Genomic DNA, 452,904 nt, shown 5'->3' with positions numbered 1-452,904 from the left:
CCGCGAGGTGAAGGGCGCGCCCGTCTGCATCGTCGCCGAGACCGTCAAGGGCAAGGGCGTCTCGTTCATGGAGAACCAGGTGGACTGGCACGGCAAGGGACCCAACGACGAGCAGTACGAGCAGGCCATGGCCGAGCTCGCTAAGGAGGCGTAGGCGCATGGCTGACGTGAAGAAGATCGCCACCCGTGTGAGCTATGGCGAGACGCTCGTGGAGCTCGCCGCGGAGCACGATGACTTCGTGGTGCTCGACGCCGACCTCGCCGCGTCCACGCAGACCGGCAAGATGAAGGACGCGTACCCCGACCGCTTCTTCGACGTGGGCATCGCCGAGCAGAACCTCATGGGCGTCGCCGCGGGCATCGCGACCACCGGTCGCACCGCCTTCGTGAGCAGCTTCGCCATGTTCGCCGCCGGGCGCACCTACGACCAGGTGCGCAACTCCATCGCGTACCCGCACCTCAACGTCAAGATCTGCGCCTCGCACGCCGGCGTCTCCGTCGGGGAGGACGGGGCCACGCACCAGTGCAACGAGGACATCGCCCTCATGCGCGTCATCCCGGGCATGACCGTCGTCGTGCCCTGCGACGACGTCGAGGCCCGTGCCGCCGTGCGAGCCGCCTACGAGCTGGACGGCCCGGTCTACATGCGCCTGGGGCGCCTCGCGGTGCCGGTGGTGAACGACGAGAAGGACTTCTCGTTCACGCTGGGCAAGGGCATCGTCATGCGCGAGGGCACCGACGTGACGATCGTGGCCTGCGGCCTCATGGTCCAGGCGGCGCTCGAGGCGGCCGACGCGCTCGCCGAGAGGGGCGTGTCCGCCGAGGTCATCGACATGCACACGATCAAGCCGATCGACGCGGACCTGATCGTGGAGAGCGCGTCCAAGACCGGGCGCGTGGTGACCTGCGAGGAGCACTCCGTGATCGGCGGCCTGGGGAGCGCGGTGTGCGACGTCCTCGCCGAGCGCTGCCCCGTTCCCGTCCGCAAGGTGGGCGTGAACGACGTCTTTGGCGTCTCCGGCCCCGCGACCGACCTGCTGCACCTCTACGGCCTGGACGCCGAGGGCGTGATCGCCGCCGTCGACGGGCTGCTCGCCTAGGCCTTCTCGCCGGGTGCCCCCCGGTCGCACAGATCGCATGCCCGCCCTGTCTGCCTCATGTGCTTTGTGAGGTAGAACGGTTGAGGCCTGCTCCTTTTGCTAGACTACTCGCGTATCTGTCACTCCTAGCAGGATAAGGAGCTTCTGTGGCCAGTCACTTTCGCAGCACTGAGCGACAGGGGTCGGAGGGCGTGGAGCAGCCTCAGGACACCATGTCCGACATGGCTCCGCAGGTTGAGTCTGTGAGCGCAGACGACACCGGCGCCTTCCTGACGGCGAGCGTTCCGACCGATGACGTCATCCCCGTTCAGGATGAGTCCCGGGCGGACATCCCCGAGGAGGTCCACGTGGTCACCGCCTCGGAGCCCGAGGGCGCTCCCGTCGAGCAGCCGGCGTCCCAGAGCGTCTACTCGTCGCTTGCCAGCGACGATCCCGCTCCCGCGGTTCCGCGCACCGGCACCCCGACCGTGTCGTTCAAAAACGTCACACTCATCTACCCGGCCCAGCCCAACAAGCCCGCACTCGACGACGTCAGCCTCGACATCTACCCCGGCGAGTTCGTGTTCGTCGTCGGTCACTCGGGCTCCGGCAAGTCGTCGCTTCTGCGCCTCATCACGCGTGAGCTGAAGGCCAGCTCCGGCCAGGTCATCGTGGCCGGGCAGGACCTGACCAAGATGCGCAACAAGAAGATCCCGTATCTTCGTCGCCAGATCGGCACCGTCTACCAGGACTTCAAGCTCCTGCCGGACAAGACCGTCTACGAGAACGTCGCCTTTGCCCTCGAGTGCATCGGCAAGCCCAAGTCGGTCATCAAGGCCCAGGTGCCCGAGGTACTCCGCCTCGTCGGCCTCGCCGAGCGCATGAACCACTTCCCGGACCAGCTCTCCGGCGGCGAGCAGCAGCGCGTCTCCGTGGCCCGCGCCATGGTCAACCGCCCGCCCCTGCTCGTCTGCGACGAGCCCACGGGCAACCTCGACCCGGCGATCTCGCTGGGCATCATGAAGCTGCTCGACATGATCAACCGCGCCGGCACGACCGTCGTCATGGCGACCCACGACCGCGAGATGGTCGACTCCATGCGCAAGCGCGTCATCGCGCTCGAGGCCGGCCACATCGTCCGCGACCAGGAGAGGGGAGGCTACGGATACTATGGTGCCCTCTAACTTCGGCTACTCCCTCCGTGAGGCCGGTCACCACTTCCGCCGCAACTGGACGACGGTGCTCGGCGCCATCGTCACGATCTTCCTCTCGCTGTTCATCATCGGCCTCTTCGTCCTCGGCTCGGTCCTGATCTCCAGCGTGGTCGGCGGCGTCGAGGACAGCGTCACGATCCAGGCGTACCTCTCCGACGACGCCGACGCGTCCGCGATCGACAGCTTCCAGGCCAAGGTCGAGGGCTGGGACACCGTCGAGTCCGTGACGTACAAGTCCAAGGAGGAGGCGCTCCAGGACTACCGCACCTCCATGTCGAACCGCAACGCCAGCGACGCCGTCGCGGCGCTTGACGGCGAGAACCCCCTGCCCGCCTCGCTCGTGATCACCCTCACCGACCCGCAGGAGGTCGAGGCGACCGCCGAGCGCATCATGGAGGACCCCTCGTTCCTCCAGATCCGCGACGCCGCCGACGACCCCACGTCCTCCGCGGCTGACGACGTGATCTACGGCCAGGGCACGGTCGACCGCCTCTTCGAGGTCACGAGCTACATCCGCATCGGTGCCGTGGCGCTCGTCGTCATGCTGACGTTCGTGGCCTTCGTGTTCATCAACAACACCATCCGCCTGGCCATCACCGCGCGCCGTCGCGAGATCGCCATCATGCGTCTCGTTGGCGCCTCGAACGGCTTCATCCGCGGGCCCTTCGTGATGGAGGGCGTGCTGGAGTCGCTCATCGCGGCGGTCCTCGCCATCGCGGCGCTCGCCGTCGGCGCCAACGCGCTGCTCCCGGTGCTTCAGGCGAACCTGTCGTTCCTCGCGTTCGAGATCCCGACCACCGTCCTCTACGCGACGTTCGGCGGCCTTTTGCTGGTGGGCGTGCTCATCGGCCTGTTCGGCTCCGCCATCGCCATGAGGCGCTACCTCAAGGTGTAGATTCGCCGATCGTGCTTATGCGGTGCCGCAGGGCCCCGGCATTCCTCCGAGAAGTGCACTTCGTGGAACTTCTCTCCGGAATGCCGGGGCCCGCCGTATGCGCCCGTCGGCGGCCTGGAGAGGGATGGGCGGTGGCCGTCTCGTTGCGGTTGTGCAAGAGTTAGGGCGAGAATCGGCTGCTGTCGAGATTTGCCAACTGGGGAAATGTGGGTTGACCGGCACGTGACTCGTGCACAAATGCGCGAGCGCGCGGCTATGCGGTAAGCTGGACGCAACGACGAGAGCGCAAACGGCGAGAAGGGCGAAGGGGCATGGGACGCGGGCGCCCACATCGCGGCAACAGGAGACGCGGGCGCGGCGGCGGACCGCGCAGGAACGCGCGCACGCTCACGGGCACGCTCGTGGTCACTCGCCCCGGCGCCGCCTTCGTGGAGACGCCCGAGGGGGCGTTCGACCTCGTGCGCCACGGCCAGCGCGAGGCCATGAACGGCGACGAGGTCGAGGTCGCGCTCGTGGAGCAGCGCGGCAGGAAGCCGCGGGCGGTGGTGCGCTCCGTGGTCTCCCGCGCCGTGGAGACCTTCCTCGGTCGCTTCGCCCCCGCCGGCCCGCTCGGCGCGGTGGTCCCGCTCGACGCCCGCATCGGCCACGACTTCTTCGTGGTGCCCGAGGACCCCTCGCCCGCGCGCCTGGGCGTCTCCGACGGGGACGTCGTCGTGGCGCGCATCACCGAGTATCCCACGCGGCAGAGCGCGCCCGTCGTGACGCTCGAGCGTCGCCTGGGGACGGCGGTCGAGCTCGACCTCAACATCGAGACGGTCGTGGCCTCCTGCGGCCTCCCCGGCGACTTCCCAGCGTCGGTGCTGGAGCAGGCGGGTGCCATCGAGGCGTGCGTGGAGGACGAGCTCGCGAAGGACCCGTCCCGCCGCGACCTGCGCGCGACCCTGTGCGTGACCGTGGACCCCGTCGACGCGCGCGACTTCGACGATGCGGTCGGCGCGCGCCGCCTGGCCGACGGCGGCTTCGAGCTCTCCGTGCACATCGCCGACGTCTCCCACTACGTCGGCGCGGACACCCCGATCGACAACGAGGCCAAGCGGCGGACGTGCTCGGCCTACCTCGTCGACCGCGTGATCCCCATGCTTCCCGAGCGGCTCTCGAACGACGTCTGCTCGCTGCGGCCCGGCGAGGACCGCCTGGCCATGAGCGTCGTCATGAGGCTCGACGGGCGCGGGCGCGTGACGGGGGCCCGCATGGCGAGAAGCGCGATCCGCTCCGCCGCTCGCCTGGACTACGACACGGTCGACGAGGTCCTTCTCGGGCGGGCGGACGCGCCGAGCGAGGAGATCGCCGAGCTGCTGCACGCGCTCGACGAGATTCGCGCCCTGCGTGAGGGCGTGCGTCGCGAGCGGGGTGCCGTCGACTTCGAGACCGTGGAGGCTCACGTCGTCCTGGACGAGACGGGAGCCCCCACGGGCGTCTCGGTCCGGAGGCGCACGCGGGCGACCGGCCTCATCGAGGAGGCCATGCTGCTTGCCAACGAGTGCGTCGCCGCGCGGCTCGCCGAGCGTGACATGCCGGCCGCCTATCGCGTCCACGAGCGGCCCGCCCCCGAGGACCTCCGTGCGACGCTCCAGCCGCTGCGCGAGCTCGGCCTGCTCGACGTCGAGACGACGTCCGGCCTGCTCGCGGGCGACCCGTTCGCCACCCAGCGCATCCTCTCGCTGGCCCGTGGCACGGACGGCGAGGAGCTCGCGAGCGCGCTGCTGCTGCGCGCCCAGCGACGGGCGGTCTACCTGCCCGCGAACGAGGGGCACTACGCGCTCGGCGCCCCGGCGTACTGTCACTTCACCTCGCCGATCCGACGCTACCCGGACGTGCTGGTCCACCGCGCCCTGAAGGCGCTTCTCGACGGTCGCGTGGAGGGCCGGGAGATGCGCGCGCAGGCAACGGCCCTGCCACAGCTCTGCCGCACCTGCTCGGAGCGCGAGCGCGCGGCGGACGCAGCATCCCGCGCGTCACAGAAGATCAAGATGGCGGAGCTGTTCTCGGGCCGCGTGGGCGAGCGCTTCGGGGGCGTGGTCTCGGGATGCGAGCGCTTCGGCCTCTTCGTCACGCTCGACGAGACGTACGCCGAGGGCCTCGTCCCGGTGCGGGCCCTGGGAGGGGAGTGGTTCGCTTTCGACGAGGACCGCATGACGCTCACCGGCGAGTCGTCGGGGGAGACCTGGGGCCTCGGGCGACGCGTGGTCGTGGAGGTGACGGGCGTGAACGTGCCGCGCGGCCAGATCGACCTCGCGCTCGTCCGGATGGGGTGACGAAGTCCCCCGTCGGGCGTCATGCCTGGGCCATAATGGGAAGACTAGGAGTCATGAGACCGTTCGCGGCGCATCGCGCCGCTGGAGGAGGCTATGGAGCACACCGAACTGACCGACGAGCTCGAGCGCGCCGAGGGACTGCTGCTCCAGGACGAGGCGGGGCTCGCGCTCGACCTTCTCGCGCACCTCGCCGAGGACGCGGAGGCATACGTCGACGCCAACTGCCCGACGACCGACGAGCTGCAGTGGTTCGCCTTCCCCACGCTCTTCGAGCGGCTCGCGTACCGACGCGTCGAGAAGGACCCCCGCGAGCTGCGCGACGTGGGCGAGCCACTGGGCCGTCTCTACGCGGACCTGGCCCTCGCCTGCGCCCAGGCGGAGGACTACGAGGCGGCGGCCTCCGCGCTCAAGAGCGCCGTCCGCTGGAACCCCATGGACTGCGCGTCCCGCCTGAACCTCGCGGACCTCTGCCGCATGTCCGGCGACGCCCAGGAGTACCTCGCCCTCAGCTACAGCGTCTTCGAGCGCGCGAGCGACGCGGCGCACCTGGCGCGCGCCTTCGCGAACTTTGCCGGCTGGTTCCAGGCCACCGAGAAGCCCCGTGCCGCCGCCGCGGCCCTGCGCGCGGCGCGCAACCTCGACGTTCGCGACGGTTCGCTCGCCGCGGTCCTGGACCAGGCGGCCGGCACCGACCACGACCCCGACCTCGTGACGGATGCCGAGGCGACCGACCTTCTCGCCGCCGAGGGCCTGCCCGACGGCGCCAACGCCGAGATCGCCGTCTGCCTGCTCATGTGCGCCACGGACGCCGCCGCGGCGGGGGCGCGCGGCGAGGCGGCGACGCTCACGCTGCGGGCGCGCGACCTGGTGGGCGAGCCGGCGGCGAAGGCCCTGCTCGAGCTCATCCGCGAGAGCGACGCGGAGGGGGGCGCCGATGGCCAAGAGTAAGGTCGTGCGCCAGACCGCCGCGGCCAAGGCGGCCAAGCAGGCGGGTCCCGGCAAGCGGACCATCGCGAAGAACCGCTCCGCGCGCCACGAGTACTTCATCGAGGAGACCTTCGAGGCGGGCATCGAGCTCACGGGCACCGAGGTCAAGAGCCTGCGCGAGCGGGCGTGCCAGATCACGGACGCGTTCTGCCTCATCCGCGGGCGTGAGGCCTGGCTGCACGGCGTACACATCCACCCCTACTCCAACGGCGGCGTGTGGAACGTGGACCCCGACCGCAAGCGGCGTCTGCTGCTGCACCGCCGCCAGATCGACTACCTGGACGGGAAGCTCCGGCAGAAGGGCCTGGCCCTCGTGCCGCTCGAGATCTACTTCGACGAGCACAACCGCGTGAAGCTGGCCATCGGCCTCGCGCGCGGCAAGAAGCTCTACGACAAGCGCGACGACATGGCGCGGCGCGACTCCGACCGCGAGATCGCCCGCGCCCTCAAGGAGCGCAGCAGGTAGGCCAAAAGGGGACAGTCCCCTTTTGACCCGTAGGAAGGGAGCAGGACATGGACGCAAGCGCACTGTTCAAGTTCTCGTCGGGGCTCTACGTGGTCTCGGCGGACGATGGCGAGCGCACCGCCGCCTGCCTCGTCAACACCGGCCTCCAGGTGACGTCGAGCCCGCTGCAGGTCTCCGTCACCGTGAACAAGGAGAATTTCACCTGCGGCGCCATCGAGCGCGCCGGGCACTTCTCGCTCGCCGTGGTGGACGAGTCCGCGGACATGCTCTTCGTGGGGCGCTTCGGGTTCCGCACCTCGGCGGACTATGACAAGTACGACGGCATCGCGAGCGCCGTCGCCGCAACCGGCGACCCCTATCCCGCCGAGCACGCCTGCTCCTTCGTGGCATGCAACGTGGTCCAGACGCTCGACGTCGGCACGCACGTCACCTTCGTCGGCGAGGTCGTCGACGCCGGCAACCTCTCCGACGTGCCGCCCATGACGTACGCCTACTACCACGGGACCCTCAAGGGCAAGACGCCGCCGAAGGCTTCCTCCTACGTTGGGGGTATAAGGTAGGTCAGGGCGAGAGGCGCCCTTCGAATCCGAGAGGAGACACGCATGTCCGAGGAGAAGAAGTACACGTTCCGCTGCACCGTCTGCGGCTGGGAGGTGACCGTCGACACGCCCGAGCTGCCCGAGGACTTCGTCTGCGAGGTCTGCGGCGTCGGCCCCGACATGTTCGAGCTGGTCGAGGAGTAGCACGGACCACACGCGCGACCAGTGGGGCGGCCTCTCGCGGGGCCGCCCTCCGTCGTCTCGGCTAATAACGGACAAAATTCAATTAAACTATCTATATCCGCAGATAAGAAAAACGAGAATCTTGAATTTTGTCCGTTAATCGGGCGGGCGAGAAGAACGTCGCTCCGTGACTCGCACCGCACAAAACGGGTAGAATACCCCCACGGCCGCGCGAGCGGCCCGTACGTTGACAGCCGCATGGTGGCGGTCCTTCTCGCCATGCCCTGTAACCGGGGGTGACTGGTTTCGACAGGGTGGGCCTGAGATGGGCAGCAGGTCGTGGTCTCCTCGCCACGTTAAACAGGGGTACCGTCAAATTGAATTGACGAGAACAACTCTTTCGAGCCTCAGCTGGCTCTCGCTGCTTAGTCTTAACTAACCAGCGCGTCAAACCGGGGATCGCTCCCGTTCCCGGGGCGGCGTCATTCTAGGGAGATGCGCGTGCGGACGTGGTCGGTATGCCGCGCGCAAAGACCGAACCGGCTGGGACGCCAAGCGCGGGTGACCAGGTGCGCGGCGTCCGAGACTCAATTGGCCACTGAGCCTGGAGACACCTGTCAGGGGTTCGCTTTGGACCGGAGTTCGATTCTCCGCACCTCCACCATGCACGCTTCGCGGCCGCCGGCCCTCACCGGGCCCGCGGCCGCTGTCTTTTTTTTTTTCGTTGGGAGGTCTCATGTCTGACGAGAAGAACGGAACCGTCGCACCTGCGCTCGTGCTGGAGGGCGGTGGCTTCCGCGGGATGTTCACGGCCGGCGTGCTCGACGTTCTGCAGGAGCGCGGCATCTACGCCTTCTCCGGCATCTGGGGCGTCTCCGCCGGCGCGGTGAACGCGGCGAACTTCCGCTCGCGCCAGATCGGCCGCACCATGCGCGACATCCTCGCCTTCCGCGACGACCGCCGCTTCATGTCGCTGTGGTCGTTCGCCACGACCGGGGACATCGCCGGCGCCGACTTCATGTACGACGAGGTCCAGAACCGCCTGGACCCCTGCGACGTGGCGACGTTCAACGCGAGCGGGACGCCCCTGTGGGTCGTCGTCTCGGACGTGACGTTCGGCACGCCGGCCTACCTGCCGGTGCGGAGCTTCCCCGACGACATTGACCGCGTGCGCGCCTCGGCCTCGCTGCCCACGGTCTCGCGGACCGTGGAGCTTGACGGTCACCGCTACCTCGATGGCGGCACCACGGACTCGATTCCCTATGCGGCCGCGCTGGGCCTGCCGGGTGCGGCCGAGGTCGAGGGCCGGCCGGCCGCGGAGCGTGCGCTCGTGGTGCTCACGCAGGATCGGGGCTACGTCCGCGAGCAGACGGGCTCGAGCGAGCAGATCGCGCTGCGCTCGCACCGCTACGACCGCTACCCCTACTACCTGGAGGCGCTGCGCACCCGCGCCGAGCGCTACAACGCCCAGCGCGAGCGGCTCTGGGAGCTCGAGGAGGACGGCACCTGCCTCGTGATCGCCCCGGAGGAGCCGGTCGCCGTGGGGCCGTCCACGCGCGACGGCGAGGCGCTGCTGTCGCTCTACGTGGCGGGCCGTCGCCAGGCGACCGAGCGCCTGACCGAGATCGAGGCGTTTCTCGCCTAGGGCCCCGCTCGGCGGACGGGTCCTTGCGTCCCGGAATCGGGGGCGTTCCCCGCGGGCGAGCGAGCCGCGTCCGGGATCTGGCGACCTTCTCCGGGCGGCGGGGCTTCTCGTCCCGAAAAGCGGGATGTTCCCCTGTCCGAGGCACTCCTGCGTCGGGAAGGTCGCCCTTTCCCGGACGGGAGCCGCCCGCAGCCGGGGAACCCCGTCGATTCCCGGACGAGAAAACCGGTCGACCGGGGAACTCCGCCAAAAACGAGACGCCCCTCCCCGGGCGGTGGGGAAGGGCGCCAAAAGCGGGACGGATGGCAGGAAGGGCGCCTACGCCAGGCGCGTGACCTTGACCTGGTCGACGAGCCCGTCCACGACGGAGCGCTCGGCGGCCTGCGTGCCGGACTCCATGACGTTGGCCGCGCCCGTCGCCATGGCCAGACGCAGCGTGTCCTCGACGCCCATGCCCTGCGCGTCGGCGTAGACGAACGCTGCGACCACGGAGTCGCCGGCGCCCACCGTGGAGCCCACGGGGACCTTCACCGAGGAGGCGTGCCAGGTCTCGTCCGCGGTGGCGAGAAGCGCGCCCTCGCCGCCCATGGAGACCACGACGCGCTCGACGCCCTTCTCGACCAGCTCGTGCGCGGCCGCGGCGATCTCCTCGACGGTGGTGAGCTCGCGACCCACGAGCGCGGAGAGCTCGTGGTTGTTGGGCTTGGTGAAGAACGGCTTGCCCGACAGGCCCGCCTCGAGGGCGTCGCCGTCGGCGTCGAGGTAGACGTGGGCGCCCGCGTGGCGCAGCGTGCGGGTCCAGGCGCCGTAGGTCGAGCGGCTGACGCCGGCGGGAAGGCTGCCGGAGAGGACCACGTAGTCGCCCTCGCAGACCTCCTCGGCCAGGACGTCGAGCATCTCCTTGAGCATGTCGTCGGTGACCTCGGGGCCGGGCTCGTTGATGTCGGTGTGGGTGTCGTTCACCGGGTCGATGACCTTGAGGTTGGTGCGCGTCTCGCCGTTGGCCGGGAAGGCCTTCACGCGGATGCCGGCCTGCTTGAGGGCCCCGGCGATCCAGTTCCCCGTGTCGCCGGAGAGGATGGCCACGGCCTCGGAGGTGCCGCCGAGCTTCTGGATCACCTTGGAGACGTTGATGCCCTTGCCGCCCGCGTCGCGGCGCAGCTCGGTGATGCGGTTGACGACGTCGAGCGTGAAGTCGGGGATGTGGACGGTCTTGTCGAGGGCGGGATTGAGCGTGACGGTGTAGATCATCGGTTCCTCCTCGGGCGCGACGGCGGTGGTTGGGACAATTCTAGTCCGTGGCACCCTCGCCCGAGGCCGTCGTCGGCGGATGCGTCTGTACAGGTTGTGTACGGAAAAATCACAGGCGGGACGGGGCGTCGTTGCGCTATACTCTTACAGCTTTTCCACAGAGCCCCGTAATCTCTGACAAAAAGCACGGCGGTTTGTCCAGAAGCCGCCACCAAGCAGGTACGTAGGAGGAGTCAAGTGAAGAAGTCGACTCAGTTCGCCAAGAACGGCGAAGTCGAGCGCAAGTGGGTGCTCATCGACGCCGAGGGCGCGACGCTCGGCCGTCTGGCCACCACCGCCGCCATGATCCTGCGCGGCAAGAACAAGCCGCAGTACACCCCCAACGCCGACACCGGCGACTTCGTCGTCGTCATCAACGCCGACAAGGTCGTCCTCACGGGCGTCAAGGCCGATCACAAGCAGTACTGGCGCTACTCCGGCTATCTCGGCGGCCTCAAGCTCGAGAGCTTCCGCGAGGCCATGGAGAAGCACCCCGAGCGCGTCGTCGAGCACGCCATCAAGGGCATGCTCCCCAAGACCACCCTCGGCCGCAAGCAGGGCATGAAGCTCAAGGTCTACGCCGGCCCCGAGCACCCGCACACGGCCCAGAACCCCGTCAAGATTGATTGGAGGGCCTAACGATGGCTGAGAACACCGTTGTCTACACCGGCACCGGCCGCCGCAAGGAGGCCGTCGCCCGCGTCCGTCTCGTCCCCGGCACCGGCAAGGTCGTCGTGAACGGCCGCGAGGCCATCCAGTACTTCGGCCGCCAGCAGCTCGTCGACAACGCGCTCGCCCCGCTGCGCCTCACCGAGACCGCCGAGCGCTTTGACGTGCTCGCCAACCTCGATGGCGGCGGCATCAACGGCCAGTCCGGCGCCCTGCGCCTGGGCATCGCCCGCGCCCTCCTCGACGCCGGCGAGTACCGTGAGGACCTCAAGAAGGCCGGCTTCCTCACCCGTGACGCCCGCGCCGTCGAGCGCAAGAAGTACGGCCTCAAGAAGGCCCGCAAGCGCCCGCAGTTCTCCAAGCGCTAAGGCTTCTTCGCATATGCTCTTTCGGGCCCGTCGAGTTCTTCTCGGCGGGCCCTTCTCTATGTGGGGGAGGACTGTCCGGAAAAGTGGGGGATTCTCCGGTTGGGCGTGAGCGGCGTCCTGAAAACGGCGCCCTTCTCCGCCTGGGCGAGAAGGGCTTCTGGGAATCGGCGGGGTTCTCCGGCCAAACGTCCTTCTCGTCCCAGAATTGGCGGGGTTCCCCGTGACGCGGGCCATTCGAACGGAGAACCTCGCGCTTTCTGGGACGAGAAGTGCCGTCAGGCGGAGAAGGTCGGCGATTCCGGGACACGTTCTTCTCGCCAAGCGAGAAGCCCGGCGATTCCGGGACGTCGCCCGGGGGCGGACGCCGGCCCCAGGACTGTCGAGTTTCTGAGCACCCGGCCCAGATGTGCCACAATGGGTGGGTCTTTTTGAGTAGACCACTTGGAGGGCCCGACATGAAGTACTTCGGCACCGACGGATTCCGCGGCGAGGCCAACAACACCCTGACCGTGGACCACGCGTTCAAGATCGGTCGCTACGTGGGCTGGTACTACGGTGCGCGCCAGGAGCGCAAGGCGCGCGTGGTCGTGGGCAAGGACACGCGCCGCTCCAGCTACATGTTCGAGAACGCCCTGGTCGCCGGACTCGTCGCCTCCGGCGCCGACGCCTACCTCCTGCACGTCATCCCCACCCCGGGCGTGGCGTACGAGACCGTCGACGGCCGCTTCGACTGCGGCATCATCATCTCCGCGAGCCACAACCCCTACACCGACAACGGCATCAAGCTCGTCAACGGCGAGGGCTACAAGATGGACGAGGACGTCCTCGAGCTCATCGAGGCCTACATCGACGGCGAGGTCGAGGTCCCGCTGGCGACCGGTGACGCCATCGGCTGCACCGTGGACTACATGCAGGGCCGCAACCGCTACATCGCGCACCTCATCGCGAGCGCGAACTTCTCGCTCCAGGGCGTGAAGATCGGCCTGGACTGCGCCAACGGCGCCGCGTCCTCCGTCGCGAAGCCCGTCTTCGACGCCCTCGGCGCGGACGTGCGCGTGATCAACAACGCCCCCGACGGCTTCAACATCAACGTGGACTGCGGCTCCACCCACATCGACCGCCTGCGCCGCCACGTGGTCGAGCAGGGCCTGGACGTGGGCTTTGCCTACGACGGCGACGCCGACCGGTGCCTCGCCGTGGACGAGCGCGGTAACGTGGTCGACGGCGACCTGATCCTCTACGTCTGCGGCGTCTACCTGAACAAGCACGGCCGTCTCACCGCCGGCACCGTGGTCCCCACCGTCATGAGCAACTACGGCCTGTTCAAGGCCCTCGACGAGGCGCACCTCTCCTACGAGACCACCGCGGTGGGCGACCGCTTCGTCTACGCCTGCATGCGCGAGAAGGGCTACAGCCTGGGCGGCGAGCAGTCCGGCCACATCATCTTCGGCGACATCGAGTGCACCGGCGACGGCATCATGACGTCCCTGCGCCTCATGGAGGTCATCCGCGCCGAGCGCGAGACGCTCTCCCAGCTCTGCGCCCCGGTGAAGCTCTACCCGCAGGAGCTCGTGAACGTCCGCGTGAAGGACAAGGACGCCGCGATGGGGGACGCCGCCGTGCTGGGCTCCGTCAAGCGGGCCGAGGAGTTTCTCGCCGGCCAGGGCCGCGTGCTCGTGCGCGCCTCCGGCACCGAGCCGCTCGTGCGCGTGCTGGCCGAGGCGCCCACCGAGGAGCTCTGCAAGCAGGCGAACGGCATCGTGCTCGAGGCGCTGGAGTCCCATCGCGCGTAGGCGCGCGGGAGCCGGGCGCGGACCGAACCCACGGGCGGCGCTGCCGTCCCGTCCAGAGGAGGCACCATGTGCGGAATCGTAGGTTACACCGGCAGGGACCAGGCCGTGGGCTACCTGATCGAGGGCCTGCGGACGCTCGAGTACCGCGGCTATGACTCTGCCGGGGTCGAGGTCGTCGGCGCGGACGGAGAGCTGCATGGCGTGAAGTGCGCCGGGCGTGTTGCCGCGCTCGCCGAGCGCTGCGAGACGGCCAACCTCGTGGGCACCACGGGCATCGCGCACACGCGCTGGGCCACGCACGGTGCGCCCACCGACAAGAACTCCCACCCCCACCGGGACTGCTCGGGCCGCATCGCGATCGTCCACAACGGCATCATCGAGAACTTCCGCGAGCTTCGCGGCTACCTGCAGAAGAACGGGCACACGCTCGTCTCCGATACGGACTCTGAGGTCGTCGCCCACCTCATCGAGGACGCCTGGGCCGGCCCGTGCAGGGGCGACCTGGTGGCGGCCGTGCGCAACGCCGTGCGTCGGCTCGAGGGCTCCTGGGCCCTCGCCGTGGTCTGCGCCGACGCCCCGGGCGAGATCGTCTGCGCCCGCAACGGCTCGCCGCTCGTCGTGGCGGCGACCGAGGGCGGCGCCTATGCCGCCTCCGACGTCACGCCGCTCGCGAGCGTGACCTCGCACGTCATCCAGCTCGAGAACGGCCAGCTCGCGCGCCTGGAGGCCGCGGGCCGCGTCACGGTCTACGACGAGGAGGGGACGGTCGTCGAGTCCCCCTCGACGCTGGACATCGACTGGGACGCCTCCGCCGCCACCCTCGGCGGCTACTCGGACTTCATGGCCAAGGAGATCGCCGAGCAGCCCGAGGCCATCGAGCGCCTGCTCGCCGGGCGCCTGGGCGAGAAGGGCATCCATCTCGACGAGCTCTCCATGAGCGAGAAGGACCTCGCCTCGATCGACCTCGTCTACCTCATCGCCTGCGGCACGTCCTACCACGTGAGCCTCATCGCCCGCACGCTGATCCAGACCTGGGCGAAGGTGCCCGTCATCTGCGACTACGCCTCCGAGTTCAACTACGAGCAGGACGTCATCGTGACGCCCAACACGCTCTGCGTGATCATCACCCAGTCCGGAGAGACCGCCGACACGCTCACCGCTGCCCGCCGCATGAGGGGGATGGGCTGCAAGGTCTTCGCGATCACCAACGTGCTCGGCTCCACCGCCGCCCGCGAGTCGGACGGCACGCTCTACGTCCAGGCGGGCCCGGAGGTCTGCGTGGCCTCCACCAAGGCCTACACCGCGCAGATGGTGGCGAGCGCGCTTCTCGCCCTGCGGCTCGCGCAGGCGAGGGGCGAGATGGACGCCGCCGAGGTCGAGCGTCACTATCGCGACCTCTGCGCGATCCCGGACCTCATCCGCGAGGTCATCTCCCGCTCCTGGCAGGACAAGCGCGCCGCGGCGGTCTTCCGCCGTGCCCACTCGGCGCTCTTCCTCGGTCGCGGCGTCAACTCGACGACGGCCTACGAGGGCGCGCTCAAGCTCAAGGAGATCAGCTACCTGCATGCCGAGGCCTACCCGGCGGGCGAGATGAAGCACGGGCCGATCGCGCTTCTCGAGCCGGGCTTCCCGGTGGTGGCGATCGTCCCCGAGGACCGGGTGCACGACAAGACCGTCTCCAACATCCAGGAGGTCATCGCCCGCGGGGCCGTCTGCGTGGCCGTGGCGACCGATGGGGACGAGGCCGTGGCGTCGCTCGTCGAGCACGTGCTGTGGATCCCGCCCGTCTCCGACGAGCTGCTCGTGCCCATCGTGGCCGTCGTCCACCTGCAGATGCTGGCCCGCGCCGTGGCGCGCGCCCGCGGCTGCGACGTGGACAAGCCGCGCAACCTGGCCAAGTCCGTCACGGTGGAGTAGCCATGGCAACTGCTGGAATCGGCGTGGACATGCTGGAGATCGACCGCATGGAGCGCGTGCTCGCGCGGCGCCCCAACTTCGCGCGGCGCGTCTTCACCGACGAGGAGCGGGCCTACTGCGAGCGGACCGCGCGTCCGGCCGAGCACTACGCCGCCCGCTTCGCGGCGCGCGAGGCCGTGGTCAAGGCGCTGGGGACCGGCTTCGCGGACGGCGTCGGGTTCCGCGACGTGTCCGTCGGCCGCGACGAGTCGGGCCGGCCGCGCGCGCTGCTGAGCGGTCGCGCGGCGGAGGTCGCCCGCGAGAAGGGCATCCGCGAGATCGCCCTCTCCATATCGCACACCCACGACGTCGCGGTCGCAAACGCCATCGCGGTGACCGACGACGTCCGCCCCGCGCCCGACGCCCGCCGCGACGCGGAGCGCGCCCTCGCCAACTCGTTCAAGGAGGCGCGCGCCGTGCTCGACGAGCTCGAGCGCGTGCAGGATGCGGAGCTCGACGACCTTGAGGTCAGGGCGGCGGGGTCGCCCCGGCAGGACTCTTGAGTATGATGGGTGACGACTAGGTTCGCCGTCGCCCCCTGGAGGTGCGGATATGCAGCCAGTGCTGAACATTGACGACGTGAAGCGCGTCGAGGTGGCCCTGACCCGCGAGGGCGTGAGCGTTTCCGAGCTCATGCACCGGGCCGGGCTCGCCGCCGCCCAGGAGGTGCTCGAGCTGGGCGAGATGGACAACGTCGTCGTCCTCGCCGGCATGGGCAACAACGGTGGCGACGGATGGGTCGCCGCCGAGGCGCTGCGCGCCCAGGGCGCCAACGTGACCGTGGTGTCCCCCGTCGAGCCCGACGCGCTCCCCGGGGACCTCCCGCGCCAGGTGGCGCAGAGCGCGGTGCGCGCCGGAGCCTCGGTGCTGGTGGGGCCGTCCCGCGACGAGCTCGACGACCTTCTCGCCACGGCGGACGTCGCACTCGACTGCATGCTCGGCACCGGCTTCCACGGTGAGGTCAGGGCCCCGTTCGACATCTGGATCGAGTGCCTCAACGCGAGCACTGCCCGCGTGGTCTCCGTCGACGTGCCGAGCGGCCTGTCCGCCCAGACCGGCCTCGCCGCCGAGGCGTGCGTCGTCGCTGACATGACGGTGACGATGCTGGCGCTCAAGCCCGGCCTGCTGACCGACGACGGGCGGGACGTGTGCGGCGCCATCGTCGTGGCTCCGCTCGCCGAGCAGACCGACCGGCTCGTGGTCGACGAGGATCCCGTCGCCTGGAGGACGGACCTCGCGGACTACCTCGAGGCGCTGCTTCCGCGCACGTCTGCCGTCGACAAGTTCAGCCGCGGCTCCGTGCTCGTCGTGGGCGGCTCGCGGCGCTACCCGGGCGCCGCGATCATGGCCGCCCTCGCCGCCGCCCGCATGGGCGCCGGCTACGTGACGCTGGCGACCCCCGCCTCCGCGGCGGCGGTCGCCCAGGCGCACCTGCTGGAGATACCCGTGGTGCCGCTCCCGGAGGACGCCGACGGGACCCTGACCGCCGACGCGCGCGACGTGGTCTGCAAGCTCGCCGAGCGCTCCTCCGCGGTCCTGGTGGGCCCGGGGCTCCGCGTGAGCGGCGGCACCTGCGCCGTCGTCTCGGCACTTCTCGGCATGGACGTCCCGCTGGTGGTGGATGCCGACGGCCTCAACTGCCTCGCGCGCCTGACCAACGGCGCGCTCCCCCAGTACCCCGAGATCATCCGCCGATCCGCCCCGCTCGTCATCACCCCGCATCGGGGCGAGCTGGCGCGCCTGGTGGGCCGTCCGGCGGGCGGGGTCTCCTCCCTCTCGGACCAGCTCGACGCTGCGCGCGACATCGTCTGGGCGGACGGGGGCTCCGAGCTCGTCGTCGTGGGCAAGGGCACCGCGACCTGCTGCGTGAGCGTGGAGCGGGCCGTGCTCCCCAAGCCGGGTCCGGCCGCGCTCGCCACGGCGGGGTCGGGTGACGTGCTGGCGGGCATGATGGCGTCCGCGATAGCCCAGCGCTCCGAGGCCGACGTCGATCCCGCGCTGCTGGCCGCCTACGTCTGCGAGGTGCACGCCTACGCCGGAACGCTTGCCGCCGAGCGCCGGGGCTCGCGCGCGGTGATGGCGAGTGACATCATAGACGTGGTCGGCGTCGCCTCGGACGCCGTCGACGCGCACGTCGCCTATCCCGACGGACCGGCGGGGGAGTAACGCGGCCGCAGGCCGCAGGAAGGTGGAGTCGTGGAGAGGGTTCAGGGACCCGAGAGCCGCTGGGCGTGGGTCGAGGTCAACCTTGCGGCGCTGAGGAGGAACACGTCGGCGTTCAGGCGCCTCTTGGGCCGCGGCGTCGAGATGATGTGCGTGGTCAAGGCCGACGCCTACGGCCACGGTGCCGTTCCGTGCATCAAGACCATGCACGCCGCCGGGGCCAGCCAGTTCGCCGTCGCCACCGTGAGGGAGGGCGTCGCCCTGCGCGAGGCGGGGATCGAGTGGCCCATCCTCATCCTCTCCGAGCCCCCGGCGACCTGCGTCCAGACGCTCGTCGAGCACGACCTCATGCCCGCCGTGTACACCTCCGAGTTCGCGCTCGCCCTCGGCGAGGCCGCCGCCTCGGCCGGTCGCGTGGCGCGCTATCACCTCGCCGTGGACACGGGCATGACCAGGATCGGCGTCCGTCGCGCCGACGCCGTCGAGCTGCGCCGCACGATCGACTTCCACCGCGGCCTCGAGTGCGCGGGCACCTTCACGCACTTCGCGACCGCCGACGTGCCCGACGACTGGGACTTCGCCCTGCAGCTCAACCGCTTCCGCGAGACGGTCGAGGCGCTGCGCGGCGCCGGCCTGGACACGGGGCTCGTGCACTGCGACAACACCCCGGGCACCATCCTGCACCCCGAGTGCCACTTCGACATGTGCCGCGTCGGCGTGGGGCTCTACGGCCTGCACCCCGCCGACACCACGCACGGGTGCATCGACCTCGAGCCGGTCATGAGCGTGCGCGGTCGCGTGGTGCGCGTCATCTACCCCAACGTCGGGGACGGCGTGGGCTACGGCCTCACCTGGCGGGTCCCCCGCCGCAACATCCAGGTCGCCACGGTTCCCATCGGCTATGCGGACGGCCTTGCCCGCGAGCTCTCCAACCAGATGGACGTGCTGGTCGGTGGCGTGCGCTGCCGCCAGGTGGGCAACATCTGCATGGACCAGTTCATGTTCGCCGTGGACGTCAACGGCGCCCGCTCCTATCGTCCCACGCGCCCCGTCGAGTACGGCGACGTGGTGACCCTGATCGGTGCGGACGACGACGAGCGCATCACGGCCGAGGAGATGGCGGGGCTGAGAAACACCATCAACTACGAGGTAGTCTGCGACTTTGGGATGCGTCTTGAGAAGATCTACACCTAGCCGCGCCGGCGGCAGGACCGCCGCCGAGAGAAGGGGGCTCGACCTCATGTCCGTCATGCGCATTCCGGGCCACGAGCACCAGGGGCCGCGCGAGGTCTCGCTTCAGGAGATCCGCGACCTCATGGGCAACTGCCAGCTCTGCCCGCTGGGCGCCACGCGCACGAACCTGGTCTTCGGCGTGGGCAACCCCCACGCGCGGGTGATGTTCATCGGCGAGGGCCCCGGCCGCAACGAGGACCTGCAGGGCGAGCCCTTCGTCGGTGCTGCCGGACACAAGCTGGACGCACTTCTCGGCTGCGCCGGCCTCACGCGAGACGAGATCTACATCGCAAACGTGGTCAAGTGCCGACCGCCCGGAAACCGCAACCCCAAGCCCGAGGAGATCGAGGCGTGCGCCCCGTTCCTGCGTGAGCAGATCCGCTCCATCTGGCCCGACGTCATCGTGTGCCTGGGCAACTTCGCGTCGCAGTTCGTGTTGAGGACGAACGCGGGCGTGACGTCGCTGCGCGGCCGCCTTCATCAGACGGGCCACTTCGTGGTGTGCCCGACGTTCCACCCGGCCGCCTGCATCTACCACTCCGAGTGGCAGCCGCTGCTCGAGGACGACCTGAGGATGGTGGGCGCCTGGCTCGCCGAGCATCCGGCAGAGGAGGCGCGATGAGCGAGAAGAGCTTCCGGACCGCGTCGCGCGAGGAGACCATCGCGCTGGGCGAGCGCCTGGGGGAGGCCCTGCGCTCAGGCGACGTGCTCGTCCTGACCGGGGACCTCGGCGCCGGCAAGACCCAGCTCACCAAGGGCATCGCCGCGGGCATGGGCGTGGCGGGTGACGTCACGAGCCCCACGTTCACGATCGAGATGGTCTACGAGGGGGCGGAGATGCCGCTCTGCCACTTCGACCTCTACCGGCTCGACGACCCCGAGCAGCTGGAGGACACGGGCATCTTCGACGTGCTCGGCGCCGACGGCGTCTGCGTCATCGAGTGGGGCGAGCAGTTCGCCGACGAGATCGGCGACGCGCGCGTGGACGTCTTCGTGACGCGCCTGGATGACGAGGCCGAGCCTGGGGAGGAGCCCCCGCGCGAGGTCCGGCTGGTCGCGCACGACGCGCGCGGCGAGGAGCTGCTCTCTGCGCTGTGACGCGGCGGGCGGTGGTCCTTCTCGCCCCCTGGCGAGGCTCCGGCGCTGACGTTGCTGACGACTTTTGCGCCTTGTGGCCATGATTCGGCGCCAGCGGAACGCACAACCCGTTACCAAAGCCGTCGGGAATTATCTTTTTGAGATTTAGTCTCAATATGCTATCCTTCTCGTAGGCCGAGAAGGGAGGCGGGACATGCCGACGAGAAACACCGTCCAGCGCCAGATCATCGCAGAGGGGCTGCGGCGCCTCGCCAACCATCCCACCGCCGACGAGGTCTACGAGGCCGTCCGCGAGGAGCATCCCGGCATCGGCCGTGCGACCGTCTATCGCACGCTGAGCCTGCTCGCCGACGAGGGCCAGATCGGGCGCGTGCGCATCAACAACGGGGCGGACCGCTTCGACCACCGCGCGTTCGAGCACTACCACGTGCGCTGCACCCACTGCGGCCGCGTGGACGACGTCATGGTTCCCGTTCTCGACGGCGTCGACGAGGCGGCGGCCGGGGCGTCGGGCTATCGCATAACCGGTCACACGCTGCAGTTCGATGGCGTGTGTCCCGCGTGCCAGGCATGCGAGGCATCTTCGGCCTAGGCGGGAGCCTGGCCGTGTGCATAGGAGAGGGGCGGGGCCGCGGCTCCGCCACCGAAACAACAAGGAGGTTTCACGATGGACAAGTGGGTCTGCAAGGTCTGCGGTTACATCTACGAGGGCGCCGAGCCGCCGGCGGAGTGCCCGGTCTGCCACGCTCCGGCCAGCCAGTTCGAGAAGGTCGAGGGTGAGCTCAAGCTCGCCGCCGAGCACGAGTACGGCATCTACGCCAAGACCGTCAAGGACAACCCCGACATCTCCGACGAGGACAAGGCCTACATCCTCGAGCAGCTCAAGGCCAACTTCACCGGCGAGTGCTCCGAGGTCGGCATGTACCTCTGCATGGCCCGCATCGCCCACCGCGAGGGCTACCCCGAGATCGGCCTCTACTGGGAGAAGGCCGCCTACGAGGAGGCCGAGCACGCCTCCAAGTTCGCCGAGCTGCTCGGCGAGGAGCTCGAGCCCAACATGAAGGCTGACACCAAGTCCAACCTCGCCTGGCGCGTCGACTGCGAGTTCGGTGCCACGCAGGGCAAGGTCGAGCTCGCCACCTGCGCCAAGAAGAACAACCTCGACGCCATCCACGACACCGTCCACGAGATGGCGCGCGACGAGGCACGTCACGGCAAGGCTCTCAAGGGCCTGCTCGAGCGCTACTTCGGCTAATGGCTGGCAGGCCTAGGAAGAAGGCCGCTGGATCCGCCGGATCGAAGAAGGTCAAGCCCTCGGGGCCCGTGCCGTGCGCGGTGCTCTGGGGGCTTGACCCCTCTTCCGAGAAGGGCGCGGCGGTCCGGGCGGTGCTGAAGGATATGGGCGTGGTGGCGCGCACGGCCGGGTATGAGCGGCTGGGCGACGCCGCGGGCGCGTTCGCCCGGCTGCCGGGGTTCCGATCGGCGCCCGTGCCGTATGCGGGTCCGGAGCCGGCGGTGGGGGAGTTCGTGCTGCTCTGCGGTCTCTCCGATGCGCAGGTGAACGAGTTTCTCGCCCGCTCGCGCGAGGCCGGCTGCGTCGTGGGCCCCAAGGCCCTGCTCACCAAAACCAACCGCGCGTGGCCGCTCGTGCGGCTGATGGACGCTGTTGCCGCCGAGCACGCCCAGATGGGCGGCGGGGGCGACTCCGGGGCAGACTGAGGCGGCGCCCGGAAGGGCAAGAGGCAGAAATAACGCCCCGCTGTGTCACTATTTGCCTCATGTGAGTGGCATGAGCGCGAGCCTCTCCTTACCCTTGCCTTTGTGAGGTCGGTTTACCTGTGGGTTCTTGCTTTGCCGGTTGCCCTTGGGCCATTGCTTGCGATGCAGTCGCACTCACGCGAGGCAAATAGTGACACAGGGGAGGCGGAATTCTGCCTCGGGGCACCAATCCTCTCGGCACTCGCTCGACGAGGGTTCGCCCGTCGCCCGGCTGGGGGCGCCGGCAGCGCGATTTGACTACACTAGACGGGTTGAGAACCCGAGCGAGAAGAGCTGCGAATGGCCGAGAAGATCATCCTTGCGCTGGACACGTCCACGGACATGCTGGCCTGCGCCGTCGGGCGCGTGGGCGCGGACGGCGCCGTGACGGTGCTGGCAGCGCGCGACCACATGTGCCGACGCCAGGCCAACGTGGAGCTCGTGACCACGGCGCAGGGGACGCTCGCCGACGTCGGCCTTGCGATGGGCGACCTCGACGCCGTGCTCGTGGGGCGCGGCCCCGGCTCGTTCACGGGTGTGCGCATCGGCATCGCCACGGCCAAGGGCCTCGCGTGCGGCGCGGGGCTTCCGCTCTACGGCACCTCGGCGCTCGACGCGATGGCGTGGTCGGCGTATGCCGCCGGTGCGCGCGGCACGCTCGCGGTCGCCGGAGACGCCATGCGCGGCGAGGTCTACCCCGGCATCTACGAGCTCGACGAAGCCGGTGCGCACCGCACCTTCCCGGCCGAGACCGTTCTCAAGGCCGACGCCTGCGTGACCGAATGGGCGGGGCGCGCCGACGCGGCCGAGCTCACGCTTACGGGCAACGGCCTGGCTAAGTATCGTGCGCGCTTTGAGGCCGCGGGCCTCGCGTCCTTCTCGCCCGAGGAGGCGTGGTATCCCACCGGCGAGGGGCTGATTCGCGCGGCCGTGGAGGCCGGCGTTTTTGACGAGCAGCCCGGCGATCCGGCGCTGGTCCTGCCCATCTACACCCGCCTCTCGGACGCCGAGGAGGCCGAGCGCACGCGCCTTGGCCTCAAGAAGCCGGCGTCCGTGGAGCTCACCGGCGTGGACGACGCGCTCGCGGGCATCCACCTGCAGCTGCGCCCCATGACGGTGAACGACACCGCTGCCGTGGCCGCGCTCGAGGCGGCCGTCTATGAGGGCGCGGCGCACACGCCGTGGACCGAGAGGATGTTCTACGAGGAGCTCTCCCAGCCCGGCCGTAGCTGGTGGGTCGCGCACGACCAGGGGACCGTCATCGGATTTGCGGGCGGCGTGCTCGCGGGGGCGGACTTCGAGGTCGAGGAGGTCGTCGTGGACGCGGCGCGTCGGCGCGAGGGCATCGCTACGCGCCTCGTCGCCCGCGTTGCCTACGACGCGCAGATGCTCGGCGCCCAGACGATCTCCCTTGAGGTGGACGAGAAGAACGAGCCTGCCCGCGCCCTCTATGGGGCGCTCGGCCTCGCGGAGGAGGGCCGCCGACCGGGCTACTACGGCACCGGCCACGACGCCCTCATCCTGCGCGCCCCGCTGCCGCTCGCGGCGGACGCCGTGATCGCGACCGGCCGCCCGGAGCCCGCGCCCTCCATCCGCCCGTGGCCGATCGTGCCCGGCGAGCGCACGACCGAGGCGCGCGCCGCGCTGGCGGCCGCCGGCCCGCTCATCCTTACGATCGAGTCCTCCTGCGACGAGACCGCCATGGCCGTGACGGATAGCTGCGGTGTGGTCTGCGCGAGCGTCGTGGCCACGCAGATCGACTTCCACGCGCGCTTCGGCGGCGTGGTGCCCGAGATCGCCTCCCGCAAGCACACCGAGGCCATCGTCGGCGTCTTCGAGGAGACGCTCGCCCGCGCCGGCGAGCACTTCGGCGTGGACACGCTCGCGCCTGCGGATCTCGCGGCCGTGGGCGTCACGGCGGGGCCGGGTCTGGTGGGCGCGCTCGTGGTGGGCGTCGCCTTCGCGAAGGGCCTCTGCGCGGCCGCCGACCTGCCGCTCATTGCCGTGCATCACCTCGAGGGCCACCTCATGGCCAACCTCTTCGAGACCCCGGGCCTTGAGCCGCCCTTCGTGGCGAGCATCGTCTCCGGTGGCAACACCATGCTCGTCCACGTGCGCGCCTGGGGCGACTACGTCCTTCTCGGCGCCACGATCGACGACGCGGTGGGCGAGGCCTTTGACAAGGTGGCCAAGGCGCTCGGCCTGGGCTATCCCGGCGGCCCCGTGATCTCAAAGCTCTCGGCGCAGGGCAACCCCAAGGCCATCCACTTCCCGCGCGCGATGATGCACAGCGGGGACTACAGCTTCAGCCTCTCCGGCCTCAAGACGGCCGTCATCACCTACATCGAGGGCGAGAACCGTGCCGGGCGTCCCATCAACCTGCCCGACCTGGCGGCGAGCTTCGAGGCCGCGGTCATCGACGTGCAGGTGGCCAAGGCCGTGACCGCGGTGGAGGAGACCGGCGTCTCCGACTTCTGCGTCGGCGGCGGCGTGGCGGCCAACCCGGGCCTGCGCGCGGCGTACAAGAAGGCGCTCGAGAAGCGCAGCGTGCGCGTGACCGTGCCGCCCATGCGCGCCTGCGGCGACAACGCGGCGATGATCGGCATCGCGGCCCTGAGGAGCTACAACGCCGGGTCCTTCTCGCCCCTCACGCTGGACGCCGACCCCAACGCCGCCCTCGGCACCTGGGCCACCCCCAACGCCCCGGTTCCTCCCACCTGGGAGTGATTCAAAAGGGGACAGACCCCTTTTGAATCATTTTGCGGAGCGGCTGACAGAGGGACTGCTTTCTGTCAAGTTGGCGCACTCTCATAGTGCGATATAATTCAAATACCGCACTATGAGAGTGCAAAAAATGGGAGGTGCTCATGGACCAACTCTACGAGTACATGCTCCGACGGCTCGCTCAGACCCCGGGCTTATTCCATCGCTACGTCTACGACTCCATCAACTGGGATAACCGCATGTTCGGTCTGGTGGGTCCGCGCGGCGTGGGCAAGACGACGCTCTTCCTGCAGCGCATCAAGGAGGCGCACTCGGCGCAGGACGCACTTTACGTCTCTGCGGACCACCTGTACTTCTCCACCCATTCCCTCTATGAGGTGGCGGAGCGCCTCTATCGGGACGGCGGGACGCACCTCTTTATCGACGAGGTTCACAAGTATCCCGGTTGGTCGCGCGAGCTCAAGATGATGTATGACTCGCTGCCGGGTCTGCGCGTGTACTTTACGGGATCCTCCGTTCTGGACATCGAGCGGGGCGATGCCGACCTCAGCCGCCGAGCGCCAAAGTACGAGATGCAGGGGCTCTCGTTCAGGGAGTATCTTGCGATAAGCCATGGAATAGAGGTGGCCGCGCGTCCGCTTGACGACATCCTTGCTGGCGACACGGGGCTGCCGGGCGTCGAGCACCCGCTGCCGCTCTTCCGTGACTACTTGCGGTGCGGCTACTACCCCTTTGGCTCGGACGTTGACTTTGACCTCGAGCTCTCTCAGGTCATTACGAGGACGCTCGAGACGGACATCCCCCAGTACGCCAACATGACCGCGGCGACGGGCAGAAAGCTCAAGAAGCTCATGGCCGTCGTGAGCACGCTTGCCCCGTTCAAGCCCAACATGACGAGCCTGGGCAGTCAGATTCAGGCGAGTAGGAACAACGTGGAGGACTACCTGCTCTACATGGAGAAGGCTGGGATGGTGGCGCAGCTCCGCACGGGTGCCGGCGGTCTCGGCGCGCTCGGAAAGCCGGAGAAGGTCTATCTGGACAACACCAATATCCTCTACAACCTAAGCGATGGTCGCGAGGACATCGGCAGCGTGCGGGAGACCTTCTTCTTCAACCAGATGCGCGTCAATCATCTGGTCACGGCGTCAAAGATTTCTGACTTCCAGATTGGGGATCTCACGTTCGAGGTAGGTGGCAAATCAAAGACCGCCGATCAGCTCAGGGGAGCCGAGAAGGGTTATGTGGTAAAGGATGACATCGAGTTTGGTCATGGCAACGTCGTCCCGCTCTGGGCCTTTGGGTTGAACTATTAGGAGTCCGTATGCATGCCTGCGACTACGAATCCCCGCTGGGAAAGATGCTGCTCGCGGCCGACGACGGTGGCCTGATGGGCGCGTGGTTCTACGGGCAGCGCTACTTTGCGCGCGGGATGGAGGGCGCCGAGAAGGACACGGAGACGGGCGAGCCCGCCGACTCGCCCGTTCTTCTCGCCGCCCGTTGCTGGCTGGACGCGTACTTCGCAGGAGGGCGTCCGAGCGTGGCCGACGTCCCGCTGGCGCCGCGCGGCACCGCGTTCCAGCGTCGCGTGTGGGGTGCGCTTCTCGCCATCCCGTACGGGGAGACGCGCGCGTACGGCGAGCTCGCAGCTGAGCTGGGGTCGTCGCCGCGTGCCGTCGGCGCCGCCGTGGGCAGGAACCCCATCAGCGTGATCGTCCCGTGCCATCGCGTCCTGGGCGCGGGCGGCTCCCTCACCGGCTACGCCGGCGGCCTCGAGCGCAAGCGTGCACTGCTCGAGCTGGAGCAGACTGCCAGCCAAAACTCCATCCCAAGGCGCCGATAACGCCACCCGCGGTTTGCCAACAAGGTACGCCGCGAGTTCTTCTCCGCGTCAAAGACGCGGAGAAGCTGTCTGAGCGCCGGACCTTGTCGGCAAACCGCTCGTCGGAGGGTTAGCACGCGCCGGTGCCGCACATGAGCTCGATGATCGTGCGGTCCGTCTCGCGCATGCCCTGCGCCGCGAGCACGCCCACGTTGCGGATCGTGTTCTCCACGCCCTTGACCACGATGCCGTCGCCGCCGTAGAACTGCTTGCCCTGGCGCTGCATCTGCATGCCCAGAAGGCCGGCCTCAACCGCGCTCGCGATCTTGGCGGCGCAGCTCGCCTTGGCGCCGTCGCAGACCATGCCGGAGTCGATGGCGATGGCGTTGACCACGGTGTGCGAGATCTCGTCCGCGCGCCCGCCGTAGAGGTAGGTGATGCCGGCGGCCGCTCCCGCGCCCGCGCTCGTGGCGCCGCAGTAGGCGGAGAGCCGGCCGATGCCGGTCTTGAGGTGGATGGTCACCAGGTTGGAAACCACAAGCGCGCGGAGCAGCTCGTCATGGGAGACGCCCAGCTCCTGGGCGTAGACGATGACGGGAACGCTGGCCGTGAGGCCCTGGTTGCCGCTGCCGGAGTTGATGACCACGGGCAGCTCGCAGCCGCCCATGCGCGCGTCGGAGCCGGCGGCAGCCCACGCCTTTGCGCGGTTGGCCACGCCGTCGCCGTAGGCGGAGAGCAGCACGCTGCCGATGTTGGCGCCCCAGCTGCCGTGGAGACCCTCCTGCGCGATGGCGGTGTTGCAGGCGATTTGACGGCCCAGCACCTGCTTGACGTCCTCGAGGTTCACCTCGTCCGCAAAGGCGACGATCCTCTCGATGGAGAGGCAGCCGCGGTCCGTCCCGGCGTCCTTCTCGCCCGCCTCCTCCTCGAAGGGCATGTCGAGAAGGACCTCGCCGTCGCGCTCCACATGGATGACGTTGGTGTGCGCGCCGGCGATCTCGCAGAACGCCTCGTGGCCGTCGCCCGAGACGCGCACCTGGATGTCGAAGATCCACGGGCGCTCGCTCGGCGCCACGGTGACCTCGTGCGTGGCAAGGTAGTCGCGCATCTCGGAGATCTGCTCGCCGGTCACGGCGGCCAGGACCTCGAGCTTGGCGTCCGCGGCGCCCGCAACCACGCCCGCCGCCGCGGCGGCCTCGATGCCGCGCGCGCCGCCCGTGTTGGGCACGACGACGCTCTTCACGTTCTTGATGATGTTGGCGGAGGCGGCAACCTCCACGCGCTCGGGCAGCGCCCCGAGCGTCTGGCGCGCGAGCGCGGCGCAGTAGGCCACGGCGATGGGCTCGGTGCACCCCATCGCGCAGACGAGCTCCTCCTCGAGGATGGCGACGTAGGCGTCGTAGGTCTCCTGGTCCATGCGTTCTCCTTGCGGCGGTAGGTGAGACAAAGGGGACAGGTTCATTTGTCTCACCCGTTACGGCGGTGTTTCCCACGATGGTATCAGCTCGTGGTTCTTCTCGTCCCGGGGTATTCTGCCCACGTGCGCGTAACTTTCTCGCATTAGGTTGCAAGGGGGAGGGGAATGGGTCCCCTCCGGTTGCGTCGCGCGGAAGGGGATTACCACAAAGGGAAAGGAACCACCATGAAGGCCACCCCGCACGTTCTTGTATCTGACAGAGTCTCTCGCCGCGACTTCCTGAAGCTCTCGAGCCTCGTGGCGGGCATGGGGGGCGTGATGGTCCTTTCCGGCTGCGGTCCCGCCGCGCAGGAGAGCGCCGACGACGCCGCGGATGCGGCCGACGAGCCCGCGGCCGACGCCGCCGGGGCGACCCTCGGCGACGGCAAGACCCTGCGCGTCGGCATGGAGGCAGCCTACGCCCCGTACAACTGGCAGGTCTCCGAGGAGTCGGACACCACCATCCCCATCGAGAACGTCGAGGGTGCCTATGCCGACGGCTACGACGTGCAGGTCGCCAAGCGCATCGCCGAGGAGCTTGGCATGGAGCCCGTGGCCGTGAAGATGGAGTTCGGCGCGCTCGTCGACTCCCTGAGCAACGGTACCATCGACATCATCTGTGCCGGCATGTCCGTCACCCCGGAGCGCGCCGAGTCCGCCGACTTCACCGACTCCTACATCGACGACGAGGTCATCATCGTCGTGAAGAAGGACGGCCCCTACGCCGGCGCCACCAAGCTCTCCGACTTCTCCGGTGCCTCCGTCCTCGGCCAGAAGGACACCTTCTACGACGACCTCATCGAGGAGATCCCCGACGTCAACCACCTCACGCCCGTCGCCACGGTGCCGCTGGTGGTGGACGCCATCGAGAACGGCACCTGCGACGCCATCACGTTCTCCTCGATGTCGCTGCCCAACCTGCTCGAGAACTATCCCGATCTCATGAAGGTCGAGCTCGAGGAGGGCGAGGGCTTCTCCGACCCGAGCAACCCGGACAACGCGGCCATCGCCAAGGGCAACGACGAGATGCTCGACCGCCTGAACGAGATCATCGCCGGCATCTCCGAGGAGGAGCGCCTCGAGATGTGGCAGGACTGCATGGACCGTCAGCCGGCGTAATTCAAAAGGGGACAGTCCCCTTTTGAATCATTTTCGATTCGAGCGGGGCGGGGGCCATGGCCCCCGTCCCGTTCACGGCGAGAAGAACCGTGAGAACCGCAAGGAGTCCTGAATGTCAAAACTGCGTGACTTCGTGACGCGCGACCACCGCTACGTGCTGCTGGGCACGAGCGTCGTGGCGTTTCTCGGCATGCTGCTCTCGAGCTCGCCGCGCCCGGAGCTCTCCTTCCTGGCGCGCGCCTTCACCGTCGAGCTGGTGATGTACTACGTCCTGGCCGCGTGGCTCGTGCTCTCGGCCGTGGCGCTGCTCTTCAAGCTCACGCACTGGCAGAACTACGCGGAGACGGCGCCGTTCACCAAGCCGGCCGCGGCCCGTGCGCTGCGCGTGGGCTCCTACGTGATCTGGGCGATAGCCGCGGTCCTTCTCGTTGATCGCTGGGCCATGGGCCTGGCGAGTGCCTGGCAGGTGGCCGCCGCCGCGGACAAGATGCCCGACGACATGCTCGCCCAGGTGCTCTACATGTTCCAGCAGGGCCGCGACACCTACATCACCGGTATCGTCACCACCATCGAGCTGGCCGTCTTCGGCACGCTGATCGCGTTCTTCCTGGCGCTGCTGCTGGTCTTCGCGCGCATCATGCAGATCGACCGCTCCGACAACGACTGTGTGCGCTTCTTCAAGAAGATCGGCGTGTGGTTTGCCAAGCTCTACAGCACCGTGGTGCGCGGCACGCCGATGCTCGTGCAGGGCGTCATCATCTACTACGCCGGCTTCGCCGTGGTGAGCGGCTTCGGCCTCAGCGTCACCGAGACCAACGCCATCTGGTCGCGCTTCATCGCCGGCCTCGTGGTGGTCTCGCTCAACTCCACCGCCTACATGATGGAGGTGCTGCGCGGCGGCATCGAGTCGGTGGACAAGGGCCAGATGGAGGCGGCGCGCTCGCTCGGCCTCTCGCAGTGGCAGGCTATGGTGCGGGTCGTCTTCCCGCAGGGCATCAAGTTCGCCATCCCCGGTCTCTCCAACGAGCTCGTCATCAACATCAAGGACTCGTCGGTGCTCTCGGTCATCGGTGTGTTCGACCTGGCCTTCGCCGCTTCCACCGTGGCGGGCATCTACTACAAGCAGCTCAACGCCTATCTCGTGGCGGCCGTGTTCTACCTGATCATGACCGCGATCGCGTCGTGGCTGCTCGGCAAGTTCGCGCACCGCTTCAACGTCAAGGCCGAGACCATGGGCAGCACGTCCGACCAGCCCGTGAAGGTGGAGGAGTAATCCATGAGCGAGAAGAACGTCAGCTCCGCCGCCGAGCCGATGGTCCGCATCGAGGGCCTGCGCAAGAGCTTCGGCGACCTGGAGGTCCTGCGCGATATCAACCTCGACGTCATGCCCGGCCAGGTGGTCACGATCATCGGCGCCTCGGGCTCGGGCAAGTCGACGCTCTTGCGCTGCATCAACCTGCTCGAGACGCCCGACGCCGGGCACGTCTGGTTCCACGGCGCCGACCTCGCGGCAGAGCACGTGGACGTGAACCGAGTGCGCGAGAAAATCGGAATGGTGTTCCAGGGCTTCAACCTGTTCAACAACATGAACGTGCTCGACAACTGCACGCTCGCGCCCGTGACCCTCAAGAAGATGGGCAAGGCCGAGGCCGAGGAGGTCGCGCTGCGCCACCTCGAGTCGGTAGGCCTCGCCGACTTCGCCCGCGCGGACGTCAACAACCTCTCCGGCGGCCAGAAGCAGCGCGTCGCCATCGCCCGTGCCCTCTGCATGCAGCCCGACCTCATGCTCTTCGACGAGCCCACCTCCGCGCTCGACCCCGAGATCGTGGGCGAGGTCCTCGAGGTCATGCGGCGTCTCGCCGCCGATGGCATGACGATGGTCGTGGTCACGCACGAGATGGCCTTCGCGCGCAACGTCTCCGACGAGGTCGTCTTCATGGACAAGGGCGTCATCGCCGAGAAGGGCGCGCCCGAGAAGCTCTTCTCGTTACCCGAGCACCCCAGGACCCGCGAGTTCCTCTCCCGCTACCTCGAGGGGTAGCGTGCAAAGGGGACGGGCACTTTTGCACGCTGACCAGAGGCTTGAAGGGGTATAACATCTCTCATCAACAAGATGGGAGGAGAAGCTATGCCAAGATTGCCAAGACGTGTTGCAAAATCTGGCTTTTACCACGTAGTTCTCTACGCAAACGGTCGGCAGAACCTCTTCGAGGAAGATGCCGACCGTTTGGCGTTTCTTGACATGCTCGTGACAGTTTCGCGCAAGTTTGGCGTCAGCATAGTGGCATGGTGTCTCATGGCAAACCACGTCCATCTGCTTGTCGAAGAGCCGGGTGGCCGTCTGAGCGATCTAATGCACTCCCTTGCCACCCGTTATGCCCAGCGCTTCAACAGACGTGGGGGGTCATGTGGGACATGTGTTTCAGGGGCGGTTCTACAGCAGTCCCGTCGAGGGCGAACCCTATCTTCTTGAGGCTATGCGCTACATCCACAACAACCCGGCAAAGGCCGGCGTCTGTGCGGCAGAGGACTATCCGTGGAGCAGCTATCACGAGTACGTCGGCACGCCTGAGTACGCCGACACCGGACTGTTGCTCGAGATGCTCGGAAGTCGCGAGGCGTTCGTCAGGTTCTCGGGTTCTTCCGAGCGCGTCCGCTACCGTCCGCCGGCACGACCAAGGCTCGCCGACTCTGCGGCGGAGGAGGTCGCGCGCGAAGTTTTGGGACCGTTGCCGGTATCAGAGCTTAAGGGCCAAGAGAAGGCCCGGCGCAATGCGCTACTCTGTGAGTTGCGGGAGGCGGGGCTTTCCGTGAGGCAGATTGAGAGGCTCACGGGCATTGGCCGCGGCACCATCACGAGGGCAACGGTGTAGCGTGCAAAAGTGACTGTCCCTTTTGCACGCTTTGCACGGAGGAGGCAGAGATGAGGGACGGGTTCGTCAAGGTCGCGGCGGTGACGCCGGAGGTGCGCGTCGCGGACGTCGTCTTCAACGTGGACGCGTGCGTGGCGGCGGCGAGCCGCGCCTGCACCGAGGACGGCGCCTCGGTCGTGGTGCTGCCCGAGCTCGCCATCACGGGCTACACCTGCGAGGACCTCTTCTGGCAGGACGCCCTGCTCGACGCTGCCGAGCGCGGCCTGGCGGACTTTGCCGCGCGCACCGAGGACCTCGACGCGCTCCTGCTGGTGGGCGTGCCTGTGCGCGTGAACGCCAAGCTCTACAACTGCTGCGCCGCCGTCTCGTCCGGCACGATCCTCGGCGTGGTCCCCAAGCGCCACATCCCCACCTACAACGAGTTCTACGAGGGACGTCACTTCGTCCCCGGCACGGTCGACGTCGTGCCCATAGACGTGGCGGGCCAGCTCGACGTCCCCTTCGGCATGAGTCAGCTCTTCGCCTGCGAGGAGCTCCCCGAGCTCATGGTCGCCGCGGAGATCTGCGAGGACCTCTGGGTCCCGGAGCCCCCGTCGATCCGCCATGCGCAGGCCGGCGCCACGCTCGTCTGCAACCTCAGCGCCTCCAACGCCCTCGTCGGCAAGGCGGACTACCGCCGCGAGCTGGTGCGAGGCCAGAGCGCCCGCCTCGTCTGCGGCTACGTCTACGCCAGTGCCGGCACGGGCGAGTCAACGCAGGACCTCGTCTTCTCGGGTCACGACCTCGTGGCCGAGAACGGCCGTATGCTCGCGGAGGGCGTCCCCTTCGGCGATGGCCGAGCGCTCAGCGAGGTCGACGTGCGCCAGCTCGCCGCCGAGCGTCGCCGCATGTCCACGTTCCAGACCGTCGCCAACGCCGCGCAGCTTGACTACCACGTGAGCCGCTTCACGCTCGACGTGCACCATGTGCACCTCACGCGCTGGGTCGACCCGCACCCCTTCGTGCCGTCCGACGCCGCGCGCCGCGCGGAGCGCTGCGAGGACGTCTTCTCGATCCAGGCCCACGGCCTCGCCAAGCGCCTCGCGCACACGCACTCGAGCCGCGCGGTCATCGGCCTCTCGGGCGGCCTGGACTCCACGCTCGCCCTGCTCGTGACCGTGCGCGCCTTCGACCTGCTGGGGCTTCCGCGCGACGGCGTCATCGCGGTGACCATGCCCGGCTTCGGCACCACGGACCGTACCTACAACAACGCCTGCGAGCTCGCCCGCGCCGTGGGCGCCGAGCTGCGCGAGATCGGCATCGCCGCCTCCGTGCGCCAGCACTTCGCCGACATCGACCACGACGAGTCCGTCCACGACGTCACCTACGAGAACGCCCAGGCCCGCGAGCGCACGCAGATCCTCATGGACGTGGCCAACCAGGAGGGCGGCCTCGTCATCGGCACGGGCGACCTCTCCGAGCTGGCGCTGGGCTGGGCCACCTACAACGGCGACCACATGTCCATGTACGCCGTCAACGCGAGCGTGCCCAAGACGCTTGTGCGCCACCTCGTGCGCTACGTGGCCGACACCTGCGGAGACGCGGGCGAGAAGGACGTCCTTCTCGACGTCCTGGACACACCGGTCTCCCCGGAGCTCCTTCCCGCTACGGGCGACGGCCAGATCGCGCAGCGCACCGAGGACCTCGTCGGCCCCTACGAGCTGCATGACTTCTTCCTCTACGAGGTGCTGCGCCACGGCGCCGGCCCGCGCAAGGTCTTCCGACTGGCGCGCCACGCGCTGGGCGGGGCCTACGACGACGAGACGATCCTCTCCTGGCTCAAGGTCTTCTACCGCCGCTACTTCGCGCAGCAGTTCAAGCGCAGCTGCCTGCCCGACGGCCCCAAGGTGGGCTCGGCGGCGGTGAGCCCCCGTGGCGACCTGCGCATGCCCTCCGACGCCTGCTCGACCCTCTGGCTCGCCGAGCTGGAGGAGCTGTAGCTAGGCGGTGAAGGCGTAGGTGACCTCGCCGGCGTCGAAGGTGGCGAGAATCGCATAGCGATAGTCGGGCTCGGCGGTGAACGTGAGGCCTGCGACCTCGACCTTCTCGCCCTCGACGTCGAGCGCGTCCTCGCTCCAGCGCATGACCTCAATCCCCGTGGCCTCCACGTCAAAGCTCGTCGTGACCTCCGTGGGCCCCTCGAGCGTGGCGTCTGGGAGCTCGTCGGAGGCGTAGTCGGTCGGCGCGAGCGTGTCCACGGCAACGGTCCGCTCCTCGCCGTCCTGCTCGTACGTCCACATGTAGCCGCAGGTCGTCGGGCTGAGCGTGACGACGGCCAGCTCCGTCGTGTACTCGAGCGAGGCTAGCGGCGGCTCGGACGGGTCCTTGGGCTGCCAGATCTGCGCCACCAGCTCGTCGTACTTCTCGGCGTCCGCGGAGGTTCCCTCCTCGATCACCTCAACGCCCGTGATTCCCGGGTACTGCGCGGGGTAGCTCTCCAGCATGATGCCGTTGCCGGTCACGCGCACGATGTTGCCGGCCGCGAGCTCGGGTGCGTCTGATGGCAGGTTGGTGGGGTAGTAGGGGGCCCCGGTGTCCTGGTCCACGAAGAGGACCTCGCCGTCGCCGAACGTGACGACCATCGCCGTGCTCACGAACTCGTCCATCGCGGCCTCCTCCTCGGCGGCTGGCTCCTCCGGGACTTTCGCGACCTGCCCGGACGCGCACCCAGCAAAGGCGAGAAGTGCGATCAGGGCGAGAAGTGCGCCGCGCGCGAGCGTCGTTTGCTTCATGGGCTGCTCCTCTGTCGGTTGTGCCCATGCTATCAGAGTGCGCGCCAATCGCCGTGCGCGCCCGCGCCTCAGAAAATCTAAGTGCGAGTTGGAAGATTTTTTCTAGCGAGGTGGTATAAGTCCGCGTTGCTGGGTATTATTTTGAGCGTTGGCTATGGCGGCGCGGCACCCGCGTCGCAGACGTGCCCACGGGCACAAGAAGGAGGTACTTGACATGACTCTCAAGCCGCTTGGTGATCGCGTTCTCGTGAAGCCCGCCCCCAAGGAGGAGAAGACCTCGACCGGTCTCTACATCTCCAGCGGTGCGCAGGAGAAGCCCCAGCGCGGTCAGGTCGTCGCCGTGGGCGCCGGCAAGATGAACGACAAGGGCGAGCGCATCGCCATCGACGTGCATGTCGGCGACGAGGTCTACTACGGCAAGTTCGGCGGCAACGAGGTGAAGATCGACGGCGAGGACTTCCTGCTCCTGCGCGCCGACGACATCTACGCCGTCATCGAGGACTAACTGATTCAAAAGGGGACAGACCCCGTTTGAATCATTCGCAGAAACTTGGAGGAACAAGAAATGGCTAAGGACATTCTTTTCGGCACCGATGCTCGTGCCAAGCTCGCCAAGGGCGTCAACACCCTTGCTGACGCCGTGACCACCACCATGGGCCCCAAGGGCCGCTACGTGGCCCTGCAGCGTTCCTATGGCGCCCCCACCATCACCAACGACGGCGTCTCCGTGGCCAAGGAGATCGAGCTCAAGGACCCCATCGAGAACATGGGCGCCCAGCTCGTGAAGGAGGTCGCCACCAAGACCAACGACGCCGTGGGTGACGGCACCACCACCGCCACGCTCCTCGCCCAGGTCATCGTCAACGAGGGCCTGCGCAACGTGGCCGCCGGCGCCAATCCCATCGCCATCCGTCGCGGCGTCGACAAGGCCGTGAACGCCATCGTCGAGGAGATGCGCAAGAACGCGCAGGAGGTCTCCACCAAGAAGCAGATCGCCTCCGTCGGCACCATCTCCGCCTCCGACCCCGAGATCGGCGCCAAGATCTCCGACGCCATGGAGGTCGTGGGCAAGGACGGCGTCATCACCGTCGAGGAGTCCCAGACCTTCGGCATCGACATCGACACCGTCGAGGGCATGCAGTTCGACAAGGGCTACATCTCCCCGTACTTCTCGACCAACAACGAGACCATGACGGCCGAGCTCGACTCCCCGTACATCCTCATGACCGACCAGAAGGTCTCCAACATCCAGGACATCCTGCCCATCCTCGAGGCCGTCCAGAAGCAGGGCGCGCCGCTGCTCATCATCGCCGAGGACGTGGACGGCGAGGCTCTGGCCACGCTGATCCTCAACAAGCTCCGCGGCGTCCTCAACGTCTGCGCCGTCAAGGCCCCCGGCTACGGCGACCGCCGCAAGCGCATGCTCGAGGACATCGCCATCCTGACCGGCGGCCAGGTTGCCATGAAGGAGCTCGGCGTCCAGCTCACCGACGTCACCGCCGAGATGCTCGGCCGCGCCAAGTCCGTCAAGATCTCCAAGGACGACACCACCATCGTCGGCGGCGCCGGCTCCAAGCAGGCCATCGACGAGCGCATCGCCCAGATCAAGGCCGAGTACGACGTGACCACCTCCGACTTCGACAAGGAGAAGCTCCAGGAGCGTCTCGCCAAGCTCGCCGGCGGCGTGGCCGTCATCAAGGTCGGCGCTGCCACCGAGGTCGAGCTCAAGGAGATCAAGCACCGCATCGAGGACGCCCTGCAGGCGACCCGCGCGGCCGTGGAGGAGGGCATCGTCGCCGGCGGCGGCGTGGCGTTCCTCGAGGCCTCCAAGGTGCTCGACGGCGTCGAGACCGTCGACTCCGACGAGAAGATCGGCGTGGAGATCGTCCGCAAGGCGCTCGAGGCTCCCGTAAAGACCATCGCCAACAACGCCGGCTTCGAGGGCTCCGTCGTGGCCGAGAAGATCAAGGCGCTCCCGGCCGGCCAGGGCCTCGACTCCGCCACCGGCGAGTACGGCGACATGATCGAGATGGGCGTGCTCGACCCGGTCAAGGTCTGCCGCGTCACGCTGCAGAACGCCGCCTCCGTGGCGTCGCTGATCCTCATCACCGAGGCCACCGTCTCCGACGAGCCCAAGAACACCACCATCGAGGAGGCCATCTCCGCGGCGGCTGCCCAGGGCGGCCAGGGCGGCATGTACTAGGCCCATCGCCTGAGCTAGCCTGACTCGGCGAGCCCCCGGGTTTCCACGAGGAAGTGCGCTTCGCGGAACTTCCTCTTAGGAAACCCGGGGGCTCTTCTCGTTAGCTCAGGACGATGGAGGTCCTGCCTTGAAAGGGACGCAGAAGTGGCGATTGCCGGTAATGTGCGATGGTGCGGGCTGTAAGTGGGACGCGAGGATGCACGGGCGGCATTTTGTGGTTGTTTGCGGCCCGTTTGGACAGCAACGCGCGATTTTGCGTCCTCCCTAGCATGCATTAACGCGCATTACCGGTAATCGTCGCTTCTGCATGCCCCGGCCTGCCGGGCGAGAAGAACCGTGACACAGAAAGGCCCTCCCGGTTTCCCGGGAGGGCCGAGCCTTACGGCGTGAGGTTCTTCTCGCCAGATGCGCTTACCCGACGAGCGCCTTGGTGATACTCGCCGCGGCGGTCTTGCCGGCGCCCATGGCCAGGATGACCGTGGCCGCGCCGGTGACGATGTCACCGCCGGCCCAGATGCGCGGGTCGGAGGTGCGGCCGTCCTCGTCGGCGATGATGTAGCCCCACTTGTTGAGCTTGATGTCGCCGATCATCTTGGCGAACGGGTTGGCGTTGGTGCCGATGGCGGAGATGGCCACGTCGCAGGGAATCTCCTCGATGGCGCCCTCGATGGGCACCGGGCGACGGCGGCCGGACTCGTCGGGCTCGCCGAGCTCCATCTTCTGCACGCGCACGGCGCAGACGCAGCCGTCCTCGCCCTTCACGAACTCGAGCGGGGCCACGAGCGGCATGACCTCGACGCCCTCGGCCTTGGCGTGGTGGAGCTCCGCGCGACGGGCGGGCATCTCGTCCTCGGTGCGGCGGTAGGCGATGATCGCGCGCTCGGCGCCCAGGCGCTTGGCGGTGCGCACCGCGTCCATGGCGACGTTGCCGCCGCCGAAGACCACGACGTTCTTGCCGTGCTTGGTGGGCGTGTCGTACTCGGGGAAGCGGTTCGCCTTCATGAGGTTCACGCGGGTGAGGTACTCGTTGGCGAAGAAGACGTTGGGCAGGTTCTCGCCCGGGACGTTGAGGAACTTGGGCAGGCCCGCGCCCGTGGCGATGTAGATGGCGTCAAAGCCCTCGGCGAAGAGCTCGTCGGCGTCGGTGATGCGTCCCACGACGGAGTTGTACTCAAACTTGACGCCCATCTCCTCGAGGCCGTCGATCTCGCGCTTGACGACCGCCTTGGGCAGACGGAACTCGGGGATGCCGTAGACGAGCACGCCGCCGCCGGTGAAGAAGGCCTCGAAGACGGTGACGTCAAAGCCGTTGCGGGCGAGTTCGCCGGCGCAGGTGATGCCGGAGGGGCCGGAGCCCACGACGGCGACCTTCTTGCCGTTCTTGGGGGCCATCTTGGGCTTGGAGGCAAGCTCGGGCTGGTCGCCGAGGAAGCGCTCCAGCTGGCCGATGGCCACCGGGTCGCCCTTCTTGCCGCGGATGCACTTGCCCTCGCACTGGTTCTCCTGCGGGCACACGCGGCCGCAGATGGCGGGGAGCATGGAGTCCTCGCGGATGATGTCCAGCGCCTCGCCGAACTTCTCCTCGCGGATCTTCTCGATGAACTTGGGGATGTTGATGTTGACGGGGCAGCCGTCAACGCAGAACGGCTTCTTGCAGTCCATGCAGCGCTCGGCCTCGGCCAGCGCCATCTCCTTGGTGAAGCCCTTGTCGACGGGACGGAAGTCGCACGCGCGCTCGGCGGCCGGCTCCTCGTTGTCCGGCGTGCGCGGGGACTTCATGTCGGGGACAAAGCGACCGTTTACCTGTGGCATGCGCAGTTCGCCTCCTCATAGGCCTTGAGGGACTGGCCCTCCTCGGTAAGATACGCGGCCTGACGCGCGCGCAGGTCGTTCCAGTCGACCTTGGTGGCGTCGAAGTCGGGGCCGTCGACGCAGGCGAACTTCGTCTGGCCGTCGACCTCGACGCGGCAGCAGCCGCACATGCCGGTACCGTCGACCATGATCGGGTTGAGCGAGGCGGTGATCGGCGTGTTGTACTTCTCGGCCGTGAGGGCGGAGAACTTCATCATCGGCACGGGGCCGACGCAGAAGACCTGGGTGACGGCCTTCTCCTGGAGCAGGCGCTCGAGCGGCGCGGTGACCACGCCCTTCTCGCCGTAGGAGCCGTCGTCGGTGGTGATGTGGATGTGGTCATCCGGCAGGAGCTCGCGGAACTGGTCCTCGAGGAGCAGCAGGTCCTTGGTGCGGGCGCCCATGATGGCGTGGACCTCGTGGCCGGTCTCGACCAGGTGCTTGGCAACGGGGTAGGCGATGGCCAGGCCGACGCCGCCGCCGATGACCGCGCAGGGGCCCTCGGCCATCTCGGTGGGGACGCCCAGCGGGCCGGTGACGTCCTTGATGGAGTCGCCCTCGTTGTAGGTAGACAGCATCTCCGTGGTCTTGCCGATCACCATGAAGATGAACTCGACCCAGCCCTCCTCGGCGTTCCAGCCCGCGAGCGTGAACGGGACGCGCTCGCCCGTCTCGTTGGCGCGCACCATCAGGAACTGGCCGGCGTGAGCGTGCTTGGCCATCCGGGGCGCCTCGATGCGGAACTTGAACACCTTCTCCGAGAACTGCGTCTTTTCGAGGATCTTGTACATTAACCGCACTCCTCTCCTGCATTCCCTCTCAAGGTTTGGCGGCCCTGTGCTGGGCCTTTCCAACACCCCTCATTGTACCCGAGTGCCGACGCATTCCAACATCGGTGCGGCGAGCGGCGTGAGCGCCGGTCTCGCGCCTACAGCGTCTGCTCCACGAGGTCAGCGGCGCGCTCGACGGTGAGCTCGAAGTCCTCCAGGAAGGTGCCCTTGAGCTCGCGCAGCACGTAGTCGGCGACCTGCATGCGCCCGGGCGGGCGGCCGATGCCAAACTGCACGCGCGCGAAGTCGCGGCTGCCGAGCTTGTCGGCGATGGAGCGCAGGCCGTTGTGGGCGTTGAGACCGCCCCCCAGCTTGAGCTTGACCTCGCCCGCCGCTAGGTCGACCTCGTCGTGGACCACGAGGATCTCCTCCGGCCTCACGTGGTGGGCGCGTGCCAGCTTGGACAGCGGCCCGCCGGAGGTGTTCATGTAGCTCATCGGCTTGGCGAGAAGGACCTCGCGCTTCTCGCCGTCCTTGTCGCTCACCGTGATCGACGCCACCTGCGCGCCGGCCTCGGACTTCCAATAGCGCACGCCCCGGCGCGCGGCTACGGCGTCGATGGTGGCAAAGCCGGCGTTGTGCCGGGTCCGGGCGTACTCGGCGTCCGGGTTGCCGAGGCCGCAGACGATGCGGATGGCGGCGGGTTTTGCGGCTTGCGGCATGGCGGTCCTCTCTGCGGCCTGCGTGCGTCGGTTACGTACACTACCACGGTGCGCGAGCCGAACGGACCCAGCCGCCGAGAAAAGCGGGGGTGTGTACCGGTCCCACCGAGAAAAGCGGCCCCATGTACCGGTCTGGGCTGCGCGTGAGGGCAGAAACCGGTACACGGGGCAGGATTGTTCGGGCCGCGCGGCGAGACGATCGACGCCCCCATGCCCGTCACACAAAAGCGCGGGGCCGCCCGAAGACGACCCCGCACCACATCAAACATTTCTGTGAATTGGGGACTGTCCCCAATTCACGGACTAGATCTCGGCGCCCTGGCCGCCGAAGATCTCGGAGACGGACTTGCGCATGTAGACGCTGTTGATGGCCTCGGCCAGCTCGTTGGCGACCGAGACGGTCTTGATCTTGGAGCCCGGCTTGTCGGCGGCCTCGCAGGGGATGATGTCGGTAACCACGCACTCGACGAGCGGGGCGTCCTGCAGGCGCTCGATGGCGGCGCCGGAGAAGATGCCGTGGGTGGCGGAGACGTAGATGTCACCGGCGCCCATCTCCTTGAGCTTGCGCACCGAGCCGCAGAGCGTGCCGGCAGTGTCGATCATGTCGTCGTTGACGATGCAGGTCTTGCCCTTGATGTCGCCGATGATGCCCATGACCTCGGACGCGTTGTGCTTGGGACGGCTCTTGTGGGCGATGGCGACCTCGCAGCCCAGGTAGTCGGAGAGGCGCTTGGCGACCTTCGCGCGACCCATGTCGGGGGAGACCACGACGGTGTTCTCCCAGTCGAAGTCCTTGGCCTTGAAGTAGTCGCCGATGAGGTAGAGGGCGGTGAGGTGCGTCACGGGGATGTCGAAGAAGCCCTGGATCTGACCCTGGTGCAGGTCGACGGTGATGACCTGGTTGACGCCGGCGGCCTCGAGGAGGTTCGCCACGAGGCGCGCGGTGATCGGCTCGCGCGAGGACGCCTTGCGGTCCTGGCGGGCGTAGCAATAGTGCGGGATGACCGCGGTGAACTTGGAGGCGGAGGCGCGCTTGGCGGCGTCGGCCACCACGAGGGTCTCCATCAGCAGGTCGTTCACGTTGGCGCCGGAGAGGGACTGGATGAAGAAGACGTCGTCGCCGCGGACGGACTCGTCGAAGCGGGCGTAGATCTCGCCGTTGGCGAACTTCTCGATCTTGAGGCCCTGAAGCTCGAGGTGGAGGATGTCGGCGACCTTCTCCGCAAGGGCGGGGTTGCCGGTGCCGGAGTAGAGCTTGATCTCTTTCTTCAGCGACATGGGCTCGCTCAGGTTCTCGTACATCTAGGCCTCATCTCTCTTGAGTCTCTCGAGTCGCCGCGAGGCGAACCCCTCTACGATGCGCTGCTCGCTGCGCTCGATCGCGAGCGCGTCGGCAGGGACGTCCTTGGTGATGCAGGAGCTGGCTCCGGTTATGGCGCCGTCGCCGATGGTCACGGGCGCGACCATCATGGTGTCGGAGCCGATGAAGACGTTGTCGCCGATGACGGTGCGGCTCTTGTGCACACCGTCGTAGTTGCAGGTGATCGTGCCGCCGCCGATGTTGACGTGCGCGCCCATGGTGCAGTCGCCGATGTAGGAGAGGTGCGGCACCTTGGAGCCCTTGCCGATCACGGAGTTCTTGATCTCCACGTGCGTGCCCACGTGGGCGCCCGCCAGCACGTGCGCGCCGCCGCGCAGGTAGGCGCGCGGGCCGCAGGTGACGCCCTCGTCGATGGTGACGTCCACGCCCACGGTCTCCTCCAGCGTGACGTCGTCCGCCACGGTGCAGTCCGTGAGGCGCGTGTTGGGGCCGAGCACGCACTCCTCGCCCACGCTCGTCCTGCCCCAGAGCATCGTCATGGGGAGGAGCACGGTGTCGCGGCCCACGGTGACGTCCGGGCCCACCCAGGTGGTCGCCGGGTCGAGCATGGTGACGCCGCTCTCCATGAGGCGCACGTTGATGCGGTCGCGGGCCATGGCGGCGAGCTCGGCCAGCTGGACTCGGTTGTTGGCGCCGAGGCCCTCGCGGTAGTCGTCGCAGTGGAGCACGGTGGTGGCATGGCCGTGGCCGCGCAGGATCTCCACCATGTCGGGGAGGTAGTACTCGTGCTGGGCGTTGTCGTTGCCGATCTCGCCCACGTGGGCGGCGAGAAGGGCGCCGTCGAACGCATAGCAGCCGGCGTTGCACTCGACGAGCGTCGCGCTCTGCTCGGGCGTGCAGTCCTTCTGCTCCACGACGCGCGTCACGGTGCCGTCCGCGGCGAGCTCGACGCGGCCGTAGCCGAACGGGTCGGGCGGCGTCATCGTGAGGATCGCCGCGGCGTGGCTGCCGTCCGCCACCGCGTCGGCGAAGGCGCGGACGGTGGCCGGCTCGATGAGCGGCAGGTCGCCGTTCAGGATGACGACGGGGCCGGAGTCGACCCCTGTGGCCTCGAGCGCCACGCGCACGGCGTGGCCGGTGCCCAGGCGCTCGGCCTGCTCGACGCACTCGACGTCCTTCTCGGCGGCAAGATGGGCCCGCACCTCGTCAGCACCATGGCCCACGACCACGATGATGCGCTCGGCCCCGGCCTCGCGCGCGGCGCGCGTGACCCAGGAGACGAGCGGTCGGTCGAGGAGCTTGTGCAGAACCTTGGGGTGGCGGGACTTCATGCGCGTTCCCTCGCCGGCGGCGAGGACGATCGCGGTCATGGGCATGTGAGGCCTCCAAGCGATGCGTGAGTCCCAGAATCTTTACAGAAACATGATAGCGCGGGGCGGCGGTGGCAGGGGTAGTAGGATTCGAACCCACATTGATGGCACCAAAAACCACTGTCCTAACCATTGGACGATACCCCTGTGCCGCCGGCGCCATTGTATCAGGAAGGGCCGCGGCGGGCTCGCGCGCTCACGCCTCGTCGCGGCGCCGTCCGGTCGAGGTGCTGAGAAGCGCGTCAACGAGCGCCTCGTCGCGGGGGTCCTGCGAGCCCAGGGGAAGGCCGCACGCCTCGAAGAAGTGGCTCCCCGCGAACTGCCGGGCGCGGAACGAGTCGTGCGCGCCGTCGTCGAGGTAGCGAACGCGGCTGCGGCAGTCCGTGGTGCCGCACGAGAGCACGCCCTTCTCGGCAACGTAGTCCTGGTAGACGGGGGAGTCGCTCCAGAGGATGATGCCGGCCATGTTCTCCAGCTCGTAGGACACGGCGTACTCCTGCCAGGCGATGCCGCGCAGGCGCACGTAGCGGTCGAGCAGCGAGGCCATGCGCGAGACGCGGCGCAGCGTCGCGCAGGCGTCTATGAGGCGGCCCTCCTCGGCCGAGAAGAGCCCCAGCTCGCGCATGCGCGCCACGGCGCGCTCCCGTCGGGCGGCGTCGAGAAGGACGGCGGGGACCGTGAGCTTCATGGACTCGTCGCCGAAGAGCTCGATGGCCGAGTGGGCGTCCCCCGGGCCCGTGGGCAGGGTGGTGCGGAGGATGAGGGAGTCGTGCGCGTGGCTCACGTGGCAGGTGGCGCGCTGCTGCGCGAAGGCCGAGCGCATGGCCCGCACGTGCTCGGCGACCTCCTCGCGCGAGGCGGCGTCGCGGTCGCGCCCCATCCGGTAGAGGTAGAGGTCGAAGAGGGGCAGCGGCCGGCCGTAGGCGTCGGTCTCCGGGTAGAACACCGTCCGATGGCCGAACTCCGCGATCTCGCGACGCCTGCCCGTCGCCTTGCCGTAGAGCTCCACGAGGGCGGCGCCGGTCGCGGGCCCGGACGTGGAGCCCTCGCGGATCTCCACCACGCCGTCGGCGATGTAGGGAGGGAAGTCCCCCTCCTCGACCCGCACGACCACCACGCCGCGGGTGTCATCGGCCGGGTCGGCGACGAAGCGCACGTCGAAGGGTGGCGCGGGGGAGACGTGCCGGCGGCAGAGCTCGCCGATGATCTGGCCGAAGTCCGCCTGCTGGCGCGGGACCGGGCAGACGGCGTGGGTGTCGTCCGCGACGCCGATCACGAGCCAGCCCCCGCGGGAGTTCGCGAAGGAGGCCACGATCTTGGGGATCTTTCGCTGGACGGAGGCGTTGTACTCCCGCTTGAACTCGAGGACGAACCCCTCGTCGAGGTCGGCGAGCTGGGGGAGGTCGTCCCACGTCACGTCGGCGAGGCGCTTGGGCGCGCCGCTGGCATCGCGAAACGGGCTGAACATGGGCCCTCCTCACGTGTGTGGAAGCGTGGCGTGACGACGTCCGCCCGCCCCGGGGCCGCTACAGCTCCAGGCGGTCGAAGGCGGCGCAGATCGCGTCGAGGAGCAGGACGGCGAAGGTCTGGGCGTCGCTCATGGTGAAGGTGGCGGCGCCCACGGGGAGCTCGATGCGGATGACCCTCGGCGTGGTGTCGGAGCTCTGGATCGCCGTGCGCAGGCGAAGCGGCAGCGTGTCGAAGTCGTCGAGCGAGAGGTTGCCCACGCCCGCCGCGACGTTGTCCGGCAGGGGTTCGGTGGAGAGCACGATGAGCACGCGCGTCTCCGGGCTCGCGGACTCGGCGGCGTCCACGAGCTCGAGCGCGCAGTCGTCGACCGTGGCGTGGGCGAGGTTCCAGATGCGCCCGGCCACGTTGCGGGAGATCGGGTCGTCGGCGGTGATGGCGATCCCGGCGTCCTCGAGCACGCTCGCGGCACGAGCGAAGCCCATCATGCCCTGGGGGTGCGGCCCCGCGGCCGGCTTGCCCGCCCAGACGTGGCGCAGGCGTTCGATGGCGTCGAAGGTGTCGGGGAACGCCATGCCGTCCGCCAGCGCGCCGATGCTCTCCTGGAAGAGCTTCACTGCGGCCTCCGTGTGGACGCCGTAGACGCCGTCGGGCTCGCCGCAGGAGAACCCGAGCACGTTGAGGCGCTCTTGGAGCTGGCGCACGTCGTTGCCGTGGAAGTTGGGGAGACGCAGGTAGAGGGTCCTGTCGCCCAGCTGGTAGCCCTCGTCGACGAGGACGGACCAGGTGGCGGTGTCGACGGCGTCGCCGAGGGAGAGGCCGTGGTCCAGGCGGAAGCGCGCGACGGCGGTGGCAGTCGAGCGCCCGAAGAGCTGGGCCTTCCGCTCGTCCTCCTCGATCGCATAGCCGAGCGACGTGAGCCGCTCCTGGATGTCCTCGACGGCGACCCCGGTCGCCCCTTCGTGAATTGCTTCCATCGTCTCTCCCGGTCGGGTTGCGCGCCTAGCTCGCGCGTTCCACGAAAAAGTCTGCCATAGAGCATAGCAGCTCGGCCGCCTCGTCCGAGATGCCGCCGGTGCGCGCCAGGTCGCGCGCGCCGGCCTTCGCCTCCTCGGCGCGCCCGCGCGCGAGGGTGCGGCACCTTTCGAGGCCGCCGCCGAGCTCGATGAGCTCAACCGCTCGTTTCAGCTCGTCCGCGTCCGTTGTGTGCGCGTCGAGAAGGGCCACGAGCTCCGCGCGCTCCTCCGGGCCCAAGTGCGCGAGGGCCCAGACCACGGCGAGCGTGCGCTTGCCCTCCGTGACGTCCGTGCGGAGGTCCTTGCCCTGGGCGTCGCCGTCCCCCACGAGGTTGAGCAGGTCGTCCTGCAGCTGGAAGGCCACGCCCGCGGCGAGGCCCACGGCGAGCAGGCCGTCGGCCGCCTCGCGCGAGCCGCCGCCCGCCAGCGCGCCCACGTGCAGCGGCATCGCGGAGGAGTACCAGGCGGTCTTGCTCGTGACCATGTAGAGATAGTCGTCCGGCGTCACGTCCCAGCGGCCGTCGCGCACCCAGCCGAGGTCCAGCGCCTGGCCCTCCAGGGTGTGGCGCTCCATGAGCGCGAGGTCGGCGAGGACGCCCAGCTTCCGGGCGTCGTCCAGGAGACGGTCGCCGAGCACCACCTCGAAGACCTGGGTGAGCGCGAGGTCGCCGGCGTTTATCGCCAGCCCCGTGCCCTCCACCCGGTGGAGGCACGGCTCGCCGCGGCGCAGCTCGCCCTCGTCGGCGATGTCGTCGTGGACCAGGGCGGCGCTCTGGAAGAGCTCCACGGCGACGGCGCTGGAGAGCGCGTCCTCCGCGCTTCCGCCCACCGCCTCCGCGCCGAGAAGCGCGAGCACGGGACGCACGCGCTTCCCGCCGGACGCGGTGAAGCGCGCGAGCGGGTCGTAGAGGTAGCGGCTCAGATCGGCCGCCGCGGCGCCGTCCGTGAGCGGGGCTGCCGCGGCATCCGTCAGCGCCCGCTCCACGAGGGGCAGGCGTCGACCGAGGTAGTCAACGAAGGGGCTTGCCATGTTCTTCTCGTCCCGCCTAGCCCTCGTAGCCGTTGGGGTTGTGGGACTGCCAGTTCCAGGAGTCGCGGCACATGTCCTTGATGTCGAACTTGGCCTCCCAGCCCATGAGGTCGCGGGCCTTGGAGCAGTCGGCGTAGTTGGCCGTGACGTCGCCGGCGCGACGGGGCTCGATGACGTAGGGGATCTCGTGGCCGCAGGCGGCGGAGAACGCCTCGATGATCTGCAGCACCGAGGTGCCCGTGCCCGTGCCGAGGTTGAAGATCTCCACGCCGGTGCGACCGTTCATCCAACCGAGGGCCGCGACGTGGCCGGCGGCGAGGTCGACCACGTGGATGTAGTCGCGGACGCCCGTGCCGTCGGGGGTGTCGTAGTCGTTGCCGAAGACGTGGACGGCGTCGCGCTTGCCGATGGCGGTCTGCGCGACGTAGGGCACGAGGTTGTTGGGGATGCCCTTGGGGTCCTCGCCCATGAGGCCCGAGGGGTGCGCGCCGATGGGGTTGAAGTAGCGGAGCAGCACGACGTTCCACTCCGGGTCGGCCGTGTGGAGGTCGGTGAGGATCTGCTCGATCATCCACTTGGTCCAGCCGTAGGGGTTGGTCGCGGGCTTCTTGGGGCTCTCCTCGGTGAGCGGCAGGGAGTCCGGGTCGCCGTAGACGGTGGCAGAGCTGGAGAAGATGATGGACTTGCAGCCGTGCTCGCGCATGACGTCCACGAGCGTGAGCGTGTTGCCGATGTTGTTGGAGTAGTACTCGACGGGCTTGGTCACGGACTCGCCCACGGCCTTGTAGCCGGCGAAGTGGATCACGCGGCTGGGGTGGTGCACGTCGAAGATCTTGGCGAGCGTGGCGCGGTCGTTGACGTCGGCCTCGTAGAAGGTCATGCGCGCGGCGGCGTCGTCGCCCACGATCGTCTTGATGCGGTCGAGCACCTTTACGGAGGCGTTGGAGAGGTCGTCCACGATGACGACCTGGTAACCGGCCTGGAGCAGCTCGACGACGGTGTGGCTGCCGATGAAGCCGGCGCCTCCGGTCACGAGCACGCAGGTCTCGGCGGGCGCGATCTTCTCACTCATGGTGGGTCCTTTCCCCGTTGCGCATAGACGCTTTCGTCCACTTTTTAGTATACGTCGGCGAGGCACGGGCGCGCGCGGGCTCGCGGCGGGCGGTTGAGTCCGGGCGTTCTGGTACCGTCTTCGTGACGGAGGGAGCGCCATGGGCGAGAGGGACATGCGGTCGCGGGTGCTGGCGGCGCTGCGGGCGCGCGGGCTTCTCGCCGCCGACGGCGTGACCACGACCTTCGGGCACCCGGCCTGGCGCCCGGTTCCGGCGGGGCACGAGCCGCAGACGCTTCTCGGCGCCGGGGCGCTGCAGCGACGGCTGGTGGAGTGCGCGCTGGCCACGCCGGCCATGGGGGAGGACCTCTGCGCGGCGTGGGTCGAGCGCGCGTTCGCGCGGCTGGGCATGGGCTACGTGAACGCGGACGCGCGCGAGTTGTACGAGGGGTTCTGCTCGCGGACGGACGTCGGCGAGCTGCTGGTGGGCATGGTCGTGGCCGTGGGCCGGTGCCCGTATGGAGCCGGCGGCTGGGACCACGGGCACGTGGGGCTCTACGTGGGCGACGGGCGCGTGATGGACTGCGCGGGCGGTCGCGTCCGCACGACGCCGCTGGAGCCGTGGCTTTCCGCGTATGGCGCGGCGTGCGAGCCGCGCTGGGGATGGCTGGGCGGCATCGCGCTGGTGTAGGGGCGCGGGCCAGGTGGGCTTGGATGGGCCTGGATGGGTCCGCAAAACGAGGGGTTTCTCCGCTCGAGATCCACGGCTGTCCCGGAATAGGCGATGTTCCCCGAGCGCGCGTCCTTCTCGTCCCGGAAATGGCGACCTTCTCCGCGTCGGGTGTCGCCCAAGCGGAGAACCTCCCTTTTTTCGAGACGAGAAGACCCGTCAGGAGGAGAAGGTCGCCAATTCTCGGACGCCCCTTTCGCCAAGGTGGAGAACATCGCCGTTTCCGGGACGGCCGCAGCACCAAAGCGGTGAGCTCCGCCGATGCGGTCCGACCTGCGGCGGTGCGACCCGACCTGCGGCGGTAACTCCATCCAGTGTCAAAAGTCGAGAAATGCGTTCCGCTTCCGCCGGCGCGAGACTAAACTTGTGCGTGGTGTGAAAGGAGGCCGGCGGTCGCCGGCCCGCGAGATAGGAGCATCCATGGCCGAGGACGCCAAGCAGTACGCGCTGGACAAGCACAAGGAGTGGCAGGGCAAGATCGAGGTGATCACCCGCGCGCCGATCACCACGCCGGAGGAGCTGGCCGTGGCCTATACGCCTGGCGTCGCCGAGCCGTGTCTCAAGATCTCCGAGAACGTGGAGGACTCCTACACCTACACCCGTCGCGGCAACCTTGTGGCCGTCGTCACGGACGGCACCGCGGTGCTGGGTCTCGGCGACATCGGCCCCGAGGCGGGCATGCCCGTCATGGAGGGCAAGTGCGCCCTGTTCAAGACCTTCGCGGACGTCGACGCGTTCCCGCTGTGCGTGCGCTCCAAGGACGTGGACGAGATCGTGCGCACCGTCGAGCTCATCGCCGGCAGCTTCGGCGGCATCAACCTCGAGGACATCTCCGCGCCGCGCTGCTTCGAGATCGAGCGCCGCCTCAAGGAGTCCTGCGACATCCCCGTCTTCCACGATGACCAGCACGGCACCGCGGTCGTGACCTGCGCCGCGCTCATCAACGCCTGCCGTCTCACCGGCCGCGAGCTCTCCGACGTGCGCGTGGTCTTCTCCGGCGCCGGCGCCGCGGGCATCTCCATCGCCAAGCTCATGCAGCGCATGGGTGTCAAGGACGTCATCATCTGCGACCGTACGGGCGCCATCTACGAGGGCCGCGAGGGTCTGAACCCCGAGAAGGCCGAGATTGCCACCTGGACCAACCGCGAGGGCGTGAGGGGCAGCCTCGCCGACGCCGTCAAGGGCGCCGACGTCTTCGTGGGCGTGTCCGCCCCCGGCGTGCTCACCCAGGACATGGTCCGCACGATGGCCGCCGACCCGATCATCTTCGCCTGCGCCAACCCCGTGCCGGAGATCATGCCGGACGAGGCGCTGGCCGCCGGCGCCGCCGTCGCCGCCACGGGCCGCTCCGACTTCCCCAACCAGATCAACAACGTGCTCGCGTTCCCGGGCATCTTCCGCGGCGCCCTCGACGTGCGCGCGTCCGACATCAACGATGACATGATGGAGGCTGCGGCCTACGCGATCGCCGGCCTCGTCGACGACGAGCACCGCGCCGCCGACTACATCATCCCCGGCGCCTTCGACGAGCGCGTGGCGCCCGCCGTGGCCGCCGCCGTGGCCGAGGCCGCCCGCAAGTCCGGCGTCGCCCGCCTCTAGTGATTCAAAAGGGGGCAGGCCCCTTTTGAATCATTCTGCCGCCCCGACGTTCCTTCGCAAGAAGGACGTCGGGGCGGTTTTCTTACGCCCTCTTAAGGAAGTGCATCACGAGCGCCACCATCACGTCCTTCTCTTCCGGCTTTGACTCGGCGATGAGGATGGTCATGGCAACGAGCGCGCTGTCGTCGATGGCCTTCTCGCCCGCCGGCGTGAAGAGCGCCCGGTTGCGATCGAGGAAGTACAGGAAGACCGCCGCGGCGATGCGCTTGTTGCCGTCGAGGAAGCTGTGGTCCTTCACCACGAAGTAGAGTAGGTGGGCCGCCTTCTCCTCGAGCGTGGGGTAGAGGTCACGCCCGCCGAAGCTCTGGAAGACGTTGCCGACGGCTCCCTTGAACGACTCGTCTTTCTCCACGCCGAAGAGAGAGCTCTCCCGGCCGAAGCGCAGGGACTCGATCACCTCGCGGCATTCCTCGTAGGTGATCTCTCGCGTGGAGGGCGTGCCCTCGGGTGCCGCCACGCAGAGGTGGTCGTAGTCGTCCAGAAGGTCGAGCGCCCCGGCGTAGCTCTGGACGATGTCGAGGATCTGGCGGGACTCCAGACTCTCGGGGACGCGCGCCATGATCTTTGCGACCAAGCCCAGCTGCTCGAGCCGCCGCTCGTTCTCCGCGTGACCGGCTACGACGTAGCTGCGCAGAACGTCCGTGGCCCAGCGGCGGAACTCCACGCCGCGTGCGGACTTCACGCGATAGCCGACGGAGAGGACCATGTCGAGGTTGTAGTGCTCCGTCTGGTACGTCTTGCCGTCGCGGGCAGTTGTCGCAAATTATGCGACAACTCGATTCTCGGACCCTGCAAGCTCCTCACGCAGCGCGTTGGCAACGTGCTTGCCGATGGTCTTGACGTCGTGCCCAAAGAGGGTCGCGAGCTGAGCGCGGCTCAGCCAGACGTCCTCCCTCGCCGGGTCGAGCATCACCGGCAGCTCGACCGACCCATCCTTGGACTCAAACAGGACGATGCTCTTCTCCGTGCCCATACGTACCTCCGCTCTCCCGTTCTTTCGGTAGAACAAATGTACGGTTTGGACCGGACAATAATTACTAATGCCGCCCCGGCGTTCCCTCGAGAGAAGGACGTCGGGGCGGTCTCGTTTATCCCTCGGCCTCCGTGATCAGGTAGAGGCTCGGCGGGTTCTGCGTGAGCTCGGTTCGGCGGGCGTCGTTGCCGGCGAGGTAGGCCTCCCAGTCCTCTTTCAGGTAGTCGGCGTAAATCTGTGTGTAGTCCTCGCGCGGGGCGAACGAGTAGCGCTTGGTCTGCTCGCTGCCGTCGCTGAACGCGGCCGTCATCACGAGCGTGGTCTTGGCGAGCTCATCGGCAAAGAGATCGGCGACGCGCACGCTCACCTGGTTCATCAGCTCCGTGTCGCGCCGCTGTTCCTCGTCCGTCTCGATGATGGTCTCGCTTCCCTCCGAGCGCTCGGCGACGGTCTCGCTGATCTCCTGCATCTCAAGGAAGACGGGCACGAGGTCGTCCGGGACGGGAATGTTGGCGTAGACGGCGTAGTAGGCCGCCCGCCCGGTGAGGAAGGCCTGGAGGCTCTGGGTGTCCTGGCTGTCGTAGTCAACGGTGAAGCTGGCCACGGGACCGCTGCCCTCGTAGTTTGACTGGAAGATCCAGATCCCGGGCTTGGAGTAGGCGTCCACGTCGGTGCCGACGTTGTCCCCCTCGAGCCGGTATGTGAGGGTGTCCACGTTGTCGCCCGTGCACGAGAGGTTGAGTTCGGTGCTCGCCATGATCAGGTCGTCTCCGTCGCTCTCCGGGTCCACGCCGCCGGCCCAGCCGATGTGCCCGCCGAACGTCTCGCCGAGCGCCAGGCGCGAGCCGTCCGGCTCCTCGGTGCCCTCGGCGTAGGCGGTGAGCGCGAACCAGTTGCCTCTCTTGCCGGCAGCGTGGTTCATCAGGGCACTGACGCCGAGAAACGCCACGACGCCGCCGGCCGCCACGGCTCCTGCGCGCACGAAGGTCCGCCGCGTGACGCCCCGCCGCTCGCGGCGCGGCCGTCGCGGGCCGCGGGCGCGCTCGCCCTTCTCGACCCTGATCTCGTCCAGGACGGACTCGCGCACGTCCTCGGGCAGCGAGACCTTGCGCGCCCGCGTGCGGAACTGCTCAAGCGTGTGCCTGTCCATAGTTCTCCTTCTCTGCGGGGCTCGCGGGGGACTCGAGCGTCTCTCTCATCTGCTTGCGCGCCCGATGCAGGCGCGTGCGCACCGTCGCCGGCAGGCTGCCCACGATGCGGGCGATCTCCTCGGTCGTGTACTTCTCAACGTAGTGGAGCAGCGCCACCACGCGGAGCTTCTCGGGTAGGGCCTGGAGCGCCTGTCAGACCGGGTCGGCGCGCAGCTCCTCGAGGGCCGCGTCCTCCACGGGCGCGTCCGGTGCCGGCAGCTGGGCGAGCTCGTCCGCGCTCTCCACGCGGCGCCGCCATGGCGCGCGCCAGAGCTCGCGGCAGCGGTTGACGGTCACGCGCAGAAGCCAGGCGCGCAGGTGCTCGTCGCTGGTGAATGCGGTGCCGTCCGTGAGCAGGCGGCAGAAGACGTCCTGCGCCACATCCTGGGCGTCGGCCTCGGAGCGCGTCTGCGACAGGGCCACGAGGTAGACCGAGCCGCCGTGTGTGGCCATCGCGTGCCGCATGAACTTCTCGGTGCGCTTGATGCTCTTGTCGGTCATGCCCCTCACCTCCCCGCCCATTACATGCGCCAGCGTCGCATAATGTTCCCCAGGGGAGACGGGGAGGTGCGATGGACGAGCGGGAGTTCAGGGCGTGCGGACGCAAGAAGCGCTACGACACGCGCGTGGACGCCAAGAAGGCGGCCGAGAAGAGCTCGCGCCGCAAGGACGCGCCCAAGATCTTCGTCTACGAGTGCCCATACTGCGGCGGCTGGCACCTCACGCACCGTCGGCCAAAATGATCCAAAAGGGGACTGTCCCCTTTTGGATCATCCCATGTAGGTGCCGGCAAAGACCGGCAGGTCACAGCGCAGGTCCATGATGAGGTAGACGAAGGGCCGGTCGAGGATGACCTCGTGGTACTCGATGGGGCCGCCGGGGGCGGCGACGCCGTCCATCGGGATGACCGTGGCCGCCGCGGCGCGCGTGCCCTCCTCGTTGACGTCGATGAACGTCTTGTGCAGCACGCCGCCCACGGCGAGCGGGCCTTTGTCGGAGGTGCCCATGCGCGAGAAGTCCGCGAGGTTGCCGTCGAACGCGTCCGTCATCCCGAGCGCCCGCAGCGCGCCACCGAGCTCCGCCTCGTAGGTGGCCGTGAACTTGAGGAGCCCGATCTCTGCGCCGGCGCCGTCTACGGGCGTGAGCAGCTCCTCCAGCGCCGCCCCGTCGAGGCTCGCCAGCAGCTCGTCCACGGTCGTACCCTCGGCGGGCAGCAGGCCCACGAAGGCGTAGTCGTAGCCCTCGTACGGCTTGATAAAGCCGGTTGCCAGCTCGCTCTCGAGGTAGTCGTTCTCGGTGGAGCGCATCATCGTGACGTCTCGTTCGGTGCCGTCCTCGCGGGTGAACGTGTCGGGCGAGGTCAGCTCGGAGTCAAAGGGGTCCTCCCAGCCGCCCTCGAAGGCGAGCGCGTTCACGAGCAGGACCTGCGTGTCGCCAGAGATCTGGTTCAGCATCTGGGGGATCATCTCGTGGGTCTTCTCGCTGATCCACGCGTTGACGTCGTCCACGGTGGAGTCGTCGAAGGGCGCCGAGAAGACCTGCGCCCCGAGCTGGCCGGCGCAGGTCTCGAGGAAGTCACTCTCTACCTCGAGTCCGTCGCCGTCTTTCAGCCAGACGGAGTTGGCAAGAGAGAGCGCCTCGTCGTCGTCCAGCATCCCGTAAGCCTGGAGCGCGTCGGTGAGCTCGTCCACGCTCATGCCCGTGACCTGCTCCATCTGGGCCAGGGTCGCTCCATCGGCGCCGCTCTCGGCCAGGGCGAGCGCGGACAGGACCGAGAGCGGGGAGACGAGCGTGCTCTCCTCTCCGGTGCTCTCGCGCAGCAGGCCGAGGGCGAAGTCGTAGGTGTCCGCCCCCTCTCCGACCTCGAGCGAGGCAGCGCCTGCTGGCTCGATGCCGGCGGTGAGCTCAGTTGCCGTGAGGTTGTTGCCGCCGCATCCGACGAGCAGCGAGGCGGCAGTGAGGGCGGAGGCGACGATTCCGAGGATGCGGCGGGTCATGACGTCTCCCTTCGTCGGGAAGCCTGTCCTCATCCTACCCAACCGACGTGCCTGCGGGCGCCTCGCGTCGGTTAACGATCACGATGCCCACGCTCACCAGGACGAGTGCGACGACGGCGACCGCGGGGCTCACCACGTCGGTCTCGCCAAGAAGGACGGCGGAGAGCAGCACGCCAAAGACCGGGTTCATGAAGCCGAAGACCGCGACGCGCGAGACGGGGTTCGCGGCCAGCGCGACCGACCACAACGAGTAGGCGCCCGCGGAAATGAAGCCCAGGTAGGCGAGAAGCGCGAGCGCGGGGAGCGGGTTCGCGGCGTCGGCGGGGGCGACGCGCCCGCCGAGGGCGAGCCCCGCCGCGAGCAGCACGGTGCCGCCGAGGACGAACTGCCAGCCGGAGAGCAGCACGGGGTCGTGGTCGCGCGAGAAGAGCTTGGCGAGGTTGCTCGACGTGGCGGCGGCGACGGTGGACGCGAGCACCATGCCCTCGCCCGCGAGCGTGAAGCTGAGCCCGCCTCCCTCGCCGGCCACGTTCACCAGCACTACGCCTGCAAAGCCGACGGCGCACCCCAGCACCTTGCGCCCCGTGAGCCCCTCGAAGCGAAACACGAGCGCGGCCAGCAGCACGCACAGAAACGAATTGCTCGCCTCCAGGATGGAGCTCGTCACGCCCGCGCAGTTTGCCAGCCCAACGTAGAAGAGGATGTACTGCAGGATCGTCTGGAAGGTCGCGAGCGCGCCCACGTACGGCAGGTCGCGCCGTGCCGGTACGAACGCGCGCCGCTGCGCCACGCTCATGCCCACGGCGACCATGAGACCCGCGATTACGAAGCGTGTGCCCGCGAACACAAGAATCGACGGCACGTCGACAGCGTCAATCCCAAACAGCTCGTAGCCGATTTTCACGCACGGGAACGCCGACCCCCACAGAAAGCACGATACCAGGCACGCCAGCACCACCCCCGGCGTCGTGGCGATGAATGGTCTGGACTGAGGATTGCTCACAACAGAAACTACCTCGACATTTTACGAGTTGCGTCGGCGGTCGCAGGCTTTCTAAGCAGGAGTTCCGCGAAGCGCACTCCTGCGTGAAAGCCTGCGACCGCCTGCCCGGCGCTACTCAGTGAAATAACCCACGCCGCCTTCGATCAGGGGCTGGTACGCGTTGCCAGGCACGTTCTTGTAGAGCCCGGCGCCGGAGCGCTCGGTGTGGCCCATCTTGCCGAGCACGCGGCCGTCCGGCGAGGTGATGCCCTCGATGGCCAGCACGGAGCCGTTGGGGTTGACGTCGAGGCTCATGCCCGGCACGCCGTCCTCGCCCACGTACTGCGTGGCAACCTGGCCGGCGGCCACGAGCTTCTCGACCACCTCGGGGGAGGCCACGAAGCGCCCCTCGCCGTGGGAGATCGCGATGTTGTGGACGTCGCCGACCGCGCACTTGGAGAGCCACGGGCTGAGGTTGCTCGCCACGCGCGTGCGTACCAGACGGCTCTGGTGGCGGCCGATGGTGTTGAACGTCAGCGTGGGCGCGTCGGGGGTGGCCTCGACGATGTCGCCGTAGGGCACGAGACCCAGCTTCACCAGCGCCTGGAAGCCGTTGCAGATGCCCAGCATGAGGCCGTCGCGAGCCTGCAGCAGGTCGCGCACCGCCTCGGTGACCTCGGGAGCGCGGAAGAACGCGGTGATGAACTTGGCCGAGCCCTCGGGCTCGTCGCCGCCGGAGAAGCCGCCGGGGATCATGACGATCTGGCTCTCGCGGATGCGGCGCGCCAGCTCGTGCGTGCTCTCGGCGACCGCCGCGGGCGTGAGGTTGTTGATGACGAAGACGTCCGCCACGGCACCGGCGCGCTCGAAGGCGTGGGCGGTGTCGTACTCGCAGTTCGTGCCCGGGAAGACCGGGATGACGACGCGCGGGCGGGCGACGTGGACCGCCGGGGCGGGACGAGAGACCCCCGCGTCTGCGACGTCGAACGAGACGGCCTCGACCTTCTCGCCCTGGGCGCGATACGGGAACACGGACTCCAGCGCACCCTCCCAGGCCTCCTGCAGCTCGGCCAGGTCGAGGCGCTCGTTGCCTGCGACCAGCTCGTAGGCGTCCGTCGTCGTGCCGAAGAGGGACGCGGTGACGCCCTCGGGCAGCTCGGGAAGCTCGGCGTCGTCGGCGAGCTCCAGGAGGAAGCTGCCGTAGGACGGGCAGAACAGGGCGTCGACGCCAAAGGCCGGGGCGACCTCGATGCCCAGGCGGTTGCCCACGCACATCTTGAAGACGGCCTCGGCCACGCCGCCGTAGCCCATCGTGGAGGCCGCGAGTACCGCGCCCTTCTCGACCAGGCTCTCCACCAGGTCATAGGTGGCGAGAAGGGCGCCCGGCTCCGGGGTGAGCGCGTCGTCGGCGTAGTCCGGCACGATTACGGCCACGCGGTGGCCGGCGGCCTTGAACTCGGGGGAGACCACGCGGCCGACCTTGCCGAGGCCCGTGGCGAAGGACACGAGGGTGGGCGGCACGTCCAGGTCCTCGAAGCTGCCGGACATGGAGTCCTTGCCGCCGATGGAGCCGATGCCCAGGTCGACCTGGGCCATGAGGGCGCCGAGCAGCGCCGCCGTGGGCTTGCCCCAGCGGCTGGGGACGTCGCGCAGGCGCTCGAAGTACTCCTGGAACGTGAGGTAGAGGCCCTTGTGCTCGAAGCCGGTCGCCACCATGCGGCTCACGGACTCGACCACGGAGAGATACGCGCCGGTGTAGGGGTTGGCGCTCATGAGGTAGGGGTTGAAGCCCCAGGCCATGCCGGAGCACGTGGTGGTCTCGCCGTCGACGGGGAGCTTGGCGACCATGGCCTGGGTGGGGGTGAGCTGGGTGCGCCCGCCGAACGGCATGAGCACGGTGGCGGCGCCGATCGTGGAGTCGAAGCGCTCGGAGAGGCCCTTGTTGGAGGCGACGTTGAGGTCGGTCACGAGGGAGCGCATCTTCTCGGAGAGCGTCTCGCCGGCCCAGCCGCGCTCGTACTCGGCGGGCTTCTCCACGCGCACGGAGGTCGCCTTGGGGGCGCCGTTGGACGAGAGGAACTCGCGGCTCACGTCGACGATGGTCTTGCCGCGCCAGCTCATGCGCAGGCGGGACTCCTCGGTGACGGTCGCCACGACGGTGGCCTCGAGGTTCTCCTCGTGGGCGTAGCGCATGAACTCGTCGACGTCCTCGGGCGCCAGCGCCACGGCCATGCGCTCCTGGGACTCGGAGATGGCGAGCTCGGTGCCGTCGAGGCCCTCGTACTTCTTGGGCACGAGGTCGAGGTTGATGTCCAGGCCGTCGGCCAGCTCGCCGATGGCCACGGAGACGCCGCCCGCGCCGAAGTCGTTGCAGCGCTTGATCAGGCGGCACGCGTCCTCGCGGCGGAAGAGGCGCTGGAGCTTGCGCTCGATGGGCGGGTTGCCCTTCTGGACCTCGGCGCCGTCCTTCTCGAGGGACTCGACGTTGTGGGCCTTGGAGGAGCCGGTGGCGCCGCCGATGCCGTCGCGGCCGGTGCGCCCGCCGAGAAGGACGATCTTGTCGCCCGGCGCGGGGCACTCGCGGCGGACGTGGGAGGCCGGGGTGGCGCCCACGACGGCGCCGATCTCCATGCGCTTGGCCACGTAGCCGGGGTGGTAGAGCTCGGAGACCTGGCCGGTGGCCAGGCCGATCTGGTTTCCGTAGCTGGAGTAGCCGGCGGCGGCGGTGGTCACGAGCTTGCGCTGCGGGAGCTTGCCGGCCATGGTCTGGGACACGGGGACCGTGGGGTCGGCCGCGCCGGTCACGCGCATCGCCTGGTAGACGTAGCTGCGGCCCGAGAGCGGGTCGCGGATGGCGCCACCGATGCAGGTCGCCGCGCCGCCGAAGGGCTCGATCTCGGTGGGGTGGTTGTGGGTCTCGTTCTTGAAGAGGAAGAGCCAGTCCTGGTCCTCGCCGTTGACGTCCACGGTGACCTTGACGGTGCAGGCGTTGATCTCCTCGGACTCGTCCAGCCCGGTGAGCTGGCCCGTGTGCTTGAGGTACTTGGCCCCGATCGTGCCCATGTCCATGAGGGTGACGGGACGGTCCTCGCGGCCCAGGCGGGCGCGCATCTCCAGGTAGCGGTCAAACGCGGCCGCTACGACCTTGTCGTCGAACTGGATGTGCTCCAGGACCGTGCCGAAGGTGGTGTGGCGGCAGTGGTCGGACCAGTAGGTGTCGATCATGCGGATCTCGGTGATCGTGGGGACGCGGCCCTCGCCGGCGAAGTACTCCTGGCAGAAGGTGATGTCTGCGAGGTCCATGGCCAAGCCCAGGCTGTCGATCATGTCCTGGAGCTGCTTCTGGTCGAGCTCGAGGAAGCCGTCGAGCACCTCGACGTCCGCCGGCTCGGGATAGCTCTGGCGCAGGGTCTCGCGCTCCTCGAGGCTCGCCTCGCGCGCCTCGACGGGGTTGATCACGTAGTGCTTGATCGCCGCGAGCGCCTCGTCGGTGCAGGCGCCCTCGATCACGTAGACCTTGGCGCAGCGCACGGTGGGGCGCTCGCCCTGGGAGATGAGCTGCACGCACTCGGCGGCGGAGTCGGCGCGCTGGTCGAACTGGCCGGGCAGCGCCTCGACGGCGAAGACGCGCACGTCCTTCTCACCCTGCGCCGTCGGGAGCTCGCGGCAGGTGACGTCCACCTGCGGCTCGGAGAAGACGACGGGCACGCAGCGCTCGAAGAGCTCGTCGCTCAGGCCCTCGACGTCGTAACGGTTGATGATGCGCAGGCGCGCGTCGGGCGCCAGCCCCTCGGAGACGACGTTTGCGAGCTCGGCCAGGAGCTGCTTCGCCTCCACGTCAAAGCCCGGCTTCTTCTCCACGTAGATGCGAGAGACCATGCGCTGCTACCTCCGGTGTGTGCACGGGGTTCCATAGAGGTCTCCATTCTACGGCAAACGCCGGACGTGCGTCCCGTGGGCCCCGTCGGTGTTCCTCCGAGAAGTGCGCTGCGCGGAACCTCGCCATATGCCGCGGGGCGAGGCGGAGTTCCTCCGAGAAGTGCGCTTCGCGGAACTTCTCTCCGGAACACCGCCTCGCCGGCAGATGTCGGGTTCCTAACCGAGAAAAATGAGTGTGAGGACGAACGCTGCTGTGAGGGTGGCGGCTATGAGGTCGCGGTGGGTGAGGCGCTGGTCGTGGTAGTGGGTGCGGCCTGCCCCGCCCTCGTAGCAGCGGGCGTCGAGGGCGCGCGCCAGGCCGTCGGCATGGCGAAGGCCGCTGGCGAGCAGCGCCACCACCACGGGGACGACCGAGCGCACGCGCCGCGCTGGGCCGCCCTCGTCGAGTCCGCCGCCGCGCAGCGCCTGGGCGTCCATGATCGCGGAGGCCTCGTCGGCGAGCGTGGGGACGAAGCGCAGCATGAGAGAGAAGACCATGGCGATCTCGTGCCCGGGCAGCCCGACGCGCGAGAGCGGGGAGAGCAGCGAGTCGAGGGCGTCCGAGAGCTGCGTGGGGGTGGTGGTGAGCAGCACGAGGGAGCCCAGGACGAGTGCGAGGGAAAAGCGGACGGTGTAGAGGGCCGCCGCCCAGACGCCGCCGGCGGTGACGCTCACCGGCCCGAGGGACAGCAGTGGGTCTCCCGTCCGGACGAAGACCAGGTTGAAGAGCGAGAGCATGGCGAGAAACACCACGAGCGGGCGGACGGAGGCGAGGACGCGGCTGCCCGGCACGCGTGCCGCGAAGAGGACGGCCAAAACGAAGGCCGTACCGGCTATGAGCTGCGGTGCGTTTGTGACGCAGAAGACCGCCACCAGTGCGGAGAGCGCACAGAGGAGCTTGACCCGGGCGTCCATCCGGTGGACGGGGGAGTCGGCGGCGTAGTACTGGCCGATGTCGATGCGCAGCGCCATCAGGACTCGCCCCCTCGGATTGCGGCGACGAGCTCGTCGGTGGTGAGGGGGTCGCCCAGGGAGGGCCAGCCGCCCCGCTCGAGCGCGCGAGCGACGCGCAGCGCGCGCGGTATGCCGAGCCCGATCTCGGTGAGGCGACGCTCGTTCCCGGCCGAGAAGACCTCCGTCGGCGTGCCGCTGACGACAACGCGCCCCTGGTCGAGCACCATGACGCGGTCCGCCCGCGCGGCGTCCTCCATGCTGTGCGTGACCTGTACGAGGGTGACGCCGAGCCCGCGCAGGCGGGCGAGCGCGCTTCTCAGCATCGCACGGCCACGGGGGTCAAGGCCGGCGGTCGGTTCGTCGAGCACGAGGATGCGCGGCTCCATGGCGAGTATGCCGGCGAGCGCGCAGAGGCGGCGCTGCCCCCCGGAGAGCTTGAACGGGGAGGCCCCGCGCCGGTCGGCCAGCCCCACGAGCTCCAGCGCCCTCGTCACGCGGCGGTCCACCTCATCCGCGGGAAGCCCCAGGTTGCGCGGTCCGAACGCCACGTCCTTCTCGACCGTCTCGGCGAAGAGCTGCCGCTCCGGGTGCTGCATGACATAGCCGACGAGCCGGCGCGCCCCCCGGCGTCCGCGCCTCGTCGAGGTGTCGTTGCCGCGTACCAGGACGCGCCCCTCGTCGGGGACCTCGAGGCCGCAGACCAGCCGCAGCAGCGTGGACTTTCCGGAGCCCGTCTGGCCGACGATCGCCGTCGAGGTGCCGGGGACGACCTCGAGCGACACATCCCCGAGCGCGCGCGAGCCCAGCCGGTACGAGAAGCTCGCGTGCTCGACCTGTAAATCGGGGACAGCCCCCGATCCACGCACATCTTTGGTGTGGGGGCGCGACGACATAGAACCTTTCTGTGAGTCGGGGACTGCCCCCAATTCGCGGACGAGGGTGGACTCGTCGCAGGTCCAGGGAAGGCCGAGCCGCTGCGAGAGCCGCGCCGCGAACGGGACCTCCAGGCCGAGCTCGCCGAGCTTCTCGCCATGCGAGAAGACCTCCTCCGGGGTGCCCGCCAGCGCCACGTGCCCGTGGTCGAGGACGATCACGCGGTCGGCCTCGAGGGCCTCCTCCATGAAGTGGGTCACGTGGACGAGCGCGGTGCCCGTTGCGGCGAGTCGCCCCATGACGCGCACGATCGCCGAGCGCCCGCGCACGTCGAGCAGCGACCCCGGCTCGTCCAGCACGAGCACGGCCGGCTCCATCGCCAGCGCGCCGGCGATGCACACGCGCTGCCGCTGGCCCCCCGAGAGACGGGACGGGTCCGCCTGCGCGTAGTCCTCCATGGCAACGCGGTGCAGCTCGCGGGCTACGCGTGCGGCGATCTCCCCACGGGGCAGGCCGAGGTTCTCCGGCCCGAAGGCGACGTCGTCCTCCACGACGCTCGTGACGATCTGGTCGTCCGGGTTCTGGAACACCAGGCCGAGCGAGCGGCGCGCGCGACGGTATGCCTCAAGGTCGGGCTGGCCGTCCGCGCACACGAGCTCGTCCACGAGCTCGACCTCGCCCTCGTCGGGGGCGAGCAGCCCGCAGATCACCGAGGCGAGCGTGGACTTGCCGGAGCCGTTCGCCCCGAGCACGCAGACCCGCTCGCCGCGGCGCAGCTCGAGGGAGACGTCATCGAGCGCGGTGACGCCCCCCTCGTAGAAGAGGCTCACGTGCGAGAGTCGCACGAGCGTGTCCGTCGAGGCCGCCACGACCTTCTCGCCTGCCGGCGCCTAGCGGTTGACGAGCGCGGAGACCGGCCTCTGGACGAGAGCGGTCACGACGCAGTTGAGAATGATCTTGAGCAGGTTGAACGGCAGCAGGATCGGTACGATCATGGCGACGACCTCGGCCGTGGAGACCGCGGTGTAGAGCGGCGTCACGACGATGTTGCCGAGGATGCACGCGGCGAGCGAGACCACGCCGCCGACCGCCATGCCCGCGGCAAGCCCCCGCGTCCCGCCCACGCCGCGCGCGACGAGGGCGGCGGGCACGCAGAGCGCCACGCCGGCGAGGATGGCCATGAGATGTCCCCACACGTTGAAGCTGAAGAGCGTCTTGAGCACCCAGGGGAGCACGGCCACGACGGCTCCGGTGGCGGGCCCGTAGACGAGCGCGGCGACGAAGGCGACGATCCCGGACGGGTCGTACATGAGCCACGGTGCGGGCGGGAAGATGGGAATCTCCACGAAGGTGAGGACGAACGCCAGGGCGCAGAGCAGCGCTGTCGTGGCGATTCGCTGGGTGGACCAGGCTCCTCCCGTGGTGGTGGAGTGGGAGTCGTGCGAGACGTGCGTGCGCGTGGAAACGGCCATGAGGCCCTCCGTTTCTTCCATCCGGACTGTGACCGTTGGTCCCGGAATCGCACCGGGTCAGCCGCCTTTTTCGCGGGTCGCGGACTGGGGGCGCCGCTCACGGCCGCCCGTCACCGCCAGTGGGGACTTTCACCCCGTCCTGAAACTGACGGCGTCAGTGTAGCACTTTGGGGTCGTGCCGTCGCTGCTATACTGGGGCAATCTGATGTGCGTCGAAAGGAAAGCATGCCCGAGAGCGAGAGCCCCCGAGAGCCCCTCGAGTGGCGGCTGCGCGCCATCGTGGGCGAGGAGAACGTCCTCGTCGACGAGCCCATGAGCGAGCACACCACGTTCAAGGTGGGAGGCCCGGCCGACCTCTACGTCATCCCCGAGAGCTTCGACGAGCTGCGCGAGGTCCTTCTCGCCTGCGACGAGGCGGGCGTGCGGCGCTTCCTGCTCGGGCGCGGGTCCGACCTGCTGGTCTCCGACGAGGGCTACCGTGGCGTCATCGTCGCTGTGGGCGACGGCCTGGTGGGCGTCTCCGTGGACGGCACGCAGATGACCTGTCAGGCGGGCGTCGACCTGCGCGAGGCCTCGGAGATGGCCTGCGAGCTGGGGCTCTCCGGCCTCGAGTTCGCGTGCGGGATCCCGGGGTCGGTCGGCGGCGCGTGCTTCATGAACGCCGGGGCGTACGGCGGCTGCGTCGCCGACGTGCTGGAGAGCGTGCGCGTGCTGCTCCCGGACGGGTCGCAGGAGACCCTGGGCGTGGACGAGCTCGACCTCGGCTACCGCCGGAGCCGCGTGGCGAGCGAGGGGCTGGTCGTGCTCTCCGCCACGTTCGACCTCGAGAAGGGCGACCCCGAGAAGATCCGCGCCACGATGGACGACCTCACGCACCAGCGCGAGGAGAAGCAGCCGCTGGAGATGGCGAGCGCGGGGAGCACGTTCAAGCGCCCCGAGGGCCACTTCGCCGGCAAGCTGATCATGGACGCCGGGCTGCAGGGCTATCGCGTGGGCGGTGCCGAGGTCTCCCGCAAGCACGCCGGGTTTGTCGTCAACACGGGCGGCGCCACGGCGGCGGACGTCCACGCGGTGATCGAGCACGTCCAGGACGAGGTCGAGCGTCAGTTCCGCGTGCGCCTGGAGCCCGAGGTGCGCTTCCTGGGGTAGATCCGGGAGCGCGGGTTAGGAATTCGCTTTCGTCCCCGTGCGGAAACGTATTCGGGTTAGAAATCCCGGCGCGTCCCCCCCCCCCCGAAACGATGCCGCAGAGGGGGACGCGCCGGGATTCTTAACACGCGCGGCGAGATGGGCCTCGATTCGTCGCCCTTCTCGCTAGTTCTTGAGGCTGTTGAGCGGGGCGGGGAAGCGGCCGCCGCGGTGCGCGAAGACGCTGCCGGCGAAGCGGTTGACGGGCATGACCGGCGCGGAGCCGAAGAGACCGCCAAACTCGAGCATGTCGCCCTCCTTGCGGCCGATGGCCGGGATGAGGCGCACCGCCGTGGTCTTGGTGTTGATGACGCCGATGGCCATCTCGTCGGCGATGATGCCGGCGATGGTCTCCACGGAGGTGTCGCCGGGCACGGCGATCATGTCCAGGCCCACGGAGCATACGCAGGTCATGGCCTCGAGCTTCTCCAGGCTGAGCGCGCCGTCCACGGCCGCGCGGATCATGCCCGCGTCCTCGGAGACGGGGATGAACGCGCCGGACAGGCCGCCCACGCTGGAGGACGCCATGACGCCGCCCTTCTTGACGGCGTCGTTGAGCAGCGCGAGCGCGCACGTGGTGCCGGGGCCGCCGCACTCGCCCACGCCGATGATCTCCAGGATCTTGGCGACCGAGTCACCGGCGGCCGGGGTCGGCGCCAGCGACAGGTCCACGATGCCCTTCTCCACGCCCAGACGACGGCTGGCCTCGCGGCTCATGAGCTCGCCGGCGCGCGTGATCTTGAAGGCGGTCTTCTTGATCTTCTCGGCCACGTCCATGAGGCTCGCGGACTCCGGCAGCTCCGCCAGGGCGGCGGCCATGACGCCGGGGCCGGAGACGCCCACGTTGATCACGGCGTCGGCCTCGCCGGAGCCGTGCACCGCGCCCGCCATGAACGGCGAGTCCTCGACCATGTTGGCAAAGACGACGAACTTGGCGGCGCCGTAGCAGTCGATGTCCTCGGTGCGGCGCGCGCACTCGAGGATCGTCTCGGCGGAGAGCAGCACGGCGTCCATGTTGATGCCGGCGCGCGTTGAGGCGATGTTGAGCGAGGAGCACACACGCTCGGTGGTGGCCAGCGCCTCGGGGACGCTCGCGATGAGCTTGCGGTCCGTGGCACCCATGCCCTTCTGCACGAGCGCGGAGAAGCCGCCCATGAAGTCGATGCCCAGGGACTCGGCCGCGCGGTCCATGGCGTGAGCGAGCGGGGAGAGGTCCTCGTCGGCGCAGCCGGCCGCAATCTGCGCGATCGGCGTCACCGAGACGCGCTTGTTGGCGATGGGGATGCCGAACTCGGCCTCCAGGTCCTCAGCCGTCTCCACGAGGCGCTCGGCCGTGTGCGTGATGCGGTCGTAGACCTTGTCGCACATGCGACCCATGTCCTCGTCGGCGCAGCCCGCGAGCGAGATGCCCATCGTGATGGTTCGAAGGTCGAGGTTCTGCTCGGAGACCATGGAGAGGGTCTCGGCGACTTCCTGCGGGGTGATGTCCACGTTGGGCCTTTCGTCGTGCGGCGTGCCGTTGCGGGACCCATTATACGGGCCCCGGAGGGTTTGGGTTCGGTTTGAGGGGCTCTGGCGAGTATAAATACGAACCGCAAGCTCATGGGCTGTGCTTATGTGATTTCCAACGAAGCCGGGCGAACCCAAACCCGAATCGGGTTTGGGTTCGAAAAACGGGACGAAGGCCCGCGTCGCATACTGGGTCACCGGTCTGAGCTGCAGAAATATAAGTCGTAATCGCTCTCAAGCCGAAGTCTCGAACCCAAACCCGTTTCGAGTCGCGAAGGGACGGCGAGAAGGACGGGTCCCGGGGTGCAATGCGGTATGCTCTGTCTCAGACAACCCCGAGCGAGGAGGCTTCGTGGTCGAGAAGAACCAGGGTCCCGTCGTCGCATTCTTTGACGTGGACGGCACGCTGACCAGCAGGGAGTTCAACGACGGTCTGCATGTCGTGCCCACCGCGGGCGTGCAGGAGGCGATACGAGCCTTCGTCGCCGCCGGCAACGTGGCCGTGGTCTGCTCCGGGCGCAGCATACTCAACCTCGAGGACCTGCTCCACCTTCCGTTCGCGGGATACGTGACGCTCGACGGCACGCACGTGATCCTCGACGACGAGGTCGTCTACGACCGCACGATCGAGCGCGCGACGCTGCGTCGGACGGTGGAAGAGATGCATCGCATCGGCATGGAGGCACTCATCGAGGGAACCTTCGGCAATGTCATGGTGCGCTCGGGCAAGGGGCAGATGGACTACTGCGCGGGCGTCCCCTCGATCGAGGACTACGAGCGCGACGGCGGCCGCATGGACTTCGGCAAGATCGACTTCACCGACGACAGCCTCGACGCATGCCGTGGGAGCGAGTATCTGATGGGCGCCTACACGTATCTCAACGTGGGCGACGGCAACCACGAGCTCACCATCCCGGGCACGAGCAAGGGCGTGGGCGGGCGGGCCTTGCTCGACGCGCTGCCCTTCGAGCCCTCGCACGTCTTCGCCTTCGGCGACTCTGAGAACGACCTCGAGATCCTCCGCCTCGCCGACACGGCCGTGGTCATGGGCAACGCGCGCGAGAACGTCAAGGCCCACGCGGACTACGTCACCGACGACGTCCGCGACGACGGCGTCGTCACCGCCCTGCGCCACTTCGGCCTGATCTAGCCGAGAAGCACGGCTGCCTGCCGGCGACCAAAGTCCGCCGCGAGTTCTGCAGCCGCATCGTTCTTATGCGGCGAAGCTGTTCGAAGCGCTGGACTTTGGTCGCCGGCAGGCAGCAGCCGGGTTATCTCGCGCTCAGCATCGGCGTAAGCGGACCCTGCGCGAGCACGGTCACACGGTGCGTCGCGCGCGAGAGTGCCGTGTAGAGGCGCCTGCGCGCGAGCGGCGTGTCGGGGTAGACCTCCGCCTGCGCGTCGGGGACGATGACGTGGTCGAACTCAAGTCCCTTTGCCACGCGCAGGGGCAGCAGCACCACGCCCTCCGCGGGCAGCGACATCCCGCCGCGGATCACCCTCACCGCGTCGCCCAGCTGCTTGGCGAGCCAGCTCGCGCGCGCGTCGCTCTCGGCCACCACGGCCGTGAGGCCCTCGCCCGGCTCGGTGACCGCCGCGCGCAGCGCCTCGAGATAGGCATCCCGATCGTCAAAGGAGCGGATCACGGGCGCGACGCCCTCGCGCTGCACCGAGGTGAGGCGTCGGCGCTCGTCCGGCTCCAGCAGGCCGCAGAAGAGCTCGGTGATCTCCGGCGAGGAGCGGTAGCTCGTGAGCAGGCGGCACTCGTCGACGCTGCCGTGCGTGGCGCCGAAGATCTCCGCGATGCGCGAGAACGTGGCCGTCCCCTCAAAGATCGCCTGGTGCTCGTCTCCCAGAAGCAGGAAGTGCGCGCGCGAGAAGAACCGTGCGAGCACCATGAGCTGGGCCTCGGTGTAGTCCTGGACCTCGTCGACCATGACGAAGCGCGCGTCGCGGCTTCCGATGCCCGTGAAGACGAGCCGCAGGTAGAGCCACTCGGTCGCGGAGAGCGCCTGCGCGCCCAGCAGGCGCATGCCGATGCGGTCGAAGCGCAGCCACGCGAGGCGCTCGATCGCGTCGTGGGCGTCCTCGTAGAGATGCTCCACGTAGCGCTTGGCGTAGGCGACGGTCTCCTCCTCGTCGTCCGGGGAGAGCGTCTCGCCGAAGATCTCGTACTGGCGCTCCACGTCCAGGCCGAGCATCTCCTCCTGGACTTCCTCGTTGCGCGCCATCTGCGCGAGCCGGCGGTTCAGGCGGTCGTGCAGCTCCTCCTTCACGAGCGCGGTGAAACGCGGCCCCACGTCGAACTCCGCGAACTTCTCGACGGCGCTTCTCACCTGGCTCGCCTTGAGGAGCGTCTCGTCTCCGAGGCGGATCTCGCGCAGGTCGTCCGGCTCGAGGACGAGCGTGCGCGCCGCCTCGTCCAGCCGGCGCAGGGCTTCGGGCGTCGTCGAGAGACCGAGGTCGCGCTCCCCGGCGCCCTGCTCGGCCACGAAGGCGCGCCAGGTCACGGTCCGCGGGTTGGACTCGCCCATGCTCGGCAGGACCGTGTCGATGTAGCTCTCGAAGACGTCGTTGGGCGAGAAGAGCCAGACCTGGCTCGGGTCGAGCGTCTTGCGCTCCTGGTAGAGCAGAAACGCGATGCGCTGGAGCAGCACCGACGTCTTGCCGGACCCCGCGATGCCGTTGACCAGCAGCACGGGGACGTCCTCGTGGCGCACGACCTCGTTCTGCTCGCGCTGGATCGTGGCGGTGATCGCCTGGAGCTTCTCGGTGTGACGTCGCTTGAGGGCGCCCAGCAGCAGCGAGTCCTGGATCGCCACCGTGGTGTCGAAGTAGGAGCGCAGCTCGTCGCGCACGATGTCGAACTGCCGGCGCAGCGTGAGGTTCACGTTGCGCGTCTTGCCGTCCACCTGGTAGGAGGTCGGCCCCATCTCCTGGTTGTAGTAGGTCTCCGCGACGGGGGAGCGCCAGTCCACCACCAGCGGGCGGCTGCGCTCGTCGGTCATGCCGGCGGCGCCGATGTAGACGTCGCGCGGCGGCCGCCCCGGGCGCATCTCGAGCGTGACCTTCGCGAAGTACGGCTGCATGAGCAACAGCATCACGCGGCGGAGCTTGTCGACGTTGAAGTCGTGGTACTGGTTGTAGGCGTCGATGATCGAGTTGAGCGTCTCGATGGCGGCGAGGGTCTCGATCGTCTCGTCCGCGCCGCCGAAGTCCAGGCGGACCTCCTCGCTCATGTCGATGAGGTCCTGCTTGGCGCCCTGGTGGTTGGACTCCAGGTCCTGCGAGATGTCGTCGCGGATCTGCAGCAGCTTGGCGTAGAGCTCGGAGAGGTGGTCCTGCTCGGCCGCAAAGATCGGGTCGTCGTGACTGTCGGTGCGCGTGCTCTCGACGTTCTCGGACAAGGTTCCCCCTTCGCGCGGCGTGGATTTTTGAGTTATCAATGGTACGCCATAGCGCGTGATGCTGCCGGCGAGAGCGATTGCGGCCAGGCGTTCTCGGGAGCCGACATGACGCGTGCGCGGCGAGCTCGCATAAACGCACGTTGCCGGTAACTGCCGATATTGCGTGCCGAGAAGAACGCAGAATCGTCAATCATCGTCCTGACGGGGCCGATTTGGACAATGATTTGCGATGCTGCATTGCCCGAGGGCGCTTGGAGCCCGCAGCATCGAGCAAAACCGGTAATTGTCGATTCTGCATGCCCGCGAGAGCGATTGCGGCTAGGCATCCTCGGGAGCCGACATGATGGTCCCGCGCCACTTGGTCTTGCAGCTGAGCACCCGGTGGACCTTCTCGTCGTCGTCGTTCGCAATGAGGTCGAGCAGGATGCGGCAGGCTTCGCGCCCCTCCTCGAAGGCCGGCTGTTCGATGGAGCTCACGCTGGGGAAGGCGACGCCCGCCCAGTCGAAGTTGTCAAAGCCCACGAGCCCCACCTTATCGGGCATGAGGGGGTAGAACTCACGCATGGCAACGTAGATGTCCGGCAGGGCCCAGCAGTTCGGGGCAAAGACGAGCGTCGGGGTCTCGCCGTCGATGTGGGCACGAAGGAACTCCCGCACGCTTTCGATGTCAACGGAGGAGGGGCCGATCTCCAGCTCGGAGAACGGCAACTCTGCCTTCTGCAGCGCGTCAACGAAGCCCGAGAAGCGCTCGATGCGCGAGCTCAGCAGTTGCGGGGCGGCGGCAACAAGAAGAAAGCGCTGGTAGCCGCAGGCGACGCAGTGCTCAATTGCCTGATAGGCAGCCTCATAGTTGTCCGTCTTCACCCAGTTGGAGGCAAAGTCGTACAGCTTGGAGTCAAAGAACACGAGCTTCTTGCCGGCGGCCTCTATGCTCTCTGCGATTGCCTTGAACTGGGCCGTTGGCTGCACGATGAACCCATCGACGCCCAGTGCGATCAGGCGGTCGATGTAGGAGTGCTCCGCCTCGCTGTCGTAGTTGGAGGAGCATATGAGCAGGCGGTACCCCTCGTGGTCCGCCACAGACCCGACGCCCTTGACGAAGCGGTTGGAGAACTCGTTGGTGACGTCGCCGATGATGACTCCGATGAGCTTGGTGCTCTTTGCGTTCATGCCGCGTGCGAGGGGGTTGGGCTGGTAGTCGGTCTTCCGAATCGCCCCCTCGATTCTCCGGCGCGTCTCTTCGGACATGCGGTCAGTGTGCCCGTTGAGATAGAAGGAGACGGTTGTCTTTGAGGTGCCGGCCATCTGGGCGATATCGGTTATCGTGATGCGCTTCTTTTGGGCGGGCGGCATATTCTCCTCGATTCGATAGGTTTACTAAACCAAGATACACGTCTTCCCCCACATGGTCGACGGGAGTGCGGCTGCCGAATGGCGTTCATAAAAACTGCCCCTCAGAAAGAGGGGCAGCGAGGGTCGAGCTCCTATGGGCGGTACGACTAGAGCCCTAGGATCTCCTTCACCTTGGCGACGATGGCCTCGTCGGTTGCGTTGGCGAAGAAGTACTCCTGGAAGTGCTCTCCCGAGAGGGCGCCGCGCACGAGCTCGGGGTCGAGGGCGTCAAGAATCTCGGTGAGGGGCTTGAAGGCGGCGGCGCGCACGCCGTCGAGGATCTTCTTGTTGCGCTGCTCGGGGACCACGCGGTCGGCGGGGTAGCCGTTGCCGGAGCCAAAGCCGAAGAGCTTCTCGAAGGTGTACTCGAGGTTGAGCTCCTGGCCCCACCCGTTCTTGAGCGCGAAGGGCATGGACACGGCGTTGCCATCATTGACCTGAGCGAAGGTGTAGGCGTCAAGCGGGTCGGCGACGTGGCCGCAGAGCACGCCCGGGAAGCTGTTGCAGGCGAGCATGGCGCCCTCGCCGGTGCCGCAGCCGGTGACCACGTAGTCGGCGGCGCCGGAGTTGATCAGCACGGCGCAGAGAATGCCGTTCTGAACGTAGGTGAGGGGGTTGGAGCCCTCCTCGGCGTACATGCCGTAGTTGAAGACGGCGTGGCCCATGGGTTCGACGACCTTGCGCAGCGCGGCCTCGATCATGGGGTTCTTGGCGTTCTGGCTATTCTCATTGATGAGGGCAATCTTCATGGGGGCTCCTTACCTGGGTGGTGACGGCTTGTCCCAACGGGGACGTGTGCTCTTAGAATTGTGCTAATAAACCAGTTTGTCAATATTTAAGCTTAGTAAACCCGTTCACGGAAGAAATCTCTCCGTTCGGAAGCCAAAATGAGATATTAACTTGCGCAATTAACTGTATATTCTTATAAGTCTTGACTAGTGAACCGGTTTATAAGAAGCTGTTCACCACGAACTGTAGGAGGCGCGGCCGAACCGGCGCAAGAGGGCGCGGAAGGGACGGAACGGATGGGTTACGTGAGCACCGAGGAGATCGCCGACTGCGACCGATGGCTCGGCGTCGAGCCCCTCACCAAGGAGGAGGTCGAGCGCGGCCTGGCATGCTGCCTCGCACAGATTGACGCGAACCTCGACTACTTCGGCACCAAGTTTCCCTGGTCCGCCACCAAGGGCCTCCAGTATCCCATCATCGAGAACATCGAGTGGACGGACGGCTTCTGGACCGGCCTCCTCTGGCTCGCCTATGAGATGACGGGCGACGAGAAGTACCGCCAGCGCGCCATGGACAACGTTGCCAGCCTCAAGCACCGCGTGGAGAACCGCATCGAGCTGGACCACCACGACCTCGGCTTCCTCTACGTGCCCTCGTGCGTGGCCGCCTATCGCCTCACCGGCAGCGAGGACGCCCGCGCCGCCGCGCTCCTGGCCGCGGACAAGCTCATGGAGCGCTGGCAGCCCAAGGGCAAGTTCCTGCAGGCGTGGGGTCCCATGGACAGCCCGGAGCACTACCGCTTCATCATCGACTGCATGCTCAACCTCCCCATCCTCTACTTTGCCTCGGAGGAGACGGGCGACACGCGCTACCGCGACGTCTGCCGCATGCACTTCGACACCACCGTGGACAACATCATCCGACCGGACGGCAGCGCCTTCCACACGTTCTATATGAACCCCGAGACCGGCGGCCCCGACCACGGCGCCACCCGCCAGGGCTACAACGACGACTCCGCATGGGCGCGCGGCCAGGCGTGGGGCATCTACGGCATCCCCCTCAACATGCGTCACCTGAACGACCGCAAGTACCTCGAGACCTGGCGCGCGATGGCCAACTACTTCGTCAACCGCCTGCCCGAGGACTCCATCTGCTACTGGGACCTCATCTTCGGTGACGGTTCCGGGCAGTCGCGCGACTCTAGCGCCGCCGCGGCAGCCGCCTGCGGCTTCATGGAGGTCGCGCCGATGCTGCCCGTCGACGACCCCGACGCTCCGGTCTACGCGGGCGTCACGGCCCAGATGATGCGCTCGCTCATCAACGCGTACACCTCAGACGACCACACGCCCGGTCGCCCGATCATCTACCACGGCGTCTACAGCTGGCACTCCGGCAAGGGCGTGGACGAGGGCAACATCTGGGGCGACTACTACTTCATGGAAGCACTGGTTCGCAGCGCCAAGAGCTGGAACCCGTATTGGTAGGAGGAGAAGGACATGGCAACACCGAACATCGTCGCGACGCGCATTGACGAGCGCCTGGTCCATGGCCAGGGCCAGCTCTGGATCAAGTCCCTGGGCGTCAACACCGTCATCGTGGCCAACGATGACGCCGCCGCCGACAAGATGGCGCAGACCCTGATGAAGACGGTCATCCCGGGCAACATCGCGATGCGCTTCTTCACGCTGCAGAAGACCATCGACATCATCCACAAGGCCGCGCCCGACCAGAAGATCTTCCTGATCGTCAAGACGCCCGAGGACGCGCTCAAGCTCGTGGCCGGCGGCGTGCCCACCGGCGAGATCAACGTGGGCAACATCCACAACGCCGAGGGCAAGGAGAAGGTCACCCGCTCGATCTTCCTCGGTCCCGAGGACAAGGCGGCCTTCGTCGAGATGGCCGACAAGTACGGCATCACGTTCAACACCCGCACGACCCCCACGGGCGCCGACGGCTCGGTCGAGGTCGACATCATGGAGTTCTGCAGGAAGTAGTTCCTGCTGGGCCTGTGCCCGTCGCCAGGCGGGCGGAAGTAGGATCTTGTAAAAGGAGGGAACGTGGAGATTTCGATCATCCAGGCCGTTCTTATCGGCCTCTGGACAGCGGTCTGCTGGAGCGGCATGCTGTTCGGCATCTACACCAACCGCAGCCTCGTGCTGGCGTTTGGCGTGGGCGTCATCCTCGGTGACATCCCGACGGCGCTCGGCGTCGGCGCGGTGGCCGAGCTCGCCTTCATGGGCTTTGGCGTCGGCGCCGGCGGCACCGTGCCGCCCAACGCCATCGGCCCGGGCATCGTGGGCACCCTGATGGCCATCACCACCGAGGGCGTCACCCCGGAGAGCGCGCTTGCCCTCTCCATCCCGTTCGCGGTTGCCATCCAGTTCCTGCAGACCGCCATCTACACGGCCTGCTCCGGCAACCAGGAGGCCGCTGCCCGCGCCCTCGAGGCCGGCAAGCTCGGCAAGTATCGCTTCGTCTGCAACATCACGGTCATCCTGTTCGCCAGCTGCGGCTTCCTGCTGGGCTTCTTTGCCTGCGTCGCCATGGGCCCGCTGCAGGCCCTCATCGAGGCCATTCCCGCGTGGCTCACGACCGGCCTCTCCGTCGCCGGCGGCATGCTGCCCGCCATCGGCTTCGCGATGATTCTGAGCGTCATGCTCACCAAGGAGTTCATCCCCTTTGCGCTGCTCGGCTACATCTGCGCCGCCTACCTCGGCATCCCGACGGTCGGTATCGCCATGGTCGGCCTGGTGTTCGCGCTCAAGCGCTACTTTGACGTGAAGAAGCAGGAGGAGCTTCAGCCCGCTGCCGCTGCTGAGGAGGTCAGCCACGATGACTGGATCTAACGAGAAGAAGCTCGTCAAGAGCGACTACACCAAGACGATGATTCGCGCTTGGCTGCTTCAGAACGGTTTCAACTACAGCAACTACCAGGGCAACGGCTACTCCTACGTGGTCTACCCCGCCCTCAAGAAGATTCACGGGGGCGACAAGGAGGGGCTGTGCAAGGACCTCGCCGATAACTGCGAGTTCTACAACACCAACCCCAACCTGCTGCCGTTCGTGACCTCTCTGCACCTTGCCATGGCCGACGAGGGCATCCCCTACAGCGAGATCCGTGGTCTCAAGATGGCCCTCATGGGCCCGCTCGCTGGCATCGGCGACTCGCTGTCGCAGTTCTGCCTCGCGCCGCTCTACTCGACGATTTTCTCGTCGCTGGCGCAGCAGGGCCTTGCCTTTGCCCCGGTGGGCTTCTGGCTGGCCATCAACGGCACCCTGCTCGCGATCAAGTTCGCGATGTGCAACCTTGGTTACAAGCTCGGCACCTCGGTTATCGACAAGCTGAGCAAGTCCATGGCGCTCATCTCCGAGTGCGCGAGCATGGTCGGCGTCACGGTCATCACCGGCCTCGCCGTCTCGTTCGTCAAGATGAACGTCAACATCGAGTTCGCCGCCGGTGCCGCCGAGGAGGGCGTCAAGCAGTCCACGGTGAGCATCCAGGGCATGCTCGACAACATCGCCCCGTCGCTTCTGCCGGTGCTCTACATGCTCCTGATGTTCTATCTCATCAAGAAGCGCAACTGGAACACCTACCAGCTCGTCATTCTGACGGTCGTCGTGGGCGTCGCCCTCTCCGCGTGCGGCATCCTCGTCTAGTTGGGCGGCTGCTCGGAGCATAGCTGACTGTTCGTTCGGATGCGGGCGGCGCGGTCCCAGGTGCGGGACGGCGCCGCCCGCTTGGTTTCACGGGAAGGGGCAGGACATGGACATCGTTTCCGCTCGCGCGAAGCTCAGGGAGGCAGCCGCGCTGATGCGGGTGGGTGAGATGGGGGAGCGGCTCGCCGACCGCGACCCCAGCACTCTTCTCGCCCGCGCTCAGGAGGTCATGGCGGACACCTACACGTTCTCAAAGACGTGGGACATGGAGCGCTGTCGCGTGCCGTTTGCACTGCCGAAGGGCGCCTATGACTGGAACGTCGTCAACAACGACGACGAGGAGTGGTGCTTCATGCTCAACCGCATGGACTTCCTCGAGGACCTTGCGCTTGCTTCGCTGGTCACCGGAGAGGCGTCCTACGCGGAGAAGGCGGCGGCACTCATCGGGTCCTGGGTCGAGGCGCATCCCGCGATCGTGCCCGAACTCTCCACGCGCACGCTCGACACCGGCATCCGCATCCGCACGTGGGCCACGGTGCTGCCCACCCTGGATGCGGCGGGTGCGCTCTCGGACGAGCTTCTGGAGAGGACGCTCGGGAGCATTCGCACCCAGATCGCGTCGCTGCGCGAGCGCTACCTGCCCAAGTACGAGACAAGCAACTGGGGCAGTATCCAGACCCTTGGCATCCTCACCGTGCTGGCTACGATCGGGGACGACCCGGAGTCCGACCCGGACTGGGCCTGGGCGAAGGGGCGCGCCGAGTCCCAGATGGCGGCCCAGGTCTATCCCGACGGAATAGACTGGGAGCAGTCCACGATGTATCACGTCGAGGTGCTGCTCTACGCGCTGCGCGCCCTGCACGTGCTGGAGGCGCGGGGCATCGAGGCCCCGCTCGGGCTGCGCGGTGCCACCGATCGCCTGGCGCACGGCCTCGCGGCGCAGATGATGCCCGATGGCTGCATCGACGCGCAGGGCGACTCCGACCGCACGGACGTGCGCGGGCTTCTCGCCTTGTGCGCGGGCGTGCTCGGCGATGCGGCACTCGCCCGGGCCTCCGGTCGCACCCAGCTCGACGCCGGCGACCTCTTCGCCTTCGGCTGCGACGTGGAGGACGCTCTCGCGGCATGCGCCGGCAAGGCGGGCGCCGAGCTGCCGCTCGTCTTCGACGGCGTCGACTCCGGGCTCTTTGTGGCGCGCTCGTCCTGGGGGGCAGACGCCAATATGACGGTCTTCTCGTCCGGCCCGCTGGGCTCGGGCCACGGGCACTCCGACAACCTGCACGTGACGGTCGTCTACCAGGGTGCGCCCGTGCTCGTGGACGCCGGCCGATTCACCTATCGCGAGGACTCTCCGGTACGCCCCTATCTCAAGGGGCCGCGCGCACACAACGTTGCGCTTCTGGACGGTCGATCGAGCTGCGTGCCCAAGGGCAGCTGGGGATACAGCGACTTTGGCTACCCGCTCAAGACCTACGCTCGCCACGCGGGCGGCGCGCATTACTTCGAGGGCGCGCTCGTGGGGCACGATCCTCTGCACGTGCTGGTTCGCAAGCTCGTGGCGCTGGACTGCGGCGTCTGGATCTGCGCGGACGAGGCCTTGGCCGAGGGCGAGCACGAGCTGGTCTCGCGCTTTCACTTTGATCCGGGGGTCAGGGTGGCGCCGGGCGGCGAGGCGTGCCGTGTGAGCTGTGCCGCCGGCGAGCTCGTGCTTGGCTCGACCGGGTCGATTTCGATGGGCTCCGAGCAGATCTCGCTCGACTACAACGTGCTCAGCGATGCTGCTCTCGTCGAGGTGCGCTCCGGGTTTGCCGAGCGGGGCTCCCAGCTCTGGTGGATGGCATCTGGGCGCGTGCGCGTGAGCCCGGTGCCTGTGCTGCGCGGCGGCTCCGAGCCCGTTGACACCGCGCTCGCCGAGGCGGTGCGCTTTGAGGTGGGCGCGGACGAGTTCTACACGGTGGCGTTCTTCCACGGTGAGGCCTACACGGGCGTGAAGGCGTTTGCCTGCGAGGGTGTGAGCTTCCATGCCAAGGCCGTGGTGGTTCACGGTATGGGCGAGAGGCGCGAGCTCACTGTACTTCGCGCGTAGGCGCTGTCGCGTCGCGCGGGGGCTTCTCTTCGCGTGCGGACGGGCCGCCGAGGTTGTTCTCGGCGGCCCGCAGCTCCTTTGAAATCGCTTCCCGGCTGAGATCGTCTCCGGGGCTATCCCAGCGTGCCCATGACGATGAGCTGAGTGAGTGCGGGAAACTCCGCGGGATCGTCCGCCCTCACCATGTCGGAGAGACGAATCCACTCGATGTCACGCCCGACCTCACCGAGCGAGAAGCGCTGGGGCACGCCGGTCTTCTTGAGGTGCACCGTGGTCTCGAAGCCGTCCGAGCAGGTGAGCGTCGCCTGCTCCCACCAGGTGTCGTGCGGGAAGTCCGCCCGGAGCACGAGCACTGCCTCCTCCGCATGGACCGGCCGGCCAAAGTCCACCTGGAGCCAGGCGTCGTCACGGCCGTTGATGCCCCAGGACTCATAGGGCCAACGGCCGTGGTGAATGCTCTGCCAGGTGCCGTCGATCGCGTTGCGCGCGATGAAGCGCGGATTTGTGGCGCCCGAGTTGGTGGAGGCGTGAGGGTAGATGCCGTCGGCGCCCTCGAGGTCGTGCGAGTTGAGGGCGAGGTTGCGCCAGGAAGAGCGCTCGCGCGGGTCGAGCACGCGCGCGTAGCCCCAGTGGGTGTCGCCGAGGAAGGCGTGGCTGGGGTAGGAGTCGCGCGCAGCCTCGAAGGGGATGGGGAACTCGAGGCGGCCGTCCGCCAGGTAGACGACGCTCGGGGGCAGGGACTCGTCGAGCATGACCTCGAGCTCGACGTTCTTCTCGCCTGATTCGAGTACGAGGACGTCGCCGGGCTGGTACTCGGCGTAGCGCGTGTCAAGCTGGACGAGGTCCTCTCCGGTGGAGGTGCCGCGTACGGTGCCGTCCGCACCGACGAGGCTGAGGGTGAGCTGTGGCATGTGGCCTCCCATCGATAGGAAAAGCGCCGCGGGGCGCATGGCAGTCCCCGCGGCGCGGAAAAGCGAATCGGCGAGCGGCCTACTGCGGCTGCTTGCCGATGTAGGCGAGGATGCCGCCGTCGACGTAGACGACCTGGCCGTTCACGAAGTTGGAGGCGTCGGAGGCAAGGAACACCGCGGTGCCCATCAGGTCGATCGGGGTGCCCCAGCGCGCAGCGGGCGTCTTGGCGCAGATGAACTGGTCAAACGGGTGACGGGAGCCGTCGGGCTGGGTCTCGCGCAGCGGCGCGGTCTGCGGCGTGGCGATGTAGCCGGGCCCGATGCCGTTGCACTGGATGTTGTGCTCGCCGAACTCGGAGCAGATGTTGCGGGTGAGCATCTTGAGACCGCCCTTGGCGGCGGCGTAGCCGGCCACGGTCTCGCGACCGAGCTCGCTCATCATGGAGCAGATGTTGATAATCTTGCCGTGGCCCTTCTCGATCATGCCGGGAAGGACGGCCTTGGAGACGATGAACGGGGCGTTGAGGTCAACGTCAACGACCTGACGGAAGTCCTCGGCGCTCATCTCAAGCATGGGGATGCGCTTGATGATGCCGGCGTTGTTGACGAGGATGTCCGGGGTGGTGCCGAAGTCGGCCTTGATGTCGGCGATGAGCTGCTCGACCTCGTCGACCTTGGTGACGTCGGCCACGTAGCCCTTGGCCTCGACGCCCTCGTCGGCGTAGGCCCTCTCGCCCATCTCCTTCTTCTCGGGGTTGAGGTCGTTGAAGGCGATCTTGGCGCCGGCCTTGGCGAGCGCCGTGGCGACGGCGAAGCCAATGCCATAGGAGGCGCCGGTGACCAGCGCAACCTTGCCGTCAAGACGGAAGCTGTCCATGCTGAAGGTGCTGGGGTCTGCGTACTGCTCTGCCATTGATCCTCCTCGTTTCGTCCGGCTTCTGCCGGTCTGCTGCCGGTTTGTGGCGTAAGTTGGCCGGCTTTATGGCTTAAGTATGGTAGGTAAACCAGTTTTGTCAAGAACAGAGACGGCGAAATACCTAGATTTTCGGTACATTCACGGAAGGGCGTTGGACTGCTCGCCGTCGCTGCTCTATGATTTTCTCGCAGAATCTGGTAAACCAGTTCACAATAGCACGGTGACTACGGAAAAGTTGCAGACAGAAGGAGCTGAGCGGCATGCACGACCTGAGCGAGCGCACCACCGTCCTTGCCTTCGGAGAGCTCATGATGAGGCTCTCTCCGCCCGACAACCAGCGTCTGGAGCAGGCGACGAGCTTCGAGGTGCGCTACGGCGGCGCCGAGGCCAACGCCGCGCTCTCGCTTGCCTTCCAGGGAGACTCCGCGGCGTTTGTCTCGGTTGTTCCGCCCAACCGCATCGGCGACTGCGCGCTGCGCTCGCTCGTGGCCTATGGGGTGGACGTCACGCGCGTGGTGCGCGAGGGGGATCGTCTGGGGAGCTACTTCTTCGAGGTCGGCGCCTCCATGCGCTCCAACGGCTGCGTCTACGACCGCAAGTACTCCGCCCTCTCCCTGGCCGCGCGCTCCGCGTTCGACTGGGACAGCGTCCTTGACGGCGTGGGGGCCTTCTACTTCTCCGGCGTGACGCCCGCGCTCTCCGAGGAGCTGGCCGCAGCCTGCGAGGACGCCCTCGCCGCCTGTCGGGAGCGCGGCATTGTCACGATCTGCGACCTCAACTACCGCGGCAAGCTCTGGAGCCCGGAGCGCGCGCAGGAGGTCATGCGGCGCCTGCTCCCATATGTTGACGTCTGCATCGCCAACGACGAGGACGCGCCTTCCGCACTGGGGATGACCTGCGTCTCCGGGTCGCTCGCGAACGGGATCGAGGAGCGCGGGGACTACGTGGAGATGGCGCGCCAGATCTGCGAGGAGTACGGCTGCTCGATGGTGGCCTCCGTCATTCGCGACGTCCGCTCCGTCGAGGACTCCGACTGGATGGGCATGGTCTACGCGGGCGGCACGGCGCACTTCTCGTCCGTGCACCACGTGCACGTGCTCGAGGGCGTGGCCGCTGGTGACGCCTACGGCGCCGGCCTCATCCACGCACTTCTTCACGGCTACGATCTCGATCATGCGAGCGAGTACGCCATCGCGGCGAGTGTGCTCAAGCTCACCATCCCCGGGGACTCCAACCTGGTGAGCGAGGCTGAGATCGAGGCCGTGGCGGCGAAGGGGGCGGGCCTGCGCGTGGCTCGCTAGGCCTAGTTGCAAACGGCAAGACGAGAGGACTTCCCATGGGCTATATGGATGCATTTTACAAGGACGTCGAGAGGGTTGGCGTTGTCCCGGTGGTCGTGCTCGACCGCGTGGAGGACGCGCTGCCGGTGGCGGACGTGCTCGTGAGGGGAGGGCTGCCCTCGGCAGAGGTCACCTTCCGCACCGCCTGTGCCGCCGACGCCATCCGGGAGATGAGCGAGAAGCGCCCGAACCTCATGGTGGGTGCCGGGACGGTGCTCACGCTCGATCAGGCGCGCCGCGCCGTGGATGCGGGCGCGCGCTACATCGTGACCCCGGGGTACAACATGGAGGTCGTGGACTGGTGCCTGGCAAACGAGGTGCCGGTGCTTCCTGCCGGGGTCACGCCTACCGAGGTCACGGCACTCGTGAACAAGGGGCTTGCGGTCACCAAGTTCTTCCCGGCCGCGCAGTACGGTGGCCTGGCGACGATCAAGGCGCTCGCCTCGGTCTTTGTGGGGCACCGCTTCATGCCAACCGGGGGCGTCTCCACCGCCAACCTGCGCGAGTACCTCGAGTGCCCGGCCGTCCTTGCCTGCGGTGGCACCTGGATGGTCAAGCCCGACCTCATCCGCTCCGGCGACTTTGACCGGATGTATCAGCTTACGCGCGAAGCGGCGCTGCTGGTCCGCGAGGTCAGGGGCTAGGTTTCAATACCGACCCGCCCGGCGCGCGAACTCTGCCATGCGCGCCGGCTCCTTTTCTCGGGGGCGCCCCCGCTGGCGACTTGCTGGCGGGGGCGCCGTTTTGGGTTCGTGCGCCCCCCGAATCTGCTGACAAGTGGCATCTCGGTGTCGGCTTCTCCTACTCGTCGTCCACGAAGCCGGCGCGGTAGGCCGAGAAGACCACGGCGCCCTCGTCCTGCGTGGCGTCGAGGTCCACGTCGCCCCAGATGCCGAAGTCGCGGTCGTCGTCGGAGTCGCGGAAGACCTGGTGCACGTGCCAGACGTGTGCGGACCGCTCGTCCTTCTCGTCTATCGAGAAGTACGCGGCGCTGCGGGCGTCGGCGTCCAGCAGGATCTCCTCGTGCGCCTCGTAGAAGCGGTCCAGCGCCTGCTGCCACACCGGCATGCGCCAGCCCCATTCGCCGTCGAGCTTGCCGAGCTCGTCCGCGCGCCCGTGCGCCGCCAGCCGCACGCGGGCGAAGAGCGCGTTGCGCACGAGCAGCGTGAGGCCTCGACGGTCGCGAACGACCTCGTCCGCGGCGGGCGGCGCGGCGTCGAGACCCTCGGAGGTGCCCTCGCCGGCGGTGGCCCACTCGTCCACGAGCGAGGAGTCCACCGTGCGCACCACGAGCCCCAGCCACGCGATGATGTCGCGCAGCCGCTCGTCGCGCTTCTCGAGCGGCACCGTGCGGTCGAGCGCGCGGAACGCCTCGGAGAGGTAGCGCAGGAGCAGGCCCTCGGAGCGCGCCACGTTGTAGCGGCCGATGTACTCCTTGAAGTCGCTCGCGGTCTCCACCATGTCGCGCAGGACGGACTTGGGGGAGAGGGCAAAGTCGCGCGCCCACGGCACCTGCTCGCAGTACTGCTCGAAGGCCGGCTCGAGCAGCTCCTCGAGCGGCTTGGGCCACGTGACCTCCTGCAGGCGCTCCATGCGCTCGTCGTACTCTATGCCCTCGGCCTTCATCTCGCTCATCGCGCGGTCGCGCGCCACGCGCTGCTGGGCGCGCAGGATCTGCCAGGGGTCCTCGAGCGTGGCCTCCGCCATGGAGATGACGTCGAGCGCATAGGTCTCCGACTCCGGGTCCAGAAGCTCGAGCGCGGCCAGCAGGAACGGCGAGAGGGGCTGGTCCAGGGCGAAGTCGTCCGGCAGGTCCACGGTCGTCGACCAGGACGCGCCGCCGTCGGTCAGCTCCTCGCGCGTGACCACGTCCGCGTCGAGCAGCGTGGCGAAGATCTCGTCCGCGCGCGTGGCGAGCGCGGCCTTCTCCGCCTCGGGCTGCGCCGACTCCTCGACCAGCCGGTGCACGCGCGTCCAGGCGTCGCCGCCCTGCTCGACCTCGGCGAGCACCATCGAGTGCGTGACCTTCATGCGCGGGCGCAGCGGCTCCGGCACGGCGGCGACCAGCCGCTCGAAGGTCTGCTTGTTCCAGCCCACGAAGCCCTCGGGCGGCTTCTTGGTTTTGACCTTGCGCGCCTTCTTGGGGTCGCCGCCGGCCTTGCGCAGGGCCCGGGCGTTCTCGATGTCGTACTCGGTGGCCTCGGCGATGACGTGGCCCTCAGTGTCAAAGCCGGCACGCCCGGCACGGCCCACGATCTGGTGGAACTCGCGCGCGTTCAGGTGGCGCATGCGCCGGCCGTCGAACTTCGAGAGCGCCGTGAGCACCACGGTGTGGATCGGCACGTTGATGCCCACGCCCAGCGTGTCCGTGCCGCAGATGACCGGCAGCAGGCCCTGCTGCGCGAGCTTCTCCACCAGAAGGCGGTAGCGCGGCAGCATGCCGGCGTGGTGCACGCCCACGCCGCAGCCCAGGAGGCGCTGCAGCGTCTTTCCGAAGGTGGTGGTGAAGCGCGTCCCCTTGATCGCGTCCTTGATGGCCTCGCGCTGCTCCTTGGTGGAGACGCCGTAGCTGGCCAGGCTCTGTGCGCTCGCCAGCGCGGCGTCCTGCGAGAAGTGAACGATGTAGAGCGGCGCCTCGCCCGCGCGCAGCGCCAGCTCGACGGTCCCCTCGAGCGCCGTGTCCACGAACTCGTACGACAGCGGCACGGGGCGCGGCGCGTCCGCGATGGTGTCCACGGTGCGCCCGCCCGTGTGCTCGGAGAGTGCCGCGGCAATCGACGAGGTGTCGCCGAGCGTCGCGCTCATGAGCAAGAACTGCGCGTTCGGCAGCGTGAGCAGCGGCACCTGCCAGGCCCAGCCGCGGTCCGGGTCAGCGTAGAAGTGGAACTCGTCCATGGCCACGCAGCCCACGTCGCACTTCTCGCCCTCGCGCAGCGCCTGGTTCGCCAGGATCTCCGCGGTGCAGCAGATGATCGGCGCCTCCGCGTTGATGGCCGCGTCTCCGGTGATCATCCCCACGTTCTCGCGGCCGAAGAGATTCACGAGGTCAAAGAACTTCTCGCTCACCAGCGCCTTGATGGGGGCGGTGTAGTAGGCGCGCCTATCCGTGCACACGCTCATGAAGCACATGCCCAGCGCCACCATGGACTTGCCCGAGCCCGTGGGCGTGCCCAGGATCAGGTGGTCGCCGGCTGCGAGCGACAACAGCGCCTCCTCCTGGTGCGGCCAGAGCTCGATGCCGCGCGCGTCCACCCAGCCCAGGAAGAGGTCGAGCGCCTCCTCGGCGGGGATGTCGGGGTAGGTCTCGTCGTCGGGCCAGGGAATGAGGCGCCCCAGCGAGCCGGGTGCGTTGGGGCCCTCGTCGACGGCCTCGGGTGCGGGTGCTGCGCTCATGCGTCTCCTCTCGTGCGGGCATTCATTCTAGCGCGGCGCGGCTATACTCGGACCATGCCGACATAAGGGAGGGACCATGACCGATTTCCTGCAGCTCGCACACGATCGCTACTCCTGCCGCGACCTCTCGGGCCGGCCCGTCGAGGCCGAGAAGATCGAGGCGCTCGTGGACGCCGCCGTCGCCGCGCCCACCGCGGTCAACAGGCAGCCCTGGCACCTCTGGGTCGTGGAGAGCCCGGACGCAGTGGAGCGCCTCTCGGCCCTTACGCGCTTCTCGTTCGGCGCCCGCGTGATCCTCATGCTCGGCGCCCGTGCGGACGAGGCGTGGACCCGCAAGTACGACGGCCGCAACTTTGCCGACGTCGACGCGTCCATCGTGGGCACCCACATCATGCTCGCCGCTCACGACCTGGGCCTGGGCACCACCTGGGTGGGGCACTTCGACGCGCCGGCGGTCCACGAGGCGTTCCCGGAGACCGAGGGCTACGACCTGGTGGCGCTCTTCCCGGTCGGCTACCCCGCGGAGGGCGCGGAGCCCTCGGCGAACCACGCCGCGCACCGCCCGACGGACGAGCTCGTGTCCAGGATCTAGGCACCCGCCTGCGGGAGGCCGGCGTTTGGCTTGTGAAATGGGGTTGAGTGACCGGAGTGTCACCTTGTTTGCCTCAGCAAACTGATACGCTGGGAGCCGTTGTTTCGATTCGTCACCTTCGAGTAGGACAAGAGGGCAGCAGGTCATGAGCAGCAGAAGGGGCACGCCCCGCCGCAGCGGCGCTTCGTATGGTCACAGCAGGTCGTCGGCACACGTCTATGCGTCGGCGCGCAAGAAGAGGTCCTCGCGCGGCTCGCTCGGCTTCACGCTCGCGGCGATCCTCGTCCTCGCGGCGGTCGTGGGCGGCGGCGTCCTTCTGTGGATCAACCGCACCGTCAACGTGAAGGTCGACGGTGCGCTCGTCAGCGTCCGCGCGGACGCCACCCTCGCGGACATCGCCGAGGCCCAGGAGATCAGCGTGGCCCCGGGCGACCTCGTCTCCGTGGGCGGGAACGTCCTCACCGAGGGCGAGGGCGCGCCCTTCTCGGCCACGGTCAACGGCAAGGAGCTCGACGCCGACCAGATCGAGGCCTTCCGCGCCAAGGGCAACGAGGAGATCGTCTTCGGCGACGGTGCCGACGTCACGGAGCCCTACCACGAGGAGGAGCGCGAGACCCAGCCCAAGATGGAGCCCTACGAGAAGATCGGCGCCGTCACCTACGTGGCCCAGTGGCCCAAGGCGGGCAAGGCGATCTACATGGTCGGCGACACCTCCGGCGAGACCGCGCTCAAGGAGGAGACCGAGCCCGTCCAGAACCTGGTCATCGAGAGCGTCAACCCGCAGCCCGAGGACGGCTCCAAGGTGATCGCCCTCACCTTTGACGACGGCCCGAACGCAAACTACACCCAGAAGTACCTGGACATCCTCGACAAGTACGGCATCAAGGCCACGTTCTTCTGCCTGGGCCCGGCGGCCGAGAAGAACCCTGACCTCGTGAAGGCGATCAAGGACCAGGGCTCCCAGGTCGCCTCCCACACCAAGAGCCACGGCGACCCGCTCTCCACGCTCGACGCCGACACGCTCCGCTCGGAGATCTCCGACGCCTTCGACTCCATCGAGGGCGCGGGCGGCGGCGCCACGACCGTCATCCGCCCGCCCTACGGCGACTTCAACAACCAGACCTGGCTCGACTCCAACGGGACGCTCTCCGCCTCCGTGATCTGGAACCTCGACAGCGAGGACTGGACCCTCCCCGGCGCGGACGCCATCGTCTCCAACTGCACGAACGGCGCGTACTCCGGCGCCATCATCCTCATGCACGACGGCGGCGGCAACCGTGACCAGGACCTCGAGGCGCTCCCGCGCATCATCGAGAACCTCCAGGACAAGGGCTACAAGTTCGTGACGATCAACGAGCTCATGGCCATGGACAGCCGCATCCCCGAGGACGTGGCCTCCGGCAACGCCACCATGCCCGAGGACGGCGCCTGGCCCACCGAGATGGTGGAGTAGGGGAGAGAGCCCTTTTGCCCGGGGCAGCATGCGCCCCTCGGATTTTATGGTCACACAAGATAAGCCCCCTACATGCGGTTTTTCTCGTTACCGCAGGTAGGGGGCTTACCATAAAACGGGAGTTGCGCGTGCTCGTCCTTCTCGTCTACTTGACGCCGTACTGCTCGTAGTAGGCGTCGATCGCCGCGCGCAGCTCCGGCGTGATTACGGTGCCGTCGAGCGCCTCCACGACCTCGGCCATGCTCACGATGCTCGCCACCGGGAAGCCGTACTTCTCCTGGATCTCCTGCTGGGCGGTCACGACGCCGCCCTTGCCGACCTCCATGCGGTTGAGGCTCACGATCAGGCCCTTGACCTCAACGTCAGCGGCCCCGGTGACCTTGGGGTAGGTCTCGTCGATGGACTTGCCGGAGGTGGTCACGTCCTCGATCATGACCACGCGGTCGCCGTCGGCGAGCTTGGCGCCGAGCAGGCCGCCCTTGTCGGCGCCGTGGTCCTTCTCCTCCTTGCGGTCGGAGCAGTAGCGGACCTCCTTGCCATAGAGGTCGTGCAGGGCGATGGCGGTGGTCACGGCCAGCGGGATGCCCTTGTACGCAGGCCCGAAGAGCACGTCGAAGTCCAGGCCGAAGTTGTCGTTGATGGCGTGGGCGTAGTACTCGCCCAGGCGCTTGAGCTGGGAACCGGTCACGTAGGCGCCGGCGTTCATGAAGAATGGGGACTTGCGACCGCTCTTGAGGGTGAAGTCGCCGAACTTGAGGACGTTGGCCTCGACCATGAAGTCGATGAACTCGCGCTTGTAGGCTTCCATGGGTGCTCCTTCCGGGGGTGCGTCTTGTCGCTGTCTCGATTCTAGCCGAGACCGCTTCCCCCCGATGCGCTAGAGTTAGACAGGCAAAAACAGGCGAGAAGAACCTCGGAGGAACGCCCGTGGAACGCACGCACATCTCTCAGCTCTTCGCCGACATGGACGAGCTCGGCGGGACCACCGTCACCGTCGCCGGCTGGGTCCGCTCGGTCCGCGACATGAAGAACTTCGGCTTCGTCATGCTCAACGACGGCTCCTGCTTCAAGGACCTGCAGGTTGTCATGAACCGCGAGAAGCTCGCCAACTACGACGAGATTTCAGCCACGGGCGTGGGATCGGCCCTCGTGGTCACGGGCACGCTCGCGCTCACGCCGGATCGCCCGCAGCCCTTCGAGCTCCAGGCGGCGGAGATTCGCGTCGAAGGCGCCTCCGCGCCGGATTACCCGATGCAGAAGAAGCGCCAGACCCGCGAGTTCCTGCGCACCCAGCAGCACCTGCGCAGCCGTACTAACCTCTTCCGCGCCGTCTTCCGCGTGCGCTCCGTGGCCGCCTACGCCATCCACCGCTTCTTCCAGGAGCGCGGCTTCGTCTACGTGAACACGCCGATCATCACCACCTCCGACGCTGAGGGCGCGGGCGAGATGTTCCGCGTGACCACGCTCGACGTGGAGAACCCGCCCCGCACCGAGTCCGGCGCCATCGACTGGTCCCAGGACTTCTTCGGCCACGCCGCCAACCTCACCGTCTCCGGCCAGCTCCAGGCCGAGAACTTCGCGCTCGCCTTCGGCGACGTCTACACCTTCGGCCCCACCTTCCGCGCCGAGAACTCCAACACGCGCCGGCACGCGGCCGAGTTCTGGATGGTCGAGCCCGAGATGGCCTTCTGCGACCTCGCCGGCGACATGGCGTGCGTCGAGGAGATGCTCAAGTACGTGATCAACTACGTGATGGACGCGTGCCCGGACGAGATGGAGTTCTTCAACAAGTTCGTCGACAAGGGCCTCATCGAGCGCCTCACGCACGTGGCCACCTCGGACTTCGCGCACGTCACCTACACCGAGGCCATCGAGATCCTGCAGCAGGCCGCCGCCTCCGGCCACGTCTTCGAGTATCCCGTGGAGTGGGGCTGCGACCTGCAGACCGAGCACGAGCGCTACCTCACCGAGGAGCACTTCAAGCGCCCGACCTTCGTGACGGACTACCCGGCCGCCATCAAGGCCTTCTACATGCGCCTGAACGACGACGGCAAGACCGTTGCCGCCGTGGACTGCCTCGTGCCGGGCATCGGCGAGATCGTGGGCGGCTCCCAGCGCGAGGAGCGCCTGGACGTGCTCGAGCGCCGCATCGCGGAGCTGGGCATGGAGCCGGAGCAGTACAAGTACTACCTCGACCTGCGTCGCTACGGCGGCTGCGAGCACGCGGGCTTCGGCCTGGGCTTCGAGCGCATGGTGATGTACCTCACCGGCGTGGACAACATCCGCGACGTCATCCCGCACCCGCGCACCGTGGGCAACGCGGACTTCTAGGCTCCCGCGACCCCTACATCACGCGGCGCACGGCGTCGTGCCAGCCGGCGAGAAGGGCGTCTACGCGCGCCGGGTCCATCGTGCGGCGGAACACGTCGTCCGTCTCGCGCAGCGCGACGAGCTCGTCCGTGCCGCCCCAGAACCCCGAGGCCAGCCCGGCGAGAAACGCGGCGCCGAGCGAGGTGGTCTCGGTGTTGGCGGGCCGGCGTAGCTCACACCCGAGCAGATCGGCCTGGAACTGCATGAGGAAGTCGTTCGCCGAGGCCCCGCCGTCGACGTTGAGCACGTCGAGCGCCGATCCCGCGTCCGCCTCCATGGCGTCCGCCAGGTCGCGAATCTGGTAGGCGAGGGCCTCGAGCGCCGCACGCACCAGGTGCGCCCGTCCCGTCCCGCGCGTGAGGCCGAGGATCACCCCGCGCGCGTCCGGCTCCCACCACGGGGCGCCGAGCCCGGTGAACGCGGGCACCACGTAGACGCCGCCCGTGTCCGGCACGCTCTGCGCCAGCGACTCGGTCTCCGCCGCGTCGCGGATGATGCCGAGCTCGTCGCGCAGCCACTGAACCAGCGCGCCGGCGACGAAGACCGAGCCCTCGAGCGCGTACTGCGTCTGCGTCGTGCCGGGGGGCGAGGCGACGATCGTGGTCACGAGGCCGTGCTCGCTCTCGCGCGCCTCGGCGCCGGTGTGCAGCAGCATGAAGCAGCCGGTGCCGTAGGTGTTCTTGGCCTGCCCGGGCGCGAAGCAGCACTGGCCGAAGAGCGCGGCCTGCTGGTCGCCCGCCACGCCGCAGACGGGGATGCCCGCCGGCAGCCCCGGGTAGCTCGTCTCGCCGAAGGGGCCCGAGCTCGGGCGCACCTCGGGCAGCATCGAGGCGGGTATGTCGAAGAGGTCCAGCAGGTCCTGGTCCCAGCGGCCCTCGTGGATGTTGTAGAGCATGGTGCGGCAGGCGTTGGTGGGGTCCGTGGCGTGCACGAGCCCGCCGGTGAGCGTCCACACGAGCCACGTGTCCACGGTGCCGAAGAGCAGCTCCCCGGCCTCGGCCCGCGCGCGGGCGCCGGGCACGTTCTCCAGGATCCACGCGGTTTTGCTGGCCGAGAAGTACGCGTCGGGGAGAAGTCCCGTCTTGGAGCGCACCATCTCGCGGACCTCGGGGGTGCCGCAGACGCGCCCGACCATGTCCGCCGTGCGCCGGCACTGCCAGACGATGGCGTTGGACACCGGGACTCCCGTGGTCGGGTCCCAGACGATGGTAGTCTCGCGCTGGTTGTCGATGCCGATGGCAGCGACGTCGTCGGACGTCAGGCCGTGGCGGGCAACGAGCTCCGTGAGGGTCCCCAGCTGCGAGAAGAGGATGTCCTGCGGGTTGTGCTCGACCCAGCCGGGCTGCGGGAAGATCTGCTGGAACGGCCTCTGCACCACGTCCACCATCCGCCCGCGACGGTCCACGAGGACGGAGCGCGAGCTCGTGGTCCCCTGGTCGAGCGCTATGACGTACCTCTTCTCGCCCATGCGGCCCCCCTCGTCGCCCGGGGACATCGCGGTACGGGCCAAGTATCCTCCTCCCGCTGCCCGTCCGCCCGCGCGAGCCGCCCACCGACGAGAACGAGCCGCCCGTGACGAAGGGGTACCATCGAGGAAACGACATGCGAGGGGGACCCATGGGACTTCACTGCTCAGACTGCGCCTACGCGACCTTCACGCTCCACGAGGAGTCCGGCCTGTACCAGGGTGCGTGCAGCCGGGGCTACACGCTGACCAACCCGCACGTCCGCACGAGTCCCGAGGACCACTTTGCCGAGAGCCCGGACGGCCTCGTGCCCACCGTCGACCCCTTCGGTGCCGAGTACCTGCGCACCTCCAACGTGTGCGAGCGCTTTCTCCTCCCACGCGACGCCCACGGGGTCCCGCACGGCGGCCACCGCGGCCGGCGCGGCTGAGGGGGGTGGCCATGAGCTGGACGAGAAGGGCCGGTGCGCTTGCGGGTGCGCTCGTCCTGGGCGTCTCGCTCGTCGCCTGCGGGGCGGCGCCCTCCAGCCCCGACATCGCCGGCCTGGTCGAGGGCTGCGTGGGCAGCTGGGAGCTCGAGTCGGCCGAGTTCGACGAGGGGGACGTGGACGCCGAGACCCTCGAGGAGATGGAGTCCTACGGGATGCGCGTCACCCTGGACCTGGACTCCGACGGGGACCTGCTCATCGACGCCTTCGGCCAGCAGCAGACGGGCACCTGGGAGCTCAGGGATGCCGACACGCTCACGCTGACGCTCGAGGGCGAGGGCGTCGACGCGCCCCTCGCCGACGGGCGGCTCACGCTCGCCTACGACGGGGAGACGCTCGTCTTCACCAAGACGTCCGACGAGCCCGTCATGGACCGAGACCCGTCCGACAACGCGGGCGATCTGGGGATGGGCGGCCTGGACGACCTCGAGGAGACGGTGGACGACGTCGGGCATGACGGCCCGGAGCCCACGGAGTTCTCGGACCTGTTCTCCGACGAGCTGGTAGTCTGGCAGCTCCTCTACACCTCCAGCGTCGAGGTCGACGTCCCGCTCGACGTCGTCGCGGGCGACGACGAGACCGCGCTCGTCAAGATCACCGGCATCGGGACGGACCCCGTGGGCGACACGGGCTACCTCGTGAGCGTCGAGAACCGAACGGACGTCGACTTCGTGCTCACCAACGCGAGGACCACGGTCGACGGCGCGGACGTCTGGGAGGACGCCACGCTCTACTGCATGGCCGCGGCGGGGGAGACCTCCGAGGGCTTCCTCTTCGTCGACCGCGGGGTCGCCACCGTCACCGAGGGAACCTCCTGCGAGATCACCCTCGCGGCCGTCGACCACGACGAGAACGTCCTCGCGACCTACGAGGTGGCGCTCTAGTCCGAGCCCGTCTTAAGGGTCTATCATGGGGCGGGACGCCGACGGGCGCCCGTCCTTCTCAGCAACCGACCGATGGAGCAGCCATGAACGATGCCCGTGACCTCATCTTTCCCGAGCCCATCTTCCACGAGAAGATCTGGGGCGGCCGCAAGCTGGCCGACGACTTCGGCTACGAGATTCCCGACGGGCCGATCGGCGAGTGCTGGGCCATCAGCGCGCACCCCAACGGCGACTGCGTGGTCGCGGAGGGCGCCTGGGCGGGCAGGCACCTCTCCGAGCTCTGGGACGAGCACCGCGAGCTCTTCGGCGACCTCGAGGGCGACCGGTTCCCGCTGCTCGTGAAGATCATCGACGCCAAGGACAACCTCTCCGTGCAGGTCCACCCCGACGACGCCTATGCCGCCGAGCACGAGAACGGCAGCCTCGGCAAGCGCGAGTGCTGGTACGTGCTCGCCGTCGACCCGGGTACGCAGATCGTGATCGGCCAGCGCGCGCACGACCGCGCCGAGCTGGCGGCCATGATCGAGGAGGGTCGCTGGGACGACATGCTCAACCTCGTGCCGTGCCGGGTCGGCGACTTCTTCCCCATCGAGCCGGGCACCGTCCACGCCATCCAGGGCGGCACGCTGATCCTGGAGACCCAGCAGTCCTCCGACGTCACCTACCGCGTCTACGACTACGACCGCGTGGGCGACGACGGCAAGCCGCGCGACCTGCACATCCAGCAGAGCCTCGACGTGGTGGACTACGCGCAGCAGGCGCCGGCGTCCGGCGAGGTCACGGCGCCCGAGGTGGACGGTGTGACCGAGCTCATGGAGTGCCCGAACTTCGTGGTGGACCGCGTGCGCGTGGAGGGCGAGAAGGCCGTGGCCGAGGAGTGGCCCTTCCTCTGCGTGAGCGTGATCGAGGGGTCCGGCATCGTGCGCGCGGCCTCTGCCGGCGTGGAGCACGAGATTGCGCGCGGCACGCACTTCCTGGCTCCGTCCGGCTGCGGAGACCTGCGCTTCTCGGGCGACATGACGCTCGTGACGTCCCGCGTCCCGGCATAGGGCAGCGCCCCCGCGCCACGTGTCGGCAGACGAGAAAGGCGCCGCCGGGCGAGAAACCCGGCGGCGCCTTTTGCGTGCAGGTGTTGAGGGAGGACCTAGGCGGTCTTGATCTCCGCGCCGCAGTGCGGGCAGCGCGTGGCGCCCTCCTTGACCTCCTCGAGGCAGAACGGGCAGTGCGGGGCGGCGGCCTCCTCGGCAGCCTCCTCCTCGGCGTCCTTCTTGGCGATGGCGTCCATCTTCTCACGCATGGTGTTGAGGCCCTTGACCATGCAGAAGACCACGAAGGCGATGATCAGGAAGTTGATCACGGCGCCGATGAACGCGCCGAGGTCGATGTACTCGGGGGCGGCGTCGGTGCCGGGGACCATCCACTTGAGGCCGGTGATGATGTTGTTGGCCTCGTCGGCGGCGCCGCCGGTGGCGGAGCTGGTGACGGCGGTGAGGAAGTGGATGCCGGGGGTGATGACGCTGGTCACGAGGGAGTTGACGATGGCGGTGAACGCGCCGCCGACGATGATGCCGACGGCCATGTCCATCACGTTGCCGCGGGCGATGAACTCCTTGAACTCATCGACGATCTTCATACGGGAACCTTTCTGTCTTGGATGCACAACCTGCTAAGAATAGCATCAGACAGAGGCTCTTCGCGATAATGAGACATTCAACCTCTGGATGAGCTCCAGCCCAGCTCGTCCGTGTCGAGCAGGACGGTGAAGGGGCCGTGGTTGACGAGGCTCACGCGCATCTCCGCGCCGAAGACGCCGCGCCCCACACGCCCTGCGCCCAGGTCCGCCTCGGCGAGCGCACAGAACCGCTCGTAGAGTCGTTCCGCGAGCTCGGGCCGGGCTGCCCCGGTGAACGACGGTCGGTTGCCCCGACGGGCGTCCGCGTAGAGCGTGAACTGGCTCACCACCAGGACGCCGCCGCCCGTGTCCGCGAGCGAGCGGTTGGTCTTGCCCTCGTCGTCCTCGCAGATGCGCAGCGCCGCGACCTTGCGCCACAGGCGCTCGACGAGCGCCTCGTCGTCCTCGGGCGCCACGCCGAGCAGTATGAGGTATCCCTCGCCGCAGCTGCCGACGACGGACCCGTCGACCTCCACCTGCGCCCGCTCGACCCGCTGGATGAGCGCTCGCATGCCCTACGCCCCCAGACGGTAGATCGCGGAGAACTTCTCGGTGAGGTAGTCCGTGTAGTACGCGGGCGAGAAGGGCTCGCCGCACGCGTCGCGGATGAGCTCGTCGGAGTCCTTCGAGCGGCCCCAGCGCCAGATCTTCTCGCCGAGCCAGGCGCGAATCGGGGCGAGGTCGCTGCGCGCGCACGCGCCCTCGAAGTCGACCCCGTCGGCGACCATGGCGGCCTTGAGCTGCGCGCCGTATGCCGAGCCGAGCGCGTACGTCGGGAAGTAGCCGAAGTCGCCGCAGGCCCAGTGGGTGTCCTGGAGCGCGCCGCGGGCGTGGTCGGGCACCTCGAGCCCGAGGTACGCGCGGTACTTCTCGGCCCAGAGGCGCGGGACGTCGGCCGCGTGCGCCTCCCCGGAGAGCAGCAGGCGCTCGATCTCGTAGCGGACGAGGATGTGCAGGGGGTAGGTGAGCTCGTCGGCCTCCGTGCGGATGAGGCCGGGCTCGGCGCAGTTCTCGGCGAGGTAGAGCTGGCGGGGCGTCACGCGGGAGAACCGCCCGGGGAAGCGCAGCTCGAGCGAGGCGAGCAGCGTGGGCGCGAAGGCCGCCGAGCGTCCCACGAGGTTCTCGAAGAAGCGCGACTGCGCCTCGTGCATGCCCATGGAGGTGCCGCCCCTGAGCGAGGTGAGGCGGTACGCCGGGTCGACGCCCTGCTCGTAGAGGGCGTGCCCGCCCTCGTGCAGCATGGAGAACGCGTTGGAGAGGACGTCGTCTCTGTGGGGGTGGCTCGCGATGAGGACGAACCCCGAGGAAGGCCCGCCGGTGAACGGGTGCTCGGTCTCGCCGAGCCAGAGCGCGTCCATGTCCAGGCCCTCGAGCTCCACGAGGTCACGCGCGAGCTCGCCCTGGCGGCGCACGTCGAAGGAGCCCTCCACGCACGCGCGGCCGGGCTTGTGCCGGCTCGCGACGCAGTCGGCGAGAAGGGGCACGACGCAGTCCTTGACCTGCGAGAAGAACCGGTCGTAGAAGGCGGCGTCGCAGCCGGGCTCGTACTCGTCGAGCCAGACGTCGTAGGGGTCGCGCGAGCCGTCCCTCGCGGCGGCCATGCTCAGGCGCGCCTCCACGATGCGGTCGAGGTAGGGGGCGAAGGCGTCCCAGTCGCCCGCGGCCTTCGCACGCCGCCAGACGTCCTCCGCCTCGCAGGTGAGACGGCTGAACGCGGCCTGCTCCTCGGCGGGTATGCGCACGAGGGCGTCGCGGTCGCGCGTGAGCACGCGGACCTGCGCGCGGCGCGTCTCGCTCAGGAGCTCGGGGACGTCCGCGAGGCGCGCGAGCATGTCGCCGACCTCCGGGTCGCAGAGCGTCTCCACACGGGCGCGCTCCAGCTCGGCCAGGGCCTCGCTCCGCTCGGCGGTCGCCTTGGGCGGGTCGATCACCGGCCCGAGCGAGCCGATCTCGTCCAGCGCGTAGCGAAGCGAGAAGAGCTTTCGCTCGAGCGCGTCCAGCGCGGCGAGGTCTGCCCTCGGGTTGGAGAGCGCGGCGTTTGTCTCGGCCATGGGTCCCCCTTTGCGTTCGGCTCCCACCAGTGTAGCCGTACGTCCCTCCGGCCGCCCGTCACCGAAGGCTCCGACCGGCCACGAGTTCGTCCGACCATCGTGGTGCGGCTCCCCGTATCATCGTTGGGGATGAGTAGGTGACGCGCCTGACGAAGGGGGACGCAAATGGACAAGGTACTGGGCATCGACGTCGGCGGAACGAGCATCAAGGTCGGCCTCTTCACGCCTGACGGCGAGCTGCTCGAGGAGCGGAAGATCCCCACGCCGGCGCTCGTTGACGACGACGCCTATGCGGTCGTGACCTCCGGCATCACGCGCGTCCTCGCCGCGCATGACGCCGCCCCGGCGGACGTCATCGCCTGCGGCCTGGACATCCCCGGGCCCGTCGCCGACGACGGCACGGTCGGCTTCCTGCCCAACATCCAGCTCGACCCCGAGGGTCTTGTCGGGGCGATCACGGCCACCTTCCCGCGCGCGACGGTCGCCTTCGTCAACGACGCCAACGCGGCGGCGCTCGGCGAGGTGTGGGGCGGCGCGGCGCGCGGCGTCCAGAGCTTCGTCCTCATCGCCCTGGGCACGGGCGTCGGCGGCGGCGTCGTCACAGGCGGCCGCCTGGTCGCGGGCGCCTTCGGTGCCGGCGGCGAGATCGGTCACATCACCGTCGAGCGGGACGAGCCGCTGACCTGCGGCTGCGGTCGTCACGGCTGCCTGGAGCAGTACGCCTCCGCCAAGGGCGTCGTCCGCCTCTACCTCGAGGAGTGCGAGCGCCGCGGCGTGACCCCCGTGAACGTCGAGCACGCCACGGACACCCTCTCTGTCTTCAAGGCCCTCGCGAACGGCGACGAGTGCGCCGGCATCGCCGTCGACAAGATGTGCGACTACCTGGCGCTCGCGCTGTCGCAGATCTCCTGCGTCATGGACCCGGAGCTCTACCTCATCGGCGGCGGCGTCGCGGGCGCCTTCGCGACCTTCGCGCCGCGCCTGCGCGAGCGCTTCCAGGAGCTCGCGCTGCCCACCTGCAAGGACGTGCGCATCGAGGCCGCCGGCCTCGGCAACCAGGCGGCCATGTACGGCTGCGCCTACGAGGCGCTGCGCCTGCGCGGGGAGGCGTAGCCCGGGCACGGCGTCCTTCTCGCCCCGCGCCGGGCCGACTGACGACTTTGGGCGCTCGCGGGTCCCCCGGACGGGCCGCGAGCGCCCTTTTCTGTCAGTTTCCGCCCTTATCCGGTCGCTGGCCCACCCCCATTGAGCCCTTTCGTTTTGCGCTGGTTCCAGAAAAGAGAAACCACCGGCGGGCGCGATGCGGCGGTAAGCGGTATACCTTCGTAAGAAACCGATTTTCTTTCTCTTTCTTTCGTTTTTCTTCGTTCTTTTGTTGCATAATCACCATATGTGATGTTCACGTGAAGATTGCAGCTTCGGACACGTGGGCGCCTCAGCGGAAGTGCGACGCCTCAGGGGGCGTCGAGAAGAGAGAAAGGGAAGGAGCGAGAATGGCAGAGAAGACCACCTATGACCTTCTGGCCGTGACGGGCTGCCCGACGGGCATCGCCCACACCTACATGGCCAAGGAGGCCCTGGAGAAGGCCGCCGCTGCCAAGGGCCTCACCATCAAGGTCGAGACCCAGGGCCAGGTCGGCGCGGAGAACGAGGTGACGCCCGCCGAGATCAAGGCGTGCAAGGCCGTCATCATCGCCGCCGACAAGGACGTCCAGCCCGAGCGCTTCGAGGGCAAGCCCCTCATCAGCGTCGGCGTGACGGCCGCCATCAAGGACCCGGAGGGCCTGATTGACAAGGCGCTCGCAGCCAAGGCCGAGGGCGAGCTCGCGGCCGAGGTCGCCAACGCCTCCGACGACGACGTCGTCGAGAAGGAGTCCATCGGCCACCAGATCTACCGCCACCTCATGAACGGCGTCAGCCACATGCTGGTCTTCGTCGTCGCCGGCGGCGTGCTCACGGCCCTGTCGTTCCTCTGGGGCATCACGTCCTACGACTCCACGGCCTCCGACTACAACTCCTTCGCCGCGATGCTCAAGATCATCGGCGGCATTGCCATGAACCTCATGGTGCCCGTGCTCTCGGCCTACATCGCCGAGTCCATCGGCAAGCGCCCGGGCCTCGTCCCTGGTTTCGTTGCTGGCATGATCTCCATCCAGGGCCTGCCCGTCAACGCTGAGACCGGCCTCATCGACGCCGGCGGCGCGGGCGTGGGCTTCGGCTTCCTCGGCGGCATCATCGGCGGCTTCCTCGCCGGCTACGTCATCGTGCTGCTCGAGAAGGTCTTCAGCGGGCTGCCCCAGAGCCTCAACGGCCTCAAGGCCATGTTCCTCTACCCGCTGTGCTCCACCTTCATCGTCGGCCTCATCATGCTCGGCATCTCCGGCCCCATGGCCGCGATCAACCAGGCGATGATGGACTTCCTGCAGGGCCTCTACAACGCCGGCCCGATCCCGCTGGGCCTGGCCATCGGCTGCATGTGCGCGTTTGACATGGGCGGCCCCGTCAACAAGGCCGCCTACACCACCGGCACCCTGCTGCTCACCGAGGCCATCGCCGCCGGCGTGGGCACCGAGGCCTACAACTTCGGCACCAACTTCATGGCTGCCGTCTCCGCCGCCTGCATCGTCCCGCCGCTGATCACCACCTTCGCGGTCATCGTGGGCAAGAAGTACTTCTCGCAGGAGGACCACGACGCCGGCCTGGTCAACTTCATCCTGGGCTGCACCCACATCACCGAGGGCGCCATCCCCTTCATGACCAAGAACATCTGGCCCGTCATGCCGATCATGATGCTCGGCTCCGCCATCGCGGCCATCCTGACGATCTTCCTGGGCGTCCACGACCCCGCCCCGCACGGCGGCTTCCTCGTGCTGCCCGTCGTCGACGGCGGTCTGCAGTGGGTGATCGCGATCCTCATCGGCGCGGTCATCGGCGGCATCCTGTTCGTGCTCTTCAAGAAGTACGACTACGACAAGAACGGCGGCAAGGTCGCCGAGTAGCTCCGAGCGAGCACTTGTCCGGGGGCCCGGCCGCGCGCCGGGCCCCTTCTGTCCATACGAGAAGAGCCGGGAGGAGCAGTCGTGATCTACACGCTCACCACCAACCCCGCGGTCGACATGAACGTCAACGCGGACACTCTCACCACCAAGAAGGTCAACCGCACGCGCGACGCCGTCTACACCCCCAACGGCAAGGGGCTGAACGTCTCCTTCACGCTGGGGCACTACGGCGTCGAGTCGGTGATCCTGGGCTTCTTCGGCGGCTTCTCCGGAGACTACATCGTCCGCGAGGCCGAGAAGCGCTGCCCGGTGCGCCCCGTCCTCATCGACGGCATCACCCGCGTCAACATCTTCGTGACCACGCCCGAGGGCGAGTACAAGTTCCCCAACGCAGGCGCCCCCGTGAGCCGCGAGAAGCAGCTCGAGATGCTGGAGCTGCTGCGCGGCCTGGACGACCTCGAGTGCCTCGTGGTCTCCGGCAGCCTCTCGCCCGAGATGGACGCCTCCTACTACGACGAGCTCATCGACGTGTGCCAGGAGAAGGGCGCGGAGTTCGTGCTCGACATCTCGCACCCGCACCTGGCCGACCTCGTCGAGCGTCACCCGCTGCTGATCAAGCCCAACGACGAGGAGGTCGCGGAGATCTTCGGCGTCGACGTCGCCGACGAGGGCGACATCCTCTCCGCGCTCGCCCACATCCACGAGCGGGGCGCGAAGAACATCCTGCTGACGCTCGGCGGCGAGGGCGCGTACTTCTCGAACGGCGAGCACGTCTGGCGCGCGAGCGCGGCCAAGGTGAAGGTGCTCTCCACCGCGTGCGCCGGCGACGCGACGCTGGCGAGCTTTCTCTCCGCGTGGCTCGGCGCCCGCGACGAGGTCGAGCCCGCCCTGGTGCGCGCGATGGCCACGGGCGGCAACGTCGCCATGTGCGCGGGACTGGGCGACTTTGCGCTCGTGGACGAGATCGCGCGCTCCATCGAGGTGACGCAGCTCTCGTAGCGCCGTCCGCCGACGGATTCTTTCGCTTTGCAAGAAAAGAAGGTTTCCGAAAGCCCCCTTTCCCTCGGATCGTCGTACGCTTTTCGGGGAAAGGGGGCTTTCCATGGCTCAGGAGAACCAGGGGCGCATGCTCGCCGTTGAGCGGCGTCAGCGCATCATCGAGATGCTCGAGAACCACTCGTCGGTGCTGATCGCCGACATCTGCAGGGAGTGCGGGGTCTCAGCGGTCACCGCCCGCGCCGACCTCGACTTCCTGGAGGGGGAGGGCCGGCTCAAGCGCACGCACGGCGGCGCGGTGCCCATCTCCGAGTACGTGGTCCCCCGCGTCTCCGAGCGCGTGCGGAAGAACGCCCGAGCCAAGCAGGCCATCGCGCGGCGCGCGGCGGAGCGCGTGAGCGACGGCGAGATGATCCTCGTGGGCAGCGGTTCCACGACGCTGGAGTTCGTCAAGGCGCTGCGCAGCAAGCACGACGTCACCGTCGTGAGCAACTCCTGCCACATCCTGGAGTACGCCGAGCAGTACCTTCCCGAGGTCGAGGTCATGTCCACCGGCGGCATGCTCGCGCGCAAGTACCGACACTACTATGGTCCGCTCGTGGGCGCGAGCCTGGCAGACATCTACCTCGACCAGGTGTTTCTCGGCGCCGACGGCTTCGAGCCGAGCTTCGGCTTCCTGGCCGAGTTCGACCAGACCGCCTACGCCAAGGTGGAGTTCCTCAAGCACGCGCGCACCAAGATAATCCTCATGGACTCGAGCAAGGTGGGTGCGGGGCGCTCCTTCCTGCGCTTCGCCAAGCCGGATGACGTTGACGTCGTGATCATGGAGCGCGACCCGGAGGGCATGGTCCTCGAGGCGTGCAACCAGGGCGAGCACGAGGTGCAGGTCATAGAGGCCCTGGCAGACGAGGCATAAGAGAAGGGGCGGCGCACCCAAAGGCACGCCGCCCCGCCAGGCGAGAAGACCGGTCTTCTCGCAACTCGATCCGTGACTTACGCGCGGCCCACGGAGCCGAGGTTGTTCATGCGGACCTTGACCAGCTCGGTGATCTCGGCCATGCCCGGCTTGGCCGGCTTCTTGGGATCGAAGGCGCCGGGGTTCTCTGCCATGTAGCCCATGAAGCCGCGCATGAAGGCCTGACGCAGCTCGGTGGCGTAGTTGACCTTGCAGATGCCGTTCTTGACGGCCTCGGCGACCTGCTCGTCGGGCACACCGGAGGTGCCGTGGAGCACGAGCGGCACGTCGACGGCGGCGCGGATGGCCTTCACGACGTCCTGCTCGATGTGCGGGGTCTCGGTGTAGACGCCGTGCGCGGTGCCGACGCCGATGGCGAGTGAGGTGCAGCCGGTGCGCTCGACGAACTCGCGCGCCTCCTCCGGGTCGGTGTAGGGGTTCTCGCCCTCGACGGCCGGGCCGTCGTCCTCCTTGCCGCCGACCTTGCCGAGCTCGGCCTCGACGGGCACGCCCATGGCGGCACCGACGCGGGCGACGGAGGCGGTGAGGGCGATGTTGTCCTCGAAGGTCTCGTGGGAGCCGTCGATCATGACGGAGGTGTAGCCCGTGCGCATGGCCTGCATGCAGCGGTCGAAGCCGTCGCCGTGGTCGAGGTGCAGGGCCACGGGCACGGTGGCGCGCTCGGCGGCGGCCTTGACCATGCCGTAGAAGTAGTCCAGGCCGGCGTACTTCACGGTGCCGGGCGTGGTCTGCATGATCACCGGGGACTTGGTCTCCTCGGCGGCCGCGAGGACGGCCATGACGAACTCGAGGCTCTCGATGTTGAAGGCGCCAACCGCGTAGTGGTTGGCCTGGGCGTCGAGAAGCATCTCCTTGGTGGTGACGAGCATCTAAAACTCCCTTCCTCAAAACCTGCTGATGGCGCCATTGTACGTTCGCGCGCGCATGGGGTGCGCCGTCGTGTGCCGCGGGCGGTCCGACAGGTGCGGCGGAAGGGAAAGCAAACGAAGGGCGTCGCGTCCGGGCCTGATTTCGGGTTTGGGTTCGAGCGTTGGCGACTCGCGCCGTCACGGACCGGCGCGCAAGCTCGCTAGCTGGGACTATCTAAAATGAAAGCAATGCGGGATCGCCGCCGTCCCGTTTTCCGAACCCAAACCCGAAAACGGTTTGGGTTCGATTTTCGGGACATCAGAACCGTCTGAATCACGCACGCGCCTCTGACCTCGTGGTTTGCAATCGGGACGGGTGCCGGACGGGCGATTTCGAACCCAAACCCGAAAACCGCCGCCCACATGGACTCTGACTTGCCAAAAAGAAAGCAAAAGCAATGTGTTAGATTGCTCTTAAAGAAAGTAAAGGAAACACATTTCGCACACAAACGCCGCGCGAGAAGGGCGGTCAGCACCATGTCCGACATGTCCTCGGAGGAGCGCCGTTCCGCGATACTCTCCATGCTCGACCGTGCCACGTCCGTGCAGGTCACCCAGCTCGCCGAGGCCTTCGGCGTCAGTCGTGTGACCGCCCGCGCCGATCTCGACGCCCTGGCGCGCGACGGCAAGCTCCGCCGCACGCACGGCGGTGCCGTCTCGCTCTCCAAGACCCTCACGGTCTCCGTCCAGGAGCGGCGCATAAACGTGAACGTCGAGGCCAAGCGCGCGATCGCCCGGCTCGCGGCACCCCTCGTGGAGGACGGCGACTCCGTGCTCGTGGACTCCGGGACCACGGCGCTCGAGTTCGTGCGCGCCATCTCCGGGCGCTCGGGCGTCACCATCGTGACCGACGACTTCACCATCGCGGACTACGTGGACCGCTCCGCCCCGTCGCTCGACGTCATCATGCTCGGCGGCAGCCTGCGCAAGGGTCACCGCTACACGGCGGGCCCGCTCGCGCTGCGCGCCCTCGAGGTGCTCCATCCCGACAAGGCGTTCGTCTCGCCGACCTCCTATGTCCCCGGACGCGGCCTCATGACCAACAACCAGGACATGGCCGAGCTCAAGCGGGCGTTTCTCACCTGCGCCGAGCGCACCTTCGTGCTCTTCGACTCCTCGAAGGTCGGAGCGCCGGGGCTTCTGTGGTTCGGTACGCTCGCCGATGCGGAGGCGCTCATCACCGACGCGGACCCCGGCCAGGCCGTCCGCGTCGACGGCGAGGAGCTGGGCTGCCGCATCATATACTAGAGACATGCAAGGAGGGCCCATGAAGGCAAAGCTCGTCCTCACCGACATAGACGGCACGATCCTCCCGCGCGGCGAGCGGGTCGTCTCGGCGCGCACGGTCGCGGCGTTCCACGCCGCGCTGGACGCCGGCCTGGTCGTTGGCCCCGCGAGCGGCCGCGGCTATGCGTGGGTCCCGGGCTTCTTCGGCGGGGACGCCGCCTGCTGCGCCACCGCGCTCGCAACCAACGGCATGCAGATCTACCTGCACGGCGAGAAGGTCATGGAGCAGACGCTCCCCGCCGCCGCGCTGGAGCGCGTGCGCGCCATCGCCGCGGAGACGCCCGCCGCAGGTCTCGTGTGCTTCGACGACTCGACGCCGCTGCTGGTGGCCGGGACGCGCGAGGACCTCACCCGCGCATTCCCCGTCTACGGCGAGAGGTGCGTCGAGCTGGGCCGTCTGCCGGACTTCGACGTGGTGAAGGCGAACGCCTTCTCGGGCGCCGACGAGGGCGCCATGGCGGAGCTGGTGGAACGGCTGAACGCGGAGGTGGTCGCCCTCGACGTGGACCGCGCGATGCCGACCTACTCCAACATCATGCCCCGCGGCTGGAACAAGGGGACGGCGGTCGCGTGGCTCGCGGAGCGCCTGGGGATCGGCCTGGACGAGGTCGTGGTCTTCGGCGACGCTGACAACGACCTGCCCATGTTCGAGGCGGTCCCCAACTCGGTGGCCGTCGCCGGCGCCACGCCCCGCGCTGCCACGACGGCGCGCTGGCACATCGGGGCGTGTGAGGACGATGCCGTCGCCTCGGCGATCGAGGCGCTTGCGGCGGGGGAGTGGCCGTTCTCCGTGTGAGGGGGGCGGGACAGAGAGAAACGGGAGGAACCATGAGCCAGACCTGCACGATCTCGACCGAGGCAATCAAGGTGGGCCTCACCAGCCTCGGCGGCACGCTTACGTCCGTCGCGGACGCGGAGGGGACGGAGTACCTCTGGCAGGGGGATGCGACCTACTGGGGCGGCCAGGCCCCGATCCTGTTCCCGATCTGCGGCAGCATCCGCGACGACCGCGCGCGCACCCAGGACGGCAGCGAGCTCGCCATGCCTCGCCACGGCCTGGTGCGCAAGCGCGAGTGGGAGCTCGAGCGCTCGGACGAGACCAGCGCGACCTTCGTCTTCGGAAGCGACGAGGAGACCCTCGCCGGCTATCCCTACCCCTTCACGCTGCGCAGCCGCTACGAGGTGAGCGGCCCCACGCTGACGGTCACCTACGAGGTCACCAACGACGGAGACCGCCCCATGCCCTTCCAGGTGGGCGGGCACCCCGGCTTCCGCTGCCCCTTCGTGGACGGCGACGCCTACGACGACTGCTATCTCGAGTTCGAGCGCGAGGAGACCTGCACCGCACCCGAGCCCGTCACGGAGACCGGCCTGATCGACATCGACGTCCGTCACCCCGTGCTCGAGGGCACCAACGTGATGCCGCTCGCGCACGAGCTCTTCCACAAGGACGCCCAGATCCTCGACGAGCTGGTGTCGCGTCGGGTGAGCCTGCGCTCGCGCAACAGCGAGAAAGGCGTGGAGCTCGCCTTCGGGGACTTCCCGTACCTCATCGTCTGGTCCTCGGCCAACGACGGCCCCTTCGTCGCGCTCGAGCCGTGGGTGGGCCTCTCCACCTGCAACGACGAGGACGACGTCTTCGAGCACAAGCGCAACATCCAGGTCGCCGAGCCCGGTAAGACGAAGTCCTACGCCTTCACGGTGACGGTTCTCTAGGCCGGGTCCCTCTCGTCTCCGGGTTAAGAACAGCGGCGCGTCCCCCTCGAAACGCTCGCTCGGAGGGGGACGCGCCGCTCTTTCTAACCAAAACGTCGCCGCGGACGGGGGCGTGCGCGAATAACTAACCCGCGCGGCGAGAAGGACTCCGGTGCTCGGGGGCCGTGCCGCTACGCGACCTTCTCAACCGACGTGCCGGCACGCAGCCCCTCGGCGACCTCCATGTCGAAGTGGCCGGTGCTCGCGGAGAGGCAGTTCGCGCTTGCGCAGCTCATGGCATAGGCGAGCTGGTCCTCGAGGGCCATGCCGCGTGCCATGGCCACCGCGAAGGCGCCCACCATCGTGTCGCCGGAGCCCACGGGGTTCACGACCTCGATCTTGGGCGCGCGGCCGCGGAAGACACCCTCGGCACAGGCCATGACCGCGCCGTCCCCGCCGAGCGAGACCACCACGCGCTCGATACCGCACTTCTCGTGCACCTCGCGCGCGGCGGCGATGATCTCGTCGAGGGACTCGGGCTTGCGGCCGAGGATGGCCTGGATCTCGTCGGTGTTGGGCTTGATCATGGTCGGACGGGCCTCGAGGCTGTTGACGAGCAGCGTGCCGGAGGTGTCGAGGATGGCCGGCTTGCCGGCGGCGCGGACCGCGCCCACGAGCTCGCGGTAGATGTTCGCGCCAGCGCCCGCGGGGACGCTGCCGTTGAAGGTGACGACGTCGGCGGCGGCCGCAATCTCGGCGACCTTCGCGCGCACGGCGGCGACCTCCTCGCCGCTCACGGGGCGGCCCGGCTCGAGGAACTCGGTGGAGCGCCCGTCGGGCTCGAGGACGTTTACGCAGCAGCGGGTCTCGCTCTTGATGTGCACGAAGTCGTGCTCGATGCCGTCGGCGTCGAGCAGCTCGCAGAGCAGGCGGCCGTTGTTGCCGCCGGCGAAGCCCGTGGCGACGACGCGCTCGCCGCAGGTGGCCACGGCGCGCGCGGCGTTCAGGCCCTTGCCGCCGGCGTTGTCTATGCAGTTCTCCACACGCATGACCGTGCCGTCGACGAGCGGGCATGCCAGCTGGTAGGCCTTGTCGATGGAGGTGTTGAGCGTGACGGTGGCGATCATGTACGTCTCCTTTGCTAGGGAAGGTGCTCCCTGCATCTTATCGCCTGAGGGCATGGGACGGGCTCAGGAATGGGCGAACTGGCACGAGGTTTCGATTGCTTGCGTTTTCTTGTGGGCCCTTCGGCGTCCCGGGAAAGGGGAGAGCTGGTCGAAAACAGGCGTTCGAACAAACCGCTGTTAATCAACTTGTGGCCTACACAAGGTACCCAGCAAAAAATACCAGTAGCTGAAAAAAATGAGGAGAAGAAACGCAAGGAGAACAAAGCGAAACGAGCGCAAAATGAGTCAGAAACAGCGAAATCTAATCCTAATCACATTGAAAAATACCAGCTAAATAGCATGTGATACCGTGAACGGTAGCGAAATACGGGTAAACGGCCCTTCTCGTCCATTTGCAGAAATAGTGGAGGGAAAGTGACGGAAGTCGGGTAAAGTGGGTTAGCAAGGCTTATGGTAGTAACCAGTTAACTGAGACAGCCTGAACAACAAAGGAGCGCGCAATGGTCGGATGCATCCTCACGGGTCACGGCATCTTCGCTGAGGGCGTTGGTGCAGCTCTCGAGATGGTGGGAGGCCCGCAGCAGGACTTCGCCGTCGTCACCTTCCTCGAGGAGGAGGCGGGCGAGTACCCCGCCAAGATCTCCGGCGCCATTGCGGAGATGGCCGAGAAGTGCGGCGAGGTCGTCGTGTTCTGCGACCTCATGGGCGGCACCCCGTTCAACCAGTCCATGATGGCCGGCGCCACCATCCCCGGCGTCCGCGTGGTCACGGGCGTCAACCTCCCGATGCTGCTCGAGTGCATGTCCCTGCGCACCGACTCCACCACCGCCGAGGAGATCTGCCAGACCGCCGTCGAGATCGGCCGCATGGGCATCGACGCCCCGGTCCTCGAGACCTCGGCCGCGGACGAGCCCGAGGACGGTGACGGTATCTAATGCCGGAGAACTTCCTCGACAACGTCCTGGCGTCCTCCGTCGTCCTTCTCGTCTTCCTCGTCCTCATGGGCGTGGTCTTCACCGTCTGGTCGTACGTGAAGATGCGCAAGAAGCGCCAGTACTTCGAGAAGGTGCACAAGGAGCTCGCGCCCGGGCAGGAGGTCATGTTCGGCGGCGGCATCTTCGGCACCGTCAAGGAGGTCGACGGTGACCGCGTGGCGGTGAAGGTCCGCTCCGGCGCCACCCTCGACGTCTCGCGCTACGCGATCCAGCAGATCGACTAGGGCAGTTCCGTGAGCGGGCCCTGCCCCTCACGTTTGAAGACTCGGCAGCAAGAGAAAGGGATAAAGATGGCAGAGCCCAACATTCTTCTCACCCGCATCGACAACCGTCTCATCCACGGTCAGGTTGCCACCCAGTGGAACTCCACGATCGGCGCCAACCTGATCCTCGTTGCCAACGACGAGGTCTCCACCAACACCATGCGTCAGAACCTCATGAAGATGGCCGCCCCCACCGGCGTCGCCACCAGGTTCTTCTCGCTCCAGCACACCATCGAGATCATCGGCAAGGCCTCGCCGAAGCAGAAGATCTTCATCATCTGTGAGAACCCTGAAGATGTGCTCACGCTCGTCAAGGGCGGCGTGCCCATCAAGAAGGTCAACATTGGCAACATGCACATGGCAGAGGGAAAGCGGCAGGTCGCCACTTCGGTCGCAGTGAGCGACGAGGATGTCGCCGCCTTCCGCGAGCTTCAGGAGAGGGGGGTCGAGCTGGAGATCAGGCGTGTCCCGAGCACGCCGGTCGAGGACGTCAACAAGCTTTTCTCGTAAGCGACCACAGGGTTCTTGGTGCGCGACAGCCAGTCGCGCACGATAGGGAAGTCTTACCTAAGACACACGAAAGGAGGGACACAGATGGAGGTCTCAATCGTCCAGATTGCTCTCATCTTCATCGTCACGTTTATCGCGGCTATCGACCAGTTCGACCTGCTCGAGTCGCTGTATCAGCCGATCGTGACGGGTCCCATCGTGGGTGCCATCCTTGGCAACGTCGAGCTCGGTCTCGTCGTTGGTGGTACCTATCAGCTCATGACCATCGGTAACATGCCGATCGGTGGCGCCCAGCCGCCCAACGCGGTCATCGGTGGCATCATGGCGGCCATCTTCGCCTGCACGCTCGAGAACGTCGACGCCAACGCCGCCGTCGCCCTCGCCATCCCGTTCGCCCTTCTCGGCCAGTACGGCGTGACGCTCTTCTTCACGCTCCGTGCCCCGCTCCTCGAGTTCTTCCGTGGCTGCGCGGTCAACGCCGACACCAAGGGCATCACGAAGTGGACGGTCGTCTCCGAGGTCATCCTCGGCCTGATCTTCGCCTTCATCGTCACCCTGTTCTTCATCGGCGGCCAGACCTTCGGCCAGACCATCGTCGACGCCATCCCCGCGTGGCTCAACACCGGTCTGTCCCAGGCGGGCAACATGATGAAGTTCGTCGGCTTCGCCATCCTGCTCAAGATCATGATGAGCCGCGACATGTGGGGCTTCTTCTTCATGGGCTTCGGCCTCGCCCTCATCGCGACCAACGTTGCGGCCATCTCCGGCCCCGCCCTGCTCATCCTCACCCTCATCGGCTTCGGCTTCGCCTTCTGGGACTTCCAGCAGCAGACCGAGCTGAAGGGCGCTGTCTCTGATGGAGGTGACTTCACCGATGGCATCTAAGACTGAGTTCGAGGTTCCCGCCCAGTACGAGGACCTTACCCCGGCTCCTAACGTGGACCAGAAGACGCTGAACCGCATGGCTCTGCGCTCCTACTGGCTCCAGTCTTCGTTCAACTACGAGACCATGCAGTCCGGCGGCTGGCTCTTCGCCATGATCCCCGGTCTCGAGAAGGTCCACACCAACAAGAACGACCTCGCTGCGTCGATGTACCACAACCTGGACTTCATCAACACGCACCCGTTCCTGGTGACCTTCGTCATGGGCATTGTTCTCTCCCTCGAGCAGAACAAGGTTGACACCCAGACGATCCGCGCCGTCCGCATCTCCGCTGCCTCCCCGCTCGGCGGCATCGGCGACGCCCTGTTCTGGCTGACGCTCGTGCCGATCACGGCCGGCATCACCTCGAACATGGCCATCGACGGCTCCATCGCCGCTCCGTTCATCTTCCTGGTGATCTTCAACATCGCCCAGGCTGCGTGCCGCTTCGGCCTCATGAACTGGTCCTACAAGGTCGGTACGAGCGCCATTGACGCCCTTACCGCCAACATGCAGGCCTTCACCCGCGCCGCCTCCATCCTCGGCGTCTTCGTCGTCGGCGCGCTGACGGTCACCATGGGTGCCACCCAGATCAACCTCACGATCCCGAACGGCACCACCCGTGGCCTCTCCGCCACCACCGTGGTCGTCTCCAACGAGGAGGCCGAGAACTTCGCCGACCTCGCCGTTGACACCGAGACCGCTGAGGCTGGCTCCCTCGCCATGACCGACATGGAGGGCAACCCCCTCACCGCTGCCGACGCTGATGGCAACGCCGTCACCACCGGCATCGTCGACCTCGGCAACGGCATGAGCCAGGTCACCTACGGCACCGTCACCGAGTCCCCGGTCAGCTACTCCGTGGCTTCCACCCTCGACTCCGTGATGCCCAAGCTCGTCCCGCTGGCCCTCGTGCTTCTGCTCTACTACCTGTTCGCGAAGCACAACTTCACCCCGATCAAGGGCATTGTCCTGCTCTTCGTTCTCGGTGTTCTGGGCTCCGGCTGCGGCCTCTGGCCGAGCATCTGGTAGTTCGCTCTACCTGAAGGGGGGCGCGTGGACTTTCCGCGCGCCTCCCTTCTCTCTCTACCCGGTGGGTATGTCTGGACCGCGTGGGGCAGATGCCGCACGGACTGTCCGTCTCACGCTCTGGGCATATCGAATGACGAGCTGAAGGGGGGCGCATGGCAACGACCTCGAGAAAGCAGCCGCTCTACGACCAGCTCGTGGACCTCCTTCGCGAGAAGATCGAGAACGACATGGAGCCGGGCGACCTACTGCCCTCCGAGCGAGAGCTCTCGGAGCGCTACGGCCTGTCGCGCACCACGGTTCGTCTCGCCCTCAAGGAGCTCGAGACGATCGGCCTGATCAGCCGCAAGCACGGCAAGGGCACCTTCGTCTCCGACTCGTCGCGCGAGGCAACCAACCTCATGGGCGCCTACAGCTTCACCGAGCAGATGCGCGGGCTCGGGCGCGTCCCCAAGACCGTCATCCTCGAGTTCGAGGCTCTGGAGGCCACCAAGAGCGTCGCGGAGCACCTCCGCCTGCGCCTCGGCGACCGCGTCTTCCGCATGCGCCGCCTGCGTCTCGCGGACGACGTGCCGATGATGGTCGAGCGCACCTACCTCCCCGAGCGCCTCTTCGCCGGCCTCACCCGCGCGGAGCTCGCCGCCCATTCGCTCTATGACGTCATGGAGCAGACCTACCACGAGAAGATCCGTCAGGCCGATGAGGAGTTCTACGCGAGCATCGCCCGCGGCTCGGACGCCGCCGACCTCGGCATCGCCGAGGGGGCCCCGGTGCTGGAGCTCGTGCGCACCACCTACAACGTTAAGAACATGGTCGTCGAGTACACGCACAGCGTGGCCCGCGCCGACCAGTTCAAATACAAGGTCACACACCTTAGAAGCTAGGCCTGCGGGCCTGGGGAAGGGAGCAGGTATGTTCGAGAAGGACGTGGAGACCCTCACCGGCATGGGGGCGCAGATCACCACCGCCGAGATCAAGCAGCAGCCGGAGCTCTGGCGCGACACGCTTGAGATTTACAAGGCCAACCTCGACGCCATCACGGCATTTCTCGCCGAGGCGCGCGCCATGGGCGAGGGTCGCCTCTCCGTGGTGTTCACCGGCGCCGGCACCTCCGACTACGTGGGCGACACCGTCGCTCCCTACCTGCGCCACGCCGGCGACCGCTCGCTCTATGACTTCAAGCCGATCGCCACGACCGACATCGTCTCTGCGCCGCGCGACTTCCTGAACCCGGACGAGCCCACCGTGCTCGTCTCGTTCGCCCGCTCCGGCAACAGCCCCGAGTCCCTGGCTGCCGTGGAGATCGCCGGCAAGTTCGTGAAGAACGTCCGCTTCCTCAACATCACCTGCGCCCCCGAGGGGCGCCTCGCCGTCGAGTCCGCGGACGACCCGCGCGCCCTCACGCTGCTCATCCCGCGCGCCAACGACAAGGGCTTCGCCATGACCGGCTCCTACAGCTGCATGACGCTGCTCTCCACCCTCATCTTCGACTCCGCCTCCCTCGACGAGAAGGCCGCCTGGGTCGAGCAGATCGCCAAGATGGGCGAGGAGGTCGTCGCCCGCGAGGACGAGGTCGCCGCCTTCCTGGCCGGTGACTTCAACCGCGTGACCTACCTCGGCTCCGGCTCCTTCGTGGGTCTTGCCCAGGAGAGCCAGCTCAAGATCCTCGAGCTCGCCCACGGCCTCGTGGCCACCTCCTGGGACAGCTCCATGGGCTACCGCCACGGGCCCAAGTCCTTCGTCGACGACAAGACTCTCGTGTTCGTCTTCATGAACAACGACGAGTACACCCGCCAGTACGACCTCGACATCCTGAACGAGATCGGCGGCGACAAGATCGCGCAGAAGACCATCGCCGTCCAGCAGGACTGTGGCCCGGTCTTCGACGGCGAGTCCTTCACCTTCGCCGGCTACGATGCGCTGCCCGAGGGCTACCTCGCGCTGCCGTTCGTCATGGTCGCGCAGACGGTGTCGCTGCTCAACTCCGTGCGCGTGGGCAACACCCCCGACACGCCGAGCCCCACCGGCACCGTCAACCGCGTGGTCAAGGGCGTCACCATCCACCCGTTCGAGGCGTAGGCGCGGACACTGACTGACTCGGTCGGCCCGGGGAGCCTCCCCGGGCCGTTCTCCAAGGGGGAATCGCAATGAGCACGTTCGCCATCAAGGCTGAGAAGTTCGTCCTCCCGGGCGCCGTCATGCAGGGCGGCTACCTCACCATCGCCGACGGCAAGTTCGTGGGCTGGTCCGAGGAGGCCCCCGGCTGCGAGATCCACGACCTCTCCGGCTGCATCGTGGGCCCGGGCCTCGTGGACACGCACATCCACGGCTTCTATAACCACGCCACCACCGACCGCGATCCCGCGGGCATCGACGCCTCGAGCGTCGAGCTGGCCCGTCGCGGCACCACCTGCTGGCTGCCCACCACGTTCACCGAGTCCGTCGACCAGATCGCGGACTCCTGCTCCGCCATCGCCGCCGCCGACGAGGGTCGTGACGAGTCCTTCACGGGCGCGCGCATCGGCGGCATCTACCTCGAGGGCCCGTTCTTCACCGAGGCCCACGTGGGCGCCCAGAACCCGGTCTACCTGATCGACCCGAGCGTCGAGACGTTCGACCGCTGGCAGGAGTGCGCCGGCGGCCGCATCGTCAAGAGCGCCCTCGCGGCCGAGAAGGACGGCGCGCCCGAGTATTGCGCCGCCCTCGACCAGCGCGACGTGGTCACCTGCATCGGCCACTCCGACGCGCACTACGACGAGGTTCTCGCCGCCGTCAACGCCGGCGCGAGCTGCTTCGTCCACACCTACAACGGCCAGCGCGGCCTGCACCACCGCGATCCGGGCGTCGTGGGCGGCGCGATGACCACCAACGGCACCTACGCCGAGGTCATCTGCGACGGCAAGCACGTCTCGCCGGCCGCCCTCAAGGCCCTGGTCACGGCCAAGGGCTGGGACCACACGGTCCTGATCACCGACTGCCTCGGCTGCGGCGGCATGCCCGAGGGCGAGTACATGTCCGGCGGCCTGCCCGTGGTCATGCGCGGCGGCCTATGCTACCTGCGCGACGGCGACTCCATCGCCGGCTCGGTCCTCACGCTCGCCGAGGGCGTCAAGAACGTCGTGGACTGGGAGGTCGTGACCGCCGAGAAGGCCATCCGCATGGCCGCCGAGGTCGCCGCCCGCTCCGCCCACATCGAGGAGCGCTTCGGCTTCATCAAGCCCGGCCGCGACGCCGACCTCACGGTCTTCAACGCCGACATGACGCTCGCCGCTACCTACGTGGGCGGCACGCTCGTCAAGTAGCGTCGGGCACATACGCCGCACGAACGCGCGGCCGGGAAGCGAGGCGCCTCCCGGCCGCGCCGCCATGTCGAGCGTCGCCATGCGAGAAAAGCGGGCCGTGTACCGGTTTGGACCCGCGGTGCGCAGAAAAGCCGCCCTGTGTACCGGTCTGCGCCACGGCAACCGGTACACGCCCCGGCTTTTCTCGCACCGGGTCGAAGCGCAAAAAAGCCCCGGTCGCGTGACCGGGGCTGAGACGGGCGGGAAGGGCGAGAGGGACGACTAGTCGTGGTACTCGCCGCGGTCCCACTTCTCGATGAACTCGTCGAAGAAGTGCGGGTCGGCCTGTGCCTCGGCGTCGCAACCGGCCTCGACGGCGTCGATCTTGGCGACGAGGGCATCGCGCTCGGGCGTGGGCTGGTAGCTCGCGGCGAGGAAGGCGTCCACGATGTCGGCGATGAGGAACTCGCCGGTGATCTTGCCGCCGAAGCCGATGACGTTGGCGTTCAGGCACTCGCGCGCATGGACGGCAGTGGACATGTCGCGGACGAGCGCGCAGCGGGCGCCGGGAACCTTGTTGACGGCGTTGGTGATGCCCACGCCCGTGCCGCACATGACGACGCCGGCGTCGGCCTCGCCGGAGGCGACCTTCTCGCCCACGGCCTTGCCGTAGATCGGGTAGTGGGTGCGCGCGTGGTCGTAGGTGCCGCAGTCGATGACGGTGTGGCCGCAGGCCTTGAGGTGGTCAGAGATGGCCATCTTCTCGTTGGTGACGATGTGATCGCAGCCGATGGCGATGATCATGGTTGTTCTCCTTGTCTCGGCCCTAGGCCATCTTGTTGAGCATGTCCACGCGGATCTGGTGGCGACCGCCGGCGTAGGGCTCCGAGAGGAACTCGCGCACGATGCCGCGGGCGATGGCGTCGCCCACGACGGCGGAGCCCATGGTGATGAGGCGCGCGTTGTTGTGCTGGCGCGTCATGAACGCGGAGCGCTCGTCGGAGCACTCGCAGGCGACCATGCCCTTGACCTTGCAGGCGGCCATGTAGGAGCCGTCGCCGTAGAGGTCGAAGGCGAAGCCCAGGCTGTCGGGGTTCTCGAGAAGGTCGTGCGCGACGGCGAGCGTGGAGTCCACGCAGTCGGCGGCCGGCTCCTCGCTCTTGTCGACGACCTCGTGGCCGAGCTCGGTCAGGTAGGCCTTGACGGTCTCCTTGAGCGGCATGCCCTCAGCGTCGGATCCGATGACGATTCTCATGCGTGCATCCCTTCTCGCGAAACTGCGATACGAACAAACACAAGCCAAATTTAGAACAATTCCGAACATTGTGGGGCGAGAAACGCAAGAATGACGGGGTCCGGCGGAAACGACCCCGCGGGCGTCACAGGATGACGTTGCAGTAGGTGCGCAGGGACTCGAGGTACTCCTCGCCGACCGCGGGGTCGGTCACGACGATGTCGTCGGGCATGAGGTCGTGGAAGGCGTAGAACCCGAGCATGTCCATCTTGCTCCAGTCGGCGAGGATGAGGTGCTCGCGGGCGCGCTCGAGCGCGATCTGGTAGAGGCGGCCGGCGTCGAAGTACGAGGTGTAGAGCGAGCCGTCCCGGATGCCGTTCACGCCGATGAACGCCTTGTCGAAGCCGAGCGAGGAGAGCGCGCTCTCCGCCAGGGCGCCCATGAAGGTGCCCGAGTGGTGGCGGTACGCGCCGCCGATGAGGATGATCTCGCGCTTGTCGCCGTCGGCGAAGAGGTTGAAGATCGGGAGGCTGTTGGTGACGACGCGCAGCGGGACGTTGGGGAGGTTCTGCGCCACGAGCTCCACGGTGGTGCTCGAGCCCAGGAAGATCGTGTCGCCCTCCTGCACGCGCGACGCGGCGAGCTCGGCGATGTGGGTCTTCTCGTCGATGTGGAGGAGCTGGCGCTCGAGGTGGGAGGGCTCGCATATGAGCGGGCGGCCGAGCGTGGAGTCGGTCGTCTTGGCGCCGCCGCGGAAGCGCACCAGGCGACCCTCCTCGGAGAGCTCCGTGAGGTCGCGGCGCACCGTCATGTCCGAGACGCCGAGAATCTCGGCGATCTCGCGCACGGTGACGGTGCCGCGGGCGCGGCACATCTCGACGATCGTGTCGTGTCGTTCGGTCTTGAGCATCGCGGGCTCGCTTTCTCTCCGTTATAGGATAGCGGGACCGCGCGTCTTTTGAACACGAGAGCGAACAGAAGCGCTCGCGCTCGCCGATAAATCCTGACCGCCCACGGCCGCTGCGTCACCAAACCGTCAAATCTCGGGCGAGTTCGCACAATCAACGGCTATAGTTCAAACGAACAAAAACAAACAAATTGTCACGTAAGAAGTTCGTATTTGTGAGAGGGTTGTGTGCGGCAGCGTCCGACCCTCTCTCGTTTTGAACCGGTACGTGGTAGAAGGGGAGAGCAGCATGAGGGTTGGCGTTATCGTTGCGAGCCACGGCGAGTTCGCGAGGGCGGCGCTGGGCAGCGTCGAGATGGTCGCCGGCCCCCAGGAGGACGTCCGCGCCCTCGCGCTCACGGCGGACAAGTCGGCCGAGACGTTCGAGGGGGAGTTCGCGCAGGCATACGCCGAGCTCAAGGCGGACTGCGACCTCATTGTCACCATCTGCGACATCCACGGCGGCACGCCGTTCAACGTCATCTCCCGCAGCATCCTCAAGGGCATGGACATGGTCGCCTTCACCGGCCTGAGCCTCCCCGTGCTCATCGAGCTCCTCCTCTCGCGTGACACGGCGTCCAGCGCCGATGAGATCCGCGAGCTCATCGAGGCTGCCCACGCCCAGACCCTCGCCGAGATCAAGGTCGAGATGGCCTCGGACGGCGACGAGGACGACCTCGACCTCTAGGCACGCGGCCCCGCGGCGGGGAAGGGATCGCCCGGGGCGAAGGCACTGCACGGAAGCACGCGAGAAAGGGAGAAAGACATGCCACTCAAGCTCGTAGACATCGACGACCGCCTGATCCACGGCCAGCTCGCCTCCACCTGGATCCCCGACAACGGCATCGAGTCGGTCATCATCGTTGACGACAAGGTCGCCAACGACCCCGTCCAGAAGTCCGTGGCGGGCCTCGCCGTCCCCAAGGTCAAGGTCTCCGTCTTCGGCGTGGACAAGTTCATCGACGTCCTCAAGAAGACCGAGCTCAAGAAGGTGACGATGGTGCTGTTCACCAACCCCGTCGACGCCCTCAAGCTGCGCGAGAACGGCCTCGAGTTCAACTACCTCAACGTCTCCGGCATGCGCTTCAACGACGAGCGCACCCGCCTGCACAAGAACATGTCCGTCACCCCCGCGGAGCGCGAGGCGCTCGAGAAGCTCATGGCGATGGGCGTCGAGTGCTGGATGCAGCCCACCACGCGCGACCCCAAGGTCGCCGTCTCCGACCTGCTCTCCGGAGCGCACGCGGAGGCGTAGTTTCCCAGCCAGCCAGTCCGGCGCGGAGAGGGCGCGCCGTCGGCAGGACGTTAGTCGATAGAAGGAGGAGAAATGATCCAAGCACTGCTGCTTGCCATCTGGGCGGGTCTTTGTACCTGGGACCAGTATGGCCCGCACCTCGGATTCAGGAAGCCGCTGCTCGCCTCTGTGGGCGTCGGCATCATCCTTGGTGACATGACCACTGCCATCATGATCGGCGCCACCATGGAGCTCATGTGGCTCGGCGTCAACAACATCGGCGCCTACGTGCCGCCCGATGTCATCTCCGGCACCATCGTGGGCGCTGCCCTCGGCATCATGTCCGGCGGCGACTCCGCGAGCGCCATCGCCCTGGCCGTGGCCATCGGCATCCCGACCGCCACGCTCGTCCAGCAGCTCAACATCCTCGTGATGACCACCAACATCACGTTCCTGCACGGCGCCGACAAGGCTGCCGAGAGCGGCGAGTTCAAGTCCATCAACAAGTACTTCTGGTGCGGCGCCGTGTGCTTCTTCCTGACCCGTGCCATCCCGGTCTTCATCGCCACGGGCATCGGCTCGTTCGTGGTCGAGGACATCATGACCTTCCTGCAGAACCAGGTGCCCTGGGTCCTCTCGGCCTTCTCGACCGCCGGTGGCGTCATGCCCGCCGTCGGCCTTGCGATGCTGCTGACCATGATGATGAAGAAGAACATGTGGATCTTCCTCATCTGCGGCTTCGTGCTCGCCGCCTTCCTCAAGGTCCCGACGATCGGCATCGCCCTCGTGGCCGCCGCGGCCGCCGGCTTCTACGACTTCGTCGTCGAGAGCGGCAAGAAGGCCCAGGCCACCGCAGCCGTTGCAGCCCCTGCCAGCGACGAGGACGAGGAGTATGATCTCTAATGGGTAAGATTTCTAAGAAGACGCTCAACAAGGTCCTCCTCAGGACCCAGGGCTGCCAGTTCGCCCACAACTACGAGCGCATGCAGTCCCTCTCGCTCACCTACTGCGTCTCGCCGGTCCTCGAGGAGCTCTACAAGGACGCCCCCAAGGAGCTGCGCGTCAAGGCGATGCAGCGCTATCTCGAGTACTTCAACACGCACCCCATCGCCATCCCGTTCATCCTCGGCATCGCCACCGCCGTCGAGGAGAACACCGACGAGGAGCACAAGGACACCGTCACCGCGATCAAGACCTCGCTCATGGGCCCCTTCGCCGGCATCGGCGACTCGCTGCTCAACCTCACCTGGTTCCCGATCGCGGGCTCCATCGGCGCCTCGCTGTGCGTCGCCAACGGCAGCATCCTCGGCCCGATCGTGATGTTCCTGCTCATCAACCTGCTCTACTGGCCGCTCAAGTACTTCGGCCTGCACAAGGGCTATGAGTCCGGCATGTCGCTCGTCGACAAGTTCGGCGTCGAGGTCTTCGACCGCCTCGGTGACGCCGCCAACGTCCTCGGCGTCATGGTCACCGGTGGCCTCATCGCCACGACGGTCAAGCTCTCCACCGCCATCGAGTTCGCCTTCGACGAGGGCGACCCGCTGGTGCTCCAGACGCAGCTGGACTCCGTCCTGCCGTGCCTGCTCCCGATCATCGTGACCTTCATCTGCTACCGTCTGCTGAAGAAGGGCCAGGGCAAGAACTCCGCCCAGATCATCCTCGGCATCATCGCCGTGTTCCTGGTGCTCTTCGCCCTGAACTACTACATCCCCGGCTTCCCCAAGATCTTCGCGTAAGAAGCCGCCCTTTCTCGGCGCCCCGCCCACCCCTCTGGGCGGGGCGTCTTTCCATAGCTAGGAGGAGCAGCAATGAGGACCGTTCTCGTTCTGATGGACACCCTGCGCCGCGACGCGCTCTCGTGCTACTGCCCCGAGAGGGGCGCGCGCACCCCCAACCTCGAGGCCTTCGCGCAGGACTCCGTCGTCTTCGACAACCACTGGATCGGCTCCGCTCCCTGCATGCCGGCCCGACGCGACATCATGTGCGGGCGCTACAACTTCCTCGAGCGCCCCTGGGGCCCGATCGAGCCCTTCGACGTGACGCTCGTGGACAGCCTGCGCGCCGGTGGGGTCTACACCTGCATCAAGACCGACCACTGCCACTACGCCCGCACGGGTGGCGAGGGCTACCTCCAGCTCTTCAACACCTGGGAGCTCTTCCGCGGCCAGGAGGGCGACCCCTGGATCAGCCGCATCGACGAGCCCGACAACATGCCCGAGACCTTCTACGGGCGCGTGCGCGAGCAGTACCAGAAGAACCGCGAGACGTGGCCCAACGAGGAGGACATGCCCTCGCCCAAGACCTTCCGCGCCGCGTGCGACTTCATCGACGAGAACGCCGGTGACGACGACTTCTTCCTGATGGTGGAGGCCTTCGACCCGCACGAGCCCTTCGATGTGCCCGACAAGTACATGGAGGAGTACGGTGGTAACGACGGGCTGGACCGCGACTACTTCGAGATCCCGCCCTACAAGCGCGTCTCCGACACCGACATCCCCCAGAGCGCCGTCGACTACGTGCAGCGCCGCTACAAGGCGCTCGTCACGATGACCGACCACTGGTTCGGCACCCTCGTCGACAAGCTCAAGGAGAAGGGCGTGTACGAGGGCACGACGATCATCGTGACCACCGACCACGGCTACTTCCTGGGCGAGCGCGACTACCTGGGCAAGAACTACATGCATCTCTACAACGAGCACGCGCACCTGCCGCTCATCGTGAAGTACCCCCACGGCGAGCGCGCCGGCGAGCGGGCCCATCAGCTCACCCAGGCGATCGACATCATGCCCACGGTGCTCGAGGCGCACGGCTGCCCCGTGCCCGAGACCGTCATGGGCACCTCGCTCATGCCGCTCGCCACGGACGCCGACGCCCCCACGCGCGACTACGCGCTCTTCGGCGTGCACGCCATGACCGTCAACGTGACCGACGGCCGCTACACCTACTTCCGCGCGCCGGTTCCGGGCAACCGGCCCTGCTACGAGTACGCGGCCATCCCTCACACCATCCGCAAGAAGATGGGCACGGACTGCGTCGACCAGATCGAGATGGGCCGCTTCCTCTCGTGGACGGACTACCCGGTCTACAAGTTCCCGTGCACCAAGCCCGCCAACATCGACCAGCGCGAGGACTGCCTCGAGGAGGTCCACGAGTCCAAGCTCTTCGACCTGGAGATGGACTACGGCCAGACCCACGACCTCGTGGGCGAGAACGAGGCCGCCGAGCAGCGCATGATCGAGCTGCTCAAGCGCGGGCTCACCGAGCACGCCGCCCCGGCCGAGCAGTTCGAGCGCCTCGGCCTCGCGTAGGCGGGAGCCGGGTGTAAGCTCTTCTCGACCGAAGATAGGCGGCCCCGTCCAGGCGACGTCCGGGCGGGGCCGCGCCCTCGAAAGGCAGCCGTGAAGTACGTCAGCTTCCTCATAAAGCCGGCTTCGAGCGCCTGCGACATGCGGTGCTCGTACTGCTTCTACCGCGACGTCGCAGACCACCGTGCGCACGCGGTGCGGGAGCGCATGAGCGAGAGGACCATGCGCGCGCTGATCGACCGCGCGCTCGGCCTCGGTGACGACGCGCAGGTCACCTTCGCCTTCCAGGGCGGAGAGCCCACCCTCGCCGGCCTGGACTTCTTCCGCGCCTTCACGGCCTACGTGGGCGAGCGCCGTACCAACCAGACCGTGAGCTACGCGCTGCAGACCAACGCCCACACGCTCACGCCCGAGTGGGCCGCCTTCTTCCGCGAGCACGACTTCCTCGTGGGCGTCTCGGTTGACGCCTACCGCGAGCTCCACGACAGCCTTCGCAAGGACATCGCGCTCGGCCCCACGCACGCGCGCGTCATGGAGTCCGTGGGGATGCTGCGCGAGGCCGGCGTGGACTTCAACGTGCTCACGGTGCTCTCGGCCCAGCTTGCCCGGCACCCGCAGCGCGTCTTCAAGTTCCTGACGCGCGAGAAGATCGACTACGTGCAGTTCATTCCCTGCCTCGCCGGCTTCGACGGCGAGGGGGCCGAGTACGCCCTCACGCCCCGCGCGTTCTTCTCGTTCTACCGCACGTTCTTCGACCTGTGGCTGCGCGAGGTCCAGGCGGGTCGCTACTTCTCGGTGGGGCTCTTCGACAACGTCATGCAGATGAGCCTCGGGCAGTACCCGCAGGCGTGCGGCATGCTCGGGCGCTGTGCCCCGCAGTTCGTGGTCGAGAGCAACGGGGACGTCTACCCGTGCGACTTCTTCGCGCTGGACGAGTGGCGCTGCGGCAACGTGTGCGAGGACACGCTCGAGGAGATGGCGACGTGCGAGACCATGCGCGCGTTCCTCGCCGAGCCGCGCCGGGAGTGCTCCGCGTGCGCGGACTGCCCCTTTGAGGGCATCTGCCACCGCAACTGCAAGCGCCTGAACGCTGCGTACTATGATGAGGATTACTGCGGATATCGCGCGTTTCTCGAGCACGCCTACGACGGGCTGGCCCGGGCGGCGCGCATGCTCGCAGGCTAGGACGCGGGTCATCCCGCGAGAAGGGCAGGGGAGGAGCCATGCCAAGCGTTGTCACGGACGGTCTGGAGAGCGCCCGTCCCAACGTGGTTCTGATCATGTGCGACCAGTTCCGGGGGGACTGCCTGGGGTTCGACGGCCACCCGGACGTCAAGACGCCGTACCTGGACACGCTCGCCGCGCAGGGCACGTACTTCGAGAACGCCCACGTCGCGTGCCCGAGCTGCATCCCGGCGCGCGCGTCGCTGCTCACGGGCACCACGCCCGCGACCAACGGCCGCGTGGGCTACCAGGACGGCATCCCCTGGCGCTACGAGCACATGCTGCCGGAGGAGCTCGGAGCGGCCGGCTACCAGACGGCGCTCGTCGGCAAGATGCACGTGCACCCGCCCCGTCTGGGCTGCGGGTTCCAGCACATGCGCCTGCACGATGGCTACATCGGCTTCTACCGCAAGGCCAACCGCCCGCACTGGATGCACCAGGACGTCTCTGACGACTACCTGCGCTTCCTTCGCTCCGAGCTGGGACCTGCGGCGGACGTCAACGGCACCGGCGTCGAGAACAACTCCTGGATCGCCCGCCCATGGGTCTACGAGGAGCGCCTGCACCCCACCAACTGGGTCGTCGACGAGTCCATCCGCTTCCTCGAGACGCGCGACCGCACGCGCCCGTTCTTCCTCATGGCGAGCTTCGTGCGCCCGCATCCGCCCTTCGACCCGCCCGCGGCCTACTACCAGAGCTACCTGGACCGCGAGCTGCGCGAGCCCGCGCACGGCGACTGGGACGACGTCGAGGCCACCGAGCGCGACGGCATGATTTTGGACAGCGTCCACGGCTGCCGCGACGCCACGCTGCGCCACGAGGCCATGGCCGGATACTATGGCTGCATCACGCACCTGGACCACCAGATCGGCCGCCTGATCACGGCGCTCGAGAACGACGAGACGTACGAGAACACCGTGGTGATCTTCACGGCTGACCATGGCGAGATGCTCTTCGACCACAGCTCCTTCCGCAAGGTGCTGCCCTACGAGGGCTCCACGCGCATCCCCTTCATCGTGCGCGTGGGCTCCAAGGTCCTGCCCGGCGGGCGTCCGACGCCCCGCCGCTCCGACGCGGTCGCCGAGCTCATGGACGTCATGCCCACGCTGCTCGACCTCGTGGGCGCGCCGGTACCTGCGTGCGTGGAGGGCTCCTCGCTCAAGGGCGAGATCACGGGCGAGCACCCGCTCGAGCGCGACTACCTCCACGGCGAGCACTCGGGCAGCCGCGAGCAGTCCAACCAGTACGTGGTGACCAAGCGCGACAAGTACGTCTGGTTCACGCAGACGGGCGTCGAGCGCTACTTCGACCTCGAGCACGACCCGCGCGAGGAGCACGACCTCGCCGGCGACCCCGCCTGCGCGGAGCGCATCGCCGAGCTGCGCGCGATCCTCGTCGAGGAGCTGCGCGACCGCGAGGAGGGCTACGTCCAGGACGGGAAGCTCGTGGTGGGCAGGACGCCCAAGACCATGCTCGAGAGGAACTAGGGCGCCGAGAGCGGCGGCCGCAGGACGGGGTACGCCCCGAGAGGAGAGGTATGGACTGGCAGCTCATAGGCATCATCCTGGTGGTGGTCTGCGTCGTCTCGCTCGTCTACACGGAGGTCCAGAAGCGCCTGGTCTTCTCGAGGTACGAGGCGCTCTTCGCGCGCGGTGACTTCGAGGGGTGCCTGCGCCTCCTGGACCGTGCCGTCGTGAGGCTCATCTACCCGCGCTACAACCAGCTCTACATGCGCCTCAACGCGCAGATGTGCCTCGAGGACGAGGAGGAGTCGCGGCGCATCATCGACGAGATGCTGTCGCTCAAGACGACCGACGAGCAGCGTCTCGTGCTGCTGCTGCGCGCCTTCAACTTCTTCGTGGAGCAGGAGGACTACGCCCGCGCCAAGGAGCTCCTCGAGGAGCTCCGCGAGCGCGCCGAGGGAGAGCAGCTCGCCGAGTGCGAGCGGACCTACGCGATCTTCGCCGAGAAGAGCTCCGCCTACATCAAGGAGATGGAGGCCGAGCTGCGCACGGCGAAGGCCACGGAGCGGGCCACGCTGCTCTACCTGCTCTCGGTGCAGTACGAGAACCGCGGGGACCAGCGTCGCGCCAACGAGTACCTCGAGCAGGTCCAGAGCGAGTTCTCCGAGATCCCGGGGATGCCGGTCGCCGCGGCTTCCGAGACGGAGTCGTAAGGGAGGCTGTCTGATATGCAAGCGCTCGTTCTTCTCGTCAGCTTCTTTGCCTGCACGGTCGGCGCCATCTGCGGCATCGGCGGCGGCATCATCATCAAGCCCGTCCTCGACGCCACGGGCGTGGCCGACGTGGCCACGATCAACTTCCTGTCGGGGTGCACGGTCCTCTCGATGACGCTCTACTCCGTCCTCAAGGCCAAGGTCTCCGGCACCTCGACGATCGACCCCAAGACGGACACCCCGCTCGCCATCGGCGCGGCTGTGGGTGGCCTTGCGGGCAAGGAACTCTTCTCCGTGGTGGCCGGGCTCTTCCCGGACCCCAACACCGCGGGCGCCGTACAGGCGGGCCTCCTCTTGGTGATCACCCTGGGAACGCTGGTCTACACCATCTACAAGGAGAAGATCCCCACGCTGCAGGTGACGTCCGTGGCGGCGTGCCTGGCGATCGGCTTCGCGCTGGGCGTGTGCTCGTCGTTTTTGGGCATCGGCGGCGGCCCGATCAACCTCGTGGTGCTCTTCTACTTCTTCACGATGGCCACCAAGCGCGCGGCCTCGAGCTCGCTCTACATCATCCTGTTCTCGCAGGCCACGAGCACGGCGAGCTCGATCGTCACCGGGGGCTACGTGGGGGTTGACCTCATGCTGCTGGCCGCGATGGTGGTCTGCGGCATCCTGGGCGGCATCGTGGGCCGCAAGATCAACTCCAAGATCGACGACAGGACCGTGGACAAGCTCTTCATGGGCCTCATGGTGCTGATCATCCTGATCAACGCCTACAACATCTGGAAGTTCGCGCTCGCGTAGGCGCACCCCGCCGCGCGGCGGGTTAGAACTACCGGGTTGTCCCCGTTTTGGGCGGCCGTTGGGTTAGAAATACCGGCTCGTCCCCCTCGAAGCGCCTCGGCGGAGGGGGACGAGCCGTTGTTTTTAACCCGCTCAGCGAGAAGGACGGGGACGACCCGGTGTTTTTAACCCGTGCCCGACCGCGACCACAAATCCCGACCGGCGCATGCCGAGAAGGACGCGCCGCTCGGGATTCTTGTCCGAACGGACACGATTTCCGACCGGCGCATGCCGCACGGCCACAAAATTCATGCGCCGCTCGGGATTTGTGGTCGACAGTCGGCCGCCACGCTGGAGGCCGACCTCACTTCACGACAATGACGCGGTCATGACCCTCATAGTCTGTGTTGTTGGTTATGAGCGTGGCTCCGGGGTGCCCGAGGAAGTCGGAACGATACATGGCGGTCAAACCGAACTTGGATGCGTCTGCGAGGATGTAGGAGCGGCTGCTGTTCTCGAGGGCGGTCTGCTTGATGTCGTACTCGTTTTGATCGGCGGAGAGGACGGCAAGATCGCGCCCGATGCCGCCGGAGCCCATGAACGCCCGGTCGAACTGGTACTGCCTCATGAGGGCGACCGTCTCACTCCCGCCGAGGCAGCGCGTGCGCGTGCGCAAAAAGCCGCAGAGCAGAAACGTCCGGATGCCACGTCGGTGCAAGGCCTCGGCATGGGGCAGGCTGTTGGTGATAACGGAGATGCTCGTCTCCTCGATGAACTCAATCATGCAGTACGTGGTTGAGCCGCCACCGATGAATACCAGCTCGTTGGGGGCGAGGAGCTCGGCAGCGGCCTTACCAAGAAGACGCTTCTCGTCGCTGTGCATGGAGAGCTTCTTGTTCATGGAGTACTCGGAGACCTCGCTGCCGATTCTCACCCCGCCGTGGTAGCGCTCCACGACGCCTTCTTGTGCCATGCGGGTGAGATCGCGCCGTATGGTCGTGGGTGCCACATCGACGATCTTCTCGATCTCATGGAACGAGAGGTGGCTGCAAAAGGCCAGCTCATTAAGAATTGCCTGCTTACGCTCCTCGTAGCTCATGGCTGCCTCCTAAGTTTGCTCGCATCCTAGTATGCCAAATTGGCCATTTTCATGAACTGAAATAACCATTTTCAACCATTTACCGAGCAAAAAAGCGGTAAATGGCAACGGATTGCCTAATCTACCGTCAAGCGATCGTAAGGGACGGTCGCGCGGAGAGGAGGAAGATATGCGAATAGCGCTGTCACGCATCGACAACCGTCTGTTGCACGGAGTCGTCGCGACTCAGTGGGCGCCGCAGACGGGAGCCCAGCGCGTCATGATCATCGACGACGAGACGGCCGAGAACGAGATCGCCAAGGCGAGCATGAAGCTCGCGCGGCCGGCTGGGATGGCCATCTCCATCATCACGCTGGAAACTGCCCTCGCAAACTTCAAGGCCAACAAGTACGCAGGCCAGACCATTTTCATCATCACCAAGAAGCCCGCGACGCTCCGTCGCCTGGTTGAGGAGGCTGCCGTTCCCATCAAGGAGGTTAACGTCGGTGCCACCGCACAGCGCGGACCCGAGGAGGACTACATCGAGGTCAACCGCCGTGTCACTGTGGACGCCCAGGAGCGTGAAGACTATCGGTACCTCATCGGCAAGGGCATTGACGTCTACGCCCAGTACCTCCTGTCGGAGAAGCCCCAACCCCTCGCTGATCTGCTGGGATAGTGCGACCAAGAAAGGAAGAAGCACATGGAACTATCTATCGTCCAGAGCATTCTGCTCATCGTCCTGGCAGGCCTTGTGCCCGTGGACAAGTACGGAATGACCTTCGGCCTGCGCTGGCCGGTCATCACCTCCGTCTTTGCCGGACTCATCGTGGGTGACATGCCGACGGCACTCTACATCGGCGGTACCTTGCAGCTCATGAGCCTTGGCATTGCCTCCGTTGGCGGCTCGAGCGTCCCCGAGTATGGCGTGGGTGTCGTCGTTGCGGTTGCCATCGCGGCAACGAGTGGAGGCGGCGTCGAGGCCGGTCTTGCGATCGGCATTCCCGTTGCCATGCTCATGGTCCAGTTCGACGTGATCGCGAAGCTCTCTTGCGGCGCCCTCGTCCAGCACGCCCAGAAGCTTGCCAACGAGAAGAACTTCTCGGGTATGTATCGCACGCTGCTCTGCGGTCCCGTCCTCAGCTTCCTGACCGCCGCCATCCCCATGGCCATCGCCGTCTTCGTGGGCGGCGACATGGTCAACGCTGTGCTCAACGCGCTGCCCGCCTGGTTTACCGGTGGCCTGACCGTGGCATCCAAGATGCTTCCCGTGGTGGGCGTCGCGCTGCTGCTTACCTACATGCCCGCCAACAAGTTCTTTGCCGCGGTCATGCTCGGCTTTGTGCTCGTCGCCTACTTCAGCATGTCCATGCTCGGCGTCGCCATCGTGGGTGCCATCGTCTGCCTCGTCTACTGGGGCTACTGCGCCGACAAGAACGCCGCGTCCGCCAACAGCACCGTGATGGGAGAGCTCGAAGATGAGTAAGGAAACCGTTCTCACCAAGGCCGACATCCGTCGCTGCGCCCTTCGCTGGATGCCCATGGCCGTGAATACCTTCTCGTACCAGTACCAGCAGGCGGGCACGGTTGTCTTCGCCCTTGGCCCGGCGCTGCGCAAGATCTACACCAACGATGACGAGTACGTCGAGGCGCTGAACAACCACTTCAACTACTTCAACGCCCACCCCTGGATGGCGAACCTCGTGCTGGGTGCCGCTCTCGGCATCGAGGACGAGGGAGGCATCGCGGCCAAGGAGGCCGTGCAGGGCTTCAAGGTCGCGCTGATGGGACCGATGGCAGGTATCGGTGACTCGCTCATCTGGGTGCTCTATCCCACGATCATGGGCTCGATCGCCGGCAGCCTTGCGCTTGACGGCAACATCACGCTGACGCTCATCTGGCTTGCGCTCAACATCGCCTTCATGTTCGTGCGCGTGTGGATGTTCCAGTTCGGCTACGAGTCCGGCACCAAGCTCATCAGCGTGCTCGGCGACAAGGTAGCCATGCTCACGGAGACCCTTTCGGTTCTCGGCCTTATCGTCGCCGGCGCGCTCATCCCCTCCGTGGTCAAGATCACGACGCCTCTCACCTATACGGCGGGCGAGTCTGTCACGGAGATTCAGTCCATTCTCGACCAGATCTTCCCGTTCCTTCTGCCGGTGCTCGCCACCTTCGTGTGCTACCGCCTCATGAAGAGCAACAAGGTCTCCATCAGCGTGCTCATCCTCATCATCGTCGCCATATCGATGGTTTGCGCCGCGTTCGGAATCCTGAGCTAGGAGTCTTTGATGAGAAACATCGTCATCGCCTCGCATCACCGTCTCGCGCAGGGCATGGCAGACACGCTGGAGTTCGTGACCGGATTCGACGGCGCGCGCGTCCTCTGCGCATTCGTGGATGATGCGGAGACAGACCCCTCGGAGCGAATCGCAGCGCTTATGGGCGAGCTCAATCCCGAGGACGAGACCTTCGTGTTCACGGACATGCTCGGGGGAAGCGTTACGCAGCGTTTCTGCCCTTTCATGGGTGAGCGCACGCATCTCATTTGCGGGATGAACCTCCCGCTGGTGCTCGAGGTGGCGCTCTCCGGTCCCGAGCCCTTCTCTCCGGAGCAGGTGGAGGAGCTCGTGGCGGGTGCTCGCGAGGGCATCGTGTACGTAAACCGCCATGCTGCGGCGAGCCTCGACGAGGACGAGTAGGGGGTTGTTATGAGAACTGTCGTCGTGCTCATGGACACGCTGCGTCGTGACCATCTGAGCTGCTACAACCCTGACACCGCCTGTATCGCCCCGAACATCGCTCGCTTCGCCGAGGAGTCCTGTCGCTTCGACGGCCACTTCGTGGGATCGATGCCCTGCATGCCCGCCCGCCGCGACTTCTTCTGCGGGCGCACCAACTTCCTGGAGCGAAGCTGGGGCCCCATCGAGATCGAGGACGTCACCCTTCCCAAGGTGCTCTTCGAGCGGGGTGGCGTGCGCTCCCACATGATCACCGACCACGCCCACTACTTCCGCATCGGAGGCGAGAACTACTGTCAGCAGTTCAACACCTACGAGTTCTTCCGCGGGCAGGAGAGCGACCCTTGGGTCTCGCTCATCGACGACCCCTGGCAGCCGGAGCGCTACTTCGGTGACGTCAAGCGACAGTACCAGTGCAACCGAACGCGCATCACCTGTGAGGGGGAGTTCTCGAGCGTGAAGTGCTTCGAGGCGGCCCGCCGCTGGGTCGACGAAAACGAGGGCGCGGAGGACTTCTTCCTCATGGTGGAGACGTTCGACCCCCACGAGCCCTTTAACGTGCCGCAGGACTACCTCGACCTCTACGGCGACGACTACGACGGCCCGTTCTTCGAGCTGCCGAAGTACCACCGGCGTGACGAGGAGACGGATGCCGCGATGGCGCACCTGCACCATCGCTACGAGGCGCTCATCACGATGAACGACCGCCACTTCGGCGAGTTCATCGATCGCCTCAAGGCAGCGGGCATGTACGACGACACGCTGATCATACTCACGACCGATCATGGCTACTGCTTCGGCGAGCGCGAGTTCATCGGCAAGAACTACATGCCTGCCTACAACGAGATCGCGAACATCCCGCTCATCGTCCACTTCCCGGGCGGAGCGCATGCGGGGGAGTCCCGCAGCCAGCTCACCCAGAACATCGACCTCATGCCCACCATTCTCGACTACCAGGACGTGGAGATCCCGGAGACGGTCATGGGAAGGTCCCTGAGGGCTGTCGTCGAGAAGAACGAGCCGATCCATGACTATGCGCTCTACGGGACGTTCGGGTGTGCGGTCAACGTGACCGACGGCCGCTACACGTACTTCCGCGGCGGACGTGACCAGTCGAAGTGTTTCGAGTACACCACGAGCCTCACCACGATTCGCGACTGGCTCGGCAAGGGGAGGGGCGACCAGATCGAGGCGGGACGGTTCCTGCCCCGAGTTCCCTACCCGGTCTATCGCGTGCCGAGCGGACCCGAGGCCCTCGTCAAGGATGGCGGGACCTACGCCAACGAGGATCATCTCTTCGACCTGGAGACGGATCCCGGCCAGACGGTCGAGGTCGAGGACGAGGCTGTGCTGTCACGAATGGAGGCGCTGCTCGTCCGTGGCATGCGAGAGGCGCAGGCGCCAGAGGACCAGTTCCTGCGTTTGGGGCTGGACGTGTAGGTGCGCTGACAGCCATCTGCAGCGACAATATGCGTCCCGTGTACCGGTTTCCGGCGTCGGGGCGTAGAAAAAGCGTCCCGTGTACCGGTTTGAGCTCGTCCAACCGGTACACGGGGCCGTTTTTCTCGCGACCCCGCGCGAGCAGGCCTGCCCGCCGCTCCCCGTGCGCGCGAATCGGTGAGCGGCGAATTGCTATGCTAGGGGTTCGGTGGCTACACCGCAGGTGATGAACGGGGGAGACATGGTCAAGACGCTGGTACTCGTTCGGCACGGCGCACCGGAGGCGTGCTCGCCCTCGGGTGCGGACATGGACCGCAGGCTCACCGAGGCCGGGGCCCGCGCGCTGCGCGTCGCCTATCCGCGCGTGTTCTCCCTGATCGGCGATGACGCCGACGCCCGCGTGTGGAGCAGTCCCGCGGTGCGCGCCCTCGAGACCGCCGACGTCGTGGCGGCGTCGCTGGGCGTGGAGGACATCGAGGTCCACCAGTCCCTCTACGCGCAGGATGCCAACGCGTTCCTCGCCGAGCTCGAGGCCGCCGAGGCCCCGTGCGTGGTGGCCGTGGGCCACGCGCCCTTCGTCGACACGCTCGCCTCTCGCCTGACCGACGTCTGCCCTGCCTTCGGAAAGGGCGCCGCGGCGGCCTTCGACCTGCCAAACGGTCCGTCCGAGCGCGGCTCCCTGCGCTGGTTCGTGGCTGCGCCCGAGGCGGTCTCCTGGGACGAGCTGGGCTCCGTCGAGCGCGCCGTCGCGGGTGCCGCAGAGGGCCTCTCGGGACTTGCCAAGGCGTTTCTCGCCGCGCCGGACAGCCCCGACCGGCTGCTGGAGTTCAGGATCGGTCTGCGCCGCGTGCGCTCCCTGCTGCAGTTCCTGTCGCCGTGGCAGGCCAAGAAGCAGAACCGCCGCTGCGAGCACGCCCTCAAGGAGCTGCAGGCGGCCTCCGCGCGGCTGCGTGCCCTGGACATCCTCTCCGAGGCCGTGGACGACCTCGTGGAGAGCGGCGAGCTCGGCGAGAACTGCCTGCTGCCCATGGCCTGCGCCAAGGAGCGCGCGCTCGAGTGCTCGTCGCTCGTGACGCTCATGCGCAAGCACCACGCGGGCAAGGGCCTCTCCAAGGTCGCGCGCGACCTGTCCGCGCTGCGCTGGAAGGGCAAGGTCGCCGAGAAGGGCCTGACGGCCGATGACTTCCGCGCGCGTTTCGACGCCATGTTCAACGAGGTCGACGAGGACCTCTTCGGGCTCGACCTGCGAGACGGCGACGCGGTCTACGTCGCGCGTCGGGACACCAAGGAGATGCGCTACGTGGCCGAGCGCCTCGGCGAGGTGCTGGGGCCGGAGCGCGCGCAGATGAGCGAGTACCTGGACGAGATCCAGCGCGAGCTCGGCGCCCTCTCCGACGCCCGGAGCAACAAGCAGCTCGCCGAGGAATGCTCCAAGAGCCCGCGCTTCCGTGGCGTCCGCGCCGACCTCGGCATCGTCGCGCGCGACCAGGCGGAGGTCGTCTCCGCGATCACGTCGGGCATGGAGCGCCGCGAGGCGGACGCCCGCCCGGCCCAGGACGTCGCGGCAGACGACGCCGAGGACGAGGAGGAGTAGCGCGTGGCCGAGAAGAACGGCGTATCCGCGGGCGCGGCCGGCGATGGCTGGCGCGTCGAGCGGGACTCGATGGGGGAGATGCTCGTCCCGGCGGATGCCCTCTGGGGCGCCCAGACCGAGCGGAGCCATGAGAACTTCCCCATAGGGACCGAGCGCATGCCGCAGGAGATCGTGCGCGCGTTCGCGCTGGTGAAGAAGGCGGCGGCCCGCGCTAACGCGCGTCTGGGCCGTCTCGCGCCCGAGGCGCGCGACCTCATCTGCGCCGCCGCGGACGAGGTGCTCGCCGGCACGCACGACGCCGACTTCCCGCTCGTGGTCTGGCAGACGGGCTCCGGCACGCAGTCCAACATGAACATGAACGAGGTGCTGGCCAACCGCGGCAACCAGCTCGCTGCCGAGAGGGGCGTGGCGCTGGAGAAGCCGCTCCACCCCAACGACTCGGTAAACATGAGCCAGTCCTCCAACGACACCTTCCCGACGGCCATGCACGTGGCCGCGGCGATTGCGGTGACGGGGCGCCTGCTGCCCGCGATCGACCAGCTCACGGCCACGCTGCGCCGCCTGGAGGCGGAGAACGAGGGCGTGGTCAAGAGCGGCCGCACCCACCTGCAGGACGCGGTGCCCATCTCCTTCTCGCAGGAGATTTCCGGCTGGCGCGGCCTGCTCGAGGGCAGCCGCGAGGAGTTCGTCGCCGCGATGCCGGGCCTCTATCGCCTGGCGCTCGGCGGTACGGCCGTGGGCACGGGCCTCAACGCCCCGGCGGGCTTCGACGAGGCCGTCGCTGCGGAGCTGGCAGAGCTCACGGGACTGCCCTTCGAGACGGACCCCAACAAGTTCCGCGCGCTCACGGGCAAGGACGCGCTCGTGTTCTCCCACGGCGCCGTGAAGGGCCTCGCCGCCAACATGATGAAGATCGCCAACGACGTGCGCTGGCTCGCGTCCGGCCCGCGCCTGGGCCTCGGCGAGATCACGATTCCGGCAAACGAGCCGGGCAGCTCGATCATGCCGGGCAAGGTCAACCCCACCCAGTGCGAGGCCGTCACCATGGTGGCCGTGCAGGTCATGGGCAACGACGCCGCTATCGGCATGGCCGCCTCTCAGGGCAACTTCGAGCTCAACGTCTTCATGCCGGTGATCGCCTACAACTACCTGCAGTCCGTTGGTCTTCTCGCCGATGCGATCGTCTCCTTCGACGAGCGCTGCGCGAGCGGCATCACGGCCAACCGAGAGAAGATGGACGAGAACCTCCACCGCTCGCTCATGCTGGTGACGAGCCTGAACCCCCACATCGGCTACGACAACGCCGCGCGTGTGGCCAAGAAGGCCTTCGCCGAGGGCACCTCGCTCAAGGAGGCCTGCGTGGCGCTGGGCCTGCTCACGCCCGAGCGCTTCGACGAGGTCTTCCACCCCGAGCAGATGGTGTAGCCGCGCCCTTCTCGCCGTCCGTTTTGTTACGGGCCCGCTGCCCCTCTCGCCGAGCGGCTATCATGGACCCGGCAACAACGAAAGGAGCCCCATGAGCGAGCAGAGCATCGGCACCCGCTGCGTCCAGGCCGGCTACACGCCGGGCGACGGCGAGCCGCGCCAGATTCCCATCGTCCAGTCCACCACCTTCAAGTACGCGACCTCCGAGCACATGGGGCAGCTCTTCGACCTGGAGGCCGAGGGCTACTTCTACACGCGCCTGCAGAACCCCACCAACGACGCCGTGGCTGCCAAGATCTGCGCGCTCGAGGGCGGCGCCGCGGCCATGCTCACGAGCTCTGGCCAGGCCGCCAACTTCTTCGCGCTCTTCAACATCTGCGAGGCGGGCAGCCACGTCGTGGCGAGCTCGGCCATCTACGGCGGCACCTACAACCTGATCGCCCACACTATGGCCAAGATGGGCGTCGAGTCCACGTTCGTCTCGCCCACGTGCACGCCGGAGGAGCTTGCGGCGGCCTTCCGCCCCAACACGCGCGCCGTCTTCGGCGAGACGATCGCCAACCCCGCGCTGGACGTGCTTGACATCGAGCGCTTTGCCAAGGCGGCCCACGCGCACGGCGTGCCGCTGATCGTGGACAACACCTTCCCCACGCCCGTCTTCTGCCGTCCCATCGAGTGGGGCGCGGACATCGTGACCCACTCCACCACCAAGTACATGGACGGCCACGGCGTGGGCGTGGGCGGTGCGATCGTGGACTCCGGCAACTTCGACTGGATGGCGCACGCGGACAAGTTCCCCGGCCTCACCACCCCGGACGAGTCCTATCACGGCATCGTCTATGCCGAGAAGTTCGGTCAGGCCGGCGCCTTCATCACCAAGGCCACCTCGCAGCTCATGCGCGACCTCGGCTCCATCCAGAGCCCGCAGAACGCGTTCTACCTCAACATGGGCCTCGAGAGCCTGCACGTGCGCATGCCGCGCCACTTTGCGAACGGCCTCGCCGTGGCGGAGTACCTCGCGGGCTCCGACAAGGTGACCTCGGTGCGCTTCCCGCACCTGGCCGGCGACCCGTACCACGAGCTCGCCCAGAAGTACCTGCCCGAGGGCGGCTCCGGAGTGGTGTCCTTCGAGCTCGCCGGCGGTCGCGCGGCTGCCGAGAAGTTCATGGCGGCGCTGCGCCTCGCCGCGATCGAGACGCACGTGGCCGACGCGCGCACCTGCTGCCTGCACCCGGCCTCCGCGACGCACCGTCAGATGAACGACGAGGAGCTGGTCGCGGCCGGTATCTCCCCGGCCATGGTGCGCTTCTCGTGCGGCCTGGAGGACAGCGCCGACCTCATCGCCGATATCGAGCAGGCGCTCGCCGCGATCTAGCGACTTTGGTCAAACAGAACGGGCCGGGCCTCCCCGCAGAAGTGCTTCGCGCTGCGCGCTCAGGAACTTCTGCTTGGGAGGCCCGGCCCGTTCTGTTTGACTCCTAGCTGGGGCGGTGCCTTTACCGATTGGGGCGGACGCGGGGCGCTTACTCGACTTCGAGCAGCTCGATGTTGAAGTTGAGCGCCTTGCCCGCCATCTCGTGGTTCATGTCGAAGGTGACGGACTCGTCGTCCTTGGCGGCGACGGTGGCGGGGAAGGGCTGGCCCATGGCGTTGCTCAGCATGACGCGCTGGCCCGCGACGAGGTCCTCGGCGCCGGGCATCTGCGCCACGGGGACGGTCTGCACGAGGCGCTCGTCGCGCTCGCCGTAGGCCTCGGCGGGCTCGAGGCGCACGTCCACGACCTGGCCGACCTCCATCTCGCGCACGGCCTCGTCGAAGCCCTTGATCATCTGGCCCGCCATGCAGGTGAACGCCAGCGGCTCGCCGCGGTCGCGCGAGGAGTCGAACTTCGTGCCGTCGTCGAGCGTGCCCACGTAGTGGACCTTGACCTGCTTGCCCTCGTTGCTCATGTCTCTCCCGTCTCTGGGGTCGGATGCACCGACCCCAGATTCTGACAGATGGCCCGTGCGTGCGCTAGTCGCGGTCGGCGCGGTCCCAGGCCTCGTCGTAGATGTACTCGGTCATGACCTGGGAGCGCAACCCCTCCCAGGAGTCGGCGGTCAGCTTGCCGCCGTCGAGCGTGGTCCCAAGCAGGTTCTCCAGCATGGAGCGCTCGAACACCTGCGTGTCGCGCTCGAGTCTCCCGTCGTCGGGCTCGACCTCGTAGAGCGTGAGGGTCTGGAGGTCGTCGACCGCGCACATCGCGACGACGGCGTTGTAGACGAGCGCGAGGTCGACGTGGTCGTCGTCACGGGCGACGCGGTCGCGGTCCTGGTACTCGTAGGTGACCGCGACGGCACCCGCGGCGGTGGTCTCCACGCCGGTCAGGTACTCGCTCACCGGGAGCGAGCGGAAGAGCTCCTCGACCCGCCCGGTGTCAGAGGCGGACGTCCCCGCATACGCCGCCAGCTCGTCGACGGACTGGTCCCGGACCTCGGCAACCAGGCCGGTGCCGCTCTGGGCGGGCGCCCCGTAGCGGTTGCCGGTGCCGTCCTGCGGCGCGCTGCCGCTGGTGTCGTCGGTCGTGGTCTGCGAGGCGACGTCGTCCTTCTCAGCGGTGGCGTCGTCGCCCTGGTCGATCCGATCGACGACCTGAGAGGTCTGGGACTGGTAGTCGTCGGCGGCCTTCCCGGTGTCCAGCAGGTTGAACACGGTGCAGCCGGCGATGCCCGCCACCACGAGCACGACCGCCACGACGGCTACGATTGCCGCCGTCGACCAGCGCCGGGATGCGGCGGGGGCGGGCTCGGCCGCGGGCGCCGGGGGCGCCTCGAACGTCGGCGCGGGCTCGGGCTCGGCCGCCGCGGCGGGCATCGCCGTGGTGGGCTCGACGACGGCCTCGTCCTTCTCGTCCAGCACGTCCTCCACGCTGGAGACGGCCTCACAGGTGCGCCGGTAGGCCTCCTCCTCGCTCATGCCCTGGGCGACGTAGTCGTCGAAGCGCGCGGTGAGGTTGCCGTAGATCTCCTCCTTGAGCTCGATGGTCTCGGCGTCGAGCGTGCGTCCCTCGAAGAGGTGCTCGACGTACATCCTGAGGTCGCTCCTGCCGCTCATTTGGTGCCTCCGCTCTGTCTGAGAAGTCGGTCGATGATGGTGCGCGCGCGGACCCAGCGTGCGGTCGCCTCGGTGAGCTCCCCGCGGCCGCCGTCGGTTATGTGGTAGTACTTGCGCCGCGCGCCCTGGGTCTCGTTGCCCCAGTAGCTCTCCACGAACCCCTGCCCCTCCAGGCGCTTGAGGCTCGTGTACAGCGAGGGCTCCTTCATCTCGTAGGCCCCCTCGCTCGTCTGCGCGACATCCTTCAGGATCTCGTAGCCGTAGGAGTCGCCGTTCGAGAGCGTGCTCAGCACGATGGCGTCGATGTTGCCCCGGATGAGGTCGCTCTCTGCGTCTCTCGTTGCCATGGGTCACCTCCCTGATGGTATCGTGAGTGCAGTGTAGCGCATATTACTATGTGTGTCGATATACTTTCTCAGATGTATGTAAAGTCCGGCGAGCGGCAGCCGAGCGGGCGGGAACGTTGCGATGGGGTATCCTTAGCCCGAGAGGAGGGTGACGTGAGCGAGAAGAGCGACGGTTTCGTGGGGGTCTTCGACTCGGGCGTGGGCGGCATCAGCGTGCTGCGCGCGCTCGTGGCCGAGCTGCCGCACGAGGACTTCCGCTTCTTCGGCGACTCCGCCAACGCCCCCTACGGCGAGAAGACCGAGGGGCAGGTGCTCGAGCTCTCCCGCGACATCGTCGAGCGCTTCCTCGCCGCCGGCGCCAAGGCGGTCGTGATCGCGTGCAACACGGCGACCTCCGTCTCCGCCGGCGTCCTTCGCGCCGACCACCCCGACGTGCCCATCGTCGGGATAGAGCCCGCGCTCAAGCCTGCCGCGCGCGCCCTGCCGCACGGGCGGGTGCTCGTCATGGCGACCGAGATCACGCTGCGACTCGAGAAGTACCACGAGCTCGTGCGCGCCTGGGGAGGGGAGTGCGAGGTCGTCCCCGTTCCGTGCCCGGGCCTCGCCGCCCGCATCGAGAGGGGAGACCTCGACGCGCCCGACGTCCGAGAGCTGATCGAGGGGTACGTGGGTGCGTATGCGGGCGAGGTCGACGGCGTGGTCCTCGGCTGCACGCACTACCCGTTCGTGAGGCGCCAGATCGCCGAGGTGCTCGGCCCGGGCGTGCGCTTCTTCGACGGCGGCGCCGGCGCGGCCCGGCAGCTCAGGGCGCGCCTCGCGGACGCCGGCCTGCTCACCGACCGCGGCCGCCCCGGGCGCGTCGAGTTTGCCTCGAGCCTCGACACCCCTGCCGAGCTGGCCCTCTACGAGAGGTTCTTCTCGCTCTCGTGCTGACGCCGCATTGTCTGGGTACTTTTTCGGGCGCCCCTGAGGTAGCGGACGTCCGCTCGTCCGAGAACGCGCAGGTAAAGAAACGGCACCTCCCAAGTCGTACTTGAGGGGTGCCGAACAAAGTACCCAGACAACGTCCGGGGGCCTGTCTAGACGCGCTTCTCGCCCCAGAAGAACGTCGCGACGGTGCCCGGGCCGGTGTGAACGCCGATCGTGGCGCCGATGGGGAAGATCTCCACCTTGCCGTTCAGCTTGGGGAACTTCGCCTCGATGCGGCGCGCGACCTCCTGGGCGTCATCGATGCACTCGGACTGGGAGATGAAGACCTTGCCGGAGTAGTCGAGTCCGCCCTCGGCGAGCTCCTCCATCTTCTCGACGATGCGGTTGATCGCCTTGGCCTTGGTGCGGATCTTCTCCTTGACGGCGAGCGAGCCGTCGGGCTCCACGTCCATGACCGGGCAGATCTTGAGCATGCCGCCCACGAGGCCGGCCGCCTTGGAGATGCGACCGCCGCGGATGAAGAACGTCAGGTCGGACGAGAAGAACCAGTGCTGGACCTCGCTCTTGTGCTCCTCGGCCCAGGCGCCGAGCTCGTCGAGTCCCATGCCTGCGTCGCGGAGGTCGGCGAGCTTGTCCATGAGCAGGCCGTAGCCGGCGGAGGCGGCGAGCGAGTCAACGACGACGACCTTGCGGTCGGGGTACTTCTCGGCGAGCTGGTCGCGGGCGATGCAGGCGGAGTTGTAGGTGCTGGAGATGCCCGAGGAGAGCGTCACGTGCAGCACGTCCTTGCCGGAGGCGAGGAACTTCTCGAAGTGGGCGGCATAGTCGCCGGCGCTCACCTGCGAGGTCTTGGCGTCCGCGCCGGCCAGCATCTTTGCGTAGAGGTCGGCGGGGGAGTTGGTGACCCCGAAGTCGTCCTTGCAGGTCTCGCCGTTCAGGTAGTAGTTGAAGTACAGATACGCGATGTCGCGGGACTCGAGCCACTCGCGCGTGACGTCTGCCGTGGAGCAGCAGCTGAGGACATAGTCGGACATGGTACCCCCTTTGATTGTCTTTGCGGGTCCAGCATAGCGCACCTTGGGCGCGCGGGCGAGTGCGGTGGAACCTCCCCTCGCGGCACACGTCGCCCGGGCATTCGTGCATACTCTTAGCCAGTAACTCTCGCGAGAGGAGCGCTCATGGGCAGATCCGGCGGAGGCGGCGGAGGCTTCGGCGGCGGTGGCCGCTCGGGCGGGTTCTCGGGCGGCGGTCGTCGTTCGGGCGGGTTCTCGGGCGGGCGCTCCGGCGGCAGTTCGGGAGGCAGGTCAGGCGGCTTCGGCGGCTTCGGCGGCCCGCGCCCCGCGGGCGGCCCGGCGCCTCGCCGATCCTACGTGCCCGTCTTCGGCGGCTGGGGTTGGCGCCGCCCGACCGTCGTGACGCCGGGCTACGGCGTCGGCGGCGGCTGCGGGGGATGCGGCGGGTGCGGGGGCTGGCTGGTCGGCCTCGTCCTCGCCGCGCTGCTGATCGCCCTGCTCACCACCTCGCTCTCGTTCTGCGGCGCCGACGTCGGCGGCGGGGGGTACTACTCCCAGGGCTCCGCGCAGTCGTCCTCCACGGTGCGCGAGAAGCTCGACGCCGACGCCGTCAACAGGACGGACTGGTACACGGACGCCGACGGCGACTGGATCCACAGCGCCGGCCGTCTGACGGACGGCCTCGAGCGCTTCTATGACAAGACCGGCGTCCAACCCTACGTCTACATCCTGCCCAACGGCAGCACCAGCTCGGTCGAGGAGCTCACGGCGCTCGCCGAGCGCCTCTACCCGGAGCTCTTCACGGACGAGGGACACCTGCTGCTCGTCTTCTGCGATGACGGGGCCGGCTCCTACACCTGCGGCTACACGGTGGGCACGGAGGCCTCCTCCGTCATGGACTCCGAGGCCCTGGGCATCCTTGCCGACGAGCTCGACTACGCCTACAACAACGCCGACACCGACGAGGAGGTCTTCTCCGACGCCTTCTCCGAGACCGCGGAGCGCATCATGGCCGCGGCCGACGAGGAGGCCCAGGGCAAGACGATCCTCGTCGTCGGCGGCGTGATCATCGCCGTGCTAGTGGTCGGCGGGGTGGTCCGCGCCGTCGTGTCCCGCCGCAAGGCCGCGGAGGCGGAGGAGAAGCGGAAGATGGAGGAGATCCTCAACACGCCGCTCGAGCGGTTCGGTGACGACAAGGTTGAGGACCTTGCGGACAAGTACGAGGACGAGGAAGATGGACCCATCAGCGGGGACAGCGACTAGCGACGTCTCCTGACGTCTCGAGAAAGGAAACGAGATGGGCATTCTGGACCGCTTCGCCACGATCGTGAAGGCCAACATCAACGAGCTGCTCGACAAGGCCGAGGACCCGGCCAAGATGGTCGACCAGTACCTCGTCGACCTCACCGAGTCGCTCGCCGAGGTCAAGAAGGAGACCGCCGGCGTGATGGCCGAGGAGACGCGCACCCAGCGCGCCGTGGACGAGAACGCCAAGGAGTCCGAGCGCATGGAGGGCCTCGCCCGCAAGGCGCTCACGGCCGGCAACGAGGGCGACGCCCGCGTCTTCCTGGCCAAGAAGCAGAAGCTCGACGCCACGGGCGCCGAGCTCGCCAAGGCCGCTGAGGCCGCGCACGCCAACGCGGACAAGATGCGTCAGATGCACGACAAGCTCGTGAGCGACATCGAGGACCTCAAGGCTCGTCGCGAGACGATCAAGGCCAAGGCCGCCGTGGCCCGCACGCAGGAGATGGTGGGCGGCTTCACCTCCGGCTCCGACAAGGCCGAGAGCGTCATCGAGGCGTTCAACCGCATGGAGGCCAAGGTCGACCGTGAGCTGGACACCGCCGACGCCATGGCCGAGCTGAACGAGAAGCCCGCCGACGACGCGGCCGCCCTCGAGGCCAAGTACGCCGACGCGGCCGACGACGCCGCCGTGGACGACGCACTCGCCAAGCTGAAGGCTGACATGGGTCTGTAGCGCCTCGTCAGAGCGCCTGGAATCAGGGGCTACTCCTCGTCTGAGCGGGGAGTGGCCCCTTTCTTCTCGGCGGCACGCTCCTCGGCGACGAGCGTCGCGATCTGGTGCCGCCTGATCGCCCCCACCGCGAGCGGCATGAGGAAGACGAGCGCGCTCGCGGCGACCAGCGTCCCCTGGACGCCCAGGATGCGGGCCAGGGCAGGCGCGCAGAAGAGCGGCAGCACGCCGGCGGCGTTGTTGCCCAGCGACATCACCGCGTTCACGCTGCCGAGGGTCTCCAGGGGCGCGTGCATCTGCGTGAGGGTGGTGAGCAGCGGCATGAGGGCGCCAAAGGCCACGCCGAGAAGGACCTGGCCCGCGCACGCCACCGCCACGGAGGACGTCCCGACGTAGACGAGGGCGAAGACGCCCTCGGAGGCGAGCACCGCGAGGAGCGTCCGCACGTTCACGTGGCGCGCGGGGATGCGCAGCACCAGCAGCGCCCCCACGATGCCGCCGAGGCCCGCCGCGGACGAGAGCCACCCCATCCACTCCACGCCGACGCCCAGGACGTCGCGGTAGTAGAGCGACTCGAGCGGGTCGAAGGCGCCGTACCCGAAGAACGCGGCGAAGCAGCTCCAGAACAGCAGGGCGAGCGCCGGCACCGCGAAGACGGTCGAGAAGCCGGCGAAGAGGGCCGAGCGGTCAGGACCCTCGCCGCGCGGCTCGCTGCGCCGCGGCTCGCGGAGGGGCCGGAAGCCCGTGGCCGGTACGAGCGAGGCGAGCGCGCAGACCGCGAGCAGCAGGAAGACCGCGTGCGTGGAGACGGATGCGGCGAGCGCGCCCCCGAGGACGGGACCCACGACGATGGCGGCGTTGGACACCGTGAACACGACGGAGTTGATGTTCTTGAGCTCGGCGGGGTCGTCGGTGAGGTAGGAGGGGAAGGCCTTGGCGACCATGTCGCCGAACCCCCAGGCGACGCCGAAGAGCGCCGCGCCGAGGAGCACCCCCGCGACCGAGGCGGCGAGCACCTGGAACGTGAGCGCGGACGTGACGAGCGCGGCCACCACGAGCGCGAAGTAGCGCCGCGGCCCGATGCGGTCGAGCAGCGGTCCGCCCACGAGCGAGCCGCCGATCATGCATCCGTTGAGCACGGCGATCCCGAGGACGTTGTCACCCACGCCCCCGTTCATGGCATACGTGAGCGTGCCCACGATGCCGATGAAGTAGCAGCACTGGACGCCGAGGTAGATGAAGAGGCGCATCAGGACGAGGCGCTTCGCCATGGGCGAGAGCGACCTCAGGCTCTTAAGGAGGGGCATCGGGCGTCGCTAGGCGGGCTGCGGCCCGGCAAGGAGCGTGCGGGCGCGCTCGGCGAGCACGCGGACGGCCTCGTAGGGCTCCCAGACGCCCTCGACGGAGGCGTCCATCGGGCACTGGCCGTCGTTGGCGCGGTTCTGGATGTGCGGTACGAGCGTGTCGTAGCTCGTGGCGATGCTCGCGGCGAGCAGCACGGCGCGGCCGGTCCAGGACATGACGGGCGAGAAGACCGCGTCGGGCCCGAGCACGGCGTAGAGCAGCGCGGGCGCCTTGCCCACGACCTTGTCGGCCACCGAGAAGCCCGTGAGATCGCGACCCTCGCGCACCCAGGCGAGCAGCGGCTTGATGCCCCGCTCGGTGCAGATGATCACCTCGTCGTCGCGGACGGCGACGAGTGTGGCGTCCCTGTTGGCGATCAGCAGGGCGCGGGCGAGGTCGAGGTCGGTGGCAGCCATGTTCGCATCCTCCCAATGACGGCGAGAACCCTTAACAGCGGGCACTCTACCACAACCGTTCCGCCCCGCCGCGCCGTTCGCCGAATTGCGTCGTGCGCCCGTCCTTCTCGCGACCGACACAGAAAGCGGGCCGCCACCCGGGGGTGACGGCCCACAGCCAAGACGCTGGCGCGTACGCTACTCGTTCAGGGCGGCGTTGACGGCAACGGCGCAGGCGACGGTCGCACCGACCATGGGGTTGTTGCCCATGCCGATGAGGCCCATCATGTCGACGTGCGCGGGCACCGAGGAGGAGCCGGCGAACTGGGCGCTGGAGTGCATGCGGCCCATGGTGTCGGTCATGCCGTAGGAGGCGGGGCCGGCGGCCATGTTGTCCGGGTGCAGGGTGCGGCCGGTGCCGCCGCCGGAGGCGACGGAGAAGTACTTCTTGCCGGCGAGCACGCGCTCCTTGAAGTAGGTGCCGGCAACCGGGTGCTGGAAGCGCGTCGGGTTGGTGGAGTTGCCGGTGATGGAGATGTCGACGTTCTCGTGCCACATGATGGCAACGCCCTCGCGGACGTCGTCGGCGCCGTAGCAGTTGACCTCGGCGCGCGGGCCATCGGAGTACGGGATCTTCTCGACGATGTTGAGCTCGCCGGTGAAGTAGTCGAACTGGGTCTTCACGTAGGTGAAGCCGTTGATGCGGGCGATGATCTGGGCGGCGTCCTTGCCGAGGCCGTTCAGGATGACGCGCAGCGGCTTCTTGCGGGCCTTGTTGGCGTTGAGCGCGATGCCGATGGCGCCCTCGGCGGCGGCGAAGGACTCGTGGCCGGCCAGGAACGCGAAGCACTCGGTGTCGTCACCGAGGAGCATGGCGCCCAGGTCACCGTGACCCTTGCCGACCTTGCGGTCCTCGGCGACGGAGCCGGGGACGCAGAAGGCCTGGAGGCCCTCGCCGATCATGGCGGCGGCCTCAGAGGCGCTCTTGGCGCCCTTCTTGATGGCGATGGCGCAGCCGCAGACGTAGGCCCACTTGGCGTTCTCGAACGCGATGGACTGGACGCCCTCGACGATCTCGCGCGGATTCACGCCCTTGTCGAGGCAGATCTGCTCGGCCTCCTCGAGGGAGGAGATGCCGTTCTCAGCGAGCACCTTGTTGATCTTGTCGATGCGGCGCTCATAGCCCTCAAACGAAACTGCCATTTGGTTTTCCCTCCCTTTCTACTCGTGAACGGGGAAGACGTTGGCGACCGTGTGGGTCTCCTCGTCCGTGCGCGGATCGATGTACTTGGCGGCGTTCTCCCACTGGCCGTAGTGGCCCATGGCGCCGGCGATGGCGTCCTCGGGGGTCTTGCCGGCCTTGAGGGCCTCGGTGAACTTGCCGAGGTTCAGGAACTCGAAGGCCACGATCTCGTTGTTCTCGTTGAGCGCCATGCGGGTGACGTAGCCCTGGGCGAGCTCGAGGTAGCGGGCGCCCTTGGCCTTGGTGCCGAACATGGTGCCGACCTGCGTGCGCAGGCCCTTGCCGAGGTCGTCGAGGGAGGCGCCGACGGGCAGGCCGTCCTCGGAGAAGGCGGTCTGGGAGCGGCCGTAGACGATCTGGAGGAACAGCTCGCGCATGGCCACGTTGATGGCGTCGCAGACGAGGTCGGTGTTGAGGGCCTCGAGGATGGTCTTGCCCGGGAGGATCTCGGAGGCCATGGCGGCAGAGTGGGTCATGCCGGAGCAGCCGAGGGTCTCGACGAGGCACTCCTCGATGACGCCCTCCTTGACGTTAAGGGTGAGCTTGCAGGCACCCTGCTGGGGCGCGCACCAGCCCACGCCGTGCGTGAGGCCGGAGATGTCCTTGATCTCCTTGGCCTGGACCCACTTGCCCTCCTCGGGGATGGGCGCGGGGCCGTGATATGCGCCCTTGGCGACGGGGCACATATTCTCGACTTCTGCGGAATACTGCATGTAATGCTCCTCTCCGTGGTGTTGAGGTCGGTGCCATGCGACCGGCCTTTGCCAGTCCGGCTCTAGTTTACGGCAAAACGGCGGGCGAGAAGTGCAGAGCGACGCTATAATTCCGCTCCATGAGTGACGAGAAGAACATCGAGGCGCCCGGCGCGTCCCGCCGCCGGGCCGTCCCCACGTGGGCGTGGAAGCTCTCCCTCGCGGCATGCGCCGCCATTTGGGGAGGCTCCTTCGTCGTCATGAAGGACACGCTCGACAACATCCCGCCGGCGTGGCTCATGGGCATCCGCTTCGCCGCGTCGGCCGTGATCGTGGGCGTGCTCTTCTGGCGCACCCTGCGCGACAACCTGGACGTGAGCCACCTCACGATGGGCGCGATCCTGGGCGTGGCGTCGGGCGCCGCCTTCGTGGTGCAGAACATCGGGCTCGACGACACCACCCCGGGGCGCAACGCCTTCCTCACCGCAACGTACTGCGTGATGACGCCGTTCATCAACTGGCTCGTCGCGCGGCAGCGGCCCGGGCGCAACAACGTGGTCGCGGCCCTTCTCGCCATCGTGGGCGTGGGCCTGGTGGCCCTCGGCGACGACCTCTCCCTGATCATGAGCGGCGGCGACTGGCTCACGCTCGTGGCGGCCGTGCTCTTTGCCGTGCACATCGTGCTCGTGGCGCGCTTCTCGTCCGCGCACGACGTCATGACGCTCACGGTGGTGCAGCTCGCGGTGAGCGCGGTGCTCGCGCTCGGCGTGGCCGTCGTCACGGAGCGGCCGCCGGCGCCGGAGGTCTTTGCCTCGGCGGACACGTGGTTCTCGCTTGGCTACCTCGTGCTGCTCTCGTCCTGCGTGTGCATGGTGTTCCAGAACCTGGGCCAGGCGCACGTGCCGCCCGCACAGGCGTCGCTTCTGCTCTCGCTGGAGAGCGTCTTTGCCGTGGTGGCGAGCGTGGTCTTCTACCATGAGCTCGTCACGTTGAGGATCGCGATCGGCTTCGGCACGATCTTCGTGGCCGTGCTGGTGAGCGAGCTCGGCGCGCGGATGGGCCGCGGCAAGTAGGCTCGTCTCGGCCGCGACGCCGAGAAGCGCCCCCGTGTACCGGTTTATAGTGGCCAGACCGATACACACCAACGTTTTTCTCGCTGCGAGTCCTCCGGACGGCGCGCGGGGACGTAGTATGGCAAGCGAACGAGGGAAGGGGTGCGCATGATCCAGGAGTTCGGCGACGAGCATCGCTACGACAATCACTTCGAGCCGCATCAGGCGGGCGAGAAGGACTACGTGCTGCACTTCCGCGACGGCAAGTGCCTCGCGCGCGTGACGCACGTGGGTGGCTCGGACGCGGACGCCGGCGACTCCGGCGAGGTCGTCGAGCTGCCGCGCCTGGGGGACTACCCGAGCGCCCCGGCAAAGGCGACCTATCTCTTCTCGCTCGGCGAGGACCGCTTCTTCCTGGCCTTCGACGAGGACCTTGCCGCGCCTGCGGGCTTTGGCTACGAGTCGGTGAACTGGCTGCGTCGCGCGGAGCCGCAGCACCTGCTCTTTGCCGCGGCAACGGCCTCCCAGCTCAGCCGCTGGTACCAGGACAACCGCTTCTGCGGGCGCTGCGGCCACGCCACCGAGATCGCCCCCTCGAGCCGCGAGATCGTGTGCCCGGAGTGCGCGCACATCGTCTACCCCAAGATCTGCCCGGGCATCATCTGCGCCGTCACCCGCCTGGCCGACGACCCCACGGACGACGCGATCGTGCTCACGCGCTACGCGGGCCGCACCACCGCGCTCTGGGCGCTCGTGGCCGGCTTCACCGAGATCGGCGAGCCGCTCGAGGACACCGTGCGCCGCGAGGTCATGGAGGAGGTGGGCCTCTCTGTCAAGAACCTGCGCTTCTACAAGAGCCAGCCCTGGGGCTTCACGGACACGCTGCTCGTGGGCTTCTGGTGCGAGGTCGACGGCGACCCTGCCATCACGGTCGACCGTTTCGAGCTCAAGGAGGCCCGCTGGTTCACCCGCGACGAGATCCCCCTCGAGCGCACGAACGACCGCGCGAGCCTCACCGGCGAGATGATCGAGCGCTTCCGCACGATGGGCCGCGCCGCCTGGGAGTGAGCGAGTCCTTCTCGGCCCTCGGCCCGTCTCTTTATCGCCCCTATCCGGGTATGTACAAAGTTGAAAATATGATACTCGTCCGTTTTTTGCAAAACCGCAGCTAAAACGCTTGTTAACTTGTAAATCAACATTTCAACTTCGTACACACCGGAATGGTGGGGCCGGGGAGAGGCAAGGAGCGCGCCCGGCGAGAAGAACGTCACCCCGCCGCCCGCGGCACCGTTTGTTTCAGCTGCAAAACCTTTTCCCGCACGCGGCAACGACTGTGGGAAACTCCTCACTATCGCGCCCGTCGGGGGCGCGCCTGATCACGAGGGGGTAGGGCATGGATCGTCGCGCCGCAGCTGACGCTTTCATTTCTCGGCACGCTCTGGCCCTTCTCGCCCTCAATCTGCTCTCGCTACCCGGCGCGCGCTAGGGTCCCGCTCACCTGGCGCGCGCATGAGCCTTGCCCCTCGCGGGCGAGGCGTTTTTTCTGAGCAAGCAGACTCCCGTGAAGGCCAACGAGAAAGGCACCCGCATGACCAGGAAGATCCACATCTTTGACACCACCCTGCGCGACGGCGAGCAGAGCCCCGGCGCGTCCATGAACACCGAGGAGAAGCTCGTCATCGCCCAGCAGCTCATCCGCATGGGCGTCGACGTCATCGAGGCGGGCTTCCCCATCTCCTCCCCGGGCGACTTCCGCTCCGTGCAGGAGATCGGCCGCATCGCCGGCGACGACTGCGTGGTCTGCGGCCTCACGCGCGCCGTCGAGAAGGACATCGACCGCGCGGCCGAGGCGCTGGTCACGGCCAAGCGCCCGCGCATCCACACCGGCATCGGCGTGTCGCCCTCCCACCTGCGTGACAAGCTGCGCATCACCGAGGACGAGTGCGTCGAGCGCGCTATCCACTGCGTGGAGTACGCCAAGAAGTACGTCGAGGACGTCGAGTTCTACGCCGAGGACGCCGGCCGCGCCGACCAGGCGTTCCTCGAGCGCGTGATCCAGGCCGTCGTGAAGGCCGGCGCCACCGTCGTGAACATCCCCGACACCACGGGCTACCAGCTGCCGGAGGACTTCGGCCGGCGCATCAAGGGCCTCGCGGACAACGTCATCGGCATCGAGGACGTCATCATCTCCGTGCACACCCACAACGATCTCGGCATGGCCACGGCGCTCGCCCTCCAGGGCGTCAAGAACGGCGCCCGCCAGATCGAGTGCACGATCAATGGCCTGGGCGAGCGCGCCGGCAACACCGCGCTCGAGGAGGTCGTCATGGCCATCAAGATGCACGGCGAGGAGCTGGACGCCCACACCGACATCGTGACCACCGAGCTCACCCGCGCGAGCCACCTCGTCTCCCGCATCACGGGCATGAGCGTCCAGGCCAACAAGGCCATCGTCGGCGCCAACGCCTTCGCTCACTCCTCGGGTATCCACCAGGACGGCGTCCTCAAGGCCCGCAACACCTACGAGATCATCGACCCCGCCGACGTGGGCGCGGCCGGCTCCGAGATCATCCTCTCGGCCCGCTCCGGCCACGCCGCGCTGCGCCACCGCCTGGCCGAGCTGGGCTATACCTTCGAGGACGCCGAGTTCGACGAGGTCTACCAGCGCTTCCTCGAGATCGCGGACCAGAAGAAGGAGGTCTACGACGAGGACCTCGAGTCTATGGTCCAGGAGCGCCAGCGCGACGTCGCGGCCGTCTACACGCTCGAGGCGCTGCAGGTCTCCTGCGGCGACCCGCTGATCCCCACGGCCACGGCCACAATTACCGACGAGCTGGGCGTGCGCCACGTGGTCGCCGCCACCGGCACCGGCCCCGTCGACGCCGCCTACCAGGCGATCGACAAGGTCGTGGCGGTCCACGGCGACCTCGCGGAGTTCTCCGTCAAGGCCATCACCCGCGGCATCGACGCCATCGGCGAGGTCACGGTCCGCATCACGGCCGAGGACGGTAAGGTCTACACCGGTCGCGGCGCCGACAACGACATCATCGTCTCCAGCGCCAAGGCCTACGTGAACGCCATCAACCGCATGATCCAGACCGCTCGCTCCAAGGAGGGTAAGTAGTCCCGTATCGACCTGCCGCTGGCGCGCCGCCGGGTTTCTCGCCCGGCGACTTCTGAGCGAAGCGAAGTGAGCTGGGGAGAAACCCGGGAGCGCGCCAGCCCCACGGAAGGAGAGACATGGCACGTCCCATGACCATGGCCGAGAAGATCCTCGCCGCCCACGCGGGCCTCGATGAGGTCGTTCCCGGCCAGCTCGTCGAGTGCGACCTCGACCTCGTGCTCGCCAACGACATCACGGCCCCCATCGCCATCAAGACCGTGCGCGAGATCGGCGCCGGCGTCTTCGACAAGGACAAGATCTGCCTCGTGCCCGACCACTACGCGCCCAACAAGGACATCAAGAGCGCCGAGCAGACCAAGGTCACGCGCGACTTCGCCCACGAGCACCAGATCACGCACTACTACGAGCAGGGCTGCATGGGCATCGAGCACGCGCTGCTCCCCGAGCGCGGCGTCGTGGTCCCCGGCGACCTCATGATCGGCGCGGACTCCCACACCTGCACCTACGGCGGCATCGGCGCCTTCTCCACCGGTGTGGGCTCCACCGACGCCGGCGTGGGCATGGCCACCGGCCGCGCCTGGTTCAAGGTGCCCGAGACCATCCGCATCGTCGTCGACGGCGAGCTCCCCGAGGGCGCGAGCGCCAAGGACGTCATCCTCCACGTGATCGGCAAGATCGGCGTGGACGGCGCGCTCTACTGCGCGATGGAGTTCGCGGGCTCCACGATCGAGGACCTCTCCGTCGAGGGGCGCCTCACGATCGCCAACATGGCCATCGAGGCGGGCGGCAAGGCCGGCCTCTTCGAGGTGGACGAGAAGTGCCGCGAGTACGTGCGCGCCCGAGCGAGCCGTCCCTTCGTCGAGTACCATCCGGACGCCGACGCCACCTACAAGCAGGTCATCCACATCGACGCGGCGGACATCGTGCCCTGCGTCTCCTGGCCGCACCTGCCCTCCAACACCCACCCGGTCTCCGAGAGCCGCCACATCAAGATCGACCAGGCCGTCATCGGCAGCTGCACCAACGGCCGCATCGAGGACATGCGCGCCGCGGCCGAGGTCCTGCGCGGCCGCACCGTCGCCGACGGCGTGCGCTGCATCGTGATCCCCGCGACCCAGGCCGTCTGGCTCCAGTGCGTCCACGAGGGCCTGATGGACGTCTTCATCGACGCCCACTGCGTGGTCTCCACGCCCACCTGCGGCCCGTGCCTCGGCGGCTACATGGGCATCCTCGCCGCCGGCGAGAGGTGCGTCTCCACCACCAACCGCAACTTCGTCGGTCGCATGGGCGACCCCACGTCCGAGGTCTACCTGGCGAGCCCTGCCGTCGCGGCCGCCTCCGCCGTGGCCGGCCACATCGCCCTGCCGTCGGACCTGTAGTCAGAAAGGACAGCCATGCAGTTCAAGGGAACCGTCTTCCGCTACGGGCGCGACATCGACACCGACGTCATCATCCCGGCCCGCTACCTCAACACCTCGGACCCGGCCGAGCTAGCCAAGCACTGCCTCGAGGATCTGGACGCCACCTTCGTCTCCCGCGTGAGGCCCGGCGACATCGTCGTCGCCGAGGAGAACTTCGGCTGCGGCTCCTCGCGCGAGCACGCGCCCGTGGCCATCAAGGCCGCCGGCGTCTCCTGCGTGATCGCCAAGAGCTTCGCGCGCATCTTCTACCGCAACTCGATCAACATGGGCCTGCCCATCCTCGAGTGCCCGGAGGCCGTCGACGCCATCTCCGAGGGCGACGTCGTCTCCGTTGACGCCGACACCGGCACCATCACCGACGAGACCACGGGTGCCGTCTTCCACGCGCAGCCGTTCCCGCCGTTCATCCAGGAGATCATCAACGATGGCGGCCTCGTGGCGCGCACCAAGCGCGTGATGGCCGAGAAGGGCGGTAACTAACCATGGCTTCTACGACCTATCGCGTCTGCACGCTGCCGGGTGACGGCATCGGCCCCGAGATCATCGCCGAGGGCAAGAAGGTCCTCGCGGCGCTGGGCGAGAAGTACGACGTCGAGTTCGTCTGCGAGGACCACCTGATTGGCGGCGCGGCGATCGACGCCACCGAGGCCGCCGGCGGCCCCGTCTCGGCGCTCCCGCCCGAGACGCTCGAGGCGGCGAAGGCCTCTGAAGCCGTCCTTCTCGCTGCGGTGGGCGGTCCCAAGTGGACCGACACGCGCATGGGCGCCGTCCGTCCCGAGCAGGGGCTTCTCGCCATCCGCAAGGAGCTGGGCCTCTACCTCAACCTGCGCCCGGTGCGCATGTTCGACGCGCTGATCGACGCCTCCACGCTCAAGCGCGAGGTGCTCACGGGCGTCGACCTGATCATCGTCCGCGAGCTCACGGGCGGCCTCTACTTTGGCGGCCACGAGCGCACGATGGGCGTCGAGGGCGCCGGCGTGGGCGGCACCCGCGGCGAGTACGCCCGGGACATCCTGGAGTACTCCGAGTACGAGGTCGACCGCGTAGTGCGCTGGGCCTTCGACGCGGCGCGCCGCCGCAGGGGCGTGGTGCACTCCGTGGACAAGGCCAACGTGCTCGACACCTCCCGCATGTGGCGCGAGGTCGCGCACAACATCGCCGCCGAGTACCCCGACGTGCGCCTCGAGGACATGTACGTGGACAACGCGGCGATGCAGCTCATCGCCAACCCAGCGCAGTTCGACGTGCTCGTGACCGAGAACACCTTCGGCGACATCCTCTCCGACGAGGCCTCCATGCTCACGGGCTCGCTCGGCATGCTCGCCTCCGCGAGCCTAGGCGACGGCACGGCCCTCTACGAGCCGAGCCACGGCTCCGCGCCGGACATCGCCGGCCAGGGCATCGCCAACCCGATCGCGCAGATCCTCTCGGTGGAGCTCATGCTGCGCTACAGCTTCGGCATGGACGACGCAGCCGACGAGCTGGCAGCCGCGGTCACGCGCGTGCTCGACGAGGGCTGGCGCACCGGGGACATCGCCGACGAGAGCACGCCGGCCGAGAAGGTCCTCGGCACCGCCGCGATGGGCGACAAGATCGTGGAGGCCCTGGGCTAGGCGAGACGACGCAAAGTGAGGGGCCGAGGGGGTCCGGCGCTCAGGCTGCCGCCGGCCCCCTCGGCCCCTCTCGCCCTTCGACAGCAAAACCGTCGCTCGTGCGACATTTCTTCTGCTGCCAGACCAAAACAGGCTTTCGTGCATCGCCTTTGGGACCTGTTTTGGGACCCATGACCGTTCCGGCTGAGCGTTTCCGCAGGAAAGCGCAACAAATATGGAACCATCGAGGTCCCTCGGGGGAAATTGGTGTCGCACGAGAGGCGGTTTTGGTTTCCAGAGGGGCAGAATGTTGCACGAACGACCGTTTTGCGTTGGTTGCCGGCCGCCGTTCCCCTCCGTGGCGGCCGCCCGTCGAAGGGACGCCCATGACCTACGACTTCACCACGATCCTCGACCGTGCGGGCCACGACGCGCTCGCGCTTGATGCCGTCGGCGCCCCGGGCTCGGGCTACCCGGCGCCGGACGCGGGCTTCGACCCCATCCCCATGTGGGTCGCGGACATGAGCTTCCCCGTCGCCCCCTCGATCACGCGGGCCATCCAGGAGCGCCTGCAGTATCCCACCTTCGGCTACTTCAAGCCGAGCGAGGCCTACTACCAGGCCGTCATCGACTGGCATCGCGACCGCAAGGGCGTGGCCGACCTCGAGCCGCGTCACATCGGCTACGAGAACGGCGTGCTCGGCGGCGTGGTCTCCACCCTGCATGCCTTCGCCGCACCGGGCGACCCCGTCCTCGTGCACAGCCCCACCTACGTGGGCTTCACGCACTGCCTCGAGGACAACGGCTTCCGCATCGTCCACTCTCCGCTCGTGCGCGACGAGGCGGGCGTCTGGCGCATGGACTACGAGGACATGGAGCGCCGCCTTGCGGACGAGCACATCCACGTGGCCATCTTCTGCTCGCCGCACAACCCCTGCGGCCGCGTGTGGGAGCGCTGGGAGATCGAGCGCGCCATGGAGCTCTACCGCACCTACGACTGCGTCGTCGTCTCCGACGAGATCTGGTCCGACATCGTGCGCCCCGGCGTCACGCACATCCCCACGCAGACCGTCTCCGAGGACGCGCGCATGCGCACGGTGGCACTCTACGCTCCGAGCAAGACCTTCAACCTCGCGGGGCTCATCGGCAGCTATCACGTCATCTACAGTGACTACCTGCGCGACCGTGTGACCACGCGCGGAAAGAAGACGCACTACAACAGCATGAACGTGCTCTCGCAGCATGCGCTCGTCGGCGCGTACTCGGATGAGGGGCGCGCCTGGGCGGACGAACTCAACCAGGTCATCGCCGGCAACGTCGACTGGGCCTGCGACTTCGTCGAGCGTCGTCTCCCCGGCGTGAGCGTCTTCCGCCCGCAGGGCACCTACATGCTCTTCCTGGACTGCTCGCAGTGGTGCGAGAGGAACGGGCGCACCATCGACGAGCTGCTGCGCGCCGGTCATCGCGTGGGCGTGTACTGGCAGGATGGCCGCGCCTTCCACGGCCCCTGCCACCTGCGCATGAACCTCGCGCTTCCGCTCTCCCGCGTGCAGGAGGCCTTCGGGCGCCTGGAGGACCACGTCTTCTGACGTACCGCCCGTGCCCGCTACGCGAGCGCCCCGCTGGCGAAGCTGCGGTCGATGTCGCGCTGGAACCGCTCGGTGACGCGGTTCTCGTCGTCGGGTATGCCGCGCGTGTAGGCGAGGAGCTGCGCCGCCGTCGCGACGGGTCGCCTCGACGCGAGCTCGGCCAGCTGCTCGGCTATGTAGGGGACGGCCCAGGGCTGGGGCTCCTGGGAGAGGTGCAGGGTCTTCCCGTCCGTCAGGATGCCGCCCCTGAAGGGCAGCAGCGTGAGGAGCATGAGCGACGGGATGTGGTGGACGTGCGCGTCGGCGGGGTCCTGCGACGCGCCCACCACGAAGAGACGGTCCTGGTTCATGTAGACGGCGCGGTCGGCGTTGGCGTCCACGCAGGTGAACATGTCCCGCAGGGCGTGGCGCCACGGCCGGGCGATCTCGAGCTGCCGCGGCGAGAGGTCGAGCGGGTTGTCTCGGACGAAGTCGTCGACGAGCGAGCGGTTCCTCCAGAGTGCCTCGGAGACCTGTCCGCCGTTCTCGTAGAGCATGCAGGGCGCGCCCGGGCGCTCGCGCAGCCGCTCGGGCGCGACCACGTGGAGCCGCTCGTTGGTGTAGACGAGCAGCGCGTTCATGGTCGAGTAGAAGAGGCGGGCGTCCCGGTCGCTCATGTGAGAGTAGGGTGCGCGCGCCCGGTCGAGGACGTCGCCTACGGTCTTTGCTCTGGTCATGCGCTCCTCCTTCGACGTGGTGTGAGGGAGAAGGCTATCAGGACGGGCTTCCAGTGCGCTGACGGCTGGCTTTCGGCTCGCTGCGGTCCGAGGTCAGAGGCCGGTCTCGGCCGGCTCCGTGCGGCGAGAAGTTCGCGTGCGGCAGCCTGGGGGCCGCGAGCGGCGCCCCGCCGCGCCGACGGCGGGTGGGCAGGGGCGAGAACGTGACGGAGACGCGCGCTTTTGTCGCGGCTACTCCATGGTGTGCGTTGAGAAGATCGGCTCGTCCTCCCACCAGACGACGTCGTCGCCCGGCGCCTCGAGCGTGGCGCGCACGTCGATGAGGCGCTGGTTGGAGGAGCCGCGGAAGCGCAGCGTTATGTCGTGGAGGTCCTGGACGAAGGGACCGTCCACGAGCACGTCGAGCGTGTCCAGCAGCCGGTCCGTGACGTCGCCTAGGTTCCAGGCGCCGCCGGGGGCGAGCTGGTCCCACGTGTGGCCCGAGAAGAGCCAGATCGACTTCGTCTCCCCGAAGCGCTCGCGCACGGCCTCGAGAAACCCGACGAGCCCCTGCTGGTTCTCCGGCTCCATCGGCTCGCCGCCGAGGATGGTGAGCCCGGTCACGTAGGGGACGTCCATCGAGTCCATGATCTTCTCGGCGACCTCGTCGGTGAAGGGCTCGCCCGCCTCGAAGTCCCACGCCTCCTCGTTGAAGCAGTTGGGGCAGTGCAGGCGGCACCCGGAGACGAAGAGCGTGGTGCGCACGCCCGGCCCGTTGGCGATGTCGCAGTACTTGATGTTCGCGTAGTTCATTGTCCGCCCCGTGTCCTAAAACGCAGAATCGAAAGTTACCGGTTTTCCTCGCCTTTGCATGCCGAGAAGAACGCGCAATCGTAATTATCCGTCCAAACCGCGCCTCAACGGACGCAACCCCAGACTTTTCTGTCCGCGCACCCCATCCTCACCACGCAAAATCGCCCCTTACCAGAAAACCCCGCCCCTGCGTCCTCCAGGCGAACCGCAGGGACGACACCGGGGCCCGGGCCCGCGTGCCGCACCCCGAGACGACTCGCGGCGGACCCCAGGCGATGAGGTCCGCCGCGAGTTCTTGCAGCGTTCTGTGCGGCAAGCTGTCTGAGCGCCGGACCTCATCGCCTGGGGTCCGCGCCGAAGCCGTTACAGGTGCAGCACGCGGTCCTTGATCTCCTCGGTGCGGCCCTGGTTCCAGAACTGGGTGCCGATGTAGCCGCAGGTGCGGCGCGCGACGTTCATCTTGGACTGGTCGCGGTTCCCGCAGTGCGGGCACTCCCAGACGAGCTTGCCGTCGTCCTCGACAATCTGGATCTCACCGTCGTAGCCGCACACCTGGCAGTAGTCGCTCTTGGTGTTGAGCTCGGCGTACATGATGTGGTCGTAGATGTACTGCATGACGGAGATGACGGCCTCGAGGTTGTCCTGCATGTCCGGCACCTCCACGTAGGAGATGGCCCCGCCGGGGGAGAGGCGCTGGAACTCGGACTCGAAGCGCAGCTTGGTGAAGGCGTCGATCTCCTCGGTCACGTGGACGTGGTAGCTGTTGGTGATGTAGCCCTTGTCCGTGATGCCCGGGATGATGCCAAAGCGGCGCTGGAGGCACTTGGCGAACTTGTAGGTGGTGGACTCGAGCGGCGTGCCGTAGAGCGAGTAGTCGATGTTCTCCGCGGCCTTCCACTCGGCGCACTTGTCGTTCATGCGCTGCATGACGGCGAGCGCGAACGGCGTGGCCTCCTCGTCGGTGTGGCTGTGGCCGGTCATGGCCTTGACGCACTCGTAGAGGCCCGCGTAGCCGAGCGAGATCGTGGAGTAGCCGCCGTAGAGCAGCTTGTCGATCTTCTCGCCCTTCTTGAGGCGCGCGAGGGCGCCGTACTGCCACAGGATCGGCGCGGCGTCCGAGGTGGTGCCGAGCAGGCGCTCGTGGCGGCAGCGCAGGGCGCGGTGGCAGAGCTCCAGGCGCTCGTCGAAGATCTTCCAGAACTCGTCCATGTCGTGGTGGGCGGAGAGCGCCACGTCCACGAGGTTGATGGTCACGACGCCCTGGTTGAAGCGGCCGTAGTACTTGGGCTTGCCGGGCTCCCAGTTGCCGGCGTTGGCCACGTTGTCAAAGCCGTTGCCCGAGCGGTCCGGGGTGAGGAAGGAGCGGCAGCCCATGCAGGTGTAGCAGTCGCCGTTGCCCTCGGTCTCGCCCTTGGAGAGCTTGTACTCCTTCATCTTCTTCTCGGAGATGTAGTCCGGCACCATGCGCTTGGCCGTGCACTTGGCCGCGAGCTTGGTGAGGTAGAAGTACGGGGTGCCCTCGCGGACGTTGTCCTCCTCGAGCACGTAGATGAGCTTCGGGAAGGCGGGCGTAATCCAGACGCCCTCCTCGTTCTTGACGCCCTCGTAGCGCTGCTTGAGCATCTCCTCGATGCACATGGCCAGGTCGGCCTTCTCGCGCTCGTTCTTGGCCTCGTTGAGGTACATGAAGACCGTGATGAACGGCGCCTGGCCGTTGGTGGTCATGAGGGTGACGACCTGGTACTGGATGGTCTGGACGCCGCGGGCGATCTCCTCGCGGACGCGCTTCTCGACGATCTCGGAGATCTTCTCCTCGCCGGGGTGGGCGTCGATGGCCTCCATCTCGGCCTCCACCTGACGGCGGATCTTCTGGCGCGAGACGTCGACGAACGGCGCGAGGTGCGTGAGCGAGATGGACTGGCCGCCGTACTGGCAGGAGGCCACCTGGGCGATGATCTGCGTGGCGATGTTGCAGGCGGTGGAGAAGCTGTGCGGGCGCTCGATGAGCGTGCCGGAGATCACCGTGCCGTTCTGCAGCATGTCCTCGAGGTTCACGAGGTCGCAGTTGTGCATGTGCTGGGCGAAGTAGTCCGAGTCGTGGAAGTGGATGATGCCCTCGTTGTGGGCCTCCACGACCTCGGCGGGGAGCAGCTCGCGCATCGTGAGGTCCTTGGAGACCTCGCCGGCCATGTAGTCGCGCTGGACGGAGACGACCGTGGGGTTCTTGTTGGAGTTCTCCTGCTTGACCTCCTCGTTGTTGCACTCGATGAGGGCGAGGATCTTGTCGTCGGTCGTGTTCTTGTGGCGCTTCTGGTTCTGCACGTAGCGGTAGATGATGTACTTGCGGGCGACCTCGAAGTGGTGCAGGCCCATGAGCTGGTCCTCGACGAGGTCCTGGACCTCCTCGACGGTGACGGTGTGGCCGGCCTCCATGCACTCGTCGGTGACGTTGAGGGAGGCGAACTTGATCTCGCGCTCGGTGAGGCGCTCGCTGGCGGGCACCTCGGCGTTGGCCGCGCGGATGGCGTTCTCGATCTTCGAGATGTCGAAGGCGACCTCTGAGCCGTTGCGCTTGATAATCTTCATGTCGACCTCTCCTCGTGGTGCTCGCCGCGGTCCGCGGCGGGTGCTTTTTTGCGTGCAGAGACTACTATGCCACAACGAGTTGTGGTTGAGGCCGTGAAAAGACACAACATATTGTTGAGAACCTGCTCAATGCTGTCGATAAGTCATATCCGCGCAGGTGAGGAAAATGCGTCTGGAAAAAGCATTTCTTTAACCTATGGAGGAGTCATCCGTGAACGCTCTGAAACGTCCGCGAGCGGCGCGCCGGGGGAGGCGCCCCGTTGGGCTACAGTGGGAGCGAGAAGGACGACGGGAGGGTGAGATGGAGTTCTCGAAGCGGCTGGACCTGTTCGGCGACGAGGTGTTCGCGGTGCTCAACGCACGTCGGCGCGAGCTGGAGGCGGCGGGGCGCAGGGTCTTTGACCTCTCGGTGGGGACGCCCGACTTCGAGCCGCCGGCGCACGTCATCGAGGCCCTGCGCGCGAGCGCCGCGGACCCGGGCAACTGGAAGTACTCGCTCCACGACAAGGACGAGCTCCTCGACGCCGTCTGCGCCTACTACGAGAGCCGCTACGGCGTCGCGGGGATCACGCGCGACATGGTGATGAGCTGCCGTGGCACCCAGGAGGGCCTCGTCCACGTGTGCTCGGCGCTCTGCGACCCGGGCGACGTGGCGCTCGTGCCCGACCCGTGCTACCCCGTCTTCCAGAACGCGACGCTGCTCGCCGGCGCCCGCCCCCACTACTACCGCCTCACTGCCGAGCACGGCTTCCTGCCGCATCTCGCGGACGTGAGCGACGAGGTGGCCGACGCCGCGAGGTACCTGATCGTCTCGCTTCCCGCCAACCCCGTGGGGTCGGTGGGGACGCCGGAGGTCTACGAGGAGGTCATCGCCTTCGCGCGCGAGCACGACCTCATCGTCATCCACGACAACGCCTACTCCGACATCGTCTTCGACGGGCCTGCGGGCGGCTCGTTCCTCTCGTACCCCGGGGCGCTCGACGTGGGCGTCGAGTTCCTCTCGCTCTCCAAGTCCTTCAACGTGACGGGCGCGCGCCTGTCCTTCCTCGTGGGCCGGCCGGACGTGGTGGCCGCTGCGCGAAAGCTGCGCGGCCAGATCGACTTCGGCATGTTCTACCCCGAGCAGGACGTCGCCATCGCGGCGCTCACCGGCCCGCGCGACCAGGTCGAGCGCCAGCGCAGGCTCTACCAGGAGCGCCGCGATGCCCTCTGCGACGGGCTCGAGGAGATCGGCTGGGAGCGGCCCAACGCGCACGGGTCCATGTTCGTGTGGGCGCGCATCCCGGGCGGCCGCACGGACTCGGCCGCCTTCGCGCTCGAGCTCATGGAGCGCGCCGGCGTCATCGTGACGCCGGGGTCGAGCTTCGGGCCGTCGGGCGAGGGCTACGTGCGCATGGCGCTCGTGCTGCCGCCCGCGCAGCTTCGCGAGGTCGTCGCGGCCATCGATGCCGCCGGAGTGTAGGGGGGAAGCCATGGACCAGAGGGAGTTCGTCGAGCTCGTCGCCGCCTCGCGGACGTATCGCCGCTTCGACGAGGCGCGGCCCGTCACGCGCGAGCAGCTCGAGGCGCTCGTGGGGGCCGCCCGGGTGGCGCCCTCGGCCAACAACCGGCAGCGACTCCGCTTCCACCTGAGCGTCGGACCCGAGGCCCTGCTGGTCGAGTCCCACCACCGCTGGGCGGCCCTGCTCAAGGACTGGGACGGCCCGGCCGAGGGCGAGCGGCCCACGGGCTACGTGACCATAGCCGGCCCCGAGGGCGCCCGCGCGAACGCCATGGTCAACCAGGACGCGGGGATCGCCGCCCAGACCGTCATGCTCGCCGCGCGGGCCGCCGGGCTCGTGGGCTGCATGGTCGCGAGCTTCGACGCCGAGCTCGGTCCGGCCCTCGGCCTCGCTGAGAAGGGCCTCGAGCCGCTCGTCCTCTGCGCGCTCGGCTATCCCGCGCCCGACGAGCGGGTGGTCCTCGAACCCGCCACCACCGAGCGCGGCATCACCTACTGGCGCGACGCCGACGGCGTGCACCATGTGCCCAAGCTCGCCGTGGAGGACCTGCTCGTCTAGGGGCGGGTCGGTTGCGTCTGGGAATCGCCGGGGTTCCCGCCTGCGGGCGGGCTGCCGTCCCGGATTCGGCGACGTTCCCCTCCGCCGCGGTCGTTGCGTCCCGGAATCGGCGACCTTCTCGCCCTCGGGCGCGCCTCTGTCCGGGAATCGGCGACCTTCCCCCGTCGGCGCGGCCCCGGTCCGGGGAACCTCCCGGATTCTTGGATGAGAAGAGCGGCGGGCACGGGAACTCCGGCGATTCCGGGACGAGAAGGGCGACGAACCCGAGAACCCCGGCGATTCCGGGACGGCCTGCTAGCTGAGCTCGGTCACCGAGTCGAAGTCGACGCCGCAGGCCTCGACGGCGCCGCGGCCGCCGAAGACGCAGACGCCCCGCGCCGCCCCCTCGTCGGCGAGCGCCGCGGCGAGGGCGCGCACGTCGTCGGCCGTGACGGAGAGCTCCTGGGCGCGCACCTCGTCGCGCCAGCCCGCGGGGCGGGCGCAGAATCGGGCCACGTCCTGGCGCCGGGCGAGCTGCCGGGGCTTCACGGGCGCATCGTGGGACGCGACCGTGGCAACGATGTAGCCGTCCAGCTCCGCCGGGGTGCCGTCCCAGTCGGCCAGCCACGCCGCCGCGGCGTCGTAGCGCGCGAGCGTCGCGTCGACGGACGGGTCGCGGTACGACCAGAACTGCCGGAGCCCCTCGGTCGAGCGCTTGAAGCCCACGCCGTAGGCACCGCCCTTCACGCGCACCTCGTTCCAGAGGTAGTCAAAGGAGAGGGCGCGCGTGGCGACCTGCCAGGCGCCGACGGTCCCGGCGTCCGCCGCGGAGGGGCCAAAGCCCTGTGCGACGTAGGCGACGTCGGAGGGGATGACGAAGGCCTCGCGCCGCGCACCGCGTGCCGGGATGACGAGGCGCTGGGCGACGTCGGCTGCCGGGAGGGCGAGCGTGCCCCCGCGCTCCCAGAACCGGGCGCGCTCGGACGCGGGGCCCGTGAAGCTCACGGTGACGTTCCCCGCGGTGAAGATGCGTGCGCACAGCGAGGAGAGGCGACCCGTCAGCCCGCCGGAGCGCTCGTCCCAGTGCTCAAGCAGCTCGCGCAGGAAGAGGTAGTAGTCGACGCCGCCCATGGCGCCCGAGGCGCGCGCGGCGGCCGAGAAGTACGTGCTCGTGCGGCCGAGCGCCGCCGAGTGGCCCGAGCTCACGTAGTACTGCTCGAGCGCGACGCGGCGCTGCGTCAGGATGTCGCGGACGCGGGCGAGGTCGGTGAAGTCCGTCTCGCCCCAGACCTCGTGCGGGAGGTCGCAGAGCGCGTCGGCCTTCTCGGCGAGCGCCGAGGCGCCCACCACGAGCGTGGGGGCGGCGAAGGAGAGGTCGTCGTCGCGCGTGTAGGTCTCGACGAAGAAGTCGAGCCCGCCGAGGTTCGTCTCCACGAGGGTGTCCAGCTCGGAGGCGCTGCGACGGGTCGTGGCCAGGCGGCCGAGCAGGTCGGAGAGCAGCCCGGCGTAGGGAAGGTCGTCGAACTCGAGGCAGCGCAGGTCGAAGTAGTGGTAGACGTAGTCGATCCCGTGGGTGTCGAGCTCATGACCCACGCAGGGCAGGGGAGCCTCCGCGTCCACGGGGGCCGGCTCGGCCGGCGCCGGCCCGATGTCGGAGACCCTGAGCACCGGCAGCGTCGCGAGCGCCTCCGGCGTGTCGGGCGCCTCCTGCTCCGCGCGCAGGGCGTCGACCTCGGCGCGCACGGCCTCGAGGTCCTTCTCGTCCATGCCCTCGCGCAGGCGGGCGAGCTCGGCGGCCTCCTCGTCGGCGTCGCCCCCGGCCACGGGCACGAGTTCGACCTCGGCGCAGTGGGCGCTCTCGCAGACCACCTCGCGCAGCAGCCGCTCGAAGAGCCCCTCGTCAAGGCCGCGCTTGAGCTCGGCGAGCGCGTCCTCGTAGCGGAGGTAGTCGACCGGGCGTCCGTCGTCGTAGAGCCAGCTCGACATCGACTGGATGGCGAGCGCCACGCCGTCGGGGTAGCCGCCCCAGTCGCCCTCGCGCAGGTTGAACTCCGCCTGGGCGAGCGACGCCTCGAGCTTGTCGCGGGGGATGCCGCCCTCGGCGAGCTCGGCGCAGGTGGACTCCACGAGCGCGCGGAACCTCTCGCCCGCGCCCTCGCGCAGCCCCTTGAGCGTGAACATGACCTGCGGCTGCAGGACGCCGTCGACCAGCATGGCGGAGAAGTCGTCGGCGAGGCCCGCGTCCAGGACGCGCCGCTTGAGGGGGGACTCGTTGGACCCGCAGAGGGCGTCGAGCAGGACGTCCGCGGCCAGCACGCGGGTGCGGTCGGCGGCGGTCCCGATCACGTACGAGAGGCCGATCTCGGCGTTGCCCGGCGCCGTCGCCATGCGCACCTCCGTGCGCTCGGGGTGCACGGGCGCCTGGAGTGCGAGCGGGTTGGGCGCGCCCGCACCGCGCTCGGCCGCGCCGCGCAGCGCCTCGTCCACGAGGGCGAGCTCGCGGTCCACGTCCAGGTCGCCGTAGAGGAAGACGTAGGCGTTGGACGGCGCGTAGTGACGCGCGTGATTGTCGAGGAACGCCTCGTAGGTGAGGGTGGGGATGGCGCGCGGGTTGCCGCCCGACTCGTGGCGGTAGCAGGTGTCCGGGAAGAGCGCGCGCGTGAGGGCCTGGTAGAGCACGTCGTCTGGGTCGGAGAGCGCGCCCTTCATCTCGTTTAGGACCACGCCGTTGTAGCTGAGCGCCCCGTCCTCGTCGGCCTCCAGGTGCCAGCCCTCCTGCTCGAAGATGCGCGGGCGGTGCCAGATCGCGGGGTGCAGCACGGCGTCCAGGTAGACGCCCATGAGGTTCTCGAGGTCGGCGGTGTTGGTGGAGGCCACGGGGTACATGGTCTTGTCGGGGAACGTCATGGCGTTCAGGAACGTCTGCATGCTCGTCTTGAGCAGGTTGACGAAGGGCTCCTTCACCGGGTAGCGGTCCGAGCCGCAGAGCACCGAGTGCTCCAGGATGTGGAAGACGCCGGTGTCGTCGGCCGGGGGCGTCTTGAAGCTGATCGCGAAGGCCTTGTTGACGTCCGCGCAGGCAAGCCAGAGCGCGCGGGCGCCGGTGGCCTCGTGGCGCATGACGTAGGCGCAGCCCGAGAGCTCGGGGATCGGCTCGACGGACGTGACGACGAACCCGGCATGGGCGGTGCCCACGGCGAGCTCGCCGCGCGGCTCGATGAAGTTCTTCTCGGCCATGTTCTTCTCCCTGGACGCGATTCTCACAAGGTCGAGCATAGCGCAGGCGGTCCGTGGTAGGCTATCGACCGTTGTGCGAGACAGGGGGGCGCGTGGGCGAGAAGAACGACGAGCAGAGGCGGCGCATCCGCCGCGGCATCGTGGCGACGCTGGTGGGAGGCACGTTCTGGGGCCTCAACGGCACCGTCTCGAAGTGGCTCATGGACGCCTACGCGATCGACCCGCTCTGGCTGGTCTGCCTGCGCGAGCTCACCGCCTGCTGGCTCTTCCTCGCCGCGGCGGCGATGACGGCGCGCGGGCGCGAGCAGCTCGTCGGCGTGTGGCGGAGCCCGCGCGCCCTGCTCTCCATCCTGGGCGTGAGCTTCGCCGCGATCCTCTTCTCCCAGGTCGCCTACCTCGAGGCGATCGACTGGACCAACTCCGCCACGGCGACGATCATGCAGAGCCTGGGCATGGTGCTCGTCCTGGCGTACGTGTGCCTGAGGATGCGCCGGACGCCCCGTCGGCGCGAGCTGCTGGGCGTCGCGCTCGCGCTTCTCGGCACCTACCTCGTCGCCACGGGCGGCAACCCCGGGCAGCTCAGCCTTCCGCCGGAGGGCCTGGCCTGGGGGCTCGGCTGCGCGGTCGCGGCGGCCTGCCTATCGATCCTGCCCGCCGCGCCCATGGCGCGCTGGGGCAACTTCACCGTGAACGGGCTGGCGTTCCTGTTCTCGGGGCTGGCGCTCTCGCTCGTCTACCGGCCCTGGGAGCACATGCCCGCCCTCGACGGGCTGGCCGTCGGCGTGCTCGCGCTGTGCGTTGTGGTGGGCACCTTCGGCGCCTACGCGCTCTACCTGCAGGGCGTGAAGGACGCCGGCTCCATGCGGGCGAGCCTGCTCGGCACCATCGAGCCGGTCACAGCCACCATCGCCTCGGTCGTGTGGCTCGCCACGCCCTTCTCGCCCGCGGAGATCGTGGGCTTCGTGCTGATCATCGTCATGGTGTACCTCACGGCGTAGCGCGCGGGGTGCTCGGGTTAGAAATACCGGTTCGTCCCCCTCTGACCGGCCGATCGGGTTAGAAATACCGGCTCGTCCCCCTCGGAAGGCATTCTGGGAGGGGGACGAGCCGGAATTATTAACCCAGTGGGCGAGAAGAACGGGGACGAGCTTGGTTTTAACCCGCCGTACGGCGGCCGGCCTAGATCTTGCTCATCTCAGAGGCGACCGTGGAGTACCAGTACTGCCAGTTGGGCGGGCAGTACTTCTTGGCGCCGGCGACGGTGAGGCGGCCGCCGTAGCCGATGGAGAGGCCCTGGACGTGCGCCCAGATGGCCTCCTCCCAGCTGCTCCAGCTGGAGCTGCCCCAGCCCCAGGCGTTGTGCGGCTTGAAGCAGTAGCGGCCCTGCGTGCTCTCGACCATGGAGATGGCGGGCGAGAAGCGCGGGTCGACGTTGTACTCGAAGGCGGCCTCTGCGAACGTCTTGCCCTGGCCGGAGAGCGGGGACCCGGCGAGGTAGGCGTCGATGCGCGGCGCCCACTCGGAGACGAAGGCGTCCTTGTCGGAGCCGGGGCTGACGGAGCCGGGGCCGTTGTCGTTCGAGGGGGTCTCGACCGTGGCGCTGCCACCCGACTCAGTGGTGAAGGTCTTCCCGTCCTCCTTTTTGGCGGCCTCGATGGCGGCCTTGCGCGCCGCCTCCTCGGCTGCCTGCTGCGCGGCGATCTTGGCCTCGAGCTCGTCACGGGCCGCCTTGGCCTCGTCGAGGGCGTCCTCGGCCTCCTCGCGACGCTCCTCGGCCTCCTGCATCTGCGAGTTCAGGCTGACGCGCGCGAGCTCGAGCTCGTCCTCGAGGGCGAGAAGCTCGTTGATGGCGTCGGTGTTGGACGCCTGGATGATGTCGAGGTACTGGACCGTGGAGAGGAGGTCGTAGAAGGTGTCCGCGGACAGGAGCAGGTCCACGAGCCCGCCGGACCCCTGCTGCATCTTGTAGAGGGTGCGCATGGACGCCGCCGCCTGCTCCCTCACCTCCGGCAGCTCGGCCTCGAGCTCGTCGATGCGGGCCTGGTTCTCGTCGATCTGCGCCTGGAGCTCGTCAACCTGCTCCTGCGCCTCCTTGTAGTCGGCGTTGTGCTCCTGGATCTCCTGCTGGATGGCGCTGAGATCGCTCAGGTCGTCTGCGGCCGCCGTGCTCGGACGGGCGACTACCAGGCAGAGCGCGCAGCCCAGGGCCACGATCGCCGCGACGAGGGGGTAGCCGGCCTTCCACTGTTTGGCTGACGTCACTTGGGGCAATCCTTCTGTTCGGTCACCGTTCGAATTGGTGATGCGTGCAAACAAACGGAGTCCATTTTACCGTCTGACGCCAAATCTCACCGTTCCTACACGAGTCGTTCGAATCGCGGGCACAGCGACGGCCCCGCCGCATGGGGCGACGGGGCCGGTCCCGAGGTCTGGAGTGGGCGCTACTTGATGATGAGCGTGTCGCAGTCCGTGTTGCGCGTGAGGAAGGTGGATATGGAGCCGAGGATGGCGTACTTGATCGAGGAGAGCCCGCGCGCGCCGCAGATCACGAGGTCAGGCTTGATGACGTCGAGCATCTCGTCCTTCAGGGTCTCGCGGATGCGGCCGGAGCGGACGATCACCTCGACCTTCTTGATCCCCGGCATGGCCTCCGCCGCCTTGACCTTCTCGGCGATCGAGTCGCGGAAGGTCTGCTCGAGGGTGGGCACGATGTCCACGGGGAACGTCCCGGCGGCCTCGAGCGCCGTCGAGTCGATCACGTGCCCGATGTAGAGCTCCGCCTCGTCGTTCGCCGCCATGACGATGGCGCGGTCGAGCACCTTGTCCTGCTCGTCCGAGCCGTCGAGGGAGACGAAGATCCTGTCGTAGCCGAGGTCCTGATAGGAAACGGTGGTATCGGCCATGGTGACTCCCTTCCGCTTTGGGCCGTCTAGAGGGCTGCATCACTTATTCCCTTCGACCGGAGGAGCGTGCCGGGCGACCCGCCCAACGGCGTAGAATTTCGGTGGCGGGGTGCCACGAGCCCGCCGGTTGCGCGACCATAGGAGCGCTGTCGCTGAAAGGGAGGGCAATGGACCCCATAGAGCTCGCAAAGGCCGCGGTGTACGGCGTCGTCGAGGGCGTCACGGAGTGGCTCCCCATCTCCTCGACGGGACACATGCTGCTGCTCAACCAGTTCCTCACCATGGACGTCTCCGAGGACTTCTGGAACATGTTCCTCGTCGTCATCCAGCTCGGCGCGATCCTCGCCGTCTGCGCGATGTTCTTCCACAGGTTGAACCCCTTCTCCCCGAGCAAGAGCGCGGGCGAGAAGCGCGACACCTGGTCGCTCTGGGCCAAGACGATCGTCGCCTGCGTCCCGGCGGCCGTCATCGGCATCCCCATCGACGACTGGATGGAGGCCAACCTCGGAAGCCCGTTCGTGATTGCGGCGGCGCTGATCGTCTACGGCATCGCCTTCATCGTGATCGAGACCGTGCGCGAGCGTCGCGCCTCCGCCCTCGTCTCCACCGGGAAGCACTTCTCGACGCCCGACCTCGGCGATGCCCCCACGCGCTCCGAGCTCGCCGATGCCGGCGCGCGCGTCCGGACGCTCGAGGGCCTTGACTGGAAGACGGCGATCGGCATCGGCCTCTTCCAGGTGCTCTCCATCGTGCCCGGAACCTCCCGCTCGGGTTCCACGATCATCGGTGGCCTCCTGCTCGGCTGCTCGCGCACCGTGGTCGCCGAGTTCACGTTCTTCCTTGCCATCCCCGTCATGTTCGGCGCGAGCGCGCTGCGTCTGGCCAAGTACTTCCTCGCGGGCAACATGTTCAGCGGGACCGAGGCGGCTGTCCTCGGGGTGGGCTGCCTCGTCGCCTTCCTCGTCTCGCTCGCGGTCATCCGCTTCCTCATGGCGTTCGTCCGCAAGCACGACTTCAAGCCGTTCGGCTGGTATCGCATCGTCCTCGGCGTGGCCGTCATCGCCTGGTTCGCGCTGGTCCGATAGGGGGTCTGAGTTGAAAGCCACGTCCTCGCGCGCCCGAGCGCTCGCGGTCCTTCTCGCTTGCGTCCTCGCCCTCGTGGGCGCGGCGGCTGCCCTCCCGGTCGCGGCGCTGGCGGAGGAGGGCGCCTACTCCGCGGCCGAGCCCCCCTCGATCACCTCGCCGCGCGCCCTCGTGGTCGAGCTCGAGACGGACACGACCCTGTTCGAGCGGGACGCCGACGAGCGCTGCTACCCGGCGTCCATCACCAAGGTCATGACCGCGATCGTGGTGCTGGAGAACGCCGACCTCGACGCCGAGGTGACCGTCGAGGAGTCGGACTTCGACGAACTCACCTGGGACAGCTCGGTCGCCGACCTCAAGCTGGGCGAGACGCTCAGCGTGCGCGACCTGCTCGCCTGCCTGCTGCTCCCCTCCGGCAACGACGCCGCGTACGTGCTCGCCCGCTACGTGGGCGGCGGCGACTGGGGCGCCTTCGTCGACCTGATGAACGAGAAGGCCGCCGAGCTGGGCTGCGAGAACACGCACTTCGTCAACCCCTGCGGCCTGCATGACGACGACCACTACACCACGGCGCGCGACCTCGTGACCATCTTCGAGGAGGCGCTCTCCCTCCCCGAGTTCGTGGAGATCGCGGGAAGCGCCACCTGGGACCTGCCCGCCACGAGCGAGAACCCCGCCCGCACCCTGGAGACCACGGACCACCTGGCCGACCCGGACGGTCCCGTCTACCTGGGCGACACGGTCATCGCGAGCAAGACGGGCACCACCACCGAGGCCGGCCGGTGCCTCATCACCGCGGCCCAGCGCGACGGCAGGACGCTCGTCGCGGTGGTGCTGGGCGTCCCCTACACGGGCTACACGACCGAGGCAACCGAGAACTTCTACGACATGTATAACCTGCTCGAGTGGGGCTTCGGCGCGTGGAAGACCGGCGAGGTCGTGAGCGTGGGCGACGCGCTGGGGTCTGCCGAGGTGACCCTCTCGAGCGACGGCGAGAAGGTCGACGTGTCCGCCGCCTCGGCGATAACCGCCACGGTCCCGGTCGAGACCGAGCTCTCCGACCTGACGCTTTCCCCCTCGTGGTCCGAGGCCTTCCAGGCGCCGCTCGCGCAGGGACAGGAGCTCGGCACGATGGCCGTCTCCCTCGGCGAGCGCGACCTGGGCACCGTCACGGCGGCCGCGGCGTCCGCCATGGGCCTCTCCATCCCGAGCTTCGTCGTCTGGTGGCTCACGTCCGACGTGCTGCACGCGGTCATCGCGGTGGCCTGCCTCGTCGTCGTGTTCGTGGTGATCGGCCTGATCGCCTCCGCCCGCTCTCGCGCCCGGCGCGCCCGTAGGCGCGTCGCCCCGTCCGGCTATCGCCGCGGCGTCGCGCAGGCCCCGAGCCGCACGCGCCTGAGCACGCCCCCGACCAGGGCGCGGGACGGCTCGCGGCGCCGCCCCGGCGGGAGCCACCTGCGCCGATAGCGACGTGCTCGCGGGCTGCGAGGCGCTGCTCGCCGCGCCGTAGGCGGCCGCCGCCGCGTTTCTCGCTATACTCGTGCCCATATGGACGCACGACGGGAGGCAACGCATGGAGGCTGACAAGAAGAAGGAGAGCAGGGGAGTGAGGTTCTTCTCGTACTTCGAGGGGCGCAGGACCCGCGAGGGCGTGCCCACCCCGCACCTCATGGAGGAGCTCAACGCCCCCAAGCGCGACGTCCCCCTCTGGTCGAAGGCGTTCGCGCCGCTCGGCTTCGCGCTCGTCATGGTCGCCATGGGCGTGGGGTGCTTCTTCCTGGGCTCGCCCGCGGTCGGCGTGCTCTTCTGCCTGTTCGGCCTTGCCCCCGCCATTGCGGTGGTCGTCCTGGTGTGCCGCGCCCTGCCGCAGGTGCTGGGCCCGCGCCGCGACGCGAGCGGCGAGGAGCTCGGCCCGTACCTGGGCGGCGGGGGCGACCAGCGCGTGCGCGACATGTGCCCGGGACTCTTCGACCAGGAGCGCGAGAAGATCGAGTGGAACCGTGCCGACGAGGCGCACCGCACCTGGGAGTGGATCCAGGCGCTCCCGTGCCCGGTCGAGCGCGTCGAGTGCGCCTCCGACGACGGCACGCGCCTCGTGGGCCGCGCCATCGCGTGCAACCCCGACTCCGACCGCTGGCTCGTCTTCGCCCACGGCTACAACGACACCTGGCGCGCCGGCCTCACCTACGCCCGCCGCTACGCGGAGCTGGGCTTCAACCTGCTCCTCGTCGACCTGCGCGCGCACGGCGAGAGCGACGGCGCCTGGGTGGGCGCGGGCTGGCTCGACCGGCGCGACCTCGTGGCGTGGTGCCGCTGGGTCGCGGACCGCGCGGGCGAGGGCGCGCGCGTCACGCTCGCCGGCATCTCCATGGGCGCCGCGGCGGCCATCCTGGCCTGCGGCGAGGAGGACCTGCCGGGGCAGGTGCGCGCCTGTGTGGCGGACTCCGCCTACGACGACTTCTGGAACACGGCCGTCGGCGTCGTGAGCTCGGGGTCACTCGGCACGCCGCCGATGCCGGCGCACCCGATCGTGGACCTCGCGCGCCTGCTCCTCAGGCTGAGGCGCGGCGGCTATGACATCGCCAAGGTCTCGCCCGCGGAGGCGATCGCGCGCTCCGCGGCGCCGGTGCTCCTGCTCCAGGGCGAGGACGACAAGGTCGTGCCCGCGCACATGGCCGACGCGCTGTCCGCCGCCGCCGGCGGCGCCGCGGAGGGCGAGGGCCACGAGCTGGTCAAGATCCCGTCCGCCGGCCACTGCTGTGCGGTCTTCGCCGACCCCGACCGCTACTGGGAGGCCGTCGGCGCGTTCGTGGGCCGCTGGGCGTAGGGGCCTTCGGGCCGGCGTTCTTCTCGGCGTCCCGTTTTTGGCGGCCTTCCGCGCCTTGGCGAGAAGTGCGTCCCGGAATCGGCGACGTTCCGCAGTCGGGCGGGTGACGTGTCCCGGAATCGGCGACCTTCTCCGCTTGCGAGGCTATTGTGTCCGGGAATCGCCGGTGTTCGCGCGCCCGGGCGAGGCGCGGCCGGGGAACCTCCTAATTTCTGGGACGCGCCATCGCTCCGACCGGGGAACCCCGCCGATTCCGGGACGCGTGCGAAGGCCGCGCCGCCCGGACGTCGTGCCCCGATGTTCTTCTCGCCCGCGCCTGTTTTGCGTCCAGGCTTGCCGCTACACTCGTAGGGCAGACGACGACGAGAGGAACCCCGAGGCATGACGATCGACCAGCAGTCCCTGTTCAGCCAGACGCCCACCGTGGATCTGGAGGGCCTCAACCCGGCCCAGCGCGAGGCCGTGGAGTGCACGCGCGGCCCGCTGCTCGTGCTCGCGGGTGCGGGCTCGGGCAAGACGCGGGTGCTCACGTACCGCATCGCGCACATGATCGCCGACGAGGGCGTGAGGCCCTGGCAGGTCCTGGCCATCACGTTCACCAACAAGGCCGCCGCCGAGATGCGCGAGCGCCTGGGTGCCCTGCTCCCGTACGGCACGCGCGGCATGTGGGTCTGCACCTTCCACGCCATGTGCGTGCGCATCCTGCGCGAGGACGGCGAGCTCGTGGGCTATCGGCCCAACTTCACGATCTACGATGACGACGACTCGCGCCGCCTGGTGAAGGCGATCATGGCCGACCTGGACATCGACCAGAAGTCCTACCCGCTCAACTCCGTCCGCGCCAAGATCTCCGCGGCCAAGAACGCCCTGGTGGGCCCCGACGAGATGGCGAGCTCCGCCAGCCCCGCGGACCGCGCCGCCGCGCGCGTCTACCGCGAGCTGGACCGCCGCCTTGCCCGCGCCAACGCGATGGACTTCGACGACCTGCTGGTCAAGACCTTCGAGCTGCTCTCCAGGCGCCCTGAGGTCCTGGAGCGCTACCAGGACCGCTTCCGTCAGATCAGCGTGGACGAGTACCAGGACACCAACCACGTCCAGTACGCGATCACCAACCTGCTGGCCGCGCGCTATCGCAACCTCATGGTCGTGGGCGACGACGACCAGTCGATCTACAGCTGGCGCGGCGCGGACATCCAGAACATCCTGGACTTCGAGAAGGACTATCCGGACGCCCGCGTGGTGCGCCTCGAGCAGAACTACCGCTCCACAGGCCACATCCTGGCCGCCGCCAATGCCGTGGTGGCCAACAACTCACGCCGCAAGCCCAAGCGCCTGTTCACCGACGCCGGGGACGGCGAGAAGATCAAGGTGTTCCAGGCGGCTGACGAGCGGGACGAGGGCCGCTGGATCGGCTCGGAGATCGAGAAGCTCCATGACGGCGGCACGAGCTACGACGACATGGCCGTCTTCTACCGCACCAACGCGCAGTCGCGCGTGCTCGAGGACATGTTCCTGCGTGCGGGCGTCCCGTACAAGATCGTGGGCGGCACGCGCTTCTTCGACCGCGCCGAGGTTCGCGACGTCATGGCCTACCTCAAGCTCGTGGTGAACCCCGACGACGACGTCTCGGCGCTGCGCGTGGTCAACACCCCGCGCCGCGGCATCGGCACCACGTCCATCGCCAAGATTCGCGAGCTGGCGGCGGGGGAGGGCATCTCGTTCTTCTCGGCGTGCCAGATGGCGATCGCCGAGGAGAGCCTGCTTGGCGCCAAGGTGCGCTCGGCGCTCGCGGAGTTCACCGGCACGATCGAGGCCGCGCGCCACTTCACCGGCGAGCTCGTCGACGTCGTGGACGCGATCGTGGACCGCTCCGGCCTCGTCCGCGCCCTCGAGGCCGAGCACAGCGTGGAGGCGGACGGCCGCATCGAGAACATCAAGGAGTTCCTCGGCGTCGCCGCCGAGTTCGACGAGACCCACGACGCGGTGGAGACGCTCGAGAGCCTCGCGCAGCTCCGTGCGGCGGGGGCCCTCGAGTCGTCCGGCTCCGTGGCGACGTCCCCGACGGGCTCCGCGCTCGCTTCGCTCGCTCGCCAAGGCGAGTCGCCCTCTGGGGACGTCGCCCCGGAGCCTGCTCCGCCTAGACCTCCCGTGGCGTCCGAGAAGCTGCCGGCGCTCATCGAGTGGCTCGCCCTGCGCTCCGACCTCGACTCGCTCGCCGGCCAGACGCACGCCGTCACGATGATGACGATCCACTCGGCCAAGGGCCTCGAGTTCCCGGTGGTCTTCGTCGCTGGCATGGAGGAGGGCATCTTCCCGCACGCCTCCTACGAGAGCGACGAGGCGAGCGTGGAGGAGGAGCGGCGCCTGGCGTACGTGGCCATCACGCGCGCCCGCAGGCGGCTCTACCTCACCCATGCCGCCACGCGGCGCACCTTCGGCTCCGTTGCCGCCAACCCGCCGAGCCGCTTCCTGCGCGAGATCCCCGAGGCGGACGTCGAGCGCACCGGCGTGGGCTCCTCGGGCTTTGCCGGCGTGGGCTGGGAGAAGCGCGGCGACCGCCACGGCACGTTCGGCAGCGGCCGCGGCTCGGACGTCTACGGCGGGCACGTCTTCGGCTCGCGCACGCGCTCCACGGGCGGTGGGGCGTCCCGCCCGGTCCCGACCGGGCCGCGACCCGACCCGGCGCGCGCCGCGGCGAGCTTTGCCGCCGGCGACCACGTCTCGCACAAGACCTTCGGGCCGGGCGTGGTCATCGCCGCCTCCGGCGACACGATCGAGGTCAAGTTCACGCGCACCGGCAAGACGAAGAAGCTGCTCAAGGGCTTCGCTCCGCTGGTGAAGATCGAGGGATAGGAGCGTTTTGACTTTCGCGTTCGCATAAGTAGTGTTCATGAGACGATTGATTTATGCGAACGCATATAATACGCTCTCAAAATGGATAATCGTTGCGAACGCGTAAGCTGAGGTGAACATGATCCAGGTGGGAAGCGTCGGCGATCTGGCGGCCCTGATTCGATCCGAGCGGAGGAGGCAGGGAATCACCCAGGCTGATCTCGCGGGTCTTTCAGGCGTGGGCGTCACGTTCCTCTCCCAGCTTGAGAACGGCAAGGAGAGTGCCGAGCTGGGGAAGGCGCTGAATGTCCTGACCATGCTCGGAATCGACCTCGTTGCGGAGCCGAGGAGCTGAAATGCCGGGCCATTACGTCTACAGGCTCGCCCGGCTGTCCCCGGTTCTTGTCGGTGTCCTCGAGGAGTCAGGCTCCTTCTCATATGACCCTGGCTATCTTGCCCGTGCCGACGCCGCGCCGCTGTCGCTCTCGCTCCCCCTGGGGGAGGGGGCGTTCGACGTCGTCGAGGCACGTCCCTATTTCGAGGGTCTCCTCGCCGAGGGGCAGGCGCGAGCCACCCTCGCCTCGGAGCTCGCGCTCTCCGAGGAGGACTGGCTGAGCCTGCTCGTCATCTGTGGGAGGGAGTGCGTCGGAGACGTGCTCGTCTGCGATGACCCCTGTCTGGCCGCAAGGGCCGACGAGGGGTATGCGTCCCTTGGCGATGACGAGTTGAGAGGGATGTTTCTGGGCGATTCGCAGACCGCGCGGGAGAACGTTACGACACGCCTCTCGCTCGCCGGGACCCAGTCCAAGACCGCCCTGGCACATATGCGCGGGATGCCCATCGACGAGGGCTGGCTTCGTCCCATGGGCCTCTCGGCGAGCACGCACATCCTCAAGACGAGCCATCTGCGCGACCTGCCCGAGGTCGAGTACCTCTGCATGTCCGCCGCCGCGTTCTGCGGGATGGCGGTCGCCCAGACCGCCCTGCTCGACGTCGGCAACCCCGTGCTCGCCATCGAGAGGTTCGACAGACGCGTCTCGACTGCGGGGGAGCGCCTCGTGGTCGGCAGACTCCATCAGGAGGACATGGCGCAGGCGATGGGCATCACGGGTGGCTCCAAGTACGCCGAGCTCGAGGGAGGGAGCGTCCGTGCCATGGCGGAGCTGCTCCGGAGGCGGAGCGTCAGTCCCGCTCGCGACGTGGCGTCGCTCGCTCAGATGGTGTGCCTCGCGTTTCTGGTGGGAAACTGCGACGCGCATCTCAAGAATTACGCGATCCTACATGAGCGCCCTGCGCGTGATGGTGGGGCACACGTTAGCCTTGCTCCGGCGTATGACGTCGTGAGCACCACGTACTTCCCGAACCATCCGCGAAGGCTCGCCATGCGCATCGGTGGAGCGCCGACGATCGACGAGGTGGATGCCGACAGCTTCCGTGCGCTCGCTCGCGAGCTTGGCGTTAGGGATTCAGCGCTCCGCCGTCTGGCGACTCCGCTCGTCGAGGGGCTGGCAGACGGCATTCGCCGCGCGGGCGAGGGAGCGTTTGGGACAGTGCTCGCCTCTACCCCCTACGTTGCCGAGGACCTCGTCGAGGACATGGCGCCGCGTCTGGGAATACTGAGCGAGTACTGCACTGCGGCCGGGTAGCGAACGAGAGGAATAACGATGGAGCACCTCATCGGCATCGACCTGGGAGGCTGGCTCGACAAGGGCGTCACGCTCGTCGTGGCGGTGGCCATAGCGCTCGTGATCCAGCGCGTGGTGGTGCGCCTCATGCACAGGGTGCTCGACGCCTCCAACCTGCCGAGCGCATCGCTCTTCATCAATATCGTGCGAGCCGTCATCTGGGCGCTCGCCCTGCTCAGCGTCATGCGGCCCGTCTTCGGCGTGGACCCCGCGGGCTTCGTCGCCGCCCTCGGCGTGGTGTCCATCGCGGTCTCGCTGGGCATGCAGGACACGATCTCGAACATCATCGGCGGCATCAGCCTCATGCTGAGCAAGGCGGTCCAGCCCGGCGACCTCATCTCCGTCGGCGACGTGACGGGCGAGGTCACCGACGTCACGTGGCGCAGCACCACGGTCCGCATGCGGGGCGGCGCGGAGGAGGTCATCCCCAACTCGGTGCTCTCCAAGACCGCCCTCACGCGCATCACCGACTGGAGCGCCGGCTACTGCGGCGTGCCCATCTCCGTGGTGCCGGGTGCCGACCTGAACGCCGTGGCGGACGAGTGCTGCGAGCTGGCGGCGCGCGAGCTCGCCGGCCTTCTCGACCCCGCGTTCGAGACGGACGTGATCTTCACGGCGTTTACCGCCTACGGCACGCAGGGGGAGGTGCGCCTGCACGTGAAGCCCGACGTGGTCTTCTCCACGGCCCAGGACCACCTGGCGCGCGCTCTCTCCGGCAGGCCCTGGCTTGCGAGCGCGCTGTAGCTGCCCTTTGACGGAGCGCTTGCCCCGCCTTACGAAAGCACGCCGCAAATCGATGCGGGTGCCTTACCGTTCCCTGTTGTTCGGGGCGTAGTGTCCCTCTCTGGTGAAACCCGTCTGCCGGATCGTCCGCAGACGTCGAGAGAGGAGTCCGTATGCCCAGGGGAACCACTCGTCTGGATGGGGGCGTTTCTCGCCGCAGCTTCCTGAAGCTGTCCATAGCCATGGGAGGGGCCACCGCCATCGCGGCATCTGGCCCCGAGACCGCCCGCGCCGCCGAGGACGGGACGAGCTATCCCGAGAAGTTCACGTTTGCCGTCATGAGCGACGTCCACCTCTTCTCGCCGGACCTCTGGAGCGACTGCCCCGACTACACGACGGCTGAGAACTCCGACCGCAAGATGTTCCGCGAGAGCTCGGACATCCTGGACAAGGCGCTCGCCGACGTCGTGGCCGCCAAGCCGGACATGGTCCTCGTTCCCGGTGACCTCACCAAGGACGGCGAGCGCGTCTGTCACGAGTGGGTGCGCGACCGCTTTGCCGCCGCCAGGCAGCAGCTCGCCGATGCCGGCGTCGACACGCAGTTCTACGTGATCAACGGCAATCACGACCTCAACAACCACCATGGCAAGGACTTCTCCGGTGGCAGCTCCGTGGACGCCGAGCGCACCGACCCTATGACCTACAAGTCCCTCTGGGCCGAGTGCGGCTACACGGACACGGTCGTCTACGACGCCGACGGCACCGCGGACGGCAGCCTCAGCTACGTCGCCCACCCCTGTCCCGGCCTCACGCTGATCGCCGTGGACACGTGCAAGTACAACGTCGCCGCCGAGGACGGAACGCTCGCGCAGGAGACGAGCGGCCACGTCCCCGCCGACCTTCTCGCCTGGGTCTGCGACCAGGCCCGCGAGGCGCGCGCCGCCGGTGACGTGGTCGTCGCCTTCCAGCACCACGGCATCGTCCCGCACTTCGGCTACGAGCCTGTCATCTTTGGCGAGTACCTCGTGGACGACTACGAGGCCGTGGCCAAGGCCTACGCTGAGGCCGGCATCTCCGCCGTCTTCACCGGTCACATGCACGCCAACGACATCGCGGCGGCCACCTACAGCGAGAACACCATCTACGACATCGAGACCGGATCGCTCGTGACCTACCCGTCCCGCATGCGCATGGGCTCCCTCGAGTTCGCGCAGAGGGGCGAGAAGCTCGCGTGCACGCTGACGGTTGACTCGCACGACCTGGGCGACGTGACGCTCGACGAGTGCGGCCTGGCCACCACCGCCGGCATCACCGCCTACGGCAAGGAGCGCACGCTCACCGTGGACTCCGTCCAGACCATGCTCGGCGGGATGTTCGTGCAGCCGCTGCTCGCGCAGTACGCGCCCTTGGGCATCAAGGGCATCCTCGCGAGCCTGCTGCCCTCGCTCGGCGGCGACTCCTTTGCCGGCGTGACCGAGGAGAGCCTCAACGCGGCGCTGTGGGGTCTCGTCACGGGCATCCTTCCGCAGGACATCGCCAGCGGCTTCAAGGTTTCCGTCAAGGTCCTCATCATTACCATTGACTTGAGCATCTATTACAATCCCGCGTCCCAGCGCATAGAGGCGTGGCGCTACAAGGACACGGGCGACGCGCAGGAGGTCAGTCTCTCCCTGGATCCCGATCTCGAGCGAGAGATCGTCAGGGCGTTCTCCTCTCGTGCCATCGAGGCCTCGGACGCGGAGCCGCTCGTCGCCATCACGGCCGACTCGCTCTCCGCGTTCCTCGAGAAGCTCTATGCGGAGGTCGATGCCGACGCGCTCTCCGAGGACGGGCAGCAGAGGCTCCTCTCCATCGTCGACATGCTGGTGAGGACCCTCATCGAGTCCCCGGTGGACGAGGCGCCCCACAGCCTGCTCGACCTCGTCGACTTCTGCTACCAGGCCCACCTCATGGGTGACGAGAAGACCGAGGGGTGGGTGGAGACCGCCATCGAGGGCACGCCGGCCCTGCTCTCGACTATCGTCGCCTCCGGTGTCAACTCAGGCCTTTCCGACGCGACGCTCACCGACCTCACGACGGGCCTCTCCCTCGACCTCACCTCCCTGCTCGTCAAGACCGACAACGGCTTGAGCGGGCTTGCGGTCAGCGCCGTCGCGGGCATGGCGGAGAACGTCCAGGACCTTCTCGACATGCTCACGGGCACGCTGGGCGTCGACCTTGGCACCACGCTCGCGGGTCTGCTCGCCGACCTCTCCCTCTTCGGCCAGCCGGTCCCCGCGCTCGCGCAGAACGCTCTCGGCACGCTCGCCCACGACGACAGCGTCGCGACGGACCACGACTTCTCGCTCGACGCGACGGCGACCCTGCCCAGCGATCCCGGCGGGGACGAGGACGTCGTGGACAAGTCGGAGCTGCAGGAGGTCATCGACCAGGCGGAGGACCTCGAGCTCGCCGGCGCCTCGCGGGCGGCGCTCGACCGATACTACGCGGCCCTCGCCGCGGCGCTGCGTCTCATGAGCGACCCCAACGCGACCGAGGCCCAGGTCGCCGACGCTCGGGCCGACCTCGCCTCCGCCATCGAGGCGGTCGAGAAGAGCAAGCCGGCCCAGGGCGGCAACTCCGGCAATGCCGGCCAGAGCGGCAACGACGACAGCGGCGGCAACGGCAGCCTGCCCAAGACCGACGATCCCACCAACGCCGCGGCCGCGGTCCTCGCAACCGCGCTCGGCGGCGCCGCTCTCGCCGCGGGCGTCGGAGCCCGCATGAGGGGTGATCTCGGGGAGTAGTCCCACAGGCAGCTCTCCCCGCGCGCCCCTCTCGCCACCCCTCAGCGAGAGGGGCGCGTTATGTTCCGAGCGTCCTGTCGACGATCAGACCCGCTACACTGTGGGGCGAGAAGAACCGTGTCTCAGGGAGGCCCCATGGACAAGATCGCGAGCTTCACCGTCAACCACCTGGCCCTGGAGCCGGGCGTCTACGTGTCCCGCGTGGACCGCGACCCTGACACGGGCTGCGTCGTGACGACCTTCGACCTGCGCGTGACGGCACCCAACCGGGAGCCGGTCATGGACACGGCCGTCATGCACGCCGTCGAGCACCTGGGGGCAACGTACCTGCGCAACGACCCCGCCTGGCGCGACCGCGTGGTCTACTTCGGGCCGATGGGCTGTCGCACGGGCTTCTACCTGGTCATGTTCGGCGAGCTCACGTCCGCCGAGGTGGCGCCGCTCGTGCGCTCGGCCTTCGAGTTCGTCCGCGACTTCGAGGGACCGATTCCCGGGGCCGAGCCGCGCGACTGCGGCAACTGGCACGACTCGGACCTCGCCATGGCCAAGTGGTGGGCGCGCCGCTACGTGGAGCGGACGCTCGCGCACATCGACGAAGAGCACCTCTTCTATCCCGAGAGCTAGGGGGACCGCATGAGGATCGGCATCATCGGGGCCATGGACGTGGAGGTCGAGCTCCTGCGCGTGCGCCTCTTCGACCAGGAGGTCACCTCGGCCGTGGGCATGGACTTCTACGAGGGGCGCCTCGGCGAGAAGGACGTCGTGGTCGTCAAGTGCGGCATCGGCAAGGTCAACGCCGGCGTCTGCGCCCAGGCGCTCGTCGACCGCTTCCACGTCACGCACCTGATCAACACCGGCATCGCCGGCTCGCTCGACCCGGAGGGGCTCGACGTGGGCGACCTCGTCGTGGCTACCGACTGCGTCCAGCACGACTTCTCCCTCGCGCCGCTCGGCTACGCGCCCGGCCTCATCCCCGGCCGCGAGCGCGTCGAGTTCGTCGCCGACGCCCGCATGCGCGAGGTCGCGCTCTCGACGGCCGCCGCCGTGGCGCCCGAGGTCCGCGCCGTCGCCGGCCGCGTGGCCTCAGGCGACCAGTTCATCTCCGCCGAGGAGGACCGCGCGCGCATCCTCTCCATGTTCGGCGCGACGTGCTGCGAGATGGAGGGCGCCGCGATCGCCCAGGTGGCAACCTTGAACGGCGTGCCCTTCGCCGTGGTGCGCGCCATCTCCGACAAGCCCGGAGCCGAGGGCCAGACGATCACCTACGCCCAGTTCGAGCAGGCCGCCGCCCACCACTGCGCCCAGATCGTCGCCCACATGGTCGCCTCGCTGTAGCGGCAGGGCAGGGGCGCGCGGTACAAACGTCCGCCGCGAGTTCTTGCCGAGCGCTCTTCTCGGCAAGCTGTCTGAGCGCCGGATGTTTGTCCCGCGCGCTCCGGACAGATGGAGTTACATGCCCATGACCGCCATGCCGACGAGGGTGGGTCCCGTGTGCACGAGCAGGTCGGCGGAGATGCCGCAGCTGATGAGTTCGACGGCATTGGTCACGCGCTCGCGCAGCCGCGCCTCGAGCTCCCCGCGCAGGCTCGGGTCGTAGGTGCAGACGGCGAGCCGCACCTTGTCCCAGCGCTCCGCCTGTGCCGCGACGAGCTCGACCTGGGTCTTGAGGGCTTTCTGCCAGCCGCGCGGCTTCTTCTCGATCACGTACTTGCCCTCGCGCTCGTCACAGGTGAGCACGGGCTTGATGTTGAGGACGGAGCCCACGCGGTAGACGGCCTCGCTGATGCGGCCGCCCTTGCGCAGGAAGTCGAGCTTCTGCACCGAGAAGTACACGCGCACGCGCTCGCTCACCGCCGTGAGCACGCTGCCCAGGCGCTCGAGCGGCATGCCCGCCTCGACCTGGCGCACCGCCTCCATGACGACCATGCCGGCGGCCACGCCGATGCTCTTGGTGTCCACAACGACGACGGGGAAGTCCTCCATCTGGCGCGCGACCATGCTCACCGTCTCGTGGGTGGCGGAGAGGCCGGAGGAGATGGTCACCACGACGGCGCCCGCGTAGCCATCACGCCTGGCCAGCTCGAAGGTCTGCTGGATCTTCATGGGGGAGGGCAGCGACGTGGTGGGGATCTCCTCGTCAAAGCGCCTCACCACGTCCTCGGTCGTGATGTCGATGCCGTTCTCGTAGCTCGAGCCGTCGGAGTAGTTGATGCGCAGCGGGATGACGCGCACGTCGTGCTCCGCGACGAAGTCCGCGGGCGTGTCCGTGCCCGAGTCGGTGATTACGGCGATTCGCTGGTCGTTCATGGGACCCCCAAGGAGTGTCGAGCGTGACGTTCGCTATGATGGGAGCGTAGTGCCCCGCAACGTGGTATTCAATACTAGATTGACCGTTTTTCGGTAACTGCACAGGAGCGGCACATGGGCGACAAGGACAAGATCATCGCGGTCCCGCGCGCGGACGCGGACGCACGGCGCGCGCTCGCCGAGCGCATGGGCGCGCTGCACATCACCCGCATCGGCGAGATGCCCCGCATCGAGCTCTATCTCGACCAGGTGCTCACGCTCGTGACGCAGGAGCTCGAGTTCATGCAGGTCCCCGGCGACGCCGTCGTGACCGGCTCGATGGTCAACAACTACGTCAAGCAGGGGGTCATCCCGGCGCCGCGCAAGAAGCGCTACACCCGCCGCCACCTGGCATCGCTGCTCTTTGTCTGCGCGTTCAAGCGCGTCTTCTCCATCGCGCAGGTCAAGCAGCTCATGGAGCGCATCTACGCCTCGGGCGCCGACCTCGCCTGGCTCTACGACGCCGCCTGTGAGCTGCTCGAGCGCTCGCTCGCCGCCTGCTTTGCCAACGCGGAGCGCCTCGAGGTGCTGCGTGAGTCCGACCCCGGTCTTCTCGACACGGCCGACAAGGGCCTCGACCCCGAGCTCGAGCATCTGATCGAGGCCGCCGTGGCCTCCCTCGCCACGAGGGTCTACGTGGAGCAGACGCTTCTTCTCGCCGACGCGGGGGCGCGGTCGTGACGCGTGCCGGCGGCATCTTCGATGAGCCGGCGGTCGTGCGGCGCCTCGAGCGGCGCGGCATGCTCGCCGAGGTGACCGGCAACGGGACGGTCGCCGCCGCGGTCATGGTGGGCGCGGCCCTTCTCGCCCTGCTCGTCGCCAACTCACCGCTCTGCGAGGGGGTCGAGCACGTGCTCGCCCTTCCGCTCTCGGTGGGCGTCGGCCGCCTCTCGGTGTCGCTCACCGTGGAGCAGTTCGTCAACGACTTCCTGATGGCGGTGTTCTTCCTGCTCGTGGGTATCGAGCTCAAGTACGAGATGACGGTGGGGCAGCTGAGGCGCCCCCGCCAGGCGGCGCTGCCCATGCTCGCCGCGGTGGGCGGCGTCTGCGTGCCCGCCCTGATCTATCTCGCCGTCAACCTCATCGAGGGCGGGGAGCCGAGCGGATGGGCGGTCCCCATCGCCACCGACATCGCCTTCGCCCTGGGCGTCGTGTCGCTGCTGGGCGACCGCGTCTCCTCCGAGGCCAAGGTCTTCTTCCAGACGCTCGCCATCGCCGACGACATCCTCGCGATCGTGGTGATCGCTCTGTTCTACGGGCAGACGCCCAACCTGCCCTGGTGCGCGGCGTCGCTCGCGTTCACGGGGCTGCTCGTCGCGCTCAACCGGGCGCGCGTCTACTCGAGCGCGCCGTACGTGGCCGTGGGCCTGGTGCTGTGGGCGTGCATGTTCAACTCGGGCATCCATGCCACGCTCGCGGGCGTCATCCTCGCCTTCGCGCTGCCGAGCCGCTCTGACGTGCGCCTCTCCGAGCTCGGCGGATGGCTCGCGCGGCGGGCGCACGACCTCGACGACTCCTACGACGACGAGCACCACGTCCTCGGCCAGCACGACTTCACCGAGTCGGCGGCGCGCGTCGAGCGCGTCATGCACCACGTGACGCCGCCGCTCCAGCGCATGGAGCGCTACGTCTCGGTCGTGGTGAACTTCTGCGTGCTCCCGCTGTTCGCCTTCGTCAACGCCGAGCTGCACCTCGTGGGCGCCAACATCGGCTCCGTCCTGGCGAGCCCGGTCGCGCACGGCGTGTTCCTCGGCGCCGTGGTGGGCAAGCCCGTCGGCATCATCCTCGTGACGATGCTCCTCGTGCGCATGGGCTTCGCGCGCCTGCCCCGGGGGATGGGCCGCGCCCAGGTCGTCACGGTGGGCCTCATGGGCGGCGTGGGCTTTACGATGTCCATCCTGATCACGGGCCTGGCCTTCGCCGACCCCGCCGACGCCATCGCCGCGAAGTGCGCCATCCTCCTGGGGTCGCTCGCCTCGGCGCTGCTGGGGCTGGCCTTCGGCCGATTCTTCCTGGGCCGTGGGCGGCGTCAGGCGGCGAAGGGGTATCCTAGGGAGAGGCGCCGGGCTTCGGGCGCCGAGACGCGTCGCCGAAGCGGCGCCTGATTGGAGGCACACATGCGCGGACTCAAGCGTCTCTGCACGGTCATCTTCGTGCTCGCGGACCTCTTCGTGCTCGCGGCGCTGTTCCTCACGTGGTACGGCCCGTGGACCGCGGCCGCGTCGGCCCTGCTCTACCTGGAGCCGTACGCGCTCGCCGTCCTGATCTGCCTTGCGGTGAGCGCCCTGGGCCTGCTCGTGCTGCTCGTGCGCGCCCTCTTCGCGGGCCGCAAGGTGCGCACCGTCGAGGTCGCCACGGTCGACGGCGGCGTCATCTCCGTCACGCGCGACGCCATCGCCGCGCAGGCCTCCCACATCGTGGAGGCCGACGGCACCTGCACCGCCGCGCGCGTGCGCGTCGACGCCAAGCCCCGCGGCCACGTGCGCGTGCACGTCCGAGTGCTTCCGCGCAGGACCGTCGACGTGGTGCTCAAGGGCGCCGAGCTGCATGCCGAGCTTATCGACGGCCTGGCCGCCGTCTGCGGCGACACCGTCGAGGACGTGAGCCTCGAGTTCGTGGAGCCCGAGGCCGTGACGCTCTCCGAGCCGGACGAGACCACGGCGGCCGAGGAGGCCCCGAGGTCCGCGGAGCCCGCCCCCGAGCAGGCCGCAGACCCCACGAGCGAGATCACGGTCTCCATGGGACCGGCGCGCGACGCAGAGAAGGAGGCGTAGGCGATGGCTGACGAGAAGACACCCCGCGCCAAGATCGAGACCGAGGAGCGGCCCCGTCCCGCGTCCGAGCGCCCCGAGGGCGCCCCGGCTCCCGCCGATGACGGCTCCTACACCGTCGGCGAGGCCGTTCGCGACGGCTCCGCCCGGTTCCTCGCCTGGGTGCGCCGCACCTTCCCGGGTCACGAGCACGCCTTCTGGGGCGGCGTCCTCGGGTTCGTCGTGGCGATCCTGTTCCTGGTGCTCGGCCTGTTCAAGGCCCTCGTGATCGTGGTGCTCGTGGTCGCGGGCGTGGCCGTCGGCCAGGCGCTCGACGGAGACTCCAGGATCGTGGACCTGCTCCGGCGGATCTTTTCACGTAACTAGCGGCTTCGGACTTTGGCCCTCGGGCATGCGCCCCGGCAGCAAGGAGTGGACATGAGCAAGACCGACGACGAGAAGACCCTCTCCGAGGACGTCGAGAAGACCGAGGCCGTCGTGGCCGTCTCCGACGAGCCGACCACGATCGTCGCCACGGGAGACGAGCCCACCGACATCGAGGCCCTGCCCGACGACGAGGACGTGGACTCCGAGGACTCCCTGACCTTCTCCAACGGCGTCATCGAGAAGATCGTCGCCATCGCGATGCGCGATGTGCCGGGCGTCGTGGGCATGAAGGGGAGCTGGTTCAACCGCGTCCAGGACGCCTTCGGCGCGAGCGACTCCACCAAGGGCGTCTCTGTCGAGGTGACCCCCGAGAGCGCCGTGCGCGTGAACATCTCCGTGCTCATCGAGTACGGCGCGTACGCGCCGCAGGTCTTCGAGGACGTCAAGCGCGCCGTGGTCAAGCAGGTCACGGGTATGACGGGCCTGGAGGTCGCGGGCGTCAACCTGCGCATCGAGGACGTCCTCACCGCCGAGGAGGTCGAGCAGCGCTCCCGCAAGCCCAAGAAGGAAGAGCCCGAGGACGACGACGAGGAGTAGGCCGCCCCTCGGCTGACGGGAGACCCATGCGAGACAAGGTGAGCATCGAGTCCGTGCGCGCGGCGGCACGGGCCAACAATCGGCCCGGCCCGGACCACATGAACTGCGGCGAGTCCGTGATCGCGGCGCTCTGGGACGCCTTCGAGCCCGACTTCCCGCGCGCGGTGGTCGCCGCGGGTGCCGGCATGGGCGCGGGCGTCGGCGGGTCGGGCTGCATCTGCGGCGCGCTCGCCGGCGGCGTGGCGTTTCTCGGCCTCATGATGCAGACCAAGGAGCGCACCAAGCCGCTCGCGGCCGAGCTGCACGACGCCTTCTGTGAGGGAACGGGGCACCGCACGCCGTGCTGCCGCGTGCTCACACGCAGCATGGAGTGGGGGAGCGCCGAGCGCGTGGCCCACTGTCAGGAGAACTGCGCCATCGCGGCCGGCGCCGCCGCGGAGATTCTCTGCCGCGAGCTCGGCGTGCCGACGGAGGGTTAGTCAGGCGCCTTTTGAGGGTGTGTACACAGTTTGAAGTTAGATGTTCTTCTCGCCAGGACCTCTACCTGCGGCAATACAAACTATGACCAGATATCAAATTCACAACTGTGTACATACCCTGGGAGAAGGGCGTGCCTGCCCTCGAGAGGGGCTCACGAGAGGGCGAGCCAGCCCACGAGAGCGCAGGTCAGAAGCGCCGCGACGAGGCAGCACGCGTCCGCGACGCCACCCGTCTTGCAGAGACGAGCGCTGAAGCTGTGCCCGAGCGGCCAGAACAGGCGCAGACCCCGGTAGGTGAGCGCGTCGAGGGCGAGGTGCGTGGCAAACCCGAGCGCCACGGAGGGCGCGAGCGGCGGGCAGACCAGGTAGGTCGCCGCGGCAAACCCGACGAGCGCCAGGAGCGAGTGCGAGAAGGACCGGTGCGCTGAGAGCCGTGCCGCGCAGGCAAGGGCGACGAACCCGACCGCCCCGAGCGCGAGCATGCCGACCCCGCGCGCCATCGCCTCCCGTGCGAAGGAGGCGCCGTTCGCAACGTCGAAGACCAGTGCGCCGACGAGCAGCGCCGCGGCCCCGGCGCGCGTGAGCCGCTCCCGCCACGGATGTGCCGTATCGCGCACGTCGAGGTCCGGCAGGACGGCACCGGCGGCGCCCCCGGCGGCCGCGACCGCAAGGCCCGTGAGGCCCACGGCGGGGCCCGCCGCCAGCATCGCCGTGGCCGCCCCCACGGCCAGATGCGTCCTTCCGGTCACGCAGCCTCCGTTCTTCTCGCCCGCGCGCGTGCTACACTACCTTACGACAACGGGGGGCTGGCGCACGCCGGCTGAGATTGGGCCCAGGATCGCGGCCCTGACCCAGGAACCTGATCCGGGTAATGCCGGCGTAGGGAAGAGCTTCGCGCGCAAGGCAACGAGGCACCTACGGGAGACGGGGTGCCTTGGGGCACCCGGAAGGGAGGGCGCGTGAACTGCTCGGTTGCGATTCAGTTCCTGCCCATGGACGCCACCACCGACGACGCCACGTGCGACGCGGTGGATGCCGTCATCGCCTACATCGACTCGACGGGGGTCGACTACTTCGTCGGCCCGTTCGAGACGGCGATCGAGGGCGACTACGAGACCTGCATGGAGATCCTCAAGAACTGCCAGCTCGTGGGCGCCAAGGCGGGGTGCAGGCACATGATGTGCTACGCCAAGATCAACTACCGCCCCGACGGCGACGTCATGTCCACGGACCGCAAGGTCGGCAAGTACCACCCCGGCGACCCCGAGTTCGCCGAGAAGAGCGTCGAGGCGGCATAGCGTGTCCGCACCGAGCAAAGCCCGTCGCGTGGGCGTGCCGCTCGCGGCCCTCGTCGCGCTGCTCGTGGTCTGGGAGCTCCTCGTGGACCTGGGCGCGATCCCCAACTTCCTCTTGCCCACGCCAGTGCAGGTGGTGGCCGCCCTCGTGGAGGACGCGCCGCTCATCGCCGGGCACTGCGTGGTCACGCTGGGGGAGGCCGCGGCCGGCCTCGCGCTGGGCGTGGCGCTCGGCTTCGTCTTCGCGGTGCTGATGGACCGCTTCGAGACGTTCTATCTGGCCTTCGAGCCGCTCATGACCGTCTCGCAGACCATCCCCACCGTCGCCATCGCGCCGCTTCTGGTGCTGTGGCTCGGCTACGGGGCCCTGCCCAAGATCGTGCTCGTCATCCTCTCCACGTTCTTCCCGATCACGGTCTCGCTCGTCTCGGGCTTCCGCTCGGTGGACCCTGACGCCATCGACCTCATGCGCACGATGAACGCGTCACGCTGGCAGATCTTCTGGTACGCAAAGCTGCCTGCCGCAGCCGACCAGTTCTTCTCCGGCCTGCGCATCTCCGCGACCTACGCCATCGTCGGCGCCGTCATCGCCGAGTGGCTCGGCGGAAACGTGGGCCTCGGCGTCTACATGACGCGCGTGCGCAAGTCCTTCTCCTACGATCGGCTCTTTGCGTCGATCATCGTCATCACGGCCCTGTCGCTGGGACTCATGAAGCTCGTGGAGCTCGCCCAGCGCGTATGCATGCCCTGGAAGAGGGCAGAAGGGAACTACCATGACCGATAAGAACCTCAACCGCCGCCAGTTCCTCGCCGTCGCCGGCGGCGCCGCCGCCACGACCGCGCTCGCCGCGTGCGGGGGCACCGGCACCGCCGAGCAGCCCGCGGCGGACGATGCCGAGGGCGGCGAGAAGACCAAGGTCTCCTTCGTCCTGGACTACACGCCCAACACCAACCACACCGGCCTCTACGTGGCTCTCGACCAGGGCTACTTTGCCGACGAGGGCCTCGAGGTGGAGATCGTCCAGCCGCCCGAGGACGGCGCGGACGCGCTGATCGGCGCCGGCGGGGCCAACCTCGGCATCTCCTACCAGGACTACATCGCCAACAACCTGGCCTCCGACCAGCCCATGCCCTACTCCGCGGTGGCCGCCGTCATCCAGCACAACACCTCCGGCATCATGAGCCGCGCCGAGGACGGCATCACGCACCCGGCCGCCATGGAGGGTCACACCTACGCCACCTGGAACATGCCCGTCGAGCAGGCCACGGTCAAGCAGTGCGTCGAGGCCGACGGCGGCAACTGGGACAACGTCGAGCTCGTCCCCTACGAGACCGACGATGACGTGGCGGGCCTGCGTGCCAACATGTACGACACCGTGTGGGTCTACGAGGCATGGGCCGTCCAGAACGCGATCGTCCAGGACGTGGACGTCAACTACTTCAGCTTCATCTCGGTCGACCCGGTCTTTGACTACTACACCCCGGTCATCGCCGCCAACGACGACTTCGCGAAGGAGAACCCCGAGGTCGTGAAGGCCTTCCTGCGCGCGGTCAAGAAGGGCTACGAGTACGCCGTCGAGAACCCTGACGCCGCCGCGGACATCCTCTGCGCCCAGGTGCCCGAGCTCGACTCCGCGCTCGTCCACCAGAGCCAGACCTACCTCGCCGACCAGTACGTCGCCGATGCCGAGGGCTGGGGCGTCATCGACCCCGACCGCTGGGCCGCCTTCTACGGCTGGCTGAACGACAACCAGCTGCTGGCCAACCAGATCGACGTCAACGCCGGCTACGACCTCTCCTACCTGGAGTAGCGCATGACGGCTGGCGAGAAGAACGTGGCAGGGGAGGCGAGAAGGTCCGCCGCGAGTTCCGCAGCCGCATCGCCCTTATGCGGCGAGGACTGTCTGAGCGCCGGATCTTCTCGCCTCCCCGGTGGGACGGGAGTTCCCGCGCTCGAGGCGCGCGGTCTCACGCTCTCCTGGGACGGCGAGCACATCGTCGTGGCGGATGTCACCGTGGACGTGGCGCCCGGTGAGGTCTGCTGCCTCGTGGGCCGCTCCGGCTGCGGCAAGACCACGATCCTGCACGCCCTCGCCGGCCTGACGACCCCCTTGGCCGGCCGCGTCCTCCTGCACGGTGAGGACGTGACCGGCCGGCCGGGGCGCGTCAGCTACATGCTTCAGAAGGACCTGCTGCTCCCGAGCCGCCGAATCATCGACAACGTGTGCCTGCCGCTCGTGCTCGCGGGCATGGGGAAGGTCGATGCGCGTGCCAAGGCGGCGCCCCTCTTCGAGCGCTTCGGTCTCGCGGGCTGCGAGCAGAAGTGGCCGAGCGAGCTCTCTGGCGGCATGAGGCAGCGCGCGGCGTTCCTGCGCACCTACCTCATGGGCGCGGACGTGACGCTCTTGGACGAGCCCTTCTCGGCGCTCGACGCCCTCACGCGCACGGACGTGCGCCGCTGGTTCGTGGACGTGGCGGCCGAGCTCGGGCTCTCCGCGCTCGTGATCACGCATGACGTGGACGAGGCCGTCTCCATGGCGAGCCGGATCTACGTGCTCGCGGGCGCGCCGGCGGCCGGCGAGCCCAGCCACGTGGCGGGCATCGTGACCGTGGAGCGGGTAGCGTCCGAGAACTTCGAGCTCACCGACCAGTACCTCGCCGCCAAGCGAGAGGTCATGGCCCTTCTCGGCTAGGACCGCCTCCTGGGCAGAAGTGCCGCTCGTGCTACAAGCCGGCGATTCGAAAACCAAAAGTCGCTCTCGTGTAGCGTACATTTTGCCGAAAGAGCGTATTCGGTTAAAAGAGATATATTCTTTCCTGCGGTTTCTCGATACCCGACAGTCGGGAGAGCGTTTTTTGCGAGAAACTACGCTACACGAGCGCACGTTTTGATGTCTCGAGGGCCCGTCATGTTGCACGAACGACGGTTTTGCGCATCCGCGGCTAACAGTCTGGCCTACGAGCAGCAAGAGGCCGCCCCTCCGACCTGCTAAGCAGAATCTTCCGCGAAGCGCAGTTCTGCGTGCAGGTCGGAGGGGCGGCTCCCTCGCAGGTGAGATTGTCGCCTACGCGAGCTTGAGGAACTCGCGGTAGCCGCGATAGGCCTCGTAGACGTCGGCCTTGCTCGTGGCCTCCCACGGCGCGTGCATGGAGAGCACGGGCACGCCGCAGTCGATCACGTTCATGCCGTAGGTGGCGAGGATGTAGGCGATCGTGCCGCCGCCGCCCGCGTCGACCTTGCCGAGCTCGGCGGTCTGGAAGTGCACGCCGCCCTCGTCCATCACGCGGCGGATGGTGGCCACGTACTCGGCGTCGGCGTCGTTGGAGCCGGACTTTCCGCGGCTGCCCGTGTACTTGTTGAACGTGAGGCCGTGGCCCAGGTACGCGGAGTTCTTCGGCTCGAAGACGCTCGCGAACGTGGGGTCGAAGCCGGCCGAGACGTCGCTCGAGAGCATGTTGGAGGCCGCGAGGCAGCGGCGCAGCGCGAGCGGGCCGCTCTGGCCGGAAAGCTCCAGCACCTCGGCCATCGTGTCCTCGAAGAAGTGGCTCGTCATGCCGGTGGCACCCACCGAGCCGATCTCCTCCTTGTCCACGAGCAGGCACACGGCCGTGCGCGCGGGCGCCTCGGCGTCGAGCTGCGCCACGAGGCTCGTGTAGGCGCAGGAACGGTCGTCCTGGCCGTAGCCCAGGATCATCGAGCGGTCCAGGCCCAGGTCGCGGGCCGCGCCAGCGGGCACGACCTCGAGCTCGGCGGAGAGCAGGTCCTCCTCCTCGATGCCGAGCTGCTCGCGCAGGATGGCGAGCACGCCGGCCTTGACTGGGGACTTCTCCGCGTCCTCGTCCTTCTCGGCGCCCTCCTCGATCACGACGGGGCGGTTGCCCACCAGCACGTCCAGCATCTCGCCCTCGATGACCTCGGAGGCCTTCTTGCCCATCTGCTGGCCGGAGAGGTGGATGAGCAGGTCGGAGATGCAGAAGACGGGGTCGTCCTCGTCCTCGCCGATCACCACGTTCACGACGCTGCCGTCCTTCTTGGCCACGACGCCGTGGATGGCCAGCGGGATCGTGACCCACTGGTACTTCTTGACGCCGCCGTAGTAGTGCGTGTCCAGCGTGACGATCTCGTTCTTCTCCTCCACGGGGTCCTGCTTGACGTCCAGGCGCGGTGAGTCGATGTGCGCGCCGAGGATGTTGACGCCGCGCTCGAGCGGCTCGGTGCCCAGGTGCAGCAGCATGAGGCTCTTGCCGCGGTTGACGGCGTAGACCTTGTCGCCGGGCTTGAGGGGCTCGCCGGCCTCGACGCGGCTCTGCAGGCTCACGTAGCCGGCCTCCTCGGCCATGGCCACGGAGGCGGCGCAGCACTCGCGCTCGGTCTTGTTGTCGGAGATGAAGGCCTTGTAGCCCTCGCAGAGGTAGTGCAGCTCGTCGAGCTGCTCGGGGGTGTAGCCCTTCCAGGCGTTGGGACGTTCCATGTGACTCCCTTCTCGATGGTGTGCCGCAGACGATTCTACCCACTTGCGCGGCGGGCGAGAAGGGCGTCGCGGCTATCGCTCGGGCGTCTCGGCGCCGCCTTCGATCGACCCCGGATTCGACGGGGAGGCGCCCTCGTCGGGGAGCTGGCCGGTCTCGCCCGAGCCCTCATCGCCGGCGTCGGCGTCCGCTCCGGTGCCGTCCTGCGAGCCCGTGGTATCGCCGTCCGGGGAGGGCGCGGACTCGTCCCCGCCGGGTTCGGACGGGGCGGGCGTCGTCGCGGCGTCGTCTGCGGGGTCGTCCTGCGCCGCGTCGCCCTCCTCGGGCTTCGTGTCGGACTCCTCCGACGCCGGCCCAGCGGGCGCCTCGGGCGTCTGCTCCTCGACGACCGGCTCCGCGAGCTGCGGCTTGGTGCCGATGCCGCCGCCCTGCGTCGCCAGGCTCACCACGAGCGCGTAGGCCAGCACGGCGACGACGCCCGCCGCGGTGGCCGCGAGCGCCACGCGCCTTCGCACGAGGGCCTGCCGCCGCTCCCGGGCGGCGTCGCGCACCTCGGCCGGGGCGATCGGGGTGCCGGACGGCGCGACCTCCTCGACCTGGGCCCGGCCGGACACGGAGCCTGCGACGCGGGTCTCGTCCGCGGCGTCGGACCCGAGCGCGCGGATCTTCTCGGCGGAGGAGCGGAGTATGTTGCGGTAGACCTGCGTGGCCACCGCGGAGGCGACGGCGCCGACGACGGCGCCGATGATCGACCCGGCGACGCCGATCTGCGTCGAGAGGGCAAAGGAGGTCGCGGCGGCGAGCGCCGTCGCGAGCAGCTGGGAGAGGGAGAAGTCCCCGAGAACGCCGTCGGCGCGCTGGTTCTTCTCGGCCATGAGGCTCCTTCCGTGAACGATTCCACGACTCAACCGTACCCGCCGACGCCCCTGACGTGCCGCTTGGCCCAAAAGGACACGAAGACCTTACAAGCCGATCGAAAAAGCCGCACCTGCTGCGCTCGCCCCGGCTGCCGTGGGGGTAAAATGGTCTATGGTTCTGTCCTTCCGTGTTTTACGCAACGTATGGAGGTCAACATGCTCGTCAACGCTACTGCCATGCTCAAGGCCGCCGAGAAGGGCCACTACGCCGTGGGCGCCTTCAACACCAACAACCTCGAGTGGGCGTCCGCGATCCTCGACGCCGCCGAGGAGCTCCAGTCCCCGGTCATCATCCAGTGCTCCGCCGGCGCCGCCAAGTGGCAGACCAGCTACAAGGTCGTCGCCGACCTGGTGAAGGGCCTCGTCGAGGACAAGGGCATCACCGTCCCCGTCGCCCTGCACCTCGACCACGGCACCTACGAGGACGTCTTCAAGTGCATCGAGGCCGGCTTCACCTCCGTCATGTACGACGGCTCGCACGAGGCCAGCTTTGACATCAACCTCGAGCACACGGCCGAGCTCGTGAAGCTCGCCCACAGCAAGGGCATCTCCATCGAGGCCGAGGTCGGCGGCATCGGCGGCACCGAGGACGGCATCACCGCCAAGGGCGAGCTCGCCGACCCCGCGCAGTGCAAGGCCATCGCCGACCTGGGCGTCGACTTCCTCGCCTGCGGCATCGGCAACATCCACGGCATCTACCCCGAGAACTGGGAGGGCCTGTCCTTCGACCAGCTCAAGGCCATCAAGGAGGCCGTGGGCGACCTGCCGCTCGTCCTCCACGGCGGCACCGGCATCCCCGTTGACCAGATCCAGAAGGCCATCTCCCTCGGCATCTGCAAGATCAACGTCAACACCGACCTCCAGCTCGTCTTCGCCGAGGCCATCCGCAAGTACATCGAGGCCGGCAAGGACCTGGACGGCAAGGGCTACGACCCGCGCAAGCTCCTCAAGGGCGGCCGCGAGGCCATCACCGCCCGCACCAAGGAGCTCATCGAGGAGTTCGGCTCCACGGGCAAGGGCTGGGCGTAGCGAGAAGATCGCGCGCGCCGCATAGGCAACGCCGACGCCCGGTCCCGCAGCGTGCGGGGCCGGGCGTCTTTCTGTCCGCGGGCGGCATTGCTGCCGCGAGCGCTCTCGCATATGTCAAAGTTCGGAGGGCCCTAACTGGGAAAACACCGTTGGAACTCCGACATATGCGAGAGCGCTCGGCAATGGGCGGGAAGAACGTGCGGCCGCAGGTCCTTCTCGTCCTGCGCTACATCGGGCGTGCGGTGCAGGGCGCGTCCTCGCCGTCGTCCGGGGCGCGCACGAGGTCGGCGAGGGTCTTGGAGTCCAGGTAGCCGGCCGTCACGCGGCCGAGGTCGCGCCAGACGCTTACGGTGGGGCAGGTTCCCACCTGCGGGCAGAGCTCGTCGCTCCTGCAGTCGAGGCAGCTCACGGGCGCGAGCGATCCCTCCGCGGCGCGCAGGAGCTCGCCGAGGGTGTACTGGTCCGCCGGTCGCGTGAGCTTGTAGCCGCCGCCCTTGCCGCGCTGGCTCTCCACGTAGCCGGCCTTGTGCATGAGGGAGATGACCTGCTCGAGGTACTTGCGCGAGATGTGCTGGCGGCGCGCCACGTCGCCGAGCGAGACCCACCCGTCGTGCGCGGCGAGGTCCGCCATCGCGCGCAGCGCGTACATTCCCTTGGTCGAGAACATGCCGGCCATGGCTATCCCCGCGCCTCGAGCATCTCGTCGAGCGTGCGCCAAGCCAGCTCGGCGCACTTCACGCGCGCCGGCATGTGCGCGATGTCGCGCAGGAGCACGCCGTCCTCGAGCGCCTCGAGCGCATCCTCGTCGGTCTCCTCGCCGCGGACCATGCGCATGAAGAGGGCGCAGAGCTCACGTGCCTCCTCCGGCGTCTTGTCGATCATGAGGTCGCTCATTATGTCGGCGCTCGCCTGGGAGATGGCGCAGCCGTGGCCGGTGAACGCCGCCTCCTCGATCGTGCCGTCGTCGGCGAACTTCACGGAGAACGTGAGCTCGTCGCCACAGGAGGGGTTCACGCCCTCGTGGCTGCAGTCGGCGTCCTCCAGCTGGTACTTGTAGTCGGGGTGCGAGACGTGGTCCATGAAGGCCGCGTTGTAGAGGTCAGTCACTGCCATGGAAGATCCCCCAGACCTGGCTCAGGCCGTCGACGAGGCGGTCCACGTCGGCGGCGTCGTTGTAGAACGCGAGGCTCGCGCGGCAGCAGGCGAGGTTCTCCACCCCGAGCCACGCGAGCAGCGGCTGCGCGCAGTGGTGGCCGGCGCGGACGCACACGCCGGAGGCGTCGAGGATGCTCGCCACGTCGTGCGGGTGGACGCCACGGACGTTGAAGCTGATGACGCCGTGGTGGCGTGCGGGGTCGGCGCTGCCGATAAGGTCGACGAAATCCAGCTCAGCCAGGCGCTCGAAGGCGTAGGCCACGAGCGCGGCCTCGCGCTCGGCCACCGCGGGCAGACCCACCGTCTGCGTGAGGTAAGTAAGCGCGGCGCCGGTGGCGTAGATGCCGGCGGCGTCCTGCGTGCCGGCCTCGAACTTCTCTGGCACGGGCGCCCACGTGGCGTCCTGCTCGCGCACGGAGTCGATCATCTCGCCGCCGGTGAGCATCGGCGGCATGGCCTCCAGGAGCTCGTGGCGGCCCCAGAGCACGCCCACGCCCATCGGGCCCAGGGCCTTGTGGCCGGAGAACGCGAGGAAGTCCGCGCCCAGCTCGTCCACGTTCACGCGCAGGTGCGGGACGGACTGCGCGGCGTCGACGACCATCACGGCGCCCACGGCGTGCGCGGCGTCCGCAAGACTCCGAACGGGCAGCTCGCAGCCCATGACGTTGGAGACGTGCGCGGCGGAGACGATCTTGGTGCGCGGCCCGACCTTCTCGGCGATCTCCGCCTCCGCGAGCGTGCCGTCCTTCTCGGGGTAGAGGTAGACGAGACGCGCGCCGGCCGCTCGACAGGCCTCCTGCCACGGGATGAGGTTGGAGTGGTGCTCCATGATGGTGATGGCCACCTCGTCGCCGGGGCCCAGGACGCAGGGCGAGAAGGACTTGGCCACGAGGTTCAGGCTCTCGCTCGTGTTGCGCGTGAAGACCACGTCGCGCGCGTCGGGCGCGCCGATGAGGGAGGCGACCTGTGCGCGGACGTCGGCGATGGCCGCGGTGGCCGCCACGGAGAGGCTGTAGAGGCCGCGCAGCGGGTTGGCGTTCATGGTCTCGTAGAAGCGGCGCTGGGCGTCGAGGGTGCAGGCGGGGCGCTGCGCGGTGGCCGCGCTGTCGAGAAACGCGATCTCGGGGTGGCCGGCCAGCAGCGGGAAGTCCGCGCGGTACGGGTTCTGTCGAATGTCGACCATCACGCCTCCTCGGTGTGCAAAAGTGCCTGTCCCTTTTGCACGGCGCCCGCCTCCACGACGGCGCAGGCCTCGTCGCAGGGGGCGTGCATGAGGGCGTCCTCGTAGAGGGCGCGCACGAAGAGCTGCTCGGCGTCTTCGCGGGAGAGGCCGCGGTCGGCGAGGTAGGCCAGCTGCTCGGGGCTCACGGAGCCGATCGTGGCGCCGTGGTTGCCGGCGACGTCGTCCTCGTCGCAGAGGATCGTGGGCAGCGTCTTGTTGACGACGTCGTCGCCCAGCACGAGCACGGTCTCGGCTTCGTTGCCCTGCGCGCCCTTTGCGCCGTGGATGAGGTCGATCGTGGTGCGCAGGCCCTTGTGCGCGGCGTCCTCGAGCACGCCGTTGTAGGAGAGCTCGGAGCGCGTCTTGCGACCGCGCTGGCGCACGACCTCGTTGATGTCCAGGACCTCGGTGCCGGCCGCGTGATAGCGGCAGCCCAGGTCGACGCGGGCACGCTCACCGGCGAGGTCGCAGGCAAAGCCCAGCGCGACGGTGCCGCCGCCGAGCAGGTACTGGTGCACGTCCACGCGGGCGTCGCGCGCCGCGGAGATGCCCACGCTCTCGAGGTGCTGCTGGGCGGCGCCCACGGCCGCGTACTCGTGCAGGTGGACGCGCGCGCCGGCCTCGGCGATGATGCGCAGGAGTGACGCGGACGTGCCGGCCTCGCCGTCCTTCTCGCCCGCGCCCGCGGCCACGACGATGGTGACCTCAGCGCCGGCACGGACCATCACGCCGGTGTCGGCGACGTCGCCCGCGCCAACGGCGACCACGATCGGCTCCTCGCGCCTCTCGCCGCGCGGGACCTCTACGTAGCGTGCGTCGGCCGCCTGGGACTCCACCCAGTCGCTGACCTCGCGACCCATGCCGCACTCCACGCCCTCGAAGAGGCGCGGCAGCGAGAAGTACACGTCGCCCTTTCGGCTGCGCGCGGGCACCGTGAGCGTGATGTCGTTCGTGCGCAGGCGGTTCCACGTCTGCGCGGGGGCAACGTTGACGCGCTCGAGGGTGATCTCGGACGCGGCGCCCGCGGCGTCGGCAGCGAGTGCGCCGTTCTTCTCGGCCATCATCCGATCGCCCCTTCCATCTCGAGCTTGATGAGGTTGTTCATCTCCACGGCGTACTCCATCGGGAGCTCCTTGGAGACGGGGTTGGCAAAGCCGTTGACCACGAGCGTGCGCGCCTCGGCCTCGGAGCAGCCGCGGCTCATGAGGTAGAGCACCGTGTCGTCCGAGATGCGGCCGATCGTTGCCTCGTGGCCCACCTGCGCGGTGGCGTTGCGCACGTCCATCGCGGGGATGGTGTCGGAGCGGGAGATGTCGTCGAGCATGAGGCTCTGGCAGCTCACGCTGCACCGCGCGCGGTCCGCGTGCCGGCCGATCACCACGGAGCTGCGGAACGTGTTCACGCCGCCGTCCTTGGAGATGGACTTCGTGGAGACGGACGCCGTGGTGTCCGCGCCGTTCATGATTACCTTGCAGCCGGTGTCCAGGTCCTGCGTGGCGCCGGCGAAGGTGATGCCGGTGAACTCGCAGGTGCCGCGGTCGCCCACCATGATCGTGGTGGGGTAGAGGTAGCTCACGTGGCTGCCGAAGGAGCCGGAGACCCACTCCATCTTGGCGTCGGCGCCGATCGTGGCGCGCTTGGTGTTGAGGTTGTACATGTTCTTGGACCAGTTCTCGATCGTGGAGTAGCGCAGGCGCGCGCCGTCCTTCACGAAGAGCTCCACCGCTCCCGCGTGGAGGTTGGCCTCGTAGTACTTGGGTGCGGAGCAGCCCTCGATGAAGTGCAGGTCGGCGCCGGGCTCGACGATGATGAGCGTGTGCTCGAACTGGCCCGCGCCCGCGGCGTTGAGGCGGAAGTAGCTCTGCAGCGGGTAGGGCAGCGTCACGCCGGCGGGCACGTAGACGAAGGAGCCGCCGCTCCAGACGGCGTAGTGCAGTGCCGCGAACTTGTGGTCGGTGGGCGGGATCAGCGTGCCGAAGTACTCGTGCACCACCGGCTCCCACTTCGGGTCGTGGAGGGCGTCCTCGATCGTGGTGTAGATGACGCCCTGCTCGGCCACCTCCTCGCGCATGTTGTGGTAGACGATCTCGGAGTCGTACTGGGCGCCCACGCCGGCGAGGCTCTCGCGCTCCGCCTCGGGGATGCCCAGGCGCTCGAAGGTGTCCTTGATGTCCTCGGGGACGTCGTCCCAGCTCTTGGCCTGCTTGGTCTTGGGCGAGACGTACGTGGAGATGTGGTCCAGGTCCAGGCCTGCAATGCTCGGGCCCCAGTTCGGCGCCATCTCGCGCGCGTGGTAGAGGTCGAGCGCGCGCAGGCGCATCTCGAGCATCCACTCCGGCTCGTCCTTCTTGGCGGAGATTGCGCGGACGATCTCCGGCGTCAGGCCGTCGTCGTAGCGCTCGTAGCCCTCCTCGGACTTTGTGAAGTCGTAGAGGGAGCGATCGACGTCGGCGACCTCGGTGCGGCGGCGCTCCTCGCTCACTCGGCATCACCGACCATGGGGCATCCCGGACACTCGGCGCATGCCTCGTCCTTCTCGCCCGCGCGCTCGAAGCGCTCGAAGCCGTTCCTGTCGATGTCGGCGATGAGGTCGGCCGGGCCCTCGGCCACCATGCGGCCGTGGACCATGACGTGGGTGCGGTCGACCTCCAGGCGCTCGAGGATGCGCGTGTTGTGCGTGATCACGATGAGCGCGCCGCCCACCTGCTCGCGGTAGGCCTGGATGCCGCGGGAGACGATGCCCAGCGCGTCCACGTCCAGGCCCGAGTCGGTCTCGTCGAGGATGGCCAGCTTGGGCTGGAGCAAAAGGAGCTGGAGCATCTCGATCTTCTTCTTCTCGCCGCCGGAGAAGCCCACGTTGAGCTCGCGCATGAGGAAGCCCTGGTCGAGCTCCAGCTGGTCGGCGATGGCGCCCACGCGCTCGCGGAACTTGCGCGCGGTGGTCTTGAGCTCCGGGCGCATCTGGCAGATCGAGCGCAGGAAGCTGTAGAGCGGCACGCCGGGCACCTCCACGGGTGCCTGGTAGGAGAGGAAGATGCCGGCGAGCGAGCGCTTGTCGGCGGAGAGCTCGGTGACGTCCGTGCCGTCGAACTCGATGCGCCCGGAGGTCACGCGGTAGGCGGGGTCGCCCATGATGACGTGGCCGAGCGTGGACTTGCCGGCGCCGTTGGGACCCATGAGGACGTGACACTCGCCGGTGCCCACGGCCAGGTCGACGCCGTGCAGGATGGGCTTGTCCTCGGTGCCCGCGGAAAGCGAGCTCACGTTGAGCAGCTGAGATGCCATGTTGTGCCTTTCGTCTCGCGGGCGTGCGGCCCGCGCGCTCATTTGCCTAATTCATAGTAATGAGTGGGGAATTAAAGACAAGCCGCAGGCGAGAAAAACCTCGCGGTCGATATAATTCCTACTTGCCCGGGGGCATTTTAGTGCCGGCGATCGCCTGCGGCGGTCGCCTGCGGCAGTCGCCGGCTCCAGCTTGAGTGACAAGTTTTCCCGCCCGCGGGGGCAAGCGGGCCGCCGCGGTGCGCAGAAGCCGTCAGTCATCGGTGCGCGCGGGCCGCCGCCGTCACGCGAGCAGGACGTCCTCGACGAACCGCGCGAAGCCGTCCTCGTCGTTGCGAGGCGCGACGAGGTCCGCCGCGGCGCGCGCCTCGTCGCTCGCGTTGCCCATGGCCACGCCCAGGCCGGCCGTCCGCAGCAGGTCGGAGTCGTTGCCCGCGTCGCCGATGGCGCAGACGTGCCCGGGGTCGAGCCCGATGGCGTCGCAGAGGGCGAGAAGCCCCGTCGCCTTGGTCACGTCGCGCGGGCCGAACTCGGCGTTGCCGGTCGCCGACGCCGCCGGCTCCAGGTCGAAGCGCTCCGCGAGCGGCGCGAAGTCGTCGTAGCGCCAGGGGTCGACGAAGTGGGCGCCCACCTTGAGCACGCCGCAGCCGGAGCCGGCCACGACGTCGGGGACGTTCTCGACGAGGTCCTCGCTCCAGGGGGCGTCACCGCGCACGCGCAGGTAGTCCTCCTCGCTTACGCTGGAGCCCAGGCGCGTGCCCGTCGCGTCGTCGAGGCAGGTGTAGGTCACGACCCCGGGGCGCTCGAGCGCGCGCACGAGCTCCGCGGCGACGCCCGCGTCGACGACCTCGTGGACGTAGAAGTGACGGCGCTCCACGTCGAGCACCACCGCCCCGTTGGCCGCGATCGCGTAGCGGAAGCCGTGCATGCCGAGCACGCGGTCGAAGAGCGTCTGGTAGATGCGCCCGGTCGTGGGGACGGGCTCGATCCCGCGCTCGCGCAGCGCGAGCACGGCCCTTCTCGCCCGCGGCGAGACGGACTTGTCGGGCATGAGGAAGGTGCCGTCGAGGTCAAAGGCAAGAAGCCGTATGTCGCGAGCGTCTGTCATGGGTGCCTCCGGGGGACGACTCCGTTCCCCACCAGCATAGCCCAGCGGGCGGGTTTTCCGCCGCGTTACGGAGCCGCCCGGCGCCGTCCGGCGAGAAGTACCATGGGTCGCGGCGGAAGGGGGTCTCGGGAATGGACGCGTGGAAGCGGCTCGGCGGCCTCATCGGCAGCCACATGGCCATCATCTCGCCGGCCTGCGTCGTCCTGGGCGTGCTGTTTCCCCAGATCGGCGTCATGCGCCCGCTCGTGACGCTGCTCTTCGCGTTCATGACGTTCCAGAGCGCGCTCTCCAACACCTTCGGCAACCTCGGGCGCACGCTGCGCCACCCGGCGCCGATGCTCGTCTCGCTGGCGCTCACCGTGGCGGCCATGCCGTGCGTTGCCTGCGCGCTCGCCCTGGCGCTCTTCGGGTCCGACCCCAACCTCGTGTGCGGGATCGTGCTCGAGTACTGCGTGCCCGTCGCCGTGGTGTCTGCCATGTGGACCAACATGCTCGGCGGCGACCCGGCGCTCTCGCTGGCCACGATCCTCGTCTCGACGGTCGCGGCCCCCTTCACGATCCCGCTCACCCTGCACGCGCTCCTCGGCCAGACGGTCGAGGTCGACGCCGCGCGGATGATGGGGGAGATGGTGGGCTCCATCGCGCTGCCGGCCCTTGCGGGCACGCTGGCCAACGACCTCACGCGCGGCCGGGCGGCGCGCGAGCTCTCGCCGGTCATCGCCCCGGCGGCGAAGCTCGCGCTCGTGGCGGTGATCCTGACCAACTCCACGGGCGTGGCCCCCTACGTGCGCGGCCTCACGCCCACGCTCGTGGCGGTGGCCGCGTTCATCGGCGCCTTCGCGGCGTGCGGCTACGCGCTCGGGCTTCTCGCCGCGCGGACGCTGCGCCTGTCGCACGAGCAGGAGGTCTCGATGACCTATCTCGTGGGGATGCGCAACATCTCCGCCGGCGCCGTGATCGCGGGGGAGTACTTCCCCGGCGAGGTGATGTTCCCGGTGGTCATAGGGACGCTCTTCCAGCAGGTGCTCGCCGCCGGGTTCGGCAGCCTGCTGCGTCGGCTGCGGCGGGCCCGCGGTGACGGGCGGGGCCCGCGCGACCCGGGCGCTCGCTAGTGGCGGTGGCGGCGCGGGCGGACGCGTCCGTCGTCGAGGATGACGGCCAGGCCGGCGATGACCACGAGTGCGATGAAGACGAGCTTGTTCATGGTGACCTCCTTCGGTTGCTGGCCCAATCCTCGCAGGCGGGGCACGCGGGAGCCATCGATGCGGCTTACTGCTTGCTTTCGCTTTCGTAAGGTTGCAAGGCTGCGACACGGTTCTTCTCGGCGGCGCGCCCTGTCGTAGAATGGTGCGCAGTGTAGATAGGAGGACCCATGCCCCTTACCAGAGAAGACGTCGCGGGCATCGCGGACTACGCGCGCATCGCGCTCACGCCCGAGGAGCTCGACGAGATGACCGCGTACATGAACAGCGCGATTGACCTGCTCGAGCCCATCCGCCAGTACGACCTCGAGGGCGTGGAGCCCACGTTCCACCCCATCGGCGACCTCTCCAACGTGATGGCCGACGACGTGCCGGACGAGGAGGTGCGCCACCTGAGCGTGGACGTGGCGCTGTCCAACGCCGGCGCGTCCCGCGACCGCAGCTTCCGTGTGCCGTCCATCCTCGGCGACCAGGGGGGTGACCGCTGATGGCAAACCTCGACCAGCTCTCCGCGGCCCAGATCGCGGCGGGCGTCGCGAGCGGCGACTTCACCGCCACCGAGGTGGCTCGCGCGGCGCTCGACGCCGTGGATGCCCGCGACGGTGAGATCAGGGCGTTCCTGCAGGTCTCCGCCGACCTCGCGCTCGCAGCCGCCGAGGCCACGGACAAGGCCCGCGCGGCGGGCGAGAAGCTCGGTCCTCTCGCCGGCGTTCCCGTTGCCTTCAAGGACAACATGCACCTCGTGGGCACCCGCACCACCTGCGCCTCCAAGATGCTCTCCAACTACGAGTCCACGTTCACGGCCACCTGCGTCCAGCGCATGCTCGACGCCGGCGCCACGCCCGTGGGCAAGACCAACATGGACGAGTTCGCCTTTGGCAGCTCCACCGAGTCCTCCGCCTTCCACCCCACGGCCAACCCGTGGGACACCACGCGCGTCCCGGGCGGCTCCTCGGGTGGCTCGGCCGCGGCCGTCGCCGCCGGCGAGGTCTCGGTCTCGCTGGGCTCCGACACCGGCGGCTCCATCCGCCAGCCGGCCTCGCTCTGCGGCGTCGTGGGCATGAAGCCCACCTACGGCGCGGTCAGCCGCTACGGCGTGGTGGCCTTCGGCTCCTCGCTTGACCAGGTCGGCCCCTTCGGCCGCAGCGTCGAGGACGTGGCCCTGGCCATGAACGCGCTCACTGCCGGCGGGCGCGACCCGTGGGACTCCACGAGCCAGCCGGTCGACGTCGATTTTCTCGCCCACCTGGACGACCCCGTCGAGGGGCGCCGCGTGGGCGTCGTGCCCGCCCTCATGGAGGCCGCCGGCCTCACCGACGAGGTCCGCGACGCCGTCACCGCCGCCGGATGCGCGCTGCAGGACCAGGGCGCCGAGCTCGTGGAGGTGGACCTTCCCAACATCGCCTCCGCCATCGCCGCCTACTACGTGATCGCGCCGTGCGAGGCCTTCTCCAACCTCGCGCGCTTCGACGGCGTGCGCTACGGCTACCAGGAGCAGGGCTGCGCTACGCTCGCCGAGCAGACCTCGCTCTCCCGCGCGCACGGCTTCGGCGAGGAGGCCAAGCGCCGTCAGATGCTGGGCGCCTACCTCCTCTCCAGCGGCACCTACGACACGTACTACTACCCGGCGCAGCAGGTTCGCACCCTCATCACGGCCGACTACGCCCGCGCGTACGAGAAGTGCGACGTCATCCTCATGCCGGCCGCGCCGCGCACGGCGTTCAAGTTCGGCGAGATGAGCGACCCCACGCAGATGTATGCGTCGGACCTGTTCACGATCTCCAACAACATCGTCGGCAACGGCGGCGTCTCCGTGCCGCTGGGTCTGGGCGCCACCTCCGGCCTGCCCGTCTCCGCGCAGCTCCAGGGCCCGGCCTTCGCCGACGCCACGCTGCTCACGTTCGCCCGCGCGATCGAGCGGTCCTTCTCGCCCGCCGGCGGGGCCCCCGTCGCGCCCGCGTTTGCCGGGAAGGGGGGTGAGCTCGCATGAAGAAGCTCGCCGAGGTCCTCAAGGACTGGGAGGCCGTGATCGGCCTTGAGGTCCACACCGAGCTCACCACGCTCGAGACCAAGATGTTCTGCAACTGCCGCCTCTCCCACGACGACGAGCCCAACACCAACGTCTGCCCCGTCTGCCTGGGCATGCCGGGCGCACTGCCCGTGCCCAACGAGAAGGCCATCGAGTCGATCGTCATGGCGGGCCTGGCCACCAACTGCGAGATCATGCGCCACTCCATGTTCTACCGGAAGCACTACTTCTACCCGGACATGGCCAAGAACTTCCAGACCACGCAGGGTCCCGTGGCGTTCTGCATGCACGGCCACCTGGACCTGGAGGTCTCCGGCGCCGGCGCCAAGGAGCGCCCGGACGACACGGTCGAGAAGGACGCCGACGGCGGCTACGTGGCGCCCATCCGGATCCTGCGCATCCACATGGAGGAGGACGCCGCCAAGATGGTGCACGTGGGCGGCGAGGAGGGTCGCATCACCGCGGCCACCGAGTCCCTCATCGACTACAACCGCTGCGGCACGCCGCTGATCGAGCTCGTCACCGAGCCCGACCTGCGCACGCCCGAGGAGGCGCGCCTCTTCATGGAGAAGCTGCGCCAGACCTTCCTCACGCTCGGCATCTCCGACTGCTCGCTCGAGAGCGGCTCGATGCGCTGCGACGGCAACATCTCGCTGCGACGCCGCGGCGAGACTAAGTTTGGCACCAAGACCGAGATGAAGAACATCAACTCGTTCAAGAGCCTGCACGACGCGCTCGAGTACGAGATCTGCCGCCAGGCCGAGGTGCTTGAGGAGGGCGGCATCGTCTACCAGGAGACGCGCCACTGGGAGCCGAGCCGCCGGCGCACCGTGGTCATGCGCGTCAAGGAGACCGCGGACGACTACCGCCTCTTCCCGGACCCGGATCTCGCGCCCTTCGACCTCACGGACGAGTTCGTCGACCGCTGCCGCGCGCGCATCCCGGAGCTGCCGGACGCCAAGCGCGACCGCTACATGGCCGACTTCGGCCTCAAGCACGCCGACGCTGCCCAGCTCGCGGGCGACCCGGCGGTCGCGGCCTTCTTCGAGGAGACGCTGACCGCGGCGGGCGAGAAGAACGTGGAGACCGTGGCCAAGGTCATGGTGAACCTCGTCCCCAGCTACGACGCCCTCACGCCGGCGCAGGTCGCGAGCCTCTCGGCGCTTCTCGCCGAGGACGCGATCACGTTTGCCCAGGCGCGCGAGGTACTCGACGCGGTCAACGGCGCCGGCGAGGACCCGGCCGCCTACGTGGATGCCCACGGCATGCGCCAGTCCACCGACGAGGGCGCGCTCGGCGCCATCGTGGACGAGGTGCTCGGCCGCTGCACGGACCAGGTCCAGCAGTACCGCGACGGCAACAAGAAGGTGCTCGGGTTCCTCGTGGGCCAGTGCATGAAGGCTGCCAAGGGCTCCGGCAACCCCAAGGCCTTCAACAAGATGCTGGCGGAGCGGCTCGAGTCGTAGGGGCCCGGGGCACGCGGCACGACCCCCTGAGGTCCGGCGCTCAGACAGCTTGCCGAGAAGGGCGCTCGGCAAGAACTCGCGGCGGTCCTCAGGGGGTCGCGCCGCGTGCCCGCCCGTACTTCTCGGTTGCCCCTTCCTCGGTGGGTGCTTGATTGTGGCTACATTGGGTATACTGTGGCTACGTTGAGAGGGGGACGCCATGGCACAGCTTGATGCGGTGGGGGTGCGCGAGGCAAAGAACCGGTTCAGCGAGCTGACCGCGCGGGTCAACGAGCTTGGGGCCAACCTTGTGGTGCTCAAGAACAACCGGCCGTGGGTGGTCATCCATCCGGCGGATTCCGAGGCCGCCGATCGTCGCGCGCGCCTCGAGCGTCTTCATGCGCTCACGGCGTCCATCGAGCGGGACGCAGCGGGCGAGCCCGCCTGGGATGCTGCGGTCTCCGACCGCGAGCTTCTCGACGAGGAGCGGGTGAGGCGCTTTGGCTAGGGTCGTGCTCGACACCAACATCATCCTCGACTACCTCAGTGCGACGCGCGAGCGGCACCGCGACGCCGTTGACCTGCTTGAGACCCTGCTCTCGTCGGAGGATAAGACACCGGTCATTCTTGCGGCGAGCATAAAGGACGCCTACTACATCCTCTGCCGCCACTATCGCGATGAGGGGCTCGTTCGCGCTCGGCTCAGTGACTTCCGCTCGCTCATGGAGGTTGCCGAGCTCACAGTTCCGGTGCTCGATACGGCCTTCGCCTCCGACGAGCCGGACCTTGAGGACGGCGTCGTGCGAGCCACGGCCGAGCTCTTGGGCGCCGAGGCCATCGTCACGCGAGACGCGTCCGCCTACACGGGCTCGTCCGTTCCCAGCATGGACGCGCGGGCATATTGCGCCGGCCTCGAATAGCCCGCTCTTTTCGCTGCTGCGCCCCTGCCAAGCTGCTAGACTTCCGGGGCGAGGGCGTGGTCTCGTGCGGGAGGAGCTGCGATGGACGAGAAGAACGCGCAGATCGAGGAGGGCGTCCAACCGGTCGCGGAGGAGATGACGCCCGACGAGGCGCGTCGCGCCGAGAAGCTCTCGCGCCGGCGCATGGCCTACAGCTTCCCGCAGTTCTTCGCCCTACTCAACGTGGGCCTCATCCTCACGGCCGCGGCGCTCGTGCTCTTCAAGACGCCCAACCACCTGGCCTTCGGCGGCACCACGGGCTTCGCGATCCTCTTCAACGCCGCGCTCCCGGCGCTTCCCGTCTCCGCGTACATGTGGATCATGAACGCCGTGCTCGTTCTTCTCGGGCTGGTGTTTCTCGAGCGTCGGGCGGTGCTGTGGAGCGCGTTCGCGTCGTTTGCGCTCTCGGGCTACACCTCGCTCTTCGAGTGGCTGATGCCGGTCACGACCTCCCTCACCGGCGACCTCTGGCTCGACGTCTGCTTTGCCGTGCTGCTGCCGGCCGTGGGCTCGGCCATCGTCTTCGACATCGGCGCGTCCACCGGCGGCACGGACATCCTGGCCATGATCTTGCGCAAGCGCACCGACATAGAGATCGGCAAGGCGCTCTTCGCCGTGGACGTGGGCGTGGTCGTGGCGGCGATCGGGCTCTTTGGGCCGCGCGTGGGCCTCTACTGCGTGCTCGCGCTCATCGGCAAGACCTTCGTGGTGGACGGCTTCATCGAGTCCATCCGCCAGCGAAAGGTCTGCCAGGTGATCTGCGACCACCCGCGCGACGTGGAGGAGTTCATCGTCAAGAAGCTCGGCCGCACCGCCACGGTGACCTTCGGCTGGGGCGCGTACTCCGGCAAGCGGCAGACGATCCTCACCAGCGTGCTCTCGCGCCGCGAGGCCATGAGGCTGCGGCTCTTCGTGCGCGCGCAGGACCCGACCGCGTTCATCACGATCGTGAGCAGCTCGGAGATCATCGGGCGCGGCTTCCGCGGGGTGAACTAAGGGCGGCGGGGTTGCGCCGGGTGGTGGCGGCCCGCAGGACCGAGGATTTCCGGCAACGTGCGATTCTGCGTGCTCCGGTCGGCGCGAGAGGATGCAAAGCCGCGTTCTTCTCGCCTGGGCGGACGTCTATGCGCGGTTTTGCATGCTGAGGGGCGCAGTGCGGAACGCACGAGCGCGCATTACCGGCAATCTTCGGTAGTGCGTGCTGGATCGGAGGCTTGCGCGCGGCGCCTGGCGATACGTGCGAGCACGATTGCGCATCCGCTGAGACAGCCCCCGATGGCAAGGCTGTGCTCTTCCGGGCCTCCGCCCCCACCCAGTCCCCCCTCTCCGGGTGTGTACAAAGTTGCAAAATTAATACGGTACCTTGCAATCACAAAACAGCAGGTAGACAGCTTGCCGAGAAGAACATCAACCTTGCAACTTCGTACACGCCCGGAAGAGGGGCGGGGGGGCGTGCTAGGTGTGTGCGGGACGTGGAGAGAAACGGCGTCGTCGTCCTTCTCACCAACGGTCGCATAGCGCCTCAACTGCGCAAACGCTCATCCGTGAAAGATCGGCGAAAGCTAACGGACAGCTTCGTGCAAGGTGCCCCAAGTAGGCTGCGCCCCATGGATACCTTAATCGTTTCACATAGGTCCGCCCTCGCCCGGTGGGGCGAGAAGGGCCTCGAGCGGCGGCTCGGCGGGCCGTGCCCGGCGCCAAGCGACTGGACGCCTCCGTCCGCCTCCGGGCTCGACGACGAGGCCCTGCGCCGCGTGCGTCTCGAGGCGACCCCGGGGCGCCCGCTGCACATCCTCGTTCGCGACCGAGACGAGCGCGTGCGCACCGAGCGCCTCGTCTCGCACGTCTGGTCCGTCCCGCTGCCTGACGGGGCGTTCTACCAGCTGGAACCCGGTCTGTTACTTAGCTCCCCGAGTTTCTGCCTCCGGCAGGTCTGTGCCCGAGCGAGCGTGCCGGCTGCCGCGGCGACCGTCATGGAGGTGTGCGGGGGATACGCGCTCTCCGCCGGCACGTCGCGCGGGTTCCACGAGCGGCCGCCGCTCGCGTCCCTCGACGAGCTGCGCAGCCACTTTGCCTGCGAGCGCGGCTACGGCGTGCGTCGGGTGCGCGAGGCGCTGGAGCTTGCGGCGCCCGGCTCCCGCTCGCCGATGGAGACGGTCGTGATTCTCTTCTTCACGCTCCCTGTGGAGCTGGGCGGCTGCGGGCTGCCTCCTCCGCAGGTCAACGTGCGCTTGGAGATTCCCAACGATCTGCGCGTGGCGCTCGGAAGACCGTATGTGGTCGTGGACCTCTGCTGGCCCGGCCAGCGCATCATCTTGGAGTACGACAGCTACACGTGGCACCTCGCGCCGCGCGCCTTCGACGGGACGCAGAGCCGCAACGAGGGCCTGCGCGATGAGGGCTGGATGGTGCGCACGGTGACGTCGGGGATCCTGGCCGATCCGCGTCTCCGGCAGCTGCTGGTGAGCCGGGTGATGCGGCGTTTCGGCCTCGAGCCGCCCGACGACGAGGCCTGGCCGCTCCGGCAGGAGCTGCTGGTCCGCGACCTGCTGGGAATCCATGGCGCGTGAGGGCGCGCCCGGCTGCGGTCCGCTCCCTTCCGGGTGTGTACGAAGTTGCAGAACTAATGCGGTACCTTGTAATCGGGAAAGCGCAGGTAGACGAGTTGTCGAGAAGAACATCAGGTTTGCAACTTCGTACACAGCCGGAAAGGGGGCCGAGAGGGCGGGACCTGCGTCTCGGGGACGTGGCGCGCGGGGCCGCCGACGCGTTCGCGGAGGTCCTGTGGCCCACGCGCTGCGCCGGCTGCGACCAGCCCGGCGAGCTGCTCTGCGACGAGTGCCGCGCGTCGCTGCCGTGGGTGGAGCAGCGCCTGGCGTGCCCGTCCTGCGGCGCCCCCTACGGCTACCTCACCTGCACGGAGTGCGACGGCGGCTGGGTCCCGCGCGCCACCGTGGCGGCGCTCACGTTCCGCGGCACGGCGGCCCGCGCGGTGACCGCCCTCAAGGATGCGCACGAGCTCCGCCTCGCGCCGGTGGTCGCGGCGGCGATGGCCTGTGCGCTCGAGGAGGCGTCCGCCTGGCCCGCGCGCGACGGCGGCCCGCGCTTCTCGCCCGCCGAGACGGACGCGCTCTGCTTCGTCCCCGCCACCGCCGCGGCCTACGCGCGGCGCGGCTTCGACCACATGGAGCTCGTCTCCCGCGCGCTGGCATCCGAGCTCTCCCTCCCGCTGGCGGACGTCCTCGTGCGCGCGGCGGCCCGCGACCAGCGCGAGCTCGGACGCGATGAGCGCTCCGCCAACCTCGCGGGCACGATGCGCTCGCTCGAGGACGTCGCCGGCGCGCGCCTGCTGGTCGTCGATGACGTGGCCACCACGGGCGCGAGCCTCGCGGAGGCCGCGCGGGCCCTGCTCCTCCGAGGCGCCGCCTCGGTCACCGCCTGCGTGCTCGCCCGCGTGTGGTAGGCCCTCCGGCCCGCCGCCCGGTGCCGATCGGTCGTCCTTCTCGGCCCCTCTTTCCGGGTGTGCACAAAGTTGCAAAACTAATACGGTACCCTCAAATCACAAACCAGCAGGTAGACGGCTTACCGAGAAGAACATCAAGGTTGCAACTTCGTACACGCCCGGAAGGAGGGACGCGCCTGCCGCGGTCGCGCGAGCGCTCGGCGGTTGAGACGAGAAAACCATGCCCGCCCTAGGTATACTGAAGGGCGTCTCAACCCAGGTCTGTGGTTGCGGGCGCGTCCTGCGCGCCTCAGTCCATGCCAGACGAGGGCAAAGGGATCCACGTAAGTCCGGGCGCGCGCGTCCGGGCGAGCATGGCTCGTCCTAGAGGTAAGCCGCACCGCCCGTCAGACGAGAGGCATCCGGCCTCGCGGGCGAGAGGGGCTCAAGTGACGGCGCCGCGGTGCCGGAAGCGAAGCCCCCGGTGCGCGAGTGTGGGGTCAAAGACCAGGTCAGCTGGGGGAGACGACGATAGGCAGCAGGAAAGACAGGAATCGGCACATGACGCGTCATCACATGTTCACGCTCGCCGCCGCGCTCGTCGCGGCGCTGGGCCTCACGGGCTGCGAGATCGGCCCCGTCAACCTTGACGACTTCTTCGGCACCCCCTCCGTGGAGGAGGCCCGCGCGGAGCGCCGGGAGTCGCTCGCGCCCGTGGTCTCCGACACGTCCCTCAAGCAGGCCGGCACGCTCACGGTGGGCATCCTGGGCACGCAGTCCGCGCCGTTCGCCATCACCTCCACCGAGGGGTCCCAGGTCGGCATCGACCTGGACATGGGCCATGCGCTCGCGGACGAGCTCGGGCTGGCCTCGGTCTCGTTCGTCCCGGTGAGTGACGTCGACTCCGCCCTGGCGGACGAGTGCGACGTCGTCATGGGCGTGGACGCCGGCGAGGGCGGCTCCGCGACCGTCGTGGGCGCCTACGCGCAGAGCGCCGTGGGCGTGTTCGCGCGCGGCGACGTCTCCGCCCCGATCGACGCGTCGGCCCTCGAGGGCGCGACCGTCGGCATCCAGGAGGGGTCGGTGTCCGCCGTCACGCTCGACTCCTACGAGGTCTCCACCGTCCACAGCCCGTGCGCCAACCTCAACGAGGCCTTCGACAGCCTCGAGGAGGGCACGGTCGACTACGTGATCTGCGACGCCTACGCGGGCGCGTACCTCGCCACCGCCTACTCCGACATCGCGTTCGCCGGCACGCTCGACGACCCCGCCATGGTGGGCGTCGCCGTGAGCTCCCCGGAGCTCCAGTCCGCCGTCCAGACCGCGCTCGAGTCGGTCCAGTCGAACGGCGTCGCGGGCATCGCCCTCGCCGGCTGGGTCGGCGACCTCCCCACGCTCACGACCGACCTGAAGGTCACCGGGCTGGTGGAGCGCGCGGACGAGCCCGAGCCCGCCGAGGGGGCGGAGGACGAGTCCGAGTCCGACGCGTCCGCCGAGTAGGTCGGCCCGCTCGGGGTCTCTCGCGCCAGAGTCGACGCCGAGTGGGTATGAGTTGTCCATAGGGCAGGGCCCTAGGGTAGGGAGAAGCGCACCGCAGGATGGTGACGCGCCTCGACCATAAGGAGGTTCGCATGGTGGACATCAAGATCTCGGGTCGCAAGGTCGGTGTTTCCGATTCGCTGCGCGAGCACGTGGAGGAGAAGGTCTCCGCCGCCCTCAAGGTGTTCGACATCAAGCCCATGACCTGCGACGTGGTCCTTCGCGTGGACAAGAACCCGTCCAACCCCGAGCGCAAGGCCTGCGAGATCACCGTCTTCGTGCGCGACAACGTCGTTCGCGTGGTGGCCAGCTCGGATGACATGTACGCCGCCATCGACGAGGCGGCGGACAAGGTCACCCGCCAGCTCCGCAAGTACAAGACGCGCGTGATCGACCGTCGCCAGCGCATGCAGCAGGCAAAGACCGGCACCGTCACCCAGGAGGACCTCGCCTCCCTCATTGAGCCCGGACCCGACGAGACCGAGGACGACCAGCTCGTCCGCGAGAAGTACATCGACCTCGTGCCCATGACCGAGGAGGAGGCCCTGGTCCAGACCGATCTCATCGGCCACGACTTCTACGTCTTCACCAACGCCACGACGGGCCTTGTCAACGTGATCTACCACCGCAAGAATGGCGGGTACGGCATCATAAAGCCCAAGATCGAGGAAGAGAATGAGTAGTACCGAGAATACCGAGAACAACGTCGAGAACGTCGCCCCCCTGACCGAGGGCGTCGACAACGCCCAGGCGTCGCAGGATGCTGCGCGCCTGGGCCGCGCGTATCACCGCAAGTCGAACGTCAGGATAATCGTGGACTCCTGCGCGGACTTCGCACCGGAGGTCGCCGAGGCCCTCGGCGTCGAGGTCGTGCACTTCACGTACGTCATGGGCGGCCAGGAGCACCCGGACGACCTCTGGCAGACCATGTCCGCCAAGGAGTTCTACGACCGCATGCGCGCTGGTGAGGTTGCCACCACCTCCGCCGTGACCCCCGGCCGCTACCTCGAGGTCTTCGAGCGCGCGGCGGAGGAGGGCACCCCGACGGTCTACCTGGCCTTCACGCGCGGCCTCTCCTCGAGCGTGGACGCGGCGCGACAGGCCGCCGACATGGTCCGCGAGAGCCACCCCGACTTCGAGATCCACGTCGTCGACAACGTCTGCCCGTCCGCCGCGGCCGAGCTCCTCGCGATCGAGGCGGTCCGCCAGGCGGCCAACGGCCTCACGGCCGCCGAGCTCACCGCCTGGGCGGAGGAGGCCCGCTACTACGTCCACGGCTACTTCACCCTGGACTCCTTCGACGCGCTCGCCCGCGGCGGCCGCATCCCGCCGGCCGCGGCCACGGTGGGCGGCAAGCTCGACATCAAGCCCGAGCTCTCCTACGACACCAACGGCGCCCTCACGCTGCGCGGCATGTGCCGCGGCCGCAAGAAGGCCCTCCGCGCGATCATCGCGGACTTCAAGGCCAACTACCTCGGCGCCGAGGGCGGGGACGAGAAGCTCCCCATGGCGATCGTCTCGGCCGACGCCGAGAAGGACGCCCGCTGGCTCGCCGACCAGATCCGCAGGGAGCCCGGCTGCTCCGACGTGCCGATCATCTACAGCTCCGTGGGCCCGGTCATCGGCGCCCATGTCGGGCCCGGCATGGTGGCGCTGCTCTTCTGGGGCAAGGACCGTCGCGAGAGCCTCTCGTTCACCGACCGCATCGCCCGCAAGGTCCGCGGCGAGAAGTGATTCAAAAGGGGACAGTCCCCTTTTGAATCATTTTCCAGCTTCATCGAAAGGAACCGACTTGCAGATCAGAAACGTCGCCCTCATCGGCACCGGCATCATGGGCGCCGCCATCGGCGGCCACCTCATGGACGCCGGCTATGACCTGACCGTCCACAACCGCACGCGCGAGAAGGCCGAGGCCCTTCTCGCCCGCGGCGCCCACTGGGCGGACACGCCGGCCGAGGCCGCGGCTGACGCCGACGTGGTCTTCACCATGGTGGGCTACCCCACGGACGTCGAGGACGTCTACCTGGCCACCGACGGCCTCATCCGCGCCGCCAGGAAGGGCGCCTGGCTCATCGACCTCACCACGAGCTCCCCGCAGCTCGCGCGCGACATCCACGATGCCGCCGAGGTCGAGGACAAGCACGCCTTCGACTGTCCCGTCACGGGCGGCGAGCAGGGCGCCATCGACGGCACCCTCACCCTCATCATCGGCGCGGCCGAGAAGGACGTGGCGCCGGTCATGCCCCTGCTGGAGTGCTTCTCGTCCAAGCGCTTCTTCTTCGACCAGCCGGGCGGCGGCCAGACGGCCAAGCTCTGCAACCAGGTGAGCCTCGCCTCGTGCATGGTGGGCTACGCCGACGCCCTGGCCCTCGCCGAGCAGTCCGGCATCGACGCCGAGAAGGTCCTCGAGGTCATGGCGAGCGGCACCGGCGGGTCCGGCGCCTCCAAGAGCCTCGCGCCCAAGTCCCTCGCGGGCGACTACAAGCCCGGCTTCATGGCCGAGCACCTGCGCAAGGACATCGCCCTCGCGCTGCAGCGCTCCGAGGACCTGGACATCACGCTCCCCGGCGCCGAGACGGCCTTCACCCTCTTCGACATGCTCTGCCAGATCGGCGGCGCCCGCATGGGCACGCAGGCGCTCACCCTGCTCTACCAGGAGGAGGGCACCTGCGCCGCGGCTGGCCTCGACTGGTCGCTGCTCGAGGCGGGGGAGGAGGACGAGCACGAGTGCTGCTGCGGCCACGACCACGGTGACGGCGAGCACGAGTGCTGCGGGGGCCACGGCCACCACCACGGCGAGGACCACGAGTGCCACTGCCACGGCCACGAGGGGCAGGCATAGTGTCCGGTGAGGTGGCGGGCGCCATCTTCGCCCTCATGTTCCTGCTCTTCGGCACGGTCACGGGCGTGGGCGTGGGCGAGCGCCTGGTCAAGCGCTGCGTGACGAAGCGCGAGTACGTCGTCGCCAACGTCATCACGCTGCTCGTGGGCGCCGTCGCGTGCGCGATCGCCATGCTCACGCCGTTCCCCGTGCTCGTCGTGCTCGTCATCGGGCTCATCGGCGGGACCGTCGCGGGCATGAAGATGGGCTTCGGCGAGTCGGTGGGCCCGTGGAAGGCGCACGACCGCTACTTCCGCGTCAACAAGGACCAGCTCAGACGCTCCGAGAACAGCGAGCGCGCCGAGGCGGTGCGCCGCGCCCGCCGCGACGGCACCCCCGAGCCCGAGCTGATTAGCGTCGTCGACGACAAGGACGACAAGAAGAAGTGACGCGAGGGCAGCCCCTCGCACCATAAGGAGACGCATGAACGCGACTGACAACCCGCAGAGCTCCATCGCGGTGCTCATAGACTTCGAGAACCTGGCCCTGGGCACGGGGCGCCGCAAGCGCAACGGCCACCAGGAGCCCGGGCCGCTCCCCGACGTCAAGCTCATCCTCGAGCGCCTCGTCGACAAGGGCCGCATCACCGCCAAGCGCGCCTACTGTGACTGGCAGCGCTTCGAGGCGGCGGTCACGCCCCTGCACGAGCTCGGCATCGAGCTCATCGAGATCCCGGACCGCGCCTACACGGGCAAGAACTCCGCCGACATCCGCCTCGCCGTGGACGCGATGGAGATCTGTCTCACCAAGGACCACATCGACACCTTCGCCATCCTCTCCGGCGACTCGGACTTCTCGCCGCTCGTCTCCAAGCTCAAGGAGTTCGGCAAGACGGTCATCGGCGTGGGCATGAAGGACGCCACGAGCTCGCTGCTCACCGAGGTCTGCGACGAGTTCATCTTCTACGAGGACATCACGCGCGGCCCGGGCATCCCGGACTTCTCGTCCAAGGTGCCCAAGGACAAGCAGGACTGCTACCAGCTGCTCTTCGAGACGATCGACGCCCTGCAGCGCGAGAGCGACGCCTTCATCCTGGCCTCGCGCCTCAAGGACACGATGAAGCGCAAGCGCCCACAGTTCTCCGAGTCCAGCTACGGGTATCGTTCGTTCACTGCGCTTCTGCGCGAGGCGTCCAAGCTCGGCTTCATAGAGATCCACCAGGACCCCAAGAGCGGCACCGCCGTGGTCGACGGGTTCTGCGAGTAGGGAGGGAACGCAGGTCATGGCAGAGATGGAAGAACTTGACGGCAACCAGGTGAGCGGCCTCGTCGAGGAGCTCTCCGGCTCGAGCAGGCGTCGTCGCCAGGAGGTCGCGCACCAGATCTCCCTTACCGCGAAGGCGCACCCGGAGGTGCTGACGGGGCACGTCGACGCCCTCGTCGACGCCCTCTACCGCCCGGAGGCCCAGACGCGCTGGGAGGTGCTCGACGCCCTCTCCGAGCTCGTCGCGCTCGACGCCGACGCCGTCGCGGGCGCCTACGACGGCGCGGAGGCGTCGCTGTTCGACGACGGCTCGGCCACGGTGCGCCTCTCGGCCTTCGTGTTCCTGTGCCGCCTCGGCGCGAGCTCCCCGGAGCGCTCCGACGAGGTGTGGCCCCTGCTCGACGAGGCCATCCAGTGCTACCACGGCGACGCCGAGTACCGCGACATGCTCGTCGCCCTTCTCGGCCTCGCCCGCGGCTCCGCGTCGGACGCCACGAGGAAGGCGCTCGCCGCGCGCGTGTCCTTCGACGCCGAGAGCGGCTCGGGCTACATCAAGTCCTTCTCGGAGCAGATCGTTCAAGCTCTCTCCTAGGTTTGTGGCGGTCCGGGGGAGGCGTGGCGCGGCCGGCGCCGGCCTCCTAGACTCGTGAGGATGGACGGGCACTTCGTGGGAGGACGCACATGAGCAAGAAGAGCGCCGCAGCGGGCGAGAAGAACCTCGAGAGGCACGTCGCGACGGAGGGCGGCGGGCACGGCCTGCCGACGCCCGCCTGGGTGGCCATCGCCGTGGCGACGCTCGTCGTGGGCGTGCTGGCGGGGCACTTCCTCCTGGGCGGCGCCGGGACGGTCTCCCTGGGCGGGCGCACGACGCTCGGCCCCGGCGAGCTCGACGCGACCGTGGCCACCTACACCGCGAACGGGACGACGACGGCCGTCACCGCGCGCGAGGTGCTCGAGGAGGTCCAGGGAAGCCCCACCCTCACGGCAAACGAGGACGGGACCTACGACGTCCCGGCCGCGAGCGACGTGCTCTCCTACGTGCAGAACGAGGTCATTCTCGCCGACGCCGCGGCGCGCGGCCTCACGGCGAGCGACGAGGAGGTCGACGCGTTCGTCACCGGCACGATGGGCCTCGCGGACATGGCCGAGGTCGCGTCCAACTACGGCATCAGCGAGGACGCCGCCCGCTCGATGATCGAGGACGCCGTGGTGCTGAGCAAGCTCCAGAGCGAGGTGACCACGGCCGAGCTGGGCGACTACCCCACGGCCCCCGCCGAGCCTGCCGAGGGCGAGGAGGACGTGGCCACGCCCGAGTACGCCGACTACGTGATCGGGCTTCTCGGCGACGAGTGGGACGCCGACGCCGACGACTGGGCCCGCACCGACGGGGCCTACTACGCCACGCTCTCCGGCTACGAGATCTCCAACGACGCTGCCACCTACGCCGCGGCGAGCGCCGCCTACAGCGTGGCCGCCAACGAGTACCAGACCGCGTCTGCCCAGCTCAACGAAGAGTGGAACGCCTACACCGACGGCGTGCTCTCCAAGGTGACGGTGCAGCTGGGCACCCTGGCGGAGTAGGGCTCCCGTGCGCGTCGCGGTCAGCGCCTGCCTGCTCGGGGCCCCCGTGCGCTACGACGGGGGCGCCAAGCCCTGTCCCGAGGTCCTCGAGCTCGCGGAGAAGGTCGAGGTCGTGCGCGTGTGCCCGGAGACGGCCTCGGGCCTGCCGGTGCCGCGCCCCCCGGCGGAGCAGCGGGACGGCCGCGTCTTCCTCTCCGACGGACGCGACGTGACGGCGGAGTTCGCCCGCGGCGCGGACCTGTCGCTCGCCGCCGTGCGACGCTCACCGGTCTCGTTGGCCGTGCTCAAGGCAAAGAGCCCCTCCTGCGGCGTGGGCCTCGTCTACGATGGGACGTATACCGGAAGGCTCGTGGCGGGCCAGGGCGTCTTCGCCGAGCGGCTCGCGAGGGAGGGGATCTGCGTGGTCACCGAGGACATCGTGAGGGAGTGCAAGCCGAGCGTCGAGCACCCCGTCGCCATCGTGCTGGGAAGCGGCCTGGGCCACCTGGGCAGCCTCGTGCGCCCCGTGCGCCGCATCGACTACCGGGACATCGACGGCTTCCCCGTGACCGCGCGCCCCGTGCCGGGCCACAGCTTCGAGGCCACGGTCGGCACGATCGACGACGTGCCGGTGGTGGTCTATCCCGGGCGCATCCACCTCTACCAGGGCTACTCCGCCGCCGAGGTCACTGCCCTCGTGCGCCACGCGCACCACCTCGGCTGCCGCGACATCGTCTTCGCCTGCGCCACGGGAGCCGTGCCGGGCAACGCCGGCGTGGGCCTGGGGATCCTCACCGACCAGATCAACCTCACCGGGCGCAACCCGCTCGCCGAGTGGGACGGCCTGCGCGACGTGGAGAGCCCGTTCGTGGACATGAACGACGCCTTCTCTCCGTACCTGCGCTCAATCGCGCGCGGCGTGGCCGACGACCTGGGGATCCACGTGGAGGAGGGCGTCTACGCGGGCGTGCTGGGGCCGTGCTTCGAGACGCCGGCCGAGGTCGCCGCCCTGCGCGCGCTCGGCGTGTCCTATGTGGGCATGAGCACGGTGTGCGAGGTCGTCATGGCCCGGGCGCTGGGCATGCACGCGCTGGGGCTCACGCTCGCGGCCAACGAGTCCGGCGCGCCGGCGGTGAGCCACGAGAGCGTGCTGGCGGAGGCCGAGCGCCACGCGGAGGACTTCGAGCGCCTCGTCCGCGGCGTGCTGCGCCTGCTGTAGGCGGGCGGGGGCGCGGAGAAAACGACGCTTGCGCGGCTCGCGTGCTTCTCGTATAGTAGTTAGCCGCCGATAGGCCAGCTTAGCTCAGTTGGTAGAGCACCGCTCTCGTAAAGCGGGGGTCACCAGTTCAAGTCTGGTAGCTGGCTCCAGCGAATGACCGCGGGCCGGGGAGTCGATTCCCCGGCCCGCTTCGTTTTTGCCCTCGACGGCGCTCGGCCAAATTAACGGGCAAAATTCGAATTACTCGTTTTTCTTTCCTGCGGATATATATCAGTTAATAGAATCCTGTCCGTTAATGGGCGGCTTTGGGCACCGCTAGGCGAGAAGGTCGGCGTGCTCGGGGTGCTTCTCGAACCAGCTGACGGCGTAGGAGCACGTGGGACGCGCGCGGTAGCCGCTCGCGGCGATGCTCGCGACGGCGCGACCCAAAAGCTCGCCCGCCACGCCCTGCCCGCGCAGGCTCTCGTCCACGAAGGTGTGGTCGATCTCCACGACGCCAGGCTCCACCTGGGGGAAGGTCACCTCCGCCAGCACGTTCCACTGCTCGTCCAGCACCTGCACGCGGTCGCGCTCCATGACCCAGCCCATGTTGCCTCCTTCGATTGCGGTCTGCGGGGCTATTGTCTCACACGACAACGGGTAGAACGTCCAACGAGGACGCGTTGTCGTCGGCGGGCGGAGGCGCAGCATGGCACGGGCTTGGCACATCGCAAACGGGCACCTCGCGACGGGCGAGAAGGACGGCGAGCACGTCGTCGCCCTCCTGCGCCTGGAGGAGGCGCGGGCGCGCCCGCTCTCCCACACGCAGCGCGAGGTCCTCGACCAGCTCGAGCGCGCCGCGATGCCCTTCCTGGAGCGCACGTCCACCGGGGCCGCAGGCCTCGTGGTCACGCCGAGCGGCCGGCGTCGCTTCGGCTTCATCCTCACCCCCGACGAGCTGGTGCTCATTGACGACGGGGACGTCTGCGCAACGGCGCTCGGCCGCGCCGTCGAGGACCGGGCGCCCGTCGAGGGGCCCGCCGGCGCCCTCTGCGCGCTGCTCCGCGAGCTGCTGCGCGACCACCCGGCGCGCCTCTCCCGCGTGCGCGAGGACTTCGAGCTGGTGGAGCAGCAGGTCCTGGAGGGCCGCGAGCGCCCGGATAGGCGCAGGATGATGGCAGACTCGCGGCGCATGCTCGGGCTCGACACGTTCTACCAGGGCATGTCCGACCTCGCCTCGGAGCTTGCCGAGGATGACTCCGGCCTCGTGACGCCGGCGGACCGCGCGCGGCTCCGCTCGCTCGCGCGCCTGCTGGGCCGGCTTGCGGCGCGCCTGGAGTCGCTGCAGGACTACAGTCTGCAGGTGCACAGCCTCTACCAGGAGTCCATCGACGTGCGGCAGAACAACGTCATGCAGTGGCTCACGGTGGTGACCACGATCGTGATGCCGCTCACCTTCGTCACCGGGTGGTACGGCATGAACTTCCCGCACATGGCGCTCTTCGACGTGCCGTGGGGCTACGTTGCGGTGATCGTGGTGTGCGTGGCAATCGTGGCCGTCGAGGTGGCGTTCTTCTGGCATCACGGCTGGCTGAGCTTTGGCGAGCGGCGCCACAGGGGCGGCGAGCGGCGAGGTTGATAAGCGCTCGCAGGAGGGGTATAACAGCGCGCATCAAGTTCGTCTGAGGAGGCTGACATGGCTGGCTTGGACTACACGACGCGCGACAAGGCCCTGTGGGGCGCGCTGCTCGCCCTGTGCCTGGCGAGCGCGGCGGCCTACATCCTCTGGGCGCTGCCCGCGATGCCGGAGACGGTGCCCACGCACTGGGGCGTCGACGGCACGGCCGACGGCTGGGACAGCAAGGGCTCCACGATTCTCATGGGCGCGCTCATGCCGCTTCTGATTTTGGTGCTGCTCTTCGCGGTCCCTCACCTCGACCCGCGCGGTGCGAGCTTCAATCGCTTCAAGGGCATCTATGAGGGATTCTCCGCGGCATTCACGGTGTTCATGGTCGTCGTGGCGTGGATCACGCCGCTCTCGGCGCTCGGCGTCCTCCCAGCTGCGGGCGGCTCAGTCGTCAACATCATCGTGTTTGGCTTCCTGGGCCTCCTGTTCGTGGGGCTCGGCATCGTCATGCCGCGCATCGAGCCCAACTACACCTTCGGCGTGCGCCTGCCCTGGACGCTCGCGGACCCGGAGAACTGGCGTCGCACGCATCGCTTCGCAGGTCCGGTCTTCGTGGTCATGGGCGTGGCCACGCTCGCCTCGGCTCTTCTCGCCTCCATGGCGCCCGAGCTCACGCTGGTCGTGCTGCTCGTGGTCCTTCTCGGCGGCACGGCGCTCGTTGCGCTCTACAGCTTCCTCCTCTGGCGGCGCGGATGATTCAAAAGGGGACAGTCCCCTTTTGAATCATTTCTCCTGGACGCGGCCGTCACGAACCTCCCAGGTGCGGCTCGTGCAGGCATCGAGGAACCGCCGGTCGTGGCTCACCAGCACGAGCGCGCCGGGGTAGGCGGCGAGCGCGCGCTCGAGGGCCTCGGTCGAGTGCAGGTCCAGGTGGTTGGTGGGCTCGTCCATGAGGATGAGCGCGGGGTGGCGCAGGATGCCCTCCGCCAGCATGAGCTTGCGCAGCTCGCCGGGGCTCGTGCGACCGCCCTCGAGGATGCGGTCCGGGTCCGAGTTGAGCTGCGCCACCGTCGAGAGCACGCGCCCGCGGTCGGCCGGGGTCAGCGCGGCCACGCGCCCCACCATGGCCTCGCGGGCCTCTGCCGGCAGCTCCTGCGGGATGTCCAGCACCTCCACTCCCTGCCCCGCATCTGCCGTCCGGGCGAGAAGAACGCGCAGGTGCGAAAGGAGCGTGGACTTGCCGGCGCCGTTGGGCCCGACGACGCCCACGTGGTCACGGCTCCCCACCCAGAGCTCGGGGATCTGGAGCGTGCCCTCCGGTCCGCAGGGGATGGTCGTGGCGGGAACATGCAGCACGGTGCGTCGGCGCGAGGGCTCGGCGTCCACCCAGAGGTCGCCGTCGTAGCGCTTGGTCACACGCGCGGCGGCCAGGCGCTCCTGCGCGGCGGCCACCCGCGCGTCCATCTGCGAGGAGAGCCGCCCGGCCTGGCCGTCCTTGCCGGTGAAGATGGCGAGGTCGATCTTGCCGCGCGCGTCGCGGTCGCGCGGGTCGAGGCCGCGCTTGCTGCGCCGCGCGTCGGCGCGGGCGGCCTCGTGGGCCCGCGCGTCCTTCTCGGCGGAGAGGCGTGCCAGCTCGCGCTTGGCGCTCGCCCGCTCCGCGACGGCCGTCGCGCGCTCGAGCTCCGCCTGGCCGTGTGCCGCGCTGTAGCCGCCCGGCCGCACGACGATGCCGCCGGGCTCGAAGGACGCGCAGCGCGTGGCGAGAAGGTCCACGAGGTCGCGGTCGTGGCTCACGAGGATTCCGATGCCGCGGAAGCGTGCGAGCGCCGCGCCCAGCTCCTCGCGGGCGTCCGCATCCAGGTGGTTGGTGGGCTCGTCCGCCACGAGCACGTCCGGACGACCCCAGAGGGCAACCGCCACCTGCAGCTTCTTGCGCTCGCCAAAGGAGAGCTCGTCAAAGCGCCAGGGCATGTCGTCCTCTATGCGGAAGGCCTCGCGCAGCTCGCGGGCCTCGCGGCCGTAGTCCAGCGCGAAGTCCGCGAGCCCCTCGGGTGGCTCGTCGGCGTCCTGCGCCACGTAGGCGCAGACCAGGTCGCGCGTGACGGAGCCCGCGTCCGGAGCTATGAGGCCGCAGGCGATTTTCGCCAGCGTGGTCTTGCCGCAGCCGTTGTCGCCCAGAAGCGCGGTCCAGCTGGTGGGGAAGGTGATGGTGACGTTGTCGAGGACGGCCTCGCGGGCCGCAGGATAGGCGTAGCACACGCCGGAGAGCACAAGCTGCATAGACATCTCTTCTCTGGCGAGGCGCCGGGCGGGCGTCCTTCTCGCCATCAGGGGTTTCTTAGCTGAGGATGTCTAGCGAATGCGCACGGCTCCGGGTCCTTCCGACGGGGCTACGACGCCGTCAGTATACCCTATGATGAGACGGATTCGTCGGTTGTAGCCAGAGGGGAGAGGTAGCATGAGGCAGGCGGTCGTGGGGCTCCTGGCGCACGTCGACGCGGGCAAGACCACGCTCGCGGAGGCCATGCTCGCCGCCGCGGGGGCCATCCGCAACCCCGGCCGCGTGGACAGCGGCAGCACCCACCTGGACACCGATGCCATGGAGCGCGACCGCGGCATCACGATCTTCTCGTCCAGTGCCGCGCTCGACTGGGCGGGCGCCCACCTCATGCTCGTTGACGCACCCGGCCACGTGGACTTCTCTGCGGAGGCCGAGCGCACGCTCGCCGCGCTCGACTACACCATCCTGGTGGTGGGAGCGAACGACGGCGTGCAGGGCCACACCGAGACCCTCTGGGACCTGCTCGCGCGCCACGAGGTACCCACCTTTGTCTTTGTGAACAAGTGCGACCTGGAAAACCCCGGGCGAGAGGAGCTTCTCGCCGAGCTGGCCTCGCGGCTCTCGCCGGGCTGCGTGGATGCGTCCGCGCTGCTCGTGGGCGACGCGGGTGCGCTGGAGGATGCGGCCGCGACGGACGAGGCCGCGCTCGAGGAGTACCTGGAGACCGGCGCGCTCGCGGCGGACACGCTGCGGCGCCTGGTGGCCGGTCGCGCGCTCTTCCCGGTCTTCTTTGGTGCCGCGCTGCGCGACGATGGCGTGAGGGAGCTGCTCGACGGCATGTGCGCGCTTCTCGCCGAGCGCCCCTGGCCGGACGAGTTCGCGGCGCGCGTCTTTCGCGTGAGCCGCGGCGCGCGCGGCGAGCGGCTTGCCTGGCTGAAGGTCACGGGCGGCACGCTGCGTGCGAAGGCCCAGCTCACGGGCGTGGACCGTCGCGGCGAGCCGTGGGCCGAGAAGATCAACGAGGTGCGTCTCTACCAGGGCGCGAGCTCCGAGACCGTGGCAGAGGTCGGCGCCGGCCGCATCTGTGTCGTTACTGGGCTCAGCCACGTGGTGCCGGGAAGCGCGCTGGGCGCGGAGCCGGAGGGCGTGCGCCCGCTGCTCGCGCCCGTCCTGTCCTACCAGGTGATCCCCGAGCCGGGCGCGGACGTATCCGCCCTGGTGCGGGCGCTCCGCGAGCTCGCGGACGAGGACCCGGTGCTCGGCGTCACGTGGCAGGAGCAGCTCCAGGAGGCGCACGTCCAGCTCATGGGCGAGGTCCAGCAGGACGTGATCGCGGAGCTCCTGCGTGAGCGCTACGGCTTTGCGGTGACGTTCGGCCCGGGCGGCATCCTCTACAAGGAGACCGTGACCGCGCCCGCCGAGGGCGTGGGCCACTTCGAGCCGCTGCGCCACTACGCCGAGGCGCGCCTTCTGGTGGAGCCGCTGCCGCGTGGTGCCGGCGTGGAGTTTGGCACGCGTTGCTCGACGGACGACCTCGACCTCAACTGGCAGCGCCTCATCCTCACCAACGCGATGGAGCGCGACCACCTGGGGCCTCTCACGGGAGCGCCGCTCACGGACGTGCGCATCACGCTGCTCGCCGGTCGCGCGCACGCCAAGCACACCGAGGGCGGCGACTTTCGCCAGGCCACCTACCGTGCCGTTCGCCAGGCGCTCATGGGCGCGCGCGAGCGTGGCGAGTGCCGGCTCCTGGAGCCATGGTACCGCTTTCGTCTGACGGTGCCCGCCGACCGCGTGGGCCGCGCGCTCACCGACCTCACGCGCATGGCGGCCGAGTTCGACGCGCCGGCGACGTCCGGTGATGCGGCCACGATCGCGGGCGAGGTGCCCGCCTCCGAGGTGGGGGAGTACGCGCTCGAGGTCGCGCGCTACACGGGTGGCCGCGGGCGAATCTCGCTCGAGCTCGCGGGCTACCGCACCTGCCACAACGCCGACGAGGTCATCGCCGCCGCAGCCTACGACCCCGAGGCCGACCTCCCCAACACGCCCGACTCCGTCTTCTGCAGTCACGGCGCCGGTCACACCGTCAAGTGGCAGGACGTCTCCGCGCACGCCCACACCGCCGTAGACCCCGCGCGCCTGCGCCCGTACCGCCCCGCCGACGCCGCGTTCTTCTCAGCTGGCCTTCGCAGTACAGGCACGTGAGGAGTTTCTTGAGATGCCTTGCCCCCCAGGGCACGCGTGTGTCATAGTCGCAGGCATAGGGGCGCGTCATGCGCAGACAGAAGGAGGTGCGACCATGAACGACCGAAGTAGCGATGCCTGCGGTGCCGGGTCGCACCAACTTCGTGCGGCGGTCATCGAGGCATCTGCCCTGATCGCCTAGCAAACAACCTAGCCACAACCTATCCAGACCGGGCACGCGCCCGGTTACGGCCCGCCCGCGGGCATCCCCTCGACCAGCCGGAACCTAAGGTATTGGGAGGTACGCAGGATGCCGAAGACCAAGCTTATCCAGCATATCAAGAATATAACCATAAAGGGCAACAGGAACGCCGGGGATGCACCGCGCGACCGTGGCGGGAAGAGCGCGGTCGCTCGCTGCGGCGAGCTGGGCTCCGCCCTCGAACATGCCGCCCGTGCCGAGAAGCACGATCTTCTCGCCAGCCTCGGCAGCTCGACAGACGGAATCACCTCTGCGGAGGCGACCCGTCGCCTTGAGCAGAACGGCCACAACTCGCCAAGCGAGCGCCGCCGCCTGCCGCTTGCGCTGCGCCTCGCGGCGAGCTTTGTGAGCCCCTTCACGCTCATCCTCGCAGCGCTCGCCGCCGTCTCGCTCTACACCAACGTCATCCTCGCCGCTCCGGGTGACGAGGACCCCTCTACCTGCGTCATCATCGCGGTGATGGTTGCCATCTCGGGGGTGCTGCGCTTTGTGCAGGAGGACCGGGGCCTGGCCGCGGCGGAGTCTCTTCGCAAACTGGTAACCACCACGTGCTGCGTGGTGCGGGCAGGGGAGCCCGAGCGCGAGGTTCCCTTCTCGGAGCTCGTCATAGGCGACGTCGTGCGCCTCGCCGCGGGCGACCTCGTGCCCGCGGACGCCCGTGTCATCGAGGCGAAGGACCTCTTCCTCAACCAGGCGGCGCTCACCGGAGAGAGCGAGCCCGTAGAGAAGACCGCCGACCCGTGCCCCGCTGCCGTACCCTCCCGCGCGCTCACCGTGGGCGACTGCGGAAACATCGTCTTCACCGGCACGAGCGTGGTCTCGGGGTCCGCGCGCGCCGTCGTGGTCGCAACCGGCGACGACACGTACGTGGGCCGCGTCATGGGCGCCTGCCGGGAGCGCCCCGCCCAGACGAGCTTTGATGCCGGCGTTGCCTCGGTCTCCCGCGTGCTCGTTGCGTTCATGCTGGTGATGTGCCCCGTCGTGTTTGTGCTCAACGGTCTCACCAAGGGCGACTGGCTTTCCGCGCTGCTCTTCTCGGTGTCCGTTGCCGTGGGCATCACTCCGCAGATGCTTCCCGTGATCGTGACCACCTGCCTCGCCCGGGGCGCGCGCGAGATGGCCCGGCACGAGGTCATCGTCAAGGACCTCGCCGCCATCCAGAACCTTGGCGCCATGGACGTGCTGTGCTGCGACAAGACGGGCACGCTCACAGAGGACCGCGTGATCCTCGAGCGACACATCAACGTGGAGGGGCGCCCGGACGACCGTGTCCTGCGCCACGCGTATCTCGTGAGCCATTTCCAGACGGGCCTTCGCAACCTCATCGACGAGGCGATCATCGGGCGCTACGAGAGCATTGCCGAGAAGGACCGTGGGCTTGCGGGCGTTGCCTCGCGCTACCGTAGGGTTGACGAGGTTCCCTTTGACTTCGAGCGCCGCCGCATGAGCGTGGTGATTGAGGACGAGCGGGGAAAGTCGCAGATGGTGACCAAGGGTGCCGTGAGGGAGGTGCTTGCCGCGTGCTCATACGTGGAGCTTGCCGAGGGGGTGCGCCCACTCGACGGCGGGCTGCGCACCCGGCTGCTCGCACGTGCCGAGGACCTTGGGGCGCGCGGGATGCGCACCATTGCCGTGGCGCAGAAGACCAATCCACGCCCCGTGGGCGCCTTTGGCCCGGAGGACGAGCGCGACATGGTGTTCATGGGCTACCTCGCGTTTCTCGACCCGCCCAAGCAGAGCGCCGCGGAGGCCATCGAGCGTCTCACGAAGGCGGGCGTCTCGGTGCGCGTGGTGACGGGGGACGCCGAGGGGGTCGCGGCATGCGTGTGCCGTACGGTGGGCATTCGCGTGGAGGGCGTGCTCCTGGGTCCCGAGGTCGACGCGCTCGACGATGCCGCGCTCGCCGCCCGCGCGGAGGAGACCCAGCTCTTCGCGCGCCTCTCGCCGCTTCAGAAGGCGCGCGTGGTGAGGGCGCTCAGGGCCGCCGGCCACGTGGTGGGGTTCATGGGCGACGGCATCAACGACGCGGCCGCCATGCGCGCCGCGGACGTGGGCGTCTCCGTGGACACCGCGGTGGACGTTGCCAAGGAGAGCGCGCAGGTCATCCTTACGCGCAAGGATCTCTCGGTGCTCGTGCGCGGGGTGCGCGAGGGCCGGCGCACGTACGCAAACACGATCAAGTACATAAAGGCGACGGCGAGCTCCAACTTTGGCAACGTGCTCTCGGTGCTTGTCGCCAGCGCGTTCCTGCCGTTTCTGCCCATGTCGGCGCTGCAGCTCCTGCTGCTGGGGCTGGCGTACACGGTCGCCTGCGCCGCGCTCCCGTGGGACAACGTGGAAGAGGCGTTTCTCGCCAGCCCGCGCACCTGGGACGCGCGGTCCATCGTTCGCTTCATGCTGTGGATGGGGCCGCTGAGCTCGGTGTTTGATATCGTGACGTACGCGGCGATGTTCTTTGTGGTGGCACCAACGGCGGCGGGCGGACCATGGGGCGCCCTCGGCCCGGCTACGGCTGCGGCGTTTGTGGCCGTCTTTCACACGGGGTGGTTCGTCGAGTCCATGTGGACGCAGACGCTCGTGCTGTTTGCGCTGCGCGGAGAGCGGGTTCTGGCTTCGGAGGGTCGTCCGGCGCGAACGCTCGCGGCCGTTGCGGTCCTTGGCGTTGCGGCGCTGACGGCGCTGCCTTGGACCCCGGGCGCGTCCGAAGCACTGGGCCTCGCGCCGCTGCCCGCCGCCTTCTGGCCGCTGCTCGCCACGTGCGCCGCGGGCTATCTGCTGCTCGTTGGCCTTGTGAAGCGGCTCTACCTGCGGCGGTTTGACTCGCTACTCTAGCGGGCGCGCGCCCTTGTCTGCTGCGGGCTGGGGCGCTATCATGCTATGGAAACGTTTCCACATATGTACCCCGGATCGGAGCCCGCTGCAGCATGTCCGTCGTTCTTCTCGTCGTCATCTACGTGGCCTTCGTGGGCCTGGGCATCCCGGACTCGCTCTTCGGCGCGGCGTGGCCCGCCATGCATCCGGACCTGGGCGTCCCCGTCTCGTGGGGCAGCGTCGTCACGATGGTCACATGCTGCGGGACCATCGTCTCCAGCCTCTCCTCCGCCGCGCTCATCGGCCGCTTTGGCACCGGGCGCGTGACCGCCGTCTCCACGGCGCTCACCGCGGCGGCGCTGCTCGGCTTCGCCGTGGCGCCGGGCTTTCCGTGGCTGTGCCTGCTGGCCGTGCCGCTCGGCCTCGGCGCGGGCGCCATCGACACGGCGCTCAACAACTACGTGGCCCTGCACTATCGCGCGACGCACATGAACTTCCTGCACTGCGCCTACGGCGTGGGCATCACGGTGAGCCCGTTCATCATGTCGCTCGCGCTCTCGGGCGGCACCTGGCGCGACGGCTACCTCGGGGCGGCGGCCGTCCAGGCGGCGATCGTCGTCGCGACGGTCGCGATCCTGCCGCTGTGGTCGCGCGTGGGCCATGAGGCGCCGGCGGGCGAGAAGGACGACGACCCCGCGCCCCGCGCCGCCAGCCCGCTCGCCCTCGTCCGGCGCCGCGACATTCGTCTGGCCTGCCTCGTCTTCATGGCGTCGGTGGCCATCGAGGGCGTCTGCAACACCTGGTGCGCGAGCTACCTCGTGGGCGCGCGCGGCATGGCGGCCGGCGCCGCCGCGGGCATGGTGACGGTCTACTACGTGGGCGTGACGGCGGGTCGCTTCCTCTCCGGCGTGCTGGCCAACCGGCTCACGGGCAAGCAGCTCGTTGGTCTGGGGCAGGCGGTCACCTTCGTGGCCGTGCTCGTGCTTCTCGCCCCGCTGCCGCTTGCCGCGGCTCCGGTGGGCCTCTTCCTCGTGGGCTTTGGCAACAGCCCGCTCTACCCCAACATGCTGCACCTCACGCCGCGCCTCTTTGGCCGCGACCTGTCGCAGGCGGTGATCGGCGTGCAGATGGCGGCCTCGTACGTGGGCTCGCTCACGCTGCCGTCGCTCTTCGGCCTGGTCGCGGAGCGGGTGGGCTTCTGGCTCTTCCCGATGGCGCTCCTCGCGCTATCCGTGGTGGTGTTCGCGGCGTTTCTCGCCCTCATGGCGCTCAAGGGCTGGCGCCCGCGCCTCGCGCGCAGCTAGCCGTTCGGCTTAGTACGCGATTTCCAACGTTTCAGCGCCATAAAGCGTCGTCTTTCGCGTATTGCTGCGTGCCAGTACGCGACTTCCAACGTTTTGGCCCGCTCAAACGTAGGAAAACGCGTATTGAGGGCGGGCGCGCCGGGATAGAATGAGCAAAACACGACGGGCGAGAAGGGCGGCGCGGCATGGCGGACATGCGCTACGTGGAGCTGGGCGGCTCGGGCATCACCGTCTCGCGCCTCTGCCTGGGAGGGATGAGCTTCGGCGTCCCCACCAAGCCCCGGCCGTGGACCGTGGGCTATGACGAGACGCGTGCCGTGATCGCGGCGGCGACGGATGCCGGCATCAACTTCATCGACACCGCCAACTGCTACGCGGACGGCACGAGCGAGGAATACATCGGCCGCGCCCTGCGCGAGCTGGGCGTCCCTCGTGACCGGGTGGTGCTGGCGAGCAAGGTCTTCTACAACGACGGCGGCCTCTCCCGCACGGCCATCATGCGCGAGATCGACGGCACGCTCGCCCGTCTGGGCACTGACTACCTTGACCTCTACGTCATCCACCGCTTCGACGCGGCGGCGCCCGTCGAGGAGACGCTCGAGGCGCTCGACGAGCTCGTCCGCGTGGGCAAGGTCCGCGCCCTCGGCGCGAGTGCGATGTACGCGTACCAGCTCCACAACATGCAGGTCGTGGCTACCGCGGACGGATGGACGCCCTTCTCGACCATGCAGAGCCAGTACAACCTGCTCTACCGCGAGGACGAGCACGAGATAATCCCCGTCTGCCGGCAGTTCGGCATGGCGCTCACGCCGTACAGCTCGCTCGCCGCCGGGCGCCTCACGCGGCCCACGTGGGACGCGCCCACGCGCCGCAGCGAAACGGACGTCATCTCGCAGAAGAAGTTCGACCCCATGCGCGAGCAGGACGAGAAGATCGTGGCGCGTGTGGCGGAGCTCGCCGGGAGGCACGACGTGCCGATGGCGGCAATCGCGATCGCGTGGCTGTGGGCGCGCGGCGTGGAGTCGCCGATCGTGGGGTGCTCGCGGCCGGAGCTGGTGGGGGAGGCGTGTCGCGCGCTCGAGATGGAGCTCACGGGCGAGGAACGCGCCTACCTCGAGGAGCCGTACGCGCCGCACCCGCTCGTCGGCGTGCGCCCGCACGAGCTGGACGAGCTGCTGGCGCGGTAGGGAGGTTGCGATGGGTGCGAGCAAGGAGACGCCGGAGCTGGTCTTTCGCGGGCGCGTGGGCGCGTGGTACCAGGTCGTCTGCGTTGCCGTCGCCGTGGTCGTCGCCATTCTGGCGCTGCAGACCACGCTGCCCGTCCTTGTGCCCATCCTGGCACTGGTCGTTGGTGCAGCCTTCCTGGTTCCGCCTGCCCTGCGCAACCGCGTGGAGCTCTACGCCGACCACCTGGAGGTCTTCTTCGGCTGGAACCACGTGGTCATCCCGTACGCGCACGTGAGCGGCGTGGTGCAGCTCACGGGTGGTGCCAGCCAGTTCACGGGCCACAACTGCGCCGCGTCGACCGACGGCCTCTTCATCGAGGCGCCCGAGGACGGCGACGCCGCCGTCTGCGTGACCGACAACGACGCCCTGGCCGCCGAGCTCCGCCGCCGCGCGGGGCTGGATGCGTCACGCAGATAGAAAAACGCTTGAAATAGGAACATGTGTTCGGTACACTCATGAAACAGGGGTGATGGGCGCGTCGTTCTTCTCGACATTACTTCTGTAATAGAGTAGTATTCTGAGATACGGAAGTAGTGGTCAGATGGACTTCAAAGATCGTGACCTGGCTGCGTTCTGGGAAGACTTCACGTGCCCACCGCGCAGGGTGCCCCCGGGAGTCCGCAAGATGCTCTACCGCAGACTCCAGATGCTCGATGCGGCGCACAGTCTACTCGACCTGCGAACTCCGCCGGGAAACCATCTCGAGAAGCTCTCGGGGTCGCGTGTGGGGTGCTACAGCATTCGCGTGAACGACCAGTGGCGCCTCTGCTTCCGGTGGTCGGACGGCGAGGCAAGAGAGGTCGAGTTCTGTGACTACCACTAACCCCTACATCTCCAATCCCGGGGAGATCCTGCTGGAGGAGTTCCTGCAGCCCCTCGGCATCTCGCAGTACCGGCTGGCCAAGGCGATCGGCAGGCCACAGTCCGCCGTGTCCGACATCGTGAACGGTCGTCGTGCCATCACGCCCGAGATGGCCTGGCTGCTGTCCCGCGCGCTGGGGACGACGCCCGAGTTCTGGCTCAACTTGGAGGCGGCCTATAGGCTCAAGACGATCGACGAGGCCTCGATGCCCGAGGTAACCCCGCTGGTCAACATCGCTTAGGAGGACTGACATGGCAATCGAGAGCGTCGCAATCCTGGGCAGGGGAGCGGTTGGCCTGCTCTACGGCACGCTGGCCGAGAAGAACCTCGGCCCCGGGGCCGTCCGGTACGTGATGGACGACGAGCGTTTCCGTCGTCATGCTGGTGAGACGGTGACCGTGAACGGCGAGCCCTGCCGCGTGCCCACGATTCCCGCGAGCGAGGCCACGCCGGTCGACCTGGTGATCCTGGCGATCAAGGCACCGGGCCTGCCCACGGCACTCGACACGATGGAGCGCCTCGTGGGCCCGCACACCGCCATCGCGTCGCTCATCAACGGCGTCACGAGCGAGGAGCGCGTGGCCAAGCGCTTCGGCTGGGAGCATACCGTGCTCTCCGTAGCGCAGGGCATGGACGCCGTCTTCATCGGGTGCGACATGACCTACAGCCACGCCGGCGAGATCCGCCTCGGCGCGGCGCCGGGGACCGCCGACGGCGTGGTCGACGCGGTCGCCGACCTCTACGAGCGCGCCGGCATCCCTCACGTGGTGGAGGAGGACATCCGCCGCCGCATGTGGGTGAAGCTCATGCTCAACGTCGGCATCAACCAGACCTGCATGGCCTTCGACGGCACCTACGGCTCCGCGAGCGAGCCGGGCAGCGAGCAGAACCGCTGCTTCGTCGCCGCCATGCGCGAGGCGCTGGCCGTCGCCCGCGCCGAGGGCGTGGACGTGACCGAGGCCGACCTCGCGCAGATGGCCGCGCTCACGGCCTCGCTGGACCCGGCCGGCATGCCGTCCATGGCGCAGGACCGCATAAACGAGAAGCCCACCGAGGTCGAGGAGTTCGCCGGCACCATCTGCCGCCTCGCCGAGCGCCACGGTCTTCTCGTCCCCACGAACCAGTGGCTCTACCAGCGGATTCGCGAGCTCGAGGCAGGCTTCTCCCGATAGTGGGACCGATTCCGCCCCGCAGATTCTTGCAGAACGGTCACCGAGAGAAATTATGTAAATCCGCCCATCATGCTGCGGCTTGCCGCAAAGTGTTAAAGGAACCGAAATAACGCTCAGCTACAGTACAGGGGCAGCCTCGCCCAGCGTGCGAGGCCTCCGTACGTTTTGCGCACGTTTTTCCTAAGGAGGAGTTGCCATGTCCGCTTCCGTCTCTCGTCGCACGTTCCTCGGCATCGCCGGCGGTGCCGCTTCCATCCTCGGCCTCGCGGCCTGCGGCGGCAACAACGCCGCCTCCGATGACGTCGACGGCGACGCCAAGACCTACCTCGTCGCCACCGACACCACCTTCGCTCCGTTCGAGTTCACCAACGACGCCGGCGAGTTCGTGGGCATCGACGTGGACATCCTCGCCGCCATTGCCGCCGACCAGGGCTTTACCTACGAGCTCAACTCCCTCGGCTTCGACGCCGCCGTCGCCGCGCTCGAGTCCAACCAGGCCGACGCCGTGATCGCCGGCATGTCCATCACGCCCACGCGCCAGGAGGACTACGACTTCACGGACTCCTACTACCAGTCCTCGGTCTGCTGCGCCGTCAAGGAGGGCAGCGACGTCAAGGGCCTCGAGGACCTCGCCGGCCAGAAGGTCGCCGGCAAGACCGGCACCCAGAGCCTCGACTGGGCCGAGTCCATCAAGGACCAGTACGGCTTCGAGATCACCTACTTCGACACGTCCGACATGATGTACCAGGACGTGCAGACCGGTAACTCCATGGCCTGCTTCGAGGACACGCCCGTCATGGAGTACGGCGTGGCCCAGGGCAACGGCCTTCAGATCATCGCCAAGGAGGAGGACGAGTTCGCGAGCCCCTACGGCCTGGCCGTCATGAAGGGCAAGAACGGCGAGCTCATCGAGATGTTCAACGCCGGCCTCGCCAACATCAAGGAGAGCGGCGAGTACGACGAGATTCTCGCCAAGTACCTCGAGGCCTAGCAAGACCCTTTCGAGGGGCGTCGGGTTTCCGGCGCCCCTCGTCATGCGGGAGGGCGGCGCCCGCCGTCCTTCTCGGCACGTAGTTTCACCGGGGCCCGCGTGCGAGGCCCCCCGACGCAAAGGTACGACATGGATCTAGCCGGTTTCTTCGAGACGCTGGGCGAGGTGTGGCCGCTTCTGGCCAACGGACTGACCACCACGCTCTACGTGACCGTGATCTCGCTCGTGGTGGCGATGTTTTTGGGCATCTTCGTGTGCCTCATGAACCTCTCCAAGATCGCCCCGCTGCGCGGCATCGCCAAGTTCTACATCTGGATCATCCGCGGCACGCCGATGCTGGTCCAGGCGTTCTACTTCTACTTTGCCGTCCCGCAGCTGCTCCAGGCGACGATCGCCCCCGACTTCCGCCTGGACGTGGTCACCGCGAGCATCATCACGCTGATCCTGAACGCCGGCGCCTACATCTCCGAGATCTTCCGCGGCGCCATCCAGTCGGTGCCCAAGGGCCAGATGGAGGCCTCGCGCTCGCTCGGCGTGGGCCACGCCACCACCATGCGCAAGATCATCCTGCCCCAGGCCGTGCGCATCTGCCTGCCCAGCCTCGTGAACCAGTGCATCATCACGCTCAAGGACTCCACGATCATGTACGCGATCGGCCTGCCCGAGATCATGAACCAGGCCAAGGTCTACGTCGGACGCACGTTCGAGAGCTTCGCCACCTACACCTGGGTCGCCGTGATCTTCCTCGTGATCACCAGCGTGCTGATGATCGTCTCGTCCCAGCTCGAGAAAAGGATGCGCAAGTAATGGCCAGCAAGAAGCACACCACCAGCGAGGTCAAGATCCACGTCGAGGGCCTCACCAAGGACTTCGACGACACCCAGGTCCTGCGCGGCATCGACATCGACATCCACGCCGGCGAGGTCGTCTGCGTCATTGGCCCGTCCGGTTCGGGCAAGTCCACGTTCCTGCGCTGCATCAACCGTCTCGAGGAGGCCACGTCCGGCCAGATCGTGATCGACGGCACCTCGATCACCGCGCCCGGTGCCAACGTCGACAAGATCCGCCAGCACGTGGGCATGGTCTTCCAGCAGTTCAACCTCTTCCCGCACTACAGCGTGCGCGAGAACGTCATGTACGCGCCGGTGGAGCTCAAGCTCATGAGCAAGGAGGAGGCCTCCGCCACCGCCGAGCGCCTGCTCGCGCGCGTGGGCCTCTCCGAGAAGGCCGACGCCATGCCGAGCTCCCTCTCCGGCGGCCAGCAGCAGCGCGTTGCCATCGCCCGCGCCCTGGCCATGAACCCGGACATCATGCTCTTCGACGAGCCCACCTCCGCGCTCGACCCCGAGATGGTCGGCGAGGTCCTCGACGTCATGCGCGAGCTCGCCGAGCAGGGCATGACCATGGTGGTCGTCACGCACGAGATGGGCTTCGCCCGCGAGGTTGCCGACCGCGTGATCTTCGTCGACGAGGGCATCATCCAGGAGCAGGGCACGCCGGATGAGGTCTTTGGCAACCCGCAGAACCCGCGCACCCAGAGCTTCCTCTCCAAGGTCCTCTAGGGCCGGGCGGCGCGCTTCATGCTGGGAATCGTCGGCTACGGGGGCTTCGTCGCGTCCGCGGCGGCCCTGTGCCTCACGCCGGGCATCGACACCGTCTACATCCTCACGCGCACCGTCTCCGGCGGCCGGCGCGAGGGGCTGGCCAGCGCGCTCGGCATCAACGCAGGCCTGGTGGTGCACACGATCCTCGTGGCGGCCGGGCTCTCGCTCGTGCTCGCCGCCTCTCCGGTGGCCTTCAACGTGATCAAGGTGGCAGGTGCGGCCTACCTCGCGGTGATGGGCGTGCGCAGCATCCTCTCCGGTGGTTCGTCCTTCTCGGTGGGCGAGAAGGACGGCGAGCCCGCGGCTGGCTCCAACCTGCGCGTCTTTGCCCAGGGCGTGCTGACCAACGTGCTCAACCCCAAGATCATTCTGTTCTTCCTGGCGCTGCTGCCGCAGTTCGTGGCCACGCCCAACCCCTTCGGTCCGGTGCCGTTCCTGGCGCTCGGCCTCACCTACGTGGCGCTCTCCACGCTCTGGACCGTGGTGATCGTGCTGGTTGCGGCGCCCTTCTCGCGTCTGCTGACCCGCAGCCCGCGCGCCGGACGCGTGACGTCCGTGGCCTCCGGCCTGGTCTACATCGCCCTCGGCGCCACGATCTTCCTTACGGCGTAGCGGCCCCTCTCGCCCGGCGGCCGCCCGTCTCCTCTTTTGAGGACATGCGCGCTCCGTCCACAGGGTGTGTACACCTCCCTCTCAGGGTATGTACACTGTTGCAGAATTAATACGGTACCATGCGACATTGTTTCAGCAGGTAGATCGGTTACCGAGAAAAGAATCAACTTCGCAACTGTGTACACGCCCTGAGAGGGGGGCAACCCGGGCGGTGCGTGTCAAAGGGTTTTGACTCGCCGCGGGCACCCGATGCGGGTATGATTTCCGCAAGGAGAGGGGGCGTGCCATGGCGGAGGAGCTCCAGAGCGCGCGGCAGGTCGTGGGCGAGCGCGTCCGCGAGCGGCGCGAGGCGTCAGGCCTCACGCAGGCCGAGCTCGCGCAGCGCATCTACGTGAGCCGCCAGACGGTCAACAACTGGGAGACCGGCAAGACCCTCATCGACGTGCAGAGCCTCACGCTCGTGGCGAGTGAGCTGGGGACCAGCGCCTCCGAGCTGCTCGGCGAGCACGGCCTCGCGGCGGTGCGCGCCGAGGCCGAGTCACGCCACGAGCTTGTCAGGCTGCTCCTCAGGGCGGCGCTCGCCTATGCGGTATTCTTCGTCGCCACGGTAGCCTTCTTCTACGCGACGTGGCTTCTGGACTGGGACACCTCGACCGGCAGGGGGCTGTATCTCCTGGCGTCGTTCCTTCGCCTGTTCGCCTGCTTCTGGAGCGGTGCCTGCGACGCTCGCGTCACCCGATACATGCGCGAGCACGACCTTGCGGACGCCACCAGGCTCTGGGCCTTCCTCGAGGGGCGCGACCCCGAGGACGCCCTGCCGAACGACTTCCTCTACCGCACGTTTCTGCCCATGCGGCGCTTCTGGATGAGCCTCGCCGCCATCGTGCAGCTCCTGCTGCTGTGCCTCCCGATGATGCCGTTCGCCTAGCGCCTCTTTGTCCTCCCTTGCCGCCTGAAGGCAGAAAACCGGAGAGGCTGTGTCACTTTTCCCTTCGTCTGTGTGACCGTTTCTCGACACCGCGTCCGAGCCCAGCTGTCGCATCGAAGAACTGCCTGTTAAGGAAGGCGTCTGAATCGCGATTTGCGAAGAACGTCGCTCGAAGGCACACAGACAAGGAAAAAAGTGACACAGGGCAGCCGATATTCTGCCTTTGGAACAACTGTAATGGCTCAGCGCATCACCGACGTGGCGATGTAGGCGGCGTAGAGCACCACGAAGACGACGCCGTTGGCGCGGCTCATCTCGTGGCGGCGCCCGATGAAGGCAAAGCCAACGAGCACGGCCGAGAAGAGCGCGAGCAGTGCCAGGTCCACGTTATACGCCGGGTCGTAGGGGATGTTGGCGAAGAGCGCCGGCCCGCCCATGACGAGCAGCAGGTTGGAGATGTTGGAACCCACGACGTTGCCCACGGCGATGTCGGAGTTGCCGCGGAAGGCGGCAACCACGCTCGTGACCAGCTCCGGCAGACACGTGCCGAGCGCCACCACGGTGATGCCGATGACGCGCTCGGAGATGCCCATAGCGCCCGCGATCTCCACGGAGTTGTCCACCACGAAGTCCGCGCCGAACTTGAGCATCGCGATACCGCCCACAATGAAGAGCAGGTCACGGAAGGTGTTTGAGGAGACGACTCCGGTGTCGGGGTCCTCCGGGGCACTCTCCTTCTCCGTTGCGCCCTCGCCGAGGCCCACGACGACGGTCCGCGCCACGAAGGCGACGGACGCAGCGAGAAGGACCACGCCCTCGACGAGCGTGACCTGGCCGTCCGTGTTGGCCACGAGCGCGAGCAAGCCGCAGGCCGCCACGCTCACGGGGATCTCGAAGCGCTGGGTGATGCGCGAGAGCGTGACCGGGGCGATCACCGCCGAGAGACCGAGGATGAGCAGCAGGTTTGCCAGGCAGCTGCCCATGACGTTGCCGAAGGCCATATCCGCGTGGCCGCCCACGGCGGAGGTGACGCTGACCACGAGCTCGGGCAGCGACGTGCCGATAGCCACGATGGTGAGTCCGGCCACGCGCTCGGGGACGCCGAGGCGCGCGGCGATGCTGCAGGCGCCGTCCACGAGGAAGTTGGCGCCAAAGATGAGCAGGGCGAATCCAAGCACGATGATGACGAGGCTGAGAAGCACGACGGTCCTTTCCGGATTGGGGATACCGTCATCGAGTATTCCATGGGCGGAATTTCCCCAATCCGAGTCGGCGACCGACTCCCAACCGAATACACAAGTGGGACGCGCCGCCGCGGCTCAGCGACGCCAGAGGAGGACAAAGGCCGTCGCCACGGCGGAGGCACCAAAGAAGAGCAGGACGAGAAGGACGGTGCCGTCGTCGCGCTCGCCGGTCGCGGGGAGGTCGCCGCCTTCCGGGGTGGCGACCTGCCCGTCTTCGGAGGGCCGCTCGTCCGGCCGTGCGGGGGAGTCGTGGCCGGGGTCCGGGGCGGTCCCGGGGTCGTCGGGCTCGGGCGTCGGGTTCGGCTCCGGATCAGGCGTGGGCTCCGGTTCGACGTCGTCGGGCAGGACGAGCGCGCCGTTGTTGCCCAGGCGAGCGGAGAGCCGTACGGCGCCGGCGCCCTCCTCGGCGAGCGAGAGCCACTCCACGTACGGCGCGCTGCCCGTGACGTCAGGGTCCTTCTCGGCGGAGCCCAGATCGGTGGCGCTCACGTAGCGCGGCGTGCCCGCGAGCACCACGCACTGCCCGTCCCGCACGTCAAAGCGCAGGGGGATCTCGCTCACGTCAAGGGCCACCGTGTAGGGCTCCATGGTCTTCTCGACCTTGGCCGGCGCGTCGCCACCCGCCGAGGAGACGTCCGCCGTGTAGACAGTCTGCTCAAAGTAGTAGGTCTGGCCGCTCTGGGGGAGCGTCGCGAGCGGGGCGTAGCCACTCGACGTACGCGAGAAGAGCGGCGTGTCGCGCGAAAACGCATAGTAGGAGTTGGTCTGCGCCGCCCAGGCAGACGCCACGGCTCCCGCGGCGGCGTCGGTGCCCGTGCCGGTGAAGGCGCTCGCAAAGACCGCCCTCGCTCCCGAGGGCACGTGCTGCACGTCCGCGCCGAGCGCCGCCTCAAGCTCCTCGTCGCTCACCTCCTCGCCGGCATCGGCGCGCTCGAGCACGGCCTCGGTGTCCGGCGTGGGCGAGACGAGATACGCAAAGCGCAGCGGCTTCACGTCCGTATCGCCGTCAAGCGCCAGCGTGGCCGAGCCGTCCTCTGCCAAGGTCACGCTCGTGCGGCGCGCGGGGACGGCGTCAACGGGCACCGAGAGCAGAAGCGTCTGCCGCCCGGTGGCAAGGCTCGTCTCCACCATGACCACAAAGTCGTAGAGCGTGACGTCGCCGCCGGTGTACTGGTTGGGCAGGTTCCCGATGTAGTAGTACGTCTCGCAGACGGCGGTGGCGCCGCTGTCCTGCGCGGCCTCGATCTTCTCGCGCACGTCCTCGGGCGCCCGCTCCTGCCAGCGCCCGTCCGCGGCGGCGTCCACCTCGGCCTGCGTGGCAAAGGCGAAGGGCTCGCCGCCCATCGGGATCATCTCGTGCGCGCCGTTCACGTACCACGAGGCGCGGTTGGAGAAGTCCCCGGGGCCGTCGTAGGAGAACTGCCCGTCCTGCAGGGCGTCATAGAAGAGGTCGTAGACGGAGTGGCCGAGGTCGTAGCGCGCGTTCATGGCCTCCACGAGGTAGCCGAACTCGTGCGTGGCCTCGACGTGGCCGGGGTCCTCGAGGCTGATCTTCACGGCCTGCGCGGCAAGCTCGCCGTCGAGCAGCGTGTCCCCATACACGATGCCGCTCACGCGCGCGACCTCCATGCCGGGGCCAACCTCGTCGGACACGGTGACGCGGCTGCCGCCGGGGCGGTCGTCACCGGGGCCGCCCGACGCCGGCGCCGTGTAGACCACGCCGAGCGAGCGGTCCACCACGGTGCCGAAGGCCCACGAGAGCGCGCTCGCGCTGCGGGCGGAGAGATAGTCGTCGACGGGCGTGACCTCGTAGCCGTCGGCGGCGCTGAGCAGGCCCGGCGCACAGGGGAAGGTGACGTCCTCGGCCACGAGGCCGCGCGTGCCGGATCCGTAGAGGTGCAGCGTGACGTCCTTCTCGCCCGCCGCGGAGGCCTCGGCGAACGTCCGCGCCGCCGTGGAGAGGTTGTCGCGCAGGTCCGTGCCGGACGCCGCGCCGGTGCCGGGCAGGGGGTGGTGCGCCTGCTCGTGGGCGGTTTCAAGCAGGTAGGCGGCCGTCTCGCTCGTGTCCAGGCCGCAGGTGAAGAACGTGAGAGGCCGCTTGGGGCCCCATGCGGCGCCAACGCGCGCGGCCTCGTTTCGCATCGTGAGCAGCGTGGCGAGAAGTGCGTCCGTGCCGTAGCCGTTCTCGCGGCTTCCCGGCAGCGGACCAAGAAATCCCGTGGCGTCACCGGTGTAGACGGGCGGGTTCGTGAAGTCGGGACTCGCCATCGGCGGGGTCTCGCGGCCCATGAGGCAGAGCACGGGGACGCGGCCCTCTGAGCCGGGGTCGTCCGCGGCGGCGGTCAGAACGTCGCCCGCCACGTGCGTCGCAAGCTGCAGGTAGGACCCGCTGCCGAGCCGCGCGGAGGCCGTCGTGCCCGCACCGTCCGTGGTCGTGGCGGTCACGGAGAGCGTGCCGCCGTCGTATGCGACGTAGTGGCCGTTTCCGTCCGGAGCGTAGGTGCCGAGCGGCATGAGCGTCGTGACCTTGGAGTCGTAGCCGATCACGGCCACGCGCGTGGGGGTGGCGCCGTTACCGTTTTCCGCCATGAGGCGCGCGATTGCCTGGTTGAGGGCGTCGACGAGGTAGTCTGCCTGGGGCCGGCCGCCGTAGGTGATGTCCTCCAGAAGCCGGTTGGTGCTCACCACGAAGACCACGTCATGCGCGGGGCCGCCCTCCTGACGCACGGAGACGGCCGAGGCCAGCGTGGAGAGGCCCACGATGAAGCTGTGGTCGTCCACGTCGATCTTCACGGGCAGGCCGGCGGCGCGGGCGTCGTCGGCGCTGGCATAGACGGACTTGTCGGCCCAGATGCGCCCGGCGTTCTCCGTTGAGACGGTGCCGGAGCCCGTGCCAAAGACCTCCTCCCAGCGGGCGGAGGTGTCGGGGTCAACGAGCTTGGCGAGCCCCGCCGCGCGTGCCGTCGTTGGGACGAGCGCGAGGAACAGGGCGAGAAGGACGAGGAGGGCGGTGCGCGGGCGGCGAGACATGGTGCCCCGATTCTGCGGGAGCGGATAAATGCTTCCTCTATACCCGCATTTCTCGCCCGCGCGGGCGGTACACGAAAGGCGCGCATCCCTGACGGCTGGCTGCAAGGGCCGGCGCGCCGCGCGCATGCTACACTGACCCAACCACATATCGAGGGCACGGCTCTTGCAGCTGCTACGTCATGTTGAAAACGGCTCCGGTTTGACTCCGGATCAGCACACGGCTGTGCCAGGGACGGCGGGGGACGCCCGCTGGCCCCGCCTTGCCCTCCCGACACCCGGACATCCGGGAGGAAGCGAGGCACCCATGTCTCAGAAGAACCTGTCGAGAAGGACCTTCGTCGCGCGGCTCGCCGGCGGCTTCGCCGCGTGCGCGCTCGCGCTGACCGTCGTCGCGTGCGGCGGCGCGCCCGCTGCGGGCGACAACGCCGCTGACACCGGCCAGGAGCAGCAGGCCACGATCGAGGTCACCGTGGAGATCGACGCGACGGCAGGTGAGGGCGAGAAGACCACGGCGACCGTCGAGCTCCCCGAGGGCGCCACGGCCTACGACGCGCTCGTTGCCGCCGCCGACGACGTCAACGCCTCGGACTCCGAGTACGGCATGTACGTCCAGGGCATCAACGGCCTGGCCGGCGGTGACTTTGGCGACATGAGCGGCTGGATGTTCGAGGTCAACGGCGAGATGGCCGAGGTCGCCGCCTCCGAGCTTGAGCTCGAGCCCGGCGACGTGGTGACCTGGCTCTACGTGACCGAGTTCACCGAGTAGCACGCCCCAGCGCTGCCCATGGCCGTCAAGCGAACCATAGCCTTCGACGCCTGTCACGCGACCGTCCCCGCCGCGCTCTTCGCGGGGGCGGTCGCTCTCGCGATGCTGGCGGTCCACCCCGTCTGCGTGGCGGTCTCGCTCGCGGGCGCGCTGCTCTTCTCGCTGCTCGCGCGGGGCGGCGCCGCAACGGCGCGCGGGCTCGCGTGGCAGCTGCCGCTGCTCGCGCTCGTGTGCCTGCTCAACCCGCTCTTCTCGGCCTCCGGCTCCACGCTCCTCTTCAAGTTTGGACCGCGCAGCGTCTACCTGGAGAGTCTTGCCTACGGGGCCACGATGGGCGGCCTCATGGTCGCCGTGGTCCTCTGGTTCGAGGGCGCGGCCGCGGTGCTCACGCAGGACCGGCTCCTCGCCCTCGCCCCCCGGCGGGCCCGCACGCTGCCGCTGCTCCTGGGCATGGCGTTTCAGCTGGTGCCGCAGCTGCTCGGCCGCTCCCGCGAGGTCCGCGCGACGCTCTCCGCCTGCACGGCGGCCGGCGCGCGCTCGGGCGTTTGCGAGGCGCTCACGCGCACGTCGTCCATGCTGCTCACGTGGTCGCTCGAGGAGTCGATCGAGCGCGCGGACTCCATGCGGGCCCGCGGCTGGGAGTCGGGGCTGCCGCGCACGAGCTACCGGCCGGAGCGTCCCCGCCCGCGGGACATGGCGGCACTTGCTGGCATTGCGGCCCTGCTCATCGTTACCGCCACGTGCGCATGGGCCGTCTGTGCGCAATGGCGCTTCTACCCGCGCATGAGTGGGCTCGGCCCCTGGTGGGCCTGCGTGCCCTGCGCGCTTCTCGCCCTGCTGCCCGCCGCGGCCGAGCTGGCGGCACGCCTGCGCGAGAGGGGGCGGCGATGAGCGCGCTTGCCTTCGATCGCGTGACGTTCGCGTATGCGGGCACCGAGAAGCCCGTTCTTCTCGACGTCTCCCTCGAGGTGCCCGAGGGCGCGTTCGCACTGCTCGCGGGCGCCACGGGCTCGGGAAAGTCAACGCTTTTGCGCCTTGCGAAGCCCGAGGTCGCGCCGGTAGGGGAGCTCTCCGGCACGGTGCGCGCGCACGGTGAGGACGTTCGCTCACTCGACGCCGCGGCGTCCGCGCGCGCGGTGGGCTACGTCTTCCAGAGCCCGGACGCCCAGATGGTCTGCGACACGGTCTGGCACGAGATGGCCTTTGGCCTGGAGAACCTTGGCGTCCCGGAGCCGGAGATGCGTCGCCGCGTGGCAGAGACCGCCACATACCTGGGCATGGGCCCGTGGTTCCGCGACCGCGTGGCCGAGCTCTCGGGCGGCCGGCGCCAGGTGCTGGCACTGGCGTCGGTGCTCGCCATGCGCCCGCGCGCGATCCTGCTCGACGAGCCCACGAGCATGCTCGACCCCGTCACCGAGCAGGCGTTTCTCGCCCTGCTCTTCCGCGCCAACCGCGAGCTGGGCATGACGGTCGTGCTGGCAACGCACGCGCCCGGCCCGATGCTCGACTACGCCACGTGCGCCTACGTGCTGGAGGGCGGCCGCGCGCGCGAGGTCGCGCTCGAGGAGCTGCGCCCGGCCACCCTCGATTCGCTGACGGGAATTACGCATCGCCAGGATGGTTCGTGCCCAACGGGCGGTAAAACCCGTCACTCAGACGAGAAGGACGTGCGCCCCGTGCTCTCCCTGGACGACGTGTGGTTCCGCTACGACCGCGACGCGGACTGGGTGCTGCGCGGCTGCGACCTTGCGGTGGGCGCCGGCGAGGTGCGCGCGCTGCTCGGCGCCAACGGCTGCGGCAAGTCGACGCTGCTGCAGGTCGTGGCCGGCGTGCTGGGCCCCCGGCGCGGGCGGGCGAGAAACGCGTGCGCCGGCGACCAGGCCCTGCTGCCGCAGGACCCGCGCGCGGTGCTCGCGTGCGAGACGGTTCGTGACGAGCTCATGGAGTGGTCCGCGTCATCGGGTCGCTACGGGGCTGCCGAGGTCGACGCCGCGCTCGAGCGCCTGGGCCTCGCCGGCTGTCCGGGCCGTCACCCCTACGACCTCTCCGGCGGCCAGCAGCAGCTGCTTGCGCTCGAGAAGCTCCTGCTCGTGCGCCCGCGCCTGTTGCTGCTCGACGAGCCGACCAAGGGGCTCGACCGGGCGGCGCGCGCCGCGGTGGCCGGGCGCGTCCGCGCGGCGGCGAGCGGCGGCGCCACGGTCCTTCTCGCCACCCATGACGCCGCCTTCGTGAGTTCCGTCGCCGACACGGCCTCGCTCGTCTTCGACGGCGAGGTCACGACGACCGAGCTCGCCGCCGAGTTCCTGCGCGAATCCTGGCTCTACTCGAACAGCAGGAACGGCTCCTGATCGGCGAGCTCGTTCTCGTCGAGCTCCTCGAGGTCGTCGACGTGCTCGTGCTCGTCGTCCTCGTCACCCCAGGCGTAGGCGTTTGCGAGGTCGCTGTCCTCGTCCGCCACGGGCAGCGCGCTCGTGATCGAGCACAGGCCGTCCATCGCCGGCACGATCTTCTGCCACTGGCAGATGACGGGATCGCTGGGAACGCCCTCGAGCTCGGTCAGGGAGTCGAGGTAGATCTCGTGCGCCCCGTCGAGAAGGTCGGACGTCTTGCGGACCTCATGGAGGTGCGCCGCGAACTTCTCCATCGCCTCGTCGGCGTTCTCCGCCTCCACGACGATGGGCATGAGGCAGTAGTTGTCCTTGCTGTCGGTGTCGTCGTTGTAGCTGAAGTTGCCGATGTACAGCATGGTGCCTCCTCGGTCGCGGGCCTATGGCAAACTGGTACCCATGATGGGGGAGAGACAAACACCGTGGGCCCGGGCGCTCGCCGCACTGGAGATTCCGGCCCTGCTAGCGGTGCCGACGGCCATGGTCGCGCTCGCGCTTGCGGGGGTGCCGGCAACCGCTGGCCTCACGCTCGCCGTGGCGCTTCTCGCCCTGGGGCTCATGCTCGCGAGCTTCGAGGCGTCCCGGCCCGCCCTGCGCCAGCTCATGCCCACGGCGGTGCTCGCGGCGGTCGCGGCGGCGGGGCGCGTGCTCTTCTCGCCGATTCCCGACGTCAAGCCGGTCTCCGCGATCGCGATCCTCGCGGGTGCGGCGCTCGGCCGGCGCAGCGGCTTTGTGGTGGGTGCCGTGGCGGCGCTCGCCTCCAACGTCTTCTTCGGGCAGGGGCCGTGGACGCCCTGGCAGATGTACGCCTGGGGGCTCGTCGGCTATGTCGGCGGCGTGCTGGGCGAGAAGGACCTGCTCTCGCGCGGGCCGGCCCTCTACGCGTGGGGCTTTGCGTCCGGCCTGGTCTACGGCCTCATCCTGAACGGCTACCACGTCCTCGGCTACGTCCAGCCGCTCACCTGGGAGTCCGCGCTGCTCGCCTGCGCGGCCAGCCTGCCCTTCGACGTGACGCACAGTGTTGCCACGGTTGCGTTTCTCGCCGCGATCTGGCTGCCGTGGGGCCGCGCGATCCGGCGCGTCGTCGCCAAGTACGGACTGTGAGGTCACCTTCTCGTCACCCTTTACATTTCGGCCGCTCTTCGCTATCGTAGGCACGTTTCATGCCATGGATCAACGAAGGGGATGCGCATGTCCGGACACTCTAAGTGGGCAACTACCAAGCACAAGAAGGCGGCCATCGACGCCAAGCGCTCGTCGCTGTTCTCCAAGCTCTCCCGCAACATCACCGTTGCGGCCAAGCTCGGCGGCGACCCCAACCCCGACAACAACGCGACGCTCGCCGCCGCCGTCGCCCGCGCGCGCATGGTCTCCATGCCCAACGCCAAGATCAAGGCCGCCATCGACAAGGCCTTCGGCTCCGGCTCCGACGCCGCCAACTACGCCGAGATCACCTACGAGGGCTACGGCCCCGCCGGCGTGGCCGTCTACGTCGACTGCCTGACCGACAACAAGAACCGCACCGCCGCCGACGTGCGCTCTGCCTTCTCCCACTCCGGCGGCTCGCTCGGCACCTCCGGCTCCGTCGCGTTCCAGTTCGAGCGCAAGGGCTCCATCGCCGTCGAGAAGGTCATCAAGTCCGAGGACAAGAAGGTCGCCGACAAGGAGAACGCCGTCGACGAGGACGAGTTCATGATGGCCGTCGCCGAGGCCGGCGGCGAGGACTACGAGGACGCCGGCGAGGAGTGGATCGTCTGGACCGCCTACGACAAGATGCAGGACGTCCAGAAGGGTCTCGAGGCCCAGGGCATCGAGGTCAAGGGCTCCGAGCTCACCATGGTCCCCACCACGCCGACCGACGTCTCCGTGGCTGACGCCAAGAAGGTCCAGCGCCTCGTCGACCGCCTCGACGAGCTGGAGGACGTCCAGAACGTCTACCACACCATGAACATGACCGACGAGATCGCCGAGGCCCTGGCCGAGGACGAGTAGTCGGCAGGTTGCAGCACTGACTGACGCGGCGGCGTCCGGGGAGTCCGGGCGCCGCCGTTTTTCGCCCGCGCCGCCTCGATTCACGTTGTGCACGAGTTATCCTCCGCGTCGGACGAAACGGGGCACTTTTGCGGCGGAAGAGTCGGAGTTTTCCCAGTTGGCATCTGCCATCGAACACATGGCATATAACCTAACTCGTGCACAAATGAAAGCGGGCCACGGGGACCGCCGGGCGAGAAGGGCCTCAAGCCGGAGGGCGCCAACCGGAGGTTCAGGCTTGGTGCCGCCCGCCGTCGAAATGGGGCCGTCTCCCGGATGTAACCACAACATATAGTATGCGCAATACTACTCACCTACCATAAGTCGTGTTCGGTACCCACAGGGAGAGGAGCACGACATGGGCAGCATCGGAAGCATGGGTAAGCCGAGAATGGGCTTTCTGGTGGCGGCGATCCAGTTCCCCGCACCGGTGGTGAACAGCCGCGCCGACATCGACCGCCAGGTCGAGAGCATCGTGCGCACGCTCAAGGCGACCAAGGCCGGCTATCCCGGCGTCGAGCTGATCGTCTTCCCCGAGTACAGCACGCAGGGCCTCAACACCGCCAAGTGGCTCACCGACGAGTTCCTCTGCGACATCCCCGGCCCCGAGACCGAGGCCTTCTCGCGCGCGTGCCAGGAGGCCGGCGTCTACGGCGTCTTCTCCATCATGGAGCGCAACCCCGACCCCACGAAGAACCCCTACAACACCGCGATCATCATCGACCCCGCGGGAGACATCGTCCTCAAGTACCGCAAGCTCTTCCCGTGGAACCCCATCGAGCCGTGGTACCCCGGCGACCTGGGCATGCCGGTCTGCGAGGGCCCCGGCGGCTCCAAGCTGGCCGTCTGCATCTGCCACGACGGCATGATCCCCGAGCTCGCGCGCGAGGCCGCCTACAAGGGATGCAACGTCTACATCCGCATCTCCGGATACTCCACGCAGGTCAACGACCAGTGGATCCTCACCAACCGCTCCAACGCCTGGCAGAACCTCATGTACACGGTCTCGGTGAACCTGGCCGGCTACGACGGGACGTTCTACTACTTCGGCGAGGGCCAGGTCTGCAACTTCGACGGCACGACGCTCGTCCAGGGGCAGAGAAACCCGTGGGAGATCGTCACGGCGGAGATCTACCCGCAGCTCGCGGATAACGCGCGCCTCTCCTGGGGCCTCGAGAACAACATCTACAACCTCGGCCACCGCGGCTATGTGGCCGTGCCGGGAGGCGAGCCGGACGCCGGCCTCACCTACATCAAGGACCTCGCCGCCGGCCGCTACAGGCTGCCGTGGGAGGACGAGATGGACATCAAGGACGGCTCGATCTACGGGTACCCCACCACGGGCGGCCGCTTCGGCAACGAGTAGGCCTTCGGGGGACGGGGAGGGCAAGGTCCGTCGCGAGTTCTTGCCGCGCTCTTTGCGGCAAGCTGTCTGAGCGCCGGACCTTGCCCTCCCGAGGCCGCGGCTACTCCACCGTCCCGTAGACGTTGCCCCAGCCGCGGGCCGTGAGAATAGAGTTCATCTGGTCGCAGAGGCGCTGGCGGGTGTAGGCGCGCGGCGGCAGCGCCGCCACGACCTCCATGAGGTCGGAGCAGAGGTCCAGGATCTCCGCGCGCATCTCCACGTCGAGGCGGCTTGCCGTCGCCGCAGCGGAGACGCCCGGGGGGAACACGGAGTCAACCAGGCGCTGCAGCTCCCCGTAGTCCTCCGAGCGCATGTCCATGTGCCCTCCCTGTAAGCGTTCCTTTTCGTGAGGAACATGGTAGCAGCATCGGCCCCGTTTGCCTCTATACTCAGACGGGACCAACCAAGAGGAGGACTCATGCCCAACGCCTACCAGAACATGACCGACGCTGCCCTCGACGCCGCCATCGCGGAGCTCGAGGCCCAGGCCGCCGACCTGCGCGCCCTCGACCTCAAGCTCGATATGGCCCGCGGCAAGCCCAGCCCCGAGCAGACCGCGCTCTCCAAGCCCATGCTCGACCTGCTCACCGCCGACTCCGACCTCTCCGACCAGGGCGTCGACGCCGACAACTACGGAGCGCCCGACGGCCTGCCCTCCGCGCGCGCCCTCGCGGCGGAGCTCCTCGGCGTGGACGCGGCCAACGTCTCCGTCATGGGCTCCTCGAGCCTCAACATCATGTACGACTGCGTGGAGCACGGCTACGTCCACGGCATCGGCGGCGAGAAGCCCTGGTGCCAGCAGGGCGAGGTCAAGTTCCTCTGCCCCGCGCCCGGCTACGACCGCCACTTCACCGTGACGGAGAGCTTCGGCATCAAGAACGTGCCCGTCCCCATGCGCGAGGACGGTCCCGACATGGACGTCGTCCGCGAGTACGTCGAGAAGGACGCCACGGTCAAGGGCATCTGGTGCGTGCCCAAGTACGCCAACCCCACCGGCGTGACCTACTCCGACGAGGTCGTCCGCGCCTTCGCGGCCCTCAAGCCCGCCGCTCCCGACTTCCGCATCTTCTGGGACAACGCCTACGCCGTCCACACCTTCGACGGCGAGGGCGACGAGCTCCTCAACATCTTCGACGCCCTCGCCGAGCAGGGTGCCGAGAAGAACCTCGTCTACGAGTTCGCCTCAACGGCCAAGGTCACCTTCCCCAGCTCCGGCATGGCGTGGGTGACCGCGAGCCCCGCGGACATGGCGGAGCTACGCCGCGCCTTCTCGGCCATGCGCGTCTCCCCGGAGAAGATCTCCCAGCTCGCGCACGTGAAGTTCCTGAAGGACGCCGCTGGCGTCGCCGAGCACATGAAGAGGCACGCCGCGCTCGTGGCGCCGCGCTTCGCCCTCGTGGAGGAGAAGCTCAGCTCCGGCCTCGGCGAGCTGGGCTGCGCCACCTGGACGCACCCCAAGGGCGGCTACTTCGTCTCCTTCGAGGGCCCGCGCGGCTCGGCCAAGGCCGTCGTGAGCCTCGCCAAGGAGCTCGGCGTCACGCTGACCCCGGCCGGCGCCCCCTGGCCCTACGGCGAGGACCCCGAGGACACCAACATCCGCATCGCCCCCACCTACCCGAGCCTCGAGGAGCTCGGCCAGGCGCTCGACGTCTTCGTCGTGGCGGTCAAGCTCGTCTCCGCGCGTCTCGCCAAGGCGGAGCGCGCCTAGCCGCTCGGCCACCCGGGCTCTGGCGAAGTTCTGTTATTCTCGCCGCGTCGGGCGCCCGACCCCGCGCGGGCGGGCGCCTGTGGCATACTCTTGGATTTCGTGGGCGCATCGGGCGCCGGCAGTTGTCAGGGAGAACTCACGCGGATGTCAAAGCGTCGTTCGACACAGCAGAAGACGAGGCCGCAGGCCTCGGAGGCGACGCCCGTCGCGAAGAAGCGGGAGCGTCGCCCTGGCGAGCTCTCCACCTTCCAGAAGGCCGTCGTCATCGTCTTCATCGTGATCTTCGCCCTCTCCACGCTCGCCGGTGCGCTGGCGTCGGTCTTCCAGAGCACCCAGGGCCAGAACGTCGAGTACGACGTCGACTACGTCGACTCCCAGTACGAGGACTACGTGGCCGACCTCGAGTCCCAGCTCGAGGGCGACCCCGAGAACGCCGAGACCCTGCTCGCCACCGCCCGCGCGTGCTCCACGTGGGGCACCACGGTCATGATGCTCGCGGCGGACGACGCGGAGGCCGCCCACGGCACCGAGCTCGTCGAGCGCGCCGTCGGCTACTACGACCGCTACCTCGCGCTCGACAACGCCTCCGACGCCCGCGCCGAGCGCGCCATGTGCGAGTACTACCTCGGTGACGCCGAGACGGCGACCGCGGACCTCGAGGCTCTCACGACCGACGACCCCGAGTACGCGACCGGCTGGTACGACCTCGGCCTGCTCTACGAGGGCCAGGGCCAGACCGACGAGGCCCTCGCCGCCTACCAGAAGGCCGTCGAGCTCGATCCGGACGACGAGCAGGGCGTGGGCTCCAGCGCCCAGTCCCGCGTTGACGAGCTCACGGGGGCGGCGGATGCCGACGAGGGCGCCGACGACGCCACCAGTGACGATTCCTCGGAGACGGGCGAGTAGCCCGCCTGCGGGAAGGGAGAGACCATGAGCCTTGAGATCACGACGACCGCAGCCGGCGAGGACCGCCTCGTCCGCGTCGCGGGGGAGGTCGACGTCTCGTGCGCCGACGAGCTGCGCTCCGCCATCGACGCCCAGATCGCAGAGGGCGTGACGGGCGAGCTCGTCGTCGACATCGCCGACGTCCCCTACATCGACTCCACGGGCATCGGCGTGCTCGTGGGCGCCGCGCACCGCGTCTCCGAGGCGGGCGCGACGTTCGTCGTCGCGCGCCCGCAGCGCAACGTCGCCCGGGTGCTCGGGCTTCTCGGCGTCCAGTCCGACCTCAACATCCGCGAGGCCTAGGCGGCCCGCTGACGCGACCACAGAATCGGGAGGATACCTTCGGTGTTTGGCATTGGAGAGGGAGAGCTCGTCCTTATCGTGCTCTTCGCATTTCTGGTCTTTGGCCCGGACAAGCTGCCGGGCATGGGGCGCACCCTCGGCCGCGCCCTGCGGCAGTTCAAGAGCGCCCAGGAGGGCTTCACTGAGGTCGTCCAGACCAACATCGTGGACCCGGCCGCCGAGGCCCTGAGCGACAGCCCCAAGAAGCCGACCCGCAACCGCGCGGCCGAGCTCGACGAGGACGCCGACCTCGACGCCCCCGAGGGCGAGGACGCCCCGCGCCCCAAGCGCGCCGAGACCTTCGCCGAGCGCAAGAAGCGCCTCGCCGAGGAGAAGGCCGCGCGCGAGGCCGCCGAGGCCGCAGCCGCCGCCGAGTCGGACGCCGACGCCCCCGAGCCCGCCGAGAAGGGCGACGACTCCGATGTCGCAACCGGCGAAGCCGCCGACGAGCCCCAGCCCGCCAAGCCCTCCCTTGCCGACCTGTATGCGATGACCTCCTCTTCGAGGCCCCGCACCGCCGGCGCCGGAGACGGGGACAGCCCCGTCGCGACTCACGAAGTGAGCGAGGCGCGCAGCGCCGAGCGCGGAGCGGACGGGGCTGACCCCGCCTCCGGCGCCGGCACGGACGCCACTGACGACGAGAAGGAGGCCTAAGCCATGCCGATCGGTCCCGCACGCATGCCCATCATGGACCACCTCGGCGAGCTGCGCCGCCGCCTCACGATCGTCGTCGTGGCGGTCTTCCTGTGCGCGCTCGTCGTCTACTTCGCCACGCCCACGCTGATCGAGCTCATGATCGGCCAGATCGAGGAGGCAATGAACGGGGCCAAGCTCGTCGTCACCACGGTGCTCGGCGGCTTCACCATCCGCTTCAAGGTCGCCCTGTTCTTCTCGGTCATAATCTGCTGCCCGATCATCATCTGGGAGGTCATGGCCTTCTTCCTGCCGGCCCTCAAGCCCAAGGAGCGCCGCTGGGTCGTGCCCACGGTGGGCGCCATGGTCCTGCTCTTCTTCCTGGGCATGGTCTTCTGCTTCTTCGTGATCCAGCCCGCCGCCTTCGGCTGGCTGCTCGAGCAGTCCCGCGAGATCGGCACGCTCATGCCCGAGGCCAGTGACTACCTGGACATCTACATGCTCCTGGAGATCGGCTTCGGCCTCGCCTTCCAGCTGCCGCTCGTGATCTTCTACCTGTCGATCCTGCACCTGGTGCCCTACAAGACGTTCCGCTCGCAGTGGCGCATCGTCTACGTGGTGTTCATGGTGCTCTCCGCCGTGGTCACGCCCGACGCCTCGCCCGTCACGATGGTCCTCATGTTCGCCGTGCTGATCTTCCTCTACGAGGCGGCGCTCGCCGTGGCGCGCTTCATCATCGTCGCGCGCGACGGCAAGGAGGCGCTCAAGTGGTCCCGCGAGGACTACGAGAACCGCGACCTCGAGAAGCTCTAGGGCGGTGACGCAGTGAGGCTCATCGTCACCGAGAAGAACGACGCCGCGCAGCAGATCGCGCGCCTGCTCTCCACCTCCGGCAAGCCCAAGGCCGACAAGGTCTACAACACGCCGGTCTACCGCTTCACCTGGGACGGAGAGGACTGCGTCACCATCGGCCTGCGCGGCCACATCCTCAAGGTCGACTTCCCGGTCCAGCTCACGTTCGACGACAAGAACGGCTGGCAGGGCCTCACCGCCGACGGCGAGCTGCTCCCGGCGGACGTCCCCGACGGCCTCGCCCGCCCGCCCTACAAGTCCCGCCGCAAGCCGTTTTTGGCCGACGGCGTGGACCTCAAGGGCTGGAAGATCGCGAGCCTGCCCTATCTGGTGTGGGCGCCCATCGAGAAGCTCCCCGCCGAGAAGGAGATCATCCGCGCCCTCAAGAACCTCGCCAAGAAGGCCGACTCCGTGATCATTGGCACGGACTTCGACCGCGAGGGCGAGCTCATCGGCTCCGACGCGCTGCGCCAGATCCGCGAGGTCGCTCCCGACGTGCCCGTCGCCCGCGCCCGCTACTCCGCCTTCACCCGCGCCGAGATCGACCACGCCTTCGCGAACCTCGTCGAGCTCGACCAGGACCTCGCCGACGCCGGCGAGTCCCGCCAGTACATCGACCTCATCTGGGGCGCCGTCCTCACGCGCTACCTCACCGCCGCGCGCTGGAGCGGCCTGGGCACCGTGCGCTCGGCGGGCCGCGTGCAGACGCCGACGCTGGCCCTCGTCGTGGAGCGCGAGCGCGAGCGCCTCGCCTTCGTGCCCGAGGACTACTGGGTGATCCAGGGCCAGGCCGAGAAGGACGGCGACGCCGCCGGCCCCTTCAAGATCACGCACGCCACCGCCCGCTTCTGGGACCGGGCCGCGGCCGAGACCGCCTTCGGCCACGTGAGCGGCGCCACCGAGGGCACCGTCACCGCCGTGGAGCGCAAGAGCCGCACCCAGCGCCCGCCCGCGCCGTTCAACACCACGAGCCTCCAGGCCGCCGCGGCCGCCGAGGGCATCTCGCCCGCCCGCACCATGCGCCTGGCCGAGAGCCTCTACATGGACGGCCTCATCTCGTACCCGCGCGTCGACAACACGGTCTACCCCAAGTCGCTCGACCTGCGCGAGTGCGTCCGCATGCTCTCCACGGTGCCGGCCTACGGCTCCGTGTGCCACGAGCTGCTGAAGCAGGACAAGCTCACCGCGACCCGCGGCAAGCAGGAGACCACCGACCACCCGCCGATCTACCCCACGGCCCCGGCATCCCCGGACAGCCTCCAGCCGGCGGAGTGGAAGCTCTACAACCTCATCGCGCGGCGCTTCCTGGCCACGCTCATGGGCCCGGCCACGATCGAGGGCACCAAGGTGACCTTCGACGTCGCGGGCGAGCCGTTCACGGTCTCGGGCAGCGTGCTCGTCAGCTCAGGCTTCCGCACGGCCTACCCCTACGGCCTCAAGAAGGACGACCAGCTCCCCGCGCTCGCCGAGGGCGACGTGGTCTCCGTCGGCGACATGGAGCTTCTCGCCAAGCAGACCGAGCCGCCCGCTCGCTACAGCCAGGGCAAGCTCATCCAGGAGATGGAGAAGCGCGGGCTGGGCACCAAGTCCACGCGCGCCAGCATCATCGACACGCTCTACGAGCGCAAGTACTTCAAGAACGACCCGGTGGAGCCGAGCCAGCTCGGCATGGCCATCATCGACGCGCTCACCACCTACGCGCCGCGCATCACGAGCCCCGACATGACGGCGGAGCTCGAGGACGACATGACGCGCGTGGCCGAGGGCACGAGCGCGCAGGAGCAGGTCGTGGGCCACTCCCGCGCGCTGCTCGCCGGCCTCATGGACGTGCTCGTGGAGCACACCGACGACCTCTCCGACGCCATCGCCGACGCCGTCACGGCCGACGCCAAGGTGGGCACCTGCCCCAAGTGCGGCAAGGACCTCGTGGTCAAGAGCTCGGCAAAGACGCGCGGCAGCTTCGTGGGCTGCATGGGATGGCCCGACTGCGACGTCACCTACCCGCTGCCCCAGGGCAAGATCTCCGCGCTTGAGGGGGAGGCCGCCGTGTGCCCGGAGTGCGGCGCGCCGCGCGTGAAGGTACAGCCGTTCCGCAGCCGTGCGTACGAGACCTGCGTGAACCCCGCGTGCCCCACCAACCGCGAGCCCGACGTGGACGTGGGCGCGTGCCCGGCGTGCGCCGAGGCCGGCCGCTCCGGTCGCCTGGTGGCGCACAAGTCCGAGAAGAGCGGCAAGCGCTTCATCCGCTGCACCAACTACGACGACTGCGGCACGAGCTACCCGCTGCCCGCGCGCGGCGCCCTCGAGGCGACGGGGGAGACGTGCCCGGACTGCGGCGCGCCGCTCGTGGTGGTCACCACCGCCCGCGGCCCGTGGAAGCTCTGCCCCAACATGGACTGCCCCGGCCGCGAGAAGAAGGCCGCCGCGCCGCGCCGCGGGGGCCGTCGCACGGGCGGGACGCGCGGCCGAAAGAAGTCCTAGGGCCACGGAGGCGCGGTTCGGGGGCGCAGGGAGGATGCCATGCTGGACCTGAGGCGCGTGCTCGCGAGCAAGCCCAAGCCGCCGACGGACGTCGAGCTCGCGGAGCTCTGGACGCCGTGGGGCGAGCAGGTCATGGCGGGCGAGGGGGACAACGCGCCCGTCTCGCACCCGCGCCCGCTCCTTGCACGCGAGCGCTGGGCCTCGCTGAACGGCAGGTGGGAGTGCGCGTTCGTCGTCGCGCCCGACGCCGCGTCCGCCTGGCGCACGGCCGCGCCGCCCGAGGGCGGCCGGCGGCCCGTCCGCGTGCCCTTCTCACCCGAGGCCCCGCTCTCCGGCGTAGGCCGCCAGCTTAGGCCGGACGAGCTGCTGTGGTACCGCCGCGAGCTCGAGGCGCCGGTCCTCGCCGCCGGCGAGCGGGTGGTCCTGCACCTGGACGCCGTCGACTGGGCGTGCGCCGTCTACGTCAACGACGTGCGCGTCGCCGAGCACACGGGTGCCTACCTGCCCTTCTCGGCCGATGTCACGGACGCGCTGCGCACGGGCGAGAAGAACGAGCTCGCCGTCTGCGTCTTCGACCCGTCCGATGCCGGCACGCAGCTCCGCGGCAAGCAGCGCCTCGCCCGGGGCGGCATCTGGTACACGGCCCAGAGCGGCATCTGGCGCGACGTCTGGTGGGAGGTCGTGCCGGCCGCGCACGTCGTCGACCTGCGCGCGGACGCGCGGCCGGGCGAGGGGCGCGTGGTCCTTCTCGCCCGCGCGGCGGGGGAGGGCGAGCTCGTGGCCCGCCTCTTGGACGACGGGTCCGAGGTGGCCCGCGCGGCCGCATTCGTCCGAGGCGGGGGCGACGTGGAGCTCTCGCTTTCCGTGGGCGAGCCGCGCCTCTGGAGCCCGAGCGACCCGCACCTCTACGACCTGGAGGTCTCCCTCGGCGCCGACCGCGTGCGCAGCTACTGCGCCTTCCGGACGGTCGAGGTGCGCCCGGACGCCGCCGGCGTGCCCCGCGTGCACCTCAACGGCGAGCCCCTCTTCCTGCGCGGCGTGCTCGACCAGGGCTACTGGCCGGACGGCCTCATGACGCCGCCCGCCGAGGGCGCGCTCGAGCACGACGTCCGCACGATGCGCGACTTGGGCTTCAACCTGCTGCGCAAGCACATCAAGGTCGAGCAGCCGCGCTTCTACGCGCTCTGTGACCGGCTCGGGATGCTCGTCTGGCAGGACATGCCCTCGGGCGGCGGGGCGTACGGCGCGTGGCACACGAGCTACAAGCCCACGCTCTTCCGCGCGAGCTGGACGCGGATGTCCGATCGCGGGGAGCGTGCGTGGCGCCGGCTCGCGGCCGACGACCCCGCGTACCGCGAGGAGTGGCGCGCGACCTGCGAGGGGACGGTTCGCCTGCTCGCGGGGCACCCGTGCGTGATCGGCTGGACGCTCTTCAACGAAGGCTGGGGGCAGTTCGATGCCCGCGCCGCCACGGAGCTCGTGCGCGGGCTCGACCCCTCCCGCCCGGTGAGCGCCGCGAGCGGCTGGTACGACCAGGGCTGCGGCGACCTCTTCAGCGTGCACAACTACTTCCGCCCGCTCGAGGTCTGGCGCGACCGCGCCCGGGCGCGCCGCGCGTTCGCGATCTCCGAGTTCGGCGGCGTGAGCTGGGCGGTCCCGGGTCACGTGAGCCTGGCGACGTCGTACGGCTACGAGGAGGCCGCCGGGGGCGCGGAGTTTGCCGCCGAGGTGCGCTCGCTTCTCGCCCGTGCGGACGCCCTCGAGGCCGAGGGCCTGGCCGGCTTCGTCTACACGCAGCTCAGCGACGTGGAGGAGGAGACCAACGGCCTGCTCACCTACGACCGCCGCGTGAGCAAGCTGGCGGTGGCCTCGCCCGATCGGCCCTGACGGCACCCCTCAAGAGGGTTTGGGTTCGAAAATCGGGCAAATCGGGCGCATCGTTGGAGCCCAACTGGGAAAACGTCGGCGACCGCCGGTTTTTCGAACCCAAACTCAAATCGGGTTTGGGTTCGAAAAACGGGACGAAAGTGGTCCATCGATTTGATACCACTTCGCTGACCTGCGGGTCTTTCGCCGAGTGTCCGACGCGAGGCGCGACTTCCGAACCCAAACCCTCCGCGGGGTCGCGCGGCGTCGCCGAGAGGGGCGTCCCGCCGTGGTTTTCTCGCGGCGGGCGGGGCGGCGCGGTACCATTGAGGGGCTACGAGACCGAGGGGAGGCGCATGGGACGCGGGGTGTTCATCACGCTCGAGGGGGCTGACGGCTGCGGCAAGTCGACGCAGGCCGCGCTGGTCGCCGAGGCGCTCGCGGCGTCCGGCCGCGAGGTCGTGCGCCTGCGCGAGCCCGGCGGCACGCCGATCTCCGAGAAGGTCCGCGCGCTGCTTCTGGACCCCGCCAATGCCGAGATGGTCCCGGAGTGCGAGCTTTTGCTCTACGAGGCCAGTCGCGCCCAGCTCACGCGCCAGGTCATAGAGCCCGCCGTCGCGCGCGGCGCCGTGGTCCTGTGCGACCGCTACTACGACTCCACCTACGCCTACCAGGCCGGCGGCCGCGAGCTGCCGGACGACCTCGTGAACGCCGCCAACGCGCTCGGAAGCTGCGGCGCCGTGCCCGACCGCACGCTCGTCTTCGACCTCGAGCCCGCCGTCGCCCTCGCGCGCGCCACGGCCGGCGGCGCGGACCGCCTCGAGGCCGAGGGCCTGGCCTTCCAGGAGCGCGTTCGCGCGGCCTACCTGCGCCTCGCCGCCTCCGAGCCCGACCGCGTGCGCGTGGTGGACGCCTCGGGCGAGAAGGACGAGGTGCTCGCCCGCGCGCTCGACGCCCTCGGGGACCTGCTATGAGCGCCGCAGCCCCCGCGCGGGTGCCCGCCGCCCTCGACGCCCTCGCGGACCAGCCGCGCGTGCGCGACTTCCTCGCCACGGCGCTCGCTGAGGGTCGCCTCTCCCACGCCTACCTCTTCCTGGGCCCCCCGGGCGCCGGCAAGCACGAGGCGGCCGAGGCGCTCGCCAAGTGCGTGGTCTGCCCGAACGGCGGCGACGCCACCTGCGACGAGTGCCGCCGCGTGGCGCACCGCACCCACCCCGACGTCCGCTGGCTCGTCCCGGGGAGCGCGACCGGCTACCTGGTCACGCAGGTCCGCGAGCTGATCGAGGACGCGGGCCTGGCGCCCGTCCGGGCCCGCACCAAGGTCTACGTGCTCGAGCGCGCCGAGCTCCTGCGCGGCGCGGCGGCGAACGCCCTGCTCAAGACCCTCGAGGAGCCGCCCGCCAACACGATGTTCGTCCTCTGCGGCCGCACGGTCGACGCCCTGCTGCCCACGATCGTCTCGCGCTGCCAGCAGGTGCCGTTCGCCGCCCCCTCGGCCGCCGCGGGCGTCCGCGCCGTGACGCGCGCCTGCCCCTGCACCGAGGCCGAGGCCCGCATCGCCCTCTCCGTGACCGGCTCGCCCGCCCGCGCCGTCGAGTACCTGGGCTCCGCGAGCCGACGCCAGGTGCGGCGCCTCGTCGTGGACACACTGGACGCCCTCCCGCGCGACGACTCCTGGGACGTCCTTCTCGCCGCGCGCGAGATCGTGGGCGCGGTGTCCGTCCCGCTCGCCGACGTCAAGAAGGCGCAGGAGGAGGCGCTGCAGGAGACCCAGGACTTCCTCACCTCGGCCGCCCTCAAGCAGGTGGCCGACGCCAACAAGCGCGAGCTTACGGCCCGCGAGCGTTCGGGTATGATGGAGGTTCTGGCTGCCGTGGAGTCCATCCTGCGCGACGTGCTCGTGCGCTCGGAGGGCCTGCCGGACGCCATCGTCAACGAGGACGCCGCCGCCGTGGTCGACCGGCTCGCCGCCCGCGCCTCCACGCGCCGCGTGGTGGCCGCGCTGGACGCCGTCGCCCGCGCCGCGGACGACCTGGCCCGCAACGTGTCACCCCAGCTGACCCTCGAGGTCATGCTTCTCTCTGTCAAGGAGGCACTCACATGCCCACCGTCATTCCGGTGAAGTTCGCCTACGCCGCGCGCGACCTCTGGTTCGACCCGGCCGGCACCGGCGCCCAGGAGGGCGACCACGTGATCTGCGCTACCGAGCGCGGCCAGGAGATCGGCCTGGCCACCGCCGACGCCCGCGAGGTCGCGCCCGAGGAGCTCTCGTCCACGATCGGCCACGCGCAGCTGCGCGGCGTCGTGCGCATCGCCACCGACGAGGACCTGGAGCGCGGCGACGAGCTCGCCCGCCGCGGCGAGGAGTCCATGCCCGCGTTCCGCCGCCACGTGGCGGAGTCCGGCCTGGACATGAAGCCCGTGGGCGTGGAGTACCTCTTCGACGGCGAGAAGGCCGTCTGCTACTTCGCCGCCGAGGAGCGCGTGGACTTCCGCCAGCTCGTGCGAGACCTCTCGCGCGAGTTCCACGTCCGCATCGACATGCGCCAGATCGGCGTGCGCGAGGAGGCCGCCATCGTGGGCGGCTACGGCCACTGCGGCCAGGAGCTCTGCTGCCGCCGCTTCGCCACGGGCTTCGACCCGGTCTCCATCCGCATGGCCAAGGAGCAGGACCTCCCGCTCAACTCCACCAAGATCTCCGGCGCATGCGGCCGCCTCATGTGCTGCCTGCGCTACGAGTTCGAGGCCTACCGCGACTTCAAGAGCCGCGCGCCCAAGAAGAACGCCGTGATCGACACGCCGCTCGGCAAGGCCAAGATCATCGAGTACGACACCCCCAAGGAGCAGCTCTGCTTGCGCCTGGAGAGCGGCAAGCAGATCCGCGTGGCGCTCGCCGACATGACGGCCTCCGAGGCCGCCCACAAGAAGTCCGAGGAGCTCGGCTGCCCGTGCCGCCCGGACACCGTCACGCGCGAGGTGCTCGACCGCCTGGAGTCCCCGGACGTGCAGATGGCCCTCGCCGAGCTCGACCGCAAGAACGGCGTGCTCGCCGAGCCCGAGGTGGACGCCTCGGACATCTTCGTCGAGCCCAAACGCAAGCGTCGTCGCGCGTCCTCCGGCGCGCCGTCCGGCGAGAAGAACGAGCGTCCCGCGACCGGCCCCGCGCCGTCCGGCGAGGGCGGCTCCGGCGCGACGCGCCGCCGCCGCAAGCGCCGCCCGGGCGACGGCGGGGGAGAGGCCGCCGCGGCCCCGGCCGAGACGCAGCAGAACGGCGCGCGCCGCCGTCACCACCAGGCCGCCGAGGGCACCTCGGCCGAGGGCGCGCCCTCGCAGGGCCAGGGCGCCACGAGGCGCCGCCGCCCGGGCGACAAGGGCGGCCAGGCGGCGGCCGGCACTGCGCCGCGCGGCATGCAGCCGTCGCGCAAGAGGCGCACGCAGCAGGGCGGCGGCGAGCCGTCCCAGCAGCAGCCGCCCAAGCAGCAGCCGGGCGCGGAGGGCGCGGCGCCCAAGCGCCGTCGCCGTCGTCGCGGCGGCCGCGGGCGCGGCGGCAGCGCTGGCGAGGGCGGAGCGCCCGCCGGCGAGTAGCGGCGCCCGCGTCCTTCTCGCCCCGCTGCTGCTCTGGGTAGCTGCCCGGATTCCTGCCCCGCGCAGGAACCTCCCGGTCTTGAGAAACATGTTCGATGCTGAGCCCCGGTTGGTTTCGGGATAGATAGCAAGACCCGTCCCAACCTGGCAACAGGGGCGAGAAGAACGGCCTTCTCGCCCCTGTTGCATAAACCTTTGTCCAAAAACCGCCGATTTCTGACAGAAGCCGGCCTCTCAGCAAGCGAAGCCCCCGTGAGCACAAACCCCGTCTTTTCTGACACCCCCTCGGACGTGCGGCACGCAGCATCATCGATTACCGGTAAAGTGCGACCCTGCGTTCTTCTCGGCATACAAAAGCGCGCGTTTCCGTCCGTCCGCTCGCGTTTTGACTATGAATCCTCGGTAATGCATTCTTATGCACTGCCTCGAGCATGCACAATCGAGAAGAGCCGGAAATCGACGACTCTGCATTGCCGGCCAAATGACCGCCCCGCCGGGCGTCGCAGAAAGGAACCCCATGTACGGGCTCAAGACCGAGTGGCACTTCGACTCCGCGCACTTCCTGGCCGACTACCACGGCAAGTGCGAGAACCTCCACGGCCACCGCTGGCGCGTCGTCGCCTACCTGCGCACGGACGCGCTGGGCGCGGCAGGCACGGAACGCGACATGGTGATGGACTTCGGCGCGTTCAAGCGCGCGGTACGCGAGGAGTGCGATGCGCTCGACCACACGTTCCTCGTGGAGGAGGGCACGCTCGCGCCGGCCACGGTGGCCGCGCTCGAGGCCGAGGGCTTCAGCCTCACCGTGCTGCCCTTCCGCACCACTGCCGAGAACCTCGCCCGCCACATCTGCGGCCGCCTGCGCGACCGCGGCCTGCCCTGCGCGCAGGTCGACGTCTACGAGACCCCGCTCAACTGCGCGACCTACCTCGCGGACTAGCCACCGCTCCTGCGGCGGGCGGGTCTTCGACCCCCCCGCTCGCGAACCTGTCCAAAACGTCACGCGCGCGCCGGGAATAACGTCCGCGCGCGTGGCTATACTGGCCTTAGGGCGAGCGATCGGAGGTGGGTCATGGGAAACAACACCCTGCACGGGGTCAACCTGACGGGCTGGCTGACGCTCGAGTCCTGGGTCACGCCGGAGCTCTTCGCCGAGGCCGGCGCGCTCGACGAGGAGGCGCTCGTCACGGCGCTCGGCCGTCGTCGCTACGCCGACTACGTGCGCAACCACCGGGCCACCTTCGTCACGCGCGAGGACTTCGCCCGCATCGCCGCGCGCGGCTTCAACGCCGTGCGCATCCCCGTCCCCTGGTACGTCTACGGCGACGAGGGCCCGGAGCCCGGCCCGTACGTGGGCTGTGCCGAGCTCGTGGACGAGGCGCTGGAGTGGGCCGAGGAGATCGGCCTCAAGGTGGTCTTCGCACTGGCCATGAGCCCGGGCGGCCCCCACTCCGACAACGGCATCGCGCCGGACAACGCCGACTGCCACGTCACCCGCGACGAGATCCTCGAGGTCGTCTACGCGCTGGCCAAGCGCTACGCCCACCGCACGGGCTTCTTCGGGCTGGAGCTCGCCGACGAGCCGGTCCTGCAGGTGCGCCGCGGCCTCGCGCTCACCGACGGCGTCCCCGTGCACCGCCTGCGCAACTACTACCGCGAGGCCTACGAGCTGGTGCGCAGCGCCGCCGGCGAGGACGTCGTGGTCATCATGCCGGACGGCGGCGTCGCGCGCGGCTGGGGCCGCTTCATGGCGCAGCGCCACTACCGCAACGTCTGGCTCGACTGCCACCTGGACCGCCCCGCCGCGCACGTGGACGTCTCCGGCCCGGCGGGCGTGCGGCGCCTGGTGCGCGCGCTCGAGGGGCGCCTGCGCGAGGCGCGCCGCGCGGACATGCCGGTCATGGTGGGCAAGTGGTCGTCCTCCCTTCCGGTCGCGGACTCGCAGATGACGCCCGAGGGGCGCATCGCGCTCGAGCGCGTCTACACCTCCGAGCAGCTCCACGCCTACGAGAAGTGCCCCGCGTGGTTCTTCAACACCTGGAAGACCTCGGGCAAGCTCGCCGCGTGGGACGCCCGCGTGGCGCTCGCCACCTTCGAGCGCGGGATGATCGTCTGATGGCGGGTCTTCTCAGCGTCGTCGGAACGCCCATAGGCAACCTCGAGGACGCCTCCCCGCGCGTGCGGCGGGTGCTCGGCGAGGCCGACGTCGTGCTCTGCGAGGACACGCGCGTGACGGGCCGCCTCATGAGCGCCTTCGGCCTGCGCGTCCGCCTGGAGCGCTGCGACGAGAACGTCATGGCCGAGAAGATCGACCAGGTGCTCGGGCGCCTCGCGGCGGGGGAGCGCGTGGCGTTCGTCTCCGACGCGGGCATGCCGGGCGTCTCCGACCCGGGCCAGCGGCTCGTGGACGCCGCGCTCGACGCCGGCGAGCGCGTCGAGGTGGTGCCGGGTCCGAGCGCGGTGACCTGCGCGCTCGTGGCGTCTGGCCTGGCGAGCGACCACTTCTTCTTCGAGGGGTTCCTGCCGCGCAGGCGCGGCGCCCAGCTCGCGCGCCTCGCGGAGCTCGCTGCGATCCCCGGGACCCTGGTGATATACGAGAGCCCGCGCCGCGTGGCCGAGACCCTCGCCAACGTGGCCGAGGTCTTCCCGGGGCGCCGTGTGGCGCTCGTGCGGGAGCTCACGAAGCTCCACGAGGAGGTCGTACGCGGCCTCGCCCCCGAGCTCGCGGCGGTCGTCGCCGCCCGCGAGGAGGTGCGCGGCGAGTGCGTGGTCGTGATCGCGGCGCCTGATGCCGATGAGCTCGCGGCGCGCCGCGCGGAGGCCGCCGGCCCCGAGTGCACGCTCGAGGAGGAGATCGCCGCCGGCCTCGCCGCGGGCGAGCCCAAGAGCGCGCTGGCCAAGCGGCTCGCAAAGTCCTTCTCGCTGCCGCGCGCGGAGGTCTACGACGCCGTCGTCGCGGCGGCGGCCCGCTAGCCGCCCGTCCTTCTCGCCGCGCGTTGTGCGGGTTAGAAAATCGGGCGCGTCCCTGTGCAGAAACGTTTCCGCGTTAGGAATCGGCGCCTGTCCCCGTCAAAACGGCGAGAAGAACGGGGACGCGCGCCGATTCCTAACGCGCACTACAAAAGAGTACAATCGACCCCGCATGCCAAGATCCGTCATGAGGAGTCGCACAATGGCAGAGAAGCCGTCCTACTTCGTCACCACCCCGATCTACTACGTCAACGCCGCCCCGCACCTGGGCACCGCGTACTGCACGCTGCTCGCCGACGTCCAGGCGCGCTTCCGTCGCGCGGCCGGCTACGACGTCAAGTTCCTGACCGGCATGGACGAGCACGGCGAGAAGGTCGCCGAGGCCGCCGCCGAGCACGGCATGACCCCGCAGGAGTGGTGCGACTCCCAGGCCCCGCTCTTCCAGGACCTCTGGCGCGAGCTCGAGGTCTCCAACGACGACTTCATCCGCACCACCGAGCCCCGCCAGAACCACGCGGTCCAGTACCTCTGGGACCGCATGCTCGAGTCCGGCTATCTCTACAAGGGCTCCTACGACGGCTGGTACTGCGTGCCCGAGGAGACCTACTTCACCGAGACCCAGGTCGAGAAGGCCGACGAGGAGCGCGGCACGAAGGGCGAGCACCTCTGCCCGGACTGCGGACGCCCGCTCGAGCGCGTCCAGGAGGAGTCCTACTTCTTCAAGCTCTCCGCCTTCCAGGACCGCCTGCTCAAGCTCTACGACGAGCACCCCGACTTCGTGCAGCCCGACTTCCGCATGAACGAGGTTCGCAGCTTCGTCGAGGGCGGCCTCACGGACACCTCGGTCTCCCGCACGACCTTCGACTGGGGCATCAAGGTGCCCTTCGACGACAAGCACGTCACCTACGTGTGGTTTGACGCGCTGCTCAACTACATGACCGCCGTGGGCTACAGCCTGGACGACCCCGACTCCCGCGCCGAGCTCGCGCGCCGCTGGCCCGCCCAGTGCCACCTCATCGGCAAGGACATCATCCGCTTCCACTGCATCCTGTGGCCCGCCATGCTCATGGCCATCGACGAGGCCCTGCCCGAGCACGTCTTCGTGCACGGCTTCCTCACGGTGCGCAACGCCGAGACGGGCAAGGCCGAGAAGATGTCCAAGTCCCGCGGCAACGCGATCGCCCCGCGCGACGTCATCGAGCTGCTCGGCGTCGAGGGCTACCGCTACTACTTCATGACCGACGTCATCCACGGCGAGGACTCCGCGATCTCCTTCGAGCGCATGGAGCAGGTCTACAACGCCGACCTCGCCAACAGCTGGGGCAACCTGGTCTCGCGCGCCCTCAACATGAGCGCCAAGTACTTCGACGGCAGGACGCCGGAGACGCCGGACGGCTGGGCCGAGAAGGACGGCGTGCTCAGGGGCGTCGCCGCCGGCATCTACGACCGCTACTTCGAGCGCATGGCCGCCTTCGACTACGTGGGCGCCAAGGACGTCGTCATGGAGCTCGTCCACGCCGCCAACCACTACATCGAGGACTCCGCGCCCTGGGCCGTGGCCAAGGACCCGGAGCGCGCCGGCGAGCTCGCCGACATCATCCGCGACCTGCTCGAGTCCATCCGCATCTGCGCGCACCTGCTCGCGCCGTTCATGCCCGAGACCTCGGCCGAGGTCCTGCGCCGCATGAGCCTCGAGGCCGAGGCCGCCACGGACGACCTCGCCGGCGCCTGCGCCTGGGGCGGCCTCGCGGGTGGCGTCCCCGTGACCAAGGGCGACGCGCTCTTCCCGCGCCTGGACACCAAGAAGTAGGCGAGCGTGACGGGTTCCCCTCTGGCAAACCCCGGTGCCACCCGCGCCCTTCTCGAGGCGTACGGTCTCGCGACCAAGCACAGCCTGGGCCAGAACTTCCTGGTCAACAACCACGTGATCGAGAAGATCACGGACCTGGCCGAGCTTGGCGAGAAGGACCGCGTGCTCGAGGTGGGCCCCGGCATCGGCACGCTCACGCTGGCGCTTCTCGCCGAGGCGGGGCACGTGGTCTCCGTCGAGATGGACCGCGAGCTCGAGCCCGTGCTCTCCGCGCACGCGGCGGCGCACCCGAACTTCTCGTTCATCATGGGCGACGCGCTGCGCGTGACGCCGGAGCAGATCGCGGAGGCCGCGGGCGGTGAGCCCGACGTCCTTGTCGCCAACCTGCCCTACAACGTGGCCGCCACGATCATCCTCGCCTACCTCCAGCGCATGCCGAGCCTGCGCCGCCTCGTGGTGATGGTGCAGGCCGAGGTGGCCGACCGCATCTGCGCCGACCCCGGCAACCGCACCTACGGCGCCTACACGGCCAAGCTCGCGCTTCTCGCCCGCGTGACCGGGCGCTTCGAGGTGGGGCCGGGCAACTTCATGCCGCCCCCGCACGTGGACTCCGCCGTCGTGCGCATCGACCGCGCGCCGCTCGTGGACGCCGCGCGCGTGGCCGAGGTGTCCGCCGTGATCGACGCCGCGTTCGCGCAGCGCCGCAAGACCATCCGCAACTCCATGGCCGCCTCCGGCTACGAGAAGGGTGCTCTCGACGACGCCTTCGCCGCCTGCGGCATCGCGCCCACCTGCCGCGCCGAGACCCTTTCGCCCGCCGACTTCGTGCGCCTCGCCGAGGCCCTGGGCGACCGACCCTGACCCCCGCACCCAAGGAGAGCCGATGTCCGAACAGATCTCCCTCGACCACCTCATGCTCGCCGACCGCGAGCTCTTCCACGACCAGAAGGGCGCGCCCTGCGACTGGCCCCGCCCGCTGGCCCCGCTCGCGGACACCCACGGCCACCTCACGAGCTTCCGCGCCCACGACCCGGCCATGGCGCTCGTGCGCGCCGCGCTCGCGGGCGTGCGCCTGCTCGTCATCCCCGTGGACCCGGTGAGCGACGTCCCCCGCAAGTGGCCGAGCGTGGCCGCCTTCCTCGGCTGGCTCGAGGGCCAGATCGACCTCGCGCGCGTCTGCCTGGCCGAGGCGCGCGGCATGAGCCTCACCCCGCCGGAGTTCGAGGGCTGGGACGTGCCCGACCTGCTGGACAACATCCGTATCGTCGCCGGCGTGCACCCCTACGGCTCGGCCCAGGTGGACGACGCCGCGGTCGAGCGCCTGCGCGAGCTCCTCGCCAGCCCCCGCGCCGTGGGCGTGGGCGAGTTCGGCCTGGACTACGGCCCCTACAACAAGGTCCCGGCCGAGCCCCAGGAGGCGGCGCTGCGCCTCCAGCTGCGCCTCGCGCACGAGCTCGACCTGCCCGTCCAGCTCCACATCCGCGACGCGGCCGGTGATGTGCGCGTCAACGCCCACCGCCTCGCCGCCCGCATCCTGCGCGAGGAGGGCGTGCCCGCGCGCGGCTGCGACCTGCACTGCTTCACCTCGGACATCAGGGTGATGGAGGACTTCACGCGCCTGGGCTGCCACGTCGCCTTCGGCGGCGCCGTCACGTTCTCCCGTTCCGACGAGATCCGCGAGGCGGCCACCTACTGCCCCGAGCGCTATCTGCTCACAGAGACCGACAGCCCCTACATGGCGCCGGTGCCGCTGCGCGGCCAGGAGTGCGAGCCGGCCATGGTCTCGTTCACCGCCGCGTGCGTGGCCGACGTGCGCGAGGCCGGCGGCCGCGGCGGCCGCCAGTCCACCTACGAGGCGCTGTGGAACAACGCCTGCAAGCTCTTCTCGCGATAGGGGGTCGCGTCATGCCCGCTACGATCGTCGTCGCGCTTCTCGCCGTTCTGGCGTGCGTCGTCCTCATGGTCGCGCTGTTCGTGGTGGCGTGGCGCCGGACGCTCGCCCAGGTCGAGGCGTCGGGCCTGCGCTACCGCATGCGCTGCGAGGGCTGCGGCCACGAGTTCGACCTCTCCCCGCGCGAGTTCGCGCGGAGCAAGATGCGGCGCTCCCGCTCGACCACGCGGACGCGCGTGAAGGGCGTCGCGCTCGTGAGCGAGCCGCACTACCACTACGTCGCCAAGCGCTTCGACTGCCCCGCGTGCGGCGAGAGGACCTGGTGCGAGAACCTCAACGCCAACGAGGCGCAGGGCGTGGTCAACCCGATCGCGCTGCGCAACTTCGGCGCCGCGCTGCTGGTCCTGGTGGTGATCGGGACGGTGCTGCGCGTGGTCTTCGCCTAGCGCACGAGCGCCAGCACGCGCGCCCACGGCGACGGCCGCACGAGCTCCTCGTCCGCCGGCAGGCCGGAGCGCACGGCGGCGATGAGGCGGTCGACGGCCTCGGAGGCGGGGCGACGCGCCCAGCCCATGCGCGGGCAGCCCATGACGCGCGGGAAGAGCGCGGCGCGCCCGACGACAACCCCGCCCATCCAGCTCAGCCCCAGCTCCTCGCAGAGGCCCGCGAGGGCGTCCAGGGCGGGCCCGGCGCATCCGGGGTCGCGCGCGTCGGTGGCGCCGAGCGCGTAGACGCGGGTCCCGGGCGCGCACGGGCGCAGCGCGTCCGCGAGCCGCCCGTTGCCGCCGCGCGCGTCGAACAGGGTGCCGAGAAGCACCGTGTCGCAGTCACCCGGCATGTCGGCGCCGTCCGCGCGCACGAGCTCGGGCGCGTCCATGCCCGACAGGCGGGCGTAGACGGGCAGCGCCTCGGCGAAGTCCGAGAGCAGGCAGTCCACGGCGTCCGCGGCGTCGACGGCCACGAGCGCCACGCGTCGCGGCAGGCCTGTCACTCCGTCCGCCACGCTACTCCCGCTCGTCCTGCTCGTCGGCGGCGCGCGCCTCGTCGAGGTAGTTGTAGAGGGTGTACTTGGAGATGCCGAAGTACTTGCAGACCTTGGGGCCGCTCTTGGTGATGAGGAACGCGCCCGTGTCGTTGAGGTAGCGGATCGCGCGGACCTTCTCCTCCTTGGTCATGAGCGCCACCGGCGTACCCACGAGCTGGACGCTCTGCTCGATGAGGTCGTCCAGGAGGTCGGCCACGCTGCGCACGATCGGCTCCGGCTCGCGCGGGGCGCTCGGGCCCGTGCCCACGACCTCGGCGATGGTGTCGCCCATGGCGCGCAGGATCGTGATGTCGTAGTTGACGGCGAAGATGCCCACCGTACGGCCGTGGTCGTCGCGGATGAAGACGGTCGAGGACTTGAGGATCTTGCCGTCCGCGGTCTTGGTGAGGTAGGCCAGCCGGTCCTCGAGCCGCTCCTCGCCGGCGTGCAGCGCCTCGAGCACCACGTGACTCGGCCCGTCGCCGAGCTTGCGGCCCGTGACGTGGCCGTTCTCGATGGCGACGATGGAGTGGCTGGGGTCGGCCGCCTCCAGGTCGTGGACGACGACCTCGCACCCGCTGCCGAACTGCAGCGCGAGCGCGTGGGCGAGCCGCTTGTAGAAGTCGAGCTGGGCCTCGGTCATGGCGTTCTCCTCGCTTCGTGTGAACGAGAGAGATGGTACCCGAAATGGTGGACCTGCCAAACTTTTTGTTTGGTCCGTCTTCCGGGCCCCGGCGGGCGCGCCGGGCGAGAAGAACCCTCTGACGTGGCGTTATAGCCATCTGAGGACAACGAAATTATTTTGGAAGCGGGGCATTTCCCGTACCGTTCGCGCCCCGCAACCGACCGTCTAACAGAATTTCATAGAACCAGACAAATTGTCAGTGCGCGCACGTAATACCATCGAAACACAGTCGGAGCATCGTGGAGAGGACGAGCATGGCTAACACGCAAGCGGCGGAGGAGAAGGGGTCCTCCGCGATCCTGTTCCAGCGCGAGGGGATGCCGCCCATCGGCGAGATGCTGCCCTGCGCGCTCCAGCACGTGCTGGCGTCCTTCGCCGGCATCATCACGCCGGCGATCCTCATCGCGGCCACCTTTGACTTCACCGCTCAGCAGAAGACCGACATCATCCAGGTCGCGCTGATCCTCTCCGCCATCGACACGGCGCTGCAGGCCTTTGCGCCGTTCCGCCGCATCGGCGGCAACCTGCCCATCGTCATGGGCGTGTCGTTCGCGTTCCTGCCCGCGCTGCAGGCCATGGGCGCCACGTTCTCCTTCGGCGCCCTTCTCGGCGGCGAGATCGTGGGCGGCATCGCGGCGATCCTCTTCGGCATCTTCTACGGCAAGCTCAAGGCGTTCTTCCCGCCGGTCGTCACCGGCACGGTGATCTTCACGATCGGCGTCTCGCTCTACCCGACGGCCATCAAGTACATGGCCGGCGGCGAGGGCACCGCGCTCTGGGGCACCCCGCAGGCCTGGTGCGTGGCGCTCGTCACGTTCGCCGTGGTCTTTGGCCTCAACAACTTCGCCAAGGGCACCCTCAAGCTCGGCAGCGTCTTCTTCGGCATGATCGCCGGCATCATCGTGTCCGCGCCCTTCGGCATGCTCGACTTCTCCGCCGTGGGCTCCGCCGGCGTCTTCGCGTTCCCCAAGATCATGCCCTACGCCATCGAGTTCCACCCCGAGGTCTGCATTACGCTCGCCGTGGTCTACCCGATGGTCGCCATCCAGGTCATCGGCGACGTCTCCGCGGCCTGCCTCGGCGCCATGGACCGCATGCCCGACGAGCGCGAGCTCTCCGGCGCCATCGTCTCCCAGGGCGCCACCTCGCTCGTCTCCGCCTTCATCGGCGGCCTGCCCACCTCCGCGCTTGGCCAGAACGTGGGCATCATCTGCTCCAACAAGGTCGTCAACAAGTGGGTCTTCGTGACCGTGGCGGCGGTCTTCGCCGCGGCGGGCCTGCTGCCGCAGCTCTCCGCGCTGCTCACGGCCATCCCGCAGCCGGTCATCGGCGGCGCCACGGTGGGCGTCTTCGGCACCATCACCATGAACGGCGTCCGCATGTTCACCAAGGACGGCCTCACCCCGCGCGTCACCACGATCGTGGGCACCTCGGTGGTCTTTGGCCTGGGCATCTGGATGGCGTCGGGCTGCCTCGCGGGCGAGGGCATGCCGAGCTGGGTGACCACCGTCATCGGCTCCAACGCCATCACCCCGGCCGCCATTATGGCGATCATCCTCAACCTGATCCTCCCCAAGCCCGAAAAGTGATTCAAAAGGGGACAGACCCCTTTTGAATCATTCCGCAGGAAAGAGGGGCGAGAAGACCGATCTTCTCGCCAGATAGATAGGAGACGAAATGCTGCTCGTCACCAATGGTCGCGTCATCACGCGCGACGCTGACAACGCCTACCTCGAGAACGGCGCCGTTGCCATCGATGGCGAGAAGATCGCCGAGGTCGGTAACGCCACCGCCCTGGCCGAGAAGTACCCCGAGGCCGAGGTCGTGGACGCCCACGGCGGCGTCATCATGCCGGGCCTGGTGAACTGCCACACCCACATCTACTCCGGCCTGGCCCGCGGCCTTGCCATCAAGGGCTGCAACCCCACCAACTTCCTCGAGAACCTCGAGCAGCAGTGGTGGAAGATCGACGACAACCTCACGCTCGACGGCACCCGCGCGAGCGCCTATGCCACCGTGCTCGACAGCCTGCGCGACGGCGTGACCACGATCTTCGACCACCACGCAAGCTTCTGCGAGATCCCCGGCTCCCTCTTCGCCATCAAGGACGTCTGCGAGGAGACGGGCATCCGCGCGTGCCTGTGCTACGAGACCTCCGACCGCCGCGGCGACGAGAAGCGCGACCAGTCCATCGCCGAGAACGCCGAGTTCGCGCAGTGGGCGGCCAAGCAGGACTCCGGCATGATCGCCGCGATGTTCGGCGGGCACGCCACCTTCACGCTCTCCGACGAGACGATGGACAAGATGGCCGAGGCCAACGACGGCCTCACCGGCTTCCACATCCACGTCTGTGAGGGCATGAACGACGTCTGGGACAGCCGCCTCAACCGCGGCGGCATCTCGCCGATCGAGCGCCTGCTGCAGCACGACCTCCTGGGCCCGCGCACCATGCTCGGCCACTGCATCCACGTCACGCCTGCCGAGATGGACATCATCAAGGAGACCGGCACCCACATCGTCAACAACCCCGAGTCCAACATGGGCAACGCCGTGGGCTGCGCGCCGGTGCTGGAGTTCTTCCGCCGCGGCATTCCGGTGCACATGGGCACGGACGCCTACACGCACGACATGCTCGAGAGCCTCAAGGTCTTCCTCATCATCCAGCGCCACAACGCGGCCATGCCCAACGTGGGCTGGGTCGAGGCCATGACGATGCTCTTCCAGAACAACCCCGCCATGGCGAGCGCCTACTTCGGGCGCGAGGTCGGCGTGCTGGCGCCCGGTGCCGCGGCCGACGTCATCGTGATGGACTACCCGGTCTTCACGCCGTTCTCAGACGAGAACATCGACGGCCACATGCTCTTCGGCATGATGGGCAAGAACTGCCGCACCACGATCGTCAACGGCAAGGTGCTCTACAAGGACCGCGAGTTCGTGGCCTTTGACGAGGAGCGCATCAACGCCTGGACCCTCGAGCAGAGCAAGCTGCTCTGGGGCACCCTGAACGAGCGCACGTACTAGGAACCGTTGGTCGGGCGCGAGGGGCGCCCGGCCCCACTCGGCCTCCGCGGGGCCGACCGTCACCTTTCGCCGGCGCGCGGTCTCGCCGGCGGGCCACATGATCCAAAAGGGGTCTGTCCCCTTTTGGATCACGGAGAGGAGCAACAATGAGCGACGTCATGAGGCCGATTCCGTTCGCGCAGGTCATGGACTGGGTCCTGACCGAGCACGAGACCCAAGGCGCCATCTTCGGCGTGCGCAAGGCCTACGTCCACGAGGGCGGCGCCGAGGCGATCTTTGCCGAGAAGATCGAGACCCCCTTTGGCCCGGCCGCCGGCCCCAACACCCAGCTCGCGCAGAACATCATCGCTTCCTACGTGGCGGGCTCGCGCTTCTTCGAGCTCAAGACCGTGCAGGTCATGGACGGCGAGGAGCTCTCCGCCTGCGTGAACAAGCCCTGCATCGTGGCCGAGGACGAGTGCTACAACTGCGAGTGGTCTACCGAGCTCACGGTGCCCGACGCCTTCGCCGAGTACGTCAAGGCCTGGTGGGCGTGCAAGCTCATCGCCCGCGAGTACGGCCTGGGGGACCCGGACGGCTTCGTCTTCAACATGTCCGTGGGCTACAGCCTCGAGGGCATCAAGTCCGAGAAGGTCGACAAGTACATCGAGGGCATGAAGGACGCCTCCGGCACCGAGGTCTGGGCCGAGTGCCGCGACTGGGCCCTCGCCAACCTCGACCGCTTTGACAACGTCGACGCCGACTTCGTCAACACCGTCTCCCCGCAGGTCTCCAACTCTGTCACCGAGTCCACGCTCCACGGCTGCCCGCCCGACGAGATCGAGCGCATTGCCACCTACCTCATCACCGAGAAGGGCGTGAACACCTACATCAAGTGCAATCCTACGCTCCTGGGCTACGACTTCGCGCGCGAGCGCCTGAACGAGCTCGGCTTTGACTACATCGTCTTCGACGACACGCACTTCCGCGAGGACCTGCAGTGGGTCGATGCCGTGCCCATGTTCGAGCGCCTCATCAAGCTCTGCGCCGAGAAGGGCCTCGCGTTTGGCGTCAAGCTCACCAACACGTTCCCGGTGGACGTGACCCGCGGCGAGCTGCCGAGCGAGGAGATGTACATGTCCGGCCGCTCGCTCTTCCCGCTCACCATCGAGCTGGCGCGCCGCATCGCCCGCCAGTTTGACGGCAAGCTGCGCATCTCCTACTCCGGCGGCGCCGACGCCCGCAACATCCGTGAGCTCTACGCGGCCGGCATCTGGCCGATCACCATGGCCACCAACGTCCTCAAGCCCGGCGGCTACGAGCGCTTCTTCCAGATCGCCGGTCTTCTCGCCGGCGCGCCGCGCGCCGAGGTCGTGGACGTTGACGCCGTGACCGAGCTCGCCGCCCGCGTGGCGTCCGGCAAGGACTACCAGAAGCCCATCAAGCCGGCCAAGCCGCACAAGATCGACGCCGAGCTCCCGCTCATGAGCTGCTTCACGGCGCCGTGCCGCTCCGGCTGCCCCATCCAGCAGGACATCCCGGCCTATCTCTCCCGCGTGGACGAGGGCAAGTTCGCCGAGGCCCTGCGTATCATCGTGGAGCGCAACGCCCTGCCGCACATCACCGGCAACCTCTGCCCGCACCCCTGCGGCGCCAAGTGCGAGCGCAGCTTCTACGAGCCCGAGGGCGCGCGCATCCGCGAGTCCAAGCTGGCAGCCGCGCGCGGCGGCTTCGACGAGGTCGTGAAGAAGCTCCGCGCCGCCGGTCCAACTCGTCTGGCTTCTGCGGCCGATAAGAACGTGGCGGTCGTGGGCGGCGGTCCGGCGGGCCTGGCGACCGCGTTCTTCCTCACGCGCGCGGGCGCCAAGGTCACCATAATCGAGCGCACCGACAAGCTCGGCGGCGTGGCGCGCCACGTCATTCCCGAGTTCCGTATCTCCCACGACGACATCGACAAGGACGTGGCCCTCTGCCTCGCCTTTGGCGCGCAGGTCCAGATGGGGCGCGAGGTCACGAGCGTCCAGCAGCTCCTCGACGAGGGCTTCACGGACGTCGTGGTGGCCACCGGCGCGTGGGCGCCGGGCAAGGTGGGCCTCAAGATGGGCGAGGAGATCGACGTCCTGGAGTTCCTGGCCGCCGCCAAGGCCGGCGAGCCCATGGAGCTGGGCACCGACGTCGTGATCGTGGGCGCCGGCAACACCGCCATGGACGCCGCGCGCGTGGCCAAGCGCGCCGAGGGCGTGCAGAACGTGCGCATCGTCTACCGCCGTACCAAGAAGGAGATGCCGGCGGACGAGGAGGAGCTGCAGCTGGCACTCGAGGAGGGCGTGGAGCTCTGCGAGCTTCTCGCCCCGATCGGCGTGGCCAACGGCATGCTGGCCTGCGAGGTCATGCGCCTCGGCGAGCCGGACGAGTCCGGACGCCGCCGCCCCGAGCCCACGGGCGACACCGTGGACGTCCCGGCCACGGCCGTGATCTGCGCCGTGGGCGAGCAGATCGAGCGCGGGCTCTACGAGGGCGCGGGGGTCGAGGTTGACCGCCGCGGCCGCCCGGCCGGCACCGCCACGGGCGTGGACCACGTCTGGGCCGCCGGCGACTGCCGTCGCGGTCCGGCCACCTTCGTGGAGGCCATCGCCGACGCGCAGGCCGTTGCCCGCGACCTGGCCGGCGTGGACTTCAACGCCTACGCCGCCCAGAACGTCCGCGCCGACAAGCTCGACGCCATCATGGCGCGCAAGGGCGACATCTGCCTCGACGTGCCCGGCTGCACCTCCAGCCGCTGCCTGGGCTGCGCCACCGTCTGCGAGGTCTGCTGCGACGTCTGCCCCAACCGCGCGAACGTGGCCATCAAGGTGCCGGGTCTCGCGCAGCAGCAGGTCGTCCACGTGGACGGCATGTGCAACGAGTGCGGCAACTGCGCCGTCTTCTGCCCGTGGAGCGGCCGTCCGTACAAGGACAAGCTCACGCTCTTCTGGAGCGCCGAGGACATGGACGCGAGCGAGAACCGCGGTTTCCTGGCGCTGCCGGACGGCACGTTCCGCGTGCGCCTGGCCGGTTCCGACGGCACCTACGACGTGAACGACGCCGCCTGCGGCCTGCCCGAGGACGTGCGCCTCACCATCTGCGCCGTCCGCGACGACTACGCCTACCTGCTGGCCAAGTAGCCAACCCGCGGCGTGCAAAGGGGACAGTCACTTTTGCACGCCGCGCATGGACTCGCCGGGTTCGGAATCTGGGTGCGTGCAAAAGTGACTGTCCCCTTTGCACGCAACGAGGGGAGAGACATGGACGACGAGCTCAAGCGCATCTGGGTCGCCGACGAGGGCTGCATAGGCTGCCGCCTCTGCGAGCGCGCGTGCCCCACCGGCGCCATGCGCGTGGAGGACAAGCAGGCCCGGATCGACTACGCGCTCTGCATCGCGTGCGGCATGTGCGCCACCAAGTGCCGCAAGGGCGTCATCCACGACACGCTGGGCATCTACGCCCCGGCCCAGTAGGGGAGGAGACCATGGCAGCTGGAACCGCCGTCAAGGCACCCGCCGAGTACCGCTTTACCGTCAACGGCGAGGAGCAGGTCGTCGCTTGTGACAAGCCGCTCCTTCGCTACCTGCGCGACGACCTCAAGCTCACCTCCGTCAAGGACGGCTGCTCCGAGGGCGCGTGCGGCACCTGCACCGTGCTCGTGGACGACCGCGCCACCAAGGCGTGCGTCCTCACCACGCGCCTGGCCGCAGGTCGCAGCATCGTGACCGTGGAGGGCCTGCCCCACGAGGAGCAGGAGGCCTTCGTCTACGCCTTCGGCGCCGTGGGAGCCGTCCAGTGCGGATTTTGCATCCCCGGCATGGTCATGGCGGGCGCGGCCCTCATCCACAAGGTTCCCGACCCCACCGAGGACCAGGTCAAGGTGGCCATCCGCGGCAACGTCTGCCGCTGCACCGGCTACAAGAAGATCATCGAGGGCATCCTGCTCGCCGCCGCGATCCTGCGGGGCGAGAAGAGCATCGACCCGGAGCTCGAGCGCGGTGACGACTACGGCGTGGGCAAGCGCGCCTTCCGCGTGGACGTGCGCCGCAAGGTGCTCGGCTACGGCAAGTACCCCGACGACATCGACGAGCGCGACTTCCCCGACCTGACCTACGCCAGCGCCGTGCGCTCCAAGTACCCGCGCGCCCGCGTGGTCAAGATCGACGCCGAGAAGGCCCGCGCCATGCCGGGCGTCCTCGCCGTGCTCACGGCCGCCGACGTTCCCGTGAACGCCGTCGGCCACCTGCTCTACGACTGGGATGTCATGACGGCCGAGGGTGACGTCACCCACTGCGTGGGCGATGCCATCGCGCTCGTCGTGGCCGAGAACGCCGCCACGCTCGAGAAGGCCAAGAAGGCCGTCAAGGTGGAGTACGAGGTGCTCGAGCCCGTGCGCTCCATCGAGGAGGCCCGCGCGGAGGACGCGCCCGTGCTCCACAAGCCCTACCTCGCCTTTGGCAACTGGGTCACGCCCGAGAACAACATCTGCCAGCAGCGCCACGTGGTCCGCGGCGACGCTGCCGCCGCGCTCGCCGGCGCCGCGCACAAGGTGACGCGCACCTTCAAGACGCCGTTCACCGAGCATGCCTTCCTCGAGCCCGAGTGCGCCGTCGCCTTCCCGTACAAAGGCGGCGTCAAGGTGTGCTCGTCCGACCAGGGCGCCTACGACTCCCGCAAGGAGATCGCCCACATGCTGGGCTGGGACGCCACGCCCGAGAAGGTGGTCGTGGAGACCATGCTCGTGGGCGGCGGCTTTGGCGGCAAGGAGGACGTCTCCGTGCAGCACCTGGCCGCGCTCGCCGCGCTCGCGGTGAATCGTCCCGTCAAGGTGCGCCTCACGCGCCAGGAGTCCATCAACTTCCACCCCAAGCGCCACTACATGGAGGGCACGTTCACCCTCGGCTGCGACGAGGACGGCACCTTCGTGGGCCTGGACTGCGAGATCAACTTCGACACCGGCGCCTATGCGTCCCTCTGCGGCCCGGTCCTCGAGCGCGCCTGCACGCACTCCGTGGGCCCGTACTGCTACCAGAATACGGACATCCGCGGCTACGGCTGGTACACCAACAACCCGCCCGCCGGCGCGTTCCGCGGCTTCGGCGTGTGCCAGAGCGAGTTTGCGCTCGAGAGCCTGATCGACCTTCTCGCCGACGAGATGGGCATCTCCCCGTGGGAGATCCGGTACAGGAACGCCATCGAGCCGGGCAAGGTCCTGCCCAACGGCCAGATCGCCGACCGCTCCACCGCCCTCAAGGAGACCCTGCTCGCGGTCAAGGACGTCTACGAGGCGCACCCCGGCCACGCCGGCCTCGCGTGCGCGATGAAGAACGCGGGCGTGGGCGTGGGCCTGCCCGACGCCGGCCGCTGCAAGATCCGCGTGGAGGACGGCTGTGCCGTGGTCTACTCCGCCACCTCCGACATCGGCCAGGGCTGCAACACCGTCTTCCTGCAGGACGTCGCCGAGGCCACCGGACTTCCGCTCGCCAACATCGTGAACGGCGAGTGCTCCACCGAGAACGCGCCCGACTCCGGAACCACCTCCGGGTCGCGCCAGACCCTCATCACCGGCGAGGCCGTGCGCGGCGCGGCGTTCCTGCTGCGCGACGCCATGCTCGCGGTGGAGGAGGGGACCGAGACCGGCACCGAGCCCGTGGTGGCCCACGGCGACGGCTTTGTGGTCGAGTACGCCGACGGCACGCCCTACGTGGGCCCGGGCGCCGGCTACCACGCGGCCGACCCCGTGGCCGCGCTGGCCGCGCTCGAGGGCCGCGAGTTCTCCTACGAGTACCTCGAGAAGACCGACAAGCTCGGCGCGGACGTGCCCAACCCCAAGAGCCACGTGGCCTACGGCTACGCCACGCACGTCGTGATTCTCGATGACGACGGCCGCGTGACCGAGGTCCACGCCGCGCACGACTCCGGCAAGGTGGTGAACCCCATCGCCATCCAGGGCCAGATCGAGGGCGGCGTGCTCATGGGCATGGGCTACGCGCTCACGGAGCGCTTTGATCTGGAGGATTGCGTCCCGCAAGTGAAGTTCGGTACGCTCGGGCTCTTCCGCGCGCCGGACATTCCCTACATCAACGCCATCTACGTCGAGAAGGACGAGCTGCTGGACGTGGGCTACGGCGCCAAGGGCATCGGAGAGATCGCCACGATCCCCACCGCGCCTGCGGTCCAGAACGCCTACCGCGCCCTCACCGGCGAGCTCCAGACCGAGCTCCCGCTCAAGCACACGTACTACTCGCGCGAGAAGTAGCTCCGCTTCCTCGCACATCCCTTGCAGAGGCCCGCCGGTTTGCCATGCCCGGCGGGCCCTCGTTCTTCTCGGCTCTCTACGTGCCGGCACTCATGAGTGTCGGCTCCTGCCGCGTTTCCAGTCGACACTCCCGCACAGAACCCAAGAAGGGGCCCGCACTCCTGCCCATAACCTGTCAACTAAGCCCGCACTCATGAGTGCGGGCTTGCCCCGATTGCAAGATATTGGTGCCAGACGCAACTTTACGCCGGCTCATGGTAGAGCTCCATCCTCTTGAGCTCGAGCGTAGCTCTGTCGAGGATGAGCGTCTTATAGGTGCGCAGTGACTTTGGGCTTGTAGTGAGTCCTGCAAGGGCCGTTGCCGGAAGGTCGCTTCCGAGGACGTAACCAACAACGACGCGCCAGCTGGTTTCGTCCTCGCTCAACTCGATGCCCTCGAGCGCCGCGTATCTGGCCTCAGGGATGAGCTCCACGAGAATCTCAACCGCTCTCTTTGCTGCTGCCTGCGCCGACGAGACGTCCATGACGAGTCCTCCAACCATGTCGTTCCTTTCTCTTCAAGTGTAGCGCGCTCGCGTTCAAGCTCTTGAGGTAGTTCCTCATGAAGCCTCCGTGCCTCCATTGAGGGGTAAGACCCTAGCACGGAGGCGGTAGGCCTTGTCTTGCAGTTGTCTTCCACGTAGCTGCGTTCCCAGCTCAAGACAGTTGAGAAGGACATATGGTTCGAATCTCTATCGACAGACGGTCGGGTTTCGTGTGTCACCGGTAGACAAGTTGCCTTGGGTGCAAATCGTTGCGTCGCGCGTCCGCACAATGGGTGTCGGGGACAGCGAACGGCATAGTCGCCGTTAAAACGGCTTGCTGGAAGAAGCGCTTGTGGACAGCGAGGGCCAGGCGTTCGCGACGCTCGCGACTTTACCGCCAAATCTTTACCGCCAGTGGCGGTAAAACGCCTATCGGCGCGGAGGCCAAGATTATTCTGCTGAGAATTATTCTGCGGAGAATAATCTTGCAGCCGAGAAGAACGCGGCGCTTCAAGCGCTGCCCATCAATCAACGCTCCCGTCACGCTACGGAAACACGGGTAGGGCAAAGTTACCCTTTGTGTAGCTGAAACTGCCCGCGCCCCGTCGAGAGGCCCTCCATGTTTGACTTCTTCATGTCCGCCATCACTGCCCTGAACGACAACGTGCTGTGGGGCGTCCCCATGGTCGTGCTGATGCTCGGGACCGGCGTGTTTTTGCTCTTCGTCACCCGCGGCGTCGTGTTCTCACGCTTCAACGTGGTCATGCGCTACACCACCAAGACGCTCTTCCAGCGCCCCGACCCGTCGGAGGCGGGGGAGGGCACCATCTCGCCCTTCCAGGCGGTGTGCACCGCGCTCGCGGCGACGCTCGGCACCGGCAACATCGTGGGCGTGGCGCTCGCGGTGGCCACGGGCGGCCCGGGCTCGATCTTCTGGCTGTGGCTCTCCGCGCTGGCCGGCATGGTCATCAAGTTCTGTGAGGTCACGCTGTCGGTGGCGTACCGCACGCGCAACGAGCGCGGCGAGATCGTGGGCGGCCCCATGTACTACATCTCCCGCGGCCTGGGGCTTGGCTGGCTCGCCATGCTGTTCGCCGCCTTCGGCTTCCTGGCGTCCTTCGGCATCGGCGCGAGCGTGCAGGCCAACTCGCTCGCCGGCAGCGTGAACGCCACCTTCGGGGTGCCGCTGCCCGTCATCGGCGCCGCCGTGGCGCTGCTCGCGGGCCTGGTCCTCATCGGCGGCATCACCCGCATCGCTCAGATCACCGAGAAGCTCGTGCCCTTCGCGGCCATCTTCTACCTGCTCGGCGCCGCGGCGGTGCTCGTGGTCAACGCCGGCGAGATCCCCGCCGCGATCGCCCAGATCTTCCGCGACGCCTTCACCGGCACGGCGGCCACGGGCGGATTTTTGGGCGCCACGGTCATGTACGCGTGCCGCGTGGGCATGTCGCGCGGCGTGTTCACCCACGAGGCGGGCATGGGCTCGGCGCCCATCGCGCACGCCTCAGCCGACACCGACCACCCCGCCCGCCAGGGTCTGTGGGGCACGTTCGAGGTGTTCTTCGACACCATCGTCATGTGCACGATCACGGGCCTCGTGATCATCACCTCGGGACTGTGGCACGCCGACCCCATGATGTCCGAGGGCGCCATGAGCTCGGCGGCCTTTGGGCAGAGCATCCCCGGCGGCCAGTACATCGTGACCGTGGGCCTCATGCTCTTTGCGTTTGCCACGCTCATCGCGTGGTACTACTACGGCGAGAAGTGCGTCGAGTACCTCTTCCGCAAGAGCCGTGCCCAGCGCGTGGCCGTGCGCGTCTACCAGGTCGCCTACGTCGCCATGGTGTTCGCGGGCTGCGTGACCAACCTCGACGTGGTGTGGGAGTTCGCCGACTGCTTCAACGGCCTCATGGCGATCCCGAATCTCATCGCGCTGATCGCCCTTTCGCCCGTGATTCGCCGGCTCGCGGGGGACTTCTTCCGCGACCCCGACCGTCGCCGCCCGCGCGACACTGACTACAGCGGGATGCTGGTGTTTAAGGACAAGAGCTGACGTATTCGCTTGCCAATGTTCGCCGAGTGTGCACCAGCCGAGAAAAACGTCTCCGTGGGCGCGCTTTTTTCTCGGCTGGCGCACACTCGATGCGACGGGTGGCCGCTGCTTGGTGCCAGGAGTCGTTCTACCAGTGGGGTAAGATAGGGACAGTAAGCCCGCCTGGCCTCTGCTTTCGAGCATGCACACTGGCGGGTTTTCGCCTATCTAAGGACTCCTTTGTCCGTGATATTGCAAGGTCATTTTCAATGGTTGAGTAGCAGGTGGACCTCCTCGTGAAGGGAAGGCTTAACTTCAGATAGGAGGATCGCTTCTCCCGGAGAATTATACTTGCGGTGAACTTAACCTGCATATGATTGGATGACCTGAATTGGCTCAAGGCATTACACGGAATCAGCACTGGATACCGCAATTCTATTTAAAATACTTTTGCGACTCGAAAGAGAAACTTTGTGTCTATCGGAGAGAAAACGATTCCTTCTTCCGCATTTCACCCAATCATGTTTGCAGCAAACGCGATCTCTATGAAGTGGATCATAGAGTCTTCTCCGCTGGTCATGAGAAGCACCTATTTGCTCAAAACACAATTGAAAGGCTGCTTTCAGAGGCAGAGGCCCGTATTGCTCCAATATATAGTTGCCTCATTGACTGTTGCAATAAGAATGTAACCACGGGCAAAGAATACTACGATGGCAAGCTCGCTGCCTGTGCTTTAGTTGCAAATCTGCTGACTAGACACCCTCTCTCATTATCGAAAGAACGTAAGGACGCACCGCAACGGATGCAGGAATGGATGTCAAACTATGAGCTGACGCAAGAGGAAATCAAGTTACTTGATGAGGTTGACTGGTACGAGGACTATGAAGCACTAACCGAGTTGGCAATTATGGCCGTGCTTCTCTTCTCAAAGGACAAGAGAGTCCCGCAGAGAAAAATGTTCGAGGCGTTTTCCAAGAAGAAAATGACCATTCTTAAAGCTCCAAAGTTCTATAGTTTTATAACTACATCACTGCCGATTATGATAATCGGACCAGAGAATACCGACTATCATTTCGACTTCGCATTCTTTCCCTTGAGCTCAGGATATGCTGCTCTTTTTTCAGATGATGGGCCGGGTGTCCGGAGTAATGACTCGGACGGTCGACAACTAGCCCATTGGAATCAATGGCTTCTTTGGAATGGCCTCTATAATAGGGAAATAATTCCTCTTAATTGTTATTGGACAACATTTTGGAACCGCCTGCTTCTTTTAAATTGCGCTTCATGGGACATTGCTATGTCAAGCACCCTGGCGCCTTTGGAGAGAGCAGTGAATGAGTGGGGACTATCCAATCAGAGTGAATGATAGTTTTTAGTATCAATTAGGAGGCGAACATGGGGCAGTACTTCAGCTGGGTCAACGTAGATAAGCACGAGCGGTTGGACAGCTGCTTCTGGAACTTCTCTCCGTCACTCCACGGACGATGCCTCGCCCCTTGTGAGGAGAACCAGGCAATGCTCTCTCTGCTTGCAACCCACTGGCAGGGTGATGTCGTGGTGTTCTGCGGTGACTACGCCGACTTCAGTAAGGGGGGCAATCATCCGGGCTGTAAGTACATCCAAGAGAAGGTACTTGCAAGTGGGTGGGCCATCCCCGACTTCATTTACGAGGCTCGCGACGCCACGGGCCGCCTCAGGAGTGCGAGGGATAGTCCTAGAAATAGGCGCAATTCCCCAGAGGATGAGACGCTTGACTACCACGATGGTCCCTTCGACGTTGACATCAAGGAGTGGCGCTACGCGGTGAACCCCACTCGCCGGGAGTACATCGACTATCAACGTACGCCCGTGGTGTTTGCGTCCACTCATTTCATCCAGCGCTATGACCCGTTGCCGTTGCTGCTTGCCTCCGCAATCTGGGCACTAGATGACCCCAACGAAGAAATTGAGGGACGATGGCTCGGGGATGTCGTGTACCCGACGAACGAGAGTCCGGATGGAACCTTCTCTCTTATCGCGGCCGACTATGTTGATTGGACGATAGATTGGCCGGTGCTGCGGGGCGTTACCGACGATGAGGTTCGCGAGATGATGGTCGACGCGAGAGTTGACCTTGAGGCTGGAGGGAACGAAGACTTTCTGCCCATCCTTCTAGGTAAACGATAGCAACGCGTGAACCGTATCAGTGGCGATTCCCCGTCTATGACGAAGGGAGACCCTTTCAGCCAGGTACTATCGGTTGACACATTATTGTCGTGCCCAGAATCCCTACCATAGAGGCTGGCGAGAAGATCACGTAGGAATCGAGGGCCTCATGTCGGACGCCAGTGTGACAACCCAAGAAATCACCGTCGTTAAAGACGGGCACGGTCTGCTTTTCCTCGGCGACCCAAAAGAGATCAAGGCCTGGCTCGACGATCGTGGCCTTGCTTCTCGCGAGTTTGCTACCAAGGCGCTGAGGGCCGGTGGCTCTGCCGTGCAGACGGCAGCCAAAGTGTCCTCGGAGTCCGGTCGCTGGGTGAAGCTCACCAAGGACTCTGCCAAGCTTCTCGAGAAGTATGGCAAGGCGGGCGCCATACAGCCCGGTGTGGTGCAGAAATCAAATGGGCAGATCGTCAAGTGGCTCAGGTTTGAGAACCCGAGTCAGCTCTTCTCTCCTGCCATGGCGACGGGCGTTGCCGGAATGATGACCCAGATGGCGCTCGAGCAGGCCATCCAAGAGATTACCGACTACCTCAAGAGCATCGATGAGAAGGTCGGAGACCTTCTTCAAGACCAGAAGGACCAGATCGTGGCCGATCTCATCGGGGTGGTCTTTGAGGTGGACGAGGCCGCGGCAATCAGGGACAAGACGGGTACATTGAGCGATGCCGCTTGGTCAAAGCTTGCCCCGTGTGCTCAGACGACGAGTCGGGCGCTCGGATATGCTTTGACCAAGCTTCAGGTCATTTCGGACAAGCTCTCGCGCGCCGAGTCTGTCGATAAGATTGAGCACGTGTTGAGCACTGCGAAGGACGACGTACCCGCATGGCTCGTTATGGTCTCTAGAGCCGTGCAGACGAGGGACAAGCTCTCGGTCATCGAGCTGGAACGCGCCTACGCCGAGCTCCCCGAGGTGCTCGAGGAGCATCGTTTGGGAATCGTGGAGGCGAGGAGAGAGCGGCTTGGCAAAGTCAAGGTTAGGATTGATGCCCTTCGCGAGGTGCTCGAGCTGTCGGCAGACAGAGTCAGGGAGGAGAAGCTTCTCCACCCCTTTGCCGTGGACAGTGTCCTTGCAATCCTTGATTCGCTGATGGAGCAGACCAGTCAGTTCTCCAAGGGGCTCGACATCGAGATGGACGAGAAGGTCATCGAGCGTGCCCCTGAGTGGCTTGACGTTGCCGGAAAGATTGCCGGCGACGTTGCCTCGGGCGCCGCTAACGGTGCGCAGCAGCTTGGCGGTGCGATCGCTGATGGGGCGGGAGCTCTGGGCGAAGCAGCGGGGAAGGGAGCCGCCGATCTAGGAGCTGCCGTGGCTGACGGAGTCCAAGGGCTTGGCAAGGCCATCGGTAACGTTGACCTTAAGAAGGCTGCAGAGTCGCTTCCCTTCAAGCTACCGTTTGGGAAGTAGCGGGCAGGAGTGGCGTGAAGAAAAGGTTCGGCTGTTTTTCGGGCGTGTCTTTTGAGGATCTAACTCGTAGGACCTGCCGTTGCCCCATTCCACTCATCATCCAAGTCGCTCACTTTAGTCGCAAGCGGTTAGGATGATACTGAAGCTAGTCGACTCACAAAACGAGGGGAATCCGATGTCTATTGTCTGGGGTCTTCACTGTCGTGATGAGCAGCTGGCGCTTCAGCATGGAGTTATCGCTATCGGCTGGCCGCAGATGGGTGATCTCAAGAAGCTCCCCAATGACAGGGAGGCTTTCAAGAAGCGTCATCAAGAAGTGTACCCTGAGGCGAAAAAGGGCAACACTCCGGTTGCGGCGGGCATGCTGATTCGCTTTGCCTATGAAGTCAAAATCGGTGACTACGTGGTCTATCCGTCCAAGAGCGATCGCATGATAAACATCGGCATCATCGAGGGGGATTACTACTACGTTCCAGACCGAGATGAGTATCGGCACCAGAGGAAGGTTAAATGGCTCAAGCGCCTGCCTCGCACGGCGTTCTCTCAAGGTGCGCTCTATGAGACGGGTTCGGTATTGAGCTTCTTCAAACTTAAGACCTATGGAGAGGATTTCCTTCACGCGCTAAGCGACGATTTTGACGCCCACGCCTTCTCAGATCCCGACTCAGAGGATGTGAGCGTGGGCACAACCGCAGAAGAGATTCTGGAAGCAACGCGAGACTTCGTGCTCAAAGAGCTCAGCAAGAATCTTAAGGGCTATGCGCTGGAGGAGTTCGTGGCAAACCTCCTACGCGCCATGGGCTATCGTGCTACCGTGTCTCCCCAGGGAGGCGATAGTGGGGTGGACATCACTGCCTATAAAGATGAGCTTCCACCACGGATCCTGGTCCAGGTGAAGAGCGGAGATGGTGAGATACGCGAGACGACCATCCAGTCTCTTAAGGGTGCGATGCGTGAGGGCGATTACGGCGTTTTCGTCACGCTGACTGATTACACCAAGAACGCCAAGAAGTATCTGGATAACACCCCAATCATCCGAGGAATCAACGGTGCGGAACTGGTTGACTTGATTCTCAAGTATTACGAGGATCTCGACGATGAATATCGTCGGCTTATTCCGCTCAGAAAGGTTTATATCCCCACGTTGGAAATTGAAGAATAAAGCTATCAATTTGCTAGGCGGATCTGTCGACCTTTGGTGTCAGCTGACTGCTCAATTATGCAGACAATATATTTCTCACAAATAGGGGATAAGCAGTGAAGGGCATAGCGGTGCTCAGCTGTCCTCAGAACAGTCTCAGAGTTGAGAAGGATGACCGAGGAACAGGCGAAGTTCTTCGAAGGCGAGTCGGTCAACAACAACGAGGCTCATTGTCGTGGAGACTTAAGAACGACATTATGTGACAAATCCCGTACGCCGGAGATAAGTCGTCCGCTGTCACCATCTGTGGTGTTCGCTTCGCGAACGGCATCCAACGGCATGACCTTCTGTGCTGACCATTTCGGCTGTTTGAGTACTTAACTGCCAAAATGAGGTGATCGAGGATAGAGACCTGGGAAAGCTACTTGCATGACAGCATTTCCAGCCATTCCGATATGTCATTCGGTAGTATTAATGCGTTAGTCATGGCTGCCAGTATGAATAATAAGCAGAAAAAAGATAAGCATCCATGATGGCAGTCGGTTCCGGCGTCCTCGATGTGTGGGCGATGAGGCCAGAGTAACCATGGTGATGCTGGAACATGACATGATGGGGCATGAGTGTACAACGAGTAGTGATGACGGCCAACCTATCCAAGACCCGATATAATCGTCGAGATTCAGAGGATTGAGAGTGGTTGCTCATGAAACCGATGCTTAAGTACAGGGGTGGCAAGAGCCGGGAGATCCCCGAGATTTTGCCTTACGCTCCGTCCCAGTACAACCGTTATGTCGAGCCGTTCTTCGGCGGCGGCGCGATGTACTTCTACCTGGAGCCCAAACACGCGCTGATTAATGACTTAAACAAACCACTCATGGACTTTTACCTTGGTGTGCGTGATGACTACTCACATCTGCGAAAGGAGCTCGATGAGCTAGAGGCCAAGTATACTGAGAACAGAGATGCGTTTGACGCGCTCAAGGCAATGATGCCCGATGAATGCGTACCGGATGACAATGAGGCGTTGTACTATCGCGTTCGCGATATGTTCAACAACAAGACCGGTGGATATTCTGCTGCGGCAGTCTACTTCTTCATCAATAAGACGGCGTACTCGGGCATGATTCGCTATAACAAGCAGGGCGAGTTCAACGTGCCCTACGGCAGATACAAGCGCTTTAACACCAAGGTCGTTAGTCGTGCGCATTCGCAGTTGCTTAAAAACGCCGAGATCATGTGTGGCGACTACGAAGAGGTCTTCAAACGATGTCGTGCGGACGATTTCGTGTTTCTCGACCCTCCGTATGACTGCATTTTTTCCGATTACGGGAACAAGGAGACGCGCGATGGCTTCAACGAACGGGAGCATCGCCGTCTTGCCGAGGCATATTTCAAGCTGCCCTCGAAGGCGTTGATGGTCATCGGGCACACTGATTTAACGCATGAGCTTTACAGGGACAATATCGTCCATGAGTATGCGAAAAGTTATGCAGTCAATATCCGCAATCGCTTCAAATCTTCTGGAAAGCACATCTTGGTAGCGAACTATTAGGGGAGCAATTATGGCCGGCATCGATAGGCATACGCGCACGCTGTTTTTTACGACATCGCCGCGTACGCCGATGAAGATGGTGCCCGAGATTAAGCTGCTTGCGGAAGAGTTTTCAGGTGTGAAGTGGACCCGAAACTCGAAATTGCAGAAATCGTTCATGCTGCGTCTTTTCGAGCAGGAATTCTTCATGAGCTCGAAGCCGCCGAAGGACCCCGCGTTTTCGGCGCGCGATAGGATAACGCGAGCCCCGAAGGCGCTCGGTTTCGTGAACCTAGAGCCTGTCGTAGAGCTTACTCCTGCAGGTCATGAGCTGGTTTATGGTGATATGCCGAGCGAGGCGCTCCTGCGCCAGCTTGTGAAGTTTCAATTGCCGTCACCGTATCACCCGCTGGCAAGTGGCTCTGACCAGGATTTCTTCGTAAGGCCCTACCTCGAGATACTGCGACTTGTGCGCCATTTCGGGTCACTTTCGTTCGACGAGCTAATGCTTTTCGGCTTGCAGCTGACGAACTACAAGAGGTTTGATGAGATAGTCGATAAGATTGATGCATTTCGCGTGAGGAAAGCACAAAACAAAGGGCAGTACAGAAAGTTTATCGCCATAGAAAAGGAGAGGGTGGTTCGTGAGGTTTACGCCTCAGAAATCAGCTCGGGCGATATCTCGACGCGTGAGGCGCGGGAGAAAACGCTGGCGAAGTTCGTGAAGACGAAGACCTCGACCCTTCGCGACTACGCAGACGCCTGTTTCCGGTACCTGCGTGCGACAGAGGTCGTGAGCATCTCGCAGAGGGGGCATTCGCTCTCTATCGCTCCAGACAGGGTCCGAGATGTTGACTATCTGCTCGACACTATGCCGCGTGAACCCCGGTTCATTGACAGAGAAGAGCTTTACAAGGACTACCTATTCGACGCCGAGACGCCCAAATTGCTGACTGATGATCCGGTGAAACTCACAGCCAAGATTCACGCGATTAATCCGACGGTCGAGATTGACGGTCTCAGCGTCATCGAGCTGAAGTCCATCGAGCACGGGCTGCGCCAGAAGGCCAAAGAAGCGGTATTAAATGAGACGATCGCGGAGATAAAGGACTGCAAGCAGTACGACGATATCCAAGCGACGTTCGACGGCATTGTCAGCAGTAAGTATTATGACAATCCTCTCGTGTTCGAATGGAACGCATGGCGTGCCATGACGATGATTGATGGTGGGAACATCATCCCCAACTTCAATCTTGACGACAATGGAGAGCCAATTTCAACGGCTGCAGGCAACACTCCTGATATCCTGTGCGACTACGGCGACTTTTCCGTGCTCGTCGAGGTTACGTTGCAATCCGGGCAGAAGCAGTACGACAACGAGGGTGAGCCGGTTGCCAGGCATCTCGGGAAGGTCAAACAAGATTCGGGGCGTGAGGCGTTCTGCCTGTTTGTCGCACCGAAGATTAGCAAAGCTTCCGTCTCTTTTTTCTATTCGCTGCATCACATTAATATCGAGCACTATGGCGGAAAAGCTGTTATCGTTCCGATGGAGCTTGCCGTGTATCGGAAGATGCTCGAAGATAGCTACAAAGTTGATTACGTACCGAATGCCAACCATATTCGTGCGATTTTTGAGAAGTCAAAGGAAGTCGCGGCACATGCCGAGAACGAAAATGTGTGGTATGAGCAGATTCGGGATTACGCTCTGAACTGGCTAGACGCCTAAAGTATTCTGCCTGTTTGTCTGGGCATAGAGCTTTCTTGCCAGCATGATGTTTATCTGTGAGATGTATCACGGTTAACATAATCGGGGTTGTGACCATAATGCACGATGTACTGTCTCGAAGACCCTGCGCTGGCGTCTCTCGTTGCACTAGAAAGGGCGCGTGGCGGATAGCTTATAGAATGTGGAGGGACTCAGGTTCTGCGGTCTCAAGCTGGCGATGCTTAATCGTTGCGTAAGACGTTGGACCGAGAAGCCAGAAGAAGACTCATCCCGTCCCAGTGTCTGAGTCCCCTTGCGCTGGAAGTGCTGCCCCGCTCGAGCATTTTGCTCTCTCGAGGGGAATTCTATGTATTCCGCTTTTCGACTTGAGCTCGAGGATCGTTACCTCTGCTGAGTAAACTGCTGCAGCGATCTTGCTCGTGGCAGCGCTCTTATCGTCCAACGGAGTAAGGGCGAAGACGCCCGGAGACCCCTCAGGCAGCGGCTTTATTGGAACTCGGGGGCTGCCCGAAGGGAAGAACTCGAGGCTTGCGACGTTGTCGAGGTTGACCGAGAGGACGCCGTCTGCAAAGCGGTAGATTCCAGGGAAGCGGGCGACGATGTTGCCGTCGCCATCGGAGCAGATCAGGTTGGCCTCTCGACTCGGGCTCCTGAGCTGCGCCATGCGCATTGCGGTGAGCGGCTCAATGCCCTCGATGTCTTTGGAACGCGTTCCTACGGACACCTCGTGCAATGGTTTCCCTATGAACACCTTGGCATTGTGAAGGTCGAGAGGGCCGTTGCCCGCGACGATCTGGTCGGTCCAGACGCCCTCCCGCATGTCGAGGCCATGCTCCGAGTCGACCTTGCGTATGAGCTCCAGCAATTTGGTGATCTTGAGCGCCAGGTGCGATATGAGGACGACTCCGTTCTGGTATCGGGAGTTGTAAGGAAACTCTAGCGCGACGCGATTACTCAAGTCGGGATTTGCGTGAATGAGATCCGAGTAAAGCCAGCCCATCCCTAGCGTGACGTCAGTGGCGGAGACCGTCTTGGTAGCGTCGTCGAGAGACTCGATCTCCTCGAATCCGAAGATAGGGTTGCGCCCCTCGATGTGGTAGTCGTACCAGTCGATGATGCCATCCAGGGCCTCATCCTGTTCCGCGGTCAGGGCCTCGCCTGCGAGCAGCTTCATAGATCTGGCAGCCTTTCTGACGTTGACGGGGTCGTTGATTATGCATGGTCTGATTCGCGCCGCGAGGGACTCAAAGACTTCCTCATCCTCTGGGCGGCAGTTCAGACGTACGGTCATGACGTTTGTCTTAATCTCGGCGGTTGCTGTGATTGTCTGCTCAGCGAGTTTGTAGATTTTGGAGCTCTTTACCAGAGAGTGAGCCTCGACGCGTCGGGCTCTCATGACGAACGCCTCAAGAGACTCGAGGGCAGCTTCGTGCGTTAGCGGCCATTCTATCTTGTGGTTTGTCATCAGGTTCCTCTCTGTTATTTCGACCCTGTCGATTATCACTTTGATTGTTTCAAAGAACGTTTGGCCTGCATCTTAGTTCCGAAATAATGTGTTCTTTCCTGACGGGGCTATGATTGCTGGGGGTAATGGGACATCGCGATTAAGAGAGGGCGTCTTGCTTTTATTTGATTCCGGACTCAGTGCCGGCCAGTGCGCCCTACTTGAGAAGCATGGGCTTCGCTTCGACTGGCATGCTATTTCGGACTCCGCCTATTCCGACCTTTATGAGAAGGTTGGAGACCTTATCATAAGGAAGGGCATCAACGAGCGTGGAGAAGGCGAGAACGAGCTGGGGGAGAGGCTCCACGACATTCTCGACGCGCTCTATGACGCCTATCCTGACGAGCTTCTCGAGGATGTGTCCGACAGCTAGGTGAGAGAGGAGCCCACCATGCCAACACTTCGCGACTGCGTCTACGGCCAGGCGGTGGCCGATGCGCTGGGAGTTCCGTACGAGTTTCGCCCGCGGGGGTCGTTCCGCTGCACGGACATGGTCGGCCACGGCAGCCACAACAAGCCGACGGGCACGTGGAGCGATGACACGTCGATGACGCTTGCGATCTGTGACAGCTATCGTGAGCTGGGATGCATTGGCGTCAATGACATTCGCGGGCGCTTCGTGCGGTGGTATCGCGAGGGCGCCTACACGGTCGACGGGCTCTTCGACGTGGGCAATGCCACGCGCGAGGCGCTCGAGCGCGGGCACGGCCTTACCGGGGAGTGGGACAACGGCAACGGCTCGCTCATGCGCACGGTCCCGCTCGCGTTCACCGACGCCACCGACGACGAGGTGCGCGCCGTCTCCGCGATAACGCACGCAAACCCAACCTCGACGGAGGCGTGCGTCGCCATGGTGCATATCGCGCGGGACCTCATCGCCAGCGCGAGCCCGGCGGACGTGGCGGGCGACATTGCCGCGCGCCACGTGGACGAGATTCGCTCTACCGGCTTCGTGTGCCACACCTTCGACGCCGCGCTCTGGTGTCTGGCCAACACGTCGAGCTACGCCGAGTGCGCGCTCGCCGCGGTGAACCTCGGGGATGACACGGACACCACGGCCGCCGTCGCCGGCGCGCTCGCCGGCATCGTCTACGGCATCGAGGGGATCCCGACCGAGTGGCTCGACAAGCTGCGGGGCAAGGACCTCATCGAGGGCTGCCTGTTCTGAGGGCTGGAATAATCCGTCTTGCCCATGAGCGTGCAGATTGACGAGGGGATGGATATGACAAAAGAAGCGGTCGAGGCGAAGATGCGACAAAAGCGGACGAACGCTCACATTGGAGCGGCCCCTACGGATGGCACGGTCCAAAAGGTGGCTGTGTTGTCCGACCTGAGGTCCCTTCACGCGCAGGCGGTACGTGAGCTCGACATCTCAGGGAAGGGCGAAGCAGACCTCCCGTCTTGGGGCGACTTGCGCGAGAGCTGGTACGATGAGCGCCTGGAGAGGGAGTAGATCCGGCGTTCTCGGCGATCTTCTCGACGCAAGCGTCTGGCTCGTGCGAAAGTGCCAGCGCGTTCACTCGGACTTCGGGAGCTGTATGGTGCTGACGGCGGCGTAGGCGCGTTCGGAAAGGCTATGGAGATGAGTGGGGGACAAGAGCAGTCGAGCCAGCATCTGGGCCAGATCGTCGAGCCGACCGACGACGAGAAGGCCGCTGCCAGGGCCGCCCGGACGTTCGGGCGCTCCTTCGCGCATGACAGCGTGGCACTCGGGGTGGCCGCCTTCGCCCTGGTCTTCTTCATCGTCTTCGTTGTTGTCATCGTGACGCTTGTCGGCGGCGTCGCGCGTGACGAGTACGGGGGCCAGGACGTTACGTGGCTTGCCATGATTGGCGGCTCCGTGTTCGTCGTGTTTGCTGCGCTTGCGGTCGCGTCGGTCCTTGTCGCGCGGCATCATTACCTGCACCCGGGCAAGAGCGACGTGTTCGCGGTCGGCGGTCGCCTGTTCCACACCTCGTTCATGCGGGACAAGGAGAAGCACGAGGACGGCTGCGGGACCGTCCGCATCAACGTCGTCGGCATCGCGGATTGCACCGGGTTCCACAACAGGAAGGACGGGACGGTCTGGATCCTTCCGGGCCCTGGCGCGCGCATCCGTGACGTGTGGCGGCGCGGCAGGCGGTGGGAGGACGAGCGCGAGCTGTGCCTCGCCCTCCTGGAGAAGGGGATTCCGAACAGCGCGGACACGGACCCGTTCTTTGGCGTGGACGAGCAGTACCGGGGATTCCTCGAGCGAATCGGCGTCCGGATAGAGGAGACGACCAAGCCGGTCGACTTCCTGGCTGGGACGTGGTCGTAGGCGAGCGACGGCTTTCATGGTGTCCGGCTACTGATTGCCTTTTATGTATTGCCGTTATCGCCCCGTCGCCGCTCCCAGTGCGCGGTTGACGCGCTCCGCCACGCCTACGCTCAGCGCGACCTTCGCCACGTCCGGCACCACAAACGGCACGACCGCCACCGCCAGCGCCGCGGGCGCGTCGAGTGCGTAGACGTTCATGAGCTGGATCGTCCCCAGCACGTAGCTCACCGCCAGCAGCGCGACTCCGCCTGCCACGCCGCGCGCCCTTCTCGGCAGCGCGTTCGCGCGCGCGATGGCGCCCGCCACGGGCATGCCCGCCGCAAAGCCCAGGAGATAGCCCCCCGTGGGTCCCAGCAGCACGCCGACCCCGCCTTGGAGGCCGGAGAACACCGGCACGCCCACTGCGCCCAGCAGCAAGTAGACAATAACGGTGAACAGCGCGTCGCGCGTGCGCATGACCTGGGGCAGCAGCGCCAGCGCAAAGGTCTGCATGGTGAACGGCACCGGGCCCAGAGGCACGGTGACCCAGGCGCTTACGGCGAGCAGTGCTATGCAGATGCCGCAGCGGGCAATCGAGCGGGTGGACATGGCGGCTCCCTCACGGACGGGCGCTCCTCACGCGCCTACGGAACGAAAGCTTACCGTATGGCCGAGCCCCCGCCCTTCTCGTAAGATGGACGGGCGGGGGCGATGCGCCAACGAAGCGGGGGAGGGCACATGGAGAGCGACTTTGCGGCCTGGATCGAGCGGGAGTTCCGTCACCCCGTGCCCAGCGAGTACCGGGACTTCCTCTTTCGGGACGCGGCATCCGCGCATGTCGAGCCCGTCACGCCTTTGCGGGCGTATCTCGTCACGGCCGACGGCGACGAGTACGAGGTCTCCGAGTGGTTTTCCGCCGAGCGCATACCCGACATCTACCAATGCTGCCGCGCGGAGGGGCTGATAGCGGAGCAGCTGCTTCCGATCTTCGACAGCTGCGGCTGCGTCGTGGCGCTCGACTGCGATGAGCACTCGAGTACCTACGGCAGCGTTCTTCTGCAGACTCCCGAGGGCCACTATGACGAGGCTCGTCAGGAGAATGTCTACGAGGAGCCGGTCCTTCTCGCTCGGAGCTTCTCGGACGTGCTGGCCGCTCTGGGAGAGATTCAGCAGGGCGAGGCTCCCGACCTCCTGCTCCTGGGTTCCGACCGGATGCTCGGCCCCTCGGACCTGGCGTCCTTTGAGCGTGAGCTGGACGTCGAGCTGCCGGCGGACTATCGCGAGTTTCTGCTGGCCCACAACGGCGGGACGCCGGCGCGGTTTCTCTGCACTCCCACGTTCATGGAGGTCGACCCCGCTACAGGGGAGGGGCACCCCCAGTCGGTGCCCATCGACCACTTTCTCTCGCTGGGGGAGATCTCCGAGCTGCTCGTAGACAACGAGGACGAGCCGACGTTCGGGCCGGGCCACGTGCCTGTCGCGTGCGACCAGTGCGGCAACCTGATCCTGCTGGGCGTTGCTCGCGGCTCGGGCGCATCCATCGAGGGTGTTCAGGGCGTTCAATTTGCCAACCACGAGGTACGCGGCGCGGACGGTCTCTTTGCCCTCTCGCCGCTCGCCTCGTCCTTCGGCGAGTTCGCTCGTTCCCTCGCCCCATATGGCGAGGACTCGTAAGGGAGGGGTACATGTCAGGTTCTGGCAGAGAGAGCTTCACCGTAACACTGCCGGGGGGCTTCTCACGGCTCATGCTGGGCAGCTCCCTGCTGTTCACGCTGTTCCCGGCGGCATTTGCCCTGGCGGGGGACCTTCCGCCGCTGGGCGTCTTCATGTTCGCCCTGATCATCGCCCCGTTACTGCTTGCCGCCGTCGCCGGGCGCCGCTTCAGGGTCAGGGTGCGCGACGGTGTGGTGACCGTGCGCCCCGCCCTGTTCGGGAGCGAGTGGGACTTCGTCGCAGCCGACGTCACGCGGGTGGTTCGCCGCGTCAACTACAACACCGGCATGGGCACGCTCGCCAAGATGACCGTTCACGCGCGTGGCCGTCGCGTGTCGGTGGAGAGTCTCATGGTAGGCAGCGAGGGCTTTTGGGCGTTCATCGAGGGCAACGTCGACCCATCCAGGATCGTCACCAAGGTCAACCGGCGGGGTGGCACGCATGAGGGTCGCTGAGCTCACCGACACCCGTCTCGTCGTCGAGCTGTCCGAGTGGGACCTCTGGGAGCTGGAGCGCTCGTTTGGCGTGTGCCTGCCGGGCGGCACGTGGCTCATCCCCGGGCGCATGGCCGCATCCGACGGGTTCTGCGCGCGGGCGGACGAGATGCGGGTTAGGGGCGCGGACGGGGCCTTCACCGGCGACGGGCTCGATGACACCGAGCGGCTCGTCGTCGCCGAGGCGGTCTGCTCCCTGTGGTCGTGGGTCTGCGACAGCTGCGACGTCCGCTTCGTCGGCGAGGACGGGGAGCTGTGGTGCCGGGGCGACCACCACCTCAAGGTCGAGGTCCGCACGCTGCGGTCGAGCGCGGTGCTCTGGACGCTCCTGGCGACGCTGGTCGGAGCCGCCGAGCTGGCCCTCTCCCTCCTGATGAGCGCTCTCGAGGGGGCCTACGGCGTGGTGCTCATCAACGTCCTTCTCGCCCCCTTCTCCCTGTCCTGCGCGGCGGTCGCCCTGCGCTCGTGGCGCTTTGGGGTGACGGCGGACCTGGGCGGGATGACGGTGCGGCCGACGCTCGGCCCCGAGCGCTCGATTGCCTTCTCCGAGGTCACGAGCGTCGAGCGCGTGGTCTCCTCGGACGGCTCGGGGGCGCTGCGCAGGCTCGTGGTCCGCACGGCGGACGCGCGCGTCTCCCTGTCTGCGTCGCTGGAGGGGATCGAGGCGCTGGACGCCCTCCTCGCCGAGCGCGTCCGCCCGTCGTAGCTGCCGAGAAGAACGAACGTCGCGTGTGGTGGTCGTGGAGTGGTTCTTCTCGATATGCCGTTCGCAGCCGCAAACGTACCGCCCGCGGCATCCCGAAAATTCCTCTTGAAACACTCTTGAAAAGTGGGAATATATGGGCTAACAAACTTTTAGTTTGGATACCAGACAAAAAGTTGGTAAGCCCGAAAGAGCAAGGAGGAAGCGTTGAGCGAGAAGATCAAGTGGGTCGCCAACAAGATGCCTAAGAGCGACGATCGCCACCTCGGCATCATGTCCCTCGAGAACGTGGAGGCCGCCCGCAGCTTCCACAAGAGCTTCCCGCAGTACGACGTCACCCCGCTTGCCAAGCTTGACGCGCTGGCGGCGGATCTCGGCCTCAAGAACCTCGCCGTGAAGGACGAGTCCTACCGCTTTGGCCTCAACGCCTTCAAGGTGCTCGGCGGCTCCTTTGCCATGGCCAACTACATCGCGGGCAAGATCGGCCGCCCGGTCTCCGAGATGACCTACGACTACCTCACGAGCGACGAGCTCGCGCGCGACTTCGGCCAGGCCACGTTCTTCACCGCCACGGACGGCAACCACGGCCGCGGCGTGGCGTGGGCTGCCAACAAGCTGGGCCAGAAGGCCGTCGTGCACATGCCCAAGGGCAGCGTGAAGAGCCGCTTTGACAACATCGCCGCCGAGGGCGCCGAGGTCACCATCGAGGACGTCAACTACGACGAGTGCGTCCGCATGGCCGCCGCCGAGGCCGAGGCCTGCGAGAACGGCGTCATCGTCCAGGACACCGCCTGGGACGGCTACGAGGAGATCCCGTCCTGGATCATGGAGGGCTACGGCACCATGGCCTCCGAGGCGGCCGAGCAGTACGCGGCGGCCGGCGTGGAGCGCCCGACGCACGTCTTCGTGCAGGCCGGCGTTGGCAGCCTGGCCGGCGGCGTGGTGGGCTACTTCACCAACCTCTTCCCCGACAACCCGCCCACTTTCGTGGTGATGGAGGCCGACACCGCGGCCTGCCTCTACAAGGGCGCGCTTGCCGGCGACGGCGATCCGCGCATCGTGGACGGCGACATGCCCACGATCATGGCTGGCCTTGCCTGCGGCGAGCCCAACACGCTGGGCTGGGACATCCTGCGCAACCACGTGTCCGTGTTCGTGAGCTGCCCCAACTGGGTGGCCGCAAAGGGCATGCGCGTGCTCGGCGCCCCCAAGAAGGGCGACCCGCGCGTCATCTCCGGCGAGTCCGGCGCCGTGGGCGCGGGCCTGGTCACGACCCTCATGGAGTCCGACGAGTACGCCGAGCTCCGCGAGGCCATCGGGCTCAGCGCGGAGAGCTCCGTGCTGCTCTTCTCGACCGAGGGCGACACGGACCCGGTGAACTACCGCAAGGTCGTGTGGGACGGCGCGTACCCCGCCGAGTAGGGGAGAGCGAGAAGAACGGGTTCTTCTCGGCAGATGAATGGTAACGAGGGCGTCAGAAAGGACGTAAGCAAGATGGCCAAGGAACTGGATTTCGAGCAGATCAAGAGCGCGGCGGAGGCGTACGGCAAGGACATGACCGCCTTCCTGCGCGCCATGATCTCCCACCCGAGCGAGTCCTGCGAGGAGGGCGAGGTCGTGGCCTGCATCAAGGCCGAGATGGAGAAGCTCGGTTTTGACAAGGTCGAGGTCGACGGCCTGGGCAACGTCATCGGCTGGATGGGCGAGGGCGACAAGATCATCGCCATCGACTCCCACATCGACACCGTGGGCATCGGCAACCGCGACAACTGGGAGGCCGACCCCTACGAGGGCTACGAGACCGACGAGCTCATCTACGGCCGTGGCGGCTCCGACCAGGAGGGCGGCATGGCGTCTGCCACGTACGCCGCGAAGATGATGAAGGACCTGGGCCTCATTCCCGAGGGTTACAAGATCATGGTCGTGGGCTCCGTCCAGGAGGAGGACTGCGACGGCATGTGCTGGCAGTACATCGTCAACAAGTACTTCGACGGCCCCGAGGACGCCCGCGAGAAGATCGAGTTCGTGATCTCCACCGAGCCCACCGACGGCGGCATCTACCGTGGTCACCGCGGCCGCATGGAGATTCGCGTTGACGTGCATGGCGTCTCCTGCCACGGCTCCGCGCCCGACCGCGGCGACAACGCCATTTACAAAATGGCCGACATCATCGCCGACGTCCGCGCCCTCAACAACAACGGCTGCGACGAGTCCACCGCCATCAAGGGCCTCGTCAAGATGCTCGACCCCAAGTACAACCCCGATCACTTCGAGGACGCGCGGTTCCTCGGCCGCGGCACCTGCACCGTGTCGCAGATCTTCTACACCTCGCCGTCCCGCTGCGCCGTGGCCGACAGCTGCGCGATCTCCATCGACCGCCGCATGACCGCCGGCGAGACCTGGGACTCCTGCCTCCAGGAGATCCGCGACCTGCCGTCCGTCAAGAAGTACGGCGACGACGTCAAGGTCTCCATGTACATGTACGACCGCCCGAGCTGGAAGGGCACTGTCTACGAGACCGAGGCCTACTTCCCCACGTGGATCAACGCCGAGAGCGCCGCTCACGTCCAGGCTCTCGTTGATGCGCACCACGCGCTGTACGGCGAGGAGCGCATCGGCTGCGAGCCGTCCATGGACAAGCGCGCCGGCCGCCCGCTCACGGACAAGTGGACCTTCTCGACCAACTGCGTGTCCATCCAGGGCCGCTACGGCATCCCGTGCGTGGGCTTTGGCCCCGGCGCCGAGAGCCAGGCTCACGCGCCCAACGAGGTCACCTACAAGCAGGACCTCGTGACCTGCGCCGCGCTCTACACCGCCGCGCTCAACCTCTACGACCCGTCCAAGAAGACCGGCGACGTCACCGTCTTCCGCGCCGGCGCCACCGACAACGACATCCAGTAACGGCATGATTCAAAAGGGGACAGACCCCTTTTGAATCACTCAGAACAGAATGATCCAAAAGGGGTCTGTCCCCTTTTGAATCACCACAGAAAGGAAACGAACATGGCCAAGGACTTCTCCGCGCTTCTCGACGAGCTCAAGGGCTACGACTTCTCCGGCATGTACAACGCCGACTTCCTGCACACCTGGGACAAGACCACCGACGAGCTGCGCGCGCTCTACGCCGTGGCCGCCGCCCTGCGCAACCTCCGCGAGCGCAACATCTCCTCGCGCATCTTCGACTCCGGCCTCGCCGTCTCGCTCTTCCGCGACAACTCCACCCGCACGCGCTTCTCGTTCTCCAAGGCCACGAACCTGCTTGGCCTCCAGCTCCAGGACCTCGACGAGGGCAAGTCCCAGATCGCCCACGGCGAGACCGTCCGCGAGACCGCCACGATGATCTCCTTCATGGCCGACGTCATCGGCATCCGCGACGACATGTACATCGGCAAGGGCGACGCCTACATGGCCGAGGTCGCCGAGTCCGTCGACGAGGCCTACAAGGACGGCGTGCTCGACCACCGTCCCACGCTCATCTCCCTGCAGTCCGACTCCGACCACCCGACCCAGTCCTCCGCCGACATGCTCTACCTCATCGAGGAGTTTGGCGGCCTGGAGAACCTCCGCGGCAAGAAGGTGGCCGTGACCTGGGCGTACTCCCCGAGCTACGGCAAGCCGCTCTCCTGCCCGCAGTCGCTCATCTCGCTGCTGCCGCGCTTTGGCATGGACGTCACGCTGGCCCACCCCGAGGGCTACGACCTCATGGGCGACCGCGTGGAGGCCGCCAAGGCTTACGCCGCCGAGTCCGGCTGCACCTTCAAGCAGGTGAACACCATGGCCGAGGCCTTCGAGGGCGCCGACATCGTCATCCCCAAGAGCTGGGCTCCCTACGCCGCCATGGAGAAGCGCACCAACCTCTACGCCGAGGGCGACGACGCCGGCATCAAGGCGCTCGAGAAGGAGCTTCTCGCCCAGAACGCCACCCACATGGACTGGTGCTCCACGCGCGAGCTCATGGCCAAGACCGCTCACGGCGACGACACGATCTACATGCACCCGCTGCCCGCCGACATCTCCGGCGTCTCCTGCGAGCACGGCGAGGTCATGGCCGACGTCTTTGACATGCACCGCGTGGGCATGTACAAGGAGGCCAGCTACAAGCCGTACGCCATCGCGGCCATGATCTTCCTGCAGAAAGTCAAGGACCCCGTGACCACGCTTGCGGCGCTCGAGGCCGCGGCCAAGCCCCGCTGGAACCAGGCGTAGGAAATCGTCCGTCCGGGCTGGGGCCGCCCACAAGTCGCTCGCTCACTGCGCGTTGCGCAGAAGTCGCTCGCTGACTTGTGGGCGGCCCCGCCCTTCTCGACGGGTCTTGTCGCAGCTCAAGGAGTAATATAAAATGTCTAAGAGAATCGTCATCGCGCTGGGCGGCAACGCGCTCGGAAAGAACCTGCCTGAGCAGATGGAGGCGGTCAAGCACACGGCGCGCGCGATCGTGGACCTCATCGAGCAGGGCAACGAAGTCGTGGTGGCCCACGGCAACGGTCCGCAGGTGGGCATGATCCAGGAGGCCATGACGCAGCTCACGCGCTCCGACCCCGAGAAGTACATCCCGTGCCCGCTTTCCGTCTGCGTGGCCATGAGCCAGGGCTACATCGGCTACGACCTGCAGAACGCGCTGCGTGAGGAGATGCTGGACCGCGGGATCGAGATGGGCGCCGCCACGGTGCTCACGCAGGTTGAGGTGGACCCGGAGGACCCGGCGTTCGCCAACCCCACCAAGCCGATCGGCGCCTTCATGACGCGCGAGGAGGCCGACCGCATGATCGCCGAGCGCGGCTACGACGTGATCGAGGACGCCGGGCGCGGGTACCGCCGCGTGGTGGCCTCGCCCAAGCCGGTGGGCATCGTGGAGCTGGACACCATCCGCTCGCTCGTCGAGACCAACCACGTGGTCATCGCCTGCGGTGGCGGCGGCATCCCGGTCTTCCACACCGAGGGCCACCACCTCAAGGGCGCCGCGGCGGTCATCGACAAGGATTTCGCGGCGGCGCGCCTGGCCGAGCAGCTGGACGCCGACTTTCTGGTGATCTTGACCGCGGTGGAGAAGGTGGCCGTGAACTTTGGCAAGCCCGACCAGCAGTGGCTGGACGAGCTCACGCCCGAGACCGCGGCGCGCTACATCGAGGAGGGCCAGTTCGCGCCCGGCTCGATGCTGCCCAAGGTGGAGGCGGCGCTCGCCTTCGCTCAGTCCGGCGAGGGCCGCTCGTCGCTCATCACGCTCCTCGACCGGGCGGCCGACGGCATCGCCGGCAAGACGGGTACCATCGTACGTGGCTAGCAAGGGCGCGGCGGGCGAGAAGGACGGTGGGGCGCGCGGCATGAGACCCGACCTCAGGGCATATCTTCTGGGCGACGACGGGCACCGGGTCTTTGGGCCCGGTCCGGTCGAGCTGCTGGAGCGCGTGGGCGAGCTGGGCAGCCTGCGCGCCGCCGCGATCGACATGGGTATGGCCTACACCAAGGCCACGCGCCTCGTGCACGACGCGGAGCGGGCCTTTGGCTTCGCGCTCACCGAGCGGACCGTGGGCGGCTCCGGGGGCGGCGGCTCGAAGCTCACCGCCGAGGCGCGCGAGCTGATCGAGCGCTACCGCGCGTTCGAGCGCACGAGCCGCTGGGCGCTCTCCGCCGCCTACGAGACGTGCTTCTCGGGCTTTGCCGACGTGGCCCGCCTGGGCTGCGTGGTCATGGCGTCCGGCGAGGGCGCGCGCTTTGGCGGCGCGCCGGGCGAGAAGCTCGTGGCGCCGCTGGCCGGCACGGCCGTGCTCGAGCGCACGCTCGCCGCGCTGCCGGCGGACCTCCTGGACGTCGTGGTGGTGACGCGCTGGGACGCGGTCGAGGGGCTGTGCGAGCGGCTCGGTGTGCGCTGCGTGCGCGCGACGGGCCCGCTCAAGAGCGACACGATGCGCGCGGGCCTGGAGGCGCTGGGGCATCGCGCCGGCTGCCTCTTCGTGACCGGCGACCAGCCGCTCCTGAGCGAGAGGAGCGTGCGCGCGCTGGTGGCGGAGCTCGTCCGCGAGCCCACCGCTATCGTGCGCCTGGGCTGGCGTGGCCGCGCCGCGAATCCGGTGCTCTGGCCGAACGACACGCTGGCCGCGCTGGCTCGGCTGGAGGGCGACACGGGAGGGCGCGTCCTTCTCGACGGCCATGCCGAGCTGGAGGGTCGCGTGCGCACGGTGGAGGCCGCCGACGAGTGGGAGCTCGCCGACGTGGACACGCCCGAGGACCTGGCGCGCCTCGAGGGCGCGCTGGCCGAGAGAGGCTGATTCAAAAGGGGACAGACCCCTTTTGGATCATTCGCAGAGGGGAGAGCCGATGAGGAGGATCCTGGCAAACGGCACGCTGGTCACGCCGGAGGGCCTGCGTCGCGCCGACCTCGCGCTGGAGGGCGAGAAGATCGTGGAGATCGCCGCGCACATCGAGCCCGGGCTCACGGACGTCGTCGAGGACGTGAGCGGCTGCTGGGTGTTCCCCGGCTTCATCGACGCGCACACCCACCTGCAGTGCTGGACCGGCATGGACTGGACGGCCGACAGCTTTGAGACCGGCACGCGCGCCGCTGCCTGCGGCGGCACCACCTGCATCGTGGACTATGCCACGGCCGACCGCGGCGTGACGATGGACGAGGCGCTGGCCGAGTGGCACAGGCGCGCCGAGGGCGGCAGCGGCTGCACGGCCAACTACGGCTTCCACATGGCGATCGCCGAGTGGGGCGAGGACTCGCCGGGGCAGATGCGCCGCATGCGCGAGGCGGGCGTGAGCAGCTTCAAGACCTACCTCGCCTACGACCACCTGCGGCTCTCCGACGCGGAGACGCTGCGCTGCCTGGAGGTCGTGCGCGACCTGGACGCCGTGCTCTGCGTGCACTGCGAGAACGGCGACGTGGTGAACGAGCTGCAGCGGCGCGTGCTGGCGTCCGGCGTCACGGGCCCGGAGGGACACCCGCTCTCCCGCCCGGCCGAGGCCGAGGCGGACGCCGTGAGCCGCCTGCTCTACCTGGCACAGATCGCGGGCGCCAAGGTGAACGTGGTGCACCTGTCCACGGAGCTCGGGCTTCTCGCCGTGCGCGCTGCCCGTGCCCGCGGCCAGCAGGGCATCTACGTGGAGACCTGCCCGCAGTACCTCACGCTGGACGACACGCGCTACCTCGAGGCCGGTGACGACGGCTTCGCGGGCGCCAAGTACGTGATGAGCCCGCCGCTGCGCAAGCCGCGTGATGTGCGCGCCCTGCGTGAGGCCGTGCTCGCCGGCGAGGTGGACTCCATCGCGACGGACCACTGCTCGTTCAACCTGCAAGGCCAGAAGGACCGCGGCCGCGACGACTTCACGCGCATCCCCAACGGCGGGCCCGGCATCGAGCACCGCCCGGCCGTGATGGCCACGACCTTCGAGGGCCAGCTCGGCCCCGAGGAGCTCTGCCGGCTGCTGGCGGAGGGTCCGGCGCGCGTCTTTGGCCTGTGGCCGGAGCGCGGGCGCCTGGCCGTGGGCGCGGCCGCCGACGTCTGCGTGTGGGACCCGTCGGCGCGCTGGACCATCAGCGCGGCGACCCAGCACCAGGCCGTGGACTACACGCCGTGGGAGGGCTTCGAGGCGCACGGTCGCGCGCACCTCGTCTACGTGGGCGGCGAGCTCGTGGCCCGCGACGGCGAGCCCTGCGGCCCCACCCCCGGTCGCTACGTGGCACGATAGTCATCAGTCAGTCGTATAGCGGGGGACACCCCCCTCAAGCAAAGGAGAAGAACATGGCAATCGAGGCAATCGTCACCGACAAGGCGCCCGCGGCGCTCGGCCCCTACTCCGCCGCCGTTGCGGCTCCCGCGACGCGCGCGATCCACGTGTCCGGCCAGCTGCCGATCGACCCGGCCACCGGCGAGTTCGCCGGCGAGGACATCCAGGCCCAGACGCGCCAGAGCCTGACCAACATCAAGAACATCCTCGAGGCCGCCGGCGCCTCCATGGCCGACGTCGCCGAGGTCACCGTCCTTCTCGACGACATCGCCGACTTCGCGGCCATGAACGAGGTCTACGGCGAGTTCTTCACCGCGCCGTACCCCAGCCGCGCCGCCTTCGAGGTGGCCGCGCTGCCCAAGGCCGCCAAGGTCGAGATCAAGGCCGTGGCCTACCGGTAGGCAGAGCCTTACCGGGAAGGGACGCCCGCCGGCTTCCACGCAGGACTGCGCTTCGCGGAAGATCCTGCTTAGGAAGTCGGCGGGCGTCCGCCGTTTTGGTCCTCAGGCGCCAGGAACACTTATCCGGTTGTGTACGAAGTTGCAAGTCTGATGTTCTTGTCGGCAAGTCGTCTACCTGCTGTTTTGTTATCGCATGGTACCGTATTAATATTGCAACCTCGTACACACCCGGAGGGAGGGGTGGAGCGCCCGGGTTTGGTGACGGCTACGAGGCGGCGTGGATGGTGCCGACGCGCACGCTGCCCGCGAACGCCAGGATGGCGAGAAGGGCGGCGAGGTCGCGGGCAGTGTCGGGCGCGACGTCGGCCTGGTTGACGAGGGCGACGTCGGCGAGGGCCTCGACGTCGGCGACGCGGGCGACGAGCTCGGGCGTGGCGGGGTCGTCCGGTGTGCAGCCGGTGAGCTCGCAGAAGAGCTCCGGGCGGTGGACCTTCTCGTGCACGGGATGACCGAGGCCGGACGCGCCGAGCACGAGGATCGTACGGCCCGAGCACGCGGGGATGACAGGCTCCCAGGGGGCGTGGGCCTTGAGGGGGAGCCGGCGGGCGCCGTCGGCCTCCACAAGTACGTAGTCCGCAAGGGACGCCAGCGCGTCTATGCCCAGCTCGGGGGTCACGAGCTTGCCGTTCTTCTCGGCCTGCGAGCCCACGCAGACGACGCGCGACTCCGCGAGGGCTGCGCGCACGTCGTCGGCGTCGGCCGAGGTAACGAGCGGCACGTCCGGGAACGGCAGGATGTGCGTCGTGGTGGTGAGCACGACCGTGCCCGGCAGCTCGCGCGCGAGCGCCGCGATCAGCGACGTCTTTCCACCGCTGCCGATGACCGACGTCACGCCGGGTCTCACGCCCAGAGCCTCCGCAAAGCCCACGTGCCACCTCCTCGACGCATTGCTGCCGTCTGCCGCATTGTAGTTTTCAAAATACAACGCCCTATTACAATTTTTTTGGTTAGCAGACGGTTTTTCGGCAAACGAGCGAGGAGAGAACATGGCAGACACGGTGCTCACGATCGACGCGCGGGGCGAGGCGTGCCCCATCCCCGTGGTGCGGACCCTGAAGGCGCTCGCCGCGCTGGCAGGCCCGGGCAGCGTGGAGACGCTCGTGGACAACGAGATCGCGGTGCAGAACCTCACGCGCATGGGCGAGGGCAAGGGCTGCACGGTGGCGAGCGAGCGGCTGGGCGAGAAGGAGTGGCGCGTGACCGTGACCACGTCCGTCGCGCTCGGCGTGAGCGATGCGGAGGCCGAGTCGGCGACCTGCGAGGTGCCGGCGCCGGGCGCGGCGCCCGCGCCGCGTCGCGTGGTGGTTGCCATCACCTCCGAGTGCATGGGCACCGGCGACGACGTGCTGGGCAGGAAGCTCATGGGGAGCTTCGTCTACTCGCTCACGCAGCTCGACGAGCTGCCGGCGACCGTGCTGCTCTACAACGGCGGTGCGCACCTCAGCTGCGAGGGCTCGGCGGCGCTCGAGGACCTGCGCGGCCTCGCGGCCTCCGGTGTGGAGGTGCTCACCTGCGGGACCTGCCTCGACCACTACGGCATCGCGGACACGCTGGCCGTGGGCGAGGTCACCAACATGTACGTGATCGCGCAGCGCCTGACCGGCGCGAGCCTCGTGGTGCGGCCGTAGCGCCGGCGGGGCGGCGGGCGATGGCGCGCGTGCGGGTGCCGTCTCTGGTGGTGACGTTTCCCACCACGGCGGCGGCGATGTCATGCGAGGAGTGCTGCGAGCGGCGTGGCCTGGGCGGGCGGATGATCCCGGTGCCCGGCGAGGTCGCGGCCGGCTGCGGCCTGGCGTGGAAGACCGTGCCGGAGGCGCGCGAGGAGCTCGCGGTCGCGCTGGCCGCCGACGGCGTGCCCGTCGAGGCCATGACGGTGATCGAGCTGCTCGAGTTTCGCTGAGCGGCGGGCGAGAAGGACGTGGGGCCGATGATCTACCTGGACAACGCGGCAACGACGATGCGCAAGCCGCAGGAGGTCGTGGACGCCGTCGTGGCGGCGATGGGCTCGCTCGGAAACGCTGGCCGCGGCGCGTCCGCGGGGGCCCTCGACGCCGGGCGCGTGGTGCTGCGCGCCCGCGAGGCGGTGGCGACGCTCCTGGGCTGCCCGCGCGCCGACCACGTGTGCTTCTCGGCCAATGCGACGGCGGCGCTCAATGCCGCGCTGTCCGGCCTGGTGGGTCCGGGCGACCGCGTGGTCACGACGGTGCTGGAGCACAACTCCGTGCTGCGCCCGCTCGCGCGCCTGGCGGACGAGCGGGGCGTGGAGGTCGCCTACGCCGGCTGCGACGCGTACGGGTTTCTCGACATGGACGAGCTCGAGCGGCTGGTCACGCCGGGCACGCGCCTTGTTGCGGTGACGCATGGCTCCAACGTGACGGGCAACCTCGTGGACGTGGCCCGTGTGGCGCGGATCGCACACGCAGTGGGCGCGCTCTGCCTGGTGGACGCGTCGCAGACGGCGGGCGCGGTGCCGCTGGACATGGCGGCCACGGGCGTCGACGTGGTGTGCTTCACCGGGCACAAGGGCCTCATGGGCCCGCAGGGCACGGGCGGCATGGCGGTGGCCGACGGCGTCGACGTGCGGCCGTGGGCCGAGGGCGGCTCCGGCGTGCACTCCTTTGAGCGCCGGCACCCGCTGGAGTGGCCCACGCGGCTGGAGGCGGGGACGCTGAACGCGCATGGTCTGGCGGGCCTCGCTGCGGGTATCGCGTTTGTCGAGAAGAACGGCGGGCCCGCGGCGGTGGGCGCGCGCGAGCACGAGCTGGCGCGGCGACTGTGGGAGGGCGTGGCCGACGTGCCGGGCGTGACGGTGTACGGCGGCTGGGCCGTGGCGCCCGAGCGTTGCGGTGGCATCGTGGCGCTCAACGTGGACGGGCTGGACTCGGCGGAGGTGGCCGACGCGCTGTCCTCCGGCTGGGGGATCGCGTGCCGCGCCGGCGCCCACTGCGCTCCGCTCATGCACCGCGCCCTGGGGACCGAGCAGCAGGGCATCGTGCGTCTGAGCTGCGGCTGGTTTACCACCGAGAACGAGGTTGACGTTGCTGCGGCTGCCATCCGCGAGATCGCCGCAGGCTGAGGTGTCCCTTCCGGGTGTGTACGAAGTTGCGGAGTTGATGTTCTTCTCGCCAGGCCATCCACCTGCGGGTTTGTGGTCGCTAGGTACCGTATTAATATTGCAACTTCGTACACACCCGGAAGAGGGGGCCGTACACACCCGGAGGAAGGGGCGTACACACCCGGAAGGGGAGTACAAACCCGGAGAGGGGCGGACGGCGAGAAGGACGGGGCTGCCGAGGTCGTAGCCGTCTGCGTGCGCTCTGGTGCCGCTCACGCTGCCAGCCGGCCGGGCAAACATTTTGTGAGTTAGACTAACTAGTTGGAATTCAACGTCGCGCAGAGCGTTATATTTTGGAAAATATAACGCTGACGAGGAGGTTATCCGGACATGCTGGTCGTGATTCGCGGGGCAGGGGACATCGCGTCGGGCATCGCGCTGCGGCTGCATCGCGCGGGCATGCAGGTCGTGATGTGCGACCTCGCGGTCCCCACGTCAATCCGGCGCACCGTGTGCTTCTCGGAGGCCATCCGCCTGGGCGAGACGCGTGTGGAGGGCGTGCGCGGCGTGCTGTGCGCGGACGCCGCGGCGGCGCGCGCGGCCGCGGCGGCGGGAAACGTCGCCGTGCTCGTTGACCCCGAGGCCACCTGCGTGCGCGAGCTCGCGCCCGACGTGCTGGTCGACGCCATTCTCGCCAAGCGCAACCTCGGCACCACGCGCGACATTGCACCCGTCGTGATCGGCGTGGGCCCCGGCTTCACCGCGCGCGAGGACTGCGACGCCGCCGTTGAGACGATGCGCGGCCACTACCTGGGGCGCGTTTACTACGAGGGCTCGCCGATCCCCAACACGGCGGTGCCCGGGCTCATCGGCGGCTACGCGGGCGAGCGCGTGATGCGCGCGCCGGCGGACGGCGTCTTCGAGCCGTGCGTGGAGATCGGGGCGCAGGTCACGGCCGGTGACGTCTGCGCCACGGTGGCCGGCGAGCCCATGCGCGCGACGATCGACGGCGTGGTGCGGGGGCTCCTGCAGGCGGGCGTCTCCGTGCACAAGGGCATGAAGTGCGGAGACGTGGACCCGCGCTGCCACCCGGAGTACATCGAGAGCGCCTCCGACAAGGCGCTGGCCGTGGGCGGCGGCGTGCTCGAGGCGATTCTGGCGCTCTCGAGCGAGAAGAACGTGGAGGCCGAGAAGAACGTGCATTCCGTCAACGGCTCCCTCTCCGACGAGGGCTTCGTCTCCGCGCTCGTGGCGGAGCTTGAGGCCGGGCGACGCGTGGGGCTGGCGAGTCTGCTCGCCACGAGCGGCTCGATGCCGCGCCACGAGGGCGCGCGCCTGGCGGTCCTCGCAAATGAGTCGCTGGTCGGGACCGTCGGCGGCGGTGCGATCGAGCAGCTGGCCATTGAGCGTGCCCGCGCGGCACGCTCCGGCGGTGCGTCGAGTCTGGAGTGGTACCACACGGGCGACGCCATGGCCTGCGGCGGCGACGCGCTTCTCGCCGTGCGCTCGCTCACGGCCGACGACCTGTCCGTTCTTCTCGCCGTGCGCGACGCGCTCCTGCGCGACGAGCCTGTCTGCGTGACGGAGCGCTGGGCGGACGCCGCCGCGCCGACGATCGAGGCCGGCCCAGCCGCGCGCCTCTCCGCCCCGACCTGGTACGACGCCCGCGCCACCTACCGCGAGCCCGTCGCCGTCCCGAGCCGACTGCACGTCTTTGGCGCCGGACACGTGGGCGCTGCGCTCGTGGGACTGGCCGCCGCGGCGGGCTTCGAGGTGCACGTCTACGACGACCGACCGGAGCTCGCGACGCGCGAGCGCCTGCCGCAGGCAACATCCGTGACCTGCGGCGCGTTCGACGAGCTTGCCGCCAGCGCCGTCGTCGGGCCGCGCGACTCCGTCGTCGTGCTCACGCATGGGCACGCCCACGACGAGACGGTCCTTCTCGGCGTGCTGACCCGTGACGTCCAGCCCGCCTACGTGGGCTGCATCGGCAGCGCCCGCAAGGCCGCCCTTGCGCGCGAGCACCTCGCCGCCGGCGGCGTGCCGGCCGAGCGCGTCGACGCCGTGGCCATGCCGATCGGCCTCGCCATCGGTGCCGTCACGCCCGTCGAGATCGCCCTCGCAATCGTGGCGCAGCTCGTCCGCCGGCGCGCCGAGCGCCGCGGCGAGGGCCCGGGGAAGGGCGAGCGCGCATGACGGCCCTCGCCCGCAGACACCCCGGCCGCATCATCGCCCTTCTCGGCGCGCTGCTCGTGGCGTGCGTCCTGATCTCGCTGGCGCTCGGCCGCTATCCTATCGGCCCGGCGGACGCGCTCGAGCTGCTGGCCTCCCGCGTGGTGCCCGGCCTCGGCGACTTCTCCGCGCAGCAGGAGACACTCTTCTTCAACGTGCGCCTGCCGCGCATCCTGCTCGTGATCCTCGTGGGCGCGAGCCTCTCGGCCGCGGGCGCCGCCTTCCAGGGAATCTTCCAGAACCCGCTCGTCTCGCCGGACTTCCTCGGCGCGTCGCAGGGCGCGGCCTTCGGCGCGTGCTGGGCCATTCTCACGGGGGCTGGCTCGCTCGCAATCTCCGGCTCCGCCTTCGCCGTCTCGCTCGCCGCGGTGGGCATCGTGCTGCTGGTGAGCAGCAGGGCGCGCGGCAACCGGATCCTCGTGACCGTGCTCGCCGGCATCATGGTGAAGTCGCTCTTCGAGTCCGGCGTCTCCTACACCAAGCTCGTTGCCGACCCGTCCAACCAGCTGCAGGCCATCACGTTCTGGCTGCTCGGCTCGTTCAACGGCGCCAAGGTGGCCGACCTCGCGCTGGCCGCCGGCCCCATCGCCATCGGCCTCGCCGGCCTTATGGCCATGCGCTGGCGCCTCAACGTCCTCACGATGTCCGATGACGAGGCGCTCTCCATGGGCGTGAACGCCCCGCGCGTGCGTGCCGTGGCCGTGCTCTTCTCGGCGCTCGTGACCGCGGCGAGCGTGGCGGTCTCCGGGCTCATCGGCTGGGTGGGGCTCGTGGTGCCGCACCTCGCGCGCGGCCTGGTGGGCAGCGACTACCGGCACCTCCTGCCGGCCAGCATGCTCGCGGGTGCCACGTTTCTCCTGGTGGTCGACGACATCGCGCGCCTCGCGCTCACGGCGGAGATCCCCATCGGCATCCTCACGTCGGTGGTGGGCGCGCCGTTCTTCCTGTGGCTCATCGTGAAGAGGGGGCGCGGCTGATGCGGGCGAGAAGAACCTGGCATCCCGGTCCCGCGGCGGGCGAGAGGGGGCGCGGCTGACATGAGCTTTGAGATCTCCGGCCTCAGCTTCTCCTATGGTGACCACGCGGTGCTCGAGGGCGTGGACCTCTCCGTCGCGGACGGCGAGCTCGCGTGCGTGCTCGGGCCCAACGGCGTGGGCAAGACGACGCTCTTCCGCTGCATCCTGGGCCTCGAGCGGCCGCGCGCGGGGGCCATCCTCGTGAACGGCCGCCCGCTCGGCGAGCTCACGATAGCCGAGCGCGCCCGCGAGATGGCCTTCGTCCCGCAGAGCCACGCGCAGGTCTTTGACTACGAGGTGCTCGACGTGGTGCTCATGAGCGCGGCGTCGCGCCTGGGGCCGCTGCGCGCGCCCGCAGCCGCCGACCGCGCCCGCGCCGAGGAGGCGCTCGAGCGCGTGGGCGTGGCGCACCTCGCGCACCGGAGCTTCATGCAGGTCTCGGGCGGCGAGCGGCAGCTCGTCCTTATCGCCCGCGCCATCGCGCAGAACGCGCGCTCGATCGTGATGGACGAGCCCACGAGCGCGCTCGACTTTGGCAACACGGCGCGCGTGATGGCGGTCGTGCGACGGCTCGCGAGCGAGGGGCTCTCGGTGATCGCGTCCACGCACGCGCCCGACCTGGCCTACCTCTACGCGGACACGGTGCTCGCGCTCGACGGCGGACGCGTGCGCGCGTGCGGCTCGCCGGCGGACGTCATCACCGGTCCGCTCCTGAGCGAGCTCTACGGCCTGCCCGTCGAGGTGAGCTCGCTCCACGGCGACCGGGCGCGCGCCTGCGTGCCCCTGGACATGACGAGATAGAAGGGCAGTGAGATGATGAGGAGAAGGACGTTCCTGTCGGCGGTCGCGGCGCTTGCGGTGGCGGCGTCGCTCGGGGCGTGCGGCGGCGCGCCCGCGGCCGACCCCGCCCCCACCGACGAGGCCGCCACGCGTGTGGTCACGGACTCGCTCGGGCGCGAGGTGGAGATCCCGGCCGAGGTCGAGCGCATCGCGGCGTCCGGCCCCGTGGCCCAGCAGGTGCTGCTCACGGTGGCGCCCGAGAAGATGGTCGGCCTCTCCGGCGAGCTCACCGACGAGCAGCTCGCCTACCTCGGCGAGGACCTCGCCGACCTGCCCGTTTTCGGCCAGATCTACGGTGGCAAGGGCGACTTCAACAAGGAGGCCGTCGCCGCGGCGGACCCACAGCTGATCATCGACGTCGGCGAGGCCAAGGACTCGCTCGCCGAGGAGCTGGACACGCTGCAGGAGCAGCTCGGCATCCCGTGCGTGCACATCGACTCGACCGACCTCCACAGCTACGCCGAGCTCTACGACCAGCTCGCGGTCATCCTGGACTCCGAGAAGGCAGCCGAGCTTGCGGACTACTGCCGCGACGCGGTGGCCGAGGTGGAGGCCGTCGTCGCGGAGGTCCCCGAGGGCGAGCGTCCGCGTGCGGCGTACCTGCTCGGCGACACCGGCACCAACGCGATGGCGCGCGGCGGCTTCCAATCCGGCATCATCGACCTGTGCTCGGAGAACGTCGTCGTGGTGGACGACCCGTCGTCCAGCGGCAAGGGCAACGAGATCGGCCTCGAGCAGATCGCGCTCTGGGACCCCGAGCTCATCGTCTTCGTAGGCGACTCGATCTTTGACACCGTGGGCGACGAGCCGGCCTGGGCCGAGCTCAGCGCCATCAAGTCAGGCAACTACTTCCGCGCGCCGAGCGAGCCCTACAACTGGATCTCCATGCCGGCCTCGGTCAACCAGATCATTGGCCTGCAGTGGTACGCGCGCCTGTGCTATCCGGACCGCTTCGACGATGACCTGCGCGACGTGGTGGGGGAGTACTACCAGCTCTTCTACGGCCACGACCTCACGGACGAGGAGTACGGCGCGCTGATGCGCGGCGCCGTGCGGGCGTAGGCTCGCCGAGTCTGTAGTTTTTTGCGGTCGAGCAAAGTACAGACTCGATGAGCAAAGCGTCTACCTGCGACTCTCTGCGCCGGAATCGAGTCTGTACTTGGGGTTGCGCCAGAAAACTACAGACTCGGCGCTGGCGACGTGCCGCCGGGGGCGAGAAAGGCCCCGCGCAGCCGGCGGGCGCCCGACTCGTCGGGGGAGAGGGGCTCGACGGAACGCCAGCTTCGGGCGAAGCGCGCGGCAGCCTCCCCGGCGAGCGCCGAGCGCACGACCACGAGGGCATGGGACCAGGCGGGTGCGGGGCCAGCATTCAGCAGTTCGAGCGCCGCGGTGAGCCCGCCGCCGCGGCGCAGCTCGAGCGGGCCGACCTCGTCGATGACGAGAAGGCCGGGCCGCCCGACGCCCTTGACATCCGCCGCGAGTCCGGCGAGGCGCGCGTTCACACGGGCGAGTGCAGCGTTGTCAAAGTCCCAGCCTAGGCCGGTCGGGCATCCATCCCCGGCAGGCGTGGCGAGAAGGACGCGCTCGCGCAAGGGCAGGAGCACGTTCTCGATCCCGACCTTCTCGCCGTCGCGCCACACGCCGGGCGCGAGCACGCCGCGCACGGGCACGCCCGCCGCCTCGAGCTCGCGCACGCGCGCCTCGAGCCACGTGGTCTTGCCCGTCCGGACGTCCCCGGTGAGAATGAACAGCATGCGGCCTCCCGACAACCCAACCTGGAGGAAATGATGACAGACGCGTGGTCGCTCTACGACCGGATGATCGCCCAGATTCCCGAGGACGTCCTCGTGCGGCACGTGGCCATGGGCGCCCATCACTGCCTCGTCGAGGCCGAGTGCGGGACGGGCGTGGCGGCGCTCCATCGCGGCGGCGCCCGCCTGCGCATGGAACGCGGCTGGGCGGGCCGCCCCCTGCGCGAGCTCGCGGCCTGCGCCAAGTCCTGGGACTTCGAGGTCGCGTCGGCGGGCGTGGCGGCCCTCAACGCCTGGTACAACCAGCCCGGGCGCCTGGGCACGCTCGGCCTGGTCGAGGACGTGCCGAGCACGGACCCCTTCGTCTTCCTGCCCGCGGTGGCCGCCCGCATGGCGGCCGAGAAGAACGACGGCTCGCAGCCCCGCGCGGTGGTGGTCGGCCACTTCCCGCACCTCGCGGCCCTCGCGGAGCACGCGGACGTCGCCGTGCTCGAGCGCGCCGCCCGCACGGACGCGGACCTGCCGGACACCGCCTGCGAGTACCTGCTCCCGGGCTGCGACCTCGCCGTCATGACGGGCATGACGCTCGCCAACAAGACCATGCCGCGCCTGCTCGAGCTCGCCCGCGACGCGCTCGCGACCGTGGTCGGGCCGTCGGCCACGATCTGTGCGCCGGTCCTCGACGCGGGCGCGGACCTCGTCGCCGGCAGCGTGGTCGCCGACGCCGCGCTCGCCCGCGAGGTCGTGACCTGCGGCGCTCCCCTCCACGGCTGCGGCGCGCTCGAGCACGTGCTCGTGGCAGCGCCTCGCGGCCGAGCCGCCCTGGAGGCCGCCTCCCCAATGTAAGGGCTTTGTAAGCCCCGGGCGAGCGAGGGGTCCCACCGGGCTTTTCGCCCTTGCAACATGCGCGTTTACGCTATCCTTATCGGGCGTTTACAAAGCTGTGACAATTGCCCGCCCCCGCGCGGCATAGAGGAAGCGAGTTCGCCCTTGATTAGCTTTGAGCAGTTCCTCGGCGTTTTGTCGAGCAACCCCTTTCTGATCATCGTCATGGTTCTCGTCATGGGCACGATCTTCGTGAACGGCGCCACCGACGCGGCCAACGCCATCGCCGAGCCCGTAGGGACCCGCTCCATCGACGTCGACTCGGCGATCTTCATGAGCGTCATCTGCAACTTCGTGGGTCTCGTCGCCATGTCGTTCATCTCCACCGCCGTCGCCGACACGATTTCCGGCATGGTGGACTTCGGCGGCGACTCGCACGCCGCGCTCATCGCGCTGGCCGCGGCCACGGTGGGCATCGTGGCCTGGGGCCTCGGCGCCTGGGCCTTCGGCATCCCCACCTCCGAGAGCCACGCGCTCATCGCCGGCCTCACCGGCGCCGCCCTCGCGGTCTCCGGCGGCCTCGACGGCGTCAACATGGGCGAGTGGATCAAGGTCGTCTACGGCCTCGTGCTCTCCACGGTGCTCGGCTTCCTCGCGGGCTGGGTGATCTCCAAGGTCATCCCGATCGCCTGCCGCAACGCCGACCGCCGCACCGCCAACAACTTCTTCGGCCGCATGCAGGTGCTCGGCGCCGCCGGCGTGGCGCTCATGCACGGCGCGCAGGACGGCCAGAAGTTCATGTCCACGGCCATGCTCGCCATCGCGCTCTCGCTCAACATGACGGTCGGCGAGATGGGCGGCTTCCCGCTGTGGATCATGGTGCTCTGCGCCGCGGTCATGGCGATCGGTACCGCCGTGGGCGGCAAGAAGATCATCAAGAAGGTCGGCATGGAGATGGTGCGCCTGGACAAGTACCAGGGCTTCGCCGCCTCCGTCTCGGCCACGGCGTCGCTTCTCATCGCGACGCTCACGGGTCTGCCCGTCTCCACCACGCACACCAAGACCGCGGCCATCATGGGCGCCGGCGCCGCCAAGGACCCCAAGTCCGTCAACTGGGGCGTCGCCAAGGAGATGGTCCTCACCTGGGTCTTCACGTTCCCGGGCTGCGGTGTCATCGGCTACATCCTCGCCAGGCTCTTCCTGGTGCTGTTCTAGTCCCGACCGAGTCCCGACCGCACGTTCTTCTCGCCAGCGCGTCCGTCAACGAAAAGGAGTCACCATGCCCCGCATCAAGAAGGAAGACGAGTTCTACACCATGCTCAAGGAGTTCGCAGCCCTCATCGTCGAGGCGGCGGACGAGTACCACAAGATCATCTGCGAGTTCCCCGAGTCCATGAGCTCGATCCCGCAGATGAAGGTCTACGAGTCCACCTGCGACGAGCGCGTGAAGTCCATCATGGCCAAGCTCTACACCTCCTTCATCACGCCGATCGACCGCGAGGACATCTCCAGCCTGGCGCTCGCCATGGACGACGTCGTGGACTCCATGTACGGCGTCGCGGTGCGCCTCGACCTCTTCAACATCGGCGACCTGCGCATCGAGGCCAAGCAGATCTCCGAGCTCACGCTCCACGCCGTCCACGAGATGCAGGAGATGATCAACCACCTGCCCGACTACAAGAAGGACCGCGTGGTGCTCGACAAGGCCATCGAGATCGGCACCGTGGAGGACGAGGGCGACACCGTCTACCAGAAGGCGCTGCGTCGCCTCTTCTCCGACGAGGAGGACGCCTCCGGCAAGTACGCGGTCACCTGGCTGCGCATCTTCGACCGCATGGAGCTCTGCCTCGACGCGTGCGACCGCGTCTCCGGCATCGTGCGCGACATCATCATGAAGGACGCCTAGCGAGAAGAACCTCTCGCTCGTGGGGCCGCCCCGGCAGCCTCCCGACCTTCACGCAGGACTGCGCTTCGCGGAAGATCCTGCTTAGAAGGTCGGGAGGCTGCCGGGGCGGCTCGCGTCGATGGCCTCTCTTACCCGAGAGGGGGCTGAGGTGCTTCTCCTCTTGGTGGGCCACTCGCTTCCCCTCCGGGTGTGTACGAAGTTGGAAAATTAATATGGTGCCTTGAGATTGTGTTTCCGCAGGCAGAATGGTTGGCGAGAAAAACATCAAGGGTGCAACTTCGTACATACCCGGAAGAGGGGGGCGCGGTATACTTGCAAGTGACGGGGCGTTGCTTGTGGAGAGGGGATGCCATGCTGTATCGGGACTTCCAGGGGCTCAGGCTTTCGACGCTCGGGTTCGGGGCGATGCGGCTGCCGTGCGTCGAGGGCAGCGACACCGAGCCCGACCAGGCCGCCGTCGACGAGATGGTGGACTACGCGCTCGCTCAGGGCGTGAACTACTTCGACACGGCGTGGGGCTACCACGGCGGGCGCTCTGAGGTCGTGATCGGCCGCTCCCTCGCGCGCCACCCGCGCGACGCCTACTTCCTGGCGGACAAGTTCCCGGGCTACGACCTCGCCAACATGGGCAAGGTCGAGGAGATCTTCGAGGAGCAGCTCCGCAAGACCGGCGCCGGGCACTTCGACTTCTACCTCTTCCACAACGTGTGCGAGAAGAACGTGGACGAGTACCTCAACCCCGCCAACGGGATCCTCGACTACCTGCTGGGGCAGAGGCGGGCCGGGCGCATCCGCCACCTGGGCTTCTCGGCGCACGGCGACCTGCCGTGCCTCACGCGCTTCCTCGACGCGTACGGCGAGCACATGGAGTTCTGCCAGCTCCAGATCAACTACCTGGACTGGGAGTTCCAGAACGCCCGCGGCAAGGTCGAGCTGATGCGCTCGCGCGGCATCCCCGTCTGGGTCATGGAGCCGGTGCGCGGCGGCAAGCTGACGCAGCTCTCGGAGGAGAACGCCGCGATTCTCGCCGAGGCGCGCCCGGACGAGTCGCCCGCGGGCTGGGCCTTCCGCTTCGTGCAGGGCATCCCTGAGGTGGTGGTCACGCTCTCCGGCATGTCGAACCTCGAGCAGCTGCGCCAGAACGTGGCGACGTTCTCCGAGGAGCGCCCGCTGGGCGAGAGGGACCGTGCGGCCCTGGGGCGCGTGGTGGGCAACATGCTCGGCCGCCACACGGTGCCCTGCACGGCATGCCGCTACTGCACGGACCACTGCCCGATGGGCCTGGACATCCCCAAGCTGCTCGAGCTCTACAACGAGGCCATGGTGACGGGCGGCGACGGCGGCTTCATCCCGTCCATGTACGTGAGCACGCTGCCTAAGGACAAGCGCCCGGGCGCCTGCGTCGGGTGCGGCAGCTGCGCGGCGGTGTGCCCGCAGCGGATCGACATCCCCGGCACGCTCGCGGACTTTGCGTCGCGCCTCGCCGGGTGATACAAAGGGGCTGTCCTTTGTCGCGCGTTCGTGAGGAGACCTGATGGCGAGACCCCGGCACCTCGAGGCGGTGCTCTTTGACTTCGACGGCACGCTCTGCAACACCGAGGTGGAGAACCTGCGCCTGGTGCAGGACGTGCTGCGGCAGATGGGCGCCGAGGTGCCCATGGCGGAGCTCGAGGTGCTCACGGGCGGGGAGGACCGCGTGACCGTCCCGCCGATCCTCGAGAGGCACGGCGTCGCCGGCACGATCGACGACTACGAGCGCCTGCGCGACAACTGCTACCGCACCTACGCCGAGGCCCCGCTCGAGCTGGAGCCCGGGGCGCTCGACCTTCTCGACGGCCTGCGGGCGCGCGGCGTGAAGGTGGGCCTCGTCTCCATGACGGTGGCACGCTGCATCCTCACCGGCGTGGCGCGCCTGGGGATCATGGACCGCTTCGACGCGATCGTCTGCGGCGACATGGTCGAGCGGCGCAAGCCCGCGCCCGACCCGTACCTGCGCGCGATGGAGCTTCTGGGCGCGGACCCCGGGGCCTGCGTCGCCGTGGAGGACTCGCCGACGGGCATCGGCTCGGCCAAGGCCGCCGGCTGCCACGTCGTCGCCTACACCGGCGGCGACATCGTCCAGGACGTGAGCGCCGCCGACGAGGTCGTCGACTCGTTCGTGGGGCTTGCGCTCTAGGCGAGCTCTGCCGCAAGCGCCAGCAGCTCGTCCACGTCCTTCTCGGCCGTGGCCCAGGAGCAGACGAAGCGCGCGACCACGTTGCCGTCGCCCAGCTCGTAGAAGGTCTCGCAGCCGCACGCGGCCTCGAAGGCGTCGCGCTGCGCCGGCGTCATCACGAAGAACTGCTGGTTGGAGGGCGCCTCGCCGTAGGGCGAGAAGCCCAGGCGCACGAGGCCCTCGCGCAGGCGGAATGCGCACGCGTTGGCGTTGCGGGCCAGGCGCCAGTAGAGCGCCTCGCCGCCGTCGGCCGGCTGCTCGAACGCCGCCTCGAACTGCACGCCCAAGAGGCGCCCCTTGGCGAGAAGACCGCCGCGCTCCTTCTGCAGGAACGGGAAGGCCTCGCGCAGGCGCGGGTCGGCGATGACCATGGCCTCGCCGAAGAGCATGCCGTTCTTGGTGCCGCCGATGTAGAACGCGCCGCAGCGTGCGGCGATGTGCTCGAGCGTGAGGCCTCCGGCCGCCGGGGAGGTGAGGCCGGAGCCCAGGCGGGCGCCGTCGAGGAAGACGGGCAGGCCCTTCTCGTCCGCCCAGTCGCAGATCGCGTCGAAGCGCGCCTTGTCCCACACGCCGCCGAGCTCGGTGGTGTTGGAGACGTAGACGCAGCCGGGGCGCGTCATGTGGCGGCCCGTGGAGGTCTGGAAGCGCCAGACGCGCTCGGCGGCCTCGGGGGTGAGGAAGCCGTCGGCGTCGTCGGTGGGCAGCACGGTGCGGCCGCACGCGGCGACGGCGCCGGTCTCGTGGACGTTGATGTGGGCGTCCTTGGTGCAGACGGCGCCCTCCCAGTCGCGCAGGAGCCCGGTCACGCCGATGACGTTGGCCGAGGTGCCGCCGATGCAGAACTCCACGTCCACGTCGTCGCGGCCGCACGCGGCGCGGATGAGCTCGCGAGCGCGCTCGCAGTGCGGGTCGCCCTCGGTGTAGCCGACGGTCTGCTCGTCGTTGGTGGCGGCGAGCGCGGCCAGGATCTCGGGCGCGGCGCCCTCGGAGTAGTCGTTGCGGAACATGCGCATGGTGTCCCTCGGTTCAACTTGGTGAAAAACGTATCCCGTACGTTGTATCACGGCTCGCGATGCGCGCGAGGCAGAAAAACCGGGCTGCTGTGTCACTTTTCGCCCCATTTGTGTGCCTCGTGCTGGAGAGGCTGGATTCCGAAGAGGCCGAAAGGGAGGAAACCCCAGATAGAGATTTCTAAACTTATGGGCAATCGCCTCAACGCCCTCGTTCATCCACACAAACGAGGCGAAAAGTGACACTGGAGAGCCAAAAAACCGCCTCGACCCCTTTTGGGAACGCGTGACGCGCCGCCGGAGCGCACCGCCGCGGCGCAGCCGCTCAGCGTCGCGCAATGTTACAACCTCCGCAACCCGTCGTTCCTCTCGTCCGGAATGGGTTTATCGTTTCCGGCAGCACACAAACCCGGCAGGAGGGCAATCATGGCAGTGGAGAAGAAGGACATCGACTGGGGCAGCCTCGGCTTTGCCTACCAGCCCACCGACTACAGCTACGTCTGCAACTATCGCGACGGCGCCTGGGAGGAGGGTGGCCTCACCACCGACCACACCCTCACGCTCTCCGAGTGCGCGGGCATCTTCCACTACTGCCAGGAGGTCTTCGAGGGCCTCAAGGCCTACACCACCAAGGACGGCGACATCGTCTGCTTCCGCCCGGACCTCAACGCCTCCCGCATGGCCGACTCCGCGCGCCGCATCGTGATGCCGCCGTTCCCGGAGGACAAGTTCGTCGAGGCCGTCAAGATGGTCGTCAAGGCCAACGAGGCGTGGGTGCCGCCCTTCGGCTCCGGCGCCACGCTCTACGTGCGGCCGTTCATGGTGGCCACCGGCGAGGTCATCGGCGTCGCGCCGGCCAAGGAGTACCAGTTCCGCATCCTCGTGACGCCCGTGGGCCCGTACTACTCGGGCGGCGTCAAGCCCGTGGCCGTCAAGGTCCCCGAGTACGACCGTGCCGCGCCGCACGGCACCGGCGCCATCAAGGCCGGCCTCAACTACGCGATGTCCCTCTACCCGAGCGTCCAGGCGCATGCCGAGGGCTTCGCGGACAACATGTACCTCGACCCGCAGACCCACACCTTCGTGGAGGAGTCCGGCGGCGCGAACTTCCTGTTTGTCGACAAGGACGGCGTGCTCGTGGTTCCGCAGTCCGCGACGGACTCCATCCTGCCGTCCATCACGCGCCGCAGCCTCGTGCAGGTGGCGCAGGACATGCTCGGCATGACCGTGGTGGAGCGCCCGGTCAAGTTCGAGGAGGTCGCGAGCGGCGCCTTCGTCGAGTGCGGCATGTGCGGCACCGCGGCCGTGATCAGCCCCGTGGGCAAGGTCGTCAACGGCGACACCGAGGTCGTCTTCGGCGAGGGCGGCATGGAGCACGTCGGCCCCGTCATGGCGAAGCTCCGCGAGACGCTCACCGGTATTCAGGCCGGCGAGATCGAGGGCCCCGAGGGCTGGGTCGTCAAGATCGCCTAGACGAGCTCGATGACGCCCGCCGCCTCGTCGACGCGGGCCGCGAGGCCAAAGAGCGCGGCGAAGTCGTCGACGGGCATCTCCACGGCGTCGCCGATGCTGGCATCGGTGGCGTCGCAGCTCACGATGGTCGTTTGCCCGTTCAGCTCCAGCTGTGCGGCGTTCCTGCCGTCCTCGAACCCGAGGTACTCCATGCGGCCGTCGATGCCGTCGACGCTCCACGCGAAGTACCCGTCGCCGTCCTCGTAGGTACCGCCCGCGAGGCCCGCCACCTGCTGCACGAGCCACGAGCCGCTCTCGCCGCCCTCCCGGGGGTCCGTGCCGCCCATGTCGACGCGGACGAGGTAGCAGCCCTGCTCCTCGCTCCAGCGCGCGACGACGCCCCCGCCATGGGATTTGTGGCTGCGCTGGTAGGGGTTCGTGGCGTCGCCGAAGCTCGTCTCGCCCAGCGCGAAGGGTACCTCCGCGCCGCGCACCGTGACGCGGTCGATCGCGGTCCGGTGAAGAGCCTCAAGGGACCCGTCCGGCAGCGTCGGGTCGTCCGGCGCGTCGCCGTCGACGACGAGCTGCGCGTAGGCGCGCGCGAGCTGGTCGAGCTCCTCCTCGGCGTCGAGCGCGCCGTAGAGGCCCACGTCGCCGAGGTGCTCCCAGCCCTCGGGCTCGCCGTCATCGGCCGAGAGGGTCCCGTCGAACCAGCGGACGCCCACCGAGCAGGAGGCGTTCTCCCGGACCCACTCGGCGGGGTTGTACGCGAGCTCCGGCTCGTAGAGGGCGTCGACCTCCCCGAGCAGTCGCAGGGCCTCCTCGAGCTGCTCGTAGCTGCTCACGTAGAGGCAGGGCTGGTCGGGCAGGAAGACCAGGCCGCCGCCCGCCCCGTCGCCCACGCGCTCGGAGAGCGCCGCCATCACGTCGTCGTGGTAGAGCCCCCTCACGACGCTCTGGTAGTCGCAGCTGAGGGACGTGTCGTAATAGGACGGGAAGAGCCCGCTCTCGACGAGGTACACCTCGCTCGTCGCGGTGAACGTGAGGTCGCGCTCGGTGGAGCGCAGCGTGTAGACCACCTGCTGCGGGAGCTCGCTCGCCTCCTCGAAGGAGACGAGCTCGTAGCCCTCGTTCGGGCACGCCTCCGCGACGACGGCGGAGACCTCCTCGGGGCCGGGGGCGGGGGAGTCGGCGGGGACCCCGCACCCGCAGAGCATGGCCGAGGCGCCCAGGCAGAGCGCGGTCGCAAGGGCGAGAAGGGCACGGTTTCTGCGTCGCATGGCCACCTCCGGCGTCGAATTGTGGGTCATTGTAGCAGCGCACGCCCCCGGCCTCGCGTTCTTCTCGCCCGGCGGCGCTCTCGCGGTATACTTGACGGCTGTGAAACCGCGAGAAGCGCACGGCGAGAAGGGAATCGCACGATGGCACAGAAGGTTCAGGGGACCGAGGACCTCTACGGCGGCTACATGCGCGCCTGGCAGCGCATGGTCGACGTGGCGCGCGAGCTCTTCGGCGCGTACGGCTTCGACATGATCGAGACGCCGGCCATCGAGCAGGTGGACACCTTCGTCCACGGCATCGGCGAGTCCACCGACGTCGTGCGCAAGGAGATGTTCCGCGTGGTCTCCGGCGCGCTCTTCGGCGACCTGCTGGAGAAGGGGTCCGAGGCGCACCTCAAGCCGCGCCAGCGCATGGCGATGCGCCCCGAGGGCACGGCCGGCGTCGTTCGCTCCGTGGTGGAGAACAACCTCGTGCCGCAGGGCGCGGCCCCGGCCAAGCTCTGGTACGCCGAGGCGATGTTCCGCGGCGAGCGCCCGCAGAGGGGTCGCCTGCGCCAGTTCCACCAGGTGGGCGTCGAGTGGCTCGGCGCGAGCGACCCGGCGGCCGACGCCGAGTGCATCATCATGCTCATGCAGTACTTCGAGCGCCTGGGCTTTGACCGCGAGGACCTGCGCCTCGTGATCAACTCGATGGGCGACGCCGCGTGCCGCCCCGCCTACCGCGAGAAGGTCCGCGCGTTCATCCTGGACCACGCCGACGAGATGTGCGAGGACTGCCTCGAGCGCGCCCAGATCAACCCGCTGCGCGCCTTCGACTGCAAGAACGACCGCTGCCGCGAGATCATGGCCGCGGCGCCGCTCGCGCCGGACAACCTCTGCGAGGAGTGCGCCGCCCACTACGCCGCGGTCAAGCGCTACCTGGACGCCGCCGGCGTGGCCTACGTCGAGGACCCCACGCTGGTGCGCGGCCTGGACTACTACACGCGCACGGTCTTCGAGGTGGAGGCCGTGGGCTCGGGCGTCGGCGCCATCGGCGGCGGCGGTCGCTACGACGGCCTGGTGGAGCTCGAGGGCGGCAAGCCCACGCCGGGCCTGGGCTTCGCGGTGGGCTTCGAGCGCATCGCGCTCGCGCTTGCGGCGGCGGGCGTCGAGATGGGCGGCGACGAGCCGAGCTGCGTCTACGTGGCCACGACCGGCGGCGAGGCGGAGCGTGCGGCGGCCTTCGACGCGTGCCTGGCCCTGCGCGCCGCGGGCGTGCGCACCGAGGCCGACTACCAGGGCCGCTCGCTCAAGAGCCAGTTCAAGCAGGCCGACAAGTTGCACGCGCGCCTCTGCGTGGTGCTCGGCGGCGACGAGGTGGCCGCGCAGGCCGCGACCGTCCGCGACATGGACACGCACGAGCAGGTGCAGGTGCCCATGGCAGAGCTGGTCGATGCCGTGAGGGCCCGCCTCAGATAGGGCGTCGGGCGTCTGCCACGGGCGTCGGGCTTTTGGCGTGCCACTGACGCCAGTGGCATAAGCCCGACGCCCGTGGCAGGCTACTGGTAGCGCAGGGCCTCGACGGGGTCCATCTTGGCGCCTCGGCGCGCAGGGTACCAGCCAAAGACGACGCCGATCCCCACGCAGATGCCCGTCGCCATGGCGACGGTCGCCGGGGAGATGACGGGCACGAGCTCGCCGCTCCCGCCCATCATCGAGCTCAGGGCCGAGCCCGCCACGCTCGCGAGCAGCCATGCCCCGCCGTAGCCGACGCCCACGCCGATGACGCCGCCCACGATGCAGATGGTCACGCTTTCCAGCAGGAACTGCCCAGTGATGTCCCCGCGCCGGGCTCCGAGCGCCTTGCGCAGGCCGATCTCGCGGATGCGCTCGGTCACGTTGGTGAGCATCATGTTCATGATGCCGATGCCGCCCACCAGAAGCGAGATGCTCGCCACCGCGAGCGCGAGCATGCGGAAGGTCGCCGTCGTGGCGTCGAGTTGATCGATGAGCGCCTGTGCCGTCTGGACGTAGACGTAGCCCTCGTCGCTCGAGAATGAGGTCTGCCCCTCCTCGGGGTAGGGGATGTTGTAGCGCTGGTAGAGATAGCTCTCGGTGTTGGCCGCCACGGCGTACATGTCAGAGCCCTCGCGCGCAAAGCCGAGAATCTGCCAGGAGTTGTATCCGCTCCGCCCGATGAGGCGCGTGACGGCGGTCGATGCCGGCATGTAGGCGATGTCGCTCTGGTAGGGCGTGTCGGTCTTGATCGCGCCCACGACGGTGTACTGCGACGAGCCGATGCGCACGGTCTTTCCCACGCAGTCCGCGTCGGGGGAGCCGAAGAGGTTCTGCACCGAGGACCCGCCGAGCACGACGACCATCGCGCCGTCCTCCTCTTCCTCCTCGGTGAAGAGCCTGCCCTGCGTGGCGGAGAGCCCCATGCCCTGGAAGTAGGCGGGCTCGCACGCGGTGATGCTCAGATACTCCACCTCGGCGGTGCTCGACGAGGCCGGGACCCCGGCGTAGGTGTAGCCGGTGACGAACTCGTAGTCGCCCGCGAGCGCCTGGCCCATCTCCTCGATGTCGTCCCGGTCGAGCGGCTGGTTGCCGGGAGGCCAGCAGGTGATGCTGACCGTTCGGGACATGTTGAGGCCGAGCTGGCCCACGAGCTGGGCCTTCACGCCGTCGATGAGCGCCGTCATGGCGATGACGGCCGCGATGCCGATGACGATGCCCAGGATGGTGAGGAGGCTCCGCGCCCGGTTGGCGAGAAGCGCGGACGAGGTCTCGTAGGCGAGGTCGCGGAACTTCATAGGCAGGGCACCCCCAGGAGCCGAGAGCGGTTCTTCGGAGCGGCGGGCGAGGTCGGGGAGGGGCCGTCGGCGTGCCCGCCCTTCTCGCCCGCGTCCTTCTCGCGCTGCGCGAGGTCCGCGAGGTAGGCGCGCTCCTCCTCGTCCGAGAAGAGCCTGCCGTCGCGGATGTGCACGGTGCGGTCTGCCCAGGCGGCCACCTCCGGGTCGTGCGTGATGAGGATGATGGTCTTGCCGCGCCGCTGCATGCGCTGGAAGGTGCGCATGACCATCTCCCCGGTGGCGGTGTCGAGGTTGCCGGTCGGCTCGTCGGCAAGGATGATGGCCGGGTCGTTGACGAGCGCCCGCGCGATGGCGACGCGCTGCATCTGGCCGCCGGAGAGCTCGTTGGACCGGTGGAGGTAGTGCTCCTCCGGCAGGCCCACCGAGCGCAGGGCGCGCCAGGCGGCGAGCTCGCGGTCGCGCATGGGGCGGTCGGAGTAGACGAGCGGCAGCATCACGTTGCGCAGTACCGTGGCGCGCGGCAGCAGGTTGAACGACTGGAAGACAAAGCCGAGCCTGCTGGAGCGCACGTGCGCGAGGTCGTCCTCGGAGAGCTCGGAGACCTCCACGCCCTCGAGCCGATAGGAGCCGGCCGTCGGCCGGTCAAGGCAGCCGAGGGTGTTCATGAGCGTGGACTTGCCTGAGCCCGACGGGCCCATGATGGCGAGGAACTCGCCGCGCGCCACCTGGAGGGAGATGCCGCGCAGGGCGGTGGTGTGGCCGGCGGCCGTCTCGTAGATGCGCCAGAGGCCGCGGACGTCGATGACGGCGGACATGGCTAGGCCGCCGGGGCGTCGGCAGCCGCCACGTCGGCGCCGTCGCCCCCGGCGGCGCCGGCCGCCGCGTCGCCCCCGGCGGACGTCGGGTCGACGGAGAACGGGTCGAGCACCACGAGGTCGCCCTCGGACACGTCGCCCTCGATCACGGCCGTGGTGTCGCTCTGCGCGGGCACGCTCACGTCGCGCCGCTCCACGGCCTCGGTCTCGGGGTCGCTCATCACGTAGACGTAGTACGAGACGCCGTCGTCGGTCATGAGCGCGGAGACGGGCACGGTGAGCGCGTCGGGCACGCTCTGCATGAGGATCTCCACGCTCGCCGTCATACCGGGCTTGAGCTCGGGCGCGGGGTCGGGAATGAGGAGCTCGACGTCGTAGGTGACCACCCCGCCGGAGCCGCCGTAGGGGTCGGCCGCCGCCGTGGTGGAGATGCGCGTTACCTGTGCGTCGAGCATGGTGCCCGGGAGCGCCGAGAAGGTCACGCGTGCCGCCTGCCCCACGGCGATGCGAGAGATGTCGACCTCGTTCACCTGCACCTTGACGGTCATCTGGGACAGGTCGGCGATCTGCACGAGCGGGCCCGAGCCGCCGCCCTCCGCGCCGGAGGACGTCGTCCCGCCCGCGCCGACGGCCGCGCCCGCGACGGCGTTCAGCGCCACGACGGAGCCGGACGCCGGCGCCTTGACGGTGCGCCCGGCGGCCGTTGCGACGGCGTCGTCGTAGGCGTCCTGGGCGATCTCCAGGTTGAGGCGGGAGGTCTCCAGCTCGATGAGCTTGGCGGCGAGGGCGTCCTTGTCCACCTCGTCCGCGTAGTAGAGCTCGTTGTAGGCCTTCTGCACCGCGTCGTTCTCGGCGCGCTTGGTCCTGAGGTCGAGCTCGGCCTGCTTGACAGCGCGGTCGAGCTCGTCGTTCTTGATGGTGAGAAGGACCTGGCCCTCGGCCACGGCGTCGTCGAGCGCCACGTCCACGGACGCGATGACGCCGTCGGCCTTGGGCGTCACCACCACGGAGGTGAGCGGCTGAGCCGTCCCCGTGGCCTGCACGGACTCGGAGAACTCCTCGCGCATGAGCGGGATCGTCTGAAGCGGGGCCTCCTCCGCGGGCTGGCTCGACGCCGAGGTCAGGACCGCCCAGGCGATTCCCGCGGCCACCACGATGCCGCCCACGACGCCCGCCGCGATGACCTTCTTGCGCCGCCGCGCCCGGCGGTGCCGCTGGAGGCTCTCGAGGGCGAGCCGCTCCTCGACGTCCTCCTCGGCGTCGGGGGCGTCCTCCCCCTCCGCATGGGGGAGCTTCATCTTGAGGTCGTCGCGCGTCATGGTGGGTCCGCCTCTCTCGGCAGGTTGAAGGCCGGCTGAACGAATGGGCCGAGCGTAGACCATCGGCGTGCGGCGCGCCATCCCGGGCGGGGCGTCCGAGGAGGTGAGGGGCGGTAAAAGGGCAGGTGAGCGGCGGAACTTACGATACTGTCACACTTGGGGGCTGCCTTGCGCCCTCGGGGCCGCGCCCGCCCGCGCCCGCGCCGCGCCCGCCTGACGCCCCTCACGGGTATGCTGGTGGGGACGAAGGGGGGCGGCGTGGACGGCGCGCGCATCATCTACGAGGACGAGGTCCTTCTCGCCTGCGACAAGCCGGCGGGGATGCTCGTGCACGGGGACGGCACCGGCGCGCGCACGCTCACGGACGTCGTGGCGGAGCACCTCGCGGCAGAGGGCCGCCCGGAGGCGCGCCCGCAGGCCGTGCAGCGCCTCGACGTGGGAACCACGGGGCTCGTGCTCTTCTCGCTCGACCGCGCCACGCAGCCGGCGCTCGACGCGCAGGTCGCGGGCCATGCCATGAACAAGACCTACCTCGCGGTGGTGCGCGGGGCGTTCCCGGGCGGGGAGCGGCTGATCGACCGGCCCATCGGGCGCGACCGCCACGACGCCCGGCGCATGCGCGCCTGCCGGCCGGGGCAGGGCAAGCCCGCCGAGACGCGCGTGCGGCGCGTGGCGAGCTCGGGCGGGCGCTCGCTGCTGAGGGTTGAGCTCCTCACCGGCAGGCGCCACCAGATTCGCGTGCACCTCGCCTCGATGGGGTTTCCCATCGTGGGCGACGAGCTCTACGGCGGGGCGAGAAGGACGGAGGGCCTGCTGCTGCACGCCTGGCGCGAGGAGGTGGTCCATCCCGTGTCCGGCGAGCTCCTGCGCCTTGAGACCGCCTGGCCCGAGCGCCTCTGGCCGTCCCCGCCCCCGGAGGCGCGGGCGCGCCACTGACGTCAGACGTGCCTGGCACGTGTGCCACTGACGTCAGACGTGTCTGGCACAGTCGGCATGTGCCTGACGCGCCGTCTGGTCGGAGGTGTCGCGAATCCCCCGCGCGGCAGCATTGCGGGGGATTCGCGACGGTTCTTCTCGGCAAACCGTCGCCTTGGCCCCGCACGCCGTCTCTGCGGGGGGGGGGGCGACGGTTCGCGTCGCGGCCGGCGCCGCGGCCGGACCCACGCCCGGCGTCGCGGCGGGGAAATCCCCCGCGCCGCCCGCCGCCCCCTTCGGCGAGAAGCCGCCAACGTGTGCGATACTAATCTGTTAGAGGCGCCTCTGAGGGGAAGCGCCGGACAAGGGAGAAGAGAGCCGGGAGAGGGGCAACCATGGCCGACACCATGCGTGGCGTGTACACCAACCTGACCGAGATCCGCCGCAACGTGTTCTCCAGCGTGGCCAAGATCGCCTACGATATGAAGGACGACGACGAGAAGGCCACCCGTCGCAAGATCCGTGACCTCCCGTACGAGATCATCCCCGGCGACGTGGCCACCTACCGCGAGTCCGTCTTCCTGGAGCGCGCGATCGTCGAGCAGCGCATCCGCCTGGCCATGGGCCTGCCGCTGCAGGGCGTCGACAAGCGCGAGAGCCTGACCGACGGCCTCGCCGACGCCGCGGTCCCCGAGACCTACTACGAGCCGCCCCTGATCAACGTCATCAAGTTCGCGTGCAACGCGTGCGAGGACAACGTCTACCGCGTGACCGATGCCTGCCAGGGCTGCCTTGCCCACCCCTGCCGCGAGATTTGCCCCAAGGGCGCCATCACCTTCAAGGACAAGAAGGCCTACATCGACCAGGAGAAGTGCATCCACTGCGGCATGTGCTTCAACGCCTGCCCCTACCACGCGATCCAGCACCACGTGCGCCCCTGCGCCGACGCCTGCGGCATGCACGCCATCGGCTCCGACGAGCACGGCCGCGCCCAGATCGACTACGAGAAGTGCGTCTCCTGCGGCCAGTGCCTGATCAACTGCCCCTTCGGCGCCATCGCCGACAAGAGCCAGATCTTCCAGGTCATCCAGGCCATCAACCGCGGCGACCAGGTCATCGCCGCCGTCGCCCCGGCCTTCGTCGGCCAGTTCGGCGGCAAGGGCAACGTCGACAAGCTGCGCCAGGCCTTCACCATGCTCGGCTTCTCCGGCATGGAAGAGGTCGCCGTGGGCGCCGACCTCTGCACCGTCCAGGAGGCCGAGGACTTCATGGAGGAGGTGCCCGAGAAGATCCCGTTCATGGGCACGTCCTGCTGCCCGGCCTGGTCGGTCATGGCCAAGACCGAGTTCCCCGACCACGCCAACTGCATCTCGATGGCCCTCACGCCCATGACGCTCACCGCGCGCCTCCTGCGCCAGCGCCACCCGGACGCCAAGATCGTCTTCGTGGGCCCGTGCTCGGCCAAGAAGCTCGAGGCCATGCGCGCCTCCGTCCGCTCCGAGGTCGACTTCGTCCTCACGTTCGAGGAGATGGCGGGCATGATGAAGGCCCGCGGCATCGACGAGTACACCAAGCTCGAGGGCGAGGGCAGCTCTGACTTCGAGGTCGCCTCCGCCGACGGCCGCGGCTTCGCGGTCGCGGGCGGCGTGGCCAGCGCCGTGGTCAACGCGATCAAGGTCCTGGACCCGGAGCGCGAGGTCAACGTCATGAACGCCGAGGGCCTGGAGAACTGCCGCAAGATGATGAAGGACGCCGTCAAGGGCAAGTACCCCGGCTACCTGCTCGAGGGCATGGCCTGCCCGGGCGGCTGCGTCGCCGGCGCCGGTACGCTCCAGGCGATCAACAAGACCGCTGCCGCGGTGCGCCGCTACGCCAAGAAGTCGCCGCACGCCAACGCCACGGAGAACGAGTTCCGCGACAAGATCCCCTCGCTCGAGCGCGAGGAGGACGGCAAGTAGGTGCCGGCTCCGACCGAGCTGCCGCGGGCGGCGGGCCTCCTGGTCCGTCGCCCGCTTTCGTATCAACCGAGGCCCTTCTCGCCCGCGCCCCTCCATGTCCCGTGTGCTTACGAATTCGGGGTAGTTGCAGGGCGAGAAGAACTTCCTGCTTAAGAATCTGGGGTAAGTGTAGGTCTGGGAGCGTCGAGGCCCGCGTTCAGCTCGCATTCGTACACGCTCTGGTTTTCGCGACCTGCGGTTTTCCGGAATCTCCGAGCGCGCGGCCGTCATCTGACCTACAACCACCCCGTCTTCCTAAGCAAGAAATCCGTGCGGCCCTACAACTACCCCGGATTCCTAAGCACGCGGGGGCACGCGAGCGGATGCGTGGCGCGCAGGCGGCGCCCAGCGCTATCATGGTTGACCGCAACCGACCGACGATTCCGCAAAGGGACCCCATGCTCAAGGTAGACCGCGCGATCCTGCACGTCTTCGACTTCGACTCCGGCTCCGCGTACCTCTCGGAGCGACCGCTCGACCTCACGGTCCGCGCCACGCGCTCCTTCGTCCAGCGCCACCTGCGCAAGATCTCGGCCAACGCGGAGAGCCGCCACGGGGCGTTCGCGCCGGACTCCGGCTTTGCCGCCGAGCTCCAGCGCTACCTCGCCGGCGAGCGCGAGTTCGTCGAGTTCTCCACGGAGATCGCGCAGTGGTTCTGGGAGGAGCTGCGCCGCACGGAGGACCTCGAGCAGTGCGACCTGCTCGTCGCCGACTTCACCGACACCGACGCCACGGGCGAGAAGGACGGCGAGGACGCCGGCCCCTCCTTCGACGGTCCGGCGGGCCGCAGGTTCTTCTCGGTCATGCTGCTGCCGCGTCGCCAGGCCTTCGTCCACGAGGTCGCCGGCGACGCCAACGACATCGCCCGCGTCGACGCGACGCTGCCCAACCCCTCGCAGAAGGTCGCGTCCTACCTGCTCGTGGACGCGGAGACCGGCGCGATCGACTTCCACGACAAGGAGCGCGCCGTGGGCGGGGAGTGCGTGAGCATCATCCCGGAGCGCTTCCTGCAGTGCACGAGCGAGGCCTCCAGCCACGAGGTCATCGACGAGGTCAGCGTCATCGTCCGCGACGTGGCGGAGGAGTTCGGCCTGGAGCCGGCGGTGGAGGCCGCACGCGTCAAGGCCGCTGTGGCGAGAAGCGCCGACGTGGAGGAGTCCTTCTCGCCCGCGGAGGTGGGGCGCACGGTCTTCGCGGAGCGCCCGGACGTCGCCGAGCGCTTCGAGGAGCGCGTCCAGGAGGCCAAGCTGCCCGAGGAGGCGCCCGTGCGGCGCGGGGTGGCCAACCGGCTCACCCGGAGCCACAAGATCCGCACCGACACCGGCGTGGAGATCTCGTTTCCTTCCGAGCTCGCGGAGCGCCCCGGCTACCTGGACTTCTCGACGGACGCCGAGGGACGCATCACCATCACCGTGGGCAACGTCGCACGCATCGAGAACCGCTGAGCGGCCCGGGCGGGCCGTCGGCCGCGCCTTGTCCCAAGGCTCGTGTGGGTCTCGTGTCCGAGCTGAATTGTGGCTAGAATAGTGCGGAGAGTTTCGCGAACGCAGCCGATTCACACACGAGGAGACTCCATGTCCCGTACCCGCATCACCCCCCAGGACGCCGGCATCACCCCGCGCTCTGTCACGAGGCGCGACGCCCTGCGCCTGTTCATCGCCGCCGGCCTCTGCACCACGCTCTTCCCCGGCATCGCCTCCGCCGAGACCACCCAGGAGAAGCTCGACGCCGCCCAGCTGAGTTACGACCAGGCCCAGGAGGAGCTCGACCGCATCGCCGCCGAGTACGAGAAGATCGCCACCCAGCTCTCCGCCACCACCGCCAAGGTCGCCGACGTCTCCGGGCAGATCGAGGAGAAGCAGGCCCAGATCGACCAGAAGCAGGACGAGATCGACCAGAAGCAGCTGGAGATCGAGCACAAGCAGGGCGTCCTCGGAGACCGCATGAGCGCCAGCTACAAGGCCGGCCCGCTCTCGACGCTCGACCTGCTGCTCTCGTCCGCGACGTTCGACGAGTTCACGAGCAACATCTACTACCTCGACAAGGTCACCGAGTCCGACCGCGAGATGATTGACGAGGTGCGCCAGCTCAAGGCTGAGCTCGAGGAGGAGAAGGCCGAGCTCGAGACCCAGAAGGCCGAGCTCGAGGAGCAGAAGGCCGAGCTCGAGGAGCTCCAGGAGGAACAGCGTGCCCAGCTCGAGGAGGCGCGCGCCAAGCAGATCGAGTCCCAGGAGCTCGTGGACAACCTCTCCGCCGAGGTCCAGGAGCTCATGGAGAAGCGCGACGCCGAGCTTCTCGCCGCGCAGCAGCTCGCCGAGCAGATGCAGCAGCAGGGCGGCTCCCGCCCCTCCGGCGGCCACGGCAACACGGTGGTCTCGGGCTCCGGCTCGCTCGCGCGCGTGATCAACGCCTGCTACTCCACGCCCTCCCCGGGCAGCGGCCTGTGCGCGGCGTGGGTCACCAACGTCTTCCAGAACGCCGGCATCGGCTCGTTCTGGGGTAACGCCGACGACATGTACTACAGCTGGTGCGGCACGTCGCCCTCCAACGCCCAGCCGGGCATGATCGTCGCGGTGAACGTCTCGCCCGACAGCGCTGCCGGCCGCATCTACGGCCACATCGGCGTCTGCATCGACAGCGGCACCGTGATGGACAACATCGGCTACATCCGCACGACGAGCCTCTCCAGCTGGGTGAGCCACTACAGCGCGCTCGCCACGCCGCTCTGCGGCTGGCTCGGCGGCGTCAAGCTGTCCTAGGGCCCGTCTCGCCTAGCGGGCGCCCGGCGAGAAGGACGGGCGCTCGGGTATACTCCCTACGTCCGCCACGTTCGAAGGGAGGCGCATGGAGGACCTCGAGCCGTCTGTCCCGCGCACGCCCACGCAGGCGGTGCTGCGGATGGTCTCCCTGCTCATGGGTGGCATCGGGGCGCTCGCCCTCGTCGGCGGCCTGCTCGTGCTCGTGCCGGGCGTGCTCGGCGGGAGCGACCTGTGGGCGTCGGTCACCTTCGGCGTCATGATCCTCGTCGTGGCCGGGCTGCTCCTCCTCACGGCCGCCCTCGGGCTCGCCGCGTCCAACAACTCCGCGCGCGTGGGGCCGTACCGGTTCCTGTGCTACCTCGTGGGCCTGGCCGTGCTCGTGGCGATCGTCTGGGGCTGGGGCATGGGCACGTTCATTCTGTTCAATCCCATCGTCCTCACCACCACGATCGTCTACGTGCTGATCTGCTCGCGCCTGGCCGACAAGGTCAAGGAGGAGCACGACCAGGGCGTCCAGGGCGAGACGTTCCTCCGCTCGCGCCACCAGCGCGTCCTGCACCTGCTCTCCGAGCTCATCATCCTGAAGGGCGTCCTCACCGTCGTGGTGGTCGCCGTGATCGGCGCGGCGCTCGTCGTCTACGGCGAGGGCGAGCGAGCCGTGATCTCGGGCATCCCCGTGAGGGTGACGGGCACGCTCTACGGCCTGCTCGTGGTCGGCGGCCTCGCCGCGGGCCTCGCAGTCGGCGTGGGAGCGCTCGGCGTCTGGGGATCCAACCGCCCGCAGAGAATCAGGCCGTTTCTCGTGCTCGCTGCCCTGGCGCTGGCGCTCGACCTCGTGCAGGCCGTCGGCCACGTGGCGGAGCGCGGGGTCTTTGGCCTCACGTTCGACCTCGTCCTCGACATCGTCTTCATGGCCACGTGCGTCTACCTGGCCTATCGCATCGACCGCCAGCCAACGCCCGAGGAGCTCGCCGCCGCCGCCGGCGTCGCGCTCGTGTCCGGGCCCGACCTCACGGAGGAATCATGACGAACGGAACCATGCTCCAGGGCTTCTCCTGGTACCTGCCCGCCGACGGCTCGCACTGGCGCCGCATCGCCGAGCAGGCCGCCGACTTCGCCTATCAGGGCATCACCGCCGTCTGGCTGCCGCCCGCCTACAAGGCCGAGAAGGGCGCCGAGGACGTGGGCTACGGCGTCTACGACACCTACGACCTCGGCGAGTTCGACCAGAAGGGGACCGTTCGCACCAAGTACGGCACCCGTGCGGAGTACGAGGCCGCGGTGCGCGCGCTGCAGGCAAACGGCATCCAGGCGCTCGCGGACATCGTGCTCAACCAGCGCCTCGGCGCCGACGGCTGCGAGGACGTGGTGGCGCGCGAGGTGCAGTCCAGCAACCGCGAGCTCGTGCTCGGCGACGCGCAGACGATCTCCGCGTGGACGCGCTTCTCGTTCCCCGGCCGCGCGGGCGCCCACTCTGACTTCACCTGGGACTGGACCTGCTTCCATGGCGTGGACTGGGACGATCGCGCCAAGCGCAAGGCCATCTTCCTCTTTGACGGCAAGCACTGGGACGGCGCCGTGGATCGCACCGAGAACGCCAACTACGACTACCTCATGGGTGCGGACGTGGACGTGAACGACCCGCGCGTCTTCGACGAGCTCGTGCGCTGGGGCTGCTGGTACGTGGACGCGTGCGGGCTGGACGGCTTCAGGCTGGACGCGCTCAAGCACATCGACCGCGGCTTCTACCTGCGCTGGCTCGACGCCGTGCGCAAGCACGCCGGCAAGGAGCTCTTCACGGTGGGCGAGTACTGGGGCCGCACCGCCGACGAGCTCACGGCCTACCTGGGCGAGGAGCGCGCGCTCTCGCTCTTCGACGTGCCGCTGCACTACAACCTCTACCGCGCGAGCTGCTCCAACGGCGACGTGGACCTCTCCAAGATCTTCTCGGGCACGCTCGTGGAGCGCGACCCGGTGCACGCCGTGACCTTTGCCGAGAACCACGACACGCAGCCGGGCCAGGCGCTGCAGTCCTTCGTTCAGACCTGGTTCAAGCCCGCCGCCTACGCGCTCATCCTGCTGCGCGAGGCGGGCTATCCCTGCGTCTTCTACGGCGACCTCTACGGCATGCCCAACGACGGCAACATCCCGGCGGTGCGCGAGCTGCCGCTGCTGATGGAGATCCGCCGCCGCCTCGCCTACGGCACGCAGCACGACTTCCTCGACGCGCCGGACGTGATCGGCTGGACGCGCGAGGGCGACGCCGAGCACCCGGGTAGCGGCGTGGCCGTGGTCCTCACCGACCGCGACGGCGGCGAGAAGCGCATGTGCGTGGGTGCTGGCCACGCAGGCGAGACCTGGAGCTGCGTCATCGGCGAGCAGGATGACGTGGTGGTGGACGCCGAGGGCTGGGCGACGTTCCACACGCTCGGCGGGCGCCTCTCGGTCTACCTGCCGGAGAAGACCGCCGACGCGCTGGAGAACGACCGACAGCTCCACCGCATCGCGCGCGACATCGCCTCCGACACCGAGGAGATGCGCGCGTAGACCCTCTGCTTACGGAGGCAGGGGCAAGGTCCGCCGCGAGTTCTTGCCGAGTGTCCTTCTCGGCAAGCTGTCTGAGCGCCGGACCTTGCCCCTGCCCTGGGGTTGCGTATGGTTTACAGCTCGAGCTCCATCAGGCGGGCGATCGAGACGATGTAGATCTTGAGCGCGCGGCGCATGGCCTCCTCAGAGACGCCCTCGTCGGGGCCGTGCTCGCCGCCGACCCACTCCGGCAGCTCGTCGGCGGGGTCCTGCGGGCCAAAGGCGCAGGCGCGCTGGAAGTGGCGCGCGTAGGTGCCGCCGCCGATCGTGAACGCCCTGCCCTCGCGGCCGGTGTACTCGGCGTAGGTGTCGAGAAGGGCGTGGATCTCCGGGCTCTCGGGGCTGATGTAGAAGGGCTTCTCGCCGCGTCCGGCCTCGTAGGTGCAGCCGTGGGTCGCGGCCAGCTCGGTGAGGCGGGCGGTGATCTGATCGGCGGTGGTGGAGGTGGGGAAGCGCGAGTCCACGGTCTGCGTGAAGTGGCCGTCCACGGTGCGCACGACGCCCGCCACGAGCGTGAGGTCGCCGAACTTGTCGTCGGTGGCGGCGACACCGGCGGCGCGGCCGTAGGCGTCCTCGGTGAGGGTCACGAGAAGCTCGAGGAAGCTGCGCTCGCCCTCGCCCGCGAGGTCGTTGGCCAGCAGGTAGCGCGCGAGCACGCCGATCGCGTTGACGCTGCCGGCGGGCATCGAGGCGTGGCCGCCGATGCCAGTGGCCGTGACACGCGCGAGGCCGTCGCCGGCGGGCTCGACCTCGATGCGCTCCGCGCCCGTCAGCGTGGCAGCGTCGGCGCGCACGAGCGCGGTGGACTTGCCGGGGATGGCGTTGGAGACGGTGCCGCCGGAAAGCTCCACGATCTTCTCGCCAGCCACGGCGCCCGAGGTGAACTCGCCGCCGTAGAGGCCCTTCTCGCCGCAGATGAGCGGGAACTCGGCGTCAGGGGAGAAGCAGAAGAGCGGCTCGGGGTAGCGCTCGAGGTAGTACGGCACGTCGCCCATGCCGGTCTCCTCGTTGTTGCCGATGATGCAGCGCAGGGTGTAGGGGAGCTCGTTGCCGGCCGCCGCGCGGCGGGCGAAGAAGTGGGCGGCGTAGAGCGAGAGCACGAAGGGGCCCTTGTCGTCGGCCACGCCGCGGCCGATCAGCATGCCGTCCTTGCGCGTGACGGCGAGCGGCGGGAAGTTCCAGCCCTCGCCGGTGGGCACGATGTCGGTGTGGGCGATCGTGGCGACGTAGCGCTCGGGACCGGAGGCGCCGGGGACGTCGGCAAAGCCCAGGTAGCCGTCGAGGTCGGTGACCTTAAGGCCCAGGCGCTTGGCCATGCGTTCGGCCTCGACGAGGGCGTCGTTTGCGGCCGGGCCCCAGGGCTTGCCGGGCTCCGCGTGCTCGAGGTCCTCCACGGAGTCGTGGCGCACGAGGCGGTCCATGTCGGCCACGACGTCCTCCCAGACCTCGTCAACGTAGGCGTCCACCTCGCGCTTGAGCTGCTCGTCGATCATGCGTCCTCCCTGGGCGTAGCGGTTCTTGTCGCCGACCATCTTAGCGCTGCGGCGGCGCGTCGAAGCCCGCGTTGAGGGTTTGGGTTCGGAAAGTGGGGGACGCGAGGCTCACTTTCCGCAAAACCGCAGGTAACAAGTTGCAAAGTTGATTGATTTGAAGAATTTGGCTCATTCTCGAACCCAAACCGTTTTCGGGTTTGGGTTCGCCGCGGCGTCCGAATTAGTTTCATTTCTGCAAAAAAGCAGATAACTGATTCATAGTTTGATAAATGAGGCCTCTGGGAGGGGAAATTCGAACCCAAACCCGTCGAGGGAGGGGTCGGACGAGCGCCTACACCACGAACAGCAGCGCGGCGAGCGTGATGCACACGCTGCCGGCAAGCGTGAACAGGTGGAAGACGAAGTGCAGGTAGGGCACCTTCTTGATGGCGTAGAAGACCGCGCCTACCGTGTAGCTGAGCCCGCCGGCCAGAAGCAGCCAGAACGCGGGCGGCGCCAGGAGCTCCCAGAGGTCGCCGATGTGGAAGACCACGAGCCAACCCATGAGGACGTAGATCAGCGCGGTGAGCCAGGCGGGCTGGCGCTCGCGCAGCAGGCATTCGGCGACGATGCCCACCACGGCCACGCCCCATACCGCGCAGCACAGCACGAGCCCGCCGCGATCGGCCAGCGTTACCAGCGAGAAGGGCGCGTAGCTCCCGGCGATGAGCAGGTAGATGCCGCAGTGGTCGAGCACGCGGAAGACCGCCTTGGCCTTCTCGGGCGCGAGCGCGTGGTAGAGCGTGGAGAAGAGGTACTCGACGATGAGCGAGACGCCCATGATGATGGCGGCAGCAAGTCGCACGCCGCCGCCGTGCGAGACGGCCATCACGATGAGCAGGACGAGCGCGGCGATGCCGAGAAGGACGCCGACCCCGTGGCTCACCGAGTTGGCGATCTCCTCGCCGAGCGAGTAGAGCCGCTTTCGCAGGGGGCGCCGTGCGTCGGTGGCGGTGGTCGAGCTGGTTGAGTCCGTCATGGTCCCTCCTCGGGCGAGGGTCAGGTCGGGGGTATAATGACCCGGTTATTTCCGTTCGCTCGGGGAAAGCATACCCCTCCGTCCCGTCTGGGGGCCCGATTTGAAGAAATCGACGTTTGTCGGAAACCTCGTCGCGTGGGTCGTCGTCGCGGTGGCATGCTGCGCGTTTCTCGCCTGGTACCACCTGACCGAGTTCGACGTGGTCGCAGCGGCCATCGGCGACTCGCCGCTCGTGCAGCTCGGCGTGGTCGCCGCCGCGCCGCTTCTGCTCTACGCCATCGGCGTGCTGCTCGGCATCGCGCTCATGTGGTTCAAGAAGATCCTCGTGGGCCGCGTCGCCAAGCGCCTCTGCCTGGCGATCGGCCTGCTCGCGCTGGCCTTCATACTGCTCGCCGCCCTGCCCGTGCTCCTGCCCGACGCGGCGGACTCGCTGATGGGCCCCGTCGTCGTGGTGGTCTACGTCTCCATGGTTGCCCCGCCGCTCATCATGATGCTTGGGTTCGCCTATGCCGTGGGCTGCGCCGGCGTCGACACGTCCCATCGCGGCCCCTTCGCCAAGTACCTGCCCGACGACCACTTCGAGTAAACGGAGAAGAACATGGAACTCGCGATCGTCTACCTGCTCGTCAACATCGCTGTCGGCGCCCTGGCCTGCTTCTTCGGGAAGCGCCTGTTCTACGTGGTGCTGGGCCTGCTCGTGTTCCTCGGCGTGTTCAACGTCGCGCTCTCGTCCACGGACGGCTCGATGGTCTCGTTCGTGGTCGCCGCCGTGCTCGGCGTGATCGCGGCGCTGCTGTCCAAGTTCGTCTACAAGGCCGGCGTCTTCCTCGTGGGCTTTGCCGCGGGCGCGGCGCTGGGGTTCGTGGTCACGATGCTGCTGCCCTCCGAGGCCGCCGACTTCCTCGGCGTGATCATGGTGGTGGCGGGCGTGCTCCTGGGCCTCGCCGCCGCCCACTGGTCCGACCTCGCCGTGCGCCTGGGCACCGCCTGGACCGGCGCGACGTTCGTGGCGCCCAACCTCCTCGCCGCGGGGCTCGCGTTCCCGGCGCTCGCCGCCCTCGCCGTTCCCGGCGACGCCACCGCCACCTTCGACGCGCTCTCCGCCTATATCGGCGGCGACTTCGCCGCGGCGAACGGCACGGCGATCCTCGTCGGCACGATCGTGCTGGCCGTGGCCGGCGTCATCGTCCAGGGCCGCCAGAAGGACTAGGGCCCGCCGGCACGACCCCTCGCCCGCATTGTGTCGTTTGTGCTAACGTATCCAGCATGAAGAGCGCTGTCGCACATATCACGATGATGATGGTCATGGAGATGCCCAAGCCCGGGCACTCTGCCGTGTCGTGCGCACGTCGCACGGACGGGGAGACCGGGCGCCTTCACTAGGTCGTCTCCGGCGGGAGGCGTCCTCCCACCCACGTCATCGAGCGGAGCCTCGCGCATGATCCAGATACAGAACCTCACCAAGACCTACGGCAGCGCGCCGGACGCGCCGCATGCCCTGGACGACGTCTCCATCGACGTCGTCGACGGCGACATCATGGGCATCATCGGCATGAGCGGCGCCGGCAAGTCCACGCTCGTGCGCTGCATCAACCTGCTCGAGCGCCCGGACTCCGGCCGGATCCTCGTGGACGACGAGGATGTCACGGGCCTCACGGGCGCCGCGCTGCGCAGCTATCGCCGCCGCGTGGCGATGATCTTCCAGAACTTCGGGCTTCTCGCCCAGAAGACGGTGCTCGCCAACGTGTGCTTCCCGTACAAGGCGGCGACCGGCCGCGTCACGGCGGAGAACCGCGAGCGCGCGCTGGAGCTGCTGGACATGGTGGGCCTGCGCGACCGCGCCGACTCCTACCCGTCCCAGCTCTCCGGCGGTCAGCAGCAGCGCGTGGCCATCGCCCGCGCCCTGGCGTGCGACCCCGAGTACATCCTCTGCGACGAGGCGACGAGCGCCCTCGACCCGGCGAGCACCAACACCGTCCTCAAGCTCCTGCGCCAGATCAACCGCGAGACCGGCGTCACGGTCATCGTGATCACGCACTCCATGGGCGTGGTCGAGAAGATCTGCCGCAACGTCGCGGTGCTCGAGCACGGGCGCGTCGTCGAGCGCGGCAGCGTCGCCGACGTCTTCGCCGACCCCCAGTCCCAGGCCGCCAAGGTGCTTCTCGAGAGGGTTGATTGGGATGCTTGATGCTCTGAGTGCGTTTCTCGCCGAGTACGGCGAGCTCCTGGTGGAGGGCACGGGCTCTACCGTCGTCATGGTGCTCGTCCCGACGGCCATCTCCTACGTGATCGGCCTCGCCCTGGGCGTGGTGCTCTACCTGACCGCGCCGGGGTCGCTGCGTCCCATGCCCGTGCTCAACGCGGTGCTCGGCTGGGTGGTCAACATCCTCCGCTCGTTCCCGTTCATCGTGCTCATGGTGTTCATCATCCCGTTCACGCGCCTCGTCATGGGCACGGGCTCGGGCATCCAGGGCACGATCCCGCCGCTCGTGCTGTCCGCGTCGCCCTTCATCGCGCGCATGATCGAGCAGTCGCTCGCCGAGGTCCCGCGCGAGAGCGTCGAGGCCGTCGAGGCCTGCGGCGCGAGCACCCCGCGCATCGTGTTCTCGGCGCTCCTGCCCGAGGCGCTGCCCTCGATCGTGCGCGGCGTCGCCGTCGTGCTGATCTCGGTCCTGGGCTACACCGCCATGGCGGGCGCCATCGGAGCCGGCGGCCTGGGCGACATCGCCATCCGATACGGCTACTACCGCTACCAGACCGACGTCATGGTCGCCGCGGTGATCATCCTGATCGCCATGGTCCAGATCATCCAGAGCGTCTGCGACCTCGTCGCGCGCCGCGTCGACCACCGAATCCAGTAACCTCGTCCGAAAGGAACGCCATCATGTCGAACCTCTCCATCACCCGTCGCTCGCTCCTCGCCGCTGCCGCCGCGCTGACGGCCGTTCCGCTCGCCGCCTGCGGCGGCGCCCCCGCCGAGCAGGGCTCCGACTCCGCCGAGACGGCCTCCGAGCCGCTCGTCATCGGCGCGACGCCGAGTCCCCACGCCGAGATCCTGAACGACTTCGCCGCGCCGCTGCTCGAGGAGCAGGGCGTCTCGCTCGACGTGCGCGAGATGACCGACTACCCGCGCATCAACGCCGACACCGTCACCGGCGACCTGGACTGCAACTACTACCAGCACATCCAGTACCTCGACAACTACAACGAGGAGAACGGCTCCGACCTCGTGAACGTCGCCGGCATCCACTACGAGCCCATGGGCGTCTTCCCGGGCAAGTCGAGCGACATCGACTCCGTCGCGGACGGCGCCGTCATCTCGGTGCCCAACGACCCCACGAACGAGGGCCGCGCGCTCATGCTGCTGCAGGACCTCGGCCTCATCACGCTCGACGAGGCGGCCGGCTACGAGGCCACCGCGAAGGACATCGTCGACAACCCGCACAACCTGGAGATCCTGGAGCAGGAGGCGGCGGTGCTCCCCGCGACGCTCGCCGACGTCGACTTCTCGATCATCAACGGCAACTACGCCATCGACGCCGGCTTCCGCATCGAGGACGCGGTCGCCGTCGAGAACGCCGAGTCCACCGCCATCCGTGAGCAGTACGTGAACATCATCGTCACGCGTCCCGAGCTCGAGGACGACCCGCGCATCGCCGCGCTCGTCGACGTGCTCAAGACCGACGACTTCAAGGCGTACCTGGAGGAGACCTTCGGCGAGAGCGTCCAGGCGGCCTTCTAGGCGGCGGGCGAGAGACCCGGGCGGCTCCGGGAGCATGTGCGGCGGGAGGGACCCTGGCGGCCCCTCCCGCCTTTCTCGTCGGTGCCTCCTGGCTAGCGGCGCGGCCGGCGCCTCATGCCGAGGAGCAGGGCGACGACCCCGAACGCGGCCACGCCCAGGGCGGGCGCCGCGGCGTCCGCGGTCCGCGGGAGCGGGATGACCGTCTCGACGGGCTCCTGCTCGACGCGGTCGCTGTCGTGCGCCTCGAGCTCGTCCGAGCCGCCTCCGTTGCGGAACAGGTCGACGCGGGCGTGGTTGGTGAGCCGCGTGCCCGCCCCGTAGGCGTCGGTGACGCGCATGCGGACGACCAGCGGCGAGCGCACCGCGCCCTCGCCTGTCCCCGCGAGCACGTCACCCTCGTGGGCGTGCGCCACGTCGTCGACGTCGTCGTGCGGGTCCTTGAGGTCATCGCGGTCCCAGTCTCCCGACCGCGTCGAGAAGCCCGCCTCCACGCGACCGTACTCGAGGCGCACCGCCACGACCCTCTCGCCCTCGGCGAGGTCGAGGTCGGAGACGGAGAGCTCGGTCGCCTCGGTGGCGCTCACGCCCTCCGCCCAGAGCCTCCAGCCCTCGTAGGAGAGCACGCGACCGTCGTCGCCCAGCGTCTCGTCCGTCTCCTCCGAGCGGAGCCAGGGGTTCTCGTGGCCGTCGGAGAGCGTGGCGTTGGCGCCGCTCCCGTCGACGTGGTCCGCCGGGGTGAGGTCGGTCCGGTACCAGACGTTGAGCAGGCCGTCGTAGTCCTCTCCCGCCACGGGCGTGACGATGCCGGTGAGCCGGGCCAGCCCGTCCTGCGCCGCCTCGAGCTCGTCCGTGACGGTGAACTCGTCGACCCAGGTCGTGCTCGTGCTCCTCACGTCGACGGAGTACTCGTAGCTCCCGTCGTCGGAGACGGAGACCTCGGCGCGGTTCGCCCCGCCCTCGTCCGTGGTGGCGCCCGCCTCCGTGCCCGGGCGCGTGGGGTCGGCTATCTCCTGGCGCTTGTCCAGCTGCCCGGAGACGCGGATCGGCTCGTCGTACATGACGACGTGCTGCACCTCGCCCGTCTCCTCGACGAAGAACTCGACGGCCGTCGCCTCGTCGTAGGTGTGCGGCGTCATCTTCTCCACGAGCGTGTAGGCACCCGTCGGGAGGGCCTCGATGAGGTGGGGCTCGTCGGTCGAGACCCACCGTTCGACGACCTCGCCGTCCGCGTCGAGCAGGGTGAGGCGCGCGCCGGGCAGCTCCTCCTCGGTGGTGATGTCGCGCTTGGACAGCTCGACCTTGGTACGGTCGTTCTCGACCGCGATGGCGTGGCTGGCCGAGCCCTCCACCAGCCCCCGCTCGTCGACGACGAAGGTGATGGTCTCGCCGCTCGAGAGGTATCCGTCGGGGGTCTCCACCTCCGCGAGGTGGTAGGCGCCGGGCAGCAGGTGGCGCATCGTGATCGAGCCGTCCTCGCCGGTGGTGAGCGGGACTCGCTCCGCCTCGTCGTCGCCGTCCTCGCGCCACAGCGCGAAGGTGACGCCCGCGAGCGGCTCTCCCGTCCCCAGGACCGTCTTGTCGAGCCTGACCGTCGTCGGCTCGTTCGACGCGTCCGCCGAGGCGGTGACGACGGCCGTGTGGTCGTCCGCGTAGCTGACCGTGAACTCGTGCGGGGTCGGGTCGAGCGCGTGGCCCGGCGCCGGGTCGGTCTCGACGAAGGCGTACGTCGCCGCGCCCGTCCCGAGCGGCAGCCCCTCGATTGTGGCGGTGCCGTCCGCGCCGGTCGTCACGTGCCCCACGACCTCGCCCGTCACGGCCTGCACGGTGCCGTCGGGCGACGTCAGGTCGCCGAGCGAGACGACGTCGAACTCGGCTCCCGCGAGCGCGTCGTCGCAGCCCTCGTCGAGTACCTCGTCCGAGCTCTCCCATGCGCCCGTCATGCACCTCTTGGCTATGGTCGCCGACCCCGTCGCCTGGTCGTCGGGGAAGGTCACGACGGAGACCGGCGCCGGCGCGGGCGAGCTCTCGACGGTGAAGGCGACGTCCTCTGTGGCCACCAGATACGGCGAGACCGCCGCGAGCTCGCGGATGTAGTAGGTTCCCGGCCTGAGCTCGCCGGGGAAGGTGACCCGCCCGGACTCGTCGGTCGTGAACTCGCTTATGACCTCGTGGTTGGGGTACCACAGGTCCTGTGACACGGGGTTCTTCTCGGCGTCCAGGAGCTGGAACGTGAAGCCGGCGAGCGGCACGGCCTGGCCGCTCCTGGCGTCGGTCTTCACCACCTGGATCCGTGTCTTCGCGAAGGCGTTGTCGACGATGTAGTGAAGCGTGACACCGTCGACCATCTGCTCGGGGGTGACGGACCAGTCGTCCGCGGGGAGGTGGTCGTCGGGCGCGGTCGAGGCCACCTCGCGGACGGTGTAGCCGCCGGCGTCGTAGGGCAGCGCCCCGTTGACCCCCTCGGGTCGCTCGCCCTCGCCGTACCAGCCGCCCTCGGTCGTGGCGAAGCCCTTCTCGTCCGTCGTGAGGGTGGCCACGACGTCTCCCGTGGTGTTGGATATGACCTGGAACTCCACGCCTACGGCGGGGTCCTGCAGCCCCGAGCCCTCGGCGCCCGTGTCGCTGTACTTGACGAGGTCGAGGTCGAAGGCGATGACGTCCTCCGCGAAGTCGTCCGCGGGGGAGAGGGTGACGACGCCCGCCTCGGGGAGCTCGTCCGCGCCCACGTGGTACTCGTGGGGCGTGGGGTCGAGCCGGTAGCCCTCGGGCGCCTTGGTCTCGGTGACCGTCACCGTGCCGAGCGGGAGCCCGGCGAAGCTCACGCGGCCCGCCTCGTCGGTGGTGCCGGTGTGGGTGTCGCCGTTGGCGTCGACGACCTTGTACTCGGCACCCGCAAGCGACGCCCCGGGCTGGGCCGCGCCGCCCGTCGCCGAGTCGGTCTTCGCGACCACGAGCTCCAGGGTCCCCGGCTCGTCCGAGAGCGACACCGACCCCGCGCCCGAGCCCGTCCTGAAGTCGACGCGCCCCGTCCCCTTGACGAAGCCCCTGGGGGCGGTCGTCTCCACGGCGTAGTAGCTCGTGTTGGGCTTGAGCTTACAGCTCGCGTGCCCCCGATCGTCAGTCGTTATCGAGACGACCTTCCTGCCGCCGTCCTTCTCGAATATGTCGTAGGACGCCCCCGCGTAGGCGTACTCGTCGTTGCCGCTCGTGAGCGTCGCGTCGGCCGAGACCTTGGTGAAGCTCACCTCGACGTAGGGGTTGTACTCGAAGGTCACCACGATCTGCGAGCGGTCCCCCTCGTGCCACTTCGAGTTGTAGCCGGTGTCCAGCTGATAGACCTCGAACCCGTCGGGGACGCTCATCTTCTCGATCTGCGGCCCGACGGCGTTGGGGTTGGTCGCCCCGCCGCCGTAGGTCCTGCCGAGGATGTTCCAGTAGAACCACTCCTTGAAGTCGGTCGAGGTCTTGTGGAGCGCGTCGGAGGCGCTGTTGCACATGCGCTCGGCGAGAAGGACGTGGGCGTAGGCATAGAACTCGTCGGTGGTTATGCTCGAGCCGTCCCAGTCCTTGCCGGCGGCGAAGTGCCGCCCCTTTCCGTCCGTGCCGCCGATGCAGTCGCGCCAGAAGTCGGCGTCGAACCCGGGGCCGCCGTAGCTGTAGAACATCGTACGCTCCACGCTCGCGACGGGCCTGCTGCTCCCCCCGGACGCGCGCGGGTGGACGGGCTCGCGGGTGTAGTAGCCCGACGTGGGCGAGTCGTTCTCGGGGTCGGAGCAGTAGGCCACCTCGCCGTTGACGCTCATGCGGGAGGTGCCCATGGTCCCGCTTCCGCCGTAGTAGATCCAGCGGCCCACGGTGAGGTAGACGCGGTCCCCGTCCTCGGTCTCCGCCGCCGACGCGCCCCCGAGCGCCGGCACGAGGGCGTTGGTCAGCGCTATGACCAGCGCCATCACCAGGGCGAGAGCGCGCAGGGGGAGGGGGCGCCTCTGTCTCGTCCCTCGCGTCCGTCTGTCAGCGTGTCGTGTCCTGCCCCCGGTCCCGGGGGCGTCGAGTCGTTCGCGTGCCATGGGTCCTCCTCGTCGATTGGGTGGGCGGAGAGCCTAGCACGCGGACCCTTACGTGAATCTCCCGCTGGCTGCCACGAGTCTGCGGCCGCTGGTGAGAGGAACGGAGGGTTCGGTTGGTTTCAGATTGTGTCGGCCGGCGGTCGGCCGGGGGCCGCGGGCGCGCGCTCGCGGCCCCCGGCTCGCAGAGGCGCATGTCAGATCCGTCCCGATAGGGACGAAGCGTGACCGTTCCCCCGCGGACGCCCCGCCGGCCGGCCTAGTTGTCGCTGCGCGAGAAGCCGTTCCCCATGCGCATGCTCGCCTCGAAGAGCACCTTGTCGAGCAGGTCGTCCGTCTCGCGACGGCACTCGTCGGCGATCGCCTGATTGCAGGCCTCGAGGTCGCCGTCCTGGGCGTCGCAGGCGAGCACCAGCGCCGCGCAGCGGCTCGTGAGGCGCTCCTGGTAGCGCTCGACGTGCGGCAGGCAGGCCGCGTAGGCGCCGTCCGCGAGCGCGGCGACGAGGCGGTTCGCCCAGTAGAAGCTGTCCGTGGTGACCCGGGTGGTGGTGTCGGCGAGGTAGGCGGGCGTGGCGCTCACGTTGGCGTAGAACGGCACGAGCGCGTTGAAGGCGTTGCTGCCGAGCGAGACCCACTGCAGCGCGGCGCGCTTCTCGTCCACGTGCGGGCGCAGCTGCAGCACCGCGAGCTGGCAGTTGCGGTTGATGCCGATGGGGCGGTAGAGGCCGCGCGTGGAGGCGGGGCCGCTGCCGTAGGGGTCGTAGGGCGTGCCCTGGTAGTGCAGGGAGAGTACGTACTTCACGTCCTCGACGGTCACCTTGCGCTCCGGCTCGCGACACCAGGGGATGCAGTCGCTCTCGGGTCCGAAGTCCGCGCCCGGCGCGGCCGTCTCCCAGGGACCCGCGTGCGGGTTCAGGAAGCGCTGCATGTCCCAGGCGCGCGGCGTGTTGTAGACGTGGTCGGCGTCCGAGTGGCTGCCGAAGGCGTCGCGCGGGTTGAAGTGGCCGGCGCCCATGCCGAGCGTGAGGTCGAGGTGGTGGGCGTCCATCCACTCGCGCAGGTCGGCCGAGCACAGGTACTCGCGCTTCTCGCCAAAGGCGTCGTTGAGGTCGAAGTCGTCGATGCCGAGCTGGTTGGGCATGGTGACGTAGCAGTCGTCGGGCACGCGGCGCGCGATCCAGTGGTGGCCGCCCACGGTCTCGAGCCACCAGATCTCGTCGGCGTCCGAGAAGGCGATGCCGTTCATCTCGTAGGTGCCGTAGCGCTCGAGCAGCTCTCCCAGGCGCTCCACGCCGTCGCGGGCGCTCGTCGCGTAGGGGAGGACGAGCGTGACCATGTCCTCCTCTCCGATGCCGCCCAGGCGCTCGGGCTCGAAGTCCTTATCGCCCTCCGTGCCGCGCGCGGCGCGGTACTCCACGAGCGGGTCGGCCGCGAGCACGCGCTCGTTGGAGGTCAGGGTCTCGGTGGCGCTCATGCCCACGTTGCGCTCGTTGAAGCCGGCGGCCTCCCAGAGGCCCTCGCGCAGGTCGGCGTTGGGCATGGCGGTGTAGCGCATGCCGCCCTCGGGCAGCGGAATCTCGAGGTGCGAGAGCACGCTCTTGTAGACGGAGCCGGCCTGGGGCGCCTCGCGGGCGACGAAGCGCTTGGCCTCGAACTGGCCGCCGGGGGAGTCCTCGTTGCGGGCGACGATCGTGGACCCGTCGTAGCTTGCTCTCTTGCCGACGAGGATGGTGGTGCAGGGCATGATGGCGCCTCCTTCTTGCCGCGCGCCTGCCGCCTGCCGACGCGCCATGGTATATGACCGGCACCATCTTAGCGATATGCAAAGATGGGGGCATCCCAGGCGTCGTCGGAAGGGGCGGTCATGGTGGACGTGGCATCGGGGGGCATCGGCGTGGACGCGGCGGTCGACCTCGCCCGCAGGGCCCTGCTGGCGACCGGGTCCTCCACCGAGCTCAGGGGAGAGATGACGGACCTTGCCGGCGACCACGTCGCCTGGGTGCTGGTGGGCGAGAAGTACTTCCTGCGCAACAGCAGCTACGCGAGCCTCACGGTCCTGGTCTCGGGCGACGCGCGGGCCTCGCGCGTGCAGGCGCTCGCCTCCGGCGCGAGCGACGGCATCATCAACGTCGGCTTCGGCACGGTCGCGTCCTTCGAGGGCGACTTCGAGCGGCAGCTGGCCGAGCTCGGGTACAGCTGAGCCCCGCGCCGTCCGGACGGCCGCGTTTTAACATCGCTTTACGACGTCTTGCCCCGCGGGGGAGCCCTGCGGATAATGCGGGAGTTGACCCGCGAGCAAGACGGAGGTTTCCGCATGTCCATGAAGTTCAAGCGTCTCCTGCCCATCCCCAAGGACATCCGTGCCGAGATGCCGCTCTCCTCCGAGATGGCGGAGCGCAAGGCCGCCTTCGATGCCGCCGTGTCCGCCGTCCTGCGCGGCGAGGACGACCGTCTGCTGCTCATCATCGGCCCCTGCTCGGCCGACCGCGAGGACTCCGTGCTCGACTACGCCACGCGCCTCGCCAAGCTCGCCGAGACCGTCAAGGACCGCCTCGTCGTGATCCCGCGCGTCTACACCAACAAGCCGCGCACCAAGGGCGTGGGCTACAAGGGCCTGCTCCACAACCCCGACCCCGAGGCCGCCGACGACCTGCTCGAGGGCGTCAAGGCCATCCGCCGCATGCACCTTCGCGTGGTCGAGGAGACGGGGCTCTTCACGGCCGACGAGATGCTCTATCCCACCAACTACCAGTACCTCATCGACGTGCTTGCCTACATCGCCGTCGGCGCCCGCTCCGTGGAGAACCAGGAGCACCGCCTCGTGGCCTCCGGCGTCCCCATGCCGGTCGGCATGAAGAACCCCACGGGCGGCTCCACCGACGTCATGCTCAACTCCATCTACGCCGCCCAGCAGCCCCAGACCTTCATCTTCCGCAACTGGGAGGTCTCCACGACCGGCAACTCGCTCGCGCACGCGGTGCTGCGCGGCTACGTGGGCCTGGACGGCATCAACTACCCCAACTACCACTACGAGTACCTCGAGCGCCTTGCCGAGAAGTACACGGCCGCGAGCTTCGAGAACCCCGCCGCCATCATCGACTGCAACCACGACAACTCCGGCAAGCGCCCGTTCCAGCAGATTCGCATCTGCCACGAGGTGCTCGACTCCATGAGCCGCTCCGACACCATCCGCGGCCTCGTGCGCGGCTTCATGGTGGAGTCCTACCTCGTCGACGGCAACCAGCCCGTGACCGGCGGCACCTACGGCCAGTCCATCACCGACGCCTGCCTCGGCTGGGACAAGACCGAGCGCCTGGTGAAGGAGATCGCCGAGCGCGCGTAGGCCGACCCCGCCGGGCCCTGCCAAGAATCCGGAGCGACGCGTCCTTCTCGCCACGCGTCGCTCCGGTTTTTTGTCCAAACGGACGAGAAACCCGAGCCATGCATGCAAAACTTCAAACCATCGCATGCGCCGCTCGGGATTCTTGGTCGGACCGCCCGCGGCAACGCACATTACCGGTAATGTGCGGTAGTGCATCCTCGGGCGGTCCCCACAGAACGCACAAGCGAGAAATACGGTCCGCCTGGCCTGAATTGGGACAAAAACTGACGGCCCTGCGTCCTTCTCGGCATGCAGGGCCGCACGTTACCGGCAATCTTCGATGCTGCGGGCTCGGTCCGGGGGACAGCCCCTGCGCTACCTCGAGCGCTCGGCGCGGCGTGCGGCGCGGGCGCGCAGGGCCACCTCGCGCAGCTCCTTGGCACGCGCGGGCTCCATGGCGCTCACGCCCTCGAGCGGGTAGGAGATGCCGAGCCGCTCGTACTTGACCGCACCCATGGTGTGGTAGGGGAGCAGGTCCAGCCCCACCACGTTGTCCCAGTCGCCTATGATGCGTCCCACGCCGGCGACCTCCTCCTCGGAGTCGGTCAGGCCGGGGACGACCACGTGGCGGATCAGCGTGGGGATGCGCCGCCGTGCGAGCTCGTCCCCCAGCTCCAGCGCGTGGCGCGCCGGCAGGCCGCAGAGGCTCTCATGGAGCGCGGGGTCCGACGTCTTGATGTCGAGAAGGACGAGGTCCGTCTCGTCCAGGAGTTCCGAGAAGCGCGCGGCGTGGTTGGCGGAGAACGTGGCGCCGCTCGTGTCTAGGCAGGTGTGGATCCGCCCGGCGGGCGCGGCGTGGGCGGCACGGAAGAGGGCGGCCACGAAGCCGGGCTGCGCCATGGGCTCGCCGCCGGTCACGGTGATGCCGCCGCGCCGGTAGAAGGGGCGGTTGCGCTCGAACATCTCGAGCAGCTCGGCGACGCTCCTCTCCTCGCCCTTGTCGAACTCCCAGGTGTCGGGGTTGTGGCAGTACTGGCAGCGCATCGGGCAGCCCTGGCAGAACACGACGAAGCGCGTCCCGGGGCCGTCTACCGTCCCGAACGTCTCTAGGGAGTGGACCCGCCCGACGACGTTAGCGTCGCGGGCGCAACCCTCGGTACCCACTGTCACAGTCCCACCTTCCACACGGACCTGATGCTCACACCATGATAGACAGAGCGGCCCGGGCATTTGCGAAGCAAAGTTCCTGAGCGCGTAGCGCGAAGCACTTTGCGGAGCAATTGCACGGGCCGCCCCTAGCGAGTCAGGTTGCTGCTACATCGACTCGTGGAAGGTGCGGCTGATGACGTCGTCCTGCTGCTCCTTGGTGAGGGAGTTGAACTTCACGGCGTAGCCGGAGACGCGGATCGTGAGCTGCGGGTACTTCTCGGGGTGGGCCTGGGCGTCGAGCAGCGTCTCCTTGGTGAAGACGTTGACGTTCAGGTGGTGGCCGCCCTCCTCGACGTAGCCGTCGATCATGCTGACGAGGTTGTCGACCTGCTCGGGCGCGACGCTTGCGGTGGTCATGTCCTTATCCTTTCGTCTGGGTGAGCGTCTCGGAGGGGCCGTTCCCCTCCGAGGCGGTGCGGGCTAGCAGCAGCCGCAGTCGGGCGCGGCGTTCTCGATCTTGATGTCCAGGTCGACGTCACCGAGGTCGATGTCGCCGAAGAAGACCTGGCTGTCCTTGCCGAGGGCGTTCGGGACGATCGAGAACGTGTTGGAGATGCCGTCCTGGGCGTCCTTGAACGGGAGCTTGGCGACCGAGGCCAGCGACGCCACGGCACCGTGCGTGTCGCGACGGTGCATGGGGTTGGCGCCCGGGGCGAAGGGCTCGCCGCCGCGACGGCCGTCGGGGGTGTTGCCGGTCTTCTTGCCGTAGACCACGTTCGAGGTGATCGTGAGGATCGAGGTGGTGGGCACGGACTTGCGGTAGGTGTCGGTCTCGCGGACGTACTTCATGAAGACCTCGACCACGTCGTGGGCGATCTGGTCCACGCGGTCGTCGTCGTTGCCGTACTTGGGGAAGTCGCCCTCGACCTCGTAGTCCGTGACCAGGCCGGTCTCGTCGCGGACGACCTTGACCTTGGCGTACTTGATCGCGGAGAGGGAGTCGGCCACGACGGAGAGGCCGGCGATGCCCGTGGCGAACCAGCGGTGCACGTGCTCGTCGTGCAGGGCCATCTGCAGGCGCTCGTAGCAGTACTTGTCGTGCATGTAGTGGATGATGTTCAGGGCGTTCACGTACACGCCGGCGAGCCACGCCATCATGTCGCGGTACTTGGAGATGACGTCGTCGTAGTCGAGGTAGTCGCCCTCGACCGGACGGAACTTCGGGCCGACCTGCTCGCCGGTGACCTCGTCACGGCCGCCGTTGATGGCGTAGAGGAGGCACTTGGCCAGGTTGGCGCGGGCGCCGAAGAACTGCATCTCCTTGCCGATGCGCATGGAGGACACGCAGCAGGCGATCGCGTAGTCGTCGCCGTGGTAGACGCGCATGAGGTCGTCGTTCTCGTACTGGATCGAGCTCGTGGCGATGGAGATCTTGGCGCAGTAGCGCTTGAAGGCCTCGGGCAGGCGCGTGGACCAGAGCACCGTGAGGTTGGGCTCGGGGGAGGTGCCCATGTTCTCGAGGGTGTGCAGGTAGCGGAAGGCGGTCTTGGTGACCATGGAGCGGCCGTCGACGCCCATGCCGCCGAGGGACTCGGTGACCCACTGCGGGTCGCCGGAGAAGAGGTCGTTGTACTCGGGCGTGCGGGCGAACTTGACCATGCGGAGCTTCATGACGAGGTGGTCGATGATCTCCTGGCACTCGGCCTCGGTGATGACGCCGTTGTTGAGGTCGCGCTCGGCGTAGATGTCGAGGAACGTGGAGTTGCGGCCGATCGACATGGCGGCGCCGTTCTGCTCCTTGACCGCGGCGAGGTAGCCGAGGTAGAGCCACTGCACGGCCTCCTGGAAGTTGGCGGCCGGGCGGGCGATGTCGAAGCCGTAGATCTTGCCGAGCTGCTTGAGCTCGCCGAGGGCGCGGATCTGCTCGGCCAGCTCCTCGCGGTGACGGATGACCTCCTCGCGCATGTGCTTCTGGGTGCCGGCGAGCTCGGCCTTCTTCTCCTCGATCAGGGCGTCGACGCCGTAGAGCGCCACGCGGCGGTAGTCGCCGATAATGCGGCCGCGGCCGTAGGCGTCGGGCAGACCGGTGATGATGTGGGAGTGGCGGCAGGCGCGCATCTCGGGCGTGTAGCAGTCGAAGACGCCGGCGTTGTGGGTCTTGCGGTAGTTGGTGTAGATGTTCACGACCTCGGGGTCGACCTCGTAGCCGTTCTGCTTGCACGCGGCCACGGCCATGCGGATGCCGCCGTTGACCATGAGGGCGCGCTTGAGGGGCTTCTCGGTCTGAAGGCCGACGATCTTCTCGAGGGGCTCGTCGATGTAGCCGGCCTCGTGAGAGGTGATCGTGGAGACGACCTTGGTGTCCATGTCCAGGACGCCGCCGGCCGCGCGCTCCTGGGCGAAGAGGTCCATGACCTCGTCCCAGAGCTTGGTCGTTGCCTCGGTGGGGCCGGCGAGGAAGGACTCGTCGCCGTCATAGGGGGTGTAGTTGCGCTGGATGAAGTCACGAACGTCGATCTCGTGCTCCCAGTTGCCGCCAACGAATCCCTGCCATGCTTCCTGACTCACTGCTCACGCTCCTCATTTGGTGAACGGTCGTTGCTTGCCGCGCGGATAACGGCACACCCCAACCTACCAGAGTTGGGGCCCTGTGTGGGCGAGAAAGTTAGCTCTGGTTGCAAAGACCGGAACACCACAACATGTAGTGTGCCTGCCGGAGCTCCTGACCCAACCCGTTGGGGTCTCACAGTATAGTACGACCGCGCGACGGGTTCGGCGAGAAGGGCGCTTCGGTTGAGGCCGGCTCGCGTGCGGGACGCGCGGGGGGCGGCGGCTACTGCCTCTGCTCTTCGCGCTCGCGCAGGGCGGGGAGGATGCGCTTGACGACCCACCACACGGCGACGGCGATGACGACGACGATGATGACGTACTTGACGACGTCGGAGACCCACTCGGCCTGCTCGGTCACCGTCTCCCAGGCGCTGCCGGCGGCCGCGCCGAGCGCGCAGAGGATCGTGTTCCAGACGGCGGAGCCGAAGAGCGTGTAGAGCGAGAAGCGCACGACGTTCATCTTGGCGGTGCCGGCGGGGATGGAGATGAGGCTGCGCACGACGGGGATGCAGCGGCAGATGAGGACCGTGACCTGGCCCTTGCGGTCGAACCAGTCGACCGCGCTCGCGATGTCGTCGGGCTTGAAGCCCAGAAGGCGCATGGGGCGCGTGCCGAAGAACGTCATGAGGCGCTCGCGCGAGAGGAGCCGGCCCACGCCGTAGAGGATGTAGGCGCCGGTGATCGAGCCGATGGTGGCGGCGATGATGACGCCGGGGAGCGTGAGGTCGGTCGTGGTGGTGAAGAAGCCCGAGAGAGGGAGGATCAGCTCGGACGGGATGGGCGGGAAGACGTTCTCGAAGAAGATCAGGAACCAGACGCCGACGTAGCCGAACTGGCTGATGAGGTTGGTGAACAGCTCCTCCATGGAACTCCTTTCGCGGTGAGGCCGCGCACCATTATCGCCGCCCGTGGGGCCGCGCGGGGAAAATCAACGATTGCACAGAAGTCGGTGCGGGCGCGGTTAAATCGACCTCGTCGTCCCCGTTTCCGGAGTCGTTTGGGTTAAATCCACCTCATCGTCCCTCTTGGTGGACGCCCGCGAACGGGGACGATGAGGTGGTTCTAACCCGCTCGGTTCTGCGGACGGGGACGATGCGGTAGTTCTAACCCGCGCGGTGAGAAGCGCAGCGAGAAGGACGCCTGTCCTTCTCGGCCCGAGCCGCCCTACAGCGCGGACTCGTAGATCGCGCGGGCGTCGTCCATCGTGAGGCGCCTGAACTCGCCGAACTCGGCCCCCTTGTTCTGCTCGAGCGTCTCGAGCAGCGCCGGGATCATCTCTGCGGTGACGCCGAGCTCGCCCAGCGTGCGCGGCATCCCCAGGGAGACGAAGAACGCCTGCAGCTCGTCGATCGTGGCGGCGACAGCGTCGGCCACGGCCTCCTCCGCCGTCACGTCCACGCCGTCCCTCTCGGCGTCCACCGGCTCGATGCCAAAGACGTCGCGCCCGAACGAGAGGAAGCGATCGGGGTGCTCGCGCCAGACGTAGCGCATCCACGCAGGGAAGATAACCGCGAGGCCGGCGCCGTGCGCGATGCGGGCGTCGTGCGCGGAGAGCTCGTGCTCCAGGCCGTGGCTCTCCCAGCCGCCGGCCCGCGCGTCGGGGCGCACGTTGCGGCCGACCCCGGCGATGCCGTTGTGGGCGAGCATGCCGGCCCACATGATGTTGGCCCGCGCGTCGTAGTCCTCGGGGTCGGCGAGGGCCCGCGGCGCCTCCTCCATGAGGGAGCGGATGAGGCCGCAGGCGATGTTGTCGGTCACGCTCACCGGGCCCACGCTGGAGAAGTAGCGCTCCATGACGTGCGCGCACATGTCGGTCACGCCCGCCGCGGTCTGGTAGGCGGGGAGCGTGAAGGTGAGCTCGGGGTCCATAAGGGCGAGCTCGGGGCGGTTGGCCTCGCAGGAGAGGCCGCGCTTGAGGCAGAGCTCGTCGTTGGAGATCACGCAGGAGTCGCTGGCCTCGGAGCCGGCGGCGGGGATGGTGAGGACGCTCGCCACGGCGGGCTTGCCCTCGGTCACGGGAGCCGCCTTCTTTGAGAAGAGGTCCCAGACGTCGCCCTCGTAGGGGACGCCGAGGGAGATCGCCTTGGCGGTGTCGATCGTGGAGCCGCCGCCCACGGCGAGGATGACGTCGGCGCCGCAGGCGCGTGCCGCCGCGACGCCCTCGCGGACGTGCGCGACGCTCGGGTTGGGGCGCGCCCCGCCGAACTGATCATACGCGACCCCCGCGGCGTCGAGCGAGGCCAGCACGCGGCCGAGCGTGCCGGTGCGCACCACCGAGCCCTGGCCGTACACGACGAGCGCGCGTGCGTGGCCGGCCGCCGCGAGCTCGGCGCCGGCACGGTCGCAGACGCCGCGGCCGAAGACGAACCTGGTGGGGGAGGCAAAGGTGAAGTCGTTCATGGGCGGGGCTCCTCTCGGATGGCTTGTCGAGAAGAGCTTAGCGCTTCTCGGCCCTTCCCGTCGGGTCGTCGGGGGCCGCGCGGGCGGCCTTGTGCGATGCTGCCGCGCACCTTACGCGCCGCTGACGTGCGGGCGCTACCTTGGTCGCGACGACCACGACTCAGGAGGGCGAGATGAACGACGAGAAGGTCATGGTCCCCGAGCGCTCGAGCCTCTCGCGGCTGGGCTCCCTCTCGGCGCTGCTGTGCGGCATCACCGTCCCGCTCGGCATCGTGCTGGTGGTCCTGGACCCGGCGCCGCTCAACCTCGTCGCCCTTCTCGCCTGCGTGGGGCTCGCCTGCGCCGGTGCGGCGGTCGCGCGCGGCAACTAGCGCCGGGCGCCGCCCCGCGACCACTCCTCGCGGGTGACGCGCAGCACGCGCTCGGTCCGGCCGTCGCTCTCGCGCACGTACTGCTCGGCCAGCCCGAGCTTCTCCATGACGCGGCGGCTCTGGGCGTTGCCCTCGTAGTGGCCGGCCCACACCGCCTCAAGGCGCAGGTCGCCGAACGCGTGCCCGAGCAGCGCGCGCCCGGCCTCGGGCATGTAGCCGAGTCCCCAGAGCGGCCGCGCCAGCCAGTAGCCGAGCTCCGCCTCGCGCGAGCCGTGCGCCAGCTCGGACGCCGCCCCGAACTTGAGGCCGACGGCGCCGACGGGCTCGTCTTCGGGCTCGCGCCCGCGCACCACGACGGCGTAGCTCTCCGGCACGGCGAGCACGTCGCGGATGATGTGGGCGCTCTCCTCGACGCTGCGGTGCGGCTCCCAGCCCGCGCGCGGCCCCACCTCGGGATCGCTCGCCCAGCGGAAGAGCGCGGGGGCGTCGGACTCGGTCCAGGGGCGCAGGGTCAGGCGCGCGGTTTCCAGCTGGTCGGTTGCGGGCATGGACTGCTCCTTCGTGGCGTGGCTCGTCTGACATGATAGTGATGGGGCGCCGTCCCGGAAATCGGGATGTTCTCGCCTGGCGCCGACGGTGCGTCCCGGAATCGGGGAGGTTCCGCGGGGGCGAGAAGAACCTGTCCTGGAAACGGCGACCTTTCCTCCGGCGCGTCCGAGAATCGCGGCCATTTCCGCGCCGCTGGCTCCCGCGCGTGGGAAACCCCGCCTATTCCGGGACGCCGACCCGCGCCCTGCGGAGAACACCGCAAAAAACAAGACAGGCCTCGCGCCAAAGCGGGGAACAGCCCGAAAAACGAGACGCACTTCTCGCCCCAGCGTTTGACGTATGCCCCTAGGGGGTATAGACTCTTTGGCAATAAACCCCAGGGGGGTATCGACCAAGAGGAGACGGCCGTGACCGAGAAGAACGAGTGCCCGCACTGCGGCACCCTCAAGCACACCCCGCGCTCGCCCGAGCTCAAGGCCGACGTGACGCGGCGGATCAACCGCGCCGTCGGGCAGCTGAACGGCATCCGCGCGATGGTGGAGGAGGACCGCTACTGCGGCGACGTCCTCACGCAGCTCGCCGCCGTGGAGTCGGCCGTGAAGGCCATCTCGCGCGAGGTCATACGCGACCACCTGGAGACCTGCGTGGTCGAGCGCATCCAGGCGGGCGACACCGAGGTGACGGACGAGGTCATGGACCTCTTCCGCAAGTTCATGTGACTAAAGAGGGGACAGACCCCTTTTGAATCACTCGGGAGGCTACGATGAGGGAGACCTTTGACATAACGGGCATGACCTGCGCGGCGTGCTCGGCGCGCGTGCAGAGGGCGGCGGGCGAGGTGCCCGGCGTGGCCTGCGCCAACGTGAACCTGCTCAAGAACTCGATGGAGCTCGACTACGACGGCTCGCCCGAGACGGCCGCCGCCGTGGTGGAGGCCATCGAGAAGTCCGGCTACGGGGCCGCCCGTCGCGCGCCGGCCGGCGAGAAGGGCCGCGGCGCGGCGCCCGCCGAGCGCCCCGGCGCGGCCGCCGAGAGAGCCATCCGCGAGAAGCGCAACCAGCTGATAGTCTCCGCGGTCTTCTCGGTGCCGCTCTTCTACGTGGCCATGGGCCCGATGTTCGGCTGGCCGCAGCCGCCCGCGCTCGCGGGGGAGGCCAACCTCGTGGCGCTCGGCCTCACGCAGCTCCTGCTCTGCGCACCCATCCTCTTCGCGAACCGCCACTACTTCGTCACCGGCTTCAAGACGCTGGCGCATCGCGCGCCCAACATGGACTCGCTCATCGCGCTGGGCTCGGCCGCGTCCGCCGCCTGGAGCGTCGCGCAGCTCTACCGCATGGCGTGGGCCGCGGGCGCGGGCGACGTGGCCACGCTGCACGCCTCCGCGCACAGCCTCTACTTCGACTCCGCCGGCATGATCCTCACCCTCATCACGCTCGGCAAGTTCTTCGAGGCCCGCGCCAAGGGCCGTACCACGGACGCCATCACCGCCCTCATGGACCTCGCGCCCAAGACGGCCACGGTCGTGCGCGACGGCGAGGAGGTCGAGGTCCCCACCGAGGACGTGCGCGTGGGGGAGCGCGTGATCGTGCGCGCCGGCGAGTCCGTGCCGGTGGACGGCGTGGTCGTGGAGGGCACCGCCGCCGTGGACGAGTCCGCCATCACCGGCGAGGCGGTCCCGGTGGAGAAGGGCGTGGGCGACCGCGTGACCGGCGCCACCGTCTCCACGCGCGGCTGGTTTGCGATGGAGGCGCGCGCCGTCGGCGACGACACCACGCTCGCCGGCATCATCCGCCTCGTCGACGAGGCCACGAGCTCCAAGGCCCCCATCGAGCGCATGGCGGACAAGATCGCCGGCGTCTTCGTGCCCGTGGTCATCGCCATCGCCGCGGTGACGTTCGTGGCGTGGCTCGCGCTCGCGGGTGACGTTGCCACCGCGCTCACGCACGCCATCTCGATCCTCGTGATCTCCTGCCCGTGCGCGCTCGGCCTGGCCACGCCCACGGCCATCATGGTGGGCACCGGCCGCGGCGCCGCCAACGGGATTCTGATCAAGTCCGCCGAGGCGCTCGAGACCGCCTGCAACGTGGACGCCGTCGTGCTCGACAAGACCGGCACCGTGACGGCGGGCGAGCCGCGCGTGACGGACGTCCTTCTCGCCCCGGGCGTGTCCGAGGGGGAGCTGCTGCGCGTGGCCGCGGCCCTCGAGCGCAAGAGCGAGCACCCGCTGGCCGGCGCCATCTGCACCTACGCGGACGAGAAGGGCCCGGGTGCCGACAAGAACGTGCACGTCGAAAAGTTCGAGCAGGTCGCGGGCGGTGGCCTCTCCGCGACGGTGGACGGCGCGCCGGCGCTCGCGGGAAACGCGCGCCTCATGGCGGCGCACGGCGTGGGGCTCGGCGAGCTCTCAGACGCGGCCGCGGCGCTCGCGGACGACGGCAAGACACCGCTATTCTTCTCGGCGGACGGACGCGCCCTGGGCATGATCGCCGTGGCCGACCCCGTGAAGCCCACGAGCGCCGCCGCGATCGCCCGACTGCGTGCCATGGGCGCCCGCACGGTGCTGCTCACCGGCGACCAGGAGCGCACCGCCGCCGCCGTGGCGCGCCGGGTGGGCGTGGACGAGGTCATCGCCGGCGTGCTGCCCGCGCAGAAGGAGGCCAAGGTCCGCGAGCTGCAGGAGGCCGGGCGCACCGTCGCCATGGTCGGCGACGGCATCAACGACGCGCCGGCGCTCGCGCGCGCGGACGTGGGCGTCGCCATCGGCGCCGGCACGGACGTGGCCATCTCCTCGGCCGACGTGGTGCTCATGCACTCCGATCCCGCCGACGTGGCCACCGCGATGGAGCTCTCCCGCGCCACGATGCGCAACATCAAGCAGAACCTCTTCTGGGCGCTCTTCTACAACGCCATCTGCATCCCGGTGGCGGCCGGCGTGCTCTCGCCCTGGGGCGTCACGCTCAACCCGATGATCGGCGCGGCAGCCATGGGCTTCTCGTCCGTCTTCGTGGTGACGAACGCCCTGCGCCTGCGCACCTGGAAGCCGAGCGAGGTCACAGCCGACGTCGCGACTCCCGTCGCGATCGACGTGAACGTAGAGACATCGAGAAAGGACACGACCATGACCAAGACCCTGAGCGTGACCGGCATGATGTGCCAGCACTGCGTCGCGCACGTGAGGAAGGCGCTCGAGGGCGTCGACGGCGTGAGCGCGGTGGACGTGAGCCTCGAGGCCGGCACCGCGACCGTCGAGGCCGCCGACTCCGTGACCGACGAGGCGCTCGTGGCAGCCGTCGCCGACGCGGGCTACGAGGCCTCCGTCGCCTAGCCTCCCGGGTCCCGTTTGCCGAGGCCAGCCGCCGTTCGCTGTTTGGGAACCGGTTTCGGAATTCCCGCTGGCAGTAGATAGAGGTGGGTCGCTTCTGCGACCCTCGGCGGCGCCGAGCGCCCGGCGAGGAAACGAGGCTAGGAGGAGCGTATGGAGAACAAGATCGGCAACTACACGGTGGACTTCCTCAGGGAGCACCTCTACTCCGGTCTTCTGTGCGACGTGCTCGACTCGATGGGGTACCGCAACCAGTTCCTGAGCGGCGACATGGATCCGATCCTGCCTGACACCGTCGTGGTCGCCGCGCGTTCACCTGCGTCGCCACGCAGGTCTACTCCATGCCCGAGAACCCGCTCACGGCCCAGTGCCGCGTCATCGACCAGATGCAGGAGGGCGACGTCCTGGTGCTCACCATGCGCGGCGAGTACAACTGCGCGATCCTGGGCGAGCTGATGAGCCTCGCGATCCTGCAGAAGGGCGGCACCGGCGCGATCCTGGACGGCATGGCCCGCGACCTCAGGGTCGTGCGCGAGATGAAGTTCCCGCTGATCTACCGCGGGCACCTCCCGAGTACCTCGAAGGGCCGCGCCGAGGTCAACGAGTGCCTGATCCCGATCCAGATCGACGGCGTGACGATCAACCCCGGCGACATCGTCTTCGGCGACATCGACGGCACCGTGGTCATCCCGCAGGACATCTTCGACGCCGTGGTCGAGCGTGCGTTCGAGATTGAGGAGCGGGAGAACAACACCCGCGACAGCATCAAGGCCGGCGCCTCCCTCGAGAGCACCTACATGAAGATCGGCGCCATCTAGGGCTCCGCGCGCCCGCGCGCACGACGCAACCGGCTTCGGAGGGGGCGGGTCGCTAACCCGCCCCTTCTTGCGTACTACAATGGGTCGGCTCCGAACGCACGTCAGGAGGATCGACCCATGGACCTCACCCCCGAACAGAGACGCGTGGTCTTCACGCTGGGCTTCTGCGGACTCGTGTCCGCCGCCGACAACTGGTTCGTCTCGCCGGCGCTGCCCGCCATCGCAAACGCGCTCGGGGTGGCCGCCTCCGCGGCGACGATCGTCCTCACCGCCTACCTTGTGCCGTATGGCCTGCTCCAGCCCGTGTGCGGGACGCTCGGCGACCGCTTTGGCCGCCTGCGCGTGTTGCACGTGATCGTGGCCGGGCTCGCCGCGGGGACGTTCCTCTGTGCCGTCGCGCCCACGCTGCCGCTGCTCGTGGCGGCCCGCGTGGTGACGGGCTGCTTTGCGGCGGGTATCATCGCCGTCTCGCAGGCGCACGTGGGCGACGTCGTTGGCCCGGAGTGCCGCGGCGCGGCGGTGGGCGTCCTCATGGGCATCACCTTCACCGGCCAGGGCCTCTCGTCTGGCCTGGGTGGCATCATCACCGACCTCATGAGCTGGCGTGCGGCCTTCGCCTGCTTCGGCGTGCTCGCGCTGGTCGCGCTGGCGCTGCTCTGGCGGCTCCCGCGCCCCGCGGCGCCGGCGGGCGGGGAGGGCGCCGCGCCCGCGACCCCGGAGCCCCAGGGCAGCTTCCTCTCCCGTGCCGCCCGCATCTTCTTCGGCGACCATCGCGCGATCTTCTTCGTGGCGTGCACCACGGGCATCGTCTTCCTGGGCGTCTACGGCTTCATGGGGACCTTCCTCTCCGAACGCTGCGGGCTCGGCCCCACGCAGGCGGGCCTCGTCATGATGCTTTACGGCGTGATGTGCCTCGCGGGCGGCGCGGTATCCGGGAGGATCGGCGCGGTGCGCGGGCCCCGTGGCGTGATCTGCGTGGGCGAGGCATCCGGGCTGCTGGCCATCGCGACGCTCGTGGTCGTCACGGCGACCGGTGCGTGGCAGCCGGCGCTGCTCGCCGCGGGTGCCCTCGGCTTCGGCTACATCCTCACGCAGCCCACACTCGTCTCGCTCTCCATGGATGCCGACCCTGCGCAGACGGGCCTCTGCACCGGTCTCATCGGTCTCGGCGTCTTTGCCGGCGGCGGGGTGGGCTCCGCTCTCGGCGGCCAGCTCGTGGCGCTCGGCGGCTACGACGAGCTCTGGCTTGCGGCCGGCGCTCTGCTCCTGGCCCAGCTCGTCCTCGGCGGCCGCGCGCTCGCCGGGCTCGCGCGCCACGCTGGATGAGGCCCACATCTGGAAACTAGACGCGTTCGCGTCTGCAAAACTCCCGTTCGTGATGAGAACGGCGCAATTCGTCTGCAAAACTCTCGCTCGTGATGAAGCTTTTTCTCATCGAGACGAATATCGATTCGATTATTCATATAACGAGCTGCGGAAAGAGCGAGGCGCATATTTCGATGGGATGTCTGCGGGCAAAATCCTTCATCACGAGCGGGAGTTTTGCAGGAAAGCCGACGATTCTTCATCACGAGCGGGAGTTTTGCAGGCGGTAGTCTCGAAGCATTGTCGAGGACGTTCGTGACGAACCATGCGCTACCATGAGGGGCCGAGTAGAACCGCGAGGCAGGCAGGGAGCTCCTATGGCAGACGAGAAGAACGCGCAGGTCCAGATGTCGCTCTTTGGCGAGGAGCCTGCGCCGGCACCCGCGTCCGCCGCGCAGCCCCCACGCGCCCGCCACGCCGAGCTCAACCGCATCCTCTCCCACGCCGCCTACGCCTACTACGCGCTCGATGACCCCGAGATGACGGACGCCGCCTTCGACCGGCTGCTCCAGGAGCTGCTCGCCCTGGAGGCGGAGCACCCGGAGCTCGTCACCCCCGAGTCCTACACGCAGCGCGTGGGCGGCTATGTGTCCGAGCAGTTCGAGCCGGTGGCGCATGCCGCGCGCATGTACTCGATGGACGACGCGATGGACCTCGCCGAGCTCGACGAGTGGCTCGCGCGCACCGACGAGGCCCTCGGCGCCACGCCGGAGCACCCGGTCGACTACACGTGCGAGCTCAAGATCGACGGCCTCGGCGTCGCGCTCACCTACACGGACGCCCAGTTCGTCCGTGCCGCTACGCGCGGCGACGGAACGACGGGGGAGAACGTCACGGCCAACGTCCTCACGGTGCGCGACGTGCCGCGCTCCTTGGCGCCCGCCGGACTCGCACGTCTGGCCGACGGCGGCCTCGGCCGCTCCGTCGAGGTCCGCGGCGAGGTCTACATGCCGCGCCATTCCTTCGCGCGCCTGAACGAGGACGCCGACGCCGCCGGCACCGCCCCCTTCGCCAACCCGAGAAACGCCGCCGCGGGCAGCCTCCGTCAGAAGGACCCCAAGGTCACCGCTCACCGCGACCTCGAGACCTTCATCTACGCCGTGGCCGACGAGGCGCCCATCGACATCCACACCCAGTGGGACTTCCTCCAGTGGCTCCGCGACTGCGGCTTCTCCGTGAACGAGCACGCCGCGCGCTGCACCTCCGCCGCGGAGGTGCACGCCTACTGCGAGCGCGCCCTCGCCCAGCGCGACGAGCTCGACTACGACATCGACGGCGTGGTCGTGAAGGTCGACTCCTTCGCCAGCCAGGAGGCCCTCGGCTTCACGGCGCGCGCGCCGCGCTGGGCCATTGCGTTCAAGTTCCCGCCCGAGGAGAAGCGCACGGTCCTGCGCGAGATTCGCGTGCAGGTGGGCCGCACCGGGGTCCTCACGCCCGTCGCCGAGTTCGACCCGGTGACCGTGGCGGGCTCCGTGATCGCCCGCGCCACGCTCCACAACGTCGACGAGATCGCCCGCAAGAACGTCCGCGTGGGCGACACGATCGTGGTCCACAAGGCCGGCGATGTCATCCCCGAGGTCGTGGGCCCGGTGCTCGAGCTCCGCCCCGAGGGCGCGCCCGAGTTCCGCATGCCCGAGACCTGCCCCTCCTGCGGAAGCCCCGTCGTCCGCGAGGAGGGCGAGGTCGCCTACCGCTGCGTCTCCATCGACTGCCCGGCGCAGGCAACCGAGCGCCTCATCCACTGGGGCAGCCGCACGGCCATGGACATCGACGGCCTCGGGGACGAGCTCGTCTCCCGCATGGTGGAGCAGGGCCTGCTCGCCGACGTGGCCGACTTCTACGACAGGCTCACCGAGAAGGGCCTCGCGGAGGTCTGGACCGGCCGCCAGACCGTTGACGGCGAGGACATCGTCGTGGGTCCCGTGATCGCCGCCAAGATCATGGCGCAGGTCGCGGAGTCCAAGGGTCGCGGCCTCGCCCGCGTCCTCTTCGGCCTGGGCATCCGCCACGTCGGCGCCACCGTGGCGCGCCAGCTCGCGGCTCACTTCGGCTCCATGCAATCTCTTGCCGCCGCCACGGAGGAGGACATCGCCCAAGTGGACGGCATCGGTCCCAAGATCGCCGCCAGCGTGCGCGAGTTCTTCTCGATCGAGAAGAACGTGGCGGTCGTGGAGCGCCTGCGCGCGGCGGGCGTGGTGCTGGAGGAGGAGCGCGCCGAGCCCGAGCGCCCGCAGACGCTCGCCGGCCTCACCTTCGTGCTCACGGGCACGCTCGAGCGTCGCACGCGCGACGAGGCCAAGGCAGCGCTTCAGGCACTCGGCGCCAAGGTCACGGGTTCGGTCTCCAAGAAGACCAGCTACGTCGTGGCGGGCGAGGCCGCCGGCTCCAAGCTCACCAAGGCCCAGAGCCTCGGCGTCCCCGTCCTCGACGAGGCCGCCCTCGACCGCATCCTCGAGACCGGCGCCCTCTAGCGGAAGGCAGGACACGCATGCTCGCCGACTACCACGTCCATACCGGCTTCTCCGACGACTCGACCTACCCGCTGCGCCAGGTGGCGCTCGACGCCGCGCGGCTCAACCTCGACGAGGTCTGCTTCACCGAGCACGTCGACTACGGCGTCAAGCCGGAGTGGGACGATCCGGCCACCGCGCGCTTCGAGGACGGCCACCCGATCACCAACTGCCCCTACGGGCCCTACCTCGACGAGCTCGACGCCGTGCGCGCGGAGCTCGGCGACAGGATCTGCCTTCGCGCCGGCCTCGAGCTCGGCGTGCAGCGCCACACGGTCGAGAAGAACCGCGAGCTCGTGGCGCGCCTGGGCGAGCGTCTCGACTTCGTGATCTGCTCGATCCACCAGGTCGGCGACCTCGAGTTCTGGAACGGAGACTACCAGCGCGGTCGCACGCAGGAAGAGATCAACCTCGCGTACTACGAGGAGATGCTCGCCGTGGTGCGCGACCTCCGCGACTATGACGTGCTCGGCCACCTCGACCTGATCCGTCGCTACGACCCGTACGGCGAGTTCCCGTTCGAGCGGGTCCGCGACGTCGTGGCCGAGGTCCTGCGCCAGGTGGTCGCCGACGGGAAGGGCATCGAGCTCAACACCTCGGGCATCCGCTACGGCCTCGGCGACTTCCAGCCCTCCCGAGACATCCTCGAGCTCTACCGCGATCTCGGCGGCACCGTCGTGACCGTGGGCTCGGACTCTCATACGCCCGACCACCTGGGCTCCTACCTGCGCCTCGCCTATCGCGAGCTTGCCGAGCTGGGATTCGAGGGCGTCTGGACGTTCCGGCGCCACGAGGGCGAGCTGCACCGTTTCTGAGGCCCGAGTCCTGTCACACGGCGGCGTTCTCGCGCCTCCACTCGCGCGGGGACACCCCGTACGCACCCTTGAACGCGCGCGAGAAGTGCAGCTGGTTGGGATAGCCCACCGCACGGCCCACCTCGGCCACCGGCAGCCCCGTGAGCTTGAGCAGCTCGGCGGCCTTGCCCATGCGGTACGAGATCAGGTACTGCTGCGGGGACCTTCCCGTGGCCGCCTTGAACACCTTGCCGAAGTAGCTGCGGTTGAGCCCCGTCTGTCGGGCGATGTCCTCCACCGTGATGTCGAACTGGTAGTTCTTCTTCACGAAGTCGACCGCCTCGCGGACGTAGAGGTCCTGCAGGCGGCTCGTGGGCTGCTCGTCGGGATGTGCGACGGACTGGAGCAGGTAGTCGAGGAAGAGGTAGGTGTGCCCGACGAGGTGCAGCGCGGAGGCGTTGCGGTTGGACACGAGGTAGCGCATCTCCTCGACCATGCGAGCGCGCAGCTCGCTCGACTGCGAGCGGTAGACGGGTGAGGAGTCGGTGAGCCCCGCCGCCTCCAGGTCGTCCCGCACGCGTATGCCGTCGAACTCGACCCAGACGTACTCCCAGGGGTCGTCGAGGTCCGCCACGTAGGTGTTCACCTGTCCCGGGAAGATCAGGAAGCCCTCGCCTGCGGAGAGGAGGTAGTCCGCCTTCGCGCCCCGCGCGTCCGTGGACATGAGCATGCCGCGGCCCGAGACGATGTAGTGGAACAGGAAGTGGTCGCGCCGCGCGGGCCCGAAGGCGTGCCCGGGCTCACAGGCCTCGCGGCCGTACTGGTAGGGCATGAGGTCAACGTAGCGGCCATGCGTGAACGTGGAGAACTCGAGCTCGTGCGCTGCCATGTCCGCCTCCCGGTGTCGGCGCAGGGTGTGAAGCGATGACGCTTTTCGCATAGTTTATGGGTTTTCAGGCATATCATAAACGACAAAAGCACGCATATCGGTAAATTCGATTTTCGTTAATATGGAATCGATACCGCTTTTCTGCATCCCTTACAAATCCGTTACCTGCGCTTTTGAAAAGCGTGAAAACCACTCGCCCCAAAAAGGCTCCCATTGGGCGAATGGGTGGAATTGGTCTCAGATTGTCGAGAAAAGCGATACCAGCGGAATAGTGCAAACATGAATAAAATATACCCTAATAGAGATAAAATCGAGCAAATATGCCATCTAGAATTAAGCGCAACGTAAGGTGGGGCCTCGACTGGCGGGCGCACGCCGGGCAGGCAGGGAGAAAGGTTGCGCAGATGGCAAGCCTCACGCTCGAACACGTAGGAAAGAAGTACCCCAACGGATACGAGGGGGTGAAGGACTTCAACCTTGAGATCGCCGACAAGGAGTTCATCATCTTCGTCGGCCCGTCCGGCTGCGGCAAGTCCACGACGCTGCGCATGATCGCCGGCCTCGAGGACATCACCTCCGGCACCCTCAAGATCGACGGTCGCGTGGTCAACGACGTCGAGCCCAAGGACCGCGACATCGCCATGGTCTTCCAGACCTACGCGCTCTACCCGCACATGACGGTCTACGAGAACATGGCGTTCCCCCTGAAGCTCCGCAAGGTCCCCGCCGACCAGATCGACAAGGCCGTCCGCGAGGCCGCCCGCATCCTCGACCTCGAGAAGCTCCTCGACCGCAAGCCGTCCGCCCTCTCCGGCGGCCAGCGCCAGCGCGTCGCCATGGGCCGCGCCATCGTCCGCGCCCCCAAGGTCTACCTCATGGACGAGCCGCTCTCCAACCTCGACGCCAAGCTCCGCGTCCAGATGCGCGCCGAGATCTCCAAGCTCCACGACCGCCTCGGTGCCACGATCATCTACGTCACGCACGACCAGACCGAGGCCATGACGCTCGGCACCCGCATCGTCGTCATGAAGGACGGCGTCATGCAGCAGGTGGACACCCCCACCAAGCTCTACAACGAGCCCTGCAACCTCTTCGTCGCCGGCTTCATCGGCTCCCCGCAGATGAACTTCATCGACGTGGCGGTGGCCGAGAAGGGCGACGGCGTGACGCTCACCTTTGGCAAGAACGTCATCACCGTGACTGGCGCCAAGGCCCAGGCCCTGAAGGACGGCGGCTACGTGGGCAAGGTCGTCGTCATGGGCATCCGCCCGGAGGACGTCGTCGAGGAGCACGAGTACGCCGAGGGCCGTACCCTCTCCGAGACCTTCCCGGCCACGGTCACGGTCTACGAGCTCCTGGGCTCCGAGGCCATGATCTACGCCGACGTCGAGGGCGGCCAGATCTCCGCGCACCTCTCCGCCTCCAGCGCCGTGCGCACCGGCGACAAGATCAACTGCTCCGTCGACGTCGACAAGATCCACCTGTTCGACAAGCAGTCCGAGCTCGCCATCGCCCACTAGGGAAGGAGGGCACAGCAGATGAGCAGAATGTTGACACGCCGCTCCTTCCTGAGCGCCGCCGGCGCCGCAGCCGCGGGGCTCGCGCTCGCGGGCTGCGTGAACGAGCGCGCCGACGGCAAGGTCGAGGTCGAGATCGTCTCCTACAAGCAGGAGGCCGTGAGCATCTTCGAGCAGCTCCAGGAGGAGTTCAACGCCGCGCACGACGACATCGTCCTCACGATCAACAGCCCCGCCGACGCCGTCACCATCATGAAGACCCGCTTCGTCCGCGAGGACTACCCCGACGTCATCGGCATCGGCGGCGACGCGGACTACGCCAACTTCGTCGACTCCGACATCCTCGCCGACGTCACGGACTGCCCGACGAGCGAGAAGGTCCAGCCCGCGTACAGCGACATCCTCAAGAGCGTGACCTACGTCCCGATGGAGGGCGTCTACGGCGTCCCCTACGTGGCCAACGCCGCCGGCATGCTCTACAACAAGGACATGTTCGCGAGCCACGGCTGGCAGATCCCGGAGACCTGGGACGAGATGATCGAGCTTTTCGAGCAGATCAAGTCCGAGGAGCCCGACATCTACCCGATCTACCTCGGCTACCTCGACACCTGGACGATTCTCTCGCCCTGGAACTCCATCACCATCAACATGGTCCCCTCGGACCTGGCCTTCCAGGTCAACTCCGGCAACGCCAAGTTCGCCGACTACTACCGCGAGCCGGCAGAGCGCATGCTGCAGCTGCTCGACTACGCGGAGCCGGGCCCCTTCGCCTACGCCTACAACGACGCCTGCACCGCCTTCGCGCGCGGCCAGAGCGCGATGTACCCGTGCGGCTCCTTCGCCGTCCCGCAGATCCTGTCGGTCAACCCGGACATGAACATCGGCCTCTTCGCCATGCCCTCCGCCGACAACCCCGACGTCCGCATCGTCGTCTCGGGCGTCGACCTGCAGTGGTGCGTGGCGAAGACCTGCCAGCACAAGGACGCGGTCTACGAGGTCATCGACTTCCTGAACGAGCAGGCGAACGTCCAGACCTACATCGACGACCAGCGCGCCATCCCCTGCACCGAGGGCGACTACACGCTCGACCCGCTCTACGACGACATCCAGCCGTTCCTCGACGAGGGCAAGGTCCTCGACTACCTCGACCACTCCTACCAGAGCGCCATGGCCTGCGACGCGCAGCTCCAGGCGATGCTGCTCGACGGCGACGTCGACGCGTTCCTCGCCAAGTGGGACGAGGACTGGCAGCGCTATAACCGCGCCGTCATCCGCAAGGTCCAGGAATACGAAGCGAACCAGGGATAAGGAAAAGGAGGGTATCGCATGGCAAGTCTCGCAAAGGCCAAGACGGGGTCTGACAGGAACCGCACCTTCCTCATGATCTTGATCCCCGTGCTGATCCTGTTCTGCGCCTTCAACACGTTCCCGCTGCTCACGGGATTCTTCTACAGCTTCACCGACTCCAAGGGCTACGGCGCCTTCGAGATCGTGGGCCTCCAGAACTACATCGACCTGTTCCAGGACGCCCGCGTGGGCAACTCGTACCTCTTCACCTTCAAGGTGGCCGTGGTCTCCACGATCCTGGTCAACGTGGTCTCGCTCGTCATCGCCATCGGCCTCTCGAGCAAGATCAAGTTCAAGAGCACCCTGCGCGGCATCTACTTCGTGCCCCGCATCCTCGGCGCCCTGGTCGTCGGCTACGTCTTCTCCTACTTCTTCACCTACATCGTCCCGGCCGTCACCGGCGCGGAGTCGATCCTGGCGAGCAAGGAGTGGGCGTGGGTGGCCATCGTGGTCGTGCTCGTGTGGCAGGCATGCGCCCAGACCACGATCATCTACATCACCGGCCTGTCCTCGGTTCCCGAGGACGTCTACGAGGCCGGCGCGCTCGACGGCGCCACGGGCTGGGACAAGTTCCGCTACCTCACCTTCCCGCTCATCATGCCGTCCATCACCACCAATATGGTGCTCGTGATGAAGGACATGCTCATGGTCTTCGACCAGATCGTCTCGATGACCTCCGGCGGCCCCGCACAGTCTACCGAGTCGATCTCCTACCTCATCTACAACAACGGCCTCTCCGGCGGCCAGTTCGGCTTCCAGTGCGCGAACGCGGTGATCTTCTTCATCCTCATCGCCGTGGTCTCCATCGCGCAGACGAAGTTCCTGAACAGTAAGGAGGAGCAGCTCTAATGGCTAACAACACGGTTCCCGAGAAGGTCAGGGAGCGGGTCAACTGGCCCATCACGATCCTGCTCATGGTCGGCACCCTGACCGTGCTCTTCCCGCTCTACATGGCCGTGGTCATCGCCTTCAAGGACCCCTCCGAGATGACCAACGACATCGCGGGTATCCTGTCCCTGCCGAGCACCTGGTCCCTCGACAACTTCATCGAGGCCATCCAGGTCACGGACTTCTTCCACTCGTTCATGAACTCGCTTCTCATCACCGTGGTCGCGGTCGTGGTCTCCATCCTGATCCACAGCCTCGCGGCCTACGCGATCGGGCGCAACATGGACAAGAAGAAGCTCTTCAAGGCGTCCTACTACTTCATCATCGCCGGCATGTACGTGCCCTTCGCGATCCTGATGATGCCGCTCGTCAAGCAGACGGCCGTCATGCATCTCGACAACATGGTCGGCGTCATGATCCTCTACGTGGTCTTCTACATGCCGATGAACATGATGCTCTACACCGGCTACCTGAGGAACATCCCCACCGCCCTCGAGGAGGCCGCCCGCGTCGACGGCGCGTCCACCTGGACCACCTACTGGAAGGTCATCTTCCCGCTGCTCAAGCCCATGCACGCCACCGTCGCCGTCATCACCGGCCTCGCCGTGTGGAACGACGTCATGACCCCGCTCGTCATCATGGGTGGCTCCGGCGTCAACACCCTGCCGCTCGCGCAGATGAACTTCCAGACCGCGTTCTCCACGAACTACAACCTGGCCTTCGCCTCCTATCTGCTCGCCATGCTCCCGATGATCATCTTCTACATCGTGGCGCAGAAGCAGATCATCGGCGGCGTCACCAACGGTGCCGTGAAGTAGGTCCGCGGTGAGCGCTGGGCATCTGTAAAGATTTCCCTGACGCCCGGAATCCGTCTTACGATGGGTTCCGGGCGTCCCCTGATGCGCTACAGTCGCGATTGCACGTTCAGCTAGACGAGAGGAACCGAGGAACCATGCCCCTGTCGTACGACCCCGCCGCCCGCACCCTCACCATCTCCACCGACGGCACCACGTACCAGATGAAGATCGACGAGCACGGGTACCTGCTCCACCTCTACTACGGCGCCCGCGCGGAGGGCGACCTGTCCTACCTCGTCACCTACTGCGACCGCAGCGGCATGTGCGGCTGCCCGCACGACGTGGCGGACCGCACCTACTCCCTCGACGTCCTGCCGCAGGAGCTCCCCTTCCAGGGCTCCGGCGACATGCGCAGCCCGGCCCTGCTCGTCCGTGACGCCGAGGGCACCTTCGGCTGCGACCTGCGCTACCGCTCGCACGAGATCCGCCCGGGCAAGTACGCCCTGCCGGGGCTTCCCGCCGTCTACGCCGGCGAGGGGGACGACGCCGAGACCCTCTCGGTGACGCTCGCCGACGAGCGTCTGGGCCTCGAGGTGGAGCTGCTCTACGGCGTCCTGCCGAGGCTCGACGTCATCACCCGCGCCGCGGTCGTCCGCAACAACGGCACCGGGCGCGTCACCGTGGAGAAGCTCCAGAGCGCCTGCCTCGACCTCGTGACCGGCGACCTCGACGTCATCACCTTCGACGGCCGCCACGCGATGGAGCGTCGTCCCACGCGCCGCCACCTCCTAAACGGCTCGCTCTCCGTGGGCAGCCGCCGCGGCATGTCCTCCAACCAGTACAACCCCCTCATGATCGCCTGCGACCACGCCGCCACCGAGACCTCGGGCCGCTGCTGGTCCATGAGCTTCGTCTACAGCGGCGGGTTTCTCGCCGAGGCGGAGCGCGACCAGTTCGACCAGTCCCGCATCCAGATGGGCCTCGACGACGACCTCTTCTCCTACCCGCTCGAGCCGGGCGAGAAGATCGTGGCGCCCGAGGTCATCATGACCTACTCGGGCGCAGGCCTGGAGAGGGTCTCCCACAACCTGCACCGCTGCATCCGCCGCAACGTCTGCCGCGGCCCCTGGCGCGACGCCCCGCGCCCCATCCTCATCAACAGCTGGGAGGCCTGCTACTTTGACTTCACGGGCGACAAGCTCGTGGAGCTCGCGAAGAAGGCCGCCGAGCTGGGGCTGGACATGCTCGTCATGGACGACGGCTGGTTCGGCGCCCGCAGCGACGACCACCGCGGCCTCGGTGACTGGAAGCCCAACATGGCCAAGCTCGGCGGCACGGTGGCCGACCTCGCGCGCCGCGTGAACGAGGTAGGCCTGGGCTTTGGCATCTGGGTCGAGCCCGAGATGGTCAACGAGGACTCCGACCTCTTCCGCGCCCACCCCGACTGGGCGCTCACCGTCCCCGGCAAGGAGCCCGTGCTCGGCCGCGACCAGCTGGTGCTTGACCTCTCGCGGCCCGAGGTGCGCGACAACCTCTTCGAGCAGCTCTGCGCCGTGCTCGACCAGGGCGGCATCGACTACGTCAAGTGGGACTACAACCGCTCGATCGTCGACGTGTACTCCCGCACCGCGAGCGACCAGGGCAAGGTCCTCTACGACTACATGCTCGGCCTCTACGACCTTCTCGAGCGCGTGCGCTCCCGCTACCCGGAGCTCCTCATCGAGGGCTGCTCGGCGGGCGGCGGTCGCTTTGACGCGGGCATGCTCTACTACACGCCCCAGATCTGGACCTCGGACAACACCGACGCCCGCAACCGCCTGGAGATCCAGTACGGCACCTCGTTCGGCTACCCGTGCTCCGCGATGGGGGCGCACGTCTCCGCCTGCCCCAACGAGATCACCGGCCGCACCGTCCCGCTCGGCGCCCGCGGGACCGTGGCCATGGGCGGTGGCGCCTTCGGCTACGAGCTCGACCTCATGGAGCTGAACGACCGCGCCTGCGAGCTCATCAAGAGCCAGGTCAAGACCTACCGCACGATCGAGCACCTCGTGCGCGAGGGCCTCTTCTATCGTCTCACCGACCCCAAGGACGCCACGGTCGCGGCCTGGGAGTTCGTCGCCGAGGACGGCTCCGAGGCGCTCGTCTGCGCCGTGGTGACGCGCGTTGACGGCTACGGACTGGCCAACTACGTCGTGCCGCGCGGCCTCACGCCGGGGGCGCGCTACAGCATGGTGAGCAACGGCGACGTCTACTCCGCCGACGCCCTCATGGACATGGGCCTGCCCGTCTCCGTGCCCGCCACCCCGTACGAGAGCTTCATGTACCGCTTCGAGCGGGTCGACTAGTCGCTCGCGCTCCGGTTAGAAAAACGCGCTCGTCCCCGTCCTTCTCGCCGTTTGGCTTAAAAATCCCCGCTCGTCCCCCTCTAGGAGTGCTCTCAGAGGGGGACGAGCCGTAAAGTCTAACCCATGTGCCGAGAGGAACGGCGGGGGTCGCTGCGGCGTCCCTGAATCCGGGAGGTTCCCCCGTCCGACGGCCGGCATGTCCCGGAATCGGCGACGGCGCCGCGACTGTCCCGCGTCGTTACCGAATCACCCAGGCGGTGGCGTCAGGGGGGAGCCTGCCGTTCACGAGGGGGGCGCTGGCGAGAAGGACCTCGCCGGCGGGCAGCTCGACGGCGGCGCCGAAGTTGGTCACGCTCGTGAGTACCCGGCCGTCCGCGGTGGGGCGACGGTAGGCGATGACCTGGTCGTCGTAGCCGTCCGCCCACGCGAGCGACGTGTCGCCGGTGGCCGTGAGGAGCTCGGCGCGCGCGGCGAGGGCGCGACGGTAGAAGTGGAGCATCGAGCGCTCGTCGGTCTCCTCGGCGTCCACGGCGTGCCCCGCGAACCAGGCGGGCTGCGGCAGGTGCGCCGGGACGTGCGTCTCCGGCGCCGAGAAGCCGAAGTCGTCCTTCTCGGCCTCCCAGGGCAGCGGCACGCGGCAGCCGTCGCGGCCCTTGAGGGCGTCGCCGTGCGCGGTCATGTGCGCCTGGGGGTCCTCGAGCGCGTCCCAGGGGATGTCGGCGACCTCAAAGAGGCCCAGCTCCTCGCCCTGGTAGAGGTAGACCGAGCCGGGAAGTCCCAGCTCCATGAGCAGCGCCGCCCGCGCGCGGCGCGTCCCGAGCTCGCGGTCCTCATGGTAGGTGCGCCCGTCGCGCAGCAGCCAGTCGTTGGCGAGCTGGTGGTGCGCCGCGGACTTGACCTGCGGCAGCCCGTAGCGCGTGGCGTGACGCACCACGTCGTGGTTGGAGAGGACCCAGGTGGTGGTGGATCCGGAGCGCTCGGCGGCGGCGAGGCCCTCCTCGATGGCGCGGCGCATCTCGTCGGCCATCCAGTTGGCCTTGGCGAGCTCGAAGTTGAAGACCTGGCCGAGCTCGTCGGTGGAGGCGTACATCCACTGGTGCTCGGGCACGACCCACGCCTCGCCCACAGCAAAGCGCGGGGGCTCGTACTCGTTGAAGACCTGGCGCCACTCGCGATAGATCTCGTGCACCTCCGGGCGGTCCCAGAGGGGGTTCTCAGCGCCGGGTTGGTCCTGGTCGGGGTCATCGGGCCACTCGTCGAGCGGGCGGCTGTCGAGGTCCTTGGCGAGTGCGTGCGCCACGTCGATCCGGAAGCCGTCGGCCCCGCGGTCGCTCCAGAAGCGCAGCGTGCGCTTGAAGTCCTCGCGCACCTCGGGGTTCCCCCAGTTGAGGTCCGCCTGCTCCACGGCAAAGAGGTGCAGGTACCACTCGCCGTCGCCGACCGGCTCCCAGCCGGGCCCGCCGAAGGTGGACCTCCAGCCGTTGGGGGGCAGCTCGCCGTGCTCGCCGCGCCCGCGGCGGAAGACGTAGCGGTCGCGCTCCGGGGAGCCGGGGCCGGCCGCCAGCGCCGCCTTGAACCACTCGTGCTCGGTGGAGGTGTGGTTGGGGACGATGTCGACGACGACCTTGATGCCGGCGGCGTGCGCGGCAGCCGCCATCTCGTCGAAGTCGGCGAGCGTCCCCAGACGCGGGTCCACGTCGCGGTAGTTGGCCACGTCGTAGCCGCCGTCCACGAGCGGGGAGGGGTAGAAGGGGGAGAGCCAGATCGCGTCGACGCCCAGGTCGCGCAGATAGTCCATCCGCGCGGTGACGCCGCGGATGTCGCCGAGGCCGTCGCCGTCCGTGTCATAGAAGCTGCGCGGGTACACCTGGTAGACCACGGCCTGCTTCCACCAGTCCTCGCGCTCGTTGTTGCGGGTCATGCGCTCTCCTTTCCGGTTGAGGGGAGGCCCCCTCGATTCGTCTGCCTGCTACAGGGTGCGGACGCTCTCGCGCTCCACGAGCTCGAACGGGATCACCTCGTGGACGGCATCGCCGCCGTCCAGCATGCTCAGGAGGATCTGGGCGGCACGCTCCCCCAGGCGCTCGGAGCCCTGGCGGATCGTCGTGACCCGCGGCACGGAGAAGCGCGAGAAGGACGTGTCGTCGAAGCCCACGAGCGAGAGGTCGCCCGGCACGGAGAGGCCGGCGTCCGCGGCGGCGCGCAGGGCGCCGAAGGCGGGCGCGTCCCCGAGCGCGAAGACGGCGGTGAGGTCGGGCGTGCGGCCGAGGAGGCGTCGCGCGGCGTCGTAGCCCCCCTGCTCGTCGAAGGGGCACGGCTCGTAGTCGCGCACGAGGTCGAGCTCGGCCCCGCGCTCCCGCAGCGCCCGCTCGGCCCCGCGCAGGCGCTGGGAGCTGATGCTGTTCTCGTCCCCGCTGCCGCCGATGATGCCGATGTGTCGGTGCCCGTGGTCCCACAGGTGGGAGACCGCGCGCGCCGCGGCGGCCTCGTTGTCCGTCGTCACGCTGGAGAGGTTGGGGAAGCCGAGGCCGGCGGCGGAGTTGGTCACCAGCACGGCCGGGACCTCGATCTCGCCGAACGCCTCGGCGAAGCGGCGCGGCTCTCCGCCGAGGAAGGCCATGGCCTTGGGGCGTCGCGCCTGCTGGTAGTCGATCGCGGCGCGCACCTCGCGCGCGTCGTCGTCCAGGTAGGTGACGGCCAGCTCCTCGCCCGCCCCCGCGAGGTGCGCCTGCAGGGAGGCGAGGACGTCGCCGAAGAGGCGGTTGCCGACGCCCATGACGAACGCCGCCACCGGCGTCTGCTGGCGCATCTTGAGGTAGCGCGCGTTGGAGTTGGGCTCGTAGCCGCACTCAGCCATGACCGCGAGGATGCGCTCGCGCGCCTGGTCGCTGACGTTGGGCTGGCCGTTGATCACGCGCGAGACCGTGCCCACGCCGTAGCCCGACCTAGCCGCGATGTCGCGGATGTCCACTGCCGGACCTCCCGTCTCCGCCTGGACTGGAAACGTTTCCAGTCATCGAGACAGGTATACCACGACACGGCGAGAGGGACGACGAGAATCGCCGCTTGTCGCTCGCCGGCAGAATCGCGCCGCCCGCGGGCGTCAAGGAACGGATGAGGCGGGGGAGCGCCGCGACCCGCGCGCGGAAGGCAGCGCGCCGCTGGCCGCATCGCCCGTCTCGCGCCCGCGCTCATGCTGTATCGTCGAAAGGCAGGTGAGCCTATTTCGTTTCGGGCCCTGGGTCCGAGGAGGGAGCACGTAATGGCAGATGATCGCTCTGGAGCAGTGGAGAGGGGAGTCGCCGACCTCGTCGCCTATGCGCTCGACCGGGGGCTCATCGGCGAGGAGGACGTGACCTACGCCGCCAACCTCATGCTCGACGCGCTCTCCTACGAGCCCACGGGGGCCTTCGTCCCGCGCGAGGCGGTCGCCGCCGCCCGTGCGGCCGCCGAGCGTCCCGAGCTCGAGGAGATCCTCGCCGGCCTTCTGGACGACGCCGTCGAGCGCGGCGTGTGCGACGCCGGCATCGCGAGCCGCGACCTGCTGGACACCCGCCTCATGGGCTGTGTCACGCCGCGCCCGAGCGAGGTCGTCCGCACGTTCTGGGAGCGCTATGACGAGTCGCCCGAGGCGGCCACGGACTACTTCTACCACCTCGCGCTGGACTCCGACTACATCCGCACCTACCGCATCGCGCGCGACCGCAAGTGGGTCACCCCCACGCGCTACGGCGACCTGGACATCACGATCAACCTCTCCAAGCCCGAGAAGGACCCCAAGGCCATCGCCGCCGCGCTGGAGAAGCAGAAGTCCGGCGCCGCCGAGCCCTACCCGCGCTGCCAGCTCTGCCCCGAGAACCTGGGCTACGCCGGCCGCCTCGACCACCCGGCGCGCGAGACCATCCGCCTCATCCCCCTCACGCTGGCCGGCGAGTCCTGGTACCTGCAGTACAGCCCCTACGTCTACTACAACGAGCACTGCATCGTGCTGTCCGAGAAGCACGTCCCCATGCAGATCAGCCGCACGACGTTCCAGCGCCTGTTCGAGTTCGTGGGCAAGTTCCCGCACTACACGGTGGGCTCCAACGCCGACCTGCCGATCGTGGGCGGCTCCATCCTCACGCACGAGCACTACCAGGGCGGCCGCTACGAGTTCGCCATGGCCCGCGCCGGCGAGCGCGAGCAGATCAGCTTCGCCGGCTACGAGGACGTGCGCGCCCAGATCGTGGACTGGCCGATGTCGGTGATCCGCCTCGACGGAGGCGACCCGGCGCGTCTCGTCGAGCTCGCCGACAAGATCCTCACCGCCTGGCGCGGTTACTCCGACGAGGCCGTGGGCGTGCTCGCAGAGACCGACGGCACCCCGCACAACACCATCACGCCGATCGCCCGCCGTCGCGGCGAGGACTTCGAGCTCGACCTCGTCCTGCGCAACAACCGCACCACGGACGAGTACCCGCTCGGCATCTTCCACCCGCACCAGGAGCTGCACCACATCAAGAAGGAGAACATCGGCCTCATCGAGGTCATGGGCCTCGCGGTGCTGCCGGCTCGCCTGCTCGGCGAGATGGACCGGCTCGAGCAGGTCATCCTCGCCGGCGAGGACCCGGCGTCGGTGCCCGAGCTCGAGGCGCACGCGCCGTGGGCGGCCGAGGTGCTGCGGCGCCACCCCGAGTTCGCGCCGGAGAACGTCGCCGGGGCGGACGCCACGGCGCTCCACGCCGTCATCGAGGACGAGATCGGCCAGGTCTTCGCGCAGGTGCTCGAGCACTGCGCGGTCTTCGCCGACGACGATCAGGGCAGGGCGGCGTTCGCGCGCTTCGTCGCGAGCGTCTGCTAAAGAGGAGATTTGATCCAAAAGGGGACAGACCCCTTTTGGATCATCAGAGAGGAGATCACCCATGGGCATTCCCAGCCAGGACGTTCTGAACAAGGTGTACGGCGAGGACGCCGAGCGCGCCGCCGAGCGGCTCTCCGCGCTGGCCGCGCGCTACGACGAGGCCTTCGGCGCCGGCGACCCGGAGTACTTCACGGCCTCCGGCCGCACCGAGATCATCGGCAACCACACCGACCACAACGGCGGCAAGATCCTCTGCGCGTCCATCACCATGGACAGCATCGGCGCCGCCCAGAAGACCGACGACGGCGTCGTCACCATCTGGAGCGAGGGCTATCCCGAGGCCATCGTCGTGGACACCAACGCGATCGACAAGATCGCGCACGGCGGCGGCTCCACCACGCTCGTCGCCGGCATGCTCGAGGCCACGGCCAAGCGCGGCTTCAAGATCGGCGGCTTCAACGCCGTGTGCTCCTCCGAGGTCATCCCGTCCGCCGGAGTGAGCTCCTCGGCCTCCTTCGAGATGCTCGTCTGCGAGATGATCAACCACCTCTACAACGACGACGCCATCGAGCGCGCCGACTACGCCCGCATCGGCCAGTACGCCGAGAACGTCTGGTGGGACAAGGCCTCCGGCCTCATGGACCAGATGGCGTGCGCCGTGGGCGGCACGATCCTCTTGGACTTCTCGGACGGCGTGAAGTACGAGAAGGTCGACTTCGGCTTCGACGAGCTCGACCACGACCTCGTGATCGTCAACACCGGCAAGGGCCACGCCGACCTCTCCGCCGAGTACTCCTCCGTCCCCAACGAGATGCACGACGTCGCCGCCGCCCTCGGCGTCAAGAACCTCTGCGAGTCCAACGAGGACGCGGTTCTCGCCAACCTCGCCGAGCTGCGCGAGAAGTGCGGCGACCGCGCGGTGCTGCGCGCCCTGCACTACTTCGAGGAGGTCAAGCGCGTGGAGGCCGCCGAGGCCGCCATCAACGCCGGCGACAAGGCCAAGGTCCTCGACATCATCACCGCCTCCGGCCGCTCCTCCTGGGAGTGGCTGCAGAACGCCGTGGTCCCGGGCATGCCCGAGGAGGAGCCCATCCCGATGGCGCTCGCCCTCACCGAGCTCTACCTGCGCAAGATCGGCGCCGGCGCGTTCCGCCTGCACGGCGGCGGCTTCGCGGGCGTCATCATGTGCGTGATCCCCAAGGCCGAGACCGCGGGCTACGTTGACTACATGGCCGGCTACTTCGGACGCGAGAACGTCTACCTCACCAACATCCGTCAGACGGGCGCCGCCTGCCTCGGCAAGGCGTAGAGCGGCACGTTCTTCTCGCCAGCGGGTCCCTTGTGGGCGGCGGCGCGGCCTCGGCTGCGTCGCCGCCTTCCGTGTGTCGCACGCCTCGATTAACGGGCAAAATTCGATTGACTATCATATATCCGCAGGAAAAATTTTCGTGAAACTTGAATTTTGCCCGTTATTCTCTGCGGAACGAGACGGGTGGAGCGGCGCGCCACCGGGCGAGAAGGACGCGTCCCCTAGACGCTCTCGGGGTGGAAGAGCCCGCGGTGTTCCTCGAGCGCGTCGTCGGGGATTTCCAGCACGTAGGAGCCGCAGGCGTTGACGATGGTCGTGCCACACGGGTGCTCGCGCACGCGCTCGATGCGCCCGTACTCCATGTGGACGTGGCCGTGCAGCAGGTAGCGGGGGCGCGTCCGCTCCAACAGGCGCCCCAGTGCCTCGAAGCCGCGGTGGGGGAGGTCGTCGAGGTCCCCGTAGCCGCGGACCGGCGCGTGGGTCACGACCAGGTCGACCCCGCCCGATGCGCTCGCGAGAAGCGCCAGCCGCGCGGCCCTTCTCGCCATCTCTGCCTCGGTGAAGCCGTGGACCTGGTCGTTGTAGCGGATCGAGCCGCCGAGGCCCATGACCCGCAGGCCGCGGAAGTCCAGGATGCGGCCGTCGACGCAGGTGCAGCCCTCGGGCGCGTGCCGCTCGTAGGCGGTGTCGTGGTTGCCCCACACGTAGAGGAGCGGCACGTTGGCGAGCGTCACGATGTGCTCGAGGTAGCGCGCGGGCAGGTCGCCGCAGGAGACGATCAGGTCCACGCCGGCCACGCGGCTCGCGTCCCAGCGGTCGTAGAGCCAGCCCTCCTCGGTGTCCGATATCGCGAGAATTCGCACGTCGCGCCCCCTACCGGCTCGTGTCCCTGAGCAGGACCGTCGCGGGGTCGACCGGGATCACTCCCGCGACCTCCACCTCGACGAGGCCGTCGCGGTCGAGCTCGCGCTGCTCGGGCAGGCGCCCCACCACGTTCTCGTTGAGCCAGCGCATGCGGACGATCTGCTCGCTCGTGAGCCGGCCCGCCTCGGGGCCCTGGACCACGTCGCCGCCCTGCGCGCGGAGCTCGCCGGTGAACGGGTGCACGCGCCCGGAGAGCACCGACTGGCGCAGCACGTCCACGAGCATGCGCTGCCCGCGCGGCAGCTCGTCAGAGAGCCGCACGTCGAGCACGCCGGCGGACATGCCCCACCAGTAGTTGAGCGACTGGCCGGCGACCTTCTCGCCCTCCTTCTTCCAGGTGTCGTTGCGGATCGAGCGCACGAGCATCTCGTAGTAGCGGCCCCACTTCCAGACGGGCTCGGCGAGGTGGGTCTCGGCGCCGTCGTCGTCCACGCGGTAGAGGCCCCACGACTCCTTGGGCGCGAGCGGGTTGGCGTAGTCGCGGCCGGAGATGATGTGGACGCCCTCCTCGCGCAGCTCACGGCGCCAGTCGTAGTCCTTGGCGGAGAACCACTTGAGGTGGACTGTCACGTAGGGGTCCACCATCTGGGCGCCGATGGCGAAGGCGTTGATCTCCGCCACGGTCGAGAAGACCGGCGACTCGGCGACGTAGCCCACCTTGTGGTGGCCGGCGAGGCTCGCCGCGAGCGCGCCGAGCAGGAACTTCGCCTCGTACATGCGGCCGTAGAAGCCGCGCACCGCGCTGTGGGAGAGGCTCACGGAGCAGTTGAGGTAGGCCGGCCCCGGGTGCTCCGCCGCGGCGCGCGTGACCTGGCGCATCTGCGTGGGCGAGCAGGTGACCACGAGGTCGGCGCCGTAGTCGGCCGCCTCGTCTATGGCCTGGTCGAAGGCGGCGTCGGAGCTGCGGTCGGTGAAGACGCGCGTGGAGACGGTGGCGCCGAGGCGCCCCTCCAGCTTCTGGCGGCCGCGGTCGTGCAGGGCGATCCAGCCGGAGGAGAGCGGGTTGCGGTCGTAGACGAAGGCCACGCGGAAGGGCCGGGCGAGCATGGTGGTCTTGGCGAGGTTCTTGAGCTTGGGGAGCGGCGCGGTGTGGCCCTTCGCGGGGTCCTCGAGGTAGGCGCGCGCACCCTCGCCCTGCGTGACCACGAACTCGCCCCAGATCTTGCCGACCTCGGCGTCCACCTGCGAGGGGACGAGCCCGCGCACGTGCTCGAAGCCGAAGATCGTCACGTAGGTGGCCAGCGCGTCGCCGACCTGCAGGTCGAGGGACTCGCCGCCGCGGGCGCGCCACGAGAGGGAGAAGCTGTCGAAGAGCGAGCGCAGGTCGCGCACCACGTCCTCGGGCCAGGGCTCGTCCAGGCTCTGGCCCAGCAGCGCGGCGAGGCGGGTGTAGAAGCCCTCCTCCTCCGAGATGATGCCGTAGATGGGGCACACGCGGTAGAAGCGCGTGAACTCGTGGTAGGCGCGCAGGGCCTTCTCGTCGGAGGGCATGGGCGTCACGCGCGTGATGCTGGCAAGGATCGTGGGCATGCCCAGGTAGCGCGAGACGGAGACGCGCTTGTTGCCCTCCTGCACGTAGAAGCGCTGCAGGTACTCGTAGACGACGATCGGGTCGCGCAGGCCCTCGGCGCGCTGCGAGTCGATGAGGTCGCTCCACTTGGCGGAGAACTCCGAGCCGACCTCGGCGATGGGCAGAAAGCCGCTCGAGAACATGTTCTGACGCCCGCGCGTCTTGGTGCCCGCTATGAGCGCGAGGTCGATCTCGGCGAGCCCGACCGGGACCTCGCCCTGGTAGCCCTGGTTCTTGAGGATGTCGTCGAGCGCGGGGGGATAGGGGTAGCGTCCGGCTGCGACGTCGCGTTCCACCTGCTTGAGGCCGAGCTTGCGCGCCTTGGCATAGTCCTCGAGCATGGCGCTCCCTTCCTGGGCGGGACCGTTCCCATACATGGTAGCGAATCGAGCGGCGCCTCTCACGGGACGGAAGCTTTCTGCGTGGTATGCGCATTTTCTCGTGGTATGCGCAACCTTGCGATCGCGGGTTCTTCTCGTCACGCGATCTATCTGCTGATATAGAAGATGAGACGGTATACACACCTTGCGCAATTGCGCATACCTTGGCTGATTGCGCATACCTTGCGGCACACGGGCCGGGTCGCGTGGCGAGAAGAACTTGTGGCCGCTCGGCGAGAAGGACCGCTCGGCGAGCGTAGCGAGAAGGGCGGCGTGCCCGCAACGGGTATCCTTGGGGCGGGAGGACGACATGGCGCTGATCAAGAGGCACAAGCAGGGCTGGGCGTGCTGGCTCACGGCGGCGGGCTACCTGGCCCTGGCGTTCGTGCCGGGCTTCGCGGCACTGCCCCTCCTGGCCGACCAGGCGCTTCAGCGAGTGCTACTGTTCACCCTGGTCGCGGGCATGATTGCCCTGCTCGGCGGCGTCCGGTCCCTGGCGCCCTCGGCCGTGGGGGTGCGACGCGCCCTGCGCGAGGGATGCCTCCCGGTGCTCCTCTCGCTCGGGCTCTGCGCGCTCGAGGTCACGGCGCTGCTGCAGGCCTCCGCCGCCGGCGAGGCGCTGGGCCTCTCGCCGACCTGGCTTCCCGACCTCGTGCTTCTCGCGCTCTTCTGCGCCTCCGTCGGCCTCTACGAGGAGGCGCTCTTCCGCGTGCTGCTGCTGGGAGGCATCCTGTCGCGCCACGGTCGCACGAAGAACGGCGTCGTGGGCGCGGTGCTCGTCTCGTCGGTGGTCTTCGGTGCGCTGCACGTGACCGCGACGCCCTCGATCGGCGTGCTCGAGCTCGCCCAGATGCTGCTCAAGACCGCCCAGACCGCCTGCGTCGGGTTGCTCTTCGCGGTCGTGTACGTGCGGACGCGCAGCTTTCTCGGCGTGGCGGCGCTCCACGGCCTCGCGGACTTCCTGCTCATGGCCCCGCTCGCGCTGCTGGGGGAGCTCGAGGGGACGCTCGAGGGCTCCTACGTGAGCTCGGGTGCGGACGTCGCCGCCGTGGCACTGGCCTCGACGCTCATCGTGGTCTACGTGGCAGCCGTCGCCGTCTACGCGCTGTGCGCCGTGCGCGCGTGGGGGCTGCTCGAGACGACGCCCGTCCCGCAGGAGGGCCCCTTCGAGTCGGGGTGGGCGCCGGTGGGGGAGACGCCCGCGGACGAGAAGGACGACGGTCTCCCGGTCCCGCCGCCCGGCCTGTGAGTCCCGCTCCCGGGGCGCCGCCGAGCACTCTCAGGGTATGTACGACATTGCAAAATTGATGTACTTCTCGGCAAGCCGTCTACCTGCGACTTTATCGTTGCGGCATGCTAAATTAAACCTGCAACAGTGTACATACCCTGATGAATTGCCCGGAAAGGAGGGCGTCCGGCGCCTGCCGCCGCGCCGCTAGTAGCCGCGGCTCATGCGCTTGCGGATGCCGAAGTACTCCATGACCAGCAGCGTGAGCAGGATCGCCATCGAGACGAGCGAGCCCACCACGGCGCCCGCGAGCCCCGCGAAGTTCACGAGCAGCATCGCCACCGGCACGGAGAAGGCGAAGGCGATGAGGTAGAGCTTGGAGACGTCGCCCTGGGCGCGCAGCACCGTGATGATCTGGTAGAGGAAGTCGATGCAGGCGCACACGCCGCCCGTGGCGACCATCACGAGGCACAGGCCGCGGAACTTCTCGAAGTCCAGGCCGTACATGAGGCTCATGAGCGGGATGCCCACGGTGCCCATGAAGAGCGCCATCGCACCCGTGACCAGCGCGATCACGCCCACCATGGCGAGTACCAGGAGGTCGAAGCGCCGGTGCTTCTCGGGGTCGTCCCAGATGCGTGCCAGGCGCACGAGCTGCGGCTTGTAGATGAACCCGGCCACCATGAGGATCGAGTGCGCGGGGAAGTACATGGCGTTGTAGTAGAGCTGGTTGTCGTAGGAGAGGACGCCCTCCATCGCGAACTTGGGCACCGAGTCGATCAGGTTGTAGAGGAAGAGCGCCACGAAGAGCGGGAAGCACTCGACGAAGAGCTCGCGGATGCCGCGCGCGGTGGCGGGCATGCTGCGCTCGGTCTCGAAGTAGGCGAGCGGCACGGTGAGCAGCACGAGCGAGGCCACGGCGCCCACGGCCATCGCGAAGCTCGCGACGGCGAGGTCGCGCGTCACGAGAAGCGCCAGCGAGAAGGCCACGAGCCCCAGCACGCAGCGCGCCGCCTGCGAGAGGCCGGCGAGGTAGAGCTTGTCCTTCTGCTGGAGGCGCCCCTCGTAGACGTCGGCCAGGCCGTCCACGGCTCGGAAGACCAGCACGCCCATGCAGATCGAGAACATCTGCGCGTCGTAGCCGCGGAACTGGCACCACATCCAGCCCACGAGCAGCATGGCCGCGCAGGTGACGAAGCGGTTGATCTGGTAGTCCAGGAACGAGCGCATGTCGTCCAGGTCGGAGACCTGGTAGGTGCGCACGCCGTAGTTGGCGAGGAACAGAAGCAGCGTGCCCACGGTGAAGGCCATCGAGAACAGGCCCGCCTGCTCGGCGCCCACGAGCCACGTGGCGACCATCGTGAGCAGCGGGAAGAGCATGCCCCACGCGGCCTGGCCGATCGTGTTGCAGACGTAGTCGCGCTTGGTCTGGTGCGCGAGGTACTGCTCGGTCTGCTCGGAGAACTTGCCGCCGAAGACCGCGGAGATGAGCCTGTTCCACCAGTCGTTGACCACGCGGGCGAGAAACGCCTCGCGCTCGCGCGGCGGCCGCTCTCGGCGCGGCTTGCGCGGCGACACCCCGTAGCGCGGCGTGCGCGGGGTCTGGGGCGTCGCGGCGGCGGGCGCTTTCGGGCGGAGCTTCTTGAGCGGGTTCTGCATGCGGGGTCTCTCCGGAGGGCGTTCTTCTCGGTACCTGATTGTAGCGCCCGGGCGGCCCGCGCCGCGCTCGGACGTGAACATCGCGTTTCTCGCATGGGTCTTTCTTGAGGGGACTTCTGTGCGAGCGCCTTCTCGGGGTATCGTGTAGCCGACCATACGTCCGTCAAAGGAGCAGCGTTGGCCGAGAAGAACGTGCAGGCGTCCGCCGCGAGCGATATCATGCCCGCCCTCAACGTCCCCGAGAGCATCGCCGAGAACATGGACCTCTTCCTGCGCCTGGTGCGCAAGGTGCTCGACGAGTTCGACCCCGGTCTTCTCGAGACCTTCGACGTGCTGCTCTCGGATGCCTTCCGCGCGAGTGCCGACGAGTCAGCCGACACGCCCGACGAGCGCGCCGCCTTCGCCGAGCTCGAGCGCACGATCGACGGCCTGGACGAGCGCAGCGCGACGCTGCTCATGCGCGCCTTCGTGGCGTACTTCCACCTGGCCAACATCTGCGAGGAACACTACCGCGTGACCTCGCTGCGCGAGCGCGAGGCCGGCGTGGACCCCGCCGCGGACGCCGACCCGATCAACGACCTCACCGTGGCCTACCGCCGCCTCGTCGAGGAGTGCGGCCGCGGGCGCGCCGTCGCGCTGCTCCAGCGCCTGGAGTTCCGCCCCGTCTTCACCGCACACCCCACCGAGGCGCGCCGCAAGGCCGTCGAGGGCAAGATCCGCCGCATCTCCGAGCTGCTCGAGGAGCGCTGCCGCCTCGCCGGGACCGCGCTCGCCGAGAACGAGCGGCGCCTGCTGCAGGAGATCGACGCCCTGCTGCGCACCTCGCCGATCGCGCACAAGAAGCCCACGCCCGTCGAGGAGGCCGACACCATCGTCGACATCTTCGACAACACGCTCTTCGACATGGTGCCGGACGTCTACCGGCGCTTCGACGACTGGGAGCTCGGGGAGCGCGCCGGCACCGTGCCGCCCGTCTGTCCCGCGTTCTTCCATCCCGGCAGCTGGATCGGCTCGGACCGCGACGGCAACCCCAACGTCACCGCCCGCGTGAGCCGCGCCGTGGCCGAGAAGTTCCGCGTCCACGTGCTGGAGCGCCTGGCCGACGCCACGCAGGCGTGCGGGCGCAACCTCACGCTCGACGCCGTGTCCACGCCGCCCTCCGACGCGCTCGTGAACCTCTGGAGCCACCAGGTCGAGATGAGCGAGGAGCTCACGGCCCGCGCCCTCGGGATCTCGGCGAGCGAGCTGCACCGCGCCGCGATGCTCGTCATCGCCGAGCGCCTGCGCGCCACGGTGGCCCGCACCGCCGACGTCATGTACCGCTGCGCGGACGACTACGTCGCCGACCTGCGCGTCGTTCAGGACTCGCTCGCGCGCGCCGGCGCCGTCCGCGCGGCGTACGGCCCGCTGCAGCGCCTCGTCTGGCAGGCGCAGACCTTCGGCTTCCACCTCGTGGAGATGGAGTTCCGCCAGCACTCGCTCGTGCACGCCCGCGCGCTCGAGGACATCCGCGAGCACGGCCGCTGGGGCGAGCGCGGGGAGCTCGCGCCCATGACGCGCGAGGTCCTGGACACCTTCCGTGCCATATCGCAGATCCAGCGCAAGAACGGCGTCGACGCCGCGCGCCGCTACATCATCTCGTTCACCCGCTCGGCCGAGGACGTGGCGAACGTCTACGAGCTCGCGCACCTCGCCTTCGCGCACGAGGCGGACGTCCCCGTGCTCGACGTCATCCCGCTCTTCGAGCAGGCCGCCGACCTCGAGCACGCCACCGAGACGCTCGGCCAGATCGTGCGCCTGCCCGAGGTCCAGCGTCGCCTCGCCCAGACGGGCCGGCGCCTGGAGGTCATGCTCGGCTACTCCGACTCCTCCAAGGACGTGGGCCCCACGGCGGCCACGCTCGTGCTGCACGCGGCGCAGGCCAGCATCGCGCGCTGGGCGGAGGAGAACGACATCGACCTCGTCCTCATGCACGGCCGCGGCGGCGCGGTCGGCCGCGGCGGCGGGCCCGCCAACCGCGCGGTGCTCTCCCAGCCCGCCGGCTCGGTGAACGGCTGCTTCAAGCTCACGGAGCAGGGCGAGGTCATCTTCGCCCGCTACGGCAACCCCACGCTGGCGCGCCGCCACGTGGAGTCGGTCGCGGGCGCCACGCTCCTCTCGTCCGCCCCGTCGGTCGAGCTGCTCAACACCGAGACCACCGAGAAGTACGCGGCGCTCGCCGCCGAGCTGGACGCCGCGAGCCGCGAGCGCTACCTCGACCTGCTGCACACCGAGGGCTTCGCGACGTGGTTCTCCACCGTGACGCCGCTCGCCGAGGTCGGCCTCATGCCCATCGGCAGCCGTCCCGCCAAGCGCGGCCTCGGCGCCACCTCCCTCGACGACCTGCGCGCCATCCCGTGGATCTTCTCGTGGTCCCAGGCGCGCGTCAACCTGGCCGCCTGGTACGGTCTGGGCACCGCCTGCGAGCGGGTGGGGGACCTGGGGCGCCTTCGCGCCGCCTACGCCGAGTGGCCGCTCTTCACCACGTTCGTCGACAACGTGGAGATGTCGCTCTCCAAGGTGGACGAGCGGATCGCCCGCCTCTACCTCGCCCTTGCCGACCGCGACGACCTCGCGCGCAAGGTGCTCGAGGAGATGGAGCTCACACGTCGCTGGGTGCTCGCGATCGTGGGCGACGAGTGGCCGCTGCAGCACCGTCGCGTGCTGGGGCCGGTCATCCGCATGCGCCTGCCGTTCGTGAACGTGCTCTCGGTGACGCAGGCCCTCGCGCTGCGCCGCCTGCGCGCCGGCGACCTGGAGCCCGAGGAGCGCGACGCCCTCACGTACCTCATCCTCTGCACCGTCTCCGGCGTCGCGGCGGGCCTGCAGAACACGGGGTGACGTCGCCCTGCGGCAGGATGCCGCTCGTGAATTCACGAGCGGGGACAATCGACGGCCAACGCGCGAAAACAAGCCTCTCGTGAATTCATGAGAGGCATGTTGCGTCAGTCGGCCAAAAAGTTTCCCGTATGTAACTCAATCGGCGAACGGTGCTTGCGTGCGCTGAAGTTAGTCCTATATTACTTATCGTAAGTTAGCTAGCTTTAACACAAGGGGAGGCAGCTCATGTCGTCATCGCAGCTACCGCTAGCCATGGCGGGCACGGACGAGGTCGTGCGCGTGTCGCGCGTGCGGGGCGATGCCGGCCTGCGTCAGCACCTCGCGGAGCTCGGCTTTGTGGACGGCGCCGAGGTCAAGGTCATCTCACGTGCGGCCGGCGACGTCATCGTGGCCGTCAAGGGCGCACGCCTCGCGCTCAACCGCTCGATGGCGAGCCACATCACCGTGTCGATCTAGGCGGGCGACAGCCCCGCAGAGAGGAAGGAAGGCAGATGACAACACTCAGGGACGTGAAGGTGGGGGAGAGCTGCACCGTCGCCGCCCTCACGGGCACCGGGGCCCTCAAGCGCCGGATCATGGACATGGGCCTCACCAAGGGGACCCGCGTCCACGTGCGCAAGGTGGCGCCGCTCGGGGACCCCGTGGAGCTCACGGTGCGCGGCTACGAGCTCTCGATTCGCAAGGACGAGGCGGCCTCCATCGAGGTCACGGGCGTGGCACAGGGCGAGTAGCGCGGGCGAGAAGAACCTCGCGTCGCGGAATCGGCCGGAAGCGGCCGTTTTTCTCAATCCTATAGTTAGCCTAATCTAATAAATGGCACCACGCAAGTAGCAATTGGTTAACTCAGCACGACACAGAAAGGCACGGTATGGCAGAAACCATGATCGGTCTCGCAGGTAACCCAAACTGCGGTAAGACCACGCTGTTCAACGAGCTCACGGGCTCGAACGGCTACGTGGGCAACTGGCCCGGCGTCACCGTCGAGAAGAAGCAGGCAACGTGGCGCACCGACAAGAGCGTCACCTTCGTCGACCTGCCCGGCATCTACTCGCTCTCGCCGTACACACCCGAGGAGGTCGTCTCGCGCGACTACATCGTCGAGGAGCGCCCCGACGCCGTGATCAACCTCGTCGACGCGACCAACCTCGAGCGCAACCTCTACCTCACGACGCAGCTCCTGGAGGCCGGGCGCCCCGTGGTCGTGGGCCTCAACATGTGCGACCTGCTCAAGGAGCGGGGTGACGTCATTGACGTCGCGGCCCTCTCGGAGCGTCTGGGCGTGCCGGTGGTCCAGGTGTCCGCGCTGCGCAACACCAACCTCGACGAGCTCGTCAAGAAGGCCGTCGCCGCCGGCCAGGCGGGCAGGGTCCAGCCGGGCGCCAAGTGCTTCTCGCCCGAGGTCGAGGAGGCGCTCGAGAAGATCTCCCAGATCGTCTCCGACTGCTGCGACGCCAACCTCGTGCGCTGGTACTCCGTGAAGGTCTTCGAGCGCGACTCCGAGGCCGTGAAGCAGCTGCACCTCAGCTCAGCGCAGCTCAACCAGGCCGAGAAGGTCATCAAGGCCGTCGAGAAGAGCCGCGACGACGATGCCGAGTCCATCATCACCTCCGACCGCTACGACTGGATCGCCGAGACCATGGGCGCCTGCGTGAAGAAGGCCCCCAAGAAGCTCAGCATGTCCGAGAGGATCGATAAGGTCGTGACCAGCCGCGTGCTGGGCCTGCCGATCTTTGTGGCCGTGATGTTCGTCGTGTACTACATCGCGGTCTCCACGGTGGGCGACTGGGGTACCGTCTGGGCCAATGACGAGGTCTTCGGCGAGGGCTGGGAGCTCTTTGGCATGGCGATTCCGTCCATCCCTGCGGTGGTCGAGGGCTGGCTCACCGCGGCGGGCGCCTCTGACATGGTGAGCTCGCTCGTGCTCGACGGCATCGTGGGCGGCGTGGGCTCGGTCCTCGGCTTCATCCCGCAGATGCTCGTGCTGTTCATGATGCTTGCGTTCCTCGAGGACTGCGGCTACATGAGCCGCGTGGCCTTTGTCATGGATCGTCTGTTCCGCCGCTTTGGCCTCTCGGGCAAGAGCTTCATCCCGTTCCTCATCTCGTCCGGCTGCGGCGTTCCCGGCGTCATGGCCACCAAGACCATCGAGAACGAGAAGGACCGTCGCATGACGGCGATGCTTACCACCATGATTCCGTGTGGCGCCAAGACCCCGATTATCGCGCTGGTGATGGGCGTGCTCGTGGGCGGCGCTGACGCCTGGTGGGTGGCACCGATGTTCTACTTCCTTGGCCTTGCCGCCATCGTTGTCTCGGCGCTCATGCTCAAGAAGACGCGCATGTTTGCCGGCGAGCCCGCACCCTTTGTGATGGAGCTGCCCGACTACCACCTGCCCGCGCTCAAGAGCTGGTGGCTGCACGTGTGGGAGCGCATCTCCGCGTACCTCAAGAAGGCCGCGACGATCATCTTTGCCGCGTGCGTTATCGTGTGGTTCCTCTCCAGCTTTGGCTTTGCCTCGTGGGAGGGTGGCGACGGCTCCTTTGGCTTCCTCGCCTCTCTGCCGGGCGCGCCTGAGTACAGCGCCGACTACTCGCTGCTCGCCATCGTGGCTGGTGCCATCTCGTGGATCTTTGCGCCGCTCGGCGCCGACAGCTGGCAGGCGACCGCCGCTTCCATCAACGCCCTCATCGCCAAGGAGAACCTGGTCTCCACCTTTGGTACGATCTTCGGCCTGGGCGAGGCAACCGAGGGCGACCCGGTCATGTGGCAGGCCTTCGCGGCCATGTTCACCGACGGCGCGGGAGTCATGCATGCGGGTGCGATGTGCGCGTTCGTGGCGTTCAACATGCTCGACGCTCCGTGCTTTGCGGCCATCGGCACCATCCGCAGGCAGATGGACTCGCCCAAGTGGTTCTGGTTCGCAATCGGCTACCAGTGCGTCTTTGCCTGGTGCGTGGGCCTCATCATCAACCAGCTCTGGGAGCTCTTTGTGCTGGGGAACTTTGGGTTCTGGACCGTGGTCGCGTTCGTCCTGCTCGCGGGCATGATCTTCCAGATCATCCGGCCGATGCCCAAGACGGAGCGTGAGGACGAGAAGATCCTCGCCCAGCTCGCCTAGGTGCGGCCAGCATCGTTTCACGCGGGCGCGTCGCCGGCATTGGCTCCGGCGGCGCGCCCCCTCGTTGTCTGGGTACTTTTTCACGGGGAGCCCGTGTGGCTTGGGGACAGCTGTCCGAAGATCGGCAGGTAGGAAATTGGCACTGTTTGGGTAGTACTTAACCAAGTGCGAGAAAAGTACCCAGACGATGAAAGAGGCCCAGATGATCGACAACATCCCCCAGGCGCTCGCGTGGGCCGCGCTTGGTTGCGGCTTCACCTGGCTCATGACCACTGCGGGCTCGGCCGTGGTGTTCTTCTTCCGCTCCGAGCGCAGGCTCATGCACCACATCTTCCTCGGATTCGCCGCGGGCGTCATGGTCGCGGCGAGCGTATGGTCGCTGCTCAACCCAGCAATCGAGCAGGCCGAGGGGCTCGGTGTCCCCGGCTGGCTGCCCGCGGCGGGAGGCTTCCTCCTGGGCGTGGCCTTCCTCATGGCGCTCGACACGTTCCTGCCGCACCTGCACGCGGGCGCCGACGAGCCCGAGGGCGTCCCCTCCGGCTGGAAGCGCACGACGCTGCTCGTCTCGGCCGTGACGCTGCACAACATCCCCGAGGGCATGTCCGTCGGCCTGCTCTTCGCCATGGCGGCGCAGACCGCGGGCGCAGCGGGGGAGGCCTACCTCGGCATGGCCGTGGCGCTCGCCGTGGGCATTGGCCTGCAGAACTTCCCGGAGGGCGCCGCCGTCGCGCTGCCGCTCGCGCGCGAGGGCATGAGCCGTCGCCGCGCGTTCGCCATGGGTAGCCTCTCCGGCATCGTGGAGCCGATCTTCGGCGTGCTCGTCGTCCTGGCCAGCGGCTGGATCGCCCCGTACATGCCCTGGCTCCTCGCCTTTGCCGCGGGTGCGATGGTCTACGTGGTGGTGGAGGAGCTCATTCCCGAGGCCCATCTCGGCGAGCACTCCAACGTGGGCACGCTCGGCTTCATCGCGGGCTTCGTCGTGATGATGGTCCTCGACGTTGCGCTGGGCTAGATAGTAAACCATATCTAACTTATGGAGAACCCGTGATATCCCACCTTTGTGATGGGATTTCAGCGATGGTTAACCTAAACTAACAATCGTGCCGAGAAGAACAGCGACTCGGAACCCCGGCACGACCCGTTTAACCCTGCCCGAGCGACGGACCCCTCTCCCCGTCGCGAACGGCGAACCTGAGCGCCGCCTGCCCACCCCCTCTACGGCAGGCGGCGCACCTTTTTCTCAGGCATAGACTCGACACAGAAAGGCCCGCCCCACTTGCTAAGCGGGAGTTTCGCGAAGCGCACTCCTGCGTGCAAGTGGGGCGGGCGTGCCCTTGCTGCTGGCGAAGGCTACTTGGCCTTGCCCTGGTTGGCGACGGCGTTGATCTTGGCCTCGATGGTGGCGGGGTCGCCGATGTAGTGCTTGTCGACGACGTTCCAGTCCTTGTCGAAGGTGTAGGCGCACGGCACACCGGTCGGGATGTTGACCTCGAGGATCTCCTCGGGGGTCAGCTTCTCGAACTGCATGACGAGGGCGCGCAGGCTGTTGCCGTGGGCGGCGATCAGCACGCGCTTGCCGGCCTCCATCTGCGGCTTGATCTCCTGCTCAAAGTACGGCCAGGCGCGGGCGATGGTGTCCTTGAGGCACTCGGTGTAGGGGAGGTCCTCCTTGGGCACGTCGCGGAACATCTCCTGGACGTGCGGGTCGCGCTCGTCGCCGGGCTCGAGGGCGGGCGGCTGGACGTCGAAGGAGCGACGCCAGATCTTGACCTGGTCCTCGCCGTGCTCGGCGGCGGCGTCGGCCTTGTTCAGGCCCTGGAGGGCACCGTAGTGACGCTCGTTGAGCTGCCAGGCCTTGTGGACGGGCAGCCAGTTGCGGTCGAGCTCGTCGAGTACGCAGTTGAGCGTGTGGATGGCGCGCTTGAGCAGAGAGGTGTAGCAGACGTCGAAGTCGAAGCCGGCCTCCTTGAGGGCCTTGCCGCCCGCGTGGGCCTCCTCGCGACCGGTGTCGGTGAGGTCGACGTCGGTCCAGCCGGTGAAGAGGTTGAGCTTGTTCCACTCGGACTCGCCGTGGCGGACGATGACGAGCTGCATGGTCTGGTCGTCGTTCATTGGAGACACGTCCCTTCTCGATGCGGAGTTTGTGCGGCGGGCGCCGCGCTACATATATAGTAGCCGCAACGGGTATAGTTGACCTTGGTTAACAAAAAAGTTTCGCACAGGAGGATGGCCCATGAGCGCCGTCGACCTTCTTGTTCTGGTGGTCGTTGCCGCACTGCTCGCCCTCGCGATCCGCTCCGTCGTCCGTTCTCGGAAGAACGGCTGCTCAAGCTGCGGGAGCAGGGAGGGCTGCTCGGCGCATGTCACGGGCTCGCCCTGCCCGGCGGCGCGCGACATGCTCAGAAACGTCGAGAAGCGCCTCGACAAATAGCCTGCAGGACGACGTGCCCGGAGCCTGTGCCAGGCAAAATGGACTCTCGTGCAACATTTGCCGTCCTCCTCAGACCAAAACCGCCCTTCGTGTAGCACGATTCTGCCTCCCCTTCTGAGAGCCGCGTCACGTAAGCCCAGTTGGCAGACAGAACGGTGTAGTGCTGGCGGGCTCAGATCGTAAAACCGTGTTGCACGAAGGGCCGTTTTGGTTTCGTCGAGCCCCGAATGTTGTACGAGGGGCCTTTTTGGAAAGCCCAACTCGATACCTCGCGTCGCGAACGCCGTCTCGCACGGATCGCCGCCGCCGTAACAGGTAACAGCGGCGAAACACTCATGTGAGAACCTTGCTCGGACTATGAATCTTCGCCGTCATCGGAGAGGAACGACTCATGAGCACCGAGAAAGACATCGACTTCGTCCTGCGCACCGTCGAGAAGCGCGACATCCGCTTCGTGCAGCTGTGGTTCACGGACGTCCTGGGCAACCTCAAGTGCTTCGCCATCTCGCCCGAGGAGCTCGAGGAGGCCTTCGAGGAGGGCATCGGCTTCGACGGCTCGGCCGTGGACGGCTTCGCCTCGCTCGAGGAGTCGGACATGCTCGCCTTCCCCGACCCCGCGACCTTCGCGCTGCTCCCGTGGCGCCCGAAGGAGTCGGGCGTGGCCCGCGTCTTCTGCGACGTCTCCATGCCCTCGCGCGAGCCCTTCGAGGGCGACCCGCGCCGCTGCCTCCGCAAGGTCTTCGCCCGCGCCGACGAGCAGGGCCTCGTCCCCAACGTCGGCCCCAAGATCGAGTACTTCTACTTCGACAACGACCTTGACCCCGTGCCGCTCGACACCGCCGGCTACTTCGACCTCACGCCGATGGACCGCGCCAACGACCTGCGCCGCCAGACTACGCTCACCCTCGAGAAGATGTCCATCCCGGTGCAGTACTCCTACCACGCCGCCGGCCCGTCCCAGAACGGCGTCGAGCTGCGCTTCACCGAGGCCGTGAGCTGCGCCGACAACATCATGACCGCCCGCCTGGTCATCAAGCAGGAGGCCGCCGGCCAGGGCATGTTCGCCTCGTTCATGCCCAAGCCCATCCCGAGCGCCCCGGGCTCGGCGATGTACCTCTACCAGTCGCTGCTCGACCACGACGGCGAGAACCTCTTCTGGGGCCCCAAGGAGCACCACCCCGCGCACCTCTCGGACCTGGCGCAGCACTACGTCGCCGGCATCCTCAAGTACGCCCCGGAGTTCACGCTGGTCACCAACCCGACCGTCAACTCCTACAAGCGCTTCGTCTCCACCGGCGAGGTTCCCACGCACGCCACGTGGGGCCGTAAGAACCGCTCCGCGCTCGTGCGCATCCCCACGCACAAACCCGGCAAGCACATCGCCACGCGCGTCGAGCTGCGCAGCCCCGACCCCACGGCCAACCCCTACCTGGCGCTCGCCGTGACCATCGCCGCCGGCCTCAAGGGCATCGAGGAGGGCCTGCCCATGCCGGAGGAGTCCACCTGCGACACCTTCGCCGCCTCCGACCGCGAGCTCGAGGCCAAGGGCATCCAGCGCCTGCCGCGCACCCTCGGCGAGGCCATCGACCGCTTCGAGTCCTCCGACCTCATGCGCGAGGTCCTCGGCGAGCACATCTTCACCTACTTCGTGCGCGAGAAGCGCCGCGAGTGGGAGGAGTTCTGCACGGCCGTGACCGACTGGGAGCGCGAGCACTACTACGGCGGCGTGTAGGCGCGGCCCGTCCGAAAAACGGCAAGATTCTCCGGGCTTTGGCCGCGGCCGTCCCGGAATCGGCGACCTTCTGCGTCGCAGGGCGAGTAACCCCGGGATTCCGGGACGCCCCGGCGGGAAGGTCGCCGCTTTTAGGACAACGTCGCGGGAACCCCGACGTTTCCGGGACATGTTCTTCTCGCCCGGCGGGAAACCCGGCGATTCCTGGACGGTGGCGGCGCCAAGGTGCGGAACCCCTCCGATTCCCGGACTTCTTGGTCGCGCGGGCGAGAAGGGCGGTGCCGGCGGCGTGTCCATTTTGTTAAGGAAGTTCGATATCGTGCGACGTGTGCGCAACTCAGGCGCACACTCTACTCTTGGCGACGGGCGGGGCGCGAGCCCTGACACGGGAAGACCCGTGCCTCCGTCGGGAAAGGGCGTGACCACGCGCCAAAGCAATGGGGGAAGGAACCCAGACATGAAGAGCATGACCAGAAGGAACTTTCTGACCGCCGCGGGCGCGCTCGCCGGCACGTTCGCCCTCGCCGGCTGCGGCGGCGGGCAGGCCGAGCAGGCGGCGGACGACGCCACCGAGGAGGCCGCCGACGGCGATCTCGGCCTCGTGACCGAGGGTTCCATCACCTTTGCCGTCTCGCCGGACTACCCGCCCTTCGAGAACCTCGTCGACGGCGAGTACGTGGGTCTGGACATGGACCTCGGCCGTGCCGTCGCCGAGCAGCTCGGCCTCGAGTGCGTCTACACCAACATCGACTTCGACGGCATCGTCCCGGCCATCGTCGCCGGCGGCCAGGCCGACGCGGGCCTCTCGGGCATCTCCATCACCCCCGACCGCGAGGACGAGGTCAACTTCACCACGCCCTACTACATCGACAACCAGGCCGTCGCGGTTCTCGCCGACAACGCCGACGTCACCGAGGACAACGCCGCCGAGGTGCTCAACAGCGCCGAGATGACCATCGCCGTCCAGAGCGGCTCCACCGGCGCCGACTTTGCCGCCGAGAACTTCCCCAACGCCGAGCAGCTCGCGTTCCCGCAGTTCACGGACGCCTTCGCCGCCGTCTCCGCCGGCCAGGCCAACGCCGTCTGCGGCAACCTCGCCGTCGTCGAGCAGATGCTCGCCGGCGCCTACACCGACCAGCACGTCGTGCTCACCTCCGCCACCGGCGAGGAGTACGCGATCTGCGTCAACAAGGACAACGAGGCCCTGCTCGCCGCCATCAACGAGGCCCTCGCCACGCTCCAGGAGGACGGCACGATCGACGAGCTCATCGCCGCGAACATGGGCTAAGCCGTAGAGCCGCATCAGGACATGATTGCCACGGCCCCTTCCCGCTTCTGCGAGGAGGGGCCGTCAGCGCATACGAAGCGAGGAAGCCACGTGAACATTCTCCCGTCTTGCACAGCCGGACGCCGCCGCGCCCCCGCGGTCTTTCTCGGCGTCCTGATCGTCGCGGTCGCGCTGCTCGGCGCCCTGGCGCTGCCCGTCGGGCGCGCCGACGCGATGGAGGTCGTGAAGTGCACCGGCCGGCCCAACTCCGAGGACGACCCCACGGCCATCATGGGCGCCACCGAGTCGCGCATCACCTTCGAGGCCAGCGTGGCCGAGGGCGAGGGCGTCTCGAGCCTCACCCTGCGCCTCCCCGAGGGGACCACCTTCGGCACCGACGACCTGGCGGTCACGCTGCTCACCGGCGACGACCTCATGACCAGGAACGAGCTCGACTACACCGAGTCCGTCGACGGCCAGGACCTCACGCTCGACTTCGCCGAGCCGATCATGCAGCAGGGCCACCTCAACATCCTCGTCTACGACGTGTTCTTCCCCACGGACGGCGGCGAGATGCAGGTCGAGGCCACCTACGAGCTGGCCGACGGCACCGAGGCGCAGATCGAGGGCATCCCGTCCATCCCCGTCGAGGGGATCTCGTTCACCGAGTCCCTCTCGCAGTGGCTCGAGGAGCAGCCCTGGATCCAGGCGTGGAACGCCAACCGGTTCCTCCACCTCTTCTTTGACCCCGCCCTGCTCGTGACCAGCTTCCCGGTGGTGCTCACCGGCTTCTTCACGTCCATCGCGATCGTTGCCGTGGCGTTCCCGCTGGCCATCCCGATGGGCCTTCTGCTCGCGCTCATGCGCATCTCCAAGCTGCGGCTTCTCCGCGGCATCGCGACCACCTACGTTAACATCGTCCGCGGCACGCCGCTGTTCCTGCAGATCTACGTGGCGTTCTTCGGCCTGCCGCTCGCCGGCATCCAGATCCCCAACTTCGTGCTGGGCGTCACGGTCATGTGCATGAACTCGGGTGCCTACATGTGCGAGATCTTCCGCGCGGGCATCCTCTCCATCAGCAAGGGCCAGACCGAGGCCGCCCGCTCGCTCGGCATGAACGGCGCCCAGACCATGTTCTACGTCATCCTGCCGCAGATGTTCCGCATCGTAATCCCCAACCTCACGAGCGAGTTCATCGTGCTCTACAAGGACACGTCGCTGCTCGCCGCCGTGGGCATCATGGAGCTCGTCATGTACGCGCGCACGATTGTGGCCTCCACTGGCTCGATCACGCCCTACATCGTGGCCGCCCTGTTCTACCTGGTGATCACGCTGCCGCTCTCCAAGGTGACGCGTCACCTGGAGGACCGCGTCCGCGGCCACCGCAGCCGCAAGCACGCCGTCGAGCTCGAGTCTGCCGACGAGAAGGGAGCCTCAGATGAGTGACGCCGCCACCGAGGCAGAGAAGAACGCCGCGCCCGTCGCCGCCGACGCGACCGACGAGCCCATCCTGCGCATCGTCGACCTGCACAAGAGCTTCGGCGAGACCGTGGTCCTGCGGGGCATCGACGTCGACATCTACCGCGGCGAGGTCGTGGTGGTGCTCGGGCCTTCCGGCTCCGGCAAGTCGACGATGCTGCGCTGCCTGAACCGCCTCGAGGAGCCCACGAGCGGCAAGATCATCTTCGAGGGCCAGGACATCACCGACCCCAAGACCGACGTCAACGACGTCCGCAAGCGCATGGGCATGGTGTTCCAGCAGTTCAACCTGTTCCCGCACCTCGACGCCCTGCACAACGTGATGCTCGCCCAGCAGAAGGTGCTCGGCCGCTCCGCCGAGGAGGCCGAGAAGGTCGCCCGCGAGCGGCTCGCCCGCGTCGGTCTCGCCGAGCGCGCCGACTACTATCCCGACGAGCTCTCCGGCGGCCAGCAGCAGCGCGTGGCCATCGCGCGCGCCCTTGCCATGGAGCCGCACGTCATGCTCTTCGACGAGGCCACGAGTGCGCTTGACCCGGAGCTCGTGCGCGGCGTCCTCGACGTCATGCGCGAGCTCGCCGAGCAGGGCATGACGATGGTCGTCGTGACCCACGAGATGGGCTTCGCCCGCGACGTCGCCGACCGCGTGATCTTCATGGAGGGGGGCTACGTGGTGGAGGAGGGCACCCCCGAGCAGCTCTTCGAGCACCCTAAGAGCCCCCGCACCGCCGAGTTCCTCGGCAGCATCGACTAACCAACCTGTTGGGCTGCCCGGGCGTTCCTCCAGGAAGTGCGCTGCGCGGAACTTCCTTCCGGAACGCCCGGGCAGCCGACGGGTCGTCCGATGTTCCGGAGAGAAGTTCCGCGAAGCGCACTTCTCGGAGGAACATCGGACGACCTGCTCGCGTGTGGCGGCTGGGAACGATGTGGTAACATGCACCCATTCATGCTGATGCTTTGGGAGGGGCCTCAGGATGCACCACAAGAACATCCTGCTCATTTCTGCTACGACGCGCCTGCACGACCGCATGCGCGAGCTCTCGCATGAGATCGACGTCTCCATCGCGCTCGCGAACGAGGAGACCTTCCCGCAGGCCGTGTCCTCCGGTCACGAGTTCGACCTCGTCATTCTCGACGGCGAGGGCATGAGCCAGGACCTTCTCAACGCCGTGGACTCCTTCGTGGCGGAGAACGGCTTCGTGCCCATGCTCCTGGTCCAGGACCCGGACAAGCTCGCTACCCTCCACATGCCCACGCAGGGCAACAACGACTTCATCCTCTCCACTGCCGGCGCGGCCGAGTTCGAGCTGCGCTGCACGCTGCTTCTGTGGCCGGGCGAGGAGAGCGCGCCGGCGGACATCGTCACGATCGACAACATGACGATCAACCTCGCCACCTACCAGGTCTACATCGACGAGCAGCCCGTTGACCTCACGCTCATGGAGTACTCGCTGCTCTCCTTCCTCGCCACGCATCCGAGCCGCGCCTACTCGCGCGAGACGCTGCTGCACCGCGTCTGGGGCTTCGAGTACTGCGGCGGTACCCGCACGGTGGACGTCCACATCCGTCGTGTCCGCTCCAAGGTGGGCCCGCAGGTGGCCAGTCACATCGTCACCATCCGCGGCGTCGGCTACCTCTTCCGCATCTAGGGAACGCGGGACTCGGGTCGCCCAAATTCGCGCTTGCATTTCTCGGGCGACTCCCGTATAGTTACTCCTTGCGTCGCGGGCTTAGCGCAGTTGGTAGCGCGCAACCTTGCCAAGGTTGAGGTCGCGGGTTCGAACCCCGTAGCCCGCTCCAGAAACTCTCGAGGGCCGGTCTCTGACCGGCCCTTTTGCTATGCTTGTCGAGCACGAGGTCCCGTCGTCGAGGAGTCGCTGGGCACATGTTCCTCTCCCTCATATTCGTGGCGTTTCTCTTTGCCGTGATCCAGGGGTTCGTGCGCGTGGTCGTCTTCTTCTGGGAGTGGCTCTCGCGCGGCGACCGCCTGGGCGAGGAGCGCGTCGAGCGCGCCGAGAACGCCCTGGAGGAGTCCGAGGACGTCCTCGAGCGCGAGCTCGCCCGCGCGGAGCGCCGCCGCGGCCTGGGCAGGCTCTTCGCCCGCTGGCACGCGTCCAACGAGGCCGTCGACGAGTACCTCGACCACCTGCACCTCGGCTGGTACCAGGTCGTCATCATCTTCTTCCTCGGCTCGATGGCGGGCCTTTTGATCGAGGAGGTCTGGATGCTCGCCACCTCGGGCCTCACCGAGAACCGCGTCGGGCTCGTCTGGGGGCCCTTCTCGCCGCTCTACGGCCTCGGGGCGGTGGCCCTCACGGTGCTCAGCTTCGCCCTGCGCTCGCGCGGCGCCGCCGGCTGGCAGGTGTTTCTCGTCTCCGCCCTGGTGGGCGGCGTGCTCGAGCAGCTCGCCGGCTGGTCCATGTCCGCGTTCTTCGACGCCGAGTCCTGGACCTACCTCCACCTGCCCGACCACATCACGCAATGGGTGGCATGGCGCTTCCTGCTCATGTGGGGCCTGCTCGGGCTCGTGTGGTGTCGTGCCGTCATGCCGCGGCTGCTCTACCAGATCGGAATGCCCACCACGCGCCGCCAGGCGATCTTCGTGACGCTCGTGGCGCTGTACCTGGTGGCCGACGTTGCCATGACGCTCGTGTGCTTCGACCGCAAGGCCGAGCGCGACGCGGGCGAGCCGCCCGCCAACGCCTTCGAGCAGTGGGTCGACACCAACTACTCCGACGAGTTCATCGCCGGGCGCTTCCAGAACCTCAAGATCGGCGGGGAGCGCGACCTGGTGGACGAGGACGGCAACATCGTGCTGGACGAGAGCGGGGACGCGGTGAGCAGGGGGAGTGAGGCCCGATGACGCACGGCGAGAAGAACGAGGCGCCCATGCGCGAGGTCTACCTCGACTACGCCGCGGCGACGCCGGTTGACCCGGAGGTCGCCGAGGCCATGCTGCCGTACCTCACGGAGCGCTTCTGGAACCCGTCGGCGCCCTACGCGCGCGCCCGCGAGGTGCGCGACGACGTGGAGCGGGCCCGCGGCACGGTCGCGCGCCTGATCGGCGCCCGTCCCGACTGCCTCACGTTCACCGCCGGGGCGACCGAGGCCAACAACCTCGCCTTCGCGGCGGTCGAGGGTCACGTGGTGGTGGACGCCATCGAGCACGAGAGCGTGCTCGCCTGCGCCGGGACGCACGCGCGCCGCACGGTGCGCGTGGGCGCGGACGGCATCGTCGACGCCGCGGCGGTGGCGCGCGCCATCCGTCCGGATACGGAGCTTGTCTCCGTGGAGCTCGCCAACGGCGAGATCGGCTGCGTGCAGCCCGTGCGGGAGATCTCCCGCGTGGTGGCGACCGAGCGGGCGCGCCGGCTCGAGGCGGGGGAGGATACCCCCATCTACCTGCATTCGGACGCCTCGCAGGCGGCGGGCGCGCTCTCGGTGAACGTCGCCACGCTGGGCGTGGACCTGCTCACGCTCTCCGCCGCCAAGATCTACGGGCCCAAGCAGGTGGGCGTGCTCTGGGCCTCCGAGGACGTGCGGCTGCGACCGCTCGTCTACGGCGGCGGCCAGGAGGGCGGCGTGCGCTCGGGTACGGAGAACGTGGCCGGCGTCGTGGGCTTCGCGCGGGCGCTCGAGCTCGCGTGCGAGCGGCGCGGGGAGGAAGGCCGCAGGCTCGCGGGTCTGCGCGAGCGCCTGCGGGAGGGTCTTCTCGCCCGTGTCCCGTCGATGGTGGTCACGGGCCCCAAGAGCCCCAAGCGGAGGCTGCCGGGCCTCCTGCACGTGTCCTTCGCCGGTGTGGAGGCACGCCGGCTGGTGATCGCGCTCGAGCGCGCGGGCGTCTCGGTGGGCACTGGGTCGGCCTGCGCGGCGAGCCGCATGCGCGTCTCGCACGTGCTCGAGGCCATTGGCATGCCACGCGAGCTGGCCGAGGGCAGCCTGCGCCTCACGCTGGGCCGCGGCACCACCGAGGAGGACGTCGACTACGCCGTGGAAGCCATCGCGGACGCCGTGCGGGCGGAGATGGCGCGCGTGGGCACGGACGCCGCCGCCATGGCGGCGCTCGCCGGCGGATGGGGGCGCCGCTGATGGCGCGCGTCTTCTGCGGCCTCTCCGGCGGGGTCGACTCCGCGCTGGCGGCGGCGCTGCTCGTCGAGGCGGGCCACGACGTCACGGCGGTCTACATGCGCAACTGGTCGCGCGACCTGCCGGGCTTCAAGTGTCCGTGGGCGCGTGAGCTCGCGGACGCGGAGCGCGTGGCGGTGACGCTGGGGATCGACCTGGAGGTCTGGGACTGCGAGGCCGAGTACAAGGCCACGGTCGTGGACTACCTCGTGGACGCCTACGCACACGGCTACACGCCCAACCCCGACGTCATGTGCAACCAGACCGTGAAGTTCGGGACGTTCCTGGAGCGGGCGCTCGCGGCTGGCGCCGACTTCGTGGCAACGGGTCACTACGGACGCGTGGAGCGCGGAGAGGGCGGACGCGTGCGTCTGCTGCGCGCGCTCGACGAGCACAAGGACCAGACGTACTTCCTGTGGCGTGTGAGCGAGGACGCTCTCGCGCGAACGCTCCTGCCGGTGGGCGAGATACGCGACAAGGCCGAGGTGCGCCGCATGTGCGCCGAGCGCGGCCTCGGGGTGGAGAACAAGCCCGACTCCGACGGCATCTGCTTCGTGGGACCGGTCGGCATCAGGGCTTTTCTCCTCGACTCGCTGGAGCGTCGCGCCGGCGACGTGGTGGAGTGGGAGACCGGGCGGGTGCTCGGCCGCCACGACGGGGCGTTCCTCTTCACGGTGGGGCAGCGGCGCGGCCTGGACCTGGGCGGCGGCCCCGCGCGCTACGTCGTGGACACGGACGTCGAGAAGAACGTCGTGTACGTGACGGCGGACCATGACAGCCCGGCGCTCTTCATGCGCGAGATTGCGCTCGACGACACGTGCTGGATCTCAGGCGAGGCGCCGGAGAGCGGTCGCTACCTCGTGCGCACGCGCCACACGGGCGAGCTGTGCGAGGCGGAGCTCGACGGCTGCGTGTTGCGCTTCGGAGAACCCGTGCGCCGCGTGGCCCCCGGCCAGTCAGCCGTGCTCTACGATGGGGTTCGCTGCCTCGGCGGCGGCATCGTGCAGAAGTGAGACAAGTGAACCCGTCCCCTTTGTCTCACGCGGAGGAGGAGCCATGTCGATAGAGAGAGCCCGTGCGCATCTCGCGCAGTTCAGCGCCGACGCGCGCATCCGCGAGTTCGAGGATTCGAGCGCCACGGTGGAGCTCGCCGCGGCCGCCGTGGGCACGGAGCCCGCGCGCATCGCCAAGACGCTGAGCTTCATGGTGGGGGAGACGCCCACGCTCATCCTCTTCGCCGGCGACGCCCGCGTCAACAACCAGGCGTTCAAGGCGACGTTCCACACCAAGCCCAAGATGCTCTCCGCCGACCAGGCCGAACAGCTCATCGGTCACGCCGTCGGCGGCGTCTGCCCCTTCGGCGTCGAGCCCGGGGTCGAGGTCTTCCTCGACGAGTCCCTGCGTCGCTTCGAGACGGTCTGGCCCGCCGCCGGCAGCTCCAACTCCGCAATCGAGCTCACCCTCGACGAGCTCGAGCGCTTCTCCGGGGCGCGCGGCTGGGTGGACGTGGCCAAGGGCTGGAGAGACGAAGAATTGCCGTAGACTTGCCGCTCGCGGGCGCCGGGCGGACGTTCTTCTCGCCGACGCGTTACACTTAGCTGACTGGACCGATTGCGTACGCGACGGGAGCGCACGTGGCAGCAGACGAGAAGAGCCCCAAGGAGGCGAAGAAGGCGGCGGCCAAGAAGGTCCCGCTGAAGGTCTCCGCCGTGCGCTCGGTCTCGCCCGAGGACAGCGCCGCCGACAAGAAGTCGCTCGGCCAGGTCCGCAAGACGTTCATCTTCCTCGGCTTCGTCGCCATCGCCTATGCGGCCTACCTGGTCTTCTCCGGACAGGTCGACGAGTTCGTGACGTCGCTCGCCGGCGTGGACCTCGCCTGGATCGCCGCGGGCGTCGTCTGCTTCCTGTTCTACTACGTCTTCGGCGTGCTCGCCTACGCGCTCTCGATCATCGCCGACCCCGACAACCCGGTGGGCCTGCGCGACCTCATGAGCGTCGAGGCCTCCGGCGTCTTCTTCATGCGCCTGACGCCCAACAGCGCCGGTGCCCCGCCCGCCCAGATCTACCGCCTCACGCGTGCCGGCCTCTCGGTGGGCGAGGCGAGCGCCCTCAACTTCACGCGCACGGTGCTCTACGAGGCCGGCGAGGGCGTCTTCGCCGCGATCATGCTCGTCTTCTGCGGCGGCTACTTCTACGAGACCTTCGGCGACGTCACGCTGGTCGGCCTCTTCCTCTTTGGCTTCAAGGTGGTGCAGGTGGGCGCGATGCTCTTCCTGTGCCTGTTCCCCAAGCCGGTCGTGGCGATCGGCAACTGGGCGCTGCGCTTCGCCAACCGCCGCGGCTGGCTCAAGGACGAGAAGTACGAGCAATGGTATGAGATGGTCAACACGCAGGTGGTCAAGTTCTCGGCCACCTTCAAGCGCTCGGCCAAGAACGTCCGCGAGATGCTGCTGACGATGGCGGTGACCCTGCTGCAGCTCGGCTGCATGTACGCGCTGCCCTGGTTCGTGCTGCGCTCCTTCGGCGAGCCGGCCGACTTCCTGATCTGCCTCGCCTCGGGCTCCATGCTGGAGCTGCTGATCAACGCGGTCCCGCTGCCGGGCGGCGCGGGCGGCGCCGAGGTCGGCTTCGCGATCCTCTTCCGCGGCATGTACGGCGTCCACACCACGGCGGGCTTCGTCATCTGGCGTGCCGTGGAGTACTTGCTGCCGGTCCTCATCGCCGCCCCGTGCATGGGCATGCGCTCCAAGAGCGACGAGAGCCTCAACAAACGCTGGAGGCGCGTCCGCAAGCGCATCAAGGGGTTCGTCACCGGGCGCGGCTCCGGCAAGCGCGCGGCGTCGCGCGGCGGCGTCACCGTGAAGCCCAAGGCCAAGAAGGTCGTCGTGTCCGGCGCGGGCGCCAAGAAGGGCGGCTCCGGCGTCCAGGCGCGCATCGCCGCCGGCAAGGCCGCCGCGGCGGCCAAGAAGGAGGCTGCCGAGAAGGACGGCGCGGCCGGAGCGTAGACGGCCGCCGTGCGCCCCGGGGTGTCCCGGAATCGCTGGGGGTTCCCGATCTTCGCCGACGGCGCGTCCCGGAAAAGGGGACCTTCCCGCCAGACGGCGATCGTGCGTCCCGGAATCGCCGGGGTTCCCGCCGGATGGCGCGGATGCGTCCCGGAATCGCCGACCTTCTCGCCCCCGGGCGCTCCTCCGCGCGGGAAGGGCCCCATTTCTGGGACGAGAAGAGCGGGCCGTCGGGGAACCTTGCCGATTCCGGGATGGCGACCAGGCTCGCCCGGAGAACCCCGCCGATTCCGGGACGGCGGTTTCGGGAGCGACAAAAGTATCCGAAATTGGGGCTTGCGCTCCGGGCGGGTTCCTTGCTAAGATATCCCTCGCGCTGCGGTCCCCAGCAGTGCACCACATAAGGGCGTTTAGCTCAGGGGGAGAGCGCTTCCCTGACACGGAAGAGGTCACAAGTTCAAATCTTGTAACGCCCACCACGAATGACGCAGGTCAGAGGCTATGGTCTCTGACCTGCTTTTCTATGTGAAGGAGACTGTTTTCGGGCGCTCCGCTTCCAGCAAGTCATGTCGTCACATCCGGCCCCTTCCCGTGTGTAGTAGGTGAAGGGGAAGGCAGCTGCGACCCCGAAGAGCCACCATACAAACCACGAGAGGAGGCCGCCTATGACAGGACCGCGCAACGCACCCGACCGCGACCCCGAGCGGCTCGTGCGCGACTACGCCGACCTCGTCCTGCGCGTGTGCTACACCTACCTGCGCTCGACGGCCGATGCCGAGGACGTCTGCCAGGACACGCTCGTGAAGCTGCTCCTGCATGACGAGCCGTTCCACGACCCCGGTCACGAGCGCGCCTGGGTCATACGCGTGGCGGCAAACGCCTGCAGGAACCTGCTGCGCGACCGCGGCGCGCACCCGGCAGTGGGGCTCGACGACGTGCCGGAGCCTGCGGCGCCACAGGCGTCCGGAGAGGACGCGCACCGGCATCGCGACGAGCGTGTGCTCGCGGCCGTGATGGCGCTCCCACTCCCGCAGCGCGAGGCAGTCTACCTGCACTACTACGAGGGCTACCCCACGCGCGAGGTCGCACGGATTGTCGGCGCCACCGACGACGCCGTGCGCCAGCGCCTGAGCCGCGCCCGCGCGATCCTCAGAGACGACCTGAAGGGAGACTACGATGACGTCCCCGCTTGATTCCTACACCCGCTCGATGGATGGCCTGCACTTCTCCGACGAGGCCAAGGCCCGCATGGCCGAGGGCCTGCGTGCCGCCGCTGCCGCAAAGGGCGCCGAGAAGAACGTTCAGCCCAAAGCCCCCGCGGAGGTCCTGATCATGTCTGAGCGCCGTCCCGGTCGTCGCCACACGCGCCGCTGGGCGCGCGTCGCCGCCGGGCTCGCGATCGCCCTTGTGCTGGGCGGGGGCACCACCGTTGCCGCGGCGGCGGGCGTGCTGCCCAACCCTGCCGACGTGCTCTCGGACGTCTTCGGCGGTGCGCCCGCCCAGACTGAGCTCCTGAACGAGGTCGGCCGGCCGATCGGTGCGAGCGCGACCTCGAACGGCGTCACCGTGACGGCCGAGGCCGTGGTGGGCGACCGGTCGAACTACACCGTCGTGTACGACGTCGAGTTCGACGACCCCTCTGTGCTCGAGGATATTGAGCCCGGCGAGGACGGCACGCTGCCGCTCGTGGCCGACGCCACATGCTACATCGACGGCGTCAACGGCGGTGGCGGCGGAGCCCGGTTTTACGATGCCGACCCGGGTGACGGCACCATCCAGTACGCTGAGACCATGGGCTTTTCCACCTGGAACGACGCCGGCATCATTGGGCGCACCATGCGCTTCTGGATGAGCGAGATCAGGGCCTACGATGCCGAGGGGGGATACGAGACCCTGGCGACCGGTGACTGGCACCTCAAGTTCGAGATGAACTACGTGGACACCACCGTCGACCTGCCGGCAGGCCAGAAGACCACCTGGCAGGGCGCGGACGTCACAATCGACGCCGTGGCGGTGTCCTCCGTCGGCGTCACGGTCGACTACACGATCGACCGGCAGATAGATGACCTTGGCCCCTCGGGTCAGTTGAGCGACGAGGCCGAGGCAAAGATGGAGGCGGTCACCGGCCTGCCCGTCACCGTGACCTTCGCGGACGGCACCACGTTCGACGCGACCAACGCCAACACGCACGCGCAGGAGCAGAATGACGGCACGAGCGCCGTCACCAAGACGGTGACCTACGACCGCATCATCGCCGCGGGCGACATCGTGAGCGTGACGGTGGGCGACGTGGAGATCCCCGTGAGCGCCGCGTAGAGTCCGTCCCGATTGAGCCCGAGGTAGCAGGGTTTGTGTCCGGCCCCCTTTCTAGAATGGGTACACCTGTTCTAGTAAAGGGGGTCGGACGTGATGACGAGGCTCGGCGGCACCTGCGGCATACCGCGCTACGACCGCCGGGTCTACGTCAAGGTGAGCTGCGCGGTGGACTCCACGGGCGCCGTGCGACCGACGGAGATCGACTGGGACGGCACGCGGCGCTTCCCGGTGCTCTCGTGCGGCGCGCAGCAGGAGTGGGGCCGCTGGGAGAGCGGCAGCGTCGTCAAGGGGTGGCGCGTCGAGGTGGCACCGAACGTCTGGCGCACGCTCTGGTGGGAGCGCGGGCGCTTCTTCGTGGAGCGCCGCGACGCCAACGGCGAGTAGCCTTACCTCAGCTTGCTCGCGAACTCGAGGTAGGTGATCTGCGCCAGGTCGTCGTAGGCCTGGGGGAGCCCCGCCTCGTCGTCGGTAGTGACCCACGCGCCGTCGGCGAGCTCCATGCCCAGAAGGCTCAGCGCGGGCAGCTCCTCGCGGATGGCGAGCTGCGCCTTCTGGTAGTCCGTGAGTGGCGCGCCGATCAGGTCCGCCGCCAGGGCGCCGAGGTAGGCCGGGCTCGCGTCGCTCTTCTCGCCGTCCTGCGCTCGCCCGGCGACGTCGTAGTTCGCCCAGACGAGGTAGGTGGAGCGGTAGGTCTCGACGGCTGCCTCGGAGTCGCCGGCCGCGTCCCCGCCGCCGGTGCCGCCGCCGACCGCGTTGCCGTTCTCGTCGTAGACCTGCTCGCCGCTCACGGCGGCGTTCAGGATCGTGGAGAGCGCGGGCTGGTGGTCGCCGAAGAAGACCACGACCACGGGGCGGTCGAGCTCGGAGAGCTCGCCGAGGAACTCCTCGAGCGCGCGGTCGGACTCGTCGACGCAGGCAAGGTACTCGGAGAGGCGCGCGTTGTCGTAGTCGCTCATGCCGTCGACGTGGTACTGCTCGACGTCGCCCAGGTTGTTCTGGTCGTAGCCGGAGTGGTTCTGCATGGTCACGTCGAAGATGAACTGCGGCTCGTCGCTGCCCTCGAGAAGCTCCAGACACTTGTCGTAGGTAGCCGCGTCCGAGACGCCGCTGTGGTAGGTCTCCGCGCCGGCGAAGTCGTCGATGTCGAGGAACTCGTCGAAGCCGAGCGCCTCGTAGACGCGGTCGCGGTTCCAGTTGGTGGCGTAGTTGGGGTGCATCGCGGTGGTCTGGTAGCCGAGCTCGGAGAACTGGCGCGCGAGGCTCGGGGACGCGGAGAGGTCGTAGAGGGAGTAGGGGTACTTGCCGTCGCCGACGTAGGCGAGCGGGACGCCGGTGAGGAACTCGAACTCGGTGTTGCAGGTGCCGCCGCCGAGGACCGACACCGCGAGGCTGCCCTGTGCGAGCGTGTCGTCGAGCGAGTTCACGAACGACGGGCCGTCGTAGCCCCAGGAGACGCCGTCGAGCTCGGAGAGGTCGGCGAAGGACTCGTTCATGATGCAGACGACGCTGGGACGCTCCTCGTCGAACTGCGCCTCGGACGCCTGGCGCGCCTCGGAGGCGCCCTCGCCCTCGTCGTAGGACTCGACGTAGGAGGCCTCGAGCTCCTCGGCACCCTCGTCGTCGTAGCCCTCGGGCACGTCGATCGGCAGGTCCTGCGCGACGGCGACGAACGAGGTGATGAAGCCCTGCCGGCGGTAGTAGTCGAGGGAGTACCAGTACTTCATCTGGACGCCCAGGTCGTCGAAGTAGCTCGGCACGGTGACGCAGGCGACGAGCGCGGCGAGAAGCGCGACGGCGCCGCCGAGGTTGGTCGCGACGCGACGAGCGCGGGAGGTCGCCGGCGCCGGCGTGACGAGCGAGCCCACGGCGGCGGTGAGCAGCACGGCGGCAAGGCCCAGCACCACGCCGCCCCCGACGGCGTAGGTGTAGCTGCCGCTCACGGCGGCCGCGGTGCCCAGGACGAAGAGGTCGTTCGGCAGGATCGCCGCAGACTTGAAGCTCGCGACAAAGAACTGCGCGAGGCCGATCAGGAAGCAGAGTACGACGCCCACGACCATGCCCGCGCCGCGGCGCTGGAAAAGGAGGTGGAGCGCGCCGAGGGCGAGCAGGATCAGCAGGCACTGGAGCAGCGCGTACTGGGGAGCCATCCAGAGCACGCCGTAGTTGTACGGGAGCTCGACGGCCAGGTGCCCGAGCAGCGTGCAGGCGAGAAGAGCGGCCACGGTGAAGAGGGCGTGGGCGCTCGCCTGCGTCCGGTTGTGCGCCTCGATCCAGGCCATGGCGGCGGCGCGGACCCGGTCGCGACGGAGCATGACCCAGGACGCGGCCAGCGCGGCGGCGACAAGGACGAGCGGCTCGATCGGCCATCCCTGGTAGAGCCCGAGCAGGCACAGGACGGCGAGCGCGGCGAGCGTCAGCAGCGGGACCGCGAGCCAGCAGAGCTGACCGGCGGTGGGACGCCCCTCGGAACGCGAGGTGCGGACAGTGAGGACGACGATCGCGGCGATGCCGGCGACCAGGGGAAGGGCCATGATGGTAGAGAGCATCGGTGTCTTTCCATGACGCGGGGTTTACAAAGCGCCCATGATACAGGCCTCGTGTCAAAAACTTGTGCAGGCACGCTGTCCGGCGGCTGATAGGATGGGGGCATGGAGAAGAACGGGCTCACATATCGAGACTATGCCGCGTTCGCGCGCATGGGTGCGGACCAGATCGCGCGCGACTGCGAGGCGCAGACCTTCCACGCCTCGGGACCGGGGGGCCAGGGCGTGAACACGGCCGACTCCGCCGTCCGCATGCGCCACGTTCCCACCGGCATCGTGGTGGTGTCGCGCGAGGAGCGAAGCCAGCTGCGCAACCGAGAGCGCTGCGTCGAGAAGATCCTCGAGATCTGCCGCCGTCGCGCCCGGCCGCCAAGGCCGCGCAAGAAGACGCACGTCCCGGCCGCGCAGAAGCGCCGACGCCTGGAGTCCAAGCGCGCCCGCGGCAAGGTCAAGCAGCTCCGCCGCCGCGTGGACGAGGAGTAGCCCCGCTTTTCCGCTTTGAGGAGTAAGTAAGAAAATTGCCGCAGCCGCTGCGCCCTTTTGCCGTTGATGGGTAGGTCATGCCCCGCCACGATTGAGGCAAGGAGGGCGGGATGATCGAGCTGAGCAGACGACAGAAGGCTTGCCTGCGGTACCTGTGCCGGCATGACGGCCATGTCCCGACCACCCTCCTTGCGCGCAGCCTCGACGTCTCCGAGCGCACCGCGCGCACGGATCTCGGCGTCGTCGAGTCGTACGCCCGTGAGCATGGTGCTGCTCTCGAGCGCGTTCCCGGGACCGGGGTCAGGCTCGTCGCGGACGACGCGACCCGCACCGCCCTTCTCGCCGCGCTCGACGAGCCCGACACCGCCTTCCCGGACCGGGGGGACCGCGCCGTCGTCGCAGAGGTCCTGCTGCTCGTCCGCCCCACGGTCACCTTCCAGCAGATCGCCGCGCTCTGCGGTGTGAGCCGTCCGACCATCGTCGCCCAATGCGACGATCTCGCGGCGTTCTTCGAGGCCTCCGGTATCGAGCTCTGTCGCGAGCAGGGCGTCGGCACCTATCTCCGCGGTCCCGAGCTCGAGATGCGCCACTGTCTCGTGTCGCTCGTCACCGGCGCCGACACGCGTGACGTGGCCCGTACGGTCGCCCGGCGCGAGCTCGAGGCCGTCCATCTCGACCGCGCCGAGCGCCTGGTCGGCGACATAGAGCGTCTCCAGGACGCGACCTTCGTGGACGCCGAGGCGCTCTCGATCGCCCTTGCCTACGCGCTCGAGCGCATCTCCCGCGGCAAGACGCTCCCCGAGGCGGGGGAGGTCCCCCTTCCCGGCGTCCCCGCCCTGGGGGAGGACGCGCTCGGCGCCGACGACCTGTTCCTCCGCTCCCTCGGCGGGCTGCTCTCCGACGTCTTCGAGCAGCCCCAGGAGCGGCGCTTCGCCGGTGCGCTCGTCTTCGCGCAGCGCACCACGAGCGTGGGCCTGATGCACCGCGCGAGCGCCGCTCCGGACGACGAGGCCGCCCTGATCTCCCGCGACCTCATCGCCGCCCTCCACGAGCTCCACGTCATCGACGAGGCCGCGCTCCAGCACCTCATCGACGGCCTCACCACGCACCTGCGCGCCGCAATCTACCGCTGTCGCAACAACATCCAGGTGGAGAGCGAGCTGCCGCGGCAGATCATCGTCTCCATCTCGCTGCTCTACGACTTCACGCGCAAGCAGATGCGCCTCGCCGAGCAGCGCTACGGCATCAGCCTCAATGAGGCGGAGATCGCCTACATCGCCATGTACCTCGACGCGATCTACGAGTCGAGCGCCCGTGACTCGATGGTCCTCAAGGTCCTCTTCGTGTGCCCGTTCGGACTCGCCTCGAGCTCGGTGCTCATGGCGCGCCTCTCCTACGCGCTCGCCGAGTGCGACGTCGTGGGCCCCATGACGGAGGCGGAGGCGCGGGACTACGTGGCGGCAAACAGCGTCGACCTCGTCGTCTCCACCACCGACTGCCGCTTGGACGACGTACCCGTGGTGACGGTCGACCCGCTGCTGCGCCAGTCGGAGATCGAGCGAGTCAAGAGCCAGATCATGCAGCTCTCGTACTCGAAGATGTGCTCCTACTTCCTCCGCTCCTACGCGACCGCCTCGCAGGACGAGAGCGCCGTCCACGCCGTGCGCGACTTCGTGAGGCCCGAGGACGTCCAGGTGGGCGTCAGCTGCGACGACTGGCGCGAGGCCATCCGCCTCGCCGCCCGCCCGCTCCTCGCGCGCGGCCTCATCGAGGAGCGCTACGTGGACCGCATGATCTCCGCCGTCGAGGACTACGGGCCCTACATGGTGCTCACGCCCCGCACGGCCTACGTGCACGCGGGCATGGCGGACGGCGCGCGGGAGAACTGCGCGTCCGTCCTGGTCCTCGACCACGACATCCCCTTCGGCCCGAGCGGCGAGAAGCGCGTGCGCTGCGTCATCGTCCTCGGCATCCACGACACCGAGAAGAGCCTGCTTTTGGGCCTCGCGCCGATCTTCGAGCGCGAGCAGACGATCAAAACGATGGGGCGCCCCGGGCTCACCGCGTCCGAGGTGCTCGAGCAGCACGACTGAGGTTCACACGACCGAGAGGAAGGAAGGTAGATGAGCGACTCAATCGCACGCGACTGCGTAAGGACCGGCGTCCGCGCCGGAACGTGGCAGGACGCCATACGCCTCGCCGCAGCTCCGCTCGTCGAGCGCGGAAGCATCGAGGGGTCATACGTCGACCGCATGATCTCGAGCGTCGACGAGCTCGGGCCCTACATCGTCCTCATGCCCGGCTTCGCGCTCGCGCACGCGGCGCCCGGCGATGACGTCCATGTGAGCGACCTCTCCGTCGCGCTCTTCGACGACGAGATCTTCTTCGGCTCCGACAACGACCCGGTGCGCGTGGTCATGTGCCTCGCCTGCGTGGACCGCGAGTCGCACATCGCCCGGCTCCAGACGGTCGCCGAGAAGCTCCTGGACGACACGTTCGTGGGACGCATGGTCGCCTGCACGAGCGAGCAGCAGCTCTACGAGCTCGTCAACGCGTAACCAAACCGGTAAGGACGCTGGCCCCCCGGGGCAGCGAGGAGGCCCGAAGGGCCACGAGAGAAAGGAGCCACCCATGGCAGTGCCTACGATCCAGACGGTCTGCGGCGTGGGCTGCGGCTCGTCGCTCATGCTGCGCATGAACGTCGAGAAGATCGCCAAGGCCAACGGCTACGAGATCAGAGCCTTCTGCGGGGACGTGGGGACGTGCTGCGCCAACGAGTGCGACGTCATCTTCATCTCCAAGGAGCTCGGAGAGCGCATCGAGGGCCGCGCGAAGGTGCCCATCGTGGAGTTCGACAACTTCATGAACAAGGCCGAGGTCGAGGAGAAGACCCTCGCCTACCTCGAGTCGTTCGCGGAGGAGCACGGCGACGCCTAGGCGGATGCGGGGCCTAGCCCCCACACACAGAGAAAGGAAGCACCATGGACGCCGTCCTTAACTTTGTAATCAACGAAATCTTCGGCCAGGGCGCCATCTTCCTGGCGCTCATCGCCCTCATCGGCCTCATCCTCCAGAAGAAGCCCGTCTCGGAGATCGTGCGTGGCACGATCATGACGGCCATCGGCTTCTTCGTGCTCAACACCGGTACCGGCCTCATCACCGGCAGCTCCATCGACGGCATCATCAGCGCCTTCAACACCGTCATGCCGCAGGCCGTGGAGACCACGTCCGTCGACATCGGCGGCGAGTACGGCACCGAGATCGGCATCGTCATGATCCTCGCCTTCCTGGTGAACATCCTCTTCGCCCGCTTCACCAAGTGGAAGACGATCTTCCTGACCGGCCACATGTTCTACTGGTTCCCGTACGTCTTCATCGCCGCCGGCGTAGGCGCGGGCCTCTCCGGCGCACCGCTGATCGCCCTCGCCGCCATCTTCACCTCGCTCTACTTCATCATCTCCCCGAACCTCATCCGTCCGTTCGTGACCAAGGCCACCGGCGACGACTCCTTCACGCTCGGCCACCCCACCACCGGCCTGTCCGTCATCTCCGGCCTCGTCGCCCGCGCGGTGGGCGACCCCAGCCACTCCACCGAGGACATCAAGGTCCCCAAGTCCCTCGGCTTCCTGCGCGAGGTCTCCATCACCGGCTCCATCCTCGTCGCCCTGAGCTACGTCGCCATGTTCTTCGTCCTGCAGGCGAACGGCTATGACCCGGCCGAGGTCTGGGGCTACGCCGGCGGCACCACGGGCATCTTCACCTACGTCTTCACGCACGCCGTGTACTTCGGCGTCGGCATGACCGTCATGATGCAGGGCGTCCGCATGCTCATCGCCGAGATCGTCCCGGCCTTCCAGGGCATCGCCGAGAAGATCGTCCCGGGCGCCATCCCCGCGCTCGACTGCCCGGTCATCTTCCCCTACGGCCCGAACGCCCTCATCATCGGCTTCATCGTGGCCCTCATCACCTCCATCATCACCATCCTCGTGACCACGGCCATGGGCGTCTTCCCGACCGTCGTCATCCCGCTCGTCACCACCTGCTTCTTCGAGATCGGCGCGGCCTCCATCATCTGCAACGCCCAGGGCGGCGTCCGCGGCACCATCATCGGCGCGGCCCTCTGCGGCGTGCTCGCCGTCCTTCTCGTCGGCTTCGGTGCGTACTTCTTCAACAACACCATCCAGGACTGGATGCTGGTCTACGGCGGCCAGGACTTCGACATCTGGGGCATGATCTGCGGCGCCGTCGCGCGCCTGATCGCGGGTGTCGCGTAAGTCCCGACCCCACGGGACAGGGCTTACCCCGGGCGTCCGGGGAGACGGGGCGCGCACGGACATGGCTCGTGCGCGCCCCGCGCATAGAAGGGAGCGAAGCGAATGCGCTTTGACTACATCGCCATCGTGCGCGACCTCATCGACACGATCGAGGAGTGCGAGCGCGAGCACATGGAGCAGTGCGTCGACCTGCTCGCAGAGTGCGTCATGAGCAAGCACTCGATCTATACCTTCGGCGCGAGCCACGCCGGCATCCTCTCGGAGGAGATGTACTATCGCGCCGGCGGCCTCATGCTCATGAACCCGATCTTCGGACGCGAGATCATGCTGGACACCTCGCCCATCACCCACACGAGCCACATGGAGCGCCTCGTGGGCTACGGAACCGAGCTCGCCCGCGACCAGGCGGACTTCCGGCCCGGCGACGTCCTCATCGCCCACTCTGTGTCCGGCCGCAACCCCGTGACCATCGAGGTGGCCATGGCGGCACGTGACGCGGGGGCGAAGGTGATCGCGATCACCAACCTCACGTACTCCCAGTCCGTCACCTCGCGTCACCCCTCGGGGCTGCGCCTCTTCGAGCTGGCGGACGTGGTCCTGGACAACCACGGCGAGGTCGGGGACGCCGCCGTCGCGATCGAGGGGCTGGGCCAGCGCGTCTCGCCCACGTCGACCGTCGTAGGCGCCGTCATGCTCAACTCAATCGTGGCGGCGCTCGTGCAGCGCCTCGTGGACGAGGGCATGGAGCATCCGCCGGTGTTCTACAGCGCGAACCTGGACGGCGGCGACGAGCTCAACCAGCGCCTCGTCGACGAGTACCGGGACTGCATCCACTACCGCTTCTAGCCCGCGGGTCCGCCGCGGGGACGGGAGGTCTTCAGCATGAGAGCCTGGGAGCGCTACTTCGAGACCATGCAGGAGGTGGTCCAGCGCGTGCGCGAGACGCAGGCCGACGCCATCGAGCGCGCGGCGGAGCTCCTCGCCGACACCACCGAGAAGGGCGGGATCATCTACGGCTTTGGCACGGGCCACTCACACCTCGTCACCGACGACGCCTTCTGGCGCGCCGCCACGCCGGCCAACTACTGCGCACTCCTCGAGCAGAGCGCGACGGGCAGCTTCGAGATCACGAAGAGCTACAACTTCGAGAACCTCTACGGCGTGGGAACCAACGTCGTGGACTACCACCGCATCACGCCCGACGACTGCATGATCATCATCTCCAACTCGGGCAACAACATCGCGCCGGTCGACGCCGCCATCCGGGCGCACGAAAAGGGCATCCCCGTGATCGCGATCACCGCGGTGGAGTACAGCGACTTCCTCACCACCAAGCACCGCTCCGGTCTGAAGCTCAAGGACGTGGCGGACGTGGTGCTGGACAACTGCTCGCTCGTGGGCGATGCCGCCACCGAGGTCGAGGGATTCCCCATGAAGGTGGGCGCCACCTCGACGATACCCGCGGTGTTCCTGCAGAACGCCGTCCTCGTGGAGATGGTCGAGGTCCTCGTGAGACGCGGCTTCGAGCCCGACGTCTACTACAACGGGCACATGGCCTTCATGGACGAGGGCTGCGCGGACCACAACGACCGCCTGGTGGACAAGTACTTCTACCGGATCCGCAACCTCTAGTCGCTCCTGCGTGCGGGGTGGGCAGCCGTGAGCTGAGCTACGCGCCCTCCCCGCACGCAGTCCGTCCGATCAGCGCGCGTCCCTCACGTAGATGCCCACCATGAGCTGGTGCCACGGGCTGCGGGCGGGGTCCGCCTTGAGGACGCGGCACTCGAAGACGTCGGAGTGCCCGTAGAACGCGAGGGTGGACACGAGCGCGTTCTCGTCCGCGGGGACGAACCCGAGCTTGGTGCCCTTCCACCTGATGGCGATGGCCTCCGGGTCGTGCGGGTTGTCGCGCTCCGGGACGAGGTCGAGCTGCATGCCGGCCTTGAGCTCCCCGATCACGAGCGCGCCGTCCCAGTACTGGAACCCGGCGACGTAGAAGGTGGAGATGTGCTTTGACGGCTCGTACATGACGTCCTCCTCCGTAGAGGTCCTTGTCGGCGGCCCTTCCGCCCCTTGGGCACATGGTAGGCGGGCGACCGGACAACAATTCGACGCCCGCGGACGAGGCCGCGCCCCGCGATTGTGTGACAATCGGAATCGTCCCAGCCACGCGTCATAAGGAGGTGGCCCGATGGCCGAGAAGGACGACGCGGCGCGGCTCGCCGCCTACGACGCGTTCGCCGCCGACGTGCGCGACGAGCTCGCGGCGACGAAGGCGCGCATGGACGAGCTCGCCGCCGCGGGCAAGGTCAAGACGGCCACGTACCGGCAGCTCTTCGCCGCGCGCGTCACGCTGAGGGAGATCGACTCCCGTCTGCGCGAGCGCGGGCTGTAGCTACTCCGTCGGGGCGAACTGGGCCTCGTAGATGCGCTTGTATCGCCCGCCCGCGGCAAGCAGCTCGTCGTGCGTGCCGCGCTCCGCGATCACGCCGTCGGCCATGACGCAGATGAGGTCGGCGTCGCGCACGGTCGAGAGGCGGTGCGCCACCACGAAGCTCGTGCGGCCCTCCATGAGGCGTGCCAGCGCGCGCTGGACCAACAGCTCGGTGCGGGTGTCGATGTTGCTCGTGGCCTCGTCGAGGATGAGCATCGCCGGTCGCGCCAGCATGACGCGCGCGATGCACAGGAGCTGACGCTGGCCCGCGGAGAGCGAGGCAGAGCCGTCGAGCACCGTGTCGTAGCCCTGCGGCAGACGCATGATGAAGTCGTCGGCGTAGGCCTCGCGACAGGCGGCGCGCACCTCCTCGAGCGTGGCGTCGGGCCGCCCCAGGCTCACGTTCTCGCGCACCGTGGCGCGGCGCACCCACGTGTCCTGCAGCACCATGCCCCAGCCGGCGCGCAGGCTCTCGCGCGTGAGCTCGCGCACGTCGTGCCCATCCACGCGCACCGCGCCGCCGCTCACGTCGTAGAAGCGCATGATGAGGTTGATCAGCGTGGTCTTGCCGCAGCCCGTCTCGCCCACCAGGGCGATGCGCTGGCCGGGTCGGACGGCGAGGTCGACGTCGCTCAGCACGAGGCGCCGCGCGTCGTAGCCGAAGGCCACGTGGTCGAGCTCGACCTCGCCGCGCGGCTCGGCCAGAACCGCGGCGTCCGGCGCCTCGGGCTCCTCGGCGGGCATGTCCAGCAGCGCGAAGAGCCGGCGCGCGCACGCCACGGAGTTCTGCAGCTCGGTGGCCACGCCGGAGATGTCGTTGAAGGGCTTGGCGTACTGGTCGGCGTAGCCCAGGAAGGCCGAGAGCCCGCCCACGGTGATCCCGCCGCCCATGGCCACGAACGCGCCGAAGATGCCGATCGCGGCGTACACGAGGGCGTTCGCGAAGCGCGTGGTGGGGTTCACGAGGGACGAGAAGAACACGGCCTTGAAGGTCTCCTGCCCCAGCGCCTCGTTCGTCTCGGCGAAGCGGGCGTGCACCTGGTCGCCCACGCAGAACGTCTCCACGGCCGAGATCCCCCCGACCATCTCCTCCACGTAGGCGGTGAGCTCGCCGCGCAGGCGCGTCTGGCCGGAGAAGTGCCGCGCGCTGTGGGTGGCGATGAAGCGCGCCAGGAAGATCGAGACGGGGGTGAGCAGCGCCACCACGGCGGCGATCGCCGGGTTGAGCGCGAACATGAAGACGAGCGTCACCACGATCGTGAGCACGCCCACCGGAAGCTGCTGGAAGGCCATGAGCAGGCCGTTTGTGAGCATGTCAGCGTCGGTGACGATGCGCGCCGCGAGGTCGCCGTGGCCGCGGGAGTCGATCGTGGAGAGCGGGAGCTCCTGGAGATGGTCGAAGGCCCGCCGGCGCAGGTCGAGGGCGGCGCCGAAGGCGAGGCGGTTCGTGACGGCAGTGAGCGCCCACTGGGAGATCGCCGTGAGCGCGAGCGTGACGGCTATGAGCGCGAGCGTCCGGTGCAGGCCGGCGAAGTCCACCTCGCCCACGCCCACCACGCAGTCCACGGCGCGTCCCGAGAGCACGGGCAGCGCGAGCGTGCACACCACCACGGCGACCGTGAGCAGGGCGGCGACGGCGAGGCGGGGCTTCTCGCCCGCGAAGAGGGCGGCCATGCGGCGCAGGGTTCTGTCCGCTGCCGGCTGCGTGCGACCCGTCGCCGCGAGGTCCTTCCGGCTCATCGGACCACCTCCTCCTCGGTGAGCTGCGAGGCGCAGATCTCCTGGTAGACGGGACAGCTTCGCAGAAGCTCCTCGTGCGTGCCCAGGCCGACCTGACGCCCGCCGTCGAGCACGAGGATCTGGTCGGCGTGGCGCACGGCGGTCACGCGCTGAGAGATGGTGACCACGGCGGTGCCCGCGCAGTCGCGGGCGATGGCGCGGCGCAGGGCGGCGTCGGTGGCGAAGTCGAGCGCCGACGAGGCGTCGTCGAGCACGAGCACGCGCGGGCGCCGCACGAGGGTGCGGGCGATGGTCAGGCGCTGGCGCTGGCCGCCGGAGAAGTTGCGCCCGAACTGCTCGACCTCCGCGTCGAGGCCGCCGGCCTTGCCCTCCACGACGCCCGAGGCCTGTGCGGTGGCGACGGCCGCCGCGAGGTCGTCGTCGCCCGCGTCGGAGCGGCCCCAGCGCAGGTTGGAGGCTATGGTCCCGGAGAAGAGCGTGGCACCCTGCTCCACGAGGGAGACCTGGCCGCGCAGGGACGCCCGCGAGAGCTCGCGCACGTCCTGGCCGCCCACGGTGACGGCGCCGGAGCCGACGTCGTAGAAGCGCATCGCGAGGCTTGCCAGCGTGGACTTGCCGGAGCCCGTGCCGCCGATCACGCCGAGCGTGGCGCCGGGCGCCAGCGAGAAGCTCACGTGGGAGAGGGCGTCGCCGCCCGCGCCGGGGTAGGCGAAGCACACGTCGTCGAAGGCGAGGGCGGGCGCGTCCGCGGCGGGCTCGGCCTCGAGGGGGCCGTCGGCGAGCGTGGGCCGGGTGTCGAAGACCTCGTTCACGCGGCGGGCGCAGGCCGACGCCTTGGCGAGAAGGACGATCAGGTTGGTGAGCTTGAGGAGCTCGACCAGCGCCTGGCTCACGTAGCTGACGAGGGCGACGAGCTGGCCCTGCGTGAGGTTGCCGACGTTCACCCGCACGCCGCCGAACCACAATAGGGCGATGAGGCCGCAGTTGACGGCCGCGTAGGTGAGCGGGTTCACGAGCGCGGAGATGTCGCCGGTCCTGACCTGGCGGTCGCGCACGGCGGCGGCGGTGGCGGCGAAGGCGTCGCGCTCGGCGTCCTCCTGGCGGAAGGCGCGCAGCACGCGGACGCCCTCGAGGTTCTCAGCCACGCGCAGCTGCACCTCGTCCAGGCCCTGCTGGATCTGGCGGTAGCGGCCGGTGGTGACGCGCATGAAGCCCATGACCAGGCCGAACGAGACGAGCACCGCGACGAGCAGCACCGCGCCCTCGACGCCGTCCACGAGGAAGGCCGCGACGACGGTGCCCAGCGTCACGAACGGCGAGCGCAGGATGAGCCTGAAGAACATGTTGAGGCCGTCCTGCACCTGCTGCGTGTCGTTGGTGAGGCGGGTGACCAGGCTCGCGCGGCCGAGGCGCTCCACGTCCTCGCGCGAGAGCGAGAGCACGTGGGCGAAGAGGTCGTTGCGCAGCGCCGTGCCGAAGGCGGCGGCGAGGCGCGAGCAGAAGTACTGGGCCGTGACCGATATCGCCCAGGCGAAGACGCCCACGCCCGCGAGCAGGGCGCCGTGGGCGAGCACGTAGCCTGCGTCGCGGTTGGCGATGCCGACGTCGATGACCTGGGCCATGACGAGCGGGACGAGGAGCTGGAGCAGCGCCTCGAGCATCTTGAAGAGCGGGGCGACGACGCATTCGGCGACGTGCCCCGCGAGGTAGCGCCTGAGCTTGAACATGCGGCCTCCGGGCAGGGTGGTGTCAGCCCCTCGATTCTAGCGCGGGGGGCTGACGGGCGTCCCTCTCGCCGGAGGGGACGTTGAGGCTACTCCGCGGCGAGGACCTTGCTCGGCAGGATGGGCAGGTCGCGCACGTAGCGGCCCGTGGCGTGGGCCACGGCGCTCATGACCGCGGGGGAGGGCGTGTTGATGACGACCTCGCCGATGGACTTGGCGCCGAAGGGCCCCGTGGGCTCGAAGCTCGGCATGAACTCCACGCGCGGCTCGGGCACGTCCCTGCGGGTGGGCAGCTTGTAGGTCATGAGGCTGCCGGTGCGCAGGTTGCCGCGCTCGTCGCGCGAGACGTCCTCGGTGAGTGCCATGCCGATGCCCTGGGCGATGCCGCCCTCGGCCTGCACGCGCGCGAGCGCCGGGTTGATGACGGTGCCGCAGTCCACGACGGCCGCGTAGTCCGTGACCGTGACCTTGCCCGTGGCCTTGTCGACCTCGACCTCGGCGACGCCGGCCATGTAGGGCGGCGGCGAGGTGGGCTGGGCGTTGGTGCCGTGGCCCTCGAGCATGCCGGGGTGCAGTCCGAAGCCGATGAGCTTGTTGGCGAGCGCGGCGACGGTCATCTCCTGCTCCCCGCAGCGCACGGACTCGCCGTCGAACTCCACGTCCTTCTCGTCCACGCCGAAGACGCGGGCCGCCTGCTCGCGGATCTGCCGGATGAGGTCCTCGGCCGCGCGCACGACGGCGCCGCCGGTGGTGTAGGTGCCCGAGGAGGCGTAGGCGCCGGTGTCGAAGGGGGAGGTGTCGGTGTCCACGCCCTTTGTGACGACGCGGTCCACGTCACAGCCGAGCGCCTCGGCCGCCATCTGCGCGAGGATCGTGTCCGCGCCGGTGCCCACGTCGGTGGCGCCGATGGAGAGCACGTAGAAGCCGTCGTCCTCGAGGCGGATGTCCACGTTGGCGATGTCCACCATGGCGATGCCGGAGCCCTGCATCGTGAGGGCCACGCCCAGGCCGCGCACGCGGTCGCCGAGGTCCTCGCGAAGCGGTCGGTCCTTCCAGCCCACCATGTCCATCGCGCGCGTGAGGCACTCGTCGAGGCGGCAGCTGTAGAGGTGCTCGTCGTTCAGCTGCCAGAGGGTCTCGCCGGGGCCCACGAGGTTCTTGAGGCGCAGCTCGCACGGGTCCATGCCCAGCTCGTCGGCCATCTCGTTGACGGCGGACTCAACGGCGAAGCAGCCCTGCGTCGCCCCGTAGCCGCGGTAGGCGCCGCCCGGCGTAGTGTTGGTGTAGACCACGTCGTAGGAGAAGCGGCTCGCCGCGGCGTGGTTGTAGATCGGCAGCGCCTTGCCGCCGACGAGCGTGACGGTGGTCGTGCCGTGATAGCCGTAGGCGCCGGCGTTGGAGAGCGCGTAGAGGTCGATGGCCTCGATCGTGCCGTCGCGGCGTGCGCCCATGCGGACCTTGAGGACCATCTCGTGGCGCGTGTTGGAGCAGCTCATGGTCTCCTCGCGCGTGTAGGTGCACACGCACGGGCGGCCGGTCCTCATCGCGGCGAACGCGGCGAAGGCCTCGTTGCAGCCGCTCTGCTTGGCGCCAAATCCGCCGCCCACGCGCGGCTTGATGACGCGCACCTGGCGCTTGGGGATGCCGAGGGCGTTCGCCACCTGACGGCGGATGTGGAAGGGCACCTGCGTTGAGCTCACCACGGTCACGCGGCCGAAGGCGTCGGTGTAGGCGAAGGAGCGGAACGTCTCCATCATGGACTGCTGCGTCGCCTGCGTGCGGTAGGTGCGCTCGATCACCACGTCGGAGGCGGCGAAGGCGGCCTCGAGGTCGCCGTGGACGCGCTCGCCGTGCGCCACGAGGTTGCGGCTCGGGTCGCCGGACTTGTCGCCGCCGGGCGCCCAGTCGTCCTCGTCGTGGATGACGGTGGCGTTGTCGAGCGCCTCCTCCACGTCCAGCACGGCGGGCAGCTGCTCGTAGGTGACCCTCACGGCCTTCACGCCCGCGGCGGCCGCGGCCTCGGTCTCCGCCACGACCATGGCGACCTCGTCGCCCACGTAGCGCACGTGGCGGTCGAGAAGGACCGTGTCGTAGGGGCTCGGCTCGGGGAAGGACTGGCCGGCCAGCGTGAAGCGGTTGTGCGGCACATCGTCCGGGCCGAAGACCGCGACGACGCCGGGGATTTCGAGCGCGCGGCTCTTGTCGACGTCCGTGACGAGGGCGTTGGCGTGGCGGCTGCGCACGAGCCTCACCACGAGGGCTCCCTCGGGAGCGAGGTCGGCGGTGTAGACGGGTGCTCCGGCGAGAAGGGCGCCGGAGTCCTTCTTGGCCACGGGACGCGCGATCTCGCGGTGCTTCTCGCCAGATTCGGTGGTGGCGTCTGCGGGCACCTCGCGGGGCGGCAGCTCGCCGTCGTTTGCGTGGCGGGCGAGGAAGCGGCGGATCGCGCGCATCTGGCTCGCGTAGCCGGAGCAGCGGCAGAGGTTGCCGGAGAGGTAGCGGCGCACGGTCTCGTCATCGGCGCCCGGGTGCGCGGCGTCGAGCGCGAGCACGGCCATCTCGAGGCCCGGCGCGCAGAAGCCGCACTGCTCGGCGCCCTCCTCGGCGAGGCACCGGGCCAAGAGCTCGCGGCGACCGTCGCGCATGCCCTCGAGCGTGGTGACCTCACGGCCGCTCACGCGCGCCATGAGCACGGAGCACGAGAGCACGGGCTCGCCGTCCAGGAGCACCGTGCACAGACCGCAGTTGGAGGTCTCGCATGCGCACTTGACGGACTTGTAGCCGTGCGCGCGGCAGAAGTCGAAGAGGGTCATGTCCGGACGGACGTCCTCGGAGAGCTCCGCGCCGTTCAAGGTGAGGTTGACGAGCATCCCTAGGCCTCCTTCTCTGCGCGGGGCTTCTTGGCAGCCCGCTCGACGGCGCGACGGACGAGTGCGGGCGCCACGGCCCGGCGCCACGCGGCGGTGCCGCGCAGGTCGTCGCCAAAGTCCAGGCTCTCGGCGAGCTCGCAGACGGCGTCGAGCTCAGCGGGCGAGAAGTCGCGCCTCAGAGGGATCCGCTCGCCGCCGGTGACGAGCGTGGCCTTCTTGGGGCGCGCGCCCACGGTGACGTGCCAGGAGCCCTGCCAGCAGGCCGCGGCCGCGTTGAGCGCGGAGAAGTCCGTCGCGGCGTTGCGGACGGACTCGAAGGCGGCCTGGTAGCGGTGCTTGCGCACGACGACGTGCGTGAGGATGTCGTTTCTCGCCCCGCGCTCGACGAAGGGGATGATGGGCATGGTTCCCGCGCCCTCGAGCTCGACCTCGGTGTCGAGCGCGAGCAGCGCCGTGACGATGTCGGAGAAGCCCATGCGCGCGTAGAGCGAGCCGCCCACGGTGGCGAGGTTGCGGAACTGCGTGCCCACGATGTCGCGCACGGCCTCGGTGAAGATGCCGCAGGTGGCGGCCTTGAAGCGCTCGTGGTTCTCGAGCTGTCCCAGGGTCACCATCGCGCCGATGCGGAAGGCGTCCTCGGTCTCCTCGACCTTGTCGAGCCCACAGCCCGCGAGGTCGATCCCCAGCGGCGAGGTCCGGTCGGCGAGGCGCAGCCACATCATGCCGCCGATCACCGTGGCCTGGCGGTTCTCCCTCAGGAGCTCCAGCGCCTGCGCCGCGCTGCCGGGGCGGACGTACTTCTCGAAGGTGAGCACGGGTCCTCCTTGGATTTCTCGGTGACGGGCTAAGGATACCGCAGGTGGATGGCGTCGCCGCGCGCAGCGTTGCACATTCGATGCTATAACGCGGGGCCGCCGCTGTGCAACGACGCCCGCCCCCTCCCCTCCGAGGGTGTGTACACGGTTGCGAAGTTGATGCTCTTCTCGCCAAGCTTCTGAGCTGCGGAAACATGGTCGCATGGTACCGTATGAATCATGCAACTGTGTACACACCCTGCGGGGCAGGTGCACACACCCTGCGAGACGCGAGGGGACGGACGGGCTGGCGCCGCGCGACGACGTCCCGTCCACGCTACAATGGTCGACGCTGTGTCGGTCGCGGGACGGAGGAGGGGCGATGGGCGAGAGAGCCGTCGAGGCGCGCGGCGTCAGCCATGCGTACGTGCCGGGTCGCCCCACGCTGTGCGACGTCTCGCTCGACGTGTCCCCGGGCGAGCTCGTCGCCATAGTCGGCGAGAACGGCTCCGGAAAGACCACGCTCGCCCGGCACCTCAACGCCCTCGCCCCCCTGCAGGAGGGCGCGCTGCGCGTCGCCGGGATCGACGCGGCGGACCAGTCGCGCGTCTGGGAGCTGCGCCGCGCGTGCGGCATGGTCTTCCAGAACCCCGAGAACCAGTTCGTCTCCTCCGTGGTGGGGGAGGACGTCGCCTTCGGGCCGCGCAACTTCGGCGCGGACGAGAAGGGCGCGCGGGACGCGGCGCTGTCGGCCCTCGCCGACGTGGGCCTCGCGGGCTTCGAGCGGCGCGACGTCCACGCGCTCTCCGGCGGCCAGCAGCAGCGCGTGGCCCTCGCCGGCGTGCTCGCGTGCAGCGCGGACGTCATCGTGCTCGACGAGGCGACCTCCATGATCGACCCGCGCGGCAGAGACGAGCTCGTCCGCGCCGTGACGCGCGCCCGCGAGGAGCGGGGCGCCACCGTGATCTGGATTACCCACGACATGGAGCTCGCCGCCCGTGCGGATCGCGTCGTGGTCATGCGCGACGGCGAGGTCGCGGCCGACGGCGCGCCCGAGGACGTCCTCGCGAACGAGACCCTGCTCGAGGGGGCCGGCCTGGAGCCGCCGCTCGTGGTTCGCGCCTGGCGCGAGCTCGAGGAGGCCGGGGTCGTGGTCGGGCCCGCGCCGGTCACGGTCGAGGGGCTGGTGAGCGCGCTGTGCGACTGACGCTCGATGGCGTATGCCTCTCATACGAGGGGTCGGCGGGCGAGAGGGTCCGCGCGCTCGACGACGTCTCGCTGGCGCTCTCGGGCGGCGTCACGGGGCTCATGGGCCGCACCGGCTCCGGCAAGACGACGCTGCTCGAGGTCATGGCGGGGGCGACGCCGGCCGACTCCGGTCGCGTGCGCCCGGAGGGCCCCGGCGAGGTCGGCCTCGTCTTCCAGCAGCCCGAGCGCCAGTTCTTCGAGCCCACGGTCGAGCGCGAGACCACCTTCGGCCTGTGCGTCCGGGGCGTGCCCGCACCCGAGGCACGCGAGCGGGCCGCGCGCGCCCTCGCGCTCATGGGCCTCTCCCTCGACGAGCTCGCCGGTCGCTCGCCCCTGTCGCTCTCCGGCGGGCAGCAGCGACGCGTGGCCATCGCCTCGGTGCTGGCACTGCGGCCGACGCTGCTGCTGCTCGACGAGCCCACGGCCGGCCTGGACCCCCGTGCCCGCCGCGCCTGTCTGCGCGCCGTGCGCTCCGCGGCAGACGCGGGGGCGACGGTCGTCATGGCGAGCCACGACGCCAACGCGCTCGCGGAGGTCGCCGACCGCCTGGTCGTCCTGGAGGAGGGCCGCGTCACGCTCGACGGGGCCGCGCGCGAGCTCCTCGCCGACGCCCCGCTCATGCGTGCTCACGGGCTCGAGCCGGCCTGTGCCGCCCGAGCCGCCTGCGCCCTGCGCCGCGCGGGCGTCTCGGTCCCGGGCTCGCCGCTCACCGCCGACGAGCTCGCGGGGGCGATCATGGCCGGAAGGGGGCGTCCGTGAGGTCCGCGAGCGCATACGTGTGGGCGGACTCGCCCCTGCACCGCATGCCCGCCTCCGCCAAGCTCGCGGGGTTCGCGACTGCGGTCGTGCTCGTGGTGCTGGCCTCGACCCCGGGCCAGCTCGCCATGGCGACGGCCGCGGTCGCCGCGCTCGTCGCCGTCTCGCGCGTGGGGTGGACCCGCGCCGGGCACGCCCTCTGGGGACTTCGCTGGTTCCTGCTCGCCGTGCTGGCGCTCAACGCGGTGTTCTTCTCGTCCGCCGAGCCCGTCCTCGAGCTCGGCCTCGCCCGTCTGACGTGGGAGGGCGTCGCCCAGGGCGTGCGCGTCGTCGTCCGCACGGCACTCGTCGTGGTGCTCGGCTCGCTGCTCACCGCGACCACGCGCCCCCAGCAGATCACCGACGGCGTGCGCACCCTGCTGCGCCCGCTCGCGCACCTGGGCGTTCCCACGGAGACCGCCGCGCTCGCCGTTGGCGTGACCATGCAGTTCGTGCCCACGCTCCTGCGCGAGAGCCGCCTGCTCGCACGCGCGCAGGCGATACGCTGCGGCGACTTCGCCGCGCGTGGTGTCATGCAACGCGCCGTCAGCTACGTGCGGCTGCTCGTTCCCGTGTTCGTGTCCGCATTCCGCCGCGCCGACGAGCTCTCCGCCGCCATGGAGGCGCGCGGCTACCGCGTCTCGTCCCGCCCCGCGTGCCCGAGAGAGAGGAAACGCCCATGACCCCCGTCAAGAGAGTCGTCGTCACCGCCACCTGCGCCGCGCTCGGCATCGTGCTCCCGATGGCCTTCCACGCGCTTCCCGGAGCCGGCAACGTCTGGCTGCCCATGCACATCCCGGTCCTCGTCTGCGGCCTCGTCGCCGGCTCCGCGTCGGGCATCGCCGCCGGGCTTCTCGCGCCCGTGATCTCCAGCCTGCTCACCGGCATGCCCGCGGCGCCGGTCCTTCCCGCCATGACCTGCGAGCTCATGACCTACGGCCTCGTCTCGGGCCTGCTCGGCGCGCGCGTGCGCACCGGGCGCCTGGCGCTCGACCTCTACGTCTCGCTCGTCGGCGCCATGCTCTGCGGCCGGCTCGTGAGCGGGGCGCTTCAGGCGCTGATATTCTCCGCCGGCTCGTACTCGCTCGCCGCCTGGGTGACGGGCTCGTTCTTCACGGGCCTGCCGGGCATCGTGCTGCAGCTCGTGGTCGTGGTGCCGGTGGTCGCCGCCCTGGAGCGCGCCGGCCTGGTGGAGCCGCGCTACCCGGACGCCCGCTAGTCCCCCGCGCGGCCCGCGCCGCCGAGCAGCCTCCCGAGCCCGAGGGCGCACCACAGGGTGCCGGCCGCCGCGACCGCGCCGCCGACGTAGCCGACGGCCCCCACGCCGAGGGTGTCGCAGACGAGCCCGCCGACGATCGACCCGCCGCCGATGCCAACGTTGAACAGGCCGGAGAAGATCGACATGGCGACGGCCGACTGCTCCTCGGTGGTGACGCGGATCACCTCGGCCTGCGCGCAGGCGTTGAACGAGGTGGCGCACACGCCCCAGAGCACGCATGCCGCCACCGGACCGGCCGCCCATGGGGTGAGCGGGGCGAGCAGCAGCAGCGCCGCGGAGACGCCGAACATCGTGAGGCGAAGGTAGGCCGTGCGATGCGCGTCGAAGAGGCGCGCGAAGAGCCAGCTGCCCGCGAGGCCGGCCACCCCGAAGACGGAGAGCACGACGGTGATGAGGTCGTCCGGCATCCCGGCGACCTGCGCGAGGAAGGGCTCCACGTAGCTGTAGGCGACGTAGTAGCCGGTCGCGTAGAGAATCGTGAGCAGGTAGATGCCGAGAAGGGCTCGGTTGCGGCCGAGCTCCGGGAGGCGCGCGAGGGTGAACGGCTCGCCCGCGGAGAGCCGCGGGAACGTGAGCGCGAGCCCGAGCGCCACGACGAGCGTGACCGCGCCCACCACGACGAAGGTCATGCGCCAGCCGAGGGCGAGGCCGAGCGCACGTCCCAGCGGCAGCCCGAAGATCATCGCGACCGAGGTGCCGGTGACGATCATGCCCAGCGCCCGCGAGGCGTGCTCGGGAGAGGCCACGCGCACCGCGTAGGGCGACGCCACGGACCAGAAGACCGCGTGCGCCGCGGCGACCACGAGGCGCGAGGCGACCACCAGCTCGAAGGTGGGCGCCACGGCCGTCCCCACCTGGCCCGCGCAGAACACGCCGAGCACCAGCAGGACGAGCCGCCTGGGGGGCATGCGGCTCGCGGCGACCATGAGCGGCAGCGAGAGCGCCGCGACCGCCCACGCGTAGATGGAGATCATGAGGCCGGCGCCGGACTCGGTGAGCGAGAACGCGGCGGCGATGTCCGTGAGCAGGCCGATGGGTACGAACTCGGAGGTGTTGAGGAGAAAGGCGGCGAGGGTCAGAAACAGGAGCGGGGGCAGCTCGCTGCGGGCCGCCCGCCCGGTGGCGTTCGACGACAAGGGACTCCTTCCGTGGCGTGTTCCGCTGACGAGTATAGGCGCGCCGCGCCCCCGCGCACCCGACGTTCTTCTCGTCAGCTTGCCTAGCTGCGAAAACGCGAGCGTGTCCTGGATATCAAAGGCGCAATAGTGCACACGAGCTTGAGGAAGGGAGGACGAGGCGGGCGCGCCCTCTCAGGCCCCGTATAATGGGACGCCAGAAGGACGACGAAAGGGATGCCATGTCTGACCTCCGCACCGAAGCGCCCATCACCCGCCGCCAGGCGCTGGCCACCGCCGGCGCCGCGCTGACCCTGGCGCTGGGCGCCTGCTCGGGCGCGCCTGCATCCGAGACGCCGGGCGAGGGACCCACCGTGAGCGACCGCCCCTCCGGCGAGGGGGAAGCCCCGGAGGCGGAGCCCGTCGACCCGCTGACCCAGCAGGTGGAGGCCGCGCTCGCCAAGATGTCGCTGGAGGAGAAGGTCTGGCAGCTCTTCGTCGTGCGCCCCGAGGCGGTTACCGGCGTGAGCGTGCAGACCGCCGCGGGGGAGGCCACGCGCAAGGCCCTCGCGGAGCGTCCGGTGGGCGGCATCTGCTACTTCGGCGCCAACCTCACGGACACGGACCAGACGCGCAAGATGCTCTCCAACACGCGCGACTACGCCAAGGAGATCAACGGCCTGCCCATCTTCCTGTGCGTGGACGAGGAGGGCGGCACGGTCACGCGCATCGCCGGCAACTCCGCGTTCGGCGTGGACGACATGGGCGACATGTGCGACATCGGCGCCACGGGGGACACCGACAAGGCCTACGACGCCGCCGCCTACATCGGCCAGTACCTCACGTACCTGGGCTTCAACGTGGACTTCGCGCCCGACGCGGACATCGCCAACAACCCGGACGGGACGATGGGCCAGCGCTCCTTCGGCGCCACGGCAGACGTGGTGGCCCCGATGGTGGCGGCTCAGGTCCGCGGCTTCACGGACGCCGGTATCCTCTGCTCGGCCAAGCACTTCCCGGGCATCGGCGGCGCGGTCGGGGACAGCCACGACCAGAGCATCTACTCCGACAAGACCCTCGACGAGATCCGCGAGGAGGAGCTGCGCCCCTTCGAGGCCGCCATCGAGGAGGACGTGCCGTTCGTGATGGTGGGCCACCTCTCCATGCCCGAGGTCACCGGCGACGACGACCCCGCCTCGATCTCCTCCGAGCTGGTCACGGACGTGCTGCGCAAGGAGCTCGGCTACGAGGGGATCGTCATCACCGACTCCTTCGAGATGGGCGCGGCCACCTCGGCGCTCGACACCGCCGGCCTCGCGGTCGCGGCGATCGACGCGGGCGTCGACATGGTGCTCATGCCCGCCGACCTTGTCGCCGCCCACCAGGGCGTCGTCGACGCGGTCGGGTCCGGCGAGCTCACCGAGGCGCGCATCGACGAGTCCGTGACCCGCGTCCTCCGCGTCAAGCTGGGGCGCCTCGGGTAGGGTCTGTCTGCTCGGCCTGCCAGACCGAAGGCTGTTTCGGAGGGCCGCTGTGGCACTTTTCGCGAGGTCTGTGTGGCTTGCCGACCGTTCTGCTCTTCACGTGCGGTGAAGACCCCTGCCCCAACTGGGGTTTTGTGGGGACGCCAGCATCACTGAACGCGTCCACCGCCAGTTTGCCGCACAGACCTCGAGAAAAGTGCCACAGGGCAGCCGCTGAGATGCCTCTAGCGCTCGACCCTCATCGCGCGCATCGCGTTCAAGATCGCGATCATGGCCACGCCCACGTCGCCGAAGACGGCGAGCCACATGTTGGCCACGCCGACGGCCGCGAGCACGAGGATCAGCACCTTCACGCCGATGGCGAAGACGATGTTCTGCCAGACGATGCGCATGGTCCTTCTCGCCAGGCGCATGGCCTGTGCGATCTTGGAGGGCCTGTCGTCCATGAGGACGACGTCGGCGGCCTCGATCGCGGCGTCGGATCCCATCGCGCCCATGGCGATGCCCACGTCCGCGCGCATGAGGACCGGGGCGTCGTTGATGCCGTCGCCCACGAAGGCGAGGCGCGCGCCGTCCTTCTCGCCCGCGAGCAGGCGCTCGACCTCGGCGACCTTGTCCTCGGGCAGGAGCTGGGCGTGGACCTCGTCGATGCCGAGGCGCGTCCCCACGGCCTGTGCCACGTCCGCGCGGTCGCCGGTCAGCATGACGCAGTGGCGCACGCCGGCGGCGTGAAGCCCGTCGACCGCGTCCTTGGCGTCGTCCTTCACCACGTCGGCGATCACGATGTGGCCAACGTAGGCGCCGTCGACGGTGACGTGCAGGATCGTGCCCGTGAGGTCGCAGTCGTGCCACGAGGCGCCGTGGGCGGCCATGAGCTTGTCGTTGCCCACGAGGACCAGGTGCTCGTTCACGCGGGCGCTGACGCCGTGGCCGGACTCCTCGCGGACCTCGTCGATCTTCTCGCGGTCGATCTCGCCGGAGTAGGCGGCCCGCACGGAGACGGCGATGGGGTGGTCCGAGAAGGACTCGGCGTGCGCCGCCATGGAGAGCACGTAGTCCGGGTCCACGCCGGCCTCGGGGTGCACGGCGACGACGTTGAAGATGCCGCTCGTGAGCGTGCCGGTCTTGTCGAAGACGACGGTGTCCACGTGGGCGAGAAGCTCGAGGTAGTTGGAGCCCTTGACGAGGATGCCGAGGCGCGACGCGCCGCCGATGCCGCCGAAGAACGAGAGCGGCACGGAGATGACGAGCGCGCACGGGCAGCTCACGACGAGGAAGGTGAGGCCGCGCAGGATCCAGTCGGACCAGGCGCCCAGGCCGGCGAGCGGCGGCACCACGGCGAGAAGCACCGCGGAGATCGTGACGACGGGCGTGTAGACGCGGGCGAAGCGCGTGATGAAGTTCTCGGTGCGGGCCTTCTTCTCGCTGGCGTTCTCCACGAGCTCGAGGATGCGGGCGACCGTGGACTCGCCGTAGGGCTTGGTCGTGCGCACGTGCAGGACGCCCGTCATGTTGACGCAGCCGGAGATGACCTCCGCTCCCGGCTCCACGTGGCGCGGGACGGACTCTCCGGTGAGCGCGGCGGTGTCGAGCTGGGAGGTGCCGTCCGTGACCACGCCGTCGATGGGCACGCGCTCGCCGGGCTTGACCACGATCGTGGTGCCGGGCGCGACCTCGGCGGGGTCCAGCTCCACGAGCTCGCCGTCCTTCTCGACGTTGGCGTACTCGGGCGCAATGTCCATCATGGCCGCGATGGACTTGCGGCTCTGGCCCACGGCGTAGCTCTGGAAGAGCTCGCCCACCTGGTAGAAGAGCATGACCGCGGCGCCCTCGGCCATGTGGGGGTCGGTGTCGGGGAAGAAGACCATCGCGAAGGCGCCGAGCGAGGCGACCGCCATGAGGAACGCCTCGTCGAAGGGGTCGCCGCGGCGGATGTTGCGCGCGGCCTCGAGCAGGGTCTTGTAGCCCGCGACGAGGTAGGGGACGAGGAAGAGGGCGAAGCTCGCGTAGACGTCGCCCGGCGTGCCGAAGAGCGCGGCGAGAAGCCCGCTCTGCTCGACGGCGAGCGCGGCGAAGAAGATGACGAGGGCGATGACGATGCGGTTGCGCCAGCGGCGCTGCTTCTTGTTCATGGCGGCGACCTCCCGGCGCCTAGCGGACGATCTCGCAGTCGGGCTCGACGCGCGCGGCGAGGGCGACGACGCGGTCGAGGACCTCGTCGAAGCGCTCGTCCGCCGCGGTGAGCGTGAGCTTCTGCGTCATGAAGTTGACGGACACGGCATCCACGCCGTCGATCTTGGCGAGCTCGTCCTGCAGCTTGCGCGCGCAGTTGGCGCAGTCGATCTCGTCGAGCCTGAATGTCTTGCGCATGGGGTCTCCTTACTCGCAGATGTGGGACATGCCCTGGCTGAGCATCGTGTAGACGTGGTCGTCGGCGAGCGAGTAGAGCACGTTTCGCCCGTCGCGCTGGAACTTCACCAGGTGCGACTGCTTGAGTGTCCGCAGCTGGTGGGAGACCGCGCTCTGGGTGCTGCCGGTCTCCTCGGCGATGTCCGCGACGCAGAGCTCGCGGCCCATGAGGGCGTAGAGGATCTTGATGCGGGTGGTGTCGCTGAACACCTTGAACAGGTCGGCGAGGTCGTAGAGCAGCTCCTCGTCGGGCATCTCGGTGGGGGTGGGCTCCTCTGCCATGTGCGCTCCTCTCGTTCGTATGTGAGTATGATTATATGAGCACACGTTCATATGTCAATGGGACTTATCGCCTCAATACGCGTTTTCCTACGGAATCGGGCCGTAAAACGTTGGAAATCGCGTATCGATAGATGCGAGTACGCGATTTCCTACGGAATCGAGGTCTGAAACGTTGGTTTTCGCGTATTGCGGCGTGGCGAGAAGAACGCCCGCCCGCGGCGGCTACGCGAACTCGATCTCACCGGTCGCGGCGTCCATCGACTTCACGATGGCGAGCGACTCGACCTGGTAGCCGCGGCGGCGCAGCTCGTCGCCGCCCGGCTGGAAGCCCTTCTCGATGGCGATGCCGATGCCCTCCACGATGACGCCGGCCTCGTCGCAGATCTGGAGCAGGCCGTTCATCGCGCAGCCCATGGCCATGAAGTCGTCGATGATGAGCACGTGCTCGCCCGCCGTGAGGAAGCGCTTGGCGACGATGACCTGGTACTCGCGTCCCTTGGTGTAGCTCGTGATGTTGGTGCGGTACTGGTCGCCGTCGAGGTTCTTGGACTCGGTCTTACGGGCAAAGACCACGGGCACGCCGCCGAAGTGGGTTGCCGCCACGCACGCGATGCCGATGCCGGAGGCCTCGATCGTGAGGATCTTGTCGATGCGCTTGCCGGCGAACAGGCGCGCCCACTCGGCGCCCATGTGGTCGTAGAGGGCCACGTCGCACTGGTGGTTGAGGAAGTTGTCGACCTTGAGGACATTGCCCTCGCGAACGATGCCGTCCTGACGGATGCGGTCCTCAAGCTCCTTCATGCGCCTGCCCCTCCTGTGGTGGTGTTGACGTCCCGTCCATTATGCACGCTCGGCGCTCGTTTGGTGCCGTTCGCCTGAAAACTCGATAGTACTTATCGATAGTCGATAATTAGTGGCATAAGAACGATAAGAGCCGCTGGCGAGAAGAACGGGGTGATCGCAATGACCAACGAGACCCTGGCACGCTCCGAGGCCGACCGCCGCATCCGGCGCACGGCGACCGTGGCCGCGTGGCTCTGCGCCTTCGTGGCTGCGGCGTCGCTCATCATGACGGTCGTGTCGCTGTGGCTGGCGGCGGACCTGGCGCGCGTGGGTATGGTCGAGGACGGCAAGGACCTGCTCGCCGCCTTCTTCACCACATCCGCCGAGCGCGACGGCATGACGTGGGTCGGCGGCGCGGCTCCCTACCAGCTGGCGAGCGCGGTGGGCGGCGCGCTCACCTTCGTCGCCTACCTCGGCGCCACGCGCGTCTGCCAGCGCGTCGCGGATACGGGCGAGGTCTTCTCGCTCGACGTCGTGCGTGCCCTCAGGCGCGTCTCCGTCTTTCTCGTCCTGGCGGCCTTCGTGCCGGGCCTCCTGCACCTCGTGGGTCGTGCGATCTCCGGGGCGGTGGCGAGCCAGCTCATGGTGGAGGCCGCCTTCATCCCGACGGGCACGGTGATCATCGACACCGGTGCGCTCGCGATCGGGGCGCTGCTGTTCGCGATCTGTCGTATGTTCGAGTACGGATGCATCCTGCAGAAGCAGGACGACGAGCTGCTGTGAGGCCGAGATGATCGTGCTTCGCCTCGACCGCGTGCTCGCGGACCGCAAGATGCGCTCGAAGGAGCTCGCCGAGAGGATCGGGCTCAGCGAGGTCAACCTCTCGCGCATCAAGTGCGGCAAGATCTCCGCCGTGCGCTTCTCGACGCTCGACGCCATCTGTCGCGAGCTGGGCTGTCAGCCCGGCGACATCCTCGAGTACGTGCCAGACGGGCCCGAGACCTGACGACCGGGACGCCGCTCGCCGAATCGTAGTTCCCGTAAGCGTGTTACCGTTAACTTTCGGCTATCTCCCTCCCGGAGATTCCAGTCGTCACGTGCTTCTCGTCAGGTTTTATCAAATATATCAAGAGTCATACCTAAAGCGTTGCCCGCGCCGTCGGCACTCCCGTGAAAGAATGCCTCCCACGAGAGGGGGGCGCCATGAGCGAGAAGGTCGAGCGGGAGTTGCGGGAGCTGTTCGCGGAGGCGGAGGGACGGGGCGCGTGCCTGAGGCCGGCCAACGAGCGCGTTCGGGCGGCATGCGCCCGTCGCGCGGGCGAGGATGGGGAGGTCGTGTCGCCCGTGCGGGGGCTCTATGCACGCCGAACGTGGTGGAGTGCGCTGAGCTTCTCCGAGCAGACGCTTGCCATCATGCGCTCGTTGCAGTCCGCCCATCCCGACTGGGTCTTCTGCGGCCCGTCCGCCGCGCTTGCGCTCGGGTGCGACGTCTCCTATTCGCAGCAACGCCCGCTTCACGTGATGCTTGAGAGCGGGTCAGTCTCCGCCCCGACGGCGCTCGTGACGCGCCATCGGCTCGTGCTCGATTCTGACCGTATGGACGAGAGGCCGCAATGGGTGCACGGTCTGCACGTCACGCCGCTCCTTCGCACGATTCTCGACAGCCTGCGCTGGATGAGCTTTCGCGAGGGGATGGTCGTTGCAGACTGGGCGGTGGGTGCTTGCGGGGTGAGCTGGCAAGCCTTCGCTGCGTACGCTCGCGAGCTGAGCGGCTCATGTCGGGGCGTCGATCACGCATTGGTGACGTTCAGCTGGTCAACCGGGCTCGCCGAGAGCGGAGGCGAGTCTATCGCGCGTGCCGTGATGGTCGAGCAGGGCTACGTGCTCCCGGCCCAGCAGGTTGAGGTGCCCGACCCGCTGCACCCGGGACGCACGTTCCGCGTGGGCTTCGTCTGGGCGCGCGCGGACGGACGCGTGATCGTGGGCGAGTGCGACGGCCTGCGCAAGCTGCTCGACCCCGGGATGACCGGAGGGCGCTCGCCGCAGCAGGTTCTTCTCGACCAGAGGAAGCGAGAGGGGCTCATCACCGCCTACGACGTCTCCGTCCTTCGTTTCACCTACGAGGAGGCGGCCGGGGTGACCGAGCTCGTCCGCAAGCTCGACCTCTACGGCGTGCCGCGCGCGGGCTCGCCGCTCGCGCCCGCAGGGCCGATGCCGCTGCCGGACTGGGGCTCGCTGCTGCGACGGTAGCGCGCGAGCTGGCAATACGCGACTTCCAACAGAAAAGGGCCTTGAAACGTTGGAAATCGCATACCGCCACTCGGCGATACGCGACTTCCAACAGAATCTACGCCTAAAACGTAGGGAAACGCATATTGCGCGCGGGCGAGAAGAACGTGCGCTAGGGGCGCTTGCGCCCGAAGAACGGCAGGCGCGGCAGGCGCCCGCGGTAGGGGCTCACGAAGTCCTCGTCGCCGATCTGCTGCGCTTTCTCGACCTCGGGCGAGACGCTCTCCACGACGCCGGTTGGCACGTCGGCGACGGGCATGTCGGTGATGTCGGGCACGGGGACGACGGTGGCGACGGGCGCCTCCTCGCCGGCCGCCTCCGCGGCGGCCTCAGCCTTCTCGCGGTAGCGGACCATCATGTCGCGCTGCAGCTCCACGACGCTCGGCGGCGCCCAGATGAGCGCGTTGGCGCCGGCGGCGATGGTGGCGGCAGAGGTCTCGTCGTCGCGGCCGCCGGTGGCGATGATCGGCAGCGCGGGGAAGGCCGCGCGCAGCTCGGCGATGACCTCGGGCGTGCGCCTGCCCGCCGCGACGTTGATGATGCGCGCGCCCGCCTGGATCTTCTCCGCCGCCTCGTTGTCAAAGCGCGTGATCGTGGCGATGACGGGGATGTCCACGGTAGCGGCGACCTGCGCGACCATCTCCGCCGTGGCGGGGGAGTTCAGGACCACGCCCGCGGCGCCCTGCATCTCGGAGACGGCAGCCAGCTCGGCGGCACGGCGGCCCGTGGTGGTGCCTCCGCCCACGCCCACAAAGAGCGGGGCCTCGGCGACCGTGAGCAGGGCCTGCGTGATCGCCGGCTGCGCGGTGAACGGGTAGACCGCAAAGATCGCGTCGGCGTTCGAGTTGCGGATCGCGGCGACGTCGGTGGAGTAGAGCAGCGTCCGGATGCGACGGCCGAAGAGCGTGAACCCGGTGCACGCCTCGTAGTTGTCCGGCACGCGCAGCGGCGCCTTGCGCAGGCGGCCCTCGATCGGCGCCGGACCGTCGGCGGCGGGCACCAGCTCGTGCGGGGCGTGGCCCACCTCGAAGATCCCTCCGCTGATGGCGTTCGAGATGCCCTGCTCGGGGGCCATGTTCTCGCTGGTGTTGCTCTCTGTCATCCGACCTCCCGGCTCCGAGTTTCCTAGGCCATTCTAATGGTTCCCGTCGCGCCCGATCGTATTCATCTCCCGCGGGAGGCGCCCCGGCCGTCAGCCAAGTTGCGCTCTGGGGCATCGGCTCGCGCGTCGCTCCGGCGCCGCCCGCGGCGGCAGGCCAGCGCCACGGCGAGAAGGACGGCGAGCTCGAACGCCGCGACAACAAGGCGCGCGGTCCCGGCCAGCCCCGAGAGTCCCACGAGCAGGCAGCAGGCGCACGCGAGGACCGGCGCCACGCGACCGCGGAGCCGACCCGCCTGACCCGTCCGGCGCATCCGCCAGGCGGCGACGAAGTAGGGGAGCATCAGCAGCATCGTGAGGCAGACGCAGACCTCCGAGACGTCACCGTTGGGAATGAGGCCCGCCGCCTGCACGGCGCCGTGGACCGCGAGCCAGCCGACCATGCAGACGGTGGCGACGAGGGCGCCCGCGCGCGAGACCGCCCCCTGTCCGCCCGAGCGAGCAAGGCACCTGCCGCCGGGAAGGTCGCCGCGCTGCGCGAGGGCCTGGGGCAGGCGCTGCAGCGAGAGCACGAGGGCGTTGCCCGTCCCGAGCACGGCGAGAAGCGCGATGAGGTTGGGCAGCGCCGAGGCACCCTCGCCGAAGAGGCGCGAGAAGAGCAGCGCGAGGCTGCCGTCCCCGGCCACCATGACGGTGGCGGGACCGAGCGCGACGGAGATGCCCACGAAGTAGGCGAGGTAGAGGGCGAGGATGGCGAGGGGCGCCACGACGAGCGCGATCGGGAGGTTGCGCTGCGCGCGCCTGAGCTCCGGGGCGATGGAGGTCGCCGCGGGCCACCCGTCGAAGGAGAAGGCGATCGGTGCCGCGGCGGCGAGCCAGGCGAGCCCGCCTGCGGGCACGGATGGAGAGAGCGCCCGGTTGGCGCCGGGCGCCGGCTGGGCACCCCCGCCGAGTGCGACGACGATCCCGATGACGCCCACCGCCACGAGCGGGACGACCTTGACCACGGTGAGCGCGTTGCCCACCCAACCGGAGAGCCGTGGCGCGACGGCGTTTGTCAGCGAGCAGGCGAGAAGCGCCACGAGCCCGATGCCCAGCTGCTGCGCGAGCGTACCCGGGAGGCCGAGGAGCATGCACGCGTAGACGCCCACGACCCAGAAGATGACCGCCGAGATGGACGGCAGGTAGACGAAGGCGTAGTGCCAGCCGATGAGCCGTGCAAAGCGCGGCGAGACAAAGCGCTCGGCATAGTCGACGAGCCCGCCCGCCCCGCTCGTGCGCGCGGCAAAGAGGGTGAGGCACAGCCCGCCAAAGACGATGTAGGTCGCCGCGAGGCAGAACATGACCACACCAAGGCCCACGCTCCCGCCGGTGGCCGCGAGCACGTTGTCGGACTTGAAGAAGATGCCCGAGCCGATGCAGATGCCCATGATGAGGCAGATGGCGGTGGCCAGCGAGTAGCGGCCGCCCGCGTTCTTCTCGACCATGGCTTCTCGCTCCCTCTGGCTCGTGGCGTGGCGTCGGTCCGGACATGGTACCCCAGTCGGACGCGCCTGCGGGCGAGAAGGACCCTGGCCCCGCGTTCCTAGTACAGACTGTACACGGTCTCCAGGTTGCTCCAGAGCCGCTCGGTGTTCAGCTCCCAGCTCTCTCCGGAGCCCGTGACCTCGTAGCTGAGCTCCCAGGGCTCCTGGGGCTCGACCGCGGCCACCGCGGCGTCCCAGATCGCGCGCACCTCGCCGCGCTGCTCCTCGGTGAGCTCCTGCTTGCTGTAGATCGTCGCCTCGAGCTCGTGCTCGAGCAGGTACGAGTAGATGTCGCCGCCCGCCTCGCTCGACATCGCCCCGGCGTTCGGTGTGTCCAGGGTCGCGTAGACCCCGCCCGTCCCGTCGCCGTAGAGGTAGGCGTCCGAGACCTCCACGGTCGTTGCCGAGATTACCTCCGCAGCCCACGCATCGGCGTCGATTCCCAGCTCTGCGGCCGTGTAGCCGCCCCAGAAGTCGAGCTCGTCGTTCAGGTAGTCAACCAGGCGGTCGTGCAGCTCGCCGCTCGTGGGGTCGGCGAGAAGCCCCTCGAGGCTCGTGCGCACCGCCTCCCGCGCGGCCTGCTCCTCCTGCTCCTCGACGGCGTCGGTGATGCTGGCGGCTCCCGAGTCGACCCAATCGAAGGAGAAGTCGGCCGTGTAGTCGGGCGCGGGCTCGTCGAAGAGGATGTCGTCCACGATGCTGCCCACGCACGAGGCGAGCATCGGCAGGAGGCTGCCGAGGAGGGAGATGAGGATGATGACGACGATCATGGTGCGCATGAGCGCCCGGCGGTGGCGCGTGGCCCTGCCCGCGACGTCCGGCTGCGGCGGCCGGCCCTTCTCGCGACGCGCCCTGCTCATCGCGCGCTGCCACTGCCGGCTGACCGAGCGCGCCGCGCGGTCGGCCTGGGCTCCCGAGTCCCCCTCGATCGAGGGGGCGTCGTAGCTGTGGCCGCGCGTGGTGGGTGCCTGGTAGTTGTCCTCGCTCTTGTGGGGGGAGCCGCCCGCCTCGCCGTGCGGGGCGTACGAGACGTCTGCGTCCGAGCCATCATCCGACCCAAGCGTCTCGTCGTCGAGCCCGAGAGCCCACTCCGGCTCGCTTCCCGGCATGACGGGGTCGCCCGCGTTGAAGGGGTCGACCTGGTCGTCGTCCGAGTGCGTGAACCTGAACCGAGACATCTGACCTCCTCCTTACGGCCTTTTGTCCTTCTCAGTATATTGCGTGGGCGCCCAACGGGTATGCTAGGGGAACGTAAGCCGTTCTAGGGAGCGCATATGTTTGGAAGCTTCATGGGTGTCCTCGTCGTGCTGGTGGTCGTGTTCGTGATCGTCGGCATCGTCACCGGCAACCTGTTCTACGTGGTCAAGCAGCAGCACGCCGTCATAATCGAGCGTCTGGGCAAGTTCCACCGCATTGTCGGTGCGGGCTTCCACGCCAAGATTCCGTTCGTGGACCGCAAGGCCGCCACGGTCTCGCTGCGCACCATGAAGAACGGCTTCAACATTGACGTCAAGACGCAGGACAACGTCACGATCGGCCTCGAGGTCTCCGCGCAGTACCACGTCAGCTACGAGACGGGCTCCACCCCGCAGCAGTCCGGCGTCTACAAGAGCTACTACATGCTGCAGCAGCCGGTGGCGCAGATGCGCGACTTCATTACCGACGCGCTGCGCTCGTCGATCCCGGTCTACACGCTCGACGAGGTCTTCGCCAAGAAGGACGACATCGCGCGCGACGTCAACGACACCGTGTCGGAGCAGATGACCGCCTACGGCTTCACGCTCGTCTCTACGCTCATCACCAAGATCGCGCTGCCGGCGGAGGTCGAGGACTCGATGAACCAGATCAACGCCGCGCAGCGCACCAAGGCCGCGGCGCAGGACCTGGCCGAGGCCGACCGCATCCGCCGCGTGACCGAGGCTCAGGCCGAGGCCGAGGCGATGGAGAAGTCCGGCGAGGGCATCGCCAACCAGCGCAAGGCCATCGCCGCCGGCATCTCCGACTCGCTCGCCACGATCCAGGAGACGGGCGTGTCGGCGGCCGAGGCAAACCAGCTCTTCATGTTCACGCAGTGGACCGAGATGATGGGCGAGTTCGCCAAGGCCGGCAAGGCCTCCACCGTGGTGCTCCCGAGCGACTTCACGCAGACCGCGGGCATGTTCGAGCAGATGGTCGCCGCCGGGGCCGCCGGGCGTGACGCGACGGTGCCGCCCGCCAAGCCGCAGCAGTAGGGCGGCGGGCAACGGGTGTTTGACCGCGCGGGTCCCGGGCATGCGCCTGGGGCCCGCGTTCTTCTCGCCTGCGCGTGATACGCGACTCCCAACGTTTCCGGGCTCGATTCTGTAGGGAATCGCGTACTGGGTCACGGCGCGGGGCGAGAAGAACCCCGGCTCGCGAGTCGCGACGAGCCGGGGCCGGGGAGGGGATGAACGTCCGCTACAGCGCGTCCGCGCGCAGGGCCTCCACCACGTTGGAGGAGTTGCAGCGTCGCAGGGCGTACGCGACGCTCACGAGGATTACGGCGAGAACCACGACGAGTGAGGCGCCGATCTGCGGCCAGGGCAGCTGGAACTCGTAGGTCGAGTACGAGAGCGCCATGGCCTGGTAGAGGCCAGCCGAGGCGAGGGCGGCCAGGGCAAAGCCGATCAGGAAGCCGCGCAGGGCGTAGCTCGCGCACTCGTAGGCGACCATGCGGCGGAAGGCCCGCCCGCCCATGCCGATCGAGCGGAGCACCGCGAACTCGCGGCGACGCAGGATGAGCGCGTTGGCGAGGGTGTTGAAGACATTTGCCACGGCGATGAGACCGGTGATCGCGGCAAAGAGGAAGATGAACGTGTTGACCGTTGTAGTCATGAGGCGCGCCTGGAGCTTGGCGTCGGCGACGTTGGTGTAGGTGACGTCGAGTTCGGGGTAGTCCGCGGCGATTTTCTCGATCGCGTCCTGCGCCCGGTTGGCGCGCTCCGCGTCGCCGCCGGTGTCGAGGGACATGCTGGCGCGTAGGTACCCGGCGTTGGCGGCGAGGTCGATGGCGGAGGCGGGTAGGATGAGCTGGAGCGTGCCCGAGGAGGTGACGCAGTCGGGCGGGTAGTCCGCGAGGGCGCCGACCTCAATGTCCTGCTCGCTCGCGACGGCCTCGTCGTAGGAGAGGTACTGCTCGTCGCCCTTGTCGTCGTAGTAGAGCACGCGCAGGCCGCCGGACGGGTCGTCCTCGATGCCGGAGACGAAGCGGCCGTCGAGGTCTGCGAACTCGAGCGACGCGATCGTGCCCGTGCCGGAGAAGGGACGGTAGTTCGCGTAGGTCTGGCCGTCGTTGATGTCGTAGGAGTCCACGGCAATGGCGCGCGGGTGCGCGGGGTCGCAGAACTCGCTGCTGGGGAGCCCCAGGGACTCGACATAGGCCTTCCAGGTCGCGTCGTCGACGAAGTCGAGGTAGACGCTTCCGTAGCGGGAGCCGTCCGCAAGCGGGGAGGTGACGGAGCCGAGAAGGTCGGCGTCGTCGCCGAGCATGCCCGCAGGCAGGAGCGCCTCGGCGACATAGCGCGTCTCGTAGCCGTTTACCGTGGCGTCCGTGGCGGCACGCGCGGCGTCGTAGTAGCGCGCGAGCGCCTTCTGCATGCCGGCGCCGTCCACCTTGCCGTCGGCGAGCGCGAGGGTCTGGTCGGCGTCGGCGCCGGTCGCGTCGATCGAGAGCACGAGGTCCTGGCCCTCCATCGTGTCCACAGCCGTGTTGCTCGCGTAGCTCATGACGTCGGCGATGGCGCCCGAGGTGATGAGCAGCGCGACGGAGACGGCGAGCGCGGCCACGGTCACGCGTCCCTTCGACGAGCTGCGCGTGAGGTTCTTGTGGGCGATGAGGCCGGGGATGCCGAAGAGCCGTCCGGCGATGCCGGGCGAGATGCGCGCGGCATCGCCGTGCCTGCCAGCGCGTCGCTGGGTGCGCACGGCGCGGCGTGAGAGGCGCACGTCCTGCGTCTGGCGGATGGCGTCGACCGCCGAGACGCGACTCGCGCGCAGCGCGGGCACCCAGGCGCTCACGAAGAGCGTGAGAAGGGCGAGTGCGGCCGAGATCCCGAGCGCGCCGGGGCTTATGACCACGTGCGCCTGATCGGTGCCAAAGAGCGCACTGATTCCGTCACCCACGAGGCCGAAGACCACGAAGCAGCCGAGAAGCCCGAGCGCGAGGCCCACGGGGATGCCCACGCCGCCGATGACGAGCGCCTCGACGAGCACGGTGCGGCGGAGCTGCCGTCTGCTCGCGCCGAGCGAGGAGAGCAAGCCGAACTGACGCGTGCGCTCGGCGACCGAGATGGCGAAGCTGTTGTAGACGAGCGACACGCCGGCAACGACCACGACGGCGGCGAGAATGGCCGCGATCTGGTAGAGCGTGTTCCAGATGGCCGTGTCCGGCGTGGCGCCCATCCAGCGGATGAGGCTCGAGTGGACCGTGGAGCCGCCGTCGATGTCGCGCGACCACACGTTGACGATGTCGTCGGCGAGCCGCTCCGCCTCGGCGGGGTTCTCCGTGCGGAAGAGGACGGAGGCCCAGGTGGCGTCAGAGTCGTCGGTCATGACGCGCTCGAGGGCCGAGCCGTCGTCGTAGACGTAGGCGGCGTTGCCTGTCATCGCGAGCGTGGCGGAGTAGCCGTAGCTGCGGTAGAAGCCCACGACGGTGCCGCTCAGCTGGCCGAGGTCCGCGCTGAAGGACTCGCTCTGCGTGGCGTCATCGATGTAGTCGCCGCGCAGGCTCGTCATGGTGAAGCTCACTCCGTCGGTGAGGCTCGTGACCGTTCGCGTACCGAGGTCGAGCGTGACCTTGCTGCCTAGCTTGATGGGCCCTCCGCCCGCGGTGGCGAGGCCGCAGGGCGCGAGCTCGACGTTCTGCAGGTAGTGGGGGAGCACGATCTCCCCGGGCGCCTCCGGGGCATGTCCGGCCACGAGCTCGGGGTCCCGGACGAGGGGCTTCTCGCCGTCCTGCTCGGCGGGCCAGGTCTTGGCGTAGAGGTACTTGCCAAAGAGGTCGCCGTTCTCCTTGCCGAGCGATACGGTCCCAAGGTCGGCGATGCCGGTCCAGTCGACCACGCCGGGCTCGTCCCGCAGGCGGTCGAGGTCGTCGTCCGTGATGCCGGCAGCCTCTGCGTACCACCAGCCCTCGTCCTCGGCGGTTCGCTGGATGAGCGCGTCCGTGAGCGAGACGACGCTCGTCAGCACGGCGGTGATGAGCGCGCAGGAGAGCGCGATGCCGATGACGGAGACGACCGTGCGCACGCGGTTGGCCCTGAGCGAGCGCAGCGTGAAGCGGGTGAAGACGTTGCCGCGGGGCGCGACGGCGGCCGCGAGTGCGCGGTCCTTCTCGCCCCGCGCGTCCTTCTCGCCCTTGAAGTGCTTGGCCATGGCTACCTCGCCCTCGTGTCGGAGGCGATGCGGCCGTCCTCGAGCGCGATCACGCGGTCGGCGGAGAGGGCGATCTCCTCGTCGTGCGTGATCACGACGAGCGTCTGCTTGAGCTCGCGGTTTGACGTGCGCAGAAGCGCCATGATCTCGGCGGAGTTCTTGGAGTCGAGGTTGCCCGTGGGCTCGTCAGCCAGCACGACGGCCGGCGCGTTCATGAGGGCGCGCCCGATGGCGACGCGCTGCTGCTGGCCGCCGGAGAGCTGGTTGGGGAGGTGGTGCTCGCGACCCTCGAGGCCGAGCCTGCTGAGCAGCGCCCTGAGGCGGCGCTCGTTCACCGCGCGGCCGTCCATGAGCACGGGCAGGCACATGTTCTCCACCACGTCGAGCACCGGGACGAGGTTGTAGAACTGGTAGACCAGCCCGACCTCGCGGCGGCGGAATACCGCGAGCTGCTCGTCCGAGCGCTCGAAGACGTTCTCGCCGTTCAGATAGACGGTGCCCGAGGTGGGCCGGTCCACGCCGCCGATCATGTGCAGAAGCGTCGACTTGCCCGAGCCCGAGCTGCCGATGATGGCCACGAACTCGCCGGCCGCGACGCTGAAGCTCACGTCGTCGAGCGCGCGCACGGCGGTGTCTCCGGTGCCGTAGGTCTTGGTGAGATGGTCGATGCGCAGAATGTCCATGCTGCCTCCCTGGTCTTGTCGTCAATTCTATGGTGGGGGAGGCACCCTGCGCGCGCGTGACGCGCGAGTGACGGATCCGTCACACGGGTGACTTTGCGATTTGTAACGAAATTGGGCCGAAAAACGTTACGAATCGCAGTTTGCCGGGCGCCACTTTGCGGTTCGTAACGTTTTGAGGCTGATAAACGTTACAAATCGCAACGCGCGTCGCGGGCGAGAAGAACCGTGGCGCCGCTAGACGGTGGCCTTGAAGAAGACGAGGTCGAAGCGCGCGCCGCCGCCGGGGACGTTGCCGGCGCGGACGGAGCCGCCCTGCGCGATGACGAGGCTCTTTGCCAGCGCGAGCCCGATGCCCACGCCGTCGGGGTCGACCTCCGAGCCGTCCGCGCACGCCGCGCCGCCTCGGTAGAAGCGCTCGAAGACGTGCGGCAGGTCGCCGGGAGCGATGCCGGGACCGGTGTCCTCCACGCTCAGCCGGAACGCCAGGGCGTCCTCGGCGCAGCTCACGCTCACGCGCCCGCCCGCGGGCGTGTGCTCGAGGCAGTTCTTGAGGATGTTCTCGAGGGCCTCCGCCGTCCAGGCGAGGTCGCCCTCAAAGCCGGCGCCGGGCTGCACGTCGCGTACGAGCTCAACGCCAGCGAGCTCGGCGGAAACCTCCAGCGGCTCGATTGCGCGCGCCACGAGCTCGGCGCCGTCGACGCGCACCCGGGCGAAGCTCACCACGCCCGCGTCGATGCGCGCGAGCTTGAGCAGGCTCGACACGAGCCACTCCACGCGGCCCTCCAGCCGCTCCATCGTGCGCAGCCGCTCGACCTCGCCCGGGTGGCCACCGTCCTCCACGAGCGCCCCGCGCGTGAGCGACGTCATGAGCGAGAGGCTCGTGAGCGGCGTCTTGATCTGGTGCGAGACGTCGGCCAGCGCGTCCGCGAGCGCGCCCTTCTCGCGCAGCAGGTCCTCGTTGGCGAGCTCGAGGCGGCTGCGCATCTTGTCCAGCTCGGAGGCCAGGACCGCGAGCTCGCCCTCGCGCATGCGCTCGAAGCCCACGTCGCGCTCTCCGTGGAGCACGGCGTCCACCTGCTCCGCCATGCGCGCGATGTGCCGGTAGCGCAGGCGCGTCGACGCGAGGAGCACGGCGAGAAGGACCGTGACGGTCGCGGCGACCACGGCGGCCGCAGTCGCGCCCGCGAGCGCCCAGGCCGCGCCGACGCCTGCGGCGCCCACGGCGACAAAGACGAAGACCGTGCGTCTGACCTCTGCGTTTCTCAGCAGCATGCGCTTCTCGCCCGTCCTCGTCTAGCCCTGGGCGCGGTAGCCCATGCCGCGGACGGTGACGATCAGGCGCGGGTCGGTCGGGTCGTCCTCGAGCTTGTCGCGCAGGCGCTTGATGTAGACGGAGAGCGTGTTCTCCTCCACGTAGGCGCCGGCGTCGTCCCAGAGGGCGTCGCGGATCATGTCGCGCGTGACGATCCTGCCCGCGTTCTTGGCAAAGAGCAGCAGCAGGCGGTACTCCAGCGCGGAGAGCGGCACCTCATGGCCGTTCTTCTCGGCGCGGGCGCGGTCGAGGTCGATGGTCACGGGCCCCAGCGAGAGCGTCGAGCGCTCCGGGCGGGCGCGGCGGATGGCGGCCTGCACGCGGGCCACGAGCTCGCGCGGGCGGAAGGGCTTTGCGATGTAGTCGTCTGCGCCCATGCCGAGGCCCGTCACGGTGGAGAGCTCGTCGTCGGCGGCGGTGAGGAAGATCACGGGGACCTCGGGCGTCACGTGCTTGATCGCGTTGCAGACGGCGAACCCGCTGCCCTCGGCCAGCGTGAGGTCAACGAGCGCGAGCGCGATGTCGGCGTGCGGTGCGCAGGCGAGCTCCACGGCGCCAGCCTGGGTGGGTGATGACAGCACGGCGTAGCCCTCGTTGGCCAGGAGCTCGGAGAGCCCCTCCACGATCAGCGGGTCGTCCTCTGCGAGCAGTATGCGCAGCATGGTCCTCCCTTCGTTGTCTGCATCCGAGTATAGGGGCCGAGAAGGACGCGGGCCCGTGACGCTTCCGTCACGGTCCTCCTGTGAACGGCATGTTACGCGGCGGTTAGCGGTCAGAAACCATGTCGAGGCTGCGAGGTGAGGACCAGATGTTGCGCGCGCAACATGTCCGAGGCTCCAACGTACTAGGGAGGGATACATGAACGGAATCGTCATCGTGCTCGTCGCGGCCGTGGTCCTGGCCGCCGGGTACCTGCTCTACGGCCGCTGGCTCGCGCGCACGTGGGGCATCGACGCCGAGGCGCTCACGCCCGCGCGTCGCATGGAGGACGGGAAGAACTTCTCGCCCGCCTCGTGCTTCACGGTCTTCTCGCACCAGTTCAGCTCCATCTGCGGCGCCGGCCCCGTCACGGGCACCATCGCCGCCATGATGTTCGGCTGGCTGCCGGTACTTCTGTGGGTGCTCGTGGGCGGCATCTTCTTCGGCGCCGTGCACGACTTCGGCGCGCTCTATGCGTCCATGCGCAACAACGGCAAGTCGCTCGCGCAGCTCATCGAGAAGTACATCGGGCGCACCGGGCGCCGCCTGTTCCTGCTGTTCAGCTGGCTCTTCACGATCATCGTGATCGCGGCCTTCGTGGACATGGTCGCCGGCACGTTCGTGGCGACCTTCGATGCTGCGGGCGCCGTCGACACCGCCGTCTCCTACGCGGGCGGCGCGGCCGGCACGATCTCGATCCTGTTCACCTTCGTCGCCATCGCCTTCGGCTGGATCAACCGCCGCTTTGGCCTGTCCGGCTGGAAGGAGCTCCTGCTCGCCGTCGTGCTCTTCGTGCTCATGTTCGCGGTTGGCATGCAGGTCCCCGTTTACCTGGACAAGCTCGGCTGGTTCGCCGTCATCACGGTGTACCTGCTCTTCGCGGCGGCCATGCCGATCCAGACGCTCAAGCAGCCGCGCGACTACCTCACCTCGATCATGATGCTCGTCATGATCGTCTGCGCCGTCCTTGGCATCTTCGTGCTCGGCGCGAACGGCGAGGCCGAGATGACCGCCCCGATGGTCGCCGACCTTGGCGCGCTCGCCGCCGGCGGGCAGTACCTCTTCCCGCTGCTGTTCGTCTCCGTGGCGTGTGGCGCGCTCTCCGGCTTCCACAGCCTCGTCTCCACCAACACCTCCTCGAAGCAGGTGGAGAACGAGCGTGACGCGCTGCCCGTGGGCTATGGCGCCATGGTGCTCGAGTCCTTCGTGGGCGTGCTCGCCATCGTGGTCGCGGCGATCATGTTCGCGCAGATCAACACCAGCGGCGCGGGCGGCGCCGCGGTGGGCACCCCGTTCCAGATCTTCTCGCAGGGCGTCGCCCGCGGCATGATGGCCTTCGGCGTGGACGGGACGCTCGCGACCGTCTTCATGACGATGTGCGTCTCGGCGCTGGCCCTCACCTCCGTCGACGCCGTGGCGCGCATCGGCCGCCTCTCGTTCCAGGAGTTCTTCGCCAAGAGCAACGACGCGGCCGAGGAGGCCGGTGCCGGCGCGACCGGCGTGGCCAAGCTCCTCGCCAACACCTGGGTCTCCACGGTGCTCACGCTGGCGCTGGGCCTCGCGCTCGCCTTCGGCGGCTACACCAACATCTGGCCGCTCTTCGGTGCCTCCAACCAGCTGCTCGGCGGCATGACGATGATCATGCTCGCGGTCTTCTGCAAGTGCACCGGTCGCAAGGGCTTCATGCTCTACGTGCCCGTGGCGTTCCTGCTGGTGAGCACCTTCACCTCGCTCGTCCAGAGCATCATCGGCTGCGTGAACGCGCTTGCCGCGAGCGGCGCGGCGGTGATCGCGACCTCGGGCCTGCAGCTCGTCTTCGCGATCCTGCTCGTGGTGCTCGGTCTGATCGTTGCCTACAACTGTCTGAAGGAGCTCTTCGGCAAGGCCGCCGGCTCCATTCCCGACGAGGACCCCGAGTGGTCCGATCTCGGTCATGAGAACTGCGGGCAGTAGACCTCTTCTTGCTTGATGGCAATGGAGTGGGGACGGGACGCGCGAGCTGCGTCCCGTCCCCGATTTGGTTTTGGTCCGGCAAACTATCTGCAAAAGCGCCGTTCGTGATGAACGGAGGCAGTTCCGTTTGCAAAACCGTCGCTCGTGATGAACGTTTTTCCGTCATCATCCGACGACGGATTCTATTTTCCCATATAAGGTGATGAAAGTTCGAATCATAGGAGCGCATATCGGTGAAATCGTTCATCACGAGCGACGGTTCTGCAGCCGAGAAGCCAACCTTTCATCACGAGCGGCCGAAGTGCACGAGGGCGGGGCGAGTCGACGGCTCGTCCCGCCCGTTCTCGCTACTGGACCCCCGGGATGCTCGGGATCGTGGCGAAACCCGCCTCGAGCTCCTCGTCGGATGGCACGTGGTCGCTCATCTCACCGCGGTTGTACTTGTCGTAGGCGACCATGTCGAAGTAGCCGGTGCCCGTGAGGCCGAAGAGGATGGTCTTGGCCTCGCCCGTCTCGCGGCACTTCTCGGCCTCGCGAATGGCGGCGAGGATCGCGTGAGAGCTCTCGGGCGCGGGAAGGATGGTCTCCAGCTTGGCGAACTTCTCGCCCGCCTCGAAGACGTCGGTCTGGCGCACCGCCACCGCCTCGAGGTAGCCGTCGTGCTTGAGCTTGGAGACGATTGGGCTCATGCCGTGGTAGCGCAGTCCGCCCGCGTGGTCGGAGCTGGGGATGAAGCCGTTGCCGAGCGTGTACATCTTGCACAGCGGGCAGGTCTGGCCCGTGTCCGCGAAGTCGTAGGCGTAGCGGCCGCGCGTGAGCGAGGGGCAGCTCGCGGGCTCCACCGCGATGAAGCGCGTGTCAGGGCGCTCGCCGCACAGCTTGTCGCGCATGAACGGGGCGATCAGTCCGCCGAGGTTGGAGCCGCCGCCCGCGCAGCCGATCACGATGTCGGGGTACTCGCCGATCACGCGCAGGGCCTCGTAGCTCTCGAGGCCGATCACGCTCTGGTGCAGCACCACCTGGTTGAGGACGCTGCCCAGCTGGTAGCGGCCGCGGTTCTCGGGCACGTGGAGCGCGCGCTCCACGGCCTCGGAGATGGCGGTGCCGAGCGACCCGGAGGAGTCGGGGTGGGCGGCCAGGATCTTGCGACCGGCCTCGGTGGTCGTGCTGGGCGACGGTGTCACCGTCGCGCCAAAGGTCTCCATGATGTTGCGGCGGAACGGCTTCTGCTCGTAGGAGCACTTGACCATGAAGACGTCGAGGTCGAGGCCGTAGTGCGCCGCGGCCTCGGCGAGCGCGGTGCCCCACTGGCCGGCGCCCGTCTCGGTGGTGATGTTGGTCAGGCCCTGCGCGGCGGCGTAGTAGGCCTGCGCGAGAGCGGAGTTGAGCTTGTGCGAGCCGCTCGTGTTGTTGCCCTCGAACTTGTAGTAGATGTGCGCGGGCGTGCCGAGCGCGCGCTCGAGGTTGTACGCGCGGCACAGCGGGCTCGGGCGGTAGACCTTGTACATCTCACGCACGGGCTCGGGGATCTCGAAGTAGGCGGTGTCGTCGTCGAGCTCCTGGTCGATGAGGGCGTCGGCAAAGACGGGCGTGAGGTCGGTGTGGGTGGCAACGGCGCCGTTTGGCAGGCGCATGGGCTCGGGCTTCTCGGGCATGTCGGCGCGCAGGTTGTACCAGGCGGTCGGGATCTGCTGCTCGCTGAGGTAGGTGCGGTAGGGGGTGGTGCCGGTCATGACGCGCTCCTTTCGCAGTCGGTTCTTCGCGCACAAGAAAAGGGCCCCCGGAACTGAGTCCGAGGGCCCTTATGTATGCGTGAGTGGCCTCGTCAGTCCGAGAGGGGAGTCGTCCTTGTCCACCACCACGCGCCAGCGCCGGCCACGGCCGGAGCGCCGAGAAGAGCGATGTACGCGAGACGGGACATTGACGGCATCCTTTCGGAGACGATTGAGGGCAGCTTACCCAGAGATTGTTTCGTCGACGTTAACGGTCGGCGACGAATCGTCGGCGACGGCGCGCGCGGGGCGGCGCAGCAGGGCGCGGGCGGCACGCTCGTCCGGGTACGCGCCGGCGAGAAGGGCATGGAACCGCTCGTCGTGGCTCGGCTCCAAGAGGTGCGTGAGCTCGTGTGCGACGACATAGTCCAGGCAGGTGGGCGGGTAGGCGGCGACGCGCACGTTGACGCGGATGCGCGCGGTCCTGGGCGTGCACGAGCCCCAGCGCGTGGACATGGCGCGCAGCTGCCAGCCGGCGGCGCGCACGCCGAGCGCGGCCTCCATGCGCGCGGCGACCTCGGGCAGCCTCGCCGCCAGCTCGGTGCGGTAGAGCTCGTCGGGGGCGGTCCCGGCGGGCAGCGGCACGAGCGCGCCCCAGAGCGGGACGAGCCCGTCGTCGGGCACGTCGGCGCGTTCCTCCCGGCGTCGGACGTGCTTGCGCAGCCAGGTCTCGTGCGCGTCCAGGAAGCGCTGAGCCTCGGAGAGCGGGCAGCGCGCGGGGACGGACAGGTGCGCCGAGCCGTCCGCGCGCACCCGCAGGTTGAGCCGCCGAACGCGCTTGCGCTCCACCTCGACGGGGACGCCGCCCGGCCCGCCCGCGAACAGGGTCCTGGTTGTGGTTCTTCTCGTCATGGGCGCATTGTAGCGCGGCCGCGTCCCGGGGCTCAGAAGAACACGTCCAGCAGCGCGTCCACGAGGAGGAAGATCACGACGACGCCGACGAGCCCGAGCACGCGATGGCCCTTGGGGCGCTCGTCGCCCGCGGGCAGCTCCCCGGTCTCGATGAAGCGCGCCACCTCGCGGGTCACGCGCAGGTCGTAGTCGCGCTCGAGCCGCCACGCCCGCCAGGCGAGCGGGGCGCACACGACGAGCAGCGCGCACCAGACCCAGAGGAGGTTCGTGCCGCTCATGCGCTCGGTGAGGTCGAGCGCGATGGCGGGGACCCAGAGCAGGGCCAGCACGACGTAGACAATCGCGAGCTCGCGCCGCGCCGCCTCGGTGCCCTGCCGAGCCGCCCGCACCTGCTCCTCGCCCAGCAGCTCCGACAGCGGGCACCCCAGCTCGTCCGCCATCGCCGCCAGACTCTGGACGTCCACGAGCGTCTTGCCCCGCTCCCAGTTGCTGACGGTCTGTCTTGTGACGTGCAGGCGCTCGGCCAGCGCCTCCTGGCTCCAGCCGCGCCCATCGCGCAGCTCGGCCACGCGCCGGCCGATCGTCTCCTTGTCGAGTCCGGTCATGGGGCCTCCTCTCGACGCCAAGCATGCCACAGCGGCGCCCGGCTGTCTGTCAAAAGGCTTTTGCGGTGGGGTCGTCTCCTGCCGGCGCCCCGGGCGAGTGACGGGTTTTTACGGCCCGCGGGGCGAGAAGAACGGTCGCAAACCGTAAAACCCGTCGCCCAGGAGCGGTCAGCCGAGAAGGCCCTCCCAGCCCACGATCCAGCGGTCCGCGGCGCGGCGCAGCTCCGAGGCGGGCTGGCGCGGGTCGCTGCTGGCCACGGCGACCGTGGTCATGCCCGCCCGCGCCGCGGAGAGCGTGCCGGGCAGGATGTCCTCGAACACGACGCAGTCCGCGGGGTCCGCGCCCATCCGTCGGGCGGCCTCGAGGTAGATGTCCGGGTGGTCCTTGCCGCGCGCGACCTCGCGCCCGCAGACCACCTCGTCGAAGAGCCCGCCCACGTCCACGTGACGCATCGCGCCGAGGACGTGCGGGTCGTTGGTGGTGGCGAGGCCCACGCGCACCCCGCGCGACCGGAGCGCGCGCACATACGCCTCAGCGCCCGGCCGCAGGCGGACCTCGCTCTCGTAGAGCGCCGCCCCCAGGCGGTTCCACTCGTCAACGATGTCGGCCACCTCGTCGCGCAGGCGGTAGCGCTCCACGCACCACTGCGCGCCCGCGGCGAAGCCGAGCGTGGCGAGCGTGGTCGAGGCGTCCTCGTCGAAGGGAAGCCCGCGCGAGGAGAAGAAGATCTCGTCGACCTGCCGCCAGAGCGACCAGGTGTCCGCCAGCGTCCCGTCGAAGTCGAAGATCGCCGTCGAGAAGGACGGCGGCCAGAGGCTCACCTGCCGCGGGTCGCTCATCGGTCGGGCTCGTCCTCGATCGAGCGGTAGACACCCAGCACCACGTCGTCGCGCAGCACCGAGCAGAGAGCGCGCACGAGGTCGCGCCCCACGCCGAAGAGCTCCGCGTCGATGGCGGCGCCGGACGCCTCCAGCAGCACCGTGCCCACCTCCTCGGTGGGGGCGAGCGGGATGTCCTCGGCCACGAGGGCGCTCCTGACCTGGTCCTCCGTGAGGGAGGAGCCGGAAGCGTCCCCGACCCGTCCGATGAGGGCGACCACGGCGAGCCCCGCCACCAGCACGGGTGCCCCGAGCCGCGCGCACGCGAGCTGGTAGCACGCCTGGGTGGCGAGCACGTTGCCCTGCTGCCACTGCAGCTGGGACATCCGCAGGTACGCAAGGCCGATCGTCTCGCCGTCGTGCGCGAGGGAGAGCAGGCGCCGGAGCTCGTCGGCCGCCGCCGCGGCGTCCCCGCTCGCCTCGAGGCACTGCGACAGGTGCAGGCTCGCCTGCGTGGAGAGGGGCGCGACCTCGCACGCGAGTCGGGCGTGCGCGAGCGCCTCGCCCATGTCCCCGCGGGCGAGCGCGCAGGCGGAGACGATCAGATGACCCTCGAGGTAGGCGTCCGGCGCGAGCCGGGCGCGGAGGTCCCGCCCGCCCGCGAGGCGGTTGTAGAGCACGCGGTCCGCATAGGTGCCGAACGTCCTCCAGGCGACGCCGGGCGCGTCGGCGAAGGCGCCGGCGTCGTCGACGGGGGAGAGCGCGGAGCGGGCGCTCTTCTCGGCGGTCTCGATGTCGTGCGAGAGGAAGGCAGCCCGCGCCTCGTCGACGCCGCGCTCGAGCGCGCCGCCCCCCACGAACGACTCCACGATCGCGAGCGGGTCGTCGTCGAGCGTTCCGTCTATCAGGGCCTCCACGCAGCGCCGCGCTGCGAGGCGCACGTCCTCGGGCGCCCCCTCGCCGCCCACGGCGAGAAGCGCGCTCACGTTCTGCGAGGTGGAGGTCCCCAGCTGCCGGACGAGCTCGTCCGCCGCACGTCTGCGCGCGGCCGCCTCGTCTATGCCGAGGTCGCGCCTGAGCTCGCCGCCGAGCTCGTGCGCCAGGGCCGGGCCGAGTCGCTCCTCCGAGAGCTCGACCGGGTCCCATCGACGGGCGGGGCACAGGAGCTCGTCGTCCAGCGTGAAGCCCTGGGTAACGGGCGCGAGGACGCGGTCGTCCCCGTCGAGGGCGACTCCCGCCTCCCGCATGACGGCCCAGGGGTCGACCGGGCCCTCGAGGTCCATCCCCTCGACCAGGGCTCGCGTGAGCCGGGCCGAGTAGTAGCAGGTGTGGGACGAGCCGCTGTCCTCGACGCCGGCGACCCAGACCTCGTCCAGCTCGGGCGCCACGAGCAGCGCATAGGCGGCGAGAAGCACGCCCACGCGCAGGTTGTACTCGCTCGCCGCACGGCGTCGCATCTCCGCGGTTGAGGCGACGATCCCGAGCCCGTCGACGCGGGCGGTCGCAGGCCAGATGCGCGGCGGCACGACGTCGACCTCGAAGGCGGCCCGCCCTCCGGCGACGTTGACGCGGAACCGGGCCATGAGGCGGTAGGGGAGGCGCGCGGACTCGATCGCCTCGGATATCGCGGAGCGCACGGCCCACTCTCCGCGCGCCGGGCTCTCCTGCCGCGCGGCGAGGCGCGCCGCCTGGGCGACGACCGAGCGGGCGCAACGGCCCTCGAAGGCCACGAGGTCCTCGAGGCTCGCGGCATCGGCGTCCGGGAGCCCCAGCGTGGCGAGAAGCGCGGCGTTGAGGACGGCCTCCACGCGGAGCACCTTGAGCTTGGCGAGCCAGGTCACCTCGTCGTCATCTATGCGCAGGTAGAAGAGGCCGGAGGTGTTGGGCCGCACCACGCGCAGCGACGGCAGGGAGACGCCGTCGGCCCCGGAGAGGTCCGCCTCGTCGAGGCGCTCGGCGAGATAGGTCTCGAGGGCGCTCGGCTCGGCGCCGGCCTCGGCGGTCTCGGTCCTCGAGCGGACGTCGGAGACGAAGGACCGCAGGACCCGCACCGGGTCCGGCGAGCTGGCAAGGCGCTTCGAGAGGGCCTCGAGGTCGAGGTGGGAGGCTGCGGCCGCCTCGGCCGTCGCGGCGCCCGCCGCCGTCGACCCGTCGCGCTCGTCGGCGTCCTCGGTGCCCACGAGCGCGGCGAAGAGCCTCCCGAGCCGTCCGCGCTGCTCGTCGCGTCCCCGCTCGTCCATGGGCACCTCCTCTCCCGACTGTCCCTTCCCCTTATATTCCCCTAACGGGCGCGCCTCGTCCCGTCGATGATCGACTCGCGGTGGTTGACGCGACGGACGAAGAGCCCGCTCAGGAGCTTCGGCTCGAACCAGGTGGACTTGGGCGGCAGGGTCAGGCCCTCGTCGGCGGCGGCCACGAGCTCCCGCGTCGTGGTGGGGAAGAGCGAGAACGCGACGCCCCTCTCGCCCGCGCGGCGCTCGAGCTCCGCGGTCCCGGCGACGCGCCCGACGTAGGTGACCCTCGGGTCGTCCGTCGGGTCGTCGACGCCCAGGACGGGCCTGAGCACGCGGTCCTGCAGGACGGAGACGTCCAGCCCGGCTACCGCGCCCTCGGGCCTCGGGCCCTCGAGCGCGAGCTCGCGCCAGGCGCCGAACGCGTACATCCCGAAGCGCCCGCGCTCGGACGGCTCCACGGGCTCCGTGCGCCGCTCGCCGACCGAGAGGCCCGCCGCGGAGAGGGCCTCGACCAGGGACGCCTCGTCGAGGCCGTTCGTGTCGGAGACGACGCGGTCGTAGGCGCGGACGCTCAGCTGCCCAACCGGGAAGAGCGCCCCGAGGAAGTAGTTGTACGCCTCGCCGCCCGAGCAGTGGTCGCCCTCGTCGGTCCGGATGGAGCGGCACACGCGCTCGGCCGCGGCGGCGCGATGATGGCCGTCGGCGATGTAGGCGCGGTCGACGTGCTCCATCATCAGGCGGAGGGACTCCACCGCGGCGGGTCGCGCCACGCGCCAGACGGTGTGGCGGACGCCGGACCCGTCCTTGAAGTCGTAGAGCGGCTCGGCGGCCTTCGCCGCCTCGACCAGGGCCTCGAGCACGGGGTTTCCCTGGTAGGCGAGAAGGACCGGGCCCGTCTGGCAACAGGTCGCGGAGATGTGGCGGATGCGGTCCTCCACCTTGGCGGGGCGCGTGAGCTCGTGACGGCGGATCATGCCGTTGGTGTAGTCGTCGACGGAGAACGCCGCGACGATGCCGGTCTGCTCGTGGCCGGCGTCGCGCAGGCGCCAGAGGTAGAAGCAGGGGGTGCCGTCGCGCAGCAGCGTGCCGTCGGCGACGCGTTCGGCGAGAAGGTCGTGGGCATGTGCGTAGACGTCGTCCGCGCAGGGGTCGTGGTCGGTCGGGAAGGCGGTCTCGGGACGGTCCACGGCGAGGAACGTGCCGGGATGGGCGGCAACGTAGGCGGCGGCACCGGACCGGTCGAAGACGTCGTAGGGCGGCGCGGCGAACTCCTGCGCCCGCTCGGGACGGGGTCGGTAGCAGGTGATGGGCTCGACGTGCATGTGGCCTCCTCGCTCGCGCTTTCGTGCAGCCATGATACCGCAGCCGCGCGCCGTGGCCCGTGAGCCCCGGCGATTCCGGGGCGGCGCCCCCGCGCGTCCCGCGGTATCATTGCGACACGCACGGCAACGGCGAGGAGGGCGCATGGCACTTTCGGACGCGACCGCCGCGGGCAGAAGGCTCGTGATCTTCGACTTCGACGGCACCCTTGCCAACACGGTGCCGACCATAACGGGCACGGCGCGGACGGTGCTCGCGCGCCACGGCCTCGACGACGAGGCGATGGGCGACCTCACCCGCCTCGTGGGCCCGCCCTTCCCGCAGGCCTACGAGTGGGTGTACGGCTTCTCCCCGGAGGAGGCCGCCCAGATCACCGCGGAGTACCGTGCGATCTACAACGAGATAGGCGCGGAGGCGTGGCCGCTCTTCCCCGGCGTGCGCGACATGCTCGAGCGCGTGCGCGCCGCGGGCCGCCTCATGGCCGTCGCCTCCTCCAAGCAGATGCGCCTGGTCGCCCGCGCGCTCGACGACGACGGGATCTCGGGCCTCTTCGACGTGGCGCTCGGGAAGACGAGCGACGAGGAGGGCGACAAGGTATCGCTGATCAGGCACGCGATGCGCGAGCTCGGCGTCGGGCCGGACGAGACCGTCATGGTCGGAGACCGTCACCACGACGTGGACGCCGCGGCGGCGTGCGGCGTGCCCTGCGTCGGCGTCACCTACGGCGGGGCGGCCCGTCCGGGCGAGCTCGAGGAGGCCGGCGCCTGCGAGCTCGCCGACACGGTCGAGCAGCTGGCGCACGTCCTTCTCGGCACGCGCTGAGCCCGCGCCCGCCGACCGCTCGTCCCGCTCGGCGGTAACGCCCACAGCCCGAACGGGTAGAAGGGTCAGCATGGAAGGGGCGCGCTGCGCGCCGGAGAAGCGGAGAAGGGATTGACATGGCGGACTTTGACCTGACAGAGGGCCTTCGCAAGATGTTCCTCGCCGGCGTGGGCGCCGTGGCCACGGGTGCCGAGAAGACCCAGGAGGTCGTCGAGGAGCTGGTCAAGAAGGGCGAGCTGACGGTCGAGCAGGGCAAGACGCTCAACCAGGAGCTCACCCGCAAGGCCAAGGAGGTCATCGACAACACCTCCGAGAACGCCGTCCGCGCGCGCATGAAGGCCATGACGGCCGAGGAGCGCGCCGCGTTCGCCGCCAAGGTCGCCCAGATGGCGGCCGAGATCGACGAGGCCTCGGTGAAGGTCGACGTCGAGGAGGCCCCCGAGGACGCGGACGCTGCCGAGTAGGGACGGCGGCGTGACGCACGACGAGAAGAACGAGGAGCTCGGGCGAGCGACCGACCCCGAGGCGCCTGCCGAGGGGGAGGCGGCGCCCGTCGCGGCAGAGGCAGCGGAGGGCGACGTGTCCGGGACGGGGGAGCACCCCGACGAGGCGGCGGCGCGGGTCTCGCGCACCGCCCAGGACTTTCTCGACGCGTGGTACGAGCGGGTGAGCCGGGAGTCGCTTCTCGGCGAGAGCCAGACCATCGGGCTCTTCGGTGGTCGTCGCGACGACGAGTACGCGCTCAGCCGCGGCTCCCGCCTGGCGCGCATCGGCGAGATCCTGCAGATCGTGCGCCGCTACGACATCTTCCACGGGCTCACGCCCAAGGGTCTGAGGCGCATGCTCGAGGAGCTGGGCCCCACCTTCGTCAAGGCGGGACAGATCCTCTCCATGCGCTCCGAGATCCTGCCCGAGGGCTTCACGCGCGAGCTCGGGCGCCTGCGCACCGAGGTCCAGCCCATGGACCGCGACGCGGTGCTCGCCGCGCTGCGCGCCGAGTACGACCGTCCGATCGAGGAGATCTTCGACGCGATCGACGACCGCCCCCTGGGATCGGCGTCGGTCGCCCAGGTGCACAAGGCGCGCCTGGTGACCGGCGAGCTCGTCGCCGTCAAGGTCCAGCGCCCCCACGTGCAGGAGATCATGGCGCAGGACATCTCGATCATGCGCTCGCTCGCGCGCTACGCGAGCCGCTTCATGGGGGACGAGCAGTTCGTCGACCTGCAGTCGGTGGTGGACGAGCTCTGGCAGAGCTTCCGCGAGGAGACCGACTTCCTCGTGGAGGCGAGGAGCCTCGAGGAGTTTCGCCGCAACAACGCCGGGTGCGCCTTCATCGACTGCCCCAAGCCCTATCCCGCGCTGTGCACGCGCCACGTGGTGGTCATGGACTACGTGGAGGGCATCCCGATCAACGACACCGCCCGTCTCGTGGCCGAGGGCTACGACCTCGCCGAGATCGGGACCAAGCTGGCCGACAACTACACGAGCCAGATGCTCGACGACGGCTTCTTCCACGCCGACCCGCACCCCGGCAACCTCGTGATCGTGGGTGGCAAGATCGTCTACCTCGACCTCGGCATCATGGGGCGCCTCTCCAGCCACGACCGCTCCGCCATGGGCACGATGGTGAGCGCCGTCGCGCGCTGCGACTCCCCGGGGCTCGCCGAGGGCCTCATGCGCTTCTCGGTGTCCGACACCTCCGACGTCGACCAGGCGCACCTGCTCGCCGATCTCGACGCCATCGTCGCGGACTACGGCCTGGCCGACCTGTCGGATTTGGACGTCGGCGCGTTCATGAACTCGCTGATCTCCATGGCCCAGAAGGATGGCATCGAGCTCCCGAGCTCGGTCACGATGCTCGCGCGCTCGCTCGTGACGCTGGAGGGCACGGTCCACGACCTGCTGCCCGACGTCTCCATCGTGGAGATCATCCACGCTCACCTGCGCGCCCACTCAACCGCCAGTGAGCTCGCGGCGCGCGAGGGGAAGAGGCTGGCGCGGGAGAGCGTCGCCGCCACGCACGGGCTTCTCGGCGCGGCCCAGGAGGCGGGGCTTGCCATGCGGATGCTCACGCGCGGGCAGCTGCGCGTGAACCTCGACTTGGCGGGCACCGAGGACCCGCTCGAGGACCTCTCGCGCATCGCCAACCGAATGACGATGAGCGTAATCATCGCCGGCCTGTTCATAGGCTCGTCCGTGGTCTACTACGCGCGCATCAAGCCGGTCATCTTTGGCATCCCCATCATCGGCTTCCTCGGCTACCTCGCTGCCTTCGTGCTCTGCGTCTGGGTGGCCCAGGACATCATCCGCGAGAGCCGACGTCGGCGGAGGCGCTAGGCGCCCGCGGCGGCCGTCTTTCAGGGGCTGCCGAGCAATGTGACGACTGCGTGAGGGTTTTCCCGTTCCTGAATGCCCGCGTTCCCCGGGCTGACTTTGGGCAGAAGAGAGTAATCAGCCGGCCCGGACCGTCCGGGCCGTTTCTCTGGAGGGAACCTCATGGAGCGTTACGACTCTAACTTCGACCACGTGGGCGACTTCGTCGACCGCTGGAACTCCGGCCTGCGCCACGCACGCGTCTGGACCGTCGCGATCGGCGTGCTGCTCGTGCTCGCGGGCATCGCGACCGCGGCCGCGCCCTACGGCGTCTACGCCTTCATCCAGGGTGCCGCCGCCGCGGCGCTCGTGGTGGGGGGAGTCGCCGGGATCGCGTCGTACGTGCACACCCCGGAGCTCTTCCGCAGCCCCGCGACGCTCGTCATGGGGGTGCTCAACGCGCTTCTCGGCCTGATGCTGATGACGCTGCCCGCCTACCTCACCGCGGGGACGGTCGTGTTCCTGCTGGCGTTCCTGTTCATAGTCTCCGGCGCCGAGCGGATCACCTATGCGCGTCGCATGCGCTACTTCGGCCTGCCCAACGCCGGCATGGCGACCGTCACGGGCGTGCTCAACGTGGCATGCGGCCTGGTCTTCTTCCTCATGCCCGCGTTCTCCGGCGTCGTGATCGGCTACGTGCTGGCCGCCTACCTCATCGTCGGCGGCGCCAGCCTGCTCGTGGAGGCCATCTCGATGCGCCCGATCGAGCGGTAGCGCCGTCAGCCTCGCGTACCCCGAGGTTCGGGACCTTCCCCGCGAACTCCGCCGATTCCGGGACGTCGCCCCGCAACGGACGCGGAAGGCCGCCGATTCCCGGACGGGTGCTCGGCTGAAAAACGAGGCCCGCCCCGGCGTCCCGGAGGGAAGTTCCGCGCAGCGCACTTCCCGGAGGGACGTCGGGGCGGGCCCCAGGTGTCGACGGCCCCTACTCGAGCTCGAAGGCCCCCGTGTAGAGCTGGTAGTACGTGCCCCTCTTGGCGATCAGCTCGTCGTGGGTGCCGCGCTCGATGATGCGGCCGTGGTCGAGGACGATGATGACGTCCGAGTTGCGGACCGTGCTCAGGCGGTGCGCGATCACGAACGTGGTGCGCCCGGTCATGAGCGCGTCCATGCCGCGCTGGACGATGGCCTCGGTGCGCGTGTCGATAGAGGACGTGGCTTCGTCAAGCACCATGACCGGCGGGTCGGCGACCGCGGCGCGCGCGATCGAGAGCAGCTGTCGCTGGCCCTGACTCAGCGCGGCGCCGTTGTCGGTGAGCATCGTGTCGTAGCCGTCGGGCAGGCGTCGCACGAAGTCGTCGGCGCCGGCCAGGCGCGCGGCGGCGACGCACTCCTCGTCCGTTGCGTCGAGGCGCCCGTAGCGGATGTTGTCCATGACGGTGCCCGTGAACAGGTTCACGTCCTGCAGAACCACGCCCAGGGACCTTCTCAGGTCCGGCTTCTTGATCTTGTTGATGTTGATGCCGTCGTAGCGGATCTTGCCGTCCTCGATGTCGTAGAAGCGGTTCAGCAGGTTGGTGATCGTGGTCTTGCCCGCGCCGGTGGCGCCGACGAAGGCAACCTTCTGGCCCGGCTTGGCGTAGAGCGAGACATTGTGGAGCACGGTGTGGCCCGGCTCGTAGGCGAAGTCCACGTCGAAGAGGCGCACGTCGCCGGCGAGCGGGGTATAGGTCACGCTGCCGTCCGCCTGGTGCGGGTGGCGCCAGGCCCACTGGCCGGCCCAGTCGTGGTCGCGCCGCTCGCACTCGCGGACGTTGCCGTCGCGGTCGATCTTGCAGGCCACGAGCTCGACGTAGCCCTCGTCCTCCTCGATTGGCTCGTCGAGCAGCTCGAAGATGCGCTCGGCGCCGGCGAGGCCCATGACGACGGAGTTCACCTGGTTGGAGATCTGGCCGATCTGGTTGGCGAACTGCTTGGTCATGTTGAGGAACGGCACCGCCACGGCGATCGTGAGCGGCAGGCCAGAGATCGACGGGTTGGGGATGCCCGTCACGAGGAAGACGCCGCTCGCCACGGCCACCACCACGTAGAGCAGGTTGCCCATGTTCATGAGGATCGGCATGAGCGTGTTGGCGTAGGAGTTGGCCGCGCGAGCCGCGGCCTCGAGCTCGTCGTTCAGCGCGTCGAAGGCGGCCTCGGTCTGGCGCTCGTGGCAGAAGACCTTGACGACC

406 protein-coding genes, 4 tRNA genes, 1 other RNA gene, 3 pseudogenes and 1 riboswitch (2 of these 415 running past the window's edge) are annotated in these 452,904 nt (G+C 68.4%); of the genes and pseudogenes, 286 read left to right on the top strand and 128 right to left on the bottom strand.

Translation table 11 applies throughout. From position 1 onward, the window contains the following. From INF26_RS06265 to INF26_RS06215, 11 genes are all read left to right on the top strand, one after another. Positions 1-154 carry the end of a transketolase gene (locus INF26_RS06265; protein ID WP_193529960.1) on the top strand. It extends 668 nt beyond the left edge of the window, so the window shows 154 of its 822 coding nt (coding positions 669-822); its start codon lies off the left edge, out of view; the stop codon is at positions 152-154. Positions 155-158: 4 nt separating this feature from the next. Then, positions 159-1,100 (top strand): transketolase family protein, encoded by a 942-nt coding sequence (locus tag INF26_RS06260; protein WP_193529959.1) that lies wholly within the window; start codon positions 159-161, stop codon positions 1,098-1,100. 146 nt (positions 1,101-1,246) lie between these two features. After that, positions 1,247-2,263 carry a cell division ATP-binding protein FtsE gene (gene ftsE / locus INF26_RS06255; protein WP_193529957.1) on the top strand — a complete coding sequence of 339 codons (1,017 nt, stop codon included), beginning with the start codon at positions 1,247-1,249 and terminating at the stop codon, positions 2,261-2,263. Then, a complete protein-coding gene (gene ftsX / locus INF26_RS06250) occupies positions 2,250-3,188 on the top strand; it encodes a permease-like cell division protein FtsX (protein ID WP_193529955.1) in 939 nt (312 codons plus the stop codon). Before ftsE ends, ftsX begins: the two co-directional genes overlap by 14 nt. Before the next feature lie 311 nt (positions 3,189-3,499). Further along, complete coding sequence (rnr, locus tag INF26_RS06245; protein ID WP_193529953.1) at positions 3,500-5,503, top strand: ribonuclease R; 2,004 nt, start codon at positions 3,500-3,502, stop codon at positions 5,501-5,503. A 93-nt stretch (positions 5,504-5,596) separates the two neighbouring features. Beyond that, complete coding sequence (locus INF26_RS06240) at positions 5,597-6,451, top strand: hypothetical protein (protein WP_193529951.1); 855 nt, start codon at positions 5,597-5,599, stop codon at positions 6,449-6,451. After that, entirely contained in the window at positions 6,438-6,956 is a 519-nt protein-coding gene (gene smpB / locus INF26_RS06235) for an SsrA-binding protein SmpB (RefSeq protein WP_193529949.1), read from the top strand. The genes INF26_RS06240 and smpB overlap by 14 nt, the downstream gene beginning before the upstream one ends. A 47-nt stretch (positions 6,957-7,003) precedes the next feature. Further along, positions 7,004-7,516: a flavin reductase family protein gene (locus tag INF26_RS06230; RefSeq protein WP_193529947.1), complete on the top strand. Its 513-nt coding sequence runs from the start codon at positions 7,004-7,006 to the stop codon at positions 7,514-7,516. Positions 7,517-7,558: 42 nt separating this feature from the next. Then, on the top strand, positions 7,559-7,699 hold the full coding sequence (locus INF26_RS06225) for a rubredoxin (RefSeq protein ID WP_193529945.1): 141 nt from the start codon (positions 7,559-7,561) through the stop codon (positions 7,697-7,699). 271 nt (positions 7,700-7,970) lie between these two features. Continuing rightward, positions 7,971-8,342: a transfer-messenger RNA gene (gene ssrA, locus INF26_RS06220) on the top strand. A 72-nt stretch (positions 8,343-8,414) separates the two neighbouring features. Further along, positions 8,415-9,323, top strand: a complete 909-nt coding sequence (locus INF26_RS06215; RefSeq protein WP_193529944.1) for a patatin-like phospholipase family protein — start codon at positions 8,415-8,417, stop codon at positions 9,321-9,323. A gap of 318 nt (positions 9,324-9,641) precedes the next feature. Here INF26_RS06215 and pfkB read toward each other — a convergent pair whose 3' ends face one another. Next, the gene (gene pfkB, locus INF26_RS06210) at positions 9,642-10,574 is read right to left on the bottom strand and encodes a 1-phosphofructokinase (RefSeq protein ID WP_193529943.1); all 933 of its coding nucleotides are present in this window, start codon (positions 10,572-10,574) and stop codon (positions 9,642-9,644) included. A gap of 237 nt (positions 10,575-10,811) precedes the next feature. On the opposite strand from pfkB, the gene rplM reads away from it, so the two are divergent. From rplM to INF26_RS06135, 15 genes are all read left to right on the top strand, one after another. Beyond that, complete coding sequence (gene rplM, locus INF26_RS06205; protein ID WP_193529942.1) at positions 10,812-11,252, top strand: 50S ribosomal protein L13; 441 nt, start codon at positions 10,812-10,814, stop codon at positions 11,250-11,252. A gap of 2 nt (positions 11,253-11,254) precedes the next feature. Then, positions 11,255-11,650, top strand: coding sequence for a 30S ribosomal protein S9 (gene rpsI, locus INF26_RS06200; protein ID WP_075577179.1), 396 nt, complete (start codon positions 11,255-11,257; stop codon positions 11,648-11,650). Positions 11,651-12,105: 455 nt separating this feature from the next. Then, the gene (gene glmM / locus INF26_RS06195; protein WP_193529941.1) at positions 12,106-13,443 is read left to right on the top strand and encodes a phosphoglucosamine mutase; all 1,338 of its coding nucleotides are present in this window, start codon (positions 12,106-12,108) and stop codon (positions 13,441-13,443) included. A 66-nt stretch (positions 13,444-13,509) separates the two neighbouring features. After that, entirely contained in the window at positions 13,510-15,360 is a 1,851-nt protein-coding gene (gene glmS / locus INF26_RS06190; RefSeq protein WP_193529940.1) for a glutamine--fructose-6-phosphate transaminase (isomerizing), read from the top strand. A 2-nt stretch (positions 15,361-15,362) separates the two neighbouring features. Next, positions 15,363-15,902 (top strand): holo-ACP synthase, encoded by a 540-nt coding sequence (gene acpS, locus INF26_RS06185; protein WP_193529939.1) that lies wholly within the window; start codon positions 15,363-15,365, stop codon positions 15,900-15,902. Positions 15,903-15,951: 49 nt separating this feature from the next. Further along, positions 15,952-17,565, top strand: coding sequence for an NAD(P)H-hydrate dehydratase (locus INF26_RS06180; protein ID WP_193529937.1), 1,614 nt, complete (start codon positions 15,952-15,954; stop codon positions 17,563-17,565). A 30-nt stretch (positions 17,566-17,595) separates the two neighbouring features. Beyond that, complete coding sequence (gene alr / locus INF26_RS06175) at positions 17,596-18,756, top strand: alanine racemase (RefSeq protein WP_193529936.1); 1,161 nt, start codon at positions 17,596-17,598, stop codon at positions 18,754-18,756. A gap of 46 nt (positions 18,757-18,802) precedes the next feature. Beyond that, complete coding sequence (locus tag INF26_RS06170; protein WP_193529934.1) at positions 18,803-19,417, top strand: uracil-DNA glycosylase; 615 nt, start codon at positions 18,803-18,805, stop codon at positions 19,415-19,417. Continuing rightward, positions 19,414-19,893, top strand: a complete 480-nt coding sequence (gene tsaE, locus INF26_RS06165) for a tRNA (adenosine(37)-N6)-threonylcarbamoyltransferase complex ATPase subunit type 1 TsaE (protein ID WP_193529932.1) — start codon at positions 19,414-19,416, stop codon at positions 19,891-19,893. Before INF26_RS06170 ends, tsaE begins: the two co-directional genes overlap by 4 nt. 193 nt (positions 19,894-20,086) lie before the next feature. Continuing rightward, complete coding sequence (locus INF26_RS06160; protein WP_193529930.1) at positions 20,087-20,485, top strand: Fur family transcriptional regulator; 399 nt, start codon at positions 20,087-20,089, stop codon at positions 20,483-20,485. A gap of 75 nt (positions 20,486-20,560) precedes the next feature. Further along, positions 20,561-21,148 (top strand): rubredoxin-like domain-containing protein, encoded by a 588-nt coding sequence (locus tag INF26_RS06155; RefSeq protein WP_193529928.1) that lies wholly within the window; start codon positions 20,561-20,563, stop codon positions 21,146-21,148. After that, positions 21,148-21,612 carry a DUF3783 domain-containing protein gene (locus INF26_RS06150; RefSeq protein WP_193529927.1) on the top strand — a complete coding sequence of 155 codons (465 nt, stop codon included), beginning with the start codon at positions 21,148-21,150 and terminating at the stop codon, positions 21,610-21,612. The genes INF26_RS06155 and INF26_RS06150 overlap by 1 nt, the downstream gene beginning before the upstream one ends. 339 nt (positions 21,613-21,951) lie before the next feature. Further along, positions 21,952-24,378, top strand: a complete 2,427-nt coding sequence (gene tsaD / locus INF26_RS06145) for a tRNA (adenosine(37)-N6)-threonylcarbamoyltransferase complex transferase subunit TsaD (protein WP_193529925.1) — start codon at positions 21,952-21,954, stop codon at positions 24,376-24,378. Positions 24,379-24,518: 140 nt separating this feature from the next. After that, positions 24,519-25,688, top strand: a complete 1,170-nt coding sequence (locus INF26_RS06140) for an ATP-binding protein (RefSeq protein WP_193529923.1) — start codon at positions 24,519-24,521, stop codon at positions 25,686-25,688. A gap of 8 nt (positions 25,689-25,696) precedes the next feature. Then, entirely contained in the window at positions 25,697-26,215 is a 519-nt protein-coding gene (locus INF26_RS06135; RefSeq protein WP_226371905.1) for a methylated-DNA--[protein]-cysteine S-methyltransferase, read from the top strand. Positions 26,216-26,324: 109 nt separating this feature from the next. Here INF26_RS06135 and INF26_RS06130 read toward each other — a convergent pair whose 3' ends face one another. Further along, entirely contained in the window at positions 26,325-27,611 is a 1,287-nt protein-coding gene (locus INF26_RS06130) for an L-cysteine desulfidase family protein (protein WP_193529921.1), read from the bottom strand. A 225-nt stretch (positions 27,612-27,836) separates the two neighbouring features. Here INF26_RS06130 and INF26_RS06125 point away from each other — a divergent pair, with 225 nt between their 5' ends. The 6 genes from INF26_RS06125 (at position 27,837) to INF26_RS06100 (ending at position 33,621) form a co-directional block, all read left to right on the top strand. Then, positions 27,837-28,769 carry a transporter substrate-binding domain-containing protein gene (locus tag INF26_RS06125; RefSeq protein ID WP_193529919.1) on the top strand — a complete coding sequence of 311 codons (933 nt, stop codon included), beginning with the start codon at positions 27,837-27,839 and terminating at the stop codon, positions 28,767-28,769. 112 nt (positions 28,770-28,881) lie between these two features. Then, the gene (locus INF26_RS06120; RefSeq protein ID WP_193529917.1) at positions 28,882-30,042 is read left to right on the top strand and encodes an amino acid ABC transporter permease; all 1,161 of its coding nucleotides are present in this window, start codon (positions 28,882-28,884) and stop codon (positions 30,040-30,042) included. Between the two features lie 3 nt (positions 30,043-30,045). Then, entirely contained in the window at positions 30,046-30,810 is a 765-nt protein-coding gene (locus INF26_RS06115; RefSeq protein WP_269747152.1) for an amino acid ABC transporter ATP-binding protein, read from the top strand. A 72-nt stretch (positions 30,811-30,882) separates the two neighbouring features. Continuing rightward, entirely contained in the window at positions 30,883-31,242 is a 360-nt protein-coding gene (locus INF26_RS08655; RefSeq protein WP_408647516.1) for a transposase, read from the top strand. Beyond that, complete coding sequence (locus tag INF26_RS06105) at positions 31,178-31,642, top strand: LolA-like protein (protein WP_193529913.1); 465 nt, start codon at positions 31,178-31,180, stop codon at positions 31,640-31,642. The genes INF26_RS08655 and INF26_RS06105 overlap by 65 nt, the downstream gene beginning before the upstream one ends. A 50-nt stretch (positions 31,643-31,692) precedes the next feature. After that, positions 31,693-33,621, top strand: a complete 1,929-nt coding sequence (locus INF26_RS06100; protein WP_193529911.1) for an NAD(+) synthase — start codon at positions 31,693-31,695, stop codon at positions 33,619-33,621. On the opposite strand, the gene INF26_RS06095 is transcribed toward INF26_RS06100, so the two are convergent. Continuing rightward, on the bottom strand, positions 33,622-34,413 hold the full coding sequence (locus INF26_RS06095; protein ID WP_193529910.1) for a hypothetical protein: 792 nt from the start codon (positions 34,411-34,413) through the stop codon (positions 33,622-33,624). Between the two features lie 214 nt (positions 34,414-34,627). Here INF26_RS06095 and INF26_RS06090 point away from each other — a divergent pair, with 214 nt between their 5' ends. Together INF26_RS06090 and groL are read left to right on the top strand one after the other, a co-directional pair. Further along, positions 34,628-34,918: a co-chaperone GroES gene (locus tag INF26_RS06090; RefSeq protein WP_072373316.1), complete on the top strand. Its 291-nt coding sequence runs from the start codon at positions 34,628-34,630 to the stop codon at positions 34,916-34,918. A 60-nt stretch (positions 34,919-34,978) separates the two neighbouring features. Next, complete coding sequence (gene groL / locus INF26_RS06085) at positions 34,979-36,616, top strand: chaperonin GroEL (protein ID WP_193529909.1); 1,638 nt, start codon at positions 34,979-34,981, stop codon at positions 36,614-36,616. Between the two features lie 411 nt (positions 36,617-37,027). Here groL and gltA read toward each other — a convergent pair whose 3' ends face one another. The 10 genes from gltA to galE all read right to left on the bottom strand — a co-directional run bounded on the left by gltA (position 37,028) and on the right by galE (position 47,235). After that, positions 37,028-38,428: an NADPH-dependent glutamate synthase gene (gene gltA / locus INF26_RS06080; RefSeq protein WP_193529908.1), complete on the bottom strand. Its 1,401-nt coding sequence runs from the start codon at positions 38,426-38,428 to the stop codon at positions 37,028-37,030. Further along, positions 38,416-39,258 carry a sulfide/dihydroorotate dehydrogenase-like FAD/NAD-binding protein gene (locus INF26_RS06075; RefSeq protein ID WP_193529907.1) on the bottom strand — a complete coding sequence of 281 codons (843 nt, stop codon included), beginning with the start codon at positions 39,256-39,258 and terminating at the stop codon, positions 38,416-38,418. Before INF26_RS06075 ends, gltA begins: the two co-directional genes overlap by 13 nt. 137 nt (positions 39,259-39,395) lie before the next feature. Further along, positions 39,396-39,959 carry an aminoacyl-tRNA hydrolase gene (gene pth, locus INF26_RS06070; protein WP_193529906.1) on the bottom strand — a complete coding sequence of 188 codons (564 nt, stop codon included), beginning with the start codon at positions 39,957-39,959 and terminating at the stop codon, positions 39,396-39,398. A 303-nt stretch (positions 39,960-40,262) separates the two neighbouring features. After that, on the bottom strand, positions 40,263-41,261 hold the full coding sequence (locus INF26_RS06065; protein WP_193529905.1) for a ribose-phosphate diphosphokinase: 999 nt from the start codon (positions 41,259-41,261) through the stop codon (positions 40,263-40,265). After that, positions 41,262-42,656 carry a bifunctional UDP-N-acetylglucosamine diphosphorylase/glucosamine-1-phosphate N-acetyltransferase GlmU gene (gene glmU, locus INF26_RS06060; RefSeq protein ID WP_193529903.1) on the bottom strand — a complete coding sequence of 465 codons (1,395 nt, stop codon included), beginning with the start codon at positions 42,654-42,656 and terminating at the stop codon, positions 41,262-41,264. It lies immediately after the preceding gene. A 66-nt stretch (positions 42,657-42,722) separates the two neighbouring features. Beyond that, positions 42,723-42,797, bottom strand: a tRNA-Gln gene (locus tag INF26_RS06055). A 49-nt stretch (positions 42,798-42,846) separates the two neighbouring features. Continuing rightward, complete coding sequence (locus INF26_RS06050) at positions 42,847-44,118, bottom strand: ATP-binding protein (protein ID WP_193529901.1); 1,272 nt, start codon at positions 44,116-44,118, stop codon at positions 42,847-42,849. 58 nt (positions 44,119-44,176) lie between these two features. After that, positions 44,177-45,094 carry a peptidoglycan-binding domain-containing protein gene (locus INF26_RS06045; protein WP_193529900.1) on the bottom strand — a complete coding sequence of 306 codons (918 nt, stop codon included), beginning with the start codon at positions 45,092-45,094 and terminating at the stop codon, positions 44,177-44,179. Positions 45,095-45,119: 25 nt separating this feature from the next. After that, positions 45,120-46,163: a polyprenyl synthetase family protein gene (locus tag INF26_RS06040; protein ID WP_193529898.1), complete on the bottom strand. Its 1,044-nt coding sequence runs from the start codon at positions 46,161-46,163 to the stop codon at positions 45,120-45,122. 16 nt (positions 46,164-46,179) lie between these two features. Continuing rightward, a complete protein-coding gene (gene galE / locus INF26_RS06035) occupies positions 46,180-47,235 on the bottom strand; it encodes a UDP-glucose 4-epimerase GalE (protein WP_193529896.1) in 1,056 nt (351 codons plus the stop codon). Positions 47,236-47,374: 139 nt separating this feature from the next. Between galE and INF26_RS06030 the strand changes: the two genes are divergently transcribed. Continuing rightward, positions 47,375-47,905 (top strand): hypothetical protein, encoded by a 531-nt coding sequence (locus INF26_RS06030; RefSeq protein WP_193529894.1) that lies wholly within the window; start codon positions 47,375-47,377, stop codon positions 47,903-47,905. 459 nt (positions 47,906-48,364) lie between these two features. Continuing rightward, positions 48,365-49,543, top strand: a complete 1,179-nt coding sequence (locus INF26_RS06025) for an NAD(P)-dependent malic enzyme (RefSeq protein WP_193529892.1) — start codon at positions 48,365-48,367, stop codon at positions 49,541-49,543. Positions 49,544-49,625: 82 nt separating this feature from the next. Here the strand turns inward: INF26_RS06025 and INF26_RS06020 are convergent, their stop codons facing one another. The 6 genes and pseudogenes from INF26_RS06020 to INF26_RS08490 form a co-directional block, all read right to left on the bottom strand. Continuing rightward, on the bottom strand, positions 49,626-50,162 hold the full coding sequence (locus INF26_RS06020; RefSeq protein ID WP_269747158.1) for a type II toxin-antitoxin system death-on-curing family toxin: 537 nt from the start codon (positions 50,160-50,162) through the stop codon (positions 49,626-49,628). 33 nt (positions 50,163-50,195) lie between these two features. Beyond that, a pseudogene (rhuM, locus tag INF26_RS08590) lies at positions 50,196-50,354 on the bottom strand (RhuM family protein); the annotation flags it as partial. 12 nt (positions 50,355-50,366) lie between these two features. Next, positions 50,367-50,576, bottom strand: a complete 210-nt coding sequence (locus INF26_RS08500) for a hypothetical protein (RefSeq protein WP_226371903.1) — start codon at positions 50,574-50,576, stop codon at positions 50,367-50,369. A 115-nt stretch (positions 50,577-50,691) separates the two neighbouring features. Further along, complete coding sequence (locus tag INF26_RS06015; RefSeq protein WP_193529890.1) at positions 50,692-51,726, bottom strand: hypothetical protein; 1,035 nt, start codon at positions 51,724-51,726, stop codon at positions 50,692-50,694. Continuing rightward, positions 51,707-51,907: pseudogene (locus tag INF26_RS08495) on the bottom strand (sigma factor-like helix-turn-helix DNA-binding protein); the annotation flags it as partial. The gene INF26_RS06015 and the pseudogene INF26_RS08495, both read right to left, overlap by 20 nt. Positions 51,908-51,919: 12 nt before the next feature. After that, a complete protein-coding gene (locus INF26_RS08490) occupies positions 51,920-52,267 on the bottom strand; it encodes an RNA polymerase sigma factor (RefSeq protein ID WP_226371902.1) in 348 nt (115 codons plus the stop codon). Positions 52,268-52,338: 71 nt separating this feature from the next. On the opposite strand from INF26_RS08490, the gene INF26_RS06005 reads away from it, so the two are divergent. Further along, complete coding sequence (locus INF26_RS06005) at positions 52,339-52,509, top strand: hypothetical protein (protein WP_193529888.1); 171 nt, start codon at positions 52,339-52,341, stop codon at positions 52,507-52,509. 27 nt (positions 52,510-52,536) lie between these two features. Here the strand turns inward: INF26_RS06005 and INF26_RS06000 are convergent, their stop codons facing one another. The 6 genes from INF26_RS06000 to INF26_RS05975 form a co-directional block, all read right to left on the bottom strand. Further along, positions 52,537-53,763 (bottom strand): serpin family protein, encoded by a 1,227-nt coding sequence (locus INF26_RS06000; protein WP_193529887.1) that lies wholly within the window; start codon positions 53,761-53,763, stop codon positions 52,537-52,539. A gap of 34 nt (positions 53,764-53,797) precedes the next feature. Continuing rightward, on the bottom strand, positions 53,798-54,766 hold the full coding sequence (locus INF26_RS05995; RefSeq protein ID WP_193529886.1) for a DMT family transporter: 969 nt from the start codon (positions 54,764-54,766) through the stop codon (positions 53,798-53,800). Between the two features lie 111 nt (positions 54,767-54,877). Beyond that, positions 54,878-58,624, bottom strand: a complete 3,747-nt coding sequence (locus INF26_RS05990) for a phosphoribosylformylglycinamidine synthase (protein ID WP_193529885.1) — start codon at positions 58,622-58,624, stop codon at positions 54,878-54,880. 216 nt (positions 58,625-58,840) lie between these two features. Further along, a complete protein-coding gene (locus tag INF26_RS05985; protein ID WP_193529884.1) occupies positions 58,841-59,635 on the bottom strand; it encodes an energy-coupling factor transporter transmembrane component T family protein in 795 nt (264 codons plus the stop codon). Then, positions 59,635-61,359: an ABC transporter ATP-binding protein gene (locus INF26_RS08625; RefSeq protein WP_193529883.1), complete on the bottom strand. Its 1,725-nt coding sequence runs from the start codon at positions 61,357-61,359 to the stop codon at positions 59,635-59,637. The genes INF26_RS05985 and INF26_RS08625 overlap by 1 nt, the downstream gene beginning before the upstream one ends. 21 nt (positions 61,360-61,380) lie before the next feature. After that, the gene (locus INF26_RS05975) at positions 61,381-61,962 is read right to left on the bottom strand and encodes an ECF transporter S component (RefSeq protein ID WP_226371901.1); all 582 of its coding nucleotides are present in this window, start codon (positions 61,960-61,962) and stop codon (positions 61,381-61,383) included. Positions 61,963-61,967: 5 nt separating this feature from the next. Beyond that, positions 61,968-62,113: riboswitch (FMN riboswitch) on the bottom strand. A gap of 74 nt (positions 62,114-62,187) precedes the next feature. On the opposite strand from INF26_RS05975, the gene murB reads away from it, so the two are divergent. Continuing rightward, positions 62,188-63,111, top strand: a complete 924-nt coding sequence (murB, locus tag INF26_RS05970) for a UDP-N-acetylmuramate dehydrogenase (RefSeq protein ID WP_193529881.1) — start codon at positions 62,188-62,190, stop codon at positions 63,109-63,111. 165 nt (positions 63,112-63,276) lie between these two features. Here the strand turns inward: murB and INF26_RS05965 are convergent, their stop codons facing one another. After that, positions 63,277-64,641 carry a PFL family protein gene (locus INF26_RS05965; protein ID WP_193529879.1) on the bottom strand — a complete coding sequence of 455 codons (1,365 nt, stop codon included), beginning with the start codon at positions 64,639-64,641 and terminating at the stop codon, positions 63,277-63,279. A 370-nt stretch (positions 64,642-65,011) separates the two neighbouring features. On the opposite strand from INF26_RS05965, the gene INF26_RS05960 reads away from it, so the two are divergent. Then, positions 65,012-65,809, top strand: coding sequence for an HAD-IIB family hydrolase (locus INF26_RS05960; RefSeq protein ID WP_193529878.1), 798 nt, complete (start codon positions 65,012-65,014; stop codon positions 65,807-65,809). Between the two features lie 121 nt (positions 65,810-65,930). Here the strand turns inward: INF26_RS05960 and INF26_RS05955 are convergent, their stop codons facing one another. The 3 genes from INF26_RS05955 to INF26_RS05945 form a co-directional block, all read right to left on the bottom strand. Further along, a complete protein-coding gene (locus INF26_RS05955) occupies positions 65,931-68,066 on the bottom strand; it encodes a HelD family protein (RefSeq protein ID WP_193529877.1) in 2,136 nt (711 codons plus the stop codon). Positions 68,067-68,384: 318 nt separating this feature from the next. Beyond that, entirely contained in the window at positions 68,385-69,419 is a 1,035-nt protein-coding gene (locus INF26_RS05950; protein ID WP_193529876.1) for a LacI family DNA-binding transcriptional regulator, read from the bottom strand. A 146-nt stretch (positions 69,420-69,565) separates the two neighbouring features. Further along, positions 69,566-70,207 carry an RpiB/LacA/LacB family sugar-phosphate isomerase gene (locus tag INF26_RS05945; RefSeq protein WP_193529875.1) on the bottom strand — a complete coding sequence of 214 codons (642 nt, stop codon included), beginning with the start codon at positions 70,205-70,207 and terminating at the stop codon, positions 69,566-69,568. A gap of 276 nt (positions 70,208-70,483) precedes the next feature. On the opposite strand from INF26_RS05945, the gene INF26_RS05940 reads away from it, so the two are divergent. The 5 genes from INF26_RS05940 to INF26_RS05920 all read left to right on the top strand — a co-directional run bounded on the left by INF26_RS05940 (position 70,484) and on the right by INF26_RS05920 (position 75,930). After that, complete coding sequence (locus INF26_RS05940; protein ID WP_193529874.1) at positions 70,484-71,671, top strand: glycoside hydrolase family 88 protein; 1,188 nt, start codon at positions 70,484-70,486, stop codon at positions 71,669-71,671. A 12-nt stretch (positions 71,672-71,683) separates the two neighbouring features. After that, positions 71,684-72,181 carry a PTS sugar transporter subunit IIB gene (locus INF26_RS05935; RefSeq protein WP_193529873.1) on the top strand — a complete coding sequence of 166 codons (498 nt, stop codon included), beginning with the start codon at positions 71,684-71,686 and terminating at the stop codon, positions 72,179-72,181. Positions 72,182-72,244: 63 nt separating this feature from the next. Then, a complete protein-coding gene (locus INF26_RS05930; protein ID WP_193529872.1) occupies positions 72,245-73,033 on the top strand; it encodes a PTS mannose/fructose/sorbose/N-acetylgalactosamine transporter subunit IIC in 789 nt (262 codons plus the stop codon). Next, positions 73,020-73,844, top strand: coding sequence for a PTS system mannose/fructose/sorbose family transporter subunit IID (locus tag INF26_RS05925; protein ID WP_193529870.1), 825 nt, complete (start codon positions 73,020-73,022; stop codon positions 73,842-73,844). Before INF26_RS05930 ends, INF26_RS05925 begins: the two co-directional genes overlap by 14 nt. A 106-nt stretch (positions 73,845-73,950) precedes the next feature. Then, entirely contained in the window at positions 73,951-75,930 is a 1,980-nt protein-coding gene (locus INF26_RS05920) for a heparinase II/III family protein (protein ID WP_193529869.1), read from the top strand. Between the two features lie 113 nt (positions 75,931-76,043). On the opposite strand, the gene INF26_RS05915 is transcribed toward INF26_RS05920, so the two are convergent. Together INF26_RS05915 and INF26_RS05910 are read right to left on the bottom strand one after the other, a co-directional pair. Next, positions 76,044-76,841 carry a carbohydrate-binding protein gene (locus INF26_RS05915; RefSeq protein WP_193529867.1) on the bottom strand — a complete coding sequence of 266 codons (798 nt, stop codon included), beginning with the start codon at positions 76,839-76,841 and terminating at the stop codon, positions 76,044-76,046. 79 nt (positions 76,842-76,920) lie between these two features. Then, positions 76,921-77,754 carry a gluconate 5-dehydrogenase gene (locus INF26_RS05910; RefSeq protein WP_269747151.1) on the bottom strand — a complete coding sequence of 278 codons (834 nt, stop codon included), beginning with the start codon at positions 77,752-77,754 and terminating at the stop codon, positions 76,921-76,923. A 263-nt stretch (positions 77,755-78,017) separates the two neighbouring features. Here INF26_RS05910 and INF26_RS05905 point away from each other — a divergent pair, with 263 nt between their 5' ends. Next, positions 78,018-79,058 carry a sugar kinase gene (locus tag INF26_RS05905; RefSeq protein ID WP_193529865.1) on the top strand — a complete coding sequence of 347 codons (1,041 nt, stop codon included), beginning with the start codon at positions 78,018-78,020 and terminating at the stop codon, positions 79,056-79,058. 35 nt (positions 79,059-79,093) lie between these two features. Further along, complete coding sequence (gene eda / locus INF26_RS05900) at positions 79,094-79,741, top strand: bifunctional 4-hydroxy-2-oxoglutarate aldolase/2-dehydro-3-deoxy-phosphogluconate aldolase (protein ID WP_226371899.1); 648 nt, start codon at positions 79,094-79,096, stop codon at positions 79,739-79,741. 157 nt (positions 79,742-79,898) lie between these two features. Here the strand turns inward: eda and INF26_RS05895 are convergent, their stop codons facing one another. Beyond that, positions 79,899-82,490 carry a DEAD/DEAH box helicase gene (locus INF26_RS05895; RefSeq protein ID WP_193529864.1) on the bottom strand — a complete coding sequence of 864 codons (2,592 nt, stop codon included), beginning with the start codon at positions 82,488-82,490 and terminating at the stop codon, positions 79,899-79,901. A gap of 76 nt (positions 82,491-82,566) precedes the next feature. On the opposite strand from INF26_RS05895, the gene INF26_RS05890 reads away from it, so the two are divergent. Further along, a complete protein-coding gene (locus tag INF26_RS05890; protein WP_193529862.1) occupies positions 82,567-83,082 on the top strand; it encodes a nitroreductase family protein in 516 nt (171 codons plus the stop codon). A gap of 145 nt (positions 83,083-83,227) precedes the next feature. Further along, on the top strand, positions 83,228-84,535 hold the full coding sequence (locus INF26_RS05885) for a polysaccharide deacetylase family protein (protein ID WP_193529861.1): 1,308 nt from the start codon (positions 83,228-83,230) through the stop codon (positions 84,533-84,535). 145 nt (positions 84,536-84,680) lie between these two features. Here INF26_RS05885 and pyrE read toward each other — a convergent pair whose 3' ends face one another. Then, positions 84,681-85,343, bottom strand: a complete 663-nt coding sequence (gene pyrE, locus INF26_RS05880) for an orotate phosphoribosyltransferase (RefSeq protein ID WP_193529859.1) — start codon at positions 85,341-85,343, stop codon at positions 84,681-84,683. A gap of 119 nt (positions 85,344-85,462) precedes the next feature. On the opposite strand from pyrE, the gene asnS reads away from it, so the two are divergent. Further along, on the top strand, positions 85,463-86,866 hold the full coding sequence (gene asnS, locus INF26_RS05875) for an asparagine--tRNA ligase (RefSeq protein WP_193529857.1): 1,404 nt from the start codon (positions 85,463-85,465) through the stop codon (positions 86,864-86,866). Between the two features lie 13 nt (positions 86,867-86,879). On the opposite strand, the gene glpK is transcribed toward asnS, so the two are convergent. Beyond that, positions 86,880-88,373 (bottom strand): glycerol kinase GlpK, encoded by a 1,494-nt coding sequence (gene glpK, locus INF26_RS05870; RefSeq protein WP_193529855.1) that lies wholly within the window; start codon positions 88,371-88,373, stop codon positions 86,880-86,882. A gap of 149 nt (positions 88,374-88,522) precedes the next feature. On the opposite strand from glpK, the gene INF26_RS05865 reads away from it, so the two are divergent. The 3 genes from INF26_RS05865 to INF26_RS05855 all read left to right on the top strand — a co-directional run bounded on the left by INF26_RS05865 (position 88,523) and on the right by INF26_RS05855 (position 90,791). Continuing rightward, positions 88,523-88,801, top strand: a complete 279-nt coding sequence (locus tag INF26_RS05865) for a hypothetical protein (protein ID WP_193529854.1) — start codon at positions 88,523-88,525, stop codon at positions 88,799-88,801. 11 nt (positions 88,802-88,812) lie between these two features. Next, positions 88,813-89,742, top strand: coding sequence for a hypothetical protein (locus tag INF26_RS05860; RefSeq protein ID WP_193529853.1), 930 nt, complete (start codon positions 88,813-88,815; stop codon positions 89,740-89,742). An 83-nt stretch (positions 89,743-89,825) separates the two neighbouring features. Beyond that, positions 89,826-90,791 (top strand): type I phosphomannose isomerase catalytic subunit, encoded by a 966-nt coding sequence (locus tag INF26_RS05855; RefSeq protein ID WP_193529852.1) that lies wholly within the window; start codon positions 89,826-89,828, stop codon positions 90,789-90,791. Positions 90,792-90,886: 95 nt separating this feature from the next. Here INF26_RS05855 and mscL read toward each other — a convergent pair whose 3' ends face one another. From mscL to INF26_RS05840, 3 genes are all read right to left on the bottom strand, one after another. Next, positions 90,887-91,375 (bottom strand): large conductance mechanosensitive channel protein MscL, encoded by a 489-nt coding sequence (gene mscL / locus INF26_RS05850; RefSeq protein WP_193529851.1) that lies wholly within the window; start codon positions 91,373-91,375, stop codon positions 90,887-90,889. 77 nt (positions 91,376-91,452) lie between these two features. After that, on the bottom strand, positions 91,453-91,926 hold the full coding sequence (gene dtd, locus INF26_RS05845; protein WP_193529850.1) for a D-aminoacyl-tRNA deacylase: 474 nt from the start codon (positions 91,924-91,926) through the stop codon (positions 91,453-91,455). A 3-nt stretch (positions 91,927-91,929) separates the two neighbouring features. Continuing rightward, entirely contained in the window at positions 91,930-93,465 is a 1,536-nt protein-coding gene (locus tag INF26_RS05840; protein ID WP_193529849.1) for a carboxypeptidase M32, read from the bottom strand. 165 nt (positions 93,466-93,630) lie between these two features. On the opposite strand from INF26_RS05840, the gene INF26_RS05835 reads away from it, so the two are divergent. From INF26_RS05835 to INF26_RS05820, 4 genes are all read left to right on the top strand, one after another. Then, positions 93,631-94,578, top strand: a complete 948-nt coding sequence (locus INF26_RS05835) for an ROK family protein (protein WP_193529847.1) — start codon at positions 93,631-93,633, stop codon at positions 94,576-94,578. 380 nt (positions 94,579-94,958) lie between these two features. Beyond that, entirely contained in the window at positions 94,959-96,464 is a 1,506-nt protein-coding gene (locus tag INF26_RS05830) for a PTS fructose transporter subunit IIC (RefSeq protein WP_193529845.1), read from the top strand. 81 nt (positions 96,465-96,545) lie between these two features. Next, entirely contained in the window at positions 96,546-97,463 is a 918-nt protein-coding gene (locus INF26_RS05825) for a 1-phosphofructokinase family hexose kinase (protein WP_193529843.1), read from the top strand. 103 nt (positions 97,464-97,566) lie between these two features. Continuing rightward, positions 97,567-98,376, top strand: coding sequence for a DeoR/GlpR family DNA-binding transcription regulator (locus INF26_RS05820; protein ID WP_193529841.1), 810 nt, complete (start codon positions 97,567-97,569; stop codon positions 98,374-98,376). 77 nt (positions 98,377-98,453) lie between these two features. On the opposite strand, the gene INF26_RS05815 is transcribed toward INF26_RS05820, so the two are convergent. Beyond that, positions 98,454-99,305 carry a class II fructose-bisphosphate aldolase gene (locus tag INF26_RS05815; RefSeq protein WP_193529839.1) on the bottom strand — a complete coding sequence of 284 codons (852 nt, stop codon included), beginning with the start codon at positions 99,303-99,305 and terminating at the stop codon, positions 98,454-98,456. A gap of 516 nt (positions 99,306-99,821) precedes the next feature. On the opposite strand from INF26_RS05815, the gene INF26_RS05810 reads away from it, so the two are divergent. The 3 genes from INF26_RS05810 to INF26_RS05800 are packed head-to-tail and all read left to right on the top strand — an operon-like array spanning position 99,822 to position 102,347. Beyond that, the gene (locus tag INF26_RS05810; protein ID WP_193529838.1) at positions 99,822-100,592 is read left to right on the top strand and encodes a DeoR/GlpR family DNA-binding transcription regulator; all 771 of its coding nucleotides are present in this window, start codon (positions 99,822-99,824) and stop codon (positions 100,590-100,592) included. Positions 100,593-100,611: 19 nt separating this feature from the next. Continuing rightward, positions 100,612-101,427, top strand: a complete 816-nt coding sequence (locus tag INF26_RS05805; protein WP_193529836.1) for an HAD family hydrolase — start codon at positions 100,612-100,614, stop codon at positions 101,425-101,427. Positions 101,428-101,459: 32 nt separating this feature from the next. Next, positions 101,460-102,347, top strand: a complete 888-nt coding sequence (locus INF26_RS05800; RefSeq protein WP_193529834.1) for an aldose 1-epimerase family protein — start codon at positions 101,460-101,462, stop codon at positions 102,345-102,347. A gap of 170 nt (positions 102,348-102,517) precedes the next feature. On the opposite strand, the gene INF26_RS05795 is transcribed toward INF26_RS05800, so the two are convergent. After that, positions 102,518-103,453, bottom strand: coding sequence for a 1-phosphofructokinase family hexose kinase (locus INF26_RS05795; RefSeq protein WP_193529833.1), 936 nt, complete (start codon positions 103,451-103,453; stop codon positions 102,518-102,520). 69 nt (positions 103,454-103,522) lie between these two features. Between INF26_RS05795 and INF26_RS05790 the strand changes: the two genes are divergently transcribed. From INF26_RS05790 to nagA, 9 genes are all read left to right on the top strand, one after another. Then, a complete protein-coding gene (locus INF26_RS05790; RefSeq protein WP_193529831.1) occupies positions 103,523-103,798 on the top strand; it encodes a hypothetical protein in 276 nt (91 codons plus the stop codon). 155 nt (positions 103,799-103,953) lie between these two features. Further along, positions 103,954-104,388: a PTS sugar transporter subunit IIA gene (locus INF26_RS05785; RefSeq protein ID WP_193529829.1), complete on the top strand. Its 435-nt coding sequence runs from the start codon at positions 103,954-103,956 to the stop codon at positions 104,386-104,388. Further along, positions 104,388-104,672, top strand: coding sequence for a preprotein translocase subunit YajC (gene yajC / locus INF26_RS05780; RefSeq protein WP_193529827.1), 285 nt, complete (start codon positions 104,388-104,390; stop codon positions 104,670-104,672). The genes INF26_RS05785 and yajC overlap by 1 nt, the downstream gene beginning before the upstream one ends. Before the next feature lie 66 nt (positions 104,673-104,738). Further along, entirely contained in the window at positions 104,739-105,221 is a 483-nt protein-coding gene (gene agaV, locus INF26_RS05775) for a PTS N-acetylgalactosamine transporter subunit IIB (RefSeq protein WP_075577111.1), read from the top strand. An 84-nt stretch (positions 105,222-105,305) separates the two neighbouring features. Beyond that, complete coding sequence (locus INF26_RS05770) at positions 105,306-106,106, top strand: PTS mannose/fructose/sorbose/N-acetylgalactosamine transporter subunit IIC (protein WP_193529825.1); 801 nt, start codon at positions 105,306-105,308, stop codon at positions 106,104-106,106. Beyond that, a complete protein-coding gene (locus tag INF26_RS05765) occupies positions 106,096-107,175 on the top strand; it encodes a PTS system mannose/fructose/sorbose family transporter subunit IID (RefSeq protein ID WP_193529823.1) in 1,080 nt (359 codons plus the stop codon). The genes INF26_RS05770 and INF26_RS05765 overlap by 11 nt, the downstream gene beginning before the upstream one ends. Before the next feature lie 152 nt (positions 107,176-107,327). After that, positions 107,328-108,056 carry a GntR family transcriptional regulator gene (locus INF26_RS05760; RefSeq protein WP_193529821.1) on the top strand — a complete coding sequence of 243 codons (729 nt, stop codon included), beginning with the start codon at positions 107,328-107,330 and terminating at the stop codon, positions 108,054-108,056. 28 nt (positions 108,057-108,084) lie between these two features. Then, entirely contained in the window at positions 108,085-109,251 is a 1,167-nt protein-coding gene (agaS, locus tag INF26_RS05755; protein WP_193529819.1) for an SIS domain-containing protein, read from the top strand. Between the two features lie 68 nt (positions 109,252-109,319). Then, positions 109,320-110,474 (top strand): N-acetylglucosamine-6-phosphate deacetylase, encoded by a 1,155-nt coding sequence (nagA, locus tag INF26_RS05750; RefSeq protein WP_193529817.1) that lies wholly within the window; start codon positions 109,320-109,322, stop codon positions 110,472-110,474. A gap of 261 nt (positions 110,475-110,735) precedes the next feature. On the opposite strand, the gene lacB is transcribed toward nagA, so the two are convergent. The 3 genes from lacB to INF26_RS05735 form a co-directional block, all read right to left on the bottom strand. Then, positions 110,736-111,257 (bottom strand): galactose-6-phosphate isomerase subunit LacB, encoded by a 522-nt coding sequence (gene lacB / locus INF26_RS05745; RefSeq protein WP_167930402.1) that lies wholly within the window; start codon positions 111,255-111,257, stop codon positions 110,736-110,738. A gap of 22 nt (positions 111,258-111,279) precedes the next feature. Beyond that, positions 111,280-111,708: a galactose-6-phosphate isomerase subunit LacA gene (gene lacA / locus INF26_RS05740; protein WP_193529815.1), complete on the bottom strand. Its 429-nt coding sequence runs from the start codon at positions 111,706-111,708 to the stop codon at positions 111,280-111,282. 124 nt (positions 111,709-111,832) lie between these two features. Next, the gene (locus INF26_RS05735) at positions 111,833-112,597 is read right to left on the bottom strand and encodes a DeoR/GlpR family DNA-binding transcription regulator (RefSeq protein WP_193529813.1); all 765 of its coding nucleotides are present in this window, start codon (positions 112,595-112,597) and stop codon (positions 111,833-111,835) included. A gap of 286 nt (positions 112,598-112,883) precedes the next feature. On the opposite strand from INF26_RS05735, the gene INF26_RS05730 reads away from it, so the two are divergent. The 9 genes from INF26_RS05730 to INF26_RS05690 all read left to right on the top strand — a co-directional run bounded on the left by INF26_RS05730 (position 112,884) and on the right by INF26_RS05690 (position 121,376). Beyond that, positions 112,884-113,321: a PTS sugar transporter subunit IIA gene (locus INF26_RS05730; RefSeq protein ID WP_193529811.1), complete on the top strand. Its 438-nt coding sequence runs from the start codon at positions 112,884-112,886 to the stop codon at positions 113,319-113,321. Between the two features lie 78 nt (positions 113,322-113,399). After that, positions 113,400-113,888: a PTS system mannose/fructose/N-acetylgalactosamine-transporter subunit IIB gene (locus INF26_RS05725; protein ID WP_193529809.1), complete on the top strand. Its 489-nt coding sequence runs from the start codon at positions 113,400-113,402 to the stop codon at positions 113,886-113,888. Between the two features lie 72 nt (positions 113,889-113,960). After that, a complete protein-coding gene (locus INF26_RS05720) occupies positions 113,961-114,770 on the top strand; it encodes a PTS mannose/fructose/sorbose/N-acetylgalactosamine transporter subunit IIC (RefSeq protein WP_193529808.1) in 810 nt (269 codons plus the stop codon). Then, positions 114,770-115,603 (top strand): PTS system mannose/fructose/sorbose family transporter subunit IID, encoded by an 834-nt coding sequence (locus INF26_RS05715; RefSeq protein WP_193529806.1) that lies wholly within the window; start codon positions 114,770-114,772, stop codon positions 115,601-115,603. The genes INF26_RS05720 and INF26_RS05715 overlap by 1 nt, the downstream gene beginning before the upstream one ends. A gap of 72 nt (positions 115,604-115,675) precedes the next feature. Next, the gene (locus INF26_RS05710; RefSeq protein WP_193529804.1) at positions 115,676-117,175 is read left to right on the top strand and encodes a sulfatase; all 1,500 of its coding nucleotides are present in this window, start codon (positions 115,676-115,678) and stop codon (positions 117,173-117,175) included. A 90-nt stretch (positions 117,176-117,265) separates the two neighbouring features. Next, positions 117,266-118,357 carry a radical SAM/SPASM domain-containing protein gene (locus INF26_RS08620; protein WP_193529803.1) on the top strand — a complete coding sequence of 364 codons (1,092 nt, stop codon included), beginning with the start codon at positions 117,266-117,268 and terminating at the stop codon, positions 118,355-118,357. 38 nt (positions 118,358-118,395) lie between these two features. Beyond that, on the top strand, positions 118,396-119,883 hold the full coding sequence (locus INF26_RS05700) for an arylsulfatase (RefSeq protein WP_193529801.1): 1,488 nt from the start codon (positions 118,396-118,398) through the stop codon (positions 119,881-119,883). Positions 119,884-119,933: 50 nt separating this feature from the next. Continuing rightward, positions 119,934-120,572: a tetratricopeptide repeat protein gene (locus INF26_RS05695; protein ID WP_193529799.1), complete on the top strand. Its 639-nt coding sequence runs from the start codon at positions 119,934-119,936 to the stop codon at positions 120,570-120,572. A gap of 15 nt (positions 120,573-120,587) precedes the next feature. Then, the gene (locus tag INF26_RS05690) at positions 120,588-121,376 is read left to right on the top strand and encodes a sulfite exporter TauE/SafE family protein (protein ID WP_193529797.1); all 789 of its coding nucleotides are present in this window, start codon (positions 120,588-120,590) and stop codon (positions 121,374-121,376) included. Between the two features lie 343 nt (positions 121,377-121,719). Here INF26_RS05690 and INF26_RS05685 read toward each other — a convergent pair whose 3' ends face one another. Next, complete coding sequence (locus INF26_RS05685) at positions 121,720-122,454, bottom strand: DeoR/GlpR family DNA-binding transcription regulator (RefSeq protein WP_193529795.1); 735 nt, start codon at positions 122,452-122,454, stop codon at positions 121,720-121,722. Between the two features lie 169 nt (positions 122,455-122,623). Between INF26_RS05685 and INF26_RS05680 the strand changes: the two genes are divergently transcribed. The 8 genes from INF26_RS05680 (at position 122,624) to INF26_RS05645 (ending at position 131,005) form a co-directional block, all read left to right on the top strand. Beyond that, positions 122,624-123,112, top strand: coding sequence for a PTS system mannose/fructose/N-acetylgalactosamine-transporter subunit IIB (locus tag INF26_RS05680; protein ID WP_193529793.1), 489 nt, complete (start codon positions 122,624-122,626; stop codon positions 123,110-123,112). A gap of 24 nt (positions 123,113-123,136) precedes the next feature. Further along, on the top strand, positions 123,137-123,919 hold the full coding sequence (locus INF26_RS05675; protein ID WP_193529791.1) for a PTS mannose/fructose/sorbose/N-acetylgalactosamine transporter subunit IIC: 783 nt from the start codon (positions 123,137-123,139) through the stop codon (positions 123,917-123,919). Beyond that, positions 123,912-124,712 carry a PTS system mannose/fructose/sorbose family transporter subunit IID gene (locus INF26_RS05670; protein WP_193529789.1) on the top strand — a complete coding sequence of 267 codons (801 nt, stop codon included), beginning with the start codon at positions 123,912-123,914 and terminating at the stop codon, positions 124,710-124,712. The genes INF26_RS05675 and INF26_RS05670 overlap by 8 nt, the downstream gene beginning before the upstream one ends. Before the next feature lie 9 nt (positions 124,713-124,721). Next, positions 124,722-125,132, top strand: coding sequence for a PTS sugar transporter subunit IIA (locus INF26_RS05665; RefSeq protein WP_193529788.1), 411 nt, complete (start codon positions 124,722-124,724; stop codon positions 125,130-125,132). Positions 125,133-125,141: 9 nt separating this feature from the next. After that, positions 125,142-126,611, top strand: coding sequence for a sulfatase-like hydrolase/transferase (locus INF26_RS05660; protein ID WP_193529786.1), 1,470 nt, complete (start codon positions 125,142-125,144; stop codon positions 126,609-126,611). A 208-nt stretch (positions 126,612-126,819) separates the two neighbouring features. Then, positions 126,820-128,205: a CHAD domain-containing protein gene (locus tag INF26_RS05655; RefSeq protein WP_193529784.1), complete on the top strand. Its 1,386-nt coding sequence runs from the start codon at positions 126,820-126,822 to the stop codon at positions 128,203-128,205. 3 nt (positions 128,206-128,208) lie between these two features. After that, a complete protein-coding gene (gene fumC / locus INF26_RS05650; RefSeq protein ID WP_332307319.1) occupies positions 128,209-129,630 on the top strand; it encodes a class II fumarate hydratase in 1,422 nt (473 codons plus the stop codon). Positions 129,631-129,721: 91 nt separating this feature from the next. Continuing rightward, positions 129,722-131,005, top strand: coding sequence for an O-acetylhomoserine aminocarboxypropyltransferase/cysteine synthase family protein (locus INF26_RS05645; protein WP_193529782.1), 1,284 nt, complete (start codon positions 129,722-129,724; stop codon positions 131,003-131,005). A gap of 148 nt (positions 131,006-131,153) precedes the next feature. On the opposite strand, the gene INF26_RS05640 is transcribed toward INF26_RS05645, so the two are convergent. From INF26_RS05640 to INF26_RS05630, 3 genes are all read right to left on the bottom strand, one after another. Beyond that, the gene (locus tag INF26_RS05640) at positions 131,154-131,579 is read right to left on the bottom strand and encodes an FKBP-type peptidyl-prolyl cis-trans isomerase (protein ID WP_193529780.1); all 426 of its coding nucleotides are present in this window, start codon (positions 131,577-131,579) and stop codon (positions 131,154-131,156) included. Between the two features lie 64 nt (positions 131,580-131,643). Beyond that, a complete protein-coding gene (locus INF26_RS05635) occupies positions 131,644-132,723 on the bottom strand; it encodes a permease prefix domain 1-containing protein (protein WP_193529778.1) in 1,080 nt (359 codons plus the stop codon). Next, on the bottom strand, positions 132,720-133,070 hold the full coding sequence (locus INF26_RS05630) for a PadR family transcriptional regulator (RefSeq protein ID WP_193529776.1): 351 nt from the start codon (positions 133,068-133,070) through the stop codon (positions 132,720-132,722). Before INF26_RS05630 ends, INF26_RS05635 begins: the two co-directional genes overlap by 4 nt. Before the next feature lie 153 nt (positions 133,071-133,223). On the opposite strand from INF26_RS05630, the gene murI reads away from it, so the two are divergent. Further along, entirely contained in the window at positions 133,224-134,003 is a 780-nt protein-coding gene (gene murI, locus INF26_RS05625) for a glutamate racemase (protein WP_332307318.1), read from the top strand. A gap of 146 nt (positions 134,004-134,149) precedes the next feature. Here the strand turns inward: murI and INF26_RS05620 are convergent, their stop codons facing one another. Next, a complete protein-coding gene (locus INF26_RS05620) occupies positions 134,150-135,034 on the bottom strand; it encodes a DegV family protein (protein ID WP_193529772.1) in 885 nt (294 codons plus the stop codon). Between the two features lie 144 nt (positions 135,035-135,178). On the opposite strand from INF26_RS05620, the gene INF26_RS05615 reads away from it, so the two are divergent. Both INF26_RS05615 and INF26_RS05610 read left to right on the top strand, forming a co-directional pair. Then, positions 135,179-136,276 (top strand): hypothetical protein, encoded by a 1,098-nt coding sequence (locus INF26_RS05615; RefSeq protein WP_193529770.1) that lies wholly within the window; start codon positions 135,179-135,181, stop codon positions 136,274-136,276. Positions 136,277-136,310: 34 nt separating this feature from the next. Next, positions 136,311-136,991, top strand: a complete 681-nt coding sequence (locus INF26_RS05610; RefSeq protein ID WP_193529767.1) for a PspA/IM30 family protein — start codon at positions 136,311-136,313, stop codon at positions 136,989-136,991. A 29-nt stretch (positions 136,992-137,020) separates the two neighbouring features. Here INF26_RS05610 and INF26_RS05605 read toward each other — a convergent pair whose 3' ends face one another. The 4 genes from INF26_RS05605 to INF26_RS05590 all read right to left on the bottom strand — a co-directional run bounded on the left by INF26_RS05605 (position 137,021) and on the right by INF26_RS05590 (position 140,683). Then, on the bottom strand, positions 137,021-138,295 hold the full coding sequence (locus INF26_RS05605) for an MFS transporter (RefSeq protein ID WP_193529765.1): 1,275 nt from the start codon (positions 138,293-138,295) through the stop codon (positions 137,021-137,023). A 9-nt stretch (positions 138,296-138,304) separates the two neighbouring features. Continuing rightward, positions 138,305-138,748, bottom strand: a complete 444-nt coding sequence (locus INF26_RS05600; RefSeq protein WP_193529763.1) for a DUF1893 domain-containing protein — start codon at positions 138,746-138,748, stop codon at positions 138,305-138,307. 177 nt (positions 138,749-138,925) lie between these two features. Beyond that, positions 138,926-139,930, bottom strand: coding sequence for a GGGtGRT protein (locus tag INF26_RS05595; RefSeq protein WP_075278803.1), 1,005 nt, complete (start codon positions 139,928-139,930; stop codon positions 138,926-138,928). 18 nt (positions 139,931-139,948) lie between these two features. Further along, positions 139,949-140,683 (bottom strand): iron-sulfur cluster assembly scaffold protein, encoded by a 735-nt coding sequence (locus INF26_RS05590; RefSeq protein ID WP_075576061.1) that lies wholly within the window; start codon positions 140,681-140,683, stop codon positions 139,949-139,951. A 119-nt stretch (positions 140,684-140,802) separates the two neighbouring features. Here INF26_RS05590 and INF26_RS05585 point away from each other — a divergent pair, with 119 nt between their 5' ends. The 7 genes from INF26_RS05585 (at position 140,803) to INF26_RS05555 (ending at position 149,440) form a co-directional block, all read left to right on the top strand. Continuing rightward, complete coding sequence (locus INF26_RS05585) at positions 140,803-141,735, top strand: DMT family transporter (RefSeq protein WP_193529761.1); 933 nt, start codon at positions 140,803-140,805, stop codon at positions 141,733-141,735. Between the two features lie 147 nt (positions 141,736-141,882). Beyond that, positions 141,883-142,782 carry an NAD(+) diphosphatase gene (gene nudC / locus INF26_RS05580; protein ID WP_193529760.1) on the top strand — a complete coding sequence of 300 codons (900 nt, stop codon included), beginning with the start codon at positions 141,883-141,885 and terminating at the stop codon, positions 142,780-142,782. A 520-nt stretch (positions 142,783-143,302) separates the two neighbouring features. Beyond that, complete coding sequence (locus INF26_RS05575) at positions 143,303-144,838, top strand: 2-isopropylmalate synthase (RefSeq protein WP_193529759.1); 1,536 nt, start codon at positions 143,303-143,305, stop codon at positions 144,836-144,838. Positions 144,839-144,954: 116 nt separating this feature from the next. Next, positions 144,955-146,217, top strand: coding sequence for a 3-isopropylmalate dehydratase large subunit (gene leuC / locus INF26_RS05570; RefSeq protein WP_193529758.1), 1,263 nt, complete (start codon positions 144,955-144,957; stop codon positions 146,215-146,217). Positions 146,218-146,232: 15 nt separating this feature from the next. Beyond that, positions 146,233-146,739, top strand: coding sequence for a 3-isopropylmalate dehydratase small subunit (locus tag INF26_RS05565; protein WP_193529757.1), 507 nt, complete (start codon positions 146,233-146,235; stop codon positions 146,737-146,739). Between the two features lie 2 nt (positions 146,740-146,741). Next, a complete protein-coding gene (gene leuB, locus INF26_RS05560) occupies positions 146,742-147,872 on the top strand; it encodes a 3-isopropylmalate dehydrogenase (protein WP_193529756.1) in 1,131 nt (376 codons plus the stop codon). 365 nt (positions 147,873-148,237) lie between these two features. Beyond that, positions 148,238-149,440: a MalY/PatB family protein gene (locus INF26_RS05555; RefSeq protein WP_193529755.1), complete on the top strand. Its 1,203-nt coding sequence runs from the start codon at positions 148,238-148,240 to the stop codon at positions 149,438-149,440. Between the two features lie 17 nt (positions 149,441-149,457). Here the strand turns inward: INF26_RS05555 and INF26_RS05550 are convergent, their stop codons facing one another. The 3 genes from INF26_RS05550 to nrdD form a co-directional block, all read right to left on the bottom strand. Next, on the bottom strand, positions 149,458-150,156 hold the full coding sequence (locus INF26_RS05550) for a hypothetical protein (RefSeq protein ID WP_193529754.1): 699 nt from the start codon (positions 150,154-150,156) through the stop codon (positions 149,458-149,460). A gap of 231 nt (positions 150,157-150,387) precedes the next feature. Then, positions 150,388-150,948, bottom strand: coding sequence for an anaerobic ribonucleoside-triphosphate reductase activating protein (gene nrdG, locus INF26_RS05545; RefSeq protein WP_193529753.1), 561 nt, complete (start codon positions 150,946-150,948; stop codon positions 150,388-150,390). 363 nt (positions 150,949-151,311) lie between these two features. Further along, a complete protein-coding gene (nrdD, locus tag INF26_RS05540) occupies positions 151,312-153,534 on the bottom strand; it encodes an anaerobic ribonucleoside-triphosphate reductase (protein ID WP_193529751.1) in 2,223 nt (740 codons plus the stop codon). 301 nt (positions 153,535-153,835) lie between these two features. Between nrdD and INF26_RS05535 the strand changes: the two genes are divergently transcribed. Both INF26_RS05535 and INF26_RS05530 read left to right on the top strand, forming a co-directional pair. Next, positions 153,836-154,996 carry a pyridoxal phosphate-dependent aminotransferase gene (locus INF26_RS05535; protein WP_193529749.1) on the top strand — a complete coding sequence of 387 codons (1,161 nt, stop codon included), beginning with the start codon at positions 153,836-153,838 and terminating at the stop codon, positions 154,994-154,996. A gap of 10 nt (positions 154,997-155,006) precedes the next feature. Continuing rightward, positions 155,007-155,594: a nitroreductase family protein gene (locus INF26_RS05530; protein ID WP_193529747.1), complete on the top strand. Its 588-nt coding sequence runs from the start codon at positions 155,007-155,009 to the stop codon at positions 155,592-155,594. A gap of 294 nt (positions 155,595-155,888) precedes the next feature. On the opposite strand, the gene INF26_RS05525 is transcribed toward INF26_RS05530, so the two are convergent. Next, positions 155,889-158,810 carry an insulinase family protein gene (locus INF26_RS05525; protein ID WP_193529745.1) on the bottom strand — a complete coding sequence of 974 codons (2,922 nt, stop codon included), beginning with the start codon at positions 158,808-158,810 and terminating at the stop codon, positions 155,889-155,891. 92 nt (positions 158,811-158,902) lie between these two features. Here INF26_RS05525 and INF26_RS05520 point away from each other — a divergent pair, with 92 nt between their 5' ends. After that, on the top strand, positions 158,903-159,808 hold the full coding sequence (locus tag INF26_RS05520; RefSeq protein WP_332307317.1) for a DMT family transporter: 906 nt from the start codon (positions 158,903-158,905) through the stop codon (positions 159,806-159,808). Between the two features lie 181 nt (positions 159,809-159,989). Here the strand turns inward: INF26_RS05520 and INF26_RS05515 are convergent, their stop codons facing one another. Next, a complete protein-coding gene (locus INF26_RS05515) occupies positions 159,990-161,072 on the bottom strand; it encodes a coiled-coil domain-containing protein (RefSeq protein WP_332307316.1) in 1,083 nt (360 codons plus the stop codon). A gap of 179 nt (positions 161,073-161,251) precedes the next feature. Next, positions 161,252-161,713: a universal stress protein gene (locus INF26_RS05510; RefSeq protein WP_193529741.1), complete on the bottom strand. Its 462-nt coding sequence runs from the start codon at positions 161,711-161,713 to the stop codon at positions 161,252-161,254. Positions 161,714-161,880: 167 nt separating this feature from the next. On the opposite strand from INF26_RS05510, the gene INF26_RS05505 reads away from it, so the two are divergent. The 10 genes from INF26_RS05505 to INF26_RS05460 all read left to right on the top strand — a co-directional run bounded on the left by INF26_RS05505 (position 161,881) and on the right by INF26_RS05460 (position 174,984). Further along, positions 161,881-162,798: an undecaprenyl-diphosphate phosphatase gene (locus INF26_RS05505; RefSeq protein WP_193529739.1), complete on the top strand. Its 918-nt coding sequence runs from the start codon at positions 161,881-161,883 to the stop codon at positions 162,796-162,798. Between the two features lie 10 nt (positions 162,799-162,808). Next, on the top strand, positions 162,809-164,263 hold the full coding sequence (locus INF26_RS05500; protein WP_193529738.1) for a D-alanyl-D-alanine carboxypeptidase family protein: 1,455 nt from the start codon (positions 162,809-162,811) through the stop codon (positions 164,261-164,263). A gap of 106 nt (positions 164,264-164,369) precedes the next feature. Continuing rightward, the gene (locus INF26_RS05495) at positions 164,370-165,623 is read left to right on the top strand and encodes an alpha/beta hydrolase (protein WP_193529737.1); all 1,254 of its coding nucleotides are present in this window, start codon (positions 164,370-164,372) and stop codon (positions 165,621-165,623) included. A gap of 381 nt (positions 165,624-166,004) precedes the next feature. Further along, positions 166,005-168,476 (top strand): ATP-dependent helicase, encoded by a 2,472-nt coding sequence (locus INF26_RS05490; RefSeq protein ID WP_193529735.1) that lies wholly within the window; start codon positions 166,005-166,007, stop codon positions 168,474-168,476. Positions 168,477-168,594: 118 nt separating this feature from the next. Further along, positions 168,595-168,810, top strand: coding sequence for a type II toxin-antitoxin system Y4mF family antitoxin (locus INF26_RS05485; RefSeq protein ID WP_193529733.1), 216 nt, complete (start codon positions 168,595-168,597; stop codon positions 168,808-168,810). A 1-nt stretch (position 168,811) separates the two neighbouring features. Beyond that, complete coding sequence (locus INF26_RS05480) at positions 168,812-170,101, top strand: HipA domain-containing protein (RefSeq protein WP_193529731.1); 1,290 nt, start codon at positions 168,812-168,814, stop codon at positions 170,099-170,101. 18 nt (positions 170,102-170,119) lie between these two features. After that, on the top strand, positions 170,120-170,884 hold the full coding sequence (locus tag INF26_RS05475) for a mechanosensitive ion channel family protein (protein WP_193529729.1): 765 nt from the start codon (positions 170,120-170,122) through the stop codon (positions 170,882-170,884). 152 nt (positions 170,885-171,036) lie between these two features. Further along, positions 171,037-173,649: a metallophosphoesterase family protein gene (locus INF26_RS05470; protein WP_193529727.1), complete on the top strand. Its 2,613-nt coding sequence runs from the start codon at positions 171,037-171,039 to the stop codon at positions 173,647-173,649. A gap of 135 nt (positions 173,650-173,784) precedes the next feature. Further along, positions 173,785-174,273, top strand: coding sequence for an S-ribosylhomocysteine lyase (locus tag INF26_RS05465; RefSeq protein ID WP_193529726.1), 489 nt, complete (start codon positions 173,785-173,787; stop codon positions 174,271-174,273). A gap of 9 nt (positions 174,274-174,282) precedes the next feature. Beyond that, positions 174,283-174,984, top strand: a complete 702-nt coding sequence (locus INF26_RS05460; protein WP_193529724.1) for a 5'-methylthioadenosine/adenosylhomocysteine nucleosidase — start codon at positions 174,283-174,285, stop codon at positions 174,982-174,984. A gap of 114 nt (positions 174,985-175,098) precedes the next feature. Here INF26_RS05460 and INF26_RS05455 read toward each other — a convergent pair whose 3' ends face one another. After that, a complete protein-coding gene (locus INF26_RS05455) occupies positions 175,099-175,956 on the bottom strand; it encodes a DegV family protein (RefSeq protein WP_193529722.1) in 858 nt (285 codons plus the stop codon). Positions 175,957-176,070: 114 nt separating this feature from the next. Between INF26_RS05455 and INF26_RS05450 the strand changes: the two genes are divergently transcribed. Genes INF26_RS05450 through INF26_RS05425 form a run of 6 tightly spaced genes read left to right on the top strand, consistent with a single transcriptional unit; the run spans position 176,071 to position 180,208 of the window. Further along, entirely contained in the window at positions 176,071-176,676 is a 606-nt protein-coding gene (locus tag INF26_RS05450) for a DUF1836 domain-containing protein (RefSeq protein WP_193529720.1), read from the top strand. 59 nt (positions 176,677-176,735) lie between these two features. Continuing rightward, a complete protein-coding gene (nhaA, locus tag INF26_RS05445; RefSeq protein WP_193530119.1) occupies positions 176,736-178,100 on the top strand; it encodes a Na+/H+ antiporter NhaA in 1,365 nt (454 codons plus the stop codon). 12 nt (positions 178,101-178,112) lie between these two features. Beyond that, positions 178,113-178,769 carry an alkaline shock response membrane anchor protein AmaP gene (gene amaP, locus INF26_RS05440; protein WP_193529718.1) on the top strand — a complete coding sequence of 219 codons (657 nt, stop codon included), beginning with the start codon at positions 178,113-178,115 and terminating at the stop codon, positions 178,767-178,769. Positions 178,770-178,772: 3 nt separating this feature from the next. Continuing rightward, on the top strand, positions 178,773-179,132 hold the full coding sequence (locus INF26_RS05435; RefSeq protein ID WP_193529716.1) for a DUF2273 domain-containing protein: 360 nt from the start codon (positions 178,773-178,775) through the stop codon (positions 179,130-179,132). Between the two features lie 51 nt (positions 179,133-179,183). Beyond that, entirely contained in the window at positions 179,184-179,729 is a 546-nt protein-coding gene (locus tag INF26_RS05430; RefSeq protein WP_193529714.1) for an Asp23/Gls24 family envelope stress response protein, read from the top strand. Positions 179,730-179,755: 26 nt separating this feature from the next. Continuing rightward, positions 179,756-180,208 carry a C-GCAxxG-C-C family protein gene (locus tag INF26_RS05425; RefSeq protein ID WP_193529713.1) on the top strand — a complete coding sequence of 151 codons (453 nt, stop codon included), beginning with the start codon at positions 179,756-179,758 and terminating at the stop codon, positions 180,206-180,208. Positions 180,209-180,360: 152 nt separating this feature from the next. Here INF26_RS05425 and INF26_RS05420 read toward each other — a convergent pair whose 3' ends face one another. Further along, the gene (locus INF26_RS05420; protein ID WP_193529712.1) at positions 180,361-180,957 is read right to left on the bottom strand and encodes a metal-dependent hydrolase; all 597 of its coding nucleotides are present in this window, start codon (positions 180,955-180,957) and stop codon (positions 180,361-180,363) included. Between the two features lie 210 nt (positions 180,958-181,167). Between INF26_RS05420 and INF26_RS05415 the strand changes: the two genes are divergently transcribed. The 4 genes from INF26_RS05415 to INF26_RS05400 are packed head-to-tail and all read left to right on the top strand — an operon-like array spanning position 181,168 to position 184,196. Next, positions 181,168-181,506, top strand: a complete 339-nt coding sequence (locus tag INF26_RS05415; protein ID WP_193529711.1) for a thiamine-binding protein — start codon at positions 181,168-181,170, stop codon at positions 181,504-181,506. A gap of 1 nt (position 181,507) precedes the next feature. Further along, a complete protein-coding gene (locus INF26_RS05410) occupies positions 181,508-182,287 on the top strand; it encodes an ABC transporter permease (RefSeq protein WP_193529710.1) in 780 nt (259 codons plus the stop codon). Beyond that, the gene (locus INF26_RS05405) at positions 182,277-183,314 is read left to right on the top strand and encodes an ABC transporter substrate-binding protein (RefSeq protein WP_193529709.1); all 1,038 of its coding nucleotides are present in this window, start codon (positions 182,277-182,279) and stop codon (positions 183,312-183,314) included. Before INF26_RS05410 ends, INF26_RS05405 begins: the two co-directional genes overlap by 11 nt. Positions 183,315-183,317: 3 nt before the next feature. After that, positions 183,318-184,196 (top strand): ABC transporter ATP-binding protein, encoded by an 879-nt coding sequence (locus tag INF26_RS05400; RefSeq protein ID WP_193529708.1) that lies wholly within the window; start codon positions 183,318-183,320, stop codon positions 184,194-184,196. Between the two features lie 372 nt (positions 184,197-184,568). Here INF26_RS05400 and INF26_RS05395 read toward each other — a convergent pair whose 3' ends face one another. Together INF26_RS05395 and INF26_RS05390 are read right to left on the bottom strand one after the other, a co-directional pair. Further along, a complete protein-coding gene (locus tag INF26_RS05395; RefSeq protein ID WP_193529707.1) occupies positions 184,569-185,975 on the bottom strand; it encodes an aminopeptidase in 1,407 nt (468 codons plus the stop codon). 72 nt (positions 185,976-186,047) lie between these two features. After that, positions 186,048-186,848, bottom strand: a complete 801-nt coding sequence (locus INF26_RS05390; RefSeq protein WP_193529706.1) for a hypothetical protein — start codon at positions 186,846-186,848, stop codon at positions 186,048-186,050. 198 nt (positions 186,849-187,046) lie between these two features. Here INF26_RS05390 and fba point away from each other — a divergent pair, with 198 nt between their 5' ends. Next, positions 187,047-187,919 carry a class II fructose-1,6-bisphosphate aldolase gene (fba, locus tag INF26_RS05385; RefSeq protein WP_193529705.1) on the top strand — a complete coding sequence of 291 codons (873 nt, stop codon included), beginning with the start codon at positions 187,047-187,049 and terminating at the stop codon, positions 187,917-187,919. A 226-nt stretch (positions 187,920-188,145) separates the two neighbouring features. On the opposite strand, the gene INF26_RS05380 is transcribed toward fba, so the two are convergent. The 7 genes from INF26_RS05380 to INF26_RS05350 form a co-directional block, all read right to left on the bottom strand. After that, complete coding sequence (locus tag INF26_RS05380) at positions 188,146-188,595, bottom strand: RrF2 family transcriptional regulator (protein WP_193529704.1); 450 nt, start codon at positions 188,593-188,595, stop codon at positions 188,146-188,148. 2 nt (positions 188,596-188,597) lie between these two features. Further along, complete coding sequence (gene sufU, locus INF26_RS05375) at positions 188,598-189,032, bottom strand: Fe-S cluster assembly sulfur transfer protein SufU (protein ID WP_193529703.1); 435 nt, start codon at positions 189,030-189,032, stop codon at positions 188,598-188,600. Next, positions 189,019-190,257 carry an aminotransferase class V-fold PLP-dependent enzyme gene (locus INF26_RS05370; protein WP_193529702.1) on the bottom strand — a complete coding sequence of 413 codons (1,239 nt, stop codon included), beginning with the start codon at positions 190,255-190,257 and terminating at the stop codon, positions 189,019-189,021. The genes sufU and INF26_RS05370 overlap by 14 nt, the downstream gene beginning before the upstream one ends. Beyond that, positions 190,257-191,357, bottom strand: coding sequence for a SufB/SufD family protein (locus tag INF26_RS05365; protein ID WP_193529701.1), 1,101 nt, complete (start codon positions 191,355-191,357; stop codon positions 190,257-190,259). Before INF26_RS05365 ends, INF26_RS05370 begins: the two co-directional genes overlap by 1 nt. After that, the gene (sufB, locus tag INF26_RS05360; RefSeq protein WP_193529700.1) at positions 191,357-192,778 is read right to left on the bottom strand and encodes a Fe-S cluster assembly protein SufB; all 1,422 of its coding nucleotides are present in this window, start codon (positions 192,776-192,778) and stop codon (positions 191,357-191,359) included. Before sufB ends, INF26_RS05365 begins: the two co-directional genes overlap by 1 nt. Continuing rightward, entirely contained in the window at positions 192,775-193,581 is an 807-nt protein-coding gene (gene sufC / locus INF26_RS05355) for a Fe-S cluster assembly ATPase SufC (protein WP_193529699.1), read from the bottom strand. The genes sufB and sufC overlap by 4 nt, the downstream gene beginning before the upstream one ends. A gap of 280 nt (positions 193,582-193,861) precedes the next feature. After that, complete coding sequence (locus tag INF26_RS05350) at positions 193,862-194,686, bottom strand: HAD family hydrolase (protein WP_193529698.1); 825 nt, start codon at positions 194,684-194,686, stop codon at positions 193,862-193,864. 131 nt (positions 194,687-194,817) lie between these two features. On the opposite strand from INF26_RS05350, the gene INF26_RS05345 reads away from it, so the two are divergent. The 19 genes from INF26_RS05345 (at position 194,818) to INF26_RS05255 (ending at position 212,314) form a co-directional block, all read left to right on the top strand. After that, a complete protein-coding gene (locus INF26_RS05345) occupies positions 194,818-195,798 on the top strand; it encodes a bile acid:sodium symporter family protein (RefSeq protein WP_193529697.1) in 981 nt (326 codons plus the stop codon). A gap of 260 nt (positions 195,799-196,058) precedes the next feature. After that, positions 196,059-196,376: an Asp-tRNA(Asn)/Glu-tRNA(Gln) amidotransferase subunit GatC gene (gatC, locus tag INF26_RS05340; RefSeq protein ID WP_193529696.1), complete on the top strand. Its 318-nt coding sequence runs from the start codon at positions 196,059-196,061 to the stop codon at positions 196,374-196,376. Further along, positions 196,376-197,878, top strand: a complete 1,503-nt coding sequence (gene gatA / locus INF26_RS05335) for an Asp-tRNA(Asn)/Glu-tRNA(Gln) amidotransferase subunit GatA (protein ID WP_193529695.1) — start codon at positions 196,376-196,378, stop codon at positions 197,876-197,878. The genes gatC and gatA overlap by 1 nt, the downstream gene beginning before the upstream one ends. Beyond that, positions 197,875-199,383 carry an Asp-tRNA(Asn)/Glu-tRNA(Gln) amidotransferase subunit GatB gene (gatB, locus tag INF26_RS05330; protein ID WP_193529694.1) on the top strand — a complete coding sequence of 503 codons (1,509 nt, stop codon included), beginning with the start codon at positions 197,875-197,877 and terminating at the stop codon, positions 199,381-199,383. Before gatA ends, gatB begins: the two co-directional genes overlap by 4 nt. Positions 199,384-199,582: 199 nt before the next feature. Then, entirely contained in the window at positions 199,583-199,870 is a 288-nt protein-coding gene (locus tag INF26_RS05325; RefSeq protein ID WP_226371898.1) for a type II toxin-antitoxin system Phd/YefM family antitoxin, read from the top strand. Beyond that, positions 199,863-200,282 (top strand): PIN domain-containing protein, encoded by a 420-nt coding sequence (locus tag INF26_RS05320; RefSeq protein WP_193529693.1) that lies wholly within the window; start codon positions 199,863-199,865, stop codon positions 200,280-200,282. Before INF26_RS05325 ends, INF26_RS05320 begins: the two co-directional genes overlap by 8 nt. Positions 200,283-200,363: 81 nt before the next feature. Next, entirely contained in the window at positions 200,364-201,317 is a 954-nt protein-coding gene (locus INF26_RS05315; RefSeq protein WP_193529692.1) for a YitT family protein, read from the top strand. 611 nt (positions 201,318-201,928) lie between these two features. Further along, positions 201,929-202,891, top strand: a complete 963-nt coding sequence (locus INF26_RS05310) for a hypothetical protein (RefSeq protein ID WP_193529691.1) — start codon at positions 201,929-201,931, stop codon at positions 202,889-202,891. A 176-nt stretch (positions 202,892-203,067) separates the two neighbouring features. Next, positions 203,068-203,784, top strand: a complete 717-nt coding sequence (locus INF26_RS05305) for a ComF family protein (protein WP_332307314.1) — start codon at positions 203,068-203,070, stop codon at positions 203,782-203,784. A gap of 540 nt (positions 203,785-204,324) precedes the next feature. Then, positions 204,325-205,263: a substrate-binding periplasmic protein gene (locus tag INF26_RS05300; RefSeq protein WP_193529689.1), complete on the top strand. Its 939-nt coding sequence runs from the start codon at positions 204,325-204,327 to the stop codon at positions 205,261-205,263. Positions 205,264-205,394: 131 nt separating this feature from the next. After that, entirely contained in the window at positions 205,395-205,985 is a 591-nt protein-coding gene (gene hpf, locus INF26_RS05295; RefSeq protein WP_193529688.1) for a ribosome hibernation-promoting factor, HPF/YfiA family, read from the top strand. Further along, positions 205,978-207,036, top strand: coding sequence for a DegV family protein (locus INF26_RS05290; RefSeq protein ID WP_193529687.1), 1,059 nt, complete (start codon positions 205,978-205,980; stop codon positions 207,034-207,036). The genes hpf and INF26_RS05290 overlap by 8 nt, the downstream gene beginning before the upstream one ends. Continuing rightward, entirely contained in the window at positions 206,933-208,144 is a 1,212-nt protein-coding gene (locus tag INF26_RS05285) for an NAD(P)-dependent oxidoreductase (RefSeq protein WP_193529686.1), read from the top strand. Before INF26_RS05290 ends, INF26_RS05285 begins: the two co-directional genes overlap by 104 nt. Further along, a complete protein-coding gene (locus INF26_RS05280; protein ID WP_332307313.1) occupies positions 208,144-208,572 on the top strand; it encodes a hypothetical protein in 429 nt (142 codons plus the stop codon). The genes INF26_RS05285 and INF26_RS05280 overlap by 1 nt, the downstream gene beginning before the upstream one ends. Positions 208,573-208,606: 34 nt before the next feature. Next, entirely contained in the window at positions 208,607-209,389 is a 783-nt protein-coding gene (locus INF26_RS05275) for an NYN domain-containing protein (protein ID WP_193529685.1), read from the top strand. Positions 209,390-209,405: 16 nt separating this feature from the next. Further along, entirely contained in the window at positions 209,406-209,978 is a 573-nt protein-coding gene (locus INF26_RS05270) for a hypothetical protein (protein ID WP_193529684.1), read from the top strand. 89 nt (positions 209,979-210,067) lie between these two features. Next, a complete protein-coding gene (locus INF26_RS05265; protein ID WP_193529683.1) occupies positions 210,068-210,967 on the top strand; it encodes a SurA N-terminal domain-containing protein in 900 nt (299 codons plus the stop codon). Between the two features lie 7 nt (positions 210,968-210,974). After that, on the top strand, positions 210,975-212,165 hold the full coding sequence (locus INF26_RS05260) for a purine-nucleoside phosphorylase (protein WP_193529682.1): 1,191 nt from the start codon (positions 210,975-210,977) through the stop codon (positions 212,163-212,165). Positions 212,166-212,238: 73 nt separating this feature from the next. Beyond that, positions 212,239-212,314, top strand: a tRNA-Thr gene (locus INF26_RS05255). A gap of 166 nt (positions 212,315-212,480) precedes the next feature. Here INF26_RS05255 and INF26_RS05250 read toward each other — a convergent pair. Further along, positions 212,481-212,753, bottom strand: coding sequence for a GNAT family N-acetyltransferase (locus INF26_RS05250; RefSeq protein WP_193529681.1), 273 nt, complete (start codon positions 212,751-212,753; stop codon positions 212,481-212,483). A gap of 100 nt (positions 212,754-212,853) precedes the next feature. Between INF26_RS05250 and INF26_RS05245 the strand changes: the two genes are divergently transcribed. Both INF26_RS05245 and INF26_RS05240 read left to right on the top strand, forming a co-directional pair. Next, on the top strand, positions 212,854-213,783 hold the full coding sequence (locus tag INF26_RS05245) for a CorA family divalent cation transporter (protein WP_193529680.1): 930 nt from the start codon (positions 212,854-212,856) through the stop codon (positions 213,781-213,783). Between the two features lie 57 nt (positions 213,784-213,840). Further along, on the top strand, positions 213,841-214,527 hold the full coding sequence (locus INF26_RS05240; RefSeq protein WP_193529679.1) for an SdpI family protein: 687 nt from the start codon (positions 213,841-213,843) through the stop codon (positions 214,525-214,527). Positions 214,528-214,554: 27 nt separating this feature from the next. Here the strand turns inward: INF26_RS05240 and INF26_RS05235 are convergent, their stop codons facing one another. Beyond that, entirely contained in the window at positions 214,555-216,051 is a 1,497-nt protein-coding gene (locus tag INF26_RS05235; protein WP_193529678.1) for an ATP-binding cassette domain-containing protein, read from the bottom strand. Positions 216,052-216,229: 178 nt separating this feature from the next. Here INF26_RS05235 and INF26_RS05230 point away from each other — a divergent pair, with 178 nt between their 5' ends. The 13 genes from INF26_RS05230 to INF26_RS05170 all read left to right on the top strand — a co-directional run bounded on the left by INF26_RS05230 (position 216,230) and on the right by INF26_RS05170 (position 230,009). After that, positions 216,230-218,257: an elongation factor G gene (locus INF26_RS05230; protein ID WP_193529677.1), complete on the top strand. Its 2,028-nt coding sequence runs from the start codon at positions 216,230-216,232 to the stop codon at positions 218,255-218,257. A gap of 289 nt (positions 218,258-218,546) precedes the next feature. Beyond that, complete coding sequence (gene mgtA / locus INF26_RS05225) at positions 218,547-221,330, top strand: magnesium-translocating P-type ATPase (RefSeq protein WP_193529676.1); 2,784 nt, start codon at positions 218,547-218,549, stop codon at positions 221,328-221,330. Between the two features lie 92 nt (positions 221,331-221,422). Continuing rightward, the gene (locus INF26_RS05220) at positions 221,423-222,613 is read left to right on the top strand and encodes an MFS transporter (RefSeq protein WP_193529675.1); all 1,191 of its coding nucleotides are present in this window, start codon (positions 221,423-221,425) and stop codon (positions 222,611-222,613) included. A 185-nt stretch (positions 222,614-222,798) separates the two neighbouring features. After that, positions 222,799-223,800, top strand: coding sequence for an aldo/keto reductase (locus INF26_RS05215; RefSeq protein ID WP_226371896.1), 1,002 nt, complete (start codon positions 222,799-222,801; stop codon positions 223,798-223,800). A 10-nt stretch (positions 223,801-223,810) separates the two neighbouring features. Next, the gene (locus INF26_RS05210) at positions 223,811-224,257 is read left to right on the top strand and encodes a hypothetical protein (RefSeq protein ID WP_193529674.1); all 447 of its coding nucleotides are present in this window, start codon (positions 223,811-223,813) and stop codon (positions 224,255-224,257) included. 124 nt (positions 224,258-224,381) lie between these two features. Then, the gene (locus INF26_RS05205; protein WP_193529673.1) at positions 224,382-224,663 is read left to right on the top strand and encodes a type II toxin-antitoxin system RelE/ParE family toxin; all 282 of its coding nucleotides are present in this window, start codon (positions 224,382-224,384) and stop codon (positions 224,661-224,663) included. Then, complete coding sequence (locus tag INF26_RS05200; RefSeq protein ID WP_193529672.1) at positions 224,650-224,943, top strand: HigA family addiction module antitoxin; 294 nt, start codon at positions 224,650-224,652, stop codon at positions 224,941-224,943. The genes INF26_RS05205 and INF26_RS05200 overlap by 14 nt, the downstream gene beginning before the upstream one ends. Before the next feature lie 10 nt (positions 224,944-224,953). Then, positions 224,954-225,874, top strand: a complete 921-nt coding sequence (locus INF26_RS05195) for a ketopantoate reductase family protein (RefSeq protein WP_193529671.1) — start codon at positions 224,954-224,956, stop codon at positions 225,872-225,874. A 196-nt stretch (positions 225,875-226,070) separates the two neighbouring features. Further along, positions 226,071-226,865 carry a transporter substrate-binding domain-containing protein gene (locus INF26_RS05190; RefSeq protein ID WP_193529670.1) on the top strand — a complete coding sequence of 265 codons (795 nt, stop codon included), beginning with the start codon at positions 226,071-226,073 and terminating at the stop codon, positions 226,863-226,865. A gap of 129 nt (positions 226,866-226,994) precedes the next feature. Further along, a complete protein-coding gene (locus tag INF26_RS05185; RefSeq protein ID WP_193529669.1) occupies positions 226,995-227,672 on the top strand; it encodes an amino acid ABC transporter permease in 678 nt (225 codons plus the stop codon). After that, entirely contained in the window at positions 227,672-228,427 is a 756-nt protein-coding gene (locus tag INF26_RS05180) for an amino acid ABC transporter ATP-binding protein (RefSeq protein WP_193529668.1), read from the top strand. The genes INF26_RS05185 and INF26_RS05180 overlap by 1 nt, the downstream gene beginning before the upstream one ends. Positions 228,428-228,445: 18 nt before the next feature. After that, the gene (locus tag INF26_RS05175; protein ID WP_193529667.1) at positions 228,446-229,081 is read left to right on the top strand and encodes a LysE family translocator; all 636 of its coding nucleotides are present in this window, start codon (positions 228,446-228,448) and stop codon (positions 229,079-229,081) included. A 286-nt stretch (positions 229,082-229,367) separates the two neighbouring features. Beyond that, positions 229,368-230,009 (top strand): helix-turn-helix domain-containing protein, encoded by a 642-nt coding sequence (locus tag INF26_RS05170; protein ID WP_193529666.1) that lies wholly within the window; start codon positions 229,368-229,370, stop codon positions 230,007-230,009. 242 nt (positions 230,010-230,251) lie between these two features. On the opposite strand, the gene INF26_RS05165 is transcribed toward INF26_RS05170, so the two are convergent. After that, on the bottom strand, positions 230,252-231,211 hold the full coding sequence (locus INF26_RS05165) for a calcium/sodium antiporter (RefSeq protein ID WP_193529665.1): 960 nt from the start codon (positions 231,209-231,211) through the stop codon (positions 230,252-230,254). A gap of 117 nt (positions 231,212-231,328) precedes the next feature. Then, positions 231,329-234,283: a hypothetical protein gene (locus tag INF26_RS05160; RefSeq protein WP_193530135.1), complete on the bottom strand. Its 2,955-nt coding sequence runs from the start codon at positions 234,281-234,283 to the stop codon at positions 231,329-231,331. 304 nt (positions 234,284-234,587) lie between these two features. On the opposite strand from INF26_RS05160, the gene INF26_RS05155 reads away from it, so the two are divergent. From INF26_RS05155 to INF26_RS05145, 3 genes are read left to right on the top strand one after another with little or no spacing between them, the layout of a single operon-like run. Further along, positions 234,588-235,049: a DUF4430 domain-containing protein gene (locus tag INF26_RS05155; protein WP_193529664.1), complete on the top strand. Its 462-nt coding sequence runs from the start codon at positions 234,588-234,590 to the stop codon at positions 235,047-235,049. Between the two features lie 18 nt (positions 235,050-235,067). Beyond that, positions 235,068-235,940, top strand: a complete 873-nt coding sequence (locus INF26_RS05150; RefSeq protein WP_193529663.1) for an energy-coupling factor transporter transmembrane component T — start codon at positions 235,068-235,070, stop codon at positions 235,938-235,940. Next, positions 235,937-237,397: an ABC transporter ATP-binding protein gene (locus INF26_RS05145; RefSeq protein WP_193529662.1), complete on the top strand. Its 1,461-nt coding sequence runs from the start codon at positions 235,937-235,939 to the stop codon at positions 237,395-237,397. The genes INF26_RS05150 and INF26_RS05145 overlap by 4 nt, the downstream gene beginning before the upstream one ends. Here INF26_RS05145 and INF26_RS05140 read toward each other — a convergent pair. Continuing rightward, a complete protein-coding gene (locus tag INF26_RS05140; protein ID WP_193529661.1) occupies positions 237,370-237,795 on the bottom strand; it encodes a hypothetical protein in 426 nt (141 codons plus the stop codon). The genes INF26_RS05145 and INF26_RS05140 overlap by 28 nt on opposite strands. Before the next feature lie 43 nt (positions 237,796-237,838). On the opposite strand from INF26_RS05140, the gene INF26_RS05135 reads away from it, so the two are divergent. The 3 genes from INF26_RS05135 (at position 237,839) to INF26_RS05125 (ending at position 240,833) form a co-directional block, all read left to right on the top strand. Further along, on the top strand, positions 237,839-238,540 hold the full coding sequence (locus INF26_RS05135; RefSeq protein ID WP_193529660.1) for a DUF6580 family putative transport protein: 702 nt from the start codon (positions 237,839-237,841) through the stop codon (positions 238,538-238,540). 87 nt (positions 238,541-238,627) lie between these two features. Beyond that, positions 238,628-239,428 (top strand): YebC/PmpR family DNA-binding transcriptional regulator, encoded by an 801-nt coding sequence (locus INF26_RS05130; protein ID WP_193529659.1) that lies wholly within the window; start codon positions 238,628-238,630, stop codon positions 239,426-239,428. A gap of 397 nt (positions 239,429-239,825) precedes the next feature. Next, entirely contained in the window at positions 239,826-240,833 is a 1,008-nt protein-coding gene (locus INF26_RS05125; RefSeq protein WP_193529658.1) for a formamidase, read from the top strand. A 100-nt stretch (positions 240,834-240,933) separates the two neighbouring features. On the opposite strand, the gene INF26_RS05120 is transcribed toward INF26_RS05125, so the two are convergent. Then, on the bottom strand, positions 240,934-241,191 hold the full coding sequence (locus INF26_RS05120) for a hypothetical protein (protein WP_193529657.1): 258 nt from the start codon (positions 241,189-241,191) through the stop codon (positions 240,934-240,936). A gap of 99 nt (positions 241,192-241,290) precedes the next feature. Here INF26_RS05120 and INF26_RS05115 point away from each other — a divergent pair, with 99 nt between their 5' ends. From INF26_RS05115 to INF26_RS05035, 17 genes are all read left to right on the top strand, one after another. Further along, positions 241,291-242,580: a PLP-dependent aminotransferase family protein gene (locus tag INF26_RS05115; RefSeq protein WP_193529656.1), complete on the top strand. Its 1,290-nt coding sequence runs from the start codon at positions 241,291-241,293 to the stop codon at positions 242,578-242,580. A 144-nt stretch (positions 242,581-242,724) separates the two neighbouring features. Then, positions 242,725-243,486, top strand: coding sequence for a tetratricopeptide repeat protein (locus INF26_RS05110; RefSeq protein ID WP_193529655.1), 762 nt, complete (start codon positions 242,725-242,727; stop codon positions 243,484-243,486). 24 nt (positions 243,487-243,510) lie between these two features. After that, on the top strand, positions 243,511-243,828 hold the full coding sequence (locus INF26_RS05105; protein WP_193529654.1) for an STAS domain-containing protein: 318 nt from the start codon (positions 243,511-243,513) through the stop codon (positions 243,826-243,828). A gap of 42 nt (positions 243,829-243,870) precedes the next feature. Next, a complete protein-coding gene (locus tag INF26_RS05100; RefSeq protein ID WP_193529653.1) occupies positions 243,871-244,521 on the top strand; it encodes a Sec-independent protein translocase subunit TatA/TatB in 651 nt (216 codons plus the stop codon). 3 nt (positions 244,522-244,524) lie between these two features. Further along, positions 244,525-245,313: a twin-arginine translocase subunit TatC gene (gene tatC / locus INF26_RS05095; protein ID WP_193529652.1), complete on the top strand. Its 789-nt coding sequence runs from the start codon at positions 244,525-244,527 to the stop codon at positions 245,311-245,313. Positions 245,314-245,325: 12 nt separating this feature from the next. Next, positions 245,326-247,833 carry a DNA topoisomerase I gene (locus tag INF26_RS05090; protein WP_193529651.1) on the top strand — a complete coding sequence of 836 codons (2,508 nt, stop codon included), beginning with the start codon at positions 245,326-245,328 and terminating at the stop codon, positions 247,831-247,833. A 39-nt stretch (positions 247,834-247,872) separates the two neighbouring features. Then, complete coding sequence (locus tag INF26_RS05085) at positions 247,873-249,720, top strand: glycoside hydrolase family 2 protein (protein ID WP_193529650.1); 1,848 nt, start codon at positions 247,873-247,875, stop codon at positions 249,718-249,720. Positions 249,721-250,055: 335 nt separating this feature from the next. Beyond that, the gene (tmk, locus tag INF26_RS05080; protein WP_193529649.1) at positions 250,056-250,673 is read left to right on the top strand and encodes a dTMP kinase; all 618 of its coding nucleotides are present in this window, start codon (positions 250,056-250,058) and stop codon (positions 250,671-250,673) included. Continuing rightward, the gene (locus INF26_RS05075; RefSeq protein WP_193529648.1) at positions 250,670-251,821 is read left to right on the top strand and encodes a DNA polymerase III subunit; all 1,152 of its coding nucleotides are present in this window, start codon (positions 250,670-250,672) and stop codon (positions 251,819-251,821) included. Before tmk ends, INF26_RS05075 begins: the two co-directional genes overlap by 4 nt. Beyond that, positions 251,800-253,284, top strand: a complete 1,485-nt coding sequence (locus INF26_RS05070) for a PSP1 domain-containing protein (protein WP_193529647.1) — start codon at positions 251,800-251,802, stop codon at positions 253,282-253,284. Before INF26_RS05075 ends, INF26_RS05070 begins: the two co-directional genes overlap by 22 nt. Positions 253,285-253,801: 517 nt before the next feature. Then, positions 253,802-254,224, top strand: coding sequence for a 6-pyruvoyl trahydropterin synthase family protein (locus INF26_RS05065; RefSeq protein ID WP_193529646.1), 423 nt, complete (start codon positions 253,802-253,804; stop codon positions 254,222-254,224). 132 nt (positions 254,225-254,356) lie between these two features. Continuing rightward, positions 254,357-255,400 carry a glycoside hydrolase family 5 protein gene (locus tag INF26_RS05060; RefSeq protein WP_193529645.1) on the top strand — a complete coding sequence of 348 codons (1,044 nt, stop codon included), beginning with the start codon at positions 254,357-254,359 and terminating at the stop codon, positions 255,398-255,400. Beyond that, positions 255,400-256,257 carry a 16S rRNA (cytidine(1402)-2'-O)-methyltransferase gene (gene rsmI / locus INF26_RS05055; protein ID WP_193529644.1) on the top strand — a complete coding sequence of 286 codons (858 nt, stop codon included), beginning with the start codon at positions 255,400-255,402 and terminating at the stop codon, positions 256,255-256,257. Before INF26_RS05060 ends, rsmI begins: the two co-directional genes overlap by 1 nt. Before the next feature lie 199 nt (positions 256,258-256,456). Beyond that, on the top strand, positions 256,457-258,064 hold the full coding sequence (gene metG / locus INF26_RS05050; RefSeq protein WP_193529643.1) for a methionine--tRNA ligase: 1,608 nt from the start codon (positions 256,457-256,459) through the stop codon (positions 258,062-258,064). 6 nt (positions 258,065-258,070) lie between these two features. Beyond that, on the top strand, positions 258,071-258,925 hold the full coding sequence (rsmA, locus tag INF26_RS05045) for a 16S rRNA (adenine(1518)-N(6)/adenine(1519)-N(6))-dimethyltransferase RsmA (protein WP_193529642.1): 855 nt from the start codon (positions 258,071-258,073) through the stop codon (positions 258,923-258,925). Positions 258,926-258,947: 22 nt separating this feature from the next. After that, the gene (locus INF26_RS05040; RefSeq protein WP_193529641.1) at positions 258,948-259,958 is read left to right on the top strand and encodes a TatD family hydrolase; all 1,011 of its coding nucleotides are present in this window, start codon (positions 258,948-258,950) and stop codon (positions 259,956-259,958) included. A gap of 11 nt (positions 259,959-259,969) precedes the next feature. Further along, complete coding sequence (locus INF26_RS05035) at positions 259,970-260,401, top strand: hypothetical protein (protein ID WP_193529640.1); 432 nt, start codon at positions 259,970-259,972, stop codon at positions 260,399-260,401. Here INF26_RS05035 and INF26_RS05030 read toward each other — a convergent pair. Next, on the bottom strand, positions 260,398-260,958 hold the full coding sequence (locus INF26_RS05030; RefSeq protein ID WP_193529639.1) for a hypothetical protein: 561 nt from the start codon (positions 260,956-260,958) through the stop codon (positions 260,398-260,400). The genes INF26_RS05035 and INF26_RS05030 overlap by 4 nt on opposite strands. Before the next feature lies 1 nt (position 260,959). Continuing rightward, positions 260,960-261,622, bottom strand: a complete 663-nt coding sequence (locus tag INF26_RS05025; protein ID WP_193529638.1) for a helix-turn-helix transcriptional regulator — start codon at positions 261,620-261,622, stop codon at positions 260,960-260,962. Between the two features lie 296 nt (positions 261,623-261,918). Between INF26_RS05025 and INF26_RS05020 the strand changes: the two genes are divergently transcribed. From INF26_RS05020 to xdh, 5 genes are all read left to right on the top strand, one after another. Then, positions 261,919-263,253, top strand: a complete 1,335-nt coding sequence (locus INF26_RS05020; RefSeq protein WP_193529637.1) for a uracil-xanthine permease family protein — start codon at positions 261,919-261,921, stop codon at positions 263,251-263,253. A gap of 88 nt (positions 263,254-263,341) precedes the next feature. Continuing rightward, on the top strand, positions 263,342-264,685 hold the full coding sequence (gene ssnA / locus INF26_RS05015; RefSeq protein WP_193529636.1) for a putative aminohydrolase SsnA: 1,344 nt from the start codon (positions 263,342-263,344) through the stop codon (positions 264,683-264,685). 146 nt (positions 264,686-264,831) lie between these two features. After that, the gene (gene ygfK / locus INF26_RS05010) at positions 264,832-267,828 is read left to right on the top strand and encodes a putative selenate reductase subunit YgfK (RefSeq protein WP_193529635.1); all 2,997 of its coding nucleotides are present in this window, start codon (positions 264,832-264,834) and stop codon (positions 267,826-267,828) included. 120 nt (positions 267,829-267,948) lie between these two features. Further along, on the top strand, positions 267,949-268,161 hold the full coding sequence (locus tag INF26_RS05005; RefSeq protein ID WP_193529634.1) for a 4Fe-4S binding protein: 213 nt from the start codon (positions 267,949-267,951) through the stop codon (positions 268,159-268,161). A gap of 11 nt (positions 268,162-268,172) precedes the next feature. Next, a complete protein-coding gene (gene xdh / locus INF26_RS05000; protein ID WP_193529633.1) occupies positions 268,173-270,947 on the top strand; it encodes a selenium-dependent xanthine dehydrogenase in 2,775 nt (924 codons plus the stop codon). Positions 270,948-271,189: 242 nt separating this feature from the next. Here xdh and INF26_RS04995 read toward each other — a convergent pair whose 3' ends face one another. Then, the gene (locus INF26_RS04995) at positions 271,190-271,489 is read right to left on the bottom strand and encodes a hypothetical protein (protein WP_193529632.1); all 300 of its coding nucleotides are present in this window, start codon (positions 271,487-271,489) and stop codon (positions 271,190-271,192) included. A gap of 601 nt (positions 271,490-272,090) precedes the next feature. Between INF26_RS04995 and INF26_RS04990 the strand changes: the two genes are divergently transcribed. The 7 genes from INF26_RS04990 (at position 272,091) to INF26_RS04960 (ending at position 281,511) form a co-directional block, all read left to right on the top strand. Next, positions 272,091-273,524: an alanine/glycine:cation symporter family protein gene (locus INF26_RS04990; protein ID WP_226371895.1), complete on the top strand. Its 1,434-nt coding sequence runs from the start codon at positions 272,091-272,093 to the stop codon at positions 273,522-273,524. Positions 273,525-273,894: 370 nt separating this feature from the next. Continuing rightward, positions 273,895-274,869, top strand: coding sequence for a DUF4238 domain-containing protein (locus tag INF26_RS04985; protein WP_193529631.1), 975 nt, complete (start codon positions 273,895-273,897; stop codon positions 274,867-274,869). A 29-nt stretch (positions 274,870-274,898) separates the two neighbouring features. After that, complete coding sequence (locus INF26_RS04980) at positions 274,899-275,669, top strand: hypothetical protein (RefSeq protein ID WP_193529630.1); 771 nt, start codon at positions 274,899-274,901, stop codon at positions 275,667-275,669. A gap of 148 nt (positions 275,670-275,817) precedes the next feature. Further along, complete coding sequence (locus tag INF26_RS04975; protein WP_193529629.1) at positions 275,818-277,113, top strand: BRO1 domain-containing protein; 1,296 nt, start codon at positions 275,818-275,820, stop codon at positions 277,111-277,113. A 175-nt stretch (positions 277,114-277,288) separates the two neighbouring features. Next, positions 277,289-278,275, top strand: a complete 987-nt coding sequence (locus INF26_RS04970) for a restriction endonuclease (protein WP_193529628.1) — start codon at positions 277,289-277,291, stop codon at positions 278,273-278,275. Positions 278,276-278,957: 682 nt separating this feature from the next. Beyond that, complete coding sequence (locus tag INF26_RS04965) at positions 278,958-279,806, top strand: DNA adenine methylase (protein ID WP_193529627.1); 849 nt, start codon at positions 278,958-278,960, stop codon at positions 279,804-279,806. 10 nt (positions 279,807-279,816) lie between these two features. After that, positions 279,817-281,511, top strand: a complete 1,695-nt coding sequence (locus tag INF26_RS04960; protein ID WP_193529626.1) for an AlwI family type II restriction endonuclease — start codon at positions 279,817-279,819, stop codon at positions 281,509-281,511. Positions 281,512-281,776: 265 nt separating this feature from the next. Here INF26_RS04960 and INF26_RS04955 read toward each other — a convergent pair whose 3' ends face one another. Continuing rightward, positions 281,777-282,976 carry a hypothetical protein gene (locus INF26_RS04955; RefSeq protein ID WP_193529625.1) on the bottom strand — a complete coding sequence of 400 codons (1,200 nt, stop codon included), beginning with the start codon at positions 282,974-282,976 and terminating at the stop codon, positions 281,777-281,779. 154 nt (positions 282,977-283,130) lie between these two features. Between INF26_RS04955 and INF26_RS04950 the strand changes: the two genes are divergently transcribed. From INF26_RS04950 to INF26_RS04940, 3 genes are all read left to right on the top strand, one after another. Next, a complete protein-coding gene (locus INF26_RS04950; protein WP_193529624.1) occupies positions 283,131-283,388 on the top strand; it encodes a hypothetical protein in 258 nt (85 codons plus the stop codon). An 18-nt stretch (positions 283,389-283,406) separates the two neighbouring features. Beyond that, a complete protein-coding gene (locus INF26_RS04945; RefSeq protein ID WP_193529623.1) occupies positions 283,407-284,183 on the top strand; it encodes an ADP-ribosylglycohydrolase family protein in 777 nt (258 codons plus the stop codon). A 414-nt stretch (positions 284,184-284,597) separates the two neighbouring features. Next, a complete protein-coding gene (locus INF26_RS04940) occupies positions 284,598-285,314 on the top strand; it encodes a hypothetical protein (RefSeq protein WP_193529622.1) in 717 nt (238 codons plus the stop codon). 54 nt (positions 285,315-285,368) lie between these two features. On the opposite strand, the gene INF26_RS04935 is transcribed toward INF26_RS04940, so the two are convergent. After that, complete coding sequence (locus tag INF26_RS04935; protein ID WP_193529621.1) at positions 285,369-285,902, bottom strand: biotin transporter BioY; 534 nt, start codon at positions 285,900-285,902, stop codon at positions 285,369-285,371. Between the two features lie 129 nt (positions 285,903-286,031). Here INF26_RS04935 and INF26_RS04930 point away from each other — a divergent pair, with 129 nt between their 5' ends. From INF26_RS04930 to INF26_RS04885, 10 genes are all read left to right on the top strand, one after another. After that, positions 286,032-286,967, top strand: coding sequence for an SMI1/KNR4 family protein (locus tag INF26_RS04930; protein ID WP_193529620.1), 936 nt, complete (start codon positions 286,032-286,034; stop codon positions 286,965-286,967). An 11-nt stretch (positions 286,968-286,978) separates the two neighbouring features. Further along, entirely contained in the window at positions 286,979-287,461 is a 483-nt protein-coding gene (locus INF26_RS04925; protein ID WP_193529619.1) for a hypothetical protein, read from the top strand. After that, positions 287,448-288,206, top strand: coding sequence for a hypothetical protein (locus INF26_RS04920; RefSeq protein ID WP_193529618.1), 759 nt, complete (start codon positions 287,448-287,450; stop codon positions 288,204-288,206). The genes INF26_RS04925 and INF26_RS04920 overlap by 14 nt, the downstream gene beginning before the upstream one ends. 204 nt (positions 288,207-288,410) lie before the next feature. After that, on the top strand, positions 288,411-289,625 hold the full coding sequence (gene dpaL, locus INF26_RS04915; RefSeq protein ID WP_193529617.1) for a diaminopropionate ammonia-lyase: 1,215 nt from the start codon (positions 288,411-288,413) through the stop codon (positions 289,623-289,625). Between the two features lie 72 nt (positions 289,626-289,697). Then, positions 289,698-291,104 (top strand): YgeY family selenium metabolism-linked hydrolase, encoded by a 1,407-nt coding sequence (locus tag INF26_RS04910; RefSeq protein WP_193529616.1) that lies wholly within the window; start codon positions 289,698-289,700, stop codon positions 291,102-291,104. A gap of 102 nt (positions 291,105-291,206) precedes the next feature. Next, on the top strand, positions 291,207-292,409 hold the full coding sequence (gene ygeW / locus INF26_RS04905) for a knotted carbamoyltransferase YgeW (RefSeq protein ID WP_193529615.1): 1,203 nt from the start codon (positions 291,207-291,209) through the stop codon (positions 292,407-292,409). Positions 292,410-292,542: 133 nt separating this feature from the next. Next, entirely contained in the window at positions 292,543-293,484 is a 942-nt protein-coding gene (gene arcC, locus INF26_RS04900; protein WP_193529614.1) for a carbamate kinase, read from the top strand. Next, positions 293,477-294,469: an NTP transferase domain-containing protein gene (locus INF26_RS04895; protein ID WP_193529613.1), complete on the top strand. Its 993-nt coding sequence runs from the start codon at positions 293,477-293,479 to the stop codon at positions 294,467-294,469. The genes arcC and INF26_RS04895 overlap by 8 nt, the downstream gene beginning before the upstream one ends. A gap of 49 nt (positions 294,470-294,518) precedes the next feature. Beyond that, entirely contained in the window at positions 294,519-295,892 is a 1,374-nt protein-coding gene (gene hydA / locus INF26_RS04890) for a dihydropyrimidinase (protein ID WP_193529612.1), read from the top strand. A gap of 53 nt (positions 295,893-295,945) precedes the next feature. Then, positions 295,946-296,332 carry a Rid family detoxifying hydrolase gene (locus INF26_RS04885; protein WP_193529611.1) on the top strand — a complete coding sequence of 129 codons (387 nt, stop codon included), beginning with the start codon at positions 295,946-295,948 and terminating at the stop codon, positions 296,330-296,332. A 265-nt stretch (positions 296,333-296,597) separates the two neighbouring features. On the opposite strand, the gene yqeC is transcribed toward INF26_RS04885, so the two are convergent. Next, positions 296,598-297,260, bottom strand: coding sequence for a selenium cofactor biosynthesis protein YqeC (gene yqeC, locus INF26_RS04880; protein WP_332307312.1), 663 nt, complete (start codon positions 297,258-297,260; stop codon positions 296,598-296,600). 118 nt (positions 297,261-297,378) lie between these two features. On the opposite strand from yqeC, the gene yedF reads away from it, so the two are divergent. The 7 genes from yedF (at position 297,379) to INF26_RS04845 (ending at position 304,597) form a co-directional block, all read left to right on the top strand. Continuing rightward, entirely contained in the window at positions 297,379-298,020 is a 642-nt protein-coding gene (gene yedF / locus INF26_RS04875) for a sulfurtransferase-like selenium metabolism protein YedF (RefSeq protein ID WP_193529610.1), read from the top strand. A gap of 20 nt (positions 298,021-298,040) precedes the next feature. After that, positions 298,041-298,292, top strand: coding sequence for a DUF3343 domain-containing protein (locus INF26_RS04870; RefSeq protein ID WP_193529609.1), 252 nt, complete (start codon positions 298,041-298,043; stop codon positions 298,290-298,292). A gap of 27 nt (positions 298,293-298,319) precedes the next feature. Further along, a complete protein-coding gene (locus INF26_RS04865; RefSeq protein ID WP_193529608.1) occupies positions 298,320-299,468 on the top strand; it encodes an aminotransferase class V-fold PLP-dependent enzyme in 1,149 nt (382 codons plus the stop codon). Positions 299,469-299,837: 369 nt separating this feature from the next. After that, on the top strand, positions 299,838-301,643 hold the full coding sequence (gene yqeB, locus INF26_RS04860) for a selenium-dependent molybdenum cofactor biosynthesis protein YqeB (protein WP_193529607.1): 1,806 nt from the start codon (positions 299,838-299,840) through the stop codon (positions 301,641-301,643). Continuing rightward, complete coding sequence (locus INF26_RS04855) at positions 301,640-302,656, top strand: FecCD family ABC transporter permease (protein ID WP_193529606.1); 1,017 nt, start codon at positions 301,640-301,642, stop codon at positions 302,654-302,656. The genes yqeB and INF26_RS04855 overlap by 4 nt, the downstream gene beginning before the upstream one ends. Before the next feature lie 60 nt (positions 302,657-302,716). Beyond that, complete coding sequence (locus INF26_RS04850) at positions 302,717-303,496, top strand: ABC transporter ATP-binding protein (protein WP_193529605.1); 780 nt, start codon at positions 302,717-302,719, stop codon at positions 303,494-303,496. A gap of 12 nt (positions 303,497-303,508) precedes the next feature. After that, positions 303,509-304,597: an ABC transporter substrate-binding protein gene (locus tag INF26_RS04845; protein WP_193529604.1), complete on the top strand. Its 1,089-nt coding sequence runs from the start codon at positions 303,509-303,511 to the stop codon at positions 304,595-304,597. Between the two features lie 116 nt (positions 304,598-304,713). Here the strand turns inward: INF26_RS04845 and INF26_RS04840 are convergent, their stop codons facing one another. After that, on the bottom strand, positions 304,714-305,289 hold the full coding sequence (locus INF26_RS04840; protein WP_193529603.1) for a nucleoside-triphosphatase: 576 nt from the start codon (positions 305,287-305,289) through the stop codon (positions 304,714-304,716). 33 nt (positions 305,290-305,322) lie between these two features. Here INF26_RS04840 and INF26_RS04835 point away from each other — a divergent pair, with 33 nt between their 5' ends. The 5 genes from INF26_RS04835 (at position 305,323) to INF26_RS04815 (ending at position 310,193) form a co-directional block, all read left to right on the top strand. After that, complete coding sequence (locus tag INF26_RS04835) at positions 305,323-306,132, top strand: Rossmann-like domain-containing protein (RefSeq protein ID WP_193529602.1); 810 nt, start codon at positions 305,323-305,325, stop codon at positions 306,130-306,132. A 144-nt stretch (positions 306,133-306,276) separates the two neighbouring features. After that, complete coding sequence (locus INF26_RS04830; RefSeq protein ID WP_193529601.1) at positions 306,277-307,326, top strand: inorganic phosphate transporter; 1,050 nt, start codon at positions 306,277-306,279, stop codon at positions 307,324-307,326. A gap of 64 nt (positions 307,327-307,390) precedes the next feature. Beyond that, positions 307,391-308,017, top strand: coding sequence for a DUF47 domain-containing protein (locus INF26_RS04825; RefSeq protein ID WP_193529600.1), 627 nt, complete (start codon positions 307,391-307,393; stop codon positions 308,015-308,017). Positions 308,018-308,368: 351 nt separating this feature from the next. Continuing rightward, entirely contained in the window at positions 308,369-309,508 is a 1,140-nt protein-coding gene (locus tag INF26_RS04820) for an aldo/keto reductase (protein WP_193529599.1), read from the top strand. Positions 309,509-309,551: 43 nt separating this feature from the next. Further along, a complete protein-coding gene (locus INF26_RS04815) occupies positions 309,552-310,193 on the top strand; it encodes an HAD family hydrolase (RefSeq protein ID WP_193529598.1) in 642 nt (213 codons plus the stop codon). On the opposite strand, the gene INF26_RS04810 is transcribed toward INF26_RS04815, so the two are convergent. Next, positions 310,190-311,245, bottom strand: a complete 1,056-nt coding sequence (locus INF26_RS04810; RefSeq protein ID WP_193529597.1) for a threonine aldolase family protein — start codon at positions 311,243-311,245, stop codon at positions 310,190-310,192. The two genes, INF26_RS04815 and INF26_RS04810, sit on opposite strands and share 4 nt — an antisense overlap. Positions 311,246-311,668: 423 nt before the next feature. Between INF26_RS04810 and INF26_RS04805 the strand changes: the two genes are divergently transcribed. Then, on the top strand, positions 311,669-312,715 hold the full coding sequence (locus tag INF26_RS04805) for a branched-chain amino acid aminotransferase (protein WP_193529596.1): 1,047 nt from the start codon (positions 311,669-311,671) through the stop codon (positions 312,713-312,715). Here the strand turns inward: INF26_RS04805 and INF26_RS04800 are convergent. After that, positions 312,712-313,974, bottom strand: a complete 1,263-nt coding sequence (locus tag INF26_RS04800; RefSeq protein ID WP_193529595.1) for a hypothetical protein — start codon at positions 313,972-313,974, stop codon at positions 312,712-312,714. The two genes, INF26_RS04805 and INF26_RS04800, sit on opposite strands and share 4 nt — an antisense overlap. Before the next feature lie 141 nt (positions 313,975-314,115). Here INF26_RS04800 and hisS point away from each other — a divergent pair, with 141 nt between their 5' ends. Beyond that, positions 314,116-315,432, top strand: coding sequence for a histidine--tRNA ligase (gene hisS / locus INF26_RS04795; protein ID WP_193529594.1), 1,317 nt, complete (start codon positions 314,116-314,118; stop codon positions 315,430-315,432). Between the two features lie 80 nt (positions 315,433-315,512). Here the strand turns inward: hisS and INF26_RS04790 are convergent, their stop codons facing one another. The 3 genes from INF26_RS04790 to INF26_RS04780 are packed head-to-tail and all read right to left on the bottom strand — an operon-like array spanning position 315,513 to position 318,900. Beyond that, positions 315,513-316,766 (bottom strand): ABC transporter permease, encoded by a 1,254-nt coding sequence (locus tag INF26_RS04790; RefSeq protein WP_193529593.1) that lies wholly within the window; start codon positions 316,764-316,766, stop codon positions 315,513-315,515. After that, the gene (locus INF26_RS04785; protein ID WP_193529592.1) at positions 316,763-317,581 is read right to left on the bottom strand and encodes an ABC transporter ATP-binding protein; all 819 of its coding nucleotides are present in this window, start codon (positions 317,579-317,581) and stop codon (positions 316,763-316,765) included. Before INF26_RS04785 ends, INF26_RS04790 begins: the two co-directional genes overlap by 4 nt. A 2-nt stretch (positions 317,582-317,583) precedes the next feature. Continuing rightward, on the bottom strand, positions 317,584-318,900 hold the full coding sequence (locus INF26_RS04780) for an efflux RND transporter periplasmic adaptor subunit (RefSeq protein ID WP_193529591.1): 1,317 nt from the start codon (positions 318,898-318,900) through the stop codon (positions 317,584-317,586). 258 nt (positions 318,901-319,158) lie between these two features. On the opposite strand from INF26_RS04780, the gene INF26_RS04775 reads away from it, so the two are divergent. From INF26_RS04775 to INF26_RS04750, 6 genes are all read left to right on the top strand, one after another. Beyond that, entirely contained in the window at positions 319,159-319,836 is a 678-nt protein-coding gene (locus INF26_RS04775; RefSeq protein ID WP_332307310.1) for an RluA family pseudouridine synthase, read from the top strand. Between the two features lie 374 nt (positions 319,837-320,210). Then, a complete protein-coding gene (locus INF26_RS04770; protein WP_193529590.1) occupies positions 320,211-321,773 on the top strand; it encodes a 4Fe-4S dicluster domain-containing protein in 1,563 nt (520 codons plus the stop codon). 437 nt (positions 321,774-322,210) lie between these two features. Further along, positions 322,211-323,257, top strand: coding sequence for a nucleoid-associated protein (locus INF26_RS04765; protein ID WP_193529589.1), 1,047 nt, complete (start codon positions 322,211-322,213; stop codon positions 323,255-323,257). Positions 323,258-323,386: 129 nt separating this feature from the next. Next, a complete protein-coding gene (locus INF26_RS04760; RefSeq protein ID WP_193529588.1) occupies positions 323,387-324,571 on the top strand; it encodes a coiled-coil domain-containing protein in 1,185 nt (394 codons plus the stop codon). Positions 324,572-324,656: 85 nt separating this feature from the next. Then, positions 324,657-325,598 (top strand): hypothetical protein, encoded by a 942-nt coding sequence (locus INF26_RS04755; protein ID WP_193529587.1) that lies wholly within the window; start codon positions 324,657-324,659, stop codon positions 325,596-325,598. Then, positions 325,595-327,118: an alpha-amylase gene (locus INF26_RS04750; protein ID WP_193529586.1), complete on the top strand. Its 1,524-nt coding sequence runs from the start codon at positions 325,595-325,597 to the stop codon at positions 327,116-327,118. The genes INF26_RS04755 and INF26_RS04750 overlap by 4 nt, the downstream gene beginning before the upstream one ends. Before the next feature lie 113 nt (positions 327,119-327,231). On the opposite strand, the gene INF26_RS04745 is transcribed toward INF26_RS04750, so the two are convergent. After that, entirely contained in the window at positions 327,232-328,650 is a 1,419-nt protein-coding gene (locus INF26_RS04745) for a Sapep family Mn(2+)-dependent dipeptidase (RefSeq protein ID WP_193529585.1), read from the bottom strand. A 331-nt stretch (positions 328,651-328,981) separates the two neighbouring features. Continuing rightward, complete coding sequence (gene trhA, locus INF26_RS04740; protein ID WP_193529584.1) at positions 328,982-329,668, bottom strand: PAQR family membrane homeostasis protein TrhA; 687 nt, start codon at positions 329,666-329,668, stop codon at positions 328,982-328,984. Positions 329,669-329,768: 100 nt separating this feature from the next. Between trhA and INF26_RS04735 the strand changes: the two genes are divergently transcribed. The 5 genes from INF26_RS04735 (at position 329,769) to INF26_RS04715 (ending at position 333,410) form a co-directional block, all read left to right on the top strand. Then, complete coding sequence (locus INF26_RS04735; protein ID WP_193529583.1) at positions 329,769-330,254, top strand: hypothetical protein; 486 nt, start codon at positions 329,769-329,771, stop codon at positions 330,252-330,254. 12 nt (positions 330,255-330,266) lie between these two features. Then, positions 330,267-330,878, top strand: a complete 612-nt coding sequence (locus INF26_RS04730) for a TM7S3/TM198-like domain-containing protein (RefSeq protein ID WP_193529582.1) — start codon at positions 330,267-330,269, stop codon at positions 330,876-330,878. A gap of 228 nt (positions 330,879-331,106) precedes the next feature. Further along, entirely contained in the window at positions 331,107-331,856 is a 750-nt protein-coding gene (locus INF26_RS04725) for a methionine ABC transporter ATP-binding protein (protein ID WP_193529581.1), read from the top strand. Continuing rightward, positions 331,849-332,529 carry a methionine ABC transporter permease gene (locus tag INF26_RS04720; RefSeq protein WP_193529580.1) on the top strand — a complete coding sequence of 227 codons (681 nt, stop codon included), beginning with the start codon at positions 331,849-331,851 and terminating at the stop codon, positions 332,527-332,529. Before INF26_RS04725 ends, INF26_RS04720 begins: the two co-directional genes overlap by 8 nt. A 23-nt stretch (positions 332,530-332,552) precedes the next feature. Further along, positions 332,553-333,410 carry a MetQ/NlpA family ABC transporter substrate-binding protein gene (locus tag INF26_RS04715; RefSeq protein ID WP_193529579.1) on the top strand — a complete coding sequence of 286 codons (858 nt, stop codon included), beginning with the start codon at positions 332,553-332,555 and terminating at the stop codon, positions 333,408-333,410. Between the two features lie 92 nt (positions 333,411-333,502). Here the strand turns inward: INF26_RS04715 and INF26_RS04710 are convergent, their stop codons facing one another. After that, complete coding sequence (locus INF26_RS04710; protein ID WP_193529578.1) at positions 333,503-337,360, bottom strand: SpaA isopeptide-forming pilin-related protein; 3,858 nt, start codon at positions 337,358-337,360, stop codon at positions 333,503-333,505. A 373-nt stretch (positions 337,361-337,733) separates the two neighbouring features. Next, entirely contained in the window at positions 337,734-339,218 is a 1,485-nt protein-coding gene (locus INF26_RS04705) for a C69 family dipeptidase (protein WP_193529577.1), read from the bottom strand. Positions 339,219-339,338: 120 nt separating this feature from the next. Between INF26_RS04705 and INF26_RS04700 the strand changes: the two genes are divergently transcribed. Continuing rightward, entirely contained in the window at positions 339,339-339,674 is a 336-nt protein-coding gene (locus INF26_RS04700; protein WP_193529576.1) for a DUF6054 family protein, read from the top strand. A gap of 114 nt (positions 339,675-339,788) precedes the next feature. Continuing rightward, complete coding sequence (locus INF26_RS04695) at positions 339,789-340,817, top strand: 3-deoxy-7-phosphoheptulonate synthase (protein ID WP_193529575.1); 1,029 nt, start codon at positions 339,789-339,791, stop codon at positions 340,815-340,817. A gap of 354 nt (positions 340,818-341,171) precedes the next feature. On the opposite strand, the gene pflA is transcribed toward INF26_RS04695, so the two are convergent. From pflA to INF26_RS04670, 5 genes are all read right to left on the bottom strand, one after another. Next, complete coding sequence (gene pflA, locus INF26_RS04690; RefSeq protein ID WP_332307309.1) at positions 341,172-341,966, bottom strand: pyruvate formate-lyase-activating protein; 795 nt, start codon at positions 341,964-341,966, stop codon at positions 341,172-341,174. A gap of 144 nt (positions 341,967-342,110) precedes the next feature. Then, positions 342,111-342,362: an autonomous glycyl radical cofactor GrcA3 gene (gene grcA3 / locus INF26_RS04685; RefSeq protein WP_193529573.1), complete on the bottom strand. Its 252-nt coding sequence runs from the start codon at positions 342,360-342,362 to the stop codon at positions 342,111-342,113. A 63-nt stretch (positions 342,363-342,425) separates the two neighbouring features. Next, a complete protein-coding gene (pflB, locus tag INF26_RS04680; RefSeq protein WP_193529572.1) occupies positions 342,426-344,513 on the bottom strand; it encodes a formate C-acetyltransferase in 2,088 nt (695 codons plus the stop codon). A 265-nt stretch (positions 344,514-344,778) separates the two neighbouring features. Beyond that, positions 344,779-345,420, bottom strand: coding sequence for a DedA family protein (locus INF26_RS04675; protein ID WP_193529571.1), 642 nt, complete (start codon positions 345,418-345,420; stop codon positions 344,779-344,781). Positions 345,421-345,719: 299 nt separating this feature from the next. Then, positions 345,720-346,955 (bottom strand): iron-containing alcohol dehydrogenase, encoded by a 1,236-nt coding sequence (locus INF26_RS04670; RefSeq protein WP_193529570.1) that lies wholly within the window; start codon positions 346,953-346,955, stop codon positions 345,720-345,722. A 173-nt stretch (positions 346,956-347,128) separates the two neighbouring features. Between INF26_RS04670 and INF26_RS04665 the strand changes: the two genes are divergently transcribed. Beyond that, positions 347,129-347,326, top strand: coding sequence for a hypothetical protein (locus INF26_RS04665; protein ID WP_193529569.1), 198 nt, complete (start codon positions 347,129-347,131; stop codon positions 347,324-347,326). Here the strand turns inward: INF26_RS04665 and INF26_RS04660 are convergent. After that, positions 347,323-347,874: a GNAT family N-acetyltransferase gene (locus INF26_RS04660; RefSeq protein ID WP_193529568.1), complete on the bottom strand. Its 552-nt coding sequence runs from the start codon at positions 347,872-347,874 to the stop codon at positions 347,323-347,325. The two genes, INF26_RS04665 and INF26_RS04660, sit on opposite strands and share 4 nt — an antisense overlap. Before the next feature lie 408 nt (positions 347,875-348,282). Here INF26_RS04660 and INF26_RS04655 point away from each other — a divergent pair, with 408 nt between their 5' ends. From INF26_RS04655 to INF26_RS04630, 6 genes are all read left to right on the top strand, one after another. Next, a complete protein-coding gene (locus tag INF26_RS04655; RefSeq protein ID WP_193529567.1) occupies positions 348,283-348,594 on the top strand; it encodes a metal-sensing transcriptional repressor in 312 nt (103 codons plus the stop codon). A 44-nt stretch (positions 348,595-348,638) separates the two neighbouring features. Continuing rightward, positions 348,639-351,200 (top strand): heavy metal translocating P-type ATPase, encoded by a 2,562-nt coding sequence (locus tag INF26_RS04650; RefSeq protein WP_193529566.1) that lies wholly within the window; start codon positions 348,639-348,641, stop codon positions 351,198-351,200. A 338-nt stretch (positions 351,201-351,538) separates the two neighbouring features. Beyond that, positions 351,539-352,015, top strand: coding sequence for an RraA family protein (locus INF26_RS04645; protein ID WP_193529565.1), 477 nt, complete (start codon positions 351,539-351,541; stop codon positions 352,013-352,015). Positions 352,016-352,132: 117 nt separating this feature from the next. Continuing rightward, a complete protein-coding gene (locus INF26_RS04640; RefSeq protein WP_193529564.1) occupies positions 352,133-353,341 on the top strand; it encodes an MFS transporter in 1,209 nt (402 codons plus the stop codon). A 356-nt stretch (positions 353,342-353,697) separates the two neighbouring features. Beyond that, a complete protein-coding gene (ligA, locus tag INF26_RS04635) occupies positions 353,698-355,851 on the top strand; it encodes an NAD-dependent DNA ligase LigA (protein ID WP_193529563.1) in 2,154 nt (717 codons plus the stop codon). 17 nt (positions 355,852-355,868) lie between these two features. Next, on the top strand, positions 355,869-356,705 hold the full coding sequence (locus INF26_RS04630) for a histidinol-phosphatase HisJ family protein (protein WP_193529562.1): 837 nt from the start codon (positions 355,869-355,871) through the stop codon (positions 356,703-356,705). Positions 356,706-356,718: 13 nt separating this feature from the next. Here the strand turns inward: INF26_RS04630 and INF26_RS04625 are convergent, their stop codons facing one another. After that, a complete protein-coding gene (locus tag INF26_RS04625; RefSeq protein WP_193529561.1) occupies positions 356,719-357,573 on the bottom strand; it encodes an AraC family transcriptional regulator in 855 nt (284 codons plus the stop codon). 404 nt (positions 357,574-357,977) lie between these two features. Between INF26_RS04625 and INF26_RS04620 the strand changes: the two genes are divergently transcribed. The 5 genes from INF26_RS04620 (at position 357,978) to INF26_RS04600 (ending at position 364,467) form a co-directional block, all read left to right on the top strand. Then, entirely contained in the window at positions 357,978-359,093 is a 1,116-nt protein-coding gene (locus INF26_RS04620) for an ABC transporter ATP-binding protein (protein WP_193529560.1), read from the top strand. 18 nt (positions 359,094-359,111) lie between these two features. Beyond that, positions 359,112-360,398, top strand: a complete 1,287-nt coding sequence (locus INF26_RS04615) for an ABC transporter substrate-binding protein (protein WP_193529559.1) — start codon at positions 359,112-359,114, stop codon at positions 360,396-360,398. 18 nt (positions 360,399-360,416) lie between these two features. After that, complete coding sequence (locus INF26_RS04610) at positions 360,417-361,286, top strand: carbohydrate ABC transporter permease (RefSeq protein ID WP_193529558.1); 870 nt, start codon at positions 360,417-360,419, stop codon at positions 361,284-361,286. After that, a complete protein-coding gene (locus INF26_RS04605; protein ID WP_193529557.1) occupies positions 361,286-362,143 on the top strand; it encodes a carbohydrate ABC transporter permease in 858 nt (285 codons plus the stop codon). Before INF26_RS04610 ends, INF26_RS04605 begins: the two co-directional genes overlap by 1 nt. Positions 362,144-362,277: 134 nt before the next feature. Then, positions 362,278-364,467, top strand: a complete 2,190-nt coding sequence (locus INF26_RS04600) for an alpha-galactosidase (protein WP_193529556.1) — start codon at positions 362,278-362,280, stop codon at positions 364,465-364,467. Between the two features lie 238 nt (positions 364,468-364,705). On the opposite strand, the gene INF26_RS04595 is transcribed toward INF26_RS04600, so the two are convergent. Both INF26_RS04595 and INF26_RS04590 read right to left on the bottom strand, forming a co-directional pair. After that, the gene (locus INF26_RS04595) at positions 364,706-366,388 is read right to left on the bottom strand and encodes a glycoside hydrolase family 13 protein (protein ID WP_193529555.1); all 1,683 of its coding nucleotides are present in this window, start codon (positions 366,386-366,388) and stop codon (positions 364,706-364,708) included. Between the two features lie 48 nt (positions 366,389-366,436). Next, positions 366,437-367,438: a LacI family DNA-binding transcriptional regulator gene (locus INF26_RS04590; protein WP_193529554.1), complete on the bottom strand. Its 1,002-nt coding sequence runs from the start codon at positions 367,436-367,438 to the stop codon at positions 366,437-366,439. A 291-nt stretch (positions 367,439-367,729) separates the two neighbouring features. On the opposite strand from INF26_RS04590, the gene INF26_RS04585 reads away from it, so the two are divergent. Together INF26_RS04585 and INF26_RS04580 are read left to right on the top strand one after the other, a co-directional pair. After that, positions 367,730-369,307 (top strand): UDP-glucose--hexose-1-phosphate uridylyltransferase, encoded by a 1,578-nt coding sequence (locus tag INF26_RS04585; protein WP_193529553.1) that lies wholly within the window; start codon positions 367,730-367,732, stop codon positions 369,305-369,307. 61 nt (positions 369,308-369,368) lie between these two features. Then, a complete protein-coding gene (locus INF26_RS04580) occupies positions 369,369-370,616 on the top strand; it encodes a galactokinase (protein ID WP_193529552.1) in 1,248 nt (415 codons plus the stop codon). Positions 370,617-370,837: 221 nt separating this feature from the next. Here the strand turns inward: INF26_RS04580 and INF26_RS04575 are convergent, their stop codons facing one another. Together INF26_RS04575 and INF26_RS04570 are read right to left on the bottom strand one after the other, a co-directional pair. Continuing rightward, a complete protein-coding gene (locus INF26_RS04575) occupies positions 370,838-371,479 on the bottom strand; it encodes a metallophosphoesterase family protein (protein ID WP_193529551.1) in 642 nt (213 codons plus the stop codon). A 10-nt stretch (positions 371,480-371,489) separates the two neighbouring features. Beyond that, positions 371,490-373,451 (bottom strand): BMP family ABC transporter substrate-binding protein, encoded by a 1,962-nt coding sequence (locus INF26_RS04570; RefSeq protein WP_193529550.1) that lies wholly within the window; start codon positions 373,449-373,451, stop codon positions 371,490-371,492. A 349-nt stretch (positions 373,452-373,800) separates the two neighbouring features. Here INF26_RS04570 and INF26_RS04565 point away from each other — a divergent pair, with 349 nt between their 5' ends. Next, positions 373,801-374,739 carry a CPBP family intramembrane glutamic endopeptidase gene (locus tag INF26_RS04565; protein ID WP_193529549.1) on the top strand — a complete coding sequence of 313 codons (939 nt, stop codon included), beginning with the start codon at positions 373,801-373,803 and terminating at the stop codon, positions 374,737-374,739. Between the two features lie 186 nt (positions 374,740-374,925). On the opposite strand, the gene INF26_RS04560 is transcribed toward INF26_RS04565, so the two are convergent. Then, positions 374,926-376,377, bottom strand: coding sequence for a lipopolysaccharide biosynthesis protein (locus INF26_RS04560; protein ID WP_193529548.1), 1,452 nt, complete (start codon positions 376,375-376,377; stop codon positions 374,926-374,928). Positions 376,378-376,596: 219 nt separating this feature from the next. Between INF26_RS04560 and INF26_RS04555 the strand changes: the two genes are divergently transcribed. From INF26_RS04555 to INF26_RS04535, 5 genes are all read left to right on the top strand, one after another. After that, a complete protein-coding gene (locus tag INF26_RS04555) occupies positions 376,597-379,257 on the top strand; it encodes a phosphoenolpyruvate carboxylase (protein WP_193530104.1) in 2,661 nt (886 codons plus the stop codon). A 225-nt stretch (positions 379,258-379,482) separates the two neighbouring features. After that, the gene (locus tag INF26_RS04550; RefSeq protein WP_193529547.1) at positions 379,483-379,713 is read left to right on the top strand and encodes a FeoA family protein; all 231 of its coding nucleotides are present in this window, start codon (positions 379,483-379,485) and stop codon (positions 379,711-379,713) included. Positions 379,714-379,748: 35 nt separating this feature from the next. Beyond that, positions 379,749-379,988 carry a FeoA family protein gene (locus tag INF26_RS04545; RefSeq protein WP_193529546.1) on the top strand — a complete coding sequence of 80 codons (240 nt, stop codon included), beginning with the start codon at positions 379,749-379,751 and terminating at the stop codon, positions 379,986-379,988. Positions 379,989-380,125: 137 nt separating this feature from the next. After that, on the top strand, positions 380,126-382,375 hold the full coding sequence (gene feoB / locus INF26_RS04540) for a ferrous iron transport protein B (RefSeq protein ID WP_193529545.1): 2,250 nt from the start codon (positions 380,126-380,128) through the stop codon (positions 382,373-382,375). Positions 382,376-382,577: 202 nt separating this feature from the next. Next, positions 382,578-383,387, top strand: coding sequence for a ZIP family metal transporter (locus INF26_RS04535; protein ID WP_193529544.1), 810 nt, complete (start codon positions 382,578-382,580; stop codon positions 383,385-383,387). Positions 383,388-383,725: 338 nt separating this feature from the next. Here INF26_RS04535 and gpmA read toward each other — a convergent pair whose 3' ends face one another. Then, positions 383,726-384,487, bottom strand: a complete 762-nt coding sequence (gene gpmA / locus INF26_RS04530) for a 2,3-diphosphoglycerate-dependent phosphoglycerate mutase (RefSeq protein WP_087226237.1) — start codon at positions 384,485-384,487, stop codon at positions 383,726-383,728. Between the two features lie 121 nt (positions 384,488-384,608). Here gpmA and INF26_RS04525 point away from each other — a divergent pair, with 121 nt between their 5' ends. The 16 genes from INF26_RS04525 (at position 384,609) to INF26_RS04450 (ending at position 399,111) form a co-directional block, all read left to right on the top strand. Next, positions 384,609-384,806, top strand: a complete 198-nt coding sequence (locus INF26_RS04525; RefSeq protein WP_193529543.1) for a FeoB-associated Cys-rich membrane protein — start codon at positions 384,609-384,611, stop codon at positions 384,804-384,806. A gap of 391 nt (positions 384,807-385,197) precedes the next feature. Continuing rightward, a complete protein-coding gene (locus INF26_RS04520) occupies positions 385,198-386,538 on the top strand; it encodes a glutamine synthetase family protein (RefSeq protein ID WP_193529542.1) in 1,341 nt (446 codons plus the stop codon). A gap of 457 nt (positions 386,539-386,995) precedes the next feature. Beyond that, on the top strand, positions 386,996-387,826 hold the full coding sequence (locus INF26_RS04515; protein ID WP_226371894.1) for an ABC transporter substrate-binding protein: 831 nt from the start codon (positions 386,996-386,998) through the stop codon (positions 387,824-387,826). A gap of 90 nt (positions 387,827-387,916) precedes the next feature. Continuing rightward, positions 387,917-389,251, top strand: a complete 1,335-nt coding sequence (locus tag INF26_RS04510; RefSeq protein WP_332307308.1) for an amino acid ABC transporter permease — start codon at positions 387,917-387,919, stop codon at positions 389,249-389,251. Beyond that, positions 389,244-390,035 carry an amino acid ABC transporter ATP-binding protein gene (locus tag INF26_RS04505; RefSeq protein WP_226371893.1) on the top strand — a complete coding sequence of 264 codons (792 nt, stop codon included), beginning with the start codon at positions 389,244-389,246 and terminating at the stop codon, positions 390,033-390,035. The genes INF26_RS04510 and INF26_RS04505 overlap by 8 nt, the downstream gene beginning before the upstream one ends. Positions 390,036-390,255: 220 nt before the next feature. Beyond that, the gene (locus INF26_RS04500) at positions 390,256-390,930 is read left to right on the top strand and encodes a response regulator transcription factor (protein WP_193529540.1); all 675 of its coding nucleotides are present in this window, start codon (positions 390,256-390,258) and stop codon (positions 390,928-390,930) included. A gap of 75 nt (positions 390,931-391,005) precedes the next feature. Then, positions 391,006-391,081 (top strand) — tRNA-Gly (locus tag INF26_RS04495). A gap of 85 nt (positions 391,082-391,166) precedes the next feature. After that, on the top strand, positions 391,167-392,144 hold the full coding sequence (locus tag INF26_RS04490) for a putative ABC transporter permease (protein ID WP_193529539.1): 978 nt from the start codon (positions 391,167-391,169) through the stop codon (positions 392,142-392,144). Next, complete coding sequence (locus tag INF26_RS04485) at positions 392,141-393,370, top strand: cysteine desulfurase family protein (RefSeq protein WP_193529538.1); 1,230 nt, start codon at positions 392,141-392,143, stop codon at positions 393,368-393,370. The genes INF26_RS04490 and INF26_RS04485 overlap by 4 nt, the downstream gene beginning before the upstream one ends. Further along, a complete protein-coding gene (gene mnmA, locus INF26_RS04480; RefSeq protein ID WP_193529537.1) occupies positions 393,370-394,419 on the top strand; it encodes a tRNA 2-thiouridine(34) synthase MnmA in 1,050 nt (349 codons plus the stop codon). Before INF26_RS04485 ends, mnmA begins: the two co-directional genes overlap by 1 nt. 43 nt (positions 394,420-394,462) lie before the next feature. Further along, entirely contained in the window at positions 394,463-394,948 is a 486-nt protein-coding gene (locus INF26_RS04475) for a YbaK/EbsC family protein (protein ID WP_193529536.1), read from the top strand. A gap of 92 nt (positions 394,949-395,040) precedes the next feature. Beyond that, entirely contained in the window at positions 395,041-396,411 is a 1,371-nt protein-coding gene (locus INF26_RS04470; RefSeq protein ID WP_332307307.1) for a lysylphosphatidylglycerol synthase transmembrane domain-containing protein, read from the top strand. Positions 396,412-396,815: 404 nt separating this feature from the next. Further along, positions 396,816-396,890: transfer RNA gene (locus INF26_RS04465), tRNA-Val, on the top strand. 186 nt (positions 396,891-397,076) lie between these two features. Further along, positions 397,077-397,604: an RNA polymerase sigma factor gene (locus tag INF26_RS04460; RefSeq protein ID WP_193529535.1), complete on the top strand. Its 528-nt coding sequence runs from the start codon at positions 397,077-397,079 to the stop codon at positions 397,602-397,604. Continuing rightward, the gene (locus tag INF26_RS04455) at positions 397,588-398,727 is read left to right on the top strand and encodes a DUF4179 domain-containing protein (protein WP_193529534.1); all 1,140 of its coding nucleotides are present in this window, start codon (positions 397,588-397,590) and stop codon (positions 398,725-398,727) included. The genes INF26_RS04460 and INF26_RS04455 overlap by 17 nt, the downstream gene beginning before the upstream one ends. Positions 398,728-398,817: 90 nt before the next feature. Further along, on the top strand, positions 398,818-399,111 hold the full coding sequence (locus tag INF26_RS04450) for a hypothetical protein (protein WP_143803101.1): 294 nt from the start codon (positions 398,818-398,820) through the stop codon (positions 399,109-399,111). A 2-nt stretch (positions 399,112-399,113) separates the two neighbouring features. On the opposite strand, the gene INF26_RS04445 is transcribed toward INF26_RS04450, so the two are convergent. Continuing rightward, entirely contained in the window at positions 399,114-401,273 is a 2,160-nt protein-coding gene (locus INF26_RS04445) for an LTA synthase family protein (protein WP_193529533.1), read from the bottom strand. 189 nt (positions 401,274-401,462) lie between these two features. Between INF26_RS04445 and INF26_RS04440 the strand changes: the two are divergent. From INF26_RS04440 to INF26_RS04410, 7 genes and pseudogenes are all read left to right on the top strand, one after another. Next, a pseudogene (locus tag INF26_RS04440) lies at positions 401,463-401,753 on the top strand (peptide chain release factor-like protein); the annotation flags it as partial. 110 nt (positions 401,754-401,863) lie between these two features. Further along, entirely contained in the window at positions 401,864-403,846 is a 1,983-nt protein-coding gene (locus INF26_RS04435) for a BglG family transcription antiterminator (protein WP_193529531.1), read from the top strand. A 30-nt stretch (positions 403,847-403,876) separates the two neighbouring features. Continuing rightward, on the top strand, positions 403,877-404,311 hold the full coding sequence (locus INF26_RS04430; protein ID WP_193529530.1) for a PTS sugar transporter subunit IIA: 435 nt from the start codon (positions 403,877-403,879) through the stop codon (positions 404,309-404,311). 73 nt (positions 404,312-404,384) lie between these two features. Beyond that, positions 404,385-404,690, top strand: a complete 306-nt coding sequence (locus tag INF26_RS04425; protein WP_193529529.1) for a PTS sugar transporter subunit IIB — start codon at positions 404,385-404,387, stop codon at positions 404,688-404,690. 44 nt (positions 404,691-404,734) lie between these two features. Continuing rightward, a complete protein-coding gene (locus INF26_RS04420; protein ID WP_193529528.1) occupies positions 404,735-406,027 on the top strand; it encodes a PTS ascorbate transporter subunit IIC in 1,293 nt (430 codons plus the stop codon). Between the two features lie 102 nt (positions 406,028-406,129). Continuing rightward, entirely contained in the window at positions 406,130-406,873 is a 744-nt protein-coding gene (locus INF26_RS04415; RefSeq protein WP_193529527.1) for an SIS domain-containing protein, read from the top strand. A gap of 36 nt (positions 406,874-406,909) precedes the next feature. Next, positions 406,910-407,659 (top strand): sugar isomerase domain-containing protein, encoded by a 750-nt coding sequence (locus tag INF26_RS04410; protein WP_193529526.1) that lies wholly within the window; start codon positions 406,910-406,912, stop codon positions 407,657-407,659. 69 nt (positions 407,660-407,728) lie between these two features. On the opposite strand, the gene INF26_RS04405 is transcribed toward INF26_RS04410, so the two are convergent. Further along, positions 407,729-408,055, bottom strand: coding sequence for an HIRAN domain-containing protein (locus INF26_RS04405; protein WP_193529525.1), 327 nt, complete (start codon positions 408,053-408,055; stop codon positions 407,729-407,731). A 163-nt stretch (positions 408,056-408,218) separates the two neighbouring features. Between INF26_RS04405 and INF26_RS04400 the strand changes: the two genes are divergently transcribed. After that, positions 408,219-408,422: a hypothetical protein gene (locus INF26_RS04400; RefSeq protein WP_193529524.1), complete on the top strand. Its 204-nt coding sequence runs from the start codon at positions 408,219-408,221 to the stop codon at positions 408,420-408,422. Here INF26_RS04400 and INF26_RS04395 read toward each other — a convergent pair whose 3' ends face one another. From INF26_RS04395 to INF26_RS04380, 4 genes are all read right to left on the bottom strand, one after another. Then, positions 408,423-410,201: an ABC transporter ATP-binding protein gene (locus tag INF26_RS04395; RefSeq protein ID WP_193529523.1), complete on the bottom strand. Its 1,779-nt coding sequence runs from the start codon at positions 410,199-410,201 to the stop codon at positions 408,423-408,425. Continuing rightward, entirely contained in the window at positions 410,198-411,928 is a 1,731-nt protein-coding gene (locus INF26_RS04390) for an ABC transporter ATP-binding protein (RefSeq protein WP_193529522.1), read from the bottom strand. Before INF26_RS04390 ends, INF26_RS04395 begins: the two co-directional genes overlap by 4 nt. A gap of 86 nt (positions 411,929-412,014) precedes the next feature. Continuing rightward, on the bottom strand, positions 412,015-414,795 hold the full coding sequence (locus tag INF26_RS04385; protein WP_226371892.1) for a molybdopterin-dependent oxidoreductase: 2,781 nt from the start codon (positions 414,793-414,795) through the stop codon (positions 412,015-412,017). A 2-nt stretch (positions 414,796-414,797) separates the two neighbouring features. Further along, positions 414,798-415,610: an FAD binding domain-containing protein gene (locus tag INF26_RS04380; protein WP_193529521.1), complete on the bottom strand. Its 813-nt coding sequence runs from the start codon at positions 415,608-415,610 to the stop codon at positions 414,798-414,800. 361 nt (positions 415,611-415,971) lie between these two features. Here INF26_RS04380 and INF26_RS04375 point away from each other — a divergent pair, with 361 nt between their 5' ends. The 4 genes from INF26_RS04375 to INF26_RS04360 are packed head-to-tail and all read left to right on the top strand — an operon-like array spanning position 415,972 to position 418,851. Beyond that, entirely contained in the window at positions 415,972-416,796 is an 825-nt protein-coding gene (locus INF26_RS04375; protein WP_193529520.1) for an ATP-binding cassette domain-containing protein, read from the top strand. Beyond that, positions 416,787-417,596: an energy-coupling factor ABC transporter ATP-binding protein gene (locus tag INF26_RS04370; RefSeq protein WP_193529519.1), complete on the top strand. Its 810-nt coding sequence runs from the start codon at positions 416,787-416,789 to the stop codon at positions 417,594-417,596. The genes INF26_RS04375 and INF26_RS04370 overlap by 10 nt, the downstream gene beginning before the upstream one ends. Beyond that, positions 417,593-418,315, top strand: a complete 723-nt coding sequence (locus INF26_RS04365; RefSeq protein WP_193529518.1) for an energy-coupling factor transporter transmembrane component T family protein — start codon at positions 417,593-417,595, stop codon at positions 418,313-418,315. The genes INF26_RS04370 and INF26_RS04365 overlap by 4 nt, the downstream gene beginning before the upstream one ends. Continuing rightward, positions 418,312-418,851, top strand: coding sequence for an ECF transporter S component (locus INF26_RS04360; protein ID WP_193529517.1), 540 nt, complete (start codon positions 418,312-418,314; stop codon positions 418,849-418,851). Before INF26_RS04365 ends, INF26_RS04360 begins: the two co-directional genes overlap by 4 nt. On the opposite strand, the gene INF26_RS04355 is transcribed toward INF26_RS04360, so the two are convergent. Then, positions 418,848-420,047, bottom strand: coding sequence for an MFS transporter (locus INF26_RS04355; protein WP_193529516.1), 1,200 nt, complete (start codon positions 420,045-420,047; stop codon positions 418,848-418,850). The genes INF26_RS04360 and INF26_RS04355 overlap by 4 nt on opposite strands. A gap of 221 nt (positions 420,048-420,268) precedes the next feature. On the opposite strand from INF26_RS04355, the gene INF26_RS04350 reads away from it, so the two are divergent. Then, the gene (locus tag INF26_RS04350) at positions 420,269-421,510 is read left to right on the top strand and encodes a glycoside hydrolase family 3 protein (RefSeq protein WP_193529515.1); all 1,242 of its coding nucleotides are present in this window, start codon (positions 420,269-420,271) and stop codon (positions 421,508-421,510) included. Positions 421,511-421,734: 224 nt separating this feature from the next. Here INF26_RS04350 and INF26_RS04345 read toward each other — a convergent pair whose 3' ends face one another. The 4 genes from INF26_RS04345 to INF26_RS04330 all read right to left on the bottom strand — a co-directional run bounded on the left by INF26_RS04345 (position 421,735) and on the right by INF26_RS04330 (position 425,002). After that, positions 421,735-423,642, bottom strand: a complete 1,908-nt coding sequence (locus tag INF26_RS04345; RefSeq protein ID WP_193529514.1) for a heavy metal translocating P-type ATPase — start codon at positions 423,640-423,642, stop codon at positions 421,735-421,737. Positions 423,643-423,661: 19 nt separating this feature from the next. Next, the gene (locus INF26_RS04340) at positions 423,662-423,880 is read right to left on the bottom strand and encodes a cation transporter (RefSeq protein ID WP_193529513.1); all 219 of its coding nucleotides are present in this window, start codon (positions 423,878-423,880) and stop codon (positions 423,662-423,664) included. A gap of 9 nt (positions 423,881-423,889) precedes the next feature. Further along, positions 423,890-424,201: an ArsR/SmtB family transcription factor gene (locus tag INF26_RS04335; RefSeq protein WP_226371890.1), complete on the bottom strand. Its 312-nt coding sequence runs from the start codon at positions 424,199-424,201 to the stop codon at positions 423,890-423,892. A gap of 222 nt (positions 424,202-424,423) precedes the next feature. Then, entirely contained in the window at positions 424,424-425,002 is a 579-nt protein-coding gene (locus INF26_RS04330; protein WP_087224809.1) for a xanthine phosphoribosyltransferase, read from the bottom strand. Between the two features lie 162 nt (positions 425,003-425,164). On the opposite strand from INF26_RS04330, the gene INF26_RS04325 reads away from it, so the two are divergent. The 3 genes from INF26_RS04325 to INF26_RS04315 all read left to right on the top strand — a co-directional run bounded on the left by INF26_RS04325 (position 425,165) and on the right by INF26_RS04315 (position 427,234). Beyond that, complete coding sequence (locus INF26_RS04325; RefSeq protein WP_193529511.1) at positions 425,165-425,767, top strand: hypothetical protein; 603 nt, start codon at positions 425,165-425,167, stop codon at positions 425,765-425,767. Positions 425,768-425,774: 7 nt separating this feature from the next. After that, positions 425,775-425,990, top strand: a complete 216-nt coding sequence (locus INF26_RS04320) for a helix-turn-helix domain-containing protein (protein WP_193529510.1) — start codon at positions 425,775-425,777, stop codon at positions 425,988-425,990. A 197-nt stretch (positions 425,991-426,187) separates the two neighbouring features. Further along, positions 426,188-427,234: a hypothetical protein gene (locus INF26_RS04315; protein WP_193529509.1), complete on the top strand. Its 1,047-nt coding sequence runs from the start codon at positions 426,188-426,190 to the stop codon at positions 427,232-427,234. A 151-nt stretch (positions 427,235-427,385) separates the two neighbouring features. Here INF26_RS04315 and INF26_RS04310 read toward each other — a convergent pair whose 3' ends face one another. From INF26_RS04310 to INF26_RS04300, 3 genes are all read right to left on the bottom strand, one after another. Further along, positions 427,386-428,375, bottom strand: coding sequence for a beta/alpha barrel domain-containing protein (locus tag INF26_RS04310; protein ID WP_193529508.1), 990 nt, complete (start codon positions 428,373-428,375; stop codon positions 427,386-427,388). A gap of 62 nt (positions 428,376-428,437) precedes the next feature. Continuing rightward, positions 428,438-429,859, bottom strand: coding sequence for an APC family permease (locus tag INF26_RS04305; RefSeq protein WP_193529507.1), 1,422 nt, complete (start codon positions 429,857-429,859; stop codon positions 428,438-428,440). A 98-nt stretch (positions 429,860-429,957) separates the two neighbouring features. Beyond that, entirely contained in the window at positions 429,958-431,076 is a 1,119-nt protein-coding gene (locus INF26_RS04300) for a hypothetical protein (protein ID WP_193529506.1), read from the bottom strand. Between the two features lie 111 nt (positions 431,077-431,187). Here INF26_RS04300 and INF26_RS04295 point away from each other — a divergent pair, with 111 nt between their 5' ends. Further along, positions 431,188-432,129, top strand: coding sequence for an SPFH domain-containing protein (locus INF26_RS04295; protein ID WP_193530097.1), 942 nt, complete (start codon positions 431,188-431,190; stop codon positions 432,127-432,129). A 205-nt stretch (positions 432,130-432,334) separates the two neighbouring features. Here INF26_RS04295 and INF26_RS04290 read toward each other — a convergent pair whose 3' ends face one another. From INF26_RS04290 to INF26_RS04275, 4 genes are all read right to left on the bottom strand, one after another. After that, positions 432,335-435,289: an ABC transporter permease gene (locus tag INF26_RS04290; protein WP_193529505.1), complete on the bottom strand. Its 2,955-nt coding sequence runs from the start codon at positions 435,287-435,289 to the stop codon at positions 432,335-432,337. 2 nt (positions 435,290-435,291) lie between these two features. After that, positions 435,292-435,972, bottom strand: coding sequence for an ABC transporter ATP-binding protein (locus tag INF26_RS04285; protein ID WP_193529504.1), 681 nt, complete (start codon positions 435,970-435,972; stop codon positions 435,292-435,294). A gap of 234 nt (positions 435,973-436,206) precedes the next feature. After that, complete coding sequence (locus INF26_RS04280) at positions 436,207-437,244, bottom strand: sensor histidine kinase (RefSeq protein WP_193529503.1); 1,038 nt, start codon at positions 437,242-437,244, stop codon at positions 436,207-436,209. A gap of 21 nt (positions 437,245-437,265) precedes the next feature. Beyond that, the gene (locus tag INF26_RS04275; protein ID WP_193529502.1) at positions 437,266-437,946 is read right to left on the bottom strand and encodes a response regulator transcription factor; all 681 of its coding nucleotides are present in this window, start codon (positions 437,944-437,946) and stop codon (positions 437,266-437,268) included. A gap of 196 nt (positions 437,947-438,142) precedes the next feature. Between INF26_RS04275 and INF26_RS04270 the strand changes: the two genes are divergently transcribed. Beyond that, entirely contained in the window at positions 438,143-439,936 is a 1,794-nt protein-coding gene (locus tag INF26_RS04270) for a carbon starvation CstA family protein (protein WP_193529501.1), read from the top strand. 347 nt (positions 439,937-440,283) lie between these two features. Here INF26_RS04270 and INF26_RS04265 read toward each other — a convergent pair whose 3' ends face one another. The 6 genes from INF26_RS04265 to INF26_RS04240 form a co-directional block, all read right to left on the bottom strand. Further along, on the bottom strand, positions 440,284-441,669 hold the full coding sequence (locus tag INF26_RS04265; RefSeq protein WP_193529500.1) for a TrpB-like pyridoxal phosphate-dependent enzyme: 1,386 nt from the start codon (positions 441,667-441,669) through the stop codon (positions 440,284-440,286). Between the two features lie 222 nt (positions 441,670-441,891). Further along, positions 441,892-442,560 carry a M48 family metallopeptidase gene (locus INF26_RS04260; RefSeq protein WP_193529499.1) on the bottom strand — a complete coding sequence of 223 codons (669 nt, stop codon included), beginning with the start codon at positions 442,558-442,560 and terminating at the stop codon, positions 441,892-441,894. A 32-nt stretch (positions 442,561-442,592) separates the two neighbouring features. Then, the gene (locus INF26_RS04255) at positions 442,593-443,165 is read right to left on the bottom strand and encodes a helix-turn-helix domain-containing protein (RefSeq protein WP_193529498.1); all 573 of its coding nucleotides are present in this window, start codon (positions 443,163-443,165) and stop codon (positions 442,593-442,595) included. A 168-nt stretch (positions 443,166-443,333) separates the two neighbouring features. Next, the gene (locus tag INF26_RS04250) at positions 443,334-444,005 is read right to left on the bottom strand and encodes an HAD family hydrolase (RefSeq protein ID WP_193529497.1); all 672 of its coding nucleotides are present in this window, start codon (positions 444,003-444,005) and stop codon (positions 443,334-443,336) included. Further along, the gene (locus tag INF26_RS04245; RefSeq protein WP_193529496.1) at positions 444,002-446,224 is read right to left on the bottom strand and encodes a hypothetical protein; all 2,223 of its coding nucleotides are present in this window, start codon (positions 446,222-446,224) and stop codon (positions 444,002-444,004) included. The genes INF26_RS04250 and INF26_RS04245 overlap by 4 nt, the downstream gene beginning before the upstream one ends. A gap of 41 nt (positions 446,225-446,265) precedes the next feature. Next, on the bottom strand, positions 446,266-447,540 hold the full coding sequence (locus INF26_RS04240) for a DUF1015 domain-containing protein (protein ID WP_193529495.1): 1,275 nt from the start codon (positions 447,538-447,540) through the stop codon (positions 446,266-446,268). A gap of 142 nt (positions 447,541-447,682) precedes the next feature. Here INF26_RS04240 and INF26_RS04235 point away from each other — a divergent pair, with 142 nt between their 5' ends. The 4 genes from INF26_RS04235 (at position 447,683) to INF26_RS04220 (ending at position 451,447) form a co-directional block, all read left to right on the top strand. Next, positions 447,683-448,360, top strand: coding sequence for an HAD family hydrolase (locus INF26_RS04235; RefSeq protein WP_193529494.1), 678 nt, complete (start codon positions 447,683-447,685; stop codon positions 448,358-448,360). Positions 448,361-448,476: 116 nt separating this feature from the next. Continuing rightward, positions 448,477-448,824 (top strand): phasin family protein, encoded by a 348-nt coding sequence (locus tag INF26_RS04230; protein WP_193529493.1) that lies wholly within the window; start codon positions 448,477-448,479, stop codon positions 448,822-448,824. Positions 448,825-448,834: 10 nt separating this feature from the next. Next, on the top strand, positions 448,835-450,697 hold the full coding sequence (locus INF26_RS04225; protein WP_332307306.1) for an ABC1 kinase family protein: 1,863 nt from the start codon (positions 448,835-448,837) through the stop codon (positions 450,695-450,697). Between the two features lie 159 nt (positions 450,698-450,856). Then, complete coding sequence (locus tag INF26_RS04220; protein WP_193529492.1) at positions 450,857-451,447, top strand: HdeD family acid-resistance protein; 591 nt, start codon at positions 450,857-450,859, stop codon at positions 451,445-451,447. Positions 451,448-451,658: 211 nt separating this feature from the next. Here the strand turns inward: INF26_RS04220 and INF26_RS04215 are convergent, their stop codons facing one another. Beyond that, positions 451,659-452,904 carry the 3' portion of an ABC transporter ATP-binding protein gene (locus INF26_RS04215; RefSeq protein ID WP_193529491.1) on the bottom strand. 689 nt of this gene lie beyond the right edge of the window, so only the last 1,246 of its 1,935 coding nucleotides appear in the window; the start codon falls outside the window, past its right edge; the stop codon is at positions 451,659-451,661.

This window comes from Thermophilibacter gallinarum (assembly GCF_014982725.1).
Taxonomy (GTDB): Bacteria; Actinomycetota; Coriobacteriia; order Coriobacteriales; family Atopobiaceae; genus Thermophilibacter; species Thermophilibacter gallinarum.
The sequence above is the reverse complement of the archived record's forward strand: the minus strand, read 5'-3'. Positions and strand labels throughout refer to the sequence as shown.

What these genes read in the sequence shown, in the direction of transcription:
- smpB (WP_193529949.1), top strand. Translation starts at nt 6,438, where the DNA reads ATGGCCAAGAGTAAGGTCGTGCGCCAGACCGCCGCGGCCAAGGCGGCC.
- INF26_RS05175 (WP_193529667.1), top strand. Translation starts at nt 228,446, where the DNA reads ATGCTGGGAATCGTCGGCTACGGGGGCTTCGTCGCGTCCGCGGCGGCC.
- INF26_RS05990 (WP_193529885.1), bottom strand. Translation starts at nt 58,624, where the DNA reads ATGGTCTCTCGCATCTACGTGGAGAAGAAGCCGGGCTTTGACGTGGAG.
- INF26_RS05425 (WP_193529713.1), top strand. Translation starts at nt 179,756, where the DNA reads ATGCGAGACAAGGTGAGCATCGAGTCCGTGCGCGCGGCGGCACGGGCC.
- INF26_RS04545 (WP_193529546.1), top strand. Translation starts at nt 379,749, where the DNA reads ATGACAACACTCAGGGACGTGAAGGTGGGGGAGAGCTGCACCGTCGCC.
- INF26_RS06130 (WP_193529921.1), bottom strand. Translation starts at nt 27,611, where the DNA reads ATGGACCAGGAGACCTACGACGCCTACGTCGCCATCCTCGAGGAGGAG.
- INF26_RS04805 (WP_193529596.1), top strand. Translation starts at nt 311,669, where the DNA reads ATGGCAGTGGAGAAGAAGGACATCGACTGGGGCAGCCTCGGCTTTGCC.
- INF26_RS04645 (WP_193529565.1), top strand. Translation starts at nt 351,539, where the DNA reads ATGCCCGAGAACCCGCTCACGGCCCAGTGCCGCGTCATCGACCAGATG.
- INF26_RS06100 (WP_193529911.1), top strand. Translation starts at nt 31,693, where the DNA reads ATGAGGGACGGGTTCGTCAAGGTCGCGGCGGTGACGCCGGAGGTGCGC.
- INF26_RS04785 (WP_193529592.1), bottom strand. Translation starts at nt 317,581, where the DNA reads ATGTCCGCCGTCATCGACGTCCGCGGCCTCTGGCGCATCTACGAGACG.
- rnr (WP_193529953.1), top strand. Translation starts at nt 3,500, where the DNA reads ATGGGACGCGGGCGCCCACATCGCGGCAACAGGAGACGCGGGCGCGGC.
- tmk (WP_193529649.1), top strand. Translation starts at nt 250,056, where the DNA reads ATGGGACGCGGGGTGTTCATCACGCTCGAGGGGGCTGACGGCTGCGGC.
- INF26_RS05235 (WP_193529678.1), bottom strand. Translation starts at nt 216,051, where the DNA reads ATGCAGCTTGTGCTCTCCGGCGTGTGCTACGCCTATCCTGCGGCCCGC.
- INF26_RS05590 (WP_075576061.1), bottom strand. Translation starts at nt 140,683, where the DNA reads ATGCAGTATTCCGCAGAAGTCGAGAATATGTGCCCCGTCGCCAAGGGC.
- INF26_RS04940 (WP_193529622.1), top strand. Translation starts at nt 284,598, where the DNA reads ATGAGTGGGGGACAAGAGCAGTCGAGCCAGCATCTGGGCCAGATCGTC.
- INF26_RS04390 (WP_193529522.1), bottom strand. Translation starts at nt 411,928, where the DNA reads ATGTTCAAGCTCAGGCGCTACCTCGCGGGGCACGTCGCCGAATGCGTC.
- INF26_RS04960 (WP_193529626.1), top strand. Translation starts at nt 279,817, where the DNA reads ATGGCCGGCATCGATAGGCATACGCGCACGCTGTTTTTTACGACATCG.
- INF26_RS04615 (WP_193529559.1), top strand. Translation starts at nt 359,112, where the DNA reads ATGAGCAGAATGTTGACACGCCGCTCCTTCCTGAGCGCCGCCGGCGCC.
- INF26_RS05975 (WP_226371901.1), bottom strand. Translation starts at nt 61,962, where the DNA reads ATGGCCGTTTCCACGCGCACGCACGTCTCGCACGACTCCCACTCCACC.
- INF26_RS05190 (WP_193529670.1), top strand. Translation starts at nt 226,071, where the DNA reads ATGTCCGCTTCCGTCTCTCGTCGCACGTTCCTCGGCATCGCCGGCGGT.
- INF26_RS04400 (WP_193529524.1), top strand. Translation starts at nt 408,219, where the DNA reads ATGGCCGAGAAGGACGACGCGGCGCGGCTCGCCGCCTACGACGCGTTC.
- INF26_RS04335 (WP_226371890.1), bottom strand. Translation starts at nt 424,201, where the DNA reads ATGGCAGAGGAGCCCACCCCCACCGAGATGCCCGACGAGGAGCTGCTC.
- INF26_RS04820 (WP_193529599.1), top strand. Translation starts at nt 308,369, where the DNA reads ATGCTGTATCGGGACTTCCAGGGGCTCAGGCTTTCGACGCTCGGGTTC.
- INF26_RS04300 (WP_193529506.1), bottom strand. Translation starts at nt 431,076, where the DNA reads ATGTCTCGGTTCAGGTTCACGCACTCGGACGACGACCAGGTCGACCCC.
- INF26_RS04275 (WP_193529502.1), bottom strand. Translation starts at nt 437,946, where the DNA reads ATGCTGCGCATACTGCTCGCAGAGGACGACCCGCTGATCGTGGAGGGG.
- INF26_RS05325 (WP_226371898.1), top strand. Translation starts at nt 199,583, where the DNA reads ATGGCACAGCTTGATGCGGTGGGGGTGCGCGAGGCAAAGAACCGGTTC.
- sufU (WP_193529703.1), bottom strand. Translation starts at nt 189,032, where the DNA reads ATGGCAGTGACTGACCTCTACAACGCGGCCTTCATGGACCACGTCTCG.
- INF26_RS04995 (WP_193529632.1), bottom strand. Translation starts at nt 271,489, where the DNA reads ATGGTTGGAGGACTCGTCATGGACGTCTCGTCGGCGCAGGCAGCAGCA.
- INF26_RS05270 (WP_193529684.1), top strand. Translation starts at nt 209,406, where the DNA reads ATGGCAGAGATGGAAGAACTTGACGGCAACCAGGTGAGCGGCCTCGTC.
- INF26_RS05365 (WP_193529701.1), bottom strand. Translation starts at nt 191,357, where the DNA reads ATGGCCGAGAAGAACGGCGCACTCGCTGCCGACGCCGCGGGCGCCGCG.
- gatA (WP_193529695.1), top strand. Translation starts at nt 196,376, where the DNA reads ATGGCAAACCTCGACCAGCTCTCCGCGGCCCAGATCGCGGCGGGCGTC.
- INF26_RS04405 (WP_193529525.1), bottom strand. Translation starts at nt 408,055, where the DNA reads ATGTACGAGCCGTCAAAGCACATCTCCACCTTCTACGTCGCCGGGTTC.
- INF26_RS04435 (WP_193529531.1), top strand. Translation starts at nt 401,864, where the DNA reads ATGATCGAGCTGAGCAGACGACAGAAGGCTTGCCTGCGGTACCTGTGC.
- gpmA (WP_087226237.1), bottom strand. Translation starts at nt 384,487, where the DNA reads ATGAACGACGACCAGACCATGCAGCTCGTCATCGTCCGCCACGGCGAG.
- INF26_RS04715 (WP_193529579.1), top strand. Translation starts at nt 332,553, where the DNA reads ATGTCGAACCTCTCCATCACCCGTCGCTCGCTCCTCGCCGCTGCCGCC.
- INF26_RS04445 (WP_193529533.1), bottom strand. Translation starts at nt 401,273, where the DNA reads ATGCTCTCTACCATCATGGCCCTTCCCCTGGTCGCCGGCATCGCCGCG.
- INF26_RS04660 (WP_193529568.1), bottom strand. Translation starts at nt 347,874, where the DNA reads ATGCCCGCAACCGACCAGCTGGAAACCGCGCGCCTGACCCTGCGCCCC.
- INF26_RS04265 (WP_193529500.1), bottom strand. Translation starts at nt 441,669, where the DNA reads ATGACCGGCACCACCCCCTACCGCACCTACCTCAGCGAGCAGCAGATC.
- INF26_RS05815 (WP_193529839.1), bottom strand. Translation starts at nt 99,305, where the DNA reads ATGCTCGTCACCACCAAGGAGATGCTTCTCGACGCCCAGGCCAACCAC.
- INF26_RS05060 (WP_193529645.1), top strand. Translation starts at nt 254,357, where the DNA reads ATGGGAAACAACACCCTGCACGGGGTCAACCTGACGGGCTGGCTGACG.
- INF26_RS05125 (WP_193529658.1), top strand. Translation starts at nt 239,826, where the DNA reads ATGGGCAGCATCGGAAGCATGGGTAAGCCGAGAATGGGCTTTCTGGTG.
- INF26_RS06095 (WP_193529910.1), bottom strand. Translation starts at nt 34,413, where the DNA reads ATGAAGCAAACGACGCTCGCGCGCGGCGCACTTCTCGCCCTGATCGCA.
- nhaA (WP_193530119.1), top strand. Translation starts at nt 176,736, where the DNA reads ATGCTCGCCGAGGTGACCGGCAACGGGACGGTCGCCGCCGCGGTCATG.
- INF26_RS04280 (WP_193529503.1), bottom strand. Translation starts at nt 437,244, where the DNA reads ATGCTGCTGAGAAACGCAGAGGTCAGACGCACGGTCTTCGTCTTTGTC.
- gatB (WP_193529694.1), top strand. Translation starts at nt 197,875, where the DNA reads ATGAAGAAGCTCGCCGAGGTCCTCAAGGACTGGGAGGCCGTGATCGGC.
- INF26_RS04835 (WP_193529602.1), top strand. Translation starts at nt 305,323, where the DNA reads ATGACAGACGCGTGGTCGCTCTACGACCGGATGATCGCCCAGATTCCC.
- pyrE (WP_193529859.1), bottom strand. Translation starts at nt 85,343, where the DNA reads ATGGAAGCCTACAAGCGCGAGTTCATCGACTTCATGGTCGAGGCCAAC.
- feoB (WP_193529545.1), top strand. Translation starts at nt 380,126, where the DNA reads ATGGCAGAAACCATGATCGGTCTCGCAGGTAACCCAAACTGCGGTAAG.
- INF26_RS04695 (WP_193529575.1), top strand. Translation starts at nt 339,789, where the DNA reads ATGTCCATGAAGTTCAAGCGTCTCCTGCCCATCCCCAAGGACATCCGT.
- INF26_RS06075 (WP_193529907.1), bottom strand. Translation starts at nt 39,258, where the DNA reads ATGTACAAGATCCTCGAAAAGACGCAGTTCTCGGAGAAGGTGTTCAAG.
- lacA (WP_193529815.1), bottom strand. Translation starts at nt 111,708, where the DNA reads ATGAGAATCGTCATCGGATCCGACGCTGAGGGCATGCCGCTCAAGGAG.
- INF26_RS04770 (WP_193529590.1), top strand. Translation starts at nt 320,211, where the DNA reads ATGGCCGACACCATGCGTGGCGTGTACACCAACCTGACCGAGATCCGC.
- INF26_RS05725 (WP_193529809.1), top strand. Translation starts at nt 113,400, where the DNA reads ATGCCACTCAAGCTCGTAGACATCGACGACCGCCTGATCCACGGCCAG.
- INF26_RS04865 (WP_193529608.1), top strand. Translation starts at nt 298,320, where the DNA reads ATGATCTACCTGGACAACGCGGCAACGACGATGCGCAAGCCGCAGGAG.
- INF26_RS04240 (WP_193529495.1), bottom strand. Translation starts at nt 447,540, where the DNA reads ATGCACGTCGAGCCCATCACCTGCTACCGACCCCGTCCCGAGCGGGCG.
- INF26_RS04385 (WP_226371892.1), bottom strand. Translation starts at nt 414,795, where the DNA reads ATGCTCGTCAACCTCACCTTGAACGGCGCGGAGCTCTCCGAGGACGTC.
- INF26_RS05940 (WP_193529874.1), top strand. Translation starts at nt 70,484, where the DNA reads ATGGGTTACGTGAGCACCGAGGAGATCGCCGACTGCGACCGATGGCTC.
- acpS (WP_193529939.1), top strand. Translation starts at nt 15,363, where the DNA reads ATGGCAACTGCTGGAATCGGCGTGGACATGCTGGAGATCGACCGCATG.
- gatC (WP_193529696.1), top strand. Translation starts at nt 196,059, where the DNA reads ATGCCCCTTACCAGAGAAGACGTCGCGGGCATCGCGGACTACGCGCGC.
- mnmA (WP_193529537.1), top strand. Translation starts at nt 393,370, where the DNA reads ATGGCGCGCGTCTTCTGCGGCCTCTCCGGCGGGGTCGACTCCGCGCTG.
- INF26_RS05700 (WP_193529801.1), top strand. Translation starts at nt 118,396, where the DNA reads ATGCCAAGCGTTGTCACGGACGGTCTGGAGAGCGCCCGTCCCAACGTG.
- INF26_RS04725 (WP_193529581.1), top strand. Translation starts at nt 331,107, where the DNA reads ATGATCCAGATACAGAACCTCACCAAGACCTACGGCAGCGCGCCGGAC.
- INF26_RS05665 (WP_193529788.1), top strand. Translation starts at nt 124,722, where the DNA reads ATGAGAAACATCGTCATCGCCTCGCATCACCGTCTCGCGCAGGGCATG.
- INF26_RS05470 (WP_193529727.1), top strand. Translation starts at nt 171,037, where the DNA reads ATGCCCAGGGGAACCACTCGTCTGGATGGGGGCGTTTCTCGCCGCAGC.
- pfkB (WP_193529943.1), bottom strand. Translation starts at nt 10,574, where the DNA reads ATGATCTACACCGTCACGCTCAATCCCGCCCTCGACAAGACCGTCCAC.
- INF26_RS04750 (WP_193529586.1), top strand. Translation starts at nt 325,595, where the DNA reads ATGACGAACGGAACCATGCTCCAGGGCTTCTCCTGGTACCTGCCCGCC.
- murB (WP_193529881.1), top strand. Translation starts at nt 62,188, where the DNA reads ATGCCCGAGAGCGAGAGCCCCCGAGAGCCCCTCGAGTGGCGGCTGCGC.
- INF26_RS04610 (WP_193529558.1), top strand. Translation starts at nt 360,417, where the DNA reads ATGGCAAGTCTCGCAAAGGCCAAGACGGGGTCTGACAGGAACCGCACC.
- INF26_RS04320 (WP_193529510.1), top strand. Translation starts at nt 425,775, where the DNA reads ATGATCGTGCTTCGCCTCGACCGCGTGCTCGCGGACCGCAAGATGCGC.
- INF26_RS05730 (WP_193529811.1), top strand. Translation starts at nt 112,884, where the DNA reads ATGAGGGTTGGCGTTATCGTTGCGAGCCACGGCGAGTTCGCGAGGGCG.
- INF26_RS05795 (WP_193529833.1), bottom strand. Translation starts at nt 103,453, where the DNA reads ATGATCGCCACCGTCACGCTCAACACCTCCATCGACAAGGCCTACCAG.
- INF26_RS05600 (WP_193529763.1), bottom strand. Translation starts at nt 138,748, where the DNA reads ATGGCTGCCACCGACCTCGACCTCGCCCGCGCCCTGCTGATCGCCAAC.
- INF26_RS05490 (WP_193529735.1), top strand. Translation starts at nt 166,005, where the DNA reads ATGACGATCGACCAGCAGTCCCTGTTCAGCCAGACGCCCACCGTGGAT.
- INF26_RS05985 (WP_193529884.1), bottom strand. Translation starts at nt 59,635, where the DNA reads ATGGCGCTGCGCATCGACATCGGCCAGTACTACGCCGCCGACTCCCCC.
- INF26_RS04395 (WP_193529523.1), bottom strand. Translation starts at nt 410,201, where the DNA reads ATGAGCCGGAAGGACCTCGCGGCGACGGGTCGCACGCAGCCGGCAGCG.
- INF26_RS05915 (WP_193529867.1), bottom strand. Translation starts at nt 76,841, where the DNA reads ATGCCACAGCTCACCCTCAGCCTCGTCGGTGCGGACGGCACCGTACGC.
- INF26_RS05680 (WP_193529793.1), top strand. Translation starts at nt 122,624, where the DNA reads ATGCGAATAGCGCTGTCACGCATCGACAACCGTCTGTTGCACGGAGTC.
- INF26_RS06000 (WP_193529887.1), bottom strand. Translation starts at nt 53,763, where the DNA reads ATGACCCGCCGCATCCTCGGAATCGTCGCCTCCGCCCTCACTGCCGCC.
- INF26_RS04580 (WP_193529552.1), top strand. Translation starts at nt 369,369, where the DNA reads ATGGGCATTCCCAGCCAGGACGTTCTGAACAAGGTGTACGGCGAGGAC.
- INF26_RS04345 (WP_193529514.1), bottom strand. Translation starts at nt 423,642, where the DNA reads ATGAACAAGAAGCAGCGCCGCTGGCGCAACCGCATCGTCATCGCCCTC.
- INF26_RS06170 (WP_193529934.1), top strand. Translation starts at nt 18,803, where the DNA reads ATGTCCGTCATGCGCATTCCGGGCCACGAGCACCAGGGGCCGCGCGAG.
- INF26_RS05660 (WP_193529786.1), top strand. Translation starts at nt 125,142, where the DNA reads ATGAGAACTGTCGTCGTGCTCATGGACACGCTGCGTCGTGACCATCTG.
- INF26_RS04800 (WP_193529595.1), bottom strand. Translation starts at nt 313,974, where the DNA reads ATGCGACGCAGAAACCGTGCCCTTCTCGCCCTTGCGACCGCGCTCTGC.
- INF26_RS04755 (WP_193529587.1), top strand. Translation starts at nt 324,657, where the DNA reads ATGGAGGACCTCGAGCCGTCTGTCCCGCGCACGCCCACGCAGGCGGTG.
- INF26_RS05670 (WP_193529789.1), top strand. Translation starts at nt 123,912, where the DNA reads ATGAGTAAGGAAACCGTTCTCACCAAGGCCGACATCCGTCGCTGCGCC.
- INF26_RS06160 (WP_193529930.1), top strand. Translation starts at nt 20,087, where the DNA reads ATGCCGACGAGAAACACCGTCCAGCGCCAGATCATCGCAGAGGGGCTG.
- INF26_RS05075 (WP_193529648.1), top strand. Translation starts at nt 250,670, where the DNA reads ATGAGCGCCGCAGCCCCCGCGCGGGTGCCCGCCGCCCTCGACGCCCTC.
- INF26_RS05215 (WP_226371896.1), top strand. Translation starts at nt 222,799, where the DNA reads ATGGCGGACATGCGCTACGTGGAGCTGGGCGGCTCGGGCATCACCGTC.
- INF26_RS04825 (WP_193529600.1), top strand. Translation starts at nt 307,391, where the DNA reads ATGCCCCGCATCAAGAAGGAAGACGAGTTCTACACCATGCTCAAGGAG.
- INF26_RS06045 (WP_193529900.1), bottom strand. Translation starts at nt 45,094, where the DNA reads ATGGAAGCAATTCACGAAGGGGCGACCGGGGTCGCCGTCGAGGACATC.
- leuC (WP_193529758.1), top strand. Translation starts at nt 144,955, where the DNA reads ATGGCACGTCCCATGACCATGGCCGAGAAGATCCTCGCCGCCCACGCG.
- INF26_RS04930 (WP_193529620.1), top strand. Translation starts at nt 286,032, where the DNA reads ATGGAGAGCGACTTTGCGGCCTGGATCGAGCGGGAGTTCCGTCACCCC.
- rsmI (WP_193529644.1), top strand. Translation starts at nt 255,400, where the DNA reads ATGGCGGGTCTTCTCAGCGTCGTCGGAACGCCCATAGGCAACCTCGAG.
- INF26_RS05085 (WP_193529650.1), top strand. Translation starts at nt 247,873, where the DNA reads ATGCTGGACCTGAGGCGCGTGCTCGCGAGCAAGCCCAAGCCGCCGACG.
- tatC (WP_193529652.1), top strand. Translation starts at nt 244,525, where the DNA reads ATGCCGATCGGTCCCGCACGCATGCCCATCATGGACCACCTCGGCGAG.
- INF26_RS04290 (WP_193529505.1), bottom strand. Translation starts at nt 435,289, where the DNA reads ATGGCCAAGCACTTCAAGGGCGAGAAGGACGCGCGGGGCGAGAAGGAC.
- INF26_RS05210 (WP_193529674.1), top strand. Translation starts at nt 223,811, where the DNA reads ATGGGTGCGAGCAAGGAGACGCCGGAGCTGGTCTTTCGCGGGCGCGTG.
- INF26_RS05435 (WP_193529716.1), top strand. Translation starts at nt 178,773, where the DNA reads ATGGCTGACGAGAAGACACCCCGCGCCAAGATCGAGACCGAGGAGCGG.
- INF26_RS04555 (WP_193530104.1), top strand. Translation starts at nt 376,597, where the DNA reads ATGCCCGCCCTCAACGTCCCCGAGAGCATCGCCGAGAACATGGACCTC.
- INF26_RS04945 (WP_193529623.1), top strand. Translation starts at nt 283,407, where the DNA reads ATGCCAACACTTCGCGACTGCGTCTACGGCCAGGCGGTGGCCGATGCG.
- INF26_RS04910 (WP_193529616.1), top strand. Translation starts at nt 289,698, where the DNA reads ATGGCCAAGGAACTGGATTTCGAGCAGATCAAGAGCGCGGCGGAGGCG.
- INF26_RS05240 (WP_193529679.1), top strand. Translation starts at nt 213,841, where the DNA reads ATGGCTGGCTTGGACTACACGACGCGCGACAAGGCCCTGTGGGGCGCG.
- INF26_RS05720 (WP_193529808.1), top strand. Translation starts at nt 113,961, where the DNA reads ATGATCCAAGCACTGCTGCTTGCCATCTGGGCGGGTCTTTGTACCTGG.
- INF26_RS05315 (WP_193529692.1), top strand. Translation starts at nt 200,364, where the DNA reads ATGGACGAGAAGAACGCGCAGATCGAGGAGGGCGTCCAACCGGTCGCG.
- nrdG (WP_193529753.1), bottom strand. Translation starts at nt 150,948, where the DNA reads ATGAACTACGCGAACATCAAGTACTGCGACATCGCCAACGGGCCGGGC.
- INF26_RS06180 (WP_193529937.1), top strand. Translation starts at nt 15,952, where the DNA reads ATGCAGCCAGTGCTGAACATTGACGACGTGAAGCGCGTCGAGGTGGCC.
- INF26_RS04425 (WP_193529529.1), top strand. Translation starts at nt 404,385, where the DNA reads ATGGCAGTGCCTACGATCCAGACGGTCTGCGGCGTGGGCTGCGGCTCG.
- INF26_RS06015 (WP_193529890.1), bottom strand. Translation starts at nt 51,726, where the DNA reads ATGGACAGGCACACGCTTGAGCAGTTCCGCACGCGGGCGCGCAAGGTC.
- INF26_RS05575 (WP_193529759.1), top strand. Translation starts at nt 143,303, where the DNA reads ATGACCAGGAAGATCCACATCTTTGACACCACCCTGCGCGACGGCGAG.
- agaS (WP_193529819.1), top strand. Translation starts at nt 108,085, where the DNA reads ATGTTCGAGAAGGACGTGGAGACCCTCACCGGCATGGGGGCGCAGATC.
- INF26_RS05835 (WP_193529847.1), top strand. Translation starts at nt 93,631, where the DNA reads ATGGACAAGGTACTGGGCATCGACGTCGGCGGAACGAGCATCAAGGTC.
- INF26_RS05150 (WP_193529663.1), top strand. Translation starts at nt 235,068, where the DNA reads ATGGCCGTCAAGCGAACCATAGCCTTCGACGCCTGTCACGCGACCGTC.
- mscL (WP_193529851.1), bottom strand. Translation starts at nt 91,375, where the DNA reads ATGAAGATCGTCGATGAGTTCAAGGAGTTCATCGCCCGCGGCAACGTG.
- INF26_RS04630 (WP_193529562.1), top strand. Translation starts at nt 355,869, where the DNA reads ATGCTCGCCGACTACCACGTCCATACCGGCTTCTCCGACGACTCGACC.
- INF26_RS06240 (WP_193529951.1), top strand. Translation starts at nt 5,597, where the DNA reads ATGGAGCACACCGAACTGACCGACGAGCTCGAGCGCGCCGAGGGACTG.
- INF26_RS05455 (WP_193529722.1), bottom strand. Translation starts at nt 175,956, where the DNA reads ATGAACGACCAGCGAATCGCCGTAATCACCGACTCGGGCACGGACACG.
- INF26_RS04360 (WP_193529517.1), top strand. Translation starts at nt 418,312, where the DNA reads ATGACCCCCGTCAAGAGAGTCGTCGTCACCGCCACCTGCGCCGCGCTC.
- INF26_RS06115 (WP_269747152.1), top strand. Translation starts at nt 30,046, where the DNA reads ATGAGCGAGAAGAACGTCAGCTCCGCCGCCGAGCCGATGGTCCGCATC.
- INF26_RS05855 (WP_193529852.1), top strand. Translation starts at nt 89,826, where the DNA reads ATGAACGATGCCCGTGACCTCATCTTTCCCGAGCCCATCTTCCACGAG.
- INF26_RS05765 (WP_193529823.1), top strand. Translation starts at nt 106,096, where the DNA reads ATGGCATCTAAGACTGAGTTCGAGGTTCCCGCCCAGTACGAGGACCTT.
- INF26_RS05530 (WP_193529747.1), top strand. Translation starts at nt 155,007, where the DNA reads ATGGACCAGAGGGAGTTCGTCGAGCTCGTCGCCGCCTCGCGGACGTAT.
- INF26_RS05950 (WP_193529876.1), bottom strand. Translation starts at nt 69,419, where the DNA reads ATGCCGCCCGCCCAAAAGAAGCGCATCACGATAACCGATATCGCCCAG.
- nagA (WP_193529817.1), top strand. Translation starts at nt 109,320, where the DNA reads ATGAGCACGTTCGCCATCAAGGCTGAGAAGTTCGTCCTCCCGGGCGCC.
- INF26_RS05495 (WP_193529737.1), top strand. Translation starts at nt 164,370, where the DNA reads ATGGAGGCTGACAAGAAGAAGGAGAGCAGGGGAGTGAGGTTCTTCTCG.
- fba (WP_193529705.1), top strand. Translation starts at nt 187,047, where the DNA reads ATGCTCGTCAACGCTACTGCCATGCTCAAGGCCGCCGAGAAGGGCCAC.
- INF26_RS04295 (WP_193530097.1), top strand. Translation starts at nt 431,188, where the DNA reads ATGGGTGTCCTCGTCGTGCTGGTGGTCGTGTTCGTGATCGTCGGCATC.
- yajC (WP_193529827.1), top strand. Translation starts at nt 104,388, where the DNA reads ATGCCGGAGAACTTCCTCGACAACGTCCTGGCGTCCTCCGTCGTCCTT.
- INF26_RS05820 (WP_193529841.1), top strand. Translation starts at nt 97,567, where the DNA reads ATGGCTCAGGAGAACCAGGGGCGCATGCTCGCCGTTGAGCGGCGTCAG.
- INF26_RS05205 (WP_193529673.1), top strand. Translation starts at nt 224,382, where the DNA reads ATGGACTTCAAAGATCGTGACCTGGCTGCGTTCTGGGAAGACTTCACG.
- INF26_RS06025 (WP_193529892.1), top strand. Translation starts at nt 48,365, where the DNA reads ATGGCCGAGGACGCCAAGCAGTACGCGCTGGACAAGCACAAGGAGTGG.
- INF26_RS04475 (WP_193529536.1), top strand. Translation starts at nt 394,463, where the DNA reads ATGTCGATAGAGAGAGCCCGTGCGCATCTCGCGCAGTTCAGCGCCGAC.
- INF26_RS06020 (WP_269747158.1), bottom strand. Translation starts at nt 50,162, where the DNA reads ATGGCGCGCGTCCCCGAGAGTCTGGAGTCCCGCCAGATCCTCGACATC.
- ligA (WP_193529563.1), top strand. Translation starts at nt 353,698, where the DNA reads ATGGCAGACGAGAAGAACGCGCAGGTCCAGATGTCGCTCTTTGGCGAG.
- INF26_RS05250 (WP_193529681.1), bottom strand. Translation starts at nt 212,753, where the DNA reads ATGGGCTGGGTCATGGAGCGCGACCGCGTGCAGGTGCTGGACGAGCAG.
- INF26_RS04730 (WP_193529582.1), top strand. Translation starts at nt 330,267, where the DNA reads ATGGAACTCGCGATCGTCTACCTGCTCGTCAACATCGCTGTCGGCGCC.
- INF26_RS04415 (WP_193529527.1), top strand. Translation starts at nt 406,130, where the DNA reads ATGCGCTTTGACTACATCGCCATCGTGCGCGACCTCATCGACACGATC.
- INF26_RS05735 (WP_193529813.1), bottom strand. Translation starts at nt 112,597, where the DNA reads ATGCTCAAGACCGAACGACACGACACGATCGTCGAGATGTGCCGCGCC.
- INF26_RS05805 (WP_193529836.1), top strand. Translation starts at nt 100,612, where the DNA reads ATGAAGGCAAAGCTCGTCCTCACCGACATAGACGGCACGATCCTCCCG.
- INF26_RS05400 (WP_193529708.1), top strand. Translation starts at nt 183,318, where the DNA reads ATGACGGCTGGCGAGAAGAACGTGGCAGGGGAGGCGAGAAGGTCCGCC.
- INF26_RS05025 (WP_193529638.1), bottom strand. Translation starts at nt 261,622, where the DNA reads ATGACCGAGGCCCAGCTCGACTTCTACAAGCGGCTCGCCCACGCGCTC.
- nudC (WP_193529760.1), top strand. Translation starts at nt 141,883, where the DNA reads ATGATCCAGGAGTTCGGCGACGAGCATCGCTACGACAATCACTTCGAG.
- INF26_RS05935 (WP_193529873.1), top strand. Translation starts at nt 71,684, where the DNA reads ATGGCAACACCGAACATCGTCGCGACGCGCATTGACGAGCGCCTGGTC.
- INF26_RS05620 (WP_193529772.1), bottom strand. Translation starts at nt 135,034, where the DNA reads ATGTCCGACTATGTCCTCAGCTGCTGCTCCACGGCAGACGTCACGCGC.
- grcA3 (WP_193529573.1), bottom strand. Translation starts at nt 342,362, where the DNA reads ATGACCACCGCAAGCGTCGCGCCCGAGCAGGTCGACAACCTCGTCAGC.
- INF26_RS04705 (WP_193529577.1), bottom strand. Translation starts at nt 339,218, where the DNA reads ATGCCCTGCACCACCATCCTCGTCGGCAAGAGAGCAAGCTACGACGGG.
- INF26_RS05525 (WP_193529745.1), bottom strand. Translation starts at nt 158,810, where the DNA reads ATGGCCGAGAAGAACTTCATCGAGCCGCGCGGCGAGCTCGCCGTGGGC.
- INF26_RS06215 (WP_193529944.1), top strand. Translation starts at nt 8,415, where the DNA reads ATGTCTGACGAGAAGAACGGAACCGTCGCACCTGCGCTCGTGCTGGAG.
- hisS (WP_193529594.1), top strand. Translation starts at nt 314,116, where the DNA reads ATGGCACAGAAGGTTCAGGGGACCGAGGACCTCTACGGCGGCTACATG.
- INF26_RS05265 (WP_193529683.1), top strand. Translation starts at nt 210,068, where the DNA reads ATGAGCAAGAAGAGCGCCGCAGCGGGCGAGAAGAACCTCGAGAGGCAC.
- INF26_RS05595 (WP_075278803.1), bottom strand. Translation starts at nt 139,930, where the DNA reads ATGGCAGTTTCGTTTGAGGGCTATGAGCGCCGCATCGACAAGATCAAC.
- INF26_RS05830 (WP_193529845.1), top strand. Translation starts at nt 94,959, where the DNA reads ATGGCAGAGAAGACCACCTATGACCTTCTGGCCGTGACGGGCTGCCCG.
- INF26_RS04920 (WP_193529618.1), top strand. Translation starts at nt 287,448, where the DNA reads ATGAGGGTCGCTGAGCTCACCGACACCCGTCTCGTCGTCGAGCTGTCC.
- INF26_RS06050 (WP_193529901.1), bottom strand. Translation starts at nt 44,118, where the DNA reads ATGTTCAGCCCGTTTCGCGATGCCAGCGGCGCGCCCAAGCGCCTCGCC.
- glmM (WP_193529941.1), top strand. Translation starts at nt 12,106, where the DNA reads ATGAAGTACTTCGGCACCGACGGATTCCGCGGCGAGGCCAACAACACC.
- INF26_RS05065 (WP_193529646.1), top strand. Translation starts at nt 253,802, where the DNA reads ATGTACGGGCTCAAGACCGAGTGGCACTTCGACTCCGCGCACTTCCTG.
- INF26_RS04420 (WP_193529528.1), top strand. Translation starts at nt 404,735, where the DNA reads ATGGACGCCGTCCTTAACTTTGTAATCAACGAAATCTTCGGCCAGGGC.
- INF26_RS05230 (WP_193529677.1), top strand. Translation starts at nt 216,230, where the DNA reads ATGAGGCAGGCGGTCGTGGGGCTCCTGGCGCACGTCGACGCGGGCAAG.
- ygfK (WP_193529635.1), top strand. Translation starts at nt 264,832, where the DNA reads ATGAGCGACGTCATGAGGCCGATTCCGTTCGCGCAGGTCATGGACTGG.
- eda (WP_226371899.1), top strand. Translation starts at nt 79,094, where the DNA reads ATGGGCTATATGGATGCATTTTACAAGGACGTCGAGAGGGTTGGCGTT.
- INF26_RS04245 (WP_193529496.1), bottom strand. Translation starts at nt 446,224, where the DNA reads ATGGACGAGCGGGGACGCGACGAGCAGCGCGGACGGCTCGGGAGGCTC.
- INF26_RS05170 (WP_193529666.1), top strand. Translation starts at nt 229,368, where the DNA reads ATGGCGGAGGAGCTCCAGAGCGCGCGGCAGGTCGTGGGCGAGCGCGTC.
- INF26_RS05615 (WP_193529770.1), top strand. Translation starts at nt 135,179, where the DNA reads ATGGGCAGATCCGGCGGAGGCGGCGGAGGCTTCGGCGGCGGTGGCCGC.
- INF26_RS05770 (WP_193529825.1), top strand. Translation starts at nt 105,306, where the DNA reads ATGGAGGTCTCAATCGTCCAGATTGCTCTCATCTTCATCGTCACGTTT.
- INF26_RS05785 (WP_193529829.1), top strand. Translation starts at nt 103,954, where the DNA reads ATGGTCGGATGCATCCTCACGGGTCACGGCATCTTCGCTGAGGGCGTT.
- INF26_RS05185 (WP_193529669.1), top strand. Translation starts at nt 226,995, where the DNA reads ATGGATCTAGCCGGTTTCTTCGAGACGCTGGGCGAGGTGTGGCCGCTT.
- INF26_RS05380 (WP_193529704.1), bottom strand. Translation starts at nt 188,595, where the DNA reads ATGGCCGGCATGTTCTCGACCAAGGGAATGTACGCGCTGCGCGCGATG.
- INF26_RS05865 (WP_193529854.1), top strand. Translation starts at nt 88,523, where the DNA reads ATGGGACTTCACTGCTCAGACTGCGCCTACGCGACCTTCACGCTCCAC.
- INF26_RS05040 (WP_193529641.1), top strand. Translation starts at nt 258,948, where the DNA reads ATGTCCGAACAGATCTCCCTCGACCACCTCATGCTCGCCGACCGCGAG.
- tsaD (WP_193529925.1), top strand. Translation starts at nt 21,952, where the DNA reads ATGGCCGAGAAGATCATCCTTGCGCTGGACACGTCCACGGACATGCTG.
- yqeB (WP_193529607.1), top strand. Translation starts at nt 299,838, where the DNA reads ATGCTGGTCGTGATTCGCGGGGCAGGGGACATCGCGTCGGGCATCGCG.
- leuB (WP_193529756.1), top strand. Translation starts at nt 146,742, where the DNA reads ATGGCTTCTACGACCTATCGCGTCTGCACGCTGCCGGGTGACGGCATC.
- sufC (WP_193529699.1), bottom strand. Translation starts at nt 193,581, where the DNA reads ATGGCATCTCAGCTGCTCAACGTGAGCTCGCTTTCCGCGGGCACCGAG.
- INF26_RS05555 (WP_193529755.1), top strand. Translation starts at nt 148,238, where the DNA reads ATGACCTACGACTTCACCACGATCCTCGACCGTGCGGGCCACGACGCG.
- INF26_RS04375 (WP_193529520.1), top strand. Translation starts at nt 415,972, where the DNA reads ATGGGCGAGAGAGCCGTCGAGGCGCGCGGCGTCAGCCATGCGTACGTG.
- INF26_RS06065 (WP_193529905.1), bottom strand. Translation starts at nt 41,261, where the DNA reads ATGTACGAGAACCTGAGCGAGCCCATGTCGCTGAAGAAAGAGATCAAG.
- INF26_RS04230 (WP_193529493.1), top strand. Translation starts at nt 448,477, where the DNA reads ATGGCGGACTTTGACCTGACAGAGGGCCTTCGCAAGATGTTCCTCGCC.
- galE (WP_193529896.1), bottom strand. Translation starts at nt 47,235, where the DNA reads ATGAGTGAGAAGATCGCGCCCGCCGAGACCTGCGTGCTCGTGACCGGA.
- INF26_RS04990 (WP_226371895.1), top strand. Translation starts at nt 272,091, where the DNA reads ATGTTTGACTTCTTCATGTCCGCCATCACTGCCCTGAACGACAACGTG.
- glmS (WP_193529940.1), top strand. Translation starts at nt 13,510, where the DNA reads ATGTGCGGAATCGTAGGTTACACCGGCAGGGACCAGGCCGTGGGCTAC.
- INF26_RS05070 (WP_193529647.1), top strand. Translation starts at nt 251,800, where the DNA reads ATGCCCACCGTCATTCCGGTGAAGTTCGCCTACGCCGCGCGCGACCTC.
- INF26_RS04485 (WP_193529538.1), top strand. Translation starts at nt 392,141, where the DNA reads ATGACGCACGGCGAGAAGAACGAGGCGCCCATGCGCGAGGTCTACCTC.
- INF26_RS04410 (WP_193529526.1), top strand. Translation starts at nt 406,910, where the DNA reads ATGAGAGCCTGGGAGCGCTACTTCGAGACCATGCAGGAGGTGGTCCAG.
- INF26_RS05005 (WP_193529634.1), top strand. Translation starts at nt 267,949, where the DNA reads ATGGACGACGAGCTCAAGCGCATCTGGGTCGCCGACGAGGGCTGCATA.
- mgtA (WP_193529676.1), top strand. Translation starts at nt 218,547, where the DNA reads ATGCCGAAGACCAAGCTTATCCAGCATATCAAGAATATAACCATAAAG.
- INF26_RS04235 (WP_193529494.1), top strand. Translation starts at nt 447,683, where the DNA reads ATGGCACTTTCGGACGCGACCGCCGCGGGCAGAAGGCTCGTGATCTTC.
- INF26_RS05485 (WP_193529733.1), top strand. Translation starts at nt 168,595, where the DNA reads ATGATCCAGGTGGGAAGCGTCGGCGATCTGGCGGCCCTGATTCGATCC.
- INF26_RS05690 (WP_193529797.1), top strand. Translation starts at nt 120,588, where the DNA reads ATGCAAGCGCTCGTTCTTCTCGTCAGCTTCTTTGCCTGCACGGTCGGC.
- INF26_RS04550 (WP_193529547.1), top strand. Translation starts at nt 379,483, where the DNA reads ATGTCGTCATCGCAGCTACCGCTAGCCATGGCGGGCACGGACGAGGTC.
- INF26_RS05810 (WP_193529838.1), top strand. Translation starts at nt 99,822, where the DNA reads ATGTCCGACATGTCCTCGGAGGAGCGCCGTTCCGCGATACTCTCCATG.
- INF26_RS04745 (WP_193529585.1), bottom strand. Translation starts at nt 328,650, where the DNA reads ATGATCGACGAGCAGCTCAAGCGCGAGGTGGACGCCTACGTTGACGAG.
- INF26_RS04460 (WP_193529535.1), top strand. Translation starts at nt 397,077, where the DNA reads ATGACAGGACCGCGCAACGCACCCGACCGCGACCCCGAGCGGCTCGTG.
- INF26_RS04720 (WP_193529580.1), top strand. Translation starts at nt 331,849, where the DNA reads ATGCTTGATGCTCTGAGTGCGTTTCTCGCCGAGTACGGCGAGCTCCTG.
- INF26_RS04570 (WP_193529550.1), bottom strand. Translation starts at nt 373,451, where the DNA reads ATGCTCGAGGACTATGCCAAGGCGCGCAAGCTCGGCCTCAAGCAGGTG.
- INF26_RS04845 (WP_193529604.1), top strand. Translation starts at nt 303,509, where the DNA reads ATGATGAGGAGAAGGACGTTCCTGTCGGCGGTCGCGGCGCTTGCGGTG.
- INF26_RS05195 (WP_193529671.1), top strand. Translation starts at nt 224,954, where the DNA reads ATGGCAATCGAGAGCGTCGCAATCCTGGGCAGGGGAGCGGTTGGCCTG.
- INF26_RS04870 (WP_193529609.1), top strand. Translation starts at nt 298,041, where the DNA reads ATGGCGCGCGTGCGGGTGCCGTCTCTGGTGGTGACGTTTCCCACCACG.
- INF26_RS04305 (WP_193529507.1), bottom strand. Translation starts at nt 429,859, where the DNA reads ATGGTCGAGAAGAACGCGGGCGGCCGCTACTCGCTGGCCACCGCCATC.
- hydA (WP_193529612.1), top strand. Translation starts at nt 294,519, where the DNA reads ATGAGGAGGATCCTGGCAAACGGCACGCTGGTCACGCCGGAGGGCCTG.
- INF26_RS04325 (WP_193529511.1), top strand. Translation starts at nt 425,165, where the DNA reads ATGACCAACGAGACCCTGGCACGCTCCGAGGCCGACCGCCGCATCCGG.
- INF26_RS05630 (WP_193529776.1), bottom strand. Translation starts at nt 133,070, where the DNA reads ATGGCAACGAGAGACGCAGAGAGCGACCTCATCCGGGGCAACATCGAC.
- INF26_RS04340 (WP_193529513.1), bottom strand. Translation starts at nt 423,880, where the DNA reads ATGCGCAAGACATTCAGGCTCGACGAGATCGACTGCGCCAACTGCGCG.
- INF26_RS05510 (WP_193529741.1), bottom strand. Translation starts at nt 161,713, where the DNA reads ATGGCCGATACCACCGTTTCCTATCAGGACCTCGGCTACGACAGGATC.
- hpf (WP_193529688.1), top strand. Translation starts at nt 205,395, where the DNA reads ATGGTGGACATCAAGATCTCGGGTCGCAAGGTCGGTGTTTCCGATTCG.
- INF26_RS05885 (WP_193529861.1), top strand. Translation starts at nt 83,228, where the DNA reads ATGAGCAGCAGAAGGGGCACGCCCCGCCGCAGCGGCGCTTCGTATGGT.
- INF26_RS05310 (WP_193529691.1), top strand. Translation starts at nt 201,929, where the DNA reads ATGGATACCTTAATCGTTTCACATAGGTCCGCCCTCGCCCGGTGGGGC.
- INF26_RS04505 (WP_226371893.1), top strand. Translation starts at nt 389,244, where the DNA reads ATGAGTGACGCCGCCACCGAGGCAGAGAAGAACGCCGCGCCCGTCGCC.
- INF26_RS05115 (WP_193529656.1), top strand. Translation starts at nt 241,291, where the DNA reads ATGCCCAACGCCTACCAGAACATGACCGACGCTGCCCTCGACGCCGCC.
- INF26_RS04780 (WP_193529591.1), bottom strand. Translation starts at nt 318,900, where the DNA reads ATGACGCGCGACGACCTCAAGATGAAGCTCCCCCATGCGGAGGGGGAG.
- INF26_RS05710 (WP_193529804.1), top strand. Translation starts at nt 115,676, where the DNA reads ATGAGGACCGTTCTCGTTCTGATGGACACCCTGCGCCGCGACGCGCTC.
- INF26_RS04625 (WP_193529561.1), bottom strand. Translation starts at nt 357,573, where the DNA reads ATGGCAGCGCACGAGCTCGAGTTCTCCACGTTCACGCATGGCCGCTAC.
- INF26_RS06150 (WP_193529927.1), top strand. Translation starts at nt 21,148, where the DNA reads ATGGCTGGCAGGCCTAGGAAGAAGGCCGCTGGATCCGCCGGATCGAAG.
- INF26_RS06140 (WP_193529923.1), top strand. Translation starts at nt 24,519, where the DNA reads ATGGACCAACTCTACGAGTACATGCTCCGACGGCTCGCTCAGACCCCG.
- metG (WP_193529643.1), top strand. Translation starts at nt 256,457, where the DNA reads ATGGCAGAGAAGCCGTCCTACTTCGTCACCACCCCGATCTACTACGTC.
- INF26_RS06005 (WP_193529888.1), top strand. Translation starts at nt 52,339, where the DNA reads ATGGACGAGCGGGAGTTCAGGGCGTGCGGACGCAAGAAGCGCTACGAC.
- glmU (WP_193529903.1), bottom strand. Translation starts at nt 42,656, where the DNA reads ATGCCCATGACCGCGATCGTCCTCGCCGCCGGCGAGGGAACGCGCATG.
- INF26_RS04315 (WP_193529509.1), top strand. Translation starts at nt 426,188, where the DNA reads ATGAGCGAGAAGGTCGAGCGGGAGTTGCGGGAGCTGTTCGCGGAGGCG.
- INF26_RS04765 (WP_193529589.1), top strand. Translation starts at nt 322,211, where the DNA reads ATGCTCAAGGTAGACCGCGCGATCCTGCACGTCTTCGACTTCGACTCC.
- INF26_RS04885 (WP_193529611.1), top strand. Translation starts at nt 295,946, where the DNA reads ATGGCAATCGAGGCAATCGTCACCGACAAGGCGCCCGCGGCGCTCGGC.
- INF26_RS05645 (WP_193529782.1), top strand. Translation starts at nt 129,722, where the DNA reads ATGAGCGAGCAGAGCATCGGCACCCGCTGCGTCCAGGCCGGCTACACG.
- INF26_RS05535 (WP_193529749.1), top strand. Translation starts at nt 153,836, where the DNA reads ATGGAGTTCTCGAAGCGGCTGGACCTGTTCGGCGACGAGGTGTTCGCG.
- INF26_RS04965 (WP_193529627.1), top strand. Translation starts at nt 278,958, where the DNA reads ATGAAACCGATGCTTAAGTACAGGGGTGGCAAGAGCCGGGAGATCCCC.
- INF26_RS04310 (WP_193529508.1), bottom strand. Translation starts at nt 428,375, where the DNA reads ATGACAGAGAGCAACACCAGCGAGAACATGGCCCCCGAGCAGGGCATC.
- INF26_RS05475 (WP_193529729.1), top strand. Translation starts at nt 170,120, where the DNA reads ATGGAGCACCTCATCGGCATCGACCTGGGAGGCTGGCTCGACAAGGGC.
- INF26_RS04670 (WP_193529570.1), bottom strand. Translation starts at nt 346,955, where the DNA reads ATGAACGACTTCACCTTTGCCTCCCCCACCAGGTTCGTCTTCGGCCGC.
- INF26_RS04500 (WP_193529540.1), top strand. Translation starts at nt 390,256, where the DNA reads ATGCACCACAAGAACATCCTGCTCATTTCTGCTACGACGCGCCTGCAC.
- amaP (WP_193529718.1), top strand. Translation starts at nt 178,113, where the DNA reads ATGCGCGGACTCAAGCGTCTCTGCACGGTCATCTTCGTGCTCGCGGAC.
- INF26_RS05860 (WP_193529853.1), top strand. Translation starts at nt 88,813, where the DNA reads ATGAGCTGGACGAGAAGGGCCGGTGCGCTTGCGGGTGCGCTCGTCCTG.
- INF26_RS06120 (WP_193529917.1), top strand. Translation starts at nt 28,882, where the DNA reads ATGTCAAAACTGCGTGACTTCGTGACGCGCGACCACCGCTACGTGCTG.
- INF26_RS04665 (WP_193529569.1), top strand. Translation starts at nt 347,129, where the DNA reads ATGAACGACGAGAAGGTCATGGTCCCCGAGCGCTCGAGCCTCTCGCGG.
- INF26_RS05450 (WP_193529720.1), top strand. Translation starts at nt 176,071, where the DNA reads ATGGGCGACAAGGACAAGATCATCGCGGTCCCGCGCGCGGACGCGGAC.
- INF26_RS08490 (WP_226371902.1), bottom strand. Translation starts at nt 52,267, where the DNA reads ATGACCGACAAGAGCATCAAGCGCACCGAGAAGTTCATGCGGCACGCG.
- INF26_RS05120 (WP_193529657.1), bottom strand. Translation starts at nt 241,191, where the DNA reads ATGGACATGCGCTCGGAGGACTACGGGGAGCTGCAGCGCCTGGTTGAC.
- INF26_RS04565 (WP_193529549.1), top strand. Translation starts at nt 373,801, where the DNA reads ATGGCGCTGATCAAGAGGCACAAGCAGGGCTGGGCGTGCTGGCTCACG.
- gltA (WP_193529908.1), bottom strand. Translation starts at nt 38,428, where the DNA reads ATGCCACAGGTAAACGGTCGCTTTGTCCCCGACATGAAGTCCCCGCGC.
- INF26_RS04935 (WP_193529621.1), bottom strand. Translation starts at nt 285,902, where the DNA reads ATGTCCACCCGCTCGATTGCCCGCTGCGGCATCTGCATAGCACTGCTC.
- INF26_RS04285 (WP_193529504.1), bottom strand. Translation starts at nt 435,972, where the DNA reads ATGGACATTCTGCGCATCGACCATCTCACCAAGACCTACGGCACCGGA.
- glpK (WP_193529855.1), bottom strand. Translation starts at nt 88,373, where the DNA reads ATGGGCGAGAAGAGGTACGTCATAGCGCTCGACCAGGGGACCACGAGC.
- INF26_RS05675 (WP_193529791.1), top strand. Translation starts at nt 123,137, where the DNA reads ATGGAACTATCTATCGTCCAGAGCATTCTGCTCATCGTCCTGGCAGGC.
- arcC (WP_193529614.1), top strand. Translation starts at nt 292,543, where the DNA reads ATGTCTAAGAGAATCGTCATCGCGCTGGGCGGCAACGCGCTCGGAAAG.
- INF26_RS05135 (WP_193529660.1), top strand. Translation starts at nt 237,839, where the DNA reads ATGGGGGAGAGACAAACACCGTGGGCCCGGGCGCTCGCCGCACTGGAG.
- INF26_RS04515 (WP_226371894.1), top strand. Translation starts at nt 386,996, where the DNA reads ATGAAGAGCATGACCAGAAGGAACTTTCTGACCGCCGCGGGCGCGCTC.
- INF26_RS04220 (WP_193529492.1), top strand. Translation starts at nt 450,857, where the DNA reads ATGGAGCGTTACGACTCTAACTTCGACCACGTGGGCGACTTCGTCGAC.
- INF26_RS05465 (WP_193529726.1), top strand. Translation starts at nt 173,785, where the DNA reads ATGGACAAGATCGCGAGCTTCACCGTCAACCACCTGGCCCTGGAGCCG.
- INF26_RS05945 (WP_193529875.1), bottom strand. Translation starts at nt 70,207, where the DNA reads ATGAAGATTGCCCTCATCAATGAGAATAGCCAGAACGCCAAGAACCCC.
- INF26_RS04260 (WP_193529499.1), bottom strand. Translation starts at nt 442,560, where the DNA reads ATGACGAGAAGAACCACAACCAGGACCCTGTTCGCGGGCGGGCCGGGC.
- INF26_RS05925 (WP_193529870.1), top strand. Translation starts at nt 73,020, where the DNA reads ATGACTGGATCTAACGAGAAGAAGCTCGTCAAGAGCGACTACACCAAG.
- INF26_RS04620 (WP_193529560.1), top strand. Translation starts at nt 357,978, where the DNA reads ATGGCAAGCCTCACGCTCGAACACGTAGGAAAGAAGTACCCCAACGGA.
- INF26_RS04675 (WP_193529571.1), bottom strand. Translation starts at nt 345,420, where the DNA reads ATGGAGGAGCTGTTCACCAACCTCATCAGCCAGTTCGGCTACGTCGGC.
- INF26_RS04970 (WP_193529628.1), top strand. Translation starts at nt 277,289, where the DNA reads ATGTCTATTGTCTGGGGTCTTCACTGTCGTGATGAGCAGCTGGCGCTT.
- INF26_RS05130 (WP_193529659.1), top strand. Translation starts at nt 238,628, where the DNA reads ATGTCCGGACACTCTAAGTGGGCAACTACCAAGCACAAGAAGGCGGCC.
- INF26_RS04700 (WP_193529576.1), top strand. Translation starts at nt 339,339, where the DNA reads ATGGTGGACGTGGCATCGGGGGGCATCGGCGTGGACGCGGCGGTCGAC.
- INF26_RS05550 (WP_193529754.1), bottom strand. Translation starts at nt 150,156, where the DNA reads ATGACCAGAGCAAAGACCGTAGGCGACGTCCTCGACCGGGCGCGCGCA.
- INF26_RS05245 (WP_193529680.1), top strand. Translation starts at nt 212,854, where the DNA reads ATGGCACGGGCTTGGCACATCGCAAACGGGCACCTCGCGACGGGCGAG.
- INF26_RS05460 (WP_193529724.1), top strand. Translation starts at nt 174,283, where the DNA reads ATGAGGATCGGCATCATCGGGGCCATGGACGTGGAGGTCGAGCTCCTG.
- INF26_RS04975 (WP_193529629.1), top strand. Translation starts at nt 275,818, where the DNA reads ATGTCGGACGCCAGTGTGACAACCCAAGAAATCACCGTCGTTAAAGAC.
- INF26_RS04925 (WP_193529619.1), top strand. Translation starts at nt 286,979, where the DNA reads ATGTCAGGTTCTGGCAGAGAGAGCTTCACCGTAACACTGCCGGGGGGC.
- INF26_RS04640 (WP_193529564.1), top strand. Translation starts at nt 352,133, where the DNA reads ATGGACCTCACCCCCGAACAGAGACGCGTGGTCTTCACGCTGGGCTTC.
- INF26_RS05685 (WP_193529795.1), bottom strand. Translation starts at nt 122,454, where the DNA reads ATGAGCTACGAGGAGCGTAAGCAGGCAATTCTTAATGAGCTGGCCTTT.
- INF26_RS05840 (WP_193529849.1), bottom strand. Translation starts at nt 93,465, where the DNA reads ATGGCCGAGACAAACGCCGCGCTCTCCAACCCGAGGGCAGACCTCGCC.
- INF26_RS06260 (WP_193529959.1), top strand. Translation starts at nt 159, where the DNA reads ATGGCTGACGTGAAGAAGATCGCCACCCGTGTGAGCTATGGCGAGACG.
- INF26_RS05155 (WP_193529664.1), top strand. Translation starts at nt 234,588, where the DNA reads ATGTCTCAGAAGAACCTGTCGAGAAGGACCTTCGTCGCGCGGCTCGCC.
- INF26_RS04810 (WP_193529597.1), bottom strand. Translation starts at nt 311,245, where the DNA reads ATGCGCATGTTCCGCAACGACTACTCCGAGGGCGCCGCGCCCGAGATC.
- INF26_RS04600 (WP_193529556.1), top strand. Translation starts at nt 362,278, where the DNA reads ATGCCCCTGTCGTACGACCCCGCCGCCCGCACCCTCACCATCTCCACC.
- INF26_RS04520 (WP_193529542.1), top strand. Translation starts at nt 385,198, where the DNA reads ATGAGCACCGAGAAAGACATCGACTTCGTCCTGCGCACCGTCGAGAAG.
- INF26_RS04330 (WP_087224809.1), bottom strand. Translation starts at nt 425,002, where the DNA reads ATGAAGGAGCTTGAGGACCGCATCCGTCAGGACGGCATCGTTCGCGAG.
- INF26_RS05695 (WP_193529799.1), top strand. Translation starts at nt 119,934, where the DNA reads ATGGACTGGCAGCTCATAGGCATCATCCTGGTGGTGGTCTGCGTCGTC.
- INF26_RS04980 (WP_193529630.1), top strand. Translation starts at nt 274,899, where the DNA reads ATGGGGCAGTACTTCAGCTGGGTCAACGTAGATAAGCACGAGCGGTTG.
- INF26_RS06030 (WP_193529894.1), top strand. Translation starts at nt 47,375, where the DNA reads ATGGGCGAGAGGGACATGCGGTCGCGGGTGCTGGCGGCGCTGCGGGCG.
- trhA (WP_193529584.1), bottom strand. Translation starts at nt 329,668, where the DNA reads ATGACGGACTCAACCAGCTCGACCACCGCCACCGACGCACGGCGCCCC.
- INF26_RS05160 (WP_193530135.1), bottom strand. Translation starts at nt 234,283, where the DNA reads ATGTCTCGCCGCCCGCGCACCGCCCTCCTCGTCCTTCTCGCCCTGTTC.
- INF26_RS05275 (WP_193529685.1), top strand. Translation starts at nt 208,607, where the DNA reads ATGAACGCGACTGACAACCCGCAGAGCTCCATCGCGGTGCTCATAGAC.
- INF26_RS08655 (WP_408647516.1), top strand. Translation starts at nt 30,883, where the DNA reads ATGGGAGGAGAAGCTATGCCAAGATTGCCAAGACGTGTTGCAAAATCT.
- pth (WP_193529906.1), bottom strand. Translation starts at nt 39,959, where the DNA reads ATGCCGCAAGCCGCAAAACCCGCCGCCATCCGCATCGTCTGCGGCCTC.
- INF26_RS04490 (WP_193529539.1), top strand. Translation starts at nt 391,167, where the DNA reads ATGTTCCTCTCCCTCATATTCGTGGCGTTTCTCTTTGCCGTGATCCAG.
- INF26_RS05760 (WP_193529821.1), top strand. Translation starts at nt 107,328, where the DNA reads ATGGCAACGACCTCGAGAAAGCAGCCGCTCTACGACCAGCTCGTGGAC.
- INF26_RS05345 (WP_193529697.1), top strand. Translation starts at nt 194,818, where the DNA reads ATGGACGCGTGGAAGCGGCTCGGCGGCCTCATCGGCAGCCACATGGCC.
- INF26_RS05905 (WP_193529865.1), top strand. Translation starts at nt 78,018, where the DNA reads ATGCACGACCTGAGCGAGCGCACCACCGTCCTTGCCTTCGGAGAGCTC.
- INF26_RS05565 (WP_193529757.1), top strand. Translation starts at nt 146,233, where the DNA reads ATGCAGTTCAAGGGAACCGTCTTCCGCTACGGGCGCGACATCGACACC.
- INF26_RS05290 (WP_193529687.1), top strand. Translation starts at nt 205,978, where the DNA reads ATGAGTAGTACCGAGAATACCGAGAACAACGTCGAGAACGTCGCCCCC.
- INF26_RS05145 (WP_193529662.1), top strand. Translation starts at nt 235,937, where the DNA reads ATGAGCGCGCTTGCCTTCGATCGCGTGACGTTCGCGTATGCGGGCACC.
- INF26_RS05640 (WP_193529780.1), bottom strand. Translation starts at nt 131,579, where the DNA reads ATGAGCAACGAGGGCAAGCAGGTCAAGGTCCACTACGTGGGCACGCTC.
- INF26_RS05430 (WP_193529714.1), top strand. Translation starts at nt 179,184, where the DNA reads ATGAGCAAGACCGACGACGAGAAGACCCTCTCCGAGGACGTCGAGAAG.
- INF26_RS06135 (WP_226371905.1), top strand. Translation starts at nt 25,697, where the DNA reads ATGCATGCCTGCGACTACGAATCCCCGCTGGGAAAGATGCTGCTCGCG.
- INF26_RS04595 (WP_193529555.1), bottom strand. Translation starts at nt 366,388, where the DNA reads ATGACCCGCAACAACGAGCGCGAGGACTGGTGGAAGCAGGCCGTGGTC.
- INF26_RS04250 (WP_193529497.1), bottom strand. Translation starts at nt 444,005, where the DNA reads ATGAGCGACCCGCGGCAGGTGAGCCTCTGGCCGCCGTCCTTCTCGACG.
- INF26_RS04350 (WP_193529515.1), top strand. Translation starts at nt 420,269, where the DNA reads ATGTCTGACCTCCGCACCGAAGCGCCCATCACCCGCCGCCAGGCGCTG.
- INF26_RS05605 (WP_193529765.1), bottom strand. Translation starts at nt 138,295, where the DNA reads ATGCCCCTCCTTAAGAGCCTGAGGTCGCTCTCGCCCATGGCGAAGCGC.
- INF26_RS04650 (WP_193529566.1), top strand. Translation starts at nt 348,639, where the DNA reads ATGAGGGAGACCTTTGACATAACGGGCATGACCTGCGCGGCGTGCTCG.
- INF26_RS05370 (WP_193529702.1), bottom strand. Translation starts at nt 190,257, where the DNA reads ATGGTCGACATTCGACAGAACCCGTACCGCGCGGACTTCCCGCTGCTG.
- INF26_RS04430 (WP_193529530.1), top strand. Translation starts at nt 403,877, where the DNA reads ATGAGCGACTCAATCGCACGCGACTGCGTAAGGACCGGCGTCCGCGCC.
- INF26_RS05285 (WP_193529686.1), top strand. Translation starts at nt 206,933, where the DNA reads ATGTCGGGCCCGGCATGGTGGCGCTGCTCTTCTGGGGCAAGGACCGTC.
- INF26_RS05480 (WP_193529731.1), top strand. Translation starts at nt 168,812, where the DNA reads ATGCCGGGCCATTACGTCTACAGGCTCGCCCGGCTGTCCCCGGTTCTT.
- INF26_RS05800 (WP_193529834.1), top strand. Translation starts at nt 101,460, where the DNA reads ATGAGCCAGACCTGCACGATCTCGACCGAGGCAATCAAGGTGGGCCTC.
- INF26_RS06230 (WP_193529947.1), top strand. Translation starts at nt 7,004, where the DNA reads ATGGACGCAAGCGCACTGTTCAAGTTCTCGTCGGGGCTCTACGTGGTC.
- INF26_RS05505 (WP_193529739.1), top strand. Translation starts at nt 161,881, where the DNA reads ATGGACCCCATAGAGCTCGCAAAGGCCGCGGTGTACGGCGTCGTCGAG.
- INF26_RS05020 (WP_193529637.1), top strand. Translation starts at nt 261,919, where the DNA reads ATGGCTAACACGCAAGCGGCGGAGGAGAAGGGGTCCTCCGCGATCCTG.
- INF26_RS04955 (WP_193529625.1), bottom strand. Translation starts at nt 282,976, where the DNA reads ATGACAAACCACAAGATAGAATGGCCGCTAACGCACGAAGCTGCCCTC.
- ssnA (WP_193529636.1), top strand. Translation starts at nt 263,342, where the DNA reads ATGCTGCTCGTCACCAATGGTCGCGTCATCACGCGCGACGCTGACAAC.
- rpsI (WP_075577179.1), top strand. Translation starts at nt 11,255, where the DNA reads ATGGCTGAGAACACCGTTGTCTACACCGGCACCGGCCGCCGCAAGGAG.
- INF26_RS04760 (WP_193529588.1), top strand. Translation starts at nt 323,387, where the DNA reads ATGTCCCGTACCCGCATCACCCCCCAGGACGCCGGCATCACCCCGCGC.
- INF26_RS05395 (WP_193529707.1), bottom strand. Translation starts at nt 185,975, where the DNA reads ATGGAACGTCCCAACGCCTGGAAGGGCTACACCCCCGAGCAGCTCGAC.
- yedF (WP_193529610.1), top strand. Translation starts at nt 297,379, where the DNA reads ATGGCAGACACGGTGCTCACGATCGACGCGCGGGGCGAGGCGTGCCCC.
- INF26_RS04560 (WP_193529548.1), bottom strand. Translation starts at nt 376,377, where the DNA reads ATGCAGAACCCGCTCAAGAAGCTCCGCCCGAAAGCGCCCGCCGCCGCG.
- dtd (WP_193529850.1), bottom strand. Translation starts at nt 91,926, where the DNA reads ATGCGAGCGCTCATCCAGCGGGTCGAGCGGGCGCAGGTGGAGGTCGAC.
- INF26_RS05110 (WP_193529655.1), top strand. Translation starts at nt 242,725, where the DNA reads ATGTCAAAGCGTCGTTCGACACAGCAGAAGACGAGGCCGCAGGCCTCG.
- ygeW (WP_193529615.1), top strand. Translation starts at nt 291,207, where the DNA reads ATGGCCAAGGACTTCTCCGCGCTTCTCGACGAGCTCAAGGGCTACGAC.
- INF26_RS06225 (WP_193529945.1), top strand. Translation starts at nt 7,559, where the DNA reads ATGTCCGAGGAGAAGAAGTACACGTTCCGCTGCACCGTCTGCGGCTGG.
- INF26_RS06125 (WP_193529919.1), top strand. Translation starts at nt 27,837, where the DNA reads ATGAAGGCCACCCCGCACGTTCTTGTATCTGACAGAGTCTCTCGCCGC.
- INF26_RS04710 (WP_193529578.1), bottom strand. Translation starts at nt 337,360, where the DNA reads ATGGCGCTGGTCATAGCGCTGACCAACGCCCTCGTGCCGGCGCTCGGG.
- xdh (WP_193529633.1), top strand. Translation starts at nt 268,173, where the DNA reads ATGGCAGCTGGAACCGCCGTCAAGGCACCCGCCGAGTACCGCTTTACC.
- INF26_RS05405 (WP_193529709.1), top strand. Translation starts at nt 182,277, where the DNA reads ATGACCGATAAGAACCTCAACCGCCGCCAGTTCCTCGCCGTCGCCGGC.
- INF26_RS05790 (WP_193529831.1), top strand. Translation starts at nt 103,523, where the DNA reads ATGGGCGAACTGGCACGAGGTTTCGATTGCTTGCGTTTTCTTGTGGGC.
- INF26_RS04815 (WP_193529598.1), top strand. Translation starts at nt 309,552, where the DNA reads ATGGCGAGACCCCGGCACCTCGAGGCGGTGCTCTTTGACTTCGACGGC.
- INF26_RS05895 (WP_193529864.1), bottom strand. Translation starts at nt 82,490, where the DNA reads ATGAGCGCAGCACCCGCACCCGAGGCCGTCGACGAGGGCCCCAACGCA.
- agaV (WP_075577111.1), top strand. Translation starts at nt 104,739, where the DNA reads ATGGCAGAGCCCAACATTCTTCTCACCCGCATCGACAACCGTCTCATC.
- INF26_RS04455 (WP_193529534.1), top strand. Translation starts at nt 397,588, where the DNA reads ATGACGTCCCCGCTTGATTCCTACACCCGCTCGATGGATGGCCTGCAC.
- INF26_RS05910 (WP_269747151.1), bottom strand. Translation starts at nt 77,754, where the DNA reads ATGGCAGAGCAGTACGCAGACCCCAGCACCTTCAGCATGGACAGCTTC.
- ftsX (WP_193529955.1), top strand. Translation starts at nt 2,250, where the DNA reads ATGGTGCCCTCTAACTTCGGCTACTCCCTCCGTGAGGCCGGTCACCAC.
- INF26_RS04255 (WP_193529498.1), bottom strand. Translation starts at nt 443,165, where the DNA reads ATGACCGGACTCGACAAGGAGACGATCGGCCGGCGCGTGGCCGAGCTG.
- INF26_RS05105 (WP_193529654.1), top strand. Translation starts at nt 243,511, where the DNA reads ATGAGCCTTGAGATCACGACGACCGCAGCCGGCGAGGACCGCCTCGTC.
- INF26_RS05220 (WP_193529675.1), top strand. Translation starts at nt 221,423, where the DNA reads ATGTCCGTCGTTCTTCTCGTCGTCATCTACGTGGCCTTCGTGGGCCTG.
- INF26_RS04850 (WP_193529605.1), top strand. Translation starts at nt 302,717, where the DNA reads ATGAGCTTTGAGATCTCCGGCCTCAGCTTCTCCTATGGTGACCACGCG.
- INF26_RS05180 (WP_193529668.1), top strand. Translation starts at nt 227,672, where the DNA reads ATGGCCAGCAAGAAGCACACCACCAGCGAGGTCAAGATCCACGTCGAG.
- nrdD (WP_193529751.1), bottom strand. Translation starts at nt 153,534, where the DNA reads ATGAAGATTATCAAGCGCAACGGCTCAGAGGTCGCCTTCGACATCTCG.
- INF26_RS05350 (WP_193529698.1), bottom strand. Translation starts at nt 194,686, where the DNA reads ATGACAGACGCTCGCGACATACGGCTTCTTGCCTTTGACCTCGACGGC.
- lacB (WP_167930402.1), bottom strand. Translation starts at nt 111,257, where the DNA reads ATGATCATCGCCATCGGCTGCGATCACATCGTCACCAACGAGAAGATG.
- INF26_RS04525 (WP_193529543.1), top strand. Translation starts at nt 384,609, where the DNA reads ATGAGCGCCGTCGACCTTCTTGTTCTGGTGGTCGTTGCCGCACTGCTC.
- INF26_RS08500 (WP_226371903.1), bottom strand. Translation starts at nt 50,576, where the DNA reads ATGGGCACGGAGAAGAGCATCGTCCTGTTTGAGTCCAAGGATGGGTCG.
- INF26_RS04605 (WP_193529557.1), top strand. Translation starts at nt 361,286, where the DNA reads ATGGCTAACAACACGGTTCCCGAGAAGGTCAGGGAGCGGGTCAACTGG.
- INF26_RS04270 (WP_193529501.1), top strand. Translation starts at nt 438,143, where the DNA reads ATGAACGGAATCGTCATCGTGCTCGTCGCGGCCGTGGTCCTGGCCGCC.
- INF26_RS05715 (WP_193529806.1), top strand. Translation starts at nt 114,770, where the DNA reads ATGGGTAAGATTTCTAAGAAGACGCTCAACAAGGTCCTCCTCAGGACC.
- groL (WP_193529909.1), top strand. Translation starts at nt 34,979, where the DNA reads ATGGCTAAGGACATTCTTTTCGGCACCGATGCTCGTGCCAAGCTCGCC.
- INF26_RS05390 (WP_193529706.1), bottom strand. Translation starts at nt 186,848, where the DNA reads ATGGCCGAGAAGAACCAGCGCGCCGACGGCGTTCTCGGGGACTTCTCC.
- INF26_RS06090 (WP_072373316.1), top strand. Translation starts at nt 34,628, where the DNA reads ATGACTCTCAAGCCGCTTGGTGATCGCGTTCTCGTGAAGCCCGCCCCC.
- INF26_RS05890 (WP_193529862.1), top strand. Translation starts at nt 82,567, where the DNA reads ATGACCGATTTCCTGCAGCTCGCACACGATCGCTACTCCTGCCGCGAC.
- INF26_RS05140 (WP_193529661.1), bottom strand. Translation starts at nt 237,795, where the DNA reads ATGCTGTACATCGGCAACTTCAGCTACAACGACGACACCGACAGCAAG.
- INF26_RS04840 (WP_193529603.1), bottom strand. Translation starts at nt 305,289, where the DNA reads ATGCTGTTCATTCTCACCGGGGACGTCCGGACGGGCAAGACCACGTGG.
- INF26_RS04790 (WP_193529593.1), bottom strand. Translation starts at nt 316,766, where the DNA reads ATGAAGTTCCGCGACCTCGCCTACGAGACCTCGTCCGCGCTTCTCGCC.
- INF26_RS05300 (WP_193529689.1), top strand. Translation starts at nt 204,325, where the DNA reads ATGACGCGTCATCACATGTTCACGCTCGCCGCCGCGCTCGTCGCGGCG.
- INF26_RS04585 (WP_193529553.1), top strand. Translation starts at nt 367,730, where the DNA reads ATGGCAGATGATCGCTCTGGAGCAGTGGAGAGGGGAGTCGCCGACCTC.
- INF26_RS05610 (WP_193529767.1), top strand. Translation starts at nt 136,311, where the DNA reads ATGGGCATTCTGGACCGCTTCGCCACGATCGTGAAGGCCAACATCAAC.
- INF26_RS06155 (WP_193529928.1), top strand. Translation starts at nt 20,561, where the DNA reads ATGGACAAGTGGGTCTGCAAGGTCTGCGGTTACATCTACGAGGGCGCC.
- INF26_RS05035 (WP_193529640.1), top strand. Translation starts at nt 259,970, where the DNA reads ATGCCCGCTACGATCGTCGTCGCGCTTCTCGCCGTTCTGGCGTGCGTC.
- tsaE (WP_193529932.1), top strand. Translation starts at nt 19,414, where the DNA reads ATGAGCGAGAAGAGCTTCCGGACCGCGTCGCGCGAGGAGACCATCGCG.
- INF26_RS05585 (WP_193529761.1), top strand. Translation starts at nt 140,803, where the DNA reads ATGAGTGACGAGAAGAACATCGAGGCGCCCGGCGCGTCCCGCCGCCGG.
- INF26_RS06040 (WP_193529898.1), bottom strand. Translation starts at nt 46,163, where the DNA reads ATGGCAAGCCCCTTCGTTGACTACCTCGGTCGACGCCTGCCCCTCGTG.
- INF26_RS04535 (WP_193529544.1), top strand. Translation starts at nt 382,578, where the DNA reads ATGATCGACAACATCCCCCAGGCGCTCGCGTGGGCCGCGCTTGGTTGC.
- INF26_RS04855 (WP_193529606.1), top strand. Translation starts at nt 301,640, where the DNA reads ATGACGGCCCTCGCCCGCAGACACCCCGGCCGCATCATCGCCCTTCTC.
- INF26_RS05920 (WP_193529869.1), top strand. Translation starts at nt 73,951, where the DNA reads ATGGACATCGTTTCCGCTCGCGCGAAGCTCAGGGAGGCAGCCGCGCTG.
- INF26_RS05635 (WP_193529778.1), bottom strand. Translation starts at nt 132,723, where the DNA reads ATGAGCGGCAGGAGCGACCTCAGGATGTACGTCGAGCACCTCTTCGAG.